The organism is Lentimicrobiaceae bacterium, assembly GCA_020636745.1.
GTDB lineage: Bacteria > Bacteroidota > Bacteroidia > Bacteroidales > Lentimicrobiaceae > Lentimicrobium.
On sequence record JACJXH010000002.1, the window covers coordinates 173,014 to 634,386 of the forward strand.

The 461,373-nt window shown below is 41.2% G+C and carries 312 protein-coding genes and 2 tRNA genes (2 of these 314 cut by a window edge); 163 read left to right on the forward strand and 151 right to left on the reverse strand.

What is annotated here, in order from left to right:
* The 11 genes from H6541_03645 to H6541_03695 form a co-directional block, all read left to right on the forward strand.
* Positions 1–899 carry the 3' portion of an L-erythro-3,5-diaminohexanoate dehydrogenase gene (locus H6541_03645; protein ID MCB9014864.1) on the forward strand. 142 nt of this gene lie to the left of the window's left edge, so only the last 899 of its 1,041 coding nucleotides appear in the window; its start codon lies off the left edge, out of view; the stop codon is at positions 897–899.
* 208 nt (positions 900–1,107) lie between these two features.
* Positions 1,108–2,379, forward strand: coding sequence for a lysine 2,3-aminomutase (gene ablA / locus H6541_03650; protein ID MCB9014865.1), 1,272 nt, complete (start codon positions 1,108–1,110; stop codon positions 2,377–2,379).
* Entirely contained in the window at positions 2,355–3,362 is a 1,008-nt protein-coding gene (locus H6541_03655) for a hypothetical protein (GenBank protein MCB9014866.1), read from the forward strand. Before ablA ends, H6541_03655 begins: the two co-directional genes overlap by 25 nt.
* A 3-nt stretch (positions 3,363–3,365) precedes the next feature.
* Positions 3,366–4,757, forward strand: coding sequence for a DNA mismatch repair protein MutS (locus tag H6541_03660; protein ID MCB9014867.1), 1,392 nt, complete (start codon positions 3,366–3,368; stop codon positions 4,755–4,757).
* 27 nt (positions 4,758–4,784) lie between these two features.
* Entirely contained in the window at positions 4,785–6,344 is a 1,560-nt protein-coding gene (locus tag H6541_03665) for a lysine 5,6-aminomutase subunit alpha (protein MCB9014868.1), read from the forward strand.
* Complete coding sequence (locus tag H6541_03670) at positions 6,344–7,132, forward strand: cobalamin B12-binding domain-containing protein (GenBank protein MCB9014869.1); 789 nt, start codon at positions 6,344–6,346, stop codon at positions 7,130–7,132. Before H6541_03665 ends, H6541_03670 begins: the two co-directional genes overlap by 1 nt.
* A gap of 14 nt (positions 7,133–7,146) precedes the next feature.
* Positions 7,147–7,818 carry a CoA transferase subunit B gene (locus H6541_03675; GenBank protein MCB9014870.1) on the forward strand — a complete coding sequence of 224 codons (672 nt, stop codon included), beginning with the start codon at positions 7,147–7,149 and terminating at the stop codon, positions 7,816–7,818.
* Between the two features lie 37 nt (positions 7,819–7,855).
* Positions 7,856–9,061 (forward strand): acetyl-CoA C-acetyltransferase, encoded by a 1,206-nt coding sequence (locus tag H6541_03680; GenBank protein MCB9014871.1) that lies wholly within the window; start codon positions 7,856–7,858, stop codon positions 9,059–9,061.
* Positions 9,062–9,442: 381 nt separating this feature from the next.
* On the forward strand, positions 9,443–10,582 hold the full coding sequence (locus H6541_03685) for an acyl-CoA dehydrogenase (GenBank protein ID MCB9014872.1): 1,140 nt from the start codon (positions 9,443–9,445) through the stop codon (positions 10,580–10,582).
* 110 nt (positions 10,583–10,692) lie between these two features.
* Positions 10,693–11,475: an electron transfer flavoprotein subunit beta/FixA family protein gene (locus tag H6541_03690; protein MCB9014873.1), complete on the forward strand. Its 783-nt coding sequence runs from the start codon at positions 10,693–10,695 to the stop codon at positions 11,473–11,475.
* 35 nt (positions 11,476–11,510) lie between these two features.
* On the forward strand, positions 11,511–12,518 hold the full coding sequence (locus H6541_03695; GenBank protein ID MCB9014874.1) for an electron transfer flavoprotein subunit alpha/FixB family protein: 1,008 nt from the start codon (positions 11,511–11,513) through the stop codon (positions 12,516–12,518).
* 200 nt (positions 12,519–12,718) lie between these two features.
* On the opposite strand, the gene H6541_03700 is transcribed toward H6541_03695, so the two are convergent.
* Positions 12,719–13,684 carry a T9SS type A sorting domain-containing protein gene (locus tag H6541_03700; protein ID MCB9014875.1) on the reverse strand — a complete coding sequence of 322 codons (966 nt, stop codon included), beginning with the start codon at positions 13,682–13,684 and terminating at the stop codon, positions 12,719–12,721.
* A gap of 141 nt (positions 13,685–13,825) precedes the next feature.
* Between H6541_03700 and H6541_03705 the strand changes: the two genes are divergently transcribed.
* Complete coding sequence (locus tag H6541_03705; GenBank protein MCB9014876.1) at positions 13,826–17,179, forward strand: glycosyl hydrolase; 3,354 nt, start codon at positions 13,826–13,828, stop codon at positions 17,177–17,179.
* 247 nt (positions 17,180–17,426) lie between these two features.
* The gene (locus H6541_03710; protein MCB9014877.1) at positions 17,427–18,596 is read left to right on the forward strand and encodes an adenylate kinase; all 1,170 of its coding nucleotides are present in this window, start codon (positions 17,427–17,429) and stop codon (positions 18,594–18,596) included.
* A 77-nt stretch (positions 18,597–18,673) separates the two neighbouring features.
* On the opposite strand, the gene H6541_03715 is transcribed toward H6541_03710, so the two are convergent.
* A tRNA-Arg gene (locus H6541_03715) sits at positions 18,674–18,745 on the reverse strand.
* Between the two features lie 70 nt (positions 18,746–18,815).
* Positions 18,816–19,874, reverse strand: a complete 1,059-nt coding sequence (locus tag H6541_03720; protein ID MCB9014878.1) for an acyltransferase — start codon at positions 19,872–19,874, stop codon at positions 18,816–18,818.
* Positions 19,875–20,101: 227 nt separating this feature from the next.
* Here H6541_03720 and H6541_03725 point away from each other — a divergent pair, with 227 nt between their 5' ends.
* The 3 genes from H6541_03725 to H6541_03735 are packed head-to-tail and all read left to right on the forward strand — an operon-like array spanning position 20,102 to position 22,743.
* Positions 20,102–21,370, forward strand: a complete 1,269-nt coding sequence (locus H6541_03725; protein MCB9014879.1) for a peptidase M64 — start codon at positions 20,102–20,104, stop codon at positions 21,368–21,370.
* A gap of 33 nt (positions 21,371–21,403) precedes the next feature.
* Entirely contained in the window at positions 21,404–22,126 is a 723-nt protein-coding gene (gene lipB / locus H6541_03730) for a lipoyl(octanoyl) transferase LipB (GenBank protein ID MCB9014880.1), read from the forward strand.
* Positions 22,123–22,743, forward strand: coding sequence for a TIGR00730 family Rossman fold protein (locus tag H6541_03735; GenBank protein ID MCB9014881.1), 621 nt, complete (start codon positions 22,123–22,125; stop codon positions 22,741–22,743). Before lipB ends, H6541_03735 begins: the two co-directional genes overlap by 4 nt.
* 95 nt (positions 22,744–22,838) lie before the next feature.
* On the opposite strand, the gene H6541_03740 is transcribed toward H6541_03735, so the two are convergent.
* On the reverse strand, positions 22,839–24,269 hold the full coding sequence (locus H6541_03740; protein MCB9014882.1) for an SDR family oxidoreductase: 1,431 nt from the start codon (positions 24,267–24,269) through the stop codon (positions 22,839–22,841).
* A gap of 178 nt (positions 24,270–24,447) precedes the next feature.
* On the opposite strand from H6541_03740, the gene H6541_03745 reads away from it, so the two are divergent.
* Positions 24,448–25,362 (forward strand): nitroreductase family protein, encoded by a 915-nt coding sequence (locus H6541_03745; protein ID MCB9014883.1) that lies wholly within the window; start codon positions 24,448–24,450, stop codon positions 25,360–25,362.
* A 301-nt stretch (positions 25,363–25,663) separates the two neighbouring features.
* Here the strand turns inward: H6541_03745 and H6541_03750 are convergent, their stop codons facing one another.
* From H6541_03750 to H6541_03805, 12 genes are all read right to left on the reverse strand, one after another.
* The gene (locus tag H6541_03750; protein ID MCB9014884.1) at positions 25,664–26,341 is read right to left on the reverse strand and encodes an epimerase; all 678 of its coding nucleotides are present in this window, start codon (positions 26,339–26,341) and stop codon (positions 25,664–25,666) included.
* Between the two features lie 31 nt (positions 26,342–26,372).
* Positions 26,373–27,158 carry an SDR family oxidoreductase gene (locus H6541_03755; protein ID MCB9014885.1) on the reverse strand — a complete coding sequence of 262 codons (786 nt, stop codon included), beginning with the start codon at positions 27,156–27,158 and terminating at the stop codon, positions 26,373–26,375.
* Between the two features lie 51 nt (positions 27,159–27,209).
* Positions 27,210–27,737, reverse strand: coding sequence for a helix-turn-helix transcriptional regulator (locus H6541_03760; protein ID MCB9014886.1), 528 nt, complete (start codon positions 27,735–27,737; stop codon positions 27,210–27,212).
* 239 nt (positions 27,738–27,976) lie between these two features.
* Complete coding sequence (locus H6541_03765) at positions 27,977–29,131, reverse strand: T9SS type A sorting domain-containing protein (GenBank protein ID MCB9014887.1); 1,155 nt, start codon at positions 29,129–29,131, stop codon at positions 27,977–27,979.
* A gap of 17 nt (positions 29,132–29,148) precedes the next feature.
* Positions 29,149–30,606, reverse strand: a complete 1,458-nt coding sequence (locus tag H6541_03770; GenBank protein MCB9014888.1) for a hypothetical protein — start codon at positions 30,604–30,606, stop codon at positions 29,149–29,151.
* A gap of 149 nt (positions 30,607–30,755) precedes the next feature.
* Positions 30,756–32,381: a DASS family sodium-coupled anion symporter gene (locus tag H6541_03775; protein ID MCB9014889.1), complete on the reverse strand. Its 1,626-nt coding sequence runs from the start codon at positions 32,379–32,381 to the stop codon at positions 30,756–30,758.
* A gap of 105 nt (positions 32,382–32,486) precedes the next feature.
* On the reverse strand, positions 32,487–32,954 hold the full coding sequence (locus H6541_03780) for a CYTH domain-containing protein (protein ID MCB9014890.1): 468 nt from the start codon (positions 32,952–32,954) through the stop codon (positions 32,487–32,489).
* Positions 32,955–32,965: 11 nt separating this feature from the next.
* Positions 32,966–33,607, reverse strand: a complete 642-nt coding sequence (locus tag H6541_03785; protein MCB9014891.1) for a hypothetical protein — start codon at positions 33,605–33,607, stop codon at positions 32,966–32,968.
* 97 nt (positions 33,608–33,704) lie between these two features.
* Positions 33,705–35,774, reverse strand: a complete 2,070-nt coding sequence (locus tag H6541_03790; GenBank protein MCB9014892.1) for a lamin tail domain-containing protein — start codon at positions 35,772–35,774, stop codon at positions 33,705–33,707.
* Positions 35,775–35,802: 28 nt separating this feature from the next.
* Complete coding sequence (locus tag H6541_03795) at positions 35,803–37,182, reverse strand: porin (protein ID MCB9014893.1); 1,380 nt, start codon at positions 37,180–37,182, stop codon at positions 35,803–35,805.
* A gap of 12 nt (positions 37,183–37,194) precedes the next feature.
* Positions 37,195–38,943 (reverse strand): inorganic phosphate transporter, encoded by a 1,749-nt coding sequence (locus H6541_03800; protein ID MCB9014894.1) that lies wholly within the window; start codon positions 38,941–38,943, stop codon positions 37,195–37,197.
* A gap of 11 nt (positions 38,944–38,954) precedes the next feature.
* Entirely contained in the window at positions 38,955–39,602 is a 648-nt protein-coding gene (locus H6541_03805) for a DUF47 family protein (GenBank protein MCB9014895.1), read from the reverse strand.
* Between the two features lie 601 nt (positions 39,603–40,203).
* Between H6541_03805 and H6541_03810 the strand changes: the two genes are divergently transcribed.
* The 3 genes from H6541_03810 to H6541_03820 all read left to right on the forward strand — a co-directional run bounded on the left by H6541_03810 (position 40,204) and on the right by H6541_03820 (position 50,499).
* Positions 40,204–42,822 carry a T9SS type A sorting domain-containing protein gene (locus tag H6541_03810; protein ID MCB9014896.1) on the forward strand — a complete coding sequence of 873 codons (2,619 nt, stop codon included), beginning with the start codon at positions 40,204–40,206 and terminating at the stop codon, positions 42,820–42,822.
* Between the two features lie 150 nt (positions 42,823–42,972).
* Entirely contained in the window at positions 42,973–50,217 is a 7,245-nt protein-coding gene (locus H6541_03815; protein ID MCB9014897.1) for a choice-of-anchor J domain-containing protein, read from the forward strand.
* Positions 50,218–50,340: 123 nt separating this feature from the next.
* Positions 50,341–50,499 carry a hypothetical protein gene (locus H6541_03820; GenBank protein MCB9014898.1) on the forward strand — a complete coding sequence of 53 codons (159 nt, stop codon included), beginning with the start codon at positions 50,341–50,343 and terminating at the stop codon, positions 50,497–50,499.
* A 107-nt stretch (positions 50,500–50,606) separates the two neighbouring features.
* On the opposite strand, the gene H6541_03825 is transcribed toward H6541_03820, so the two are convergent.
* The 7 genes from H6541_03825 to H6541_03855 all read right to left on the reverse strand — a co-directional run bounded on the left by H6541_03825 (position 50,607) and on the right by H6541_03855 (position 67,586).
* A complete protein-coding gene (locus tag H6541_03825; protein MCB9014899.1) occupies positions 50,607–55,052 on the reverse strand; it encodes a PAS domain S-box protein in 4,446 nt (1,481 codons plus the stop codon).
* Positions 55,053–55,085: 33 nt separating this feature from the next.
* Complete coding sequence (locus H6541_03830; GenBank protein MCB9014900.1) at positions 55,086–61,442, reverse strand: PAS domain S-box protein; 6,357 nt, start codon at positions 61,440–61,442, stop codon at positions 55,086–55,088.
* Between the two features lie 258 nt (positions 61,443–61,700).
* Positions 61,701–62,981: an ABC transporter permease gene (locus tag H6541_03835; protein ID MCB9014901.1), complete on the reverse strand. Its 1,281-nt coding sequence runs from the start codon at positions 62,979–62,981 to the stop codon at positions 61,701–61,703.
* Between the two features lie 72 nt (positions 62,982–63,053).
* Positions 63,054–64,241, reverse strand: coding sequence for an ABC transporter permease (locus H6541_03840; protein ID MCB9014902.1), 1,188 nt, complete (start codon positions 64,239–64,241; stop codon positions 63,054–63,056).
* Between the two features lie 87 nt (positions 64,242–64,328).
* On the reverse strand, positions 64,329–65,333 hold the full coding sequence (locus H6541_03845; GenBank protein MCB9014903.1) for an HlyD family secretion protein: 1,005 nt from the start codon (positions 65,331–65,333) through the stop codon (positions 64,329–64,331).
* A gap of 56 nt (positions 65,334–65,389) precedes the next feature.
* Positions 65,390–66,892: a TolC family protein gene (locus tag H6541_03850; protein MCB9014904.1), complete on the reverse strand. Its 1,503-nt coding sequence runs from the start codon at positions 66,890–66,892 to the stop codon at positions 65,390–65,392.
* 112 nt (positions 66,893–67,004) lie between these two features.
* Positions 67,005–67,586, reverse strand: coding sequence for a TetR/AcrR family transcriptional regulator (locus H6541_03855; protein MCB9014905.1), 582 nt, complete (start codon positions 67,584–67,586; stop codon positions 67,005–67,007).
* 552 nt (positions 67,587–68,138) lie between these two features.
* On the opposite strand from H6541_03855, the gene H6541_03860 reads away from it, so the two are divergent.
* From H6541_03860 to H6541_03875, 4 genes are all read left to right on the forward strand, one after another.
* The gene (locus H6541_03860) at positions 68,139–69,896 is read left to right on the forward strand and encodes a PKD domain-containing protein (GenBank protein MCB9014906.1); all 1,758 of its coding nucleotides are present in this window, start codon (positions 68,139–68,141) and stop codon (positions 69,894–69,896) included.
* A gap of 154 nt (positions 69,897–70,050) precedes the next feature.
* A complete protein-coding gene (locus tag H6541_03865; protein MCB9014907.1) occupies positions 70,051–72,984 on the forward strand; it encodes a TonB-dependent receptor in 2,934 nt (977 codons plus the stop codon).
* A 12-nt stretch (positions 72,985–72,996) separates the two neighbouring features.
* Positions 72,997–74,457 carry a RagB/SusD family nutrient uptake outer membrane protein gene (locus H6541_03870; protein ID MCB9014908.1) on the forward strand — a complete coding sequence of 487 codons (1,461 nt, stop codon included), beginning with the start codon at positions 72,997–72,999 and terminating at the stop codon, positions 74,455–74,457.
* A gap of 79 nt (positions 74,458–74,536) precedes the next feature.
* Positions 74,537–76,021, forward strand: a complete 1,485-nt coding sequence (locus H6541_03875) for a glucan endo-1,6-beta-glucosidase (GenBank protein ID MCB9014909.1) — start codon at positions 74,537–74,539, stop codon at positions 76,019–76,021.
* Between the two features lie 77 nt (positions 76,022–76,098).
* On the opposite strand, the gene lipA is transcribed toward H6541_03875, so the two are convergent.
* Entirely contained in the window at positions 76,099–76,959 is an 861-nt protein-coding gene (lipA, locus tag H6541_03880) for a lipoyl synthase (GenBank protein MCB9014910.1), read from the reverse strand.
* 175 nt (positions 76,960–77,134) lie between these two features.
* On the opposite strand from lipA, the gene H6541_03885 reads away from it, so the two are divergent.
* The 4 genes from H6541_03885 to H6541_03900 all read left to right on the forward strand — a co-directional run bounded on the left by H6541_03885 (position 77,135) and on the right by H6541_03900 (position 81,410).
* Positions 77,135–78,127, forward strand: a complete 993-nt coding sequence (locus H6541_03885) for a class I mannose-6-phosphate isomerase (protein ID MCB9014911.1) — start codon at positions 77,135–77,137, stop codon at positions 78,125–78,127.
* A 48-nt stretch (positions 78,128–78,175) separates the two neighbouring features.
* On the forward strand, positions 78,176–78,703 hold the full coding sequence (locus H6541_03890; GenBank protein ID MCB9014912.1) for a TlpA family protein disulfide reductase: 528 nt from the start codon (positions 78,176–78,178) through the stop codon (positions 78,701–78,703).
* A gap of 136 nt (positions 78,704–78,839) precedes the next feature.
* On the forward strand, positions 78,840–80,516 hold the full coding sequence (locus tag H6541_03895) for a hypothetical protein (protein ID MCB9014913.1): 1,677 nt from the start codon (positions 78,840–78,842) through the stop codon (positions 80,514–80,516).
* Between the two features lie 27 nt (positions 80,517–80,543).
* Complete coding sequence (locus H6541_03900) at positions 80,544–81,410, forward strand: Omp28 family outer membrane lipoprotein (GenBank protein ID MCB9014914.1); 867 nt, start codon at positions 80,544–80,546, stop codon at positions 81,408–81,410.
* Positions 81,411–81,463: 53 nt separating this feature from the next.
* Here the strand turns inward: H6541_03900 and H6541_03905 are convergent, their stop codons facing one another.
* On the reverse strand, positions 81,464–82,099 hold the full coding sequence (locus H6541_03905) for a DUF3267 domain-containing protein (protein ID MCB9014915.1): 636 nt from the start codon (positions 82,097–82,099) through the stop codon (positions 81,464–81,466).
* Between the two features lie 280 nt (positions 82,100–82,379).
* Here H6541_03905 and H6541_03910 point away from each other — a divergent pair, with 280 nt between their 5' ends.
* On the forward strand, positions 82,380–84,110 hold the full coding sequence (locus tag H6541_03910) for a carboxylase (protein MCB9014916.1): 1,731 nt from the start codon (positions 82,380–82,382) through the stop codon (positions 84,108–84,110).
* A 110-nt stretch (positions 84,111–84,220) separates the two neighbouring features.
* Here the strand turns inward: H6541_03910 and H6541_03915 are convergent, their stop codons facing one another.
* Genes H6541_03915 through H6541_03925 form a run of 3 tightly spaced genes read right to left on the reverse strand, consistent with a single transcriptional unit; the run spans position 84,221 to position 86,698 of the window.
* Complete coding sequence (locus tag H6541_03915; GenBank protein ID MCB9014917.1) at positions 84,221–84,670, reverse strand: hypothetical protein; 450 nt, start codon at positions 84,668–84,670, stop codon at positions 84,221–84,223.
* The gene (locus H6541_03920) at positions 84,648–86,321 is read right to left on the reverse strand and encodes a M56 family metallopeptidase (GenBank protein ID MCB9014918.1); all 1,674 of its coding nucleotides are present in this window, start codon (positions 86,319–86,321) and stop codon (positions 84,648–84,650) included. Before H6541_03920 ends, H6541_03915 begins: the two co-directional genes overlap by 23 nt.
* Complete coding sequence (locus H6541_03925) at positions 86,318–86,698, reverse strand: BlaI/MecI/CopY family transcriptional regulator (GenBank protein ID MCB9014919.1); 381 nt, start codon at positions 86,696–86,698, stop codon at positions 86,318–86,320. Before H6541_03925 ends, H6541_03920 begins: the two co-directional genes overlap by 4 nt.
* A gap of 310 nt (positions 86,699–87,008) precedes the next feature.
* Between H6541_03925 and H6541_03930 the strand changes: the two genes are divergently transcribed.
* The 3 genes from H6541_03930 (at position 87,009) to H6541_03940 (ending at position 90,636) form a co-directional block, all read left to right on the forward strand.
* The gene (locus H6541_03930; protein ID MCB9014920.1) at positions 87,009–87,500 is read left to right on the forward strand and encodes a cytidine/deoxycytidylate deaminase family protein; all 492 of its coding nucleotides are present in this window, start codon (positions 87,009–87,011) and stop codon (positions 87,498–87,500) included.
* Positions 87,501–87,820: 320 nt separating this feature from the next.
* Positions 87,821–88,450 carry a peroxiredoxin gene (locus tag H6541_03935; protein MCB9014921.1) on the forward strand — a complete coding sequence of 210 codons (630 nt, stop codon included), beginning with the start codon at positions 87,821–87,823 and terminating at the stop codon, positions 88,448–88,450.
* 311 nt (positions 88,451–88,761) lie between these two features.
* A complete protein-coding gene (locus H6541_03940) occupies positions 88,762–90,636 on the forward strand; it encodes a T9SS type A sorting domain-containing protein (GenBank protein MCB9014922.1) in 1,875 nt (624 codons plus the stop codon).
* Between the two features lie 412 nt (positions 90,637–91,048).
* Here the strand turns inward: H6541_03940 and H6541_03945 are convergent, their stop codons facing one another.
* The 3 genes from H6541_03945 to H6541_03955 are packed head-to-tail and all read right to left on the reverse strand — an operon-like array spanning position 91,049 to position 93,087.
* Positions 91,049–91,585, reverse strand: a complete 537-nt coding sequence (locus H6541_03945) for a CvpA family protein (protein MCB9014923.1) — start codon at positions 91,583–91,585, stop codon at positions 91,049–91,051.
* Positions 91,586–91,600: 15 nt separating this feature from the next.
* Positions 91,601–92,347, reverse strand: a complete 747-nt coding sequence (locus tag H6541_03950; protein ID MCB9014924.1) for an ATP-binding cassette domain-containing protein — start codon at positions 92,345–92,347, stop codon at positions 91,601–91,603.
* Positions 92,344–93,087, reverse strand: a complete 744-nt coding sequence (locus tag H6541_03955) for an ABC transporter permease (GenBank protein ID MCB9014925.1) — start codon at positions 93,085–93,087, stop codon at positions 92,344–92,346. The genes H6541_03950 and H6541_03955 overlap by 4 nt, the downstream gene beginning before the upstream one ends.
* Positions 93,088–93,459: 372 nt before the next feature.
* On the opposite strand from H6541_03955, the gene H6541_03960 reads away from it, so the two are divergent.
* From H6541_03960 to H6541_03980, 5 genes are all read left to right on the forward strand, one after another.
* The gene (locus tag H6541_03960; GenBank protein MCB9014926.1) at positions 93,460–94,095 is read left to right on the forward strand and encodes a SprT-like domain-containing protein; all 636 of its coding nucleotides are present in this window, start codon (positions 93,460–93,462) and stop codon (positions 94,093–94,095) included.
* Positions 94,096–94,159: 64 nt separating this feature from the next.
* Complete coding sequence (locus tag H6541_03965; protein MCB9014927.1) at positions 94,160–95,251, forward strand: mannose-1-phosphate guanylyltransferase; 1,092 nt, start codon at positions 94,160–94,162, stop codon at positions 95,249–95,251.
* A 21-nt stretch (positions 95,252–95,272) separates the two neighbouring features.
* On the forward strand, positions 95,273–97,483 hold the full coding sequence (locus H6541_03970; GenBank protein ID MCB9014928.1) for a S46 family peptidase: 2,211 nt from the start codon (positions 95,273–95,275) through the stop codon (positions 97,481–97,483).
* Between the two features lie 156 nt (positions 97,484–97,639).
* Positions 97,640–98,110: a CYTH domain-containing protein gene (locus H6541_03975; protein ID MCB9014929.1), complete on the forward strand. Its 471-nt coding sequence runs from the start codon at positions 97,640–97,642 to the stop codon at positions 98,108–98,110.
* A complete protein-coding gene (locus H6541_03980) occupies positions 98,107–99,903 on the forward strand; it encodes a hypothetical protein (GenBank protein MCB9014930.1) in 1,797 nt (598 codons plus the stop codon). The genes H6541_03975 and H6541_03980 overlap by 4 nt, the downstream gene beginning before the upstream one ends.
* 45 nt (positions 99,904–99,948) lie before the next feature.
* Here the strand turns inward: H6541_03980 and H6541_03985 are convergent, their stop codons facing one another.
* From H6541_03985 to H6541_04070, 18 genes are all read right to left on the reverse strand, one after another.
* The gene (locus H6541_03985; protein MCB9014931.1) at positions 99,949–100,830 is read right to left on the reverse strand and encodes a glycoside hydrolase family 16 protein; all 882 of its coding nucleotides are present in this window, start codon (positions 100,828–100,830) and stop codon (positions 99,949–99,951) included.
* A gap of 112 nt (positions 100,831–100,942) precedes the next feature.
* Positions 100,943–101,698 (reverse strand): hypothetical protein, encoded by a 756-nt coding sequence (locus tag H6541_03990; GenBank protein MCB9014932.1) that lies wholly within the window; start codon positions 101,696–101,698, stop codon positions 100,943–100,945.
* Between the two features lie 181 nt (positions 101,699–101,879).
* Complete coding sequence (locus tag H6541_03995) at positions 101,880–102,158, reverse strand: helix-turn-helix transcriptional regulator (protein MCB9014933.1); 279 nt, start codon at positions 102,156–102,158, stop codon at positions 101,880–101,882.
* 78 nt (positions 102,159–102,236) lie between these two features.
* Complete coding sequence (locus tag H6541_04000; GenBank protein ID MCB9014934.1) at positions 102,237–102,902, reverse strand: response regulator transcription factor; 666 nt, start codon at positions 102,900–102,902, stop codon at positions 102,237–102,239.
* On the reverse strand, positions 102,899–104,860 hold the full coding sequence (locus tag H6541_04005) for a tetratricopeptide repeat protein (protein MCB9014935.1): 1,962 nt from the start codon (positions 104,858–104,860) through the stop codon (positions 102,899–102,901). Before H6541_04005 ends, H6541_04000 begins: the two co-directional genes overlap by 4 nt.
* Positions 104,861–105,057: 197 nt before the next feature.
* A complete protein-coding gene (locus H6541_04010) occupies positions 105,058–107,235 on the reverse strand; it encodes a S46 family peptidase (GenBank protein ID MCB9014936.1) in 2,178 nt (725 codons plus the stop codon).
* A gap of 207 nt (positions 107,236–107,442) precedes the next feature.
* Entirely contained in the window at positions 107,443–109,101 is a 1,659-nt protein-coding gene (locus tag H6541_04015; protein ID MCB9014937.1) for a Zn-dependent hydrolase, read from the reverse strand.
* A gap of 155 nt (positions 109,102–109,256) precedes the next feature.
* Positions 109,257–110,033 carry a HAMP domain-containing histidine kinase gene (locus H6541_04020; protein ID MCB9014938.1) on the reverse strand — a complete coding sequence of 259 codons (777 nt, stop codon included), beginning with the start codon at positions 110,031–110,033 and terminating at the stop codon, positions 109,257–109,259.
* A gap of 488 nt (positions 110,034–110,521) precedes the next feature.
* On the reverse strand, positions 110,522–111,208 hold the full coding sequence (locus H6541_04025) for a hypothetical protein (protein ID MCB9014939.1): 687 nt from the start codon (positions 111,206–111,208) through the stop codon (positions 110,522–110,524).
* A 22-nt stretch (positions 111,209–111,230) separates the two neighbouring features.
* A complete protein-coding gene (locus H6541_04030) occupies positions 111,231–112,331 on the reverse strand; it encodes a hypothetical protein (GenBank protein MCB9014940.1) in 1,101 nt (366 codons plus the stop codon).
* Between the two features lie 5 nt (positions 112,332–112,336).
* Positions 112,337–113,659, reverse strand: a complete 1,323-nt coding sequence (locus tag H6541_04035; protein MCB9014941.1) for an OmpA family protein — start codon at positions 113,657–113,659, stop codon at positions 112,337–112,339.
* A 70-nt stretch (positions 113,660–113,729) separates the two neighbouring features.
* A complete protein-coding gene (locus H6541_04040) occupies positions 113,730–114,383 on the reverse strand; it encodes a hypothetical protein (protein MCB9014942.1) in 654 nt (217 codons plus the stop codon).
* Positions 114,384–114,574: 191 nt separating this feature from the next.
* Positions 114,575–116,704 (reverse strand): T9SS type A sorting domain-containing protein, encoded by a 2,130-nt coding sequence (locus H6541_04045; protein MCB9014943.1) that lies wholly within the window; start codon positions 116,702–116,704, stop codon positions 114,575–114,577.
* A gap of 11 nt (positions 116,705–116,715) precedes the next feature.
* Positions 116,716–118,287 (reverse strand): T9SS type A sorting domain-containing protein, encoded by a 1,572-nt coding sequence (locus H6541_04050; protein ID MCB9014944.1) that lies wholly within the window; start codon positions 118,285–118,287, stop codon positions 116,716–116,718.
* Between the two features lie 133 nt (positions 118,288–118,420).
* Positions 118,421–122,281: a S8 family serine peptidase gene (locus H6541_04055; protein MCB9014945.1), complete on the reverse strand. Its 3,861-nt coding sequence runs from the start codon at positions 122,279–122,281 to the stop codon at positions 118,421–118,423.
* A 681-nt stretch (positions 122,282–122,962) separates the two neighbouring features.
* Positions 122,963–124,750: a tetratricopeptide repeat protein gene (locus tag H6541_04060; protein ID MCB9014946.1), complete on the reverse strand. Its 1,788-nt coding sequence runs from the start codon at positions 124,748–124,750 to the stop codon at positions 122,963–122,965.
* Positions 124,751–125,013: 263 nt separating this feature from the next.
* A complete protein-coding gene (locus H6541_04065) occupies positions 125,014–125,553 on the reverse strand; it encodes a DUF1003 domain-containing protein (protein MCB9014947.1) in 540 nt (179 codons plus the stop codon).
* An 11-nt stretch (positions 125,554–125,564) separates the two neighbouring features.
* Entirely contained in the window at positions 125,565–125,864 is a 300-nt protein-coding gene (locus H6541_04070) for a hypothetical protein (protein ID MCB9014948.1), read from the reverse strand.
* A gap of 135 nt (positions 125,865–125,999) precedes the next feature.
* Between H6541_04070 and H6541_04075 the strand changes: the two genes are divergently transcribed.
* A complete protein-coding gene (locus tag H6541_04075) occupies positions 126,000–128,666 on the forward strand; it encodes a transglutaminase domain-containing protein (protein MCB9014949.1) in 2,667 nt (888 codons plus the stop codon).
* Positions 128,667–128,683: 17 nt separating this feature from the next.
* Here the strand turns inward: H6541_04075 and nhaA are convergent, their stop codons facing one another.
* From nhaA to H6541_04105, 6 genes are all read right to left on the reverse strand, one after another.
* The gene (gene nhaA / locus H6541_04080; protein ID MCB9014950.1) at positions 128,684–129,961 is read right to left on the reverse strand and encodes a Na+/H+ antiporter NhaA; all 1,278 of its coding nucleotides are present in this window, start codon (positions 129,959–129,961) and stop codon (positions 128,684–128,686) included.
* A 312-nt stretch (positions 129,962–130,273) separates the two neighbouring features.
* Positions 130,274–131,383, reverse strand: a complete 1,110-nt coding sequence (locus tag H6541_04085; GenBank protein ID MCB9014951.1) for an efflux RND transporter periplasmic adaptor subunit — start codon at positions 131,381–131,383, stop codon at positions 130,274–130,276.
* A 33-nt stretch (positions 131,384–131,416) separates the two neighbouring features.
* Positions 131,417–132,682 carry an ABC transporter permease gene (locus tag H6541_04090; GenBank protein MCB9014952.1) on the reverse strand — a complete coding sequence of 422 codons (1,266 nt, stop codon included), beginning with the start codon at positions 132,680–132,682 and terminating at the stop codon, positions 131,417–131,419.
* A 93-nt stretch (positions 132,683–132,775) separates the two neighbouring features.
* Positions 132,776–134,011, reverse strand: coding sequence for an ABC transporter permease (locus tag H6541_04095; GenBank protein MCB9014953.1), 1,236 nt, complete (start codon positions 134,009–134,011; stop codon positions 132,776–132,778).
* A gap of 57 nt (positions 134,012–134,068) precedes the next feature.
* Positions 134,069–134,764, reverse strand: coding sequence for an ABC transporter ATP-binding protein (locus tag H6541_04100; GenBank protein MCB9014954.1), 696 nt, complete (start codon positions 134,762–134,764; stop codon positions 134,069–134,071).
* 433 nt (positions 134,765–135,197) lie between these two features.
* Complete coding sequence (locus tag H6541_04105; protein ID MCB9014955.1) at positions 135,198–136,622, reverse strand: peptidase M64; 1,425 nt, start codon at positions 136,620–136,622, stop codon at positions 135,198–135,200.
* A 265-nt stretch (positions 136,623–136,887) separates the two neighbouring features.
* Between H6541_04105 and H6541_04110 the strand changes: the two genes are divergently transcribed.
* The gene (locus tag H6541_04110; GenBank protein ID MCB9014956.1) at positions 136,888–138,600 is read left to right on the forward strand and encodes an amino acid permease; all 1,713 of its coding nucleotides are present in this window, start codon (positions 136,888–136,890) and stop codon (positions 138,598–138,600) included.
* A gap of 1 nt (position 138,601) precedes the next feature.
* Here the strand turns inward: H6541_04110 and H6541_04115 are convergent, their stop codons facing one another.
* Positions 138,602–139,531: a nucleoside recognition protein gene (locus H6541_04115; GenBank protein MCB9014957.1), complete on the reverse strand. Its 930-nt coding sequence runs from the start codon at positions 139,529–139,531 to the stop codon at positions 138,602–138,604.
* 296 nt (positions 139,532–139,827) lie between these two features.
* Between H6541_04115 and H6541_04120 the strand changes: the two genes are divergently transcribed.
* A complete protein-coding gene (locus tag H6541_04120; GenBank protein ID MCB9014958.1) occupies positions 139,828–140,601 on the forward strand; it encodes a sulfite exporter TauE/SafE family protein in 774 nt (257 codons plus the stop codon).
* A gap of 113 nt (positions 140,602–140,714) precedes the next feature.
* Positions 140,715–141,689 carry an isoaspartyl peptidase/L-asparaginase gene (locus H6541_04125; GenBank protein MCB9014959.1) on the forward strand — a complete coding sequence of 325 codons (975 nt, stop codon included), beginning with the start codon at positions 140,715–140,717 and terminating at the stop codon, positions 141,687–141,689.
* A 124-nt stretch (positions 141,690–141,813) separates the two neighbouring features.
* On the opposite strand, the gene ppk2 is transcribed toward H6541_04125, so the two are convergent.
* From ppk2 to H6541_04150, 5 genes are all read right to left on the reverse strand, one after another.
* Positions 141,814–142,572 carry a polyphosphate kinase 2 gene (ppk2, locus tag H6541_04130; GenBank protein ID MCB9014960.1) on the reverse strand — a complete coding sequence of 253 codons (759 nt, stop codon included), beginning with the start codon at positions 142,570–142,572 and terminating at the stop codon, positions 141,814–141,816.
* Positions 142,573–142,642: 70 nt separating this feature from the next.
* Positions 142,643–143,119 (reverse strand): PepSY-like domain-containing protein, encoded by a 477-nt coding sequence (locus H6541_04135; GenBank protein MCB9014961.1) that lies wholly within the window; start codon positions 143,117–143,119, stop codon positions 142,643–142,645.
* Between the two features lie 336 nt (positions 143,120–143,455).
* Positions 143,456–145,267, reverse strand: coding sequence for an excinuclease ABC subunit UvrC (uvrC, locus tag H6541_04140; protein MCB9014962.1), 1,812 nt, complete (start codon positions 145,265–145,267; stop codon positions 143,456–143,458).
* A gap of 107 nt (positions 145,268–145,374) precedes the next feature.
* Entirely contained in the window at positions 145,375–146,421 is a 1,047-nt protein-coding gene (gene thiL / locus H6541_04145) for a thiamine-phosphate kinase (GenBank protein ID MCB9014963.1), read from the reverse strand.
* A gap of 211 nt (positions 146,422–146,632) precedes the next feature.
* Complete coding sequence (locus tag H6541_04150; protein ID MCB9014964.1) at positions 146,633–147,241, reverse strand: hypothetical protein; 609 nt, start codon at positions 147,239–147,241, stop codon at positions 146,633–146,635.
* Between the two features lie 665 nt (positions 147,242–147,906).
* Between H6541_04150 and sufB the strand changes: the two genes are divergently transcribed.
* From sufB to H6541_04220, 14 genes are all read left to right on the forward strand, one after another.
* Complete coding sequence (sufB, locus tag H6541_04155; GenBank protein ID MCB9014965.1) at positions 147,907–149,355, forward strand: Fe-S cluster assembly protein SufB; 1,449 nt, start codon at positions 147,907–147,909, stop codon at positions 149,353–149,355.
* Between the two features lie 120 nt (positions 149,356–149,475).
* Positions 149,476–150,225, forward strand: coding sequence for a Fe-S cluster assembly ATPase SufC (gene sufC, locus H6541_04160; GenBank protein ID MCB9014966.1), 750 nt, complete (start codon positions 149,476–149,478; stop codon positions 150,223–150,225).
* A 24-nt stretch (positions 150,226–150,249) separates the two neighbouring features.
* Positions 150,250–151,665, forward strand: a complete 1,416-nt coding sequence (sufD, locus tag H6541_04165) for a Fe-S cluster assembly protein SufD (protein ID MCB9014967.1) — start codon at positions 150,250–150,252, stop codon at positions 151,663–151,665.
* A gap of 85 nt (positions 151,666–151,750) precedes the next feature.
* Positions 151,751–152,998 (forward strand): cysteine desulfurase, encoded by a 1,248-nt coding sequence (locus H6541_04170; GenBank protein MCB9014968.1) that lies wholly within the window; start codon positions 151,751–151,753, stop codon positions 152,996–152,998.
* Positions 152,999–153,024: 26 nt separating this feature from the next.
* Positions 153,025–153,453 carry a SufE family protein gene (locus tag H6541_04175; GenBank protein ID MCB9014969.1) on the forward strand — a complete coding sequence of 143 codons (429 nt, stop codon included), beginning with the start codon at positions 153,025–153,027 and terminating at the stop codon, positions 153,451–153,453.
* Positions 153,454–153,558: 105 nt separating this feature from the next.
* Complete coding sequence (locus H6541_04180; GenBank protein MCB9014970.1) at positions 153,559–153,879, forward strand: SUF system Fe-S cluster assembly protein; 321 nt, start codon at positions 153,559–153,561, stop codon at positions 153,877–153,879.
* 390 nt (positions 153,880–154,269) lie between these two features.
* Complete coding sequence (locus tag H6541_04185) at positions 154,270–154,836, forward strand: RNA polymerase sigma-70 factor (protein MCB9014971.1); 567 nt, start codon at positions 154,270–154,272, stop codon at positions 154,834–154,836.
* A 62-nt stretch (positions 154,837–154,898) separates the two neighbouring features.
* Complete coding sequence (locus H6541_04190; protein ID MCB9014972.1) at positions 154,899–156,002, forward strand: FecR family protein; 1,104 nt, start codon at positions 154,899–154,901, stop codon at positions 156,000–156,002.
* A gap of 193 nt (positions 156,003–156,195) precedes the next feature.
* On the forward strand, positions 156,196–159,504 hold the full coding sequence (locus tag H6541_04195) for a TonB-dependent receptor (protein MCB9014973.1): 3,309 nt from the start codon (positions 156,196–156,198) through the stop codon (positions 159,502–159,504).
* Between the two features lie 20 nt (positions 159,505–159,524).
* Positions 159,525–161,000, forward strand: coding sequence for a RagB/SusD family nutrient uptake outer membrane protein (locus H6541_04200; GenBank protein MCB9014974.1), 1,476 nt, complete (start codon positions 159,525–159,527; stop codon positions 160,998–161,000).
* 33 nt (positions 161,001–161,033) lie between these two features.
* The gene (locus H6541_04205; protein MCB9014975.1) at positions 161,034–162,497 is read left to right on the forward strand and encodes a SusF/SusE family outer membrane protein; all 1,464 of its coding nucleotides are present in this window, start codon (positions 161,034–161,036) and stop codon (positions 162,495–162,497) included.
* 91 nt (positions 162,498–162,588) lie between these two features.
* Positions 162,589–164,349 (forward strand): glycoside hydrolase family 66 protein, encoded by a 1,761-nt coding sequence (locus H6541_04210; protein MCB9014976.1) that lies wholly within the window; start codon positions 162,589–162,591, stop codon positions 164,347–164,349.
* A gap of 105 nt (positions 164,350–164,454) precedes the next feature.
* Positions 164,455–166,929, forward strand: coding sequence for a DUF4968 domain-containing protein (locus H6541_04215; GenBank protein ID MCB9014977.1), 2,475 nt, complete (start codon positions 164,455–164,457; stop codon positions 166,927–166,929).
* Position 166,930: 1 nt separating this feature from the next.
* Positions 166,931–169,600 (forward strand): glycogen debranching protein, encoded by a 2,670-nt coding sequence (locus H6541_04220; GenBank protein MCB9014978.1) that lies wholly within the window; start codon positions 166,931–166,933, stop codon positions 169,598–169,600.
* 202 nt (positions 169,601–169,802) lie between these two features.
* Here the strand turns inward: H6541_04220 and H6541_04225 are convergent, their stop codons facing one another.
* The 3 genes from H6541_04225 to H6541_04235 all read right to left on the reverse strand — a co-directional run bounded on the left by H6541_04225 (position 169,803) and on the right by H6541_04235 (position 176,382).
* The gene (locus H6541_04225; GenBank protein MCB9014979.1) at positions 169,803–170,471 is read right to left on the reverse strand and encodes a hypothetical protein; all 669 of its coding nucleotides are present in this window, start codon (positions 170,469–170,471) and stop codon (positions 169,803–169,805) included.
* Positions 170,472–170,483: 12 nt separating this feature from the next.
* Positions 170,484–174,536, reverse strand: a complete 4,053-nt coding sequence (locus tag H6541_04230) for a tetratricopeptide repeat protein (protein MCB9014980.1) — start codon at positions 174,534–174,536, stop codon at positions 170,484–170,486.
* Positions 174,537–174,696: 160 nt separating this feature from the next.
* Complete coding sequence (locus H6541_04235; protein MCB9014981.1) at positions 174,697–176,382, reverse strand: hypothetical protein; 1,686 nt, start codon at positions 176,380–176,382, stop codon at positions 174,697–174,699.
* A gap of 1,118 nt (positions 176,383–177,500) precedes the next feature.
* Between H6541_04235 and H6541_04240 the strand changes: the two genes are divergently transcribed.
* A complete protein-coding gene (locus H6541_04240) occupies positions 177,501–187,583 on the forward strand; it encodes a choice-of-anchor J domain-containing protein (protein MCB9014982.1) in 10,083 nt (3,360 codons plus the stop codon).
* 178 nt (positions 187,584–187,761) lie between these two features.
* Entirely contained in the window at positions 187,762–189,717 is a 1,956-nt protein-coding gene (locus tag H6541_04245; protein ID MCB9014983.1) for an ABC-F family ATP-binding cassette domain-containing protein, read from the forward strand.
* Between the two features lie 6 nt (positions 189,718–189,723).
* Here the strand turns inward: H6541_04245 and H6541_04250 are convergent, their stop codons facing one another.
* From H6541_04250 to H6541_04260, 3 genes are all read right to left on the reverse strand, one after another.
* Positions 189,724–190,698 carry a polyprenyl synthetase family protein gene (locus H6541_04250; protein MCB9014984.1) on the reverse strand — a complete coding sequence of 325 codons (975 nt, stop codon included), beginning with the start codon at positions 190,696–190,698 and terminating at the stop codon, positions 189,724–189,726.
* A 27-nt stretch (positions 190,699–190,725) separates the two neighbouring features.
* Positions 190,726–191,589, reverse strand: coding sequence for a glucose-1-phosphate thymidylyltransferase RfbA (rfbA, locus tag H6541_04255; protein MCB9014985.1), 864 nt, complete (start codon positions 191,587–191,589; stop codon positions 190,726–190,728).
* A gap of 87 nt (positions 191,590–191,676) precedes the next feature.
* The gene (locus H6541_04260; protein MCB9014986.1) at positions 191,677–194,058 is read right to left on the reverse strand and encodes an MMPL family transporter; all 2,382 of its coding nucleotides are present in this window, start codon (positions 194,056–194,058) and stop codon (positions 191,677–191,679) included.
* A 408-nt stretch (positions 194,059–194,466) separates the two neighbouring features.
* Here H6541_04260 and H6541_04265 point away from each other — a divergent pair, with 408 nt between their 5' ends.
* Positions 194,467–195,411, forward strand: coding sequence for a hypothetical protein (locus tag H6541_04265; GenBank protein ID MCB9014987.1), 945 nt, complete (start codon positions 194,467–194,469; stop codon positions 195,409–195,411).
* Between the two features lie 97 nt (positions 195,412–195,508).
* Here H6541_04265 and H6541_04270 read toward each other — a convergent pair whose 3' ends face one another.
* The 3 genes from H6541_04270 to H6541_04280 form a co-directional block, all read right to left on the reverse strand.
* A complete protein-coding gene (locus H6541_04270) occupies positions 195,509–196,726 on the reverse strand; it encodes a 6-phosphofructokinase (GenBank protein MCB9014988.1) in 1,218 nt (405 codons plus the stop codon).
* A gap of 548 nt (positions 196,727–197,274) precedes the next feature.
* Positions 197,275–198,570: an MFS transporter gene (locus tag H6541_04275; GenBank protein ID MCB9014989.1), complete on the reverse strand. Its 1,296-nt coding sequence runs from the start codon at positions 198,568–198,570 to the stop codon at positions 197,275–197,277.
* Positions 198,571–198,756: 186 nt separating this feature from the next.
* Positions 198,757–200,022 carry an aspartate kinase gene (locus H6541_04280; protein ID MCB9014990.1) on the reverse strand — a complete coding sequence of 422 codons (1,266 nt, stop codon included), beginning with the start codon at positions 200,020–200,022 and terminating at the stop codon, positions 198,757–198,759.
* A 180-nt stretch (positions 200,023–200,202) separates the two neighbouring features.
* Between H6541_04280 and fbp the strand changes: the two genes are divergently transcribed.
* A complete protein-coding gene (gene fbp, locus H6541_04285; GenBank protein ID MCB9014991.1) occupies positions 200,203–201,204 on the forward strand; it encodes a class 1 fructose-bisphosphatase in 1,002 nt (333 codons plus the stop codon).
* A 120-nt stretch (positions 201,205–201,324) separates the two neighbouring features.
* The gene (gene mfd, locus H6541_04290) at positions 201,325–204,711 is read left to right on the forward strand and encodes a transcription-repair coupling factor (protein ID MCB9014992.1); all 3,387 of its coding nucleotides are present in this window, start codon (positions 201,325–201,327) and stop codon (positions 204,709–204,711) included.
* Between the two features lie 102 nt (positions 204,712–204,813).
* Here the strand turns inward: mfd and H6541_04295 are convergent, their stop codons facing one another.
* From H6541_04295 to H6541_04330, 8 genes are all read right to left on the reverse strand, one after another.
* Positions 204,814–207,105, reverse strand: a complete 2,292-nt coding sequence (locus H6541_04295; GenBank protein ID MCB9014993.1) for a glycoside hydrolase family 92 protein — start codon at positions 207,103–207,105, stop codon at positions 204,814–204,816.
* A gap of 104 nt (positions 207,106–207,209) precedes the next feature.
* The gene (locus tag H6541_04300) at positions 207,210–209,417 is read right to left on the reverse strand and encodes a glycoside hydrolase family 92 protein (GenBank protein ID MCB9014994.1); all 2,208 of its coding nucleotides are present in this window, start codon (positions 209,415–209,417) and stop codon (positions 207,210–207,212) included.
* Positions 209,418–209,773: 356 nt separating this feature from the next.
* Entirely contained in the window at positions 209,774–212,101 is a 2,328-nt protein-coding gene (locus H6541_04305) for a glucosamine-6-phosphate isomerase (protein ID MCB9014995.1), read from the reverse strand.
* Between the two features lie 137 nt (positions 212,102–212,238).
* Positions 212,239–213,366 (reverse strand): family 10 glycosylhydrolase, encoded by a 1,128-nt coding sequence (locus H6541_04310; GenBank protein ID MCB9014996.1) that lies wholly within the window; start codon positions 213,364–213,366, stop codon positions 212,239–212,241.
* Positions 213,367–213,467: 101 nt separating this feature from the next.
* Positions 213,468–214,556: a carbohydrate-binding family 9-like protein gene (locus H6541_04315; GenBank protein MCB9014997.1), complete on the reverse strand. Its 1,089-nt coding sequence runs from the start codon at positions 214,554–214,556 to the stop codon at positions 213,468–213,470.
* A gap of 246 nt (positions 214,557–214,802) precedes the next feature.
* Complete coding sequence (locus tag H6541_04320; protein MCB9014998.1) at positions 214,803–217,337, reverse strand: T9SS type A sorting domain-containing protein; 2,535 nt, start codon at positions 217,335–217,337, stop codon at positions 214,803–214,805.
* A 53-nt stretch (positions 217,338–217,390) separates the two neighbouring features.
* Positions 217,391–220,180, reverse strand: coding sequence for a carboxypeptidase-like regulatory domain-containing protein (locus H6541_04325; GenBank protein ID MCB9014999.1), 2,790 nt, complete (start codon positions 220,178–220,180; stop codon positions 217,391–217,393).
* A gap of 96 nt (positions 220,181–220,276) precedes the next feature.
* Entirely contained in the window at positions 220,277–221,353 is a 1,077-nt protein-coding gene (locus H6541_04330; protein ID MCB9015000.1) for a lamin tail domain-containing protein, read from the reverse strand.
* Between the two features lie 288 nt (positions 221,354–221,641).
* Here H6541_04330 and H6541_04335 point away from each other — a divergent pair, with 288 nt between their 5' ends.
* From H6541_04335 to H6541_04355, 5 genes are all read left to right on the forward strand, one after another.
* Complete coding sequence (locus H6541_04335) at positions 221,642–222,685, forward strand: endonuclease/exonuclease/phosphatase family protein (GenBank protein ID MCB9015001.1); 1,044 nt, start codon at positions 221,642–221,644, stop codon at positions 222,683–222,685.
* Positions 222,686–222,778: 93 nt separating this feature from the next.
* A complete protein-coding gene (locus H6541_04340) occupies positions 222,779–223,510 on the forward strand; it encodes a polyprenol monophosphomannose synthase (protein ID MCB9015002.1) in 732 nt (243 codons plus the stop codon).
* Between the two features lie 73 nt (positions 223,511–223,583).
* Positions 223,584–224,930, forward strand: coding sequence for a dihydroorotase (locus tag H6541_04345; protein ID MCB9015003.1), 1,347 nt, complete (start codon positions 223,584–223,586; stop codon positions 224,928–224,930).
* A gap of 21 nt (positions 224,931–224,951) precedes the next feature.
* Entirely contained in the window at positions 224,952–225,389 is a 438-nt protein-coding gene (locus tag H6541_04350) for a hypothetical protein (protein MCB9015004.1), read from the forward strand.
* 223 nt (positions 225,390–225,612) lie between these two features.
* The gene (locus H6541_04355; protein MCB9015005.1) at positions 225,613–226,089 is read left to right on the forward strand and encodes a flavodoxin domain-containing protein; all 477 of its coding nucleotides are present in this window, start codon (positions 225,613–225,615) and stop codon (positions 226,087–226,089) included.
* Positions 226,090–226,260: 171 nt separating this feature from the next.
* Here the strand turns inward: H6541_04355 and H6541_04360 are convergent, their stop codons facing one another.
* From H6541_04360 to H6541_04370, 3 genes are all read right to left on the reverse strand, one after another.
* Positions 226,261–227,118 carry a hypothetical protein gene (locus H6541_04360; GenBank protein MCB9015006.1) on the reverse strand — a complete coding sequence of 286 codons (858 nt, stop codon included), beginning with the start codon at positions 227,116–227,118 and terminating at the stop codon, positions 226,261–226,263.
* Between the two features lie 100 nt (positions 227,119–227,218).
* Positions 227,219–229,639: a DUF4968 domain-containing protein gene (locus H6541_04365; GenBank protein MCB9015007.1), complete on the reverse strand. Its 2,421-nt coding sequence runs from the start codon at positions 229,637–229,639 to the stop codon at positions 227,219–227,221.
* Between the two features lie 103 nt (positions 229,640–229,742).
* Entirely contained in the window at positions 229,743–230,636 is an 894-nt protein-coding gene (locus H6541_04370) for a carbohydrate kinase family protein (protein MCB9015008.1), read from the reverse strand.
* Between the two features lie 148 nt (positions 230,637–230,784).
* Here H6541_04370 and H6541_04375 point away from each other — a divergent pair, with 148 nt between their 5' ends.
* The gene (locus H6541_04375) at positions 230,785–231,972 is read left to right on the forward strand and encodes a class I SAM-dependent rRNA methyltransferase (protein MCB9015009.1); all 1,188 of its coding nucleotides are present in this window, start codon (positions 230,785–230,787) and stop codon (positions 231,970–231,972) included.
* Between the two features lie 245 nt (positions 231,973–232,217).
* A complete protein-coding gene (locus H6541_04380; GenBank protein ID MCB9015010.1) occupies positions 232,218–234,842 on the forward strand; it encodes a carbohydrate binding family 9 domain-containing protein in 2,625 nt (874 codons plus the stop codon).
* 115 nt (positions 234,843–234,957) lie between these two features.
* Here H6541_04380 and H6541_04385 read toward each other — a convergent pair whose 3' ends face one another.
* From H6541_04385 to H6541_04395, 3 genes are all read right to left on the reverse strand, one after another.
* The gene (locus H6541_04385) at positions 234,958–235,347 is read right to left on the reverse strand and encodes an RNA-binding S4 domain-containing protein (GenBank protein MCB9015011.1); all 390 of its coding nucleotides are present in this window, start codon (positions 235,345–235,347) and stop codon (positions 234,958–234,960) included.
* A 6-nt stretch (positions 235,348–235,353) separates the two neighbouring features.
* Positions 235,354–236,658, reverse strand: a complete 1,305-nt coding sequence (der, locus tag H6541_04390; protein MCB9015012.1) for a ribosome biogenesis GTPase Der — start codon at positions 236,656–236,658, stop codon at positions 235,354–235,356.
* Between the two features lie 126 nt (positions 236,659–236,784).
* Positions 236,785–236,859, reverse strand: a tRNA-Met gene (locus tag H6541_04395).
* Between the two features lie 86 nt (positions 236,860–236,945).
* On the opposite strand from H6541_04395, the gene era reads away from it, so the two are divergent.
* Positions 236,946–237,839 (forward strand): GTPase Era, encoded by an 894-nt coding sequence (gene era / locus H6541_04400; GenBank protein ID MCB9015013.1) that lies wholly within the window; start codon positions 236,946–236,948, stop codon positions 237,837–237,839.
* Between the two features lie 95 nt (positions 237,840–237,934).
* Here era and H6541_04405 read toward each other — a convergent pair whose 3' ends face one another.
* Positions 237,935–239,044 carry a PorP/SprF family type IX secretion system membrane protein gene (locus H6541_04405; GenBank protein ID MCB9015014.1) on the reverse strand — a complete coding sequence of 370 codons (1,110 nt, stop codon included), beginning with the start codon at positions 239,042–239,044 and terminating at the stop codon, positions 237,935–237,937.
* Between the two features lie 39 nt (positions 239,045–239,083).
* A complete protein-coding gene (locus H6541_04410; protein ID MCB9015015.1) occupies positions 239,084–264,610 on the reverse strand; it encodes a PKD domain-containing protein in 25,527 nt (8,508 codons plus the stop codon).
* 688 nt (positions 264,611–265,298) lie between these two features.
* Between H6541_04410 and H6541_04415 the strand changes: the two genes are divergently transcribed.
* The 4 genes from H6541_04415 (at position 265,299) to H6541_04430 (ending at position 268,844) form a co-directional block, all read left to right on the forward strand.
* A complete protein-coding gene (locus H6541_04415) occupies positions 265,299–266,135 on the forward strand; it encodes an aldo/keto reductase (protein ID MCB9015016.1) in 837 nt (278 codons plus the stop codon).
* Between the two features lie 123 nt (positions 266,136–266,258).
* On the forward strand, positions 266,259–267,098 hold the full coding sequence (gene deoC / locus H6541_04420) for a deoxyribose-phosphate aldolase (GenBank protein ID MCB9015017.1): 840 nt from the start codon (positions 266,259–266,261) through the stop codon (positions 267,096–267,098).
* 249 nt (positions 267,099–267,347) lie between these two features.
* A complete protein-coding gene (locus H6541_04425; protein ID MCB9015018.1) occupies positions 267,348–268,130 on the forward strand; it encodes a TlpA family protein disulfide reductase in 783 nt (260 codons plus the stop codon).
* Between the two features lie 288 nt (positions 268,131–268,418).
* Complete coding sequence (locus H6541_04430; GenBank protein ID MCB9015019.1) at positions 268,419–268,844, forward strand: hypothetical protein; 426 nt, start codon at positions 268,419–268,421, stop codon at positions 268,842–268,844.
* Between the two features lie 58 nt (positions 268,845–268,902).
* Here H6541_04430 and H6541_04435 read toward each other — a convergent pair whose 3' ends face one another.
* From H6541_04435 to recQ, 3 genes are all read right to left on the reverse strand, one after another.
* Positions 268,903–269,364 carry a DUF4296 domain-containing protein gene (locus tag H6541_04435; protein MCB9015020.1) on the reverse strand — a complete coding sequence of 154 codons (462 nt, stop codon included), beginning with the start codon at positions 269,362–269,364 and terminating at the stop codon, positions 268,903–268,905.
* A 2-nt stretch (positions 269,365–269,366) separates the two neighbouring features.
* Complete coding sequence (locus H6541_04440) at positions 269,367–270,062, reverse strand: OmpH family outer membrane protein (GenBank protein ID MCB9015021.1); 696 nt, start codon at positions 270,060–270,062, stop codon at positions 269,367–269,369.
* A gap of 255 nt (positions 270,063–270,317) precedes the next feature.
* The gene (gene recQ / locus H6541_04445; GenBank protein MCB9015022.1) at positions 270,318–272,513 is read right to left on the reverse strand and encodes a DNA helicase RecQ; all 2,196 of its coding nucleotides are present in this window, start codon (positions 272,511–272,513) and stop codon (positions 270,318–270,320) included.
* A 669-nt stretch (positions 272,514–273,182) separates the two neighbouring features.
* Between recQ and H6541_04450 the strand changes: the two genes are divergently transcribed.
* From H6541_04450 to lptB, 4 genes are read left to right on the forward strand one after another with little or no spacing between them, the layout of a single operon-like run.
* A complete protein-coding gene (locus tag H6541_04450) occupies positions 273,183–274,148 on the forward strand; it encodes a KpsF/GutQ family sugar-phosphate isomerase (protein MCB9015023.1) in 966 nt (321 codons plus the stop codon).
* A 25-nt stretch (positions 274,149–274,173) separates the two neighbouring features.
* Positions 274,174–274,518, forward strand: a complete 345-nt coding sequence (locus H6541_04455) for a carboxymuconolactone decarboxylase family protein (protein ID MCB9015024.1) — start codon at positions 274,174–274,176, stop codon at positions 274,516–274,518.
* 60 nt (positions 274,519–274,578) lie between these two features.
* On the forward strand, positions 274,579–277,068 hold the full coding sequence (locus H6541_04460) for a carboxypeptidase-like regulatory domain-containing protein (protein ID MCB9015025.1): 2,490 nt from the start codon (positions 274,579–274,581) through the stop codon (positions 277,066–277,068).
* A gap of 37 nt (positions 277,069–277,105) precedes the next feature.
* The gene (gene lptB, locus H6541_04465) at positions 277,106–277,831 is read left to right on the forward strand and encodes an LPS export ABC transporter ATP-binding protein (protein ID MCB9015026.1); all 726 of its coding nucleotides are present in this window, start codon (positions 277,106–277,108) and stop codon (positions 277,829–277,831) included.
* 50 nt (positions 277,832–277,881) lie between these two features.
* On the opposite strand, the gene H6541_04470 is transcribed toward lptB, so the two are convergent.
* Together H6541_04470 and pssA are read right to left on the reverse strand one after the other, a co-directional pair.
* The gene (locus H6541_04470) at positions 277,882–279,252 is read right to left on the reverse strand and encodes a beta-lactamase family protein (protein MCB9015027.1); all 1,371 of its coding nucleotides are present in this window, start codon (positions 279,250–279,252) and stop codon (positions 277,882–277,884) included.
* Positions 279,253–279,337: 85 nt separating this feature from the next.
* Entirely contained in the window at positions 279,338–280,060 is a 723-nt protein-coding gene (pssA, locus tag H6541_04475) for a CDP-diacylglycerol--serine O-phosphatidyltransferase (GenBank protein MCB9015028.1), read from the reverse strand.
* A 322-nt stretch (positions 280,061–280,382) separates the two neighbouring features.
* On the opposite strand from pssA, the gene H6541_04480 reads away from it, so the two are divergent.
* From H6541_04480 to H6541_04530, 11 genes are all read left to right on the forward strand, one after another.
* Positions 280,383–281,111: a hypothetical protein gene (locus H6541_04480; GenBank protein ID MCB9015029.1), complete on the forward strand. Its 729-nt coding sequence runs from the start codon at positions 280,383–280,385 to the stop codon at positions 281,109–281,111.
* An 11-nt stretch (positions 281,112–281,122) separates the two neighbouring features.
* On the forward strand, positions 281,123–281,374 hold the full coding sequence (locus tag H6541_04485; protein ID MCB9015030.1) for a hypothetical protein: 252 nt from the start codon (positions 281,123–281,125) through the stop codon (positions 281,372–281,374).
* Positions 281,375–281,554: 180 nt separating this feature from the next.
* Positions 281,555–281,920, forward strand: a complete 366-nt coding sequence (locus H6541_04490) for a PadR family transcriptional regulator (GenBank protein MCB9015031.1) — start codon at positions 281,555–281,557, stop codon at positions 281,918–281,920.
* Positions 281,917–283,470: a PspC domain-containing protein gene (locus tag H6541_04495; protein MCB9015032.1), complete on the forward strand. Its 1,554-nt coding sequence runs from the start codon at positions 281,917–281,919 to the stop codon at positions 283,468–283,470. Before H6541_04490 ends, H6541_04495 begins: the two co-directional genes overlap by 4 nt.
* A gap of 244 nt (positions 283,471–283,714) precedes the next feature.
* Positions 283,715–284,917, forward strand: coding sequence for an S-adenosylmethionine:tRNA ribosyltransferase-isomerase (locus H6541_04500; GenBank protein ID MCB9015033.1), 1,203 nt, complete (start codon positions 283,715–283,717; stop codon positions 284,915–284,917).
* A 132-nt stretch (positions 284,918–285,049) separates the two neighbouring features.
* Entirely contained in the window at positions 285,050–285,589 is a 540-nt protein-coding gene (locus H6541_04505) for a hypothetical protein (GenBank protein MCB9015034.1), read from the forward strand.
* Positions 285,579–286,184 carry a molybdenum cofactor guanylyltransferase gene (locus H6541_04510; protein ID MCB9015035.1) on the forward strand — a complete coding sequence of 202 codons (606 nt, stop codon included), beginning with the start codon at positions 285,579–285,581 and terminating at the stop codon, positions 286,182–286,184. The genes H6541_04505 and H6541_04510 overlap by 11 nt, the downstream gene beginning before the upstream one ends.
* A 64-nt stretch (positions 286,185–286,248) precedes the next feature.
* On the forward strand, positions 286,249–287,463 hold the full coding sequence (locus tag H6541_04515; GenBank protein ID MCB9015036.1) for a hypothetical protein: 1,215 nt from the start codon (positions 286,249–286,251) through the stop codon (positions 287,461–287,463).
* An 82-nt stretch (positions 287,464–287,545) separates the two neighbouring features.
* Positions 287,546–288,391 carry a twin-arginine translocase subunit TatC gene (gene tatC, locus H6541_04520; protein MCB9015037.1) on the forward strand — a complete coding sequence of 282 codons (846 nt, stop codon included), beginning with the start codon at positions 287,546–287,548 and terminating at the stop codon, positions 288,389–288,391.
* 68 nt (positions 288,392–288,459) lie between these two features.
* Positions 288,460–289,002: a PspC domain-containing protein gene (locus tag H6541_04525; GenBank protein ID MCB9015038.1), complete on the forward strand. Its 543-nt coding sequence runs from the start codon at positions 288,460–288,462 to the stop codon at positions 289,000–289,002.
* A 17-nt stretch (positions 289,003–289,019) separates the two neighbouring features.
* Complete coding sequence (locus H6541_04530; protein ID MCB9015039.1) at positions 289,020–289,955, forward strand: hypothetical protein; 936 nt, start codon at positions 289,020–289,022, stop codon at positions 289,953–289,955.
* 50 nt (positions 289,956–290,005) lie between these two features.
* Here the strand turns inward: H6541_04530 and H6541_04535 are convergent, their stop codons facing one another.
* Together H6541_04535 and H6541_04540 are read right to left on the reverse strand one after the other, a co-directional pair.
* Positions 290,006–290,809 (reverse strand): alpha/beta fold hydrolase, encoded by an 804-nt coding sequence (locus tag H6541_04535; protein ID MCB9015040.1) that lies wholly within the window; start codon positions 290,807–290,809, stop codon positions 290,006–290,008.
* A gap of 113 nt (positions 290,810–290,922) precedes the next feature.
* Complete coding sequence (locus H6541_04540) at positions 290,923–291,651, reverse strand: pyridoxine 5'-phosphate synthase (protein MCB9015041.1); 729 nt, start codon at positions 291,649–291,651, stop codon at positions 290,923–290,925.
* 91 nt (positions 291,652–291,742) lie between these two features.
* Between H6541_04540 and H6541_04545 the strand changes: the two genes are divergently transcribed.
* The 14 genes from H6541_04545 (at position 291,743) to H6541_04610 (ending at position 309,323) form a co-directional block, all read left to right on the forward strand.
* Positions 291,743–292,183 carry a hypothetical protein gene (locus H6541_04545; protein ID MCB9015042.1) on the forward strand — a complete coding sequence of 147 codons (441 nt, stop codon included), beginning with the start codon at positions 291,743–291,745 and terminating at the stop codon, positions 292,181–292,183.
* An 89-nt stretch (positions 292,184–292,272) separates the two neighbouring features.
* The gene (locus H6541_04550; GenBank protein MCB9015043.1) at positions 292,273–292,935 is read left to right on the forward strand and encodes a CBS domain-containing protein; all 663 of its coding nucleotides are present in this window, start codon (positions 292,273–292,275) and stop codon (positions 292,933–292,935) included.
* Between the two features lie 45 nt (positions 292,936–292,980).
* A complete protein-coding gene (locus tag H6541_04555; GenBank protein MCB9015044.1) occupies positions 292,981–294,345 on the forward strand; it encodes a BamA/TamA family outer membrane protein in 1,365 nt (454 codons plus the stop codon).
* 72 nt (positions 294,346–294,417) lie between these two features.
* Positions 294,418–295,296 carry an NAD kinase gene (locus H6541_04560; GenBank protein MCB9015045.1) on the forward strand — a complete coding sequence of 293 codons (879 nt, stop codon included), beginning with the start codon at positions 294,418–294,420 and terminating at the stop codon, positions 295,294–295,296.
* A gap of 153 nt (positions 295,297–295,449) precedes the next feature.
* Positions 295,450–296,262, forward strand: coding sequence for an outer membrane beta-barrel protein (locus tag H6541_04565; GenBank protein MCB9015046.1), 813 nt, complete (start codon positions 295,450–295,452; stop codon positions 296,260–296,262).
* A 77-nt stretch (positions 296,263–296,339) separates the two neighbouring features.
* Positions 296,340–297,080 carry an isoprenyl transferase gene (locus tag H6541_04570; protein ID MCB9015047.1) on the forward strand — a complete coding sequence of 247 codons (741 nt, stop codon included), beginning with the start codon at positions 296,340–296,342 and terminating at the stop codon, positions 297,078–297,080.
* Positions 297,081–297,091: 11 nt separating this feature from the next.
* The gene (locus tag H6541_04575) at positions 297,092–299,719 is read left to right on the forward strand and encodes a BamA/TamA family outer membrane protein (GenBank protein ID MCB9015048.1); all 2,628 of its coding nucleotides are present in this window, start codon (positions 297,092–297,094) and stop codon (positions 299,717–299,719) included.
* 134 nt (positions 299,720–299,853) lie between these two features.
* Positions 299,854–300,381: an OmpH family outer membrane protein gene (locus tag H6541_04580; protein MCB9015049.1), complete on the forward strand. Its 528-nt coding sequence runs from the start codon at positions 299,854–299,856 to the stop codon at positions 300,379–300,381.
* A gap of 204 nt (positions 300,382–300,585) precedes the next feature.
* Entirely contained in the window at positions 300,586–301,101 is a 516-nt protein-coding gene (locus H6541_04585) for an OmpH family outer membrane protein (protein ID MCB9015050.1), read from the forward strand.
* A 198-nt stretch (positions 301,102–301,299) separates the two neighbouring features.
* Positions 301,300–303,015: a T9SS type A sorting domain-containing protein gene (locus tag H6541_04590; protein ID MCB9015051.1), complete on the forward strand. Its 1,716-nt coding sequence runs from the start codon at positions 301,300–301,302 to the stop codon at positions 303,013–303,015.
* A gap of 267 nt (positions 303,016–303,282) precedes the next feature.
* Positions 303,283–303,738: a MarR family transcriptional regulator gene (locus H6541_04595; protein ID MCB9015052.1), complete on the forward strand. Its 456-nt coding sequence runs from the start codon at positions 303,283–303,285 to the stop codon at positions 303,736–303,738.
* Positions 303,735–304,787, forward strand: coding sequence for an efflux RND transporter periplasmic adaptor subunit (locus H6541_04600; GenBank protein ID MCB9015053.1), 1,053 nt, complete (start codon positions 303,735–303,737; stop codon positions 304,785–304,787). Before H6541_04595 ends, H6541_04600 begins: the two co-directional genes overlap by 4 nt.
* A gap of 69 nt (positions 304,788–304,856) precedes the next feature.
* On the forward strand, positions 304,857–307,934 hold the full coding sequence (locus H6541_04605) for an efflux RND transporter permease subunit (protein ID MCB9015054.1): 3,078 nt from the start codon (positions 304,857–304,859) through the stop codon (positions 307,932–307,934).
* Between the two features lie 84 nt (positions 307,935–308,018).
* The gene (locus H6541_04610; protein ID MCB9015055.1) at positions 308,019–309,323 is read left to right on the forward strand and encodes a TolC family protein; all 1,305 of its coding nucleotides are present in this window, start codon (positions 308,019–308,021) and stop codon (positions 309,321–309,323) included.
* A 75-nt stretch (positions 309,324–309,398) separates the two neighbouring features.
* Here H6541_04610 and H6541_04615 read toward each other — a convergent pair whose 3' ends face one another.
* Complete coding sequence (locus H6541_04615; GenBank protein ID MCB9015056.1) at positions 309,399–309,590, reverse strand: cold shock domain-containing protein; 192 nt, start codon at positions 309,588–309,590, stop codon at positions 309,399–309,401.
* Between the two features lie 218 nt (positions 309,591–309,808).
* Here H6541_04615 and H6541_04620 point away from each other — a divergent pair, with 218 nt between their 5' ends.
* The 5 genes from H6541_04620 to H6541_04640 all read left to right on the forward strand — a co-directional run bounded on the left by H6541_04620 (position 309,809) and on the right by H6541_04640 (position 313,213).
* Positions 309,809–310,306 carry a hypothetical protein gene (locus H6541_04620; protein MCB9015057.1) on the forward strand — a complete coding sequence of 166 codons (498 nt, stop codon included), beginning with the start codon at positions 309,809–309,811 and terminating at the stop codon, positions 310,304–310,306.
* Positions 310,307–310,497: 191 nt separating this feature from the next.
* Positions 310,498–311,103, forward strand: a complete 606-nt coding sequence (locus tag H6541_04625; GenBank protein MCB9015058.1) for an HAD family phosphatase — start codon at positions 310,498–310,500, stop codon at positions 311,101–311,103.
* A gap of 96 nt (positions 311,104–311,199) precedes the next feature.
* The gene (locus H6541_04630) at positions 311,200–312,060 is read left to right on the forward strand and encodes a UbiA family prenyltransferase (GenBank protein ID MCB9015059.1); all 861 of its coding nucleotides are present in this window, start codon (positions 311,200–311,202) and stop codon (positions 312,058–312,060) included.
* Positions 312,061–312,089: 29 nt separating this feature from the next.
* The gene (locus H6541_04635; GenBank protein ID MCB9015060.1) at positions 312,090–312,623 is read left to right on the forward strand and encodes a DUF1697 domain-containing protein; all 534 of its coding nucleotides are present in this window, start codon (positions 312,090–312,092) and stop codon (positions 312,621–312,623) included.
* Positions 312,624–312,670: 47 nt separating this feature from the next.
* The gene (locus H6541_04640; protein ID MCB9015061.1) at positions 312,671–313,213 is read left to right on the forward strand and encodes a GNAT family N-acetyltransferase; all 543 of its coding nucleotides are present in this window, start codon (positions 312,671–312,673) and stop codon (positions 313,211–313,213) included.
* Positions 313,214–313,275: 62 nt separating this feature from the next.
* Here the strand turns inward: H6541_04640 and H6541_04645 are convergent, their stop codons facing one another.
* From H6541_04645 to nadB, 4 genes are all read right to left on the reverse strand, one after another.
* Positions 313,276–314,199 carry a TerC family protein gene (locus H6541_04645; protein ID MCB9015062.1) on the reverse strand — a complete coding sequence of 308 codons (924 nt, stop codon included), beginning with the start codon at positions 314,197–314,199 and terminating at the stop codon, positions 313,276–313,278.
* Between the two features lie 221 nt (positions 314,200–314,420).
* A complete protein-coding gene (locus tag H6541_04650) occupies positions 314,421–315,098 on the reverse strand; it encodes a zinc metallopeptidase (protein MCB9015063.1) in 678 nt (225 codons plus the stop codon).
* A 241-nt stretch (positions 315,099–315,339) separates the two neighbouring features.
* The gene (locus H6541_04655) at positions 315,340–315,885 is read right to left on the reverse strand and encodes a gamma carbonic anhydrase family protein (GenBank protein ID MCB9015064.1); all 546 of its coding nucleotides are present in this window, start codon (positions 315,883–315,885) and stop codon (positions 315,340–315,342) included.
* A gap of 134 nt (positions 315,886–316,019) precedes the next feature.
* Complete coding sequence (gene nadB, locus H6541_04660) at positions 316,020–317,591, reverse strand: L-aspartate oxidase (protein ID MCB9015065.1); 1,572 nt, start codon at positions 317,589–317,591, stop codon at positions 316,020–316,022.
* A gap of 265 nt (positions 317,592–317,856) precedes the next feature.
* Here nadB and H6541_04665 point away from each other — a divergent pair, with 265 nt between their 5' ends.
* From H6541_04665 to H6541_04690, 6 genes are all read left to right on the forward strand, one after another.
* Positions 317,857–319,380, forward strand: a complete 1,524-nt coding sequence (locus tag H6541_04665) for a GNAT family N-acetyltransferase (GenBank protein ID MCB9015066.1) — start codon at positions 317,857–317,859, stop codon at positions 319,378–319,380.
* Between the two features lie 395 nt (positions 319,381–319,775).
* Positions 319,776–320,765: an ABC transporter substrate-binding protein gene (locus H6541_04670; protein MCB9015067.1), complete on the forward strand. Its 990-nt coding sequence runs from the start codon at positions 319,776–319,778 to the stop codon at positions 320,763–320,765.
* Between the two features lie 68 nt (positions 320,766–320,833).
* Positions 320,834–322,768, forward strand: a complete 1,935-nt coding sequence (locus H6541_04675) for a SpoIIE family protein phosphatase (GenBank protein ID MCB9015068.1) — start codon at positions 320,834–320,836, stop codon at positions 322,766–322,768.
* The gene (locus H6541_04680; protein MCB9015069.1) at positions 322,746–323,180 is read left to right on the forward strand and encodes an ATP-binding protein; all 435 of its coding nucleotides are present in this window, start codon (positions 322,746–322,748) and stop codon (positions 323,178–323,180) included. Before H6541_04675 ends, H6541_04680 begins: the two co-directional genes overlap by 23 nt.
* A gap of 124 nt (positions 323,181–323,304) precedes the next feature.
* Positions 323,305–324,549: a divalent metal cation transporter gene (locus tag H6541_04685; GenBank protein MCB9015070.1), complete on the forward strand. Its 1,245-nt coding sequence runs from the start codon at positions 323,305–323,307 to the stop codon at positions 324,547–324,549.
* 110 nt (positions 324,550–324,659) lie between these two features.
* Complete coding sequence (locus H6541_04690; protein ID MCB9015071.1) at positions 324,660–325,967, forward strand: hypothetical protein; 1,308 nt, start codon at positions 324,660–324,662, stop codon at positions 325,965–325,967.
* A 114-nt stretch (positions 325,968–326,081) separates the two neighbouring features.
* Here H6541_04690 and odhB read toward each other — a convergent pair whose 3' ends face one another.
* The 3 genes from odhB to H6541_04705 all read right to left on the reverse strand — a co-directional run bounded on the left by odhB (position 326,082) and on the right by H6541_04705 (position 330,512).
* On the reverse strand, positions 326,082–327,362 hold the full coding sequence (gene odhB / locus H6541_04695) for a 2-oxoglutarate dehydrogenase complex dihydrolipoyllysine-residue succinyltransferase (GenBank protein ID MCB9015072.1): 1,281 nt from the start codon (positions 327,360–327,362) through the stop codon (positions 326,082–326,084).
* A 10-nt stretch (positions 327,363–327,372) separates the two neighbouring features.
* Positions 327,373–330,177: a 2-oxoglutarate dehydrogenase E1 component gene (locus tag H6541_04700; protein MCB9015073.1), complete on the reverse strand. Its 2,805-nt coding sequence runs from the start codon at positions 330,175–330,177 to the stop codon at positions 327,373–327,375.
* A 167-nt stretch (positions 330,178–330,344) separates the two neighbouring features.
* Complete coding sequence (locus tag H6541_04705; GenBank protein MCB9015074.1) at positions 330,345–330,512, reverse strand: 4Fe-4S binding protein; 168 nt, start codon at positions 330,510–330,512, stop codon at positions 330,345–330,347.
* A 278-nt stretch (positions 330,513–330,790) separates the two neighbouring features.
* On the opposite strand from H6541_04705, the gene H6541_04710 reads away from it, so the two are divergent.
* From H6541_04710 to H6541_04760, 11 genes are all read left to right on the forward strand, one after another.
* Positions 330,791–332,641 (forward strand): 2-oxoacid:acceptor oxidoreductase subunit alpha, encoded by a 1,851-nt coding sequence (locus H6541_04710; GenBank protein MCB9015075.1) that lies wholly within the window; start codon positions 330,791–330,793, stop codon positions 332,639–332,641.
* Positions 332,642–332,661: 20 nt separating this feature from the next.
* Positions 332,662–333,687 carry a 2-oxoacid:ferredoxin oxidoreductase subunit beta gene (locus H6541_04715; GenBank protein MCB9015076.1) on the forward strand — a complete coding sequence of 342 codons (1,026 nt, stop codon included), beginning with the start codon at positions 332,662–332,664 and terminating at the stop codon, positions 333,685–333,687.
* Between the two features lie 308 nt (positions 333,688–333,995).
* Positions 333,996–334,952, forward strand: a complete 957-nt coding sequence (locus tag H6541_04720) for an ABC transporter substrate-binding protein (GenBank protein ID MCB9015077.1) — start codon at positions 333,996–333,998, stop codon at positions 334,950–334,952.
* A gap of 262 nt (positions 334,953–335,214) precedes the next feature.
* Positions 335,215–337,155: an ABC transporter substrate-binding protein gene (locus tag H6541_04725; GenBank protein MCB9015078.1), complete on the forward strand. Its 1,941-nt coding sequence runs from the start codon at positions 335,215–335,217 to the stop codon at positions 337,153–337,155.
* A gap of 19 nt (positions 337,156–337,174) precedes the next feature.
* Positions 337,175–338,395, forward strand: a complete 1,221-nt coding sequence (locus H6541_04730) for an STAS domain-containing protein (protein MCB9015079.1) — start codon at positions 337,175–337,177, stop codon at positions 338,393–338,395.
* Between the two features lie 20 nt (positions 338,396–338,415).
* Entirely contained in the window at positions 338,416–339,345 is a 930-nt protein-coding gene (locus tag H6541_04735) for an ABC transporter permease (protein MCB9015080.1), read from the forward strand.
* A gap of 5 nt (positions 339,346–339,350) precedes the next feature.
* Entirely contained in the window at positions 339,351–340,163 is an 813-nt protein-coding gene (locus H6541_04740; GenBank protein MCB9015081.1) for an ATP-binding cassette domain-containing protein, read from the forward strand.
* Between the two features lie 10 nt (positions 340,164–340,173).
* Positions 340,174–341,196 carry an ABC transporter substrate-binding protein gene (locus H6541_04745; GenBank protein MCB9015082.1) on the forward strand — a complete coding sequence of 341 codons (1,023 nt, stop codon included), beginning with the start codon at positions 340,174–340,176 and terminating at the stop codon, positions 341,194–341,196.
* 177 nt (positions 341,197–341,373) lie between these two features.
* A complete protein-coding gene (locus H6541_04750) occupies positions 341,374–341,802 on the forward strand; it encodes an ATP-binding protein (protein MCB9015083.1) in 429 nt (142 codons plus the stop codon).
* Complete coding sequence (locus H6541_04755; GenBank protein ID MCB9015084.1) at positions 341,799–342,131, forward strand: STAS domain-containing protein; 333 nt, start codon at positions 341,799–341,801, stop codon at positions 342,129–342,131. The genes H6541_04750 and H6541_04755 overlap by 4 nt, the downstream gene beginning before the upstream one ends.
* Before the next feature lie 131 nt (positions 342,132–342,262).
* Positions 342,263–342,910: a hypothetical protein gene (locus tag H6541_04760; protein MCB9015085.1), complete on the forward strand. Its 648-nt coding sequence runs from the start codon at positions 342,263–342,265 to the stop codon at positions 342,908–342,910.
* 408 nt (positions 342,911–343,318) lie between these two features.
* Here H6541_04760 and H6541_04765 read toward each other — a convergent pair whose 3' ends face one another.
* The 6 genes from H6541_04765 to H6541_04790 form a co-directional block, all read right to left on the reverse strand.
* Complete coding sequence (locus H6541_04765) at positions 343,319–343,807, reverse strand: DUF4199 domain-containing protein (protein ID MCB9015086.1); 489 nt, start codon at positions 343,805–343,807, stop codon at positions 343,319–343,321.
* 19 nt (positions 343,808–343,826) lie between these two features.
* Positions 343,827–344,381 carry a DUF4287 domain-containing protein gene (locus tag H6541_04770; GenBank protein ID MCB9015087.1) on the reverse strand — a complete coding sequence of 185 codons (555 nt, stop codon included), beginning with the start codon at positions 344,379–344,381 and terminating at the stop codon, positions 343,827–343,829.
* 133 nt (positions 344,382–344,514) lie between these two features.
* Positions 344,515–344,817 carry a hypothetical protein gene (locus H6541_04775; protein ID MCB9015088.1) on the reverse strand — a complete coding sequence of 101 codons (303 nt, stop codon included), beginning with the start codon at positions 344,815–344,817 and terminating at the stop codon, positions 344,515–344,517.
* Positions 344,818–345,399: 582 nt separating this feature from the next.
* Positions 345,400–350,676: a T9SS type A sorting domain-containing protein gene (locus H6541_04780; protein MCB9015089.1), complete on the reverse strand. Its 5,277-nt coding sequence runs from the start codon at positions 350,674–350,676 to the stop codon at positions 345,400–345,402.
* Positions 350,677–351,073: 397 nt separating this feature from the next.
* Complete coding sequence (locus H6541_04785) at positions 351,074–351,502, reverse strand: (4Fe-4S)-binding protein (GenBank protein ID MCB9015090.1); 429 nt, start codon at positions 351,500–351,502, stop codon at positions 351,074–351,076.
* A 34-nt stretch (positions 351,503–351,536) separates the two neighbouring features.
* Positions 351,537–351,821, reverse strand: a complete 285-nt coding sequence (locus H6541_04790; protein MCB9015091.1) for an N-acetyltransferase — start codon at positions 351,819–351,821, stop codon at positions 351,537–351,539.
* Between the two features lie 346 nt (positions 351,822–352,167).
* On the opposite strand from H6541_04790, the gene H6541_04795 reads away from it, so the two are divergent.
* The 9 genes from H6541_04795 (at position 352,168) to H6541_04835 (ending at position 364,356) form a co-directional block, all read left to right on the forward strand.
* Positions 352,168–352,770 carry a T9SS type A sorting domain-containing protein gene (locus H6541_04795; GenBank protein ID MCB9015092.1) on the forward strand — a complete coding sequence of 201 codons (603 nt, stop codon included), beginning with the start codon at positions 352,168–352,170 and terminating at the stop codon, positions 352,768–352,770.
* A 544-nt stretch (positions 352,771–353,314) separates the two neighbouring features.
* Positions 353,315–354,004 carry a glycoside hydrolase family 19 protein gene (locus H6541_04800; protein ID MCB9015093.1) on the forward strand — a complete coding sequence of 230 codons (690 nt, stop codon included), beginning with the start codon at positions 353,315–353,317 and terminating at the stop codon, positions 354,002–354,004.
* Between the two features lie 29 nt (positions 354,005–354,033).
* Positions 354,034–354,879, forward strand: coding sequence for a hypothetical protein (locus H6541_04805; GenBank protein ID MCB9015094.1), 846 nt, complete (start codon positions 354,034–354,036; stop codon positions 354,877–354,879).
* 21 nt (positions 354,880–354,900) lie between these two features.
* A complete protein-coding gene (locus H6541_04810) occupies positions 354,901–356,337 on the forward strand; it encodes a trypsin-like peptidase domain-containing protein (GenBank protein MCB9015095.1) in 1,437 nt (478 codons plus the stop codon).
* 2 nt (positions 356,338–356,339) lie between these two features.
* Entirely contained in the window at positions 356,340–356,861 is a 522-nt protein-coding gene (locus H6541_04815; protein MCB9015096.1) for a hypothetical protein, read from the forward strand.
* 59 nt (positions 356,862–356,920) lie between these two features.
* A complete protein-coding gene (locus H6541_04820) occupies positions 356,921–358,828 on the forward strand; it encodes an AMP-binding protein (protein ID MCB9015097.1) in 1,908 nt (635 codons plus the stop codon).
* A gap of 204 nt (positions 358,829–359,032) precedes the next feature.
* Entirely contained in the window at positions 359,033–360,367 is a 1,335-nt protein-coding gene (tilS, locus tag H6541_04825; protein ID MCB9015098.1) for a tRNA lysidine(34) synthetase TilS, read from the forward strand.
* A 53-nt stretch (positions 360,368–360,420) separates the two neighbouring features.
* Positions 360,421–362,505 carry a thioredoxin family protein gene (locus H6541_04830; protein MCB9015099.1) on the forward strand — a complete coding sequence of 695 codons (2,085 nt, stop codon included), beginning with the start codon at positions 360,421–360,423 and terminating at the stop codon, positions 362,503–362,505.
* Between the two features lie 126 nt (positions 362,506–362,631).
* Positions 362,632–364,356, forward strand: a complete 1,725-nt coding sequence (locus H6541_04835; GenBank protein MCB9015100.1) for a T9SS type A sorting domain-containing protein — start codon at positions 362,632–362,634, stop codon at positions 364,354–364,356.
* 144 nt (positions 364,357–364,500) lie between these two features.
* Here the strand turns inward: H6541_04835 and H6541_04840 are convergent, their stop codons facing one another.
* Positions 364,501–365,862: a dipeptidase gene (locus H6541_04840; protein ID MCB9015101.1), complete on the reverse strand. Its 1,362-nt coding sequence runs from the start codon at positions 365,860–365,862 to the stop codon at positions 364,501–364,503.
* A 189-nt stretch (positions 365,863–366,051) separates the two neighbouring features.
* On the opposite strand from H6541_04840, the gene gap reads away from it, so the two are divergent.
* Positions 366,052–367,062 (forward strand): type I glyceraldehyde-3-phosphate dehydrogenase, encoded by a 1,011-nt coding sequence (gene gap, locus H6541_04845; GenBank protein ID MCB9015102.1) that lies wholly within the window; start codon positions 366,052–366,054, stop codon positions 367,060–367,062.
* Between the two features lie 46 nt (positions 367,063–367,108).
* Here gap and ppk1 read toward each other — a convergent pair whose 3' ends face one another.
* A complete protein-coding gene (gene ppk1 / locus H6541_04850) occupies positions 367,109–369,160 on the reverse strand; it encodes a polyphosphate kinase 1 (protein ID MCB9015103.1) in 2,052 nt (683 codons plus the stop codon).
* An 82-nt stretch (positions 369,161–369,242) separates the two neighbouring features.
* The gene (locus H6541_04855) at positions 369,243–369,737 is read right to left on the reverse strand and encodes a histidine phosphatase family protein (GenBank protein MCB9015104.1); all 495 of its coding nucleotides are present in this window, start codon (positions 369,735–369,737) and stop codon (positions 369,243–369,245) included.
* Between the two features lie 284 nt (positions 369,738–370,021).
* On the opposite strand from H6541_04855, the gene xseA reads away from it, so the two are divergent.
* The 3 genes from xseA (at position 370,022) to H6541_04870 (ending at position 374,120) form a co-directional block, all read left to right on the forward strand.
* Positions 370,022–371,458 carry an exodeoxyribonuclease VII large subunit gene (gene xseA / locus H6541_04860; GenBank protein MCB9015105.1) on the forward strand — a complete coding sequence of 479 codons (1,437 nt, stop codon included), beginning with the start codon at positions 370,022–370,024 and terminating at the stop codon, positions 371,456–371,458.
* Between the two features lie 217 nt (positions 371,459–371,675).
* A complete protein-coding gene (gene xseB, locus H6541_04865; protein ID MCB9015106.1) occupies positions 371,676–371,891 on the forward strand; it encodes an exodeoxyribonuclease VII small subunit in 216 nt (71 codons plus the stop codon).
* 75 nt (positions 371,892–371,966) lie between these two features.
* Complete coding sequence (locus tag H6541_04870) at positions 371,967–374,120, forward strand: cation:proton antiporter (protein MCB9015107.1); 2,154 nt, start codon at positions 371,967–371,969, stop codon at positions 374,118–374,120.
* A gap of 5 nt (positions 374,121–374,125) precedes the next feature.
* On the opposite strand, the gene H6541_04875 is transcribed toward H6541_04870, so the two are convergent.
* Both H6541_04875 and H6541_04880 read right to left on the reverse strand, forming a co-directional pair.
* Positions 374,126–375,049 (reverse strand): pseudouridine-5'-phosphate glycosidase, encoded by a 924-nt coding sequence (locus H6541_04875; protein ID MCB9015108.1) that lies wholly within the window; start codon positions 375,047–375,049, stop codon positions 374,126–374,128.
* A gap of 5 nt (positions 375,050–375,054) precedes the next feature.
* Positions 375,055–375,987 carry a carbohydrate kinase family protein gene (locus H6541_04880; GenBank protein ID MCB9015109.1) on the reverse strand — a complete coding sequence of 311 codons (933 nt, stop codon included), beginning with the start codon at positions 375,985–375,987 and terminating at the stop codon, positions 375,055–375,057.
* Between the two features lie 294 nt (positions 375,988–376,281).
* On the opposite strand from H6541_04880, the gene H6541_04885 reads away from it, so the two are divergent.
* A complete protein-coding gene (locus H6541_04885) occupies positions 376,282–377,319 on the forward strand; it encodes a T9SS type A sorting domain-containing protein (GenBank protein MCB9015110.1) in 1,038 nt (345 codons plus the stop codon).
* A gap of 114 nt (positions 377,320–377,433) precedes the next feature.
* Here the strand turns inward: H6541_04885 and H6541_04890 are convergent, their stop codons facing one another.
* Positions 377,434–378,714 carry a serine hydroxymethyltransferase gene (locus tag H6541_04890; protein MCB9015111.1) on the reverse strand — a complete coding sequence of 427 codons (1,281 nt, stop codon included), beginning with the start codon at positions 378,712–378,714 and terminating at the stop codon, positions 377,434–377,436.
* 263 nt (positions 378,715–378,977) lie between these two features.
* On the reverse strand, positions 378,978–382,820 hold the full coding sequence (locus H6541_04895; GenBank protein ID MCB9015112.1) for a PKD domain-containing protein: 3,843 nt from the start codon (positions 382,818–382,820) through the stop codon (positions 378,978–378,980).
* A gap of 343 nt (positions 382,821–383,163) precedes the next feature.
* Here H6541_04895 and H6541_04900 point away from each other — a divergent pair, with 343 nt between their 5' ends.
* A complete protein-coding gene (locus H6541_04900; protein ID MCB9015113.1) occupies positions 383,164–385,251 on the forward strand; it encodes a gliding motility-associated C-terminal domain-containing protein in 2,088 nt (695 codons plus the stop codon).
* A gap of 7 nt (positions 385,252–385,258) precedes the next feature.
* On the opposite strand, the gene H6541_04905 is transcribed toward H6541_04900, so the two are convergent.
* Positions 385,259–387,670, reverse strand: coding sequence for a prolyl oligopeptidase family serine peptidase (locus H6541_04905; protein MCB9015114.1), 2,412 nt, complete (start codon positions 387,668–387,670; stop codon positions 385,259–385,261).
* Positions 387,671–387,779: 109 nt separating this feature from the next.
* The gene (locus tag H6541_04910; GenBank protein MCB9015115.1) at positions 387,780–389,852 is read right to left on the reverse strand and encodes a CotH kinase family protein; all 2,073 of its coding nucleotides are present in this window, start codon (positions 389,850–389,852) and stop codon (positions 387,780–387,782) included.
* Between the two features lie 433 nt (positions 389,853–390,285).
* Between H6541_04910 and H6541_04915 the strand changes: the two genes are divergently transcribed.
* The 6 genes from H6541_04915 to H6541_04940 all read left to right on the forward strand — a co-directional run bounded on the left by H6541_04915 (position 390,286) and on the right by H6541_04940 (position 397,777).
* A complete protein-coding gene (locus H6541_04915; GenBank protein ID MCB9015116.1) occupies positions 390,286–390,603 on the forward strand; it encodes a hypothetical protein in 318 nt (105 codons plus the stop codon).
* A gap of 50 nt (positions 390,604–390,653) precedes the next feature.
* On the forward strand, positions 390,654–392,642 hold the full coding sequence (locus H6541_04920; protein ID MCB9015117.1) for a peptidylprolyl isomerase: 1,989 nt from the start codon (positions 390,654–390,656) through the stop codon (positions 392,640–392,642).
* A gap of 1 nt (position 392,643) precedes the next feature.
* Entirely contained in the window at positions 392,644–393,507 is an 864-nt protein-coding gene (locus tag H6541_04925; protein MCB9015118.1) for a hypothetical protein, read from the forward strand.
* 34 nt (positions 393,508–393,541) lie between these two features.
* Positions 393,542–394,888, forward strand: coding sequence for a peptidylprolyl isomerase (locus H6541_04930; GenBank protein MCB9015119.1), 1,347 nt, complete (start codon positions 393,542–393,544; stop codon positions 394,886–394,888).
* Between the two features lie 23 nt (positions 394,889–394,911).
* The gene (locus H6541_04935) at positions 394,912–395,883 is read left to right on the forward strand and encodes a MoxR family ATPase (GenBank protein ID MCB9015120.1); all 972 of its coding nucleotides are present in this window, start codon (positions 394,912–394,914) and stop codon (positions 395,881–395,883) included.
* Between the two features lie 454 nt (positions 395,884–396,337).
* Positions 396,338–397,777 carry a transporter substrate-binding domain-containing protein gene (locus H6541_04940; GenBank protein ID MCB9015121.1) on the forward strand — a complete coding sequence of 480 codons (1,440 nt, stop codon included), beginning with the start codon at positions 396,338–396,340 and terminating at the stop codon, positions 397,775–397,777.
* A gap of 49 nt (positions 397,778–397,826) precedes the next feature.
* On the opposite strand, the gene H6541_04945 is transcribed toward H6541_04940, so the two are convergent.
* On the reverse strand, positions 397,827–398,780 hold the full coding sequence (locus tag H6541_04945) for a hypothetical protein (GenBank protein ID MCB9015122.1): 954 nt from the start codon (positions 398,778–398,780) through the stop codon (positions 397,827–397,829).
* 527 nt (positions 398,781–399,307) lie between these two features.
* Between H6541_04945 and H6541_04950 the strand changes: the two genes are divergently transcribed.
* The 5 genes from H6541_04950 (at position 399,308) to H6541_04970 (ending at position 405,020) form a co-directional block, all read left to right on the forward strand.
* Positions 399,308–400,558 carry an efflux RND transporter periplasmic adaptor subunit gene (locus H6541_04950; protein ID MCB9015123.1) on the forward strand — a complete coding sequence of 417 codons (1,251 nt, stop codon included), beginning with the start codon at positions 399,308–399,310 and terminating at the stop codon, positions 400,556–400,558.
* Positions 400,559–400,634: 76 nt separating this feature from the next.
* Positions 400,635–401,930, forward strand: a complete 1,296-nt coding sequence (locus H6541_04955; GenBank protein MCB9015124.1) for an ABC transporter permease — start codon at positions 400,635–400,637, stop codon at positions 401,928–401,930.
* 25 nt (positions 401,931–401,955) lie between these two features.
* Positions 401,956–403,446, forward strand: a complete 1,491-nt coding sequence (locus tag H6541_04960; GenBank protein ID MCB9015125.1) for a TolC family protein — start codon at positions 401,956–401,958, stop codon at positions 403,444–403,446.
* Positions 403,447–403,662: 216 nt separating this feature from the next.
* Entirely contained in the window at positions 403,663–404,250 is a 588-nt protein-coding gene (locus H6541_04965) for an alpha-ketoglutarate-dependent dioxygenase AlkB (GenBank protein ID MCB9015126.1), read from the forward strand.
* Positions 404,251–404,384: 134 nt separating this feature from the next.
* Complete coding sequence (locus H6541_04970) at positions 404,385–405,020, forward strand: peroxiredoxin (GenBank protein MCB9015127.1); 636 nt, start codon at positions 404,385–404,387, stop codon at positions 405,018–405,020.
* A 110-nt stretch (positions 405,021–405,130) separates the two neighbouring features.
* Here the strand turns inward: H6541_04970 and mazG are convergent, their stop codons facing one another.
* A complete protein-coding gene (mazG, locus tag H6541_04975; GenBank protein MCB9015128.1) occupies positions 405,131–405,919 on the reverse strand; it encodes a nucleoside triphosphate pyrophosphohydrolase in 789 nt (262 codons plus the stop codon).
* Positions 405,920–406,166: 247 nt separating this feature from the next.
* On the opposite strand from mazG, the gene H6541_04980 reads away from it, so the two are divergent.
* Entirely contained in the window at positions 406,167–407,336 is a 1,170-nt protein-coding gene (locus H6541_04980; GenBank protein MCB9015129.1) for an acyloxyacyl hydrolase, read from the forward strand.
* A gap of 7 nt (positions 407,337–407,343) precedes the next feature.
* Here the strand turns inward: H6541_04980 and H6541_04985 are convergent, their stop codons facing one another.
* The 7 genes from H6541_04985 to H6541_05015 form a co-directional block, all read right to left on the reverse strand.
* The gene (locus tag H6541_04985; protein MCB9015130.1) at positions 407,344–407,904 is read right to left on the reverse strand and encodes an HDIG domain-containing protein; all 561 of its coding nucleotides are present in this window, start codon (positions 407,902–407,904) and stop codon (positions 407,344–407,346) included.
* A gap of 204 nt (positions 407,905–408,108) precedes the next feature.
* Complete coding sequence (locus H6541_04990; protein ID MCB9015131.1) at positions 408,109–409,515, reverse strand: serine hydrolase; 1,407 nt, start codon at positions 409,513–409,515, stop codon at positions 408,109–408,111.
* A 397-nt stretch (positions 409,516–409,912) separates the two neighbouring features.
* Positions 409,913–410,836, reverse strand: coding sequence for an MOSC domain-containing protein (locus tag H6541_04995; protein ID MCB9015132.1), 924 nt, complete (start codon positions 410,834–410,836; stop codon positions 409,913–409,915).
* A gap of 26 nt (positions 410,837–410,862) precedes the next feature.
* Positions 410,863–411,339, reverse strand: a complete 477-nt coding sequence (locus H6541_05000; GenBank protein ID MCB9015133.1) for a hypothetical protein — start codon at positions 411,337–411,339, stop codon at positions 410,863–410,865.
* A gap of 5 nt (positions 411,340–411,344) precedes the next feature.
* On the reverse strand, positions 411,345–411,809 hold the full coding sequence (moaC, locus tag H6541_05005; protein ID MCB9015134.1) for a cyclic pyranopterin monophosphate synthase MoaC: 465 nt from the start codon (positions 411,807–411,809) through the stop codon (positions 411,345–411,347).
* 138 nt (positions 411,810–411,947) lie between these two features.
* On the reverse strand, positions 411,948–412,748 hold the full coding sequence (locus tag H6541_05010; protein ID MCB9015135.1) for a GTP 3',8-cyclase MoaA: 801 nt from the start codon (positions 412,746–412,748) through the stop codon (positions 411,948–411,950).
* Positions 412,732–413,907, reverse strand: coding sequence for a molybdopterin molybdotransferase MoeA (locus H6541_05015; GenBank protein ID MCB9015136.1), 1,176 nt, complete (start codon positions 413,905–413,907; stop codon positions 412,732–412,734). Before H6541_05015 ends, H6541_05010 begins: the two co-directional genes overlap by 17 nt.
* A gap of 253 nt (positions 413,908–414,160) precedes the next feature.
* On the opposite strand from H6541_05015, the gene H6541_05020 reads away from it, so the two are divergent.
* On the forward strand, positions 414,161–414,652 hold the full coding sequence (locus H6541_05020; GenBank protein ID MCB9015137.1) for a hypothetical protein: 492 nt from the start codon (positions 414,161–414,163) through the stop codon (positions 414,650–414,652).
* Between the two features lie 326 nt (positions 414,653–414,978).
* Complete coding sequence (locus H6541_05025; GenBank protein MCB9015138.1) at positions 414,979–417,525, forward strand: phosphoenolpyruvate carboxylase; 2,547 nt, start codon at positions 414,979–414,981, stop codon at positions 417,523–417,525.
* A 43-nt stretch (positions 417,526–417,568) separates the two neighbouring features.
* Here the strand turns inward: H6541_05025 and H6541_05030 are convergent, their stop codons facing one another.
* The 5 genes from H6541_05030 to lpxK all read right to left on the reverse strand — a co-directional run bounded on the left by H6541_05030 (position 417,569) and on the right by lpxK (position 422,466).
* On the reverse strand, positions 417,569–418,459 hold the full coding sequence (locus tag H6541_05030) for an exopolyphosphatase (protein ID MCB9015139.1): 891 nt from the start codon (positions 418,457–418,459) through the stop codon (positions 417,569–417,571).
* A 58-nt stretch (positions 418,460–418,517) separates the two neighbouring features.
* On the reverse strand, positions 418,518–419,315 hold the full coding sequence (locus H6541_05035) for a UDP-2,3-diacylglucosamine diphosphatase (protein MCB9015140.1): 798 nt from the start codon (positions 419,313–419,315) through the stop codon (positions 418,518–418,520).
* 64 nt (positions 419,316–419,379) lie between these two features.
* Entirely contained in the window at positions 419,380–420,549 is a 1,170-nt protein-coding gene (locus H6541_05040; protein MCB9015141.1) for an AhpC/TSA family protein, read from the reverse strand.
* Positions 420,550–420,608: 59 nt separating this feature from the next.
* Positions 420,609–421,427 carry a purine-nucleoside phosphorylase gene (locus H6541_05045; GenBank protein MCB9015142.1) on the reverse strand — a complete coding sequence of 273 codons (819 nt, stop codon included), beginning with the start codon at positions 421,425–421,427 and terminating at the stop codon, positions 420,609–420,611.
* Positions 421,411–422,466, reverse strand: a complete 1,056-nt coding sequence (lpxK, locus tag H6541_05050; GenBank protein MCB9015143.1) for a tetraacyldisaccharide 4'-kinase — start codon at positions 422,464–422,466, stop codon at positions 421,411–421,413. The genes H6541_05045 and lpxK overlap by 17 nt, the downstream gene beginning before the upstream one ends.
* A 271-nt stretch (positions 422,467–422,737) precedes the next feature.
* Here lpxK and H6541_05055 point away from each other — a divergent pair, with 271 nt between their 5' ends.
* From H6541_05055 to H6541_05065, 3 genes are all read left to right on the forward strand, one after another.
* Positions 422,738–423,832: a Nif3-like dinuclear metal center hexameric protein gene (locus H6541_05055; protein MCB9015144.1), complete on the forward strand. Its 1,095-nt coding sequence runs from the start codon at positions 422,738–422,740 to the stop codon at positions 423,830–423,832.
* 25 nt (positions 423,833–423,857) lie between these two features.
* A complete protein-coding gene (locus H6541_05060; GenBank protein MCB9015145.1) occupies positions 423,858–424,721 on the forward strand; it encodes a hypothetical protein in 864 nt (287 codons plus the stop codon).
* A 69-nt stretch (positions 424,722–424,790) separates the two neighbouring features.
* Positions 424,791–426,287, forward strand: coding sequence for a tetratricopeptide repeat protein (locus tag H6541_05065; GenBank protein MCB9015146.1), 1,497 nt, complete (start codon positions 424,791–424,793; stop codon positions 426,285–426,287).
* A gap of 79 nt (positions 426,288–426,366) precedes the next feature.
* Here H6541_05065 and H6541_05070 read toward each other — a convergent pair whose 3' ends face one another.
* Both H6541_05070 and H6541_05075 read right to left on the reverse strand, forming a co-directional pair.
* A complete protein-coding gene (locus H6541_05070; protein MCB9015147.1) occupies positions 426,367–427,821 on the reverse strand; it encodes a hypothetical protein in 1,455 nt (484 codons plus the stop codon).
* A 45-nt stretch (positions 427,822–427,866) separates the two neighbouring features.
* Positions 427,867–429,648, reverse strand: a complete 1,782-nt coding sequence (locus tag H6541_05075) for a hypothetical protein (protein MCB9015148.1) — start codon at positions 429,646–429,648, stop codon at positions 427,867–427,869.
* A 148-nt stretch (positions 429,649–429,796) separates the two neighbouring features.
* On the opposite strand from H6541_05075, the gene H6541_05080 reads away from it, so the two are divergent.
* The gene (locus tag H6541_05080) at positions 429,797–431,272 is read left to right on the forward strand and encodes a proline--tRNA ligase (protein ID MCB9015149.1); all 1,476 of its coding nucleotides are present in this window, start codon (positions 429,797–429,799) and stop codon (positions 431,270–431,272) included.
* A gap of 144 nt (positions 431,273–431,416) precedes the next feature.
* On the opposite strand, the gene H6541_05085 is transcribed toward H6541_05080, so the two are convergent.
* Entirely contained in the window at positions 431,417–432,223 is an 807-nt protein-coding gene (locus H6541_05085) for a DUF2807 domain-containing protein (GenBank protein MCB9015150.1), read from the reverse strand.
* A 316-nt stretch (positions 432,224–432,539) separates the two neighbouring features.
* Between H6541_05085 and H6541_05090 the strand changes: the two genes are divergently transcribed.
* Positions 432,540–432,839: a septum formation initiator family protein gene (locus H6541_05090; GenBank protein MCB9015151.1), complete on the forward strand. Its 300-nt coding sequence runs from the start codon at positions 432,540–432,542 to the stop codon at positions 432,837–432,839.
* Between the two features lie 10 nt (positions 432,840–432,849).
* Here the strand turns inward: H6541_05090 and priA are convergent, their stop codons facing one another.
* The 6 genes from priA to H6541_05120 form a co-directional block, all read right to left on the reverse strand.
* Positions 432,850–435,351 (reverse strand): primosomal protein N', encoded by a 2,502-nt coding sequence (priA, locus tag H6541_05095; protein MCB9015152.1) that lies wholly within the window; start codon positions 435,349–435,351, stop codon positions 432,850–432,852.
* A gap of 45 nt (positions 435,352–435,396) precedes the next feature.
* On the reverse strand, positions 435,397–436,386 hold the full coding sequence (locus H6541_05100; GenBank protein MCB9015153.1) for a chorismate synthase: 990 nt from the start codon (positions 436,384–436,386) through the stop codon (positions 435,397–435,399).
* Positions 436,387–436,472: 86 nt separating this feature from the next.
* Positions 436,473–437,723 carry a 3-phosphoshikimate 1-carboxyvinyltransferase gene (aroA, locus tag H6541_05105; protein ID MCB9015154.1) on the reverse strand — a complete coding sequence of 417 codons (1,251 nt, stop codon included), beginning with the start codon at positions 437,721–437,723 and terminating at the stop codon, positions 436,473–436,475.
* Between the two features lie 414 nt (positions 437,724–438,137).
* The gene (locus H6541_05110; protein MCB9015155.1) at positions 438,138–439,319 is read right to left on the reverse strand and encodes a class I SAM-dependent RNA methyltransferase; all 1,182 of its coding nucleotides are present in this window, start codon (positions 439,317–439,319) and stop codon (positions 438,138–438,140) included.
* 179 nt (positions 439,320–439,498) lie between these two features.
* On the reverse strand, positions 439,499–439,891 hold the full coding sequence (locus H6541_05115) for a thioesterase family protein (GenBank protein ID MCB9015156.1): 393 nt from the start codon (positions 439,889–439,891) through the stop codon (positions 439,499–439,501).
* Positions 439,892–439,984: 93 nt separating this feature from the next.
* Entirely contained in the window at positions 439,985–440,392 is a 408-nt protein-coding gene (locus tag H6541_05120) for an OsmC family protein (GenBank protein MCB9015157.1), read from the reverse strand.
* Between the two features lie 187 nt (positions 440,393–440,579).
* Here H6541_05120 and H6541_05125 point away from each other — a divergent pair, with 187 nt between their 5' ends.
* The 3 genes from H6541_05125 to H6541_05135 are packed head-to-tail and all read left to right on the forward strand — an operon-like array spanning position 440,580 to position 442,915.
* Complete coding sequence (locus tag H6541_05125; protein ID MCB9015158.1) at positions 440,580–441,908, forward strand: HAMP domain-containing histidine kinase; 1,329 nt, start codon at positions 440,580–440,582, stop codon at positions 441,906–441,908.
* Positions 441,877–442,569, forward strand: a complete 693-nt coding sequence (locus tag H6541_05130; protein ID MCB9015159.1) for a response regulator transcription factor — start codon at positions 441,877–441,879, stop codon at positions 442,567–442,569. The genes H6541_05125 and H6541_05130 overlap by 32 nt, the downstream gene beginning before the upstream one ends.
* A gap of 19 nt (positions 442,570–442,588) precedes the next feature.
* A complete protein-coding gene (locus H6541_05135) occupies positions 442,589–442,915 on the forward strand; it encodes a nucleotide pyrophosphohydrolase (protein MCB9015160.1) in 327 nt (108 codons plus the stop codon).
* Positions 442,916–442,945: 30 nt separating this feature from the next.
* On the opposite strand, the gene H6541_05140 is transcribed toward H6541_05135, so the two are convergent.
* The gene (locus tag H6541_05140; protein ID MCB9015161.1) at positions 442,946–443,773 is read right to left on the reverse strand and encodes a CHAD domain-containing protein; all 828 of its coding nucleotides are present in this window, start codon (positions 443,771–443,773) and stop codon (positions 442,946–442,948) included.
* Positions 443,774–444,050: 277 nt separating this feature from the next.
* Between H6541_05140 and H6541_05145 the strand changes: the two genes are divergently transcribed.
* Positions 444,051–446,492 carry a carboxypeptidase-like regulatory domain-containing protein gene (locus H6541_05145; GenBank protein ID MCB9015162.1) on the forward strand — a complete coding sequence of 814 codons (2,442 nt, stop codon included), beginning with the start codon at positions 444,051–444,053 and terminating at the stop codon, positions 446,490–446,492.
* 172 nt (positions 446,493–446,664) lie between these two features.
* Positions 446,665–447,759, forward strand: a complete 1,095-nt coding sequence (locus H6541_05150) for an AI-2E family transporter (GenBank protein ID MCB9015163.1) — start codon at positions 446,665–446,667, stop codon at positions 447,757–447,759.
* Positions 447,760–447,898: 139 nt separating this feature from the next.
* Here H6541_05150 and frr read toward each other — a convergent pair whose 3' ends face one another.
* The 9 genes from frr to H6541_05195 form a co-directional block, all read right to left on the reverse strand.
* Positions 447,899–448,462, reverse strand: coding sequence for a ribosome recycling factor (gene frr / locus H6541_05155; protein MCB9015164.1), 564 nt, complete (start codon positions 448,460–448,462; stop codon positions 447,899–447,901).
* A gap of 118 nt (positions 448,463–448,580) precedes the next feature.
* Positions 448,581–449,288, reverse strand: a complete 708-nt coding sequence (locus tag H6541_05160) for a UMP kinase (GenBank protein ID MCB9015165.1) — start codon at positions 449,286–449,288, stop codon at positions 448,581–448,583.
* A 14-nt stretch (positions 449,289–449,302) separates the two neighbouring features.
* On the reverse strand, positions 449,303–451,297 hold the full coding sequence (locus H6541_05165) for a M20/M25/M40 family metallo-hydrolase (GenBank protein MCB9015166.1): 1,995 nt from the start codon (positions 451,295–451,297) through the stop codon (positions 449,303–449,305).
* Between the two features lie 58 nt (positions 451,298–451,355).
* Complete coding sequence (secA, locus tag H6541_05170) at positions 451,356–454,646, reverse strand: preprotein translocase subunit SecA (GenBank protein ID MCB9015167.1); 3,291 nt, start codon at positions 454,644–454,646, stop codon at positions 451,356–451,358.
* A 237-nt stretch (positions 454,647–454,883) separates the two neighbouring features.
* The gene (locus tag H6541_05175) at positions 454,884–455,105 is read right to left on the reverse strand and encodes a DUF2795 domain-containing protein (GenBank protein ID MCB9015168.1); all 222 of its coding nucleotides are present in this window, start codon (positions 455,103–455,105) and stop codon (positions 454,884–454,886) included.
* 112 nt (positions 455,106–455,217) lie between these two features.
* Entirely contained in the window at positions 455,218–455,787 is a 570-nt protein-coding gene (locus H6541_05180) for a cob(I)yrinic acid a,c-diamide adenosyltransferase (protein ID MCB9015169.1), read from the reverse strand.
* Between the two features lie 64 nt (positions 455,788–455,851).
* Positions 455,852–456,574 carry an ABC transporter ATP-binding protein gene (locus H6541_05185; GenBank protein MCB9015170.1) on the reverse strand — a complete coding sequence of 241 codons (723 nt, stop codon included), beginning with the start codon at positions 456,572–456,574 and terminating at the stop codon, positions 455,852–455,854.
* Positions 456,575–456,614: 40 nt separating this feature from the next.
* Positions 456,615–457,418, reverse strand: a complete 804-nt coding sequence (locus H6541_05190; GenBank protein ID MCB9015171.1) for a class I SAM-dependent methyltransferase — start codon at positions 457,416–457,418, stop codon at positions 456,615–456,617.
* Between the two features lie 15 nt (positions 457,419–457,433).
* Positions 457,434–458,972: a YifB family Mg chelatase-like AAA ATPase gene (locus H6541_05195; protein MCB9015172.1), complete on the reverse strand. Its 1,539-nt coding sequence runs from the start codon at positions 458,970–458,972 to the stop codon at positions 457,434–457,436.
* 451 nt (positions 458,973–459,423) lie between these two features.
* On the opposite strand from H6541_05195, the gene H6541_05200 reads away from it, so the two are divergent.
* Positions 459,424–459,621 (forward strand): DUF1289 domain-containing protein, encoded by a 198-nt coding sequence (locus H6541_05200; GenBank protein ID MCB9015173.1) that lies wholly within the window; start codon positions 459,424–459,426, stop codon positions 459,619–459,621.
* On the opposite strand, the gene H6541_05205 is transcribed toward H6541_05200, so the two are convergent.
* Positions 459,622–460,629, reverse strand: coding sequence for a hypothetical protein (locus H6541_05205; GenBank protein ID MCB9015174.1), 1,008 nt, complete (start codon positions 460,627–460,629; stop codon positions 459,622–459,624).
* 195 nt (positions 460,630–460,824) lie between these two features.
* Positions 460,825–461,373: the 3' portion of a PorT family protein gene (locus H6541_05210; protein ID MCB9015175.1), read on the reverse strand. The gene runs 45 nt beyond the window's last position; 549 of the gene's 594 nt are visible here — the last part of the coding sequence; its start codon lies beyond the right edge, outside the window — the gene reads right to left on this strand; its stop codon occupies positions 460,825–460,827.

Here is a 461,373-nt window from a genome sequence, read left to right on the forward strand (position 1 = left end):
ATTCTGCCAGTTTTACCCAAATTGAAGAACAAGCAGGTGGCGATGAGAAAAAAATTGCCGAAATTATGTTCGATATCGTTGCCAAACAAGGCAAACATCGCAATCCGGTTACCGGATCAGGTGGTATGCTTTTAGGTATTGTTGAAAAAATAGGCTCTGCACTTGAAGGTAAAATTGATTTGAAAGTGGGCGATAAAATTGCCACACTGGTGTCATTGTCACTTACTCCGCTGCGTATCGATAAAATCAAAGAAATCCGTAAAGATGTTGACCAGGTTGACATTGAAGGGAAGGCAATCCTTTTCGAAAGCGGCATTTATGCAAAAATACCTGCCGATATGCCTGAGAAATTAGCCCTCTCAGCGCTGGATGTAGCTGGTGCTCCTGCTCAAACTGCCCGTTTGGTAAAACCAGGTGATACTGTACTGATTATTGGAGCAGGCGGAAAATCAGGAATGCTTTGCTGCTATGAAGCAAGAAAACGCGCCGGAGTTACCGGTAAAGTGATCGGACTCTGCCACGGCGAAAAAAGTGCCCAGCGCTTGCGCGATCTCGGCTTTTGCGACGAAGTGTTTACTGCTGATGCCACTATTCCTGTTCCGGTTCTTGAAAAAATTGAAGAACTTACCAATGGACAGCTTTGCGACGTTACCATTAACAACGTAAACATTCCTGATACTGAAATGACCAGCATCCTGTGTACCAAAGATACCGGAGTTGTTTATTTCTTCTCAATGGCTACCAGCTTTACAAAAGCCGCTTTGGGTGCCGAAGGTATTGGCAGTGATGTTACCATGATAGTTGGCAATGGATATACCAAAGGACACGCCGAAATTACCCTGCAGTTGCTTCGCGAATGCGACGAACTCAGAAAGGTTTTTACTGAACTTTACGCTTAACTGACTCAATCTGAAAACATGGTCAACCATCAGTACTGACTGTGTTCAAATCTTTCAATCAGATAATTACTGACATATCACATTCTTCCAACCAACCCATTCTTTCGCGGATTGGGAGGTTGGAAGAATCAAATGATTATAAATGAATAGTTTATAACAAACGCCTGAAGGCAATTAACAGCACTTCAGCAGAACTAAAAAATCTAGTATGTCTATTAACAGAAGAAAAGAATTTTTTCCTGAGGCTACCGACGAACAATGGAACGATTGGAAGTGGCAGGTTAAAAACAGAATTGAGACATTTGATCAACTCAAAAAATATATCAGTCTCACGCCTTCTGAAGAAGAAGGTGTAAAAAAATCGCTCGAGACACTGCGTATGGCTATAACGCCGTATTATCTATCTCTGATTGACACCGATAACCCAAATTGCCCTATCCGCAAACAGGCTGTGCCATCAGGTGCTGAACTGCATCGCTCAGTGGCCGATTTACTTGACCCTTTGCACGAAGATGGTGATTCACCGGTACCGGGGCTTACACACCGGTATCCCGACAGGGTTTTGTTCCTGATTACTGATATGTGCTCAATGTATTGCCGCCACTGCACCCGCAGGAGATTTGCCGGACAGAACGACCGCGAAACCCCTTCTGACAGAATACAGCAAGCTATTGATTACATTGCCCGTACACCTCAGGTAAGAGATGTATTACTTTCGGGTGGCGATGCCCTTATGGTAAGCGACCGGATGCTTGAATCAATCATTCAGCGTTTGCGCGAAATTCCTCATGTTGAAATCATCAGGATTGGTACCCGTGTGCCGGTAGTATGCCCACAGCGCATTACCGATGATTTGGTGAATATGCTTAAAAAATATCATCCTATCTGGGTTAACACACATTTTAACCACCCGAATGAAATTACTCCTGAATCTGCTGAAGCATGCAACAAGCTGGCCAATGTTGGTATTCCTTTGGGAAATCAATCGGTGCTGCTCAGAGGTGTGAACGATTGTGTGAACATCATGAAAAATCTTGTGCATGGATTGGTTAAAATCAGGGTTCGGCCATACTATATCTATCAATGCGATCTTTCCATGGGTCTTGAGCATTTCAGAACACCTGTTTCAAAAGGTATTGAAATCATCGAAAACCTTCGCGGACATACATCAGGCTATGCAGTGCCAACATTTGTTGTAGATGCTCCTGGTGGTGGCGGTAAAATTCCGGTAATGCCTACTTACCTGATTTCTCAGGCTCCCGGCAAGGTTGTATTGCGCAATTTCGAAGGGGTGATTACGACCTATTCTGAACCGCAGGACTACAAAAGTGAATGCCATTGCCCCGATTGTGAAAAGGCTAAATACACTGAAGGTGTAGCTTCTCTGCTGATGGGCGATCAGTTGTCGCTTGAGCCGGAAGGCCTATCTCGTAAAATCAGAAACCTATCCGATCAATGCCTTTCACAGGTGACATTCTAAAATATAATAGTTTATCAATTGTCGGGCTTGAAAAGAATACTGGTAAGACCGAATGCCTGAACTATGTGCTGAAACGACTTCAACACTCAGGTAAACAGCTGGCGCTTACTTCTATTGGAATTGACGGAGAAAGTATTGATCAGGTTACGTTTACACATAAACCTGAAATCGAACTTTTTGAAAACCTTATATTTGTTACCTCAGAGAAACACTTCAGAGAAAAACTGATTGATGCTGAGATTCTTCATTTGAGTGACAGGCGTACCGCTTTGGGCAGATTGGTTACTGCACGGGCTAAAGGAAATGGGAAAGTTATTTTTTCAGGCCCTTCGGATAGTTTTTGGTTGCGCGAAACGATTGATGACCTCAAAACTTATGGTGTTGATACCACCATTGTGGATGGGGCGCTGTCAAGACTCAGCCTGGGCTCGCCGGCAGTTTCCGAAAGCATTATTCTTGCCACCGGTGCGGCCGTTTCAGCCAATATCAACTCTTTGGTACGCAAAACCAGGTTTGTATATACACTTATTCAAATTGAAGCATTTCAATCACCGGTGAATGATCGGCTTCAATGTCTCGAAAATGGCATTTATGCAATTGATGACCAGTGGAATATCGTTGACCTCGGTATTCCATCGGTCTTTATGCTTGAAAAATTCCGCGATAAACTCCTTGGCAAAGGCAATACCTTGTTTGTTACAGGTGCTGTTAGCGATAGTTTACTCAATTTTTTGCGTGTGCAGAAAAACATAGAAGAAATTGTGCTGGTGGTGCGGGACTTCACCCGGATTTTTGTCAGTTCTGAGGCATATGCTGCCTTCATCCGCAAAGGTGGCCGTATCAGGGTGCTGATGCGTACCAGGTTAATTGCAGTTTGTGTGAATCCTGTTTCACCCGAAGGTTATGTACTCGACTCACACAAGTTGTGTGAGCAAATGTCGGAATCACTTGGAATTCCGGTTTATGATGTCAGAAAGATTTAAAAAATGGCAAATCTGCGAAATATTATCAGTCAGAATAATGGCTTGAGATTTATGGTCGAAGAACTCACTGTTTGTTCTTCTGCCGGAAGACGTATGCTTCTTTCGCAGGAAATGATGACCAACGCCCGCAAAATTGAAGAAGAGTTTAACAAACTTGAAGTTGTTGTTGAAATCGTAAGCAATGAATCCAGTGCCATACATATTGAGAAACTGAGGCACACCTTGTCACAGCTTCGCGATATTCATGGTACACTGTCTAATCTTGCCAATGAATCAGTACTCGACGATATCGGGCTCTTCGAAATAAAGCATTTCAGTTTGCTGAATGAAACCGCCAGGCAATGCTTGTCTGAAGTTAGCTGCACTGTAATTGATTTGCCAGATTTGCAGCATGTTTTCGACATGCTTGATCCTGAAAAACAGGGGATTGCCCATTTTTATATTTACCCGGCTTATAGTAGTGAATTAGCCGGATTGCGTAAGCGGCAGCAAATATTATTACAAACTGATCCTGAACAGGCTGAAGTTTTACGTTATCGTTGCATGCTTATAGAAGACAGTATAAGGCAGCATTTGTCAACCCGCTTGTTGGCCGAAAAAGCTCATCTGCTTAATGCTCTTGAGCAACTTGCTATGGCTGATATTTTGTTTGCCAAAGCCATTCAGGCTGTTAATTATCATTGTTGCAAGCCTCAAACAGCAAATAAAACTACCGAATATCAGGGCCTTTTCAATCCATTCATCGGAGAAGCTTTGCAACTTCAGCAAAAGGTTTTCCAACCTGTTGATATCAGGCTGGACAACTCACCCTGTGTAATTACCGGTGCAAATATGGCCGGTAAAACAGTCTTACTTAAAACAGTAGCTTTATCGCAATACCTGTTTCAGTTTGGATTTTACATTCCTGCAGCCAGTGCCCTAGTGGTGCCGGTTGATGATATATTGCACAGCATGGGCGATGAACAATCAGAACTCAGCGGCCTCTCTTCTTTTGCTTCTGAAATGCTCAAAATCAACCATATAGTTGCTCAGGCGCGTGCAGGTCAAAAACTTCTTGCCCTGATTGATGAGCCTGCGCGGACGACCAATCCAGAGGAAGGAAGAGCCATTGTAAATGCCTTAACTTTTGTGCTTTCAAAACTGGAGGTTCGAAGCCTCATTACAACCCATTACAGCAACATCACCACTGTCTGCCGGAAATTAAGGGTAAAAGGTCTGGTGTTGGATCAATTAAAAGACAGGATAACGGTTGCCAATATTAACAACTATATGGATTATACCCTGCTTGAGCATGAAGCTGACGATGTACCGCTTGAAGCTTTGCGCATTGCTTCCATTCTGGGCGTTGATGATGAGCTGGTTGAACAGGCGGGCCGTTATCTTACACAAAACTGAAAATAATCATTTAAATAATTGAATACTATGCAAACAAGTAAGCTTGGACTTGATTTTGAAAAGGTGAAGAAAGCCCGCCAATGTGCCAGTGGAATAGCCGCTGATGTGCAGAATTTTGTGGGCAAATACAGCACGGTGGCCGTTGAACGAACACTTTGCCGGCTTTTGGGAATCGATGGAGTAGATGCAAATGATGTTCCTTTACCCAATGTTGTGGTTGACGATTTAAAAACCAGAGGATTACTAGGTGAAGGGGTCATGTTTTATATAGGTAATGCCATGGTTGAAACCGGGCTGACTCCTCAACAGATAGCTGAACAAATTTCTGAAGCTGGTATGGATATCACAAAAATGAGTATCCATACACCGGAAAAAATCAACCAGGCTTTACAGCCTTATATTGAAGCAAGCATTCAACGTATAAAATCAAACCGCGCTCGCCGCGAAAACTTTTTAAACACAATAGGAGAGGGATCAAAGCCTTACATCTATGTAATTGTGGCAACTGGTAATATTTATGAAGATGTGGTTCAGGCGCAGGCAGCAGCCCGCCAGGGCGCAGATATCATTGCTGTAATTCGCACTACAGGCCAAAGTTTGCTCGATTACGTGCCTTTTGGCGCAACTACCGAAGGATTCGGAGGTACTTATGCCACGCAGGAGAACTTCCGTATTATGCGCTCAGCTCTCGATGAAGTGGGTGTTGAAGTAAACCGGTATATCAGGTTATGTAACTATTGCTCAGGTTTATGCATGCCTGAAATTGCGGTAATGGGAGCTCTTGAAGGTTTGGATGTGATGTTGAACGATGCCCTTTATGGTATCCTTTTCCGCGACATCAACATGCAAAGGACCATGGTTGACCAGTATTTTTCAAGGGTAATCAATGGTTTTGCAGGCGTTATTATCAATACTGGCGAAGATAACTATCTTACAACTGCTGATGCATACGAAGAAGCCCGCACTGTGCTGGCTTCTGATCTCATCAATGAACAACTGGCCTTGCTGGCTGGTATTCCTGAAGAACAAATGGGCTTAGGTCATGCCTTTGAAATGCAGCCCGAAATGGAAAATGGATTTTTATATGAGTTGGCCCAGGCTCAAATGACCCGTGAAATATTTCCCAAAGCACCTCTGAAATATATGCCTCCCACAAAGTTTATGACTGGCAACATCTTCAGAGGACAAATTCAAAATGCCCTGTTTAATCAAATTTCAATCTGGACCGGCCAGGGTATTCAATTGCTTGGTATGATTACTGAAGCAATTCATACTCCGTTTATGTCAGACCGTTATCTTGCCATTGAAAATGCACGGTACATTTTCAATAATATGAAAGATATAGGGAATGACATTGAATTTAAACAGGATGGCATTGTATGTAAGCGTGCCAGACAGGTGTTGGACGAAGCCCTTGAAATCCTTCAGAAAATTGAAAAGGAAGGACTTTTCTCATCACTTGAAAAAGGAATGTTTGGCGATGTTAAACGGCCACGTACCGGAGGCAAGGGACTCGCCGGTGTAGTTGAAAAGGGAAAGAATTATCAGAACCCGTTTATAGCATTAATGAAAGGAGAAAAAGCATAATGAGTGGCGGATTATATTCAATGGAGCGTAATGACTTTGATCAGACGCTAGACCTGACAAAAGTAAAACCTTACGGTGATACTATGAACGATGGTAAAAGCCAGGTGAGTTTTACACTTCCGGTTCCGTGTAATGATGAGGCAATTGAAGCAGCCAAAATACTGATGAAAAAGATGGGTTTCGAAAACCCTCAGGTGGTTTTTTACAAAGAACTAACACCTGGCTTTACGTTTTTCAACTGCTATGGCAGCAGCATTCACACTGTAGATTATACAACTATTCATGTACCAAAAGTTGAGTCAACCGTTTGGGATATGGAGGAAACGGATACTTTTATCAGGGAGCATATTGGCCGTAAAATAGTAGTGGTTGGTGCCAGTACGGGCACCGATGCGCATACCGTAGGGATTGATGCCATCATGAATATGAAGGGCTATGCAGGACACTACGGGATTGAACGCTATGAAATGTTTGAAGCCCTCAATATGGGCAGTCAGGTTCCGAATGAGGAATTTATAGCCAAAGCTATTGAAATGAAAGCAGATGCTCTGCTGGTTTCACAAACAGTAACGCAAAAAGATGTTCATATTCAGAATCTGACCGAGCTGGTTGAAATGCTTGAAGCCGAAGGCTTGCGAAGCAAAGTGATTCTTATTTGCGGAGGGCCGCGTATTTCGCACGAGCTTGCTAAAGAGCTTGGCTATGACGCCGGATTTACAATGAATTCGTACGCAAATGATGTAGCTTCTTACATTGCTCAGGAACTTAATAAAAGAATTAACGGTTAAAAATGCTTTCAATTATGGATAAAAACGAAATCAGAGAAGTCATTGCACGGCGCGTTGCGCTTGAATTGCACGATGGCGATGTGGTTAATCTGGGAATAGGATTACCAACACTTGTACCTAATTTCCTTGCACAGGATATCAAAGTTACATTACAGTCAGAGAACGGTTTGCTTGGTATGGGCCCCAGTCCTGAACCAGGTAAGGAAGATAAAAGCCTGTTGAATGCCGGCGGTGGTTTTATTACTGCCTTGCCAGGTGCCTCAAGCTTCGACAGTGCTACTTCGTTTGCTGTTATCCGTGGCGGGCATGTAGATGTAACCGTGTTGGGCGCTTTACAGGTTGATGAAAAAGGAAACCTGGCCAACTGGATGATTCCCGGCAAAAAAACACCTGGAATGGGAGGTGCTATGGATTTACTGGTGGGCTCCCGCAAGGTTATCATTGCCATGGAACATACAGCCAATGGAGCAAAAAAAATCCTGAAATCCTGCAATTTGCCTTTAACTGCTGCAGGACAGGTAAATATGATTATTACCGAAATGGGCGTGATGGAAGTTACACCACAAGGGATTGTTCTTACTGAAATCAACCCTTTGTTTACAATTGATGAAGTGCAGGCACAAACTGAAGCTCAGTTAATTGTGTCGGAAAACCTCAAAGAAATGAAACAAGTAGTAATGGCCTGATTCAAAAAATTTACTAATTCACCCAAAAATATAAATGATGAGCAAAGTATTTATAGTTGCAGCTAAAAGAACACCTGTAGGAAAATTTGGCGGATCACTTGCCGGAATTCCCGCAGCTGAGCTTGGTTCAATGGTTATAAAGGACATAATTGCACAAACCGGCATTAACCCTGCTGATCTTGATGAAGTTGTGGTCGGAAATATTCTTTCTGCAGGGCAGGGGCAAGGAGTGGCCCGTCAGGCTGCTATAAAGGCAGGAGTTCCGCAGGAAGTTCCCGCTTACGGAATTAATATGATCTGCGGAAGCGGAATGAAGGCTATTTTAAATGCCTATGTAAATATTAAAGCTGGTGAGGCCAACCTGATTCTGGCCGGTGGTACCGAAAATATGTCGGCTTCATGCTATATTCTGCCAGGCAATGTTCGTAATGGAATCAAAATGGGCGATTTTAAAGCTGTTGACCATATGGTGCTTGATGGACTGACCGATGCTTTTTCAAATGTACATATGGGTATTACTGCTGAAAACATTGCGGCTAAATACAACATCAGCCGTGAACAGCAGGATGCTTTCTCATTTGGTTCGCAACAAAAAGCATCAGCAGCAATTGATGCCGGGCGATTCAAAGATGAAATTGTGCCTGTTGAAATTGTAACCAGAAAAGAAACCATTCGCTTTGATACCGATGAATATGTAAACAGAACCACTACCCCTGAAAAGCTGGCATCGTTGCGCCCGGCTTTTAAAAAGGATGGCTCAGTTACAGCTGGAAATGCTTCCGGAATTAATGATGGTGCTTCATTCGTGCTGGTTGCATCTGAGGAAGCAGTCAAGACGCATAAATTAACTCCGCTTGTTGAAATTGTGGCTGTAGGTCAGGGCGGCGTCGATCCTTCAATTATGGGAATGGGCCCTGTGCCTGCTATTTCCAATGCACTGAAAAAGGCAAATATGAAACTCAGCGAAATGGATGTTATTGAGCTGAATGAAGCTTTTGCTGCCCAATCATTGGGTGTAATTGCTCAGTTGTGTATGGATCATGACGTTAATCCCGAGTGGTTTGATTCTCATTGCAATCTTAATGGTGGTGCTATAGCTTTGGGTCATCCAATTGGGGCTTCGGGCAACCGGATTACTGTTAGCCTTATTCATGAGATGAAACGCAGCAACAAACAATATGGGCTGGCTTCGCTCTGCATTGGTGGCGGCATGGGAACAGCTGTTATACTTAAAAACATATAGCAGGCAATAGATCTGCCAATTTTTTAGCACCTTCCCGTATGATTATCGGGAGGGTGCTTTTATTTTATTTATAGTGATTTTTTTCTCCTTCCACAAGTGCTTACCGCACCCAATAATTTATTATAAGATATAATTTCTCATCTGCTTCAGTCAGCCCATAAACATATGTAGAAACCTTCATAAGTGTCAAATAATGAATAATTTAATTTCTCTTTTGTTTATTGATTAACAATAGAAATTGTAATTTTGCAGTCTGTAACCCCGCTGTCAGAAACAGGATGCTTTATCAATATTTCATTTGTAAAGCTGAAGTTTAATCATGTTTTGTCGCAGTACTTTTTAAAGGTTATAAACTACCAATAGCTAATCAATACTATAAAAATGGATTTCAATCAAACCCCAACCGAAACCCTCTTTTTGCAGATGATCCGCCGGTTCGCTGAAAAAGAGGTAAAGCCATTGGCGGCTGAAGTGGACGAGCTGGAACGTTTTCCGCTCGAAACTGTTGAAAAAATGGGAAAACTTGGTCTTATGGGTATTCCTGTTCCCACCAAATACGGAGGAGCCGGTGGTACAAATCAACTCTATAGCATGGCCGTTGAAGAGCTTTCGCGCGTTTGTGCGACAACAGGCGTTATTTTGTCGGCTCATACTTCTTTATGTGCAGCCCCGATTCTTGAGATGGGCACCGAAGAGCAAAAACAAAAGTATCTTCCCAGGCTGGCTTCCGGCGAATGGATTGGCGCTTTTGGTTTGACTGAGCCAAATGCAGGTACCGATGCCTCGGCACAACAAACAGTAGCCATCGCTGATGGTGATAGCTGGGTGCTGAATGGAACCAAAATTTTTATCACCAATGCTGTTTATGCTTCCGTATACATCATCATAGCCATGACTGATAAATCACAGGGCACCCGTGGTATCTCCGCTTTTATTGTCGAAAAGGGTACTCCGGGTTTTTCTGTGGGTAAAAAAGAAAAAAAACTTGGCATCCGTGGCTCGGCAACCTGCGAGCTGATTATGGACAACTGCCGCATTCCTAAAGAAAATCTTTTAGGAAAAATTGGCGGAGGTTTTGGCATTGCCATGAAAACACTTGACGGTGGTCGCATTGGTATTGCATCTCAGGCTTTAGGAATTGCTCAGGGCGCTATGGACGAAACAATTAAATACACCAAAGAGCGTAAACAATTCGGCAAAGCCATTAGCAATTTTCAGAACACACAATTTCAGATGGCCGATCTTGAAACAAAAGTTCAGGCTGCCCGCTTGTTGGTAAGAAGTGCTGCATTTAAAAAGGATAAAGGGATCCCTTATTCAGCCGATGCTGCCATGGCAAAGCTTTACGCCTCTGAAACGGCAATGGAAGTAACATCTAAAGCTATTCAGTTTCATGGTGGCTACGGCTATACACGTGATTATCCGGTAGAGCGTATGATGCGCGATGCCAAGATAACCGAAATTTACGAAGGGACTTCTGAAGTGCAGCGCATGGTTATTGCAGCAGGTCTTTTCAGATAATCAACCATTTATTTTAACGCATTCATATACCGGTTTATGTATGACCAGGTATATGGTTTCACCTCTATTGATTGTTTCTCAGGTGAATGGTTATCAAAAAAATAACATCTATGAAAATTATTGTTTGTGCAAAACAAGTTCCTGATACTACGGAAATTAAAATAAATCCGCAAACCGGAACACTCATCCGTGAGGGCGTTCCAAGCATTATGAACCCTGATGATAAGGGAGGATTGCAACTGGCGTTGCAGTTAAAAGAAGCTTACCATGCTCATGTTACCATTATTACAATGGGGCCTCCCCAGGCTGATGCCATTTTAAGAGAAGCGCTTGCATTGGGAGTAGACCGCGCAATTTTGCTGACCGATCGTAAGTTTGCCGGTGCTGATACCCTGGCCACATCCAATGCGTTGGCTGGCGCACTGCGCAATCTTGATTTCGACCTGATTATTGCAGGACGTCAGGCAATCGATGGCGATACAGCTCAGGTTGGTCCGCAAATTGCCGAACTTCTTGACCTGCCTCAGGTAACTTATCTCGAGGACTTGAAATATGATGGTGATAAAACTTTTACCATTCGCCGGCAAACGGAAGAAGGATACCAAGTGCTTGAAACTGAAATGCCCTGTTTGGTTACCGTATTGGCATCAGCATACACTCCTGATTATATGCCTGTAAAAGGAATTGTGGAGGCTTATAACCGCGAAGTTGAAATCTGGGGTTTCGAAAATATCACCGTTGATGAAGCAAATCTTGGGCTTAAGGGCTCACCCACAAGAGTGCACAAGGCATTTACTAAAGGCGTAAAAGCCGCCGGTGAGCAGTTTGAGGCAGATGCTGAAGAGGCTGTGGGTATTATTATTAGCAGACTAAAAGAGAAGTTTCTGATTTAGCCGGCTGTAAGACTCAACTTTAAATCATAAAAAAAATGGACAAATCAGAATACAAAGATATTTATGTTTTCGCCGAGCAGCGCAACGGTTTAATTCAGAGTATTGCTCTTGAATTGTTAGGTAAAGCGCGCGATTTGGCTAAAGCAGCAAACCATAATGTGGTTGCTGTGCTTGCCGGACATCAGATTGCTGATAAAGCCGCTGAATTGATTTCGTGGGGGGCTGATAAAGTTATTGTAATTGACAATGCTGCTCTCGCAGATTACCTGACAGAACCCTATACCCAGGCCGTTGCCAGTGTGATAAACAATTATAAACCTGCAATATTCCTTATCGGAGCTACAACCATCGGACGTGACCTTGGCCCCAGATTATCTGCAAGAGTTTCAACCGGGCTTACGGCCGATTGTACCCGCCTTGAAATAGGTGACGAAGGAGAGCTGCTGATGACTCGCCCGGCCTTTGGTGGAAATCTTATGGCTACCATTGTTTGCAAGGAGCATCGCCCACAAATGTCAACCGTCAGGCCTGGTGTGATGCAAAAAGCTGACAAGGATATTCACCGGCAAGGCGTAGTGGAAATGTTTCATGTTGATTTTGATGCTTCAAAGTTTAAAGTCAGGCTTGTTGGCAATGTGAAAGAAAATAAGGGACTTAAGGATATTACAGAAGCCAGAATCCTTGTTTCAGGCGGGCGCGGTGTTAACTGTGCTGAAAATTTTGAAAAACTGAAACAACTTGCTGATGTGCTGGGGGCTGAAGTGTCAGCTTCAAGAGCCATGGTGGATGCAGGTGTAATTTCACATGACAGACAGGTTGGACAAACCGGTAAAACTGTTAGACCTGACCTTTATATTGCCTGTGGTATTTCTGGTGCTATACAGCACCTTGCCGGTATGGAAGAAAGTGGATACATTATTGCCATTAATAAAGACAAGTTTGCGCCCATTTTCCAGGTGGCCGACCTAGGTATTGTTGGTGACGGGAATAAAATTATTCCATTGCTTACCGAAAGACTCAGCAAAGAGATGAACAATAAATAAGAGCCATCATTATTGCTTATATCAGAACTAAAAGCATCGGGTAAAAGAAATTCACGAAGTAAGCATTCTTTGTCTGTTTTTACTGGCTGGCTTTTACTTATTCTGTTGATGCAAATGAAGCTAAAAAAAGCCAGTCGCCCGGGCTCCGGACGATTGGCTTTTTTTATGATATTGGATTAAAAAATGCCTGATACAGATAATTATTCCAGAATTAACTTCTGGCTCTTCTGTTGCTGACCATCATTCAGCTTTAAAATATAAATGCCCTTGGGTAAAGTGCTTAAATCAATGTTAAAATTAGCTATGCTTCCCGGAAAGGATTTAGAATACACTGTTTTTCCGGTGAGTGAGTAAACATCAATCATGTGTTTTCCGCTGGTTTTCCAAGCATTGATATTCACAATTCCGGTTGCCGGAACAGGTGTGGCAAATGTCATGTTAGCCTGCAAGTCATCCATTCCCAGGGGTTGGCATACAATGGGGAAAATGGTCATAGTAGTTTGCATATTATCGCCCCATGAATCAGGGTGATTAAAAGGATACCAGGCATTGTTGTCCCATTGTTCCCAGGCTGTTCCATTGTAGCCAGCCACATGTTTCCTGCACCATAATGCAAGGGTGTCGCCAGGCCCGGTTGGTAGAATTATACCGGCATAGAACGGGCCGGTTACTGTAAACGGCTGGTCAAAGGTTACAGAAGTAGCTTGCTCATTGTTGACATCGCCCACAATTGAATTTAATGATTTGGTTGCCGTGGCTACTATTGTTCCGGGTTTTCCGTCAGTTGCACTGCTGTTCCAGATGGCAAAGGTTATCTGGGGGTTTGAAGCACTTTTGGCTACTACAAAGTCAGCAATCATTCCGTTAATGGTTGTCCCGATTTCGAAACTGTTAAAAAATTCGGCTTTTGCTTTGTCCTTGTAACTGTTGTTCCCTGTAATATAGCCTATTCCAGGAGGGAGCATATAGTAGTATATAATCTCTCCGGTCAAAGGATAACGCAGGGTATCGCAATCGGTCGTTCTGCTTCCAATCTCATGGCCAGTTGCGGAGTAGTTAAGGTTTTGCAAATCAGAAGCTTTAAAATCGCTTTTGCCTGAATGCTGTGCATTGGCAATCATAGCTGTGAAAACACATAGAACTATGATTATTGTAATTTTCTTCATGCTGTATATTATTGGGTGTAAAGGTACTTTTAAAATGCAATTCAATAATGAGAACTGTTGATTCAGTTTTTATACTATTTTTGACAATGAGCAACAAAGGGATTTATTCATAACAAACTAATCCCAAAACCTGATTAAAGTATGAACCATTCCGGATTAAACCCTGAAAAAAGGGGAAAGAAAGCCATGCTATCAGCATGCAAAACTAATGCAATAATTATGCCTTTGCACCAGCTTTTGGCAATATTTATTTTAAGTATTGCTGTTTTGATTCCAGGGCATATGTATGCACAGAAAAAACAACATACTTCTGTTAAAGATACCCTTAAACCGGGTGACTTCAGTGGGCTGAAATTTCGTTCAATCGGGCCTGCTTTTTGTTCCGGCCGTATTGCTGATTTTGCAGTGAATCCAAAAAATACTGCGGAGTATTATGTAGCAGTTGCTTCTGGTCATATATGGAAAACCATCAATTCCGGCACCACCTGGGAACCGGTTTTTGACCATTACGGGTCTTATTCCATCGGATGTTTGGCGATGGACCCTGAAAATTCAAATGTTATCTGGGCGGGTACCGGTGAAAATAATCACCAGCGGGCTTTAGGTTATGGTGATGGCATTTATAAGTCAATCGATGGCGGAAAAAGCTGGAAAAACATGGGATTGAAAAACTCACGCCAGATTGGAATGATTGCTATAAATCCCCAGAATACCGATATCGTTTATGTAGCTGCTGAAGGCTCCGTTTGGGGGCCTGGTGAAGAAAGGGGATTGTATAAAACGACTGATGGCGGAAAAACATGGAATAAAGTTTTAAATATAAGTGAAAACACGGGAATCAATAATGTGATAATGGATCCCCGCAATCCTGATGTTCTTTATGCCACCTCTGAACAGCGTCGAAGACATGATTTTACTAAAATTGGCGGAGGCCCTGAATCAGGTATCTGGAAATCTACCGATGCTGGTGCAAACTGGATTAAATTGACTTCGGGATTGCCTTCAGCCGAAATGGGAGGCATTGGTATTGCCATTTCTCCCGTTAATCCCGATGTTGTTTATGCAATTATTGAAGCCGCAGGTGATGCCGGAGGATTTTACCGGACCAATAACCGTGGTGCTTCATGGGAAAGAATGAGCGGACACACAGCTCAGGGACAATATTATAATGAGATCTACTGCGATCCCAGGGATGTTGACAAGGTTTACTCTGTTGAAACATTTTCTCAATATACCGAAGATGGCGGTAAAACCTGGAAAAACGTCAGTACCAAAAACCGCCACGTTGATGATCATGCACTCTGGATTGATCCTTCCAATACCCGCCATTTTCTTATTGGTGGAGATGGCGGCATTTATGAAACCTGGGATGGTGGACAGGATTTTCAGTTTAAGAACAACCTGCCGGTTACCCAGTTTTACCGTGTCAATGTTGACAATAGCGAGCCATTTTACTACGTTTACGGAGGAACACAGGATAACAACAGTATGGGCGGGCCTTCGCGCAATACAAGCAGCCTTGGAGTGGTAAATGATGAATGGTTTGTTACCAATGGCGGTGATGGTTTCTGGACAGCAGTGGATCCTCAGGATCCCAACATCGTTTATGCTGAAGCGCAGTACGGTAATATGGTTCGCTACGACCGCAAAAGCGGTGAAGCGATTGATATCAGACCCGAGCCACGCAAAGGAGAAGATACCTATAAATGGTATTGGGATACCCCGTTAATCATCAGCAAGCATGCTCACACCAGATTGTATACAGCGGCTAATAAAGTATTTCGCAGCGATGACAGAGGAAATACCTGGCAGGTTATTTCTGACGATTTGACTACCGGTACCGATCGCAACAGCTGGCCTGTGATGGGAAAATACTGGAGCATCGATGCCGTTGCCAAGGATGTTTCAACTTCACTCTGGGGGCTTATTGTTTCTCTTGACGAATCGCCGGTAAAGGAAAATCTGATTTATGCAGGAACCGATGATGGATTGATTCAGGTTACCGAAGATGCTAAAACATGGCGCCGTGCAGGCAGCTTTCCGGGCGTTCCTGAGTTTACTTTTGTGGCTGATGTTTTGCCATCGCAGTTTGACGAAAATGTGGTGTTTGCTGCATTTGACAATACCAAACGCGACGATTTCAAACCATATCTGCTGAAAAGTTCCGATAAAGGTAAAACCTGGGTCTCTATTGCTTCCAACCTTCCGGAGAATGGAAGTGTGCACACTATCGCCCAGGATTTTATTAACCCCGATCTGCTGTTTGTGGGTACTGAGTTTGGTTTGTTCTTCAGCATTGATGGCGGTGCGCAGTGGACACCACTAAAAAATGGTTTGCCTGTTATTTCAGTCAGAGACATTGCTATTCAAAAACGCGAAAACGATTTGGTACTTGCTACTTTCGGCCGTGGTTTTTATATCCTGGAGGATTATTCACCACTACGTGTTGTTAACAAAGCTGTTATGGATAGTCAGGCATATATGTTTGATGTGAAAGACGCGCTGATGTTTGTAGAAACCGGTGGAAAATACGGACAAGGTTCTTCCTATTACGCAGCGAAAAACCCTGAATTAGGCGCAACATTTACCTGGTGGTTGAAAGATGTGCCCCAGACGCTGCTTGAAAAAAGACAGGAAAAAGAAAAAGAACTGTTTAAAAAAGGCGAAAAAATACCTCAACCTACTGAAGGCGAGCTACGGGCAGAGCAAAATGAAATAGCTCCCTATCTGGTATTTACCATTACTGACGAATCAGGAAATATCGTTCGCAAGCTTTATCAAAAACCTTCAAAGGGAATGAACCGCACCCTTTGGGATTTGCGCTATGCATCAACCAATCCTGTGCGTAATCGTGATGGTAAGTTTGATCCGTTTAAAGATGGCAATTCAGGACTGTTTGCCATGCCAGGAAAGTATTTTGTAGCCATGGATTTGGTAGCTGGCGGCGAAGTAAAAAATCTGACCGGCCCCAAACCATTTCAAGCCGTTGTGCTAAATAACACCACACTGCCAGCCGAAAACCGCGCTGAACTGGTTGCTTTCCAGCAAAAGGTTGCTGAGTTGATTCGCATTGTGCAGGGAACTGATAATTTTACCGAAGAATTATCGGAAAAAATTGCCACCATGATGCAGGCTGTTCACCAAACTCCCGGAGCTTCTGCTACACTCGAAACTAAATTGCTGGCACTTTCCCTAAAGGTTGACGACATTTTGTTTGCTTTTAACGGAAAAGAGCCTAAAGCCAGCCGCGAAGAAAATCCTCCGGCACCGGTTTCTATCAATGAAAGGCTCGGCAACATTATTTATGCTTTTTACGGAAACAGTTCGGCTCCAACCAGCACACATCTGCGCAGCTACGACATAATCCGCGATGAATTTCCAGCGCTTTATAACCAGGTAAAACAAATAAGCGAAGTTGAACTTCCTGCAATTGAAGCTGAAATGGAAAAGGCAGGTGTCCCCTATACTCCAGGCAGGTTGCCTGAGTGGAAGTAAGTGATAAGCTTTTGGTCAAGTGTTTATTTTCACTGATCAAACATTTTATTTGGATTTATAATACCAGAAACCGCCTCAATTCTAAGGGCGGTTTCCTGTTTTAAATTATTTCTGTACGGTCTAAGAAATTTGAATTCATCATATTTGGCGCACAATTCGAAGTTATTTGTACCTTTGAGTTTCATGTTTACCAGTAATAATAGCAGTTTCACAAATTGCAATTGGTTTGACGTTTCAAATCTGTTTTATGTTAAATATAGCTTTGTTTGGCCCTCCGGGTGCGGGAAAAGGAACCCAGTCTGAATTCCTGATTAAAAAGTTCAACCTGTTTTACATTTCCACGGGCGATTTGTTAAGGAAAGAAATTGCGGAAAAAACCAAATTAGGAATTGAGGCACAGAGTATTATTGCGCAGGGTGGCTTGGTTTCAGATGAAATTATTGTTCAGATTATTGAAAAAACAATTACTGATAATCCTGATTCCAATGGGTTCCTTTTCGATGGATTTCCCCGTACATATATTCAGGCTTACATTCTCGAAGGACTAATGCTGAAGTTGAATACTTCACTTAACTGTCTGATAAGTATGGTTGTGCCTGAGCAAGAGTCTGTTGAGAGGTTGCTAAACAGAGGGAAAACATCAGGCAGGAGCGATGATAATGAGGAGGTTATCCGCAACAGACTAAGGGAATACAATGACAAAACACTGCCAGTTCTTCAGTTTTATCGCGATAAGGGTATATATGAAGAAGTAAACGGTTTAGCGTCTATTGATGAAGTGAACCAGGCCATTACAAAAATTATCAATCATGAACTGAGTAAGAGCTTGTCAAACATTGTACTTTTTGGTTATCCGGGTTCAGGTCGTGGTTCGCAGGGAAAGGCTTTGGCTGAAAAATTCGGGCTTGAGTACGTGGCTACAGGCGAAATGCTTGAACAGGAAATTGCCAGCGGTTCTGAAACAGGCGAAAAAATTACTGCAATGTATGAAAACGGCCAATTGGTGCCCGATGAAATAGTGGTTCAGCTGATTGAAAAGAAACTGGCCGGCTCGAAAGAAGTTAAGGGTTATATCTTTAAGGGATTTCCCAGAACCCTTGTCCAGTCATATATTCTTGATGGCTTGTTGAAGAAATACGGCTCCTCTATTTCAAAAATTATTGAAATAGAAGTGCCCACGCTTGAACTGATTAGCAGGTTGGATGCCAGAAGTAAGACTTCTGCCTGTATGCCTTATGACAGTTCAACAGCCAAAATTGTGAAACGCCTTCAGGAGCATGAGACCAAAACCGTTCCTGTTATTGAAAAATACAATCAGTTGCACGGTGTAATTAAAATTGATGGCAGAGGCGCATTTGATGAAGTATTTAACCGTATCTCAGCAGCCATAGAGAATGGAATCAAAAATTTGCGTTAGAATCAGACGTGACAAATAAAGCTTATGTCAGGCTAAAATAAAAAGGGCCTTGAAGTGAATGCTTCAAGGCCCTTTTGTAGCCCCGATAGGAATCGAACCTATATTTAAAGTTTAGGAAACTTCCGTTCTATCCATTGAACTACGGAGCCTTAACTAGCAGGTGCAAAATTAGGCAATTCCTTCATATTGTGCAAATCGGATTTTGGATGTTAAAAAGCTTTATTTCTGTAAGCGCATGGCATAGGACTGTTTTTGTTTCCAGTGGTCAATCAATCGCTGTCCCAGCCGGATAAACGGTTTTTCATAAAAATGATAAACCAGTATGCTGAGGAGCAGGGTAATGGCAAAACCAGTATAAATCAGCGTTTTATGATTGCTGAAGCCGGCATATTTTTTTAGCATTAAAAATACAAGCGGATGAAGCAGATATACCGAATAGGATGCTTCGCCCAAAGTTGAAAGCACATAGCCGGCAATTTTGCCTGTTTTAAAGTCAATCATCAGAAATGAAGCGGTTATGCCCAGCGAAAGCAATACAAATATTATCCGGTTGTTACCGGCAATCAGCGCACTTAAATCGCCTTTTACAGGATAGAAAACAAAAAGCAACAATGCAGAAGCCAGCAAAAGCAGTGCATAGGGCAGGGGTACTTTTTTGCCGGCAAGCAACTGGCCGCATAGCAAGCCTCCGCTAAACAATACCAGTTGATTCAGGGGGTTAAGGTAATGGCTCCACTGCATCTTCAGGGTGAGGTTTGTTGCCAAAACTGAGTAAGCAAAAAAAAGTGCAAGCCCCGCAGCCAGTGCAAAAAATAGCACCGGTGCGAACTGGGTTTTTCTTCCGGAAAATATAACCAGCGGGAAAATGGTGTAAAAAACCAGCTCATTACCAATAGACCACGAGGCCACAGCAATGTAATGATCGGGCGCAAAAAAACCGAAAAGGCCGGTGAGGTTAAGAAGAAGATCAGAGAGGTTGGTTTTAAAGTTTAACAGAACAACCGACACAAAAATGCTGAGCCAGAGCAGCGGAAAGATGCGGAATATACGTTTAACAAAGTAATGGCCTGTATTTTGGGGGCTTAGCGAGTTGTTGTAAACAATAAAAAGGGTAAGTCCGCTGAGCACATAAAAAACAGATACTCCATAAATGCCAGTTCGTCCCGCAAAGGTATCAGCCCCCAGTTTGTATGACGACCAGGTGAAATAGTGGTAGACCATAATGCTGAATGCAGCCAGTCCTCTCAAATAATCCAACGACTGAACCCTGTTCTTCACCTGTTGTTTTGAAATTTAAATGTAAGTAACAGATATTAACCTGTTTGGTATTGATTTTGTAAACAAAGCTCCCCAAAAGTGTGCAAAGATAGTGTTAATAATATGTTGTAGTAGCTATAGCATTCAATAAGCCTGTCGGGTTAGATGTCTTGCTTCATTTTTTAGCAAGAGCCGCCGGACGGAGTATTGAAATATTTACATTTGCGTGATAGATTAAATCAAAAAGGATGAGAAAATTATTGATTGCCATTTTAGTAACGCTTGGTTTTAGTTCGAGCGCCCAGTTTAGTAAATATTTTTACAACAAAACCCTGCGCATTGATTATGTGCATACAGGTAATGCTACAAGCGATGCTTACGCAATTGACGAACTTATTGAAGAGCCATTTTGGGGGGGCTCAAAAGTTAACCTTGTAAACGCAATGGATTACGGAAACTATAAAGTAACTGTGCAGGATATTGAGTCTGGTACTGTTATTTACAAGCACAATTATTCCAGTTTGTTTTCTGAATGGCAAACAACCGGTGAAGCAAAAGAAACTTTCAGAGCTTATCCTGAAAATGTAGTTATTCCTTCTCCCCGGAAACCGGTAATGGTTGATTTTTATAACCGTACCAGAAATAATGAATGGATACTGAAATTTAGTTATAAGCTGGATCCTTCAAGTTATTTTATTAAAAAGGAACGGCGTCACGAGTACCCGTCTTTTGTTATAAATCAGGCCGGAGACCCTTCGGTATGTCTTGATATTGTTTTTATTCCTGAAGGATACACTGCCGATGAAATGGAGAAATTTAAGGCTGACTGTAACCGGCTGTCTGATTTTTTACTCAAGTGTAATCCATTTGACGAGTACAAAAACAAAATAAACATAGTTGGAGTGCTGGCTCCGTCCATAGAATCAGGTGCTGATATCCCGGGCAAGGGTGTTTGGAAGAAAACCATTCTCAACAGCTCCTTTTATACTTTTGATATTGATCGTTACCTCACCACTTACGATATGAAAAGTGTGCGCGATGTGGCAGCCAATGTTCCGTATGATCAAATATGCATCGTGGCCAACTCTCAGGTTTATGGTGGAGGTGGCATATACAACCATTATGCATTGTTTACCAGCGATAACCCTTATGCCAATTATGTATTTGTACATGAATTCGGCCACAGCTTTGCGGGTTTGGGCGACGAGTATTACAATTCGGAAGTAGCGTATGAAGATTTTTACAACTTAAAGGTTGAACCATGGGAGCCAAATCTTACCACACTGGTCGATTTTGATGCTAAATGGAAAAGTATGGTCACCCCTGGAGCTCCAATTCCAACACCCGCATCTGAGAAAGATAAATATGCCGTCGGTGCATACGAAGGAGGAGGCTATATGACCAAAGGCGTTTACAGACCGGCTCATGATTGCACGATGAAATCACTGTCGTACAACAATTTTTGTCCTGTCTGTAAAAAAGCTATTCGCGATATGCTGGAAACATATACCCATTAATTTGATAATGAGTTTTTTACTTAATCTGAAGTTTTGGTAGTAAACACCCGTTTTTCTGACCTTGGCCTTATTGAATATGGGGCAGCCTGGGCTCTGCAGGAGCGTTTGTTCAATTATATTATTGAGCAGAAAAAGGCAGGCCTGGCTGAAACTGAGAACTTTCTGCTGTTTTGCGAGCATCCGCATGTTTATACTTTAGGTAAAAGTGGTTCTGACTCAAATCTGCTGATTGATGCCATTCAGTTAAAGGCAAAAGAAGCATCCTTTTTCAGAACAAACCGCGGAGGCGATATTACTTATCATGGCCCCGGCCAGCTTGTCGGTTATCCAATCTTCAATCTTGAACCATTGGTCAGCGGGGCAAGAGAATATATAGAAAAACTTGAGGAAGCCATCATTTTAACCCTTCAGCCTTATGGTGTTTACGGTGAACGAATGAAAGGGGCAACCGGTGTTTGGCTCGATATTGATCAACCCGGAAAAACCAGGAAGATTTGTGCCATTGGTGTGCGTACCAGCCATTGGGTTAGTATGCATGGGTTTGCCTTAAATATCAATACCAACCTGCAATATTTTAATTTTATTCATCCATGTGGTTTCACTGATAAATCTGTGACTTCACTTGCTGCTGAACTTGGGCAGGAGGTGGACATTCATGAAGTGAAAACAACATTATTATCGAAACTGGCGTTTGTGTTTAATCTTAAACCTGACGTGGTTTCTATTGCTGAACTTAATCAGAAAATTAATAAATGAGAAAAATAGAATCGATTTGTGTATTTTGTGGTTCTTCGCCCGGAGCTGATGTGGCTTTTACTGAAGCTGCCCGCGAGCTTGGCCGGCTATTGGGTCAGAAGAAAATTACATTGGTTTACGGGGGAAGCAATATTGGGCTGATGCGGGCTATTGCCGACGCTTGTCTGGCTGAAGGCGGACATGTAATTGGTGTGATGCCTCAAGGACTGATTGACCGTGAAGTAGCCTATACCAATCTGAAAGAGTTTCATGTGGTTGAATCAATGAGTATACGCAAAGAAAAAATGGCGGAACTCTCAGATGCTTTTATCGCTATGCCGGGCGGCATTGGCACACTCGACGAAATATTTGAGGTTATGTCATGGAATCAACTGGAGATCATGGACAAACCTGTGGCATTGCTTAATACCAAAGGCTTTTATAACGATTTGGTAAAATTCCTGGATTACACGGTTGAACAGCGATTTGTAAGAAGTGAACACCGCCAGAATCTTTTGGTGGATGAAGGCCCGGAACAATTGTTGCTGGCTATTGAAAATTATGAATCTGTGAAAGTTGACAGCAAGTGGATTGATGACATCAAAGCGCAGACTGAAAGCCGTTTGAATGGTAAGTAAACCTGGTTGGCACTCAAAGGGCTTCGGCTTTTTGAATGTACTTTGATGAATGCATGAGGAGCCTGTAATTAAATTAATTGGCAGGAATTTAATATTTAGCTATGTGCCATTCTGCGGTTCATTCCTTTGAAAATAAACTGATGGAAAGGCCATACTGCAAACCAGTACAACCGACCTGTCAGTCCTTTGGGCCTGAAAGTAGCGGTTTGTCTGAGAAATAACGCCCCGCTTTTATGAATTATCGTGAACTCAAGCCAGGCTTCGCCCGGGAGTTTCATTTCTGCATAAAGCAGCAGGCGTCCGCTATCACGGTCTGCAAGTAAAACCCTCCAGAAGTCAAGTGCATCTCCTGCATTGATTTCTTCATGATTGGTCCGGCCGCGCCTCAGGCCAATTCCTCCTGACATTTTATCGACAAAACCTCTTATTTTCCATAAAAAGTTGGCATAATACCAGCCTTTTTCGCCACCTACGCTCCATACATTAGCAATCACTTTGTCGCGATCTGATTTAATTTTTGTTTCCCTGATGTCACTGTAACAGCCATGTTCAGGTACTGAAATATATTCGTTCAGGTTTGGCAGGTTACTGCTGCTTACCAGTGCATCTTTCCAGCTTGAAACAACATGATGCTGAGCTATTCGTTCAAAGGCAAGTTCAATCGCTTCTTTGTATGAAAGGGGGGCTTTTCCGGTAAGCTGGCTGAACATATTTTGGTTGCATATTACTTCAACTTTCATGCTGTTTACCAGATTTACGGCCAATTTGTATGAAGTGCTGGTAATAAAGTATAACCAGTACGATGAGAGACGGGGAGTCATCAGAGGCAATACAAGAATATATCTTTTTAACCTTCTTACAGCAGCATATTGCAGCAGCATTTGCTTGTAAGTGAGAACATCAGGCCCTCCGATATCCAGTATCTTGTGAAGCGCATCAGGATTTAGCATGGCCGCCTTCAAACTACTGATAACATCTCTGACTGCGATTGGCTGGCAGCGTGTATTCAGCCACCGGGGTGTAACCATCACCGGTAGCTTCTCTGATAAGTCGCGGATAATTTCAAATGAAGCACTTCCTGACCCTACAATTATACCAGCTCTTAAAGTGGTACATGGTATGCCGCAATTCATCAGTAATTCTTCAACCCTGAGTCTTGACCGAAGGTGAGGAGAGGCTGCTTCAGGGTTCTGTAACCCGCTTAGATAAATAATTTGTTTAACCTTGCATGTTTTTACAATCTGAATAAAGTTTTTGGCCGAGCGGAGTTCCATCTCTTCAAACTTATCAATAGCCGAACCCATTGAATGGATAAGGTAAAAGGCTACATCTATATCAGTTAGGGTGTCCGCAAATGTTTTATTGTTCAGTAAATCGGCTTCAATAATGTGAAGCTGAGGGCCGGGTTCATGCTGAAACCTTTGTTTGTCGCGAACAATGCACATGACTTCATGCCCTTCGGCCAAAAGCACAGGAAGCAATCGCTTGCCAATATATCCGGTTGCACCGGTGAGGATTACCTTCATGCTGTTTAGTTAATGAATGCTTAACAAGCTATTTGCCTATATGTTTTGTGAATGATTGGAACTTTTTGTCTTTCAATGTTTAAATTGATTAATTTAACTCCAGTTTTCTGCCTTTCGTCTGTAATTTGTTGTTGTCGGCAACAACTGTTTATAGTTTTGATGTTTAAAACAAGCCATCATGTCAGTAGCCACCAGCCGTACGGGTACAGAAAATGCCCGAATTACCATCGATTATCAGAAATGTACAGCTTGCGGGCTGTGTGTGAAAGTTTGCAAGGATTTTTCCTTGATAATGGATGACCAAAAACTTACCATTAATCCAAAACCGTTATTTGGTTGTATGGCTTGTGGCCATTGTGTTGCAGTTTGTCCACACGATGCCATTTCTGTTGAAGGACGAACAGTCGCAAAAGAAGATTTTAGTGCATTGAAACAAGGGGAACCATCTGTCAATTTCCCTCAACTATACTCTTTTTTGTTGAATCGACGCAGTATCCGCGATTTTAAGAACAAGCCTGTTGAACATGAGATAATCGAAAAAATTCTTTCCCTTTCATCTACTGCTCCCATGGGTTTACCTCCATCCGATGTGGGTGTCATGGTTTTAAACAGTCGTGAAAAAGTGAGGCAGTTTTCTTTTGATTTTGTGGATTTGCTGAGCCGGATGAAGTGGATGGTATCTCCGGCGGTTATGCGATTGATGCGCCCGTTTATGGGCAAAGATGATTATCTGGCTTTTAAATCCTTTGTAATGCCTTTGGTAGAATTTTTCTGCAAATCAAAACAGCGACAGGAAAATTATGTGCTTTATGATGCGCCATTGGCTATCATGTTTTATGGAAATATGTCGGACCCGGCTGATCCATACATTACTGCAACTTATGCTACCCTGGCTGCTGAATCGCTGGGGTTAGGAGCTTGTATGATTGGGAGTGTGGGGCCGTTTTTGAAGCACACCGGAAAAGATTTTAAAAGAAAATACGGATTGCCTTCAAAAATGCGCGATTCAATCATCGTTGTTTTTGGATATCCGCAGTTTAAATTCAATAAAACCATCAAAAGGAGTTTTGCTAAAGTTGATTATTATGTATAGTCAGCATAACAATTCTCCTTTTGATATTGGTTTACGCGCAAACATAGCTTTATTTGCATTCAGGAGTGGCTGCTGAATTTTTCGCCTTATTCAAAAAAAAACATCATGGTAATAAAGTTTGTTTGGTTTCCAAAGTGACACCGAATATTGTGTTTTTAAGGCTGGCAAATTATTTAACATCTCAGCTTTTTAAATGAGCGTGATGTTGAACTTCTTTTCTGATACTTCTGCCAGCAATATGTTTTACTGGTAGCCCTTTTTCCTTTTGGAATCACCCATCTTTATGTGGATTTTTTTCAGTTTACTGCGATTTTGAAGCAAGAGCAAGAATGTCTCTGGGTTTCAAAATCTGCTTTTCATAATCCTGCAAAACTGTATTAATCATGGCTTGCCCAATTTGTGTGGTTGTTACAACAGAGTCAGGCGATATAAGCCTGATGAGTTTTACAAGCCACATAAAATGGTCGTAGATGAACTGATAACTTTTTGTACGCGATTTTATACCCCTTAAGGGAATGATGGCTCCGGGTCTGAACATGTATGCACGTCTGAAACCCAGTTGTATAAGGTCGTTTTCAGTTTTGCCTTTGACTCTTGCCCACATCATTCTTCCTTTTTCTGTTGTATCAGTACCCTGCCCCGAAACATAGTTAAAAATCATAGCCGGGTTCATACGGTGCAGGACTTTGGCCAGCGAAAGCGTATATGCGTAGGTAATTTGTTTGTATTGGTCTTCATTCAAACCTGCGGCGCTAACGCCCATGCAAAAAAAGCAGGCATCATAGCCTTTTAAATCAATGCTTGCGGTATTGAAATCGTTGAAATCACTATGAATTAACTCCTTAAGCTTGGGGTGTTTCAGGGAGACAGGGTTTCTTCCGATAACAAGTACTTCACCAATTGCGCGATGGTCTAAACACTCCAGCAGAACCCCTTTTCCAACCATTCCGGTTGCACCTGTTAAAATTACTTTTTTCATTGTTTTATTTCAAGTGGTGAAACGTAGTTTGTTAACTGACTTCCTGCATGAGGCGAATTTGTCGCAACATTATTTTTTTGGGTGTGATTGGCAGAAATAACATCATTACCTTTTGTGCAAAGGTCAGTCCTGAAATAACTTCCAGCCGGCCGGCGAGCATTCCTTTATAACCATCAAGGGCAACAGTCCGGGCATTGGCTGTGTGCTGAAACATGGTCGTTTTGTCCATTCCGGAAATCCGGCCGAATTCAGTTTCTGTGGCTCCCGGCAGCAGCGCTGTTACTGTTACGTTGGTATCAAGCAATTCTCCGGCAATGGCCTGGCTGAATGATGTGACATAAGCCTTGGTTGCAAAATAAACGGCCTGAAGTGGTCCGGGCATGAGGCTTGCAGTTGAGGATACATTTAAAATTCTACCGCTGTTTCTTTCCACAAAATCTGGCAGGAATAGCCTGGTAAGAGCTGTTAATGCAACAACATTCAGGTTAATCATGGCAAGATCCTGTGTCCATTCCCGCTCGTGAAACTTGCCAATTCCGCCAAATCCAGCATTATTAACCAGGTAATCAATCTGAATGCCCGCTTTTTTTACTTCCTCATAAATTTCTTTTGGCGCTTCAGGTAAATTAAGGTCTTTGACAATGACTTTTACCTGAACCGCATGTTTTTGTTCCAGTTCAGTTTTGAGCTTCTCCAGTTTGTCACCGCTTCTGGCGATAATGACCAAATTTCCGCCATTTTCTGCGTGGATGCTGGCTATTTCTTTTCCTATGCCCGATGAGGCTCCTGTTATTAATAGGGTTTTTGTTGTTTTCATTTGAATTGGTTTTAAATGTAAGTACTTACTTGCTTTGATGGATAAAAAAAATCAGAGATTATACTTGGTTTTCAAAAAAGCCACCATGTTGTCGAGGTTATAATGCTTTTGAAGGAAGTATTTTGTAGCAAGCCCATCAATTGTTAATAATACTATCTGGGCTTCCTGTTCAGGAGATTCATAGCCAAGTTTTCCGAATGCACTCGTTAAAGCCATTTCCAGTGGTATCATTTTTTGCTCGCCATATTGTTCTGTTTCCCATTTAACTTTATACTGCAGTTTCCAGAACTCCATTTCTTCATTGACTGATTTGATATTCAGTAATGTATCAAATGTTTTTCTGATTACAGCTTTCGGATCTGTTTCAAATATAATATCTGCAAACAATATTTTTACCCTTTCTTCTCCTTCCTGAATGATGGCCTCCAGAAGACCTTCCTTATTTTTAAAATGCCTGAAAATAAGACCTTCTGAAACACCTGCATGAGCCGCAACTTTACTTGTTGAAGTACTTTTGAATCCGTCACGGGCAAATAACTCAAGTGCGGCACGTAAAATCTTTTCCTGTTTTTCTGTCATGGTAAGAAGTGAGTAATCACTTGCAAAGATACGATTATTTTTTTGATGGGCAATTTATTTTCAATATTACTTAATAAAAATTATTAAATCTGTTTGAAAAAGTGAGGGCAAAACCAACTGTAAGACAAGTAAAATCCCGCCTTCATGATATATTGGGACATAAAATCAGGAGGCCTGATACAGCAGTCTGCTCAGGCTTTATTTAGAAACGGGAAAAGAGAACAGTATACTTTTTTCAATCAGAGTTTGAGTATTTTTTTTGAAACCTGCGTTGTTTCGTTCATCACCGAAACAAAATAGACGCCGGCCTTCAGCTGGCTGATATCAAGTGTAAGTTCTCCTGAGAATAGTTGCTGTTTTAATATCATTCCGCCTAAATCTTTTATCTGAACAAAAGCTGAATGGTTTAATAAGCTTACAATTTTTATCTGGTTCGTTGCAGGGTTAGGATACAGGGAAAGTAATTTTTCTTTATTTTGCAGATTTCCAATGGCTTGAGGCACAGGCAAGTTCAGCTCATAAAGATATCCTTCCGTGCTGCCTGTTCCTTCTTCTGTCATGTAAAGTTTGGTGGTGCTAACAAATCCAATGGATTCATTTTGGCCCGGCATGCTTGTAAAATTGTATCTGACCATTTCACCATCAAAAAACCGGTTACCCGGATAATTGGTAAAAGAAAGAAGTCCGGTTTTAGTAAGCAGAATCAATTCTCCTGTGTGATGATTGATATCTGCCGAAGTTATTCGGCCGGTTTCTTCGGTGTTGCCTGCATGATAGGTATCGGCAAGTCTGGCTGTATATGTTCCCGGCGTATCGGGGAGAACATACATTTTAGTGATTCCTGTAAAAGGTGTGCTTCGGTCTTTTGTAAAAAGGAACAAAGAGTCATTATGCCATACAATTGCTTCAATATCAAAGTTGCGGTTGGAAGCAGGTGGTGGAAAAGATGTTTGATCTTCGAATGTAAATGAGATAATCTGAGCGTTAACACTGTTCCCGCTAATGGTTTCAGGTGAAGGAATCTTGTAGATGGCCAGATTTTGGCGGTCGTTGTTGTTATTGCCAGCGTCGTTGAGGTACCAGGTTTCTTCATTATCAACGGCCATATCTTCCCAGTCGATATTATGAACGTTGGAAATGGTAAGGGTGCGAAGAAGTGTTCCTGTGGTATCAAAACAGTATATTTCATTCGAATTGCCTGAATCTTCGTGAGACCATATACGGTTGGTGCCTTCAATAGCAATGCCGGAGCTTTCGGTAAGAACCGAAGGCAACCTGCAGATATGCCTCAGACTGACTGACCGTTCATCTGTTTGCTGAGACTGACACTGAGCGGTGAGTATAGTCAGTAAAAGAAAGGGAATGAATAGATTCCTGTAATTTAAATGTTTCATTTCAAAGATGTTAAATGTCAGAATGATTCAATTTCCTTGATGCCTTTTCGGTTCATTACAATGCGATACCTTTTGTATTCTGATTGTTCTTCATTTTTAAACTGAATGACCAGATTGATGTAATACATTTTCTCGCCTTTTACGATGCCGATGCTTCCATTTTCACCAGGTATAAACAGGGGAACAATCGGATTATCCATTTTTTGGACAAAATTGGAAACATTGAACCGGATAATATCATTCATACCACTGGTTGGATATTGGCTGCATTCGTTCAGGCTTTTTCGGTTGAGTCTGACTAACCTTCGATAAAGGATAATTTTTTCGCGGTTATTGCGGTTATCAGCTTCAAGAATGGCCGAACGGTTGCGTGTTTTCAATACTTCGGCCGGAACTTTGCTTTCAGAAATAAAGTCCATGCTCTCTTTGCTCCAGCCTATATTGTGATTGCTCAGGCTAACATCGGTGCGGTGGTCAAAAAATCTGCGGCCGAGTTTATGCGCAAAATAATAACGCGAAAGTTCTTTTATCCGGTCTTTGAGCATATAACTAACCACCAGTGCCACAAAGAAGGGCATGGTAAAATTGCCGAATTTTTGCTGAAATGAAAATGCCATGGCTGTGGCAAAAACCATTGAAATACCTGCCGCAATGCTCATGTAAACCTGCTCAATCAGCACACCGTCGCGGCGTTTATTGGTAGTAAGGAACAATTCATTTTCAGCGTATTTTTTCAACAGACTTAATCTGAAAACTAAATCGCGATTTCTGTCAGGACTTTCTTTTTCAACAACCGGATAGCCTTTTGCTTGTTTATAGGCTACTTCATCGGTAATCAGTTTCATTAATTTTATACTGATATCAGGGGAAAGATCCGGACTTTTTCTCAATCCGCTCATCAGTTTAAAGGAATGCTGTTCCAGCAGATTACTTAAAAATTCATCACCAAAAAGGTAATAATTCATCAACTCCTTATTGATGGTTGAAACGTTGATAATTCGTCTTAATTGCCGGTAGTTTTCAGCAATGGTTTTTACACTTTCAATGTATGAATCAACAAGATAACCAAGGTCTTCATCAGAGCCATTCTCTGAAATATGGTTGATTTCTTCACGAAGGGCGCTTTTTACAATGGATACAAACATCCTGATGTGATATTCGTATTCGGCAATTCGCGCACGTGAAGGTTGAGAGGCCAGCTCCTGAAAAGCTTTTTCCATTAATAAAAATGGTTCGTTTTCCCTTACAGCAATGTTGCGCAGTAAATAAACAGGAGTAATTAATCTGATATTGGATTTGAGATCGCGGTAGAAGTCAGATTTCTGGTAAGTAAATCGGTTAATATCAAGACTGTTGGGAATAAACAGCCAGGTGTTCACTGCAAAGTCGCTAATTTCCTGCTTCTTTCGTGCAATGAATCCCAGTTTTATTTCAACAGAGAATTTATCGTGTATTTTAACTAAGTCTTCAATCATGGATTAAAATTAAACATATTTTGATTGAAATATGTGATTAGGAGCAAACTGCAAGACTGAATGGATAGATAATTCCATATTAATTTTCAGGATGCCAAGCCTGTCAGCGATGCAGTAATGTTCCGGAGATTGTTGGTCGAAATGGTAAATCAGAAAATTCCAAAAACTCCGTTGGGGGTTATCCCCAATAGTCTGAACCAGGTTTCACCTGCAATAATATTCAGCACCCAGGCAATGACCATAATGGTAAATCCAAATCTGAAGGTGTCAGTCAGGCTGTATTGGTCGGTTTCATAAAGCAGGGCAGCCGGTTTGCTGTTGAACGGCAAAACATAAACATGCTCAATCATAAAAGCAACAGGCAATGCCAGGCTAATAACGCTGAACCCAAATCTGTTGGCTACGCCAATAGCTATGGGAATAAAAATCATGGCCCTCATTGTTTTGGATTGAAATAAAAGAGCGCTAAAAATCATTACTCCTGTTAGCATTAGGTATAATGTCCAGAAGGGAGTATGATTGCTGATACCAAGATGGTCGAAAAATGCATTGACGCTGATGGAAGGGAGATCTGTGGCTGAGAAGCCTGACCCCAGCGTATATGCCCCGGCCGAAAAAAGCATCAGGTGCCAGGGAATGTCTACCTCATTCCATTTAACAATTCCATAGCGGGGCATTAAAGCGATAATCGCACCAACGAAGGCTACAGCAGTAGGACTGATTCCGTGTAACCTGTCGGTTGACCAGAAAGCGAGAATCAATAGAAAAATGATGATTGATTTTACTTCAAGCCGGGTGATTTTTCCCAGTTTTTCATATTCCTGTTTCAGGCGGGCCATTCCTCCTTCTATCTGGGGTATGCGCTCGTCAGGCGAAAGTGGAAAAAAGACTTTCATGGCCAGAATATAACCTATCAGCATCAGACCAATCATTACCGGAAACATGGCCATCAGCCAATCGGTAAAAAATATATTGGTTCCAATGGCCCCAGTGATTAAGGCTGCTGCCAGCAGATTGGCGCCTGAGCCGGTTAAAAAACCGCTGGCTCCGATATTGATATAGAACAAATTCTGTAAAACTATACTGCGGCCGAAGTTATTGCGGTTATTACCTCCACGAGCACCGTAAATAGCAGCTATAACCATAAAAATGGGAAGAAGAATGGCAGCCTTCGCTGTGGTAGCTGAAATAAATGCAGATAAAACAATATTGATAACAATAAAGCTAATAAATATTGTTCCGGCATTTTTTCCGAATTTCAAGATAAACCATAACGCAAAACGTTTGGCTACACCGGTAGTTACCAGCATACTGGCAAGCACAAAAGACATGATATTCAGCCACATAACCGGATGTCCAAGCTGGGCATAAGCTTCTTTTTCTGACAACACTCCGGTAAGAACCAGTCCCACAATGATCATGAGGGATGTAAGGTAGTTGGGAATGGCCTCGGTAATCCATAAAATAATGCCTGCAATAAAAACAGCCAGCATCATTTCGTTGGTTCTGACAAATGCCAGAGCCCCTAACTTTTCGTATGCTTTTTTTGCTTCTGCAGATACAAGTTTTGACGGGTCAATTTCCTGTAAAAACGGAAGTTTAATCACAAAGGCAAACAGGATAAATGACAAAATAGCCAAAACAGGTCCAATGATGGAAAGCCAGCGCTCAAATCCACTCTTTTCACGTTTGGGCAGCTTTTCAATACGATAGTTATGCATATCCAGCGGATCGAAAGCTAAGTCTTTCTGTATGTCATTCGGTTGTATTGCCATGTTCAAGTAATATCAGAATTGTCTTAAATGAGAATATTCCAGCACAAATTTTGTATTTGAAGTAAGAGGGCAGCGAGTTTGAAAACCCGCTGCTCCCTTTTTATTTTACCATTTGGTATATGGATTTTTCATCAACATTGAGTTGTAATATTTTACATCTCCTGTAACTTCGGCACCAAGCCAGACGGGTTTTTCAAAAGTTTCATTTTCAGAAGAAAGCTCAACCTCAGCCACAATAAGTCCCTGGTTTTCACCATAAAACTCGTCTACTTCGTATGTGTGAGGGCCTGCTTTTACCTGATATCTGGTTTTGTCAATTACGCCCGGTTCACATATTTTTAATAGCTCGCGTACTTCTTCTGCTGGTATTTCTTTTTCCCATTCATAACGGCTGGCTCCTGAAGCGTTTCCAATGCCTTTGATGGTAATGAAGCCTTTGTCACCTTTTGTTCTGACTCTTACAGTCCGTTCCGGAACGGATGATAAATACCCCTGTGTAATGCGGGTTTCTTTATGAGCCATGCTCTTAAAGTCTCCGGTAACTAAAAATTTACGTTCAATTTCCTGTGCCATTTTCTTTGTTTTTAGTTTGCCAAAGGCTTGTTAATCATTCCGATAACTCTTTTAATTGCCTGAAGGTAGTTGATGTTTTCAACTCCATCGAGACCAACATCTTTTATTGTTTTTTTGATGTCTTCAACTTCCGTTGATTCTGAATTTATGGTTACCACTTTTGCACCATTAATCAGTACTTCACCATATTCGCAAATGGTGTCGTTTACCATATATCCCAATCGCTGTTTATGAACTCTTACAGCCTGAAGGTCAGGGTGTTTTTGAATCATATCCATAAATTCGTCGTAGGTATACACGTCCTTATCCAAAGCTGGCATTTCTACCTGAAAAGCTGGAAAAACCTCTTCTTTTAATACAGAGGCCTGAATAGGAAATTCGCCTTTCATCAGCGGATTCCATTGTTCAAGTCCGTCAACAGTCTGGACGTAGGTTTTAATATCCATTTTGCCATCGCGGATTTTAGTATTGTTAATATCATTGGTTCGCGAGAGGATGTATATTTCATCAGAATGACGTTCCCAGACTTTTTCAGGAACAGGCACTGAAAAACGGGCCATGCGTTTGTGTGCATTTGCAAAATCTTGTCCGAATGAACGGAACTCGAAGCGGGGTTTGGAAATCTCCCCAATTCCAATTTTTTCTTTTGACATTGTTTTTTATTTAAAGAGTAACCTTACAGGCCGATACGGCCTGTAAGGATTTTATTGATTATGATAAACAGTTTTGCTTAGCAGGGGATGCTTTCGTTTACTTTCTTCTTTTAGGAAGAGTTGTGGCATTATTATTTGAGGCGCCCCGGGTTATTTCTGTAAAAATGAAAAGATTTGAGGAGCCGTCTGGCTTTCTGCCATAGGATTGGCCATCTGTCATAGCCGGGAAAGTAATATCATCAATTACGGTTCCTTCAGCATTTTCAAGCCATACTTCTTCGCCGCCGCTCGAAAGGCCAAAACCGCTGGCATCGGCATCATCTACCACAATTACATAAAAACCGCCAGCAGGTACAATCGTTCCGGCCGGAAATTCTTTTTTGGGTTTGGTTCCGGCCTGTCCGCCACTGTCATAAATTTTATAACCACTCAGGTCAACTGCAATTGTTGAACCATTATAAATCTCAATCCAATCGAAGTCAGGATCAACACCTTTTGAGAAGATCTCGTTCATGAGAATTACGACGGCAGGAGGGGGAACTGAGTTGTTATTGGCTGCGCCTTTGGTTACAATGCTGAGAACCTGCAGGTTATTGGTTCCATCAGGATAGCGGCCATATGACTCTGTTTCGGCCAGAGCGGGAAAAGTGATGTCGTCAATTACAGTACCTGCTGCATTTTCGAGCCATACCTGTTCGCCACCGCTTGAGAGGCCAAAACCGCTGGCATCGGCATCATCCACCACAATTACAAAAAATTCACCAGGCAAAAGAACTGTTCCGGCCGGGAACTCCTTTTTAGGTTTGGTTCCGGCCTGTCCGCCGCTATCGTAAATTTTATAACCGCTTAAATCTGCTGAAACATCTGATGCATTATAAATTTCAATCCAATCGGGGTCTTCTGTTGTTCCTCTGGAGAATATCTCATTCATAAGGATAACAGCAGCTGACGGGGCTGAATTGTCGTTGGCGGTTCCACGTGTAACAACATTTAACACCTGCCAGTTGGCGTTTCCATCAGGATAACGGCCGAAAGACTGACTGGCTTCGAGTGCCGGGAAGCTTATGTCATCAATTACAGTTCCTGCTGTATTTTCGAGCCATACCTGTTCGCCGTTGCTTGACAGGCCAAAACCACTGGCATCGGCATCATCAGTTACAATAACATAGAATCCACCAGCAGCAATGGTTGTTCCGGCAGGAATCTCTTTTTTTACCTTGGTGCCACTTTGTCCACCTGAGTCGTAAATTTTATAACCACTAATGTCTACTGCGGTAGCAGAGCCGTTATAAATTTCAATCCAATCGGGGTTTTCGGCAGTTCCCTGTGAATAAATCTCATTCATCAGGATGACAGGAAGTGCCGGAGAATTATCATTGGCGGTTCCTTGTGTAATAGTATTGAGAACCTGCCATGTGCCACTTCCGTCAGGAACACGGCCATATGACTGACTGGGCTCAAAAGCCGGGAAAATGACATCATCAATTAAATTGCCTGAAGCATTTTCAAACCATACCTCTTCACCGGCACTTGACATTCCAAAACCGGTTTCAGTGCCATCATCCACCACAATTACATAGAAACCTTTGCCAGGAATAATTGTTCCGGCGGGAATTTCTTTTTTGGGTTTTGCTCCTGATTGTCCGCCTGCATCATAAATTTTGTAACCGCTGATATCGGCAGGAGAATCTGAATTATTGTAGAGTTCGACCCAGTCAGGTGCATCAACAGTTCCACGGCTGTAAATTTCATTCATTACAATACTGGGAGCGCCAACTGTGTAAGCAGCTGTGGCTTCAGGGGCCCCAGCGGGATTGTAAGACTTTTGTCCTGAAAGGTTTTCAGCTTCTATATAATAGGAAACTGTTTTGCCTGATTCCTGAGCAGGAATTTGTGCAGAATAAACATTGGCTGCTCCGCCTAAAACAACCATACTTGAGCTGGTAAAGTCGCTCTGTTCCACTTTATAGTAAAGCGTTACGGCTTTAACACCTTCCATATCAGTTGCTTTAATGCTAACTGTTACAATGTCGTTGTCACCGGGAGCTTGCGGGTTGATGGTCAGGTCGCTGAGTACAGGCGGGCCTTTGAATAATTCGTCCTTTACACAGGAATTGAACGTAACTCCCATGAGAATCAGTATAAAAAACAGGATTCTTGTTTTCATGATTTTATTTTTTTATGTATTTTATTTTTTAGAAATCCACCTCAAATCTGATATTGATCATGCTGAAATCTTCACCGGCTTTGCCATCTGCAGCCACAACTTTTTTCGGGTCTTTGGTGAGTTCTCCGTTTTCGTCGTAACCAATAAAGAGCTTGCCTTTACCGTTGGCATATCTGTCGTGATTCAAATATGCGTAATTGAGCATAATCTTCACATTGTTGTTCACGTGGTAGTTAATTCCAAATGTATAGCCTTCGCCGGCTCCACCCATAATAATACCGTCATTGCGGCTGTTTAGGTTGAGGTAGTCATAACGGAAAGCAAGTTCAATATCTCCCCATGATTTGCCGCGTGTAGGCTGTGTAAATTCAGCTTCGCTGAAATTGTAGTTATATTTTCCGCCAAAAAGAAGTACACTTCCAAAGGCATACCAACCATCAAATTGTTCGGTAGGAAGGTCGTTCTTTTTGTAAACATTACTGAGCATATATTCAGCCTGGAACTTGAAATTTTTATGATAGCCGGCTAGTTCGAAACCTCCGAGTGCGATATGATCAACATCCGGAATAAGGTCGGTATCCATATATTTTTTGCGGTTTATAGAGGTGAGAGAGCGTGAACTGTAACGTTCTGTTCCACGGATTTCGGCATCTGATTTTGGAGTTCTGTATGAACCTGCAATACCTATATGTAAGCCATTGTTCATGTCTTTATAAAACGGCATAGCAACCAGTTTACCTGTGAAAGAAACGCCTTCATCAAAACCGTAATCTTTGTTGTTATCTTCCGAGAAGGTGCGTTCTTCAAGCCCTCCAATGTCTTGAAAATGAATGCCACCCATTCCAAAAAGCCAATTTTTGCTATAAGTAGCAGCAATTCCAATATGGCGTGACGGGGCAAATGTTGAAACAACATTAGCACGTTCAATAAATGTGAGATAACGCGAAGTAGTAGTCGATTCAACCGAAAAACCTTCTTTGAAATTTCCTGCCTTAATACCCAGATTTTCATTTGGTGAAAATTCAAGATAAGCATCTTTCAGTTCAAGTTCAGAGTTGGAAATATCCATATCAAACTCACCATACCATTTTTCGGCAAAAGCACTCTTCACAGCAAACCTGGCCCGGCGAATAGAAGTTCCGTTTCCGATAGGGTTGTAAGTATCACCCATAAACATTGCTCCGTCAACCTGAACGCGGGCGTCATACCAGAGTTTATACTTCTGGTCTTTGCTTTCAAGGATAAGCATACCGTTGCGTTCTTCAGCCTGAAGAGCTCTGCGGTTAACTTTAACCCCATATTGGTTGTAACGGGCTGAAGTGTCTGCTTCCTGCGAAAAAGCGTGACCGCCTGTAAACACCAGCGCTGATAGCGCTAATGCAAGATTTAAAAGTCTCAATTTTCTCATATTTGATTGGGTTTAGAGATTTTGTAAATATTCTGTGAGGCTTACGCCCTGTTGAAGATTCAATTTTTTTCGCAACCGGTATCTGGCTATTTCTACACTTTTGGGCGATATGCTCAGGAGTGTGGAAATTTCTTTGGATGACAGGTTTAACCGCAGGAGGGTAGAGAGCCTTTTTTCCTGCTCGGTCAAGCCCGGGAAGGAAGCGATGAGCTTTTGCCTGAAATCTTTATGTATGAGCTCTATTTGCGCATAAAACTCTTCCATTTCAGAGCTGAAACTCATTTTTTGCTTCACTTTCGAAACAATGGCTTTTAACTGGAGATTTTTTTCGTCCGCGTTTTGATTATTTCTGATTTGCTCCAATTCTTCAGCTATGGTTTGAAGAAATTCGCGTTGAGCTGATATATTAAGGGCTATATTGATGTATTCTTTTCGTTTTGTTTCAAGTTTTTGCCCCAGGAAATTGTTTTCAAGCTGTATGGCTGAAACCTCCAGGCCGCTTAGTCTTTCTTGTGTCTGATAATATTGATTTTGTTGCTGAAGCAGTTCATTTTCAGCTTTTAATCTTAATTTCTGTTGCCTGAAGAAGAGGTAAATCAAAACAATGATTACCAACAGGGCTATGGCCAGAATTCCGGGAAGGATAAGATTAACTTTTACAGCCTGCTGGGTCAAATCATATGGTGGTTGAATATTATAGCTTGTCGAATTGCTGTTACCGGAACCTACCTGCAGTTTGAACACATTTTGCACGAAGAACAGAGCGAAATAGGTAAGTATGCCTGCGGCTACAGGCGTTGTAATCCATCCAAGTGCTATTTCGCCTAAAGCCCTGAATTTGATTTCTCTTGCTCCTTTTATCATGCCAATGCCTATGACAGAACCAACCACTACTTGTGTGCTTGAAACCGGCACCAGCGGAATGGCTGGCAGTCCGATGCTTACAAACTGATTGGAAAGCCAGGAAGATGAAAAAACAAAAAGGACCAAGGCCTGGGATAATACAACCACTATGGCAGCTTCAGGAGTGAGTGACAGAATGCCGTTTCCTACAGTATGCATCACTTTTTCACTGTAAGTGAAAATACCAACGGCAATGGCCAATCCTCCAATCAGAAATAATAATTGAACTCCGTTAATTGAAAATAATCCGAAGTTCAGCAATAAATCAGGAGCCGATCCTACAAAAACCCCCATCACATTGGCAATATTATTGGCACCAAGGCTGTAAGCGCCGAATGCACCTGCTATGATCAAGGCATAGCGGATGTATGAGTCAAGTTTGATGACATGAATTCTCGTCCTGCGCAGTGTCCAGCGAAGAAGTAAAAACAGAAGGGCTGAAAACAACATTCCCAAAAGTGGTCCAAAAAACCATGTACTCACAATTTTTGTAAGTACATTAAAATCAGTATGGTAATTTGTAAAAGCACTCCAGCCTATAATTGCCCCGACTACAGCCTGACTGGTAGATACAGGCAGTGCATATTTAGTCATAAATAGAACGGTAATAGCGGCGCAAAGAGAAATTGTAAATGCACCGGCTAAGGTGTTAACAGCACCAAGACTTACCAGTGTATCGGAAGTGCCTTCTCCTTGAAAAACTGCGCCCAGCACAACAAAAACACTGGCAATGAACGCTGCTTTTTTGAAATTTAGCATTTTAGAGCCTACCGCCGAACCAAAAACATTGGCAGCATCATTGGCCCCTAGCGACCAGCCAAGAAAAAGTCCACTGGAAAGAAAAAGCAGGAAGAGCATCTTTTCAGGGCTTAAATGGTTCTTTTTATTGCCATAATTGAAAGTACATCAGCAGCTTTCTCCGCAGCATCCGATAAAATTTCAATGTGCAGGGTAAAGTATCTGAGATGGAATTTTTCACTCAGTTTTATGTCAGGCATTTCATGGAAAACTTTCCTTTTGATGGCATCAGCCAGTTTATCCGCTTCTTTTTCGTACAAATAAACCCGGTGAAGTTTTTCTTTTACCGATTCAGGATCTCTGAAATATGCCCTTGCAGCGGGAATAACGGAGTCAATGGCCGCTCCTGAAAGCTCTGTTAATTTTATAAAATCCTGGTTAAGAGAGGCTGGGATAAAAGGTATTTCAACATCGAACTGAAACAGGTTCGTTTTTGCTAAATCAATAATATTATCTAATTCCTCAAGCAGTTTTAAAATATCTCCCCGAAGTTGAGGCATCAGCGACTGCGTATACAGGATGTTTTCAATTTTTCGCTTAATAATATCAGCTTCAGTTTCAAGTCCTGATAAGGTCTGAAGATTGCTGACAAAATTCTCCCGATTTCCATAAAGGTAATTCTTAACACCTTCTTTGAAAATGATGACGCCCTGATCTATAAGGTCAAGAAAGTTATCTATCAGTTCAATCGATTTATTCGCTTGTTTGAACAGTTGCATACCCTTCAATTATTGATTTGTCAAAACTAATAAAATTCAATCAGGAAATATAGTGATGGTTTTTGATTGATGTTTTATGATAAAGTATAATGTAGAGTTAGAGAAAATAATAAAAAATTATAAATCAAATAAATAAAAAGTGCAAGTAGAGTAATTAAATTTAAAAAATTCGGCAAATGACCCCAAATGTATAGGTGATGTAATGGTTCTGTTTGGTATTTTTATGGCTTTTACATCCCGCAAAAAGCTACAAAAATCAATTCTTTTATGAATCTTGCCGGAATTTTAATCATGAGGAGTTAAAGATTTTATACAGAAATGAGGTGAACAGATGCATTAAAACTAAATATAATTTGGGTGTTTCGTGAACCTGATCCGTATGCTGGTTTTTATTTTTTAATTCATTTGCTATCAGGTTTAACGATAGCTTAACGTATTTTTAATAAAAAAAAGGTTTCTTTGCCATGTGTTTGAAAAAACTGTGTAATTTTATAGGTTCAATCGGATATTAAAAATCTAAACTTAGTCTTTAAAAGGGTTTAATTTTTACCCCCGGAAAATCTAATTCACGCTTATCAATAAATACTTAAATCTTTTTCAAATGAAAGAAAAATTTACTCAAATTCGAATCAGAGACTTTGCAGGTCTAATGCTTGTTGTTTTCCTGTTAATGTCCGGAATCAGAGTGTTTGCCCAACCGTTAATGGTTGATAATTTTGAATACACAATTGGGACCAACCTTACTGCCAATGGTTGGATAGCCCATAGTGGAGAAGGAACCGAACCCCAGACTGTTACTGATGGATTGTCATTTGATGGATATTCAGGAACAGGTGTTGGTGGCGCTGCTTTGTTAGATAATAACGGAGAAGATGTTCACCGCAGTTTTGAAGGACCTACTTCCGGTGCGGTTTACGCCTCTTTTATGGTGAATCCTACTGGTAATGGAATGGCCGGTTATTTTATCCACTTTGCTCCCAATCCATTTAGCACTACTTACTACACAAGGGTGTGGATTAATGCTACTGGTGATGGATTAGGTTTGGGTACTGCTCCTGAAACTTTTGTTCCTATTACTGCCGGTCAGACAACGCTGGTTGTGATGAAATATGATTTCAATACGACTACATCAAGTCTTTATGTTTTTAATAGTTTCCCTTCTGCAGAACCTGCTACAGCCGATGCTCAGTTTGTTGAAACCGCTTCTATCAGCAATGTTGGAAGTATCGGTCTTCGCCAGTTTAATGCGGCTGAACATTTGGTAGTTGATGGAATCAGAGTGGCTACCACCTGGGCAGATGCCGTTGCTGCTGCCGGTGGTAATCCGATAGTTGCTTCACCTACATTCAATCCTCCTGCTGGTAACTACCTGAACCCGATAAATGTAGCCATCACTTCGTCAACAGCTGATGCTACTGTATATTACAGTACTTCTTCAGCTACAGGTCCATGGACAGTTTATTCTGCTCCTGTGAACGTGAGCGCTGCTACTACAATCTGGGCTTATGGCGAAAAAGCAGGTTATGATAACAGCCCTGTTGCCAGTGCTTCATATACATTTAATCAGGCCACACAGGTTGCCACTATTGCTGAACTTCGCCAGGGTGCTACCGACGGTACCGTTTACCAACTCACTGGTGAAGCTTTTTTGACTTTTAAAGCAACTACCCGCAATCAAAAATATATTCAGGATGCAACTGCTGCTGTTTTAATTGACGATCCTTCAGGAAAAATTACAACAGCCTATAACCTGTATGACGGTATTACCGGAATCACAGGAACTCTTACCCTTTACAACAATATGCTGGAATTTGTTCCAACAATGGATCCGGGTGCTGCAACAAGCACCAATAACACGGTAACTCCGGTTGCAGTAACCCTGAGCAATTTAAATGACAGCTATCAGGCTAAACTTGTAAAAGTATCAATGGTTGATTTTGTTGCTGAAGGTACTTTTGCCGCCAGCACCAATTATGATATTACCGATGCCGGTGGAACCGGAGTTTTCCGCACACAATATGGCGACCTGGATTATATCGGAACAGCCATTCCAACAGAAGCTCTTGATGTTACCGGAGTTATTCTCCAGTATCAAACAACGATGCAACTGGTAGCCAGAAGTCTTGCTGATTTTGGAGGCCAGCCTGTTACTGATCCTACAATTTCATCTATTATTCTGCCTCAGTTTATTGAAGGTGCCGTGCCAAATAATAACAGGGTACCATTTGCATACCACGCCTCTTTGTCAAATCTGACCCCGTCAGCTACTTATCGTTATTACAATAAAATTGTTGTTGGAACCGATTCACCTACTTCCAATGGAGCCGGTAACTGCATTTTTGTTAATCCGGCTACAGGTACTTTTACCCGCACAAGCAGCCCATCTCTTGCTACTGCCGGTCAGTACGGAGAATTTACAACTGATGCATCAGGTAATTTCAGCGGATGGTTTATTACTGAGCCAACCGGAAATGCTTCAAGATTCAAACCCGGAACAGACATTTTCGTACGCATTATGTTGAATGATGGTGCTAATGGAACTGTTGAAGCTACTCGTCTGACTTCTACCGAAAGTATTAAAGTTTTAGGTTTTTATGCAGCTTCAGCTGATTCAACCGGTACTGCCATCCGTGGTATCAGTGAATACAATGCCAAGAATTTTGTTTTCCTATATGACAATACAGCCGGAACCGGTCGCCCGCTTTATGGTACACAGGTTGAGACTTCAGAAGTTGATTTTCTTGCAGTAGGTTCTTACGCTGCTTTCTATACTTCTGATGTTGCCAACGTTGATGGTGCCTGGGGTGGTATTATCCCAAATGTGAATGCTGCAGGTGTTAAGCGCATTGAAGAGCGCAGCCTGACAACCGGTGCTATTGTAAGCAACAATACTTCTGACAATGGTGTTTGGGGCACAACTGATACAAAAAATCCTTCAGGTGGACTCGACAATGTTCTGGTAATCAATACTACACTGGGAGTTGATAGTCCTGCAGTTGAAATTGGTAAAATATTTGCCAATGGTAAAACCCTCAAAATCGAACTCAGCAGTTCAATCAATGGCCAGGTTCAGCTTATCAACCTTTATGGCCAGCAGGTTGCTGGTTTCAGCATCAACGGCAACAGCGCTTCTTACTCAGTAAATGCGCCTGCCGGTATTTACATCGTTCGTATTTTGAATGACAATGCTTCATATAGCAGCAAAGTAATGCTGAAATAGTCGGTTTGTTGTTCACCTAAATTACAGCCATCCGCATCTCAGTTATTTGATATAAATGAGATGCGGATTTTTCAACAACATGGTTGAGCTGAGTTTTACCAAAGTATAATAATGGCCTGTTAAAATAAATTAGAAACAAATAAATTTTGAATGATGAAACAAAAATTAATTAATGCAGGACTCTTGTTTCTGTTGTTGATTGTTTCCTCTCATAGTTGGGGGCAAATAATCAGTCAATATGTTGAAACAAACTCCGGAACTGTACCTAAGGGTATTGAAATCTGGAATAACACTGCTTCAACTCTGGACTTTAGCACCAATAATTTAATTATTCAGCAAGGTTCTAATGGCGGTGCTTTAGCAGATATAAGTGCGACAGCAATAAGCAGTGGAACATTAGCTCCTGGTGCAGTACTTGTTATTGGTACACCTGAGATGGGAACATATCTTACTAGTCAGGGATTACCTTCAGTTACATTTCTTAGTTACAGTTTTACCTTTAACGGTGACGATGCTTTGGCTGTAAAGTATGGAGGTAGTATTACTGATATATTCGGAAATCCAAATAATGATCCTGGTACTGCATGGACTGGTAATGGTGTAAGTACAGCAAATCAAAATATTGCTCTTCTCAGTGGCATTAATTCTGGGGCTAGTGCCTGGACTGATCCCAGCTTGAGATTTGAGACGATTTCAACCGCTCCGGCAACTTTACCTGCTGGTCTTGCTGGATTTGGTATTGCACCAGCATCAGCTTCCACCCCTTCAATTGCAGCCACCCCTTCATCTCTCTCAGGTTTTACCTATGTGGTGGATAACGGGCCTTCTGTTTCACAGAGCTATAGCCTTTCGGCTACTAATCTGACTCCTGCCAGCGGCAATATTACCGTAACGCCCCCGGCAAACTATGAAATTTCACTTAACAATACCACTTTTACGCAAGCGGCTACCCCTATTGCTTACACAGCTGGAGCTCTTGATGCAACAACCATTTATGTAAGACTGAAAGCCGGACTGGCAGGCGGTGCTTATAACGGTGAGCTTATTGTTAACTCAGGCGGTGGCGCAACGGATGTAAATGTTTCCTGTAGTGGAAATGTTGAAGCTCCAGCCACAACAGCCCTTCCTTATACTGAAGATTTTGAAACTGGACTTGGCCTGTGCTATACTTTTAGTGTTTCCGGTCCTTCTAAATACTGGCAGCACAGTTCCTCAGGGAAATATGCATACATGAATGGATATAATACCGGAGTTCTTGAAGAAGACTGGCTCGTTTTACCTGCCATTGATCTGAACACAAACACCAATGCCAAAATGACTTTTGACAGCTGGTACAACTTTGGCACTGATGATGCAGATAATTATCTGAAACTGATGTACTCTTCAGATTATGCAGGAATTGGAGATCCAACTTCTGCTACCTGGACTGAACTTCCGTTTACAATGCCATCAGCCTCAAGTACCTGGACTGCTTCAGGATTGGTTGATTTGGCAGGAATTTCGGGTGATAATGTTTACATTGCATTCAAATATCATTACAACAGCGGTTCTTATCGTTCATGGCAGGTTGATAATTTTTCAATTGTTGAGATTCTGGAACCTGTTTTAAGTCTTTCACCAGATGCTCTTTCAGGTTTTACGTATGTGGTAGGCGAAGGCCCATCAACACCTAAAACATATGCTGTAAGTGCTGCCAACCTGGTGGGCACCGGTAATATTGTGATCACAGCTCCTGAAAACTATGAAATTTCAAGATATGGAACTTCATTCCTTTTGCCTTCTATTAATCTTGCTTATGCTGATGGCGTTATTACTGGCCAGCCAGTAACGATATATGTCAGGTTAAAAGCAGGTTTAGCCGGAGGCACTTATGAAACGAATATTCCGCACACCGATGTTAATATAGGTGAAGTTTTATTGCCTGTTAGTGGCGAGGTTACCACCATCAATCAGGTGGCCAATATTGCTGAGCTTCGCAATGGTGCGACTGACGGAACTTTATATACGCTCACAGGAGAGGCGCTACTGAGTTTCCAGACAACAACACGTCATCAGAAATTTATTCAGGATGCCACCGGAGCAATTCTGATTGACGATGCAGCAGGAATTATCACCACTACCTATAATATAGGTGACGGTATTACCGGTTTGACCGGCAGATTAACTGTTTACAACAATATGCTGGAGTTTATTCCAACAGAAGATCCGGGCCCGGCAAGCAGTACAGGCCATACGATTGTTCCTGAGGAAGTTACACTCAGCAATCTGAATACCTCCTATCAGGCAAAACTGGTAAAAGTGAATATGGCTGAATTTGGTGTTACAGGCAATTTTACCAGCAGCACCAATTACACCATTACCGATCCAACTGGTACTGGTGTTTTCAGAACACAATACAGTACACTGGATTATATTGGAACTCCGATTCCAACTGCCATTCAGAACATTACCGGTGTAGTGATGCAATACAACACCACATCGCAGTTAATTGCCCGTAGTCTTACTGATTTTGAAGAAGCTACCATTGTTGATCCGCTTATTTCTGTCAGTCCTTCTACATTGAATGGACTCAATTATTCTGACGGAAACGGACCTTCGGCTGAGCAGTCTTTTGTTATTGACGGGCAGAATCTGACTGGCGATCTCAGTATTGCAGCTCCGGCAGATTATGAAATTTCACTTGTTAGCGGAGCTGGATTTGTAGCAACCAATCCGGTTGTACTGACTCCGGCCAGCGGTATAGTTGCCGAAACCACTATTTATGTGAGACTAAAAGCTGGTTTGGCTGTTGGAACTTATAATAACGAAGAGGTTGTTGCCAGTTCAGCCGGCGCAACGGATGCAACAGTTACTTTGAGTGGTACTGTTTTTGATCCGGCAGCAGGCGGTGGAATGGAAACATTTGCCAATCTTGATTTAACGGGTTCATCTTATGTTGATGGTACTTTCCTTGGTCAGGATGGTTCAACCTGGACATATTTTCAGGCTCGCGGCGATGTTGAAATTACAGGGAAAGCCCTGATGATTGGACGCAACAGAACCCCTCAGTCAAATGTATATTCAGGCATCATCAATGGTGGTGTTGGTACCATCAGTTTCGACTATATGCAGGCGTTTAGCACAAACGTAAACCTGAACGTACTTGTCAATGATGTTGTTGTTGGAAATGTAACAACCAATGGCGAAGCAAATGTGATCAAGAACTCTGGTGATATTACAGTTGATATTTCAGGCCCGGTTACTATTAAGTTTATTAGTGCCAATAACTCTGATGGTCAGGTTGTGATAGATAATATTACCTGGACTGGTTCGGCTGGTGGAGCCACAGCAGTGGTAGCACCTACCTTTAACCCACCTGCAGGTAATTACCTCAATCCTGTAAATGTCACTATCAGCACAACAACCGAAGGTGCTACACTGTATTACAGCATGGTTTCTGCAACAGGACCCTGGACTGCTTATACAACTCCGGTAAATATTGCGACAGAAACAACACTTTGGGCTTATGGTACAAAAGATGGATTGACCGATAGTCCTGTATCAAGTGCTGTTTATACTTTCAGCACTGCAGTACCTGTTGCCAATATTGCTGCTTTAAGGCAGGGAGCTACTGATGGTACAGTTTATCAGCTTACTGGTGAGGCTATTCTTACTTTCCAGTCAAGCACCCGTCATCAGAAATTTATTCAGGATGCATCTGCAGCTATTATGATAGATGATCCTACCGGAAAAATTACAACCACCTACAATTTATATGATGGAATTACCGGTATAACCGGAACCTTAACGTTATATAATGGCTTGCTTGAATTTATTCCGACTGCGAATCCGGGTGCACCAACAAGCACAGGAAATACTGTTACTCCGGTGGCTGTTACCCTCAGTAACCTGGATGCCTCATATCAGGCTAAGCTTGTTGTAGTGAATATGGCTGATTTTGCAGTTACAGGTAATTTTGCAGCCAGTACAAATTACAACATCACCGATCCCAGCGGAGCAGGTGTTTTCCGTACGCAATATGCTGATGTTAACTATATTGGAACGCCAATTCCACAGGAAACGCAGAATATTACAGGTGTGGTAACTCAGTACAATACTACCATGCAACTGGTGGCCAGAAGTTTGAGTGATTTTGAGAGTGCTTCAACCACTGATCCTTCTATAACACTTACACCTGCTGTTCTTAACGGATTTACTTACGAAGTTGGAAATGGCCCTTCAGCTGAGCAATCATTCAGCGTTAGTGGTCAGAACCTTACAGCAGGAATCTCTATTGCTGCAAGTGCCAACTATGAAATTTCAACTGGTACAGGTGGCAGTTTTGTTGCAACCAACCCTGTTGTATTGGCCCAAACCGGTGGAAATGTTGCTGCAACTACCATCTATGTACGTTTGAAAGCAGGTCTTGCTGCCGGAAGTTATAACGGTGAACAACTTGTAGCAACCTCAACAGGAGCTGCCAATAAAGTAGTGACACTTAATGGTTCAGTTACTACCCCTGGTAGTGGTGGTTTACTTTTGGTTGATAACTTTGAGTATGCTATCGGTTCTAACCTGGTTGACAATGGCTGGGTTGCCCATAGTGGTGCGGGAAATGAATCTCCAACAGTAACTGATGGTTTAACTTTCAATGGTTATGCCGGCACAGATATTGGCGGAGCAGCATTGCTCGACAATACCGGCGAAGATGTTCACCGTACCTTTGGTGAGCAAACATCAGGAACTGTGTATGCTGCGTTTATAGTAAACCCAACTGGCAACGGAGCTGCCGGATACTTTATTCATTTTGGTCAGAGTACAATCGGAACTACTTATTTCACCCGAATCTGGACGAATGCAACTGCTGACGGACTTGGTATTGGTCAATCAGAACCAACTACTTATGTTCCCATCACTGCCGGACAACCAACACTTGGTGTCATGAAATTTGATTTTGCAACCATGACCTCCAGCTTGTTTGTTTTCAATAGTTTCCCTGCTGCAGAGCCAGCAACGGCCGATGCAGTGTTTACTGAAACCGCTTCATTTGCAAATATTGGAAGTATCGCACTTCGTCAGTTTAATGCTTCACAAAACATCATTGTTGACGGTATCCGTGTGGCAACAACATGGGAAGATGCTGTTGCAGCTTCAGGTGGTGCACCAGTTGTGGCTTCTCCTACCTTTAACCCTCCTGCAGGCAATTATCTGAACCCAATAAATGTTACTATTAGTTCTTCAACTGCCGGAGCTACGCTTTATTACAGTGAAACTTCTGCAACAGGACCGTGGACCGTTTATACTACCCCGGTAAATGTGGCAGCAGCAACAACAATATGGGCATATGGTGAAAAAGACGGATTTGACAACAGCCCCGTTACCAGTGCCAGCTATACTTTCAACCAGGCAACTCCTGTAGCTACCATTGCAGAACTTCGCCAGGGTTCAACTGATGGTACAGTTTATCAGCTTACGGGTGAAGCTATTCTTACATTCCAGTCAGCTACCCGTCATCAGAAATACATTCAGGATGCTACAGCAGCAGTTTTGATTGATGATCCTTCTGGAATTATTACAACTACCTATAATTTGTATGATGGAATTACCGGCATTACCGGTACCTTGACATTGTATAATAATATGCTGGAATTTGTTCCTACAGTGAATCCCGGAGCAGCTACCAGTACAGGTAATACACTGGATCCTGTTGAAGTAACACTTAACAACCTTGACGATAGTTATCAGGCAAAGCTTGTTAAAATATTACTTGTTGATTTTGTGAACGATGGCACTTTTGCAGTAAGCACAAATTACAATATTACCGATCCGGATGGTACTGGCGTTTTCCGCACACAGTATGCCGATCTGGATTATATCGGAACAGCAATTCCTACTGAATTACAGGATATTACAGGTGTGATACTTCAGTATCAGTCAACCATGCAGTTGGTTGCCAGGGGGCTGTCTGACTTCAGCAACTCTGCTACAACCGACCCCGTTATTAATACCAATCCGGCCTCTTTAAGTGGATTTACTTATGTTGAAGGTAACGGCCCGTCAGCTTCTCAAAGCTATGCATTATCTGCTGCAAATCTTGTAGGTACAGGTAATATCAGCGTAACTGCTCCTGAGAATTTTGAAATTTCAACCGATGACAGCAGCTTTGGAACAACACTTAGTTTTGCATTTGCTGATGGTGTAATTACAGGACAACCGGTTACTGTTTATGTACGTCTGAAAGCTGGTCTTGCTATCGGAATGTATGAAGGCGAAACCATTACGCACAGCGGTGGCGGAGCTCCTGATAAGCTTGTTACACTGAATGGTCAGGTAACTGGTGAACTGGTACCTGCAATTACAGCTGAAATCGTTCCTCAGTTTATTGAAGGTATCAACGGTACCAACTCAAACAGGGTACCTTTTGCTTACAGAGCTACTATTTCCAATATTCAGCCTAATACCACCTATCGTTATATCAACCAGATAGTTGTAGGAACAGATGATCCAACAACAAATGGCGCAGGTAACGTTATTTTTGTAAATCAGGATGGTAATTTCTATCGTACTTCAAGTCCTAATCTTGGCACTGATGGAGGATACGGTACTTTTACAACCGATGAAAACGGAAGTTATAGTGGATGGTTCTGCAATGAGCCTACCGGAAATGCCCGCTTTACTCCCGGTAACCAGGTGTTTATGCGTATTCGTTTGAATGATGGTATGGATGGAACAACTGCCGCGTTGTGGTTAACAACTGCTACATCTGCAACCGTTTTACAATTTGGCACCGAAGCTGACCCAACCATGGGGACTGCTATTCGCGGAATCAGCAATGATACGCCAAAGGATTTCGTATTCCTGTATGACAATGTTGCCGGCACCGGCAGACCTTTGTGTGCTACACACATTGAAACCTGCGGTGTTGATTTTATTGAGCCGGGTTCTTATGCCGCATTCTATTCAGGAATTGTTGCAGAAGTTGATGGTTCATGGGGCGGTATTGTGCCTAATGTGAATGCCAATGGTGTACAGCGTATTGAAACCCGCGATTTGAATGATGGTAGTCTCACTGGCAACTATGACATGGCTTCAGGCATATGGATGACTACTGACACCCGCAACCCCAATGGTGGTATTGACAATGTACTGGTTATTGATTTAACATCTATTGGTATTGATGAGCCGGAAACTGCAACACTCAGCATTTACAGTGCTGGTCAGCAAATTCGTGTTATTACATCTGATGCTTCAACCCAGACATTTGTTCTTTACAATCTGCAGGGACAGGCAATTTATAACAGGCAACTCAGTGGCAGCAACAGCTACTCACTGAACCTGAATGTTCCTGTTGGTATTTATGTTGCCAGAGTTTCTGGTGCATCTGCAAGTACCTCGCAGAAACTGATTATCAGGTAACCTGAATTTTTAACTTTTAAAACCGCAGCTTCCGAAAGGAGGCTGCGGTTTTTGTTTTTGACAGATAGCTTATTTCTGTCGTAATATTAAGCACATCATGAATATGATTGATTTGAAAGAAAGATGCTTGTAAGATTACATAAAGATTCTGAGTTTGTGGGTACCGGTGTGGGACTAAGTACAGTAAAACGGATTATTGAGCGACATAATGGCGAAATATGGGCTGAATCAAAGCTTAATGAAGGCTCGACATTTTATTTTACACTTGGATTATCGTCTTAAATTTAATGTATTTCTGATTAAAGGGCAGGTCAAATACATCTGTTCATTACAACGCCCCTGGCTATATCTAATAGTCAAGGGCGTGGTTTATCAAGAATCCGGGTTTACTATGCTTTTATCAGATATTTATCCAAAACAGCAGATATCTTTTCAGAAGATATTGGTTTGGAAAGATATTCATTTCCTCCAGCGGCAAATGCGGCTTCCATATCTTCATTAAAAGCAAAAGCTGTTTGAATAATTACAGGTATTTCAGGTTTTAATGTTTTGATGATACGGGTTGCTTCCAGCCCGTCCATTTCAGGCATTTTTACATCCATAAATATAAGTTTAATCCGATGATTGTCTTTAATTAACTTTACAGCTTCATTTCCGGTTTCTGCTCGTGCTACGTTAATACCTCTGCGCTTCAGAACGGTCTGAAGCAACAGATAACTGGTCTCATCATCGTCGGCAATGAGGATGATATCAGAAGAGTCAGAAGTTTCTTTTTGAGAGGGATTTAATTCCCGGGTTTGATGAGTAACAGGTATGGAAAAATAAAAAGTTGTGCCTTTGCCTGGCTCGGATTCAAACCAAATTTTACCACCCATGGCCATTACGAGGCCATGACTGATTGATAGGCCAAGTCCTGCGCCTTCGTAATTTCTTGCACTTGAATTTTCTGCCTGATAAAATCTTGTAAAAATTCTGCCAAAATGTGACTTATCAATACCAATGCCTGTATCACTGACTTCAAATATCAGCTCTTCTCCCACGCACTTATATCCAAAACTGACCTCACCGGTTTTGGTATACTTAAAGGCATTGTTCAATAAGTTTGTGAGTACCTGATGAATTCTGCCCTGATCAGCACAAATGGTAAAATCATCATCCTTACAATGTTTGGGAGGGGCAAATGCAATGCTCTTATTTTGGAACTGAAGCTTGTAGAAATTGTACAAGTCCATTAAGGCAGAGTTTAGTTTAAAATGAGTGGGCGATAAAATAATCTGGCCTGTTTCAATAATGGAAATGTCGAGCACATTATTTACAATTTCAATCAGCCTCTTCCCGCTAAGTTGAATGGATTCATTAAAGTCAATGCGTTCTTCAGGGGTTGTCCAATCCTGTATCAGCAATTCAGAAAATCCGAGGATGCCGTTTAATGGTGTGCGTATTTCATGAGAAATATTCTGAAGGAAGGCTGTTTTGAGCCTGTCGCTTTCTTCTGCTCTTTCTTTGGCTATTTCAAGTTCCTTGATGATTTTCTTCTTTTCAGTAATATCCTCTTTCACCGCTACATAGTGGGTAATAACGCCTTGTTCATCAATAATAGGTGAAATAATGGCATTTTCCCAATAGTAGGATCCATCTTTCTTTTTGTTTTTTATTTCACCCTGCCAGTTGTTTCCCGAGGTGATGGTATTCCATAAATTTTCATAGAAACTGTTGTCATGAATGCCCGATTTTAGGATGCTTGGCCTCATGCCAATTGCTTCTTGTAGTGAATATCCGGTAACTTCTGTAAATTTAGGATTTACGTAGTCAATGATGCCATCTCTGTCGGTGATTACAATACTTACCGGGTTTTGCTCAATGGCTTTTGATAGTTTTAGCGCATTTTGTTCCGCTTCTTTTCGCCCTATGTAGCTGCTGAGCTCATGTGCTGCAAGCTCAATAACATATTTAGAATCTTCATTATATGCTTCAGGGTTTGTATAGCTTTGTACTACCATCGCCCCAATAACAGTTTTGCCATTGTAGATTGGTGTTCCAAGCCAGATTTCAGATCGGTGACCTATAAGATTAATTTTTCCTTTTTCAGCTAACTCAGAAATCTCTTTTTTTCTTAAAAGAACAGTTTTTTGTTGCTTTACCACATATCCTGTAAGAGATTTTTCAGCAGGCCATTCTTTTATGACTTCTTTTTCTTCCTTTTCAAAAGGAGCATACATCATTTTGCTTTCCTGGTTGTAGAATGCAACGAAGAAATTTGTAGTATCAAGTATTTCGGAGAGTTCAGTGCGAACTGCTTCATACAAATCATAAAGAGAATTAGCAGTAATCACAGCATTGGCAATATTATACTGCATTTGCCGCAGGTTATCTCTGAATTTTCTTTCAGAAATATCCCTGGTGATATTGAGGATGGCTGGCGTGCCATCGAAGTTTACAAATGAAGCACTGATTTCAACTGGAATTGTTTTGCCTGACTTGTGAATAAGCCGGGTTTCAAAGGTGTAACTACCATCGCTGATGAGCCTGTTTCGCCTTTCATTCATAGTTTGCCCATCAATTTCAACTTCAAGATTTTCCGGTGGAATGTTAATCATATGCTCGCGCGATAATCCTAACATTGTGGCGGCCTTTTCGTTGACAACCAAAAATTTGGAAGCTTTATCTTCAGGGCTGATAAGGATGACAGAAATACCGTCTTTATTGGCGTCAAACAGATCGTGATATCTTTTTTCGCTCCGTATAATGGTAGCTTCAGCTTTTTTTCGTTCGGTTATGTCGCGGATAGCTCCTACCGAGAACCATGAATCATCAATATTTATAGCAGACAGCGCCAACTCAATGGGGAATTCAGTCCCATCTCTTTTCAGACCTTCAAGTTCAATCAGTTTTCCAATGGCATTTCCCTGCCCGGTTAATATATATTTTTGAAAAGCTTCCTGGTGTGTTTGAAGGTAGCGATCAGGCGAAATAAGCTGATGGAGGTTACGCCCCAGCACTTCTTCTGCTTTGTAGCCAAACATTTTTTCAGCAGCATAATTCCACAAGTAGATAAAGCCTTTTGCATCCATGATGATCATGGCATCCTGCGACGAATCTACAATTTTGCGAAGGCGCTCTTCTCTTTCTTTCAGTTCTTCTTCTGCTTTTTTTCTGCGCAGGGTTAGCGATGAGAGGTAAGCAAAAGAGCGCAGCATCTCGGGGTCTGGCTCAGGTTTATCTTTATTCAACCCAATCACAACGGTACCATACAACTCATCAGCAATAAATAGTGAAAGCCCGGCAAAATGATTGATACCGGTAAGTAACTTAAATTTCTTGTCGGTTTCCTCGGGAATCTGACCAAAAGTTAATTCTGTTAAAGTGTTATAATGAGCAAATGTTTCACTCAATAATAAGTTATGTATATCATTGTTTAAGGGTGTTTTAAAGTTATTTATACTTCCGCCCAGACTCTCTTCAATTATTTTGATGATTTCCGGGTCTGCAACAAAATTGCTTGCATATAAAGCATTTTCATTTTTATCATATTTCGAGATAATAGCCACATCCGCTTCTGTAAGGATCTTCAATTCGTTCATAATTACCGTGGTAATATCTGCATTACCAGGCAAGTCGGTTAATTTCAATGCATAGTCGGAGAGAAACTGTAAATCCCTGTTCCTTTGTTTCAGGTTTTCTTCAATTGATTTCCTGTCAGATATGTCAAACATGGACCCAATGAGTCCGCTGGTTTGCCCGTTGGCACCAACATAGGTGGCTTTACTGAAAATGATGTCATGTTTTATTCCGTTGGCATCAATAGCGAAATATTCGTAGTTTTGCTTGCCTCCCTGTTTTAAAAGTAAATTATCGGTTTGAAAATAAGCTTCAGCTATTTGAGCCGGATATACATCAAATACAGTTTTTCCTTTCAGATCATCTTTTTTTATACCCATAAATGTTTCGAAAGCATTGTTACAGCCCTGGTAAACACCTGAAACATCTTTGTAAAAAACAGGAATGGGAATGGCATCCATTAAGCGTTGTTGAAAGTCAGCTTGCTGTCTTAATGCTTCTTCGGCGGTTTTACGTTCAGTGATATCGTTGGCTATGCTCATGATTCCCATTGAGCCGTCTGAAAGTTCAATAGCTGATTCAGTAAGTTCAATATAGATGGCAGTTCCGTCACTGCACAGATTTCTGACTTCATGCCTGAGCGTTTCACCGGAGAGAATGCGGGCTGTGTTATTTTCAATATTGTTCAGCTCGTCGTTCGACAGGGCAAGGTTGCTAACTTTACGTCCGATAAGTTGGTCTTTATTATAGCCTGAGATATTGCAATAGGCTTCATTTACGTTGATAATTACATTGTCGGCATTTTGAACAACGATACCTACAGGCGAAATTTCAAACAACGATCTGTAACGTTTTTCGCTTACCAGCAGTGCGTTCTGCGCTTTGATGTGTTCAATTTTTCGTTCGCGCTCTTCCAGTGCATGTAATATTGCGGTTCCCAGCCTTTTTATACTTTGTTTTATAACATAGTTTACAGCTCCGGCTTTCATACATTCAACAGCGGTATCTTCATTTACCGAGCCAGTGACCATAATAACGGGTGTATCAGGGGCATGTTTAAGAGTAAGTGCGAGGGCTGTAAGTCCATCAAAAGCGGGCATGCTGTAGTCTGAAAGTACAAGATGCGGTTGCCATTCAATCAAGGCATCCAAAAATGCTTCTTCGGTTTCAACCAGTTTGAAACTGCATTTTTTCAATACCTTATTGGCTTCGCGTTTATTCAGCTCGGCATCAGCATGATTGTCTTCAACTAAAAGTATGCGTGTATCTGATTCCATATCAGGTAAATAGTGCTAAGTTAGTTATAAAATTCAGTCAGGCATTTCAGGAAGTGAAAAGAAAAAGTCAGCGCCCTTTCCTTGTTCAGCACGTGCCCAAACTTTCCCTTTATGTCTCACAACAATTCTTTGCACAATGGCCAGTCCGGCTCCGGTGCCTTCATATTCACCGGCACTGTGCAGGCGCTGGAAAACTCCAAATAATTTCCCCACATATTTCATATTAAATCCAACTCCATTATCAGAAATTTTGAAAGTAACATACCCGGCTTCTTTTTGAGCAGAGATGATAATCTCAGGTTCCTTAACTTTTGACGAGAATTTTACAGCATTTGATAAGAGGTTAAGCCAAACCTGCTTTAGAAGAGAATTGTCGCCCATTATTTCAGGTAAATCATGTGCAATAAATTTGATTTGCTCTTTTAGTTCAGGGGTGGTAATTTCATGATAAGCTTGTTTTACCAGCTGATTCATATCAACTTTGCAGAAGTTCATTTCAGCCCGGCCAAGTCTTGAAAAAGCAAGTAAGTCATCAATTAAAACACCCATGCGCGATGTGTTTTCAGTGATGATATTTATCAGTTTATGTCCATCTGCATCAAACAAAGTCTCATAATCTTCTTTTAGAATATTTGTAAAGCCATTTATAGCTCTTAAGGGAGCTCTTAAATCATGCGATACTGTGTAAGCAAATGCTTCAAGTTCGTGATTGGCAATTTGTAGTTCGTGTGTGCGTTCTTCAACTCTTTTCTCAAGGCTTTCGTTTAATCTTTGTATTTCCTTTTCTGTTCGTTTTTGTTCGGTAATGTCCTGAATGAGGCCAATCATGCGTATCGGATTTCCGTTTTCATCACGCTCAATATCAGCGCGGGAATGGATGTCTCTGATTGAATTGTCCTTTTTTCTGATTCTGTAAACAAGTTCGTAATTGCACAATCCTTTTATTGCATCGTTGAAAATTTGCTTTGTTCTTGAATAGTCTTCGGGCAAAATGAGGTCGGGTAAAATATTCTGGATTACGTTATTGAGCTCTGTTGTGTGCTCCACATCAAAAATGCGATACATGTTTTCTGACCATATGGATGTATTCTTTCTGAAATCAAATTCAAAGTTTCCGATATGCGCCATTTGCTGTGCTTGTCTGAGTATTTTTTCGCGGTACATCAGGGCGTTTTCGGCCAGTTTTCTATCGGTAATATCAATGGTAAATCCGGCAAGCAGCGGAGGAGCGTTGTCACGATAAATCGGAAATTTTATAGTCGTATAATAGCGTCCGTTCAGTTCTTCATCAATAGTAACCAGCTCTCCGTTTTCAAAAATAAGTTTATCTTCCTCAATCATGCTTAAAGCCATATTTGAAGGGAAAAGCTCATTCATTGTCCTGCCAATCAGTTCTTCCAATGGTTTTGCAAGCAACTGTTCAAAATTTTTGCTGAGAAAAACTGACTTGAGATGATGATCTTTAAAGAAAATATAGATGGGGCTTTTTTCCATCAGCGACTGAAAAATTAAATCTTTTTCGCGCATGGCAGCCTGTATTTTCTTTTGTGCCGTAATATCGCTCCAGATAGCTGAGATGTATTCTTTACCTTTAATGGTAATTACTTTGGCTCTGCTTCTGATGTCAAGTATTGTGCCTGATTTGTGCTTGTGTTGCGACTCAAAGGTAATTCCACCGCTATCCCGAATGACAGAGAAGTGTTTGATTATTTCATCAGGGTTTTGTGAGGCTTCAATGTCTTTTATACCCATTTGGCTGAATTCATCGGCTGAATAGCCCAGGTTGAGGTGTGCTGCGGGATTAAATTCGATAAAACGTGAAGTTTCAAAATCGATAAGTGCGATTGAATCGCTGGCCTGGTTTACAATTGAAGAATATATCTCCTCTCTGTTTCTTAAAGCTTCCTGAGCCTGATATATGGCAGTTACATTTCTTGAAATTCCCAATACCCCGATGATTGTTCCATTAGAGTCAAATACCCTGGTTTTAATGGTTTCCAATAGTTCTTGCTGGCCACTGTTTATGTTGGTAACCGTTTCAAGGTTGGTGAGTGGTTTTTCTGAGTTTAAAGCTTGCAGGTCGTGGTATCTGAAGGCGTCAGCAACTTCATGCGGAAAAACATCATGATCGGTTTTTCCTGCCATCATTTTGGCTGATAAACCTGTAAGTTTTTCAAACATATTGTTGCAGGTAATGTATTTGCCTTGTGGATCTTTCAGGAAAAAAAGATCGGGTATAGTTTCCACAAGGGTGCGCAGCATTTTCCGTTCATTATCAATGGCTAGCTGGTTTTTTTTGTTTTCGGTTATGTCAATATTAAACCCAACTATTCCATCTATACCTGTGCTTGTAATAATGGGTGCTATTATTTGCTGGTAGGTCCGGTTAATGCCTTTAACGGTGTATTGGCATTCTTCGTTCAGTATTTCGCCCTGAAGAACTTTTTTGTTATTTGATTTCCACAAAGCGGCTTCTTCAGGAGGGATCTCTTCATAGTCAGGCGTCCGGCCAAGTATGCTAACGCCAAAATGTTCAAAAGTAAATTTATTTTCGAGTATTCCTATTCCCTGGGTATTTCGGGCCCATATTTCAAAAGGGGCGTTGTCAATGATAGCCCTGAGCAAAGCTTCGCTTTCTTCAGCTTTTTCTTTGGCTTCAATCAATTTGTTTTCAGAATTTCTCAATTCTGTTTCATCTTCAAAAGCAACACCAAGCTTATTGTCAGGTATTTTAAACGCTGAAATTCTGAAAGCGCCCCGGAGATTGTCGTCAGCATAAAAGATATTATTGCTTAAATAGGGCTCAGAGGTGCGCATAACCTCAAGATACCTGGCTGTTAAACCAATTTTTTCAGCTTCAGGCCAAATTTGATTAAACTCTAAACCCAGAATTGATTCTTTTTTTAGTCCTGTAATCTTGAGGGCTGCCGGATTGGCTTCAATCAGAAATAGTTTATCAGGCGCTTCAAAACGATAGATAAAGAGTCCGGAAGGAATAGATTTGGTTACTTCGGCTGAGGCCTGAAGAGCCTCCTGTGCCCGCTTGTTTTCCTCAAGGGTTTGTGCCAGCCTGACATTACTATAACTCAGACTGGAAATCATATTTGCCAGCTGAATATAAAAATCCATGGCAGCTTCAACAGTTTTTTTATTCCAACGGGGAACCTGTTTGAGCGCTTCCAGATACTTCTCTTCGTCAAAACCAAATTGCCGGGCCTGTTTCTTGAAAGTTGACAGATCGGGTTCTTCATCGTCAAAAAGAAATTGTCCAAGAAAAAGATTGCCCAAATGCTTGCCAGCAATATAAATGGGGGTCGCTATATCCCACATATTATTCCGGCATTTGTAAAGTTTAAATTCCCCGGGTTCTATTCCCCTTGTAATTTCAGTGTCACTTTCAAAACAATATTGACAACTTAATTCATTTTTGCGATGAAAGGCGACACAAATGTTTTGCCATCCTGTGCCAACAAGTACTTTGCCTTTTAAATCAATAATTCCTACGCCGATTTGAGTAAGTTGGTAAAAATTATTCATCAAGGATTGCACAGACTCAATGTCCATAACATCTGGTAATTCCAGATTCCCGATATCATGGTCAGGTGTTAGAATAGATTCAAGTTTTCTGCGGACCTGGTCTTCGGTAATTTTAAGCTTATCCTGTGTCTTTTTTAAGGCAGTGATGTCGGAAAAAGTCACCACGGCGGCTGTAGGCAGACCGGATTTGTCAGTAAAAATTGGCTCGGTATTTACTTTTATCCAGTAATCCTGGCTGTCGGGTCTGACAACCCTCATCAGGATATCTTTTTGCGGTGTTCCTGTTTTTAAAGTAATCATGGAGGGGTGATCTTCTCCTTTGATTTCATCGCCTTGTTCATTGTACAAATAGTAGGGCCGGCTGGTGGAGGTTTCTCCTAATGCGTCGGCTTCTTTGATGCCAAAAATTCTCTCGGCGGCTTTGTTCCATGTCAGAATTCTGCCATCATTACGTTGCAGAATTATGCCTTCGGTTGAGGCAGAGATAATGGTCCGGTTGCGCTCTTCACTTTCAAACAGGGCTTGTGCACTAATTTTTTGAGCTGTAATGTCATAATTTACGCCCAGCATGCGCACCGCAACACCCTGCTCATCTCTAAAAACATTACCTAAAGCTTTAATATAGCGAATACTTCCATCGGGTAACAATACCCTGAAATCAGACTCATAGGCGTTAAGTGATTTCTGTGCATTTTCAGAGGTTCGGTTTACTTGAACTACATCATCGGGATGAACGCATTTTAACCATGCTTCATAGGCATTTGGAAAATCATTCTCATTGATGCCGTAAAGCATATACATCTGTTCATCCCATTGAAGAGAATTGTTGGTGATATCCCAATCCCAGATACCAAGGCCTGCACTTTTTGTGGCCAGGTCGATACGCTCCAATAAAGATTTTATCTGTCCCTGCGCTTTTTTTCTTTCTGTAATGTCACGTGTAACTGCCAGCAAATGTGGGGTTCCATTGATTTCAATTAATGATGCTGACATTAACCCTTCAATCAGAGTTCCGTTTTTTGACCTGAATGTAGCATCAAGGCTCCATACATGTCCATGTTCTTTAAGTGAATCTGTGAGTTTTTGCCTGTCTTCAGGATTTGCCCATATACCAAGGTTAAGGGCACTTTTACCTATCACTTCGCTGGGCAAATAATTCAGCGTTTTACAAAAAGCTTCATTGGCATCTACATATAAACCATCAGACAGTCGGGTAATGGTAATTATTTCGGGACTCAGGTAAAATGCCATTTTAAATTTTTCTTCGCTATGTCGCAGTGCTTCCTGAGCCAGTTTGCTTTCCGAAATATCTGTTATATAACCTTCAAGGGCAATCAACTTACCATTTTCATAGATGCCGCACCCGTTTTCCCCAACCCATTTCGTAGTTCCATCTTTGTGTATAATACGGTATTCAAGCTGGAAATGGTGTTTTTGTTCAAGAGCAGGTTTGATAATGTCCCTCACATAATTGCGGTCATCGGGGTGAATAAGCGAATTGTATGATAGTTTTTTGTTCCCGATTATCTCATCAGGCATATAACCTGCCAACTGATAGATGCTATTGCTCAATAACTCCATGGTCCAGTGCCTGTCGTTACGGCATCTGTATACCAACCCTTTCAGGTTATTAATGAGGGTTGATAATTTCCGGTTACTTTCCTTCAGGGCATCCTCTGCTTTTTTTCTCTCAGAAATATCGCGGCTGGTGCCAATAATTTCAATTTTTTGCGTTTCCGGATTCTTCCTGAAATAAGTAATGGCCTCTGTTCTGATGGTTGTTCCATTTTTACATGGTTGTTCCAGTTCGTCGTAATAAACTTCAGCAAGGCCGGTTTTAAGAAAGTTAGATAATCTCTCAGGAATAATGCCGTTGTAATATGCCAGAGATGCTGGTGAAAGTACTTCGCTGGCAAGTTGTGTTAGCACTTCCTCTGAAGTGTAACCTCTTAACTTTTCAACAGATTGACTGACGAATGTGAATCTTTTGGTTTCCAGATCTAACACCCATATAACATCCATGATATTCTCTGTAAGAAAACGATACTTTTCTTCGCTTTCCTTCAGTTTTATTTCCTTCGCACGACTTTCTGAGATGTCTGTAAAGATAGCATGAGCCTGAAAAGGCTTGCTGCTGCCTTCTTTAAAATCAGGAATGGCATCTACTTTTATCCAGTGGGTTTCCTCTGTTTTTGGGTTAAATACCCCCATAGTATACCCAAGTACAGATGTTCCTGATTTTAGAGCTATTGAAATGGGATGGTTTTCGCCCTTAAGGTCATGGCCATTTTCATCTATTGCTTTCCATTTGGGGTCTCTTGAGGTACGTCCATATAGCTGGTCGGTGGTAAGTCCCAGAATTTTTTCAGCTGCTGAATTGGCATAGTTGATTATCCCATTATTATCCTGAAATATGACACCCTGTTCCATTGTTTCAAAAAGGAGAGAATATCTCTCCTGGTTGTCAGGAAGAGTTGCTTTGGGATAGGATGTCTCTGATAACGGAATGAAAAGGGTAACACAATAACCTGGTTCTGGTATATGAAACTGAATTTTATATAATTGGCTGGTTGAAGTGTGCTTAAATGTAATTTCCCCGGTTTCGGGGGAGGATATTGTACCAGCCATTAATTCGGGCCAGTTCTGATAAGCATTTTTAAGTTCAGGAAGTAAGTCTGTTAATCGTTTATTGATGAAAGCTGATATTTCACTATTGCATAAAGATGCAAAACTGTTGTTGGCTTCTTCTATGAATGCATCAATTGCCAGGCCTTTGTTGTTATATGAAATTTTATGGCATGCATAAGCCAATGGTGCATTGAAAATAATATCTCTGTAGAATTGATTTTCCATAGAGCCCCCCCAGTTTTTTATAAGAAATGTGATGAAAAGCAATTATTCTGCTATTCCCGGCCTGTTTTACAGCTATAAAGATACTTAATTAATGATATTTCAAATAGATTGTAACCTGAATATGTAAAAGAATTCATTTAGATGAAACGCGTGGACAAAAAGGAGATTATTTCGATACATAAACCTGCATAAAATTCAAAAGCAGGGATTAAATCTGCTCCCTGCTTTTGAATGAAATAGAATAAGATACTTTTGAATTTACTCTCCGGCCAGCCGTTTAGCAATCCTTTCCCTGATTTCTCTGTAACTATGTGATGCCAGTTCAGCACGAACATGCATTGAATGGTTAACCTGAAATCCATATACCAGGCAGGCTGTCAGAAAATACACACCGGTTTGAATCCACAACGACAGAATTTCTTTACCAGTTTCGGCGATGGTGGCGCCCATTGAGTTCATTTTGATAAATCCAAACATGGCATTGGAAGAAGGGAATATTTCGCGAACAATGAGCCATATTGTATCAAAATTAGATAATGGCCAGATAATGCCGGATAAAAAGAGCAATGGAATAGAAGTGAATAAATAGAGTAACATTGCACTTTCTCTGTTTCTGAAGATTACCGATAATGTTAATCCCATGAAAATACTTGATAAAATAAACGGAGTGATTAAAGCCATGAGCTCTGTTAAATTGGCTGATTGTCCATAGCCAAACCAGTGGGGTATCATGCCCAGCATATAAATGCAGAGAAGGGCATAAATGGTAAAGTAGGCTGCACTTTTACCCATAACAAGCCTCAATGTGCCTAGCCGTTTGCGATCCAGCGGCACCAGGGTGCCAAAAAGATGGCGTTCGCGGGCAGTACCAGCCAGGATGCCAATTGCAAGGACAAGGGTTTGCTGTATTATGAGAATAAGTGAAGCCGGAATGCCATAGCTGGCAAATCCTCCTGAACGGTTGGCAATGGGGTTGCCATCTATACGGACAGGCTCAGCAGTAACTTCAGCTTGCCTTTGTGTTAAACCTTCATTCATCAGGTTGCGAACCTGTATTTGTCTGCCAGCTTCAAGAGTCATTAAACTTGAGCCGGTGGCTAATGCTTTATAATACAGGAACAGCTCCATATCAGCATAGGCCGAAACTGTAACCTGACGGTTCAGTGCAATATTGGTACTGAATTCTTCGGGTATTTGTATAATACCACGGATTTCACGCTTTTTAAAAAGCAGTATGGCCTCCTCCATTGAAATGCATCTGGCTTTCACACTTAGTTCAGGAGTAGCATCCATATTTCTGATAAATTGCCTGCTATCTGTTGAGTTTGACATATCTACCACCGCAATGGGTAAATCGATGACAACCTCAGGATAGTATATAATTGAATAAAGCAAAGGGTAAAACAGAGGCACTGCAAATATGATAACCATTACCCCAACGTCAGAGAATATTATTTGAAATTCACGCATCCAGACCCTGAGCATATTCACAAATCCATCCTTCATCTGGAAAATTATACTTGATTTTTTGTTTTTCATCTCATCAACTTTTTGTGGCAGTTTCAGCTGCTTTGTTATTGAAAATTTAACAATCAGTTACTTAAGAGTCTTTTAGTTCAGATTTACATTTTCAATAAAATTCTGATAAATCAGCGCCGATTTTAAGCGGTTGATAATAGTAAGCGGAAGTAATAAAAACAGCAGTAAGCTGAGATATGATAAAACCGAATACTTTAACTCAAATCCGGTAAGTATTTGATTTTGAAATATGTGCATAAAATGCCTTACCGGGAATGCAATAGTCCAGTATTGTACAACAGGAGGCATTGACTCTACCGGGAATGAAAACCCGCAAAGTGACAATGCAAGAATGCCATAAAAACTGGCCATATTTAGTGCATGGCGCATCATGGGTAATAAGCCTATGCAGAAAACGCCAATGGCCTGATACGACATGACAAACATCAGCGAACTAAGCATTAGCCAGCCAATACTGGTTTGCATCGGAATTTGCATTACTTTGTACATCAAGAAGTTCTGAAACATCATCAGAATAAAAAACACAAAGGTATAAGGCAGGAGTTTTCCGGTTAATGCAACAAAAATTGATTTTCCTGATGTGTGTAGCCAATCGCGGGAAGTTCTTTCCCTGATTTCAATTCCGATGCTATAAACAGTTATCAGAAGAATAAAAAGTTGAAGCATTATAGGAATAACAATAGTGGAAAGATAAGTTGAATAGTTGGTTACAGGATTGAATAGCTGGTGCGTACTTACCTGAATTGGCTGAATTTGAGACATGATGTAATCTTTGGGTTGCCCCATTGCCTCGCGTTTTTGCACGTTTATTCCTGCCGACAGGGTTTGCAGAATATAGGTAAGGTCCTTTTGCATGAGCCCTCCGGCCATCAGAAAACTATTGTGGTAATAGTAACTGATGACAGGTTGTTTTGATGTCAGAATATCAGCCTGCAACCCTTTGGGCAGCACAACAAAACCGTAAATGCTGCCTGAACGCAATGCAGACATAGCCTCTGTTTCTGATTGAGGGTATTGGATGACTGACGTGAGAGAAGTAACATCAATATTCCTGCAAAACTTGCGCGAAACGGATGTTTGATCCAAATCTACTATAGCAATGGGCATTTTTTGAGGTAAGCCTTCCCTGAACAAGGATATGAAAAACAGGATAGAGAGTACCGGAAAAATTAACACTACCAGCAGGTATAGACTGCGCGAGGTCATGCGATCTACTTCACGCTTTAATACTTCCCAGACATTTTTTAAAATTGAGTTCATTGGTTTTTATTTCAAAACGGATGTGCCATGGCACAAAGATGTTATGGATTGGATACAGTTCATCTGCAGGTACATGGGCCAATGGCCTTATTTTATGCTCTCATAATCAACCATCAGACTCATACCGGGACGGAGACCTTCTACTTTTGATGCAGGTTTGGCCCTTACCTCGAAAGTTTTTACATCAAACCCGCCATTGGTTTTTGTTGCTTTAAAAGTGGCATAGCTTGCCATAGCTTTGATATAGTATACTTTTAGTTTAACCAGTTGGTTGCCCAAAGCCGGAACACTTGCCTCTATTTCAGTGTCCATTTTAATTTTGGGTAATTGGTCTTCACGAATATTGAAAACTACCCACATATCGTTCAGATCCACAATATTCATAATCGGAGCTCCTGAGCCAACCAACTCGCCCTGTTTGGGGAATACATCCGATACTTCACCATCAATAGGAGATATAAGCGTGGTTTCTGACAGGTAGGATTCTACTTCTGAAACAGCTCCCTTTGCTCTGTTAACCAGTGCATTGGCTGCCATTTTATCTTCTTTTTCAGCCCCGTTTACAGCCATATCGTATTGTGATTTGGCGGCTTTTGAGGTTGCTTTTGCTGCCTGCAAATTAGCTTCAGCTTCATCTCTTTTCTGAGCCGGTACAACGCCATCGTTAAACATGTTTTGTACCCTGTTGTAAGTTTTTTCAGCAAGTTTTACACCTACCTCTGCTTTTTGCCACATTTCGTAAGCACCGGCAATTTGTTCGGCGCGTGCCCCTTTGATGGCTTTCTGGTTTTGGGCATTGGCAGCATCTTCTGCTGAATTGGCCTGCATCAGTTTGGCATCCAGCTCCGGACTGCTGATATAAACAAGGGTGTCTCCTTTCGCAACCTTCATTCCTTCAGTAGCCAGAAATTTCTCAATTCTTCCGGGAACTTTTCCGGAAACTCTTACTTCAGTTGCCTCAGCCTGTCCCTGAAGCATTAAGGGTGCTGGTTTTATAACTATCCATCCAACAATACTTACAACGGCAATTACCATAAGCAGAGTTATAAAGGGGATAAGCAGGCCAGAGTGTCTTTTATTTATTGTTTTCATTGTTTGAAGATGATTAATTGGTTGTTGTTTTTGTTTTTAAACTCAGAACGTTTCTTTTAACGAATGTTTGACAATACGAGGTCGCCGGTGGCTTTATAGCATTCTATGGCTGATTGGCGCTGTGCAAAAATGGCCTGCAAATATTCAAGCTCAGCATTCTGCACATCTGTTTCTGCTGCCAGCCGTTCCGTAATGTTGATCATTCCTTCGTTGTAAGATTTTTGTGCAAGGTCGAGTGCCATGCGGGCAGCTTGCATTTGTTTGCTTTTATATGCTACCTGCGATACAGCCGCCTGATAGCTGGATGTAACTTTTGTTTGATTGAGCTCCAGTAATTCACGGGCTTCTTCTCTTGCATTTTCAGCTTTCTTTACTTCCAAACGGGTCTGTTTTACTTTTGGCGTACCTCCTGAGAAATTTACAAGTTCCCATTTAAAGCCAACACCCACAATAAAGGTTGGCCCCATGTTTAAGTTGTCAATTTTCATTCCCATCGGATACGGAGCATCAAAATCGGTATTGGCTTTGAAAATATTGTCGTAGCGGGCAGATGCCACAGCCTGCACTTTTGGCAAGTAATGTGATTTCTCTGATTTTAACATATATTTCTGGGCTTCAACTCCTGCCGAAAGGGCGCGAAGTTCAGGTCTTTTACTAATATCGGAGCTTGCCTGAGCCAGAGCTATTACTTGCAAGTCGGGGTTTAAGGATTCAAATGCGATGGCCGGCTTGCCTGTAAGTTGTGCAAGCTTTTGATTCAACAAAATTTTCTTACTGTCATATTCAGCAACTTTCGATTGCAGGTAGGCTTCGGCTACTGCTATTTTTAAAGTATCAAAAGATGTTGCAAACCCGTTCTCCAGAGCCGACATCGCGTACCTCTTTTCAGCAGCGAGTCTTATTGCCGATTCGTCAAGCACCTTTTTCGACTGAATGAGCAGTGCAAGCTGGTCATAATATGTAATGACCTCGCTTATAACATCTGTAGTGCATTTGTCAGTCATGGCTTCCTGTGCGGCAATTTTCTGCGAAAGTGCTCTTGATAAGTTGGGCACCTGGCCTCCGCTATAAAGCAGCATTTTTGCACTGGCATCAATGCCCCAGTAATTGCCGCTGAGGTTTCCTTCTAAATCTTTTGAGATGGAAGGCAAAAGCATTCCCTGCGAAGCCAATAGTTGCTGAAGCTGAACAATTTCGCTGCTTAATCCGGCCAGTGTTGGAAACATTACTGGAAATGCCGGGTTAGCCATAAATTCCTGCAAGCTGGCAATGCCTTCAAATCCTGTGATATCTCCAATTTTCGAATCAAATGAAGAAGATGCATAAAGGTATTTGCCGCCCAGCTCAAGTTTGGGAAGGTAAGCCGAACGAACAGCCTTCTGCTGAACTTCTGAAATTTGTTTTTCAATATCCTTGTCTGCTATTTTATAATCTTTCTTTACGGAAAGATCAATAAGCTCTTTGAGCTCAGGTGAAACCTGGAGCGATTGTGCGTTGGCTTCACCGAGAGCGGCAAAAAATGCCAGGCTTAAAATCAATAATTGAATTTTTGTTTTCATTGTACTGTTGTAGTTTTAACTATTCAATTAGGTTATTCAAGTGTTGTCTGATTTTTATTGTTAGCATTGTCGACCAATAGAGTTGAATGGTCGAAAAATGGTTAAAAAAAAGTTACCGTTTTAGCACGCCATTGAACAGAATGTGTATTAAATGGTCAAGCCTTCGTTCAATATCTTTTTCTTCCATGCCCCAAAAAAGAGGAATCTCAATTCCTTTTAATGCTGTTACAATCGCAATGGCAGCAAGGGATGTGTCATCAATTTCAAAAATATCGTTCTGCACCCCTTCCTTTAAAATATTCTCCATCATTTGAATTTCTTCCTGGTCATATTTCTTTATGATTTGGTCAATAAAGTCAAGATGACTCAGATATTCGTCTTTAATGGCACTATAAAAATTTGCCAGCTTTTCCATGCTGCGCATTCTGATAAGTACGTGAGCTTTCAGTTTTTGTGCCGGGCTGTCGGCATCTTTAAGGGCATTAATCAACTCCTGACGTAAGATAAGCGCTTCCTTTTCAACCACAGCCTGGAAGATTTCTTCCTTACTCGCAAAGTAATAATATATAGAGCTTTTGCCTTTACGGCTAGCGACAGCAATCTCATCCATCGTGGTTTTTTTAAACCCGAATTTCGAGAAAATGTGCCTTGCTACATTAACAATCGTTTCTTTAACTTCGTCCTTATCAAGCATGATTCAAACATTTTGATGATTTATCCCCTTGTTTGAGGCGGCAAAATTAATACGGCTTTTTTCAGAAAGCAAATTTATTTCGACTAAAATCGTCGAATAGTCGAAAAAATAATATAAATAACAGAAATACAATAAGATAGAATGGGTGTAAAAGTGATATTGGAATTTGTCATCCAGTGTAGTCTAAAATAATCCAGTGTATGTTTATAGTTTTTATACAGTGTTTGGTGAGTATTTTACAATTTGTCTTCTGAAAAAGGATGTTTTAAATCATGTATATACATGCGTATATTGGTGTTTAGCAGGTTTTGGTGAAGAAAAAACCGGATTGATAAAAAATATCTTGAAAAAAGATAAAAAATTAAAAATCCTTGTTTAACTTTGTGTCCAAAGTACACTTACCGCTAATGGAAAATTGCATTAGTTTTTGGGGTACTAAAAGTTTAAGAGCCGTCATGGCATATGGGGAAGAATAGTTATAACAATAGTTTTCGTTAAACCAGGAATAAACAACCAACCCAATAAATTTTTAACACCAAAACCAATCAAATCATGAAACAAACTTTGTCATTAAGCAGACTTCTTCTGCTATTTTTAGTGGCTGTTCAGCTTACTTCCTGCAAGAAGGATGAAAAAGAGCCTGATGTGCTTGCCAGTTTTACTTATACGATAGATGCAAGCGATTTTAAGAAAGTGTCGTTTACCAGTACTTCGCAGAATTATGCTTCCATCTCGTGGAATTTTGGCGATAATTCAGCGCTTTCATCTGAGACCGCCCCTGTTCATATTTACGCTGCAGTAGGTCAATACACCGTTAATCTTACTGCAACCTCTCCCGGAGGCGTTACGGATGTTTATACTGCTGTTATTAATATCTCAGATCCCAATGCTGAATTAACAAAATTGGTAGGCGAAGATTCAAAAACCTGGAAATTACTGCGTGATGTAAGCACCGGCCGTTATCCTCTTGAAGTAGGACCTGCTGCTCACAATACTATTTGGTGGGCCATGGGGAAAGATAACGACGAACTGGCCAATCGGCCATGTGTGCTGAATGACGAATGGACATTCTCGCGCGATGGTAAAATGGTTTACGACGCCAAAGGCGATTACTGGGCCGAGGGCGGTGTATTTAATCCTTCCAATGTTTGTGCTTCTACTGATAATATGACCGGTCTTTTGGGTCAGGATTTAACAGCATGGGGCAATGGAACACATAGTTTTGAACTTACTTCAGGTGCAGAACCAACGCTTAAAGTTATTGGTCTGGGTGCTTTTATCGGACTTTGCAAAGCAGCAACTGGTGCCGAAGTTACAGAACCTCAGGAATCAGTAACCTATCATTTAATTAAACTCACCGATGGTGATGTGGATACACTTATTGTTCAAACAGATTATATGACTGGTGGCTCAGCTCCACAGCCTGCTTACTGGCGTTTTGTGCTGGTTCATTACGATAACCCGGCTGACGAACCTCCTATTCCAGGTCCGGCACCTTCCTTGGGTTTTTCAATTGAGTTAAATGGTTTAACTCTTACCTGTACCAATACAACTACCGATGCTACTTCTTATCTGTGGGATTTCGGCGATGGCCAAACATCTACAGAAATGGCTCCTGTTCATACTTATGCGCACGGCGGAGCTTTTAATGTAAAATTAACTGCCTCTAATGCAAATGGTCAGGCTGTAGGAACCAAACTTGCCTTTGTTGCAACTTCAGCTGTAACTGATGCTATCTTGCGTGGAAATGCATGGAAAGTGCGGGTTGATGATTATTCTATTTTTGTTGGTCCGGGAATGGGCAGTACCGAATGGTGGAGTGTTCCTAAAAACTTCCTCGATGGTTCATCTACCGGTGTTGACGATTGGTCTTGTATTACCGACGACGAATTTACATTCAGCGCAGGAGGAGTTTATACATATAATACCAATGGAAGTGCCCGCAATGATGGATATTTCGGCTCTCCGAACGGGTGTATTTCAGATGCTGAAATTGCTGCCAGTGGCAATGGTGCTGCTTTTGGTTCAGGAACTCACTCATATGTGTTTTCTCCGGCTAAACGTGACCAACGAGCCCTTATAACGCTTACCAACGGTGCAACCGGTGCTGCTTTTATAGGATTTTACAAAGGTTACTATGGCGGCGAAAATACTGATGGAGCTGTTGCACCAAACGGTGGTAATTTGACCAACACCTACGAAGTAATGGGTTATGCCAATTCAGGTACAAAAGAGTATTTGTTCCTTTCGGTGGATTACTCTGCAACACATGATGGTTCTCAGGGATGGTCTGTAATTCTGGAGCGTTAGTCCCGAATTTCAAACAATAATAAATCAGGAGAGAATAGGATACTATTTCTCTCTTGGTTTATTGTACGCTTGTTTCCATCAAATTCCTTGAATCTTAGTTACAGGTAATCAGTTTTTTATCACAATATTTGGTTTTCACCTAAAAAACAAACTCATGAATAAGTTATTCACCCTTTTGTTCTTTTTCCTGATGGCATATGGAGCTTCTGCACAGGAGCGGCTTATTTCAGGCAAAGTTACCGATCCGTCCGGTGCGGGATTGCCGGGTGTTACCATCCAGCTAAAAGGAACTACTTCAGGTACCGTTTCTGATTTAGATGGTAAATATAAATTGAATGTTTCCGGAGGTACACTGGTATTTAGTTATATCGGTTTTGTAAGTCAGGAAATTGAAATTTCCAACCAGTCGGTAATTGATGTGCTTTTACTGGAAGATACCAGACTGCTTAACGAAGTAGTTGTTATAGGTTATGGTGCACAGAAAAAGAAAGATCTTTCAACAGCAGTGGTAGTTGTTGGAGAGAAAGACATTAAAGACAGGCCTATTGTTTCAGCTGCACAGGCATTGCAGGGTAAAGCTGCCGGAGTTCAGGTAACTCAGCCTTCTGGTAAACCGGGAGGCGGGCTGGCAGTTCGCGTGCGCGGGGCAACTTCAGTTATCGCCAGCAATGAACCATTATATGTTGTTGATGGCGTCCCAACAACTGACATTTCTGGTCTTAGTCCGCTGGACATTGCATCCATGACAGTGCTGAAAGATGCTTCATCATCGGCTATTTACGGCGCAAGAGCCGCAAATGGCGTTGTTTTGATTTCAACCAAACGCGGTAAAGATGATTCTCCTGTTATAAGTTTCAATACCTACTATGGAACGACGAGCCTTCGCAAATCAATAGATGTGCTGAATACAAAGCAGTACCGCGATTTGATGGAAGAAATTGGTGTTCCCCTGGATCCTTCATGGACCAAATTTAACGATTGGCAGGATTTGACCTTTGGCACCGGGCATCAGCAATCGTATCAATTGTCGGTTTCGGGAGGCAACGACAAGAATAAATATTTTGTTTCAGGAGGCTATTTAAGTGAGGAAGGAATGGTAGCTCCGGCGCATTTCGACCGCTATTCAGTCAGAGTAAATCTTGATAATCAGGTCAGGCCCTGGTTGAAAATCGGAACCAGCGTTAGTGTATTGACCATTAACACGCAGGATACACCTGACAATGCAAGCTCAGGCAGGGGAGGGGTTATTATGAGTGCTTTAAACACACCTCCTTTTCTCAGCATCTATAAAAATGACGGAAGCGGATGGTTTGACCCCAACCCATTTCAGCCTTCCTGGGAAAACCCGATAGCTTATATGGATGGCCCTGACCAGAAATCGCGCGACAGTAAATTATTCGGGAATGTTTATGCCGACATTAAACTAATGGAAGGTTTGAATTTCAAATCAAGGGCTGGTATCGACAACACTACCCATCAGTATGATTATTATCTGGATCCTTTCCGCACTGTTTATGGACGAAACAATCATGGAATTGGACGATCCGATAAGTCTAATACCAGTATCTGGCTATTGGAAAATACCCTTGATTATGCTGCCAGATTTGGCAACCATAATATTACCGCACTTGCCGGATCCAGTATTCAGAAATATGATGGAAACGGTACTTATATTGAAGGAACTGATTTTCCGGATGATGTAACCATAAAAACTATTTGGGCTGCCAACCAGCTGGTTACCGGTGGCACCTGGCAGAGCGAATGGGCATTGGCTTCATTTTTCGGACGCGCCACTTATGATTACAACAATAAGTACTATCTCACAACTTCTATTCGTCGCGATGGCTCATCAAAACTGTATAATCACTGGGGAACAATGCCCTCATTTTCTGCAGGATGGCGTATTTCATCCGAAAAGTTTATGCAGGGAATCAAATTTATTGATGACCTGAAGTTAAGAGGAGGCTGGGGCCAGAATGGTAACCAGGAAGGTATTGCTGATTATGCAAGTTATGCACTTACATCATACTATCGCCGCGAACCTACCGACCCGCTCTCAGGACCGGGTTCTTATCAGTCATCACTCGGAAATCCCGATCTTCGTTGGGAAACCACCCAGCAAAGCAACATTGGCTTCGACCTCTCTATGTTCAACGCCCGTTTGATCTTTACGTTTGATGCTTATTATAAGAAAACATCTGATGTGTTGCTCAATGTTCAGTTAACCAGTTCATTGCCTGTAAATACTATTCAAACAAATGCCGGTGAAATTGTAAATAAAGGGATTGAGTTTAGTTTAAGCACTGTTAATTTCGACACAAAAAAGTTCAAATGGTCGTCTGATTTTAATATGTCGTTTAACAGAAATGAAGTAACAAAACTGGAATACACGCCCGTTTATTATTTCGGACGGATATACAGCAATAATCAGGATGCGAATATTTTAAGAGTTGGTTTGCCATTAGGGGCTTTCTATGGCTATGTTTCCGAAGGTGTTGATCCTGAAACCGGTGATATTAAATACAAGGATGAAAATAAGAATGGTATTTTTGACCCGGGAGATCGAAAAGTAATAGGTTATGGTATGCCTGATTTTACTTTTGGTTTTACCAACAATTTCTCTTACGGGCGGTTTAATCTTAATCTTTTCTTCCAGGGAAGTTATGGTAATGACATTTTTAATGCCACCCGCATTGATCTGGAAGGAATGTTCGATAGCAAGAACCAGTCGGTAGATGTACTTGACCGCTGGCAGAATCCAGGAGATATTACTGATATTCCCAGGGCTGTCGGAGGAGGAAATGTTGATAATGTGCGCAACTCTACCCGTTTTATTGAAGATGGTTCATACATCAGGTTAAAATCAGCCACACTTTCTTATATGGTGCTGAATGACAATCCGAAGTTTAAAGCTATCAGACGTTTGTCTGTGTATGTTACCGGTCAGAATTTGATTACACTGACCAAATATAGCGGTTTTGACCCCGAAGTGAATGCTTTTGGCTCAAGTGCTGTGAGTATGGGTATTGATTATGGAACCTATCCGCAATCACGCTCGGTTGTATTTGGTTTAAATGTTGAATTTTAAAAAGTAATGACCATGAAAAATATATTTAAGTTTCTTTTTGCCTTTCTTTTGGCCTTGCCTTTTTATTCCTGTGAAAAATTTTTAGAGCGGGAACCACTTGGCAACAGTATTTATATTCAGGGGCCTTCCGATACCGTTTATAAAACAGCCAATGATGTTGAGGCAGCTCTGGCAGGTGTATACAGTGACTTTAAAAATGAATACTGGGAGCTCGATTATTTTGTCAACGGCGATGCCCAGTCTGATGATGCTTACGCCGGAGCAGATAACCCTGCCAATTTTCAAATTGACGATTACAGGATTGATGCCACTAACAGTAATGTAAGCCGCGATTGGGCCTATTTGTATGGAACTATTGGCAAAGCCAATGTTGTTATCAACAATGTGGAGGCTGTTGCCGATCCCGTTCTTACCGATCAGCGTAAGCGCGAAATCAAAGGAGAAGCATCGTTTATCAGAGCCATGATGTACTTTCAGGCTGTTCAGCTTTGGGGTGATGTTCCTTTGCAACTTATAGAAGTTACCACTGTCAGCGCTGAATTACTGCCCGAAATTTATCCTCAGCTTTTCCCTGCCAAAGAGTCTAAAGAAAAGGTATATGAGCAGATAATTGCCGATCTTGAATATGCTGCTGCTAATGTTGGTGCAACCGCTTTAAACAAGGGCTTTGCAACAAAGGGAGCTGCTAATGCACTGCTGGCAAAAGTTTATGCTACGCGTGAACCTCACGATTGGAATAAAGTTTCGGACTATTGCGATGCTGTAATCAACGGTGGATATTCACTGCTTCCTGAATATGATATGCTGTGGAACAATGAGCATGAAAACTCTTCTGAAGCCATCTTTGAAATCAATTATGAGGGAAATAATACTGATGCAAACTGGGGCGCAAGTATGTTTAACGGAATGGATTGGAAAAAATTCAATATCCCTTCCAATGATCTCGTTAAAGCGTTTGATGATGAGAACGATATGATCAGAAAAAATGCTTCCATCATTTTTTTGGATGTAACAGGGAAATGGTCTGACAATAACTGGCCACAAACCCATTATCCGTTTTTAAATAAGTACAGGATATATACATCTCCAAGCCCTCAGAATTATATCATTATCCGTTTGGCTGACATTTTGCTTCTGAAGGCAGAGGCTTTAAATGAACTCGGTGATGTTGGAGGAGCTGCTGCATTGGTTAACCAGATTCGTTCACGCGTTAATCTTGGCAATACGCCGGCTTCCACTCAGGAAACCATGCGCCTGGCTATTGAAAAGGAACGTAGACTGGAACTGGCATTTGAAGGCCATCGTTGGTTTGATCTTAAACGGACAGGCAGGGCCATTCAGGTTATTAACAATGCTATAGGAGCTGATGGTAATGCTTATGGATACCAACTTACCGAAAATGGGCTGATTTGGCCTGTTCCACAATCTGAACTTGATAAAAACGAAAGATTAACACAGAATCCGGGTTACTAAACATCATGAAACAAATAAACACAGAGAGGCCATTATGCCTCTCTGTGTTTATTTCAAACTAATGCTTAACACAAATTTGATGAAATATTACCGATTTAATTACCATGTAAAGCTTTTTCCTTTCAGGCTTTTGCTTACAGCCGGAATGGTCATTGCATTGCTGAATTGTACGGGTAAAGACAATCCTGACCCTCAGGATCCTCCGCCAACTGTGGTAACTTCAAAAGCCAAGGTTTTTCTTACCTCTGGAGATAAAAGTAAACTATTCAGCAAAGAAGGGGTGTTAACAATTAAACCAACGACTTCGACTGATTTTCCTGTAATTGCTGTCGACACCTCGGCGCGGTTTCAGGAGATAGATGGTTATGGTGCCGGTTTTACAGGCTCTTCAGCATACCTGCTGAATAAAAAGCTGAGCCCCGGAGCGCGTCAGACGGCCTTAAGAGATCTGTTTGACCCGACTGTTGGTATAGGAATCTCATATTTAAGACTCACAATGGGTGCTTCCGATTTCTCATTGTCTGATTTTACCTACAATGATATTCCTGCCAATCAAACTGACTTCAACCTGGAGCAGTTTTCACTGAGTCAGGATTTGGATGATGTAGTTCCTGTAATGAAGGAAATTCTGGAAATTTCGCCAGACATTAAATTGATGGGAACGCCATGGAGTCCGCCGGCATGGATGAAATCTAACGGTAATCTGAAAGGTGGAAAACTGAAAACAGCCTGTTATGATGTTTATGCCGATTATTTTGTGAAATATATTCAGGAAATGAAAAGCCAGGGTATAGTAATTGATGCTGTTACACCTCAGAATGAACCGCTTTATTTTACAGCCAATTATCCGTGCATGGAAATGCAGGCCGGTGAACAACTAAATTTTATTAAAAATTCTTTAGGCCCTAAATTTGAGGAAGCAGGGCTGCAAACAAAGATCATATTGTATGATCACAACTGGGACAATCCCCAGTATCCGATATCAATACTTAACGATCCTGAGGTCAAAAAGTATATTGCTGGTTCCGCATTTCATGCTTATGCCGGCGATGTTAGTGCTATGTCAACCGTGCATAATGCACATCCTGACAAGGATCTCTACTTTACTGAAATTTCAGGGGGTGCATGGGCTTCTGATTTTTCTGACAACCTGATGTGGAACATGCGCAATATCTTTATTGGTACAGCCCGCAACTGGTCAAAAAATGCACTGCTTTGGAATCTGGCTCTCGATCAAAATTACGGGCCTCAGAATAATGGATGTAATAACTGCCGGGGAGTTATTACGATCAGTTCTACCAGTGGTCAGATAACAAAAAATGAGGAGTATTATTCCATTGCTCATTTCTCAAAATTTGTGAGACCGGGAGCTGTCCGAATTGCAACCACATTGCCCCAATCGCTTTCTGATGTTGGAGTGGTTGGCTTTCAGAATTCAGATGGAAGCAAGGTGCTGGTTGTGTGTAACTACAGCAGCTCAACTCATTCTTTTTCTGTTAGTCAGGGTAAAAATAATTTCAGTTATGCTGTACCTCAAAAATCGGTGGCAACTCTTGTCTGGTGATTTTTCGGAGGATTTAAAAAAAAGAGAGATTGCAAGTTCCTGCATCTCTCTTTTTTTTTGAAGCTTACCCCAAAAAATTATTTGATGTGTTTTTCGGCATGGTACGATGATCTTACCAATGGCCTGCTTTCAATATGAAGGAATCCTTTTTCAATCCCCCATAGTCTGTATTTTTCAAATAAATCAGGAGAAATGTAAGCTTCAACCGGTAAATGTTCAAGAGTTGGGCGCAGATATTGGCCAATGGTCATAATCCTGACTCCTGCCGTTAGCAGGTTATCCATTGTTTCAAGAACCTCGTTTTCGGTTTCGCCAAGGCCTGCCATAATGCCTGATTTGGTTCTTATGCCTGAAGCAGCAAGGTATTGAAGCACTTCGAGGCTGCGGTTGTATTGTGCTGCACTGCGCACCTGGGGAGTTAATCTTTTAACAGTTTCCAGATTATGAGAGATTACATCAGGTTTTTCATTAATAATCATTGCAAGGCAGGATTTATCACCCTTGAAATCTGGGATCAGAACCTCAATGGTTATCCGGGGGTTCGTTTTTTTGATTTCTCTGATGGTCTTTGCCCAATGCGCAGCACCTCCATCTGGTAAATCATCGCGGTCAACAGAAGTAATGACACAGTGTGTGAGTTTCATCATTTGAATGGAACGGGCAAGCCTTTCAGGCTCATCCTGGTCAACAGGTAAAGGTTTGCCTGTTTTTGTGGCACAAAACCGGCATGAACGGGTACATATATCGCCCAGTATCATAAAAGTTGCGGTTCCGGCATTCCAGCATTCGGCCATATTGGGGCAATTTCCACTGCTACAAATGGTGTGTAGCTTGTTGCTTTCCACAATTTCTTTGACTGAAGCAAATTTTTTCCCTCCGGGTAATTTTATTTTTAACCAGTCGGGCTTTTTAAGATGTTTTTTTCTCTCTTCTGACATATACTGGTAATCAGGTAAAACAGACTATTACAGCTTTTTAAAAATTTCATAAAAGTATCAAGCCGCTTCTGTTTGCAAAGTTACCAATATCTATCTGCCTATTTGAATGATTAAATTTAATTGTATTTTTACCTCGTTTTCAAACGCTTTTATCGCAATTACGACAGAGAAAGAGATGGAAAATCAACTTTACCCGTTAAAATTTAAACCTGTATTAAAAGATAAAATATGGGGAGGCAGTAAGATTAAATCAGTTCTTGGAATTGATTTTGAACCCTTGCCAAACTGTGGCGAGGCCTGGGTTATGTCTGGTGTTGATGAAAACCAGACTGGTATTGTCAATGGTTTTTTAGCCGGAAACGAGTTGAATGAGCTTGTTGAAGTGTATATGGGCGATTTGGTTGGCGATGCTGTTTATGACAGATTCGGCAATGAATTCCCGATTCTTGTTAAATTTATCGATGCGGCCGATTACCTTTCCATTCAGGTGCATCCTGATGATGCGCTTGCTGCAAAACGAAATATCGGCTATGGTAAATCTGAAATGTGGTATGTGATTGATGCCGACCCCAATGCTGAGCTCATCAGCGGGTTTAGCCGTAAGGTTGACCAGGCCACCTACTTAAAGCATCTTGAACAAAAAAGTCTTCGTGAGATTCTGAATTTTGAAAAGGTTGAAAAAGGCGATGTATTTTACATGCCAGCCGGGCGTGTTCACGCATTGGGACCGGGCATTTTTTTAGCTGAAATCCAACAAACATCAGATACAACTTATCGCATTTACGATTGGGACAGAGTAGATAGCGAAGGAAAATCACGTGAACTGCACATTGAAGAAGCACTGGATGCCATTGACTTTAATGTGTATGACGATTACAAAACGGAGTATGAAGAAAAAAAGAATGGTTCTGCCAATCTGGTAACCAGTCCTTACTTTACTACCAATGTTATTCAGCTCAATCAGGCACTGGCTAAAGATTACAGTGAGCTTGATTCTTTTGTCATTTATGTTTGCGTTGAAGGCCGCATTACGCTGGTGCATAGTGGAAGCGAACAACCTGAAGTAACCTTATCTCAGGGCGAAGCACTGCTTATTCCAGCTGCAATTGATCGTGTTGACCTGATACCTTCAGTCGTATCAAAAGTTTTAGAAGTATATATTGCCTGATTCAGGCACCATTTTTGAATACTAACCGGGAACTAAAACAAAAAACAAATGAAAAGAATTATTGCATTGCTTTCACTGGCTATCCTATGTTCAGTTGCTTTTGCCCAGGAAACAGAGAATACAGGCAACAAATTGCCTTCGGTAAATGTGAAAAACCTCGAAGGTCAGATTGTGAATACTGCTGAGCTCTCAAATGATGGGAAACCAATGATTGTAAGCTTTTGGGCTTTATGGTGCAAACCATGTATCAACGAGTTGACAACTATTTCTGATGTTTACGAAGACTGGGTGACCGAAACCGGTGTAAAACTGGTTGCGGTTTCTATTGATGATGCCCGCTCTTCTTCAAAAGTTGGCCCCACTGTAAATGGTAAGGGCTGGGAATATGAGGTGCTGCTTGATGTGAATGGTGATTTTAAACGTGCCATGAATGTAAACATGATTCCGCACACCTTTCTTATCAATGGCAAGGGTGAAATTGTCTGGCAGCATACTTCATTCAGCGAAGGAAGTGAATTACAGCTGATTGATATGGTACGCAAACTCAATGCCGGCGAAGCCATCGAATCGCATTAGGCTTTCTGTTTTCATAAACCAAATCACTTTTCAGGTTGTGCTTTGCCTTCCAATTATTGGCAATGTAATCCTGAATAATGAATTTGGAATTCACATGATTTCTTCTGACTGTTTAATAACTTAAAATCCGACAAAATTGAAATTAAGATTATTGTTTCCGGTTTTTGTAACGATATTGTTACTTACCGGTATTCCGGCAAAAGCCCAGAGCCTGCTGGAAGGTGGAAAAGTTACGGGTAATTTTCAGCTCGATGCACAGGTTTACCAGGCTGATTCAGCTATCGGAGCCTATGAAGTTGAAGAAAAGATGCGCATGAATGCATTTGCGAACATTTTATATTCCAATGGAAACTTTAATGCCGGTATGCGTTTTGAAACCTACCTGAATCCGATTCTGGGTTATGATCCCCGTTATAAAGGAAGTGGTGTTCCTTATTGGTTCGGTTCATGGAAAAACGAACAGTTTGAAATTACCGTCGGTAATTTTTATGAACAGTTTGGGAGCGGTATGGTTCTGCGTAGCTATGAAGAACGGAACTTGGGGTACGACAATGCTTTCAAGGGTGCCAGGGTTAAGTTTAATCCATATCGTGGTGTAACCTTAAAAGGGCTGATTGGAACTCAGAGGTTTTTCTGGGAGCAGGGTCCCGGTATTGTTCGCGGCCTTGATGGCGAATTTGCCTTAAATGATATGTTTGACCCGGAAGGCAAATGCAAAACGCGCCTGACGCTGGGTGGAAGTTTTGTAAGTAAATTTCAAAAAGTTGAAGAGATTACTGCTGGTCCCGGCGAGCTGCTTAATCTTCCGGCAAATGTAGGTGCCTGGGCTGCCCGTTTTAACATTAACAGTGGCCGGTTTAATTTTGATGGTGAATATGCCAACAAAATGAATGATCCTACCGAGGTTAATAATTACATTTATAAAAATGGAGAATCCTTGTTGTTTCAGGCTTCTTATTCCCAAAAAGGTCTTGGCGTTATTATGTCGGCCAAAAGAACCGACAACATGGGCTATAAATCTAAGCGGACAGAAACCAGCAATTCGCTGGATATCAACTATCTGCCTGCATTAACCAGGCAGCATACCTACAGCTTGTCTGCTATGTATCCTTATGCTACCCAGCCCAATGGCGAAATGGCTCTTCAGGGGCAGATAAACTATAAGATAAAAAAAGGCTCAAAAATTGGCGGTAAATACGGAACAGATATTGCTGTGAATTTTTCAAGAATAACCTCAATTAAACGCGAACTCGCTGGCAACGATACGTTACTTTCTCAAAAAGGAACAAAAGGTTATACATCATCTTTCTTTGCCTTTGGGGATGAATTGTATTTTCAGGATCTGAATATTGAAATTCAGCGCAAATTTAACAGCAAGTTTAAAGTATTGCTTTCATATGTGAACCTGAATTATAATATCGATGTGATCGAAGGTCATCCGGGAGAGCCGACTGTAAAGGCCCATGTGATCATTGCTGATATGACCTATAAGTTTAATCAGTCAAATGCCATTAAAGTTGAGTTGCAACACCTGGCAACCAAACAGGATGATGGAGATTGGATGCAGTTTATGGCTGAATACACCATCGCGCCAAAATGGTTCTTTACCTTTGCCGATATGTATAACTATGGTAATGATGACAAGGACAGGCAGTTTCATTATCCGACATTAGCAATGGGATATACTCAGGGCTCAAACCGTTTGTCTTTAACCTACGGAAAGCAGCGCGAAGGAATTGTTTGTGTGGGTGGTGTTTGCCGCACTGTTCCGGCTTCCAACGGATTAACACTTACTCTTACCAGTGCATTTTAGGCGTAAATCATTAAAGAAAGCTTGAAAATGAAAAATATAAAAACCTTTATTTCAAAACCATTAGTAGCAATCGCTTTTGGATTTTTCCTGCTGAATGGATGTGATAAAATTGACGAACCTTACACCAAAAAAATTGACATTGGCGACACTTCTTCGGTTGCTGTGAAACGTGTTTTGCTCGAAGATTATACAGGTCACACCTGCGTAAATTGTCCGAAAGCTGCAAAAATAGCCCATGATTTAAAAGAAACATACGGCGACAGGTTGGTTGTAATTGCGGTACATGCCGGAGGATTTGCCAATCCTACAGCAGGCGGTGATTTTACCTACGACTTCAGAACTACTGCCGGTACTGACTGGGATAGTTTTTTTGGAATTAGTAATGTAGGTAATCCCAATGGAATGGTCAACAGGAAGGGTTTCCCAGGTAATCATATTTTGTCTCCGTCAGCCTGGGCCGGGGCTATTGGTTCAGCCCTGCAGGAAACTCCTGTTATTGATATAACCATTGAAAACTCCTATACTGAAGCAACAAGAAATTTGTCGGCTAAGGTTACGACTACTTTCCTTTCTGCGGTGGATAGAAATTTGAAAATTGCAGTTGTTCTGACCGAAAGTGGCATTGTTAAACCTCAGCGGAATAACGATAACACCATTGGACCAGTGCCTGTTATCAGCGATTATGAACATTCACATGTGTTACGCGGTGCAATCAGCACTACCTGGGGCAGTGTAATTGAAAACAGTAGCTCAACTTTTCCTTCTTCTGTTGACAATACTTTTACTAAAAGTCTCAATGCTGAATATGTTCCGGAAAATTGCGCTGTAGTGGCCTTTGTATATGATGATGATACAAAAGAAGTGTTACAGGTTGCTGAAGCTGAAGTCATTTAGCAGGCACATAATCAATCCTAAAAAAAGCTGCAACCAATCTGTTGCAGCTTTTTTTATAAGCTTCCCTTGCTCTTACCGTAAAAATAAGACACTTTATTTACTTTATCATCCCAGGTTACAACTGTTTTATCCTTATGAGAATACGAATAGCTGAGCATGGCAAAATCGCCTCCGCAGAAAGCGGTATGTGTTAATAATAAGCCCAGTGCCGCATATATCTGATATCCTGATGTAAATGGAATGAATAGTAATATGGCCATACTTATGAACGAAATGGGAGCAAGGGCAATAAATATCAGCTCTCTGCTACTCGTTACAAACCGATGGGCCATGGCCATAAAAACCATTTTTTTAAAATCCGCATCAAAAGTGACTTCCTTTGCGCCACATATACGGTAAGCAACAGCATGTATGTATTCGTGCAGCGGAATAAGCAGAAATGCAAATGCAAATCCAAGCCCCGTATAGCCAAGAGCCTTGCTGGTTTCCATTTGCTGGCTTGCAATACTTTTACCAATCAAACCTCCCATTAAAGCCAGCAGAATGATGTTTATCGCAAAGTAGATGATGGGCCATAAGCTATATTGGTACAAGTACTTCCTGACAAAAGGCAACAAATCCTTGTGTTCAAGCTTATCGAGCAATAAATAGCCTTCGCTTTCGAGGTTTTCAGGTGTGAGTTTCAACATGGATACATTGTAATTCGTTGGTTACTAAAATATTGAAAAGATAATTTTAACAGATGGGGCTTACTGATGTAACTCATGCTTTAAAATGTCAAAATTAATGATGAAACAACTAAAATACCATGACTGCTGACCGGAAAACATGTGAACGCTTAAAATATTTTTATCTCGTATGATATTGAATACTAAACTCTCTACCTTTGCATTGTTATTTTTATAACAACCGAAATTGTCAGAAAAATACGAACACAAACTACATCAATCAACATATACTAATTTTAATATGGGTAAGAGGTTATTAATCAGGGATTTGACGCTTAGAGACGGGCAGCAGTCGTTATTTGCAACACGCATGTCACAAAAGCAGGTTGAGCGTGTATTGCCATTGTATCGCGAAGCCAACTTCTATGCAATGGAAGTATGGGGAGGGGCCGTTCCTGATTCTATCATGCGGTATCTTAATGAAAATCCCTGGCACCGGTTGGAAACAATCAAAGAGCAGATTGGCGATATTTCAAAACTTACGGCTTTATCCCGCGGGCGTAATCTTTTTGGTTATAATCCCTATCCTGATGATGTTATTGATGGCTTTAACCGCAATGCCATCAGGTCAGGCATCGGCATTATGCGTATTTTCGATGCATTAAATGATACCGATAATATTGGGTCCACCATTAAATCGGTGAAAGAAAATGGCGGTCTGGCCGATTGCGCTGTGTGCTATACTGTTGATCCTTATTTTTCACGATTCGAGAAATTTAAGGCATTACTGCATGCCAAGCCGATTAATACAAGAATTTTTACCGATGAGTATTACCTGAATCTTGCGTTGAAATTTCAGGAAATGGGTGCTGATATGGTCTCGATTAAAGATATGGCTGGTTTAATTCCTCCGGTCAGAGCAGGCAGACTAGTCAGACTTTTCAAGAAAAACCTCTCAGTGCCGGTTGATTTTCATACACACTGTACACCCGGATACGGCCTTGCTTCAACGCTGATGGCTATTGTGAACGGAGTTGACGTTGTTGATACCAATATTATGACTTTTGCAGGTGGCCCGGCTGCTACTTCCTATGAAATTATCCAGATTTTCTGTGATAAAATGGGAATTGAAACAGGGGTCAACAGGCATGCTGTTGTGCAGATTGATACAATTTTAAGAGAAATCCGGCTTGAGCTGGCCGAATTCGATTCTTATAAGCAATTCCCCCGCGAATTTGATATTTCGAAAGATAAACTTCCGCGTGATATTGATGAATTGTTTGAGCTGGCCATCGCTTATGCCAAATCTGATAAAGAGGAAGACTTACTGAATAGTTGTTCTGCAATTGAACGTTACTTTAATTTTCCGGAACCCGATGAGAAGGTTAAGGAAGCTGAGGTGCCGGGTGGTATGTATACCAATATGCTGGCGCAACTAAAGCAGTTGAAACTTGAAAAACTATTGCCCCGTACGCTCGAACTTATCCCGTCTGTAAGGATGGATGCGGGCTGTCCGCCATTGGTTACACCAACCAGTCAGATTGTGGGTGCACAGGCTGTGAATTGTGCCATTGATGAATCAAAGGGTTTGCCATTGTATACATCAAAATCAATTCAATTTGTAAATCTTGTAAAAGGGGTTTATGGAAAAACTCCTATGGCTGTTGACCCTGAGTTCAGATTTAAAATTGCTGGAGTGAAGGAAGAAACACCTTACGATACCAGATTTTATAAGCGACAGGAAAATACCGTGTTTCATGAGTATGGCGGTGTGAAACTTGCTGCTGACGAAAAAGAAGAATTATTGCTTGAACTTTTTCCGGCAGTTGCAACCGAGTTTCTAAAACGTCGTGTTGAGCAGACCTATCTTGATGAAATTCACAAGGTTGAGGAAGAAAAGCGCCGTAAGTTTGAAGCTGAAAAAAAGGCATATGATGATTTAACTCCTGAACAAAAACGTGAAAGACTGTTGGACGGATTATATCATTACAACTGGACTTCAGACGATGGGACAGCTTTAGGACATTCCTGAAAAAGCGGGCTCTTCTTGCCGGCAAAAAAGTTCAATATTCTGAACAGATGATAATAAAAGTGCCTGCATTTGATTCATCATGCAGGCACTTTCAATATCTATTATTTCATTCAGGGAATCTCTTCTCCCATATAATATTCAGTTTTTCTTATTAGCTGCCGGTTTTCGTAAAATTTCCAAATACCATTCCAGCTATACCTGATTTCCTGTGGATTATAAATCATTACGGCCGGGCCTTTCTTTTCAAGCAGGCCTGTTTCGGTGTAGTATTTTACCTTCATGTGCCCGTTCTTGAACGCCTTAAACTGAAGCCGTTTGGTTCCATCCATGTAATAGTATCTGCAGTAGCCATTTTCACGACCGTTTTTGTAATTTTCAATGTTCATGGGAATTTTTTTCGCCTCATCCCAATAACTTATCCATTTTCCCTGTCGGCGGCCCTGACTGTCGTACTGATTGATTCGGTGGTGAAATGTCCCCGGATTACAGCTAGTCAAGGCCATTATTATTCCCAGCAAAGGGCCTGTGATTGGTACATTATTTTTCAGTTTTCTTTTCACCAAGGCTAAATTTAATAGGCAGGTTGAAACTTACCCTAACAGGTTCTCCTCTTTGTGACCCCGGTGTCCATCGTGGCATGTTATTAATTACCCTCAGCGCTTCATTGTCGAGTAATGGCGAAACTCCTCTCAAAACTTTGGCGTGACTTACACTTCCATCTGTTTCAATAATAAAATTGACATAAACTGTACCTTGAATTCCTTTTGCCTTGGCATCAGCAGGATAAGCAATATTTTGAATAAAGTAGGCTTGTTGTGCTTCAGCGCCGCCCGGAAACAGAGGTGCCACTTCCACCACTACAAAAACATCGTCTTTTGTATCAGCAGGTTTTAATGGTGGTTTATCTGAAACTTCATTCACTTTTTTGTCTTCGCTCAGTTTGAAACTAACCGGCATGTTAAATTGAACGCGTACTGCTTTTCCACGCTGTGTCCCAGGTTTCCAGGCCGGCATGTGCTGAATGGCTGAAAGGGCTGTTTCATCGCAGCCTCCGCCAATGCCGCGTAAAATGTGTGCATTGCTTATGGTTCCATCAGTTTCAACAATAAATGAAACGTAAACCGTGCCTTCTATTTTATCTTTTCTGGCTTTTTCAGGATAAGTAATGGCTTTTTGCATGTAAGCCATGCGGGCTTCTTCGCCTCCCGGGTATTGAGGGGCGTTTTCAACTACGGTAAATACCTGTTCAGATCCAGCAACTTTTTGGGGAATGATATTCTCTTTTTTCGAAGTGTCATCCAGCGGGATTTGACCCGTTGTTTTTTCAATTTGATTGGAATTTCCCGCGTCTGGCGATACCATTGCCAATAAAAAAGTGACTGCCCCAATAGCTATAAACCCTGTTGCAATCCTGATAAAGCTGAGTTTGCCTGGTTTGAGATTGTTCATCATCATCATTCGTTTTTTAAGGTGTGCACTAAATGGATTGATCATTTCATTCGGTTCGGCAGAACCGGCAAAAGAAACAAGCAGGTTACTGTATGCTGTCTTATTCTCTGCCAATTCAAAGGCGTCTGCATCAGCCTGATATTCGTGAACTTCGGCCAGCAGTTTGTGGTTGAAATGTGCAAATGGACTGAACCAGAAAATAGCCCGGAATATGGCTGACAGCAGCCTGTCAAAACTGTGACCATGTTTCACATGACTGAACTCATGCCGGAGCAGCCAATGTGCTGCAGGATGGCCCAGGTTTTCTTCAGAAAAAAATACCCACCTGAAAAATGAATATGGACTTTTAGAGGTATTATCAATAAGCACTTTTCCATAGGGAGTTGATTTTTCACAGGCCAGCCTGTATTTTTTTATAACCGACAGGATGGAGATTAAAGTTCCTGAAAGGAGAAAAACAACAAAAGCAATGTATATGGTATTTTGAATAAAGGGAAGCAGCTGGTTGTTTTGTTCAGGTGTAATAACGACCTCATTTGAAACTGCGGGCAGTGTAAAAACATATACCGGCAATGTGGAGCTTTCGCTGTAGAGCATAGTTTTTGGTAACACCGGCAGCAAAACTGGCAGTATAATGGATAATATGAGCACCATGCGCATGAGCTTTAAATTTTGACCCTGACGAATGGCAAAATGATAGAAGCCAAGCATAAGCGCGTTGATAAACGCTGCTTTGAGGAGAAAAAGGAACAGTGCGTTCATGGTTTCTTAATTTTTTCGCTGATCTGCTGATCAAGCAATTGTTTGATTTCTTCCATCTCATTCACCGAAAGGTCATTCTCATGAGCAAAAAACGAAACCATCTGTTTGTATGAATTGCTGAAATAACCTTTCACCATCTGGCGCAGGGAGTGCCGGGTGTAATCCTGTTTGGTTATAAGCGGAAAATACCTGTATGACTTCCCGATAGCTTCGTGCCCAACTACTTCCTTCTTTTCAAGTATTCTTATAATTGTTGATACAGTGTTATAGGCAGGTTTGGGTTCTGGAAAATACGTAAGCAAATCATTTACATGACCTTTACCAATTCGCCAGAGAATCTGCATTACTTGTTCTTCTGCCCTTGTTAATTCTTTCATTGCGTTGCGTTTACAGTTATAACTAAAAAATTAGTTGAATAGTGTGTCAAAGTTACAACTAAAAACTTAGTTAGTCAAGTATTTGAAATTATTTTTTTTTAAAATCATTGATTGTCCGGAATAAGTTGGCGCAAGGTGTTATCTTTGTTGATGTTCATAATGCGCTGAATTTGTGCGCAAAAAAACAAAAAACTACCTTCTGTAAGCTTTTAACAAGCTGAAAAATAGTTTTGTATGATTTTGCCCATCATCTATGTGATAGCTTGCAATGCGGGTATTTTTACAATATACAATGCTTAAAAATTAAAAAATGGAAGAAGCCAAATACGTGCGACCCACCTGGGATGAATACTTTATGGAAGTAGCCAATACCATAGCCAAGCGTGCCACCTGCGATCGGGGCCGCAGTGGTTGTGTTATAGCCCGTAACAAACAAATACTGGTTACCGGATATGTAGGTTCGCCCATTGGCCTGCCTCATTGCGATGATGTTGGCCATCTTTTTAAGCAACTTACCCATGAAGATGGCAAAGTAACCAACCATTGTGTAAGAACTGTGCATGCTGAACAAAATGCCATTTGCCAGGCTGCCAGGCTCGGTATCGCTCTCGAAGGTGCAACGCTCTATTGCCGTATGACTCCCTGCCGTACCTGCGCCATGCTCATTATCAACTGTGGAATCGTGCGCGTGGTGTGTGAAAAGAAGTACCATGCCGGTACAGAGTCTGAAGAAATGTTTCAACAGGCTGGTATTCAGCTTGATTATGTGAGTGAGGAGGTTATGAAATATGAAAAACAATAAGCTGAAATCAGAAGGCTGTTAAATAATATGTATTAATTATGGCAGCCCGGTGCGCAACATTGCCCTTTGAGAAATTTGGCTGCTTATGACACAAATTATATGAATAATAACTGTTGTGCATTGGATATACTCGGTTATTTAATTATTACTTAGAATATTTTAAATAAAGGACAGGCTTTTCTATTCAATTTATTTTTACTGACCTTTTAGCGGAATATAAAAACAGCGGATACATCAAACATAGCAGGGCAAACCTTGTTTATAGGACATAAATTCAAAGTTTGAATAGTTTAATCAGTCACATAATAATTCTTTAAAACATGTCATTAGTTGGAAGAAAGGCGCCTTTGTTTAAGGCCAATGCCGTTATAAAAGGCGGTCAGATAGTTGAAGATTTTTCATTGGAACAATTTCTGGGAAAGAAACATGTTATATTTTTCTTTTACCCAAAGGATTTTACATTTGTATGCCCTACTGAATTACATGCATTTCAAGCGAAACTTGAGGAGTTTGAAAAGCGTAATTGTGCTGTAGTTGCCTGCTCAACCGATACTGAAGAGTCTCACTGGGGATGGTTACAGATGGCAAAAAACCAGGGTGGTATCCATGGTGTTACTTATCCGGTTGTAGCCGATACAACTAAAACCATCAGCAGCAATTTTGGCGTACTTGCCGGAGATTATGACTGGAATGAAAAAGGTGAGATGATCTCATCAGGACCTATGATTGCATACAGGGGCTTGTTCCTTATTGATAAAGAAGGTATTGTACAGCATGAAACTGTAAATAATTTCCCCTTGGGCCGTAATGTTGATGAAGCGCTGCGAATGCTGGATGCACTGCAGTTTTTTGAAGAAAACGGAGAAGTGTGCCCGGCTAATTGGGCGCCTGGCAAAGAAGGTATGAAAGACACGCACGATGGTGTCGCAGATTACCTGGCAAAAAATTAATTTTCCGGTAAAATTACTCTATCATCAGTATGTAATGGCATAATATCCTAACACAGGGTATTGTGCCTTTTTTTTGGGGAAGAGAACGGGGAGAAAGTGAAATATAGTTTGGTGATTTAGTCCTGTTTTGATGTCATTCCTCCCATTTCTTTAAAAAAAATTGTTCAACGATGTTTGTGTCCTTCGTGATAAGTGTTTTAAAATCATAAAAACATTTTTAAAATTGTAAAGAAGATAAAAATAAGTTTTAATTTTACTTCGTCTGAACAGGGCATAAACACTTTGTAAAACCAATTTCAAAAGCACACAACATGAAAAAGATTTACATTACTTTAATGGCTTTTCTTTTTACCAGTCTGTTATACAGTCAGGTATACCTTTATGAAGACTTTAGTGCGGGTACCATGCCTCCTGCAGGGTGGAGCATTGAAGGGTTACCGGGTCAATGGTCAAATAGTGCCAGCAACAAAGCCGGAGGTGCAGCACCTGAAGCCAAATTCACTTATGTTAACCAGAACACCACGTCGAGATTCATTTCACCAGTGGTGGATTTAACAGGGGTTAATGGTGTAAGTCTTTCATTTAAATATTTTTATGACTGGTATGCCAATGGACCGGTAATTGGAGTGGCAACCCGTTTTGGAACAGGCGAATGGACTGTAGCATGGCAGGTGTCTCCTACAGGAAACCAGGGACCTAAAACCCAGATTGTCCCTTTAAACAATGTAAGTCAAAGTGATTTTCAATTTTGCATATTTATTACAGGTAACCTGTATAACATGGACTATTGGTTCCTGGATGATATCAAACTTTTCACCCCGTTAGCGCTTGATGCCAGTCTTGATGCGGTGAATATCCCAAAATATGTTCAAGCAGGAGATCAATTCCAACTTAAAGGTACTGTATCGAATGAAGGTTCAACAACCATCAACTCGTTTAATGTGAGTTATACTGTGAATGGCAGTGCACCTCAGGTTTATCCGGTTGTTGGGTTGAATCTTGCCTTAGGAAATTCATATAACTTTACCCACAATTTACCCATTACCCTTCCTGAAGTTGGCAGCTATGAAGTGATAACCACCATCGAAAATGTGAATGGGGGAACTGATTTGAATCCTGCCAACAATACGATTACTAAAAATGTTGGAGCTGTTTCATTTGTTCCATCCAAGAAAGTGCTTGCCGAAGAGGCCACTGGAACCTGGTGCGGATGGTGTATCAGGGGAATTTGCTTTATGGATTATATGGCAGAAACTTATCCCGAAACTTGGATTGGAGTGGCGGTTCATAATAATGACCCAATGAAAAATGCAGCATATGATGCAGCTATGCCTTCTATTATTCCTGGTTTTGCTGGTTATCCCAGTGTAACGACCGATCGTACTGAGGGCGATTCTGACCCTTCAGACCTTGAGGCAGGATATCAGCGCAGACTTGCTGCTATCAGCCCTGCAACACTTGATATTGTTAATTATTTGTGGAATCCTGAAACCCGTGTTGTTGAGTTTGATTTACAGTCTGAATTTGTTGTTGATATTAACACTGAACTAAGGTTTGGAGCTATCATCGTTGAAGATAGTTTGTACGGCACAACCAATCAGTGGAATCAGGCTAATTATTATGCCAACAATGCGCAGGGGCCGATGTGTGGCTATGAAAGCAAACCCAATCCTGTTCCAGCCGCTCAGATGCATTATGATCATGTTGCCCGCGTTGCACTTGATTCTCCTTTTGGCACTGAAGGCAGCTTGCCGCTCAATATTTTATCAGGTTCTGTTGTAACTTATCACTACACTTATACGCTTCCTGAAACATGGAATTATGACAAAATTCACTTTGTAGGATTCCTGCTTGATATCGAAACCGGTGAGATTTTAAACGCCAATAACGTAATCAGTACTTATGTTGGAGTAAATAGTCCTGAATTTGAGAAGGGCGTGGCTGTTTATCCTAATCCGATGGGTGAATATACCAATATTAACTTTAACCTGGATCAATCATGCAAAGTTGGTGTTGAGGTTTATGATATGTTTGGCAAAAAAGTATATTCAGTCAGAGAACGGGAATATGCCAGCGGTCAGAATATGATTCGTGTAAACAGTAATGAACTTGCCAATGGAATGTATCTGCTCAGACTCGCTGTTGGTAATCAGGTTGTTACCCGTAAGATTTCAGTAATCAAATAATATTTTAAGCTACTTGACAAAAGCCGGTTTTCCTTCTGGATGACCGGCTTTTTTTGTTAGCCCTGTAAATCTGAACAGGTTTAATCTTGTTCGTGGAATTCCTTTTTAGAATGTTCTATTTAATTTCAGGTTAAACAGGAGTTGGTTTAATAATAAATCAACCGAAAAACTAAAGGGCATATATTAGGCTCAATCTAAGGCTTAATCATTCAATTCTTCATTTTTTAGAATCAGCAGGATAATTATTTTGAGAAATGAATCCTTTTTCTTTCGTGAGTGAGAATGCTTTTATAGTTAGTGAACAAATTTACAGGCCAATAGTGTTCAAAGATTCTTTATGTGAGGAAACTTTAAATAAAAAGAAATGTTTGAGTGATTTACTCAAGAGTTGTCATAAAACCGGGGTTATAAATCAGGCTGGTGTTGTTTTTTCAGTTGAATCAGATTCATCATTCTTCAGCTGTTCGAATTTTGTTTTTAAAAATGGCAGCACGGCTGGCAGGAATCCTTCAAGAGGCTTGTAGAACATTGATTTTTCCTGCTGTTCGCGCGAGATGAGCCGGTTTTCAACATTGAACAAAACAATGAAATATATAATTGCCGATAAAACAAATGCTGATTTTAATATTCCGAAAGCGGCGCCTGCAAAGCGGTTTAAAAAGCCAAGTGCCGCTATTTCAACAATCTTTTCAATTGATTTTGCAATGGCATGCACCACAATGACCACCAGTGCAAAACAGCATAAAAAGGCCAGGAAATACATCCATGATGATTGGCTGGAGAACAAATCTTTCAGAATCAGTTCCACATAACCTGCAAATTTTAAGGATAAAATTACACCAAGTACCATTCCGGCCAGCGATGCGACTTCAATGACCAAACCTTTTGAAAAACCTTTTACAGCGGCAATGGCCAGAATGGCAAGAATAAAAATATCTATATAGTTCATAGCAGGATGTTTTGTTTATTTCTGAAGCTTGCGGGTTAGTTCAGTAGCAAAAACAAATTCATTCAGCTCTTTATTATCTGTATTCAGAATCGTATCTTTATTTCCTTCCCACCAGAGCTTCCCTTTGTAAATATAAGAGATTTTGTCGCCGATTTCAATCACGGAATTCATGTCGTGGGTGTTAATTACTGTAGTCATGTTATACTCACGGGTTAATTCCATAATCAGGTTGTCAATTACATTGGCTGTAAGAGGATCGAGACCAGAGTTAGGTTCGTCACAAAACAGGTATTTAGGATTCATGGCAATAGCGCGGGCAATAGCTACGCGTTTTTTCATACCACCGCTGAGTTCTGAAGGATAAAGTTTGTTCACATTTTCCAGATTTACCCTTGAAAGGCAAACATTGGCCCTGTCGCGTTTTTCAGACGGAGACTGCTCTGTAAACATGGAAAGGGGGAAGATAATGTTTTCTTCAACCGTCATGGAATCAAACAACGCTCCACCCTGAAAAAGCATGCCAATTTCCTGCCTGATTACTTTCATTTCATCGAATGACATGCGTGAAAAAACACGGTCGCCATACATAACCTGTCCTTTATCAATTTCAAACAGGCCAACCAGGCACTTCATCAAAACTGTTTTCCCTGAGCCACTCTGACCTATAATAAGGTTACATTTACCCGTTTCAAAAATTACTGAAACATTGTCGAGTACTTTATGATCGCCGAAAGATTTGGTTACATTTTTTGCTTCAATCATGCCAGTAAAAGTTTGGTCAGAATCAGGTTGAAAACAATAATAGCCATACTGCTGTGCACTACACCTTTTGTACTGGCGGCGCCTACTTCAAGTGCACCTCCTTTGGTGTAAAAGCCATGATATCCTGAAATGGAAACAATAAGATATGCAAAAACCACGGCTTTTATAAGGGCATATAAAATATCATATGCTTCAAAAAATGCTTTTACTCCGTAAATATATTCGCTTGAAGGCACCAGTCCTGTGAGCGAGCCAGCCATCCAGCCGCCAAAGACTGCCAGTATCATGCTAAGCATAATAAGGATGGGGTTAATAAAAACACTGGCAACGATTTTCGGGAAAATCAGGTAAGTTGCCGGATTTATACCGATAATTTCGAGCGCATCAATTTGTTCGGTTACCCTCATGGTGCCAATTTCTGATGAAATACGCGAACCAACCTTGCCTGCCAGAATCAGGCTGATAATAGTTGGTGAAAACTCAAGAACTACCGATTGTCGTGTAGCAAAACCAATAGTGTAGAGCGGAACAAGAGGTGTGTCAACATTAAAAGCCATCTGAATGCACAAAACAGCTCCCATGAATACCGAAATAAAAGCGACAATCCCAAGTGAATCAAGCCCGAGATTTTCAATCTCTATCATGATTTGCCTGAAGTAAATAGATTGTTTTTCAGGCTTTTTGAATACCTGCCTGATTAAAAGCATGTATCGGCCAATATGTATCAGAAAGTTTTTCATTGAAGGTTTAACGTTTGTGCTAAATTAACTATATTTTTAAAATACAGGCATCTTGCCACCAACTCTGCAATATTTTGCATACCTCAACTGTTTATATTACCTGGCTTAAAGTGTGGTCTTCGGATAGAATTTATTCTGCCCGGAGGTGTCATTTTTATTATTTTTGAAGTTTCTAACTGTTGTAAACCCATTCGTTTCAAATGAAGATAAGTATGAAGAGTAAGCTTGCAGCTGCGGTTGTATTATCAGGTATTCTTTTATGTTCCTGTTCAGCTCCGGCCTATAAGCAGAATAAATATAAATCGGCCCGACGATATCGCGATTGTGGATGTCAGATGTTGCCAAAGCATGATAAATCAATGCTAAGCCTGAATGATAGGTAAAAAGAGTTTGCGTGAAACTTTGCGCGATTATCTTCCTGAAGGTAGTGCAGAGCCTGTTGCCGATTGGTTTGACAGTCATCCTGTAAAACTGCGCATCAGTGCTTCGCGCCGTTCAAAACTAGGCGATTTCAGAAGTGGAACACCAGCATCGCCACCCGTCATTTCCATCAATCATAATCTGAATCCTTATAGCTTTCTGATTACGCTGTTACACGAAATGGCTCATGCCGAGGTATATTCGGATAATAAGCGCAGAGTTAAACCGCATGGCAATCAATGGAAGCAGGCTTATCAAAGATTGGCATTCCCTTTTATTCAATCAGGCATTTTTCCTGATGATGTAAGATCTGCTTTTCATCATTATCTTCAAAATCCTATGGCAAGCAGTACAGCCAGCATTCCTTTGGCAGAAGCCCTCAGGGCGTTTGACCCGCACAAAGATGTTATTCTGGTGTCGCAATTACCGCCTGATGCTCTTTTTGCACTCAACGATGGCAGGGTATTCAAGCGTGGAGATAAACTAAGGAAACGCTACCGCTGTTTATGTCTCAATAATAAGCGTTTGTATCTTTTTAGTCCATTGGCTGAAATTATCCCGATAATGGATGCAAAACTCCCGGCTTAAATTATCTTTGTGCTTATATTTAACTAAATTATCGAAAAACAATAGTCACCAACAATCTACCCAAATGAATAATAACAACTATTGCATTATAATGGCCGGTGGCATTGGCGCCAGATTTTGGCCCATGAGCCGCCAAAACCATCCGAAGCAGTTTATTGACATCCTCGGCACTGGTGAAACCCTGATTCAATCTACTTTTAACCGTTTCAGAAAGGTATGTCCTGCCGAGAATATTTATATCGTTACAAACGAAATTTATAAAAAGCAGGTTCTTGAGCAGCTTCCCGCGATTGGCGAAGAGCAGGTGCTTTGCGAGCCATCGCGCCGCAATACTGCGCCATGTATTGCTTATGCCAATTATCGCATTCTCCAGAAAAACCCCGAAGCGAATGTTGTTGTAGCACCTTCTGATCATATTATTCTGAAAGAAGAGGCATTTACCGAAGTTATTACCGCTGCCCTCGATGCTACAGAAAAAAACAACTGGTTGCTCACACTGGGTATTCAGCCCAGCCGCCCTGATACCGGTTATGGTTATATTCAGTTCGATGAAACCATCGGATGTGAAACAGATAACCGTATAAAGAAAGTAAAAACCTTCACTGAAAAACCTCAGCTGGAAATGGCCAAACAGTTTCTGGCAAGTGGCGATTTTTTATGGAACTCTGGGATTTTTATCTGGAAGTTAAAGACCATTATGGCCGCTTTTGAGAAATACCTTCCCGATGTAGATCAATTATTCAGGGCTGGCATAGGAAAGTATGCCACTCCGGCCGAAACAGATTTTATTCATCAAACCTATGCTGTTTGTAAAAGTATTTCCATTGATTACGGCGTAATGGAAAAAGCCAACAATGTGTATGTTTTGTCATCTGACTTTGGCTGGAGTGACCTTGGAACATGGGGTTCACTTTACGAAACACGTAAAAAAGATAAGAATGAAAATGCCATTGTCGGGAACAATGTGTTAATGTATGAAAGCAAGAACTGCATTGTAAACATGCCAAAAGAAAAACTGGTAGTTTTACAGGGCCTTGATGATTATATTGTGGTTGAAGACGAAGGCACTTTGCTTATCTGCCGTAAAAGCGATGAACAGCAAATACGCCAGTTTGTGAACGATGTAATGATTGAAAAAGGCGAAAAATATGTTTAGCAAACCAACAAAACACACAATATGAAAAGAGGATTATTTTTATTTTTTATGCTGATTGCAGGCATTACACGTGCTGATGAGGGCATGTGGCTACCCATGTTCATCGAAAGGTTGAACTATGTAGATATGCAAAAAGAAGGTCTGAAGCTTACAGCGGAAGAAATCTACAGTATTAACCATTCTAGTTTGAAAGATGCCATTATTCAGTTTGGGAATGGTTGTACTGGTGAACTTATCAGCAGTCAGGGGCTGGTATTAACTAACCATCACTGTGGTTATGGTTCTATACAATCACACAGTACCATTGATCACGATTATCTGGCCGATGGCTTTTGGGCAATGAGTCAGAAAGAAGAATTGCCCAACGAGGGTTTGACCGCCCGATTTTTGGTTCGCATTGAGGATGTAACCAAAACAATTTTAGATCAGCTTAACAACCAGATGAGCGAAACCGAGCGTAATGCAAAAATTTCAGAACTGGCAAAATCAATTGAGGCTGATGCTGAAAAGGGAAATGATTATGATGCCAGAGTTGCCAGCTTTTTCAACGGAAACGAGTTTTACCTTTTTGTTTACGAGTTATACCGCGATGTTCGCCTGGTAGGTGCACCTCCTTCATCAATCGGCAAGTTTGGCGCTGATACCGATAACTGGATGTGGCCTCGCCATACCGGCGATTTTTCGATGTTCAGAATTTATGCTGATGCACAAGGCAAGCCAGCTGATTACTCAAAAAACAATGTTCCCCTTAAGCCAAAACATCATCTTCCTGTTTCACTCAATGGATATGACAAAGGCGATTTTGCCATGATTATGGGATATCCGGGAAGCACCGACCGTTACCTGACCTCATGGGGTGTTGAATTGGCCATTGAAACCAGTAACCCGACCATCGTTAAAATTCGTGAAAAAAAACTGGCTATTATGCGCAAGGATATGGATGCCAACCGTGAAGTGGGTATCAAGTATGCCTCAAAATATGCGCAGACTTCTAACTACTGGAAATATTATATCGGCCAAACCAGGGGCCTGAAACGCTTAAAAGTACTTGAAGATAAGCAGGCAATTGAAGCAGAATTTGCAAACTGGGTAAATGCAAATGCAGCGGCTAAAGCAACCTATGGTGAAGCACTCAGCGATATTGAAACTGCTTACAAAACAATTGGTGCATATACACTACAGCGCTATTACTTTGGTGAAGGGATTATGCGGGGTGCCGAAATTCTTGGTCTGGCTCAATCGTTTTCAGGATTGGCCGCTGAACTTAAATCTGAAAATCCTTCAGCTGAAAAACTGGCTAAAATTCAGGAAAATCTGCACAAAAGCGTTGAAAAGTATTTTAAAAATTACAATTTGGCGACCGATAGAAAATTATTGGAAGCCATGCTTCAGATGTATGCTGAAAACGTACCTGCCGAACAACAGCCCGCCGGATTTAGTCAAATGGTTGCGAAAAGTAAAGGTGATTTTGCAAGAATTGCCGATTTTGTTTTTGGCAAATCGGTGTTTACTGACGAGCAAATAGTAAATGCATTTATCGACAAACCTTCACTCAAAACACTCGAAAAAGATCCTGCTTACCATCTTGTTAAAATCATGATTGAGAAGTATCGCGAAAACCAAAAGATGGTGGAAGATGCCTATCAGATGCTTGACAGAGGTAACAGGTTGTTTGTAGCAGGTTTACGTGAAATGCAGCCTGAACGCAAGTTCTACCCCAATGCCAATTCAACCATGCGTTTAACATATGGTAAAATTCTGGATTATTACCCTGCTGATGCTGTTCATTATAATTATTACACCACAATGAAGGGTATTATGGAGAAGGAAGACCCTTCAAACTGGGAATTTGTGGTTCCTGCCAAATTAAAGGAATTATACGAGAAAAAGGATTTCGGTCCTTATGCTATGGCTAATGGCGAAATGCCTGTTGCCTTCCTTTCAACCACCGATATTACAGGGGGAAATTCGGGGAGTCCCGTACTGAACGGAAACGGTGAACTTATCGGATTGGCATTTGACGGCAACTGGGAAGCCATGAGCGGTGATATTGCCTTTGAGCCTGAATTACAGCGCACCATCAGTGTGGATATCAGATATGTAATGTTTATTGTTGATAAATATGCCGGTGCCCGTAACATTATCAATGAATTAACCCTGGCACCCAAAGCAAGAGTTAAATCAGCCGTTGAAGAAGTTAGTGCTCCGGTTGAAGCAGATGTTGTAAACTAAATCCCTTTTTAAACAGAGCCTGATGGATGTCAGGCTCTGTTTTTTTTATGACTCTCTGATTATTGAAACAGCCATTTTCTTCCCTTTTTAATCCTGGTTGTGCAGGTGTTCAGATTTTTATCTGATTTTTATTCATCCGGGTTTTTATTTTTATCTATGGCACTTGAAATTGAACATAAGTTTCTGGTAAATTCTTCGGCTTATCGTAGTTTGGCTAAGCCAGTTTTATACCGGCAGGGTTATTTGGCCGTATTATCTGACAAAATAGTAAGGGTGAGAACCGCCGGAACTAAAGCCTATATAACCATAAAGGCAAAGGTTTCGGTACTTACACGAAAGGAATACGAATATGAAATTCCATTGGCCGATGCTGAAACAATGCTGAATGAGATGTGTATGGGCCCTTTGATTGAGAAGTATAGGTATAAAATATTCTATGAGGGTTTTGTTTGGGAGGTTGATGAATTTTTGGGAGATAACAACGGCCTTGTTGTGGCGGAAATTGAAGTAAAATCAGAAAACCAGGATTTCCCAATTCCTTTATGGGTTGATACAGAGGTTACCGGTGACCCCCGATACCTTAACTCAAATTTATCGAAAAAGCCTTTCAACACCTGGAATAAATGAGCACAGAAAATCCTGAACAAATCTTTCGGGAAATGTTTGAAAGCCGCATGGTTATCCAAAAGAGGCTGCAATCCCGTGCCCGGTATTTTTCTATTGGCAGATTTATTACTTTTTTGGCTGCCATTACTGCTGTTGTCGCAGCTTTCATGTTGAACAGTTTTTGGTGGGGTTTTGCCATCATACTAACAGCAGGCTTTGTTGTTTTAGTTGTCTTTAATGAATTCTTAACCGGGAAGCAGAAATTTAATGATGCATGCCTTCTTGCTGTTGAGCAAGAATTACAAGCATTAGATGGAAAGTTTTCGTTGTTTGAAACCGGTGAAGAATTTATTGATCCGGCGCATATTTACACTACCGATTTGGATATTTTTGGGAATAACTCACTTTATCAAACCATCAACCGTGCTACTACTCTTGCCGGAAAATTAAAACTGGCGGGTTGGCTTTGTAATCCTTTACTTACAGCATCCGCAATTTATGCACGCCAGGATGCGATTAGGGAGTTGGGTGCCATGCCCGGGTGGCGTATAAAATTAAGAGCCTATGGTATGGTTGCCGGTGAGGAAAAAAAAGACCTTGATTCACTTTTCGAATGGCTTGCTGGACAACCTTTGTTTCATTCAGCATTTTTCAGGTATAGCATTGTGCTGGTTCCCATTGCCTCTTTTTTAATGACGGCCTTGCTGATTGCTGGTGTAGTTACAATTAAGTTGTTTTTGCTTTACCTGATTTTGCCCATTTCCATTACGGGTTTTCACACAAAATCGATTAACAAGAGGCATGCAATGCTTTCGAAAAAGGTACAGCTTCTGAAGAAATATGCTTTTCGATTTGGAATGATTGAGCAGGAGAAATTTTCTTCGGCATATCTGGCGGGACTTCAACTTCAATTGAAGCCGGAAGGGCAAACCGCCAGTATTCACATCAGGAAACTTAGCAAAATTACAGCCTCGCTCGATACAAGATTGAATTTGCTGGCTGGTTTTCTGCTTAATATTTTTATGCTTTGGGATATCAGACAAATGCGACGACTTGAAAATTGGCAGTTATTGCATAAAGAACACCTGTTTCAGTGGTTCGATGCTTTGGCAGAAACCGAAGCTGTTGCTTCTTTTGGCGCATTTGCTTTTCATCATCCTGCTTATATTTATCCTGCGATTACCGCTGATTCATATTCAATTAAAGCAGTTGATGCCGGGCATCCGCTAATCCCGGCTTCTGTCAGTGTGAGTAACCATATTCATATTACCCATAAGGGACACTTTAATATCGTTACAGGCGCCAATATGGCCGGCAAAAGCACATATCTACGCACAGTAGGGGTGAACATGGTGCTGGCTCTGGCTGGATCACCGGTATGCGCTAAGAAATTCACCTGTTATCCGGCTCCTGTTTTTACCAGCCTCCGCACGACAGATTCATTAAGTACCAATCAATCTTATTTTTATGCCGAATTACTGCGGTTGAAAGAGATGATTGACAGGCTAAGCAAGGGAGAAGAATTGTTTATTCTGCTTGATGAGATTCTGAAAGGAACCAACTCAGTTGATAAACAGGCAGGTTCAAAAGCATTGCTGACACAGCTTATAGGTCTTGGAGCTGCTGGCTTTATTGCAACACACGATTTGGAGCTGGGAAACCTTGCGCAAGTATTTCCACTCGATGTTACCAATTTTCATTTTGAAGCCGAAATAATAGAAGAGGAACTTCATTTTGATTATAAACTGAAACCAGGCATAGCCCGGAATATGAATGCAACTTTCCTGATGAAAAAAATGGGGATTACCATTTAACCTTTATTAAAATCTTATTTTCATCATTATCAGCTGCTTTTCAATTTACTTCCTTTTGTAGATTTTTATCCAGTCCACTTCCATTTGATTAGGTAAAATGGTATTCTTATCCGGCGATTTTGTAAAAGCGGTGGTTGCATTGCCAATACAAAGATTAATAATTAATTGAACTTTTTCGTCTTCAGGAGGGAAAACAGGCTCAAGCCGGTACATGCCCGGCTCAACAGGACAAGTTTGGTGACGTCGCCCATTTTTATTCAAAAACCGGCTTACTTGCCACATGATCTTATCATCTATCTGAAAACGAATAAAATTGGTATCCCATTCCATGGTATAGATATGAAACCCTTCGGCAAGATTAACGGCGAGCTTGTGCCTGCGGTGAAGCATTCTTTTCAGGTGCCGGTTGTGGATGCTTGTATGATACCGTTTTGGATTTTGCATACCAGCTTCAAGAATATCAAGTTCTGAAGTTGTATTTCCATATAACCAGATGGCTGGCCAAAACCCCATGCCAGAAGGTAACTGGCATCTGATTTCAAATTTTCCCATACCAAAGGATTTTCTGGAATGTATCATTCCTGAAGTGTATTCCCGCTCTACACCAAACCAGGTGTTTACTTCGGGCCTGGCTATCAGTTTGAGCGTTCCATTGTTTACCATAACATTAGAGTCCCGGTAAATCTGGCCCCCATTGGCATGTGTCCGGCAAAAACTGCACTGGTCACTTCCGTCTTCGGTATACGGGAACCAGGTTACCCATTGGTTTGTGTTTAATTCATGGCCATCAAAATCTTCCGAAAACACCAGAATCCAGTCATCAGGCGAACACTGAACAGTATTGACTAAAATGGTGTCAGACTGAGCATAAACCCCGAATGATAAATGCAGGAGGAGCCAGATAAGCCCCAGTCTTCTGTATTTCATATTTTCAACAGATTTAACATGCCAAATTTAAGCATTCTGTGCCTGTAAAACTTAAAAAGCACCCTCCGGGGAAAGGGTGCTTTAGGTTAATTCTAAATATAAACACACACTGCTATTCGGTTATGCTTACCATCATTTTAAGGTAGCTTGATTCATTTACGAAATAGTATTTTCTGTTGTTGATGGTTTCAGCTGTTATATTATACGGACTGATAGATATGGAACCTGTGGTGCTGTTTGAAAGCGCAGAAAGCTCAGCTGATGAAAAACTGACGCTGGATGCATTGCCGGCCACCGATTTAATTACTACGTTATCATTAGAGCTGGTAAGCAACACAATGACTGAATCGGCCTGATAAAGTGCTGAACCAAGTGAAATGCTGAGACCGGCGGCTTTACTTATGCTGGAAGGCAAACTGCTGTGTCCGCTGAATGTTGGAACAGGTCGGGTTATGGTTTTGCTGAAAGATTGAATGTTGCCATTTCCACTCACATTCCAGGTGAGTGATGATAATGTTAACGGGCTCAGATAATTGTCGTACACGTACGAGTTATTCTGGTATTTTGTCAAACTTTTTCCTTCAATTGTAACAGTTCCTGCATCTGCAAATGTGGTTGCACCTGCATCAGTTGGGAAAAATGCTGAAGCTGAGTTGACCTCAACTGGTACCTCATAGCCTGCAACTGAGGTATATGAAACGGATTTTACTGCAACCAGCACTCCAAATGCATCAGGATAAGAAAAGGAACTGGTGTTATTTGAGTTGTTATTGTTGTCATCTGCAGGGGAATCATCCTTATTGCAAGCGGTTAATAAAAATGAAAAAAGTGATACAAAAAAAAGCAGGGATGTCATTTTTGATTTCATGGCTGTAAGTTTTGTTGGTTTAATTTATCTCTTGTAATGTGTTGTTGCAAAGTTAGTTTTGCTTTAATGTTGATACAATGCCGAGTATTCGGTAAATGCAGTAAGTATTATTAGGTATAAATCTATATGTGTGCATGTGAATATAAAGGATTTTCCATCCTGCTGCAGATGAATTTTGTTGTCAGTGATTGTGTATGTCTGATTTCCGGTTTTTTTTTCCGGCAGGGCCCGGGTTGTATATAAACTCTTCGACAAGGCCAAGTTTAATGGCATGCTTGGTAAGACCTACAAGCGATTTAGAGTTTATCTTTCTGAGAATATTTTTCCGGTGTGTTTCTACTGTTCTGACACTTATTCTGAGAATATCAGATATTTCAACTGTACTGTATTCGCGTACAACCAGTTTTAATATTTCACGTTCGCGTGATGTTATAGGACTTGTATTAACAATATGCTCCATGGTTGTTTGTTTTTACAAAACTACCATCTGACATAGTGTATAGATATACAGAGGTTTAGGTATTTAAACTAAGTAATACTACTGATGAAAATCAACAAGGTTGTTTTCAAGGGCAAATTTGAGCAGCCCTACGAGTGTTTTGGTATTTGTTTTTTGGATAATGTTTTTGCGGTGCGTATCAACGGTGCGTTTACTGATAAAAAGTTTATCAGCAATTTCTTCGCTTGAAAACTCCTGCATGATAAGTTTTACTATTTCAATTTCGCGCGGAGTCAGCAGGGCTGTATTTTTTTCGATAACTTTTTGTTTTTTCATGCGGGTCATCATAATGTTGAGCACCTCATTGCTATAATAAGTACTGTTGCCTGCTATGCGCTGAATGGCATTGATTAGTTCCTGTCTGCCCGTATTTTTGAGAATATACCCTTCGGCTTCTGACATAAGGATTTCGCCAACAATTTCGCGGTCGTTATACATGGATAAAACAAGTACCCTTACTTCTGGGTAATGTTGTTTTACCAGTTTGGTAAGCTCAACACCAGACATGCCCGGCATGCTGATATCGGTTATCAGTATATCGGGCTGTTGTTTTTTGATAAAATCAAGAGCATCGGCCCCATTGCTTACCTCAGCAACGATATGTATGTTTTTTTCGCGTTTAAGGAGTGCTTTAAGACCATCAATAAACATCTGGTGGTCATCGGCAATCAGTATTCTTATAGGTCCGTTTTCTTCGTCGATCATATACTTAATTTACTGAAATTGATATTGATACGTGTTCCAATGCCAGGGTCTGAATAAAGTTTCATATTACCATTAAACAGCGATACCCGGCTTCTGATATCTTCCCAGCCAATTCCTTTGCTGTTTTTCTCTGCATTCTCCGGCATCCCTTTGCCGTTATCAGATATTTCAAGTTTCAGGATGTCATCTTCTTTAGCCAGATTTACTTGAATCACAGTTGCCCCGGCATGTTTCAGAATATTGTTTACAGCTTCCTGAACAACCCTGTATAAAGCAATTTCAAAAGATTCGGGCAGGCGCTGGCTGATTCCTTCAGCGCTCACCATCATATTTATTTGTTTGCTTGAGTTAATTTTGGCAGCCATATCGTTTAGCGCCGGTATCAGTCCTAATCTGATAAGTGCAGAAGGCATCAGATTATGCGATATATTGCGAAGGTCGGTAATGGCCTGGTCAATTAATAATTCAGCATTTTCAACAACTTGCTTGTCGTCTTCATTGGCCACATCTTCAAGAACCGAAACATTTAGCCGGGCTGCCGAAAGCAGTTGCCCGAGTCCGTCGTGCAGCTCCATGGCAATGCGCTTGCGCTCAACTTCTTCAGCATTAACAACTGCAGTGTAAGCCTCTTTTTGAATCAGTCTTTTTTCCTGTTCGCCTTTTACCTTTAACCGGTATTTTGTTCGGATATACCAGAGAGCAATGCCTGAAATGGAGAGCAATAATAGTATTACAGCAGCCAGCAGCTGATTTCTGTTCCTGATTTTTTGCTGCGAAATTTCAAGATTTTTAATCTCATTTTCTTTTTGAAGCAGTAATATTTTTCCCTCTTTTTTATCTGTTTCATATAATTCGCGCATTTCTGCAGCATTTCTGCTCATGTTTTCCGAATAGATGGAATCTTTCAGTGAGTCAAGCACTTTGTATGCCGTATATCCCCTGTAGTAGTTTCCTGATTTTCCGAATAGAAAAGCATAGGCTTCATAAACCTTGGCAAGCCTTGATCTTGATTTTACGTCAATGGCCAATTGCCTGGCCGAATCAATGATTGTTTCGGCGTGTTTATAATCTTTGATCCGGATATATACAACGCTGATGTTGATAAGAGAAAAAATCAATCCATTGTTATCATTGATTTCAAGATGATATTTTGCCGATTTACGATACATCTCAAGCGCTTTTGCATATTCTTTTTTATCCATATAGGTGAGCGCAAGGTTATTTAGTAAAATTCCGAGCCCGTATTTATCGTCAAGCTCTTCTTTAATTTTAAGTGATTTCAGATAATAATCAAGCGCCTTTTCATCATCGCCCATGTCTGAATATATGAGGCCTATGTTGGTAAGAGAAGCTCCAATTCCGTAATTGTCCTTTATCTTTTGCCTTATTTTAAGCGCTTTTTGCTGGAAAAGCAGGGCTTGTTCATTTTGTTTAAGATTTGAATATACCAGGCCCAGATTATTATATGTGCTGCCAATTCCTTTTTCATCGTTAAGTTTCTCGAATATTCTCAGGGCATCGAGGTAAGCCTTAATGGATTCGCTGTAATTACCACGATTTTGGTGAACCATACCAATATTGTTGTAGGCACTGGCCAATATGACCAGATAATTGGTCTCTTTGCTGATAATGACAGATTGCTGATAATAGTAAAGGGCGCTGTCAAATTCTGATTTAATATCGAAAACCACGCCCATCAGGTTGTTTGAAACGGCCAGCCCCCGTTTGAATTTTCTTCTTTTGGCTTCATTCAGGGCTTCCCGGGTATAATTGTATGCTTTATCAATATCGTTATACCAATAATTTATTGAAAGACGATTCAAGGCATTTACCAGATTGGTATCTTTTGCAACTCCTGTTCTGATGGCCCTTTCCAGACTATCGGCAACCGGGTTTTGCCCATTTGTAATATTGATAAGTAAGAATGAAATCAGCAGGGCATACAGGTGTATTTTCATAAAGGTAGAATGAATCCTGTTATTCAGTAATGGCAATAGCTACATAACATTCAAGGCCCTGCTTTGTTCGCCAAATTGGTTACGTATTGACAGGTATTTGTTTGTTTACCCAAAGGTATAATAAGGAACGGAGATAAAAAAATCCCGGTGTAAATTGCTCTGCACCGGGATTTTATAAGTTTATTGAGTTCGAATCTTTATTTGTTTTTCACAAATTTAAGCTCATCAATCAGATTTTGTGCATTGGCAAATTTGTCGATAATAAACATTACATAGCGGATATCAACATTGATGGTGCGCTGTAATTCAGGCTCAAAGGCAATATCACCGCTCATGGCTTCCCAGTTGCCGTCAAAAGCCAGACCAATCAGGTCGCCATTACCATTCAGAATCGGGCTGCCCGAATTTCCGCCGGTAATATCGTTATTGCTCAGGAAACATACCACCATGCGGCCATCTTTGTCGGCCCATCTGCCATAGTCTTTTTTCTCATAAAGCTCTTTAAGCTTAGCAGGAACGATAAACTCATCATTGGTAGGATCTTCTTTTTCAATGATACCTTCCATATATGTGTGAAGGTCATAATGTACGGCATCGGCCGGATAATAATCAAGTACCTGACCATAAGTAACACGCATGGTTGAATTGGCATCAGGATAATACACTTTATCGGGATTTGATTTCCGCAGTGCGTCAACAAACAGTCGCTGGGCTTTTTTCAGTTTCTGTTGTTGTGGAGCAGCATTCATATTTTGCGTCATAAAAGAATTGTAGAACGAATTGGTGGTTTTATACGCCAAATCGTTTTCAAAAACCTTCAGAGATGGTTTAGCAAGGAATGCTTTGTATTTTTCAGGAGTAGCAAGTACTGATGTTTCAAACATTTTTTTGGCAAACAGCTTCACGTCTCCTTTGTATTTCTTATCAATCAGGTTGAAGATGTCGGGCAATGCATCAGCAGGTAAATCCTGGCGATACATTTCCAGAATAGCGGCCACAATTTTTTCTTCTGTAGCTGCATTGTAGTCTTTAAACTGTTCTTCGCCCATTTCGTAAAACGGAGCCAGTGATGACTGCAGTTCTTCCCCTTTTTGTCCGCTTTTGAGGATATTTATCATTCCCTGTGTTTTCATAGGGAAACCCATAGCCTGTGATCCAAAGAATGAAATGGACAGATACCAGAGATTGGTGTTGAATTTGGTTTCAGCCTGCTCATTATAAACATCAGTTAAATCCTGAAGTACAGTTCCGTAAATTTCTTTACGGCTTTCGTCAGCATTTATCCAGGCCGATAAAGCATTTTCGATTTCTTTTTTCTTGTCATAAACGTCAAGGCGTTTAAGTCCGCGGCTTTCGCCGATTTTATTCTTCCAGAAATTGGCGAGGCCTGCGTAGTTAGAAGCGTACTGAATGCGTACTTCGTCACTTTTATCCATGTCGGATTTCATGATCTCAAGGATTTTGCCTCCCACTTTGATAATGGCAGGGTTTATTTCGTTGAGCGTAGCCTGAATGCCGTGTGAAGTGCGGTAGCGGTCAGTACTTCCCGGATAACCCCAAATCATAGCATAGTCGCCACGTTCGGTGCCATCAAGAGAAATTTTTAAAGAGTGTTTGGGTTTTAGAGGAATGTTTTCTTTTGAATAAGTAGCCGGTTTCCCGTCGGGGGCTGTATATACCCTGAAAATACTAAAGTCACCTGTATGACGTGGCCACATCCAGTTATCTGTATCACCTCCAAATTTTCCAATAGCTGAAGGAGGGGCTCCTACCAGGCGAACATCGCTATAAACTTCATAAACAAAGCGATAGTACTCGTTGCCATTGTAAAAACTTTTAATCGAAACATCATATTTTCCATCAGCTGATTCTTCTTTCTTCAGTGCTTCAACAGCCTTACCTATGGCAGCTGAACGCTCGCTTTCGCTCATTTCTGAAGTAACATCACTTAAAACGCGTGAGGTTACGTCATCCATTTTTACAAGAAAAGATACAGTAAGTCCTTCATTTGGTAGCTCTTCCTGAAGGCTGCGTGCCCAAAAACCATCTGTCAGATAATCATGTTCTATTGAACTGTGGGTTTGAATTGCGTCATAACCACAATGATGATTGGTAAATAAAAGTCCTTTGTCAGATACTACTTCGGCAGTACAAAAGTTACCCAGGTTTACAATGGCATCTTTCAGGCTGGAGTGGTTGATGTCATAAATTTCCTGAGGCGTGAGCTTCAGCCCCATTTTCTGCATGTCAACATAGTTGAGCCTTTCGACAAACATAGGCAGCCACATACCTTCGTCGGGTGGGTTACCAGCTCTCAGGCCGGCGCTCAAGCCAGCCAGAATCATCAGCGTAAAGAGAATTTTCTTCATTTGCATTTGAATGTTAAATTTGTTTATAGTTGTTTCTTCCTGATTCAATAAAAATTGCCCGGCTGCCCGGGCTATAATGCCAGTGCAGGTCTAAAACCATGCCAATATTGTAAATGCCACAAAACCAAATACATGCCTGAAAGAGCTGGTGAAAGCTATTTCAGGCATGTCCGTTTTTGCAACAAGACTGTTCGGTATTGTACAGGCCTGTGATTAAAGGCCTAGCTGACTTTTACCTTGTTCAAACACAATGTCAACAGGAATGCTGGCTTCTTTCAGCTTGTCAAGATCGGCCTGTAACTGTGTTGGAATAGTCGATTTGGTTTTGATAAGCTCTTTCACCTGGTTATAATCTCCATCGCCCTGCAGCGAAAGAATCATTCCTCCTAAACTTTCAACGGCGAGTTTCATGTTATCAAAGTTTACAAGATAAGTGCCGTTTGCCTGATAGGTAAATGCATTGTTTTCGGCAAAGTGAGCGAAAGTAAGCATGTTGGCTTTTCCATGGGCGCTTGCGGCACCAAACCTGACCGAACGGAAGATACCGGCCATAAAGGTTACGTAGTTGTCCATTACTTCACCTTCTTTCAGTTCGCCCATTTCATAAAGTTTGGTAACCAGATAAAGTCCGAGGATATCAGCTTTGGCTTCTTCAATAGCAGAATATTGCTCTTTGAGGGCTTCACGCACAGTACCTTTGCCGTTGAGGGTGTTTTTGATGCCAAGTCCATGGGCTACTTCGTGGAACATGGTATTGCCAAAGAAGGCGTCAAACTTGATGTATTGGCGCTGCGACGGGTCGATGAGCATATTGGAAATCGGCACCAGAATTTTGTCGAATTTGGCTTTCATGGCATTTTTCAACTGAAGTTTGCGCGAGCCTTTTTTTAGCTGAACCTGTTCGTCGTTTGGCAGGTTGATGGCAATGGTTTTGCTGCCGGCATTGCAATCGCCCCTGTAATAAACAACATCGTATGCGTTTAAATCGGCATCAGATCCCGGAACTTCATTTTTGTATTTTTGGTCAACCGGTAATCCTTTTTGCAATTCAGGCAACAAGGCTGCAAAATGTGCCAAACGCTGGCTCCATTCCACATCTTTAATCAGGATAAAGGATTCCTGCGCGGCTTTTTTGCCAAAAAGGGCATCTTCATAATTCTCAATCGGTCCAACTACAAAATCTATATTTGAAGTTTTCATATCCATCCATGCAAAGTCGCTTTCCTGGTATTTATCGGTCAGCAGGGCTTCGGCGCGAAGTTCAAGATATTTCTTCAGCCCGGCATCTTCGGCAAGGACTGCGGCTTGCTTTATCAGTTCGGCTGCTTTCGTAATTTTGAATGCATATGCATCATGATACCAAACTACGCGCAATGAGCTGTCTCCATTGCGGCGAATAAGCGTGTAAAGGCTCGACTTATCAGGGTTTTGAAGCGCATCAAATTCTTCTTTGGTCATATCTACCGGATAAAAATTGGCTCCCAGTGGCTTTTCGCCGATGCCATTGATAAACGATTTGTTCCCATTGAGCCTGTCCCATGGGCCATAGTTGATTTCGGCAAATTTACGGGTGGCTTCGTCGCTGATACGTGAAAGAAAAGCCTCTTTATTTCCTATGGTTTGCTGCCAGTAAATATCATCCATCAGCTGCGCAGCTTCGAAAAGCAGCGGAAGCATTTGTTTTTCTTTATCTGAAAGGTGACTGATGTCGGCAGTAAGCTGAACACTGGCATAGGAGGCAAGTCTTTGTTCTACATTGGCTGCCGGGTCGGCTGTAAGAGCTTCGCCTGGTGCAATTATGCCCTGATAATTATCTTCCATTTCCTGTTCGGTTTTAATGCTTTTTCCGCAGCCGGCAACCATGGCCAGCATACTTACAACCGCAACAACGGTTATGACTTTGCGCAACATAATGGTTTTGAATTTGGTGGGTTAATGTTTTTAACGGGGCTAAAATACAGATTTTAAGGCAAAAAATACGGAATACCCTGAGAAAGCTATTGGATAAGCCGGATAATACACAATGATTATTCAGCCGGGCTGATTGGCAAACTTATACTAAAGGTGCTTCCTTTTCCGACTTCACTTGTGGCCGCAATGGTTCCGCCATTCTTTTCCATAAATTCGCGGCAAAGGATAAGGCCGAGGCCTGTGCCTTTTTCGTTGGCTGTGCCTTTGGTCGTTGGAAGATTCTCATTTAATTTAAAAAGACTTTGCCTTACGTCTTCTGTCATTCCGGTTCCAAAATCGGCAACAGATATGGTTAACATATTGTTTTCTGTTTCAGCATTCAATTTAATTTCGCTGCCAGGATATGAAAATTTAATGGCATTTGACAATAAATTGCGCAATACAGTGCGCATCATGTTTAAATCAGCTGTAAGGCTGATGTTTTCTGTATAGGAAGTAGAGATAGTTATTTGCTTGATTTTTGCCTGAGATATGGTCTGTTTTACTGATTCAAGTATGAGACTGTTGAGGGTAAAGGTCTCAGGGTTAAAAATGGTTTTGCCGAGCTGGCTTTTGGTCCATGCCAGCAAGTTGTCGAGCAGCTGGTAGGTCGATTCGGTTGAATCAAGTATCTGGCCAATCATCATCTTGCGCTCATCGTCAGAAAAATCGTCGTACTCATCCTGAAGCAACCGGGCAAACCCAAGAATGCTGGTGAAAGGGCTGCGCAAATCATGTGCAATGATTGAAAAAAATTTGTTTTTAGTCAGATTGATTTCCTTGAGCTGCTCTTCTGCCAATAGTTGTTCAGATTGTTTACAATCCTTTTTTGTGTCGGATAATTCTTGTTCCATTTTGTTATGGCGGAATAAAAGGTATTGATGAATAAATTTACATTCGAATGTTCAACAAACTGGCAAAATCAGGGTCTATTCAATCGCTTCCAGTTATTGAAGCTTTATAGTTTAATAACGCCAATTACGGTCTTATATTACCCGGTGAATCCGAGCTTAAGCATTAAGTAAAGGTGGTAATGAAAAAATAATTTCAACCTCTTTTCCTTTGTGCCATATATAGTCATTCGCACCGTAACAATTGTTATTGAATTAGTTATTTCGGTTACAGGAAGATAAAGGTAACACAATTATTACAACCTGATTCAATTTGATAATTATTTATAACAAATACGAGGTCTCATTTTTTACACATAAATGTGGACGAATGAGTAAATGGGTAGTGCTTATTTATGCTCGAGTGTTAAAACCGGCAAAAACAAGATGGTTCAGGTTTTTGCCGGTTTATAGCTATGTAGTTGCTGTTAAAAAATGCTCAGGTCTGCTTATTAAGGGATTTGAGGCATTTCACTGATGGTAATTCCGGCGGGCACTTCAAATTTATTGTCCGGAATGCTGATATTTTCTTCAAATTTTGTGGCTTCCATGGTGTAAACCTCATTGACCATTTTTAGCGGAATTCCTTTGTAATACCACATTTTGGTTTTCAGCATCTGGTCTTCGTCTCCCTGTTCGTTTATCTCTACCACAATGCAATCCTTGCCAAGAAATGTTTCGTTGCTGAGAATTTTTCCGCCTTCTTTCTCAATCATCTGACGAAAAGTCACATCATTGTCTGATTTTATCATATCAGTCGGGTCTTCACCCATTTCACCATCCTTACTTTTAAATCCTGTTTTATTGGTCAGGTTGATGATGTAACTCCAGCCATCTTTCATAATCATCATTGATTTGTCCATGTTTTTCATTCCCATCATTTCGCTCTGCGTTTCAGTGTAGACTGCCTGACGGTCATGCTCATTGTCAATCCACTGTGTCATGGTAGAAGTACTTTTCATATCCTGCGCATTTACCGTGGTTTTATACTCAATGAAAAAGGTTTTGATTCCGGCCATTTCTTTGGCTACATCTTCTATTTTTGAGTCGGCATTGGTTTTGGTGCCGCCACCACAGGATGACAATACAGCGAATGAAAAGCCAAAAGTTGCAATGGCAATGGTTTTGAGTACGTTCATTTTGAAAAATTTAAGGTTTATTTCAGAGTTGAATTTGTTTAATAATCTGTTCAAGTTTCTGTTGCGACATTGGAATGCCTGTAATGATATACAGAACACTTTGATACTCAGGCATGTGATAAAGCAAGGCTCTGGAATTCACCGGCGTACCGTCATCTTCATTGGTAATACGAAGATAAACGGCATCATGACCGTTGAATGAATAGGTGTTTTCAACCACCATTCCTTCACCACCTTCGGCCATTTCGTAGAAACGAGGTTCGTTTTCCATCATGATGACTACCTGGTCGGTTTCGCTTTTTACATAAGTAGTGAGGTAAATATTATCCGAGTTATCTGTAAGAAATAATTGATAACCAGGAATGTTAAGATTTGAGGTGGCTGTTTTGAATTTTTCGTAGTTCAGTCCCGGTGGTGGGCCAATCGCTGGATCATCCCCGGGTTCCATTTCACCGAAGAGGCTTCCTAATCCTCCCATAGCTTGTTGTTCGGTAATGGTTATGCCCGACGGTACTTCAAATGCATTTTCCGGAATGCTTACGTTTTCCTGCACAGTTAGTGCTGTTTCGGTAATATCCATTCCCCAGGCTGTACTTTCGCTTTTTAAAATTACGCCTTTGTACATCCACATTTTTACGCCCATCATGTCAAAAACCCAGCAGTTTTTGTTCAGGAAGCTTTCATTGCCATGCCAGGTGCCTCCGTTTTCTTCCACAAAGCGTTTCATGCCTTCCTGGCCACGGTATTTTTCAAGGTCGCCAGCCATTGCCATCCCGGCTGGTTGAAAAGCCCTGGCTATTTCGGCGACATTCATTTTCGTTCCTTCGTGTGTCAACAGGTTGATGGAGTATCCAAAATCACCATTGAGCAGGTCAAGGGTATGTTTGTCTTCGGTGGTTGTGTTCCCCATGGCGGTCATGGTGAAAGTTGAAATCTCTTCTTTAGCTTCTTTGGCGCCGAAATCGTCAATTTTTAGGGTTTTGGTTCCTGTTGTTCTGGAGCCCATTCCTGACGATTCAAAAGCATAGGTAATGATGATGGATTTGAATTCGTACCGTTTTACCGGCTGAGCCTGCAGCACAATGGCTGCCATCAGCAACAGGCTTGTATATAGCGTCTTCATATAGTTTAGAATTTTACAAATTCAACCCTGCGATTCTGTGCCTTACCTTCCGGCGTGTCGTTGCCTGTCATGGGTTTGCTTTCGCCCCAGCCTTTTGAAGTCAATCGGTTGGCAGCAATTCCCATTTCAACCATTTTTTCCATAACAGCTTTTGAACGGGCTTCTGAAAGTTTCTGATTTGATGCATCGTCGCCATCGCTGTCGGTATGGCCTTCAACCGAGAAATTAAGCTCAGCATGATCCTGCATCATTTTAACTACGTAATTGATGGTGCCCATTGATTCAGGCTTGATGGTTGATTTGTTGACATCAAATTTAATACCGGTGGTTATAAACTTACCGTCGGTAAGAAATTTGTCGTACAAAGGCACTGCCCCTTTACCAATGCGGATGTTTTTGATGAAGTAGTATCCTGTTTTCTGGCTGGTTGTTCCAATGGTTAACCCTGTCGGATTTTCTTCAATATTAGGAATATTGAGCAGGCGTGCATCATCCATATAAACTTTTAAAGCTCTTTTATTGAATGAAATAGCTATATGACGCCAACGGGCATTTTTATCAATATTTGAACGGTTGGCACCTGGATAAATGCCCTGAATGTCGGTAGTACCATATTGAGCTTCATTTGTTGATAAAACAAGTCTTTTTAAAACTGGTTTTTGCTTTTTTGCAGCATAAAAGCTCACATAGTAACGTTGGTTGTAAACTTCTTTCTCGAAATAACAATCAAACTCTATAGTAAACTCATCGGGCAGGTAATCACTTTTACTGTCCTTAAGCAAAGGGGTAATGCCGCCAGTATTCCCAATCTCCCTGAAATAAATTACGTTTGAGTTGTCGAAAGAGGCGTTTTCAATCACACCTCCTGCCAAGTCCCATTTTGAAGGAAACTCACCGTTTTGTTCCCCATCCTGATTATCTTCGAAAATAATTTCTGTGCCCGGAACAAAGTCATATTTGGCCCATGACAATACCGGAGATGGTTTTTCGGGTTCCTGAGGGGTTGGCTGTGATTCCTGATTTTGTTTTTCCTGTGTGTTTTCCGCTTTATTGTTATCAGTTTTATTGTCTGATTTATTGTTTTTCTTGTTGTCGTCTTTTTTGCTGTCTTTACCATCGCCCTTAACCGAGTTGTCAATGCCATCTTCAACGGCATCCAGCGATTTGTCAACACCTCTGTCAATGCGGCGTCCAACCCGGTTTTCAACATTGCGTTCTGCTTTTTTAACGCTCCGATCAACAACTTTGTTCAGGTTTATCTGAGCCTTAACATTCATGGTAGCGATAATGAGCACCAGCATCATCATCATTTTAGTAGTCATTTTCATGGATAGAGTTTTGTTTGGTATGGATGATAAGTTGCTTAATTTGGTTTTTTTTGAAACTTGTTTCTGTTGACTATTCGCGATAAGGGGCAATTCTTCGGTAGCCTGAAGGCCGGATAAATAAACTATCCTGAACAATCGTATCGGTGACGAATATAGTGACAATTTCGTTATGAAGAAATCCGTTATTATTCGTTTCAATAGCCATTGGCTGTTGTTCGTAATTCCATAATACTCCTCCTTTTATACAGGTTTTTTTGCACTTATAACCTGCAATAAACTTTAAATCAGCGGAGTCGGGCTCCGATTTAACTTCCGGTGAAATGAGCAGCCACCAGGCAGTATAAGGAAATGCTTCAAAATTCTGAGGACTGATGTCTTTGGCTGCCAGAACCATGCAGGAACTGTCGGCTGTATCGTAAATATACAGCGAATCGCCATCAAAATAATCGCGGATGTATCTTACTGATAATGATGGATGGCCGGAAAGCGTATTTTTTGTCTCAATTTTCGATATTACAGCCATTTCTCTTTGGGCTCTTGTTGCCAGATAGCGCTCAATCCTTATTTGCTGTTCGCCATCACTCAATTGACCCTTTAATTGGGCAAATATATTTAAAGGAAAATTTAATCCGGTTCTATACTGATGCCAGTTTTTGCATCCCGCCAGCAAAAACAGGATACTCAGAAAAACGGGAAAGCGGATGATTTTCCTTAATGATTGCACTGTGTTATTTTTCGGCAAAATTCCGGGAAGTGCTGCAAAAGACAAAATTCCGGACTATGACAATGCTATGACAATGTAAGAAAAACGCCAGATTCAGGTTATAAACAGAAAAAACAGGGGGCTGGCTATTGTTGTTTCAGAAAATTACCATCCGGGTTATTCTGCTTTTTGGTAAGCCTTGATTCGGGTTATTACTGTTTTTGAATTACCAATTTCCCCTGTAATGTGCGCTTGCCTGTTTCAATCCTTGTCAGATAAATTCCTTTGTTTAACTGGCTTACATTTAAAGGGATGCATTGTGTGCCGGGTTTTATTCCCTGAAAGCTTTCGCTTAAGATAATTCTGCCGCTTATATCCAGAATCTGTATCAGTAAATTTTCAGCCTCCGGTTGGTTAAACTCAACAAAACAATGCTCATTGGCCGGATTTGGAAAAAGATGCAACACAGATTTATCCGGAACAGCAAAAGCATTGGGTATCCCGACGGGCATTTCAGTTTCACTGGAAAGCAGTGTGCCATTTTCGCCGCCAATTAATCCAAAATTCTGGTAAAAGTGTACTTTGTGTAAATCATTCAGGGTGTTGCTTTGAACACTTGTCCACACCGTACCGTTAAAGTGGAGTAAAGTCCCGTTTTTGCCTGCTGCCCAGCCATTATTGTCTTCATTCATATAAACTGAAAGCAGATCATCACTGGTAACAGCTGCAAATTCAGACCATTGCTGGCCATCAAAATGGGCTATCAGGCCATTATCTCCCACTGCATAAATGTTCATATAATCTGCTACACATAAGTCGTTGAAGGCTCCGGTAGCGGTTTCGTATGCTGTGCTCCAGTTATCCTGTAAGAAATCGTTATAATAAATGATGCCTTTGACGTCACCTGCCAGCCGTTTGGTTGACATCCATGCTGCGTGGGTTTGATATGCGGGAGTATGCATGGCTACCGGAACATCCTGCATGAATTTGAAAGCCGTGATACTGTCACCAGTCTGCAAATTAAACGTGTTCCAGTTGTTTTCAATCTTTGTGTAAAGCATGTTATACGATGCAATTCCAATATCGTAAGATGTAATATCCATACCCGAAACCGGCATGTAAATGCCATCCTCACCCGGAATGGTTACCTCTGACCATACACCATTATAGCATGAAAAGAGTTTTGAATCAAAGTTATATGGTGGTGGCAGTTCATGTTTTTTAAAGGCAGAAGCCCATCCTGACAGCTCATCTGTAAATACAACCTTGTTAAATCTGTAACCTTCCACTCTCAGTTCATTGGTCCAGCTGCCGGCCTGATAATGCCAGATGCCATCGGAGCCACAGGCAAAATAGCCATTGTTGGCCCGGGTAAAGTCAATATCGAGGATGCTGTCGGTGGTAAAGCCGTTTGAAACACTCCAGTTACCATCAAGTCCGTGGTAAATAAATCCTGAGGTGTCGCAGATATATGCTTCATTTTCACTGATGGTTTCAACCGAAGTTAATTCTCTGCCGAAATTAGCTGTAAATTCTTTGTTCCAGTTGCTATCCGAATATTTGTACACTGAGGGATAAGTATCCGAGATAGGGGCTTTCTGGTTTTGAATGCCAAAGCCTTTCTGATTTCCGGCAAATGAAATTCCTGAATTAACTCCGCCTGCATTCTGCACTTGCCAGCCTTTTCCGGCGTTCAGGTATAACAGCCCGTTACCTTCAATATCGTACCCGTTTAGCCATGTGGTTGAAGGACCTGTCATTTCAAGTGTATTGAAAAACAGGGTATTGCCATTCTTGAACGTCAGATCTTCTGTCCATTCTCCATTGATAAAATGGTAAAGGCTGCTTGAAGAGCTTCCGGCCCAACCTTCCTCTGGCGTATAAAAACTTATAGTTTTCAGACCGCTGATATTTTCCTGCATCTGCCAGGAGTTGCCGTCGTAAAAAAGAATAGCTTCGCCAACTGCCCATCCGTGTGTTTCGTCCACAAAGCAAACATCAGTAATTGTGTGAGAGGTCGGACTTTCCTGCTGAACCCAGTCATTCCCGTTGAATTTAAGTATAGCGCCGTTGTCGCCAACAGCCCAGGCAAGGGCAGGGGAGAGGTTTTCAACAGCATTCAGGTTAACAGAAACAGGACTCTCTGCCTGTGTCCAGATGCCGTTGTTCAGATGCAGAATAATACCGTTATCGGCTACGGCTATGCCCCTGTCGGGTGCTGAAAAACTGATGTCGTTTAAGTGGTGGTGCCCGTTTGATGGATTGATCCAATGCCATGACTGTGCTAAAAGAGAACTTTGAAGGAGGTAGCAAAGGATGATAAAAAAATAGTATTTCTTCATGATAAAATGGTTTAAAAAGAACGCATGATTAAAAGTTTGTTGCTGCCGATAATGCTGTTGCGATCAATAAGCTGAACGAAATATATACCGGGTGAAAGGTTATGTGTATGACATCTGTAAGAATTCTCTTCATATTGAGGAATTGATTCCTGCACAAGTTTTCCATTTAAGTCGTAAAACCTTACTCTGGGAGTTGTGAAATTGCCTGATTTGTACTCTTCCGGTATTGTAATTCCAACAAATTCGTTGGCCGGGTTAGGGTATAATCGTATACGTCCTTCTTTCATAATTACAGGTTTTTTAACCCCTACAAAAGGATTGCATTCCGGTGTGTCGCAACCCAGGCTGTCTAATCGCATGATCCACATAGATTGTTCTGCTGTTGGACTTAAAAGGTTTTGGCTACAACCTATCAACAATAGGCTATTCTCAGATCCTGTATTTGCATGGCTGAAATAGTTTAATTGTGTACCGTATTCGTCTTCATATATGTAATGCCTCATCCAAAGGCTATCACCGTTTTCATTTAATTTAAGCAAAAAAGCTCTCGTATATCCCCAGCCATATGTACTAGTATCAGTGATCCAGGCGTCACCCCCTATCAAATAAGTGTTATCAGGTAAATGAGTGATAGACAACACCTGATTTCCCATATATGATCCTCCGTAATCCCTGGTCCATAATTCATTTCCATTGTTATCCATCTTTACCACCCTGATTTGTGTGAGGGATGATGGAACAGGATAAGGAGGTGCCTGATAAGTAGCATGGCCATATCCTACCAGGATATTACCATCATTGGAAACAGATGTGATTGCCTGTAGATCGTCATAAACCGAACCGTTTTGCCAAATCCACTCCTGATTGCCCTGACTATCGGTTTTTATGACCAATGGGTCGCTGGAATAATTGGTTTTTGAATTGGTAGAGCCGCCAATTACATATCCATTGTCAGTTGTTTGTGCAACGGTAAAGCACAGATTGTTCACATCAAGTTTATATATTTTATACCACTGCAAGTTAAAAAGTGAATCTGTTTTATACAAAAATATCCCATCACTTTCGCCCTGCAATGGGTTGATATAATGGAAAATTTCACCACAAAGTATATATTCACTATTCGGTAAAATATCAATTGACCTTAATATGGTTTGAAATGTATCAACCATAAAGAACTTTGTAAATATCGTATCAAAATTCTGATCTAATATAAATATGAAACCTTCATCATTTGATTTTTCTTTTGTTCCAATAACAATATATGAGCTATCCCCTATCGGATGAAATCCACCACGACATGGGTAGTATTTTGTAAAAGGTTCTTTGTATGTGTTTTGATAATTGATTAATCCATCACTATTAAGACATCCAATAAGCATTGCTTTATCATTAGTAAAATAATTATCACCACCACCGATTGCTGTAAGGTGTATAGCGCCATCTTTACTGAAAACAGCCGTTCCAGCTGACCAGATATTTAACGGATTTAGAAGAAAATTTGAATAGACCGGTTGAGCTTGAATACAGGGATTGTTGACAATTAATAACATCAGGTAAATGAAATAATATTTTATTGTTTTCATTGAGGTCGTTAGTTAGTTCCTTAAGAAGTGGACTTAGCCTTTAAAAAAACACCCAACCTGCCTTATATAGCAGGCAGGGTGTTTAAAAGTAATCAGATAGAAATTAATACATAATCAGAATAAAACACTCTGATTACTGTACAGTTAATTTCTTGCTTGTAAGGATGCGATTTTGAGTTATTAAATTACAAATATAAATCCCTTTCTGCAATGAAGTAAGATCAACTATTACACTGTTCTTGTTTCCATGAAGTTCCATTGTTTTAACGATTCTTCCGGTTGCATCAATAATTTCAAAAACAGCAAGAGTATTTTCGATAGCTTGTAAATTATATTCAACTGTTATCCATTGTGATGAAGGGTTTGGATAAATAATTAGTTGACTGCTATTTACACCATTATTATTGCGAAAAATTCTTGTTGATTTATACATTTCATCTGGTAGTATGATAGGCTCTTTATATTGCATCGATCCATTTGAAATCAGAATACTTCTTGAACAGGATGCCACAAGATCATCGCCTTCAGCAAGAACTTCAAGTTCAGCTATTTCTGAAGTGCTAAGTTCAAATATAGTTCGTCCTTCATTAATCAAAACATTATAGAATTGAAGATAATCAAGCATTTTATTCCTTAACTCTAATTCTGTAATGCCGAGATCGGATGAGTTTATTGAATTTATTGTATTCAAAGCATCTGATATCTCGTTTGTTTTCAGGTATTCAAAGGCCAGTTGAATAAAGGCACCAGGTCTGTTTCTGCTACTTAAGAAAAGCAATAAACTATCATTTGATGCAGTTGTGTCAGTTCTGTACTGGTATATCAGTTCTTTTTCTGCTAATGATGCTTCCAGGCGAAACAATGAAATCTGAAGTTCCAACGACTCCTTAGCAGATAGTATATTAAATCCTTCCTCGATTTGAGCCATCATAAATTCGGGTAACTGATTTTCCCTGTTTCCGACAAGATCCATAAGCTCCGGACTTTTTGCAGCATGTGGATTAGATACCATCACATCTCTGATCATTGCTTCATTCAGAACATCTTCCTTATCAATGGCAGCAGACAGGACATCATTAGAAACAAAAGAACCGGTTTGCATAAGTTCCTGATAAACAGAATATGCTTCATCAGGTGTACTGGAGAAAACAATGTTTTCTAATAAATCTGTATTTCCCTGATCAATGGTTTCGGTCAGTATCTCATTCAATGCTTCAGCAGAAGCTTCTTTCTCCTCAACAAAAGATTTAAGTTCCTCCTTCTCGGTGGGAATAACTAAAGAACAAGATGTGCCTGGTTGATAGCCCCATTGAGCATCAGACAGTGAGATAGTTGAATTAGTATAATACCATGGAATCAATTCAGGAAAATCCTGAGATGGTGAGTGATGAACATAGATAATGTTCTGTAATTCATTGTGATAGTCACTGGTTGTCCCTGGAAAAGCATGGCCAAACAAATTACCGGCAGGAGACATAGTATTTTGATTGGTCCCCTGGTAATACCCTATACCATATCCGGCTGAGTTTTGAGTTCCGGTTACTGCAACATCACTTTTATTATGAGTGAAAACATTGCACTTAATGACTAACCCGGTTTCGGGAGTCAAGCTTCCTCTATTCTGATTTTGTGCTAGTATTCCAACTTTTAAATTGCTGAATGAGTTGTCATTAATAAGATTATAGGCTGAACCGGAGTTATTAACAATAATTCCGGTAATCTTTCTAATCTGATTTGAATTTTGAAAGTTACGGAAAATATTATTTTCAATTTTGTAGCCAGAACACCCGTTCATATACAATCCATAAGAGATTGGATAATTTGCAGGAACATCCGGGTAATTTAACAGCTCAAAAGTATTGTTCAGAATTCTTAGGTTGTTTGAACCATTCGCGTAAATACCATTAAAAACTTTATTAAAATAAGCGTTCTCAACTTTGAAAGTTTGAACTGGATTTGAAGCTTCAGATTTAATCCCGTAGTACAAATTGTAAAAGTAGGAGTCATATACTGAACCAGATACATTCAGGCTTTTTACGGTAAAATTTGAAAAGTTGCTAAGTATTCCTATTCCATTGTTTTCACTAATAATTTCATTATTTCCAGTGTTGTTACTGAAGCGATTGCCGGAGATATCGCCTAAACTTACATTGTTTAATGTAATAAAAACCAAGCTTGTGATATTTGCCTTGTCCCAAATGAAATTGCAATTCCTTATGAAACTCTTATTTGGCAATTCAAAAGGTGAACTAATTCTTCTATAAGAAGAAAATATCACACCCTTTTTGTTATTAATTAGCGTGGAATTTTCAAGTTCAATTATTCCACCGCCATAAGTAGACAATAATATATCACCAGTTCCTTTTCCAACTTTAATGGCGCGATTAGAATTCGCTATTGTTGTATTATTAGATATTTTGAGAAACCCTTGATTCGAACTTGGCTGTTGATCTAATGCAGAATTTCCCCAAACTTCAATTCCTTCCCAATTCTGTGTGCTATGGCTGGTAATATATGCTCCATCTATGTATAATTTCGCCCCTCTTTCAACTGTAATAACTGCATCATTCTTCAGGTAAATATCCCCTTTTATTGTTAAAGTTCCACCAGGATATATATGAATATAGCTATTCACTACTTTAATATCATTTTCGCCCCAAAGTAAGTTTTGACCATTATAAACATTGAAGTTATTTCCTGGGTCATTGGTAATCTCCTGTGCCTTCAAAACAGCAGCTTCTGCATCTATAAGTCCGGTGCCGATCAACCCAACAAATTGTGGATTTTGAGCATCTATATTCTGTGTAGTTGATTTGATTATATGATAAACCTGTTCAGCAGTGAAATCTGGATTTATCGAGTAAATTAAGCCTGCCAGTCCTGAAACATATGGTGCTGCAAATGAAGTTCCGGAAGATTTGAAACAAGCAAAATTTCCATTATCGTCCCTTCCAATTGAGATTACAGAGTAACCTGCAGCGCAGACATCTACTTTATCGTTGTAAGTGTGAACTGCCCCATCACTATTAATATGGGAAAGATTAGACCCTACACTTGTAACAGACAGAACGCGGTCGAAAGATGCTGGATATAGATAACCATTGCAATTAGGTTGGCATCCTCCTGAATTACAGCTCCCATCTGGGTTGCTTCCATTTCCAGCTCCACAGATTATGAGAGTGCCATTGTCGAAAGCAAGATTTACGGCATCTTCTTGAGCTCTGCTATAGGTACAGCTTCCCCAACTGGCATTTACAACCCTAATTCCTTGTAGTGAAAAATTCAGAATTGCATTATACCCTTCTGACCCCCACCTGCCATCCAGCGCAAGGTGGCAATTATAACCTATGCTGCTCATACCAAGATTATTATTGGTATTTGCTGCCGCAATTCCTGCAACAAATGTCCCATGAATATTGGTATTGTTATTTATACAAAAATCAATTTTACCTGTTAACTCTGGGTTTGTTACATCAAATCCATTGTCTGTTATTCCGATAACTGAGGTGGAATTTCCAGTAGTATTGTCCCAGGCATTCTTGGCATTAATAATATTTAGCGCATAATTTGGGCCAAGTGTACTATCTAATAAATGATAATCATTAGGTGTGTTGGTTAGATAGTATTGTGGAACCAATTCGGTATAGTCGTATGAGTCAAGGAAGTCATTATTTAATGACTGCATGAGAGATTCTTCATCTCCATTGCACTTTAATAGATAAACTCTTTCAAGATCATATTTTTCAGTTTGTGGGAAATTGTCAACAATGGGGAATGCTCTTTCAAATGAGTAAACTTCATACTCTGCCATCAGAGTTTGAATTGTCTGATTACCACATTTAACAATTATTTTTCCCCCTTCCTGTTCAAAAACTGGGATCGAATTTGGGTTAAGGACATAAACGTATAGTTGTCCGTTTTCATTGCCTTGCGCAAATGACTGGGACAAGGAAATTAGTATTAGCAATACTATTAAAGGCAAATATTTTTTCATTGTTTTATAATTTTGTTCAGAAAAATAAGTTTGTATAATTTGTGAAACTTCTTTTATCCATTACGGTGGCACATCTTTATCCGACTGTATAAAAAGGTATTTGCATTTAACAAACCGGATAAGATGTGCGGGCGGATTAAAAGTATAAAGGGAATAAAACTCCTGGGTTATGAATGAATTGCGCAGAATAATCCTCTCTCTCTCTCTCTCTCTACGGCCATTGATAACAGGGATATCTTACGCAAATTCAATATGTAATATAGCGAAAAGTAATTTAGTATTATCATTAATAGATATTTATATAGAAAATGCTAAGTTAAAATATTTTTAAAATAGTCTGGAAATTATTTTCAGTTTAATTATGAATGGGATATAATCAGGTGCGTCCTTCATATCACAGCTAAAAATTCATGAGTAAATGGCTACAATTATTTTTTGTCTGAATTGTCGGGATTTATAGCATTTACATGAGATACAGAGCTTTCATATTTTAAATAGTTGGCTGGATGCCAGGTGGTTGTCTGTTTTTATAAAGAAGCAGATTGAGTGAAACCAATCTGCGATAGCTTGTTTTCTGACAGGGATGCTGATGGAGTCTGGCAATAAACAAGCAGGATAATACCAGTTTCTGAGCAATTCTATACGATGTAAAACGAATTGGTGATATAAAACAAATTAGGACTAAATGATTGAAAGAAAATCATTCAGGTTTGTGTCAGGAGTAATACCGAGCTTTTTTCTCAGGCGGTTTCTGCTTTTGTCTACTGCGGCGGTGGTTACATTCAGCATCTGCGAAATTTCCTTGGTGTTAAGATTGATGGCCAGATAGGCGCAGAGGCGTTCTTCGTTAGGTGTAAGCGAGGGGAACTTTTCTTTCAGTTTCCTGAAAAAGCCGGGATGAACTTCTTCGAAATGGCGGCTGAAGTCCTGCCAGTCGTTGTCAAGGTTAATGTTTTGGTCAATCTGCCTGATTACTTGTTTGAGTTCAGGTGGGCTGGCTTCGGAAGCTTCAAGTTTACTTTTGAGTTCATTGAGTACCTCATTTTTATTGATAAGGTGCAGCGTAGCAGTCGATAATTCCCTTGTTTTGTAAGCCAAATCCATGGTAAGGCGTTCGTGTTCAAGCTGATGAATTTCTTGCTCTTTTATTCGTAAAGCTGTAGTTTGCCTGATAGTGTGGTTGCGAAGTCTTATAATCACTATTAGTAAAAGAAGAACAGTACCTGAAACAATCAGGAGGCCAATCAGCAAACGGCTGCGTTTTTCATGCGCCAGGTTCTTTTCATTCAGCCGGTCAATCAGTTGTTGTTTTTTTTCAGTTTCAAAGCGGGTTTGCAGATTGTTCAGCGCATTTTGTACTTCAACACCTCCGATTGAATCTTTGAGTGAAACATAACGTTCGTGCGACAACAGGGCTTCCTGCCAGCGGCCTGAAGCACGGTATGCTTCGGAGAGATATTTGTGGCCATCCTGTTCTTCGGCAATTAACCCAGCCATATGGGCACGTTTTATTGCCATTTTCAGTAATTCAATCGCCCGTCCGTGTTGTTCAAGTTTAATTAAAATGCGGGCAATAAGAGTTGCTTCGTACACAATTTTATACTCATCGTCTCTTTCAAGCACAATGCCATAGGCACTCTCAGCCATAGGCAAGGCTTCAGCGTAACGGCCCTGTTCATAAAGCATCAAAGCCCTTTCTGAAGTTGCAGTGGCAATTCCTTTGGGATAATCTGCTTCTGCAGAAATCTGATACATGGTGTCATAGTAGGCTGTTGCTTTCTCATAATCACCTTTGATGCGCCAGATGGCCCCCAGGTCGTTATAAATGGCAATGGTTGCCCTCAAGGTCGTATATTCTTCTGTTCGCGATAATGCCAGGGCCTTCATTGCATATTCCTCCCACCGGGCATTATCGCGGCTAATAAACAGTTCACCCAGTTTTTGATAATAAAATGCCAGTTTTCTGTAATCATTGGCTGCTTCTTTCAGCCTGATGGCTTGTAATTCTGTTTCGGCTGCCAGTTCGATGCGTCCGGTTTTTGCGTATTCATCGCCAAGATTTATCAGTATAACTGCCATCGCGTTGGTATCGTGCAATGCTTCGTATAGTTGATATGCTTCTCTGTAAGCAGCTTCTGCCTTGGGCGAACGACCGGTCATACTGTAACATTCTGCCAGATTATTCGAGAGTTTTCCCATCAACCGTTTCTCGTCCAGTTGCTTTGCAATTTTAAAAGCCTGTATGAATAAGACTTCAGCTTTTCGATAACCCATTTTATCGAGCAATGAATCTCCCTTTTGTTGAAGGGCAATGGCCTCTTTTAGATGGTCGTTCCCGTTATTGGTTTTTGTTAAAGTGTTACCAGCCTGACATTTAAAAAAGAAAATGAAGGTGAAAGAAACAAGGATGAATGCTGATTGAATGAAGGTTTTAAAAACTGCGGCTGAACCCGTAATGGAATTGAGCATAGAATTCAATTGAGTGATGTGGTAGATACAACCCGTATTTAAAGCGCAGGTAAAACCCAGATAAACACGTGAATAAACTATTGTTGTGAATACTGTTGGCTCTTTGTTGCTCCGGGTTTTTGCAGCAAAAAGCAAACCCCCGAAACCCAGAACCTCTAAGTTAACTGACCTCCCTGTATTTCATAACAATGATAGCAAATTTCCATCGCTTTTTTTGAATTTCCAAATGCAAAAGTAATACAGAACAAGGGCACTAAAATGGGTTAAGATTTTTTGAGTTCCTTTTCTATATTTTTCAATAACTCTAATTGTCTGGCATGACTATCAAATAAGGTTTTAATCTGATCTTCAAGAAGAAGATCTATTTTTTGATGAAGGCTTCTGATTTCTAATTCCGCTTTCATATTTATCATAAAATCGTTTTCACTTCTTTTACGATCTTTTTCTTCCTGCCTGTTTTGACTCATCATAATTATAGGAGCCTGCAATGCAGCAATACAAGATAAAACCAGATTCATCAGAATAAACGGATAGGGGTCAAACTTATCTCTTAAAGGGGTGAGTGTATTGAAAAGAATCCAGAAAAAAAGAATGATTGAAAAAATGATAATAAACTTCCAGCTGCCTCCAAAACTGGCAACTTTATCTGAAATACTTTGCCCTTTGGTGAGAACTTCTTTGGGCTCATGGAGGAGATTGTCAACCATAAGCTTTTCTTCCTGAATGGTTTGCTCAACTATCTCCTTCATTAGAGTTAAGCTGTGCCTTTTTGATTTTGTCAGATTGTTTGTGATTGTGCTCATATTATTTGGGGTTATTTTATAAAATGGAGTGTGATAAAAAGAATGATAATCAGGATGCCCAGCAGGGAGACAAGAAAAATATATTCGGCAACTGATTCATAAAGTTTTCCTCTCTTCGTTTCTGTTGTTCGTATGGATACAAAGGAGAAAAAACACGAAAGTGTAAGTAACACGGCTATGATGGATGTAAGTTCATCCATCAGATGTGTTTCGGTCAGATTGGCTACATGTAATGAAGTTATGACAAACAAACAAAAGCCGAGAAGGTTGGCTGATGTGTTGAGAATGTGTTGTGAAGTTTTATTGGCCATGAGAGTTTTTTGATTAAATGCGCCTGAGAAAAGGCTTTATTAGGCTAAATAAATATGTTTCTTTGAGGTTTTTTGATTTAAAGCTGATACGAAGCTAAATCTTTTTTAATTTCGGAGTTATTAAAAAATCTTAAAATGAAGTATCAAATTACTGTTATACTATTGGCGTTATCTCTCTTATCGGGGTGTAAAATGGCCGGAAAAGGGCATTTGATTGCAGACAGCAACTATCGCAAACTGGTACACGAGCAGTTTTTAACCCAAAAGAAGCTGGCTAATGGCCGCGATTCGGTATTGTTTGGTGTTTTCAATCAGATTTCTAACCAGGCTGAAACAGAAGGTCTGGAATTTTTGTATGCTTTTATGCCTTTGAGCGATTTGGCCATGAATGATGGTCATTATTATTTGCGGCAAGTGCAAACTGCTCTTGAATCAAGAAGTTATTTTAGCTGGGGCAATGAGATTCCTGAAGATATTTTTCTGCATTTTGTTTTGCCATACCGGGTTAACAATGAATATACCGATACGGCCAGACAAGTGTTTTATGCTGAGTTAAAAGATCGCATTAAAAATATGGAGATGGCTCAAGCAGCCCTTGAGGTGAATCACTGGTGCCACGAAAAAGTAATTTATAAATCAACCGATGAGCGAACCTCTGGCCCGCTTACAACGGTAAGAACAGCTTTTGGCCGTTGTGGTGAGGAGTCTACTTTTACAGTGGCAGCTCTCAGGTCGGTGTGCATTCCGGCCAGACAGGTGTATACCCCTCGATGGGCGCACACCGATGATAACCATGCATGGGTTGAAGTTTGGATTAACGGGAAATGGCATTTTCTGGGTGCTTGCGAGCCTGAACCTGAGCTTGATATGGCCTGGTTTGCCGAGCCGGTAAAAAGGGCCATGATGACGCATACTTTTGTTTTCGGTCAATATCATGGTGATGAAGAAGTTCTTGAAAACAACCAGCAGTTTGCCCGTTTGAACCTGCTGAAGAATTACACAAAAACCAAAACGCTGCCTGTAAAAGTCTTGCAAGCCGATGGAACTCCGGTGTCAGGTGCAAGGGTTGAATATTCACTTTATAACTACGCTGAATTTTATCCGATTGCCACGCTCTATTCTGATTCAAATGGAATTTGTTCGGCCACTACCGGCTACGGAGATCTTATAATGTGGGCATCAAAGGATGGTTTATTTGATTACAGGCTGGCCCATGGAAAATCATCAGATACAGTTGTGCTGACCCTGAGGGCAAACAACTATGCGCTGCAGCCTCAAATTCTTGAATTAACACCTCCCTCAAAACAACCCGTTACACCCGTAAGTCAATCGAAAGCTGCCGAAAATAACCAGCGCCTTCAGCACGAAGATTCCATTCGCAATGTTTACATTCAAACCTTTATCGATTCGGTTGCTTCATCAAAACTTGCCATGGAAAAGGGACTGGATGCGCAGCAAGTGTGGAACTTTCTGATGTTGAGCAGGGGAAACTGGAGCGAAATTTATAATTTTTTAAAAGGATTGTCTGCTGATAATGCAGCCACTGGCATGGCATTACTTCATGAATTGTCTGAAAAGGATTTGCATGACATTCAGGCTTCAACGCTTCAGGATCATTTGCTTGCTTATACTGCTTTTGCAAAAAAAACTGCTAATAATCATCCTGATATTGAAAGTAATAATGTGCTTTCTCCCAGAATCGGACGCGAATTTGTAACTAACTGGCGCAGTTATATGCAACAATATTTTTCATCAGAACAGATTGAATTATTTAGAAAAAATCCTGCTGAAATAGCCATCTGGATTACAAATCAGATTAAAATAGATACAGTAGGCAATTATTATAATGTGCCTTTGATTCCACAAGGGGTTCTTGAATTAAAAATTGCCGACAAATATTCGCGTAATCTTTTATTTGTTGCTATTTGCCGCAGTTTTGGCATTCCTTCGCGTCTTGAACCTGCGACTTATGTTCCTCAGTTTTTCGCTGAAAATTTGTGGCACGATGTATTTGCAGGCGGCATGATGGCTGTTTCAGCAACCAGAGGCACAGTTGTGATACAAAATGCATCTGAGGATGCATCATTTGTTCCGCAGTACTATGCGCATTTTACCATTTCACGCTTCGACAAAGGCAGATTTATAACCCTTGATTACGAAAATGATGCTTCGCTTCAATCATTCCCCTGCAAGTTGAGTCTTGATACGGGGTATTATCGTTTGGTTACCGGAAACAGGCTGGATAACGGTTCTGTTATCTGTAATATCAGTTATTTCAATGTAACCCGCGACAAGCAAACCAATATCGCCATCAACCTTGTATCTGATGCCATGCAGTCGGAAGTGTTGGGAAAGGCTGATTTGCAGGCTGCATTTGCCAATCTGACGCAAGGTGGCACAAACAGTCTGTCGCATTTAATGCATCATAAAGGAATGGTGGTGGCTTTAATAGATCCATCAAAAGAGCCAACCAGGCATCTGATGGAAGACATTAAAATGGTAAAATCAGGTGTTGATGATTGGGGAGGCAAGGTCATTTTTATAGTAGCCAAAGACAAGAAACCAGCTGATTTCAACCCGGCAGTTTATAAAAGTATTCCTGAGAATGCCGAGTTTGGCTACGATCGCCTGGGTGAAGTGGCATCGTCGGTAAGCACAGTTTGCAGCATCAATGCAAGCCCTCAGCTTCCGGTGGTGGCATTGTTAAACTCAAAAGGGGAAATAGTATGGCATTCCGAAGGATATAGCATTGGACTGGGCGATCAGTTGCTGAAGCAGATAAAGTTTAGCCAGCAACAATAAATCTCAAGTTACGGGGCTTATTTGGGTTTTTTGGCAGTTTTAATGATAAAATATCCTAAAAGCCCGGAGGCGACGGAAGCCAGAAGAATTCCCATTTTGGCTTCTTCAATAAATATCTTGTGCTCAAAAGCCAATTCTGAAATAAACAATGACATTGTAAAACCGATTCCGGCTAAAAAGCCTGCACCTATCAAAATACGGTTGGTAAATTCGCCCGGTAGTGTTGCCCATTTTAAATATGTAAAAAGCTTGACAAATCCGACAACGCCAATCATTTTGCCAATCAGCAAGCCCAAAAAAACGCCGATGGTTATTTTACTGGTTAATTGATTCATACTTTCTCCCGAAAGGGTTATTCCGGCATTTGCCAGGGCAAACAAAGGCATTATTATAAAAGCCACCAATGGGTGCATAGAATGTTCCAGGCGTTGCAGAGGTGTGAGTGCATTTTTTGATATATACCTGATTTTTTCCAAAATGTGGAGTTGTTCTGTAGTCACCGTGGGTGAATTATTGGGTTTTGCTTTGCGAAACTGATCCAAAAGATTGCTTAGTTTACGGTCATAAGTAGATTCTGAGTATTTAACTCTGGCCGGAATGGCAAAAGCGGCCAATACCGCTGCAATAGTAGCATGAACGCCCGACATCAGAAAGGCAAGCCAAAGTCCTCCGATGCCAACCAGCCCGTAGAAAAGTGTGTTTCTGACCCCAATTTTGTTGGCTGCAAAAAGCACAAAAAGAAAACCTGCACCAGTAAGTAGACTTACCAGATTGATGTCGGAGGTGTAGAAAAATGCAATTACGAGCACAGCTCCCAGATCATCAGCAATAGCCAGTGCTGTTAAAAAAATTTTGAGTGAAACCGGTACACGGTCGCCAAGCAAATAGAGAATGCCGAGTGCAAAAGCTATGTCGGTGGCCATGGGTATTCCCCATCCGCCGGCAGATTCTCCCGAAGGGTTGACTATCAGATAGATAATGGCCGGAACAATCATGCCTCCAACTGCAGCAACAATTGGCAGGATGGCTTTTCGCGGATTGCTAAGCTCGCCGCTGATGATTTCACGCTTTAGTTCAAGGCCCACAACAAAAAAGAAGACCGCCATCAGTCCATCGTTTATCCAGTGATGCAAACTTTTAGATAATTGCCAGTCGCTGAATCCAATGGAAAAATTAATTTCCCACAAATGATGAAACTCTTCAGACCATGGTGAATTGGAAAGCACTATAGCCAAAAGCGCGGCTGAAAATAAAACAATGCCACTCATGGTGCTGTTGTTTAAGAAGCGTTTCATCGGGTCGATGATCCATTTGTCAACGGGTTCTTTTTTTAGTTGTGTATTCACCAATATTATAGGTTAGTTCGTATTTTGTTTATGAAGGTCTGCTATTTAAACAGATTTTAGGCAATAGTGTTGAAAATATTCATCCATAAGTAATGTAATGAAAAGAGCTTGGGATGAAATTTTGTATTAAATAATCAAAAATAGTAAATCTGTCTTTAAAAAAGCCTGAATCAATTTGTTAAGTACAAAATTGACCAAACAGCAAACCCGGGCTTTGGGGGCTCCGGGTGCTGCATTTATGCTGGATTTGGGGAATTTCTGCTACTTTTTTTCTTCGGTACCCGAAGCGGGTGCATTTTGAATCTTAATTTTATCTTTTTTGGTAATACCTGAAAGAACTTCAACATTTACTCCATCGCTAAGGCCTGTTTTGATTGTTCTTTTTTCAAATACCTGTGGTGATGTTTCTACTTCAACCCAGGCTGAATCAGCCTCATATTTTACAAGGCTTTCCTGAACCGAAAGTACGCTGTCGCGATGTTCAAGTACGATATCGGCATTGGCACTATATCCGGCTCTGATAAACAAATTGTCTTTTAATTCAACGGCAGCGCGTATTTCAAACTGAATGGCGCCGTTTTCTTCCACACCTTTCGGTGAAATATGCTCAAGATCTGCTTTGAATTTTTCAGTATCAATGGCTCCTACGGTCATAATCAGCTCCATACCTTCGTGCAGTTTACCTACTTCCGACTCATCAACCTTGCCTTTGAAAATCATTTCACCCATGTCGGCCACTGTAGCAATGGTTGTTCCGTCGTTAAAAGTATTGCTTTCAATAACGGAGTTTCCTACTTCAACCGGAACAGTAAGAACCATGCCTTCTATTGTAGATCTGATGATGGTGTTGCTTGCTGCGCCTGAAGTTTTAGTAATTCCTTCGCGAATGAGCTGAAGGTTGTTTTCTGCTGCATCCAAATCTTCACGCGAAGTTTTCAGTGCAACTTCATAAGTCTGCAGTTCGGCAATGGCGATCACCCGGCTTTCGTACAGGGTTTTTTGGCGATCGTAGTTTTGGCGGGCATTGTCAAGGTTGATTTTAGCACGGTTTACCCTCGATTCAGCCTCATTCAGGTTGATCATATTCGGAATTATCCGCACTTTGGCAATCATGTCGCCTTTTTTAACTTTTTGACCAGGTTCAACAAACAGTTCCGAAATAATGCCCGAAACCTGAGGCTTTATTTCAATTTCTTTACGGGGAACAACCTTTCCAGTGGCGACCGTTTTTTTCACAATGTTCGTAATCTGGGCTGTGGTTGTATCGTATACTACAGGTTTGGCCTGTGATTTTTGATACAGGTAAACAATAGTTCCGACAAAAATTACCAGAATAATGATGCCAAGTAAAATTTTAAAAGCCTTTTTCATTGTATGCGTTTCTTTATAGTGAACGAAATTGATTTATTCATATCTGAGCGCATCAATTGGTTTGATGCTGACCGCCTTGCGGGCTGGAATAAGACCGGCAACTGCCCCCGATATCACCAGAATAATGAGTGCAGTGATGGCCATATTAAAATCGATGTTCGGATTTTTAAACATATTGGAATCGCCTCCGCTTGATGAAAGTGCATAATTTACGCCTTCGAGGATGGCTACACCAATTACCAGGCCTACATAACCGGCAAATGTGGTGAGGAAAACCGATTCGGTTATAATTTGTGAAATAATGTTCCATGGTTTTGCGCCAATGGCTCGCTGAATACCTATCTCTTTGGTGCGTTCTTTTACAATCACCAGCATAATATTACTGATGCCGATTACTCCTGCCAGTAATGTGCCGATGCCCACAATCCAAATCAGGCCGTTGATTCCTGCAAAAAGCCCGGTCATCTGATTGTATTGTTTTTCCATATTGAATGAACCAATGGCCTGAGGGTCGTCAGGTGAAACCGAGTGGCGCCGTTTGAGCAATGCTGCTGCTTTTTGTTCTACTTCTGATGCAGGAATCCCTTTTTTGGAAGTAAAGGCGAACCAACCGATAACATCACCCCAATTGTACACCCGCTGGAAAGTAGTTAGCGGAATAAAAACACTCTGTTCTTTGTCACCACCAAAATTTACGCCTGAATTTTTAGGCTTGAAAACGCCAACAACCTGAAAATAGATGCCTTGTATCTGAATATACTGGCCGATTGCATTTTCACCGGGGGCAAATAACACGTCATACACTTTATTGCCAATCACGGCAACTTTCCTTTTTTCCTTCAGGTCAGCGTGATTCAGAAATCTGCCGTTGTCTATCACTACCGGATCAATCAGATTCCATTCTGGATAATCGCCCATGACCGAAAAAGCTCCCGATTTTGTACCCCTTATAACGTTATTTCCACCTCTGAAACCACCTCCCTGAGTGCGTGGTGCCAGGTATTCAATTTCAGGAATTTCACGTTTAAGGGCATCAATGTCGTCGTTCTTAAAATTGTACTGTCGGGCACGGGGAAGCCCTTTATATGGGATGGTGGTAGGGCGGGTCCACATAAACACGCTATTGGTGGCAAAATCGCCAAAATCGCTGGTAACACCATTGCGCAGACCATTTCCTGAACCAAGCATAATCACCAGCATAAATACTCCCCAGAATACACCAAACGCAGTGAAGAAGGTGCGAAGCTTGTTCTTCTTCAGTGCGCTCATTATTTCTTGCCAACGGTCCAGATCAAACATAAGTAATGTAAAATATTAAAGGATGTGGTTTAACTTTTTCGTTTTTGAGTTCATGGGTTCAGGCAGTCAATGTTCATTATAAATGACTCGTTCTTATTCATCTCTCAGCGCTTCAATGGGTTTTATGGCTGCAGCTTTGCGTGCAGGAATGAATCCGGCCAGTGCACCGCTGAATACCAGTAAAAGCAAAGCATACAGTGCAATGCTCAGATCAACTGAAGGTTTTGAGAAGAAGGGGGATTCAATTTTGCTGCCAATGGTTTCAAGAACTACAACGCCCAAAACCAACCCGAAATATCCGGCAAAGGAAGTAATCAGCACTGCTTCCTGAAGTATCAGACTTACAATGCTCCAGGGGGTGGCACCCATCGCTTTCCGGATACCTATTTCCTTTGTACGGTCTTTTACGACAATCATCATAATGTTGCTTACGCCTACAATACCGGCAATGATGGTTCCAAAACCTATAATCCAGATAAACAGACGGATACTGGCGAACAGTCTCATAAACTTCTGAAACTCCTCCAGGCTGTTCCAGGTAAAAATCGCTCTTGGGTCGGTAGGATCAAATTTATGCAGAGTGGCCAGTTTTGAACGAACTTCCTGCTCAATTTGCTTGCTCTCTTCAACGGAAGCATCGCCTACTGTAATGGCAATGGTATTAATCCGGTTGTCGCCCGAAAATACGCGCTGTGCAGTGCTGATGGGCAAATATATCAGCCGCATGTTATCATCCCCGTTGTTGTCGTCGTCAGTAAAAACGCCAACTACTTTAAACGGTACCCCATTCACATTAATGTATTTACCCATTGGATCTTCACCTTTAAAAAGAGCTTCTTCCACCTGTGAACTAATGGTTGTTACTTTGCGAAATTGCTCGATATCAGGCTCATTAATGTAGCGCCCCTTGATTATTTTCAGCTTTTCGATTTCGGCATAATCGGGATATACATTTCTTACATTGAAACTGCCAAACTGTTTTTTATAGGATAAGGTGTTGGTTCCCCATATGTTGTAACGCGATGAACTTTTATCGATACCTTTTACCGACGACTTTACTGCATCATAATCTTCGTTGACAAGCTGAATGTTTCTGCCTGGCTTCATGCCTTTGTAAGGCAAACTGGTTTGTCCGCTCCATACCCAAATGGTGTTGGTAGCAGAGGATTCAAACTCCTTCTGAACGCCATTCTGAAGCCCATTGCCCGAACCCAGCAGGATCATCAGCATAAAAATTCCCCATGCCACACTAAAGCCCGTCAGGAAGGTCCTGAGCTTGTTCTTTTTAATGGTACTGAAAATTTCCTGCCACTTATCTGTGTCAAACATCTTTTTTATGTAAAAGGTTAGTTTTTGTTCATTCTGACAATGCTTTCTGGCGCATGTTTACGATAAAACAGTATTTTTCCCGTTAAGCACTTCACTTTCAATCAAACCGTCTTTTAATCTGATAATGCGGTTTGTCATGTGTGCAATGTCGTTTTCGTGGGTAACAAGAATAATGGTGATTCCCTGTTGATTGATTTCCTTGAGTATTTGCATCACTTCGTATGAAGTGGCTGTATCAAGTGCTCCGGTTGGTTCATCGGCCAGAATAACCTTAGGGTTAGAGATAAGTGCACGGGCAATGGCAATACGCTGTTTTTGTCCGCCTGAAAGCTCATTGGGCATATGCTCTGCCCATTCAGCTAATCCCATTCTTTCAAGATATTCCATTGCGATGCGGTTGCGTTTTTTCCGACTCACATCCTGATAATAGAGTGGTAATGCAACATTTTCCATGGCATTCTTAAATGAAATCAGGTTGAATGATTGAAAAACAAAGCCGATGTATTGGTTTCTCAATCCCGCTGCTTTTGTTTCGCTTTGGTTTCGAATCAGCGTATTATCGAGGTAGTAATCCCCGGTGTCGTATTCATCAAGAATCCCCAGGATGTTAAGTAAAGTCGATTTTCCTGAGCCCGACGAGCCCATGATTGAAACAAATTCCCCTGCGCCAATGGTAAGGTCAATGCCTTTAAGCACATGTAATTTATTGCTACCGGTAACGTATGTTTTGTTAATTCCGTTCAGACGGATCATGCTCTTTGGGGGTTTTATTGTTACGAAAGCAGAAGTTTGATACTGCTATCAACGTTTATTTCTTTCACTACTACTGGCCCTTATCCATTAATTGTGCCAAAATTGCAAATGCTTAATTAACAAAATTATACAACTTTTTAACGTAAAAGATGATTTAATTAGTGTGCAGTTTTGCAAAGGAAGTGTGCATATTCGATCAGACGATTGAAATCTGATGGAGTTACAAAAATGAATGATAATTGACTCAAATAAAAGTTAAAAAGTGTGAAGATGCAGAATTTAGCGATGAGTGACCATAATACAGTGATGAATGGCAATGGTTTCTCAAAAAGTGCAGAATAGAACATAAAGCCAGCTATAACGAACCTGACCGAAAATAAAAACAGGAAGCAGTAATTGCCTTTACTTTTGCAATCAGGACAATGGGTCCGGCTTATTTAGTATACAATTCTATCACTTCGGAAATTGCCTGTCTGCATGCCGGGCAAAATGCCTGCTTGTTTCGGGTAAACATGATACAATCAAGGGCTGAGCGATAAATGCCAAACTGCATGTAATTGCCCCCTTCAAAAGCACCGGTTGTATCTTTATATTTGTTCTTATCGAACATTTCCTGAGAGGTTTGTTTTTCCCGTTCAAACAGTTTTTCCATTTCAGTTTCAGGAACATTGGCTGCTCTTAAGGCGCGTCTTTCTTTTTGAATATTGTAACTGAAGTTATCAAATTCAGTTTTGTCCCATGGCGTGGGAATGGGGGTTTCTTCCTTTACCAGATTCTTCCATTTGAGGTTTTCCGGGTCAAGCAAAGCGGTAACATTGGGTTCCCAGGGTTCGATGGTGATTTCCTGAGGCTGATATGAAACATCTGATGTATAATATTCGTCGGCTAATGCAGCAAAAGAATGCCCGAATTCATGCACAAAAATGTATCGGCTGAATTTATTATCAGCTGCAACAGTTGAATAAAGGTTAAAGATTCCGCCTCCTCCATAAGTGCGTTCGTTAATAAGAATGAACATATAATCGTATGGAACGCTGGCTGCAACATCGCGAATGGTTCGGTTGTCATAGGTGAGGGCATATCTTTCAGAATCAAAGGCACCATAGGAAACAGAAAGTGGTGTGCGGTTAAAAATGCCCGGATGTGGTTTATTGACCCCGCTGGTGGCCGAAGGCGTTTCTACGGCCCTCACATTAAAATCTGATTTTCTTGATTTAAATGGCTCAACATTGAACAGTTCGTCGGTAAGGGTTGCCACATCCTTATGAAATTTATCCATTTCTTCTCCGCTATAACCATCTCCCATGATTACTATATCCACATGATTTTGAGCCGGGCCGTTTTCGAAGTAAGTAAATGATTGGTATGGGCTTTTTAATACCGAAGGATTTACTATTCTTGATTTGGGGTCGATAATATAACTCCAGAGTGGAACAAAGTTGTTTTTTGCATCCCGTTTTTCAATGATTAACTTAACGGGTATTTTGGGCCACGGAAATCTGATGGATTCGTGAAATGTACCCCAGTTTTCAGAGGCTTCCGGTATGGTTTGCCATTCGCCAAAAACACTTGCAAAACCGCGGCTGTAAAGCAATATATTGCCAGTAGTATCGGTAATCTTAAAAAAATACAGTCCCCTGTTTAATTCGTCTAATAGCATGCTTCGGCTACCGGCCCATGCGCCGTCGTTCAATATATGGTCAACGGAAAAGTGCTCTTCGGTGGCAGTGCCAGTGTGGAAATAATCTACCCGCATGGTTTCACCAGTGAAATACTGATCATAGATTACACTTGAATTGCTCAGGGCAATGGATACCATTCCAAAGCCAAGCATAATAAACACAATGAGACGTTTCATAGGACAATAATTTTGAAAGAAGTAAAATTATCAAATATTTATGATGAACCTGTCAGAAATCCAGATAATATGTCAATGGATTCACTGATCAGTTTTTTGAGCCCGGTAATGCTTTTAAAAATAATCCTGTCGGTTTATTTTTAAAGATGCAACAAATTCAGAATGGGAAGCAAGGCTGACATGAATTGAAAAGCCCTATATTTGGTTCTGAAAAACACTACTGCCTGTGCAATTTAAACAATTATTTCGCCGCAAGTCAATTGAAATGATCCTTGCTCACTCTCTCAGAGAGCAGGAAACCGGACAGTCAATGCGCAAAGATCTGAGTGTGCGTGACCTTACTTCATTTGGGATAGCAGCCATTATTGGAGCCGGAATTTTCAGCACAATTGGCAACGCAGCTGCTGCCGGTGGACCCGCAGTTTCACTGTTATTTGTCTTTTCTGCTATTGCCTGTGGCTTTTCGGCGCTCTGTTATGCTCAGTTTGCTTCGTCCATTCCGTTGAGTGGCAGTGCTTATACTTATGCATATGCCAGTTTTGGTGAATTGATTGCCTGGATTATAGGGTGGGATTTGATTATGGAATATGCAGTGGGCAACATTGCGGTGGCTATTTCATGGTCGGGTTACTTTTGTGGCTTACTTCAAGGGTTTGGCATTCATATACCTGATTTTTTGGCTATTGACTATCTGAGCGCTGCGCGGGGTTTTAAAGAAGCAACTACACTTTTGGCCGGGGGTATGCCACTGGCAGAGCTCCCCGGTGAAATGGCTGAAGCTTATCGTGCCTGGTCGACGGCGCCAAGCATTGGAGGGATGAAATTGATTGCCGATATTCCTGCATTTGCCATTGTTGTTTTTATTACATGGCTGGTATACAAGGGTATACGTGAATCGAAAAGGGCCGGAAATGTTATGGTGTTGCTCAAAGTTGCCATATTGCTTATGGTGATAGCTGTCGGCGCTTTTTATGTGAATCCTGCCAACTGGAGCCCGTTTGCGCCTAACGGAATAGGAGGGGTGTTAAAAGGCGTTTCGGGCGTTTTCTTTGCCTATATTGGCTTTGATGCTATTTCAACAACTGCTGAAGAATGTAAAAACCCTCAGCGCGACCTGCCCCGCTCCATGATTTATGCTCTCATTATCACAACGGTGCTTTATGTTGCTATCAGCCTTGTATTAACAGGTATGGTAAGTTATCATTTTTTAGGGGTTAGCGATCCTCTTGCTTTTGTTTTTAATAAGTTAAATCTTACCAGATTATCAGGCATTATTGCTTTGAGCGCAGTTATTGCTATGGCCAGTGTATTGCTTGTTTTTCAGATTGGGCAACCCCGCATCTGGATGAGCATGAGCAGGGACGGCCTGCTCCCTCCTGTATTTTCTAAACTTCACCCTAAATATCACACTCCCGGGTTTTCAACTATTGTAACAGGTGTACTCGTTGCTGTTCCTACCTTGTTTCTAAATCTGACCGAAGTAACTGATTTGACCAGTATTGGTACCTTATTTGCATTTGTGCTTGTTTCAGGAGGAATTCTTATCCTCGACGGAAAGAAAACTCCGGTTGGCAATTTGGGCATGAAAGGAACAGGAAAGTTCAGGGTGCCTTTTGTAAACAGCCGTTACTGGTTACCTGTAATCTGGGTTGGGGTGTTTTTTCTGATGAGAAACCTTGATCCTCAAGATTTGCTCTCTTTGATCGATTTTAACCGTGTGCCCGGAGAGTCCTTCTGGAGCATATTTCAGCATAAAATTCCTCATTATTCATTTTTAATCGTAGCAATTGTAGTTACCTTTCTGGCTATAAAACAGGAGCTTTCCCTTATTCCAGTTCTCGGACTGATTACAAACTTTTATCTGATGTCACAATTGGGGATAACAAACTGGCTGAGGTTTCTTATTTGGCTCATAATTGGACTGGCACTGTATTTCGTTTATGGCAGCAGAAACAGCCGTTTAAATCATCCGCAATAGTTTATCCCGGAAGCACTTTTCTGTTGTTTTTTAATTTTAGTCCGGCTTTTCTCAGCCAGACAGCAGCTATTGCGACTAAAACTCTGGGCCAGATAAGCCAGTGTAAGGTATAGCCCAACGTCAGGAAAAGCAACGGGTCTTCAAGTTGAGAGTGCGACACTGAAACATGGTGGTTGAGCAAATCTGCATCTTCACGACTCATTTTGCCTTTCTCTGTCTGGTCAATCATGATTGCAGAGCCGTATGCCAACCCGATCAGGTTAGCCACTACCCATGAAAGAGTGGCACTTTGGGGTAGTCCAAAAATTTTCATTAATGGCGATAATGGCTTGTCAATGAGTCCAATCCATCCAAACTCTTCCATAATCTGCTGAAAAATGAGTAAAACATTAACAAGTATCAGGATTTTGATTACAGTTGATGAAATGGAATAAAACCAATGTAAAAATGCAGCTGAAAAGGATTCCAAATGTGCCGGAACCAGAAACTCATGATTTGAAATATGACCGGGCATTGCCATATTCAGCATCCATGCTACCGCAAAACTGCCGGCAATGCGTAAAAGCAACATTCTGACCGGAGATGAGCCTGTTCGCTTCATTACGGCTGTTTCAATCAAAAAGCCATGCGAAACCAAACACATGGTTGCAAGGATAATACCTTCACGCACAGGCAGATTGAGCATGGCAAGGATAGCCACTACTGAATAAATGTTGGTAAATATACTCGTAATCAGAACAATGGCCGATACGCCCGGAAGTCCAAGCAGTTTAAAAAATGGGCCGGTATGTTGAGCAATCAGATTGAGTATGCCAAAATAATCAAGCAGCATAACGCCAAACGAAACGGGCACGGTTATTTTAATCAGCCACCATGCTGTTTTCAAGCCTTTGGGTAAAGCCGTGCGCACACATCGATTCAGTCGCGAAATGGTAGTTTCTGTGTTCAAAAAAAATAGTGGTATGATAAGGTGCAAAGATAGAAATAGCATTTAAAAATTTGAGTTTTCTCATCCTGTAATAAGTTGATTAAGCCACATCAGATAAGTTTGATTTATTGAAGACGATTTTGTGGATGTGTTTAATCTAACGAAATGATTATAAGGTTGATTAGGGCTGGGTGCTGATGGATTGATACAGACAATTTTATTTCTTTATCATGAGAAAAGTAATGTAGCTTCCTTTTTTTTCATTCCCCTTTGCTACCTTTGTTGACTAATTCTGAGTCATGTCAAGCCTTGAAGTTATTGCCCTGATTGTTTCCGGTGTTTTTGTGGGATTTATCAATACGCTTGCCGGAGGCGGCACCATTATTTCGCTTTCTATTTTTATGTTTATGGGGCTGCCTGCTGATGTTGCCAACGGAACAAACCGGATTGCTGTTATTTTGCAAAATATGACTTCGGTTACCAGTTTCAGACAGCAGAAACTACTCGACACCCGCAAAGCTCTTTGGCTTTCGGTTCCTACAGTCATTGGTTCAATTCTTGGGGCGCAGTTGTCAGTTCAGATTGACGAAGCGACTTTTCGTAAAGCCATTGCGGTAGTAATGCTGATGATGGTATTTTTTATACTCACCAAACCCAATAAGTGGCTCAAAGGCCAGGAAGATCTCCAAAAGCAAAAAGTTAGTCCCTTACAGATGTTTATTTTTTTTGCGATAGGGGTTTACGGAGGGTTTGTTCAGGTGGGTGTTGGTTATTTTCTGCTTGCAGGCATTGTACTCGGTGCCGGCTACGATCTGGTTAAAGCCAATGCCATCAAGGTTTTTATTGTTCTTCTCTACACCTTATTCGCTCTTGCAGTATTTATTTACCACGACAAGGTAAATTGGCAGTTTGGTCTGATTCATGCCATAGGAAATATTATTGGAGCCTTTGTAGCTTCCCGTTATGCTGTGGCATGGGGCGCTAATTTTATCCGTTGGTTTATCATCGCCATCATTGTTATCTCAGCGGTAGATTTACTGGGAATCATTGATATTAAAGCCTTGTTCTCGTAATCGCCTGATATTCAGCTTTTGCATTGCCCGGCAGTACACCGGTTTCATGGATTTGTGAATAGAATCTTTATAATTGCAGCCTTTTTCTGATGCTCATCATTAAATTTCCATTTATGAAAAAACATCTGATATTGATTTCATGGGCGTTTATTTTATACACCTGTCATGCTTTTAGTCAGCAAACTGACTATGTGCTGGTGATTCACGGAGGTGCAGGTAATATTACTTCCGAAAGATTTAACCACGAAAAGCAGGCATTATACAACCAAAAACTAACCGAAGCACTTACTGTGGGCGATAGTATTCTGGCTGGAAACGGGACAGCACTTGATGCAGTAGTTGCTGCAATTCAGGTTATGGAAGATTGTCCGCTGTTTAATTCAGGGAAAGGGGCCGTGTTTAATGCTGATGGCAAAAATGAACTGGATGCATCCATCATGGATGGCAAAACCCTCAAAGCGGGTGCAGTTGCAGGAGTAATGATCATAAAAAGTCCGGTTGCTGCGGCCCGGCGGGTTATGGATTCATCATCTCATGTGATGCTTGCAGGGCGGGGTGCCGAAGAATTTGCCCGGCTTCAGGGGCTTGAAATTGTTGACCCCGGCTACTTTTATACTGACGAAAGCTGGCAGGAGTATCTGAATGTGAAGGCAAAAATTGAAAAAAATGGACGTAAAGGAACGGTGGGTGCTGTTGCCCTTGACAAAAACGGCAATTTGGCAGCGGCAACATCTACCGGAGGTATGGTCTATAAAAAGTACGGGCGCATTGGCGATTCGCCCGTGATAGGTGCAGGTACTTATGCCAGCAACGAAAGCTGTGCTGTTTCCTGCACCGGGCATGGCGAATTTTTTATACGTAACGCTGTGGCTTTTGATGTTTCAGCCCGTATGTTGTATCTTGGAGAATCTGTGGAAAAGGCTGCTGGTTATATCATCAATGAAAAACTAAAGAATCAGGGAGCATCCGGTGGGTTAATCGCACTTGATAAGGATGGAAATTTTTGTATGCCATTCAATACACCTGGCATGTTCAGAGGCTATATAAGGCAGGGTGGCCATGCTGAAGTTTTTATGTTCAATCAGTAAAATTGCACTCGTTACCCTGCTGAATGAGAGGTTTTGCCTGGTTGCATTGTTGTTAATGGCTTTGCCCCTGCTGTTTTGTCGTTATATAATAAGACTTTTAACACAAAGCAGGGCCTCATCTTACTCAAATAGTGGAGCTGTCAAAAACACTGATTATTTCAGGATTTACCTCAAAAGACACTTTGGCTTCTGACTTTTCGGGATAATCCATGCGCGCAAGTACATAACGCATCGCTTCAATTCTGGCTACCGGCTTATCGTTCCCTTTAACAATCACCCAGGGATTATCCTCCCGGTGTGTGTGCAAAAACATTTCATTCTTATAGCTTGTGAACTCGTCCCACATCTGCTGGGCCTTGAGGTCAACGGTGCTTAGTTTCCACATTTTTAACGGATTGCTTATACGGTCTTCAATTCTGACTTTCTGCTCAATAATATTGATAGAAAACCAGAATTTTATCAGAATAATGCCATCTTCATGCAGCATCTGTTCAAAAACAGGAGCCTGTTTCAGAAACAATTCGTATTGTTCCCGGCTGCAAAATCCCATAACAGGCTCGACTACTGCACGGTTATACCAACTACGGTCGAAAAACACAATTTCACCCGGATTGGGAAGCTCCTTAATATACCGTTGAAAATACCATTGCCCCTTTTCAACTTCTGTAGGTTTGGGTAAGGCTACCACCCGCATGGCCCGCGGATTCAGATAGCGTGTAAATCGGTAGATAGCGCCTCCTTTGCCGGCGGTATCGCGTCCTTCAAAAATAATAGCCAGGCGCAGTTGCTGATCCTGAATATACTTTTGCAATTTTATCAGTTCAATCTGCAATTCCCTCATTTCCGCTTTGTAGCGGTTGCCGGGCCTTATCATCTCTTTCATGTTTCCGATATTAGAGAGATTTTTGAAGAGAGGCGTAATGCCTGATTCTGTTGTTGCGACGCCCCGGTGCTTATTGTAACAGCCGTTTTCCGGTTTTATCGAAAATCAACTCCATTTCGTTCCAGTCTTTGCTGTAAACGAATATTTTATAATTGATAATAGAGCCAGGCAAATCAACCTGATATGCACTTCCTTTTTCCCATGTTCCGAACTCGCCTGCTTTTAAACTATCCTGCATGGTTTTGGGAAGCTGGTTAAAAAGAACAGCCTTTTCAGTTTTTACCCATTTGGCTTGTGCATCATAAAATGCATCTAAATAATCGGACTCAGCTTTAAATGAAATAACATATAAACCGTCGGAAAGTAACCAGTTAATTTCGCTGGCTGTAGCGTATTTTTTGGTGAAAGCTGTTTTTATCCCTTCAGGTATCTTCTCAAGACCAGTGTGCGGAATTTGTCCGGATACTGTCAGGCCTGAAGCCATTATTATAAGCAATACCAAAGCTGTTGATGCTTTCTGAAATAATGGTATAATTTGCTTTTTCATACGGTGTTCATTAGTGATTGAATTGTGCGGTAATCTTGTCGAAAAATTGAAATTGATAATGAATATAGGAATGCCGGTTTGAAGTTGAAATTAGGAGCGAAAGTAACTTATTTTCAGTAAGCTGCTAAAAGGTTAATAGAAAAATTATTAACAACCTGTGGCTTTATAACTATTTGCAAATCAGGCAATAATAAGATAGTAACATTTCTCTTTTTCTTGCAAATGATTACTTTGTTGTATCACAACAGGGAGCCAGCCTTCTTCCAGCTTATTATTTTCTGATTTTATGCGGCGACAGGGTTTATGGTATTCGAAACAGGGGCAGGAGTCCGGGAGCTATTCAGCGTTTTTATCCGGATGAAAATGTTTGAATACAAGATTGGCTTTAGCTTTTCCGACTGCTGCTTCAAGCTCATGCAGGGGTGTTAATTTTATGTTTTTAACTGATTTAAATTTTCTTAACAATGCCTGAGCTGTAGCAGGGCCAATTCCTTCAATTTCACTCAGACTGGTTTTAATCGTGCCTTTCTCGCGGAGTTTACGATGATGCGTGATGCCAAACCGGTGTGCCTCGTCGCGCATTTGTTGTATAACTTTCAGCGTTTCAGATTTTTTATCCAGATGAAGGGGTGTAGGATCGCCCGGAAAGTATAATTCTTCCAGTCGTTTAGCGATGCCAATCAATTGAATTTTGTCCTGAAGTTTAAGTTTTTCTATGCTGGTCATGGCAGAGCTTAGCTGGCCTCTACCTCCGTCAACAATAACAAGTTGAGGTAAAGACTGCCCTTCAGCCAGCATTCTGCTGTAACGGCGGTATACAACCTCTTCCATGGAGGCAAAATCGTTGGGGCCTTCTACCGTTTTGATGTTAAAATGGCGATAGTCCTTTTTTTCAGGTTTGGCATGGCGAAACACTACCAGCGCTGCCACAGGAAAAGTGCCCTGGGTGTTTGAGTTGTCAAAGCACTCCATGTGCAAGGGCAATTGGCTCAGGTTTAAATCTTTGCGGATTGTTTCCAGTAGCCGGTTCGTACGTCTTTCCGGATCTACAAGTTCTTTTTGTTTTTGCTTATCAAGCTGATAGTATTTTGCATTGCGCTCCGATAATTCAAGCAATTGTTTCTTATCACCGATTTTCGGAACAGTATAATTTATATCCGGTAACCGGAAATCAGGCATCAGGGGCAATATAATCTCTTTGGCTCCGCTGCTGAAGCGGGGATGTAAATCTGAAATTGCAGCAGTTAGCAGTTCTTCAGTGGTTTCATCAAGTTTCTTTTTTATCTCCACCGTATGAGATTGAATAATAGCTCCGGAAGCTACTTTAACAAAATTTACATAGGCCGAATGCTCGTCTTCAATGATGGAGAAAACATCTACATTGTTGATGGAAGGATTAACAACCAGTGATTTGCTTTGATAACGATCCAGCAGTTCAATTTTTTCTTTGAGAATATGTGCTTTTTCAAAGGCAAATTCTTCGGCATACTGCTTCATTAATGCAACAAGCTGATTTTTTACCATACCGATATTGCCCTTGATGATGCTTCTGATTCCCTGAATTGTTTGCAGATAATCTTCCTCAGACTGATAGCCTTCACATGGGCCCAGACAGTTGCCAATATGATATTCAAGGCATACTTTAAACTTGCCTGATTGGATGTTTGGCTGTGACAGATTTAAATTGCAGTTGCGCAGCGGGTATAGTTGCCTGATAAGGTCAAGCAATGTATGCATCATTTTTACCGATGCATACGGGCCAAAATATTCACTCCCGTCTTTAATCAGATTACGAGTTGGGAAAACACGTGGAAATGGCTCCTTCTTTATGCAAATCCAGGGATAGGTCTTATCATCCTTTAGCATGATATTGTAGCGAGGCTGATATTCCTTAATCAGATTGTTTTCAAGCAGCAGTGCGTCAGATTCACTGTCAACCACTATCCATCTGATATCCGCAATTTTAGATACCAGCAGCCGGACTTTTCCGGTAAGTGAGGTGTCTTTATTAAAGTAGGAGTGAACCCTTTTCTTCAGATTCTTGGCTTTCCCTATATAAATGATGGTACCGTCTTTATCATAATATTGATACACTCCCGGATTATTTGGAAGTGTTTTGAGGATAGATGACAGGTTTGAATCCATCATTTTATGTTAAGGGAACAATGGCTGAAGTTTAACATTTATTACTCAGTGTCCGGCATATTTGTACTCGGTTTAACTGTTTTTCAGGACTTTTGTAACCAATAGAAATCCTAATCTCTCAAATGGTTAAAGCCTTGCGCATCAATAGGATACAAGCTGCCACCATTGCTAATCAGATATTCGCCCTCAGCTTTTTCGGTCATATGACCAATGATATGTATGCCCTTGATGTCTTTTACTTTCTCAAAGTCGTTTACATTTATGGTGAAAAGCAATTCATAGTCCTCACCACCGTTCATGGCAGCAGTTGTAGGATCGAGGGTGAATTCCTGAGCTACTTCAGCTGTAATTACATCAATCGGTATTTTGTTTTCATAAATCCGGCAACCCAGGCCAGAGTCATGGGCGATATGAAGAATCTCGCTTGCCAGACCATCAGAGATATCAATCATGGCAGTAGGTTTAACACCTGCCTCTTTTAGCTTGATTAGAATGTCGGTTCTGGGTTCTGGTTTTAACTGACGTTCAAGCACATAGTCGTTCCCGTCAAGGTCGGGTTGCATCGATGGGTCTGCCTTAAAAACTTCTTTTTCGCGCTCAAGCAGCAGCAGACCCATATAAGCACCGCCAAGGTCGCCACTTACACAAATAAGGTCGGTGTCGTGGGCAGTACTGCGATAAACTACTTCATCCTTTTTGGCCTGACCCAGCACCGTTACTGATATGAATAGACCTGAAACCGATGAGGTTGTATCGCCTCCTACAAGGTCAACTTTATAGCGGTTGCAAGCCATTTTGATACCTGCATACAATTCATCAAGGGCTTCAACTGAAAAACGGTTTGATACCGAAATACCTACGAGCATTTGAGTGGCCGTTCCGTTCATGGCTACAATGTCTGAAATATTGACTGCCGCTGCTTTGTATCCCAAATGCTTTAAAGGCATATAAGTAAGGTCAAAGTGTACGCCTTCAATGAGCAAATCCTTCGAAACAAGAGTTACATTCTCACCGTTGTCAATAACGGCTGCATCGTCGCCAACCCCTTTCAGGGTGCTGCTGTTAAAAGGTTTGATTCCGGCTGTTAAGTGATCAATAAGCCCGAATTCACCAAGGGCTGAAAGTTCGGTTCGGTTAGGTATGTTATGCTCAGTCATTATAATTTTTTTTGCAAAGGTAAGCAATCTGCACTGTAAGTAATTGAATGCAATTGAACTGGCAGGTGGTTAAATTCTGCATCGCAAAAATAAGCTGGTTAAAATGATTGAAGATTCATGTTCAATGAGTAAACAGGTAAAAGATTAAATCTCATCTTCTGAGATTTTACCTTCAGAAAATGAGATTCCTATGCATGATTTAAACTCCTGATTAAAACCGATAGCCAAGTGTAAGCTGAGCTGCAGAGCTGGAAAGCCCAAAATTGAAACTGCTTAAATCGTTCTTTGATTCACCTGTGACTCCGGGCTCGCTTACGACTTCCTCAGCGATTGAATAGTTGAGCCCAGGTTTAACCTCTACTCCTACAAGGAGTTTATTGCTGATGTTATAATTTATACCAGCCACTGCATTAATTCCGGGTGAATAACGGGTGGTTTTTATTGTTCTTTGATTGTTGAAGGAGTTTTGGGTAAATTCTTTTTTAGTGTAGTTGAAACTGAAGTTGACATCAGCTCCAAATCTTGCTTCAAGTTTTGTATCAATAGTTTTTCTGCACTCCCGTCCAATAGCAGTCCCAAAGCCGAACCCGGTACTGTTTTTTTCGCTGTAATAATCAGGGTTACTTGAATTTGATTTAGCTGCATTCACGTTAAGGTAATTAAACCTCCACAAAGCTTTTTCATTTCCGGTTTTATAGCTGAGCCCGAAATTGTCGAAGTTTTGAAATGTGAGGCCGATTTCTCTTGTTTTTTTCGGTTGTTGCGCCATCAAGCCAAAAGATAGCAGGGCCATAACCAAAATTAAAGATGTCTTTTTCATAGAGCTGGTGTTTGGTTAAATTGGGGAAACGGATTTTATCATTGGATTACAAAAAAAATAAATAGCAATAAAATGTATTATGTTTTTGCAAAACGGCCACTTTTAAATTCTATTATTCAGCTGGTTAATTAATTCAGCAGTTTTATGCTTTTTTAACACAAATGCGAAACATTATCGCACGCGGGGGGCAAAAGTTGAATTTTATTCGTTGGTGAATGTCTGATGTCTGAGTAACATAAGGGGCCAGAATCAGGTTCTCGTTTCAGGAGTATTAACAGCAATTTGATTTGAAATTTTATGAACTTTTATCCGAGGGAATGTGTACATGAATTTTTGGAATTATTGAAAATAATTTCAAAGTGATAAGCCGGGGTAAATATAACTTTTTATATGATCATGATAAACAAAACAACAGGCCGGGGGAATCTTAAACCTGTATGATGGCATTGTTGCAACCAGTTTTAAAGGTGAAACTCAAATCAGTGCAACATATCATCTATCCATTTGTTAATTGAATGTGAAGAAAATCAGGTTGACAACGAACTTATAAGGAGTAAAATCTGATTTTTAATCGTGCTTTTGGCATTCTTATAAGCATGAAAATTTGTATATTTGCCGACTATCTTAATTTAATCTAATTAAGTACTTAAATAAGTCTAAGGGAAATGGAAAAAGACCCTAATCATATACTTGACGAGGTTACACAGGGGGAGTATAAATACGGTTTTTACACTGATATTGAGATGGAAACAGCCCAAATGGGCTTGACCGAAGATACAGTGCGTTTTATCTCAGCCAAAAAAAATGAACCTGACTGGCTGTTGCAATTCAGGCTGGAAGCTTACCACAAATGGTTAGGCATGACAGAGCCCACATGGGCACATCTTCATCATCCGCCTATCAATTACCAGGATATTATTTATTATGCAGCACCTAAAAGGAAAAAGGAGCTGGCAAGTCTTGACGAGGTGGATCCTGAATTGATTGATACATTCAACAAGCTTGGTATTTCACTCGAAGAGCAAAAAAGGCTGAGTGGAGTGGCTGTTGATGCGGTTATTGACTCTGTTTCAGTCAAAACAACATTTTCGGAAACGCTTGAAAAACAAGGAATTATATTTTGTTCTTTCAGTGAGGCTGTGCAAAAAGTCCCTGAGCTGGTAAAACAATATCTGGGCACGGTGGTACCTTCCAGTGATAACTATTTTGCTGCATTGAATTCAGCTGTATTCAGCGATGGTTCTTTTTGTTACATACCCAAAGGAGTGCGCTGCCCGATTGAATTGTCAACTTATTTTCGCATCAATGCCGCCAACACCGGTCAGTTTGAGCGTACGCTCATTATTGGCGATGAGAACAGTTATGTAAGTTACATGGAAGGTTGTACTGCTCCCATGCGCGATGAAAACCAATTACATGCTGCTATCGTTGAGATTATAGCATTAAAGGATGCTGAAGTCAAATACTCTACTGTACAAAATTGGTATCCGGGCAATAAAAAGGGTGAGGGCGGAATTTACAACTTTGTGACCAAGCGAGGCATTTGTAAAGGAAATAATTCAAAAATTTCGTGGACTCAGGTTGAAACCGGTTCTGCCATTACATGGAAATACCCAAGTGTGGTATTGATGGGCGACCATTCAGTTGGTGAGTTTTACTCTGTGGCGGTTACCAATAACTATCAACAGGCTGATACCGGGAGCAAAATGATACATTTGGGAAAGAACACCAAAAGTACCATTATCTCCAAAGGAATTTCGGCAGGTTACAGCAGTAACAGTTACCGAGGATTGGTAAAAATGACCAAAAAGGCAGAGAATTCGCGTAACTTTTCGCAGTGCGATTCCCTTCTGCTGGGCGACAAATGCGGAGCACACACTTTCCCTTATATTAAAACTGAAAATCGTTCATCCATTGTTGAGCACGAAGCCACTACTTCTAAGATATCTGATGATCAGCTATTTTACTGTAATCAAAGAGGCATCAGTACTGAAAGCGCCATTGGACTGATTGTGAACGGATATGCAAGGGAAGTTTTAAAACAATTGCCTATGGAATTTGCTGTTGAAGCACAGAAGTTGCTGTCAATCAGTCTTGAAGGCAGTGTTGGATAATCTATCTGTGAAGATAATAAAGTCAGGAAAATGGGCTGTAATCTAATGACAATTGTTAAATAGTGCAATTTCTCAGGATGATTCCGGTTTCTTACAAAACTCAAATAACAACACAACATTATGCTTAGCATCAAAAACTTACGGGTTTCAATCAATAACAAGGAAATTCTGAAAGGGGTTAATCTGGACGTTCACCCTGGTGAAGTTCATGCTATTATGGGCCCAAACGGTACTGGAAAGAGTACCCTGGCCTCGGTAATAGCCGGACGCGATATTTTTGAAGTTACAGATGGGGAAATAAATTTCAAAGGAAAGAATTTACTTGGCATGCCTGTTGAAGACAGGGCTAGTGAAGGTATTTTCCTTGGATTTCAGTATCCGGTTGAAATACCGGGTGTTAGTATTACCAATTTTATGCGCACAGCGGTAAACGAACAACGCAAATACCGTGGCCTTGATCCAATCCCGGCGAATGAGTTTCTGGCCAAGATGGAAGAGAAAAAGCGCATGCTTGAAATTCAGGCTAAACTGGCCAACCGATCAGTTAACGAAGGATTTTCAGGTGGTGAAAAAAAGAAGAACGAAATATTTCAGATGGCGATGCTGGAACCCACACTTGCTATTCTGGATGAAACAGATTCCGGCCTTGACATTGATGCCTTGAAAATTGTAGCCAACGGAGTGAATAAATTACGACGCCCCGACAACGCTTTCCTGGTGATAACGCACTATCAGCGATTACTTGATTACATCGTTCCTGACATCGTTCATGTGCTGTTTGACGGGCGAATTGTACGTTCAGGAGGAAAAGAACTTGCGCTTGAACTTGAAGAAAAAGGTTACGAATGGATTAAGGCAGAGTTGGCTTAAGTCTTGCCTAACACATTGTTTATTATGGATGGAGCAACAACAATAAATTATAATACCAGAGATGCCCTGATTAAGCTTTTTAATGAGCAAATCGGTCATATCGGCATGAACGATAGCGAACGAATTGCCGCTTTGCGAAAAGAGGCGATGGCTGTTTTCACTCAGCAGGGTTTTCCGCATACCAAACTGGAAAAATGGCGCAATACTGACCTCAGTAAAATGCTAAATCATCAATATAATTTCCCGTTGGAACCCTCGCATGATCATGTTGATTTTAACGAGGTGTTTAAGTGCGATGTGCCTGGTTTTGACACTTTTATGGTTGCCTTGTTTAACGGTTGGTTTATCGACCGTGGAAGTATTCTTCCGCAATCAGACAAGGGTGTGATTGTTTGTGGTCTTGCCGAGGCGTTTAAGAAATATCCCGAACTGATTGAAAAGCATTACGGTAAATATGGCCTTGTTGCTGAGAACAGTCTTACGGCATTGAACACTGCTTTGACCATGGATGGCGTTTTTATTTATGTGCCGGATAATGTGGAAGTTGACAAAACAATTCAGATTGTTGACCTGATAAGCGCTACCGATGGTGTTTTTGTTCAGGCCCGTAATCTGGTGGTTCTTGGGCGAAACAGCAGCCTGAGGCTTGTTCAGTGCGACGATTCTATTGACAATCACATTGGTTTTATTAATTCGGTCACCGAAGTGCTTGTTGGTTCTGGAGCTTCACTTGATCATTATAAACTGCAGAATAAGAATGACCACTCTGCAATGGTCAATAATATCTATTTCCAGCTTGAAGCTGATGCAAAGCTCTCTACCAATGCGATAAGTCTGAATGGAGGACTTATCCGCAATGAGGCCAATGTAAAACTCAACGGAAGCGGCAGTCGTGCTGATGTTTTGGGCGTTTACCTGATGGATCGTGAACAACATATAGATAATCAGGTATTTATTGATCATGCTCAGCCCGATTGTTCCAGCAATGAAATGTTTAAAGGCATTTTAGACGACCATGCAAGTGGCGTTTTCAATGGTCATATTCTTGTTCGGCAGGATGCACAACGAACCAATGCTTACCAGAACAATAAAAATATCCTGATTTCCGATAAAGCGGTGATTGATACCAAGCCCTTTCTTGAAATTTATGCCGATGATGTAAAATGCAGCCATGGAGCAACAGTAGGTCAGCTTGACAGTGAAGCCATGTTTTATTTGCGATCAAGAGGCATTGGTATGGAAAATGCACGCATGCTGCTGATGTATGCATTTGCTGCTGAAATTGTCAACAAAATCAGTATTCCTGAGCTCAGGTTGAGAATTGATGATCTTGTGAAAAAAAGGCTCAGAGGCGAACTTTCAAGTTGCGACCAGTGTGTGCTCCACTGCAACTCTAAAGAACAAAAAGTGGCATTTGAAATTGATATGAGCAAGATTTGATTTCTGACTTTTAACCCAGAAATAAGCTGATAAATTATCTAATAAAACCGTTGCAAATTCACGCTTTCTGTTACCAAACTGCCCGATGAATAAAAATTCAGACATTAGGAATTTAGCTTCAGATATTGAAAAAATAAGAGCCGACTTCCCTATTTTAAAGCGTCAGGTTCACCAAAAACCATTGGTTTATTTTGATAATGCCGCGACAACCCAAAAACCGCAGGTGGTTATTGATGCTTTGGTTGATTATTATACTCATCTGAATTCGAATGTGCACAGGGGTGTGCATTTTTTGAGCCAGCAGGCCACAATTGCATTTGAAGATGTAAGGGTGAAAATTCAAAAATACCTGAATGCAAGGTTTTCTCATGAAATAATTTACACACGTGGCTGTACCGAAGCTGTGAATCTGGTTGCGGCAACCTGGGGCCGGCAGAACATATTGCCGGGCGATGAAATATTGATTTCTGCGATGGAACATCATTCCAACATTGTTCCCTGGCAGATGCTTTGTGAAGAAAAAGGGGCACTTTTAAAAGTGATTCCACTGCTCGAAAACGGAGCGCTTGATATGAATGCTTTCGAAGTCCTGTTAACTGACAAAACTAAGCTTCTGGCTATTACTCATATTTCCAACACAATGGGAACAGTTAACCCTGTGAAAGAGATAAGCAGACTGGCGCATGAAAAAGGTGTAACGGTTTTGGTTGATGGCGCTCAGGCGCTTTCGCATCTTAAAATTGATGTACAGGATATAGATTGTGATTTTTACACTTTTTCAGCTCATAAAGTTTATGGGCCTATGGGTATTGGTGGCTTATATGGTCGTCAGGAACTGCTCAATACCATGCCTCCTTACCAGGGTGGTGGAGAAATGATTCGCAATGTTACGTTTGAAAAGACTACATATAATGATTTGCCTTTCAAGTTTGAGGCTGGTACTCCTAATGTAGGTGATGTGCTGGGGTTTGGCGCAGCATTGGATTATGTCAACAGCATTGGCATTGAGTCTATTGCAGCTTACGAAAACCTGCTGTTGCAATACGCTACCGAAAGGTTCAACAGCGACCCGCTTATCAGGATTATTGGTACAGCACCCGGGAAAGCCAGTCTTATTTCATTCCTTATTGATAAGATTCACCCTTATGATGCTGGGACCATCATTGACCATTTTGGCATTGCCGTCAGAACCGGTACACATTGCACGCAACCACTGATGGATAGTCTTGGAATACCAGGAACCATCAGAGCATCGTTTGCGTTTTACAATACCTTCGACGAAATTGATAAACTTGTGGAGGCTATTAAAAAAGTGGAAGAACTTTTTCTTTAATTTCGTAAATATTAAAAGACTGATTGATGAAAATTGAGGAAACAACAGGCGCAATAATCAATGAATTTGACATTTTTGACGACTGGATGGACAAATACAATTATCTGATTGAACTTGGCAAATCATTGCCAATGATTGATGAGCGTTATAAAATAGAGAGTAATCTGATTCAGGGATGTCAGTCACGCGTTTGGTTACACGCTGAATTTGACGGGAAACTGGTACATTTTACAGCCGACAGTGATGCGGTTATTACCAAAGGAATTGCCAATCTGCTTATCAGGGTTTTTTCTGACCATTCACCACAGGAAATCCTTGATTCATCTACCGATTTTATCAATGAAATCGGATTGACCGAGCACTTGTCTCCAACACGCTCAAATGGGTTGCTTTCGATGATTAAACAAATTAAAATGTATGCGCTGGCATTTAAAACCAAACAGGCAATGGACTAAATGCGAATACTGCAAAAGCATAGCCCTGGCTTTGAACTTATAGTCTCAAGGCTCTTTTGTTTCCGGATTATTACTTTACATAAATACTAAATTAATTCTGCCATGATGGATCATGAAAAAACCCTGGCACTGGGAGATCAGATAATTGAAAGACTAAAAAGGGTATTTGACCCTGAAATTCCGGTCAATATTTATGATCTCGGGCTTATTTATAATATAAGTATTGATAAAGATTCTGTAGCTCACATTACCATGACCCTTACCGCTCCCAACTGCCCAGTGGCAGAGTCATTGCCGGTTGAAGTCAGGGATTCTGTAAACCAAATACAAGGAATTAGCGATTGTGTTGTTGAAATTACTTTTGACCCTCCCTGGACTAAGGATATGATGTCGGAAGAAGCCATGCTTGACCTTGGGTTCTTATAAAAAGTAACGCAGATTCCGGCAATAATGGGCCGAATGTTCTTGCGTTTTCGTTTGTGGTTTTTTTTTGAGACTATATCTTTTCAGCGGATGAGCCCGGCTGCTTTATCCAATGTGTCAACTCTCAACCATCACTCCTGGCCATTTTATATTTGTATTATCTTTCCGGTGATTGCAGGGCTTCAGCAGATTCCTGTCAGTTTAACAATTACTTTAATTGCAATACGTATCTGCGTTTTGCAGCTTCTTGTTTTTTTTTCGGAAGGCAACAATATTTCAGGTTGACTTAACCCGGTACAAATGTATGCGGGTAAATAAACCTTTTGTTTTATAATTGCATAAAAAGTTCAATATATTTGCCCTTCGCCATTAACCATCCAGAGAAGTAAAATTATGCTGACCAGTGAAGATCTGTTTCTTTTACAAAAGTTGAAGGAAGGAGATATTCATGCACTTGAAGTGATATTTAACAAGCATTACAATAACCTCAGCAAATATCTTCAAATCTTATTTAAGAATGAATTACTGGTAGAGCACATAGCACAGGATATTTTTATTTATCTGTGGGAAAACCGCGAGCAACTTCAAATCAGGGATTCCCTGGAGTCATATATTTATACAGCGGGACGTTACAGAGCTCTTAACCAGCTTCGAAATGCCAAACTTCAGGAAGCTGTTCGTGAAAAACTATCCGTTTCTGCAGGTGATGATTTGTATCATGTTGATGCTGAACTCGAAAAGCAGGAATTAAAGCAATTAATTGATGAAGCTGTTTCAATGCTTCCGCCAAGATGCCAGCAAATTTTCAGATTAAGCAGAGAAGAGGAAATGTCGTACAGGGAAATTGCAGAATATCTTCATATCTCCTGCAATACGGTGGAAGGGCAGATGGCTATTGCCCTCAAAAAGTTGAGATCTGTTTTAAAGCCGTTTTATTTCAGGCTTTTTGTTTTAACCTGATTTTTTTTCCATTGTTCTTGGTGGTAATCTTCTTTTCAGGTGTCATTACCTGAAACAAGCAGATGATGGCACCTTATATCCCCTGGGATTTATTTACAAAAAAACTCCGGAACGGAATATCGGAAACGGAAGAGCTGGAGCTGAACTTCTGGCGGAGCAAGTCAGAATTCAATGATTTGCTTTACGAAGAGATAATGAATGATGCCAGATTTAAAGCTTTGATTATCAATGGCAAATGGGAAAACAGCAACAGGCAATGGCAATATATTTTAAGTAAAATTGAAAAACCGGTAAATCGCTCCTATACCATAAGCAAGAGTAAAATCCGGTATTTATCTGCAGCAGCAGCGGCTGTAATCATCCTGTTGTCCGTTGCACTCACCTATTTTTATTCAGGGTTTAATAAATTTAAGAACGAACAGCTTTCGGTGGGCTATACTTCGGTGTATTCCCCACGCGGGCAACGTACCAGTGTGATTTTACCCGACAGTACAAAGGTGTGGCTGAATTCTGAGTCGTCGCTCAGATACCCCACTGATTATAACAGACAGAAAAGAGAGGTGATAACCGAGGGTGAGGCTTTTTTTGAAGTAACAAAAAATCCCGACAAGCCTTTCTATGTTCTGGCTAATGAGATAAAAATAAAGGTATACGGAACGTCATTTAACGTAAAAGCTTTTCCGGAAGAGAAGACAATTGAAACTACTCTGATTGAAGGAAAACTAAGCATAACACCGGTAAAATCAAATAATGGCAAAGGGGAGGAGATATTTTTAAAACCTAACGAGAAATGCATCTTTGTCAGAGAATCAGGAAAAATAAATCGGGCGTCAGGAAAAGAGCTTTCGCAGGAGGCCGTTTCGAAAAACACCTCTTCACTGCCTGAAGTAACGATTAAAAAGAACATTAATACAGAAGAGGAGTCGCGCTGGAAAGATGGTAAATTACTGTTTGAAGATGAAACATTTGGCGAGCTGGCCATCAGACTTGAGCGCTGGTATGATGTAAAGGTTCATTTTGTTGACGAAAAAATCCGAAACTACAAATTTACCGGCTCATTTGATAAAGAAACCATTAATCAGGCAATGGAAGCTTTGAAATTATCATCTCAGAAATCGTATGAATATGAGATAGTATTCAGAGATATCTATCTGAAAACAAAATAACACACACTAACCATCAAACCCCAAAAACATATGCCTTCCGGATAAAAAAAACCAAAGACCGGACGAAACGCCCGGTCTTCAGAAGTTCTGGGGAAATAACATGCTTACTGCGAATAAGCATCATCCTCCGGACTTGCCTTGCTCGTAACAAGACAAATCGAACCTATTGTTTAATAGTAAACAAAGCAAATTTATGAAAATTAAGTTACATAAATGCTTCGCCTGGTTGCATATTGTCGGGCGTTCAAAAACACTGAGAATCATGAAAATAATACTTCTGTTGGTAATATTGGGAGTCTCTAATATTTATGCATCTGTATTCTCGCAATCCATTGATATCAATCTGACGCTAAAAAGTGTTCCTTTAAAGGAGGCTTTTACGCAAATTGAAAGCAAAACCGATTACAAGTTCCTTTACAGGTCAGATTTAATCGATATTGATAAACTGACCAATCTTGAGGTTAAAGGTAAAAGTACACTCGACAATTTGCTGGCGCTGTTATTGCGCAACACGGAAATTAGTTACAATGTGTTGAACGATAACCTGATTGTACTGGCACCTAAACAACAGCACATCGTTAGTGGGATAATTTCTGATGCAAAAACAGGATTAACCATTCCTGGTGTGAATGTTTTGATTGAGGGAACAAGTCAGGGCACTGTTTCGGACTTATCGGGGAAGTACTCTATTGAAGTTCCTGATGTAAACGCAACACTTGTTTTTTCATTTATTGGCTACGAAAGTCAGAAAGTTGCTTTGGCCGGACGTACATCAGTGAATGTTAAAATGGTTTCTTCGGTTGGAAATCTGAGTGAGGTTGTAGTTATCGGATATGGAACGCAACGTAAAAAGGATCTTACTGGTTCGGTTTCTGTAGTGGCAACCAAGGAGATTGGATCCTTACCTGTGCCCAGCATTAGTGATGCTTTACAGGGAAGAGCTGCTGGCGTTCAGGTAATTTCATCCGGTGCTCCCGGCAGTGATGCAACTTTTCGTATTCGCGGGGTAGGCACAATTAACAACAATGATCCTTTACTGGTTATTGATGGGGTTCCGGTTTCAAGCGGCCTCAATCAATTGAATATGAATGATATTGAATCTATTCAGGTGCTGAAAGATGCCTCTGCAACAGCAATTTATGGCTCAAGGGGTGCCAATGGGGTATTGATTGTAACTACAAAACGCGGTAAAGGAGATAAATCGCATCTTGACTTTAATTACTTTATGGGTCTTCAGCGGGCTGCCAATGTGGTTGATATGCTTAATGCCGAACAATTTGCCACGTTGCACAACGAAATTATGTCGAATGCCGGACTTCCTCAAAATCCTGCGTTTGCCAGTCCGGCTTCTTTAGGAAGCGGAACCGATTGGTTAGGCGAGCTGTTTGATGTTGCTCCTATCAGTAATTATTCTCTTTCTTATTCGGGAAACAGCGAGAAAACAAACTATTATGTTTCAGGCAATATTCTTGATCAGGATGGTATCGTGCTCAATACCGGCTACAAGAGGTATACAGTGCAGTTTAATGCCGATACCAAAGTCTTCGACAAACTAAAATTCGGGAACAGCCTGACCTTAAATCATGATGTAAAAACCAGCGGCGATTACAATATCCGTAATACCATGCTTGCTTTGCCAACACAAAGTATTTTTCAGGAAAATGGCATGTATTCAGGACCTGTAGCTCAGCCTATGTGGGACGGCGATTTGGTGAACCCGATCGGCCTTGCAAAAACAGTCGACAATTCAATCAAAGGATATAATCTCCTGGGCTCTGTGTATGGTGAGTATTCTGTTCTCGAAAATCTGAAGTTTAAATCATCACTTGGACTACAGGCCAATTTTTGGAACGCACGAACATGGGCTCCCAATTACAAATGGAACTCAAGTTCAAAAGACAACTCCTATTTATTCGAACAATATAATAAAAGCCTTACCTGGGTGTGGGACAATACGCTAACTTATGAGAAATCATACGGAAAACATAGTTTTCTGGTAATGGGTGGTACAAGTGCTCAGGAAAATAATTTTAATTTTCTCAATGGTTCAATTCAGGCTTTTGCCAGCAACCTTACCCAACAGATTAACAATGGAACACAGCAGCCAACAGTAGGAGGCAACACCAGCTCATGGTCATTGTTTTCCTATATGGGAAGAGCAAACTATACGTACAACAATAAATATTTGTTCACTGCAACTCTGCGTCGTGACGGATCGTCACGCTTTGGTGAAGGAAACAAATGGGGAACTTTTCCTTCAGGAAGTGTGGCATGGCGCATTTCGGAAGAGCCCTTTATGCAGTCGTTCAGTTTTATTGATGATATGAAACTGCGCGCAGGTTACGGAATTACCGGTAACCAGGAAATTGGTAACTATACTTTTGCTTCGGCGCTGCAAACCATCATGTACAACTTCGATAACAGTATCGTTACTGCAGTTGTTCCCAATATGATGCCCAACCCTTACGTTCAGTGGGAAGAGCAAAAACAGTCAAATATTGGTCTCGATGCCTCTATGTTTAATTACCGTATTGAAGTAGCCCTTGATGGTTATATTAAAAACACAGAACAAATGCTGGTACCTATGTCTGTTCCGGTTTCAACCGGTTATTCTGATGTGTTTGTTCCTTACATCAATGCCGGAAAAATGGAAAATAAAGGGGTGGAAATCAGTATCAATTCCAGAAATCTGACTGGAGAATTTACATGGAACAGTTCATTTAACTTCTCCTATAACTACAATCGGGTTGTTAGTTTGAATGATACAGTTCCGATGACCAGCGGAAGTATCGGATTAAATTATAACCTGGCGCTGATTCAGGCCGGCCATCCAATCAATGCTTTTTACGGGTTTGAAACTGATGGTATATTCCAGACTCCCGAGGATGTAGAAAACCATGCTGTGCAGGTCAGTGGCAACGACCCTTATAACCGCACTTCAGCCGGAGATATCCGTTTTAAAGACCTCAATAATGATGGAATCATTAACGACAAAGACAGGACATTTCTGGGTAATCCCAATCCATCTTTCATTTTTGCCCTCAACAATTCATTTGCATGGAAAGGATTTGACCTGAGCATTTTCCTTCAGGGCGTTTCGGGCAACAAAATCCTGAATGCAAACCGTATCTGGAGTGAGGCTATGTCAATTGCACAGAATCAAACAACTGAGACCTTAGGACGCTGGACAGGCGAAGGAACAAGCAATGAAATGCCCCGCGCCGTATTCAACGACCCTAACAAGAACAACCGCCCGAGCGACCGGTATATTGAGGATGGTTCGTACCTGAGAATTAAAAATATAACCCTGGGTTATACTTTACCAAAGGCGTTGATTAACAAAGCACACCTCGAATCGGTGCGGGTATATGCTACTGCTTTAAACCTTCTCACAATCACAAAGTACACCGGATTTGATCCCGAAGTTGGAACCAGCGGAATAGACAATAACGTTTATCCGGTTACAGCTACTTACAGTTTTGGTGTTAACATTGGTTTCTAACCTTTTAATTGACAAATAGTATGAAAATCAAAATATATTTTTCAGTCTTACTCCTGAGTACACTTTTATCAGGATGTGGAAAGGATTTTCTCGAAAAATCTCCTGAGGATTCTATCAATACGGCCAATTTCTTCCAAACCGAGAGCGATGCGATAGCTGCCATCAATGGCGCTTATCAACCTCTTCAGTGGCCCAAACTCTACAATATGCGTATGTGGACTTCCGATATTATGGCTGGTAACAGCATAGTTGGCGCTGGTGGAGGCTCTGACGGGCAGGAAACACAGGATATGGCCAACTTTGTAACAGCAACCGATAATCAGGGAGTTTTGGATTTGTGGCGGGGACCCTGGCCAGGAATATTGCGTTGCAATATCATTTTCGATAAAGTGCCCGGTATGAATATCAGCGAGTCTGTTAAAAACAGAGTACTTGGTGAGGCTTATTTTCTGCGCGCACATTATTATTTTATTCTGGTACGATACTTTGGAGACGTACCGCTTGTTCTCAAACCTGTTGAACCTGGTGATGACCTGAGGCCTGTGCGCACATCTAAGGAAACTGTTTATAATCAAATTATCAGCGACCTGGAAAAAGCCATTGAACTGCTTCCTGCCCGTGAAGCCTACTCAGGATCCGATAAGGGCCGAGCTTCAAAGGGTGCTGCTACAGGCTTGCTGGCCAAAGTTTATCTTACTTTGGGTGACTGGCAAAAAACAGTTGACCTGTGCAATGGGGTAAAGGAGTTAGGCTACGCACTGAATGCAAATTATGCCGATAATTTTAACCCTTCCAATAAGAATACCGTTGAATCGTTGTTCGAAATCCAGTTTACCGGTAATGCAGGCTTCAATTTTTGGTCAAACGAAAATCAGGCTTCATGGCTCAGCACATTTACCGGCCCGCGTGGTTCTGATATGGTTGCTGGTGGATGGGGCTGGAATCAGCCTACCCAGGAATTTATGGATGCCTATGAACAGGGCGATTTGCGCAAAGACGTTACCGTTCTTTACGAGGGTTGTCCTCAGTTTGAAGGGCAGGATTATTCACAATCCTATTCTGTAACAGGTTATAATCTCCGAAAATTTCTGGTGCCAAAATCAGTTTCTGACTCTTATGATAACAGCCCTATGAACTTTCCGGTACTCAGGTACGCTGATGTTTTGCTCATGAAGGCTGAAGCCCTGAATGAACTTGGCAGAACTTCAGAGGCCGAAGTGCCGTTGAATGAAGTGCGCAACAGAGCCGGTTTAGACAATGTTACAGGCTTGTCAAAAGAACTTTTCCGTGAAAAGGTGCTTCACGAACGTCGGATGGAACTTGCTTTTGAAGGCCAGCGCTGGTTTGACCTTGTTCGGGTAAACAATGGCCAATATGGTATTTATTTTCTGCAGAGTATTGGAAAGTCTAACATGAGCTCCAAGTTTCTGTTGTTCCCGATTCCACAAAAGGAAAGGGATGCCAATCCCAATTTGTCTCAAAATGCAGGGTACTGATAGTTTTAAGTTTAACACGATAAAAATACCAAGATGAAAAAACAATATAAAAACGGCGTTGTCAGTGGACCGCAGGTCCTTCGGCATAAAGCTGTCCGTCTGATGTGGCTTTTTATGGCAATTGTTTCATTATTTGCAATCTCTTCCTGCCAGAAGGAAGAAGATGATGGCATTACTCTTGCCGGAGATTTAAAGCTTTCGGCTTCTGCCTCCTCAATATCACTTGATCAAAGAAACGATGCTAAAACAGCTTTAACTCTTAGCTGGACTACCGGAACCAATAACGGGACCGGTGCATCCATCTCCTACGTTTTGCAAATTGCAAAGCAAGGCAGCGCATTTGCTGAGCCTCTTTCAATAGATATGGGAAAGGCTGTTTATGAGAAATCATTTTCAGTTGCTGAATTCAATGCACTGTTACTTGGCCACTTTGGCTTGGAAGCCGGAGCTGAAACCGCTTTCGAGTCAAGGGTTGTGGCTACTGTTTATGACTCGCCCGTCAAAACAGCCACTTCTCCTGTTGTTGCCTTTAATGCAACTGCATATGAGCCGGTAAGCAGCACACTTTATCTTCTCGGAAGTGCTTCTTCGGCCGGATGGAATGCCGCAAATGCTATTGAACTTACACCTGACGAGGACAATCCAACTATTTTCTCGTTCAGAGGTGCATTAGGAACCGGTGAATTCAAATTTATTACAACATTGGGCAATTTATTACCTGCTTATGTGCGTGGTGCTGATGATAATCATATCGTTTACCGGACTACCGAAAGCCAGTCAGATGATAAATTTACTATCAGTGAGCCTGCTATTTATAAAATTGAAGTTAGTTTGCTCGACCTGACAATTAGTACATCCAAACTTGAGTTGCCAGCATATGAAAATATATACATGGTGGGCAGTGCAGCACCCAACGGTTGGGATATAACCAATGCAACCGAGCTTGTACAGGATGCTGATAACCCATTCATTTTTTCATACACAGGAGTGATGAACCCCGGTGAATTTAAGTTTCCGGTGAACCGAAACGGCGATTGGGGACAGGATATGTATATGATGCTTTCCGATTCAACAATGTACCTGCATCATGGAGGTGATCCTGACGATAGCAAATGGTCCATCGAAAAGAAAGGGCATTACATCATTACACTTAATCTGTCTGACAATACCATTTCCATAAAACGGACTAAGCTTTTCATGGTTGGAAGCGCCACTCCGATAGGATGGAATATTGGCGAAGCCATTGAACTGTCAGAAGATGATACTGATGGATGTGTCTTCACCTATAACGGACCGATGGTTGCAGGTGAGTTTAAATTCCCTGTAAACCGAAACAGCGACTGGGGGCAGGATATGTATATGCGCATCAGCGATACTGAAATGTACCTGCATCATGGTGGTGATCCGGACGATAATAAATGGAATATTACTGCGGATGGGAATTATGTGATTACTGCCAATGTGGAAACATTGTCAATTAGCATTCAAAAGCAGTAGTTGGTGGTTGGTTGGTGTGTGATAAGGGTTGCCTTCATTGGCAACCCTTTAACTTCTGATATATTGAAAATCAATGATATAACGTCATTTTATGAACAAACCTATTCTTCTTTCCTGTGTGTTTTTTCTGGTTTTTGCTTTCTTTTCGTGCAAAAAAGAGGAAAATAAGCCAGATTCACCGGTAAGCCCGTCATTTACAAGTGTTTCTATTTCTACCGATAAGGCCTGCTATCATCCGGGCGAAGAGGTGATTTTTGAAACAGACAAGGAGTTGTCATCTTCGGTCAGAATACGCTACAGACACCTCAACACTTTGATTGAGGAGACTGATTATACCGGGAAAATATGGAAATGGACACCTCCTTCATCGGATTATACGGGTTACATGGTTGATGTTTATGAAAGCAGTGATGGAGTGGAAAAAATTCTTGGGAGCATAGCGGTTGATGTTTCATCTGACTGGTGTCGCTTCCCCAGGTACGGGTTTTTGTCTGAATATCAGCAAATGAGTTCTTCTGCAATCGACTTTGTGGTAAAAGGTTTGTCACGTTATCATATCAATGGCTTGCAGTTTTACGACTGGCATTATGACCATCACAGGCCGCTTGCAGGTACCGTAAGCAACCCTGCTGCCGTTTGGAAGGATATTGCCAACCGTGACAATTATTTGAATACAGTAAAAGGATACATTGACGCTGCCCATCATTATAATATGAAAGCCATGTTCTATAACCTGGCGTATGGTGCTCTTAACAATGCTGCCGCTGATGGAGTGATGGACCAATGGTATTTGTACACCGATGCAGCTCATGTCAATAAGGACTATCACGCTTTGCCTTCGCCCATGTTTAAAAGCGATATTTTTCTGACAGACCCTTCAAACCCGCAGTGGCAGCAATATCTGGCTCAACGCAACACTGATGTTTATGAGGTTTTTGATTTCGATGGATTTCATATTGACCAATTGGGTAATCGTAACCGGACACTTTATAACTATAGCGGTACTCCTGTTGATTTGCCCTCGGCTTTTCATAGTTTTATTCAGGAAATGAAATCTGATACGCCTGATAAGTATTTGGTGATGAATGCAGTAAATCAATACGGGCAAGCAGAAATTGCTTCAGCTCCGGTTGACTTTCTTTATTCTGAAGTCTGGAGTCCGAATGACGAATTTGATGACCTTGGTCGTATCATTTCTGAAAATAATGCTTCCTGCAATCCGCGGAAAAATACTGTTCTGGCGGCCTATATGAATTATGACCTAGCCGGTAATGCTGGTTATTTTAATACACCCGGTGTATTACTTGCAAATGCTGTTATTTTTGCTTTGGGGGGTGCGCATCTCGAATTAGGTGAACATATGCTCGCCAGAGAGTATTTCCCAAACAATAACCTCCAGATTTCAGGCCAGTTGCGCGATGCTTTGATTTGTTACTATGATTTTCTGGTTGCATATCAGAATTTATTGCGGGATGGTGCTGTTTTGAATAAACCGGAAGTAAGCAGTTACAACAGTCAGCCTGAAATGGGCTCATGGCCCCCCGAAACCGGGAAAGTTGCAATTACAGGCAGTTTGTCTGACAACCGGCAGGTGTTGAATTTTATCAATTTTACCAGTGCCACGCATTTGCAATGGCGTGATTCAAATGGCACACAACCAGAGCCGGTTACTTTGAAGAATTTAAGCATTTCATTCAAGGCCGGCAGGCCTGTAAGGCAAATCTGGATGGCCTCGCCCGACAAAAATTACGGTGTGCCGGAGAATATTGATTTTGCTGTTAATGCTGAGGTTGTGGAGTTTACATTGCCTGAGCTCAAATACTGGGATATGCTCGTTGTAGAGTATGAATAGCGATTGCCTGACATTTCAGGGTGACGATGTGTGCCGTATGATTAATTCCTCAAACGAAACTTAAAAATGAGACGTTTTATAAACTTACTGCTTTTGCAGTTATATATGGTTGCCGGAATTATGGCGCAATCACATGTCAATGACATTGATACCCCCGGAAATTGCCTGAAATACAGTGTTCATGGTAATCAGGTCGAATTTCACTGTGAGAACGATATTCTTGTCAGTTTGAAAATTTGCAATCAGTCTGTTATCAGGCTTTGGTATGATAAAGGGACTTTCTCAAGAAATAATCAGTCTTTTGCAGTTGAAACTGACGACCTGACTGATGTTGATACAGTGGTGGTTTCGGAGCTGCCGCAGAGCTATGAAATTTTTACCAGTGATTTGATCATCAGAGTTAATAAAAACCCTTTCCGTATCAGGTTTTACGATAAGTATCAGAAGCTGCTGTTAGATGATTTCAGCGACAGGGGATATGTAAAGGATTCAACAGGTCAGTGGGCCTTTAAAACCTTGCGAAACGATGAGCATTTCTTTGGCTTAGGCGAAAAATCAGGTAGTCTTGACCGAAGAGGAAAAGTTTTCCGCATGTGGAACAGCGACAAGCCTTGCTATGGCGTGAATGAAGACCCTTTGTATAAGAGCATTCCTTTTTTTATGAGTAATTATGGCTATGGAGTTTTCTTCGATAATACCTGCAAGTCGGAGTTCGATTTTGGAGCTCAATCCGATAAATATTTCTCATTTGGATCACCCGGTGGTGAAATGATATGGTACTTTATTTTTGGGCCGACCTATAAACAAATAATCAAGCAATATACCATGTTGACTGGAAAACCGATTTTGCCACCTGAATGGGCTCTGGGTTTTTCACAGTGCAGAGGATTGCTGACCAACGAAGAGTTAACACGCGATATTGCTGTTGGATTTCGCGAACGTCAGATTCCCTGCGATATCATCTATCAGGATATCGGATGGACTCAGCATCTGCAGGATTTTAACTGGCGAAAGGAGAATTATAAAGATCCCCAAAAAATGCTGAACGATTTGAGCGAACAAGGCTTTAAAGTCATCGTATCGCAGGATCCGGTGATTTCGCAAAATAACCTTCGCCAATGGAGTGAAGCTGATTCGCTTGGATTCTTCACAAAGGATATCCGTACAGGTAAATCATACGATATGCCCTGGCCCTGGGGCGGAAACTGCGGTGTGGTAGATTTTACAAATCCTGATGTAGCAAATTGGTGGGGTAGTTACCAACAAAGGGCTATTGATGATGGCGTGCGGGGTTTCTGGACAGACATGGGTGAACCTGCCTGGAGTAACGAAGAAAGTTCCGACCGCCTTTTTATGAAACATCATCTGGGAATGCATGCTGAAATTCATAATGTTTTTGGTCTAACCTGGGATAAGGTAGTCACAGAGCAGTTTGAGCAGCACAATCCCAATAAGCGGGTTTTTCAGATGACTCGTGCTGCTTTTGCAGGCATGCAACGCTATACGTTTGGCTGGTCGGGCGATTCGGGCGATGGAAATGATGTTCTCAACGGATGGGAAAAACTGGCCGGTCAGATTCCACTGGCGCTTTCAGCCGGTATGGGTCTTATTCCATTCTGGACAACTGATATTTCGGGTTATTGCGGTGACATAAAAGACCACGAAGCAATGGCTGAATTGTATATCCGCTGGATGCAGTTTGGTGTTTTTAACCCCCTGAGCAGGGCGCATCATGAAGGTAATAATGCTGCTGAGCCCTGGGTTTTTGGTCCGGATGCCGAACGAATATGCAGAGATGCCATAAATCTGAAATACAGGCTGCACCCTTACATTTATACCTATGCCAGAAATGCCTGGGATACCGGGTTGCCGCTGATGCGGGCTCTTTTACTTGAATATCCTGCTGATGCTGAAGTGCTTAAAGCCGATGGCGAGTTTCTTTTCGGAAAAGAGCTGCTGGTTGCACCGGTAGTGGAAAAAGAATCTTCGAGTAAACAAATTTATCTTCCACAAGGGGAGTGGATTGACTACAATAATGGAAAAACGGTTTATCAGGGCCGGCAATGGATTGCCTATGATACCCCGCTGAATGTAATACCGATTTTTGTACGAAAAGGTTCTGTTTTGCCTACCATGCCTTTGATGCAATATATTGGTGAAAAGAAAAATTACCCTGTGATTTTTGATGTTTTTCCCGCGTCCGCAGGACGTTCTGCTACGTTTGAACTTTATGAAGATGACGGTGAATCAAATGATTACAAGAGAGATATTTGCAGAATAACCAATGTCAAATGTGCTTCAGGCACTCTGTTATTTAACATAAGCATTGAACATGTTGACCAAAATGGGTTTAATCAGATTCAGGTCAGAAATAACGGCCTCAGGGTTCATCTTGAGGTTTGTCCGGCATCTGTCATGCTGAATGGTGAAAAAATAAAAAAAATAAATCCCCGGCAAGTGGAAGAAAATTGGTTTGAAATTTCATCCAAAGCCTGTTGGTATTGGGATGAATTAAACGGGACATGTGTTGTAAAATTTACTGAAAACAAGCTGAAAGATGAAATTACAATCAATAAGTAATATGATAAAGAAGGGTTTATTCGTTTTATGCTGCCTTTTGTCAATTAACGTATTTGCACAAAAACCTGAAATATACCAGGCACCCGGCTTTGCAATTTTTAACAACAGGGTTGAACAAGCCTCTTTCAAGGCCGTGGCATTGTCAGATACTTTTATGGTTTCAGATTATATAAGTCCGGCAAACAGAGGGTATAGTGCTGATGTTCAATTTAAGTTCAGTCTCAATAGCCGCGATAACGAGATGATTTCCGGCTCAGACCACCTGGTAACACTCCAGCCGGTTGATGGTTGCTGCACTACCGGGCCTCTGGTATTTGGTCAAAGGTTTGTTGATACTATTTATCCATCCGTTTCATTGCCTGAGAATACAAAATGGACCATAAAACTGGACATGCGGCGGGTGTTGGGGGACTTCGAAAAAGAGGGCTTTTATACTCTGTTCAACGGTCAGCGGTTTTATAAGGATGATTTTAAAGGGGTTTACATTGCGGGAGGTTCGGCTCCGCTTTCGTGGGATTTTGAAAATCTTTACACTGTTCCGGCTTACGAACTCAAAGACCCCGACGGAGATGGAATATTTGAAACTACCCTGCTTTTAAATCCTCACCTTGACGAAGCTGAGCTGAAAGAATGGAGACTAACTTCTGATGTCAGTGAGTTCCCTCGGTATAAATCAACCCAGGTGCTGGCAGATGCTTTGTATAATCTGTCACTTGAAGAGATGTTGAAGGATATTCGTACCGATGGTGCATTTATGGCCGGCAAAGAGTGGGACGGGGTGTGGACCCGCGATATTAGTTATTCAATACAACTGTCACTGGCCTTGCTTAAACCCGAAACAGCAAGGATAAGCCTGATGCGCAAAGTGAAAAATAAGCGCATTATTCAGGATACCGGATCAGGTGGCTCGTGGCCGGTTTCAACTGACCGTATGGTTTGGGCTGTGGCTGCCTGGGAAATATATAAGGTTACCGGCGACAGAAACTGGCTTGAAGAGAGTTTTGAAATCATTCAAAATTCATGGGAGGACGATCGGATAACTGCTTTTGATAAGGCGTCTGGTCTTTATTTTGGCGAGTCATCTTTTCTCGACTGGCGAGAGCAAACCTATCCTAAATGGATGGAACCTGTTCATATTTTTCAATCATTTAACCTCGGTACCAATGTCATTCATTATCAAACATGCTCAATTCTGGCTGAAATGGCCGATATTCTGGGAAAACCGGATTTGAAATATAAAGAAGCTGCCATTCAATTATCTGAAGCGATAAATAAAAATCTGTGGATGGCTGATAAAGGATATTATGCCCAATACATTTACGGAGGATTTTATAAAATGCAATCTCCCCGGAGCGAATCGCTTGGTGAGGCTCTTTGCATTTTATCCGGTATTGCCGAACCTGACAAAGCAATAGCAATGACTTCATCTGTACCTGTTACAAATTTTGGCATTCCATGTATTTATCCTCAAATTCCAATGATTAAGCCTTATCATAACGATGCAGTCTGGCCCTTTGTACAGGCATACTGGGCGCTTGCTTCAGCCAAAGCCGGAAACGAAGAGTCGTTGCTCCATAGTATTGCTGCAATTTATCGTCAGGCAGGTTTGTTTCTTACCAACAAAGAGAACTTTGTAGCAACCAATGGCGATTATAAGGGTACAGCCATCAATTCCGATCGCCAGTTATGGAGCGTAGCTGCCAATCTGGCTCTGGTTTATAAAGTATATTTTGGCATGGATTTTCAGCCGGATGGTCTTTATTTCAACCCGTTTATCCCCGAAAATCTGGCAGGTAAAAAAGAACTTAGCGGATTTTGCTATCGCAATGCTGTTCTGGATATTGTGATATCCGGCCACGGCCGTAAGGTTAAATCCTTTTGTCTGGATGGGGTGAAATCAGACAAGGCTTTTGTTCGTGCATCATTGTCAGGAAAACATATGATAGAAATTGTGCTCGGGCAAGCCGAAGTAATTACTCATCAGGTGAATCAGCTGGCTGTGAATTATTCATTGCCAGCTCCGGTATTCAAAGTGGAGGGAGATACCCTCGAAATTGAAGCTGTTGAAGGTGCCCAAAGCTATATTGTTTACAGAAATGGTAACACCTGGCTAAAAAATGCTGAAAAAAGGGTGATTCTTCCCCCAGGCGATTTTTACACTGAATACACTGTGGCTTGTATGGATTCAATCGGCAATTTATCCTTCGCTGCTAAACCGGTTTCAAGGGTTGCGGGCAGTCGTAAAATTTTAATTGAAGCTGAAAACTTTGCGATGTCATCTGAACTTCCGTACAAGGGCTTTTCGGGCAATGGATTTGTTGAACTTTCAAATCGCATCAATCAATTGTTTGACTTTGATGCTGAAATACCTGAGGCTGGCGAATATCTTATTTATTGCAGGTATTCAAATGGTTCAGGCCCGGTTAACACTGATAATAAATGTGCCATACGGACTTTGGCCATTGATGGTGAAAATGCCGGAACATTAGTTATGCCTCAGCGGGGCAAGGATGAATGGTCAAACTGGGGAGATAGCAATTTTATCAAACTTCAACTGTCAGGTGGTAAACACCGGTTTTCAATAGAACTTCTGATGCCCCAAAACCAGAATATGAATGGTGAAATAAATACGGCCATGTTGGATGCTGTTTCAATAATTCGGGTAAAATAGCCGTGGCTGACCGTTTCAGGATGAAATATGAGTTATGTTGTCAGGTTTCGCATAAAAAAATGCCGGTCGCTTTGAGTAAGCGACCGGCATTTTTTCTGATTTAATAAAATTAAAACAGTTTGAACAGGTGTACTTCAAAAAATCAAGTCAGGACAGTATGTGAAAATCCTCTGCCGTTGTTTTTAAAAGATTTGCGCTTTGTTTATTTGATCAATTTGAAACCTTCGGGGGCTTTGTCAGATTTTTTGCCATGATAAGCATAGATATATAAGGTTGCAATATGATCGCTTTCTGAGTTAAAAATATGGTACATGTCAACAGGATGCGGCAGATTAGGCGCAATAACAGAGCCTTTTCTGCTGTAACTGATTAATTCGCCGGTTATCAGGCGAAGTTTACTAAAATAATCATCTATCATATCAATACCATTAACCGGAATTGGGTTGGTTTCGGTAAAGCCAAACTTCCCTTCGGGATTTTCAACTTCATCATCAGCTGAAGCATTTTGGCCCATACCCATGCTGGCCTGAATCTGCTTTGCCAGAAAATCAGTTTCTTCTGAAACTTCTTCGAGATTAAACAGAATAATATTCAGAATCCGGGAGGCTTCATCTGATGTAACCTGTCCGTTAAAATGGATTCCGATTCTCGATTCGAGCATTTCGCGGTTGCGGTTGGGGAGAATTTTATATTCAGCGTGGATGATGTTGTACACTTTTCGGCAATAATCAACGTTAAACCTATCCTTCACCATCTGGCAGATTTTTTCAACCTTTTCCTTGTCTGCCTGAGTAACCTGAGGCATCAGTTTTTCAAGGTTGGAGAAAGTATGTTCAAGTAGTGTAAAATCGTTGTCGTTTATGTTTTCCATGACTGTTTCTGTTTAATTTTGACTAATCATTTCATTTCTCATGTTCACCAGCCATTCAGTCATCTGGTGGTTGGTTCCGTTAAGTTTTTCAGAAAGAGGGATGCTTTCCACAATTAATTGCAGGGCATCTTCAAACTGCTCGGTATCCAGAAACCAGGCTATTACCGCAGTGTTTAGATCCAGTGTATTTGAATTGGGGAAATCTTCATCCCTTTGGTTGACTTTTTTTGCCATTCTCAGGTAGTCAAATGCTTTCTTATGATCTTTCAGGTTCATCAGAATTTCTCCTCCGCTTTTGTAAAAGAAGAATGTGCGGGGGTCAAGTTCGCTGTTCCACATGGTCAGGTGAGATAGTCCGTCGTGCACCGTTTTCAGCGCATTTTCATAGTCTTCGGTTTGTTCCAGAATGGTGGCTTTGTAGTTGAATGCTCTTGTAAAAGGCTCTGCATAGTCGGCGTTCATCCTGTTTGACAACATTATAGCTTTATCCAAAAGGCTCAGGGCTGCGGTGTAGTTTTCCTGTTTATAGTACGCTACAGCTTCCTCTATCAGCTTGTTGGTTTCACCATGCAATTCTATAAACTTTTGTTCTTCTGCATTGTATTTGTCAATCCGTTCTCTTAATGCATTGAAGTAGCCAAGCATTTCGCGATACATTTTGGTAATGTATTCTTTGGGAAAATTCATTAGTTTTTCATGAAAATCGGCCATTTCAGCTAGTATTCCGAAGGATTCTGACCGCATTCCATATTTGTAGAGGTTAAAAGCTTCAAGAATTTTAAACTCTAAAATGGCAGGATGACTGGCATCGTTAAGGGTTGTTGCAATTCCTGAAAGTTCACGGCAGTAAAAGGCTGCTTTTTCAAATTCCATCAAGCGGTGATAAATTCCGGCCAGGTTATCCAAAACTTCAAATATTGCCGGATGATTTCCATCCAGATGTTTATGAATGAGCTGATAGACTTCCAGGTAGTTTTCTTCGGCAGCGTCGGTATCGTTTTTTTCTTTGCTGTTTGCAGCAAGATTCATCTTCCAGTCAATCAGGGTGTATATGTCCTCTTTGTCAAATTTGTTGGCTTCCATTCTGAGTGAAGCCAGTTTAAAGGCGCTGTATCTGACCCATGGATGTCCATTTCCGTAAAATGATTGCTGGATACGGTTCAGGAATTCATACATCTCAATGGCTTCAGCAGTTTTTCCTTCACTGGCAAGCAATCCGGCCAATCCGGCTGCACTGTTGATTGTTTGCTCATGCACCTCTCCGTACTGGTTAATGTTGCGTTGCAGCACTTCGCGGTAAAGTCGTTCAGCTTCTTCTGCTTCGCCACCTTTCTGATAAATATCTGCAATATTTGAGAGGGTTATCAGGGTGTCGTTGTGCGATTCACCTAACAGCTGTTTTTGTCCTTCAAATGTTAGGCTCAATACTTCAAGTGCATCGTTCAGCCGGCCCATAAGTGAGAGGCACACGCCTTTGCTGTTCATTGTTTTTAAGGTAAGCCGGTGCATATCTCCATATAGCCTATGCCTGATTTTTAAAACAGATTCAAAAACTTCAAGGGCTTCATCCAACCGTTGATGATTCATCAGTAAAATACCTGTGTTGGAGCGTATTTGCTGATAAAGTGAATGTTCAGGGCCTAAAAGTTCATTGATGATTTCTCCGGCAATCGTATAGTTTTGCTCTGCAAGTTCAACTTGCTTGCCAATGTCATAAAGCCGTCCGAGATTATTGTACTGAATGGCTACCCGCAGACTTTTATGTCCAAACCTGTCGGTCAGAAATTCAATGGTATCTTTCAGCAGGATTTCAGCTATCTGATGATTACCGCTGTGCCTGTACTGTTGCGAAAGCAAGTCAAGAATATCTGCGATATTTTCATCGTACTGGTAGGGGAGGAGGTGTTCCAAGATATATGCTGATGCTTCAAAACTGCCCAACTGACTGTAGATGATGGCCAATTCCTTGAGGGCTTCAAACAAATAAGCACTTTTAATGCGCGTTTCGTTAAAAAGTTCAAGTACACGTTGAAGCAGCGGTATCGCTTCTGAGGGTGTGTCATGTGCCGCAATCAGGTGTCCGGCAATGAAACAGGCCTCTGTTTTTTGCTCAGCCGATGCCGGGCTGTTGATGTATGCTTCAACTGATTCGTTGAAAATTTCAGATAATTTATAATGAGGTTTTAGTATGCTCAGATATCCGGGCAATTCTTCATTTTGTTTCCTGAAAAGCTCAAGCAGTGAGGGCAAGTGGCCAATAACTTTTCTTAACATGGCTGTATCACCCGATTTAACTGCCAGTGCGGGCAACTCTTCCATGATTCGCGGTAGTTCTTCGTCATTGTTACTGACGGTGAGCCGGTTAAATTTGTCGAAAAAATAAGAGACTACCGGTTGCAAATAAAAGTTAAGCTCAGTTTTGCCGGGAAAGTAGCGGGATTCAATGGCTTCTTTCAGTTGAGGATTGACAAAACTCAATTTGCCGTTTTTATTAATCAGATGAAAATCAAGCACGTTGTAAATTTGCGACCATCTGAGTTTTGAAATTCTTAATATGGAAATAAGTTCTGATTCAGTTAATCCATTTTTGGCCAAAGCGATGGATGTGAGTATGTGTTTCAGTTTATATTCCTCTGAATGGTAATCATTTTCAAGCCTCTGCAGATAAGTGGAAAAGAAATCGCTCGTGGTTTCATTGCTGATATATGTTGAAATATGAGCTTCCAACTCTTCGTGAATGCCGAAAATGCGGAGTTCATGCAATAAGGTGAATAAAATCAGTGGTTTGCCTGCTAAAGCGAAGCCGGTGATTTTTTGAAGCAGCTTTTCGGGAAGTTGTTTTGAATAATGGCTCAGATAGTTGATGACCATGGTTCGGATGGCTTGCGATGAAGCTGGCTTCAACATAACTATCGGATAGCCTTTTCTGGTCAGTATCTCTCTGTGTGATTCAGATGAAGTTGTAATCATAAGCCTGACATTTGACGGAATGCTGTCAGGTATCCATTGTAAACGTTGGTTGTTGTTATCAGAAATGAGCTGGTCAACCCCGTCAATGGCAATAAGAACCGTTTTTTCTTTGGGTACAGCATTGAAAAAAGCACTGATTAAATCGCGCGGGCTTTCAACCTTTGCCGGAATCTGATACGGAATTTCAAACCGGCTTTTTAATTCCTGAGCTATAAACGCAGCCATTTTTTCAGGATTTGTGCTTGGTATGCTTACCCCGCAGGCATAAAAAACAGTATCAGTATTATCTATTGATCCGGCTGCAAAATTTGACAGCAACGCCGATTTACCTAAGCCTTTGGCCGCAAATATGGCAACACCGGTTTTTTCAGAAAGCAGTGTTTGTAATTCCTCAATTTTATGGTCGTAGTCTACAAAAAAACCGGTATGACTCGCCATAAATCCAAGATGATTCAGTTTTTCCCTTTCGTGCTCATCAGGGATTTCTTCTTCCGGAAAATCGATGGAAATCTGATGCCATAAATCCTCAAGAATATAATTTCCAAGAGTTTCAATGTCAGCATAGTTTCTGAACGGATATGTTCCGTCCTGTTTTATTTTTTCTTTCAGTGCGCTGAGCTTTCTTGCAGAAGTTTCATCCTGTTGAATGTCATCAGCCCCTTCTTTGAAATAAAAGAATGCATTCCCATCCATATGGCGGTTGCGTAAAACACCATACTGTATCTCCATTTCGGTAATGCTAAGTCCCTGTTCTATGTCTTCTTTGGCCCATGGGTATTGCTCCAGAACCAGCTTTTGTTTTTGATATTCTTCCACAGAAGGGACCCAACCATATCGGTTCCCCAAAATCCCGATAAAATAAGGACGGCTTTTGTCAATTTCATTCAGGCAGATTTCAATGACGCGCCCTTCTTTCGACACCTCTTCGGGAATTCCCCACCTTAAATCTACTTCCGTAAGTTCAACAAACCTGGCTTTGCATCTGCGCCTGAGCTCCGGAAAAATAATTTTCATCAAATGCTCCCTTTCATCCATCATATCGCTGAATGTGGATGAAATGAAAATGCGGACATTGCGTTGCTTGTAATTCGTCATGGCTGATTAATATGTTTAATTCCTGTGTTTTGTTGTTGAAAAGAAATGTCAGAACGAAGTGTTCAAAAATTCTGATGTTGACCTTGCAGGGTGTGTTTATTCCGTTTATTTAACACACCTGGTTCAAGCATCAGTAGTTACAAACCGACGGAGCCAACTATTATGGAGTAGTCTTTTTAACAATTTTATATCCTGTCTGATGTAACAGGTGCGGCATGTTGAGGATGGCATTCCTGTCATACTGTTTTATAGGTTCTGATAAGTCTTCGTAAGGAACCAGATCGGTGTGTATTTTATGTGCATCGTCGCGTTTTTCACCCAATTTCCAACCGTTACAGTATAAATAAGCACACCATCTGTTATGTTCGGCTTTGCTTAATGCTTCGAGCCTTTCATCATGTTGAAGTTCATATGCATTTCCGGCATTATCAAGAGGCACAGCAATACATCCCAGCGAACGTAGCTTAATCCACATATGGTCGGCTTGCTGCCGGTTACGGTTGCGTATTTCATCCGGTAAAATATCCCACGGACGGTGCGTGGGAATATCGGGGTTGATTTGTTGCAAATTCAGCAGATAGTCTCCATGAATGGTTTGTGCAAGTTTATCAATCGATTCATCTATCAGATTTGAGAAAACGCTTGCCTCGTCAGCAAGATTGATAAAACATGTGTTTTCATCCCTTATAAGAGAAGCTGCTGTTTGGTCGGTATCTGAAATGAATATCCTGGGAATTTTCTGAATTGCACGGTTTCTGCGTAATACTGAAAAAGCAAATAAAATCTTGCTGTCTTTTTCTTCTGTAATGTAAACGGCCGCAGCATTTCCTGAAAACTCATTTATTTCGTTTGCTTTCAGTGTATCAATATCAAGCGTGAATGTAAGTTGGTATTTTACTGCAAAATCATCAAACCCGTCCTGATTATCAGCAAACAGATATACTTTCAGTTTTTGGTGATTGATGTAATGGCTGTTCAGTGCCAGATTCATCAATAGCCTTTCGGTTATTTTATTATAGCCAATGATACAAATGCTTTTTTGGGCTTCTGCCACAGATATAACCGGGCTGTAAATATCCGGCGCATGTAAATGCATAATTCTGCGGATGGCAGTGTCCTTGTAATTTAAATAGCGGAATTTTAAGTATTTGTGATTTGATAATTCACTTTTAACCTGTTCGGTAATGCCAAGTTCGTAGCCATATTCGGCCCATTCCGGATTGTTAAAAACCAGAATGACGTCAATGGGTTTTACCAGTTCTTCTGCTTCAATGTTAAGGGCCAGTTCGCGGGCAACCATAAGAGACCGGGTATCACTTTCACATGAAACAATAAAGTAACGTGAAGCATAAAACCCTATTTTTTTCAATGCCTGACGATTCAGCTGCTCTACATTCATATGGAGCATTCTGTATGAATCATCATCATCTTCATTTTCATCAGATAATCCGGCATTAACCAGTACATACCTTTTAGCGGAAACCTGAGGGTCTTTGGCCAATCTCAGGTTGTTGACCGAATCACCATATATTATAATGTGTTCTTTATAGGATTTTATTCGGTTTAATCTGATTTTATCGGAAAAAAGGTTCAGCATTCCCTGAATCACGGCTGTAGCCAGCGAAGCCGGAGCCAAAAACCGGGCAATGTTAAGCGGAAGATTGATAGGCTTAAAATCAAGGTTCGATTCCAGCAAAAAAAGCTGAATAACAGCATATGCCAAATCGGAAAAGTCAAAGGCAATTCCATTGATGGTATAATACAACACATAACCAGTGGTAGCCAGTATGGCTGATATGGCCATCAGATACCATGAAATGTGTTTTCTGAAATGAGAAAAAGTCATAAAGGGGAATTTTGATTATTTAAAGACTGTAATGCATACAACCAATGGAATATAAAATTCAGCCATAACGTTAAAATGGTTGCATAATGTGTATATTATTTGTTGATGGTCATTCTATCATTATAAATGATATACAGGCATATAACCTGTACATGAATGACAATGAAACAGGGCTGTTTATGCATTTCATTATTAAGCAAGGCTTATTTTGATGGCAGTAATGATACATCAGTTTCAAGTTTACCAAATTTATAAGAATATTTTTAAAGATGATTCAAAATTATATTTTTATTTACACAAAATCTGGTATGTGATTCAGGCGGTTCATTAAATGCCTTTAAATCAGTTGAATCTAATCATTTTAATTGACTTCTGAGTAACTGTATTGATTATGTACATCCCTTAATTAAAATTATTGGCATTGAATTAAGTTTATCACGAATAATTAAATGTTGCTATGAAGTAATCCAACAGCGTTTGTTTCAGGTCATTAAAATAATTACCTCGCTTAAATAAGCTACACATGTATTGTTTTGCCTAAATTTGTTGAATGAATGATATTATTTTGTACTTTCGCCTGTCAGTTGTGTTAAAAAGTTTTTTTAACACTTTTTTACTGTAATTTATAATACCACTCTTGTTCTGAAAGAAATAAAATCTGAAAGTTAAATTTGAGATTTGATCAATTCAGAATAGGGGTAATGGCTTGTATGATTGTCTTTAGAGTATGTTTTTGAATTTTTTTACTATTAAAAAACACTTTTATGACGGCACTCCTTCCTTCAAAAACATTGTTAAATAGCGGCGACAAGGCCATTATTAAAACGTTGATGTTTATCCGAACGTTTATTTTATAAAAAAATAACCATTATTTCAGTTTCTACTGTTCCCTGTTTATTACTTACTACTCCCTACTACAGTTCCTCTTCCGATTGAGATTGATGCTCCCGAACAGCTAAAATACTATTTTTTAACTGTCTAAAGAAAAGAAAGGAGGTCATTGGCAAACCACGAAAGCACAGTTTAGTACTGCTTTAGCAGTGTGATGTTCCGTTTAGTAAATGAAAATTTTCTTTACAAGCGGACTAGTCCCTTAATACAAACTAAATCAATTAATTATGTTTAAGAAACCTACTTATTTACGATGGCTTGCCAGCTTATTGTTGGTAGCTCTTTGGGGTTCTGGTTATACTCAAGCACAGGAACCGGGCAGAAACCCAAATGACAAAGCTGCGTTAACCCAAGAAATGAACGCTGTTGTTTTTGATAGCGATAGATTTTCTCAGGATAATCCTTCGCGGGAGGCAACAGCAACCTGTCCGACTACTCTTGCCGAAGGATTTGAAAGTACCACTTTCCCTCCTGCTGGTTGGAAAATCATCAATGGTGGTGGCGCAGGCACATGGGTTAGAAGTACTGCAAGTCCCAAAAGCGGACTTGCTTCGGCCTATATTTTGTTTAATTCAACAGCTCATAACGACTGGTTGATAACTCCAGCCCTTAAACCTGTAGCTGGTAATACAACCTTCTCTTTTTGGTCTAAAAATGGATCTTCTTCATATACTGAAAGGTTCAATGTAAAATTGTCGACTACAGGAAACAATGAAGCGAATTTCACTGTTACTTTAGCTTCTAATGTTGGACCTGGTACAACCTATACACAGTATTCTTACGATTTATCTGCATATGTAGGACAAACTGTTTATGTTGCTGTTCAGGCAATTTCAACTAATCAATTGTCTCTTTATTTAGACGATTTTATTGGTCCAAATCTTTATTCTTTCTATAATGGAGCTACTGCTCTCAGCTTTGGTCCAACATATGATCTGGGCACTTATACGAAGAATTATGAAATTACCAACTGTGGCACATCAACCTTGAATGTTTCTCAGGGAAGCATTTCACCTGAGTTATCAATTGCGGGGTTGCCGCTAAGTCTTGCTGCTGGCGCATCTGCAAATATTCAGGTAACTTTTAACCCTGCCATTGCTGGTGCATATGCCGGTTCATTTGTATTAAATACAAACGATCCTATGAATTCATCTGTTACGGTGAATGTTTCATCTGTCGTTACAGCGGCGGTTGTGACTGAATCCTTTTTCCAGGATTTCAATGCGGTAGCGGATTTTTCATTACCAACTAACTGGTTAGGGAATTTTAGTGTTAGAGGTACTGGTGGATTAGTCAATTCAAAGCGACTGTCAAGAAACCTCTATGGAACTACAACTTCCAAGACTGGCCAATTTTCAACTCCTTTTGTGAACCTAACATTAAACTCAAAATTGAGTTTCAACTACAGAGCAGTTGAATTTTCTTCCTACCCTTCTACTGCAACTCCTGCTAATGAGATAGGCTTTACAGTATACATGAGTCTGGATTATGGAACTACATTTATCCCGATATATGTATTTGACCCGCTAACCCACATAGAATCACTTCAATATGTTTTAAAAGAAGTTGATCTAAGTGCATATGCAGGCGAAACAGCAATGTTTTTATTCAGTGCTGAGGTCTTTCTTGGTGGAGATTTCTATCTAGATTTTGATGATATCAGCATGATCTCTGCCGTACCTGGTCTTGAGTTCCTTACACCAAATCTTTCCATGGGCTATCGCCCGATTGGAGCCTGGATGGAACCTGCCAGATATGAACTGATAAACAATCCCGGTGAAGGCGATTTAAGTATCGTTGCTGCCGATATTGACAACAGTTACAATGGCTTTGTTGATGTTGTTGCTCCTGCACTTCCTTATACCATTGCTTCAGGCGCAACCACCACAGCCTTTGGTTTAACAGCCTCAGAAGCTGCAGTTGCTCCCGGTGCATTTAATGGCACTTTTGCTGTTATTTATGGCGGTAACCGTGCAGCTTTAACAGCTACCTATGATGGAACAGCTTATGATCCTCCTATGGCTGATGTTGTAGAAACTGCTATTGATTTCGGCACTGTAGCTGCAACACCTGCTCCTGTTGAAGTACTTCAGGATGTAGATCATTCTCGTGAATTATTTGGTCATTATAAAAATTACATTCTCCCGAATGATGTAGGTAATGGTCCACTCGAAAATGACTATGTCTATAAAATTACATTTGCAACAGATCAACTTTTTTCAATTACAACTCCTGTTGCTTCTCCAAACATTGCCATTTATAATGAAGACTTTGATGGAGAACCTGGCCCAATGGCTCATAATGCCATATTCCAACACTATGGTAGTTTTGTTGATTTCCCAATCTTTGCTGGTACATATTACTTTGTAGTTAGTGATGTAGTTGATTGGGTTAATTTTAATTATAGTGTTGCTGATATGCCGGTTCCGGATGCTGTTACTTATGTTTCACCCGCCGATGGCGCTGTGAACATTAATAACAACATGACGTTGAACTGGATATTTGGTGATTATACTGATCAATATGAGTTGGTATTGGGTACTACCTATCCTCCATCAACCATTGTGGTTCCGTTTACATCTGACCTCGCTACTTCATATGTGCTGACAGGTTTACAGCCCAATATGCAGTATTTCTGGCAGGTAAATGTGAAAAATACCCAGGGTACTACCTATGGTGATATCTGGGGTTTCACCACTACCATTGATGTACCAACCGGATTGACTGTTACCGTTGTAGATCCTGCTCCTACTGTTCCAACATTAAGTGCAGTCATCAACTGGACAGGTCCTTCTGACCGTGCATTTATTGGTTATAATGTTTACCGTAACGGAGTTAAATTAAATGCTACTCCGCTTACCGAGTCAACTTATACCGATGTTAACCTGGCCAGAAATACAACCTATTCCTACCAGGTAAGCAATGTGTTTGATGAAGGCGAATCAGCTAAAACAGCTGCCGTTTCCGTTACAACCAAAGGTGTAGGAACATTCAATGGCTTTGTTTACGATTTTCTCACCAATGACCCGATTGAAGGGGCAAGAGTAGATATTTCAGGGCCAGAAGGAAACTATAGTGTTTTAACTGCTGCCAATGGTGCATACAGTACTCAAGCCTATAGAGGTACCTATAGTATCACTGCAAGTGCTACCGACTACACCCCACAATCCCTTCCAGGTGTACTTTTAGCCCATGGTGCTACTGTTTCCAACGATTTTTATCTGATGGAAGTACCTTATCCACTGGGTGAAGTTGTAGCCTTTGAATTGAACGACAATTCAGTTCAGGTAAGCTGGTCAGGTGTTACTCCGCTCGACCTGGTTATGATTACCCAAAATCCGGGCGCACCTGTTAACGGTTACTTCCAGTCTTTTGGTAATGGCTATGGCGTTGTTTATGATCTTTCAGATTATCCCGATGCCACCATTAACAGCATGAATTTCCATCATGCCTCCTGGGGTTTAACAGGTACATGGGCATATAAAATCCATGTTTATAACTGGGATACCAAAACACTTATCGGAACTTACGGTCCTTATAATACCACGGTTAACGATAACTGGGAATCAGGTGTAAATCTTGGAAATATATCTGCTGGTGGTGCTGAAATGGTTGCCATTATTATGGAGCCACTCGGAAATGATCCTTTGGATGCATATCCTGATTTATCATCGGATGATGCCATCAACCCACAAGGTTCAATATATGGTGCTTTGAGTAATCCGGCCGGTATGATTCCATCTGGTATTGGAAACTTCCTGATGGAACTCTACATCTACACTGCACAAGGCACAGTTGCATCTGCTCCACGTGTTGTTGATTTTGGAGAAGCTGTGAACGCTCCTAATCGCATGAATACCACCAATGAGGTTTCAAAGTCGGTGATTGAGCAAAGTGCACTTTCCGTCACAAAAGGTGAAGCATCACTTACCCACCGTACTGTTGCCGGCCCATCATTTGCTGAAGGAACTCGCGGCATCTTAAGCTATGATGTATGGCGCGAAAAAGTTTACCAGCCAGGTACACTTGAGTTAATTGGAAACACTGTTCAGCAGGACTTTGTTGATTTTGACTGGGGTATCCAGGATTGGGGCGTTTATCGCTGGGCTGTTACTGTAAACTATGATTTAGGTCAGGTTTCAGCTCCCACTTTCTCCAATACACTTGACAAGGATATGTACACCACGGTTGATGTAGCTGTTACATTAAACTCAGGTGACAGTCCTGCAGGTACACAGGTAACCTTTACCAATACATCCGAGCCTGCTCTTGAACTCGTTTATGATGAAACCCTTGGCGGTTCAGGTCAGTTTACCTGGGATATGTTCCGCAGAGGTGTTTATGATATCGAAGTATTCAAAGCCGGTTACACTTCAGTAAGCCTTTCTGGTGTTGAAATCTTTGACGAAGCCAGCTTTGAATGGCTGCTCGATGAAATTTTGGCTCCACCAACAGGTCTTTATGTAACTCCAACAGGTCTTGCCAGGTGGATGGGTGGCTCTTCACTGCCATTTACTCCATTTATGGAAACTTTTGATGCAGGCGAAATCCCTGCAGGTTGGGTAGTTGAAACCGGTGAAGGTGCTAATGCAAGTGGTGCAAATTGGGCCATTGCCCAGCCAACTACTGCACGGCCTTTCACCAACACACCATATATGAAGGTTGATTCAGATGCCGGACCAAGTACAGGCCTGACACATTCATTGCTGTATACACCAGTTATTGATGCCAGCAATGCTGCAACTCTCTATCTTGAATTTGACCAATACTATAACTATTTTTCCAATGAATATGCTGACGTTGAGGTATATGACGGAACTGACTGGGTGGTAGTATTGCATCAGGTTGCAGATATCGGATCATGGACTGTTCCGAATCATCAGGTCATTGATGTTTCAGCATATGCCAACGCTGCTTTCCAGGTTCGTTTTAATTATTACGCACCAGGGTGGAAATGGTACTGGTCAATTGACAATGTTGCACTCAATGAAGTGGTAACACGAGGCGCAGATCGCTCATTTGTGAACTACAAAGTATTCCACGATGGCGTTTTGGTTGCTGAAGTTGAAGATTCACAATATCAATATGGAACCAATGGCGAAGCCCTTGTGGATGGCGAAACTTACCTTGCTGAAGTAGCTACTGTTTACAGTACTGGTCAGAGCGCAAGAGCTGCTTACACATGGACTTATATTGCCTGTGATAATTATGCTGTTCCTGGTAGCTTCACCGCTGCTCAGGTTGAAGGAACCCTTGATGTAGCTATCAACTGGACTATTCCAACAATCCCTGTTGGAGAAGACCAGATTGACTTTGCCCGCATTACCCGCGATGGTGAGGTTATTGCTGAAGTTGCTACTGCAGGTTATCTTGATGAAGATCTTGCATTGGGTACTTATGAATATTGCATCACCTTCGTTTATGAAAGTGGCGCTGAAACATGTCCTGCTACACTGTGTGAAACTGTTGATGTTACAGGTGGTGCATTCGTTAACGGTAACGTTAAAGAAGCTGCATATCTTGGCGGAAACAACATCGCCGGCGCTTCAGTTGTACTTACCAATGATGATGACAATAGCATTGTTTTCAGTTTCGTAACTGACGCATCAGGTAACTATTCAGGTGAAGTACTTGCAGGTACCTATAACTATGAAGTAACAGCTGAAGGTTACATTACCGCTACCCTTGAGGGTGTTAGTGTACCAACCACTGCTACTGTAACCCGTAATTTCGAACTGATGGAATTCCCGGCACCGGTTGAACTGGTTGTTGCCACCGAATTAAGCGATGCCGCTGTTCAGGTAACCTGGAGAACCCCCGGAACCATTCTGTTTGAACCTACTACTGAAAACTTCAATAATGGTATGCCAGCTGACTGGACAATCGTTAGCGGAGGAACTACAGCCGACACTTGGGAACTCGTAACAAGTTATGGTGGAAGCACCCTTGATGGTACTCCATTTATGATTGTTGATTCTGATGGTGCCGGTATTGGTTCAATCCTCGACGAAATGCTCTACTCACCGGTAATTAATACCTTGGGTGCAGAAGAACTGTATCTTGAATTTGATCAGTATTATCGTCACCTTGGAACTGGCTCATACGGAAATGTTGATGTATTCGACGGAACCGACTGGGTTAATGTTCTTAGCCAGACAGCTACTGCCGGCGCCTGGTCAGCACCAAATATGCAGTCAATTGATGTTACAGCTTATGCCAATCCTCAATTCCAGGTTCGTTTCCATTATTTTGACAATGGAGCATGGGCATGGTACTGGGCACTTGACAATGTAACTCTTACCGATCAGACTTCAACAAGAGCTCTTGCACTTGCACCACAATCAACACTTGCCGGTTATAACGTTTACCGTACAACCTGTGCAGAAGGTGGTGATTTGCAATTCCTTGGATACACACTTGATACTACCTTCAACGACAATACATGGGTTAGCGCCGAAGCCGGTGTTTACAGATGGGCTGTTGAAGCTGTATACGCTCAGAATGAATCAGAATTGCGCTTCTCTAACTGTCTTGATAAAGACATGATTACTCAGGTAAGCGTTGCTGTTTCTACCAATAGTCTTGATAGTCCTGAAGGAACTGACGTAATGTTTACCAATACATCAGAACCTGATTTGGCACTGGTTTACAGTACTGAACTCGACGCATCAGGCGTATATACATGGGAAGAATTCCGCAAAGGAACCTATGACATTTATGTTGAGAAAAACGGATTTGCTCCGATTTCAATCACTGGTTATGTAATTGATGGTCCTGAAGCATTTGTATGGGTTCTTGAAGAACTTCTGCTGCCTGTTTCTGATCTGCACGTTTCACCAACTGGTTTTGCAACATGGCGTCCGGGTGGAGTTATTCCATTTGAACCTTATGCATTCGATTTCGAAGCTGATGCTCAGGGATGGGATATCCAGGGTAATGTAAACGGCTGGCAGTGGGGTAATAACACCTCCTTGTCATCAAGTTTCATGAACTTCAATGGTAATGATACACACTTCCTTGCAGTAAATGCTGACGCTGCCGGTTCAGGTGGTGCTTCTATCGTTGCAATGGCTACTTCTCCTGTAATGAATCTTGAAAATGCTGATGAGGTATTTGTAAGTTTCGACTACAAACTGCGTTCAGATGCATTAAGCGTTCATTATAGCATTGATGGTGGTGCTCCTGTATTGTTGGAAGACCTTGCTGAATATTATTCAGCCGGATGGACCAACCATGTAATTGCACTTCCTGAAGAAGCTCTTGTTAACAATGTACAACTGATATTCTTATATGAAGAATCAGGAACATGGAGTTATGGTGGTGCTTTCGACAACGTTTCTGTTAGCGACGTTGCTCCTGAAAACGCTCGTAGTCTCGTAAATTACAAAGTATGGCTTGATGGTGTATTCGCAACAGATACAGAAAACACCTACTGGCAGTACGATCCTGCAAATCTTGTTCCTGGTCAGGAATACTTCTCAGAAGTTGCTGCGGTTTATACCAATGGCATCTCTGCTAAGATGAACTACACCTGGACATACTTCCCATGCGATAGCTTCCCCGGACCTGCAGATGTAACAGCCGAGGTTGAAAACGTAAATGATGTAGTTATCAGCTGGGGTGGCAACACTCCTCCTCCTCCGGGTGGTGAATTCTTCGAAGATTTCGAAGCTGGCACACTCCCAACAGGTTGGGTTGTTTATGATGTTGATGGCGACGGATTTAAATGGGATAATTCAGCTCTTGAATTTGATGTATTTGACGCACACTCAGGCGCATATTGCATGACAAGTGCAAGTTACCGCAATGATGTTGGTGCTCTTACACCAAATAACTGGCTTGTAACTCCTGCTATTGCTGTAACTGCTGGTTCACAGCTAAGCTTCTGGGTTGATGCTCAGGATCCTGCATGGTCAGCTGAACAGTATTATGTAAAAGTTTCAACAACTGGTAATGCCGTTGCTGACTTTACTACTACTTTACATTCAGCAGTTTCTCCGGCCGACTGGGCTGAGGTTGTACTTGATCTTTCAGCTTATGCTGGCGAGACCGTATACATCGCATTCCAGCACGCTAATGTAACTGACCAGTTCTTCATTAAGATTGATGATGTAAAAGTAACCAACACTGCAAGCAGGGCTGCTCATACAAGTCCGCTGGCAGCAGGATTAAGCCGCGCAATTCCATTCAAAACTCAGGGTCTGAGCCAGAGTGAAATTGACGCCAGAATTAATCATACTGGTGCTTATGCTATCGTTAATGTTTCTGAAAACACTTTTGTTGCCAACAACGTAGTAAACGTTGCCGGCGATAGCAAACCGCTTTCTTCAAACCGTGCACTGCTTTATGACAATGGACCACTGGTTAACAGCCCTGGTACCGGTGTTGGTGGAGCAGATGAAAGCATCCTGCAGAACGTTACTTTGGGTATGACAACCCTTGGTGCTGGTATTCAGTTTGCTTCCGGAAACCATATGGCTGATGACTTTGTTGTTGATGCCAACTGGACTATTGATCAATTTACATTCTACGGTTATCAGACCGGTTCCACAACTACAAGCACCATGACTGGTGGTTACCTGCAGATTTACAATGGTAATCCTTCAACTGGTGGTACTGTAGTTTGGGGCGATATGACAACCAACAGAATGAGCTCAACTACATTCTCCAATATCTATCGTTTATCAGAAGGTACTCCGGGCACAAACCGTCCAATTATGGAAATCGTTTGTGAAACTCCTGGTCTTACACTTACACCTGGTACTTATTGGGTAGAATACACGCTGGATGGTTCATTAACTTCAGGTCCATGGGCTCCTCCTATCACAATTACAGGAGAAACCACAACCGGTAATGCACTCCAGTACTTACCGGCTAGTGGATGGCAGCCATTCCAGGATGGTGGTACACTTACTCCTCAGGGACTTCCATTCCTGATTGCAGGTACTGCTAATAATGGTGGTGGCGGAAGCACAACTTTCGATCCGGGAGAATATCTTGGCGCAAATGTTTACCGTGACGGTGTTCTGATTGCTGAAATGGTACAGGGTGAAACCTATACTGACGAGGCTGTTGATCCTGGTTACTATGACTATTGCGTTACCTTCGTTTATACTGATGGCGCTGAATCATGTCTCTCCAGCTGCGTTCTTGACGTACTGGTTACCGAAGACTGCGAAGCTCCACAGAACCTTACCGCTACATTGGTTGAGGAAAACAACGAAGTAACTCTTGTATGGAACGAAAATATCGCTCAGGAATTCAGGTATGATGATGGTGTTGCAACCGGTCAGCTTGGATTTACTGGTGGTACTACCAGCAGTGTATTAGGCGCTAAACACAATACCAGTGCCGAAATTACCGAAGTGAGCTGGTATCTGACAAGTGAAGGTGGTCCTCACAGTACTGTTCAGATTTACATCTTTGGACTTGATGGTTCAGGTTTACCAAATGGTAGCAATGTACTCTATACTGCTTCTGTTTCTAATACCGATGATACATGGAATACTTACACTTTACCTGCTCCGGTAGCAGCTACAGGTGGTTTCTTCCTTGGCGTTGGTTATAACGGCTTTGCCGCTCTGGGAACTGATGATGGTGCTGGTGCTCCATGGGTATTCCAGAATAACACTCACTACTTTGTATCTGATTACAGTGCAGGTGGATGGGCTACATGGGAGTCTGTAGGATTTGCTGTTAACGGTATGATCAGAGCTATCGGTGTTGCCGGTGCAACTGCATCCTATGCTGTTAATAACGAAGCTCCGGTTGTTGTCAATGACAAGAGCCAGATGTCAATGGTATATACCAGACTTGCTCAACCTGCTACAACCGGTGAACCTCAGTGGACACAGGATGCACGCAGTGCCGACAGAGCTTTCATGGGATATAACATCTACAAAGACGGTCAGCTTCTTGAAGCTCTATGGCCAGAAACTACCTATGTTTATCTTGAGCCAAATGCTGGCAACACTTGCTACACAGTAACTGCAGAGTATGAATTCTGTGGCGAAACCGAGCCTTCAAACGAAGCATGTGTTGATATCATTACTGATGTAGAAAATACCGATCTGTCGAAGATTAGTATGTATCCTAACCCATCTAATAGTGTAGTTAACATCGAACTCACCAATGACGTTAGCCAGGTAGTTGTTTACAACTATGTTGGTCAGGTTGTTTATGAGCTGAATGTTGTCAAAACTAAGAGGATAGAATTGAATGTACGCAACTACGAAAGTGGCGCTTACCTGGTTAAATTTGTAACCAACGCAGGCGATAGTTTCACTAAGAAAATGGTTGTTACCAAATAATCGTTAAATCGATGTAATTGAAAAGGGCCTCTATGCAGAGGCCCTTTTTTTGTTACTTCAGAATGAGATTTCTCAGAGAAATTTATCGGCGACTGTTGCAGCCCGTGAAATCAGCATGGAATTCTTTGTCAGAAAAATGATAACTTTGCAGCAATTAATTATTACTCAGACAATCCATATGCTTTCGGTTAATAATCTCTCAGTCTTTTTTACTGGTAAATACCTTTTTGATGATGTTACATTTCTGATAACGGAAAGGGATAGGGTAGGACTGGTTGGTAAAAACGGGGCGGGCAAAACTACGCTGCTCCGGATTATTACAGGAGAACAGCAACCTGAAACAGGAAGTATTTCCAAGCCTTCTGATCTTTTAATCGGATATTTACCTCAGGAGATGGTTACAACCGGCAAGGGAACAGTGTTTGAAGAAACACTGAAAGCTTTTGATCGTGCACTGCAACTGAAGGCCGAAAGTGAACGAATCAGCATTGCCCTTACAGAACGCGATGATTTTCATTCGCCTGAATACATGAAGCTGATTGAGAAGCTGAACGATTGCAATGAGCAGTTTGAAATGCTTGGTGGAAACGAAATGGAGGGTGAGGCTGAAAAAGTACTGACAGGCCTTGGCTTTTTGTCTTCAGACTTTAACCGAAAGATTGCAGAATTCAGCGGTGGCTGGCGTATGCGTGTTGAACTGGCTAAATTGTTGCTCAGAAAGCCTGGTTTGCTGCTTCTCGACGAACCTACCAACCATCTGGATATTGAGTCTATACAATGGCTTGAAGAATATTTGCAGTCATTCAGAGGTGCTGTTGTGCTCGTTTCGCACGACAGGGCTTTTCTTGACAATGTGACTAAAAGAACCATTGAAATCTCACTGGGTAAGATTTTTGATTTCAAAACATCGTATTCAGGATATGTTGAACAGCGCAGTGAATTGCGCGAACAGCAAATGGCAGCTTTCAATAATCAGCAAAAGCAACTGGCAGATATTGAGCGTTTTATTGAGCGTTTCAGATATAAATCAACCAAGTCGCGGCAAGTTCAGTCAAAGGTAAAATTGCTCGAAAAAATTGACAGGGTTGAGGTGGAGGATATTGATAAGTCATCCATTCATTTTAAATTTCCACCGGCTCCTCCTTCAGGAAAAATTGTGCTTGAAGCTAATAATCTGGCCAAATATTACGGCAGCCATAAGGTTTTCAGTGATGTTGATTTTGCCATTGAACGAAATGATTTTGTGGCTTTTGTTGGTAAAAATGGTGAAGGTAAGACCACACTGGCTAAAATTATAGTAGAAAATCTGGAGCATACCGGAGAATGTAAAATTGGTTATAATGTAAAGCTGGGCTATTATGCGCAAAATCAAGCCGATATGCTGGATCCGGAACGAACGGTTTTTCAGACAATCGACGATGTAGCGGTGGGCGATATTCGGCCTAAGGTCAGAGGGATTTTGGGTAGTTTTTTATTTGCAGGTGAGGATATTGAAAAAAAGGTGAAAGTGCTTTCAGGTGGGGAAAAATCAAGATTGGCCCTTGCCAAACTCTTGCTTTCGCCAGTCAATTTACTTGTGCTGGATGAGCCCACCAATCATTTGGATATGACTTCAAAAGATATCCTGAAAAATGCCCTGCTGATGTTTGATGGTACACTTGTAGTGGTATCGCACGACAGGGATTTTTTGCAGGGTTTAACCAATAAAGTGTTTGAATTCCGCGATGGAAAAGTAAAACAACACATCGGCGATATTTATGAATTTCTTGAGAAAAGGCGTATTTCGCATCTGGATGATCTCAGCCTCAGGAGAGCTGAAAGTGCAATGGCTGATAACAGCGGAGCGGTTTCACAAAACAAGTTGAATTATGAGAAGCGCAAGCTTGTTGAAAAGGAGATACGACGGGTTGCCAGTAAAATTGAAAAATCAGAGGATGAAATCAACCGCATAGAATCTGAAATTGCCGGTATTGATGCCATGCTTGCAAATCCTGAAGCGCATGCCACCCGCATTGCTGATGGCTCAATTTACAATCTTTACGAGCAACTAAAACAGCAGTTGCAGCAGGAAATGGATGCATGGGAACTTTTGCATCTGGAAATGGAAGAAATTAAAGAGCAGGCCAATAACTAACAGGCTTTAAAACTTACGTTTCAGTATATCGTTTGTCAGCTTTAAGAGCGGCTGTTTTGCTGTTTCGTCAAGTTTAATCCTTGTAAGACAGTCCATTGCACTTTTATAATATCGGGCGATAACCTGTTCGGTGTGTTTTTGTACATCTGCCTTTGCAAAAAGTTCAAGAACCTGTTTAATTTTTAGTTCATCATTTTCGTTGCGTTGGCAATAAAGTGCTTTAAGTTTCTCTGCTTCAATGGTTGATGAAGTTTCAAGGGCTTTCAGATAGAGGAATGTTTTTTTATTGGCTACAATGTCGCCACCGGTTTTCTTGCCAAAAATCGCTTCATCACCAAAGGCGTCAAGCAAATCATCCTGGAGCTGAAAAGCGATACCCAGGTTTTCACCAAACTTGTAAATATTTTCGGCATCTGTATCGTCGGCGCCGGCTACCATCGCACCTATTTTAAGACTGGCAGCAAGCAAAACTGCGGTTTTTAGCCTGATCATATTGATGTAACCATCAATATTTACATTGTCAGCTTCTTCAAAATCTATATCATATTGCTGACCTTCACAAACTTCGATGGCGGTTTTCGTAAAAACTTTCATCAGGTTTGAAAGCAGGGCAGCATCAGTAGTCGCCAGTTGTCCGTAAGCAATTGCAAACATGGTGTCGCCCGAAAGGATGGCGGTATTGGTGTTCCACTTTTTGTAAACAGTGTCGCGTCCGCGGCGCAAAGGAGCCTGATCAATGATGTCGTCATGAAGCAGGGTAAAGTTGTGAAAAATTTCTATTGCCGATGCCGCAGGAACTGCTTTATCGGGATCGCCGCCAAACATTTGAGTTGAAATAAGCGTGAGCAGAGGACGCAAACGTTTACCACCCTGACTCAGGGTGTAGCTAATGGGTTGATACAAGCCATCAGGTTCACTATAAATGGGCAATTTTTCAAGTGCCCGGGCTATTTTTTGTTGCAGTTGTTCAATTGAAAGCATCTTAACCGTAAAAATTCCTGAATAAATTTAGTGTTCGGCAATACGCATCAGGTAGTCGCCATAACCGCTTTTGAGCAGGGGTTGAGCCAATGCCTGAAGTTGTGTTTTGTCAATGAATCCCATTCTGTAAGCAACTTCTTCGATACATCCAATCTTAAGGCCCTGGCGTGTTTCAATTACTTCAACAAATTGCGAAGCCTGTGTAAGCGATGAAAAAGTACCGGTGTCAAGCCAGGCTGTACCGCGGCTCATCACCTTTACTTTAAGAAGTCCTTTCTCCAGATAGTAACGATTGACATCGGTAATTTCGTATTCACCTCTGGCACTGGGTTTTATGTTTCTGGCAACTTCTACTACCGAATTGTCATAATAATACAAACCCGGAACTGCGTAATTTGATTTGGGCTTCAGGGGTTTTTCTTCAATAGATATGGCTGTGCCTTTATTATCAAATTCAACCACGCCATAACGTTCAGGATCTGAAACATGATAGGCAAAAACAATTCCGCCTTCAGGTTCATGACATTCCGTTAACAGGTTTTGCAAGCCTGAGCTATAAAAAATATTATCGCCCAGTATCAATGCTGCATCATCGTCGCCAATAAAAGGAGCGCCTATTACAAATGCCTGAGCCAGCCCGTTGGGGACATGCTGCACAGCATAACTGAATTTACAGCCCAGCGATTGGCCATCGCCAAGTAATTTCTCAAAATGGGGCAGATCATGAGGTGTTGAAATAATCAGTATTTCATGTATGCCCGACATCATTAGCACTGACAGCGGATAATAAATCATCGGTTTATCGTAAACCGGCATCAGTTGTTTGCTCACTGCAAGCGTAAGCGGATGTAAGCGTGTACCTGAACCTCCGGCAAGAATGATTCCTTTCATAGTGCTTCTGTTTTAAGAATTAATTTAAAACTCTGTTTTCAGTTGATTTTACTGATTTAATGAAAGAATAACTGAATTGTAACCTGATTAAATCTCATTATCACCATTATTTATCTCAGCATCCTCACCGTCATAAATTTCAATAATAGGCTCAGAAGCAAATGCTTTGGTTACCACGTATTTGTCGAGTACCAGCAATAGTGAAGGCAATACCATAATGTTGAAAAAGATGGCAATAAGCAATGTGCTGGAAACCAGCATCCCCAGAGCTTGTGTGCCTCCGAATCCGGAAACCATAAATACACTGAATCCAAGTATGAGCACAATAGACGTATAAATCATGCTGAAACCGGCTTCGCGTAAGGCATTGATGGTTGATTGCTTGATGTCGTTGCCGGTCATTTTGAGCTCGTGCCGATACCGCGAGAGGTACTGAATGGCATTATCAACCGAGATACCCAGCGCAATGCTGAACACAATAATGGTTGAAGGTTTTACGGGAACTCCGGTAAATCCCATAATGGCAGCGGTTACAATCAAAGGTACAATATTGGGCAGCATCGAAACCACAATCATTCTAGCACTTGAAAACATGAGCGCCATAAGCAGGGAAATAAAACCAATGGCAATCAACACACTTTCAAACAGGTGTTTAATCAGAAATTCAGTACCGCGGGTGTACACTACACTGTTTCCGGTTATGTTTACATCGTAGGCATCGGCAGGAAAGATCTCGGCCACTTTGGGTCTGATACTGTCGAGCAGATGATTCATTTGTTTGGTGCCGATGTCAGCCATTTGAAAACTAACTCTGGTAAACTGCTGGGTACTGTCGATAAATGAATTTAACACCCCCTTTTGACCCGGTGTTGTGCGGGGGAAATAGGAGAATACAAAATTCTTCTCCTGCGAGTTGGGAAGTTCATACATTTCAGGATTGCCGTTAAAATAGGCCTGTTTGGCAAACTTGGCCAGTTCAGCCACCGACAATGGTTTCGAAAATTCCTTATATCTCAATACTTCGGTCTGCAGCTCGTCTATTTTTTCAATGGTGCTCAGGCGCATCACCCCTTTTTTCTTTTTGGTGTCGATAGATATCTCAAAAGGCATTACACCGCCGAACTGCTTTTCAAAAAATTTAAGATCCTTGTAAATGATATTGTTTTTGCTCACATCGTCAACTACCTTACCTGAAGTTTGCATCATCATCATTCCAATAACCCCGACTACAAGTGATGCCCCGGCAATGGTGAAAACTGTTTTGCGGCGGTATTGAATGAAAAAGATAATTTTATCGAGCACTTTACTGAATATTCTATTTTCGAGATGGCGAAGCTGTTTTTCAGTAGGTGGCTTCATATAGCTGAAGAATATCGGAAGCAACAGAATGCACAACACATATTCAAGCATGATACTGATGGAAGCTATGATGCCAAATTCGCGCAATAACTGGTTGGAAACCAGTATAAAAGCCGCAAAACCTGCTGCAGTTGCAGTATTTACCATCAGTGATGCAAATCCAATGCGCTGAACTACCCGCGATAAAGCTTTTATTTTATTTCCGTGTAAACGGTATTCCCAATGGTATTTGTTCAGAATATATATGCAGTTTTCGATGGCTATAATGACTATCAGCGAAGGGATTACACCGGTTAGGATGGTAATTTTAAACCCGAAAATTCCAATAAGACCCAGGGTGAAAATGATGCTTATAGCCACAACTACCAGCGAACTGATTACGACTTTGTATGAGCGGAAAAATAAAAATAAAATGAGGGCTGCTATGCAGATGGAAAGAAAGACGAATAAAAAAAGCTCGCTTTTAATTTTACGGGTCATAACCGAACGGATAAACGGCAGCCCTGAATAGTGCAACTCATGACCTGTTTGTGCTGTATAAGCTTCGGCACGTTTTACAATATTGTCAGTAACTTCAAGGCGGCTTTTGTCGTTAAGTTTATCTTTGTTTAAAGTAACGGCCAGCAAATAAGCGTTGGTTTTAGAGTTGTAAAGCAATCCTTCATAAAAACGCAGGCTATGAATTTGCGCTTTCATCGAATCGGCCTGTGCCTGGGTGGTTAACCGCTCAGACATAACCGGCAAAAATTCAAATTTTCTTAGGCTGTCATTCTTCACAATATTGGCAGCCCTGGCAATTGACATTACACCGGCAACGCCCTCAATCTGCGACATGTCAGTAGTCAGGTCGTACCAGGCATTGAGTTCGTCCAGTTTAAACATGTCAGGGTTTTCAATCCCAATGACCAATACACTTCCATCTTCGCCAAAACGATGTCTGAAATCCTCATAATCCAACACAGCTGTGTCGTTGGCGGGCAGCATTCTCATATTGTCATAGGAGAGTTTTACATCTAACCCCTGCCATGCCATAAAAATGGTGATTAGTCCGATGACAACTAAAATACCAGGCCTGTTTCGGAGAATAAGCCTGACCAGTAAATTCCACATAATTAAGCTGATGTTAATCCATTAATTGATCCGGCGAAGGTACGATATTTAGCTCGCAAACAGATGATCAAGTCTAATAAATGTTATCATAACCCGTCAAAATCAGCGTAATATTTACCGGAAAACTCGCATTTGATAGAAATTTGAAAGAGAGAGGGAAACGAAGGCAGATTTACTTAATTTGATTTTGTTATGGCAACTGTTTGGCAACAAATTTTGCTGTGCCTGAATGATTTATGCCATTTTTTTTGGGATAGATCGGCAAGGCCTGTTTATAACCCGGGAAGGATATTGAAATTAACCGGATTGGATTTCTGAACGGCAATTCTGTAAAAAGCGATGTTTGGCTAATGGTCTGAAAGGAAAGTAAAAAATGAACCTTACCTTTGTGCCGGTAAAATGATTGATATGAAATTTAAAGTACTTTTTATAGATACGGCACATCCTTTTCTGGAAGAAGAACTTACCCGATTAGGTTTCGACTGCACTGGTTTTGCAGGTAACGATCGCAACGAAATCCTGGCTCAGTTGCATCTATATGATGGCATCGTTATACGAAGTAAAATTAAGCTCGATCAATCAGCTCTTGAAAAGGCCGTACGTCTGAAATTTATTGCGCGAGTAGGAGCCGGAATGGAGAATATTGACCAGGCTTATGCTGAATCAAAAGGCATAGCTTGCCTCAATGCGCCGGAGGGCAACCGCGATGCCGTGGGTGAACATGCTACAGGCATGTTGCTGGCCATGCTCAACCATTTATGCAGGGTAAATATCGAAGTGCGCAAAGGAATATGGATACGTGAAGGTAACCGCGGCACTGAGATTCACGGCAAAACAGTGGCTATTATCGGATATGGTCATATGGGCAGCGCATTTGCACAAAGACTAACTGGCTTCGGGGCAAAGGTTATAGCTTACGATAAGTATAAGTCAGGGTTCAGCAGCCCGTTGGTAAAGGAAGTTCAGATGGAAGAAGTTTTTGCTGAAGCCGATATCATAAGCCTGCATGTGCCGCTTACTTCAGAAACCCGTTTGATGATTAATCAGGATTATTTGAACAGGTTTATTAAGCCAATTTATTTGATCAATACGGCTCGTGGCCAATGTGTTGATACAGCTGCACTGATGGATGCAATTGAAACAGGCAGAGTAAAGGGTGCGGCACTGGATGTGCTTGAATTTGAAAAACTGTCATTTGAAAATCTTGATGCAGCATCGCTCCCCGAAGCATTCAGAAGGTTAATTGAATCGGAAAAAGTACTTCTTTCGCCGCACATTGCAGGTTGGACTCACGAATCAAATTACAAACTGGCCAGTGTGCTGGTACAGAAAATTGCTGAAATCATGCTTTAGGCATGCACCAACAGCGATATTTTGATAAAAAAGGCCGCTGATTACACGTATCAGATGTAAGCAGCGGGCCGTTTTTTACGATGCGAAAAAGTATCCCTTACCAGTTTAAGATCTTTCTGAAATCATAATTTTCAGGATCGGCAATGTACTTGCGGGCTTCTTCATAGTCGGCAGGTTCAATATATTGCAGACTATCATTAAATACCATTTTCGACTTCTGTCCTTCCATATTTACCAGGCGAGGTTTTACCTTGCCATTTTCATCTTCTACATCTTTCAGGTAAAGCGGGCTGATATCGCCGTTGGGACCACTCACCACCATGCAGCTGGTAAGGCCCTGATCGAACAAAACTTTTACTCCAATACCCATCAATGAGCAATAGAGCATATCAAAAGCAATAGGTTGCACACAGCGAAGTTCATATCCCAGTTCAACCGGGCGGCTTTTTATGTTCAGTTTCAGCTCTTTCAGCTTTTGCTGGAGCAGCAGGTTGAAAATATGAGCTTTACTCACATTGCCCAGCTCCGGATGTCCATGATCGTCGTATGTAAAGGTTATTTTGGTTGATTTTATCTCTTCATCGGTCATGAAATGGAAAACGCCTTCACTGATAATGGCTACGCCATAGCCGATGCCCAGAACTTTCCGTTTTATCATGGATGAGATAATGAGCCTTAAAATACGGTCAAAAGTAATTTCCACTTTATTAAACATCTCAGGGATGATAATCATTGGATAATGACATGATGCGCCTATGCCAAATGCAAGGTGGCCTGCCTCACGTCCCATGGCTGAAACCACAAACCAGTTACCACTGGTGCGGGCGTCTTCATAAACCGTGGTGGCCAGTCTTACCCCTTCCTGTTTGGCACTTTGGTACCCAAAAGTAGGAATCCCATCGGGCAATGGCAGGTCATTGTCTATAGTTTTGGGAACGTGAATGTTCTGAATTTTAATATTGTTGTTTTCCAGAAATTTTGAAATGCGGTTGGCTGTTGAGGCAGTATCGTCACCACCTATCGTTACCAGTAATTTTACATCATTCTTGACAAAGAAATCTGTATTAAAGTCCTGGTCTTTAGGTTTATGACGACTCATGATGAGGGCAGAGCCTCCCAGATTATGGATATGGTCGGCCAAAGCAAAGTCAATTTCTATCATTCTCGGCTTATCTGAAAAAAGAGTTTTATAACCTTCGTGCAGACCGATGATTTTGTATCCATCTTTAATAAAGACTTTGGCAACAGAGGAGATTACTGAGTTAATGCCGGGAGCGGGACCGCCGCCTGCAAGAATCGCAATTGAACCTTTCATAATATTGTTCTTTGGTGTGTTGTTTCAGGTTTTCAGCCTGAGTTTCAGGTGAAGCGCAAATGTAAAAAGTTTTGTTTAAAGATGGAATGGAAGTGCCCGGTACTTTCATCATTTGCTGAGTTTGCCACAGTAAACCATCGGATTTATCGTGCACATTTGCGATAGGTCATGATCTCGTTCTCAGCTAACAGGCATTAGGATTATTCCTGCTACCCCTGCGCTGTGTCATTCATTAATCATGGAAATGTAGTTTTGCTTGCAGGCATATATTTCATCCTGACTTAAAAATATTTCATGAGTTGCACTTTTTTGGCAGTTGGTTTTTGGCCAGGCATGATGATTTAAAGGATTATTGTACAGGTTAGCTGACTGATATTGTTTCGGTCAGCAGACTGAGCGGCTTTTTCATTCACTAAAAATCAAACTGCTGTTTTAATGCTACATCATATAGGAGCATTCATGATGGAATGAATCTTCCCGATTGCACAGAGAAAAGGCTGCCTGGCGTCTTATTTGCGCTTAACAGGTTTGGTCAGAAAGATAAAGGATTAAGAAGTTTTAGGTTTTAAAAAACGGTTAAAAAGCAACAAACCAATAATGGTTGCAACGCCTATCATGCTGAAAATGAACCATAACAATCCGGGTTTGTGCATATTGTCAACAAAGTGTACATACATGGTGGCTCCCAGGATACCTCCAACACCGCTGCCTATCACCCCGTAAAGGAAAGAGTAACCCAAATACAGGGCTTTTTTATCGGGAGGGGCAATCAGTCCGATGTAAGAAATAAATTTGGGATGAGCGGTCATTTCACCGATGGAGAAAACGATGAGCCCACCTATAAATACCCAGGCATAAGTGGAAATGGCAAGAATTCCCATGCCCAGTGTACCCATGGCTATACCCACAATCATTGTGGGCAGGGCAGGTGTTTTCTTTACAACAGAAGAAACGATCAGTTGCAGGGCGATAATGGCGCCGGCATTGATAACGGTAACATGTTCTGCATCAAATTCCCATGAAGGGTTTTCTGTAAACAAGGCAAGAAAGCGATTAACGAAATTGTTAACGGGTGTCATATCCATATACTCTTTCAGATACCAGAGCACAGTGTCAAACATCTGAAAATACAAAATCCAGAAACCGCTGTAAATCACAATCATCAGCACAAAGCGATAATCTTTAAGTACCAGTAGAATGCCTTTTAAAACCTCCGAAAGCGGCTTGGTGCTTGCCGGGCGGGGCGGTTCTTTATAAACAAAAAGATTAAGTAATAACATTGAGCCGGTTCCAACAGCCGCCATGATAAAAATGTAATTCCAGCCAATTCCTTTTAAATAAGGGACCAGAATGAGTGGAAAAATAAAAGCTCCCAAATTGATGGCCCAGTAAAAAATGCCAAACCCCAGTGTTGAGTTGCTTTCATCAGTGACGCGGGCAATGGTCCCTGAAATGACAGGTTTAAAAAAACCGGCGCCAACGGCCATCAAAATAAGACTTAAGAAAATAAGACTATAGGATGAAGATAAACTGGTGAGAAAATAACCGGTACTCATGACTGTAAAAGCCATCATGAGCGTGCGGCGATAACCAAAGCGGTCGGCCAGTGCTCCTGAGAGAATAGGCAGCAGATATAAAAGTGGTGTAATTGTACTTTTGATAATACCAACGCCCTCTTTTGAAAAACCGAGCCCGCCTTCATTGGTTGACAGTACCAGATAGATAGAAAGTACTGACATGACACCGTAGTAAGAGCCGCGTTCAAAAAATTCCATCACAATTACGGTCCAGAAATTGCGTGGGAATGACTTGTAACCTGTTTTAGCCGAAGCGGTTTTGCTCATAGTTTTTAAGTAATGGGAAAGGCAAAAATATAAAATTAGAAGGATTTGCGATCTTTTTATCTTATCCCGTTATACTTTTGATGAAAATGTCCTGTGTTATTACAGTCCGGTTGTTTTATCTAAAATGAGGATTCTTGCCACAGGTTAATGAAGCAATGCATTTTAGGATTGATTAACCGGTATCGTTTATTTAGCTGATTCAACCACCATTTGAATGGTAAGCCGGCTTCTTTGCTCAAGCAGTATTTTACGTTTGTTTACTACTTTATCAATGGTTTTCTTGTTGTAGTATCTGATGGTAATCAGTTCGAGGTTTTGGTTGTATTTAACCCGGAACTCGCCTCCCAGTGCTGTAAACAGCCTTTTAAGCTTGGTAGGATGATCGTCAATACACATTGAGAAACTGATGGCGGAATTTTGCATTAAATTTATACGGATACCCATATGTGCCATTAATCCAAAAATGGTGTGCAGGCTTTCTTCGGCAATAAATGAGAAATCGTTGGGCGAAATGGAAACAAGCACCTGATTGGGCTTTACAATAAAGGAAGGAACAGGGGTGATTGCTTCTGAAAAGTTATGAATGAGTGTGCCAGGCTCTTCGGGTTGATTAAACGATTTTACATACAGTGGAATTGACTTATTTTGTAATGGTTGTATGGTTTTGGGATGAATAACCGAAGCCCCGAAATAAGCAAGCTCAATTGCATCCCGGTAAGAAATCTGATCGAGTTTTACAGTGTCGGTAAAAAAGCGGGGATCGGCATTTAACACGCCGGGCACGTCTTTCCAGATAATCATTTCATTGGCGTCGAGTGCATAAGCGAAAATGGCCGCACTAAAATCGGAGCCTTCGCGGCCCAGCGTTACCGGATGACTTCCCAGACTGCTTCCGATAAACCCCTGCGTAATAGTAATATGCCCGGGATATTTCATGTCATCAAGGGCAAAAGCGTTAAGAATTCTACGTTTTGTTTCGTCCCAGTTAACTCGTCCGTTGCGATAGGATTCGTCGGTAATCACCAGTTCCCTTGCATCGAGTAAACGGTTGGTGAGGCCTTCCTGGTTTAGATAAGCACTAATAATGGCTGTAGATAAACATTCGCCCCACGGAACCATAAGGTCATAGGCGGCATCGTATAACTCAGGCGGCGCCGCTTGTAATTGCCGGCGAATTTCTTTGAATTTGTCACCTATCAAACGGGCTCCATTACTGATTAGTGCTCCGGCAATCTCTGCATGATACGATTCTATCTGGGCCAACAGTTCCAAAACACGTATGTCCTGGTGATACCACGCATCTGTCACTTTTTCAAACGCATTGGTGGTTTTACCCATTGCTGAAATTACCACGCACAAAGATTCGTTATTGTATCGCTTTAATATCTCCTTTACATTCCTGACAGCTTCAGCGTCTTTTACGGAAGCCCCGCCAAATTTGAAAATTTTCATGGTAAAACTGTTTGGTAGTACAAAATTAATACATTTGTTACAGTTTCAAGGTTATAAAGTTGCAAGGTTTATAAGTTGTTGTGCTATTGAATTAAAGCAATATGTTTGGTATAGAAAAAGCCTGTGCGGGCTTGTTTTTACCCATTATGTTACTTGATTAACTGAATAAATATTTAACAGATGAAAACTTTAGTTGAATTTATCAGCGAAAAGCAGGCTGATTTCACATATGCTACCGGCGAATTTACCCGTTTGCTCAATGATATTGGTATTGCAGCAAAGATTGTAAACCGCGAAATTAATAAAGCCGGGCTGGCCGATATCAATGGCTACTTCGGCAAGCAGAATGTGCAGGGTGAAGATCAAAAAAAACTGGACGTGTTTGCCAACAATCATTTTATTGAAGCAATGAGGCATGGAGGTATGGTTTGTGCCATTGCATCAGAGGAAAATGAAGGATTGTTTGTTTATGAAAATGCATTTTCGCAAAAAGGCAAATATGTAGTAGCCATGGATCCGCTTGATGGTTCTTCCAATATAGAAGTGAATGTGCCTATCGGGACCATTTTTTCTATTTACAGGCGTTTAAGCCCAACTGGCCCGGGCACCATTGCCGATCTGTTGCAGCCCGGAAACAAGCAGATTGCTGCCGGATACATTATTTACGGCTCATCAACCATGTTGGTATATACTACCGGGCATGGTGTAAATGGGTTTACCCTTGATCCTTCAGTAGGGCTGTTTTTTCTCTCGCATCCCGAAATGAAAATTCCTGAAGACGGTGCAATTTACTCCATCAATGAAGCCAATTATTTGCATTTTCATGAAGGTGTTAAAAAGTACATCAAATATTGCCAGGAAGATGATCCATCTACCAACCGACCATACTCAACCAGATATATAGGTTCGTTAGTGGCTGATTTTCATCGAAATATGATAAGAGGTGGCATTTATATCTACCCCGGAACATTGAAAAATCCTTACGGAAAGCTCAGACTGCTGTATGAATGCAATCCCATTGCATTTTTAGCTGAACAGGCTGGTGGTATAGCTTCCGATGGATTTAACCGAATACTTGATATCCAGCCCAAGGAACTGCACGAAAGGGTACCCTTTTTCGTAGGCTCAAAAAATATGGTGGCCAAAGCCGAGGAGCTGATGCGTCTTTATTCAAAAAAGTAAAGTTAATAACTAAGTATTTTCAACAGAGGCCGCGTCATATCGTGGCCTTTCTGTTTCTATATTGCCATAAAGATTAACTTTGCACCAAATTCTAAACAGCAGGCAGTGAAAGCTTCGCAAATGATTGATTATTACCGCAACGGTGAGGCTGTTGCGGGTATTGGTGCTTTGTGCAATTCAAAAGAAAAGTTCAGGCTAAGGCTTAAAGGTATGGCCGGCTCTGCTACTGCTGTGCTTGCAGCAGCGGTTTTTGAGCCTTCAGGGCCTTTACACCTGATCGTGCTTCCCGAGAAGGAAGAGGCTGCTTACCTGTTCAACGACCTCGAAAATTTACTTGGCGAGCAGGAAACCCCGTTTCACAAAAAGCGGGTTTTGTTTTTTCCTACTACCTATCGCCGCCCATACGAAATTGAAAAAACCGACAATACCAATGTTCTTTCGCGCACTGAAGTGATGAAAAGACTGGGTACCCGCGACGGGGGAACCATTGTGGTTACTTATCCCGAGGCGCTTGCCGAGAAGGTTGTCAGCAAAGCTTTTCTTAAAAAAAATACGCTGCATCTGGGCCTTGGTGAAAGCCTTTCAATCGACTTTGTGATTGATTTGCTGATGGAATACAATTTTGAGCGGGTTGACTTTGTTATCGAGCCCGGTCAGTTTTCTATCCGCGGTGGAATTGTTGATGTGTTTTCATTCACCAACGACCGGCCTTACAGAATAGAATTTTTTGGCGATGATGTAGAATCCATCCGTACTTTCGATCCTTCGAACCAGCTTTCAATTGATAAGCTTGACCACATTACCATTACCCCGAATGTGCAGGACCGGGCTCTGTATGAAAAACGCGACTCTTTTCTGACCTATATCAGCCGGAATGCAGTTGTTTGGATACGCGATTTTGCTTTGGCAATTGATAAAATTGCTAAGGAATTCGAAAAAGCCGAAAAAGCATTTTCTGAACTTTCGGCTGATGTCAAACATTTGGAGCCCAATGCTTTGTTTAGTACTGCCGATGGCTTTAAGTCTGACATTCTGGCTCATAGTCTCATTGAGTTTGGTTCACATTTTTTGATAAAAGACGGGCAAACGCTTGAGTTTAATATGCAGCCTCAGCCCTCGTTCAATAAAAATTTTGATTTGTTGTTGCAAAATCTTGACGACAACACAAAATCTGGAATCACCAATTTTATCCTCTCCGATAATCCGAAACAAACTGAGCGTATTCAAACCATCTTCAGCGATTTAAAAGCCAACAGGGGGCTCACCGAAAAAGATTTGAACTTCGATTTGATCAGCTTGTCGTTACACGAAGGGTTTGTTGATAAAGAGCATAAACTGGCCTGCTATACCGATCATCAGATATTTGAACGATATCATAAATACCGTATCCGCGATGGCTTTGCAGGCAAAGAAGCCATTACACTCAAGGAGATTTATGACCTTCAGCCCGGCGATTATGTGACCCATATTGACCATGGAATCGGCCGTTTTGACGGGCTTGAAAAAATTGAAAACAATGGCCGGCAGCAAGAAGCCATTCGCCTGATATATCAGAATAATGATATTCTTTACCTCAGCATCCACTCTTTGCACCGTATTTCAAAATATGTTGGTAAGGACGGAACTGCTCCGGGTTTAAACAAACTGGGCTCAAACGCATGGAATAAGCTTAAAACCAAGACCAAACAAAGGGTTAAAGATATTGCCAAGGATTTAATTAAGCTTTATGCTGAACGTAAAGCTGCCGAAGGCTTTGCGTTTAATCCTGATACCTATTTGCAGCATGAACTGGAGGCTTCTTTCATTTATGAAGACACCCCCGATCAGGTAAAATCAACGGCGGATGTTAAGCGTGATCTCGAAAAATCTTACCCGATGGATAGGCTGGTGTGTGGTGATGTGGGCTTTGGTAAGACCGAAATCGCTGTTCGTGCAGCATTTAAGGCTGTGGCCGACAGCAAACAGGTGGCTGTACTTGTGCCAACCACTATTCTGGCTTTGCAACATTATAAGACTTTCTCGGAAAGGCTTAAAGAATTTCCCTGCACAGTAGATTATATCAACCGGTTTAAAAGTGCGAAGGAGCAAACCCGCACGCTTAAGGATTTGGCCGATGGTAAAATCGATATTCTGATTGGCACACACCGGATTGTGAGCAAAGATGTTCAGTTTAAAGACCTTGGGCTCATGATTATTGACGAAGAGCAGAAGTTTGGGGTGGCAACCAAAGAAAAGCTGAAAAAGCTCAAGGTAAATGTGGATACGCTTACGCTTACAGCCACGCCTATTCCGCGTACACTGCAGTTTTCATTGATGGGAGCCCGCGATTTAAGTGTTATCAACACGCCTCCACCCAATCGCTACCCGGTACAAACTGAATTGCATGTTTTCAGCGAGGAGATTATCCGTGATGCCATTCATTTTGAGTTGTCGCGCGGTGGCCAGGTATTTTTGGTTCATAACCGGGTGAACAACATCTTAGAAGTGGCCGGAATTATTCAGCGACTTGTGCCTGATTGTCGTGTGGCCATTGGGCATGGTCAGATGGATGGTTCTAAACTTGAAAAAGTAATGCTTGACTTTGTGGAAGGTTTATATGATGTGCTTGTGGCCACTACAATTATTGAATCAGGACTGGACATCCCGAATGTGAATACCATTATTATCAATGAAGCCCAAAACTACGGACTCAGCGATTTGCACCAGTTGCGCGGCAGGGTGGGACGTACCAATAAAAAAGCCTTTTGTTATTTGCTGGCTCCGCCTTTGTCGGTGCTTACCGATGAAGCCCGCAAAAGACTCAAAGCTATTGAAGAGTTTTCGGAATTAGGAAGTGGTTTTAATATTGCCATGCGCGATTTGGATATCCGCGGAGCCGGTAATATACTTGGTGCTGAGCAAAGTGGTTTTATTTCGGAAATTGGATTCGAAATGTATCAGCGCATTCTTGACGAGGCCGTGATGGAACTCAAGGAGTCAGAATTTAAGGGGCTTTACGAAGAGGTTACGCCTGTTGAAAAAGAGTATGTGAAAGAATGCCTGATTGAAACCGATTTGGAAGTAATGATGCCCGATCATTATGTTACCAACATTACCGAAAGGTTGAGCTTATATAAGGAGCTCGACAATATCAACAGCGAGGAAGAGTTGTTGAGTTTTCAGAACAAACTGATCGATCGCTTTGGTCCGGTGCCGCAGCAAACGCAGGATTTAATCAACACCATTCGTCTGCGGAGACTTGCCAGGAGACTTGGATTTGAAAAGATAAGTTTGCGCAATGGATTGATGACAGCTACCTTTATCACCAACAGGGATTCGGCTTACTACCAGAGTCATATTTTTTCGGCAGTGCTGCAGTTTATTCAGATTTACCACAAAAATTGCCGGATGAAAGAAGTAAATGATAAGCTCAGTCTGACTTTTCGGGATATTGATTCCGTTTCTAAAGCCAATCAGGCCCTGGTGCCACTTGAAGAACTGGTTGATGCCGGCAGGCAGGAATCCTGATCTATACTGTAGTTTCAAGAAAAAGAAATGTTATCTGATGTCAGATAATTATAAAGTATTGAACAGGAAACTGAATTGTGCCAGTTGTCTTTTCCAGGCCATTTATCGGTTATTCAATATTTCATTGGTCATGGAATAGGGAAAATCTGTTTGAAGTATTCCTTTTTGTTTGTTGGGCGTCTGCCCCATTTGCAGTTCAAGGTTTCCTCCATTGATGATATCTGAGTGGTTCAGATAGTTTTTGGTATACGCTTTATTGTTCAGTTTTGCATCTATCACATAAAGGTTAAGATTGCTGTTGTTTGGAGCCGAAATAACAAAAGTCTTGTCTTTCCCGGTTTGAAGTGTAATTTTTTTAAACAAGGGCGAACCCAGTACATATTGATTGGTCCCTGGTGCTACAGGATACATGCCCATGGCTGAAAAAACATACCATGCTGAGGTCTGGCCATTGTCCTCGTCGCCACATAGTCCATCAGGCAAGGGAGTGTAGAGCTTGTTCATGATATTTCTGACATGAAACTGTGTTTTCCATGGCTCACCTGCATAATTGTATAAATAGGGCATGTGCTGTATGGGTTGGTTGCCATGAGCATATTGTCCCATATTCATGATAAGCATTTCAGTAATTTCGTGTATCTGAAACCCATAATATGAATAATCAAAAGTTGGCGGAGCAATAAAGACAGAATCCAGTTTATTGATAAAGGACTGTGGGCCCCCCATGAGATCGATTAATCCCTGAATATCGTGGAAAACGCACCAGGTCCAGTGCCATGAGCACCCTTCGGTAAACGCATCTCCCCATTTATCGGGCCTGAAAGGCGACTGAAAGCTGCCATCAGCATTACGGCCCCGCACAAAATTTACCGATTTATCAAAAACATTCTTGTAATTCATGGCTCGTTTTGCAAATAAATCAATTTCAGCCTGCGGTTTTTTCAGCGCTTTTGCCAGTTTCCAGATGTTATAGTCAGCAAAGGCGTATTCAAGTGTGCGGGCTGTGTTTTCATTGATACCCACATCGTAAGGGATGTATCCCAGTGTGTTATAATAATCAACGCCATATCTCCCAACTGATGATAATGGTCCTGCATTGTTGCTGTTTTTAAGAATGGCTTCGTAAAGTATGTTTATATCTTTATTCTGAATACCCTTTAGATATGAATCTGCAATATTAACAGCTGAATTGGAGCCAATCATGCAATCGCGGTGACCGGGGCTGGCCCATTCGGGCAGCCATCCGCTTTCGCGGTAGGTATTTGCTAGTCCTTCCATTATCTGGCTGTTGAGCTCAGGATACATCAGTGTAAAGAAAGGGAAAACAGCCCTGAAAGTATCCCAGAAGCCATTGTCGGTAAACATGTACCCTTTTTCTACCTTCCCATTATAAGGGCTGTAATGCACCACCTCACCATTTTTATTGTATTCGTAAAACTTTCTGGGAAAAAGCAATGTTCGGTACAGGGCAGTGTAAAAGGTTGAAAACTGTGCATCGCTACCTCCTTCAACAGTAATTTTACATAGTTGCTGGTTCCATTCCGATTTGGCTTTTTCGCATGCCTGATCGAAAGTCAGATGGCCGGTTTCGCGCTGAAGATTAAGCTCGGCCTGTTCTAAACTGATAAATGAAGAGGCTATTTTCAGATGGATTTGTTCATTGGCTTGTGTTGTAAATCGAATAACGGCGCCTGAATGTTGGCTTAAGGCTTCCGCAGAATCGGCCAGCATCAGGCTGTCTTTTACCGAGAAAATCTGTTCAAAATCCTTATCAACATATATCACAAAGTAGTTTTTGAAATTATCAGGTACGCCTCCTGAGTTATTGCAGGCATAGCCAGTTATTTTTCGTTCTTTGGGGTGGATTTTTATGTATGAATTTTTGAAGAACCCGTCAACAATCAGATTTGCCTGGTTTGTTTGGGGGTAAGTTATTCTAAAAATGGCCGCCCTTTCGGTTGGGGTTATTTCAACGGTCGTATTGTAATCGGCCAGATAGACCCGGTAATAATAAGGCTTAGCTATTTCTGCTTTGTGCGAAAACCACGATTCACGTTTGTTTTCATCAAAAACCGGCTTTCCGGTTGTGGCAAAAATTGAAAATGCGCCATAGTCATTTATCCAGGGTGAAGGTTGATGGGTTTGTTTAAATCCTCTTATTTTGGAGGAAGCGTATTGGTAGCACCAACCATCACCCATGCGGTTGGTCTGAGGGGTCCAGAAGTTCATACCCCAGGGCAAAGCTATAGCAGGATAAGTATTGCCGTTTGACAGCTCGTAGCGCGAATCAGTGCCAACCAGTGGATTCACATATTGAGCAAAGTCCTGAACCGTTTGACTACTCAGCATCAAACAGTTTAAGGATAATAACAGTACAGAAATGATATTTTTCATTTGATTTACGGTAATTTGTTCTTAATAAACAGGCTGATAGATTTGAATTTTTGCTGTTATCGGGTCAAGTCAGGTGAATGACAAAAATGGGTTAAGTGTCAAAATCAATCATTGATAATCTCAAGTATGCCGCCGTTTACGATGGCCTGATGTTGAATAAAAAATGAATGGAGTGCCTTCCCGTTAAAAATTACTTTTTTTATTGGTTTATGACTTCCTTCAGATTGTTTTAAACGGATTTCAAATGATTTTCCCCGATAGTATTTTTCGTCAGGATGAATTGTAATTTTATTGAATACCGGTTTGACAATGGCAAAGTTCATATCGCCCGGGCATACCGGATAAAGTCCCATCATACTGAAAGCCAGCCATGTGCTCATGGTTCCGCAGTCATCGTTACCAGGTAATCCATCGGGACTGTTTTTAAACCAGGTTGTTATCAAATGACTTACTTCACGCTGCGCTTTCCATTCTTCACCTTTAATATAGTTGAAAAGGTAAGGATAATGTATGTCTGGCTCGTTGGTCATGTCAAACAAGCTATCGGTAAAAACGGTTTGCAAGGTTTTGGAGAACTTCTGATTTCCACCCATTAGCCTGATAAGGCCTTGAATATCATGCTGTACGCAGAAGGCGTAATTCCAGGCAGTCCCTTCATGAAAGCCGGGCACTGGTTCGAAGTTTTTTCCTTGTAAAGGGTTAAAAGGCTCGAGGAATGAGCCATCTGCCAGCTTTGGCCGGATCATTTTGTATTGTTTATGGTCAAAATAATTTACATATTGTCGCGATTGGGTGTTGAAACGCCGGTAATCATCTGTTTTGCCCAACGCTTTTGCCAATTGAGCTAGATTCCAGTCAGCCATATAATATTCAAGGGCCACAGATACTGAATTGTCAAATTGCTCAAGCAGAGGCACATACCCGTGGTTGAGGTAAAAATCGTTTGAATTTCTGATCTTGTTATCTTTTTCAGGCGTAGTAGCTGATTTAATCATGGCATTATAAGCTTCGTCAACATCAAAATCAGTTAGCCCACGTAAATAGGTGTCGGCAATCACCGGAAATGCGGGGTCGCCGTTCATGGTAAATGTTTCCCGGCTGTTTAGCTCCCATTTGGGTAACCAGCCACTTTCCCGGTACATGCTAACCATTGAATTTACCAGGTCTGTTTGTATTTCGGGGTAAACCAGGCTCATAAAAGGATGATAATTCCGATACGTATCCCAAAGTGAAAATACTGTGTAGCGGTTTCCTTTACGAATGGTGCCAATGCCGGAAGATTCCATTAAGGGATATTCACCATTAACATCATTCAAAATGTTTGGATGCAAATTCATGTGGTAGAGTGCCGTATAAAAGAGTGTTTTTTCGTCCCGGGTTCCTCCTTCCACTGTAATTTTTGAGAGTGTATTTTCCCATGCAATTTCAGCGTTATTTCTAACTTTATTGAAGTCAAAATCAGGTTGTTCGGTGTTCAGGTTCAGGCGTGCATTTTCAATGCTTACATAAGAAATCCCTATCTGTATCAAAATGGCTTCATCATTTTTTACTTCAAATGAGAACCATGCGCCTATACTGTCACCGGCCATTGGTTCAGTATAGTTTTTGTAGTATTTAAAGCTGTTGTTGTATGCCGACCAGTCTTTTTCAGCTTTCAAGTCCGGCATTTTTTTCCATACGCCCGATTCAATGGCAGGTTTGTTCACTCTTGCAACAAAAAATACAGGACGTTCAGAATTTCCCTGATAGCAAAAGTTTCCGGTCATTCGCCATCCTTCAACTTCGTGGTTATTCAGGACTCTTATATATGCGCCTGATTCATTGGTGAGGCCATTGCCCAGGTCAATCAGGATGTTTGCTTTACCTGCAGGGTAAGTAAAACGGCTGATAGCTGAACGTTTTGTAGCTGAAACTTCAGTCAGAATATTGTATTTATTGAGAACGCAACTGTAGTAACCGGGAGAGGCTTTCTGTTGGCTCATTTCCGAACCGTATTCTTTTATGTTAGCCTTTATGTTGCCTGTAGTGGGCATTAACAGAATAACACCGAGGTCAGGGCATCCGACACCGCTCAGGTTTACGTGGCTGTATCCTGTAAAAAAGTTGTTTTCGTATGTATAAGGGGTTGACCACCATCTGGCGTCCTTGTCGAAAGTGTTGTTTTCAGAACCGGTAACATTAAAAGGTGATACAGATACCATTCCCTGAGGAACCACAGCTCCGGGATGAGTAGCTCCAAAATTGGATGTGCCGATAAATGGATTAACAAAACCGGTAAGTTGCTGGGCTTGTACATTTGCTGAAAACAGCATGGAGAAACACAAACCAATCCATGTGCAGTATAATTTTGGGTGAAAATATCTATTCATCGTCGTGCCTTATTAAAGCATTTGTAATCCAATCTGGCAACCGTTAAAACCGTAAAATAGTGTTAACAAAAGAGGTAAAAGAAAAGCTGGATTGAAACGATCTTTCCCATCAATCTCTAATTAATTGTTCTATGTTTTTTTAGTTGTCCGGTAAAAAAAAGAGTTAGTCAGTTTAAGAATCACAATCCAACTCATTTATTTTAACGTTGCCATAACATAAGACTACCGGTAAATTGAACAATAAAGCAAATCAAAGGAGTCTCGCTGGTGTGGGTTAATCATTGTGCAGGGCTGTATCCTTAAACAGTGGCTCCTTCTGATAATTTTTTAAGGTCTTCAGCTATTTGCATAAATTCATTTACATCCATCTCCTTTATAAAGAGAAGTCCATGTGTTGCCCTTAACAACGCTTTTTCGTTTTCATAAAAGAAGTTTTTTCCAAGTAGTAATTGGATTGTCTTAAGTTGTTTAACCCATGTTTTTCTGGTTAGATCACTAAAAGGGCCGTCGTATTCAAAGCTTGGAAATGAGGCATTTACCTGGCTTAAATAGCTTTCAGAAAAAGATTTATCAAGCACAGCCATCGCATTAAGTGACACAGGAACAATGATATCAGCCTCGGCCGGATGGAATTTGTACCAAACATTCCGGTACCCAAGAATGCGCAATTGGCTCAGATCTGTTTCGCGGCTCCATTCATTCACGGCTCCGGCTATAGCCTGAAGTACTTTGTAATGTGTATCGGGTCCACTTCCTTCCGGATCAAGTGCCAGACTAATGATGTGAGGTTTAATTTGCCTGAGCTGCTCAAGAATCGGGATCATATCCCTGTTCTTTTCAGGGTTTTCAGTAAAAATTTCGCCCTTGTAAAAGCCCAGCCTGAGGTGATGAACATTTCTAACCTGAACACCATAGTATGCCCACACAAGCTCTTCTTCAAATTCGCGCAGCATCCCTTTCAGCTTCTGTATTTCGGGTGAGTTAACGCTGCCATCATAACTGCTGTTCAGATTTTTAATTACATCTCTTAATACCTTCTTTAACTCAAAACGATCAGCTGACCTCCAGATGACAACAGCGGCCCTGACTAAACGGTGACACAAGCCTCTGCGTTTTTCATATGCATTGTCCTGTGCAACATTGTCAAGAAAATGGTAGACATCTTTATCCCATTTAAAAGAATACCCTTTTCTGAAAAAATCGGAATAATACAACATTTGAATTTCTTCTTTTTCGATTAATTCGAGGGTGTCTTCAACAGCTTTAATTAAAAATTGATTGGTAACAGCCGTAAAACCCGATGTCATGATTGAGAAGTGAATAGAGTTTGAAGCGTTACGTAGTTGACGGTTTGTATATGGCATAATACCCAGCATGATATCATCATGATGGGGGCCTGTATGATAAATCACCTGATTTTCATCTTTTTGCATCCCTCTGTCAATTTTGGCCTTTATTGATTCAATGACCGAATGCACCGTTTGTTCGTTCAAATCGGGGATGAGCGAGCACCAGGGGTCGTCCTGTAAATCCTGCAATGTAAGATGGTGCCCGTATTTGTTCAGTTTCTGACAAAGGTCAATAACTGCTCTTTCAGTTTTAATATGTGTCCAGGTGCCGTTGGTATAATAATTTTGGATAGAATCATTCAGCCTGCTGGCTGCACCGTTGGTTAAATAGAATCGGGCATGGTCAAGCTTTTGCAATACAGTCGCCGGATATACAGCGTTTATTTCATTTTCAAGAGAAGCTTTAACAATATCAGCCTTTGCCTCGCCGGCAGCAAAAATAATAGCAACAGCATCAGGATTATAGGTAATTGTGCCAAGCCCTATGGTGATTACGAGTCTGTTGCGCGATATTTCAATCCCACCTAAATCGCCTGCTGCAACAGCCTGAGTTTCAAAATTTGTTTGGGTTAAACGAGTAGTAGAAAAAATATCGGAGCCACGGGTATTGAATGCTATATGACCATCAGGGCCAATGCCACCGAGAAAGAAACCAATTCCGCCTTTTGATCTTATCTTTTGTTCATATTCCGAGCACCAGTTATCTATACAAAATATGGATGATTTTATGATTTCCTCTTCTGGCGTTTTGGCTTCACGATACCTCAATGAAAGATCTATCTGGTAGTTTGGAAAAACCTCAGTAAAATGCTTGCCCTGCCATAATTCAATTTCTTCTGAATTGATCAATAAGGCTCTGTTGGGGTCTAATCCAAAGCCTTTGATGTAATAATTCATTACATAATGGTAGAATGAATTATGTTGTTTGGGAGATATAGGGTAAAATTCATCAATCTGAACGAACTGCAGGCCATTGAGTGCGGGCTTACGCAAACCGGCCAGGCCATATCTTTCGAGCAAATGAATTGTATCTGGTTGATGCCAGTTTTCAAGTAAATAATGGGTGTATTTGATAAAATACTCCGGTGTTTTTCCTGTAGGCAGGCTTATCACACCTTCTGGATTTTGCGAAACCCATTCAAGAAATCGCATAGAGGTAAGCAAACCCAGCTTCGGAAAGTTGTCGGTTATCAGGTATGGTAATTTTGTTGAATAAAAACGGTTTCCATGCTCGTTCTGAAATGCATGCTCCACATTTGAAGCTTCAAAAATATTCATTTGAAAATTCTGTTGTAATAAAACATCTGGTTTATTATTGTACGCCATGCTGAATGATACATATTTGAAACAGGGCCGAGCAATTTGGTTTTAAAGTTTGATGATGCTTGATAATACCGGGCCCAAGTCTCAGATTTTTAGTCTGACTTTTTCCCAATTTTCTCCCAGTAAGCAGTTGTAATATCATTGTATGAAAACAGTGAATATCCTGAGGCTCCTGATTTGCGGGCAATTTCAATAGCATTGGACATTTGCTCGGGAGTTAATCCGGGTAAGTATAATCCGGCATACAAAGGAATATGTTTATTCATAGCATCTATCTCTTTTGTAATCTGAGCCCCAATCCATTGAATATCCATGTTGTAAAAATTTTGATAAAGCATAGGAAAGAATGCATCAAGATTCCAGCGGCTCCATTGTTGTCTTACACTCTCCCAGTTGGGAAATACGGCTGCAGAGGCTATTTTTCCTCCGTTCTTAATTTCAGGAACAAGCAGCTCATTCACCAGTTCTGTGATAGAATCATATCTGAATTGGCGCCATTGCTTGTCTGATGTCGGATCTGCCATATCTTTCAGTGGGTCAATACCGGTTTTTTCACTGAATTTCTTACGACAGGTTTCGCAATAACAATAGTCGTATTGTGGATATTCTTTATCCTGAACAATGTTATATTTTGGCTGCAGGCCTTCTGCAAGAATTACATCCGGAAACCTGATGTAATCCAGATGTATCCCGTCAAGGCCTTCTATTGCACTGAGTTCCCTGACGTTTTGTGTTAAAAAATCCCTAACTCCTTGCTGATTGGGGCACATAAAACGATAATAATCAACATATGCCGGATGACTGAAAGAGGGTTGCCCTAATCTGTTAACGGCAAACCATTCAGGATGCTTCTCTCTGGTTTCTTCATGATTGTTGGGCATTGTCCACATCCAGGCATGTACTTCTATCCCTGTTTCTTTTCCAGCCTGGATCAGTGTTTTTAAAACATCGGCCTTAACAGGTAAGTTGTTTGATGCATACATGGTTGAATGACTGCTGTAGACCTGGGCCATTATACCATGCACTCCATAGGATTTCATCATTTCAAACCTTTGCCTCCAGGTGTCAAGCGGTGTATTGGTTTCAGGGACGAGCCAAATCCATTTTTTGTATTCCGAAGCGATGGTGTTTGCTGCAGATAAAGGAAAACCCATGAATTGGGCCGCTGCTATTCCCAAACCAATTTTGCCAAGTGTGGATACAAATGTCCTTCTTTCCATATGCAAAGTATTTTTTGTCAGTTATTTTTAATTCTCAGAACCAAATCCGGTTGTTAAACATTCCATTGGATGCAAAGAGCGTATGGTTCCTTTAGCGCCGGTTACTTGTCTTCGCACCATATCCTGCTGTCCTCAGTTATACTCCACCAGTGTTGGGCATTTGCTTCCTTTGCTGAAATCTTAAATCTGTTGTTGATAGCTTCTGTTTTTATATCAAATCCATGAATCAGCCCGAGATTAACTTCAAGGTTTTCAATGGAGTTACTATAACTTTTATTTTTTTTAAAAAATTGTTGCTGAGCATTAAAAAGTTCACGAAGAATTACCTGTGTTTTGAAATCATTATCAGGAACAAACTGCTCAACCCCTTTACCGGCTTCAATTTCAGAAAACTGAAGGTAGCCCCAGTATTCCGGTTTATGCATATTGATTGCCCATTGTGGCGACCAAACCCAGTTATGTTCAGGATAAGGTTTATCATTTGCCGGGTCGTTTGCTTTTTTATATTTCCCGTCTGCCTTATCAAGCTTCCACTGAACTCTTGAAAAATTAATTCTCCATTTGTCTTGTGGCCCGGGTTTGCTTTTGCTTTGGTTGCATTCGCGCAAAACTTCCCATGGAATTGCCATTTCCAGTGTCCAGCAGGTATCAGTATCGGCCGGATTGTTGATTGTTCCATTCAGGTGAATTCCGCTTTTTAAACCTGCAATGTCCCATGAATTGATGGGAACACCCATTACAGAATAAGGTTTTGTAAGCATCAGATCCCAAACAGTTCCGAAGGCATTCATCTCAAGTTCATAGTAATTGTGGGTGTCTCCGTCAGGATCGATGAACACTTCAAAATCATTGTCATAGTAAATGACCGACTCGCGTTCAGTTAAAGTAGCCCATATGTTGGGCTCTTCCAGGCGGGCACCTATGTATAAATAATGCTGATCCCAAACCATTTTTACATTCGTTTGATAGTAGGGCAGGGGCTTTTCATCACCTTCAATATCCACAAAAGGAGCTGACCATGGAACATTTTCCCACGATTTTTCATCTAATAAGCCATCGGTAACGATTGATTCTGTTGTGTAGTAGCAGATATAATGTTGAGGTGGATGGCTGAGCAGTATTTCCTGGCTTTGGCTTTTAAACACTGACAGAGCAAAAAGTAAAAGAAAGACTAAGGATGGATGTCTCACAGATAGAGCGTATTGTAGAATAATTATTCGAGAATTTCAGACTTATTTTCGCCGGAAATAATTATCACAAAAATAATAAAAATTCTAATGTTTATTAAACATAAAAAAAAATATTAATAAGGAGCATGAGATGACAGCCTGAATTATTTTGGCGTTTTACTGCAGGTTTCCGGTTTGAGCTCAAAACAGAAAAGCTGCTCTTGCAGGCAGCTTTTCTGTTTAATGAGGTAAAGAAATTAAACAGGCTTATTCGAACAATACTTTCTGTGACCAGATAGCATTGGCAGTTTTTAGTCTTAAGAAATAAACGCCTTTATATGTTTTGGCGAAATTGTAATTCATTACATTTTCACCATTCACAAGACTTACTTCCTGCGACGAAATCAGTTTGCCTGTAATATCAAGTAGCTGCATGGTTCCTTGTTCAGGAACAGTAGTGAAACATGATACATTTACATTTCCGTTTTGTACAGGGTTTGGATATACATAAAGCCTGCGGTTAGCTGTATTTTCAAAAATACCATCGCTGCTTTTTACAGTTATGTAAATTTTAGCAATTGAATATAATTCAGGTGAAGCCTGATAAGCAATTTTGTAAGTAATGGAATCAATTCCAGTAAAGCCGGTATTAGGCAGATAATTGATAACATTCGGGTTGCTGAAAGGAATATAAGCATTTCCCTGGGTTGCCTGTGTTTCAATGCTTACAGTAACTGGTGCTTCATAAATATCATTTGAACGAACATCAACTGATACGTCTACATCAGCATTTGTGACCGCTGAATCGTTTACAGCTGTAGGAGGTCCTGACAGTTCAAAAAGCACACCGTTATTTTCAACAAAACGATGGACAAAATTCTGATAATACAGGTTGGCGATGGTTGCATCGTGCACAATCAGTGTGTTTTCATCATTGTCATTGTCGGCAGCGGCGCTCCAGTTGTGTGAACCGGTAAATACAAACGGGTCAGAATTCGGAGCATCCTGATCTACAATCATATATTTGTGATGCATGATGCCGTTTGATACATCATCAAAAGTATAATGAGTACCAAGCGCCTCAGAAAGAATTGTATTTACGGTTGCACCGTTGTTACCTTCAGAATTGGTAAGCACATTAACTGCCGACCCGGCTGATTTTCTTTCAGCAATGGCATTGGCCATTTCATTGCGGGTAATCAGCATGGTGGCAATACTCAGGTCATGATCAGACGTATTGATTTTTTCAACAATTTTGGCATTCACGCCGTCGGTTGGGCTGAAATAACACTCAACCCTTTTGCCATTGATGACAAATTCATGAGGTGTATTGTTCTTTTTGGTGAATCCAAAACGTGCATTTTCCATATTTGGGGTGCTGCTGTTAGAGCCCCACATTTCTTCAAATTCAATTTTATAAGCACGTGCAAGACTCTGATCCTGAATGATAATAACATTATTGGCGTCCAGATTTATCTGGCCATCTGTTAAGTTAGTTGAGCCTGTCCATACAAGTGGTTCATTCGGATCGGCTGATTCGGTATCAAAAAGGATAAATTTGTTATGCATGATACCGGTTCTTTCTGAGCTTGAAGGGCCAACGAGCACATGAACATTGGAGCCTGCGAGTTCGTCGATACCCAGGTTGGCTGTTGTTCCACAACCGATTACACGCACCGTTAAACCTCTGTTGGCTGCAGCTTTCAGCGCATTGCTTACGTTGCTGATGCCCTGGTTGTTGAAGTTATACATGGTAAGGTCAATGGAGTACTTGGCCCGGTTAATATAACTGATGAGTGTATCGTCAATGGCAGAAGGAAGTGTAATAGCATCAATGCCATGTGAATAGGCGTAATCGTTGGGCGTGTTGAAATAAACTTTCATATCACCTGTTGAGCTGGAAATGGTAGCAAATGGCGTAACGCCTGAGAAGGCTGTATCATTTCCGCTAACTGAAAAAGCCTGTACCCATATAACCTGACCAGGCAAAACTCCGGTCACAGACAATTCATGATCAGTTGATCCACCTGCACCGGTTACCATATTTGTAGTAACTGTTTCGGCTGAAAGGCCATAATACATTTCAGTACTTCCGGCAATATTGGTTGTCCAGCTGAAATCAAGCTGTGTTTGTGTAAAATTTGTGTTTTCAAGAACGCTTGTCAGAAAAATAGAACTGCTTACCTGAATATCATCAATGGTACGTGGAAGCAACTGATAACCTTCAGTAGGACTGTTATAGTCAAACTGCGAACATTCAGCAACAAGGTTTACTGACCCGCTTGGGATTGGCTGGCCAACAATGTCAGTTTGGCTGGTTTTTACATAAATGTAACCAGTTTCGCCATTGGCAGTGAATTCATATTTTTTGTTGCCGGTAAATAATCCGCCGCCATCAGAGAAAATGATACCATTTACGCCAACCAGCATTCCTTCATATGTTTCGCCTATTTGGCCTGGAGTCAGGATGATAGGTGCTGGTAATGGATTGCCGGTTGAACGCACCGTTACATTAGTTACCGGGTCAAGCTCGAGTAATTGGTTGTAATTTTTAAGTGTACCGGTAATGGTAACAGAATCTCCTCTGTTGGCAACGCTTACTGCTGAGCCGTAAGCTGCAATGCCGGCAGTGTTGTCCTGAAAATACCTGATAACGCCCAGTTCAGCTCCATTGGTAACAATTCCTTTCACTGTAACAACAGTTCCTACGGCCATTCCTCTGGCTTCCAGAATTGTGTTTTGCGCGCGGGTGAGGGATGATATTCCCAGAAAAGCGAGCGCAAGAATAAGACTTTTTTTCATGAATAATTGATTTGAGTAATTTCTATTAATGGTTTGATTCTTCAATGCGATGCTTAATTAAACGTAATTTTTAATGAAGCAGTCAGCTGGCGGCCAGCTCCCATAAATACAGAGGCTGAGCGGGCATCAAATGAGCTGAAAGGATTCTGAATGTATGTGTCATTATTTTTGGCATCAGAAATATACATAGTATCCAGAGCATTCAGCATATTAAGCCTGATTGTAAAATTAAGTTTCTGCAAAGGTTGTATTTTAAAACGATAACCAGCATGAAAATCAATCAGTCCGTATGATGGCATTCTCCATGATTCAATCGGATTTCCTGATTCATCAGTACATTCTTCCGGGTTGAAATCAGCATAATACCTGTCGAAGAAGGTTGCACCTCCTTCAAAATACAAACCTTTAACCGGTTCGTATCTTAAGCTGGCACCGTATTGGGTTTGGGCAGCATCTCCAACATGAATGCCGGTTGCATCAAAACTGAAGCTATTGGCAGGCTGGTTATTATCGGAAAAGAACATCTGAAGATTGTCAATTTTTTTGTTCCAGATCCAGTCGCCGATAGAAATAAGACCCTGGAAATCGATTTTCTCTGTGATTTTGTAAATAAAATCCAGTTCTACACCAATATGACGGGCATCCATTCCGGGGATATCGCCATAGGTATAACCTTCATTTCCCGTAACAGGATCGGTATATTTACCTCTGACCTGATTGGTGGGCTTATTTTCCCATACCGTCAGGTAGGTATTCAGATTGGCAGTAAATTGTTTGCTGGTATAGCTATAGCCTAATTCAACAGCTTTAACTTTTTCATTTTTTGAAATTGAGTCGGGCAGGAAATTAGCGGTAAATCCGTAGAAGTAATACTTATAATCTTTCGTTTTTGAAAGGTAACCCATATTAACAAAAACATTGCTGTGTTTATTAATATTATAATTGGCTCCCGTCTTGAAAGTAAAGCCTGGCTTATATTTCCAGTCTGATTCTTTATTGCCGAAGTAGTCAATCTTTTTGTAGCCGCTTACCGATGTTGTAAGGTTTACAAATGAACTTATTTTGCCAACTTTATATTCCAAGAGTCCGAATGCACCACCCCAGTTTACAAGGCCATCGTAATAGTAGTTCACTTTATCGCCCACATGTTTCATGGCTGAAGAGCTGTTCGCATCATAGTCAATTCTTTTGTCGCCTTTGTCAATGGCATAATCGCCACCCAGCAAGTCGGTAATTTCACTGTAGTGTTCAGCTGTGTATGACCGAAGGTCAACGCCTCCTGATAAATTAAACTGGTTGTTCAGCTTGTAGGAAAATGTCGACAATAAGCCGTACCAAACATGGTTGTTGTTGTTTTGAACCAGGTAATTGTTTGAATAATAGAGCTTGTCGCTATAAAGTGTATTGATTGGGTAAACCAGACCAAATCCTGAATTAGTAGGTTTGGTATTCTGATTATAGATACTTTGCCAGTTAATTTGTCCGATTTCATCTTCGCTGTATACTCCCGGATTATTGATATAATCGGATTGAGTAATCAGATTGGTATTTTTAAGACTGCTGCGTGGTTGCACACCTCCGCCGGTTCCAAGCGAAAGGTAGGCAATGTTGGTAATACTAAGCCGGTCATTTACAGTCCATAAATCACGAAGGCTGAATTGAGGTTTAAAATAAGTATTAACCATTTCATTCAGAACCTCTTTTTTGGCATTGGGATTTATTTCGCGGGCAGAAAAGTCGCTGTTCCATTGTTCGGCATCGCGTTTTATATAACCCCAATGTGCATTGTAACTAATGCCCTGATTATTGATGACAGGAATGTCTTCTGAATTTACACCGTGCTCTTTGGCATAGGCTGTGTCATAATCAGCAATGGCGCGTTTGTAATTACGTTGTTTGTGGGTTTGGGGGGCACCAAATGCGGTAAGACTGGTAAGGTGATTGCCCCACATTTTATCAATTTTAGCATAAAAAAACCAGGCATTTACGCTGGTTTGATCAACCCAGCCATTTCCGTTTTTGTAAGCTCCTGCAAGCGTGATTCCCCAGCCATTTTTTAGTCTGCCTGTTGTTAGCCCCAAATTGGTAGTGAGTTTGCCTTCAGCATCAACTCCTTGTTCAATGCTATACTGACGTTTGTTATCAATCCCTTTGGTAATTATATTCATAGTTCCACCAACTGAAGGGAGGGCAAGTTTGGATGCGCCCAAACCTCTTTGAACCTGAATGCTGCGTGTTACGGCATCTAATCCAAACCAGTTTGACCAGTATACCCAACCATTTTCCATATCATTTACAGGGATTCCGTCGAGCATAACAGCTACATTTCGCTGGCTGAAACCCCGGATGGTGATACGGGCATCGCCATCGCCGCCGCCCTGTTGTGTGGCATAAACACCAGGCGTTTTGTTCAGCAGCATAGGAATATCCTGTCCTGCAAGTCTTTCTTCAATTTTGGCAGGAAGCAAAGTAGTAAAAGCAACCGGGGTTTCGCGCACCTTGGCATAATCAGCCGTTACTTCAATGCCATCAAGAGATACTGTAGCCCGAAGTAAAAATGAAAGTTTTAATGGACTTCCTGAAACAGAAATCTCTCTGGTAATCATATTGTAACCAACAAAAGAAACCTGCAGTACATGTTTTCCTTTGTTCAGTTCCAGCTTAAAGTTGCCATCGATATCACTCACCGTTCCGGTAGTGGTTCCTTTGATGATAATATTGGCGCCAACAATGGTTTCGCCTGTAATGGAGTCTTTTATAACTCCGGTAACCTGTTGTTTTTGTGCAAATGCTGAGAGTGCAGCAATGATCAAAAATGAGAATAGTAGTAGTTTACGTGTCATTGGAAGGCTTATTTATATATTTAAAACAGGTATCTGAAGTGATGCAATGCTCCTTTTCAGATACCTGTTAATCAATTTGATCAGGAAAATTTAAGGCTAGTTAGCCAGAATTTTTTTGACACTTGTAACGCCATCATTAGAGGTTACACGTACCATGTACATTCCTTTTTCTAAAGAAAGAGGGCCTACTTCCAACTGCTTTTGTCCTTTTTTATAGGTGTGAGCATAAACCCGCTGGCCAATAACTGAGAAAATCTCAACTTCTTTAACCGGTAAAGACGAATTAATAGTAAAACGGTCGGTAATTACAGGATTGGGGTAAATATTCAGATTCAATTCTGATGGGTTATCATTTACACCTGCTGTAGCTGCTACGCAAACATGTGAACCCAAATTTGTCCAAATATCTTTGTAAACAAAGTGTCCGGCTGTATCAACAACTGCAGGAACTGTATCCCATTCCATATTTACAATGAAAGGGTTTGGATTTGTAACAACACCTTTTACAACAGAAGCTTTACGGATTAGAGAGTGATCAGATGTCCATGACATCCAGAAAGGACCAAAAGAAGTGCCATTGGTGGCGTTTTTCTGAACGATGTAATTAACAACTTTACCAGTAACTTCTACGCCATTGGCGGTATAGGTAAGCGTTGAATCTTTCACATATGACCATCCGGTTTCAGCTGAAATTGTTGCGCCAAGCCCGATTTGTCCGAACAAGTCAACTGAAGTAACATTCGACATATCTGCGTTGGGTGCTTCGCCATTTGGTGTTTTAACCAATGCCATCGCATCATTCCCATTCATATAAGTTGGTGCCGGATAAGCGCCATCGAGCTGATCGGCCAATGCCTGTAATACAGGGCTGCATGCGGGCGATGAGGAGGTTGATGAAGTTTGACCGTTTACCAATACAAAAGTCTGATAAGGAGCCAGTGTGCCGCTGAGCCTGGTAGCACCACCTTCGGCAAATGTTGAACTTCCATTGCTGAAGCGCAATACATAATATACACTCAGGTCAATGGTCTGATTGGTTGGATTGTAAATCTCAAGTGCCTTATTATTGCCGCTTCCCTCAACATATTCTGAGAAAAACAAGTCTGTTGGAGTTTGTGCTGTTGCAAAAATGGCTGTAAAAAACACAACCACAAGGGGTAAAAAAGCTTTCATAAGCGATTGATTTTAAATTATTTTAACAAATTTCTTGTGTCTGAAGTACAATCATTCAGTCTACAAAAGTACAAGTATTTTTTTAAGGAATCTGTTTAATAGGCAATTAATATTTATGAAACTCAGCTATTTGTTCAATGTATGCAAAAAAAAGTCAGAAATGTACTTCGCAACTGAACATTACGTTATTGAATCGTGCAATCAACTTGAGTATAATATCAATACCTTTGCGCACGCATTTTAGATTATCGTTTTGTAAACCGAATAGACTGCATTTAATCTGGTAAAATGAAAAAATTGAACTGTTTGAGGTTGTGTAAAAAATTACTTCTTGTTTTTTTGGTTGTGATATCGATGCAATCCTGTGCTCAGGGTCAGAAGTTAAATACGACATGTATTGCTTTCTATAACCTTGAGAATATGTATGATACTATAGATGATCCCCGGATTGATGATGCTGATTTTCTTCCTTCAGGAAATTATAATTGGACTGAAGCACGTTATCAGGCAAAACTTTCAAATATGGCTAAGGTGATTTCAGGTCTGGGGGCTGAATTCGTTGCCGGAGGCCCTTCTGTTATAGGATTGGCAGAGGTGGAGAACCGCGGTGTGTTGGAAGATTTAATAAACACTCCCATGCTTCGGGATAAAGGTTACCGGATTATTCATTATAACTCGCCGGATGAACGAGGAATAGATGTGGCTTTACTTTATAAATCAAATGATTTTAAAGTTTCAAATACTACATCCAACCGTTTGGTAATTCCTGAACAAAAAGATTTTCATACCCGCGATCAGTTGGTTGTAACCGGTGAGCTGGATGGTGAGAAAATTAGTGTAATTGTTAATCACTGGCCTTCGCGCCGCAGTGGACCGGAATACCGTAAGGAAGCAGCCAGGCTGTGCCGCCATTTAAGCGATTCGCTGATGCGAGAGGATAAAAATGCCAGAATCCTCATTATGGGAGATATGAATGATGATCCTGCCGATAGCAGTGTTTTTGATGTATTGGGAGCTAAAGGGCTCAGGGAAAACCTCCGGAAAGGAGAGTTGTTTAATCCTATGTGGATGATACACCACAATGGACGCGGAACATTAACATACCGCGACAACTGGAATCTTTTTGATCAAATAATTGTGTCTCAAGCCTTGCTATCTAAAAAAGCGAAGGGGTGGAAGCTAGATCATGCTGATATTTGTAATGAGAAATTCCTGTTTGAACAGGAAGGTAAATATGCCGGAAATCCGTTCAGAACTTATGCAGGACGTAAGTATCTGGGTGGATATAGTGATCATCTGCCTGTTTTCCTGATTCTGAATAAACAGAATTAGTGCCGAATTCGTTGTTTTTTTTATGAATTTAGCATCGTTAAAATTTTTCAAACGCAGTTTTTTAGTTTAATTTCGCTGATTAAAATTTATAGTGTGAAAGATAGTCTGGTCGTTATCCCAACATTCAACGAAAAGGAAAATATTGAACGTATTATCCGTAAGGTTTTTTCGTTGAGCAAAGAGTTTGATATCCTAATTGTGGAAGACAATTCACCTGATGGCACTGCAGCCATTGTGCGAAGGCTGATGCAGGAATTTCCAAACCGTTTGTTTATGGAAGAGCGCAAAGGCAAGCTGGGATTAGGTACAGCCTACATTCATGGCTTTAAATGGGCTCTTGGCCGTAGCTATAGTTTTGTTTTTGAGATGGATGCCGATTTTTCGCACAATCCCGACGATTTGCTGAAACTTTATGATGCCTGTGCCAATCAGGGCGCCGATGTTGCCATAGGATCCAGGTATATAAAAGGAGTGAATGTTGTTAACTGGCCTATGGGCAGGGTGTTGATGTCGTATTTTGCTTCCTACTATGTGCGTATTGTTACCGGTATGAAAATTATGGATACAACTGCCGGTTTTAAATGTTACCGGCGCGGGTTGCTTGAAACAATTGATTTCGATTGTATCAAATTTACCGGTTATGCCTTTCAGATAGAAATGAAGTATACAGCCTGGAAGCTTGGATTCAAAATCATTGAAGTACCCATCATTTTTACCGATCGTACTGAAGGAGAATCCAAGATGAGCAGGGGTATTTTCAGGGAAGCCATCCTTGGGGTTATACAGCTCCGATTTAAACGTATCAGACCCAGAAAGGCTGCCTGAAATCTGATTCTCATCTGTTTATTTTGTATCTTTACCGGAGTACTTTAGTTGAACCGGAAATTTTCCTTTTGTCATGAAAAAGAAATATCTGATTTTAGGCGCAACCATCATTAATGAAGGGCATGCTTTTAAAGGCAGTGTTTTAATCAACAATGGCCTTATCAGCATGATTATGCCCGGCGAATTTTCGGGTATGGATGGTGTAGAGATTATTGATGGGGAAGGGAAATGGCTGTTGCCTGGAGTGATTGATGATCAGGTGCATTTCCGTGATCCGGGGCTTACCCACAAGGGCGATATTTATACCGAAAGCCGCGCCGCTGTAGCAGGTGGAGTTACCTCTTATATGGAAATGCCCAACACTGTCCCCAATACCCTCACCCAGCTGCTACTCGAAGAGAAATATCGCATGGCTTCAGAAAAGTCACTTGCCAATTTCTCATTTTATATGGGTGCTTCGAATGACAACCTGAGTGAAATTTTAAATACAGACCCTCTGACTGTATGCGGCATAAAAGTTTTTATGGGTGCCTCTACGGGAAATATGCTGGTTGATAACCCCGAAACCCTTGAAAATATTTTCAAATTTGCGCCTACTCTTGTAGCTGTGCATTGTGAGGATGAAGAAACCATCAGAACTAATACTAAAGCCGCTATCAACAAATACGGGGAAACTATCCCTTTTTCGGCCCACCCCGAAATTAGAAGCAGTGAAGCTTGCTACAAATCAAGCTCGCTTGCTGTAAAACTGGCGAAGAAATACAATACCCGCCTGCATATCCTGCATCTTTCAACCGCATCTGAACTTGATTTGTTGTCTCGCAGCCAGGCTAATGCTGATAAAAGAATTACAGCCGAGGTTTGCGTACATCATTTGTGGTTTTCGGATAATGATTACGATAAACTTGGCCCTAAAATTAAATGGAATCCTTCAATAAAGGCTGTTTCAGACAGGGAAGCACTTCGCAATGCTTTGCTTGATGGTCGCCTGGATGTGGTAGCAACTGACCATGCCCCGCATACTGGCGAAGAAAAATCCAGGCCTTATTCCTCATGTCCGTCAGGCGGGCCGCTTGTGCAGCATTCTCTGGCAGCCATGCTCGAATTATGTCACAGCAATCAGCTTTCGCCTGCTATGGTGGTTGAAAAAATGTGTCATGCGCCGGCCCGTATTTTCAGCATCGATCGCCGGGGCTTTATCAGACAAGGGTATCATGCCGATCTCGTATTGGTTGACCCGAATGCTCCCTGGACTGTTAGACCTGAGAATATTCTCTATAAATGTGGCTGGTCTCCTTTTGAAGGACAGACTTTTCATTCAAAAATTACACATACCTTTGTGGGCGGTCACCTGGCCTGGCACAACGGTGTTTTTGATGAAAGTGAAACAGGTTGCAGGTTGCTATTTAACAGACAATAAATCAAAAACTTGCAAAAAACTATGCGCCGTTTGCTGATGATTGCACTCAGTATTACTATGTTTACTGCCTGCCAACGTACCCATGTAAAAAAGGAACTTTATGAGGATGGAACCCTTAAATCGGAGAAAACCTATGAAAAGGTTAACGGTAAAGAGGTTCTGGTAAAGGAAGTGGATTATCACCTCAATGGTCAGAAATATATGGAAGGGGGGTATGTAAATGAACTGCGTGAAGGATACTGGGCTTCCTGGTATAAAAGTGGGTCGCTCTGGAGTGAAGGCGAATTTAAAGCCGGTGAAAGCAACGGTAAACGCACTGTTTATTTCGAAAATGGGAAAATCTATTATACCGGTTATTTTAATATGGGTAAACGATCAGGCACCTGGACATTTTTTGATGAGGATGGGGAAAAGATAAACGAGATTGTTTATGACAGTATTCCCCAGGTCAAAAAATAGCTTACTTTTTGATGGTTTTCTGAAATTAACCTCATTTTGACCATTCTTTACGTATTGCTGAAAACTGTTCTCCTGTAGATTTCAAATGTAGCAGGTGGGGTGTTTACGTGGTGTCTTGTCAAAAGAGATTTCATGACCGAAATGAAATTCTAAGTGGGTTTACAAATGAGTTCTTCAGTTTTTTTTCGATTAAGAGAATTTTAAAACAGAAAATACAGTTTGTATGAAAACGGCAATTATTTATCGCTCACATCACGGAACAACTGAAAAAGTGGCCTATATGCTAAGTGAAGCATTAGGGAAGGACAGCACTGATTTGTTCAATCTTAAGTTAAACGAAAAGGCAGATTTGAATAAGTATGATCAGATAATAATCGGGGGTTCTATTCATGCCGGCAATATTCAAAAACGTGTAAAGGAATTTTGCAACAGCAACCTGGATGTGCTTTTAAAAAAGCCGTTAGGCCTTTTCCTAAGTTGTATGGAAGAAGAGAAAGCCCGTGAGCAGTTTGACCTTGCCTTTCCTGAAGTGCTGCGAAATCATGCCAAAAGTTGCAAACTTACTGGCGGAGAGTTTAATTTTGAGCGAATGAATTTCATTGAAAAACTATTGGTGAAAAAAATTGCAGGAGTAACGGATTCTGTTTCAAAAATTGATGAATCCAAAGTGTTTGAGATGGTTGAGGAGATGTCTGCCTGAAACAGGAATCTGATGTTTACAATTCATGGGTTTGATTCTTCACTTCCTGTAGCTAAATAAGTGAGGTTTGAAGTTTTTTTTGAAACCAGAGATAAAAAAGAGGCGCTGATTACTAACAATCAGCGCCTCTTTTTTGAATATAAATGATGTTTTAACCCATTGAAATTCAAATTAATCAACAATAATTACCAGATATTTTGATGCAGACCAGAATTCTTTGGGATTCACGATTACAATGCTATCCACCGCTTTCTCGCCGTAAATTTTATAGGATTGAGAAGGATGTGTGGTGATTATTTGTGCTTTTTTCTTTAGCACCGGAATTGATTTAAGTCTGGTGATGTCAACTCTGGTAAAGTAGTCGCGATTGAAGTCTTCTTTCAGTTTTTTGTTGCGTCCTATTCCCGCAAAACCACCTTCCACGGTAATGATTTTTTGTTCAACCAGCTCTTTTTTATTGCCAATAACAAAATAAGCAGTGTTTAAAGCATCTGTTTGTTCATTAATGGTTTGTGATTTCGACTGGCTTTCAGCAGCCAGATTTTCAACATTTGAGGTCAGAATTTCAATCTGAATGTTCATTTTCTCCAATTGTTCGCGAAGCTGTGCAATCTGCCCATCCTTTTCTTCAATCTGGCGTGACATGCGTTCAATCATTTGTTCCAGTGCTGTTACTTTGGCATTTGATTTACGCAATTTGGATTTCAGTTCAGCAATAGTTTGTTTGTTCTTTTGCAACATTTCATAAATCAGATTGATGTCGCGGTTTATTTGCTCTTTCTGATCAGGCTCTAGTTCTCCGTCAGTTGCTGTACTTTTGGTAATCAGCATTTCAGCCTGCTTTATGGAGTCGAGGTTTGCCTGAATGGAATTAAACGACTCCAGATAATCCAGAATTGTGGTATCTTTTGTAAAACCCAGTGTCAGCAGGCTGTCATAGCGGGCCTGCAGTGATTCAAATTCCTTTTTTTTACCGTTGCAGGCAAACAGGAATGGCATTATTAAAGCAATGAAAATCAGTTTTTTCATATTGCGCGTTTTTTTGTTTTTTGGATGTGCAAAGTTACAACAAAAACATGCTTTGTAATCTCAATGGCAGCACATTTACGCATTTAATATTTGAGCTTTATTAATAGAGATTTTTTACAATTTCGATGCTCTCTCCTTTCATCGGGCATGTGACTTTTATCTCAAGTAACTTATTGTTTTCGTCCCATTTCCAGGACTTGGGACTGGTGTATGAGTTGTTTATTTTTACACCTGCTGGCTTACCAGCCAGATTGTGCACCAAAAGCGTAATTTCGTTGTCAGATTGGTTTAATTGTTTGCTCATTCTGTTTTTTTGAATCAGAAACCTGAGCGTGTTGCCGGTTGATGTTGCAGTAAAATTCATCATCTCATAATTACCCTTTTCAAAGGCTTGGGGAGTTTCTCCATTGTCATTATATAATTTGTATCTGCTTTCGGCAACTAAACTGTCGGCATAATAATGCAAATCAAAGGTTTTGAGCGAATAATTTTTAGTGTTTTCTGCTTTTTGTAACATTGGAATAAACGACCCGCCCTTTACAAACACAGGAATATTGTCAATGGTTAATGGAAAGGTAATTTCTTGTCCGCCCGGGTATATATTTCCTGTATAGAAATCGGTCCATGATGTTCCTTCCGGCAAGTAAATATTTTGTGTTTTTACGCCGGGTTCTTTTACTGGTGACACAAGGAATGCATCGCCCCACATATAGGCTTTGTCGTATGTCAGCAACTTCTGGTTTTGGGTTTCATTAAAGAAAAGCGGAATCATCAATGGTTTTCCGGTACGGCTGTTTTCAAAAGCCATATTATAAATGTAAGGTATCAGTTTATACCTGAGTTCAATTGATTTTTTAACGAGGTTTTTAGTGATTTCATTTTGGAAAACGGGCTCAGCGGGGATATGTTCCTGTGCATGAGGACGATATATGGGTTGAAATACTCCATATTGAAGCCATCGGGTATAAAGTTCGTTGTTCATGGTGTCGCCTCCGGCAAAACCTCCGAGGTCTGAATGCATATAGGCAAGCCCCTGCATTCCCATTTGCAGTGATATTTCAGGTTGAGGAACAAGTCCTCCCCAGCTACGGCTAACATCTCCGGTCCATGGTATCATTCCATACCTTTGTGAACCAGCATAACCAGCACGCATCAGAATAAAGGGCCTTTGCTGGGGGAAATCCTTTTGATATCCTTCGTAAATCAGTCTGGCCCATTCGTGTCCGTATGAGTTATGCAATTCGTCAGCAGAGCCTGCAATGTGTTGTAATGCTGATGGATGTACTTCCGGTTCACCTAAATCGCCCCACCATCCGCCAATACCCTGGCTGGTAAACTTTTTATAAATATCCCAAAACCATGTTCTGGCTTTAGGATCGTAAATGTCGATAAGTCCGGTATTGCCAAAGTAGAAGTCATAAGTGTAAGGGTTGCCTTTTCCGTCGGTGGCCAGTACTTTGTTGTCAACAGCCTCCTGCCAGCGGTTGGATGTTGTGAGAATAAAAGGCTCTGTAACCAGTATTGTTTTCACACCCTTCTTTTTGAATCGCTCTATCATTTTTTCAGGCCTTGGGAAACTATCTCTATACCAGTCAAGATTACCCATGGTGCCCTTAATTTCTTTGCCAAACCAATAAATATCTATTATTACAGCATCAAGTGGAATTCCATCTTTAAAGAATTTTTTAACTGTTGATTCAGTTTCAGCCTGCGAATGATATCCAAATCGACTGCTGAAATTGCCGAACGCCCAACGGGGAGGCAATGGCTGTCTGCCTGTCAGACCAGTATATTGGTCAACCAGGTCATACCAGTTGTCGGCTGCAATCACATAGTAGTTTGGCGTACCACCAACTGTTTCATAAGTAATTTCGTTTTTGCTTTTGCTGTCTAAATCAAGGTATCCGGCGCTGGCATTGTCGAATAGTACTGCATATTGTTTTGACGACAAGAATAGTGGCAATGTGTAGTTCATTAAAGGTGAATGTGTTTCATATCCGTAATGAGCGCGGTTGTATAACTGTAGCCGGTTTCCGCGACGATTCATTCCAAGTACTCTGGCTCCTCCGCCGTAAAGAATCTCATCTTTGTCAATCGAAAAATTAATCAACTGCAAAGTGTCTGTTGGTATAAAGCCTTGATTTTCGGAAATTAACAACCTTTCTTTAAAGTAATAAGCGATTTTAAAGGGTGATTTGGTGATTTTAATCGTGAGTCCTTTTGAGCCTATATCAATAAGATTACCTTCTTCAATAAATGTGAAATCAACTTTGTTAATTTTCTCTTCAACAGCAAAAGAAAAATTATGTGTTGCCTGTCCTGCCGGATAAAAAGTAACATGAACAATCTTGTCACTTTGCGGTGCAATAAAATATTTGCCATCGCTTACTTCAAGTTCAAGCTTATCGCCCAGCACTTTAATGCTCTTAAACTGTCGGTCAGTTTGTTGCGCATGCGCAGCTAACGACAGGAATAACAGTGTTAGCAGTGCTAAAAAATGGCTGTAGAGTTTCGATTTCATGTTGATCATCCGGTTAATGATTGAAGTTATAAAATTAGTGATTTCTGCTGAGTCTTTTTTTTGCCAGATATATTGAGTCAGTGGTTTGAAAATGAGGCGTCTACTATTTTGAGAAATGCTTGTTGAACAAATTTTCAAGCAGTGATGTGCTAAGTTCCGGATGAAAAAGCTGATCGGAATTCACGCAAAGAGCTCCGGCAATACTTCCCATCTGCATGCATTTGTGCATGGAATATCCATTAGAAAATCCGTATAAAAAACCGCTGAAATAGGCATCGCCGGCCCCGTTACTGTCAATGAGATTAAAATCTGTGAGTGCTTCTGCTTCATACCAATGTCCGTCTTTGGTCAAACCGGTTGAACCTTTTTTCCCATGTGTTACTACAACCAGCTCCTTTCCTTCATCAATCATTTTTTGCATGAAAGGCCGGTAATCCGGAAGGTTGTCAGAGCTCATCAGAACATAATCACTGTATTTGACAAAGTCTTTATGCCATGGATTTTTACCGTCGTAGTCATGCAGGTCTGTCCACACGGGTTTGCCGGAAGCTTTAACCATTGGCAGAATTTTTTTTGTATATCCACTCAGGTTGATGACAATAAAATCAGCCGCATTTATAAAGGGATGAAACTGCTGATAGCTTAAAGGAGGTTCTTCTGCAATATTATTTGTAAATATTGAGATTCTTTCTCCGGCAGCATTCATCAAATTAGTATGGCGCTCAGTGCCACCCCGGAAATTGTCAAATTGAAAATGCAGATTCGGTTTGTTCAATGATTCAATTGCTTTTTTCCCAAAACTGTCATCCCCAATTAAAGCATGCAAATAAACGTCAAATCCCAGCCGGCTTAGGTTTAGTGCTTTTCCGCTTCCGGTCGATCCAATGGTTTCATTAAACCGGCACTCATGTATGGTCTGGGGAACAGGAGCGGGAAATTCAGGAAGATAAATAATGCTGTCAATAGATACGCCTCCAGCAACAAATACATTTTTCATAGGGGTTAATTGGTTAATATTTCCGGACAAAGGTTGTCAATGCAAATTTAAGTGAATTACCTCATTTTTATAAATGCTTGTTTTTGCGCATGAAGTTCTGAGCATTCATTTATCCGATTAAGCTTACATTTGCTGAAAATTTAAGTTTATGCAGATTTCGGGTAAGATCATTCTCAGCAAGGGCCGTGATGAGGCTGTCAAACGTTTTCATCCCTGGGTTTTTTCAGGGGCTATACATCATGTTGATGGTACGCCTGAAGATGGTGATATTGTTGAAGTTTATGATATTGCAGGAAATTATCTGGCAACTGGTCATGCTTGCACCGGTTCTATTGCTGTGAAAGTTTTTCACTTTGGGCCTCATAAACCTGATGGTAATTTTTTAAAGAACAAATTGTTGCAATGCCTTCAGCTACGGCGCGATATTGGTTTTACCAACAATGCCCAAAGTAATGCTTACCGGCTGGTGTTTAGCGAAGGTGATGGATTGCCTGGTCTGATAATTGATTTTTATAATGGAGTTGCGGTCATTCAGGCACATAGTACGGGAATGTATTTAATGCGCAATGCATTATCGGATGCACTCAAAGAGATTTATGGACCGGAGTTAAAAGCAGTTTATGATAAAAGTGCTGAAGCATTGGGTAAATCAGGCGGTTTGTCACAGGGTGATGGTTTTTTATTCAAAAGCTCAGAATCTGTGGAAATCCTTGAAAATGGTCATAAGTTTCTGATTGATTTTGTACAAGGTCAGAAAACAGGCTATTTTCTCGACCAAAGAGATAATCGCGCTTTGTTAGGCTCTTATGCAAAAGGTAAAAAAGTCCTGAATGCATTCTGTTATACAGGAGGTTTCTCGGTTTATGCTTTGGCTGCCGGTGCAAAAATGGTTGTTTCGCTTGATAGTTCCCGCAAGGCAATGGATACGCTGGAAGAAAACCTGCGCATGAATGGATTTGATAAATCCCGGCATGAGAGTGTTGTTGCGGATGCCAAAGTGTATTTAAGTACTATGCCTGATGATTTTGACCTGATTGTGCTCGATCCACCTGCGTTTGCTAAACGGCATGCCGACCGGCATAAGGCCCTGCAGGGATATCGATATATCAATGCCGCTGCTTTAAGTAAAATTAAAGCCGGAGGACTTCTTTTTACTTTTTCATGCTCACAGGCAATGGATCGTGAAATGTTTGTTTCAATGGTTATGTCGGCTGCGCTTGAAGCCAAACGGAATGTACGCATTCTTCATCATATGGGACATTCAGCTGACCATCCGGTAAGTGTGTTTCATCCCGAAGGCGAATACTTGAAAGGCTTGGTGTTGAGTATTGGCTAGCATTGATTTTAATAGGATCATTTTACTGATTTCATTATTTGTAAGCTAATAGTGATAGCAACATTACTATGCCAGGCCATTTTCCATTTATTGTCCGATGGCGCACACTTCGTTTTCAAATCCGGTCAGCTTTATTCACTTCGTTAAGTTTAATTAGCACAAAATCAGGCTTATGCAATTTGGCATAGTTTTGTGTAACAAACGGTTAAATATCCTGTCTTAAAGAGGTATTAAACTTTTTGCCGATGCGACAATTCATTATCATAGGGCTCACCATACTGTTATGCCATCTCCAGGCTATAGCAATGAATGATAGCCTGAAATCATATATACCATCCCGAATATCAGGTGCGCCGCCGGTTACCGACGGTTTTATAGATAAAAGTGAATGGCCTGAGCAAGGCTGGGAAACAGGATTTGTGCAGCACAGACCTCTGGAAGCACAGCCTCCTACGCAGCCAACAAGCTTTAATATTTTGTACGATAATGACCATATTTATGTGGCTTTCAGAATATCTGAACCCGATCCGAAAAAAATAAGCAGGCGTTTGTCGCGCCGCGATGAAATGGAAGGAGACATGGTGGGTATTCAAATAGACAGCTATTTTGATAAAACTACAGCATTTTTCTTTTGGGTTACCGCTGCCGGCGTTAAAATTGATGGAGTAACCGTAGATGGAACCGGAGAGGATATGTCATGGGATGCCTTGTGGACAGGCAAGGCAGCCTTTGACAGCCTCGGATGGACTGTTGAAATGCGCATACCGCTGACCCAACTCAGATTTGCGCGTGCTGAAACGCATACATGGGGTTTGCAGGTATTGCGCTATACACAACGGTTTGATGAGGTTGACATATGGCAGCCTATACCCCGCGATGCTTCAACATGGGTAAGCCGTTTTGGTACTTTGGAAGGTTTAAAGGGTATTGAACCCAAACGACAGATTGAGCTGATGCCTTACATGGTAGCTTCTACCGAAAGATATCAAGCAGAAGAAGGAAATCCATTCCGAACCGGGAAATCATCCAGTTTATCGGCCGGTTTTGATGGAAAAATAGGAATAACCAATAATATGATTCTTGACTTTACCATTAATCCTGACTTTGGTCAGGTTGAAGCAGACCCTTCCGAGGTTAATCTTACTGCTTATGAATCGTATTTTGAGGAAAAACGTCCTTTTTTTGTTGAGGGACGCAACATATTGAGTTTCGGGGTGTCGCCGGGTGAAAATGAATCTTCAAGTGATAATCTTTTTTATACCCGTCGTATCGGCCGATCGCCTCATCGCGATATTTCTGATTATGATTATACTGATACGCCGTCCAATACAACTATTCTGGGGGCTTTTAAACTTACCGGAAAAACCAGCAACGGGTGGTCGGTTGGGGCACTTGAATCCGTTACTTCCAGAGAACGGGCTGATGTCATTCTGGCTGAGAAAACGGATAATGTTGAGGTTGAACCGCTGACAAACTATTTTGTTGGACGTTTGCAAAAGGATATTGATAAAGGAACCACTAAATTGGGAGGTATTTTTACGGCTGTAAACCGCAATATTGAAGATGCTGCAATGAATAATCTGCACAAAGCAGCCTATTCGGGAGGTGTTGATTTTAATCATACCTGGAAAGACCGGACTTATTATCTTAATATTAAAGGCATGTTTAGCCATGTATTGGGTGATTCTACTGCCATTAAAGAAACACAGGAATCATCAGCCAGATATTTTCAGCGACCTGATAATGATTATGTGAAATATGATCCTTCACGCACATCGCTTTCAGGACATGCAGGTGTGGTTGAGTTTGGAAAGGCCGGAAGTGGAAACTGGCGTTATGTTACATGGATAAATTGGCGTTCACCGGGTTTCGAACTGAATGATGCGGGTTTTCAACGCCGCTCCGACGATATTTTTCAGGTTATCTGGGTAGGATACAGGTATTATAAGCCCTTGGGTATTTTTAAGCAAATCAGCCTTAATTTTAATCAGTGGAGCGGTTGGGATTTTGGCTTAAATAACCGTTATTCAGGCGTTAATGTGAACGCCAATACACAGTTTAAAAATTTGTGGAATTTTGGAATCGGGGTTAACAGAGATTTTGCCCAGCGGGCTAATTATATGCTCAGAGGTGGCCCGGCTATGCTTTTACCGGGTGGCACAAGTTTTTGGACTTCGCTATCAACTGACAATTCAAAGAAAATTAACGGAGGTGCCAGTTTCCAAATGTTTCGTGGTGATGAGAGTGTAAATGAATCCTATTCAGCCAGCCTGCGCCTTACCTGGGCGCCTGTAAATGCCTTGAATATTTCACTTACTCCGTTTTATAGCGCGGATAAAACTATGCTTCAGTATATCGAAACAGCTGATTTTAATCAGAATCCAAGGTATATTTTCGGGTTTCTCTCCCAAAAAACAATTGGTTTGCCAATTCGGATTAATTTTGGGATTACTCCGGATCTTACCATTCAATATTATGGCCAGCCCTTTATCTCGGCAGGGAAATATTCAGCATACAAGAGGATTACCGACCCCAAAGCAGATGCATTTAACGACAGATTTTTGTATTATCAGGATGCTCAGTTGATGTATAATGCTGAGGACGAGGTTTACAATGTTGATGAAGACCTGAATGGAACCCCTGATTATACTTTTGACAAGCCGGATTTTAATGCATTCTATTTTATTTCCAATCTGGTTGTCCGTTGGGAATATTTGCCAGGCTCTTCAGTCTATCTTGTTTGGTCACAAAACCGTTCTGATAACACGTCAACAGGTGAGTTCAGGCCTGCTCCCGATATGGAGCATTTGTCTTTCATTTATCCCCACAATGTTTTTCTGATAAAGGTTTCATACCGACTGGGTTTATAGCAACCTGTGAAAGGTAAAGCTGAAAAATATGGGGGGCTCCAGTACAAAGATTTTGTTAGTGGCAGCATATGAAATGATTAAAAGTAATGCAATAATAATCAATGCAGGGGAGGGCTTATTCCTCTTCGGCCGGGCCTTTTAATCGATCAATAATGCGTCTGTCTTTTTTAGTAGGCCGGCCAGTGCCACGGTCGCGGTGCTCAGCATTTAATTCATGCATAAATTTTATGCGTTCATACTCCTCTAAAGGGGTAAGATCTTCAAGAGAATCGGGGACCAATTTTGCCGAAACACGGTTGTGAATTAAAGCTTTTACGCGCAAAGTGCGGGTAAGAGGGCCCTGACTTACTGTTAAAATATCGCCGGTTTTCAATACTCTTGAGGGTTTTACAACAGCTCCGTCAATTTTAACTTTTCCGGCCCTGCAGGCATCGCCGGCCATCGTGCGTGTTTTGTAGATTCGCACTGCCCAAAGCCATTTATCAATGCGCAGCTCTTCAGCCATACTCATTTATTTTTGCCGATAAAAGATTTCAATCGGAACGCCGTTAAAGTTGAAGTTTTCACGCATTCTGTTTTCAACAAAGCGTTTATAGGGGTCAGCAACATATTGAGGCATGTTACAGAAAAAGACAAATGCAGGGTAGGCAAGCTTTAATTGGGTGATATATTTAACTTTTACAAATTTACCTTTTACCGCCGGAGGAGGCGTTTCTGTTACAATGGGCAGAATGACATCCATGAGTTTGCGGGTAGAAATAGACTGTGTGCGCGACTCATAAACATTTTTAGCTGTTTCAAGGGTTTTGTGTATGCGCTGTTTGTTGATTACAGAAGTAAAAATAATGGGTACATCTGTAAATGGGGCAATACGGCTGCGGATATGTTCTTCAAATTCTTTGTGCGTGTTGGTTTCTTTTTCAACCAAATCCCATTTGTTAACAACAATTACAATGCCCTTATGATTTTTCTGAGCCAGTCCGAATATGTTCAGATCCTGGCTCTCAATGCCTTGGGTGGCATCAAGCATAAGCACACAAACATCGCAGCTTTCAATGGCACGCACAGCACGCATTACTGAGTAAAACTCGATGTTGTCGGTTACTTTTCCTTTTTTACGAAGCCCGGCGGTATCAACAAGTAAAAAGTCAAATCCAAAGCTGTTATAACGTGTGAAGATGGAATCACGGGTAGTTCCGGCAATAGGAGTAACAATATTGCGTTCATCGCCTAACAGGGCGTTAATCATGGATGATTTACCAACGTTGGGTCGGCCAACAAAGGCAATTTTAGGAAGATCCGGAAAATTATCAATCGTATCTGATGAAAACTCTTTTACAACATCATCGAGCAAATCACCGGTTCCACTGCCATTGATAGCTGAAATTTCGTAGATTTTTTCAAATCCAAGCGCATAAAATTCAACGGCATCAGCTGAACGATAGGCATTGTCAACTTTATTGGCAACCAGAAATACTTTTTTAGGTGAGCGCCTGATGAGGTCAGCAACATCTTCATCGAGCGTGGAAAGGCCTTCTTTTACATCAACCATAAAAATAATGACATCAGCCTCTTCCATAGCCAGTTCAACCTGTTTACGGATAGCATCTTCAAAAATGTCATCACTGCCTATTACAACACCTCCGGTATCAATAATTGAAAATTCGATACCATTCCAATCCGATTTTCCGTAATGTCTGTCGCGTGTAACACCACTTGTTGGGTCAACAATTGCTGATCTTTCGCCGGTAAGGCGGTTAAACAGCGTCGATTTTCCTACGTTGGGCCTACCAACAATTGCAATAATGTTTGACATAAATTCTGGTTTATTAGCAATTATGAATCAAAAGATTCGGGAAATCAAAGGATTTCCGGCAAAAGTATAAGATGCCTAAAAACAGTAAAAGCCTTGATTACAAGGCCTTTACTGTTTCATAATTGTTGGTAGCGGGGGCAGGATTCGAACCTACGACCTTTGGGTTATGAGCCCAACGAGCTACCTCTGCTCCACCCCGCACTATGAGTTGTTCAATTCTTTAATCGGGCTGCAAAGATATATTTTGTTTCTTTGCTGTGCAAATTAATTATTAATATTTTTTCAAGATGGAGCATAAGTCGGGCTTTGTAAATATCATTGGACATCCCAATGTTGGTAAATCTACTTTAATGAATGCCCTGGTTGGCGAAAAACTTTCAATTATTACTTCGAAAGCGCAGACAACACGGCATCGTATTATGGGAATCGTAAATGGCGACGATTTTCAGATTGTTTATTCTGATACGCCGGGGATTGTTAAACCACATTATAAGCTTCATGAGTCTATGATGAAGTTTGTGGATTCGGCTATGGAAGATGCAGATGTTTTTTTACTGGTAACTGAAAAGGCAGATGAGCCATTGTCAGATGATTTGATAAGTAAGCTGAATACCTTGTCAAAACCGGTAATTCTTGTTTTTAACAAAATGGACTTGTGTACACAGGAAGAAGCACTGCTGCTAATAAAGGAATGGGAGCAACGTTTGCCACTGGCAAAGGTAATTCCGGTTTCAGCCTTACATCATTTCAACCTTGAAACAGTTTTTGATACACTGATTGAAATGTTGCCTGCGTCTCCGCCTTATTATCCTAAAGATGAGCTTACTGATCGCTCTATGCGTTTCTTCGTTTCTGAGATTATCAGAGAAAAGATATTGCTCTATTTTAAACAGGAAATTCCTTATTCTGTTGAAATAGTGGTGGAGGAATATAAAGAAAAAGAGAGTAAGGATAAGGAAAGTATCACGCACATTTCATCTACTATTTATGTGGCCAGAGAATCTCAGAAGGCTATTATTATTGGTCATCAGGGCAAATCAATCAAAGGTCTTGGAATGGCAGCCCGAAAAGATATTGAGGAATTTATTGATGGACGCGTATTCCTCGATTTAAGGGTAAAGGTTAGCAAAGACTGGCGCGATGACCCGCAGCAGCTGCGCAGATTTGGGTATGAAATTTAATAATTTGTTTTATAAAAAAGTGAAAAGCCCCGGTAAAGGGGCTTTTCTGCGAAAACCAGAACAGAATTCATGGTCGGGGGGATCGCTTATCTTTATCAGAACGGACAGCATTGCAACTCTTCCATAGACCTTCGGTTGCGGGTTGAAAAACCAAAGCCGCCGCCCCTGTTCCCGCGATTGAAGATATTAAAGTCGTCGAGTTCAAGTACTATGGAGATTTCATGCGAACAACCTGCTGCCGTTCTCACTTCTGTTAAAATAAAATCGTATGAATAATTGATTTTCATGCGGGTTTGTCCGTTAAAAGGAGCATTTAATCCCAACATAAATATCAGGTCGTTTGATTTTGCCAGTTCTGAGGTGCGGTTACGAAACCAAACACCGGTATAAATGGAAGATTTAAGAATATTCAAACCTACTGAATAGGTGCGGAAATCAGCCTGAGATTCGTAAATAAAGCCCGGGTTAAATTTGAATGTATTCTTTTTACTTCCACGCTGAAAGTAAGGGCCGTCAGAGTCGCCATCAATTTCAAAAACCAAATCTCCGGTAATTACAAGTTTACGGGGTAATGGTGAAGTAAGACCGAGAAATGATTCGTTTGGACGGAAAAGGTGGTGAACGGCCAGGCCGAATGTTCCCTGAATGGCACTAAAGGTGTTGCTGCTTTCGGTAAATCTGAAAATACCTCCGACTGCAAAATCAGGATAGACTACATTGCCTGTTGAAGGTTGCTGAAAGCTGGATTCATAAATATTTCCATACACAGGATTCAGCTGATCTGTAAAAACCAGATTGTCCCAATTCAGACGTTTTTGAACAAATGATGTGGTAATTCCAACCTGTGAAATCATATTGTCCTGCAGCGGAACCCTGACTGATGTTGACAATCCTACGGTTGATGTTTTCAGATAACCGGTGCCGGCATTGTCTGACATAACAATCAGTCCTAAACCGCCGGAGCCCGGAATATTGCGCTCAGCCATATCCATACTGAATGTATAGTTGCGCAGGTCAGCCGGTAAGTTTGGCCATTGGTCGCGAACACTAAACCGGGCTCTGATGCCGGGTGTAAGACCAACCGCTGCCGGATTGTAATAGATAGGATTGTTGTAGAATTGTGAAAATAATGGATCCTGTGCCTTCACAAAGGTTGAAGCGAGTGCTACAAAAATAGTCAGCAGATATATCCTGGTTGTTTTCATGACGTTGATTTTTTCTTTGTTACTTTTCAAGTTAGCAGCTTACCTGATGAGGGTTACAGTACCATATGGTTTTTGGTAGAGGTTGGTGTTATTTCCAACATCTCTTCCCTGCCAGATAGTTCCGTCTTTAAATACACCTGTAGCTTTCCACATATATGTATCCTGTGGCAGCAGATTGCCATTGAAAACACCGTTCCAACCTTCAGCAGGAGATCCGTTTTCGTCAAGTTCGCTTGATGTCCACAGTTGGTTGCCCCAGGTGTCGAATACTTCAATTTTGTACGATTCCAGGTTTATTCCCACTGGTTTGAATAAGCGAACTTCTGCATTTGGATTGTTTGGTGAGAATGCATTAGGAATCCATAAGCCTTTAAACATAAGGTTATAATCCATCCTGAGAGTGTCAGGGCATCCATATTCATTCATGGTTACCAGGGTGATTTCATACGTTCCATCGGCAGTGAAGTCAACTACAGGATCTACTTCATAAGATTCAATTCCTGTGCTGAAATCCCATTCGTAGGCATTTGCACCTATAGAACCATTGGTAAAGAGAACCCTGCCCTGAGTGTTTTCATAATCCTCAGTCATGGAGAATGCACTGATTGGTTTCGGGTTTACTTCAAGTTGCTGGCTAATAGTGTCAGAGCAGCCATTTGCGTTAACCACAATCAGTTCAACTTCATAAGTGCTTACATTTTCAAAAATGAAGTCCGGATGCTGAACACCTGCCATTCCCAGCATATTGAGAGAATCTCTGAATTTCCACCACCATTGATCGATGGCTGCATCAGCGCTATCGCTCAGGTCGGTAAAATAGGTGTGGTTGTTCTGGCAGGCCAGTGTGTAGCTAAAATCGGCAACCGGCAGGTAATGAACCCTGACCAGGTGACTTATTGTGTCGGTACAGCCAAACTCATTGGTTACAGTCAGCATGGGGAAGTACTCACCTGCATGGTCGTAGAGATATACCGGGTTATGAACCGAGGTGGTATCTTCAACCGAAAGTGGATTGCCAAAATCCCAGTTCCATTTGTTGATTCTGGATTCTGTCCATGTTGATTTGTCTGTAAATTCAGTGGCCACATTTAAACAAACGTCAGGTGCTACAAAACCAGCCACAGGTGAAATCAGCACTTTTACCGTTTGCGATACTGTGTCGCTTACTGTTTTGCCTTCAAGCGTAGTTGAAACAATCAACTGTACATTGTAGGTGCCACTTTGCTGATAGATGTGTGATACTGAAGTTGTAAACGTATGATAAACAAGACTGTCACCATCTCCAAAGTACCATTTCCAGCTATCTATCGGATTTCCGCAAACTGATTGGTCTTCGAAAGTGAGAGAATGACGTTCACAAATCAGGGTGTCAATTTGCTCAAAAGCTGCAGTTATACATGGCATCCGGTCAACACTCAGGCTGTAAGATGCTTCGCAGCCATCAACTGTTACCGTTGTAAGGCTAACGTTGAATATTCCGGAAGTGTTGTAGAAGTGACTTGTATCTGCAGGTCCGGCAAGCAATGTGTCGATATTTCCATCGCCGTAATTCCAAATCCATTGAGCAATATTTGCACCATTTCCGTTTGAATGGTCTGTAAAGAAGATTGTGCTGTCACATAAACCGGCCACATAACTGAACGAAGGTGTTGGCAGAGGTTTCACTTCAACACTCTGGTAAATAGTGGTAGTGCAGTTGTTGATATCAATGGCAGTGAGTGATACCAGATATGAACCCGGTGTCTGGAAATAATGAACCGGATTTCTGTCATCAGAAGTGTTGTAAATGCCTGATGCCAAATCGTCAAAATTCCAGTCGAACAACACTAGAGAGTCTCCGGCAGGTGCAACAACCACCGGACTGAACCATGTGCTGTCGCCATGACAAGTTGTGGTATAATCAATTGCCACTTCAAGTCCGGCGGGTATACAAACTTCCTGGATAAGTGTATCAGAGCATCCACGCATATCGGTTACAATCAGACGAACGTTGTAACAGCTATCGGTATGGAAGAAGGTATGATATGGATTTTGCAGTGTTGAAGTGTAGCCGGGTGCAAATTCCCATTCCCATGATGTAATGGCTCCCATATAGCTGGATGATGCATCCTGGAAGGATACAGCCCCATTGGCACAGGCATTGGTAATATAGCTGAATGCTGCTGTTGGAGCCGGAAATACCTGAACAGGAATAACAATGCTGCTTTCACACCCATTTTCGGTTGTCACTGTCAGATTAACATTGTATAAACCCTGGCTTGAGTAGCGATAAACCGGATTCTGCAGGCTTGAAGTGTCAGAGCCAGGAACCGCATTCGGATCACCAAATGTCCACGACCAGCCAACAATGGCTTCACCTGTATTTGTATATGACATATCGGTAAAGGTTGTAGCATTGTCGGAACAAGCACTGGCAAATGTAAATGCTGCCACTGGCAGAGCTCCTATGCTTACCTGCTGGCTAATGCTGTTGGTACATCCTGTTAAATCAACAATGGTTAAAGTAACATTGAATGAACTGGCAACATTATAGGTATGTGTCGGGTTTTGTGAGGTTGAGTTTGCACTGCCGTCTCCAAAATTCCATTCATAAGAAGCGATTGTGGATAAATCCATGATTGAAGCATCAGGTTCAAAAGATACTGGTGCTCCTACACAGGTACCCGAAGTAATCAGGAATGCAACTGCAGGAGGAGGACTAACATTTACCTGGTGCGAAATTGTATCCTGGCATCCGCTGGCGCTGGTGATGGTTAGCAACACATTATAAGAACCTGCAACATTATAAATGTGAACGGGGTTTTGCAGATTTGAAGTGTTTGAAACACCTGAAGCGGGGTCGCCGAAATTCCACAACCACTGCACAATTGCCGGGCCTCCATTGGTTGAAGTTTGATCGGTAAATGATACTGGAGTACCCAAACAGCCTTGTTCAAAGGTAAATTCAGCCGACGGGCCAACAGTAATGATTACATTCATGCTGGTTGATGCGTCGCAACCTTCGAGGTTGGTTACAGTAAGGCTAACATTGTATACACCTGCGCTGGCATATACATGCGATACATCCGGATTACCGGGAGCTGTAACTGTAGTTGTGTTACCATCGCCAAAATCCCAGAACCATGAGGTAATTACGCTGCCCTGCGCCATTGACATGTCGTTGAAATCAACTTCTGAACCTGAGCATGCAGGTGCTGTGAAATTAAACAGCGCAACCGGGCCCGGAATAACATTTACTGGATGGGAAACATATGCGGTACAGCCTGCTGTATCGGTTATAGTGAGTCCAACAAAATAGATGCCCTGGCTTGAATAAATGTGCATTGGGTCTGGTTCTGTTGAAGTTGTGCCATCACCAAACTCCCATAGCCATGTAATAGTTGAGAGGGGATCAACAAATGTTGAACTGGTAAACTGTACGGAATCATTAGAGCAGCCACTGGTTGAACTGAAATCAACAATTGGTGCGGGTGCAATAACGATGAGCTTGCTCAAAGTGTCGGAGCAGGTATTGGATGTAGTAACAATCAGACTTACAGTGTATGAGCCTGGCTGAGCATAGATGTGAGAAGGATTTTGTAATCCTGAGATGTTATTGATACCTGAAGTCGGGTCGCCAAAATTCCATGCCCAGTTAACAATCTGGCCTCCGCCATTGGCTTGCGAAAGGTCTGTAAAGTTTACTGGACCTCCAAGGCAGGACGTTGAATTGATAAAATTAGCCACCGGATTTGGAATTACCTGAACCTGCAATGTAACAGAGTTGGTACATCCTTCTGAGGTTGTAATATTAAGTGTAACATTGTAGAACCCTGCGTTTGCATATTGATGGCTTACGTTGGGGTTGGCAGGGAAATTAACCGTTGTTGAGTTCCCGTCACCAAATATCCATTCCCAGGTGGTTATATAACCTGATTCGGTGTACGACAAGTCGTTAAATGAGGTTGCCGTCTGGAAACAAGTAGGTTCTGTATAGCTGAAATAGGCTACCGGAAGCTGGCTGACAACAATCTGATGGGTTACTGATGATGAACAGCCGGCAGTATCGGTCACAGTCAGGGTCACATTGTAATTACCACCTGCAGCATACAAGTGCTGAGGATCCTGAATGTTTGACTGACCTCCATCACCAAATTGCCACAAATAAGTTGCTATGGCATTGATATCAACAACGGTAGCATCCGTAAAGAAACTGGTGAGTGCTTCGCTGCATGATGATTGCCATGTAAATTCAACAGCAGGTGCTGCTGATACACTTACTTGTTTGATGATGGTGTCAGAACATCCGTCAATGTTGGTGATAATCAGTGTAACATCATAAGTTGAGGCCAGAGAATAGATATGCTGCGGATTCTGGAGGTTTGACACATTTGATACTCCTGAAGCAGGGTCGCCAAAATTCCATGCCCAGCTTACAATCTGACCACCGCCATTAGATTGTGATAAGTCATTAAACTGAACTGGTTGGTCAAGGCAACTGGTTTCAAAACTGAAATTGGCTGCCGGACCGGACTCAATGCTGATTGTTTGAGTTGAAGTGGCTTCGCAACCAGCTAAGCTGGTAACAGTAAGCGAAACAACATAAATGCCTGCATTCGCATATGTGTGGGCCACATCAGGATTTGCCGGTGCTGTCACGATAGTGTCAGTACCATCGCCAAAATTCCAGTACCAGGTGCTGATTACGCTGCCAGCTGCAGTTGACATATCGTTAAACTGCACCTGATTACCTGAGCAGGTTTGTGTTTCATAGTTAAATATGGAAACAGGCCCAGGAACAACGTTTACAGGATGTGAAACAGAGGCCGAACAACCTGCGGTGTCAGTTACCGTCAGATTTACCCAGTAAATACCCTGCGCAGCATAGATGTGAATTGGATCGGTGTCGGTTGAAGTTGTGCCATCACCAAAATCCCATGCCCATTGCTGTATGGCGCCCATATCAACAAAGGTTGAACTTATAAACACTGTAGAGTCGTTAGCACAGCCGTTGGTTGATGAAAAGTCGGCAATCGGAGCCGGGGCAATTACAATGACCTTACTCATCGTGTCTGAACATGAGTTTGATGTAGTTACAATCAAACTTACAGTGTAAGTACCATCAGCACTAAAAATGTGAGTAGGATTTTGCTGGGTAGAGGTGTTTGCTGTACCTGAGCCCGGGTCGCCAAAGTTCCATGACCAGCCAATAATCTGGCCACCTCCATTTGCCTGTGAAAGGTCAGTAAAGTTCACCGGTTCACCCAAACAGGAAGAAGTGTTGATAAAGTTGGCAACCGGATTGGGAACAACCTCTACTATAAGCGTCACCGTATTTTCACAGCCGCCAGAAGTGGTAATGTTAAGGGTAACATTATAGAAACCAGCATTGGAATATTCATGGGTTACATTCGGATTATTCGGGAAAGTAACTGTTGTTGAAGTGCCATCTCCGAAAATCCATTCCCATTCAGTAATATAGCCTGCTTCAGTATAGGAATGATCGTTGAATGAAGTTTCAGTTCCAAGGCATGTAGGCGAGCTGTAGCTGAAGAAAGCAACAGGCTCGTCACCTATATGTACCAGATGACTGACTGAGTTCTCGCATCCGGTAGTGTCAGTTATGGTAAGTGTTACATTATAATCACCACCTGTAACATACATATGACCCGGATCCTGCTGATTAGATACACCTCCGTCTCCAAATTCCCAGGCATAGGTTGCGATGGCATTGATGTTAACAACAGAAGCATCTGTAAAGAAACTTGTAACAGTTCCTGCACAGGCAGCCTGCCAGCTAAATTCAACTGCCGGAGCTCCGCCTACTTCAAGCTGTTTGGTAATGGTGTCACTGCATCCATTGAAGTTGGTTACGGTTAAGGTAACAGTATATGTACCTTCATTCGAAAACAAATGCTGAGGATCTTCAATGTTTGAAAGGTTGAAAATACCGGAAGCGGGGTCGCCGAAATCCCATGCCCAGCTAACAATGTTGCCGGCTCCATTCGGGAAAGAAGCATCCTGGAAGTTAACCAGAAGATCTTTACACAGTGTGGTGTAATAGAAATTGGCTACCGGAGCAGGTGTAACAGATACATTGGTTGAATAAGTGTTTTCGCAGCCAAATGAACTTAAAACGTTGAGAGTGGCTTCAAAAATGCCCTGATTTGCATAAGTATGGGCAATATTCGGATTATTTGGGAAATAAATGGTGTCAGCAGGTGAGCCATCGCCATAAGTCCAAATCCATCGGGTAATATAGCCATTCTCTGTTGATGATAGATTGATAAACTGAGTGGGATTTCCCAGGCAGTTTGGTGTTTCAATACTGAAGAAAGCAATAGGAGTACTCATAATTTCCACGGTATGAACAACCTGGGTGGTGTATCCATTTGTGTCTGTGGCTGTGAGTGTTACCTGGTAATTGCCAACTGCGGCATATGTATGGGATGGATTCATAATATTGGCATAGAAACCATCACCAAAATTCCAGTGCCATACTGCGATGGCATTTACATCCGACATGGTTGTGTCAACGGTAAAATTAGTTGGCTGTCCATCGCAAACCGGAGCCCAGGTAAAATCAAGGTCAGGATTCTGATTGATGAAAATAACCATTTCGTCGCTGAAATCACCGCAGCCTGAGGCGCTTTCTGCTGTTAGAATCAGAGTGGCAGAACCATTGGCTATATCAGCTGCGCTCGGTGCATAAGTGGGGTTAAGTGTAGTTTCATTGGTAAGTGTGCCAGTGCCGGTGGTTGACCATATAAAGTTGATGGCATTGTTTACTGATGCACCTGATACCGTGTGAGTGCATGAGTGACAAATGGTTACGTCAGGCCCTGCATCGACTAACGGATTTTGAATGATAGTCAGTGATTGGGTGTCTGTATGGTCAATACAAGGAGGATTTGAAGCTACCAGTGTAAGTGTGACACTTCCGGCTGTAATATCAGCAGGGCTAGGAATGTAAGTTGCATTCAAAGTCGACCCGTTGATAAAAGTACCGGTTCCTGAGCTGGCCCATATGACTGAAGCATAATCATAAGCCATGGCATCAGTAATAATGTATTGTTCTCCCTGGCAAATTAGCCCGTCGCTACCGGCTTCAGCCATAGGACTGTACCTGATGAACAGGTTCATGTTGTCAGTAAAACTACCTGAACATGGTGAAGATGAAGTTCCGGTAAGAGTCAGAATTACACTTCCGGCTGCAATATCAGCAGGGCTTGGGATATAATCAGGATTCAGGGCAGTTATATCGCTAAATGAGCCCGAGCCTGAAGTTGTCCAGAAAAGGTTGCTGTAACCACTGGCAGTAGCACCGCTTAAAGTAGCATTGCTGCCTTCGCAAATAGATTCATCAGCACCTGCATTTACAATTACTTCATGCTGAATGTTTAGTTGCTTGTAATTGCTTACAACAGGACAGTTGCCATTGGTTGCAGTTAATGTTAGTATAACCGAACCCGCTGCTATGTCAGCTGCACTTGGTGTGTAAGTTGGGTTTAAGGTATTGATGTTTACCCAGGTTCCTGTACCTGATGAGCTCCAGAGCAATAAAGCATAGTTGGAGGCGGTTGCATCTGAAACAGTATAGGTTGATCCTTCACAAATTGTAGCATCCAGCCCTGCATCAACTATTGGTGTCTCACTAATAGTAAGTGTTTTATTGTCGGCTATCGGATCGGTGCATGGAGCCAATGGATTTACAGTTAATGTAAGAATGGCGTACCCGTTGGCCAGGTCGGCAGCACTTGGTAAATAAGTAGGCATAATGTTACCAGCATTGATGATAACACCACTTCCAAAGGAAACAGTCCATTGCAGACTGGCGTAATTGGTTGCGGTAGCACCAGTAACAGGCGCAGGTCCGAAACAGATGTTCAAATCACCACCTGCATCAACTGTTGCTCCGGGAGTAATGCTTAGTACCATAAAGTCAGAGGCATCATCACAAGGGGCATTACCAAAGGCGGTAATAGTAAGGGTTACATTTCCGGCAACAAGATCAGCAGGTGAAGGAGTGTAAGTTGCATTTATCTCGGTTGGATTTGAGAAAGTTCCTGTTCCAGAGGTTGTCCAGAGTATGTCAGCGTAATTGGCAGCAGTTGCACCAGCCAGATTAAAGGCATCACCAAAACAGGTAGATGCATTAGGTCCGGCATTTGCCTGAGCAGTTTTACCAATGTTCAGAATAAATGCATCAGAGGCCGAAACGCCGCATGGAGCAATCGGATTTGCTGTGAGCGTAATAATTACCGAGCCTAAAGCAATATCTCCAGCACTTGGAATGTAAGTGGGCGTAAGTGTTCCGTTGTTAATGAAGTTTCCGGTTCCGCTTGTTGTCCAGTTGAGTGATGAATAGTTGGTGGCAGATGCCCCGCTTACCATAAACAGTTCGCCTTCACATATATAAGCATCGTTGCCTACTGAAGCTGTTGCTTCTGGTACATAATAAAGCACAACATCATCGCTTACATTACTGCAAGGGCTGCTTGCATAACCTGTAAGTGTGAGTGTAACTGTTCCGCCTGCTATGTCTGAGGCAGAAGGATTGTAAATGGCAGCCAGAGTTGTGATATTGGAGAATGTTCCGGTACCACTGGTTGACCAAACAATTGCAGTTGTATTTGCAGCTGTTGCATCATTGATAGTATATGGACCCGGAGGGCAGATTGCGGCATCGTTGCCGGCAAAAACAACCGGTGTGCGGGTAATTGTCAACTGCATAGCATCTGATACACTGGTGCTGCATGGAGCTATTGGGGTTGCAATTAAGCTTAGTACAACTCCTCCATTAGTGATATCGGCCATACTTGGAATATAAGTAGGCGACAGGGTGTTGCCATTCATGAAAGTACCTGTTCCGGTGCTGGCCCAGCTAATTGACTGATAGTGGTCGGCCGATGCACCTGAAATTGTATACTGCATGCCCTCACAGATAGATGCATCAGGGCCGGCATTTACATTGGCTTCTTCTGTTAGTGTGATTACGATGTCATCACTCACATTGCTACATGGTGAAGCAGCGAATCCGGTAAGCGTTAGCGTAACATTTCCATTGGCAATATCAGTTGCTGATGGGCTGTATGTTGTAACTAAGGCTGTGGTTGATGAAAAGGTTCCAGTGCCATTGCTGGTCCACAATAATGTAGTTGCGTATAAGGCTGTGGCATTTATTGTTGTGTAAGGCGCAGCAGGGCATAGGGTGATATTGTTTCCGGCAAAAATCTGAGGCGTACGGCTGATTGTAACCAGCAGTGCGTCAGTTGCAGGATTTGCACAAGGAGCAACAGGTGTTGCCGTAATGCTTAATACAACACTGCCGTTGTTGATATCGGCCATGCTGGGAACGTACGTTGCATTCGGAGAGTTTCCGTTTACAAATGTTCCACTTCCGGTTGTTGCCCAGTTGATAGATTGGTAGTTTGAAGCACTGGCTCCGGTTATGTTTACATTGCTGCCTTCGCAGATATTGATATCCGGACCGGCATTTGCAACCGGCTCGTTTGAAAGCAAAAGTACAATGTTGTCGCTAACGTTTCCACATGGGCTGTTCGCATATCCTGTAAGAGTGAGTGTAACAGTACCATTGGCAATATCAACAGCAGAAGGTGTATAAACAGTTACCACTGATGTAGGATTCGAAAACCCTCCGGTGCCATTTGTTGACCAAAGCACACTGTTACTGAAACTTGCACTTGCAGTATTCGTAGTGTATGGGTCGGCAGGGCAAAGGCTTACATCATTACCTGCAAAAATCTGAGGCCTGCGGGTTATGATCAGTTGCATGGCATCAATGGCTGGTAATGCACATGGTGCCATAGGATTTGCTGTGAGTGTAAGTGTAACTGAACCATTGACGATATCTGCGGCACTTGGATTGTAAGTTGGATTCAAACTGTTTCCATTTACAATTGTACCTGTTCCGGAAGTGCTCCAGAAAATGGATTGATAATTAGATGCAGTTCCGTTCAGAATTACATTGTTCCCTTCGCAAATGGTTTGATCCGGACCAGCTGATGCTGTTGGCTCCTGCGAAAGCAGAATAACTATGTCATCACTTACATCTGAGCAAGGGCTGTTGGCATAAGCAGTAAGGCTTAAGGTTACAGAGCCGTTTGTTATATCTGCCGTAGATGGATTGTATATGGTTACAAGGGCTGTTGGGTCGGTAAACGTACCTGTGCCATTGGTTGACCATAATAAATGTGTGTAATTGCTTGCAGTGGCAGTAATGGTGGTGTATTGATCAGGAGGACAAATGCTGGTATTTGCGCCGGCAAATGCCTGAGGAGCCTGATGAATGGTTACCAATAATGCGTCTGATGCCGGAAGCGCACAAGGTGAATTTGGCGAAGCCGTTAAAGTGAGAGATACCAAACCACTGGTTATATCCGATACACTTGGAATATAGGTTGGTGTCAGTGTATTTCCATTCAGGAATGTACCTGTTCCAGATGTTGACCAGGAAATGAGCTGGTAATTGCTGGCTGTAGCTGAAGTAATGTTGATGTTGCTGCCTCCGCAGATTTCAAAATCAACCCCTGCATCTGCTGTAGGAGCATCTGTAAAGGTTAGCAGCATTGAACTTTCTGCATCCATTGTACATGGTCCTGCTCCTGTGGCTGATAAGGTAAGAATCACACTTCCCATCGAAATATCGCCTGTTGAAGGAACATAGGTTGGGCTCAGGTTTCCGTTATTTACAAAATAGCCAGAACCCGAGCTGGTCCATGTCAGAATGGAGTAGGAACTTGCTGAAGCGCCGTTCACTGTATAATTGTCGCCACTGCATATGGAAGCATTTGCTCCTGCATCAGCAGTTGGTAATGGAATAACATTTACTGCAATAACGTTTGATGCAGCCGAAGAGCAACCGTTTGCATCTGTAACAACTACCGAGTAGTTGCCAGCTGTGCTTACAATGATTTCACGTGTTGATTGGCCATTTGACCATGCATATGAAGCATAACCAACAGGAGCTGAAAGCGTAACTGTTTCTCCGTCGCAAAGTGTGGTAGGCCCTAAGGCTACAATAACCGGAGGTACAGCAGGTGAGTAAACCGTAACTACAATGGTATTTGAAGGATCGCTAATACAACCCATGGCATCGGTGACCTGAACAAAATAGCCGCCCGAAGTTGTAACTGAAATGGTTGGAGTAACCTCGCCATTTGACCACAAATATGATGCATAGCCTGCAGGGGCAATCAGAGTAACACTTCCACCGCTACAAAACATGGTGGCTCCGTTGGCAACAATTGTTGGAGTAGGCGGCTGCAGTACAGTTATACTTACCGGTGCCGAAGGTTGACTTGAACAACCAATTGCATCAGTAACTGTTACTGTGTAGGTTCCTGAAGTTGTAACACTTATACTTTGAGTAGTTGCACCATTTGACCATAAATATGAAGCAAAACCTGCTGTTGCTGTTAGGAGTACCTGATCTCCATTACAGAAGGTGGTTGGTCCGTTGGCTGTAATAACAGGAGTTGCCGGATAAGGATTAACAGTTACGGTCACCGCATTTGATGGCATACTTGTACAACCATAAAGGTCGCTTACTGTAACGGAGAATACTCCTGAACTAGAAACCAGAATACTTTGTGTTGTTTCGCCGTTTGACCAGAGGTATGAGGCAAAACCAGCCGGTGCTGTTAAAGTAACACTGCCACCTGCACAGAAATTAACCGGACCATTGGCTACAATTACCGGAGTTGCTGGCATTGGATGAACAGTTACCGAAACATTGGCAGATGGAAGGCTTGTACAACCGAAAGCATCGGTAACAGTAACATTAAATGTTCCGTTGGTTGTTACCAGAATGCTTTGGGTAGTGGCGCCGTTGCTCCACAAATAAGACACGTAACCGGCAGGTGCACTTAATGTTACGCTCCCTCCCTGGCAAAGTTCTGTTGGTCCGCTGGCTGTAATTACCGGCGCAAACTCCATATGAACATTTACAGTTATCTGATTTGATGCCAGACTTGCACAACCGCCTGCATCACTCGCCACAACTGAATATGTGCCAGACGCTGTTACAGTTATATTTTGTGTAGTCATGCCATTCGACCATAAATATGAGGCATAACCTGGTGTTGCAGATAGAATAACACTTCCTCCTTCACAAAATTCAACCGGGCCATTGGCAGTAATCACTGGTGCTGAAGGCATTGCATTCACGGTTACTGCAAGTGTTGAAGTATTTGAATTTCCGCAGGAATTTTGAGGAGTAACTGTAATATCACCTGAAATAGCTGTGACGGAATAGTCAACAGTTATACTGTTGGTTCCCATTCCTGAAACTATGGAAGAGCCGGAGGGAACAGTCCACATGTAGGTAGTTGCAGCGGTTACAGGATTTATTGTATAAACCATGCTGTTTGTGTTCTGGCAAACATTTGCCGGACCCATTATCATGCCCGGGTTACCAGGTAATGGGCTAACAGTTACCGGATAAGCAACCGAAACAGGTCCGCTTCCACAGGCACTGGTGGCATTTACATAGAAGCTTCCGGAAACGGCTGACATAGAAAAGTCAACAGTGATATTTGGCGTATTTGCTCCTGAAACAATGGTTGCTCCCGAAGGTAGAATCCAGTTATATCCGGTTGCGTATTGAATAGGTGTAACAGAATAACTTACTCCTGTTTGGCCTGCACAAATATTCTGTGGCCCGCTGATGGTGCCACTGGCAACAGGTAATGAACTGATAGAAAGTTTCATCACATCAGTGGCCGTGCCAAAACAAGGAGCGGCTCCCTGAACAGTCATTATCAGATTTACAAAACCGGCTGCGCGGTCGGCATTGCTGGGCAGGTAGGTAGGCGTCAGAGAATTAGCATTTACCAGGCTGCCTGTGCCTGTTGAGGTCCAGTTAACTGTTAAGTATCCTGAAGCTGAAGCTCCGGTAACGGTATAATTTAAACCAAAGCAAACATCAGCATCAGGGCCGGCATTTGCAACAGGTCCATCGGAGAAGCTTAGTCTCATCTCATCTGAAACATTGCCTGAGCATGGTGCTGAAGACATTGCAGATAATGTGAGAATGACAAAACCATTGGTATAATCCTGAGCACTGGGGATGTAAGTGGGGGTAAGTGAATTTCCACCTGAGAAAGTTCCGCTTCCGGTTGATGACCATGTTAGTGCTGCATAGTTGGTTGCTGTGGCTCCCGAAATGGTGTAATTACTTCCGTCACATACATTGGCATCAGGGCCTGCATTGGCTGTAGCACCTGCATTTATGGTAAGCAGCATATCGTCCTGAACATTGTTGAAGCAGGGCGCATTTCCCTGAGCATGCAGGGTTAAGGTAACTGAACCAATGGAAAGATCTCCTGCGCTTGGCGTATATGTTGGATTAAGCGTATTCTGATTTGCAAACGTTCCACTTCCTGAAGAGGTCCAGTTAAAGGTATTGGCGTTGGTAGCTGATGATGTTGTAACAGTAAAAGGATTTAATCCGCAGGTGCTACCATTTATACCAGCATTGGCAGTTACTGAAGCCCCGATAGTCAGGATCATCTGGTCAGAAGTTTGATTATTGCAGGGATTTTGGCCGGTTACAGTCATTGTTAAAATGACAGAACCTGCACTGATGTCAGCTGCACCCGGCGTGTATACAGGGTTTGTTGTAGTGTTATCGGAGAATAGTCCGGTGCCGCTGCTTGTCCACGAAATTGTTGAGAAGTTGGAAGCTGTTGCGTTTATCAGCTGGTACGAACTTGAACAGCAGGCTGCATCTGGGCCGGCATTGGCCGCAGGTAAACCCTGAATTGTCAGTACCATGAAATCGGTTGCTATGGTATTGCATGGAGGTGCTCCCTGAAGGGTCAGTGTTAGTGTAACTGTTCCTGCAGAAATATCGCCTGCTCCGGGGTAATAAACAGGATTTACAGCAGTACTATTGCTGAAAGTTCCTGAGCCGCTGGTTGCCCAGCTAAGAGTTGCATATCCGCTAGCTGAAGCACTGGAAAGGCTCAGGCTCTGGCCCTCGCAAATACTTATGTCTGCACCTGCATTTGCAACCGGAGCTGACTGGAGGTGAAGAATCATGATGTCTGTTGCTTCTCCTGTACATGGAGCGAGCGCAGTTGCATGTAAAGTGAGACTAACCTGTCCATTAAGAACGTCTCCCTGTGATGGGGTGTAAACCGGATTTAAACCGTTGGCACCTGTAATGGTCCCGGTTCCATTGTGTGTCCAGTTTATGGTATTGTAATTTGTTGCGGTTGCTCCCGTAATCTGGAAAGCAACAGTGCCGCAACTGCTGCCATCAGGGCCTGCATTAGCAGTTGGTTGTGTATTAAAGGTAAGTGTCATTTGGTCGCTGGCTGTTGTTGTACAAGGAGCCAGACTGGTTGCTGTCAGCGTAAGGATTACCGAACCTGAAGCAATATCAGATGCACTTGGGTTGTATACCGGATTTAACATCATTGTATTGCTGAATGTTCCGGTTCCTGAGGTACTCCAGGTAATACTTGAATAATTGGATGCAGTAGCTCCTGTTACAGTATAACTATTGTTCCCGCACACTGCTGCATCAGAACCTGCATTTACTGCAGGCAAAGGTGCAAATGAAAGAACCAGTTGATCCGAAACACTTGACATACATGGGCTGTTGCCGTTTGCTGTAAGTGTAAGCGTTACATTACCGGCTGAAATATCTGCAATACTGGCCACATAAGTTGGGTTGATTGAAGAGGGATTGATAAATGTGCCGGTTCCTGATGTGCTCCATAGCAAAGTGCTATATAAAGACGCAATGGCAGTTGTTATTTGGTAATTGGTACCACAGCTTGTTGCGTCGGGGCCAGCATTTACAAGAGGCAGGCGTGTAATAGCCAGTATCATTTGGTCAGTGGCAGAAACACTACAAGGTGAATTTGCTATAGCGGTAAGGGTAATGGTTACTCCACCGGAAGTTATGTCGGCTGCACTTGGATGGTATGTCGGGCTTAATGTCGAACCATTGGTAAATGAGCCTGTTCCGTTGCTGCTCCATGAATACAATGAACTGTTGGTTACTGAACCTGAAAGAGTATAATTGCTGCCTTCGCAAATAGATGCATCATTACCGGCATTGGCAGTGGCACTTTTTACAATTACAAGTGTCATCTGGTCTGTTGCTGTGTTGTTGCATGGTGCTGAAGCAGTGGCTGTTAGTGTTAAAATAACAGAGCCGTTGGCTATGTCAGTTAAACTTGGCGTATATACCGGATTCAAAGTGTTCTGACTTGAAAAACTACCGGAACCTGATGATGTCCAATTTAATGAATTGTAATTTGAAGCCGAAGCTGTTGTAACAGTAAATGATGAACCCTGACAAACAGTTCCATCCATTCCGGCATCAGCCAGTGGCTCATTCATTAAAGTCAGAGTCATGGCATCTGTAACCAATGCTGTACATGGCGATTGACTATATACCTCAAGGGTAATGATAACAGATCCAATTGCAAAATCAGCTGAACTTGGCTGATAAGTGGGGGTGAGTGTTGTTTGATTGATAAAAGTGCCGGTACCAGTGCTTGTCCAGTTAAATGAACTGAAATTAGAAGCTGATGCGCCGGTAATCAGATAGGATGGACTGCAGCATATTCCGTCAATTCCTGCATTTGCTGTTGCCTCCGGACTGATTGTTAAAATCAGATTATCGCTTACTGATGAAGTACAAGGTGCTACAGGGCTGGCAGTTAATGTTAAAATGACACTGCCATTAGATATGTCTGATGATCCGGGAGTATAAACCGGATTGAGAATGTGTTCGTTGCTGAAAGTACCACTACCTGAAGTTGTCCAGGTAATCAGTGATGCATTGGATGCATTGGCTCCATTAATGGCAAATGTTGAAGAAGCGCAAATTGTGCCATTATTACCTGCATTTACTGTAGGTCCCTGATTAAAGAAAACCCGCATAACATCTGAAACGCTTCCTGAACATGGAGCTATAGCCTGAGCAGTAAGTGTGAGGTCAGCATATCCGTTGGAAAGATCGATTGCACTTGGAGTATAAGTTGGATTGAGGCTTGTTGCGTTTGATAAAATGCCTGTACCGGATGATGTCCATAATAAAGTGCTGTAGTTTGAAGCTGATGCACCATTAATTGTAACAGAGGCATCACAGGTGTTGATATCATTGCCTGCAGAAACCAATGGCATATGATTGAATGTAAGAACCATTGCATCTGTAACAGTGCCAGCGCAACTTCCGCCATTTAAGGCGATGATGGTGAGCAGCACTGAACCATTAGTGATATCAGTTACACTTGGATTGTATGTTGCATTTATGGTTGCAGGGTTGGTAAATGTACCACTACCTGAAGTCGACCAGGAAATAGATGCATAGTCAGAGGCCGAAGCACCTGCAATTGAATAACTCATTCCTTCACATACTGCATCATCAGGACCTGCATTAACCTGAGCCATAGGATCAATGGTAAGCTCCATGTTATCGGTTGCTAAACCATTGCAAGCGCCCGTTCCCTGAACTGAAAGGGTAATAGTAACTAATCCAGCTGCAATATCTGCAGGACTTGGGTTGTAGGTTGGAGTTAAGGTGTTGCCATTGATAAAGCTTCCGCTTCCGTTTGATGACCAGTTAAATACCAGCCCCGTAGTTGCTGAAGCCCCGGAGATTGTATAACTCATACCTTCACAAATGGTGGCATCGCTGCCAGCGTCGGCCAAAGGTAATGGGTTGATACTGAGAATCATGTAATCGCTTACAGGATTGCTGCAAGGTGCTGCAGACAGTGCGTGCAAGGTCAGGGTAACCGTTCCTGCAATTATATCAGCCTGACTTGGGGTGTAAGTAGGAGTGAGGCTTGTTGAATTAAGCAGCGTTCCGGTTCCGTTTGATGTCCAAACCAGACTGCTGTAATAACCTGCTGAGGCATTGTTAACAGTATAACTGTCTGTTTCACAAATGCTGGCATCTGTACCAGCGTTTACTGTCGCAGAGGGGATGAGTGTTAGTATCATTGCATCGGAGGCTGAAGCTGAGCATGGCAATACAGCATTTCCGGTTATTGTTAAAGTTACCGAGCCACTTATAAAATCAGAGGGGCTTGGTGTGTATGTGGGCGAAAGCGTGCCGTTTCCAGAGAAGCTTCCCGAGCCGGATGTCGTCCAGAAAACAGAAGATGTTCCCGATGCTGTTGCTCCGGATACAGTAAAGGTATTTCCCTGGCAAAGCGATGCATCTGACCCTGCAGATACCGTCGGAGTTGGCGTAATATTTACAACCTTCATTGAGACAGCCTGGCCATTGCAAGGAGCTGAACCTGTGGCTGTAAGTGTTAAATTTACTGAACCCGCAATAACATCAGCAGCACTTGGCAGGTAAGTTGGCATAAGTGATGTGGCGTTTGATAAGGTACCCGTTCCACTTGATGTCCAGTTGATTGATGAATAATGCTGTGCCGAGGCATCTGCAACAACAACCAATGTTCCTTCACATACTGTCATGTCTGCTCCAGCATCAGCTGAAACAGGTTCTGTAAAGGTCAGTATCATGTCATTTGTATTTTCAGCACATGGCGGATTGCCATAAGCATGTAGTGTTAAAGTAACAAACCCGGTAAGCAGATCGGCTGCACTTGGTGTGTAGGTTGGTGTAAGCGTATTGCCAAATGTAAATGTTCCTGTTCCTGAAGTTGTCCAGTTTAACGAAAGATAGTCTGATGCGCTTGCTGTAGTGACAGTAAACACAGAACCTATACATATTGATGCATCTGTTCCTGCGTTGGCAACTGGGCCTTCATTGAACTGAAGAATCATAAAATCATTGACACTTCCGTTACATGGTGCAATTGCATTGGCTGTAAGGGTAAGAATAACTTGTCCGTTAAGCAGATCGGCTGCACTGGGAGTGTAAACAGGGGTTAAAACTGTTGGATTTGAAAAACTACCACTGCCATTTGTGCTCCATAATAAAGTTGTGTAATTCTGAGCAGTAGCATTGATTAGTTGATAGTTGCTTCCATAACAGATAGTGGCATCAGCCCCAGCATTGGCAACCGGCAGTTTACTTATTGTCAAAATCTTAATATCAGTAACATTTCCGCAAGGGCTATATCCATTGCTGGTAAGTCTCATGGTAACTGTTCCTGCTAAAGCATCGGCTGCAGATGGAACATAAGTAGGCGAAAGTGTGTTTGCATTCGAAAGCACTCCGGTTCCATCAGTCATCCAGTTTACTGAAATATAATTGGTTGCAGTTGCATCAAATACTGTGAACGAACTTCCTTCGCATACAGTGGCATCAGCCCCTGCATCAGCAGTGGCCTGCGGTTGAAGATTTAGAATAAAGAAGTCAGAAGGATTTGAAACGCATGGAGCAGCGCTGTTTGCCGTAAGGGTAAGCGTAACACTTCCTGATAACAAATCTGCAGCACTTGGAGTGTAAGATGGATTTAACAGTGAAGCATTTGAGAATATTCCGCTTCCTGAAGTTGACCATAAAAGGCTTGTATAATCCGAAGCTGAAGCACCAGTTATGCTGAATGCAGTTGTGCCGCAACTAATAACATCCGGGCCGGCATCAACAGTCGGCAATGGTGTAACATTCACCAGCTTTTGGTCTGTTACGACTGCAGTACATGGGGTGTTGCTCGATGCTGTAAGGGTAAGTATTACCATTCCATTGTTAACATCTTCAACACTGGGGAAGTAAGTTGGGCTAATTGAATTACCATTGTTGAATGTTCCGGTGCCTGATGTGGTCCAATTGAGGGCATTGTACCCGGTTGCGCTGGCGTCAAGTATCATTAAACCGGTTCCTTCGCAGGCTGAAGCATCAGCTCCGGCATCTACCTGGGCAATTTGATTGATTGTAAGGATGAACGAATCGCTGCTTGAACCTGAACAAGGTGCATTTGCTTGTGCTGTAAGCGTGAGTGTAACCGTTCCTGAAGCAATATCAGCGGAGCCGGGAGTATAAGTCGGATGCAGCGTAGTTGCATCTACAAAAGTGCCGTTTCCTGAACTGGTCCAAAGTAGTGATAAGTAATTGGCAGCTGTAGCGTTGGTTACAACATAAATATCATTTTCACATATGGCGGCATCTGGTCCGGCGTTGGTTACCGGAGCCTTCTGGATACGCAGTAAAAGATTGTCACTTACCGGAGTATTGCATGGAGCCTGACTTCCGGCTGTTAAAGTAAGTATTACTGTTCCATTGGCAATGTCAGCAGCACTTGGATTATAAACAGTAACCAAAAGGTTGGGGTTTGTAAATGTGCCTGTTCCGTTTGAAGTCCACTGCAGTGATGTGCTGTTGGTGGCTGAGGCTCCGGCTGTGGTATAGCTTGATGTTTCGCAAATTGTACTGTTGGGACCTGCATCAACTACAGCCTTGCGGGTAATTGTCAGGATCATGTTATCGCTCACATTTTGAGTACACGGAGCTATACTTGTGGCATTCAGGGTTAAAGTAACCCATCCCAAAGCAATATCTGCAGGACTTGGAGTGTAAGTCGGGGTAAGGGTATTGGCATTAATAAATGAACCGCTTCCTGATGTCGACCAGGAAATGGTGTTGTAATTGCTGGCTGTGGCTGAATTTGGAGTAAAGACTGAGCCCTGGCAAATGGTTTCATTTGAACCTGCATCCACTGTAGTGAAAGGCCTGATGGTGATAATCATCTGGTCAACAGCATTTACAGCACAAGGTGTATTGGCTGTTGCGGTTAAGGTGAGTACCACTGAGCCTGCTGCGATATCGGCAGCACTGGGGTTATACGTTGGTGTAATGGTATTGGCGTTCAGCAATGTGCCTGAACTGCCGCTTGATACCCATTGAAGCGTGTTATAGTCAGAAGCTGAAGCTGTGGTAATGGTAAATGAACCCTGACAAATTGTTTCATCGTTACCGGCATTTGCAGTGGGCTGGGGTGTGATGGTAAGAACCATCATATCGCTTACCTGTCCTGTACATGGCAAAAGACCTACAGCATTAAGTGTTAGTGTGACCTGGCCCATAATGATGTCAGCCGGGCTTGGAGTATATATAGGATTGAGTGCTGATCCATTTGAAAACCAGCCAGAACCATCTGATGTCCATTGTAAGGAACTGTAATCAAGTGCAGTTGCCCCGGAGAGGAGGTAAGTGTTACCTTCGCAAGTGGCAGCATCAGGACCAGCGCTGATTTGCGGCATTGGGTGAATGGTAAGCAACATGGCATCGCTAACCGAGCCACTGCAGGGAAGTAAACTGGTTGCATTCAGGTATAGCAGAACTGAGCCGGCAGCAATGTCAGCAGGCCCTGGTGTGTATGTCGGGTTAATTGAATTGTGATTTGAAAAGCTGCCATCTCCCATTGTAGTCCAGGTAATGGCTGAGTAATTGGTAGCTGAAGCATCAGAAATATAATATTGGTCAGTTTCGCAGATATCACCATCAGAACCAGCATCTACAACTGGTGGCTGGCTTATTTGCAGCGTCATAATGTCTATGGAAGTTGAATTGCACGGACTGATGCCTTGACCGGTAATGGTCAGAATGATATTACCATTGGAGATATCCTGAGCGCTTGGGGTATAAACAGGATTGACCAAAGTTGGATCGGAGAATGATCCGCTTCCTGATGTTGTCCAGTAAACAGACGATACAGATTGTGCTGTTGCACTGGTTAAGGGTACATTCGAGCCAACGCATATCTGAATATCGGCACCTGCATTTACTACTGGCTCTTCAACGATTGTTAAAAGCATCTGATCCGTTGCATTTGTTGTGCATGGATTATTGCTGTAAGCCGTTAGCGTTAAAATAGCAAATCCCAGAGATGCATCAACTGTACCTGGCATGTAGGTTGGGTATAATGTATTTCCGGCAAGTATCGTTCCGTCACCTGAGGTTGACCATGCAAGTGAAGAATAGTTACTGGCATTTGAGCCACTGATAGTGTGAGTTTGACTGGCGCAAACAATATCATCAGAACCGGCATAGGCTGTAGGCATATGCGTAATGGTTATTTCCATAACATCGCTGCTTGTAGCAAGACAAGGAGCTGTTGCCTGAACAACCATTGTTAACTGAACTACTCCCATCATCACATCTGCTGCAGAAGGAATATAGGTTGGTGTAAGCGTGGTAGGATTCTGCAGTGTTCCGCTTCCTGAACTGCTCCAAAGTACACTACTTCCGTTTTGTGCAGAAGCATTATTTATTGTGTAACTTGCATTTTCACAAATACTTGCGTCAGAACCTGCATTGGCAATTGGATTTTGCCTGATGGTCAGTGTCATGCTACTGGTTTCGGGCTGGCAAGGTGCATTATTCGCCGTTAAGGTTAAAATAACTGCTCCATTTGCAATATCAGCAAGGCTGGGTGTGTAAACAGGGTTTACAGTGTTCATATTGCTGAAATTTCCCGAACCACTTGTGCTCCAGGTTACACTGGTAAAATTGGCTGCGGTTGCATTTATAAGGTCAAAATTGCTTCCTTCACAAACGGTCGAATTAGGCCCTGCATATGCTTGAGGCTCAGGTCTTATCGTATATATTACATTGTCTGTAACAACATCGGTACATGGAGGCAGGGCATTGGCTGTAAGTGTTAAAGTTACCATTCCATTGATAAGGTCTCCGGGCCCTGGTGTGAATATTGCATTCAATGAATTTCCATTGATAAAAGTTCCGTCACCATTCGACGACCAGGTTAAAGTGCTGTAATTTGAAGCTGTAGCGCCTGTAATATTGTGAGGCCCTTCACAGATTGTTATGTCGTTTCCGGCATTTACTGATGGTATTTGATTTATGGTAACCAAAACAGCATCACTCACCGGGTCAATGCAAGGAGAGTTCCCATTGGCAGTGAGGGTAAAAATAACTGAGCCATTCGAAATGTCGGCTGCACTCGGTGTATAGGTAGGATCAAGATTGGTGGCGTTTACCAGCGAGCCTGTTCCTGAAGACGTCCAAAGTAAGCTGGAATAAAATTGTGCACTTGCAATGGGAATGGTAAAGGATGCACCTCCGCATACCGAAAAATTGGCACCTGCGTTTACTATAGGCGCCGGGGTTACAACAATCTGCATTATATCAACAGCACTGGTTGTACATGGGGAAATACCATCAACACTCATGGTGAGTGTTACAATACCGTTAAGGGCATCAGCATGCGAAGGGGTGTATGTTGGGTTCAGTGCTCCTGCATTGGTGAGCGTTCCTGTTCCGCTTGATGTCCAGGTTATCGATGAATAGTTGGTTGCTGTTGCTGTGCTTACAGTGTATGAGCTTGTTTCGCAGGTTGCACCGTCAATACCGGCTTCTGCTGTCGGTGTATCGTTGATGGTTAAAACCATGTCATCACTTTCTGTAATGCTGCATGGTGAATTTCCGATCAAGTTAAGGGTTAGGGTTACAGTTCCACTTGTAATGTCTGCATTACTTGGAATGTATGTTGCGTTAAGTGCTGATGGGTTTGCGAATGAACCTGTTCCACTTGTTGACCAATGCAAAGATGAATAATTTGCAGCAGAAGCGCCAGCAATGGTATAAGGGTTGGTACCACAGGTACTACCGTTGGCTCCGGCATTGGCTAAAGGGCTGCGGGTAATGGATATTGCTTTGACTGAAGTTACACTCGTTGCGCAGGGTGCCATCGGATTAACCGTAAGCGTAAGGTTAACTGAACCGGCGATTGCATCCGTAAGACTTGGTGTATAGGTTGGGTTTAAAGTCCCGTTTCCGGTGAAGGTTCCTGTACCGCTGGTTGTCCAGGTTACAGTTGTATAATTGGTTGCAGTGGCATCACTAATTGTATAGGCCGAACCTTCGCAAACACTGGCAGGAGCTCCTGCATTGGCAGTGGGTGTAGGATTAATAAACAAAGTCATAAAATCATTAACACTGGCTGATGAACATGAACCGCTTCCATAAACAGTCAGAGTAAGTGTAACAGAGCCATTAAGAATATCTGCTGCATCAGGGAAGTAAACCGGGTGAAGACTTGCCGGATTGGAAAATGTTCCGTTACCTGATGATGTCCATAATAGATTTCCACTTCCGGTAACCTGACTCCCGCTGAGTGTGTATCCTGCTGAAGCACAACTGGCTGCATCAGGGCCGGCATCAACCGTTGGCAGTGCTACGAGGGTTAATAACATGTTGTCTGAAACGCTTCCTGCACAAGGCGCATTTGAAAATGCAGTTAAGGTAAGTGTTACAGAGCCGTTGGCTACATCAGCCGGGGAAGGAATGTAAATGGCTGAAGGAGAATTGGCATTAACAAAGCTTCCTGTTCCATTGCCAGACCATAAAACAGAGGTTGAATTGGTGGTTGAACCATTCAGGTTGTATGAATTGGTGCCGCATGATGTTGCGTCAATACCTGCATTTGCTGTTGCTGCAGAAACTATGGTCAGTTTCATAACATCAGTTGCTGCTACGGTACATGGGGCAATGGCATAAGCTGTTAATTGTATCGTCACATATCCCTGAGCTGCATCGGCAGCAGTGGGTAAATATGTTGTTGATAGATTTGCAGTATTACCAAAGCTTCCAGTTCCATCTAAAACCTGCCACTGAGTTGAGCTGTAATTGCTTGCTGTTCCATTCAGAAGATAACTTCCTGTTAAATAACAGATGGAGCCATCTGAACCGGCGTTCACTGATGGCTGAGCTGAAATGGTAAGTGTTGTTGAACTGCTAGCCGGGCTGCACGATCCATTGCCGTTGGCAGTGAGGGTGAGTACAACACTTCCTGATGAAATGTCGCTGGGGCCTGGAGTGTAAATCGGGTTTAATGCCGAAGGATTGTTAAACACTCCGTCGCCATTGCTTCCCCAGGATATTGAACTCGCGTTTGTGGCAGTGGCTCCGGTTATTTGGAAATTACTGCCCGGACAAACTGTTCCATTGGCACCGGCAAAGGCTGCAGGTCCGTTTTCTACCGAAATACTGAAATCGGGAGAAAACGCTCCGTTTCCGCATGAATTAACGCCCCGCACTCTCAGGTTTCCTGCTGAAGCTGTTGAAGTGGAGGTTAAATTAATGCTGGTGCTGTTTGATGCACCATTAACTGTGAATCCGGCAGGGAGAACCCATTCATATGATGTTGCATAAGCTACCGGAGCAACTGTAAAAACAAGGTTGGTTTGGTTTTGGCAAACGCTGGCGGGTCCGCTGATGCTGGAAGCAGCTATCGGAAGGTTATTCATACTAACTGCAAAAGGAGCAGACCACTGGCCTGATCCGCAACTGTTGGTTCCCCTGACAAGAATATTCCCAGAAGAAGCAGTGGCAGAATAGTTAACTGTAATCTGATTTGTATTGAATCCATTGCTGATACTTGCCCCGGTGGGTAATTGCCATTCATATCCGGTTGCATTATTTATGGCAGGCACACTGTAGGTTACTCCGTTTTCGCCCTGGCAAACACTTGACTTTCCGCTGATAGTTCCTGCATTTGACGGCAGATTGTCAACATTCACAAAATGATTGGGCGACCATGATCCTGTGCCGCAGCTGTTGCTTCCGCGAACATAAAAATCTCCTGATGTTGCAGATGAGCTGAAGTCAACGGTTATTGATCTTGTGTTGGCTCCGGCAGTAATTGAAGCACCAACAGGCATTGTCCAGATATAATCAGTTGCATTGGCAATGGGGTTTACAGTAAAAACGACTCCTGTTTGCCCCTGACAGGCTGAAGCAGGCCCAGAAATGGCACTTGCAGTAGCAGGCAATGATGATACAATAACAGGAAGTACAGATGGAGAGCCATTTCCACAGCCATTAGTTCCGTAAACAGAAATATCACCTGATACGGCTGAGCTGCTGAAGTTTACAGTAATAGAATTTGAATTGGCTCCCGTTGCAATACTGGCTCCGGCAGGAACTGTCCATACATAACCGGTTGCATTAGCAATGGGTGATATCGAATAACTTACCGAGTTGGTTGATTGGCATACATTGTTGGTGCCTGAAATCAGACCTGCTGCAGCAGGCATTGGGTTTGCTGTTACAGAAATCTGAGATGAATTTCCATCGCCACATGTGTTTTGGCCGTACACAATGATATCACCAGAAACTGCCGATGAACTGAAATTAACTGTAATGTTGTTGGTGTTTGAACCTGAGGCGATAGTTGCCCCTGCCGGCAACGACCAAACATATGAAGTAGCATTGTTAATTTGAGGCACTGAATAGCTATAGCCATTGCTACCCTGGCAAACTGAACTGCTGCCGGTTATGCTGCCTGCATCTGACGGTAGTGGAAGACCTGTAATATTAACCGGACTCCCGGTAGTAGTACCGGGGGTGCCATCAAAATCATAAACATGCTCCAGCGCATAAGTGCCCGGAGTGGATGTTGTTATCACGTAGGGGTTTACATATATGTCCTTGATGGTAACTAAGGTTGTCCCATCAATGCTGTAAACGATAATGAACGGCGGTGTACCCAGATTAAAATTAACCTGTATCGACGTATTATTGCCCGGACATATTGATGCATTGCCTGCGAGTGTAAGCCACGCTTCAGGCTGTGCAGCCACTTGTAAGGTAGAAATAAGCGCAAATAGCATTAGCGCCCTTTTCCTGTTTTTCCCCCCGAAAATTCTGTAAAAGGTCTTCATATTATTTGATATTTTAATTTCGGCTGTAAAGAACTCTTCATCTGACCAGAGGTTATTCTTCTCTGCCCTGAATCAATTGTTTATCATTTTTTATTCAAATAGTAATATGTTTGAAAGCGAAAAAACGGTTCTTTTGCCAAATTATATAATCATTTAGTTTGTAAAACACAGAAAAACAGCATGTTAAAGGTTTTTCAATGGGGCTTTCTGCAATTTTTAATGATATTTGCTGCAAAAAGCATTAACTCTTTATTTTACGGGCTTTTTTGAATTTTATCATTTTTTTAACCGTTGTCTAAGTGTTAATAATTATACATTATAAGTAAAATAAATTTACACTCTGGCTGGCCATGGTTCAGGGTTTAACCGGGCGACAACTGTTTTTTATTTTAAAATCAAATTTATGAATGCCATTGGACTGCATTTCCAGTGAATTGAAATTTGGATAATTGTAAAAAATCTTTACAAGTTTATGGTTCGTGTTATATGTGGTTGTATATCAGCATACTGTTAGATTTGTTCTGGATTGTCTTTCATAATAGTCTTTGTCAAAACCACTTTTTGAAAATGAGGAGGGGGCCGATTTGCCTGATATTGTTTTTTAAGCAATTTTGAATGTAACTTTGTTATTGCTTTATTTTAATCATTCGAAACCCGAATGAAGACTTTTTGATTAAATCTGTTAATAATGAAGTTTCCTTCAACAATTCATGCTTTTACCCTTAATAATGGAAATATTATTCCTGCTATAGGCCTTGGAGTGTACCAGATGCCCAATGGTGTTCTCACCCAGCGAGCTGTTGATTATGCTTTAAGAGTTGGTTACAGGCATATTGATACCGCTATGATTTATCGGAATGAAGAATCGGTAGGAAAGGCCATTGCTACGGGTTTTGTTCCCAGGGAGCAGATTTTTGTAACCACAAAGCTTTGGAATTCCGAACAAGGATATGATCAGGCCATTCGCGCGTGCAATGCAAGTTTAACCAGGCTTGGTTTGAAATATGTTGATTTGTTTCTAATACACTGGCCTGTTCATGGAAAAAGGAAAAACTCATGGCGTGCCCTTGAAACTCTCATGGGCGAAGGTAAATGCAGGTCAATCGGAGTGAGCAATTATATGGTTGGTCATTTACTTGAATTGCTTGATTTCTGCAAAATAGTTCCCGCTGTGAACCAAATTGAACTGCATCCATTTATCTATAATTCACGTATCCAAACCGTAGATCTTTGCAGACAGGCCGGGATTATTCCGGTTGCCTACAGCCCGCTTACCAAAGGAATAAAACTGCGCGATCCTTTATTATTGCGCATGGCAACTTCCTATGGAAAAACTGCAGCACAATTGTTATTGCGTTGGGCATTGCAACAGGGATTTGCTGTAATTCCCAAATCAGCTGTGACGTCGCGAATTGCTGATAATTTCAAAATATTTGATTTTGAGATTAGCAATAATGATATGGAATTACTCAATAGTCTTGATGAGAATCTGACAACAGGCTGGGATCCTTCGGAGGTGCTTTAAAAATCAGCGGTTGACTGCCTGGTGCTCTATGGGCCGGTTTTCTGATTCTTGTTATTTGGTTTTACATTTTCGCAATTTCACATATTGCTGATTATACTAACTTTGTCACAAATTTATATTGCCATGTCAAAATCCAGAACATTTTACCCTGCTCAGGTTTCCAAAGATATTGAAGCCATTTTAAACCAACCTTTTACTTCTTTTTCATCTGAAAAGGAAGCCATGCGTTTTGCGCTTGGAATACTTGATCTTACAACTCTTGAAGGTGCTGATAACATTGCAAAAGTAGATGCATTGTGTAAGAAAGCCCTGAGTTTTCAGGAGCTTGGTTTGTCAAATGTGGCTGCAATTTGTGTTTATCCGGTATTTGCACGCCAGGTTAAAGGTCTGCTTCATGGCTCAGGACTAAACACTGCTTGTGTGGCTGGCGCTTTTCCAGCCGGACAGTCTCCTCTTCATATTAAACTTGCCGAAATCAAATATGCTATTGATGAAGGTGCCGATGAAATTGACATGGTCATTTCAAGAGGAAAATTCCTGCAGGGCGATTATATTGAAGTTTTTGAAGAAGTACATGCCATTAAGGAGTTGTGCGGTCAGGTACATTTAAAAGTGATACTTGAAACCGGTGAGATTAACGATTTAAATAGAATATATGACGCATCAGTACTTGCAATGAAGGCAGGCGGGGATTTCATCAAAACATCAACAGGTAAGGTGAGCCCTGCTGCAACTCCTGAGGCTGCTTATATTATGCTTCAGGCCATAAAGGATTTTCACGAATCAACTGGTAAGTATGTCGGATTCAAGCCTGCCGGCGGCGTTTCTACTCCTGATCAGGCATTGGTTTATATTAAACTGGTCGAAAAAATCCTGGGTGCTGAATGGCTAAATAGTCATCTTTTCAGAATTGGAGCCAGCCGGCTTGCCGATAACCTGGTAAATGCTATTTTAAATGAGTAGCAGGCGATTTCAATTTTTACCTTTTTAATGAATGAATTAACCCGCGTAATGGCTTACCGGCAATGCATTTGTGATGGAAGTCCTTTTGTAAACAAGTGTTTTGTGAAGTAATGGTAATGTGCTCAGGCCTGACAGAAAATTACTCAGGCCTGCTTCATACCTATTTTATATCTAAATACTTGCATAAGTCGTCCGGCGGCAGTACTTTTACGGTTTCGATTGTTCTTTTGTTTTATCAAATCCGGAATTATGCGTTTCAATATTTTACTCTCTTTCTTATTACTTGCAGGCTTGGCCAACGCTCAGGTTGGTGTAGAAACTGCTCCCGATTTTACCGCCAAGGATATTGCCGGTAAACAGCACCATCTCTATGAATATCTGGATGCAGGAAGTTTTGTTGTCATTGATTTTTTTACAACGAATTGTGGACCTTGTCAAACCTATGCTTCACATGTAAGTGCATCTTATGAGTATTTTGGCTGTAATTCTGGTAATGTTGTTTTTTTGGGAATTAACTGGGGAAGCGATAATGAAGCGGTTGAAGCTTTTGATTTGTTGTGGGGCGCCTCTTACCCTTCCATCAGTGGGTTACAGGGCGGCGGAAATGCAGTCGTTGACTTGTTTCAGGTTCTTTCTTATCCCAGTGTTATTTTGATAGCTCCTGATCGTTCAATTTTAAACAATCACATATGGCCTCCTGAAACGGACTCTATAAATACACTGGTATTGAATGCCGGCGGCTTGCCCAATCCCTGTACAGTTGATGTCGAAAATCATATTTTACCATCCTCTGCAAACCTTCGTATTTTACAGTCGGGCTATGGAAATGTTCAGCTTGAAGTTAGTCAACTGTCAGGCCCTGGCGGTTTACTGCAGGTTTTTGGTTCCGATGGCCGCCTGGTGGCATCGTGGAATCTGAGCGGCAACGAACATAGCTTTCATCTTCCGGCGCTTAAACAGGGAATCTATTTTGCCAGGCTGACATACAAAGGGATAGTTGATGAAAGCTTAAAATTCCCGATAAGCTTCTGATTTCAATCCTTTTTGGTGCTTTGCTCAGGAATCCGGTCTTTCTGTTGTCCTTTTTTGCAGCCCGTTTCCTTTTTAATATGCTTTAATTACATACAGCAATTCTGTGTTATAGCGGGTTGTTTACGCGCAACTGTGTCGTTTTCAGTGTCCTTTTTGATGAACAATAATTTCAGGTAATTTCTTTTTTTTAGTGTAAAAAATTAAAAACCTGAAATGTTTCTACGGCATATAATTTGGTATACTTTTGTATAAGTTTTGTGCAATATCAATCAAGCGATAAAAGGTATTATGAAACGTTGGTCAATCAAACTCCCTCTTTTACTTATTTTTATTCTAACGGCTTTTGTGTCCTGTACAATTGATGATCCGGCTGAGCCTGATACGGGCGATATCCGCGATAAATTTTTGGGTACATGGCGGTTTAATGAAACACCGGCTGCCAGAAATGTTGACGCCAGCTATACGGTAACCATTTCTTATGATGAGAGTAACTCATCGCAGGTTATTCTGCGAAATTTTGCAAATGCTGGTGGAAATTTCAGTGCTTATGGAATTGTTACTTCAAGTAGAATTACCATTCCGGCTCAGGAAATGGCCCCTGGGTTTGAAGTTGAAGGCAGTGGTTTAATGACCAGTTCTACATCTATGAATTGGGAATATACTATAACTGCCGGAGGCGATGAGGAAAGTTTTACAGCACTTGCCACTAAGTAAATATTATTTACCATGATAAAATCAAAAGCCCTGCAATCGCGATTGCAGGGCTTTTGATTTATTTTTTCTTTATAACTGGCTTGGGCTGATTCGCTTTTACAACCGGCTCTTTTTTTGGCTGTAGCGTGTCAGGAGGTGCATCCTTCGGAAGATTGGCGATACTGTCTTTTCGCTGAGTCAGCAGAATTATAACTTCATCAACCATGGCTTCGTAATCCTCCAGGTCTTGTTGGTAAAGTTTAAGGTTCTCTTTAAATTGCTCAGGAGTAATCCGGTAGGATATATAAAGCGAGTCATAACTGATGGTCGCAATCTTCTTGATACTGTCACGGGAATTTCTGACCTGCTTCATTTTTAATGCAGCCTCAGTTATTTCCATATCGGCCATCAGACGAATCATTTGCTCTCTAGGAATAACTTCTGATTCCATAGTACTCCCTTTCTTTCCTGAGTTACATCCCTGAGAAAGAAAGATAAAGAAAGCAAGCAGCAATGATGAAAACTTTAAAATTCTTTTCACGGTTATTTTTTGGCAGCTGAATATTCATCATTTAAAAGCCGGAGCACATCGTTGGTAATGTCCAGTGAATCATTGGCTGTAAGAATGCTACCACCTTTGTTATATGAAAGAATGTAATCAAAATTCATTCTCTTGTTATATCTTTCCAAAAAATTGTTCAGACTATCAAGCAGCAACAGGTTTAAGTCATATTCCTGTTTTGACAGCTCGGCTGAATATTGTTCGCGCAAATCATATAACTTCTGCTGTTCAGCCATAAGCTGTCCGTATATTTCCTGAGCCGAAGCCTCTGATATTGCTTTTTTGTTTACCTGCTCCTGAAAATAAGCGGCATCTTTTTCAAATGCAGCCTGTTTTTTCTTTAATTCTGTTTCTAACCTGGTCGTTTTGGATTCCAGTTCACTTCTCATTGACTTCACAAGTTCATAGTGAGTAAGAATACTGTCGCTGTTAACATAAGCTACTGTAACCGAACCGCCTGAAGCCATTTTCTGCATTACGGCGTAATTTGGGGTATTGTTTTTTTCAGGGCTCAACACCAGAAAATAGAGGATTACCAGCCCAATAAACAGAACTGCATTTGCAATTGTGAGTATGGTATTGGTGTTTGATTTCTTGGGTACATCCATTACTGCGGGAGTTTGGTTTTCAATATTTTCTGCTGATTCCTGAATGGTGTTTGAGTTTTCTTCCTGCATAATACAAAGTATTTGATTTTGATTTTTGGCAAATTTAAGTGAAAAACCGATGATAGCCTAAAAAATGCTCAGCGTCAGGTAAAACACCAGGTGAAATGATTGTTTTGATGATCTGAAAACAGGGAGGAGCTTAAAAAAAAATCCGGCAAGATATTACCGGATTTAAAATTTTAGTTTTTCAAGGCTATGATATGCAAAAAACAAGAACACATCATAAAAAGTCATTCATTGTTTAATGCTTTGATATTCAATGGTCTAATTTCCAATATCAGACATGAATTTAATTCGCATCAGCCTTATTTCCTCTTCTGTAAATTCATCTTCGCCCAATTCCTCCAGCGCTTTCATGATTGAGTCGCTTTCAGCTTCACGGAAGTAATCGTAAATTTCTTCCTGATGATAAGGGTCAACATATTCATTTACATAATAGTTCAAATCGAGTTTGGTTCCTGCAGAAACAATTCGTTCCACTTCGGTAAGCAATTCGCTTATGGTCATGTTTTTAGCATGAGCCAAATCTTCAAGTGAAATTTTCCGATCGATATTCTGAATAATATAAACTTTAAGCCCCGATTTGTTGACAACTGATTTAACAACCATATCCATTGGTCGCATAATTTCGTTGTCTTCAACATAGGTTTTTATGAGTTCGATAAATGGCTTGCCATATTTCTGGGCTTTACCGGCTCCAACGCCGGTTATTTGCTTCATTTCATCAAGGGTTATGGGATATTGAATCGCCATATCTTCGAGTGAAGGGTCCTGAAAGATGACAAAAGGAGGGAGGTTTTCTTTGCGTGAAATTTCTTTGCGCAAATCTTTTAGCATTGTAAACAGCACTTTGTCGGCAGTACTTGTTTTTGCGCCTCCGGCAAAGAAATCTTCTTCTTCTGCATTTTCGTAATCATGATCGCGCGTCAGAAGTATCGAATAGGGTTTTTTAAGGAATTTGATTCCTTCGGGGGTTACTTTGAGAAGGCCGTAATTTTCGATATCTTTAACCAAAAGCCGCTCAATAAGCATTTGCCTGATAACCGCATTCCAGTATTTTTCATCGTGTTCAACGCCTTTGCCAAATACCTCGAGCTGGTTATGCTTGAACGATTTGTTGTTGGCCGAAACTTTTCCGGTGATAACACTGATGATATGTTTGGCTTTGAACAACTGTTTAACAGCCAGCACAGTTTCCAGCACAAGTTCAACGGCATCCTTCCCTTCAAATTTGGTTTTCGGGTGCAGGCAGTTGTCACAACTGCCACAGTTGTCTTCTTTATAAACTTCTCCGAAATAGTGAAGCAGTTGTTTGCGACGACAAACAGATGATTCAGCATAAGCTACGGTTTCGAGCAGCAACTGGCTGGCAATTTCCTGTTCGGCTACTGATTTATTTTTGTTAAATTTCTCGAGCTTCTGAATGTCATCATAGCTATAAAATGCAATGCAATTACCTTCTCCGTCGTCACGACCTGATCGTCCTGTTTCCTGATAATATCCTTCAAGGCTTTTGGGAATATCATGGTGTATGACATAACGAACATCGGGTTTATCGATTCCCATACCAAAGGCAATGGTTGCTACAATCACATCAATTTCTTCCATCAGGAATTTATCCTGATTCATTACACGGGTTGCTGAATCAAGTCCTGCATGATAGGGCAGGGCTTTAATGCCATTTACCTGAAGTGTTTCGGCGAGTTCTTCCACTTTTTTGCGGCTCAGACAGTAAACAATTCCAGATTTTCCGGGCTGTGATTTGATGTATTTGATGATGTCTTTGATGACTTCTTCGCCTTTGGGCCTTACTTCGTAATACAGATTTGACCTGTTAAACGAAGAAATGAATAAAGTGGCATCAAGCATATTCAGGTTTTTTTGAATATCCTGTTGCACTTTAGGGGTGGCGGTGGCTGTTAAGGCAATAATGGGAACACGCTTGCCAATTGACTCAATTATCGGGCGAAGCCGACGGTATTCAGGCCGGAAATCGTGGCCCCATTCTGATATACAATGGGCTTCGTCAATGGCAAAAAAGGAAATATTGATATCTTTCAGAAATTGTATGTTTTCATCCTTTGTCAAAGATTCAGGAGCAACATAAAGCAGTTTGGTTTTACCACTCAGCAAATCTTTTCTTACCTCAGTGATTTCAGCTTTTGAGAGCGAAGAATTCATGAAATGGGCAATGCCTTCATCAGCTCCAAAGTTTCTGATGGCATCAACCTGGTTTTTCATCAGGGCAATCAGGGGTGAAATAATAATGGCTGTACCAGGGCTGATGATGGCTGGCAGTTGATAACACATAGACTTGCCGCCACCTGTGGGCATAATTACAAATGTATCTTTCCCATCAAGCAAGTTTCGTATAATAGCTTCCTGGTTCCCTTTAAAGGAATCAAAACCAAATATTTTTTTGAGCAGTTCGTTTAGCGAGTAGTTTTCCACTTTCTTCATGTTAGTTTCATTTTATACTTGTTCGGTTCGGTGGGAAAAAACCATTCCGAATGATCCCTGAATATTTATTGTCGTTTACACAAATTTAATCAATTCAACTGAAAGTTTCATAAAAAATCAAAAAGCAAGAAAAAAAATCACTTTTGCTCCCCTTTTTTTTAACCAACCTGAATTGAAAATATCCGGGAATTTATTTTCAATTTTTCAAAAAGTCATTCGCCTTCGGCGGTTTTGCCTTAGGTCGCCACTTTTGATTTAAAAATCGTGAGTGATAGTGGCAGTGCCTTCCAATAGATAAAAAATGTACCTATTGCCCTTTGCAGAAACAATCAGGTGTTGAAATATTTTTGTTGCGATATCCCGGATCAAACATCAAAATTTCAACCTCTTTGCAAAAGGAGTGCAAATTTCTAAAAAAAAAGGATAAATACGCAACTTTCTTAAAATCTGTTTTTTTAGTAATTTTTTTTATGATTTTTTGGCTTCTACTACTGGTTTTTCCCTTGCCAATATTGATCAGGCAGCAGTTTTAATGTTGTATCTTTGCACGCCTGAACCAGATTTATTCTGTCAATATCAGGTGCTGAAAAGCACTGTATAAGAGTTGATAACAGTTAAGTTAAGGCCAATAATTCAGAAAACCGGGGTAATAATTTCAAAATCTCCTATATGAAAACAGCAGAAGACATTTATCAGATTGCAGTTAGAACTATTAGCGAGGAAGCATCGGCCATCGGGAATCTGAGCCATTATCTTACCGATGATTTTGTGGCATGTACTGAATTGATCCTGCATTCCAAAGGCAGGGTGATTGTAACCGGGATTGGCAAAAGCGCCAATATAGCAGCCAAAATTGTGAGTACCTTGAACAGTACTGGAACGCCATCCATATTTATGCATGCTGCAGATGCCATTCATGGCGACCTTGGTATGATAAGATCTGAAGATGTAATTATTTGTCTTTCGAAAAGTGGTGATACCCCCGAAATAAAAGTGTTGGTGCCTTTACTGAAGCTAATGGGCAATAAGTTGATTGGTTTGGTTGGAAACACCAACTCATATCTGGCACACAATGCCGACTATGTCATCAACTCCACAGTTGAAAGAGAGGCCTGCCCCAATAATCTTGCTCCAACCGCCAGCACTACTGCCCAGTTGGTGATGGGCGATGCCTTGGCTGTAGCTTTGCTTGAATGCAGGGGATTTACCCGCGAAGATTTTGCCCGGTATCATCCCGGTGGTGCTTTAGGTAAGAGACTTTACCTGCGCGTTTCAGATTTGTTTACAAATAATGAAAAGCCGGAAGTTCAGCTGAATGATGATATGAAATCCGTGATTCTTGAAATTTCGTCAAAAAGACTCGGTGCAACAGCAGTACTTGATGGTTCCCGATTAAAAGGTATTATTACCGATGGTGATATAAGACGGATGTTGCATCGCGAAAGCCCTGTGCATCAGCTCAAAGCAGCTGATATCATGACAAAGGACCCGTTAACCATTCAATCTGATATTTTGGTTGCCGACGCGCTGGATGTAATGAGAAAAAACAATATTACGCAAATACTTGTTCTTGATGGTGAGGAATATGTGGGGGTTATTCACCTGCACGATATACTCAAAGAAGGAATTATTTAGCCATTTTTCGAAAAATTAAGTTACTATGGGTGCAAAAGCTGATGAATTTAATGCTTACAGGGAAAAGATGAACGAGCGCCTGCTATCAGCAGAAAACAATAAAGTGCTTAAACGCATTTTTAATGTTGATACCAATGCTTATCTGGAAGGAGAAATGCCTGTTAAAACAAAAGAAATGCTGGGGCTGGTTGCCTCACTGGTTCTTCGCTGTGATGATTGTATTAAATATCACCTGATAAAATGTTATGAGAATAGCATGTCAGATGCCGAATTGTTTGAAGTACTTGGTATTGCCAATCTTGTCGGGGGAACGATTGTAATTCCACATACCCGCAGAGCTGTTGAATTCTGGGACGATCTGAAATCGTAAGAATCTTGTTCTGTCTAATTATTTTATTTTCAGGGTTTCAGACCCGAAAAAGTGCTGATGATGCATAGGGTTAAAATTCAGTCAATTTGTTTTTTATTTATTTTGTTTTCTCTTCTTGCTGGTTCTTCGGCATGGGGGCAAATTACAAAAGTTCGTGGAAAAGTTTCCGATGCTAAAACCGGCGAACCACTCCCATTTGTGAATGTTTTTTTTAAAGGAACTACCATAGGTACAACCACCGATTTGGAAGGCTTTTTTTCATTGGAAACAAGGGGTGCTACCGATACTTTGGTGTCTTCATCCATGGGGTATTTCCCTTTGAAAATGGCGATTATACGCAACAGGTACCAGGAAGTGAATTTTATGCTTGAGCCCGACCTGATCAGCCTGTCGGAAGTCGTTATTGTAGCCGGCGAAAATCCGGCAGAAATCCTGCTAAAAAAAGTAATCAAAAATAAGCCCGATAATAATCGGCAAAAGCTTGATTATTATCAATTTGAAGCGTATAACAAAATACAGTTTGATGCCAATAATCTTTCTGAAAAGTTTATGAACAGAAAGATTTTGAAGCCTTTCAAATTCATATTCGATTATGTTGATACTTCTTCTGTCAACGGCAAAGCTTACCTTCCTGTATTTCTGTCTGAATCACTTTCAGATATTTATTATCGTAAGAATCCAACCTCAACACGTGAAGTAATCAAAGCAACACGGGTATCAGGAATTCGCGACGAAAGTATTTCGAAACTACTAGGAGATATGGTTCAGCAGGTAAATATTTATGATAATTATATCACCCTGTTTCAAAAGAATTTTGTGAGCCCTATTTCCAGTCTGGGCCTGCTTTCATACAAGTATTATTTGGTCGACAGTACAAATATTGACGGCCATTGGTGTTATAAACTGGCTTTCAAACCCCGCAGAAAGCAGGAATACACTTTCGTTGGAAATATGTGGATTCACGATACCACCTTTGCTGTGCAGCAATTTGATATGCAAATAGTGGATGATGCAAATGTAAATTTTATCAATGCTTTGGTTTTGCAGCAACAATTTACACTGGTTGATCAAAAGTATTGGATGCTTTCAAAAGATAAATTGATAGTCGATTTTAATATTACCGAAAGAGATTCAACAAATAATCTCGGATTTTATGGTACCAAAACAACTACATATCGCGATTTTGTCATTAACCAGCCCAAAGACGATGCTGTATATAACACTCCGGTTACAGTAATGGTTGATGATGGCGCTATTGAACGATCTGATGACTTTTGGCAACATGCCCGCCACGAGCAGCTGTCAAAGCGTGAGAACATGGTTTATCAAATGGTGGATACCCTGAAAACATTGCCAATTTTTAATACATGGGTTGATATTATTCAAATGGTGGTCTCAGGCTATTATGTGAAAGGAAAGATGGAGTGGGGCCCTTATATGTCAACTTATAGTTATAATGCTCTTGAAGGACACCGCATAAGATTAAGTGGCAGAACCAGCAACGATTTTAGTACAAGGCTAATGCTCGATGGATACACAGCCTATGGGTTTAACGACCAGCAAATGAAGTATGGGGCGGGCTTCATGTATATGATTGACAAAAATCCGCGGCGGGTTTTAGGCGGATCATTGAAGTATGACGTTGAGCAACTTGGACAAAGTCAGAATGCATTTCGTGAAGATTATTTACTGGCAGCTCTGTTTCGAAGAAACCCGGCTGATAAACTCTCAATGGTGCATCAATACAATGGTTATTATGAGCATGAATGGTTTAACGGTCTGTCAAATACTTTATCGTTAACACAGCGCAGTATATGGAGCAATGGGAGAGTCCCATTTTCTTGGGGGTGTAATGAAGGCGACTGCCTGACACTGAGTGATGTTATTCGAACTACAGAGATCAACCTGAAAACCCGTTTTGCCTTTCATGAAAAATATATATCCGGTGAATTTGAGCGCGTAAGCCTGGGCGCACAATACCCCATTCTGGAATTGAGCTATACTTATGGATTCCCTGATTTGTTTGCCAGCGATTTTGAATTCCACCGACTCCAGTTTTCGATAAAGCACTGGTTTAATGTCATGACCTGGGGCTGGTCTAAATATTCCATTGAAGCCGGAAAAATATGGGGTAAATTACCTTATTCTCTGCTCAAAATTCACCCGGGAAATGAAACATACTGGTATGATGAATCTGCTTTTAATCTGATGAACTATTACGAGTTTGTGAGCGATCAGTATGTAAGCTTTTATTATACACACCATTTTGTCGGGTTCTTTTTCAACAAGGTGCCGCTATTGCGCAAGCTAAAATGGAGGGAAGTTGCACAGCTAAAGGGCGTTATAGGTAATGTATCTAAAGAAAACCTGAACTACTCAGCTTTGCCTGAAGGTACTTATACTACCGGAAAACCTTACTTTGAGGCCGGTTTGGGAGTCGAAAATATTTTCCGCATCATGCGGGTGGACGCCATCTGGAGACTTGGATATTATGACCATGCAAATATTTCAAAATTTGGTGTTATGGTATCCATGCAGTTTGATTTCTGAAAATTGACTAATTTTGACCCCTCCAAGCTAAAGACCAATGATCCTCAGAACTGAAAATCTTGTTAAAAAATATCATCAGCGAACGGTTGTTAATAATGTCAGCGTTCAGGTTGAACAAGGAGAGATTGTTGGTTTGCTGGGCCCTAATGGCGCGGGAAAAACCACCTCGTTTTATATGATAGTGGGCCTTATCAAACCTCTTACAGGAAATGTTTTTCTTGAAGACATTAATATAACTGAAATGCCTATGTATCGCAGAGCGCAACTGGGCATTGGTTATCTGGCGCAGGAAGCTTCAGTTTTCAGGCAGCTGAGTGTTGAGGATAATATTAAGGCTGTGCTTGAATTTACCAAATTAAGCAAAGCTGATCAACGCGACAGGCTTGAATCGCTGATAGCTGAATTTGGCCTTGGACATGTGCGCAAAAGCCGGGGAATACAACTTTCAGGAGGCGAACGCAGGCGGACTGAAATTGCCCGTGCATTAGCGGTTGATCCTAAATTTATTCTTCTTGATGAACCCTTTGCCGGGGTCGATCCAATTGCCGTTGAAGATATTCAGTCTATTGTTTTTAAGCTAAAAGAGAAGAATATCGGAATTCTGATTACCGATCATAATGTTCACGAAACGCTCAATATTACCGATCGTGCGTATCTCTTGTTTGAAGGTTCTGTCCTGAAATCGGGCTCGGCCGAAGAACTGGCCAATGATGAGCAGGTGAGAAATGTTTATCTGGGTAAAAACTTCGAACTCAGACGTTAACCTCTTCTTTTACAGGTAGCTTATCCTGTCGCATTTGATGAATGCAGAAATCAGGCTTCTTTTTTCAATGCTTCAGTACAGAATTCTTCCAGTTGTGAAGCTTTGTTTGTTTTACCAACTTTATGCAGGTATGCCGCTACTTCCATAATGGATCTGAAATTTACCCTGAGTTCAGGGTGTTCCTGCTGAAGCTCATCATAAAATTCATGTGCCGAAACAGCGCCTTCTTCCATTGCAAGCCGGGCTATTGTTTCTGTCGGATTATTATCTACAGACGGGCCTATAGTAGCCTCAATCAATCTTACCAGTTCGTGGTTGGTACGTATGCTGGTATTGTTCAATACTATTATGGTATTCTGTTGTTGAATATACCGGTGAAAGTTTGTTCTGGCTCCTTCCCATAATCCATTGTGATATATAACCTTACCTTCATTCAGCTCTCTGATTCTAAACCCAAATCCGTATGGAACAATTTTTCCTGAATTTGTTTCAGATTCACTAAATGCTTCTTCAAGAATTTCATGCTTGATGGGGAAATCGGTATAAAGAGCCCTGTCCCATTTAAACATATCGCCGGTAGTTGAACAAACACCTTTGTCGCCAACCGGCCCGTTGTTTCTGGTGTCAGCAATTCTAGCATAGCCGGAGCGTAATGCTCTGAACCCATCAATATGACGCTTTTGCATACTTGAATCTGCAGTGCTGAAAACATAAGTTGAACGCATGCCCAACGGACTGAATATTCTGCGTTGCAGGAATTCATTTAAACTTAAACCGGTTATGCGCTGCACAATGGTGGCCAGCATTACATATCCGGTGTTGGAATAATCATATCTGGAACCAGGTTTAAAAAAGACCGGAAGATTGTGGCTTGCCATAAGTTCTACCACGTCTTCGTTGTCGGGTGGCGTCTCCTTTTTCCAATAATTGTCTGTCAGGTACATATAATTGGGAAGACCTCCCATATGATGAAGCAAATGTTTGATCGTAATGTCTTTATATGGCAATTCAGGCAGGTATTTGGTAATCAAATCATCAAAACTGAGCCTGCCGTCTGATTTAAGCAGCATGATAGCTGCTGCCGTAAATTGTTTGCTTACCGACGCCAGCTGATAGATAGTTTCTGGTTTAGAAAAACTTTTTGTTATCGGATCTGCATATCCAACTGAACGTTCAAATATATTATGCCCATTCAGCGCAACAAGAATATTACCATTGAATCGGGTTCGGATTGAAAAATCGTTGATAAGCGAATCCAGACGAAAAATCTTATCAGCCGAAAGGATTTTGAAAATATCAAGAGACTCATTTTCAGTCAGAATCTCATTTTCATTGAAATTTGCACTGGATATGCGGCTGTCGTAGGCAGAAAAACCGGCAACAAAAAACAGGATAAATACGGCTCTAAGCAGAATTTTCATTAAAAAGTGTTCGTTTTGTCGTTGTAGAGTCAGTAGGCTCACAAAAGTATAATTATTTTATTACAGAGGTAAAATTCTTTAAATTTTATTTTCTGAATATGAGAGAAAGTAAAATGTAAAGTAGAATAATTGCAGGAATACCTGCCCATTGAAGTGTTAACAAACAGGCGACTGACAGAAGCAAAAAAACGTATCTGAGTTTGTTTTGAGCAAAGGAAAAACCATTGCTGAATTTCATGGCAAATAAGGGGATTTCCGAAACCAGTAAAAGGCATGATATAGGAATCAGCACAAGTTGAATCCATAAATTTCCTGCAATGACAGAGATTATACCGGCATCCTGCAAAGCATATTTTCCTGAAATAAGTGAGAGCGATATTATGAAAATAGCATTTGCTGGTGTGGGTAAGCCTAAAAATGAATCAGTTTGCCGGGTGTCAAGATTAAATTTGGCAAGTCGCAATGCTGAAAAAGCTGACACAAGAAAAGCCAGATATGGAATGATGGTATTTACCTGAGGTGAAATTGCTGACAGGGCTGCATTGTTTTTGAGCAAAATGTAAAGGAACACACCGGGTGCAAGTCCAAATGAAATCACATCGGCCAATGAGTCCAGTTCTTTCCCAATTTCGGATTTAACATGTAGAAGACGGGCTGCAAAACCATCAAAAAAATCAAATACAGCTGCCAGCCCAACCAATATGGCTGCTAAATGCAGGTTGCCATCAAGCGCCTGAACGATAGCAATTGAGCCCGAAATGAGATTGAATAATGTGATGGTATTGGGGATGTGCTGCCGTATTTTCATATAACTTTTATTCTTTCTGAACGTCACAATCAAAATTAGCAAATTTGCGGTGGTTGTTTTTAGTGCAATTGGTTTTCTTTTCAACTATACAATGTTAACAAGCCCTATAAGCTCAGAACCCAACAGTTTAGACGCACTCATAAACTTACACCTGCCAAAGAGGTAATTTTTACCGGAATTCAGTTTGAAAGCACAGCCCGCACCCGATTCCTTATTAATTCGCTTCTGTTTTAACAATTTACAGCTTTCGTTGTTATTGTTTTGTTTAAGTTGCTTGAAAACAGAACAGCCATTGTGTCATACTTTAAACACTTTCATTATTATGGAACATAAAGATTACATCGAGTCTCTGGGCTTTGTATTAAAAAAAGAGAAACTGACCAATCTGGCGTCAGATTATAAATTCAATGAACTGATACTTGAAGATCTTGACCCGTTCCCGGGCTTTTACGATCACTTTCATATCCCGATGAGTGAAACTGAGCAAAAACCACGTTCCATTTTTGCCATATTAAAAACCATGTCGCTCGATAATATGGATGACTTTATCAGGAAAACCATGAAAATTAAAATGGAAATCCCTGTTAAATTTGATGCGGTTATCGGACAGCTTGAGCTGCAAAATACGCAGGTGCCCTGTATCAGGATTTATATGGATGATTATGCAGCTTTGCCCGATTTGATTCAACTTTATAGCGCTCATGGAGTTGCATTTCTCCCATACAAAACCGTAAAACCATACAGTAGTCTGATTAATGTGAGGAAATACTTTTCAATTCAAGCAATTGCTCCTTTTATTTATAAGGATGTTGATATGGCTGATACTTATTATTTCCCGGTTGACAAATTTATGGATTGGTCAAAATTTGAAGCGCTGTCCATTGCAATTCGCAATAACTGGGAACACAAAGTATATGACGCCGCACAGGCCGGGATTTACTGCAAGTCAGGAGTGATTGAGCTCGTCCGTATCTACGACCGACAGGCAACTGTTGAACACCTGACTTATCTGAGAGAGCGTTATAACATTGAAATTGCCCGTTTGCGATAATTCTGCAAAAAATGATAACTGTTGAAGAATTTAACCTGATGTCGGTGCATGAACGCGTAACCAATGTTCTGGCACATGGTACCGAATTGCTTGAGCGTATTTATGTCTTTTATGTTGTTAAACTCTATGCGCTTGGAAACTTCTATGTTGAAATCTGGTATCATCAAACAACCAATAGAATTGACAGGGTGAATAGTGTGAAGCTTGACGATGTGCTGCACCTTTATGAAAGCCAGATAAATATTTCCGATTTATTTAGCTAACTTTATTTTTTACATACTGACAATACCCGGCAAGCCTTTTTTGCCGGGTATTTTTGTTTGGAACCTGCCCGAATTGAGGTATGGCAGCTTTTTTTTATGTGTTTCATGCATTATTTAGTACTAAGTATTGCATAGTACTGTTTATTGTATTACATTTGTCGCGTTGTTAAAAATCTGAAAATGGATAAAGCAGAATCAACCATAGCACAAATGCGTAAAGGAGTGCTCGAAATGTGTGTTCTTGCAGCAATCAGCAGTCGTGAAGCATATGCTTCGGATATTCTTGTAAGACTCAAGGATTCACATTTAATTGTAGTAGAGGGCACGCTTTACCCCATTCTTACACGGCTTAAGAATGATGGGTTTTTAAGTTACAGGTGGGAAGAATCTACATCAGGCCCTCCACGAAAGTATTACACCATTACGCCAGCCGGCTCTGATTTTCTTGTGGAATTGCGCTCAGGGTGGGAAGAGCTTAATACAGCAGTTACTCGCTTGTTTTCTAAAGATATTAATCAGGAATCTTCAAATACCGATACAAAATGAAAAAGAATTTCTCAGTGAACATAGGAAAAAGGCTTTTCAACATTGACGAGGATGCATATGAAAGTCTGAACAGCTATCTGGGTCGATTACGCAGTTATTTTTTGGCCGACGAAAGCCATGAGGAGATTCTGGCTGATATTGAAATGCGGATTGCCGAATTGCTAGAGCAAAAAGTGACTCAGCGTGGGCAGGGAATAGTAGTGTATGAGTTTGTGCAGGAAGTCATCAATGAAATGGGGGAACCTGGGCAGTTATCAGGTAATGGTGAGGAGCCTGTCCAATCATCTGCAGCAAAACCAACCGGAAAATTGTTCCGCGATCCGGTGAATCATAAAGTTGGTGGCGTAGCTTCCGGAATATCGGCGTTTTTTGGAATCAATCCTCTGTGGATTCGTTTGGGTTTTGTCCTTTCTACCTTATTATACGGAAGTGGCCCTGTGATTTATCTGATTTTATGGATAATACTGCCTGAGGCGCAAACAACTTCTGAGAAACTTGAGATGCAGCGTCAGATAATCAATGTTGGTACGCTGCGCCAGGAACTTGCCTCGGCAGGAGATGGAATAAAGAAAGGCAGCAGTTCAGTATTGGGCTTAATTGGTGAGTTTCTGCGCAATGCCTTTGAAATTGCTGCCAGATTAATTGGCTGGTTTTTTCAGCTATTCGGAAGGTTAGCCGGATTGCTCCTGCTGTTTTTTGTACTGATAGCTTTTATTGCACTTATCCCTGCATTTCTGGTGAGAGAGGATATGGAATTCGGTTCTTATAATTTCGATTCGGTTACGATGTATCAGGTTTTTCAGTGGGCGGTTCCTGCCACTTCTGACCAATGGCTTTTTTACCTTGCTTTTGTGCTGATAGTGGTTTCATTATCCGGGTTGCTCATTTACAGTGGGTTGCGCCTTTTGCTGAAATGGCCGCCATTGCGCTGGCAGGTTGTCATTGCTTTTGTTGTTATACTTTTTGCCGGAATCTTTACTTCAGGCGCTGCAATTTTCAGATACTCACGTTCAACGGATTACGCAGCTTCACAACGTGAAAATAGTCACTTTCCTATTAAAGGAAATTCGTTTCATATTCTTTCGGGCATGTGGGATGTGCAAAAGTTTAAAAATCCATTGAATGAAATTGACCAAAGCAAATTTGAATCAGGAGTGCTTGGAGAAATAAATCTTAGTTTCAGGCCTGCTCCGGGCGATAGCCTGGTGGTTTCTCTTATCAGAGACGCTTCATCAATGAACAAATCCAGGGCTGATGATTTTGCCTCCGCCATTGATTATAGTTTTCATGTAAACGATACTTCACTTCTTATCAATCCATACTTTGTTGTGCCCTTTAAGGATGGGATGCAATATCAGGAGCTAAGCATTATTGTGGGTATTCCGGTAAATAAGGAGGTGTTTATCGATAAGGAAATATGCTGGAAAGCAAGGTATAGCGATTTTTATAATTGTGATAATGACGGTGGAGTGTATCTGATGTCTTCTTATGGACTGATCAAAAAAACAATAGGTGAATCAGCGGCAGATACAACTGCTTATGCAAATTGATTACCGTTGCCTTTACCCTGAACGCACGTATGAAAATGTTTCATACGTGTTTTTTATAAATGTATGTTACAGAAAGTTCAGTTTTTCGGTGCAGCCCGATTTTATATTAATTTCGCAGCAGGTTTTCGAGTCTTCAGCAATATAGACTGTATGTTGCTGTTAACGTGTGATTTTGCGCATAATCTGGCTGAATCTGTAACAAAACCTCTTCATTAATCCTTTTTACTGCACCGCAATATTTTATATGAACATTCCTGCCATTGATATTTCAGATTACAATTATACGTTGCCGGATGAGTACATTGCCCGTTTCCCATTAGAAAAACGGGATCAGTCCAGGCTGCTTATTTCAGAGAACGATAAGCTTACAAGTGGAAATTTTAATCAATTGGCTGATTATATTCCGCAGGGAAGTTTATTTGTATTCAATAATACCAGAGTTATTAAAGCCCGTTTGGTTTTTTTTAAATCGGGAGGGGCACGTATTGAGGTTTTTTGTCTTCAACCCGAAGGGGCATATGGTCAAACAGGTCAGGCAACCTGGAAATGCTTTATTGGTAATGCCAAGCGCTGGAAATCAGGAGAGCTTTGCATGGAGATTGAAACCCCGGGTGGTCAAATTCAGTTAAAGGCCTTAAGAGGTGAAACTGCTGGTGATGCTCACCTGGTGCATTTTTCCTGGGATGATACAAGTTTGCCTTTTGAGCAAGTGCTCGAATTTGCCGGAAAGGTTCCACTGCCTCCCTATTTGAACCGTGAACCGGTTGAATCAGATGCTGAACGTTACCAAACCATTTTTGCTCAGTATAATGGTTCAGTTGCAGCGCCTACTGCCGGACTGCATTTTACGCCAGAGGTGCTCAAGAGTCTGGAGCAGAAAGCCTGTAGTTTCGATTATCTGACATTGCATGTTGGTGCCGGTACTTTCAAGCCGGTTTCTGCTGGCGATGCCCGCGAACATCAGATGCATGAAGAGGAAATCATTGTCGAAAAATCATTTTTACTCAGATTGCTGCAAAATCTCCAGGGTAATATAATTCCAGTGGGCACTACTTCAATGCGCTCACTCGAAAGTCTTTATTGGTTTGGTATTCAGTTGATAAACGGTGAGCAACCCGATGATAAGTTTTTTATCCGTCAATGGGAGCCTTATGAAACTGAGGTAATCACTCCTGCTTCAGAAGCTTTGCAAGCTATTATTGATTTTATGAACCTTCATAATTTTTCCACAATTAGTGGTTTCACAGGTATTATGATTGTTCCGGGTTATCAGTTCAGGATTTGCAACCTGCTTGTGACCAATTTCCATCAGCCACAAAGTACTTTGCTATTATTGGTAGCTGCTTTCGCAGGAGATAGCTGGAAAAAGACCTATGCTTATGCGCTGGAGCATCATTTCAGGTTCTTGAGCTATGGCGACAGTTGCTTGTTTTTCAGAAAAAATTAACAACCCGCTTCTATAAGCACGAGCTAAATGATCAATAAGGCAGTTCAGGTAATGTGAGCCGTTCAGCCTTTTGTTATATGTAATCAGTAGTACTTTGTTTTTCGATTGGTCAACATTGATTACTTTCGCTGTATGATTTTCTTTCTGACAGGACATAGTGGTTCAGGCAAAACTACACTCTTAACAGGATTGGCTGGTATTTTTGCTGAAAACGGAGTTTCAGCCGGTGGGTTTATTGCTCCCGGCACATGGCACAATGGAAAGAGATCGGGCTTTATTATTCATGATTTACGGGCAAACCAGAAATATTTGCTTGCCGAAACCAATGTAGATGGCCCTCTTGCTTTTGGCCGGTTTGTTTTCAAACCCGAAACGATTGACCGGGGGAATCAAATACTTATCTCTCAACTATCTGACTCTGCCATAGAGTTTATTTTTGTTGATGAGGTTGGCCCTTTTGAGCTGGCCGGGAATGGGTGGGCTCCGGCACTCAATCAGTTGGCTGAAGTTGAGGTTCATCAGCTTTGGGTGGTCAGGAGCGAACTTGTTGAAGCTGTTGCCAATCATTGGAAAATAATCCCTGCAGAGGTGTTTTTGGCTGATAAGGAATCTCCTGACAGTTTGTATTCTTCAATTAAACCAAGGTGTTTATTCCAGAAAAATGATAAATAAAAGTCAGATTACGGGCATTGTTTTGGCGGGAGGTAAAAGTACCCGCATGGGCACAGACAAGGGTCTGATGATTTTTCAGGGCAAACCACTGGTCATGTATTCTATTGATTTACTCAGCATGTTTTGTGGCAGAATTCTGATAAGCAGCAATAATCCTGAATATGCAAAATTCGGGTATGAAATTATTGCTGATGAATTGCCTGGTGCAGGTCCGATGGCGGGTATTGCTGCTTGTTTGTCAATAAGCTCAACTGAACTCAATCTGGTACTTTCCTGCGATATGCCCTTCTTAAACAGGGCTGTTATTGATAAAGTATTGACCTACTGCAATGAATTTTCTTTTGTTGTTCCGCTTGATAGCAATGAGCGGCCTGAGCCGCTTTGTGCTCTTTACAAAAAGAGCAGCTTTCCGGTTTTTAATCGTTTGCTTCAGCAAAAGTCTTTTCGTATGACCGGCCTTTTTCAATACGCTCCTGTTAAATTCATCCATCCAGAGGAGTATACTGTTCAATATAAGGAGGGGTGGTTTTCAAATTTTAATACAAAAGATGATTTGAAATTGCTATCAGAGGATGATATTGACCATAACAGATAACCCCAGCAGGGTTTTAAGTGCTTTGTTTGTTATATTTGCTTTTTAGTCTGGCTCAATTATTTAAATGAGATACGCATTACAAAACAATATTGATTCTGGCATTCTTACTGATAAACTTTGGATGAAAGCTGCCGTTGCCGGAGGCTTATGGGCTGCTTTCGAAATTATTATTGGCAGTTTCCTTCATAATTTACGCATCCCATTTGCCGGCAGTATTTTATCGGCTTTTGCTGTCATGCTGATGATAGCTTTCCATAGAATGTGGCCTGAAAAGGGCCTTATCTGGCGTGCAGGTCTTATTTGTGCCCTCATGAAATCCATTTCACCAAGTGCCCTCATCTTAGGGCCCATGATTGGCATTATGACAGAGGCCTTATTAATTGAGCTGGCAATCAGGACATTGGGAGGTAACAGGGTTGGCTATATTGTAGGTGGTGTAATGGGAGTCAGCAGCGCCCTTATCCATAAAGTGGTGAGTATTCTTATTCTTTATGGATCTGATATTGTAGAAGTTTACTTGAATATATATCGTTTTGCGGCCAAGCAGACAGGAATACCTGATGCCAATCCATGGATTTTAGTGATTATACTTGTGGTTACATATATTGCTGGTGGGGTGGCGGCGGCTATAACGGCCCTTATTATTCCGATCGGGAATGAAATGCCGCAGTTAGATATGCCTCAGGGAGATATGTCCCCGGGAAATACTCCTTTTACCTTATCTGCAAACCGTTACTCATTTCCCCTTTTATTGATTCATCTGGTATCCATTCCGGTATTAATTCTGGTGATTGTTAACACAACGCTTTTAACCGGAGTTTTATTGGTATCTGTTTGGGCTGTTTTGCTTTACCTGAAATATCCAGGTGCATACCGTCGTTTTCGCAAGCCCGTTTTATGGGCACAATTCCTGATTATTATTGTGATATCTGCTTTTTTTTGGGAGAAGAATTGTCAATATTTCATCTGTTTCAGTATTGAGGGTTTAGAAGCCGGGATTGCCATGACACTTAGAGCGGTTGTGGTCATTATGGCGTTTTCAGCATTCAGTATTGAGTTGCGAAACCCGGTTGTAAGGAGCTTTCTTGAGAATAAAGGCATGAGGAATCTCTATCTGGCCATGTCGGTTGCTTTTTCTGCGCTGCCTTTTATGGTGGCCCGTATTCCCGACGCGCGAAAGCTTATCAGACATCCGGCAGAGGCTATTGCCATGACCTTGAATAGTGCCAGATATTGGCTTCGACATGTTGATTCCTCAGAGGACAACCCACAATTGTAAAACTAAATCGAAAACTATTGCAGCCTGATCATCTGCACTTCGTTCAGATTAACTATTTTTGACCTGTTAATTGCAACCGTATATGCCCGAGGTGGTCACAAATAAAAAGAAAAACATTGCTCCTGAGCCTGAAGTCGAAATGTCATTTTGGGATCATCTTGATGCGCTCAGAGGGCACCTTTTCCGATCGGCTCTTGCCATAGTTATTATGGCCATCATTGCATTTTTAAACCGGGAATTTATTTTTGACAAGCTGATTCTTTCTCCTAAAGAACCTGAATTTATTACCAACCAGTTGCTTTGCCGTTTGGGGGCATGGGCTGGTATACCGTCACTTTGCCTGGGAAATCTTGATTTGAAAATTATCAACATCAATCTTTCGGGGCAATTTACAACTCATATGTATATCAGTATGTTTGCGGGGCTTATTGCTTCTGCACCTTATGTAATATGGGAAATATGGCGGTTTATAAAACCCGCACTTTATGAAAAGGAACGTCGTTATTCACACGGAGCAGTGTTGAGTATGTCGGTATTATTTATGATTGGCGTGCTTTTCAGTTACTTTCTTATAGTGCCGCTCACTTTAAGCTTTTTTGGCTCTTATCAGGTGAGCGAATCGGTGAGCAACCAGATTTCACTTGCCTCTTATATCAGTACAGTTGTTTCTGTTACATTTTCGATGGGTGTAGTGTTTGAGCTGCCTGTTTTTGTTTATTTTCTGACCAAAGTTGGGATTATTACTCCTGAATTTCTGAAGCGTAACCGTAAATATACACTGGTTATTTTGCTTACCATTGCTGCAATTATTACTCCTCCTGATATCATCAGCCAGATATTGGTTACGATTCCGCTTTATGGATTGTACGAATTGAGTATCCTGGTTTCGCAGCGCATTGCCCGAAGGGCTAAGATAGCTGCTGAATAAAATAATCTTTTTGTAACCTTTCATCGGGGAGTGCGTCAAACTTTCCGAACAATAACACTAAAATTATTATGGCTGATAACAGACTGTACCGCTCCGTTCACGGAAGGGTCATAGGTGGGGTGGCTGGCGGACTTGCCGATTTCTTCGGAATGGATCCCACGATTGTAAGACTTATATTTGTATTGCTTGCCGTATTTGGCGGTGGCGGAGTTTTACTTTATATCATTTTGTGGGTTGTAATTCCCGAAAAAAGCCTGGGAAGTCCTTACAGTAATTTTACTGCGCAACCAAATACTCCCCCGGCTTCAAATGCTGGTGTTGATACTGGCGTTGGCGAAACCTACGAAGGTTTTGATAAAGGAAGACCGGTTTATGCCAGTCAACAGGATTATGCGCCGAAACGGAAATTTGAAGGAAGTTTGATTGGAGGGCTTGTCCTGATTTTGATTGGCTCGTTCTTTCTTTTCGAAAGGTTTATCCCTAACATCAATTTTGGCGACTTCTGGCCTTTATTACTCGTTGTAGTTGGGGTGGTGCTCATCATCAATAATTTTCCCCGCAAGGAAAGCGGATTGAATGATGAAAATACTGAAGGTAATGGTAATGTTTAACATAAATCTTAGAAATCATGAGCTATCGTAAAATATTCTGGGGAGTCGTCCTGGTCATCATCGGAATCCTTTTTATTCTGAAAAATGTAGGACTTATCTTCTTCGATTGGGTCACCATATGGAGGCTCTGGCCTTTAATTCTAATACTTTGGGGTATCTCACTTATACCTGTTAAGGATTATTTGAAACTGATTTTTTCAGTTGTTTTTATCGGGCTGGCTGTACTTTTAGTTAGTCAGTATGATAAATCAGGTTATTATAGTTTCGGATGGGACAAAGAAAGGCATGGCCGCATGGATGACTATGATGATAAGTGGAGCGACAACTCAGCTGAACAGGATTTGTTTCAAACTTATGATTCAACTATTCAAAGGGTTGAGCTAAGCCTTGATGCGGCTGCCGGCGATTTTCGGTTGAATGAAACTGCCCCGGCTGACAAATTGCTCACTTTTACCAAAAAAGGAAACATTGGAAATTACAGCATGACATCTGATGATGATAGTACTTATAGAAAAATCAACCTGACTATCAATGATTCCCATGTGCGGTTTAAAAACAATGGCAACAGGGTGAAACTTAGCTTAAATACGAAACCAATATGGGATTTTGACTTTAGTATAGGTGCTGCCAGTATCAAATTCGACCTTTCTGATTATAAAGTTGGTAAAATGAATATTGATGGAGGAGCTTCTTCAATTGATATTAAGCTTGGCGACTTAAGCGAAAAAACCAATGTGGATATTTCTGCTGGGGCTTCTTCTATTAATTTGAATATTCCTGAGGGATCGGGCGCCGAACTCCGCACTGAAACTGTGCTCTCGAGCAGGAATTTTGAAGGATTTAAAAAAGTGGGCTCCGGACTCTTCAGAACTGACAATTTCGACACTGCCAGTAATAAGATATTTATTTCAATTGATGCCGGAGTATCAAGCCTAAGCATCAGAAGGTATTAATCTTCTCATCACAGGAATGGAAACCAGCCTATATTGTCAGGCTGGTTTTTTTATGCCGGTAATCCCGGTTCCGCCAGGTTGCATTCTTTTCCAAGAAACATACTGAAGAGCCGGCAAAGCTCGGCTGGGGCGTCGGCGTGCACCCAGTGAGAGGCTCCGGCAATGGTTTGAACAGATGCTTCTGGAAAGTTTTTGTGAATCAAAGCGGTATCCTCGTCTTTGATATAATCAGAGTTGCCGCCTTTAATAAACAAGGTGGGACCGGTATACTTTGCCGAACTCTCAATGCCATCAAAAACATAGTCCATGTTTGCACTTATCGATGGCAGGTTCAGCCTCCAATCGAGTGAATGGCGGGTTTTTCTGTAAAGATTTTTCATCACAAAAAGCCTGATGCGCTTGTCGGGAATGGATTGTAAAAGCAATTGCTCAACTTCCTCTCTGGTACTTACGGCTTCGAAGTTTACAGACATCATGGCGCTTATCATGTCGAAGTGTACATTCCTGCCGGGGTATTTTCTGGGGCTGATGTCAACCACAACGAGCTTGTTTACCATTTCGGGGTGCTCAAGCGTAAAAGTCATGGCCACTTTTCCTCCCATGGAGTGGCCTATTATCATGGGATTGGTGAGGTTATGGTCTTCAATGAACTCAAGCAGATCATCTGCCATAGCCATGTAATTAAAAGTAGGGCTGTGCGGCGATTGACCATGATTTCGTAAATCAGGAATATATACCGAAAATTTCTCAGCCAAGCGTTTCCCAAGTGTTACCCAGTTGTCGGAAATGCCAAATACTCCATGCAGAATAATTAGTGGCTGCCCCTGCCCAAAGTGACGATGAAAAAGTTTCATTTTTCAGACTCGTTTTATTATCCTATTGTTATCAGGAAGCTCTCCAATGGTTCCTTGTTTCATTTGTGATCTGGTAAATTCAACCCTCATTAAAAAAGCCTGACAACTTTTGATTATAGCGGAAGCCAGGGTTTCAGTTCCCGTAAATATAACTGTATTGTTGTTTCCAATCCGAAATAAAGTGCATCGGCAATTAAAGCATGCCCAATTGAGACTTCAAGTAACCCCGGAATATTTTGAGCGAAATATCTTAGATTATCAAGGTTAAGATCATGGCCTGCATTCAGTCCGAGCCCTGATTTAGTTGCGGCTTCGGCGGCTGTAATAAAAGGTGCTATGGCTTTTTCGCGCCCTGAGTGATATTCGCTGGCATAAGCTTCGGTATATAGTTCAATGCGGTTAGTGCCGGTAGCTGCTGCCGCTTCAGCCATTTTGGGGTTGGGATCAACAAATATAGAAGTTCTGATGCCTTCCTTTTGAAAAGTACTTACAATGTCAGTAAGGTGATTACGGTATGTAATAGTATCCCAGCCATGATTGGAGGTAATTGCATCAACGGCATCGGGCACCAGGGTGACCTGTGCTGGCTTGATTCTCAGCACTAGATCAATAAACGCTTTTTCTGGATTTCCTTCAATATTAAACTCTGTTGAAAGTATAGGTTTTAGATCGATGGCATCTTTATATCTGATATGTCTTTCGTCAGGCCGTGGATGTACGGTTATTCCCTGAGCTCCAAACCGTTCGCAATCTAACGCAGCCTTCAATACATCAGGCAGATTGCCTCCCCTGGCATTTCGCAGAGTTGCAATTTTGTTTATATTTACGCTTAATTTTGTCATTGGATTAGATTTTTATCCTGCAAAGGTATTAATTAACCTGCTTGGCCATTGCACAATCCTCCTTCGTTTTCATGCTGCATTAAATGACCTTATGAAAAAAATACAGATTATCATCTCTGGTTTATTGTTCTTTTCCTGCACAAGCCGGTTTCCGGGGCCTGATGAGGCCGATGTCAAGCAGCAGATTGTTGAAGTTGAGCACAATTTTGCAAAAATGGCTGCTGATAGTGGTATTGATAAAGCTTTTATTTTTTACGCTGCTCCCGATGCTGTACTGAAAAGAGGAAATTTGCTTATTAAAGGGCGTGACTCTATTGCGGTTTATTTAGAAGCTGCAAATATGGCGAATGACAAACTTTTATGGGAGCCTGATTATGTGGATGTTGCATCGTCAGGCGATTTGGCATACACCTATGGCCGTTTTGTTTATTTTTCGCCCGATTCAACCGGCAATCTGATAGAACAACATGGCTTTTTTCATACTGTTTGGAAGCGCATGCCTGACGGGAACTGGAAATTTGTTTGGGATTAGTTTGATTATTCGGGTTGCACTTCCAGTTATCTGATATGCCTGAAGATTTTAATTAACTTTGTATGTTTATTTACCTTAACCCTTAAATTATGTTGGCAAAAGAACTCATCAGTGATGCCATTATGCCTCTGAAGACTTCTGACAGTGGGCTGATAGCGCTTAACTGGATGGAGGAGTTCAGAGTGTCGCATCTCCCGATTGTGAATGATAACGATTTTCTTGGTCTGGTTTCTGAATCAGATATTTACGAGATGAATAGTTATGAAGAGCCTTTGGGTAATCATGTGCTTTCACTACAGAAACCATATGTGTATGATTATCAACATGTGTATGATGTTATCCATCAGGTTTTTGAACAAAAGCTTACGCTTATCCCTGTAATTGATGAAAAACAGAAATATCTGGGGTCTATTACTCTTCAGTGTTTGGTTAAGTATTTTGCCAGATTGGCAGCCGTAGATAATCCCGGTGGCATTATTGTTCTTGAAATGGGAATCAGGGATTATTCGCTGAGCGAAATTGCACGTATTGTTGAGTCAAACGATTCAAGTATTCTCAGCTTATATATTATGACCTTGCCTGATTCTACCAGAATGGAAGTGACGATTAAAATAAACAGGATGGATATCGGACCTGTTATACAAACCTTTAACCGTTATAATTACAATATCAAGGCTTCATTTTATGAAAATGAACTGAATGAATCGTTGAAAGACCGATATGATTCCCTGATGAAATTTCTTGATATCTGATATTCCTGAATGAGGTTTTTTCGCAATGTTTTGTTAACTGGTATTGTGTCATTACTCACACTGATTGCGTGTGCTGCGAATGATTCTACCCAGGTTTATGTAATTCAGGATATCGCGGTAAGCGGAAATGCCAGAACCCGCGCCTATATTATTCTAAGAGAACTGACATTTAAAACAGGTGATACAATTGTTGACTATAACCTGAACAGAGCAATCGAGCAGTCCAAAACAAATTTGTTAAATCAGCCTCTGTTTCATTTCGTGCATTTTGAAATTACTGATGGAGCTGAGCCTGGAAAAATCATGGTACACATTGATGTTACCGAAAGATGGTACACCTGGCTTTGGCCTGTTTTTGAAATTTCGGACCGAAATTTTAATGCATGGCTTGAAAATGGCGATTTGAGCCGTTTATCATACGGTCTTTTTTTTCAGCAGGAAAATTTCAGAGGCCGGCTCGAAAAACTTCATGTACGCATGAAGCTGGGATACCAGCAGCAGGTTTCGTTGTTGTATGATGTTCCTTATATCAATCATAATAAAACCATCGGAGCCGGATTTTCATTTTCAGCCGGAAGACAGCGGGAAGTAGCCTATGACACAGAAGATAACAAGCTTTTGTATTACAGGGGCCATCAATTTATGTTAAAGGAGATTGATGTCGCACTGTTGGGGCATTACAGGCCTGATATCCATTATGCCCATACACTGAAGCTACGTTATAACCAACTTACCATAAATGATTTATTGCTGTTTCTTAATCCTGAATTTAATTTAACTACGGGCAGTAAAGCCGCATATACCGCATTAAGCTATTATTTAAAAATAGATTTTCGTGATCAGCGCGCCTATCCGCTTAAAGGTTGGTATGCCGATGCTGAATTATCCCGATTTGGATTATTGCCTGGCGATAATGCCGATTTTATTACCATAAGGCCAACTTTGCGGTTTCATTTTTCAATTGCACCTCGCTGGTATATTGCGTTAGGCGCTGCTGCGAAAATGACAACTGGCGGAGAGGTTCCATGGTATCTCAACCGTGCATTTGGTTACCGGCGCGACTATGTGCGCGGATATGAGTATTATGTAACCGAAGGGCGGCATTTTTGGCTGCTGAAATCAAATATTAAGTTCGCTTTGCTGAAACCTTCTGTAAAAACTATAAGCTGGATAAAGTCCGATAAATTTAATACAATTCCCTATTCTCTTTATCTTAGCGCATTTACTGATCTGGGGCAAGCCTGGCCTGAAACCGACAAGGAAAAAAATAATCTCCAGGGTGTATTACAATCGGGTACAGGTGTAGGATTGGATTTTATAACATATTATGATAAGGTGTTCAGGATGGAAGTTTCGTTTAATGCAAAAGGAGAAGCCGGTCTTTTCGTGCATTTTATGGCAGCCATCTGACCTAAAACCGGCCCTGTGTTGTACATTTGCATCAGGAAGGCCGGTAAAGTTTCTCCGGATAAAACTAAGCCTATGAAAATTGCACTTTTCGGAAAAAATTTTGCCGATAACCGGTTCTTTTATTTTCAACAATTGATAGAAAAACTGGAATCAAGCAGTATTGAGTTGATGATTTATGAATCTTTTTACAATTTTGTAAAAGAGAGATGTATCTTCTCAAAACCTCCCCGGTTGTTTACAAGCTATCATCAACTGCCGGGGCAGGCCGATTTCATGTTCTCCATTGGTGGTGACGGAACATTACTTGATGCCATTACGCTCATCAGAGACTCTGGCATCCCTGTCATGGGGATTAATCTTGGCCGGATGGGATTTCTTTCAAGTATTTCAAAAGATGAAATTAACCAGGCGGTTGATGCCATTATTAATGGCGAATATATTCTTGACAAAAGATCGCTCATTCATGTTGAAACCCCTCAGCATATTTTTGGCGAAATCAATTATGCTTTGAATGAGCTTACCATTAATAAAAAGGAAACAGGAGCCATGATTCTGGTTCATGTTTTTATCAATGATGTATTGCTTAATTCCTATTGGGCAGATGGTTTAATAATTGCAACGCCCACTGGCTCTACAGCCTATTCGCTCAGTTGTAACGGGCCTATTATTACACCTGACTCTGAAAATTTTGTGATAACGCCCATTGCTACACACAATTTAACTGTAAGACCTGTCGTTATTCCTGACAAAAGTGTGATAAAAATCAGAGTGGAGGGTCGTGTATCTCAATATATGGTTGGGCTTGATTCAAGAATGTCAACCATTGATTCAAATACTGAAATGCTGGTTCGTAAAGAAAAATTCAGCGTAAATCTGGTGCAGCGCAGGAATGATAATTTCTTTACAACCATCAGGCAAAAACTCCTTTGGGGGCAAGATATCCGCAACTGATCAACAACATCATCTTATCATTACTTTCCGGCTCAATTTTTTTTATACTTTTGCATGCCAAATCAGGTGCTTAAGGGCCGGTAATTGTCTGATTAATAATTTTCCGGTAAACCAATGAGGGATACCGGCGTTTAGCCGAGAGCCAACTGAAGTATGAAGAAATTAAGTGTATTGTTTTTAATATTGATAACCCTCACTGCCAGCGCCCAGCGTTATGGCGAAGTAGGTATTACTGGCGGTGGAATGTATTATCTGGGCGATCTTAACCCGGGCAAGCAGTTTTTATTAACTCAGCCTGCTTTTGGTGGTTTTCTGCGCCACAATTTTAATGAAAGATTAGCCATTAAAACCGCCTTTACATTTGGAATGGTCAAAGGCGATGATGCCATTTCTGACGTTCATCCTGACAGAAATCTGAACTTCCAGAGCAGTATCACCGACTTTTCAGCAACTTTCGAATTTAACTTTCTGGAATATTTCATTGGAAGTATGAATCACAGTTTCACTCCGTATATGTTTGCCGGAGTGTCAGGTTTTCTTTACAACCCCAAGGCCGACCTTAACGGATCGCTCATTGAATTGCGCACCGCTGGCACCGAAGGGCAGGGCACTGCTTTGTATCCCGACCGGAAACAATACAGCAAACTCGGGTTTTCGATACCTTTTGGTATTGGGTTTAAATACAGTCTCAATAGTTTTATGGGGCTTTCGCTCAGTTGGACGATGCATAGAACCTATACCGATTACCTTGATGACGTTAGTACAACCTATTATATAGATGCAACCGGAATCACTCCCAATGTAGCTCCTGAAGAGGTGTTGCTGTCTGACCCTACATTAAGCCATAAAGCAGGCATGCAACGAGGCGATTCCCAATACAATGACTGGTTTTCGGTAGCAGCAGTAAGTGTTTCGTTCAGAATTAATTATCTGGACAAGCAGCGTTGTCTTAACATTTTTTATTAAACTGATTAACAATTATTAACAAGCACTAATGCAGCGGTATAGAAATACAGCCTAATTTAGTTTTGTGATTCTGACAAATGGATCTTAAGGAAAAAATAGACCTGGCAAATTTACCCCAACACATTGCTATCATTATGGATGGGAATGGCCGGTGGGCGAAAAACAGAGGGGAAATGAGGGTCTTTGGCCACCAGAACGGTGTTGAATCGGTAAGGCAAACCTCTACTGCTGCAGCAGAGTTGGGCGTTAAATACCTGACGATGTACGCCTTCTCAACCGAAAACTGGAAAAGGCCCAAATGTGAAGTAGATGCGCTTATGAATCTGCTTGTGCAAACACTGAATGCCGAATTAGGAACGCTTATGGAGAATAATATCAGACTCAGGGCCATTGGTGATTTAAGTCATCTGCAGGATAGTTGCTATGCTCAGCTTAAAGAAACCATGGAACTTACCCGTAACAATACGCGTATGGACCTGATTCTGGCTCTTAATTACAGCGGAAGATGGGAAATTGCCGAAGCTGCCCGAAAAATTGCCCTTGATGTTGAAAATGGCCATTTAATTTCATCGGCTGTTACCCCCGATTTATTTACCAGCTACCTTGAAACAAAAGATATTCCAGACCCCGAATTACTTATCAGAACCAGTGGAGAAAACCGTATCAGCAATTTTTTGCTTTGGCAAATCGCCTATGCTGAACTCTATTTCTCTCCTAAACTATGGCCCGATTACAGGAAAGACGATCTGTATGAAGCTATTATTGATTACCAGAACCGCGAACGCCGTTTCGGAATGATTAGTGAACAAATAAAATAAGAATCCAATAAATGAGACTCAGCCAACGCGTAATTGCTTTATTTCTGCTCTTTTTCTCTGTTACGGTGCAAGCCCAAATCCGACTCGGTGATGATTTGAGTGAAATTGACTATTCAAGCCCTAAAGAATATATCATTGGAGGTGTGACTGTGAGTGGTGTGCAGTATCTCGACCACAATGTGCTGATTATGCTATCAGGCTTGCAAGTGGCCGATAGAATTGAAGTCCCTGGCGACAAAATTAGAAAAGCAATTGAAAAGCTCTGGTCGCAAGGCCTTTTTGAAGATGTACGCATCTCAGCAACCAGCATAAAAGATGACCTGATATTTCTTGATATTCACCTTGAAGAACGGCCCCGGTTGTCTAAATTCTCTTTTAAAGGCGTTCGCAAATCTGAAGCTGACGATTTGCGCGAGAAGATTAAATTGGTAAAGGGAGATGTGGTTACTGATAATGTTATAATACGTACTACTAATATTATTAAAAAACACTTTAACGGTAAGGGCTTTTTAAGTGCTGATGTAAATATTGAACAATCTCGTGATTCTGCTAAATCTAATGAGGTTACCCTTCAGATTTTGGTTGACAAAGGCTCAAAAGTGAGGATTGACCAAATCAATTTTATCGGAAATCATAACCTGTCCGACGCTTCTTTGAAGCGTTCGATGAAAAAAACCAAGGATAAAGCAGTTTTCAAACCATTTAATGCACTTGATCAACTTGTTTTGAAATCACCACGGGCTTTTTCAACTTTAAACCTTGATACCATTTCTGGTTTTGCAACTTCTGTTGTTCAGGACAATTTTAAATTCAGAATTTTCAAAACTTCTAAATTTATTCAGGAGGATTTTAAGGAAGATAAAGCATCCATTATTGCCAAATATAATGAACAAGGCTATAGAGATGCAATCATTGTACAGGACACTGTGTATAAAGTTGATGCAAAAACCATCAATATTGATATTAAAGTAGACGAAGGTCCCAGGTACTATTTTGGTAATATCAAGTGGGTTGGAAATACAAAATATTCTGCTGCTCAGTTGAATGAAGTACTAAAAATCCAAAAAGGAGATGTTTATAACCAGAGCGAACTCGACGCAAACCTTAATTATAACCCTAATGAAATAGATATCAGTACACTTTATCTTGATGATGGTTATCTGTTTTTTCAGGTAGTACCGGTTGAAGTGAGGGTGGAGAATGATACTATTGACCTCGAAATGCGCATCCGCGAAGGGAAACAGGCCACCATTAACAAGGTAATTGTGAAAGGAAACTCCCGTACTAACGACCATGTGGTTATGCGTGAGTTGCGTACACGACCCGGTCAGCTCTTCAGCCGCTCTGATATTATTCGTACCACCCGTGAGTTAGCTCAATTAAGATATTTCGACCCCGAAAAAATCGTTCCCAACCCTATTCCTAACCCTGCTGCAGGAACTGTTGATATTGAATACAATGTTGAAGAAACATCCAGTGATCAGATTGAACTTTCAGGAGGATGGGGCTACGGAAGAGTAGTAGGAACGCTTGGGTTATCATTTAATAATTTTTCAGCCCGCAAACTTTTTCAGGGTAGTGCCTGGCGTCCAATTCCATCCGGCGATGGACAAAAGTTAAGCCTTCGAATGCAATCTTACGGCAAAGGATATATCAGTTATAGTGCTTCTTTTACCGAACCATGGCTTGGAGGCAAAAAGCCCAACTCATTCAGCGTGAGTTATTACCACTCTTTGTACTCAAATGGAGTCTCCAAATCAAATGAAAGCTATCAGGCCTTTAAAATTGACGGGCTTTCATTTATGCTTGGCAAACGTTTACAATGGCCCGATGACTTCTTTACCCTTATGCAAAGGGTTAGTCTGCAAACGTATAATCTGAGCAATTACGGCAACATCTTTGCTTTTGGTAATGGGAATGGCGTTTATCGTAATTACAGTTACGGTATCACCCTGGCCCGTAATTCTATTGACAGCCCTATCTTCCAGCGCTCCGGTTCTGAAGTGTCACTTAGTCTTGACGTTACTCCTCCTTATTCTTTATTTAGCAATAAAGACTATAAAACACTTGAAGATCAGGAAAAATACAAATGGATTGAGTACCACAAATGGAAGTTCAGCGCCTCGCTTTACAGGCAGATTATTGGCAACCTGGTGCTAAGTGCCCGTGTAAAATATGGCTTTCTGGGTCAATACAACAACGATATCGGTATTACTCCTTTCGACAGGTATTACCTAGGAGGTGACGGCTTGTCCGGTGCCAATAATCTTGATGGCCGCGAAATCATTGGCATGAGAGGCTATGCCAATGAAAGCCTGACACCTGATTACTATAAAAATAAAAATGTAGGTGCTACTATCTACAACAAAAGTACGCTGGAGCTAAGGTATCCTTTGTCGCTCAATCCTAGTGCAACTATTTATGTCATGGGCTTTCTTGAAGCTGGTAATGCCTGGAAGGAGTTTAAATACTTTAACCCATTCTCTCTAAAACGTTCTGCCGGTGTGGGAGTAAGGGTGTTTCTTCCTATGTTTGGCTTGCTTGGACTTGACTGGGGTTATGGCTTTGATGATGTGCCCGGGATACCCACTGCGAATAAGGGACAATTCCATTTCTCAATTAACCAAAGTATAGATTAAGCCTTTGTTCCTGCAAAACCTAAAGAAGGAAACAGGTTTTTATGTATCAAATATTTGTGGCAGGTTTTTTGTTAATTAATCGACGAACTATCACATAAATCAATAACCTCAACCAAAATCAGGGAGGACATACCATGAAGAAAACTTTAATGATTGCCGCCATTTTATTTGCAACAGCTGCTTCGTCATTTGCGCAGAAATTTGCTTACGTTGACAGTGAGTTTATTCTCGAAAACATTCCGGAATACGCTGATGCTAAAACTGAAGTAGATGAATTGTCTATTCAATGGCAAAGTGAAATAGAGGCTAAATTCAACGAAATAGACCAACTTTACAAAAGCTTTAAAGCTGAAGCTGTGCTGCTTCCCGATGATATTAAAAGCAAACGTGAAGACGAAATCATTGCAAAGGAAAAGGCTGCAAAAGACTTACAGAAACAAAGGTTTGGCAAAGAAGGCGATTTGTTCAAACGTCGTCAGGAGTTAATTAAACCCATTCAGGAAAAGATTTACAATGCCATTGAATCTATTGCTACAACTGACAATTATGCTGTTATTTTCGACAAAGCAGGCAGTGTTTCAATGATGTACTCTAATCCAAGGTATGATATCAGCGAAGAAGTGCTGGATAAACTCGGGTATTCTTATAAAACCAGAAAGTAACCTCACTTTGCTGATAATTAGTTTCAGGATTTGACCCGATTTTTACTTCTTTTTCAATTTCTTGATATAGAAGTAAAAAGTAATTCTGACCTAAGCATAAGCTTTGGATAGAGAACGCTTATACATTTGATTTCAAACATTTGCAGATAAAGTTTTTTTACTAAATTTGCGCGGCAAATAAACCTAAACCCTTAACCGAATACAATGAAAAACATTTTGAAATTCTTCCTTATCCTGGCGATTGCAGTTTCTGCTATGCAGGTAAGTGCCCAGAAAACCCAGAAATTAGGCCATATCAATTTTGCTCAGCTTTATGAAATGATGCCTGGTCAGGATTCTATTAAAACAGCTTTTAACGCTTATCAGGAACAACTTCAAAGTCAGTTTCAGGCTATGCAGGCTGAATATGAAACAAAGCTGAATGATTATCAGAGCAATCAGGCTACCATGTCAAATATAATTAAGCAAACCAAAGAGAAAGAAATTCTTGATTTGCAGCGCCGTATTCAGGATTTCCAGCAAACTGCTCAGGAAGACCTGCAGGCAAAAGAAGCTGAACTTACAGCGCCTATTATTGACAAAGCCCGCACTGCTGTGAAGGATGTGGCTAAAGAAAATGGTTATAACTTTATCTTCAATTCAACTGAAGGCCTCCTGCTTTATACTGAATCTGCTGATGATATTATGCCATTGGTAAAGAAAAAATTAGGCCTGAAGTAATCAGAAATGATATTCCTACAAAAAGCTGCATTATCTGCAGCTTTTTTTTTGCCTTGAAGTATTTGGACTCCAACTTTTAATAAATAAAAACTTAATTGCCGGATTGTTATTTCATTAATTTTGAAATCGATTTATAAAAGTACTTTCTTTGTAAAACGAGTTAATTATTTGATTCAAGCTTTCAAATCATCCACGGCTATGAAAAAATCCCTTGCATTGTTTAGCGCATTTATTGTTCTTTTATCGGCCTCTCCTTTGGTCATAAATGCTCAAAGTGAAATAAATAGCAAAAGCCAGAGAATGACTTTGCACAACGAAGTTCAGGACGATGCCTATGTTGCTATGCCTTCTTCCTTGAAAAAAACATCTCCTGCATATAAAAGCCGGAGTTCGGTTTTTTTTACAATTCAGGCCAATGTTGATGAAAATGGGAATAATATTTTAAATGATGCGGCAAATGAACCGTCTATTGCGGTTGATCCCTTAAATCCTGACAGGATGGCTATAGGATGGCGGCAGTTTGATAATGTCGGGAATAATTTCAGGCAGGCCGGTGTGGCTTTTACAACTGACGGTGGTGAATCCTGGACTTTCCCCGGTGTCATTGATCAGGGCGTGTTTCGTTCAGACCCTGTGTTAGATGCTGATAATCAGGGTAATTTTTATTATAATAGTCTTACATCAAGTAATGGAGAGTATTTTTGCAGGGTATTCAGAAGCGATGATGGCGGAAATTCATGGGATGGTGGTGTGCCTGCTCAGGGCGGTGATAAACAGTGGATGGAAATAGACAAAACCGGTGGACCCGGCGAAGGAAATATTTATTCTTTCTGGACATCTTACTACAGTTATTGTTACCCGGGAAATTTTACCCGCTCTACCGATGGAGGTGATTATTATGAAGATTGCGTTAGTGTTGATGGAAATCCTTACTGGGGTACCCTGGCCATTGGTCCTGAAAGTGAGCTGTATATTGTCGGCACTGGTTATAATGATGGACTGGTGGTTGTAAAAAGTATGAACGCTCATGACCCCGATGCTTTTGTGGCCTGGGATTATTATACCTATGTTGATATGGATGGCCAAATGGCTTCAGGACCTGATGTGAACCCCGGTGGATTGCTCGGGCAGGCTTCTATTGCTGTAAACCCGGCAGATGGACCCGGAAAGGGAGATGTTTATGTTCTTGTTTCAGTTGAACGACTAACTAATAACGATCCTGGTGATGTTATGTTTGCCAAAAGCATTGATGGAGGACTTACTTTTTCTGACCCTGTAAGAATTAATGATGACCTGTCTGCCAGCAATACTCAATGGTTTGGTACAATGTCAGTCGCTCCCAATGGCAGAATTGATGTAGTTTGGCTCGATACCCGTGATGCTCCTGCCTTTTCTCCCTTATTATCATCACTTTATTATTCCTTTTCACTCGACGGAGGCGAAACATGGTCAGAAAATGAGCGGCTCTCAGATTCATTCGATCCTCATTTGGGATGGCCTAACCAGCAAAAAATGGGAGATTACTTCGATATGTATTCTGATAACTCCAGTGCTCACCTGGCATGGGCCAATACTTTAAATAGTGAACAGGATGTTTATTACGGCCGTATTACTCCTGTTATAACTGGTGTTTCTGATAATACCGATAATGACCTTTTACTGAATCTTAGTGCTTATCCCAATCCTTTCAGCCTTAATTCACGCATTGTGTATAAGTTACAAAAAGCTTCTCAGGTGAATATTGAACTGTATGATATGGTGGGTAAAAGATTGGCACTGCTTCAAAATGGATTTCAGACTGCAGGTAGTTATTCAGTATCTGTTGATGCCGGATTGCTTGCAAAAGGGGTCTATTTTTGCAAGGTTAAAGCTGGTAATGAAACCCATACCATCAGACTTATTAAAGTGGATTAGCGTTTGAACATCGGGCAATTGCTCATTTTCTTTTTCTGTATCTTTTCTCTTTTTTTCACCTGAAGGCATATGCGGGGGAAAGGTTTTTACTGTTGCGGTGTCAGATGTTAATCTGCTCGATTTTTGAGACATTGCTGCAAAGCCGTTTCTATCATTTTACCAGATGAATTTTTAAAATCCATAGGAGATTTCTTGAAATAGAATTGTGAATGAATAGTTAACATTGTTAACCATTGTTATAAAAAACTATTTTTGCAAAAAAAACAAATGAGTGATGAAAGGCAGGCTACTGCAGAGCAACCATGGGGCAGGGTGTTTTCCATGCTTGGCAAAGGTTATCTGCGGTTATTAAGAACTAAACTGGCTCATCTTGATATTGACCGCCATTACTATGCTTTGGTTTTAATTGAAAGTTTTAATAACAGGATTTCACAACAGGAACTATCCTTACTGCTTGGTATGGATAAGGTTAGTGTTGTAAGGGTTGTTCATTATCTTTCCGAAAAGGGCTATATAGTCAGAAAAAAGAGTGAAGAAGATAAGCGTAAATTCAATCTTTGTCTTACCCGGAAGGCCATTTCGGCATTACCTGAAATAAAGCAGGCAATCAAAGAGCTTAATGAATTAAGTATAAATGGATTAAACAACTCTCAAAAAACAGGGTTAATTGAAACTGTTGCAAAGCTCAGAAGCAATTTAAACGATAATTTAACAAATATATGAAATTCAACTTGTTAACCGTATTTGCCTTTATTTTGATAGCAGTAACTTCTTGTACAACTAAGGGAGGCGATACTACTGAAAAAAAACAGAAGCCGCCTGTAGCCGTTGATGTTTTAATTGCTGAAGAAGGTGAATTTGATAGTGATATTGAGGTAAACGGAACTGTCCTTTCAGAAGAAATGGTTGAGCTTCATCCCGAAGTTAGCGGCCGGCTTACGTTTCTCAATATTCCTGATGGCGTTTTTGTTAAGGAGGGGACTGTTCTTGCTAAAATTAACGATGCTGACCTTCAGGCGCAACTTCAACAGCAAAAAGTTCAGCTTCAGCTGGCTGAGAAGACCGAGGAACGGCTCAGGCAATTACTTTCTGCCAAAGGAGTAGATCAGGCAACGTATGATGCAGCTCTTTCGCAGGTAAATCTGATTAACGCCAATATTAACGTTTTAAGGGCTCAAATTGACAAAACAGTTATCAAAGCTCCTTTCAGTGGAAGGCTGGGCCTTCGTTTAGTAAGCGAGGGTGCTTATATTTCACCTTCAGTGGCCATAGGGACTTTACAACAAACCGATAAAGTCAAAATAGACTTTGCTGTTCCTGAAGCTTACGCTGATTTGTTAAAAACAGGCAGAACTGTTGGTGTCAGAGCCAATGGGGGTGCAGCCAATCTGAAAGCTACTATCAGTGCCATTGAACCTCAAATCAATACCGCTACCCGCAATATCAAAGTCAGAGCCAGGCTCGAAACAGGAACCTTAAATGCAGGTGCATTTGTAAAAGTGTTGTTAAACGATAGAAAATCAGGTATTGTTGTTCCTTCCAATGCTGTTATTCCTGATGCATTGTCAAATCAGGTTGTTATAGTTAAAGGTGGGAAAGCCGTTTTTCAAAATGTAGAGATTGGAATCAGAAACAGTGATGTGGTTGAAATTGTAAACGGGCTTCAGGTAAACGATACTGTAATAGTTAGCGGAGTTTTGTATGTTAGACCAAATTCGGTGGTTCAGATTAAGAAAGTCATACCCGGTTTGGCATCCAGGGTGATGGAATAATGCTGAAGGCCCTGATTGGCCTGGTAAAATAGCCTGTTTTATTTGTTTTAAAACGTTGAAAGTATCCTGATGAATATTTCCGAATTATCAATAAAAAGACCGATTCTGGCTACAGTGATGAACCTCTTTCTCATCCTGTTCGGGGTTATCGGCTATACCTTTTTGGGTGTAAGAGAATATCCAGCCATTGATCCGCCAATGATAACGGTAAGTACTTCATATGCTGGCTCAAATGCTGATATTGTTGAGAGTCAAATAACAGAACCTCTTGAAAAATCAATCAATGGAATACCCGGTATTCGTACCATTTCTTCTACCAGTTCGGTTGGCAGCAGCCGGATAAATGTTGAATTTAACATTGATGCTGATTTGGAAGCTGCAGCAAATGACGTTCGTGACAAAGTTAGTCAGGCGGTTCGTAATCTTCCTCAGGATATTGATGCACCCCCGGTAGTATCAAAAGCTGATGCAAATAGTGATTTTATAATTTTACTGGCGGTACAGAGTCCTACAAAAGGTCTTCTTGAATTGAGCGATTACGCTGAAAATGTATTGCAGAACAAGTTTCAGACCATCCCGGAAGTAAGCGCAGTAACTGTTGTTGGGCAAAAACGCCCTGCCATGCGCATCTGGATTGATCCCGATAAGCTGAATGCCTATAATCTGGCGTTTAATGATGTGACAGATGTTCTGAACAAAGAGAATGTTGAAATCCCATCTGGCAAAATCTATGGCAATAAAACTGAGCTGACCATCAGGGCAATGGGGAATTTGACGACGGAAAAGGAGTTTAGAGATTTGATTGTAAGGGCTAATGATGATGGCATCATCAGGCTTGGTGATGTAGCTGTAGTGGAGTTGGGCCCTGAGCGGTATGAGCAAAGCTGGAAACTCAACGGAGTGAGTTCGGTGGGTATTGCCATTTCTCCTCAACCCGGTGCAAACTATATTGAAATTTCCGATGAATTCAATAAACGGCTTGATGAGATTGTAAGATCGCAAAAGGGCGATATCTCGTTCCAGACTCTCATTGATACTACCCGGAATGTGCGCAAATCACTGAATGAAGTTGCTGAAACGCTGCTCATTGCTATTCTTCTGGTGATTATGGTGATTTTTTTCTTTTTCAGAAACTGGCTTATTGCTTTGCGCCCGCTGATTGATATCCCTATTTCATTGATCTTTACGTTCTTTATCATGTATGTGCTGGGGTATTCAGTCAACATACTTACTTTATTGGCCATAATTCTGGCAACCGGCCTTGTAGTTGATGACGGGATTGTTGTGACCGAAAATATATTCCGAAAAATTGAAAAGGGGATGCCAGTAAGAAAGGCTGCTATTGACGGGAGTAAGGAGATATTTTTTGTTGTCATTGCAACCTCTATTACTTTGGCCATTGTTTTTCTTCCTGTGTTATTCCTGCAGGGTTTTGTAGGTAGTTTGTTTCGCGAATTTGGCGTGGTGCTGGCAGTAGCTGTGCTGGTTTCTTCATTTGTTTCACTCACCATCACACCTGTTCTCAACGTTTTTTTAAATCAAAAAGGTGCGCAGCACGGCAGGTTTTACAATGCAACAGAGCCTTTCTTTTCGGGAATGGAGCAAGGATACCGGAAACTGATTACCCGTTTTATAAAATACAGATGGATGGCCTGGGCTATTGTTTTGGCCTGTCTTGCCTTGATTTATTTTGTTGGCACCAATTTACAACGCGAAATTGCTCCGATTGAAGATAAAGGTAATGTTCGTTTGCAAATTATTGGCCCTGAAGGGGCAAGTTATCCATACATGATTGAAACGGCTAACCGTATTGCCGATTACATGATGGATTCTGTGCCGGAGCAGGATTTTTCTTTTGTTGCTGTACCCGGATTTGGCAGCTCAGGTGTCAATAGCGGTTTTGGAAGAATAGGTTTTGTACCTGCCGATGAACGGGAACGAACACAAAGTGAAATAGCCAGAGACCTGGGGCGCAAATTCGCCAGGTTTAACAACGTGAGGGTTTTTCCTGTTGAAGAACAGACTATATCTGTTGGTCTGGGTTCCAGAGGCTCTTTACCGGTTCAGTTTGTAATTCAAAACCTTGATTTTAATAAACTCAAGGAAGTTATTCCAAAATTCCTGGAAGAAGCCAGAAATGATACTACTTTTCAAAACGTGGATGTGAATCTCAAATTCAATAAACCCGAACTCGATATTACCATTGACAGAATAAAAGCCCGCGAATTCGGGCTGACGGTGACTGATATTGCAGGCGTGCTGCAAAGCGCTTTTAGCGGTCGCCGACTGGCTTATTTTATTATGAATGGGAAGCAATATCAGGTAATCAGTCAGGTTGGGCTCGGCAACAGGCAGGCACCGGCCGATATTTCAAACCTTTATGTGAGGAATAACAAGGGCGAAAATATTTCATTAGCTTCAGTTGTTAAAATTGAACCCAATGCAAATCCTCCTTCACTTTATCATTATAACCGATATAAAGCTGCGACAATTTCAGCCTCACTGGCCGAAGGAAAAACAGTGGGTGACGGTGTTGCTGTTATGCAGGCTATTGCTGATAAAATGCTTGATGAGAGCTTTCAGACTTCATTAAGTGGACCATCTCGTGATTACGCTGAGAGTTCATCCAATATAGTATTTGCATTTTTGTTGGCTTTGGTTCTTATCTTTTTGGTGCTGGCTGCACAGTTTGAAAGTTTCAGAGACCCGCTTACCATTATGATTACAGTGCCTTTGGCTATTGCAGGAGCTATGCTGAGCCTTTGGGTTTTCAAACAAACACTGAATATTTTTTCTGAAATTGGAATGATTATGCTTATTGGGCTGGTGACCAAAAATGGAATTCTAATTGTTGAGTTTGCCAACAAAAAGAGGGAGTCGGGATTGGCAAAACGGCAAGCTGTAATTGATGCTGCCACATTGCGCCTTCGCCCTATTTTAATGACCAGTCTGGCTACTTCGTTAGGTGCATTGCCTATTGCATTAAGCCTGGGTTCTGCTGCCACAAGCCGTATTCCCCTGGGCATTGTGGTTGTAGGGGGTATCATGTTTTCACTGATATTGACCTTGTTCGTTATCCCGGCTGTTTATACCTATATTTCAGGAAAGAGAGATGTTGAAAGTGTTGATATTGAAGATATTAATTAATTCCTGCAAAAGGTAATCCGTTCCTTCATGAGGTGATGAATGATGTCAATAAAAATCCGGAATAATTCCGAAAAAATACATAAAATGAGTGCATTCAGAATAATAAGTTTTCTGTTGTTGGTCTTGGTAATGCCTCTTGCCGGGGCGGGTCAGCCTTTGAGTTTGAGAAATGCCATTGATTCGGCTCTGCTAAATAACTATGACATTAGAATAGCTAAAAACGAGGCTGAAATATCGAGAATAAATAATCGCTTCGGGGTTGCGGGCGGGATGCCTGTGGTGTCAGTTGGCGCTGGTGATAATTATTCCAGCACATTTAAATTTCAAAAATTCAATGATGAAACTGAAAACAGTCAGTCGGGTGTTGGCGAAAACTCCCTGAATGCGGGTATTTCTGCAGGAGTGCTTCTCTTTAACGGTTTCAGGGTGATTGCTGCTAAAGAAAGATTGAATCTTCTTGAAAATCAAAGTCAAATGGATTTTAATCTTCAGGTGCAGAATACTATTGCCGATGTAATGATGGCCTATTTTGACATCTTCAGGCAGGAAAGCTATTTGAAAATTATGCAGCATTCACTTAACGTTTCAAAGCAAAAATTTGAAATTGTGAGTTTGAAAAATAGTGTGGGAATGGCCGATGGTGCTGAGATGCTTCAGGCGCAAACAGATGTAATATCTGCCGAACAGCAGCTGGCTCTTCAGCAAATGGGAATCGCCCAGATAAAGACAGATTTGCTCCAGAAAATGAGCGCCAAAAATCACTTTCCTTTCGAAATTTCCGACAGTATTATTGTAGATGGGAATATTGTTGTTGATTCAGTTTTAAACTTGCTGAATAATAATCCTCAGTATTTGAGTGCTTTGCAACAAGTGCAAATCAATGAGCAATTAGTCAGAGAGGTGTCGGCTCAGCGCTACCCTTCTCTGAGACTAAATGGCGCTTTCGATTATTTTCAAACGGATATAAGTAAAGGTAATGTGCTGTTAAACAGAAATTATGGTCCTTCTGCAGGTGTTTCATTGCAAATTCCGGTTTTCAACGGGGGTATTTACAAAACTCAAAGAAAAATTGCCAGGATTCGTGTTGAAACAGCCAATCTGGAATCACAAAAACTAAAAAGCGCTCTTCAGGCACAGGCAATCAGATTGTATGCCTCATATGCTACGGCATTGGAGCAGATTGAGCTGCAAAATCAAAATTTTGCTTTAACCCGCCAACTTGTTGATGTGGTTTTAAATAAGTTTAACCTGAATCAGGCAACAATCCTGGATGTAAAAGCTGCACAGTCAAGTTTTGAAAATGCGGCCTATTTATTGGTAAATCTTCAATTTTCGGCAAAAGTTGCTGAAATAGAGTTGAAAAGGTTAATGTTCAGACTTGACTTTTAACTTTTCGGGCAACTGACTAAAATAAAAAACCCCGCTTTGGCGGGGTTTTTTAAAGAATTATGTCCTGTATATATATTAAATCACTTTAACATTTACTGCGTTTAATCCTTTACGACCTTCCTGAAGATCAAATGAAACCTGGTCATTTTCCCTGATTTCGTCGATTAATCCGGAAACATGAACAAAATATTCTTTGTCCGATGCGTCATCTTTAATAAATCCAAATCCTTTCAAATCATTGAAGAATTTTACTGTTCCTTTACTCATGTTGTGTTTGTTTAATATTAATTGTGCGCAAAGATACATCTTTTATTCATTACATTTATTTTTATTTTATATAAGATTAAATTTTGCCTGAAATTCCTCTGTAAATCATGTAAATTTCAGCATATGTGTCTTTAAATGCCGGTATTCAAGCCTAAAATTTCTTATTTTTAGGTTGTTATGCTGACGATGAATTTTGCCTCACTTTACAAATTGTAGTTATGAAAACTAAAAATCTGGATTCATTGAAGCCTGAACCGGAATGTTGTCCCGAATTCAATCCGGTGCCGTGGAGTAATCAGGAGTTTGAATGGGAAAGTAAAAGTTTTATCAGGGATAAAGTGCTTACTTTTTACTACATGCCTTTGAATTTTGGCGCTGTGATGCGAAGGATGAACGCCAAAGTAGCTGCAGCACAGGCCGAAGTGCCCGATTGGCTCTGCTTGTCAGAGCATTCATCAAAATGGAAAATGAATGTTCTTTTGGCTGTAAATAAGGAGATTCCTGATGCCAGTAATGTTAAGCTGAGTGGGAAATTTTTCAGTAAAGTATATGAAGGGCCGTATAGTGATACCGGGAAATGGACTGATGATTTTAAAAATGCAGTGCATGAAAAAGGTTTGAAAGTGGATAAATGGTATATGTGGTATACCACCTGCCCTAAATGTGCTAAAAAATATGGCAAAAACTATGTCGTAATAATGGGCAGGCTCTCATGATTTATGTTAAATTACCATGACCCAACGCCTGAGAATAGAGGATTTTGCTACCTTTGACAGAAGCAATTTGTCTATTATCATGGGTTTTGTGATGATATGATAAGACACAGGCTAATATGTCATGTTTCTTGCATTCTTTTATCCAAATAGTGCTATGCTGGCTAACTTTGCCGTCAGATTAATTCATTCATATGGCTGAAAAAACTATAGTTTTTGATTTTGGGGGTGTTCTTATTGACTGGAATCCTCGTTATTTATACCGGAGTGTTTTTGAAAAGGAGGCAGAAATGGAATGGTTTCTGGATCATATTTGCACTTCAGAATGGAATCTTAAGATTGATGCAGGTAAACCGTTTGCTGATTCGGTCAGGGAACTTTCAGGCATTTTTCCTGAGTGGGCGCATGAAATTGAAGCTTTTCATTCGGGCTGGGAAAAAATGCTGGGTGGCGAAATCATGGAATCTGTCCGGATATTGAAGGAGATACAAAGTCGCCAGTATAAAGTTTACGGGCTTACCAACTGGTCAGCCGAAACATTCCCTGTTGCACTCAACCAGTTTGATTTTTTACAGTCATTAGATGGTATTGTGGTTTCCGGTGCTGAAAAATTGGTAAAACCTGATCCTGCTATCTTTCATTTACTACTTGGCCGTTACAAACTAAAAGCGAAGGATTGTGTTTTTATTGATGACAATATCAATAATGTGAATGTTGCCAGCTCGTTGGGGTTTGATGCGATTCATTTTATTGGAGCATCGCAGTTAAGAAAAGCCTTAGCTGACAGAGGAATTATCTGATTTCCTGTTTTAGCGGTTTTTTGTTTTGAGTTTCACAGCAGAAATCTGGCTTACCAGATATTTGCCAAACGGAATCGCTATATAAGTGCATCATGGATGTTTAAAGTAAAGAGAACGATTTCAATCCTTTTATCGCAAATTTTTCTTGGCGGATTTGTGCTCATATCTCTTGCAGCAGTGGCATTGGGCATCGTTACTCAGATTCTGCTGGGTAATTGGCATGGTTTACAACCGGTTCATTTGCTTCTGTTTGCCGGAACTATGGTAGCTTACAACTGGCACAGACTGATGAAGATGTGGTTTGAAAATTCATTGCCTGCCATAAAAAACTATAGCATTTCACTCGTCATGTTGCTGCTGTTTTTGCCGGTTCTGATTTGTGCGCTTATTTCTATCAATAAAACTACGCTGTTCATACTTATTCCTCTAACCATCGTGACTTTGCTTTATTCATTGCCAACCCGACTTAAATTATGGTTTTTCCCGGTCAGAAAGATTCCTTATATAAAAGTGTTTATGGTAGCTGCAGCCTGGTCATTTGTTACCGTTTTGCTTCCTGTGGCAGATAGCCCTACAACAGTGGATACTGGAATAACTTTTATCATTTTTGCCGGACGTTTTTTTCTGCTTCTTGCCGTTACTATTCCTTTTGATATGAGAGATGTGCAAAGCGACAGTAGATTAGGGATATTGACATTGCCGGTTGTTTTCGGAAGAGAAAAGGCTCGCATAACGGCAATTTGTTGTGGTTTGCTCTTCCCGTTATCCGGTATTGCCTTAGGATTATATAGCGGCAATTATTTTATTGTCATTCCCGAAGTGCTGACATCAATGTTGATACTGAAATTATTAATGTGCAGCAAATGTTATGAAAATCCTTTGTTCTATACACTCTATCTTGATGGTTCCCTGTTAATTTATGGATTGATTGCGATGGCAGGATGGTATTTTTTTTAAATTGAAATACATTTTAGTACAAATTAACCATGATGAGAACTTACGTGGCACTTTTGCGCGGAATCAATGTAAGCGGTAGAAATGTGATTAAAATGCACAATCTATGCGATGCTTTGCAAGGGGCCGGGTTGGAAAATATCCGTTCATATATTCAAAGTGGAAACCTGGTGTTCGGTTCTCAGATAAATGATACGATGGATTTGGCATCCATAATTTCCGAAAGAATTAAGCAACAATTTAACATGGAAATTCCGGTTATGGTGTTGTTGCAGGATGAGTTGTTTTCTGTTAAAAATGAAAATCCGTTTATTCTTCTTCAGATACCTTCACACCAGTTGTATGTTTCATTTCTTGAGGCTTCTCCTGAGCCGGACATGCTGGCATTGTTAATGAAAACTGATTTTAATCCTGATGAATTGATTGTTTCCGGAAAGGTTATTTACCTATGGTGTAAATCAGGTTATGGTAAAACCAGGCTTACCAATGATTTCTTTGAGAATAAATTAAAAATGAGGGTCACTACACGTAACTGGAATACAATCAATAAATTATGCTCGATGTAAGCTGGTGCTGAATGACATGAATACATACTTTAAAGCAGAAGATAGTTATGTTCGTTCTGACAAAAAATCAAAAGCAGGTTCAACTGGTGAAATACAAACCTGTTTATGCCGGCTTGCTTCTTCAATATTTGAATGGCCTGAGTTTGGAATCAAAAGCACGGTTCGGCCCTCACCCGTTTACGGCAAAGGGGATTGAAGCCATCTTTAACAGTAGCAACGCGGTGTATGCTTTTTTGGGTTTAGATTTACAAACAGGTGAAATTATAGCCTATTCTCTTATAATGGAAGAGTGCACCCACGAGGATTTGCAAAGGTATAATGCCTATGGCATTTGTTTAAAAAGTCAAAAAATATGCTCCTATGCACCTTCGGTAGCTGATAAATGGCAAGGCTCCGGGTTAGGAAGCACTATGTTTGATTTTATCAAAGAAGAAATTAACCTGCAGCGTTACAACTTGATGATATTATGGGGTGGCGTTCAATCTTCAAACGCCAGAGCATTAAATTATTACAAAAAACATGGTTTTGTAGAAGCAGGTAGTTTTGAACATAATGGGTTCAACTTTGATATGGTGCTTAAAATCAGGTAAATAATACTTTGTAAGGTTATGGCGATAATTAATCTGCAGCTTCAAGGGCAGAACAGGGGCGATTAGCTTTTTCCTTCATCCTTTTGCGGAAACATCACCGAAGCCATGATCGAAATCAAAAGAATGCCAAAAATGATCATGAGCGACCAAGTGATAGGGAATTTATAGGCAACGCTAAGAATCATTTTCGTTCCAACGAAAGCCAGAATAGCAGCCAGGCCGTACTTCAGATAATGGAAGTATCGGGTTATTCCAGCCAGTGCAAAATATAAAGCCCTTAACCCTAAAATAGCAAAAACGTTGGAAGTGAAGATGATAAAAGTATCTTTTGAAATGGCCAGAATAGCTGGGATTGAGTCAACTGCAAAAATCAAATCCGTAAACTCAACTACAATTAATACAATAAAAAGGGGGGTGGCAAAATACCGGTAATTTTCTTTTACAAAAAATTTGCCTCCGTGCATTTGGGTCGTAACCGGAAAGAATTTCTTAAAAACTCTTACCATCGGGTTTTTATTCGGGTCAACCTGGGTATTATCAGGGAATAGCATTTTTATGCCCGTAAAAACAAGGAATGCCCCAAAAACATAAATAAGCCAATGAAAACTATTAAGTAGTGCTACTCCTGCAAAAATAAAGATGGCGCGCATAATAAGTGCACCCAAAATGCCCCAGAAGAGGACTTTATGCTGGTATTTGGGCTCAACTTTAAAATATCCGAAAAGCATAATAAACACAAACAGATTGTCAACGCTCAGCGATTTTTCTATTAAATAGCCTGCCAGAAATTCCAGTGCTTTTTCTTTGCCCATTAAGAAGTAAATCAGCACATTAAAAGCGAGCGCCAAACCAATCCACACTGCACTCCAGGCCAGTGCTTCTTTGATTTTAACCTCGTGTGATTTCCGGTGGAATACACCTAAATCAAGAGCCAGCATTAGAAAAACAAACGCCAGAAACAATATCCAGTGAATAGGGTGAATGATCATATACTGTGTTGATTATTAATGGAAATGCGGGATTTTATTCCCGCTCATTTTTTAAAAAAAAGTAAAGCAAAGTTGCAACATTTACTCTTATCTTAATCTGTTGTGGTTTAATAAAATAATCGCCGAAGTAAGTTACAGTCGGCGATTATTTTCTGTTTATCATCAACACTTTGTTTCAAGTCGTTTCACGATGATATTGGTTAGAATAGTTTTAACCATCAATCTCTTCTTCCCATGTAAATCATAATGTAATAAAGCAGGGTGGCCAAAGATGCCAAAGCTGCTACTACATAAGTATAAGCTGCCCAGCGCAAAGCCTCTTTGGCTTTTGGCAGACTGGCTGTAGAAGTAATTCCGCTACCGTCTAACCAGGCAACAGCCCTGCGGCTGGCATCAATTTCAACAGGGAGCGTAATGAAACTGAACAAGGTTGTCATGGCAAAAAGCACTATGCCGGCCAATAACAAACCCGGAAATGTGTTTACCAGTAAGATGCCAGCTAATAATACCCACTGTACCCAATTAGAGGCAAAACTTACCACAGGTACCAGCGCTGAACGCATTTGCAGCCATGAATATGCATGAGCATGCTGTACAGCGTGGCCGCACTCATGAGCAGCAACAGCTGCAGCCGATATATTACGGCCATGATACACGTCAGGACTGAGATTTACAGTCTTATTCTGAGGATTGTAATGGTCTGTCAACTCTCCCTGAACTGATTTAACCTGAACGTCAAAAATGCCATTGTCGCGGAGCATCTTTTCGGCAATATCTGCACCGCTATATCCATTGTTTACCGGAATTTGACTGAATTGCCTGAACTTTGACTTAAGGCGTGCACCAACCAGCCAGCTCAGCAACATGAAAACTCCGAAAATAACCAAATATCCCATTTTATTATAGTTTTTAAGTTTGTAATCAATTATCAAAAAGTTTGCCACAAAACCCGCTTGACAGATTGGCAGTAATAGAAATTTGACCCAAAGAATCTATATCTGAAAAATGTATCGGAGATATAAATATTGCCTGATTAACAGGCATTTATTTATTTTTCCATGACTGCTTCAGTTTTCCTGAAAAAGGAATAATGAAACGGATGGTCAGGCTAATTTTCACTTTTTTGATATCGAAGTTTTACTTTGAAGATTCTTCAATGGGTTTGACTGAAGGATCGTGCCAACTGGCGTACATGGTGTAGCTTTTTGATATACGGTTGACCTGCCCTTCCAGTAATTTGGTATCGATAGATTTTATTTTTTTTGCCGGAACTCCTGCGTAAACACTGCCCGATTCAACCAATGTGCCTTGTGATACCACAGCCCCGGCTGCAATAATTGAATTGCTTTCAACTACTACATCATCCATAACGATGGCACCCATACCAATGAGTACATTGTCGTGAATGGTAGCCCCGTGAACGATTGCATTGTGCGCAATTGAAACATTGTTGCCAATATTTACCGGTGATTTCTGGTAAGTACAATGGATAACCGCCCCATCCTGGATATTTACATTGTTGCCAATTTTAATATAATGTACATCGCCACGCACCACCGCATTAAACCACACGCTGCAGTTGTCTCCCATTTCTACTTCGCCCACAACGGTGGCATTTTCGGCGAAGAAACAATTTTTACCAATAATTGGTTCTATTCCTTTTACTCCTCTTATAAGTGCCATTCCTCATTCTCCTTTCTGAAATTATGGTTTGTCAAAAAAATCAACAGTGAACAAACGAACGATTTTCAAAAGTTGTTCTCATTCATCAATTTGTTTTTCTGCTGTCCCTTAAACTGATTTTACGGTTTCAATGTTCACTCCGTTTTGTATTGTTTCGGATAATCAATACTATGGTGAAGGCCCCGGCTTTCTTTTCGTTCCATTGCCATTTGAATAATCAGTCCGGCTACTGTAATCATATTGCGTAGTTCACATATTTTCTCAGTCAGAACTGATTTTTCATAAAGGTCTTCTGTTTCTTCCTGTAATATTTGCAGGCGGTCATAGGCTCTTTTTAACCGCAAATTAGATCTGACAATTCCTACGTAGTTGGTCATGATTCCCTGAAGTTCCTTTAATGATTGAGTGATAAGAATCATTTCTTCATTAAATACAGTACCTGAAGCATTCCAGTCGGGAATTTCATTCATCAGCCTGATGTTTTTTATTTTCTCAATGGCATCAAGGCTGGCGCGGTGTGAGAAAACAAGTGATTCCAGCAATGAGTTGGATGCTAATCTGTTAGCTCCGTGAAGACCGGTCGAAGCGCATTCGCCTGACGCATAAAGATGATGAATAGTGCTTCTTGCAAAAGCATCAACTTTAATGCCTCCGCATGTGTAATGTGCTGCCGGAACCACTGGAATCATCTCTTTGGTCATATCAATGCCAATGCTTAAACATTTGGCATAGATGGCCGGAAAATGATTAAGAATGACGTGCATATCGAGGTGTCTGGCGTCCAGGCAAACATAATCGTCGCCACTAATCTTTAATTCATTGTCAATGGCTCTGGCAACAATATCGCGGGGAGCAAGCGAAAGCCTGGCATCATATTTTTGCATAAACTCTTTCCCTGTCCTGGTTTTCAGAATAGCTCCTGAGCCTCTCAAAGCTTCAGTGATTAAAAATGAAGGTTTTTCGGCAGGGTTATAAAGTGAAGTCGGGTGAAACTGAATAAATTCCATTTTTTCATTTTCGCCTTGCGCTCTGCTCACCATTGCTATTCCGTCGCCGGTTGCCACAGGTGGATTTGTAGTTGTAGCATAAACATTGCCAGCTCCGCCGGTAGCCAGCATCGTTGTTTTGGCAAGAATGGTAATAATCTGGTGGTTCAATTTATTGAGTACATAGGCGCCATAACAGGTTATATCACTTTGTAAATCAGCTTCTTTGTCGAGATGATGTTCAGTAATAATATCAACGGCAAAGTGATTTTCAAGAATTTCAATATTCTTATTTTCCTTCACCCGTTGAAGCAGAATGCTCTCAATTTCAGCGCCAGTCTGGTCTTTGTGATGGAGTACTCTGAATTCGGAATGGCCGCCTTCCTTTGCCAGATCGTACATGCCAGTTGGGTTTTTGTCAAATGCCACTCCCCAGTCAATGAGTTCTTTTACTCTGTCTGTTGACTCAGTAATGGTTATCCGGACAATTTCAGGATCACTCAAATCATCCCCGGCAATCATGGTGTCCTTAATGTGTTTTTCGTATGTATCAGGTGTGTACATAACCGCTGCAATACCTCCCTGGGCATATCGGGTAGCACTTTCTTCAGCTTCACTTTTGGTTACGATAATTACCTTGCCAAAAGCTGAAACTTTTAGCGCGTAACTCAAACCTGCTATTCCGGTGCCAATTACCAGAAAATCTACTTTCTTTCGCATAGGATGCGTTGTTTTAAGACGGCAAAATTAGTATTAATTGATATGTTATAGCCTGTTTTTCGGATTAACTTTATAAGTTTCACGTATGGTGGTTAATCAGTTATTTAGTTGTTAATCGGAAGTTGTCTGGTGCACATTCAAACCTGAAGTGCATGATTTTTATTATATTTGCAGTAAGTTTGGTGTTTAACGGATACTGATTTTTGATTTATCGTATTTATCGCATCATCGAAACAATTCAATGAATGAAGTAAAAGTTTTTAATATGAAGAATGAAATTGAGAATATTGAGCTAACTTATCTGACGCTGAACGACTATGAGGAATTTAAAGAAGCTATGATTGAATCTTATTCCAATATGCCTAATTCCTACTGGAAAGAGCATCATCTGGAATCATTGATTAAAAAATTTCCGGAAGGACAGGTAGCCATAAAAATTAATCATCAGATTGCAGGTTGTGCTTTGTCTATTGTTGTTGATTACTCCAAGTTTGATATCCGCCACACTTACCGTGAAATTACAGGAAATTACACCTTTAATACGCATACACCTGATGGCGATGTGTTGTATGGGATTGATGTTTTTATCAGGCCTAAATTCAGGGGGTTGCGATTGGGCAGGCGGTTATACGATTACCGGAAAGAATTGTGTGAACGGCTGAATCTTAAGAGTGTGGTTTTTGGGGGCCGTATTCCGAATTATTATAAATTTTCAGGCGAAATGACGCCCAAAGAGTATATTGAAAAAGTAAGAAGGAAGGAAATTCACGATCCGGTGCTGGACTTTCAAATGTCAAATGATTTTCATCCTTCGCGAATTTTGAAAGGCTATCTTGAAGGAGATAAAGAGTCAAATGAATTTGCTGTATTGCTCAAATGGGAAAATATTTATTATGAAAAACCCGGCACCAAAGCTGCCATCATCAAAAAGGTAGTCAGGCTGGGTCTTATTCAGTGGCAAATGCGTCCTTATAAGCATTTAGACGAATTGATGCAACAGGCTGAATATTTTATTGATGCTGTATCAGGTTACCGGGCTGATTTCGCTTTATTCCCTGAGTTTTTTAATGCTCCATTAATGGCAGAAAATAATCATTTGTCAGAACCCGAGGCGATTAGAGAGCTGGCTGGGCATACTTCGGAATTGGTTCAAAGGTTTTCTTCACTTGCCATTTCTTATAATATTAATATCATTACAGGCAGTATGCCTGAACTTCGTGAAAATCAATTGTATAATGTTGGGTATTTGTGCAAAAGAGATGGTTCTGTAGAGAGTTTTGAAAAACTTCATATTACGCCCGATGAGTCTAAAGTTTGGGGTTTGCAGGGCGGTAATCAGTTAAAGGCTTTTAATACAGATTGTGGTAAAATTGGTGTGTTGATATGCTATGATATTGAATTTCCGGAACTTAGCAGGCTGCTTGCCGATGAAGGAATGGATATTTTGTTTGTTCCTTTTCTTACCGATACCCAGAATGGATATTCCAGAGTCAGGCATTGTGCCCAGTCAAGAGCAATTGAAAATGAATGTTATGTGGCCATTGCCGGAAGTGTTGGTAATTTGCCTAAAGTGCATAATATGGATATTCAGTATGCCCAATCAATGGTATTTACACCTTGTGATTTTGCCTTCCCGGCAACAGGAATTAAAGCTGAAGCGACACCAAATACCGAAATGATTCTGATTGCTGATGTTGATATTGATATGTTAAGAGAACTGAATCAATTTGGAAGTGTGAGAAACTTAAAGGACAGACGGACAGATATTTATACATTAAAGAAGAATTAACCAGAGAGTAACATATGGTTTCTTGCTGGTTAGTATTTATTGGTTTCACTGGTGCAAAGCCTTGCATAGATTCATAGTAATGAGTTAACGTCCAGTGAGTTTGTTGCTATGTATTTTTGAGCCACAAAGGTTTACTTTGTGGCTCCTGTGTTTATATAATTTGCGTTTTTATTAAACATATAATATAGCCTTACCGGCTAATGTAATGTGTAACCTCTGCCATTTATAACCTGTAAATTGTTTCCCCGTTTGCAAATAGCCCGTTTTTTATATTATAACTTTTAAAATTCCAAATAGAATTTATTGTCCCGCTTAATGATGTTTTGTTTAAGAAATTTTCATTTTTATCCAGTTACATTAACTCATTAATTGAATAAAGTATAAACGTTTTTGTGATGAAGTACTTTCAACATCAGTCAGTGAGGCTCTCTTGCTTGTTTTTTTTATTGTTCATTGCGAAGTTCTCTGATGGTCAAACAGAAAAACTGACTTTTTCGCCACAATGGCTTCCTCAGGCTCAATTTGCAGGTTACTATGTTGCTCTCAATCAGGGTTTCTATAAAGATGAGGGCTTGGATGTACAGATTATTCATCCATCTGCCAGCATTTCGGCTTTTGATTATCTGAAAGATGGCAGAGCGGATGTGATTTCGACATTTTTAATGGATGGTATCAGAAGCAGGGCAAACGGCACACCAATTATAAACTTTGCTCAGCTCTCGCAACATTCATCTTTGATGATGGTATCGAAAAAAGGGAGTGGAATCAGCAAGTTAAGTGACTTTAATCATAAAAGACTTGGCATATGGAGTGCGGGTTTTGATGAAATACCTATAGCCTTTATGCGGGAAAATAATTATGATATTGAGTTGGTCAGAATACTCAATACCATCAACCTGTTTTTGATGGATGGTGTTGATGCTCTTACAGTTATGTATTATAATGAATACGATCAGATTATCAATAGTGGAATCAATGAAGATGAGCTTAACACATTTTTTTTCTCGCAATATGGTTTTGATATTCCGGAAGATGGCCTCTATTGTCTTGAGAATACTATGGCAACCCGGAAAGAATCACTCCGTAAGTTTGTAAAAGCAACCTTACGGGGCTGGGATTATGCTGCAAAAAATAAAGATTACACAATTGACCTGGTTGTCATGGAAATGAACAAGGCGCATATACCTAATAATAAGGCACATCAAAGATGGATGCTGGAAAAAGTGCTTGATATGATTTCTCCGGGTAACAAAAATGTTACAAGAGGACATCTGCTTGAGCAGGACTTTTACAGAGCTAATGAAATATTTAAGTCAGGAGTAAGCCCAAAAACTTCGGCTGCTGCCGTTAAGTTAAATGAGTTTTACAAACCTTTGGTTGACTAAGTGCTTCATTTGCATTTTTTTATCATCAGTTTATTCTTCAGTCGGGTTTCATTATTGAAAAGTCAGGAATGAAAAAAAACAGTCTCTCTTTTAAGATCATATCACGAATTTTGCTCTTTTGCATTGCGCTGGGCTTGGTGATTTTTACCATTTACTATTATTTCACCAGAGAAACCATTGAACGATCAGCAAAACAGAATGCTATCTCATTGGCCAATAATACAATAAATAAAATTGAAGATTATATAAAACCGGCCGAAACAATTCCTGAAAATCTGGCCTGGATTATTGAAACAGGCGCAATTTCAAAGGATTCCATCTCTTCATTTCTGACAAAACTGGTAAAAAATAATCCGGCTATTTTTGCCAGTGCCATTGCTTTTGAGCCGTATTTTTTTTCTAATGATCTGAAGTATTTTTCGCCATATGCCTACCGCAAAGACAGCTCGATTGTATCGGCCATGTTAGGTTCGCCTGAGTACAACTATTTTATCATGGATTGGTATCAGATACCTGCAGTGCTTAAGCAGGCGTATTGGTCAGAACCTTATTTTGATGAAGGTGGCGGAGGCATTCTTTTGTCGACCTATTCGGTGCCATTTTATATGAAGCGAAACGGACAACGTGTTTTCGGAGGAGTTATTACCATTGATATTTCGCTCGACTGGCTTACCGAAATTGTTAATTCAGTGAAAATTTTCGAATCTGGTTATGCTTTTCTTATTTCAAGAAACGGGGTATTTGTGACTCATCCCGACCGTTCGTTCATCATGAATGAGTCCATTTTTACTTTGGCAAAAGAACTTGAGGTTCCTCAATTGCGCGAAATCGGCCGCAGTATGATAAAAGGCGAGAGTAATCTGAAATCCATCACCTATAAAGACAAAGGGAAAGTCTGGATATACCATACACAATTGCCATCAACCAAATGGGCTTTGGGTGTTGTATATCCTCATAAGGAAATGTATGCCGAACTGCACAAGCTTAATTTGATTATTATTCTGCTTTCAGCATTTGGATTGGGTTTACTGCTTTTCTTTACGGTTAAAATTATCAATAAGCAGGTGGGGCCGCTTACAAAATTTTCTAAATCGGCAAGGTTGATTGCCGAAGGCAATTTTAATACTGAACTTCCTGCTATTGTATCAAATGATGAAATGAAAGAGCTCTATGAATCATTTGATTTTATGCAAAAGGAACTGTCTGACTATATCATTAATCTACAGGATACCACTTCGGCAAAGGAAAAGATTGAAAGTGAACTGAGAATTGCCAAGGAAATTCAAATGGGAATGATTCCGCATATTTTTCCGCCATTTCCTAATTTACCTGAAATTGACCTTTTTGCTTCTTTGGTTTCGGCTAAAGAAGTTGGGGGCGATTTGTATGACTTCTTTTTAATTGATGAACACAGGCTTTGTTTTGCCATTGGCGACGTTTCAGGCAAAGGCATTCCGGCCTCTCTGTTTATGGCTGTTACGCGTACTCTTTTACGGTCAGTTGCCGATAAAGAAAGAAGTGCTTCTCAGATTGTAAGTTTAATTAATAAAACACTTTCGCTCAATAACGAGTCAAATATGTTTGTGACATTCTTTTTGGGAATACTGGATGTAAACAGTGGCGAACTTAAATATTGTAATGCCGGTCACAATCCGCCCGTTATTTTGAAAAATAAACAACATGCCAGTTATTTTAACATCACCAAAGCTATTCCGGTCGGACTCTTTGAAGATTTTGAATACACTGAGGAAAGTATGCATATTGATGCCGGTGACCAGATATTTTTATATACCGATGGATTAACTGAAGCAGAAGATGCGAATAACCAACTTTTTGGAGACTCGAGCTTGTTGAATCTGCTACAGAAAAATGTGGCTCTTTCGCCCCGAAATCTTATTGAAAAAGCAACTGATGGGGTTTCTGCTCACGTAAACGGGCATATTCAATCTGACGATCTAACCATGATGAGTATCATTTATAATGGGAAACTCCAAAAAGAATAAACAATTCATTATTCGCAATGATATCAATGAGCTTAAACATCTGGCAAATTTTTTGGAAAACATGGGAGTGGAGTGGGAGTTGCCTGGCAGTTTGATCATGTCGGTTAACCTGGCATTGGAAGAAGCCGTATCAAACGTAATATTATATGCATTTAAAAGCGGTGCCAGGGATGAGCAAATCAGTCCGGATTTCTCACTTGAAAAAAAACAGTTTGCCATTGGCTTAACCGACAGTGGCAGAGCATATAATCCATTGCAAAAAATCAATCCAGATATTACTTTGCCAGCAGATATCAGGCCTGCAGGCGGCTTGGGAATTTTTCTTATCAGGCAGCTCATGAATGATGTAAAATATAGCCGCAATGCAAATAAAAACATACTTTTAATGGTTAGAAAGCGGGGGAGTAGCTGACCCTAAATGCCAACATTTTATCCTGGTTTTATTAAATTGTTGCCTGACAAAAGATGTACAATTTTGCAGGTTTCTTCGGAATCTTAATGAGTTTGCAAATTGACAGAATTATAATAAATAGACGATGAAGACGAATTTTTGGAAAGTTTTGGGCCCTGGTATTATCTGGGCAGGGGCCGCAGTCGGGGTATCTCACCTTGTACAGTCTACCCGTGCAGGAGCCAGCTTTGGATTTGAACTGGTTTCACTGGTTTTAATAGTTAATTTACTGAAATATCCCTTTTTTGAATTTGGCCCCCGCTATGCCATTGCTTCAGGCGAAAGTCTGATACATGGCTATATGCGCATGGGTAAATGGGCCGTTTATCTGTTTTTTGCATTAACATTAGGTACGATGTTTACCATTCAGGCAGCTGTTTCGTCTGTAACGGTTGGTATTTTGATGTCAATCTTTCAGGATTTACTGAGTTTTCAGGGATGGGTACTTTTATTGTTCTTCTTATGTCTTTTAATCGTTGTTGTCGGAAAGTATAAGGCATTGGACAGAATTATGAAGCTTATTATTCTGGTGCTTTCGCTTTCAACAATTGTTGCTGTAATTGCTGCATCTGTCAAAGGGTTTCATCCGAATCCGGAGTTTGCTTCATCTTTCACATGGTCAGCGGGTGATATTGCTTTTATGATTGCCATTGCAGGATGGATGCCCAGTGCAATTGATATTTCTGTATGGCACTCAATGTGGACACTGGCTAAAATCAAGCAAACAGGATACCGGCCAAGCTTAAAGGAGGCTTTGCTCGATTTTAATATTGGCTATGCAGGCACTACCATTTTAGCGTTATGTTTCCTTGCTTTAGGGGCTTTATGTATGTATGGTTCAGGTGTTACATTTTCGGAGAATGGAGCTGCTTTTGCAACCCAGTTTTTTAGTCTTTATACTTCAACCATTGGCTCCTGGGCCTATGTAATTATTGCCATAGCAGCTACAGCTACTATGTTTAGTACTACTTTAACCGTAATTGATGCTTATCCGCGCGTGTTAAAGCCGGTTTCACAGATTCTGATTCCAAAATTCAATAACGAAAGAGCTGATAAATTTCTTGATTATTTCTGGGTGGCTCTTTTGCTTATTGTTGCATTTTTGATAATGACTTCATTCTCAACACAGATGAAGCTACTGGTTGACATTGCCACTTCATTGTCTTTTGTAACAGCGCCGGTTTTAGGTTATATGAACTACAAAGCGGTTACCGGAAGCAATATTGCACCTGAATTTCAGCCAGGCATAAAAATGAAGGTATTAAGCTGGATTGGTCTGATTGTCCTTTCTGCATTTGCCATCTATTTTATTGGTGTAAGATTTTTGTAAACAGCTGAAATCTTCCTGTAAATCAGTTTGTCAGATTCTGAATATTGTTTAGCTACCTTAAAAAAAAGGGTATAAATTTGTGCCTGTTAGTTTTTTTCAAGCAGAACTTTATGAGGATTAAAACAGGTGCTTCAGAAATATCCATCATTCTTATCATCATTGTAATGACTATTATTTCCTCAAATATTAACTGGGGGAAAGAAAGGTGGCGCGGAATACTTGAAGCAGATGCAAAAGGTTATTATGCTTATTTGCCAGCTGTTTTTATTTATAATGATTTGAATTTTCGTTTTTTTGATACAATTGAAAAGGGGAAATATTACGATTCCAACCTTTATTATGACTATCGGGCTTATGCAAATGGTAAAGCAATTGACAAGTATTATGCCGGAACGGCAGTGGCGCAGATGCCTTTTTTTCTGATGGCTCATGCATTGAGTATGGTGTCAGATAATGAAGCTGACGGGTATTCAGCATATTATCCGGTTTTTGTTAATATAGCTGCCATTTTTTACCTTTTTGTGGGTCTGGTGTTTATTAACCGTAGCCTTAAATTATTTTTTATCCGTGATAAAATCAGAGCTTTAGTGCTTTTTGCAGCTGTTTTTGGCACTAATCTGTTTTATTATACCATAGGTGAACCAGGAATGTCTCATGTTTTTTCATTTGCTTTTATTTCAGCTTTCTTTTACTATTCGAAACTTTACTTTGTTTCTTTTGAAATAAAGTATGTGCCTTTAATGGCTTTTTTACTTGGAATGATTGTTCTGATAAGACCGGTGAATGGTTTGATTGTTTTTATTATTCCCTTTGTTGCTGGTGATTTTTTTTCACTCAGGAAGGGGTTTCATGATTTCACCCGTAAACCGGGATTTTTATCGGGTAGTTTGATAATCTTTTTAGGGCTGATTTCCATTCAACTGATAATTTACAGAATTTCTACAGGTAGTTTTGTGGTTTATTCATACACAGGTGAGGGGTTTAACTTTCTGAAACCACATTTCTTTGAGATACTCTTGAGTTTCAAGAAAGGTTTATTTATTTATACGCCCATATATCTGCTATCATTCACAGGGTGTTTGTTTCTTTGGAAATCTTCCAGGTTTCAGTTTTATGCATGGTTGCTCTTTTTTATACTTATCACTTTTATTTTCTCATCATGGAGCAATTGGTATTACGGTGGTAGCTTCTCCTCAAGGGTTTATGTTGAATATATTCCGGTTTTTATGGCTTTGTTGGCAATGGCGCTGCAAAATTTCTCAAAGAAAGCGCCCAAAGCAATTCTTACAGGGGCTGTCTTCTTTTTCATTGTGCTTTGTCAGATTCAGACATATCAATACAGGTATTATCAGATTCATTGGTCTGACATGAACCGGCAGAAATATCTGGAAGTGTTTATGAGATTGGACAAACTATAAAGCAAAAGAGTTATAAGATGACTCTTACAACTCTTTTGTAGATTTGATGCGTATTATTTAATTCAACAGCAATCCGACAGTCATTTGCTCCAACAAACTTTATTTGCAGAAAGGTTATACATTGAGCAAGGCCTGTATGGGATCAACGCCGTCAAACAGCATTTTTTCCGGACTTTCAAGCAACTCTTTCACTTTTACCAGAAAGCTTACTGATTCACGTCCGTCAATTACCCGGTGGTCGTATGATAAGGCAACATACATCATTGGTGCTATTACAACCTGTCCGTCAACAGCAATTGGCCTTTCAATAATGTTGTGCATGCCCAGAATTGCACTTTGCGGCGGATTAAGTATAGGTGTTGACATCATTGACCCAAATACTCCGCCATTCGTTATGGTAAAAGTGCCTCCGGCCATATCATCAAGCGTGATTTTGTTTTCGCGGGCCTTGATGGCAAGTTCTTTAATTCTGATTTCAATTTCAGCCAGACTGAGACTTTCGGCATTTCTGACTACGGGCACTACTAAGCCTTTGGGTGCACTGACAGCAATTCCGATATCGGCATAATCGTGAAAAACCAAATCATCCCCGTCGATCATTGAATTTACCTGAGGATAGTGTTTTAATGCAATGGTGACGGCTTTGGTAAAGAATGACATAAAGCCTACAGATATGCCGTGTTTTTCTTTAAACTTGTCATTGTATTTTTTTCGTACTTCCATGATACGGCTCATATTTACCTCGTTAAACGTAGTGAGCATGGCAGTATCATTTTTAACAGAAACCAGTCGCTGGGCAAGTTTGAGGCGGAGAGTCGACATTTTTTTATGTTCTGTCAGCCTGGAACCACCCCAGGAAGAGCTGTGACTTGGAGTCGTTTCGCCTCCGGGCTTTTTGTGCGCTGCAACCTCCTCAACATCAGCGCGACTGATGCGCAGATTTGAAAAATATGTCAGAATATCACTTCCGGTGATGTTTTTTTCCTCCATAAGCTTTCGGGCCAATGGTGAAATGTGCATGTTTTCGGGTTCTTCTGCAGGTTTTTGAGAAATCGGTGCTTCTTTGGCCGGTTCTGCTTGTTTTGCCGGAGATGCAGCAGGTGTTTCAACAACCTGAGCGGCAGCTTTTTCAGGTTTTTCATTTTTGGCAGGCCGGGCCGCTGAAGTATCAATGTGGGCAACTACGGATCCGACTTTTATGGTTTCACCTGCTTCTGCCATTATTTTTATAATTCCTTCTTCCGATGCACTGATTGTCAGTGTGGCTTTGTCAGAATCAATTTCAGCAATTTCGGCATCTTTTTCTACAAAATCACCGTTTTCTACCAGCCAGCTGGCTAGTTGTACTTCGGTAATTGATTCGCCCGGGCTGGGTACTTTTACTTCAATAATCATCGCAGAATAGTTATAATTCGTTTTTTTCTGTTTCAGGAATGTACACCCATTCATGAGGTGCACATATCATTTTACATATTTCATTTGCCCTTTCGCAGGTGCATTCGCCAAAAGCCTTTTCAACAATTTTCCGTTGTCTGATGGTATGCAATTTACTGGAGCCGGAGGCCGGGCTTCCGCTTTCAGGCCTGGCAACCATAAGTAAGTCTGTTTCTTTAAAATTTCTCAATATGTAAGACCATGCGCCCATATTGGCAGGTTCTTCCTGAACCCAAACGTGTCTTTTAGCGTTAGGGTATCTGTCAAGTACAGCTCTTACCTGATTTCTTGGGAACGGATAAAGCTGTTCCAGTCTGATAATGGCCACCTCGTCTCCATCTTTACGTTTGTTTTTTTCTTCAAGCAAGTCGTAATATACTTTTCCGCTTGTAAAGATAACCCGCTTAATTTTTTCTGGTGAAGTCGTGTCATCATCAATCAGTTCACGAAATCCTCCATTGCTCAGTTCTTCAAGAGATGAAGCGCAGGCAGGGTGTCGCAAAAGACTTTTAGGTGTGAAAATTACCAGTGGCTTGCGGAATGGGCGGTGCAACTGGCGGCGCAACAGGTGAAAGAAATTGGCCGGAGTGGTGCAGTTGGCAATCTGCATGTTATTCTCGGCACAAAGTGTCAGAAACCTTTCAATACGGGCACTGGAGTGTTCAGGGCCCTGACCTTCATAGCCATGAGGAAGGAACAGTACAAGATCGCTCATGACTCGCCATTTGTCTTCAGCGCTGCTCAGGTATTGATCCATGATAATTTGTGCACCATTAAAGAAATCGCCGAATTGTGCTTCCCAAATGGTAAGACTATAGGGCGATGACATCGAATAGCCATATTCAAACCCAAGTACACCGTACTCCGACAAAGGGGAATTGTATACTTCAAAAGGGGCTTGTTTCGGACTTATGTTTTTTAATGGAGTGTATTTTTCTTCTGAATCTTCAATGGTGAGTACTGCATGACGGTGAGAAAATGTACCACGTTCAGAATCCTGACCGCTAAGCCTGACCGGGAACCCTTCACTAACCAATGTGCCGTATGCCAGCAGTTCGCCCATTGCCCAATCGAGTTTATTGCCCGGTTCAAGCATGGCTTTTCTGTCTTGCATCAATTTAACGAGTTTGCGGTTAAATGATTTTTCAGCTGGCAGGCTCGTAATTTTATTTCCGATAGATTTCAGCGTTTCTAAATCCACGCCGGTGTTGGGTGAATGGTCAAAGTCTTTGGGTACAGCCAGCCTGATTTTGCTCCATGTAGGGCCAAGAAACGGGATTACCCTGGATTTTTCAGACTCTTTTGAAACAGAGAGGTTATCTTCAAGCACCTGATTGATTTCATCTTCGATAGCTGCAGCTTCTTCCTGCGTGATAAGTTGTTCACTTAGAAGTTTATTTACATATATCTGTCTGGGATCAGGGTGTTTTTCAATTATCTTGTAAAGAACAGGTTGAGTAAAGCGGGGTTCGTCGCCCTCGTTATGGCCATATTTGCGATAGCACAGCAGGTCAATAAACACATCTTTGTCAAATTTTTCACGAAACTCCATTGCCAATTCAATGGCATGAACCACTGCTTCCACATCATCGCCATTAACATGGAAGATAGGTGACTGCACAACTTTTGCCACATCGGTACAATAGGTGCTGCTTCTTGCTTCCAGGTAATTGGTGGTAAATCCAATCTGATTATTGACCACCAGATGTATTGTGCCTCCGGTTTTGTACCCGGGAAGTTCCGACATCTGAACTACTTCGTAAACAACTCCCTGGCCGGCAATAGATGCATCGCCATGTATTACAATTGGTACAATTTTATCGGAATCGCCTTTGAAATGCTGGTCTATTCTGGCTCTGGCAATGCCCTGCACTATTGGTCCAACTGTTTCAAGATGTGAAGGGTTAGGCGCCAGTGACAAGTGAACTTTTTTTCCACTGCGTGTGATGCGTTCGGTGGTATACCCCAAATGATATTTTACGTCGCCCAATACAGTTTCATCCTCAAACTCCTTGTTCAGAAACTCGTTGAAAATGTCCTTATAAGGCTTATTCATAATATTTGACAATACATTAAGTCTTCCCCGGTGGGGCATGCCAATAAGGAATTCTTCGGCGCCAAGCTTTGCGCCTTTTTCAATTACAGCATCCAGTGCCGGAATCAGCGCTTCTGCCCCCTCGAGCGAAAAACGTTTCTGGCCTGTAAATCTTTTATGCAGGAATTTCTCAAAAAAAACGGCCTCGCTTAATTTTTTAAGAATATGTTTTTTAGAGTCAACATTGAAAGCAGGCTTGTTTTTATCCGATTCCATGCGCGATTGCAGCCAGTTTTCTATGGATTGATTCCGAATATAAACATACTCTGCACCAATAGACTCGCAATAAGTTTGGTCTAAATGGGAAATTATTTGTTGAAGGGAAGCTGGACCAATGCCGATTTCTTTGCCTGCGTGAAAAACTTTGCCCAAATCGTCTTTATTCAGGCCGTAATTTTCGATATCAAGGGTTGGCGTGTATTTTCGTCGTGTACGTACAGGATTGGTACGTGTAAAAAGGTGGCCTCGTTTGCGGTAAGCATTAATAAGGTTGATAACCTTAAATTCGCCCGGAACAGAAGGAGAGTCCTCTTGTTCCGAATAATTTTTTCTGGCGAACTCAAATCCTTCAAAAAACCTTCTCCACGATTCATCTACCGATTGATTATCGGCAAGGTATTGTGAGTAAAGTTGATTAATGTATTCACTATCAGCATTTGACAGGTAAGAGAACTTGTCCATAATTTAATAAGATTAAAAGCGCACAGTACAAATATAGGCTAAAATAGGTCTAAAAAGCCCGTCATATCAAACAAACAAGGATTGATAATGTTTCCTTGAATCAGGCTATAAAAAAAAGCGCCTGCCTTTTAAAGGCAGGCGCTTTTTAACAAAGCAGTTTGAGCTGCTTATGCAGGATGAATTGCTTCTACTGGGCAAACATCGGCGCAGGATCCACAATCGGTGCAGATATCAGCATCAATTTTATAGATGTCACCTTCCGAAATAGCGTCAACAGGACATTCATCAATGCAGGTGCCGCAAGCAGTGCAGTCATCTGAAATTACGTAAGCCATGGCTAATTTATTTAGTTAATGATTGGTAATAATCTTCTCGCTGCAAATATAGGCCTAAATCAATGAAAAAAGAGGCCAATGAACTATTTTTAAGGCTTCTAAATAATTTTTCTTGAAATTACATTTCGAATGGATTGGTAAGTAGTTGATTATCAAATACAAACACTTAAATCTATGTACATGTTTTCGAAGTGTGAAATTTTATCGGATGGCTTGCTTTTGGTAGTGATTAAAAAATATAACTTTGCCGCCTGAAGCAAATCAACCTCCTAATAATCATGGTAAAAACAAAAAGTAATGTCATCCAGAGGGAAGCGGTTGTCGTAAAGTTTGTTGGCGACTCCGGAGATGGAATGCAGCTTACCGGAACTTTGTTCTCCGATACGGCCGCTTTGGCGGGTCTTGACCTTGCCACTTTCCCCGATTACCCTGCTGAAATCAGGGCTCCCCATAATACTGTTGCGGGTGTTTCCGGCTTTCAGGTTCATGTCGGAGCAAAAAAAATAGAAACTACCGGAGATCAATGCGATGTGCTGGTTGCAATGAATCCTGCATCACTCAAAGCGAATTTGAAATGGGCATCACCCGGCGCCACCATTATTGTGGATATGGACGCTTTCGAAGAAATTGCCATCAAAAAAGCAGGCTATAGTGTAAATCCGCTGGAAGATGGAAGTCTGGCCAATTATAATCTTGTTAAAGCTCCCATTACCACGCTTACCAGAGCAAGCCTTAAACCACTCGGACTTGATGCCAAAAGTGTTGACAAGAGCAAAAACATGTTTGCACTTGGTATCATGTATCATTTGTTCAGCTGGAATTTTGATGCAACCTATGCTTTTTTCGATAAGAAATTTAAAAGCAAACCTCAGGTCATTCAAGCGAATAAAATTGTACTTGAAGCTGGTTATAGCTTTGCCGACACAGTTGAAGCGCTGCAATCTGTTTATCAGGTTAGCAAGGCCGCTATTAAACCGGGCCGCTACAGAAATATTACCGGAAATGTTGCTACAGCCTGGGGATTCTTGGCTGCAGCAGAACGCTCAGGTCGCCCGTTGTTTTTAGGTTCGTACCCTATTACTCCTGCTACTGAAATTTTAATTGAGCTTGCCAAACACAAGTCACTTGGAGCCAAAGTGTTTCAGGCAGAAGACGAAATTGCCGGAATTTGTTCTGCCATCGGAGCAAGCTATACCGGGTCACTGGCTCTTACCACTACTTCAGGTCCTGGTTTGTCACTCAAGAGTGAAGCCATCGGATTGGCTGTTATGACAGAGCTTCCGCTCGTTATTGTTAATGTGCAGCGCGGTGGGCCAAGTACAGGTTTACCAACTAAAACAGAGCAAAGTGATTTGTATCAGGCTCTTTTTGGCAGAAATGGTGAGTGCCCGGCTGTAGTTATTGCAGCATCCTCTTCGGCTAACTGTTTCTATTATGCCTATATGGCCTCCAAAATTGCCATGGAGCATATGACTCCGGTTATTTTACTTACCGATGGCTATCTTGGAAATGGTTCTCAGCTATTCCAAATTCCAAAAGTTGCAGAATTGCCTGATATTAAACCTCCTATTGCCGAGCCTAACGATCCTGATTACAAACCATACAAACGTAATCCCGAAACTCTGGCCCGCAAGTGGGCATTGCCTGGAACTGAAGGTTTACGTCATCGTATTGGTGGTCTTGAAAAGGAAGATGTTTATGGTAATGTGTCAACAGACCCGATTAACCATCAGAAAATGACTGAATTGCGCAACGAAAAAGTCATGCGTATTGCTAATTATATTCCTGATCAGGAAGTAATTGGTGATAAAGAAGGCGATTTGCTTGTGGTGAGCTGGGGTGGTACCTTGGGTGCTGTTCAGGAAGCTGTTGAAGAGGTTCAGAAAGAAGGAAAGAAAGTTAGCTTTGCTCACTTTAATTATATTATGCCTCTTCCTAAAAATACATCTGATGTATTAAAAGGATTTAAAAAAATACTGGTTTGTGAGCTAAATAGTGGTCAGTTTGTGAATTACCTCAAGATGACTCAATATGGTCATGTTTACAGGCAATATAATAAAGTTCAGGGCCTACCGTTTACTGTTTCTGAACTTACCGGAGCTATTAACAAAACGTTGGAGGAGAAATAATTATGAGCACTCAACCTAATATGACAATAGAGCGTTCTTCGGTAGAACTCAACAAAGAAGATTTTGTTAGCGACCAGATGGTAAAGTGGTGCCCCGGTTGTGGTGCCCATGCTATTCTCTCTTCAGTGGCTAATGTTTTTCCAAAGTTGGGATACCGCAAGGAAAATATCATGATGGTTTCGGGAATCGGTTGTTCATCGCGCTTTCCCTATTATGTGAATACTTATGGCATTCATGGTATTCACGGACGCGCTGCAGCTATCTCTTCAGGAGTAAAAATTGCCAACCCGCACTTAAGTGTTTGGATGGCTACAGGTGACGGAGACTCAATGGCTATTGGTGGTAATCACTTTATCCATATTATTCGCCGCAATATCGATATTAATATCCTGTTGTTTAACAATCAGATTTATGGCCTTACCAAAGGACAGTATTCTCCTACTACTCCTATGGGCAGTGTGACCAAAACATCACCCCAGGGAACAATCGAACATCCGTTTAACCCTGGAGAACTGGTGCTTGGTGCTCAGGGAACTTTTTTTGCCCGCGTGGTGGATACAAATCCTCGCTTGATGACTGAAGTTATGTTTGAAGCCGCCAAACATGATGGCACTTCTATTATTGAAATTCTTCAGAACTGCGTCATTTTTGCTGACAAAACCCATGACGCTGTTACCAATAAAGAGGTACGCGATGATCGCCAGATCGTTTTGAGAAATGGTCATCCTATGGTTTTTGGTAAAAACAGGGATAAAGGTATCCGTTTGAAGGGTACCCGACTTGAAGTTGTTACTATTGGCGAAAACGGAATTACAGAAGATGATCTCCTGGTTCATGACGTTTATCAGCAGGATCCGGGTATACATCTGATGCTGGCAAAAATGGCTTATCCCCATTTTCCTATAGCTCTGGGTGTAATTCGTTCAGCTAATTACCCAACTTATGACGATTTGGTAGAAGAACAAATTTCTTATGCTAAAGAGAATGGTAAAATAAAGAATGTGGATGACCTGCTTAACAGTGGCGAAACCTGGGAAATCAAATAAAAATTCCTGTTCTTCATTTTAATAGCAAACCGGCCTGCCCCCAATAACGGGAGCAGGCCGGTTTACTTTATGAAATCATTGCCAGCTGTTGGTGCTTTTTTCAATGATGTCGTTGGTAAATTGAAAGTTTTCTTACTTTAGTTGATTCAACCATATTATATCAGTGTTATTATTTTCTGTTTAAATTCGTGTTCGGTTGAAATAGACCAACAATAACCTCCTGATGCGCGATAACGATGTTGTAATAGTTCAAAAATTAGCTTTGCGAATCAGGGATTTTATTAAAAAAGTCCCAAAATATTAGTTTTATGAGATTTTTCTGTTTTCTGTCAGCCTTTTTCTTTTTGTTACTCCAGAACAGTTGTGCACCTGGTGAGAAAAAAGTCACCATAGGTTATGTGCAAATTAGTGAAGATCCGGTGCTTGATGAAGCTAAAGCCGGCGTTTTTCGAGCTCTGGCCGATTCAGGCTATGTTATTGACGACAACATTAAAGTAATAGAAAACAATGCCCAGGGGGATCTTTCCATGATCAATACAATTCTGCAGTCATTCCAATCGCAGAATGTTGATTTGATTATTACAAACAGCACACCTTGTATGGCTGCTGCAGCTCAGGTTATCCGTTCCATTCCTGTAGTTTTTACAGTCTCATTCGGGCCTGAGCAAATTGGTATGAAATCGACTCCGGAGAATCTTTATGGGGTTTTCGATCCTCTTAAAGCGCCAGAATACGTTGATCTGATGATGGCATGTATGCCCCGTCTTTCGAGGGTTGGAATTCCATACAACAATGCCGAACCTAATGCTGAATATTCGTTTAATATTTTCAAAAGTGAATTTTTAAAAAGAGGGATTGCTGTTGTGGCGGCACCCATTACCGGCTCAAATGAGATTTTGCAGGCCGGGCAATACCTGGTCGATCAAAATATTGATATGATGCTTGTTGCTGCAGATAATACCGTTTATCTTGGATTGCCTGTGCTGGCAAAATTAGCTTCTGAGAAGCAAATACCGCTTTTTGCTTCCGATCCCCGTCAGGTGGAAAAGGGTGCAGCAGTTGGTTTTGGCGTTAATTATGACCAATGGGGCTATCAATCCGGAATCAAGGCTGTTGAACTGTTAAATCAGCATTCATATTCAATAGAACAAATCACACCGATTGTAAATTATGAGTTGGTTATTAATCAGTTAGCTAGTTCTAAGCAAGGTTTGGCAATTCCTGATGAAATAAAAGAAAGAGCCCATCTTATTATCAATGAGTAATGGCTGAACAGGTGATATAGGGAAAATGTAATATTAAAGAATTATCATTCGTATTTTGTCTTTATGTATAAACCAGTCTTTTTGTAGAATGGAGATACTTATATGTCAATATTTACAAATGTTTGCCGCTGTACTGAATAATTTCCGGAATATTTGAAAAATATTAATTTCTTAGGTTACAAAATCAACCTTTTGTAAATAATACCTTATTAAGGGAGTACCCTGGATGATATTTTGTTTAAATACCTAACCTTTTTCAGCCATGAAATCTGTTTCCCGTGGAATAATTGCATTATTGATTGTTTCGGTAATTCTGCTTCTTTCTGATCTTCAAAACCGAAATGCTGTCAAGCACAATTTCCGCCATCCGAATCAGGCTAAATCAGAGGCCATAGAAGGGAAAAATTACACACTTGGACTTTGCTATTTTGCCCCTGAAGCCTCGCATGATGAGCTGCTGTCAGGTCTTTGGCTGCGCTTAGGAGAATTGGGATTTGTACGCGATAGTAATTTGATAGTGAAAGAGTCGCATTCCAACGGGGAAATTGGCAATATAGCACCAATCTTGCTTAATATGGATTATCAGCCCATGGATTTAGTGCTGGTGACTTCAACACCCTGTGTTACTGCAGCGGTGGCTACTATAAAAAAACATCCGGTTGCTTTTACTTATTGTTATGATCCGATTGCAGCGGGAGCAGGGAAAAGCCCTGAAGACCATGCCCCGGGAATTACAGGAATTGGTTCTTTCCCACCTGTGGAGAAAACAATTCAGTTTATTATGGAAACCATTCCGGGAACCAAAAAAATCGGAACCATTTACAACTCGTCGGAAGCCAATTCACGAAAAGTTGTTAGTGTAATGCGTGAAATGGCTGGTAAATCAGGGTTTACACTGATTGAGATGCCTGTGGTTAACTCTTCAGAAGTGTTTCAGGCAGCTCAGGTTATTGCTGGCAAGGGCATTGATGCCCTTTATATTTCGGGAGACAATACAGCCTTACAGGCTTTTGATGCCATTGCCGGAGTTTGCAATAGCAATGCTATTCCATTGGTAGTAAACGATTTACCTTTTGTTGGGAAAGGTGCTTTTGCTGCGATTGGAATCGGATGGCAACAAGTTGGTTACCATTCGGGCGATCTTATCGGGAAATTGCTTAATGGAGTTTCTCCGGCCAATATTCCTATCGAAAACTATGTTGATGAGCAGGTATCGGTTGACGAGCAAAAAGCTAAAAGCCTTGGTTTGACTGTCCCTCAAAAATATCTGACCCAAACAAATGTAAATTCCAAAGGCAAAAAACTGAAACTTGCATTGGTACATTATGTCGACAGTCATAATTCAGAAGATTGCGAAAAAGGTATTCGCAAGTCACTTCGTGATAACAAAATGATTGAGAATGTAGATTTTTCGATGAAGGTTTTTAATGCTCAGGGCGATATTTCAACCCTTAACAGCATTGCAGGCTCTATTGGCAATGAATCATGGGATTTGGTTTTTGCTACCTCAACGCCTACTATCCAACTTTTAGCCAAAAAGCTAAATAACACCCGAATTGTCTTCACCAATGTTGGTGACCCGATAGTTGCCGGGCTTGGTGATTCATTTGAAAATCATCTGCCTGATATTTGTGGTATTTCCACAATGAGCGATTTTGAGGGCCTTATCAGGATGGTAAAAATATTACACCCTGATGTTAAACGCGTGGGAACTGTTTTTACACCAGCAGAAATTAATTCGGTTTCGTATAAGGATCATCTGGCTGAGGCTGCCCAAAAATACGGGATCAAGCTGGTGGCGGTTCCGGCAAATTCAGCTACCGATGTTATTGATGCCGCTAACTCACTTGTCTCTCAGCGAATTGATGTGTTTTGCCAGATTTCTGATAATCTGACCGGAAGCTGTAGTGCTGCCATTTTAAAGGTGTCGAAGGATAGTAAAATACCATATTACGGGTTTGTTTCTCAGCAACTTAAACAAGGAGCTGTAGCTGTTTGTGCCCGTGATTATTTTCAGGCAGGCTATGAGGCCGGAGAAATGGGATGCCAGGTCTTAAATGGTAAGCTTCCGCAGGATATTCCATACAGGTTTGTAAAGAAAACCGATTTTATATTGAATAGTGAAACTGCCCGTTTATTGAATATTCGCATACCTCAGCAGCTTCGCACCACTTTTCCCCAACTTAAAGTAACTGAACAGTAAAACTTAATAAAGTTATATAATGGATAATAAATTGAATATTAGGAAGGATTCTCCGGGCATGGAACAACGGATTTTTCTTGAAGGAAGACTTGATGCCAACTGGGCCGGGCATCTTGATGACTACCTGAACAACCTGGTTCGGGATGGTTCTTACCGTATTATTCTTAATATGTCAGGCATTCAATATCTTAGTTCAGCTGGCATCAGGGTTTTGGTCATCCAGTATAAAAATATTAAAAGAATTGGCGGAGTTTTCCAACTGGAAGCTTTGTCAGATGCCGTGGCCGAGGTATTAGAAATGGTAGGTTTATTATCTATGCTTACCGAAAAAACAGCCGAAGCCCCAACTGTGTCCATTCTTGAAGATCAAAGTCAGGAAGTGGATGGTTACAGGTTTGATCATGAAATGATTTCAGAAAAAGAGATGGAGGTTGGTTTTAGAGGAAATCCTGACTTGATTTTGTCCTCGGGTTATACAGCTGATGAAAATAGCAGAATTAAGTTTAAATCTGATGAGTTTGGGTTAGGAATAGGAGCAATTGGGGATGGATTCGAAGATTGTAAAAGCAGGTATGGGGAGTTTCTGGCCGTAGGGGATGCCCTGGCTTATAAGCCGTCGGATGGTTCACGTATTCCTGATTATTCGATTAAAACCGGCAGACTTGAGCCCGAGATTGATACTTTATATGCATTGCTTGCCAAAGGTACTTTTTCCAGCAGAATCTCATTTGAGCCGCTTGAAAAAAACCGGAATATCTCATTAGAAGCTTTGATTTCAGGATTTGCAAAAGTGTCAGAACACAATCAGTTTGTTTTTCTGATGGTTGCCGAAAATACCGGATTGGTGGGTGTAAGCCTGAATGCTCCGCCGGTGGGCGGGAAACAGTTGTTTCAGTTTCCTGACATTCGTGAGTATGTTAACTTTACTACCGAACCGGCCTACCCCAGAATGCTTACGATAACGCTTGGGTTTTATTCAAAAGAGCCGGGCGAAATGCTCAAAACCTTTCTCAGGCCAGTTAACCATAAAGCCTCGGGTTATTTGCACGCTCATTCAGCTGTTTTTCCATACCAGGCTTTACCTAAGCAAATAACGGAACATGAGAAACTGGTTGTGCAATTATTTGAAACCAGTATTGTACAGGATGTATTGCATCTGATCAATGATTCACGCGAGATTGTGGGTTTAGGTGACAGTACTTTTAAACAGGGAGTTGCCTGGATAGGAAAATTCAGTTAATCAATAAATACCAAAGTTCAATGACACTATTAATCGGATCAATTACCATCGGACTCGTCCTTGCACTGCTGGCTGTCGGAATATTTATCAGCTTCCGGATTTTTGATTTCCCGGATATTACGGCCGAGGGTTCGTTTACTTTCGGAGCGGCCATCTCATCATCTTTAATCGTGGCAGGCTATAATCCTGTTCTGGCCACAATTCTTGCTTTTGCCGGAGGCATGCTGGCAGGTTCGGCTACAGGTCTTATTCATACACGTTTCAATATCAACCCACTTCTTGCTGGTATTCTGGTTATGACAGCACTTTATTCAGTTAATCTGCATGTGATGGGGAAAAGTAATATTCCGCTTTTGTCACAAAACACCTTATTTACCTGGTTTGGTCATTTCTCTGATACAATTTCAGGGGAAAATGCCATGATAAATCTACTTGGCTGGAGTGTACCGGCCAGAGATTTATGGACCATGTTTTTCTGTTTGCTGATAATAGTAACATTTAGTTTACTGTTGCTGTGGTTTTTCAGAACAAATCTGGGAACAGCCATGCGGGCTACCGGCGATAATGCACAAATGATTAGAGCATTGGGTGTAAATACTAAAGCCATGATCATTTTTGGTGTTGCGCTTTCTAATGGCTTTATAGCTCTGGCAGGGGCATTGCTGGCGCAATTTCAGGGGTTTGCTGATGTGCAGATGGGAATTGGAATGATGGTTTGGGGCCTTGCCAGTGTTATTATTGGCGAAGCTTTAATAAGCGACCACAGCCTTGGTTTGGTTATTGCCGGGGCGGTTATTGGTGCAGTTTTATTCAGGTTGTTGGTGGCTATAGCCCTTCGCTGGGGAATGAATCCCAATGATTTGAAATTGATAACCGCCGCATTTGTATTTCTTGCGTTGGTACTGCCTGGCTTTATGAAACAAACAAAGAAGATTAAATTAATCAGATAAACAGCATGTTAGAACTTTCAAACCTCTATAAAACCTTTAATGCAGGAACAATTAACGAAGTTAATGCCTTGCAGGATGTTAGCCTGTCTATTGAGGAAGGCAGTTTTGTTTGTGTGCTGGGTACCAATGGCTCGGGTAAATCTACTTTGCTCAATGCTGTGGCAGGTACATTTATTACCGATTCAGGCAAAATTTTGTTAAAAGGTTCTGACATTACGAAATGGCCCGAGCACAAAAGAGCCCGCCTGATTGGCCGCGTGTTTCAAAACCCATTCAGCGGAACGGCGCCGGGCATGTCTATTGCTGAAAATCTGGCACTTGCAGCTAAAAGAGGCAAAAAGCGGGGAATTGGCTGGGGATTGCCTTCTGCGGTGGTTGCAGAGTTAAAGCACCGGGTTAAAGATTTGAATATGGGCCTGGAGGAACGGCTTGATTCTCCTATCGGAAAACTTTCGGGCGGTCAGCGCCAGGCATTAACGCTTTTAATGGCCAGTTGGCTGAAACCCGATTTGCTGTTGCTTGATGAGCATACAGCTGCTCTTGACCCTAAAACAGCCAGTAAGGTAATTGAGCTTACCGAACGCATCGTTTCTGAAGGAAACCTGACTACAATGATGGTCACACATTCAATGCAGCAGGCTGTGAATCTGGGCGACAGAATTATTATGATGCACCACGGGAAAATCAGGTATGACTTCAGGGGAGAAGAGAAAAAAAGACTTAAAGTTCAGGATTTACTTGCCCTCTTTGATGAAATTCGCCGCAAGGAGTTGATAGATAGTAGTGTGACAGAGTTATTGCTGGCCAAATATATCTAATCGTATTTCAATGCATGTCCGTAAATTGCTGAGGCCTTTTTTGTTTCTTGTTGCAGCAAGTGCTATTTTGCTTATTTCCGATTGGCAAAACAGAAAGGATTCTAAAAATCGTGCACAAAAGGTCAGAATCGCTTTGTTTCGCTTCAACGCCAACCCTGTTCAGGAAGAAACCGAAAAGGGCGTGCTTAAAGTTTTGGAAGGTTTAAGAGCATTTAGGGATGGCAAAATTGAAATCAGGAGATTTTCAGCAGAAGGCGATATGCCTACTGCCAATATGATTGCCAGCAATATTGTGAGTGAAAAATTTGATTACGTTGTCTCCATTAGTACTCCCGGGCTTCAGGTGATGGCGAATGCCAATCAAGAAGGTCGGGTGAAACATATTTTTTGTGCTGTTACTGACCCGGTGGCTTCCGGTGTTGGTATAACTGGCTCTGCAGCTGATCAGCATCCGCCCTTTCTGGCTGGAATTGGCACTTTTCAGCCTGTTGAAAGTGTATTCAGGATGGCCAGACAAATGAATCCTCAGCTCAAAAAAGTTGGTGTGGTATGGTGCACCAGTGAAACCTGTTCCGAGGCATGTGTGAAAAAAGCCAGAGCGATTTGCGATGAACTGCATATTGAACTGATGGAAATGAGTGTTGAAACCGTTTCACAGGTTTACGAAGCAGCTCTTGCCGTTTCACTCAAAGGTGTTGAAGCTCTTTGGATTGGTGGTGACAATGTGGTAGAATCAGCCATTGAAATGTATATTGGTGCAGCAAGTAAAAACCATATTCCGGTTTTTACTAATAATCCTAATCATACTTTTAGCGGGGCGATGTTGAGCCTGGGTGCAAATTATTACGAGGTGGGGCTAACGGCCGGTATGATGCTTGACTCTGTTTTGAAAGGATTTCCGATGAGTCATATCGAAATTAATAATGTTGTGCCGGAAAAGTTATTTCTCAATGATTCGGTTAGAAAACTGATGAATAAAAACTGGCTATTGCCAAATGAACTTAAAGTCAGAGCTGATTCCATTATTGAATAGCCGGCATTGCTGAAACAAACGTGTGAATTAACATCACCCGCTTATAATTACATTGAATGGAGATATTAGCCTTTATGCATAATTACCCATGTAATTCAAGTGACTTTTATCATATTAGCTGATTAAACTTTTGAGCCGGATTATCAGCTATATTTGTTGATCATATCGCCTACTTCAATGAAAGAAACACCAGACAAAAAAGTTTTACAGGTTATTAATCAAATTCATGAGTTAGCCCGTGTTGAAGGATTTCTGGAAACATTGTCTGAACAATGGGGGTTCTCGGCCCGCATATCCATGATTCTGAATCTTGTTTTGGAAGAAGCATTGACAAATACCATCCTTTACGGGTATGATGATAGCCTGGAGCACACAATTACATTAAATTTTGAGCTGGAGGGTGATATTTTGTCCATTTCTATTTTTGATGATGGGCATGAATATGATCCAACTCAAAAGGAAGACCCCGATATTACACTGGCTGCTGAAGACCGGCAAATTGGCGGATTAGGTATTTTTTTGATTAAAAAAAATATGGATTCTGTTGAATACCTGCGAATTGAAAACAAAAACTGTTTAATTCTTAAAAAAAATATAAAATCATGAACGTAAAGGTTGAGGCTTCAAAAGAGTATACACTTGTGAGCGTTGAAGGACGCATTGATACAACCAATGCCAACGAATTTGAAAAATCAGTGATGGAGGTTATTGAAAGCGGTTGTAGAAAACTGATTCTTGATTGCAGCGGGTTAAACTATATCAGCAGCTCTGGATTGAGGGTTTTTCTTATTGTTCAGAAAAAAATGATGGCTATCAAAGGTCATTTTTTGCTTACAAACCTTCAGCCCGGAATTAAAGAAATTTTTGATATTTCCGGATTCTCTTCCATTTTTGCAATTTTCCCTGATCAGCAATCTGCTCTGGCAAATCATTAAGCGGTGAGTCATTTTGCTGAAAAGTGACTAAACCCTTCGCTGTTGATGCAATGGTGATTTGACGTAATTCGTTGATAACCATACCCGGAATTCGCGTATTATTTTTGAAATATAAATTTCAACTATTTAGTATGGCAACTTACATTCATTTTCTTGATCCTCATTCAAAAGATATTGAAGAAGTCATTAACAATCTTGAACCCACCCCCGGTACTTGTATATTTATCGATATGATAAACTCAACCGGTGATAAAATTCTGAATCCTGATAAATCATGGATTAGAAAAGCCAACAATACCTTTAACTTTATTTCAGTCATCAATCAATTTCCCAATTATGTAGTTAAGGGGATTGGTGATGAAATGATGCTCTTTTTGCCTGATGTTGAACTTGAGAAAAGTGAAACTTTCAGAGACTATCTTTCACTGCTGGGTGAAATTCATGCTACAATTGATACTCTTATCAATCACCCGCTTAAGAATTTGTTTTATGAATGTAAAGTAGGTATCCATTATTGCACCGATGTTTATAATATTACTTTCTTTGAAGGTGTAAACGATTATTACGGAACAGATATTGATGCTTCGGCCCGGCTGATGCAAAAATCAAAAGGAAACCGTATCGTAATTAGTGAGCAGTTTTACAATAAAGTGCTCGACAACATTCAAACCCATGGTTTAGATAAAAACCAAACGGTAGTAAGCAATATATCCGATATTTATATTGAAGACTTTAAAGGTATACCCACACCCTTTAAATACAGAATGATTCATCTGTAATCAAACGCTTTTCCATACTTGTTCCTCCATATAAAATGCAGAAACCACATGACTGTATCCGACATTCATAAAGTCTTCAGTTTTTGGTACTCATTTGCTGGTTGATGCTGGCTATATTCAAACCCGGCGAAATGTTTTTAATGCAGGAGCTCAGATTGACCTTGAACTGGTTTTGTTTTCATATCTGAAAACAACCTGTTCTGCAGGCTACGCCAGAACTTTTGAAGCAGGCCGCAGACCTCAGGAACAATGGATGTTTTCATTAAAATTGCTAGGGAACTAATATGTGATGAATGGATTGCAGGCTAATCCGGGAGTCTGGGTGTAGGACTAATCATGCCGTTTCTGTTTGATACCTGCTCTGAAAGTGCTATTTCCCCATAAAATTATTGTATGTCTATTGAATACTTATGTGCTTTTAACTTTGTTTCTGATGAAAAAAGCTGCAACCACGGAGGTAACCAACCCGCCGAATGGGATTCCCAACAAGCCCTGAATAATATAACTGTCAAGTGAATAAAAGTTTTCAGCCTGTGGTTGTGTCAATAATCCATGAGACATTTGATATGCTATCATGTTATGAAAAAAATCAGGACTGATGTAATTGCTGGCAATTAATTGTGCTAAAGGACTTATAAGCGTGATGAATGCAGTTATTATTAATCCGCTGACAACAGCCTGTAAATAGGATATTTTACCGCAATAATCCCTGTTTTTTTTATCCAGCAATGCAAAAATATAAATGGCAACTGCTAAAATGGTAATAATTTTAGTGTAAAATGCATGTTTGTCAATGTGGTTGCCATGTAAACCCGAGACTCTTTCAAGAAAAATCCATGCAAGGCCAGCTCCTGTTAAAATAAGGGCCCATTTTATTTCTGTGCCAATTTTTTTCATAGTATTGAGATGCTGTTGCTTAGCCGGCTAATTCGTAGGCTTTTTTTATCCATTCAAGTACTTCTTCTGTTATGTCAGCTTCACTGCTGATATTTATCTTATGAGAACACATTGCATTGGCAGTGTTGATTGCTTTAAGTTCTCCCGTTGTTTCCTGTCCTTTCAGATTAAGTCCTATTTCAAATCTGGTTTTTGTAGCAGGCTGAAGAATCGCAAATTGTTTTTTTCGCCTGAGACTGACGTAGGCGTTTTTAGGCGCAATTTCCACATCATTCCCAAAGCCTTTGATGTGATTTATAAGCAGATCGAAAACAGTCTTATAATGTTCTTTGCCTTTGTATTGGTTTTCAAGCAGCAGACTTTTGTCTGATACCGAACCCGCATCTGACTGTCTGGCTTTGTGCGCAACCATATTGGCAAAACCATGAGTAAATCCATATTCTTCTTTCAAAAAACGGATTATGTCACCATGTTTGGAGAAATTTTGCAATAACACGATTTCAATCCACTGTTCAAGGTTTTTACCTGTATTCCTGAACAAGTTTTCCAGCATTGTTTTTTCGGCCTGATCCATAACAATAGGAATTAACTTTTGAAACCTGAATAGGTTCTGATGACTTAACCTTTGCCGGAATAAAATGTTCAAAGGCTGCTCAAAAACCCGGTTTGTAAGTCATTGAGCCCTGTTTTCATATGTTTATGTTAAATTACTGATTCAATAAGGAAATTGAAATCATGATAATAAACAGGATTATCAAAAAGATGAGTATTCTTTTTCTTCTGTTTGCCCTGTAATTGATGAAGTTGGCCTGATTCAGGAAATACCGGTTTTGCGAAACACCAATCAAAACATGCTGACTTACCAGACGCTGAAAAAGAAAACCCTTTCTGATGTTAAGTTCTTCAGCAGTTTTGGCGTTTTTTGCTGAAGTCGCTCCTGCAAGTTCAAATTGCCTTATGATCCTGTTTATTTTGCCTGAAATAATTGCTCCTGCAGGTACAGCTGTCATTTTCAGTATGGATTAAAATTGATAATAAATGTGAAGGTAATTAAGCAACTAAGCTGTTTGTGATCATAAAAATAAATATTTTCCGGCGATTTCAATTCCGGAAGATTCTCTGGCGTTCAAAATCAACAGGGGCATATTTTGTAGTACATCTTACTAACCCCTGTTTTCATGTAGTGCTTTTGTCCTGCAATTAAATATACAGGATCGATTAACTACAGTTTCATTGTTGCTAAAGGTTCTCTTTCAAGTGAATATCAAACAGCCTTGTTGTGTACAATCATGCATGATGGCTTACACCTTCACATCCAAATAAATATACATACACCTTTTGAACCAATTGTCGCAAGGCCGGAAAAGGAATTGTAAAACCTTTCGCTTAACTATGCGATCAGTCATACTTAATGGAATTTCGCATAAAATGTGATAAGGTTGATCGTGTTGTTTGACAAAAAAATTAGGTGTTGCTTTAAAGCATTACTTACAATCAATACAACAAACCTTTGAACCATCACACGAATACGATGGTAACATGAGTAAAAACGCACAGTACTTTAAACAAATTCAGTTTCCTTTGTTTTTGTGTTATTTGATAATGACCAGTTTTCTGATCAGGATTTCTTTCGGCGTTTTTATTTTTACAAAATAGCAACCTTGTGGAGCTGTACTCATGTCAAACTTATAAATGTTATCGCCCTGGCAGACTCTATTTTGTAATGTTGCTCCGGCAAGAGTAACAATGCTCACTTCCAATCTTGAAAATGATGACTGGTCAGCATATATGGAAAATAAACCACGTGCCGGATTTGGAATCAGCCGGATTTCATTCTTTTCAACCTCCTGAACTGAAACAGTTGTCTGAGCCTGAGTTAAGGTCACACGCTGTACAGGTAAACCTGATGTCGTAACCGAGATTGTTGCTACCCGTGAATCATAATATGGATTTGCTGAATAATTTGCAACGATGGTTCCATTGCCAATTCCACCAGCTGTTACAAGGCACCAGGCTGAGTCGCTTGATGCTGTCCATGATGAATTTGATGTGACTATGTATTCTACAGCACCTGCAAATTCATTTACATTCTGATTGGCAGGAGTAACTAACAGGGTTGGCGAGGTGCCGGCCTGCGTTACTGTAACAACTACGGGGGTTAAACCGGCTGCTGTTACTGTAATGCTGGCCACTCTTTGCGTAAGCAGCGGGTTGGCTGTAAATGTGGCCGTTAAGGTACCGTTTCCGTTTCCTGAAGAGGTAACTGTGCACCAGGTTTGGTCGCTGGCTGCAGACCATGCAGTGTTTGAAGTCACCGCAAAGGATGTGTTACCGGCAATGGCCGCAACATTCTGATTGGCAGGAGTAACCAACAGGGTTGGCGAGGTTCCGGCCTGTGTTACAGTAACAACTACGGGGGTTAAACCGGCTACTGTTACTGTAATGCTGGCCACTCTTTGCGTAAGCAGTGGGTTGGCTGTAAATGTGGCCGTAATGGTACCGTTTCCGTTTCCTGAAGAGGTAACTGTGCACCAGGTTTGGTCGCTGGCTGCAGTCCATGCAGTGTTTGAAGTCACCGCAAAGGATGTGTTACCGGCAGTGGCCGCAACATTCTGATTGGCAGGAGTAACCAACAGGGTTGGCGAGGTTCCGGCCTGTGTTACTGTAACAACTACGGGGGTTAAACCGGCTACTGTTACTGTTATGCTGGCCATTCTTTGCGTAAGCAGCGGGTTGGCTGTAAATGTGGCCGTTAAGGTACCGTTTCCGTTTCCTGAAGAGGTAACTGTGCACCAGGTTTGGTCGCTGGCTGCAGTCCATGCAGTGTTTGAAGTCACTGCAAAGGATGTGTTACCGGCAGTGGCCGCAACATTCTGATTGGCAGGAGTAACCAACAGGGTTGGCGAGGTACCGGCCTGCGTTACTGTAACAACTACGGGGGTTAAACCGGCTACCGTTACTGTAATGCTGGCCACTCTTTGCGTAAGCAGCGGGTTGGCTGTAAATGTGGCCGTAATGGTACCGTTTCCGTTTCCTGAAGAGGTAACTGTGCACCAGGTTTGGTCGCTGGCTGCAGTCCATGCAGTGTTTGAAGTCACCGCAAAGGATGTGTTACCGGCAATGGCCGCAACATTCTGATTGGCAGGAGTAACCAACAGGGTTGGCGAGGTTTCGGCCTGCGTTACTGTAACAACTACGGGGGTTAAACCGGCTACCGTTACTGTAATGCTGGCCACTCTTTGCGTAAGCAGCGGGTTGGCTGTAAATGTGGCCGTAATGGTACCGTTTCCGTTTCCTGAAGAGGTAACTGTGCACCAGGTTTGGTCGCTGGCTGCAGTCCATGCAGTGTTTGAAGTCACCGCAAAGGATGTGTTACCGGCAATGGCCGCAACATTCTGATTGGCAGGAGTAACCAACAGGTTTGGCGAGGTTCCGGCCTGCGTTACTGTAACAACTACGGGGGTTAAACCGGCTACCGTTACTGTAATGCTGGCCATTCTTTGCGTAAGCAGCGGGTTGGCTGTAAATGTGGCCGTAATGGTACCGTTTCCGTTTCCTGAAGAGGTAACTGTGCACCAGGTTTGGTCGCTGGCTGCAGTCCATGCAGTGTTTGAAGTCACTGCAAAGGATGTGTTACCGGCAGTGGCCGCAACATTCTGATTGGCAGGAGTAACCAACAGGTTTGGCGAGGTTCCGGCCTGCGTTACTGTAACAACTACGGGGGTTAAACCGGCTACCGTTACTGTAATGCTGGCCACTCTTTGCGTAAGCAGTGGGTTGGCTGTAAATGTGGCCGTAATGGTACCGTTTCCGTTTCCTGAAGAGGTAACTGTGCACCAGGTTTGGTCGCTGGCTGCAGTCCATGCAGTGTTTGAAGTCACTGCAAAGGATGTGTTACCGGCAGTGGCCGCAACATTCTGATTGGCAGGAGTAACCAACAGGTTTGGCGAGGTTCCGGCCTGCGTTACTGTAACAACTACGGGGGTTAAACCGGCTACCGTTACTGTAATGCTGGCCACTCTTTGCGTAAGCAGCGGGTTGGCTGTAAATGTGGCCGTAATGGTACTGTTTCCGTTTCCTGAAGAGGTAACTGTGCACCAGGTTTGGTCGCTGGCTGCAGTCCATGCAGTGTTTGAAGTCACCGCAAAGGATGTGTTACCGGCAGTGGCCGCAACATTCTGATTGGCAGGAGTAACGGAAAGGGTCGGGCCTGTTGCAGAGCCGGTGATGGATACATCGTCAACACAAACGCCGCGTCCGTATTTGGCATTGCCTTCAAAGGCAATATAATACTCGCTTCCGGGATTAGGAAGGTTAATCGTCTCTTCGGTCCAGGAGGTGATGGACGTTGTATATGATGCGAGTTGAGTCCAGCTTCCATTGGCTGATGTTTTATAAAAAACAGTCAACTGGTCCTGATCAGGACTCCATAATTGCTGGGTATGCCAGAATTTCAATACAGGGCTTGAAATTGAGTTTAAATTTAAAGTTGGAGTAATGAGCTTTGTTTTGTTGTCGCTGGCTGTGGCATCTTTAAGACAGGCATTAAAAGTGCCACTATGGGCAGAAGCTGGATTGGATCCTCCGTTTCCGGTAATAAATGTCCAATATATCCCTGAATTGTTTACCTGCTCCTGAGTCCAGCACCCGGGTATTGTGCCTCCGTTCTCGAATCCTTCATTCCATGGAAAAGTTGAGATAATGCCGCAAGCAGTCGTAAAAGTCAGGTCTTCACCATAATAAGTTCCGCTTGAGTTGGTTGCATAGGCCCTGTAATGATAGGGAGTATTGGAATTTAGTCCTGTTATACTGCTTGTAAATTCGCCAAGTCCTGAACCATCAGTTGTATGGTTGTCAGTGATTTCAGGATTGGCAGATGTTGCCCAGCAAACGCCTCTGGCTGTAACCGGTGTTCCTCCATCTGTTATAACATTTCCGCCAGCCGTTGCGGTTGTTGTGCCAACTTGAGAAGCTGTAGTTGTAGTAACTGAGGCTGCTCCCGGGGTAAAGGTCAGATCTGAACCGTAAGCAGTACCATCACTGTTGGTAGCCGCAAGCCTGAAGTGATAGGTTGTGCCTGCATTTAAACTGCTGAGGCTTGCATTTACTGCAACTGCAGCAGTACCGCTTCCGGCAGAATTGACAGGGGTGCTGTTCCCGTAAGAGCTAGTTGTACCCCATTGAAAATAATAGGTTGTTGCCAGCCCGTTGGGGTTAACCGTACCATTGATTGTTGCACTGTTTCCTGTAATAGCTGTTGCAGGAAGTGTAACAACAGCCGGGTCATTTCCAAATTTAAATGAGGCGATTCTTGTTCCTTTTGAAGTTCCTCCTGTTTTAACATATTCTGTAGAGAACCAGAAAGTCTGGTCATCAGTTGGGTCAACAGACATTAGTGCATAATCTCCCCAGCGGTTATATGAAATCTGTGCTACAGTTCCATTGTAAATACTTTCTTCTGCAATGTCAAGCAATCCTGAAGCAGCAGCATAAGCGCTTGCTGATTGTCCGCAATATCTTATTCCGGGATAGATAGTAGAGCTCGAGATGGAATATCCAAGCGCAATTTTACCACTGCCATTTAACATAATGCTACCCATCCAACGTGAATGAGCGTCAGGGGCAAAGGTGCCTTGCTGGCGAATGGTCCAGGTGGTGGAAGGTGATGTTTTACGTAGCTCATACCAACGGATACCTGCGTGATTGGTTGCATCAACATCCACGGTATGACAACATACAATGGTTTGATATGTGCCGAAATTGCGGTACTGAGGCGCGTTCATTATTACCTGGGGTACACCATCAAGCTTTTGGGAGTTGGGTTGTGTGATATCATTCCAGGAAGCATTAAACTGACTGTCGAAAGGAGTAACAGCCAGCTGCTGAACACGATTAAAGGTGGAAGACGAAGGAGTTGTCCAGTTAACAGCTAATTCATATAACCAGAGTTGGTCAGAACCACCTGCTACTGCATCATCGTTGAAGGCAATAAACATACCTGGTGAACCGGATGGAGCTGCAACGCCGTCATTGTCAAGTGGCGGTACACACAAAAATCCTGAACCGGGACGCCATGGATTGTCAAAGGCAACCATTTGAGCAGGCTGGCCAAGTAACATCTTTGAACGTTCAAATACATAAATATCATTTCCTGAACTGGTATTGGTTCCCATGTAATAGCCATCCTGCCATACACCGATTTTTTCATAATCGGGGGTATCAGTAACATCAAAAGAATATTGAAACCAGGTGCCTGTGGGATCATTGGTTGACGAAACTGCCACAAGCATTAAATCATTGGAGCCGCAAAGCGAAAATTCAACTGCAATCCAACGGTCAGCTTGTTCATCGTATTGAATTAATGGATCTCCATCGTTGCAGTTAGCTCCTGCTACAGACCCGAAAAGCAGATTCATGTTAGTGGGGCCTGCAAGCAATGTGCCTGTTTTGCTGTAAATTGCGTAGGTGGAATTAACTGTTTGCATATAATGATTGGGCCCTGCTGTTCCGTTGCAATCAGGAGGAAAGGCAGAAGTGGATTGCCCTTCAAAATTTACAATAGGTGCTTTTGAGCCAGTTTTTTCACCCATTTTCTTCTGCCAGGCCGCATCAGGGCCTTTTGGTAAAGCTGTTTCTGCGTAAGGATAAAGCCGTGGTTCTATTTTTTTATTGGCCGCTTTTCGCAATGCTTTTTCTTTCATCACTTCCAATTCTTCCTGTGTTGCAGGAGGAATATCTCTCAAGGGAAGTGTTTCGCCCATGAAAACTCCATTACCGATGAGCGTAGGATGAATAGCCTTGTCCTGCGCTTTTGTTGAAAAAACTGCCAAAATAAAGGCTGCTGTAAATAGTAAAAAACGAATTTTCATTTCTTCTCTTTGTGGGTTATACTTAAGGTGAGCACTGCTGTTTTATTGCGAATAAGAGATGTAAAAATATTGATTGATTCCTATAAAACCTAATTTTTCTTTGGGCCTCATTCTATTTCATGATGTGTATAAATGAGTCGGACAAATGCATGTTATTTTTTCAAGGAAAGGATGACTCTTTATTACTTTCAGTATTTGACAAATGAAATAACATCGCCAATTCAGTTAAAGAATTGGCGATGTTATCTGATTTTTGATACTTTTCAGTGATTGTTCTGAAAAGTTAAATAATATCACTCATTTTTTATCGGGGGAAACCTGTTGCTATAGCTTTATCCTCGGAAAGCCTGATTATAACCTTCCGCTGTATGCTGAACATTGATAATTTTCTGATGCTTTAGCCTTTAAATTTATGCTCATAATGGCTGCCATCACAAAATGGCTTATTGGTAGAATGACCGCAACGGCAAAAGGAGCTGACATTGTTGATGATGCCTTCGGTTCCATCAGCATATCGGATAGTACAATTGCCCCTGAGAATGATGGGGCCATCCGGCAGAATATCAAGATGGACTTTTTGAACTGTTGCGGGCCTTTCTTCTTCACTTTTATTCATAAAATAACTGAGAGCACCTGAAGGGCACGCACTTACCTGTGCTATAATTTCTTTTGTGGAGGCTCCTTCCGGAGTTATCCAGGGCCTTTTTGAGGGATCAAAAACCTGTGGTAAGCCTTTGAAGCATTTGGTGGAATGAATGCATTTGTGAGGTTCCCATTTTATAGTCACTTCACCATTAGAATAGTGCTTTATGATTTTATTGTCCATATTTTCGCAATGTTAAAGGTTGTTTTTCAAAAGGTTACTTATAATACAAATCAGCGTATTCTGAAGTTTTATCAAAAACACTTTTAACAAACGGGCAAAGCGGCATGATTTTAATGTTACGTCTTCTGGCTAACTCAACCATCTTTTCAAGAAGCATCTTGCCTATACCTTGCCCTTTAAGGGCATCACTTACCATCGTGTGATCAACAATAATATATGAGTCACTCCCTTTTACCCACGACATTTCTGCCAGGGTTTTGCCTTTATCACTCATGTAAAATCTGCCATTGGAGTCTGATTCAGAAAGCTTTATTTCCATGTTTGATCATTTAAATTCAGTTAATTAAACAGTTGAAATCTTTCTTTTGTTGCTGGTACGATTATCAGAGTGTAATTTCTTTATTCAGCTTGGGCCTGTTGCCCAATTTGGATAAGGCTCAGAACTCATAAATCATTCTTTTTCAGCGCAGCCACTGAACCTGTTAAACAACTATGATGATAACTTGTTTAGTTTTTAAGAATTTGCACACCAGAGTTGTTTTCAATTCATTCTTTTGTGCAAACGCTGAGTTTATTTTGATCAAAACAAAACTGACCCGCTCAGTATCTAAGCGGGGGCTAATCCGAAAAGCCAAAAAAAGTAGGTAAAACTTAAATTGAATCAAATGAAAACAAAAATTTTACTGTTTATTTCCTTTCTTTTATTGAGCAATCTTATTTCAGCTAAAACCTGGGTGATTGCCAATGCCGGTTTTACATTTTCGCCGGTTACGCTTACAATTAATCTGGGCGACAGCGTGATGTTTGATCTCTCCAGTTCGCATGATGCCCTGGAGGTGAGTGAGGCTACCTGGCTTGCCAATGGAAACACCGCTCTAGCAGGCGGATTTAGTACACCTTTTGGCGGAGGACTCGTTTTACCTGAAAGTCTGACAGAGGGTACGCATTTTTATGTGTGTGTGCCTCATGCCGCAGGTGGAATGAAAGGGAAAATAATTGTTCAGAATACAACAGGTGTTATTGTTAACTTGCTAAATAGTAATGTTACCATCTTTCCTAATCCATCTCGTGATGTGATAAATGTTAAAGTAAACAACACATTTGCCGGCTCAGTTTACAGTTTAACCGACCAAACAGGCCGGGTGATACTGGAAGGACGCCTTGAGAATGAAACAAACCTGGTTAATTTGACCGATGTGACCTCTGGTATATATCATTTTCAATTATCGGGTATTAAAGGCCAATCGATTACTGTAGTCAAATATTAATTAATTTTTCTGTGCTCAGGCTTTGATTTCGGCATCCTTTGCTGATTCAAAGCCTGTTTTTTTTTGTGACAGTTATTTTTTATTTCAAATTTTTATCCTGCTGTAATTATTAAAAATATAGTAATGGACTAATATACAATAATTTAAGGTGCTATTCGGGCATTAGATGACCATAGGAATCTTTGGGTAAAATCAAAAAACGACAACATTATTTATAATAATTCTAAATTAGCTAAAAAAGTATGTATATTTGTGTATATGATTTTGCCTTAAATCATATTACTCTCTCATCCAACAACCCTGACAAGTTATCATAAGGCGATTTGTAAATTCCGGCTGGCTGATTCAATTCTTGCTTTTGATGAAACTAAAACTGTTTCATTGTTATTCGTCCAATTATTTATAAATACATGTTCCTATGTTACTTAAAGTCGGATCAAAAGGAATAGAAGTCAAACAAATCCAGCAAATTTTGGGACTGGAAGATGATGGCTCATTTGGGACAATAACTGAAGCCAGGGTGAAGGAATGGCAAACTTTGCATATGCTTCCGGCAGATGGTATAGTTGATGATGAAATATGGAATAAACTGCTGGCCGAGAGGCTTTTAAATAATGGGAATGACGTAAATATTGATTTTGAGCCCCACAGACTGAAAGGCTATATACCCGATTCTGTGTTGGAGCAGATTCCGGCGGTAGCGGAAATGTTCAGTATAAACAGTATTCTCAGACTTGCTCACTTCTTGTCGCAATGTGGTCACGAAAGTGGTAATTTCAAAGCTGTTTACGAAAATTTAAACTATTCTTCCGACAGATTAAAAGTGATTTTTTCAAAATATTTCCCGGGCGATTTAAGTGAAATTTATGCGCGAAATCCGGTTAAGATTGCTTCAAGAGTATACGCCAACCGCATGGGTAACGGCGATGAAGCAAGTCAGGAAGGATATAAATACCGGGGACGAGGATATATTCAGTTAACCGGGCGAAATAATTATGCTGCTTTCGCCGGATTTATAGGAGAGGACACGCTCAGCAATCCTGATTTGGTTGCTACCAAATATCCACTTGCATCAGCGGCTTTTTATTTCAATTCAAATAAACTTTGGCGTATTTGTGATGGAGGTGCCACCGATGAGGTTGTAAAGGCGCTGACTTTGCGCATTAATGCAGGGCTTAATGGATTGTCAGACAGGCTGAATCATTTTAATGAGTACTACCATCTTTTAAAGTAATTAATCCATCAGCTTTAAACTTCCCCATTATGGATAATGAAGAAAAAAAACTGTTCAACAGCATGAAAAGGGCTACAATTCTTTCGGGCATTGGCATGGGCCTGTTGCTTGGAATTATTATGGGTTTGTCGGTTTCAGAGGTTGTTAAAGTAATATTTGGTGTGCTAACGGCTCTCTTAGGGGCATTTCTGGGGTTCGACAGGCGGAGTTTTGCGGGCATGGAAGCTGAAGAGTATGAGAAGGAAAAACACAACACACTTTTTACTTCACTTCGTGCCGGCTGGTTTGGTCTTGCCGTGGTGGCCGGGATTCTTTCAGGCATGTGGATCAGAACCCATGAAATTTTTACCATCTCGGTAAAAGACAGCGTAAAACAATACACCGATGCAGGATTTGAACCTGAATATGCACGGAAACTCGTTACCTACAAGCGATTTGCCATTAATCCGGGCACCGGTGAGCTTGGCGAAATAACAGAAGTGCAAAGAGCTGGTCAGGCGGCACTTTTCAGCGCAGGGGACAAGGCAACACTTTGTGGTAAAATTGATCCCGATTTATGGAATGATGACTGGCAAATGGCAAAAAATGCAATGCTCGAAATTGACAAAAAATCACTGACAAAATTGGTTCAGGCAATTGAACTGAATGTGCCCGGAGATCGGCGCTTTGAATTTTTGAGAGGTTTGCGTGTGATGGTGTGTGAGATGAACAGTAAACCTACTGCTTTTTGCAAAATGGGAACAGATCTTGAAAAGTGGCAGAACAATGAAGATACTTCAGCTATAGCCACTGTGGTTGCAAGTCTTCAGCCTGAAAATCAATTGCTAATGATGAAAGCCCTTTCAGCAATGGTTTGTCAGCTTGAAGTGGATTAATTCATTTAAAAACTTGTAAATATGAAAACAAGATGGATAGTGGTTTTACCAATATTGGTGTTTCTTTTGCCCTCAGGCGGTCTTTTTGCGCAAAGCGATGTGGAAAGTGCAAAAACATCTGTTGTTAAAATAGAAACGAAGTATTCTGTAAAAAATAAGAACGGACAGTTAGAAAAGAAGGCAGGGACTGCAACAGGATTTTGCTGGCAGAATGCCATGTACGTTGTAACCGCACTACATGCAGTTGCAGGGGTTGATGAAATCAAAGTGATTAAAAATGACGGCAAATATACGACGGCAAAAGTTGTAAGGGTTCTGCTGGAAGCTGATCTTGCTTTGTTGCAACTTACTGCTACACTGGGATTAAAACCTTTGGCGTTGGCCGATGTTAACCCCAATGCTGGCAAAAGTTATACCATATGGGGGTTTCCGCATGCAGTGTACAAGATACAGGACAACGAAGTCAGGCTTTCGCGCAGTTTGGAATCTACGCCCATCCTCAATGACATCATTCATGGTGATGACCTGAAGTATCAGCTCGAAAAGCAAAAATATCCCTCCACGAAAGCTAAAATTCTGAAGATTGGGTCTACAATCCAGCCCGGGCAATCGGGAGCCCCGCTTTTTACAAGCGATGGGAGAGTGGTTGGAATTGCAGATGGTGGGTTGAGGGGTGGTACTGCACTTTTAAACTGGGGCATGCCAGCTGCATTTTATTTACCAGCGCTGCCTAATTCAGGAGATATGATTCCGCAAACCGTATCATTACAATCCAATCTGTACAGCATTCATACAACCATTCCTGAGAATGCAACCTCTGATGAAGTTGCTGTTATTATTGAACAGGAGGCGGCCGAAAATACCATTTCTATCGGCGACCAGTCAATTACCAAAACATGGACTGCTGAATTTGCTGATATTATCAGCACTATGTCGGATGAAGAGAAAGCCGAAATTATGGCAATAGTAAATGGGTTTGGAGTGGATATGTTTGATACACAATATGATATTTATGAAGATTTTGAAACCGGTGCAACAGTCTCGATTCCTGCTGGCGAAAATTTTGAAGTAAGTGACGGTTGGTATTCCACCTGTAATTCAGAGGGTACATTGTGTTATTCAATTCTTCCTTATTTTTCAGGTACTTACCCTGATGCTAAAACCCACGCCATGGACCTGTTTATCCAAAGTTTCCCTGAAACTGCATGGGTTTACAATGAATCTACGCCTGACCAAATGGCTGAGATTGACGAATCTGAAATGGCCGGCTTTACTTTTACCCGATATTCTACAACTGTTGAGGGCTTAGTACTGGAGTTTACAGCTGAGATTTCAGGTCCTGATTTGTTAATTGCTTATTTAATTTATGATGTCAATCAGATAGAACGTCAGGATTACAGAAAACAATACCTGCACTTTTCGTTGGCAATGGCACTTAGAGATTTTGCAAGTTATTAAATATGAGTGCACTGAATTTTCATAAGCTGGAGGGGATAGGTTTAGGCCTGTTGGTTGGCCTTGTAATTGGCCTGAGCGATGCTGATTGGATACGCTTATTGCTGGTAATTGTATTGATTGCTTTTACCGGAAAGTCAATGAAAATTGCATTGCTGAATTCCGAAACAGACCAACGATTTTCTTTTACCGGTATTTCAGCATTTTTTGCTGTAGTATTGGGTTTGTTTATCAGTGGTCAGCAATATTTCAGGCAATCACCTTCAGAAATAATAACTACACTTGTTGAGGCAGGGTATAGCCCATCTCAGGCCCGCGACATTTATGTAAAGCGGCTTGATAAAGAACTAAAAGAAGAAGCAGCACCGGCAATAAACCTGCAGGGGATAATTCAATCGGTTTTAAATCAGAGTGATACTGATACATTGAATGCTGGTAAAAAAAATGATGCAACTGAAGATGAGTTTCAGATGGAATCAAATCAAATGGATGAAGATGAAGAGGCTGTACCTGTATCTGGTAATTAATTGGGCATTGTTTCATCTGCGATCTGTTTTCTTTTTATCTTGCAGCCTCATCCTGAAGCATGAAAACTATTATAGATTTATTTGAGGAAAGCGTGTCGCAGTTTGGCGACAACTTTTATTTGTATGAGGATTCCGGCAATGGTTATCAAGGATTTACATATAAAGAAGTTAAAGAAACTGTATACAAAACTGCAGCCGGACTAATTTCGCTTGGTATAAACCCGGGAGATAGGGTAGCGATTCTCTCTGAAGGAAGAAATGCCTGGATTATAAGTGAGCTGGCTGTTTTATATGCCGGAGCCTGTTGCGTGCCACTTTCGGTTAAACTTGATGCAGCCACGGATTTAAAATTCCGCTTGCTGCATTCGGGCTGCCGTATGGTTGTTGTTTCGGCTCAACAGGCAGCCAAAATTGAAGAAATAAGACAGCAACTGCCCGAACTGGAAACTGTAATATATCTTGATAAAAAGCCGGAAAATCAGCAAAATGATTACACTTACAGTGAACTGACTGAGTTGGGTGATACATTCCTTTTAACCCAAAAGGATGCTTTGGTACAGCGCTTTACTGCTGTCAGGCCTGACGATTTGGCCAATATTTCATACACTTCTGGTACAACTGCCGACCCCAAAGGAATTATGCTTACACATTTGAACTATACCGGCAATGTAAAACAGGCGTTAACCTTAATGGAAATCCCTTCTACACACCGCACACTGGCTATTTTACCATGGGATCATTCATTTGCCCATACAGCCTGTTTGTATTGCTTTATGGCCAAAGGTGCCGGGGTGGGTTCGGTAAAGGCTGGTAAAACAGTGCTGGAAACACTAAAAAATGTGCCCCAAAGTATTCAGGAATTAAAGCCGAACCTGATGATGAGTGTGCCGGCTCTCTCGCGTAATTTCAGAAAGAACATAGAAACAGGAATTGAAAAGAAAGGGCGGTTGTTAAAAGCTGTTTTCGATCATGCCATTGCTGTTTCTTATCTGTATAACGGATTAGGATTTAACCGTGGAAAAGGATTTCGCTTTTTGCTTCAACCATTGGTTAAGTTATATGATCAGGTGTTTTTTAAAAAAATCAGACAGGCCTTCGGTGGCAAAATGGAGTTTTTCATTGGTGGCGGGGCCTTACTCGACATCGAACTTCAGCGATTTTTTCTCGCAATCGGCATTCCTGTATTTCAGGGATATGGCCTTTCTGAAGCATCACCTGTTATTTCTTCCAACTCGGCCAAATATTTAAAATTGGGCACTTCCGGTAAACTTGTTGGTTTTCTTGAATTAAAAATACTGGATGGTGATGGTAGGGAGTTGCCACAGGGAGAAACCGGTGAAATCGTTATCAAAGGTGATAATGTAATGAAGGGCTACTGGAAAAACCCGAAAGCGACTGATGAAGTGCTCAGGGATGGTTGGTTATTTACCGGAGATCTTGGCTATATGGATGAGGATGGATACCTTGTGGTGCTGGGTAGATTTAAAAGTCTGCTTATTGCCAATGACGGTGAGAAATATAGCCCTGAAGGGATCGAAGAAGCTATTATGGATCAATCTCCTTTTATTAGTCAGTGCATGCTTTATAACAATCAGCATTCATACACGGTAGGGTTAATTGTGCCTGATATTGCTTCGGTCAACCGTGAGTTGCTTCACAAGGGAATAGAGCCCGGCAGTGACGAAGGAATTGAAGCCGCTTTAAAGTTGATTGATCATGAAGTTGATGCGTATTTTAAAGGCGGCAGGCATGCAGGGCAGTTTCCTGAACGTTGGTTGCCCAGTGCTATTTGCATCCTTCCGGAAGGCTTTACTGAGCACAATCACTTTATGAACTCTACTTTAAAAATTGTCAGAGCAAAAATAACAGATCATTATGCTTCCGAGCTTGATTTTCTTTACACACCTCAGGCAAAAAATACTTCAAACGATCTGAACAGAAAGAATTTAGCCCGGTGGTACGCTTAAGGCATCTGCGGCAATCCTTTTTGAAACCAATCTAAAAGGTTGAATCCTGTATCATCTTTTTCTTCTCAGAAAAGGAGAATTATACCATGTGCAGGCTTGTGTTTTTAGGCATAAGTCGGGTTTTACTTATTAAAATATTTTATTTTCTGTGAACAGAACTGCAATACCTCACCAAACTATTCCAATCTTTTATAACTTTGCCCCATGCTCGAGCAGTTTACACAATATATATCAGGCTTTAGCCTTTTCAGGGCTGATGAGCCCATACTTCTGGCAATAAGCGGAGGAGTTGATTCAATGGTAATGGCTGATCTGTTTCACAGGGCCGGCTATAAGTTTGCATTTGCTCATTGTAATTTTGGGTTGCGGGGTGCCGAATCCAATCAGGACGAGAGTTTTGTTGCATCTATTGCTGAGGCTTATGGAGTCAGGCTTTTTGTTAAACATTTTAAAACCCGCGAGTATGCCGGGTTCAATAAAGTATCAGTTCAGATGGCTGCCCGAACGTTACGTTACGAGTGGTTTGATGAATTGATGCAGGCTGAAGGCTTTAAAGCCATTGCAACAGCACATCACCTCGATGATCAGATAGAAACCTTCTTTATTAATGTATTGCGCGGAACCGGCATAAGCGGATTGCACGGCATTTTACCTAACCGGTCGCGCATTGTTCATCCAATGATGTTTGCTTTTCGCCGGCAAATTGAAGAGTTTGCCAGTGACGAAGCCATTGCTTACCGCGAAGACAGCTCCAACCGCTCATCAAAGTATGTCAGAAATAAAATCAGGCACGATCTTATCCCTTTATTGGGCGAAATTAATCCGGAGTTTAGAAAAACCATTACAGCCACCATTGATCGGATGCGTGAGACTGAAATGTTGCTGAGCAATCATATAGAAATAGTGAGAGAACAGGCCGAAGTTCTGAACGACGGACTTGTGTCTTTCAAAATACCGGAATTGTTAAAACTTAACCCCATTCAGGTTTATTTATATGAATTGCTGCAACCTTATAACTTTAACCGCACTGTTACTGACGAAATTGCGCTGGCGCTCCATGAAATTTCGGGCAAGCAGTTCTTTTCATCATCACATCGCGCAGTAAAGGACCGCGATTTGCTCATTATTAAAGAATTAAGCCCTTCCGGCGATTCACCTACCGGAGAAATATTGATTGAGGAAAGTAATCCTGATATCAGAAAACCAATCCAACTTCGCTTTAGTATTCACGAAAACAATGAGTCGCTTTTCATCAGCAAAAACGGCAATATTGCGATGCTGGATGCAGCAAAACTTGTTTGGCCGCTCAGGCTCAGAAAATGGAAAGAGGGTGATTCATTTGTTCCTTACGGGATGAATAACAATAAAAAACTGAGCGATTTCTTTATTGATAATAAATTCTCGATCATCGAAAAGGAAAATGCATGGTTACTGATCTCTGGCAATGATATTGTTTGGTTGGTAGGGCATCGCATTGGCAATTTCTATAAAGTTACAAGTGACACAAAATCAGTCATAAAAATTGAACTGGTTGATTAGCTTTCATCTTTAATCACTACGCTGAAAAATAAGTACTTATGACAAAACCAGCCATGAAATCCATTCTGCTGTTTGTAGCGATGGTAATTCTGTTCTCTGTTACTTCTGTTGCCCAGGTTATACAACCTGTTAAATGGAGTTTCAAAACCAAGCAGATCTCTGCCGATGAAGTTCAATTAATCTTTTCTGCTACCATTGACAGGCCATGGCATTTGTATTCGCAGGATGTACCTCCTCCACCTGATGGACCGGTGCCGACTTCTTTTAATTTTGAAAAAAGCAATAACTTTAAAACCATTGGCAAGGTTAAAGAGCCCAAAGCCATTGAAGAGTACGATAATCAGTTTCAGGCAACACTTAAGTATTTTACTGACAAAGCGGTTTTTACACAAAACATAAAAGTTCTTACAGCCAAAGATTTTAAAGTAACCGGCTATCTGGAATTTATGTGTTGTGACGATAAGCAATGCCTGGCACCTGAATCAATTGATTTTGAGTTTAATGTTAAGGGAAACGCTGAACTGACTGCAGCTCCTGTTGCTCAGGTGGCTGAAAAAGATACATCTGCCGAAGTGGTAGCTATGGAATCAACGCCGGTAGTTGATTCTGCAAAAGCCATAGATTCAACAGCCAAGGGAGAAATAAATCCTGCTGCCGATGACAAGACTGGGGAAGAATCTTCATTGTGGACAATGTTCTTCTTTTCTTTCCTGGCCGGATTGGCTGCCATTCTTACACCCTGTGTATTCCCCATGATTCCGATGACCGTAACATTCTTCCTGAAAGAAAAGGACAAGGTAAAGGCGAAAGCACAAGCTTTGATTTATGGTGTTTCTATTGTACTTATTTATACAATTATCGGTACGCTGGTGGCGGTTACACTGGGAGCTAATTTTGCCAATTTCCTGAGTACACACTGGATTCCTAATGTGCTTTTCTTTCTGATTTTTATGTTTTTTGCTGCATCATTTCTGGGTATGTTTGAAATTACGCTTCCCAGCTGGATGATCAACAAATCAGATGCTCAGGCCGACAGAGGCGGTATTATTGGTTCATTCTTTATGGCATTCACATTGGTACTGGTTTCATTTTCATGCACCGGACCAATTGTAGGGGCTATTCTTGTGGCTTCAGCCGGTGGACAGGTGCTTGAGCCAATCATTGGAATGCTTGGATTCTCTCTTGCTTTTGCGTTGCCGTTTACCCTTTTTGCATTCTTCCCGCGCTGGCTAAATAATATGCCTAAATCCGGTGGATGGCTCAATTCAGTAAAGGTCGTTCTTGGCTTTATTGAACTGGCTTTAGGATTGAAATTTTTGAGTATTGCCGATCAGACTTACCATTGGGGAATTCTGGATCGTGAAATTTATCTGGGTTTCTGGATTGTTATTTTTACCATGTTGGGTTTCTATCTGTTGGGAAAAATGAAATTTTCACATGATAGTGATCTGAAATTCATAAGTGTTCCCCGGCTTACAATGGCCATTATCACTTTTACCTTTGTTGTTTATATGATTCCGGGCATGTTTGGTGCTCCGCTTCAGGCGCTTTCGGGGTATTTGCCTCCACAAGCTACCCATGATTTTGATTTAAATAAAATAGTACGCGATAACGTTCAGGTGTTTGGCACCGGTGGCGGTAATGCAGAACACACAACTACCCTTTGTGACAAACCAAAGCATGGCGATATTCTTCATCTGCCCCATGGTCTTGAAGGATATTTCGATTATGAACAGGCACTGCTTTGCGCTGCTGAACAAAACAAGCCTATTTTTATCGATTTCACCGGTCATGGTTGTGTCAATTGCCGTGAAATGGAAGCTCGTGTTTGGTCTGACCCACGTGTTTTGAAAAAACTTCGCGAAGAGTTTATTCTGGTAGCCCTTTATGTTGATGATAAAACTGAGCTCCCTGAAAGTGAATGGATTACATCAACCTACGATGGTAAGGTGAAAAAAACTATTGGAAAAAAATATGCTGATTTTCAAATCAGCCGGTTTAACATTAATGCACAGCCATACTATGTATTGCTTGATGCCAAAGGTGAACTGCTTGTAACTCCCAAAGCCTATGATTTAGATGTCGATAAATTTATCGAATTTCTTGATAACGGGCTTGCAGAGTTTAAGAAGCGTTAATTAAAATTTGAATAATTTAAAATCGTCAGACAGGGCGCGGCCCTTGTCTGACGATTTTTTATATGCGTTTATGTGCATGTGAACGATTGTTTGTTGTATTTTCACAGCTTAAAAACCCTTTCCAGCATGAAATCTTATTCTTTCTTATTTATTTTGCTATTTACTGCAGCCTCTCTTATGGCTCAGCCTTTTGTTGAAATTCAGTCAGGCTTGCCGGCAATTGGCCGCAGTGCTGTTGCATTTGCCGATTTTGACACCGACGGAGATTTAGATCTTGTTATGCTCGGACTGGATAATGCGTCCAATACAATTGGCAAAGTTTTCCTGAACCAACAGGGCAATTTTGTTGAAATTGTTTCGGGAATTGAAGGTTTATACAACAGTGCCATTGCAGTAGCCGATTATGATCAGGATGGTTGGATGGATGTTGTAATGACCGGACAGGATGAGACCGGTAATGCAACTCGTTTATACAAAAACACTGGGAACGGTATTTTTACGCTGATAGACGCCGGCTTTTATCCGGCGGGTGCTGATGGCGATTTAGCCTGGGGTGATTATAACAATGATGGTTTTCCGGATCTTATCGTTTCAGGTGGCTGGGATACCAGACTTTACCGGAATAACGGCAATGGAACGTTTGAAGAAGTTAATGCCGGTCTCGCTTTAATGAACTCTCCTTCGGTTGATTGGGGCGATTGTGATAATGATGGCGACCTGGATTTGCTCATGGTAGGTGATGCAGGTTCGGTTGGCGAAACATTTGTTTATATAAATGAAAATGGCACCTTTTCGCGTCTTGATGTTATGATTGAGGGTGCTGTCGGAGGAATGGCCAGTTGGGGCGATTATGATAACGATGGTAACCTGGATATTCTGATTACCGGAAAAGATGCTACTCTCTCACCGGTGTCATTCGTCTACTGGAATAATGGCAGCAATTCATTCCGCTTTTCCGATGCCGGATTGGTTGGAACGGCTTTGGGGCCTGCCAACTGGATTGATTATGATAATGATGGTGATCTTGATATTATGCTTGCCGGCCAGAATGCCGGATGTGGTAATGCTTCTACGCGCCTATATACCAACAGCGGGGTGGGAAGTTTTGATGAATTCGGCGCCGGATTTCCTTTCGTAGAGCGTGCATCTTCTGCCTGGGGCGACTTTGATAATGATGGTGATTACGATTTATTGCTTTCGGGAATTTCCAACGGAGCTGTTACCAAACTTTTTCGCAACGATATATTGACTGGAACATTTCAACAGAATACGCCTCCGCAAACACCCTCTGATCCTGATACTTATGTTTCAGGAGAATATGCTGTTCTTAGCTGGAGCAGATCCACTGATTTGCAATCACCGCAAATGGCCATTAGCTACAATGTAATGTTAGGGACTCAACCGGGTGCTATAGATATTGTAAGCCCAATGGCTAATATGATGTCAGGTGAGCGTTTTGAGGCGGCTATCGGAAATGCAGGAAACAATGACTTCATGATATTCAGGTCACTGAGCCCGGGAAATTACTATTTCCGCGTTCAGGCCATCGATCAGGCTTTTACAGGTTCTGGTTTCTCGGAAGAAAGATCTTTTACTATTGTTAATACTAAGGCTGAAAATGAACCTATGCCTGCAGTAAAAGCCTATATAACTGATAACCGGCTTGTTGTAGAAAGAGCTTCATCTTCTGATGCAGAAGTATCTGTTTTCAATGTTTCAGGGATGCTTTTATTTAAGTTCAGGATAAACAGTCAGTTTTCGAGCCTGCCTTTTGCAACATATCAGTCAGGTATCTATTTGGTTTGTATCACTGAAAATGGATTTATAACGCGTACGAAGCTAATAAAGTAAACTGCTTTTTAACATTGCTCTCTTCTTTTGCCTTTCAATGAATGAATAGTTTTTGTCAGGCTGTGAACTGTTGAAATTCCGGCAGAACAAGCTCAAAAAAAAAGCCGTGATCTGAGTCACGGCTTTTTTTAGCTATTCTCGAAACTATTCACAATAGAATTTATAGAAATAAGGGATAGTTTCAATTCCTTTAAAGAAATTAAACAAAGGGAAGTTTTCGTTGGGAGAATGAATGGCATCTGATTCAAGTCCGAATCCCATCAGGATTGACTTGATGCCTAATACCTGTTCGAATGTAGAAATGATTGGAATACTGCCGCCACTGCGAACCGGCACAGGCTTTTTGCCAAAGGTGGTTTCATAAGCCTTGCTGGCGGCCTGATATGCTTTGGTATCGGTAGGTGATACATAGCCCTGACCGCCATGAAGGTTAGTAACTTTTACTTTAACCCAGGGCGGCGCAATCTTCATAAAATGGTCTTCAAAAAGTTTTGAAATTTCCAGGTGATCCTGATGAGGCACCAAACGCATCGAGATTTTAGCGTAAGCTTTCGAAGGAAGTACTGTTTTTGCTCCTTCGCCGGTATAGCCGCCCCAAATTCCGCAAACATCCAGTGTTGGTCGTATACCAGTGCGCTCAAGGGTTGTATATCCGGTTTCACCGCAAACTTCTTCAATATCAATGGCTTTTTTATACTCTTCAAGGTTAAAAGGAGCCTTGGCCATTTCGGCGCGCTCTTCAGCGGTTAACTCAAGCACTTTGTCATAAAATCCTTCAACGGTAATATGATTGTTTTCGTCAGTGAGTGAAGCAATCATTTTGGAAAGAACATTAATTGGATTGGCTACAGCTCCTCCAAACAATCCGGAGTGAAGGTCGCGGTTGGGGCCGGTAACTTCTACCTCAAGATAAGCCAGGCCGCGCAAACCCACAGTAATGGATGGAATGTCAGGGGCAATCATTCCTGTGTCAGAAACCAGGATAATATCAGCCTTTAGCATTTCCTTATGATCTTTGCAAAACTGTTCAAGGTTGGGCGATCCGATTTCTTCTTCGCCTTCGATCATAAATTTTACATTACAGGGCAGGCTGCCGGTTTGTACCATGGATTCAAACGCTTTGGCATGCATAAATGCCTGACCTTTGTCATCATCAGCCCCGCGGGCGAAAATTTTACCATCGCGGATTTCCGGCTCAAATGGAGGTGATGTCCATAAGTTGAGTGGATCTACAGGCATAACATCATAATGACCATAAACCAATACGGTAGGTTTGGATGGGTCAATTATTTTTTCGCCATAAACTACCGGATTTCCGGCTGTTGCTATTATTTCGGCTTTGTCAGCTCCGGCATTGAGTATGGTTTTTTTCCAGTATTCTGCTGCACGCAGCATATCGGGCTTGTGTTCTGAAATTGAACTTATAGACGGAATACGGATCAATCCGAATAATTCGTCCAGAAAGCGTTGTTTATTTGCTTCTGTGTACTTCGCTAAATTTTCCATAATGTATTTGAGTTTCATTAATCTGGCTTCAAACCTACATGATTTTATGGTAATTCACAAGCTGTCTGTTGAATTAATATGCCGATTTTCATCAAGAAAGGAGGCAATGGCCCGGATGAATATCAGAGGCTTGTTTTTGGAGGAGTCATTCTGTTTTTCCTACCTTTGACCAGTTTAAAAAACACAATTATGACCAGAATTAAAGTTGCCATCAATGGATTTGGCCGCATCGGACGCATCACTTTCAGGGCTTTACTGAAGAAAAAAAATATTTCGGTAGTTGCCATTAACGATCTTACTGACCCTTTTACCCTGGCGCATTTGCTTAAATACGACTCGGTTCATGGTAATTTTCCCGGCGAGGTCTTGGCCGGAAATGATTTCTTGATGGTGAACAAAAAAAAGATAAAAGTATTTTCAGCTGCCGAGCCCGGAAGCATTAATTGGGGTAAACTGGGTATCGATGTTGTTATTGAATCAACAGGCAAGTTTACTGACAGGGATTCGGCCATGCGGCATGTAGAAGCCGGGGCGCGCAAAGTAATTATTTCGGCGCCAGCCAAAACCGATCACGAGGATGTAAAGTATGTAGTTCTTGGGATAAATGATTACATAATTGAAAAAGAAGATGTTATAATTTCCAACTCATCCTGTACAACCAATTGCGTGGCGCCTATGATTAAGGTGCTTGACGATAAATGGGGCGTGGAAAAGGGATTTATCACTACTGTTCATTCCTATACCCGCGATCAGAATTTGATTGATGCTCCGCATAGCGATTTGCGTCGGAGCCGCGCTGCAGCTTACAGCATTATTCCTACTACAACAGGTGCAGCCAAAGCTGCTACCAAAATATTTCCGCATTTGAAAAACAACCTTGGAGGGGCCGGAATCAGGGTGCCAGTTCCGGATGGTTCTCTCACCGATTTAACTTGTACCCTGAAGTATTCGACCAGCATAGAAGAAATCAATGCAGCTTTTCGTGAGGCATCCAATGGATATCTTAAAGGAATTATGCAATATACCGAGGACCCGATTGTTTCCATCGATATCATCGGCAATCCGCATTCTGCTATATTTGATGCTGGTTTAACAGCTGTGTTGGGCGACAAAAATAAACTTGTAAAAATTGTTGCCTGGTACGATAATGAAAGCGGATATGCTCACCGTTTGGCTGATTTGGTTGAAAAATTTGCCTGAAATTATTTTGATGGTGCTTCAGCGTTTTGACTGCTGCATCCTGTGTTTATAATTCTTTCAGGTATTTATATATTTCAATCTGCGATCTGAAACGGGGCAGTTTGTCCTGATCTTTGTAAAAGTTAGGCTCCTGATGGTTAACTATGCGTGCCTTGGTATTGTCTTTAAGTTGTATGCGTAACATTGTTTTTAGTTCCTGTTGCAAACTGCGGTCATAAACCGGGCATGCTACCTCAATTCGGTTGTCAAGGTTGCGAACCATCCAGTCGGCACTGGAGATGTAATATTTTTCATCGCCTCCGTTACAGAATACGAAAACACGCGAATGCTCCAGAAATTTATCGACAATACTGATAACTTCAATATTGTCGCTTAGTCCCGTAACGCCCGGTACAACTGTACAGGTGCCACGGCATATGATCTGAACTTTTACTCCGGCCATTCCAGCCTGATATATTTTGCGAATGATTTTATCATCCACCAGGTTGTTCAGTTTGATAATACACCAGGCTTCTTTGCCTGATTTGGCATTTTTTATTTCAGTGTTCAACATCCTGAGGTAGAAGTTTCGCATATGAAATGGGGCAACTATCAGGCTATTAAACCTGGGGGGATTATACTTGCTTTCGAAAAGCTGAAATACACTGTTGACGTCAGCAGTAATTGATGGATTAGAGGTTAGCAGGCTGTCATCAGCATATACTCTGGCTGTTTGTTCATTAAAATTCCCAGTCCCGATATTGGCGTAATATGTATTTTTATCACCTTCGCGGCGGCGTATAAGAAGCAGTTTGGAGTGCACTTTAAATCCCGGAATTCCCTGAATTAATTTAACTCCTTCTTCCTGCATTTTTTCGGCCCAGTAAATATTGGCTTCTTCGTCAAATCGTGCCTGAAGTTCCATAAATACAGTTACGGATTTGCCGTTTCGGGCAGCATTTATCAAAGCATTAATTACATTGGAATCGCGTGCTACGCGATAAAGAGTCATTTTTATTGATTTTACCTGAGGGTCAATTGAGGCTTCGCGCAATAAATCAATGATGTACCCAAAAGACTGGTACGGAAAATGCAGAAAAATATCTCTTTCGCGCATAACCCTCAGAATACTCTCGTTTTTGGGTAGTTTTCGGTGTTCCAAAGGCTTGGTTGGCGCGTATAACAAGTCATAACGACCAATATTGGGAAACGACATAAAGTCCTTGAAGTTATGATAACGGCCGCTTTTAGATAATGTATCTGTTTCGTTGATGTCAAGCTTTTGTTTGAGTGTTGCCAGTAGTTTTGCCGGCATATTTTTATCGTAAATAAACCTTACAGGTGCTCCCAGCTTGCGTTGTTTCAGACTTTCGGTCATTATTTCAAGAAAACTCTTCGAAACATCATTGTCGATGTCGAGTTCTGCGTCGCGCGTAAATTTAAAAGTATAGGCATCAAAAGTATCATAGCCGAATATCGAAAATATTTCGCCAAAGCAATATCTTATCACATCGTCAAGAAGAATAATGTATTGGTCTTTTCCTTCGGAAGGGAGTATGACAAAACGCGACAATGGCCCTGCGGGAACCCTGATGACTGCAAATTGCTCATTACCGGGTTCATTCGACCGGGCAAGACGGATGGCCAGATAAATGGATTTATCGATGAGCGATGAGGATTTCAGATTGCTTAGCATGATGGGGAAAAGTTGCGATCTGACGTGGTCGTTAAAATATCGCCTGATATAACTGCCGTGCTCTTCTGAAAGTCCTCTCTCATTTATGATATGAATGCCTTCATGGGCAAGTTCTCTTACCAATTTTCTGAAAATACGGGCAAATTCTTTTTGTTGCTGGGCATCTATTTTGTTTATTTCTTTGAGGGTACGGCGCGGGTTTGCCATCAGCGAATCATTATTCCGCTTATTGTAGTCAACCAAGCGGTTTAAGGTGGCTACCCGCACTCTGAAAAATTCATCGAGATTATTTGAGAATATTCCCAAAAATTTCACGCGCTCAATAAGTGGCGTGGTTTCATCTGCGGCTTCCTGAAGCACACGGCCGTTAAATTCTAACCAACTTAGTTCTCTGTTTACAAATTTTTTTACCGCTTTATTCATAGTCGTTTTCTTTCAGTCATTTCTGCATCCGAAACAGAGCAGGCAAGTAAATGTGATTCAGTTGTTTACTTGTAATAAAAGCTTATTGAAACATTTTTGGGAAAATGATATATTCTACTTTATAGGAAGCTTCAGGCAGATTTTCCCATTGATCAGTATCAAAAGTTATGGCCACAACTCCTGATGTAGGCAGGTAATCTATCTTATTTTCCAGGTAGTTATTCGCAAAGTTAGTAATTGCGGGATTATGGCCTACCATCATTACATGAGAAACCTTTACGGGCAAGTCGAAGAAAATATCCAGAAAATTGTCAGAATCGGACGAATAAATTTTCTTCTCTGTTCTGATGTTGTTTTCATCAACATGAAAAGCGTGGGCAATAATTGCCGCAGTTTCTGCAGCTCTTACGGCGTGACTGCTGATAATGAAGTCGATAATGGCTTTTCTTTCCTGAAGCTGTGTAATAATAATCCGGGTCCGTTTCAGCCCTTTTTCAAGCAGCGGCCGGTCAAGATCATTTAACTCAAGTTGCTTCCAAGACGACTTTGCATGACGCATTAGATATAATGTTTTCATATTTAATGGTTTGGTTCCGGTAAATAATGTGAAACATTCAAAATTAGGGCAATAACTGATTGTTTGGCCATGCCTGATTATAATTAACAATTAAATAATATAAATGGCAGTTAATATCAGAGATTGTTCAGAAAGGGAGAGGGTGTAGTGATTTGATTTATGTAATACTTCGCGGGGTTTCCTTTCAAAATTAAAGTTTGCGTTCTGATGCCGGATACCGTGCCCGATTGTTTTATTCTGTAAATTTGAACTTATTTCTGACCCGATTCCTCAATACATTTCAGATGCAGATGCCCCAAGATGACACAAACTTCCATGAACGACAGGTTTATACCCTGTCAGATATTACAGGAAGTATTGCGCGCATGTTCAGCAAATACTATGCTTCGCCATATTGGATAAGGGCAGAAATCTCAAAGTTGAACTTTTATCCTGCATCTGGCCATTGTTTTCCTGATTTGGTTGAGAAGTATGAGGGGAAGGTAAAATCGCAGATGCGCAGTATTATCTGGCGAGACGATCTGTTCAGGATTTCACAAAAGTTTGAAAGTGTGACGCGAGAGCCTTTGCGTGAAGGAATTGCCATCATGTTTCAGGCTTACGTGAAATTTACTTCTGAACACGGCCTTTCGCTCAATATTATTGATATTGAGCCCCTTTATACTTTGGGTGAGATGGCCAGGGAGAAAATGGCTTCCATTGAGCGGATGAAAAGAGAAGGCATTTTTCAGCTTAATAAGCTGATTCCGCTGCCATTGTTGCTCAAAAATGTGGCTGTCATCTCTGCCGAAACAAGCAAAGGATATAATGATTTGATGGTTACCCTGAACAATAATCAGTCAGGTTATCAGTTTATTACAGATTTGTTCCCTGCTTTTCTTCAAGGTGATGGAGCCGTTGAATCTATCAGAAAACAATTAAAGAGAATAAAATCTGTCAGCAGTCAGTATGATGCTGTATTAATTATCAGGGGCGGAGGCGACGAAGTTGGGATGGCCTGTTATGATCATTATGATTTGGCGCGTGACGTGGCATTGTTTCCTTTGCCGGTAATCACAGGCATCGGGCATTCAACCAATGAAACTGTGGTAGAAATGGTGGCTTGTGTGAATAAAATAACCCCAACTGACGTAGCACATTTTCTTATTGAGAGCTTTCGCAACTTTGACGAGAGAATTCAAACGGCTGCATCTGCATTAAGCCAAAGTGCAAGGTTGATGCTTGCAAATGAGTATCTGCAGTTTGAAAAATCAACCGGTGCCTTCTTTCAGGCCGGACAAGCATTTTTAGAACATGAGCGGGAAACGCTCGGTCAAATGGCGCTTGATATCAGGGAGTCGGTAAATGTGGCGGTCTTTAATCATCGCATAGCACTCAGCCGTTACGAATCGTCACTTGTCATGCAACCGGTTCAGCTGTTGCTCAAAAATAGGGTAAAACTGAAAGAACATCAGAAAATACTGGGCATTTATCATCGGCACTTACTCGTAAATCAATCGCAAAATCTTGATAGCCTGGAGCAACGGGTACGATTGCTCGATCCGGTTAATGTGCTTAAACGTGGTTTTACTATCACCCGCTTCAAGGGAAAGGCCATCGGAGCTGATAATCCGGTTGAAGCAGGTGCCAGCCTGGTGACTGAAACTATGCATGAAATGATTGAAAGTACTGTTACCGGTATTAAAACTGTTGAACAGGGTCAGGTCTTTCCGGCTGATTAACAGGCTGCTCATTCTGATACAAAGGAAGTTTATGTGGGTGATAAGCAATGGGCTGTTTTCGTTTTTTCTTTGCTGTTTTTTTCGATTACAAAGCTGAATTTTTAATGCCTGAATGCAGAGTTGCGACTTTGTTAGTATTTAATTCATTATTGAGAGTGTTTATTCAAACACAGCAAATCTTGCTTACTTTTGTACTGTACTAAGAATTGAATTAAACATGAGCCCAGCTATTACTTATACCGAAGCAATTCTTGAACTTGAAACCATAGTTTCTGACATTGAAAATGCCTCTATCGGGGTGGATGAGTTATCGGAAAAAGTTAAACGTGCAGCTGAGTTAATCAAAATCTGCCGCAATAAACTTACTTCCACCGATAAGGAAGTTAATTCGATACTTAAAAGCCTGGGGGCTGATGATGCCATAGTTGAATAGCATTTCCTTGTTTTTCCTTACAATCTTCTATTATCAGTTCACAATTTTGTTTTACTGCTTAACACCCAAACACAAGTGAAGGCTTTCAGGGAAAGGCGAAAACTCAGCAGTTCATGGTTGAACATTGCGATTATCGCAGTTGTGGCTGTGCTTTTGTGGCTGATTTTACAGGCCGGAAAAACTTTTGAACACAATAAAGGGCTGGCATCACTGGTCAGCAAAACTTCCTCCGGTTCTTCCGGTATTTTTAATTTTCATGAGGTGATTAATTTGCATCACCCGCTTTCGGTATTAATTCTTCAGATTCTGATTATTATATTGGTATCCAGGGTGCTGGGGTGGGTGCTTTCGCTCATCAACCAACCTACTGTTATTGGCGAAATCCTGGCCGGTATTTTGTTAGGCCCATCCTTATTAGGTCTTTATTTTCCTGAAGCAACCGTTTTTCTTTTTCCTGTTGAGTCTCTCGGAAACCTTCAAATACTCAGCCAGATAGGACTTATTCTTTTTATGTTTATAATTGGAATGGAGCTCGATATCGGACTTTTGCGACAGAAAGCAAAGGCTGCTGTTTTTATCAGCAACACGAGTATTGTAGTACCATTTGTGATGGGGGCCGGATTGGCTTATTTCCTTTTCGAATCATTCGCTCCGGCAGGCTCCCGTTTTATTTCTTTCGCTTTGTTTATGGGCATTGCAATGAGTATAACTGCTTTCCCCGTACTTGCGCGCATTGTGCAGGAGAGAGGCATGACCCGCACACCCCTGGGCATGACAGCTATTACCTGCGCAGCCGTTAATGATATTACTGCCTGGGGAATTTTGGCCCTGGTAGTGGCTATTGCCAATGCTTCAGCCGTGAGTGGTGCCTTGTTTACCATATTTTTATCGCTGCTTTATATTGTTTTAATGTTGTTCTTTATCAGGCCATTCCTGAATAAGGTCGCGCTTAAATATACTGTCAGAGAGACTGTTAGTAAAATGATTGTAGCAGTTGTCCTCAGCACCATGCTTTTGTCGGCCTACATTACAGAAGTAATTGGCATTCATGCACTTTTTGGAGCTTTTATGGCAGGCGTTATCATTCCCGATAATGTGAGGTTTAAGCAAATTATAGCCGAAAAGATTGAGGATGTAAGTCTGGTTTTATTGCTTCCTTTATTTTTTGTTTATACCGGACTACGAACCCAGATTGGTTTATTGAACGACGCTTCACTTTGGCTCACCGGTCTGTTGGTGGTTGCTGTTGCTGTTACAGGAAAATTCGCAGGTAGTGCATTGGCCGCCAGATATACCGGCCAGGCTTGGAAGGATAGTCTTCTCATTGGTGCACTTATGAATACCCGTGGTTTAATTGAACTTGTTGCTTTAAATATTGGCTATGATATTGGCGTACTTTCTCCCGAAATATTTACCATTTTAGTACTTATGGCGCTGATTACCACTTTTATGACCGGTCCGGCCATTGCGTTTATCAACTTTCTGTTTAAAAGGCCAGAGGATGAAAGTGCTGCATTGTCTACAATCAGGGTGCTCATTGCTTTTGGCCCTTCAGAAGCTGGAGGTAAATTGACCATGATGGTGAATGCTTTGTTTGGAAACAGAAAAAAAAGGTTAAAACTATCAGCCCTGCACCTGACACCCAATACTGAAATTTCTATTAAAAATGCCCGATTGTTTGAAGAAGAAGCATTTCGCCATGTAAAAAAGGTGGCTGCTCATGCAGGAATTGAAGTCAAAACAATTTATCGCACAGCAGAGAATGTAACACAGGAAATCTCAAAAACTGCCAACCGGGGCAAATTTGATTTATTAGTAGTTGGCAGTTCCAGACCTTTGCTTAGCCAGGATGAAACTGGGGGGAAAGCCCGGTATTTCTTTGATAAAGTGAAATGCAATGTGGGATTGCTTATCGACAAGGGGTTTGAAGAAATCAGGTCTGTATTGATTATTATGGAATCTGAAGATGATAATTTTATGCAGATGCTTGCCCGCGGATTTAATCCGCAGTGTCATGTTGATTATACCTGTTTGTTATCAAATAATTCATCAGATAAATCAGCTGTAAATACAGAAATTCGTCATATCCGCTTCCCTGAAACGGATGACAACCTCAGGAACTACGATCTGATTATTGCAACCATTGATTGTTATAGAAATCAACGAGAGGTTAACGCGTCATGGGTGGATGGCAACGCTTCTCTTTTGCTCATCAGTCGGAGTCAATAGTATCATCAGGCGAAGGGCTTTTCATAACTGCATGCAATTTTTGCACCCAGGGCTGCATTGCTTTTAACAAGCGCAATATTGGCAGCAAGACTCTCGCCTCCTGTTTGCTCAGCAATTGTTTTAAGCAGGAAAGGCGTAATTTTTTTACCTGTAATATTTTGTTTATTTGCCTCCTCAAGGGCAGTTTTGATGTAAGTTTCCATTGTTGAAAAGGGGACTTCCATTGACTTTGGAATCGGGTTGGCAATTAATACCGAACCATTCAGATTGAGTTCCCATTTAGCGCGGAGCATATCAGCAATGGCGGAGGGAGAATCAAGACGAAGAGGGGAAATATATCCGCTGTTTTGTGAATAGAAAGCCGGAAAATTGTCCTGACCATAAGTAACCACAGGAACGCCTGCTGTTTCGAGGTATTCAAGGGTAAGACCGATATCAAGAATTGATTTTACCCCTGCCGATATCACTGCAACATTTGTTTGCGCCATTTCGAACAGGTCGGCAGATATGTCCATACTGGTTTCAGCACCCCGGTGAACACCTCCTATGCCTCCGGTCACAAAAATCCTGATACCGGCCATAGATGCAATACGCATGGTAGAGGCTACTGTGGTTGCTCCCTGAATCTTTTGACTGATAACGTAGGGCATATCCCGGAGGCTTACTTTCCATACATTTTCTGCATTGCCCAGCATTTCCAGCTGAGATGGGTTTAACCCAATGCATAGTTTGCCTTCAAGGATGGCAATTGTGGCAGGAATAGCACCATTTTCTCTTACAATAGCTTCAACTTCCAAGGCCGTTTCAATATTCTGGGGGTAAGGCATGCCATGGGCAATGATTGTTGATTCTAACGCAACCACGGGTTTTCCATCGGAGATGGCTGCTTTAACTTCAGGGTGTATGTTGAGGTAATCTGCTGATTTCATGTGAATTATTTGTAATTAAGATAAGTTTCCTCCAGTAAATCAAAATTAAGATCGGCACGCATCGCACCTTTAACTTCAAGAACAAGGGCTGACATGGCATGTCCGTAGCGCACACATTCCTCTATGCTACGGTTCATTAGCCAGGCATGTATCCATCCCGCCAATCCTGCATCTCCTGCACCTGTTGTATCTGTAACATTTACCACAGGAGCGTCCAGTTTGTAGCTGTAATTTTTTGCAAAGATACCTGAACCATGCTTACCGTTTCGTATCCAAATAAACTTTACACCTTTTTCAAGAACTCCGCTGATGAGTGCATTTGTATTTGTTTCAGCATGGTTTCCCGAAATGGCAAGCATTTCATCACGGTTTGGTGTGATGAGTAACACATCCTGAAGGTCGGCTTGTAAAAGCCGGGCTGCTTTGGGCACTGATACCGGTTCAATAATGCATGGTATTTGCTCGCTTCGGCTAAAGTTTAGCAGCCATTTTAAAGTATATGCATTCAGATTGGTGTCAATCAGAAGAAGAGAAGCTGTTTTGAGAAGATCTGTCTTTTGCCGGAGAAAGTCAGGATTGATCTGTTCCTCAAAATGAGTGGATACGGCTCCTGCAAACAAATCGCCATCAGGCGAAAGAACAGCTGCAAACCGCCCTGTTTCAAAATCGTTGATGATAGCGTGTGTAATTCCAATGCCACATGACTGGCATTCATTCATGAGCCATTTGCCTCCCGGATCAGAGCCAAAATGAGTGATAAGTTCAACCTGATGGCCAAGCAATGACAAATGGCTGGCAATATTGCGGGCTACTCCGCCAGCCGAACGGTAATAAGCAGCCGGATTCGAAGTTCCTCTTACAGGTTGCGCATGACAAATGTAACTTTCGTCAATCAAGGCTGCACCAATGCAGATAATAGGATTTTTTCTCACAGCCATAAAAGTAATTATTTTCAGGATGATTTAGTATTGCCAGGCCGAAGTCCATTTGTTTTTTTAAATCGTTGACTTATGATGTTTTATACCTGCAAAGTAAGCTCCGGTTGTCTGACAGGCTTTTTCAGGCTCATTTATTTTGATTAGTTTTCTGATGATTGAATTACTTTTGAGGGATTTATGCGATCTATAACCAAAGCAATCAATTCGTTTAACCAAGAGTTCGGGATTAAAAAATCTGAACATGGAAAGAGTTGCTTTAAATCATTAATTTTATCTCGAAAAAAACATCCAATTATGATAAGAAGAGCACTTTTTACACTTTTGGCTTTTTATTTTGTGGCTGGTGCAATTGGTCAGACTGTTCTGAAATATGAAACACATGCAATTGAAGCTGATTCAAAGAATGCGATGAAACTTACTGATTATATGGAGGCTGGATCTTCCGGCAGAAATGTAATCTGGGATTTTACTGCATTGCAACTTAAGAGCGATTTTGAAGGCAGTGCTGAACAAGCCGGATATTCTGACTACGCTTCTTATTTTCAGCAAGCTAATGTAGTTGTTCAGGAGTTCGGAAATTATTTTTTCTTTCAGGTTTCTAAGCAGGGAATTGAGCAGTATGGATTTTTATCGGCCGATAAAAAGACCCTTATCGTATATGATGTGCCCTTTGTAAAAATGAAATTTCCATTTTCATATGGGAATTCTTTTCAGGGTGATTACCATGGGACTCTTACCAACGAATGCAACAGCGGGATAATATCGGGCAATTACAAAATTGAAGCTGATGGGCTGGGCTCGCTGCTTCTGCCCGGTGATGTTTCGTATGACAATGTGTTGAGGGTAAAAGAAACCAAAATATTCACCGAAACAGTGAATAACAAATCCACAGATGTTGAAATGCTTACTTATCGCTGGTATATAAATGAGAATCCATATCCTATAATGGCGCTCATCAGCAAGACATTTCACATGCCCGATGGAAATATGACAGTTTCTAATCAGGCTGCCTACAATGATATTATGATTAGCCAGCCTGGTTCTGTACTTGCACTTAACAGCCTGGCAGGTGAAAACAATTTTAATGCATTCCCTAATCCGTTCAGCGACAGAATTGCCATTGAGTTTGAGCTTGGGAAAGAATCAGGTGTAAGCTTGTCATTATTTAACATGAACGGACAATTGATAAAGGAATTGGCTGGCGGTAAATTGTCGCAAGGGAAACATTCTGTCAGTATTTCAGGCAAAGAGCTGAATCTGGCCAAGGGTACTTATTTGTTGAAACTCATTGCTGACGGAGTTGAAACATCATTGAAGATTGTTAAGCAATAGTATTAATGCAATTATGTTTGCCTGATTAAGGCTTAGTTGCAGACCTGATTCAATTAATTATAAAACAGAAAAGCCATCCGTTGTGGATGGCTTTTCTGCTGCTAAAAAATTAAATTACCAGGCGAACAAGGGAAATTCGCCCATCATTTCATTGACTTTATCGCGTACATTTTCAATCACCGATTCATTGTCAATATTGCTCAATACCTCATCAATGAGGTCAACAATTACTGGCATATGTTCTTCTTTCAGGCCACGGGTTGTAACAGCCGGAGTTCCAACACGGATTCCTGAAGTGGTGAATGGAGAGCGGCTATCGAAAGGTACCATGTTTTTGTTGATGGTAATATCAGCCTTTACCAGGGTATTTTCAGCTACTTTGCCTGTAAGTTCAGGAAATTTTGAGCGCAGGTCGATCAACATCAGGTGATTATCGGTGCCACCTGAAATAACATGATAACCTTTGTCAACAAAAGCTTTGGACATTACCAGTGCGTTTTTCTTTACCTGAATAATGTATTCCATAAATTCGTCGGAAAGTGCCTCTCCGAAAGCGACAGCTTTTGCAGCAATTACATGTTCCAGCGGTCCGCCCTGAATGCCGGGGAAAACAGCAGAATCGAGCAGTGCTGACATCATCTTCACTTCACCCTTAGGAGTTTTAAGTCCCCATGGGTTCTCAAAATCTTTTCCCATCAGAATGAGCCCGCCGCGTGGTCCCCTGAGGGTTTTGTGTGTAGTTGTGGTTACAAAATGGCAATAAGGAATCGGGTCGTTCAACAGGCCGCGGGCAATGAGTCCGGCAGGATGAGCGATATCAGCAAGCAGTAATGCTCCGATTTTGTCAGCAATCTCGCGCATACGTTTAAAATCCCAGTCGCGTGAATAGGCTGAAGCACCGGCTATCATGAGTTTTGGTTTTGTTTCCAGTGCAACAGCTTCCATCTTGTCATAATCAATCATCCCGGTTTCTTCTTCAACGCCGTAAGCTACGGGGTTGTAAAGAATACCTGATGAATTTACCGGAGAGCCATGAGAAAGATGCCCGCCATGTGCCAGGTTCAATCCCATAAAGGTGTCGCCTGGTTTCAGTACAGTCATTAAAACAGCCATATTGGCCTGTGCTCCGGAATGTGGCTGAACATTGGCCCATTCGGCTCCAAAAAGAGCTTTGGCGCGGTCAATGGCTAACTGTTCGGTTTGGTCAACAATCTGACATCCACCGTAATACCTTTTTCCGGGATATCCTTCAGCATATTTATTGGTCAATACTGAACCCATTGCATCAAGCACCTGCTGACTTACAAAATTCTCAGAAGCAATAAGCTCAATGCCATGCATCTGGCGTTCTTTTTCCTCTTTAATCAGGTCAAAAACCTGTTTATCCTTTTTCATGGTAGCAATATGTTTATTATTTATTGTTGTGATGTTGCAATTAACTACTCAGTTTTTATGTTTTTTCATGCCGGAAATGTTATCCGGAAGTGGTGCAAAGGTATAAAAAGAATATTACGGCATCGATGGCATAATAAAAATCATTTTCATGTTTGACGCTTATTTAATGTCAAGATTATCAGATTGTAAAGCACGATAATGTTTTAAATTGAAAAGGGGGATGGTTTAAATGCCATCCCCCTTTTGCTCCAAGTCAATGCTTCTTATTTTATAACAACTACTTTTCTGGTTATCAGACTGGTTTCAGTTTTTATACGGAAACTGTAAGTGCCTTCTGTGTAGTCTGAAAGATCAAAGCTGTATCGGTTTTCACCAGAACATGATTTTCTGAAAATTGTATGCCCGGTTAGGTCAATCAGCTGAACTTCCATTGCTGGAAAACGTTTGGGGTCAACTTCAAGTACGAAAACTCCTTTGGTAGGATTCGGATAGATGCGAAATCCCTTGTCAGCATACTCATCTGTTGACAGAGTAGAGCTCGCCTGAGTTACTGTAACCAACTGTGGCCCTCTGCCTTCAATAACAACCGAAATGGTTGATTTGCGTTCGGCATAGTAAGGATTTTGGAGATAAGTGGCAACCAGCGTTCCATCCCCGGCTCCCGATGGAGTTACAGTAAGCCATGCTGAATCTGCTGTTGCAGTCCAGTTTGTATTTGATGCAATGTCAAAGTTAACGCTTCCGGCAAAATCATCAACATTGATATTTTCAGGAGTTACCGTTATCACAGGCATTGCAGCATCCTGGGTTATTGTAACTGTAACAGGCTCTAATCCTTCAACATTAATGATGATGGATGCAATACGTGATGCAGCCCAGGTGTTTTGCTGGTAGTCAACAGAAATACTTCCGTTGCCATTGCCTGATGCGGATAAAGTGCACCAGCCTGATTCAGTTGAAGCAGTCCAGGCAGCATTGGAGGTTACATTAAATGTTACATTTCCGGCAAGTGTGTCCACGTCAAAATTTCCCGGTTCTACATTCAGTACAGGTAATGCACCGGCCTGAACAACAGTAACAACCACCGGTTCAAGTCCTTCAACCGCAACTGCTAAATAAGCGGTTCGTTCGGATGCTATTAAATTCTGAGTATAACTGGCTGTTAAAATTCCGTTTCCAAGACCACCTGAGGTTACATTACACCATTCAGCATCGCTCTGCGTTGTCCAGCCTGCATTGCTTGATATTTCAAACCCGGTAGAGCCTGCAACATCAGACACCTGCTGACTTAAAGGATTCACCGAAAGGGCAGGAGGTGCTGAAGCTGTAGTGGCATCGTCTGTTATTCCTCCTGAATAGTTAAGGTCGTTGTCGATGGAATATGCTTTGTAATAATAAGTTGTTCCGGAAGCCAATCCGTTGTGATTAAATGATGTGGCATCTCCTGTATACAAAACGGTTCCTCCGTCAGTAAAAACATCACCAGCAGCGTACGTAGTGCCGGCTGTAGGCGATCCAAATACACCATCGGTTGACCAGACAACCAGTACATTGTTGCTGGCTGCATTTTTTGTCCAGCTCAGGTCTATTTGTGTTTCGCCGGCAACTGTAGCATCAAAAGCGACTGGGTTTTCAACAAGGCTTACACAACTCACACTGGCCACCCAGCCGGTTGAGTTAAAACTTTGATTTGAATGAAATACAACTGTAAGAGAGCCTGTTTCATTGTCGGATGTAATAATGCCCGGAGAATCGGTGCCACACCAGGTTCCGATTTTGGCCGACAAAATATTATTGCCATTATAAATGGTAAGGTAATCACTTGCACAATTGGTGCTCGATTGTAAGCTGAATTCGCTGAAATTCAAACTTATCTGATGATTAGGTACCGAAGCGTTTAATATCATGGTATAATCAAGATTATTGCCATAATTTCCGTTTGGTCCTCCCGGATCAGAAAATGTTCCGTTACAGGTAGTAAGGCTTGTATTGCTGATCACAAATGCATCGCCAACAATATTAATATAATCGGTTTTGGTGTTGGTATTGTTGCCGTTTACTGTTAATGAAATGGTTTTTGGCCCTGCACTTGAGTAGGTTACCATGTGGGGTCCTTGTGTGGTGGCTGTTTGAGGTGATGCATCAGCTCCGAAATCCCACAACCAGGAGGTTGCGTTACAGGTTGATTCATCGCTAAAACTAACAGCGTTGTCAATAACAACAGTTAATGAACTGGCACTAAACTCCGCATTTGCCTCATTCACTGAAATATACGCGGTTTTGGTTTCAGTATCAGAACCTACGCCGTTAGTGGCTGTCAGACTTACATCATAATTACCAAAGGCAGTGAACTGAACTTTTGGATTTTGTGATGTTGAGCTTGTTCCTTCAACGTAAATGAAAGTACCCGGGGTGATTGTCCATTCCCATGTTGCCGGGGCAGCTGTGGTGAGGTCGGTAAAAGCAACCGTTGAGTTGAGGCATGGAAGTGTATTGTCGGCAATAAAGTTCGTATTTGGGCCCAAAGGGCCGATATTGAATGCTGCTATTCTGGTTTTTCTGCCGCTGTTGTTATATTGATTGGTGTACCAGAATGTTTCATCATCGGCAGGGTCGACACAAAGCAGTGAATAATCGCCCCATCTTTCAGCGCCAGTTTGCGAAGATGTTCCTTCCCAAATTAAGCCCTCCGGAACATCCATTATTCCTGTTGCATTGGCATATGCTTCGGCAGTTTGTCCAGTAAAACGAATGCCCGGGAAGACGCTGCTGCTTGAAATTGAATATCCAAGGCCGAGTTCACCGCTTCCGTTCATCATGATACTTCCCATCCAGCGCGAGTGTTCATCAGGGGCATACGTGCCCTGCTGCCTGACTGACCAGTCTCCCGTTGTCTTACGCAGTTCATACCAACGAACCCCTGCATGGTCGGTTGCATCCACATCAACTGTATGACAACATACGATTGTTTGGTAAGTACCAAAATTGCGATACTGAGGAACATTCATGATAACCTGGGGAATAGCATCAAGCTCTTGACTTGTGTTAGGCTGTTTAATGTTGGTCCAGTTATTGCCAAAATTACTGTCAAATGGAGCAACGTCTATTTGCTGAACGCGGTTAAATGTTGAGTTTGATGTTGTTGTCCAGTCAACATCAAGTTCGTATAGCCATAATTGGTCGCTTCCTCCACCAATGGCATCATCGTTAAATGCAATAAAGAGTCCGGGTTCACCTTCTGGTGCAGCGGGACCATCATTATCTAAAGGTGGAACCATCATAAAACCATCAATGGACGAAGGCCTCCATGGGTTGTTAAAAGCTACCATTTTGGGGCTGGTTCCTCCTGAAAGCATGACCTCACGTTCAAATACATAAATGTCGTTCCCATTTCCGGTATTGGTTCCCATATAATAGCCATCGCGCCAGATTCCGAACTTTTCATAATCAGGCATTCCGGTCATGTTAAATGAATACTGATACCAGGCGCCTGTTGGGTCATTGGTTACTGAAACAGCAACCAACATTCTGTCAGGCGAGCCACATAACGAGAACTCTGCAGCCATCCATCGGTCAGCCATTTCATCGTAAAGAATGATAGGGTCGCCATCATTGCAATTTGCACCTGGTACGCTTCCAAAAAGCAAATTCATGTTGGTTGGCCCAGCCAGTTTGGTGCCTGTTTTCGTATAAATAGCGTAAGTAGAGTTTACGGTCTGCATATAGTGGTCAGGGCCGGCAGTACCATTATCGTCAGGCGGAAAATAAGGAGATGTCTGACCATTAAAACTTACAACAGGCTCAGAAGCAACACCGCCACTTTTGCCCATTTTTTTTTGCCAAACGGCATCTGGCCCTTTAGGCAGTGCTGTTTCGGCATAGGGGAAGGTGCGGTTTCTGAGTTTTGGGTTCAGAAGTTTTTCGCTGGCTTTGGCTACCATTTCGTCAAACTCTTGCTGTGTCAGTGCTGGCAACTCTTTCAGAGGCTTACTTATTCCGATAAGCGTGCCTTCTCCTACAGTGGCAGGACTCTGTGCTCCTTGCTGAGCCTGACCGGTAAAATAAAACAGGCTTACCATAAATATGGTAATGAAAAAAGATCTCATTTGCTTGATATTTGGTTCGTTTTTGGTGAGTTCTTCCGATTAGAATCCCTATCGTCCATCGGAAATTGTGTCAAAGATATATTTTATTTAAACAGGGTCTGATGAAGCATTTTTTTAAACCCTGATTTATCGGCAAGGCTTTTAGACAGATAATGTCATAATATATATTATGATATTGACATACAGGTATATGTGAGCATAGCCGGCCTTTACAGGTATTTAAAGTTTTCCGCATCATTTTATTTATGCTGTGTTGTCTTTTCTAAAAAACAGAATGGCATAATAATTAATTGCGAAACGAGTTTATTTAATCGGGCATGTTTGATTTTTATAACTTTGCAGCATGAAAAAAGTAATTTTAAATATAGCTTCTTTCCTTCTGTTTATAGGCTTTACATTGCTTTTATTGATTTCCGGTCAGGCGAAAGCAGCACTGCCGGTACCGGTAGTAAAATGTATTTCCGTTGTGAATAATGGTTCTATAAGTGTATCGTGGACTGTTGAACCCGGCAGTTTTGATGGAATCAGGATTTATTATAAAAATCTTGTTGATTTATCAGGAGGTACATTTGATATAGGCTCTTCAATCATAAGTACCCAGGTGCCGGTTACCAATGCCCTTTCTGATGGCTACGAAGTTTATTTGAAAACTTTTAAAAGTAACAGCCCCCCGATACCGGAAGAGCTCTCTGACGAATCTCTCCATGCATTCAGCATTAAGCTTGATGTTTCGAATGTGAGTGACCAGAAAGGCATTGCCAGGCTTTCATGGAACAGGATCAATGCGGCTTTTAACGGTAACTATACAATTTGGCGCTCATTAGATGGTGTAATTTTCAATGATGTTGGCACCACAACAGACCTTAATTACGATGATATTCTGAATGGTTCTCAGTTTTGCATGGACGATACACAGGTGTATTATAAAATTGAATACAATGATGCTGCTGTCGGGTCTAGCAACTGTAATTCATTTTCTACCATTGCCAGTGGGTTGTTTAAAGATGATAACCCACCCGAGGATCCTGTTTTATCATATGTAACGATGAATAACGGTTTGGCCGAAATTCGCTGGGCTGCAAGTACTTCGCCTGATGTTGCTTCTTATATTGTTGAACTAAAGGACGCAAGTGGCCCATGGAACATCATAGGGAACCTTCCTGTAACCAATGGTAATAAATTTATACACAATCCTTCGTCAACGCTTATTGATCCTTGTAACACCATTCTTACTTATGCAGTAAGAGCCGTAGACATTTGTGGTAATGAAAGCGACGGGGATATAAATTACCTCAAGCCTCATAACAATATCGTTTTATCAGGCGAAACAGAATCAACCTGTGGCAGAAGTGCTGTGCTTACCTGGAATGCTTATCAGAATATGGATCCGCCTGTTTCAAAATACATTATTTATCGTAGAGAAGCGGGTGCCCCTATGCAATTGATTGATACAGTGTCAGCTGATGAACTGACTTATACTGACAATTCGATATATCCCAATGTGGCTTACTTTTATAAAGTAACAGCTGAAAACGGGATTGACAGAAAGATATCATCCAGTTGCGAATTGGAGATAACAGCTACTCCAGTATCTCTTGACAACTTTGATATGAATTATATTACAGTTGCCAATAACGATCACATTGAGCTTTTTGCCAATGCCAACCCGGCTGATGTAATTCAATCACTTGCTATCGGACGTTCTTCAACCGATGGCGGTTCACTCTCAAATGTTGATATTATTCCCTGGGGTGGTACCAATCCGGTAGAGGTAGCTGACTTTTTGGCTGAGGTTAACAGCACCAGTTATTATTATACGATTACAGCATATGATTCATGCAATTTCCCGTTGGCGACAACAACTGTTTTCAGAAGTATATTTCTTCAGATTGCTCCGGTAGGAAATGACAGATACAGATTGAGCTGGAATGCCTTTGAAGGCTGGGATGATACATATGAATACCAGGTATTCAGGGTTGTTGATGGGGTGGTAGATGCTGCTTTTCCTGAATTGCTTTCGTCCAGTCAGCTGGTTTTTGTCGATAATATTTCAGGCGTTTTGGCGAGCAGTATTTCATACTATGTTGAAGCTGTCAGAATTGATGATGGAGTCAGAAGCCGTTCAAATGAGGTGCAGATTGCTGCTGATACACAGGTAAAATTACCAACAGCTTTTAAGCCCGGTTCAGATAACTCAATAACCAATACATTCAAACCACTGCTCCGGTTTTTTGATGCTGGATCATACTCCCTCATGATTTATAATCGCTGGGGGCAGCAGGTATTTTCAACCAACGACCCGACCAAAGGCTGGGATGGCCTGGTGAATGGCAATGAAGCATCTGCAGGACTTTATGCCTGGGTGCTTACTTTTAATGATCTCAACGGGAACAAAACAACCGAAAAAGGGGCTGTTATGCTCTTAAGGTAACTCAGCGCTATTCTTCAACGCGGTTTTTTACGTATTTTTCGAGCCACTGATCGGTTTCCCAAAGCATATGCATGATGTTTTCCCGGGCGTTATATCCATGACTTTCATATGGCAGTAACACCAATCTGGCTGTGCCTCCCAACCCTTTAATGGCGCCAAAAAGGCGTTCGCTTTGCAGGGTAAAAGTTCCCGGATTGTTATCAGCATCACCATGTATAAGCAGGAGGGGTTCATTAATTTTATCGGCATGCACAAAAGGCGACATGGTCAGATACACTTCAGGTGCCTCCCAGAATGTGCGTTCTTCAGATTGAAACCCAAAAGGTGTCAGACTCCGGTTGTAAGCTCCGCTTCGGGCAATTCCAGCAGCAAAAAGGTCGCAATGTGCCATCAGATTGGCTGTCATAAATGCACCATATGAGTGCCCTCCAATCGCAATTCTTCTGCGGTCGGCAACACCTCTGGCAACGGCATAGTCAATAGCAGCAGCTGCATTTGAAACAAGCTGTTCAACAAATGAATCGTTGGGCTCACTATTTCCTTCGCCGATAATGGGGAAGTCAGCATCATCAAGTATTGCATAGCCTCTGGCTGCCCAATATACAGGTGATCCGTAGTATAACTGAACAAAAGTATGGGGCGATTCCTTAATCTGACCAGCTTGCTGAGCATCCTTGTATTCAACCGGGTATGCCCACATCAACATTGGCAGCCGGCCATCTCGCAATGAGTCGTAACCCGAGGGCAGGTAAAGTGTAGCTGATAAGTCTACCCCATCAGCTCTTTTATACCTTACCCTTTCTTTGCTAACCCCCATAAACGATGCATAAGGATTGGGAAAAGATGTCAGTGGTTTTAATTTTTGATTTGTTCGCAGGAAAAAGTTCGGGTTTTGCTCCTTGCTTTCAACTGACGTAATCATCTTTTTAGCTGTTGGATCAACCACCCTTACAATTGATTCATAGGTAGAAATTCCGTCAGCTTGCCATAGACGGTGGCTTTTTAGCTGTTTGATGTCAAACTCATCCACAAATGGTTTGTTCCCTTCAGGAGAATAACCTTCGCCTTGTAAATAAAGCTTTTTCCCGTCTGAAGAGAACCATAATGTTCTTTCGTTATATTGATTCCGTTTAGTAAGAAAATCACCCGGGTCGCCATAGTAATCTTCAGTTGAGCGATTAAATATAATTTTGGGGTCGGCATTTTCTTTTGATGGATCAATAAAGTAAGTAATGGTGTTTCTGTTTTTCCACCAGTAATCATAAATTACAGCCATTTTCTGGTTGCCCCAGGTTGCTCCGTAATATCTGTTTCTGGTGGCGGCTAAAAAGCGCGCATTTCCTGAAAAAGGGGCATCGGACTGATAAACTTTATCGCGGAAAGCAACCTCAACGGACGGGTCTCCACCATCCTGAGCTTCAGCCCAAACCAAACTTGCAGGCATATCTGACCGCCAGCTGATTGAACGTTTTCCTGTTTCTGTGGCATCAAAACCGTTGGGAAGCTCTTCTACAAGCTGACGGTTGTAAAAGTTCAGAAGAAAACTGCCATCCGGCTTGTAGATATCATACGAAACCGGAAATCTGTATTGCGGTACAATATATGAATACGGCCTTTTGATGGTTTGAACGAGTATATAATTGCCATCGGGCGAAAATGAAACCGATCGGTAAATGGCTTTTGGTAAGAAGTCTGTTATTTTGCCATTCATCTCAATGCGTTTGAGTTCAGCCTGAGTGTAATATTCATATTTTTTCTCATCGGCAGGATTGCGCAGCAGATCCTGAAAGGTTCTTGCAGGTGCTTTTCGTCCGGTGGTTTCCTGAACAGCAGGCCCTTCGGGTAATTGCAGCTCACTGGTAAGTTGTTCTCTGTTTTCGGGAACCATCAAGGCAAATACAGCGTCAGATTTTGGCGACCAAACATAAGCTGAGCCCATTGAGCCATTGAGCCTTGGCGGAGAAATACAGCTGGCGTTGCCGCTGTTTAAATCAATTACCCATAATTCAATGCCATTTGAAAGCGTGTTGGTAAAGGCGATTTTGGTTTCGTCGGGCGAGAAGCTTAAATCAGAAATCTTCAGCTTGCCGGGGAGCCCGTTGATAGTCAGGTATTGGCCTGACTCAATGTTCATGACTTTGATATCGTAATTGTATGAAGCTCTTGATTGCCCGTTTGTTTGCGGATTGATGCGGATACCTGCCAGTTTTACTTCAACTTCGGCCAAATCTTCAAGGGTTTTAAAAGCCAATCTGTCAAGCATTACCATTGTTTGATTGCGCGAATCAATCCTGATGGCAGGTCTGGGTTTAATATCAACCAATTCAAGAATTTCCTGAGGCGGTAGTTGATAAGTCTGATTGGTTTGGGCATTGGCAAAAGAAGTAATCGTCATTAGCAGTAGGATTAATCGTTTCATGAACTTGTGTTTTATGATTCATAATGCCATACTTAAAAACGAGTTATGGCATTGGTATGAATCAGAATGAAAACTAATACGCTGTAAATATAATGTACTTGCAGTTCTCTTATTGCTTAATAAATCGTGCCGAATGCACTTTAAGTCCATTATTTATGGTAATCAACCAGATGCCAGGACTGAGTTTTGAAATGTCGGCATGCCATTCGATGAATCCGTTGGCAGGATTTTGGTAAATATCGCTGATGATTATCCTGCCAGTTGGGTCGGAAATGGTGAACGAAATTTCTTTCATATTGTTGGATTCAGTTTTTACATACAAAATATTTGACGCCGGGTTCGGGAAAATGCTGAATGCTGCCTGATGATTATCTGCAAAATCTGTTGCGGTGCTGTTGCAGGTACCAGGCAGGTTCTGATCAATCCATGCAAGACGCTGGTGAATCCAGTTTTTCAAGGAACTGATTTCTTCAGCATAGGTTGGCGGGTAAGGCCAGGGGTTGGGCCAAACATACACGCCTAAGATTGGCCATACAGTAAAATTTCGTTCCTGCGATTCGTTTAGCAACAGGGCAACACTGTCAATATATTGGTCAAACCAATTGTCACTGAGCAGATTGTCGCGCAGCATGGTCCATCGGCACTTCAGATTATTGGCAAAAGCGGTGTCTTCAAGCAAGCGTTCCCACCAAAATGGAACCTGCCAGTAATCATCGGTGCAAGGAAACTGGTAGGCCCATCCTTCAACTTCAGTACCGCCGCAATAATCTGCATTGTGCCAGGCAATGTCATAATCCCATACAGGTCCAATTCTGAGCTTTCCGCCTAAACTTTCGCGCTCTTTATGAAGGAATGTACTGAGGCGATAGCCGTCAACATTTTTACTGATTTCATTCACCAAAAAATAATCAATAAAGGAGAGCTCATCAACAAATTGCCTGAACCCGGTTTCTGGATTGGCAAAATCAGGCCCGGCAAGTGTGCTTTCAAATGAGTTTACATAATTGCTGATATAGGCTTTTTGCGGATCTGTAATATCTTCGGCCTTGGGAAATTCGTATTGAAAGAAGATAGTTTGCCCGTTGTTATGGTTCTCAGGCGGAAAATTTGAAATCCAGCCATCGCCACCGCTACCTGTAGTTTTGTCAATTTTAAATATATACCCGCCAGTCAGTTGATCGCCTGAATTTTGATCGGGTTTGAGTTTGGCAATATTTACCCTGTTTGCGTCGCGCTTGATTCTTTCAGAGAAAACATAAATTCCTTTATAAATCCCATTGATGACTACTTCAACATACTTGTAACGTGTGGCATAATGGCCAAGATTACGCGATACCTGATATGCCAATGCATTGCGACACAATGTTTTATCGGTATAATTAGCGTTCAGGATCCAATCGCTTTCCTCAGGCATGCCCAGCATTGAAATGTCAACTTCTTCACCCTGTGCGTCCCATGTTTCAAAACCATAGCTTTTTTTGGGAAACATCTGAGAACTGGATCCTCTGATTTCTATTCCGGCATAAGCATCATAAACCGGATTGTCGCTGACATAATTACGTTGTCCCTGACCATTGTCAATTACTTTCATGCCCACCTGAATTTTGGGATCATCAGGTATTTCCTGCCCATATGTGTCGATAAGAATGATGGGCAGGTTTGACGAAGTGAAGGCAAACGGCGCTGTGGGATGATCGCTGAATGTAATTTCCCAATCGAGTAAATTTCCCTGGTCGGAATTGAATTTGTCGAGGATGTATAAATACCAGATGCCATTACCTTCGCGTCCGTTGTTTAATGATCCCATTTGCTCCTGTGGTTTGTAATAACCTGTAAACGGGGCACTACCCTGGTTGATGACTCTGAAAGCTGTATCGGTAAAAATGGTGTTGGTGTAATTGTCTCCATCTCCGCCATTGCCATCACTCAGGACAATTGATGTGCCATCAGGGGCAATTAATGCAATCAGCAAATCTGCATCATATGTATGAGTCAGGTTTATACGTATTGATGATAATCCGTGTATACTGTCAATGCTTGCAGGATTTAAGTCACTTACCGTTATTGGATATATTGCCGGAGTGCCATCATCTGGAATTATTCCTCCTGTTCCTTGCCAGGTTTGTGCAAAAATGTTGCATGCCAGACATGTTGCCGTCAAGAATGTGAGTAGTTTTTTCATTTTTGTGAAGTTAGTGTAGCTTTATTACCCAGACCAGATATTGATGAAGGCTTATAAGCCCGAATTTTTAAGTTTTTTTCTGTTCTGAACAGTAAGCTGGTGCGACATTTGTTTTCAGGCCATTAATTTAGGAATTTTTAACAGATCTGTAACAGCCGGGTAAAACATGCGTTCAGGTATAAGTTTAATTTTATGGTTGGCTTTTCTGAACAGCAAACCGGTTTGGAAGTTATGTGTAAAATATTGATAAATAGGTGTGTAACACAGGCTCTGAATTTTTTACTTCGGAATTCATAACACAATGAGGAATGTAGAAATTGCCCCTGATGCCATTTGAAAGCCCGAAAAGTAACTATTGGCTGCATTGAGCACTATGCAATCAGAAGTTTAGAATCTATTTTTCATAACTTTGCACATTCTAAAAAGCAGAAACATGTTGGCTTTTAATGATAAAATGGCTGGAACCTATACTACTCCCGATGATGTGCTTTTAAGGTCTGCACATGCGGCAGCACTGCCATTTGGCCAAGGTGTAACATCCGGATTTTTACATTATACCAGCATTCGTATACCGGTTGTTTCTGTCGGGGTTGATATGATTACTGATGCGTTAATGGGCCAAAATCCGGCTCGAAACTGGGGTAAGGGCTTCCTCATATCCAACATGTTCGGTAATAATAAAAAGAACCCCAAAAATGCTTCGGGAAGTCTTGTGTCTGATGCTGGTATTGCCGTTAAGCCTGTAATTTAACTTGTTAAAAAATAAACAAATACATAATTCAATTAACCACTTCAATCGTTATGAAAAACCTGCTTGTTAAGTTTCTGTTTACCATCATTTTTTTAACAGGAATATCATGTGCCTTTGCTCAGGATACAGATCCTGTGATACTGAAAGTGGCTGGTGAAAACATCACCAAAACGGAGTTTTTAAATGTTTATCAGAAAAACAATGTTAATGGTGAAGTTCTCGATCGCAAATCACTTGAAGAATACATGGAATTGTATATCAATTTCAGGTTGAAGGTTAAGGAAGCTGAAGAGCTCGGGCTTGATACGATGCGCTCTTTTATTGATGAACTGGCCGGCTATCGCAAACAGCTTGCACAACCTTATCTGATTGATGAGGATATGAATAAAGCGCTGCTTGAAGAGGCATATAGCCGCAAGACTGAAGATATAAGGGCCAGTCACCTGTTGGTAAAAGTGGATAAAAATGCTTCGCCAGCCGATACACTTATAGCTTATAAAAAAGTGATGGCCTTGCGCAAAAAAATTCTGAAAGGCGCTGATTTTGGTCAGGTTGCAATGGAAAGCTCCGATGACTTGTCGGCTCGTGACCGGACTGTTGAAAACCGGCAGGTAAAAGGTAATAAAGGTGATTTGGGATACTTTACTGTTTTTGATATGGTTTATCCTTTTGAAACCGGTGCATATAAATTAAAAGTAGGCGAGGTTTCAATGCCGGTTCGTAGCGATTTTGGCTATCATCTGATTAAAGTAACTGACCGTAAACCGGCTATGGGCCGCGTTCAGGTTGCTCATATTCTTCTGCGTATACCTGCCAACGCTTCTGCCGAAGACAGTACCGCTGTTGCAAAAAAAGCACAGGAAATATACAGCCGTTTGATGAATGGTGAAGATTTCAGTAAACTCACCGCCGAATTTTCTGAAGATAAATCAACATCACCTAAAGGAGGCGTTTTGCCCTGGTTTGGCGCCAATAAGATGATTCCTGAATTTATCAAAGAGATTTCTGCCCTCAAAGATATCAATGATATTACCAAACCTTTTTCTTCTTCCTTTGGATGGCACATAGTTAAGCTTATTGATCGCAAACCTGTAGGAAGTTATGAAGATAACCTCGCTGATTTAAAACAAAGCCTCACCCGGAATGACAGAGCTAAAAAGAGTGAAGAGGCCTTGCTGAACAGAATTAAACGGGAATATAAATATTCTGACAATCTGAAAGCCAGGGATGAATTCAATAAGGTGGTTACCGACACTATTTTTGCTGGCGGATGGGATGCTAAACAAGCTGAAAACCTCAATAAAACGATTTTTACCATCGGACGTCGCAGCTACTCACAACAGGATTTTGCATCTTATCTTGCTAAAAATCAGCGCAAAAGAAACAAAGAGGAGATTCCTGTTTATATAAATACTATGTTCAATGCTTTTGTTGCAGAAAAATGCCTGGAATATGAAGATAGTCAGCTTGAATCCAAATATCCTGAATTCAGAATGCTGGTAAAAGAGTATCGTGATGGAATCTTACTGTTCGAACTTACTGATCAGAAAATCTGGTCAAAAGCCGTTAAAGATACTTTAGGCCTTGAGCAGTTTTATAAGGCAAATGCCACAAACTACATGTGGGATCAACGTCTTGATGCAACCATTTATACTTTTACAACTAAAGACGAAAAGCTGCTGGCAACTGCCCGGAAGGCTATAAAAAAAGGCATTACCGATAACGAGTTGCTTGAAATGGTGAATACTGACAGTACATCGGTTTTAACCATCGACAGGAGGAAATATTCAAAGGGCGACAATGCCATGATTGACGAAATTGACTGGACTCCGGGTATGGCAACCGAAACAGCTACCGCTGACAAAGTAACCATGATTATGGTCAATCAGGTGGTTAAACCTGAGCCAAAATTGCTGAACGAAGCGCGGGGTCTTATCACAGCTGATTATCAAAATTATCTTGAACAGGCATGGATCAAACAGTTAAGGGCAAAATACCCTTATGAAGTTAATCAGGCTGTTCTTTCTTCAATAAACTAAAGTGATCAAAGATTTAAAGATATGGATGCTGCTGCTGCCGGTAAGTTTACTGGCAGCATGTAGTTTTTTTAAAAAAGACAACAGTGATGTGGCGGTGGCTGTCGCCTATGATAAAACACTTTATCGTAGCGAGTTGAATGGGATTGTGCCGTCAGGCTCATCTGCCAATGACAGCATTGAAATTACCCGGCAATATATTGATAATTGGGTGCGTAACCAGGTGAAACTGCATCAGGCTGAGAAAAATCTGAGCGATGAACAGATGGATTTTGATAAGCAGCTGGAGTTGTACAGAAATTCACTCATTATTTATGAATATGAAAGTGAACTGATAAAACAAAAACTTGACACTGTCGTTAATGAACAGGAGATTCAGCAGTTTTACGATGCCAATCCTGCAAATTTTCAGCTTCGCGAGAACATTGTGAAAGTGAGTTATATTAAAGTTCCGTTGGCTTCAGTTGGAGCGCCTGCTGTTAAAAAAGCCAGACAATTGTTGGGGGCAGAACGCATTGCAGACCCTGAAAAGCTCGACGAAATTTGTCAGTCATCTATGCTCTCGTGTAGAATAGATGATGATAATTGGTTGACATTTAACGACTTGATTCGAGAGCTGCCGTTGGATGTTTTTGATCAGGAAAACTTTTTGAAAAGCAAGAAGTTTTTTGAAACCAGTGACTCTCTCTATCTTTATATGGTGAGGTTTAATGATTACAAAATAAAAGAAAGCCTTTCGCCTATCAGTTTTGAAACTGAAAAAATCAGGAGCATCATTCTTAACCAGCGAAAGCATGAGCTGATAAACCGGATGCATCAGGAAGTTTTTCAGAAAGCACTTGAAAATAAGGAGTTTGAAATCTTCTGATTCCATACTTTACATCTATAACGAATTTGAAAAAATGAAAAAAACAATTGCATTATTACCGCTTGTTGTGCTCAGTTTCCTGTCATTGAATACACATGCTCAAGAACAGGTTATTGATGAAGTAGTCGCTGTAGTCGGTGCCAATTATATTCTTCAGTCTGATATTGAAGCACAGTATATCCAGTTCAGGATGCAGGGTGGAATCAGCGACGCCCGGGCTACCCGTTGTCAGATTCTGGAAGATTTGCTTTTTCAGAAACTGATGCTTAATCAGGCTGAGCTTGACAGTGTGGAAGTTACTGACGACCAGATTGAGCAGACCATGGATGCCAGATTCAGATATTATATACAACAATTTGGCTCTCAGGAAAAACTTGAACAGTTTTATAAAAAACCACTGATTCAAATCAGGGAAGAATTTCGCAGCCTGGTGAAGGAACAGTTAATGGTTGACGAAGCTCAACAATCTGTAGTCAAAGATTTGAAAGTGACACCTTCTGAAGTTAGAGCGTTCTTTAACAGCATGCCCAAAGATAGTATTCCAATGATAGATACCGAATACGAAATTGCACAAATTGTGAAGGAGCCGGCTATTAGTAAGGAAGAACTTGATGCTACCCGTGAACGCATTAAAACACTACGCGACCGTATCTTAAAAGGCGAAAATTTTGGAGCTCTGGCGGTGCTTTATTCTGAAGACCCGGGATCAGCCAAGAAAAGGGGAGAAGTTGGGTTTGTTGGCCGCGGTCAATTATATCCCGAATACGAAGCAGCAGCTTTTGGATTGAAAAAAGACGAGGTTTCAGATATAATCAAATCCAAAGCCGGTTATCATATCATTCAATTGATTGAGCGCCGCGGCGACCAGATTAACACCCGTCACATTTTACTGATGCCCAAAATATCAGATGTTGATATCGCTAAGGCATCCCGCCTGCTCGACAGTGTGGCCGGGCTTATCAACGACAAAAAGATGACTTTTGAAGATGCTGCAACAAAATTTTCTGACGACCCTGGCAAAATCAATGGTGCCATGATGGTGAACCAAAATACAGGAAACACGCGGTTTCTGGCCAATCAGCTTGACCCAAAGGTGTTTTTTGCCATTGACAAAATGAAAGTAGGTGATGTTTCTCGTCCAATACCAATGGTGAATGATGAAGGGAAACAGTCTCTGAATATTTTCACCCTTATTTCTAGAACGCAGCCTCACCGTGCTAACCTGAAGGATGATTACAGTACTATCCAGGAATGGGCCCTTAATAAAAAACGCGCCGATACAATCAATAAATGGATTGCTGACAAAATTTCAAAAACCTATTTCAGGATCAATGAAAATTATCAGGATTGCAATTTTCAGCATTCATGGGAGGTGCGGTAATTTTTAATTTTTAGCATAAAATTATGATACAATATAAGTCTGATGTTGAAGCAATTGACGCTTTTGTCCAGAAATACAAAGTGTTGACACACGAAATAGGTAAAGTTATTGTTGGGCAGGATGATGTCATCAAAGGTGTGCTTATATGCATTTTTAGCAAAGGCCATGCTTTGCTGGTTGGTGTACCGGGTCTGGCCAAAACCCTGCTGGTAAATACCATTGCCCGTTCTCTCGGATTATCGTACAGCCGCATTCAGTTTACGCCTGATCTTATGCCTACTGATATTCTGGGTACTGAAATTCTGGATGAGAACAGACGCTTCAGATTTCTGAAAGGCCCTGTTTTTGCCAACATTATTTTGGCCGACGAAATTAACCGTACGCCACCCAAAACCCAATCAGCGCTGCTTGAAGCTATGCAGGAAAAGGCTGTTACGGTTGCCGGTGAATCGCATAAACTAACGGAGCCATTTTTTGTTTTGGCCACCCAGAATCCGATTGAGCAGGAAGGGACTTATCCTTTACCTGAAGCGCAGCTTGACAGGTTTATGTTTAACATCTGGCTTGATTATCCCTCGTTTGAGCAGGAAATTGATGTGGTTAAAAATACAACTACCGAAAAATCAGCAGAGCCTCAGGTTGTTATTTCAGGTGAAGAAATTATCTATTTCCAAAACCTCATCCGGCGTATTCCTGTTCCTGATAACGTTTATAATTATGCGGTTCAGGTTGCATCCCGCACGCGTCCGGGTACAAAGTCTGCCCATCCATGGGCCAATCAATACCTTACCTGGGGTGCCGGCCCCCGCGCTTCGCAGTATCTCATTATCGGGGCGAAATGTCATGCAGCTATCAATGGTAAGTATTCTCCCGATATGGAGGATGTTCAGGCAGTGGCAACCAGTATTTTACGCCACCGGATTGTTAGAAATTATAAGGCTGAAGCTGAAGGAATTAGCGTGAAAATGATTGTAGACGAAATGCTGAAACAATAAATGCTGATTTCAATAAAAGATTAAAAGGCAGTCAGGATTTCTGATTGCCTTTTTTTATTTTATTTCTGAGTGTGATGCACTTTGTCTCAAATTTTTTGCTGTCTTCACATGTTGTATTATTCATATATGAGTTTCGGTAAAATATTTTACATTGGCGATCAAAGACTAGTTTGTGAATTAAATATCATCGCTGTTTTTTTCTTATTTGTTTTTTGAAGCAAGGGATTTTTCATGTCTGGCTCAGAGCTTCTATATGTGATTGTGTTGAATATATTAAACGTGCTTGTTCATATAAAGACAATGTAAAATCTGTTATTCATGCCATGTTCAAAACAGGAGATTTATTAATATTATAGAAGAGGATTGTCGTTTTTTCTTAACAGAATTAGGATTCTTGGTATTATTCCCTATTTTTGCGTGTATAGAAAATTTATTTACAATTATATCTTAAATAATGAAAAAAACTACCTTGCGTCTGCTGTGCACATTAACTTTATTACTGCTCTTTCTTACTCAATGCAGCGAAAAAACCGACAATAGCTACCGATTCCGATTCAAGTTTATTTCTGAGAATTATAAACCCCTTAATTTTATTGAGAATGCTCAGCCAGCCGGATTGGCTCCTGAACTGCTAAAGCAGATTTGCGGAAACCTTGATATACCGTTTGAAGTTACTTTTCTCGACTGGGAACAAGCTTACAATCAGGCACAAACGACAGATAATGCCGTGTTGTTTACCACTATTCTGAATGCTGATCGACAAGATCTTTTTAAATGGGCAGGGCCTTTTGCTTCTCTCGACTGGATGTTTTATTCTTCATCGTCAAATTATATAACTGTTAATACGATGGATGATGCCCGCAGTGTTGCAGCAATTGGGGTAATCAGGGATTATTCAATAGAACAGTTTTTGATTTCTGAAGGCTTTACCAACCTGGTTTATTGTGACAACAATATTGATGCCTTTGATAAGTTGCTCAAAGGGGAAATAGATCTTTTCCCTTCCGATAAAATTACTGCCGAAGCTGCTCTTGAATCACTGGGACAATCAATTTACAAGGTTACAGGTCAATTGACCATAAGAACAGACTTATTGTATTTTGCATTCAACAAAAGCATTCCGGATGATGTTGTGGCTGATTTTCAAAGAGAAATCAATTTATTGAAAGAGAATGGCAGTCTGAGGACGCTATATCGTAAGTACATGCAGTCATCAGATGTGCCCGGTACTCTTCAGATTTATACTGAGCAATATCCTCCACTCACTTTTAGGAATAACCAGGGTGATTTAACAGGATTTGGTGTTGATGTAGCTTCCGAAATTATGAAGCGCAACCAGATTTTTGCTGATATCAGGCTTACTTTATGGAGCAATGCCTATGAACTGGCTCTGCATAATCCTGATTTTTGTCTTTTTACGATGGATCGGACACCAGCCCGCGATACCCTCTTTCAGTGGGTAGGACCCATTGGAACCAATACAACCTTTTTTTATGTAAAGAATGGCTCAGGCATTACTATTTCTTCTATTGATGATGCCCGCAATTTAGCTTCAGTAGGAACAGTAAGCTTTTGGTTTTCTGATCAGTATCTTCGCGAGCAGGGGTTTACCAACCTTGTTTCTGACAGCGATCCAAAAATTATGACTGAAAAGTTGATGCTGGGTGAAATTGATGCTTTTGTTTGCACAAGCGTTACTTTTCCTGATATCCTGAAAGATCTTGGTTATGAGTACGCGCAGGTACAGCCCGCTTTCTCGCTTTTGTCGTCTGATTATTATATTGCTTTTTCAAAAAATACACCTGTTTCTATGGTGAACCTGTGGCAATCTACATTTGAATCGTTGAAACAGGATGGCACATATCAGGCTATCCAACACAAATGGTTCCCTTAATCAATCGGTTAAATATCAGCCTGATTGAGTTAAGTTTTAAAGGAGTGTTTTATGAATTTTCCTCTTTTTTCTTGAAGTTTATCAGGCTGTCTTTGCTTGCATTCAGGCCAAATTCGAGAATTTTTTCAACAATCAGCATTCTTGCTTTATCGGCATCTTTCATAGATCCTGAAATTTTGTAAGCCAGCAGTGTGTTATGAATAAAAACCTGCCTGTTATAAAAATATGTGAGCCGATTGATTGAGCTTTTGTATATCCAGAGGAATAATGCAGAGACCAACTCGGTGATGATACCACTCCCTATGGTCAGAATCTGAAGATTTCCTGAAACAAAGTCTTTGTTTATAAACGTGGCAGGTACAATATATGACAATATGCCGAAGGCAATGATAAAGAATCCGAACCACATTGCCAGAATACTGTACTGATAACTTCGCTGGGTTTGGGTTAACCCGATTTTATAATATTGCTCGAGTTCTATCCTGCTAAAAGTTACCAGTGGTATCAGGCCTTCTGTATCTGTTTCACCTAAAATGCTTTCATAGTTCGATTGTTTTTCGTTGATTTCATTTATTCTTGAACTAAACTCTTTTTCGGCATCAGTAGCATACAATTTGAAAATGCCCGAAATAATATCCCCGATTAAAAAAAACGGGATAAATGGCCCGATAAACAAGTAAATAGCCCCCAGTACCGAAAATATTCCCCTCCATGTTGGCGGGTCAAATCCCCAATTCCATAACATCGGAAGCCATATGAATATGCAATAATAAACAGCAACTGCAGTGGTTATAATCAGAAGAAGAATCAGACTGATTATAACAGTCATTCTTACTTTGCTATTTTGGAATTTGACCCATTCCAGCAGCCATTCTTTAGCCTCCTTTTTCTTCTCTTCCTTCGGCTCAGCATTTTTTGATTCATGCTGTAAGCTTTCACTTTTATCTGTTTTGTCAAGTTCGACGGCTGGGTTGGGTGTTGCCGTATTTTCTGTCTTTCCCATTGCGGTTTGATTTTTAAATGGGTTCAATATTCTTTGAATGTAAATCTGTGCTGCCTGGCTATGGTTGTATGCTTAGTGATGGTTCAAAATGTTAGCAATATGGCAGCACTTACTCAATTGTAATAGTCAAAAAATCAGAGATAGCGTTAAGCAATGCCCTCTGATTGCATCTGCGAACCTATTGAATTACATTGAATTGGAAAGCTATAATGGATAATAAACACGCATGGGCGTTTTTTTGTTTTTCTGTTTCGGCTTATGATTTGTATTTTTTAAGATAACTCATGCTGATCATCCGGCAGGCATGCTTCTTGAAATTGGTATTGCCATAATTTTAAAATACTGAATGAAGAGGTGCTTTTACAAAATTGTATAATGAGGCTGTTTTGAGAATTAATAACTAAAGTGTTTTTTATGACAGGTTCTTTGGTACTAAAGCATTGCTATTGCCAATAAAACTATAAATTTGGCGTTACAATTATCTGATTATCGACTTATCGTTATTCTTTTTTCGAAAATATTGGTTTATGAAGGCTTTTTCTACGCAGAACAAGAAATTATGGTTTTTACTACCGGCAATCGTCATTGCGTTAGCGGCAAGCTGGTATTATTTTGCCGGCAGAAGTAAGAGCGGCCCCGGCCTTACAACCAAAGTGGAATATGGTGATTTTAACATCAACGTAACGACCACCGGAGAGCTTGAAGCGTTGAGTTCAGAGAATATTCTGGGGCCTACCGGTTTGCGGGAGGTTAGAATCTGGCAGGTGCAAATCAGCGATATTATTGCCGAAGGAACATTGGTAGATTCGGGCCAGTATGTAGCTACACTTGACAGGACTGAAATTACCAACCGCATGAAGGATCTTGAAAGTGAGGTGGAAAAGCTTGAATCACAGTTTATTAAAACTAAACTTGATACCTCAATGGATCTCAGGGCTGCCCGTGAAGAGCTCGTGAATATGAATTATGCTTTGGAAGAAAAGCAAATTACGGTGGAACAATCTATTTATGAACCTCCTGCAACCCAGCGTCAGGCCAAACTCGATTTGGAAAAAGCACAGCGTGCTTTTCAACAGGCTCAAAAAAATTATAAACTGAAACTCGAAAAAGCCCGCGCCAACATGCAGGAAGTTTCAGCTTCTTTTAGTCAGGAGCAACGCCGACTTGAACAGATACGTGAAGTGCTCAAAGGATTTACCATTACTGCTCCCAAGGCTGGCATGCTTATATACAAACGCAACTGGGATGGAACAAAAATGGGTATTGGTGCCACCATGAGTTCATGGGATAATATTGTGGCTACCCTTCCCAATCTCAAAGAGATGATTTCAAAAACCTATGTAAATGAAATAGATATCAGTAAATTAAAAACCGGGCAGAAGGCAGAAATTAGTGTAGATGCCTTCCCTGAAAGAAAATATACCGGAATTGTTACCGAAGTTGCCAATATTGGTGAGCAAATGCGCAATTCAAATGCCAAAGTTTTTGAAGTAAAAATCAGGGTTCATGAATTTGACTCCATTCTTCGCCCGGCTATGACAACCAAAAATATCATCAGCACATCCATAATTCCGCGTTCACTTTATTTGCCTATTGAGTGCATTCATACTACTGACAGCATTACGTTTGTTTACCTTCCGGGCTCTACGCGTCAACAAATAAAAACAGGCCTGACCAATGAAAATCAGATTATTGTTACTGAAGGTTTGAAACAGGGAGATGAAGTTTATTTGTCGCCACCTGAAAACTCTTCTGAATGGCGTTTAAAGAAACTTTAATCAGATTACTGTGGAAAGGAAACTTTATATACTGGCTATTGCCCTGGAAGCTGTTTTTGCAAACAAATTCAGATCAATGCTCACTGCGCTGGGCATCATCTTCGGAGTTGCGGCAGTTATTGCTATGTTAGCAATTGGCAATGGCGCACAAAAGGAAATTCTTGACCAGATGAAGCTGGTGGGTGTAAATAATATTATAATTATGCCCAAATCGCAGTCGAAAATGGAAGAAGCTGCCAAAGATGATGAAAAAGGGAAACAAGCGGCAGATAAATTTTCTCCAGGATTATCGCTGATGGATGCACGCAGCATTCAGGAAGTTATTCCATCGGTGGCCAAAGTTAGTCCTGAAGTGGTTTACGAGTCTCCTCTTATTTCCGAAGGCGTTAGTACATATGGAAAAGTAAGTGGAGTAACTCCTGATTTTTTTGATGTGTTTAACCTGTCACTTGAAACCGGCGATATGTTTAACGAAGAGCAGCTGCGATTTGGTAAGGCTGTTTGTATTGTTGGTGCCGGGCTAAAGGCTAAACTTTTTCCACAAACCAGCCCTATTGGCAAATTTGTAAAATGCGGAAATGTATGGCTGCAGGTTATTGGCGTTCTTGAAAACAGGGCCGTTTCAGCTTCGCTTTCCGAAAATATGGGTATTAGTGATTATAACAACCAGATTTATGCCCCTATTCAAACAATCCTCTTACGCTATCGCGACCGTTCGGTTGTAACCACTGCTATGATAAGGGGCGGCAGCACCAGTACCGTTAGTTTTGGCGGAGGAATGATGTCGTTCAGCTCTTCATCTGAAAGTGATGAAGATGCTTCAAATCAGATAGATAAAATTGTGGTACAGGTGAAGGAAACGTCACTCATTAACCAGACTTCAGAAGTAATTCAGCGTATGCTCACCCGAAGACACGCTGGTGTTGAAGATTTTGAAATCAAAGTTCCCGAGCTTCTGTTGAAACAAGAACAGAGAACCAAGGATATTTTCAATATCGTGTTGGGTGCCATCGCTTCCATTTCACTTATTGTTGGAGGAATCGGTATCATGAATATTATGCTGGCTTCTGTGATGGAACGTACCAAAGAAATTGGTATTCGCATGGCTACTGGTGCTACGCGCAAAGATGTGATTTTTCAGTTTTTAAGTGAAGCGACCATGATTAGTATCTCAGGCGGGATAATAGGTATTTTTCTCGGGCTTGCCCTTGCCCGAATTATTACTGAGTTAACAGGAATTCTTACCATAGTTTCTATCGCATCTATTGTTATTTCTTTTGGCGTATCGGCTACTGTGGGTATTATTTTCGGATATATGCCCGCCAAAAAGGCAGCCATGCAGGATCCTGTGGCTTCGTTGAGATATGAATAATTCATTTAGTTATAAAGTTGTGTTAATGAGAAAGATATTTGCAATTATTTTAATGATGTCAGTAAGTCTGTGTTTTCAGCTGACGGTTTACGGGCAGTCAAAAACCAGACAATTGAGTTTGCAGGATGTTATCTCCATTGCTCAAAAGCAATCGCCTGACGCGTTAACAACGACCCATCGTTTCCGTAGCAGTTACTGGCAATTCCGCAACTACAAGGCAGGATTAATGCCCTCGCTTACATTTGATGCTACCTTGCCCAGCCTTAGCCGTAGCATTGAGAAAATTACCACGCCCGATGGTGATGCATTTTATGAACGTAATCAGGCAAGTTACTCTGCCGGCCTCTCGCTTACCAAAAATATCGGTCTTACCGGAGGGCAAATCTTTTTAAATTCTGATTTACAGCGAATAGACCTTTTTAGTGACAGCACCAGAACTTCTTATTTGTCATCTCCCCTGAATATAGGGTTACGGCAGCCCATTTTTAATTATAATCCTTATAAATGGCTGAAGAAGACTGAACCCATGCGCTATAGTGAAGCCGAAAAAAAATACCTGGAAGATATTGAGCAGGTTTCTATTACAGCTTCTAACCTTTTCTTCAGCCTGCTTGATGCCCAGATACGCTTAAAAATTCAGCAGACCAATATGGCAAATAACGACACCTTGTATCAAATTGCCCGCGGTCGTTTTAATATTGGAACTATTGCTGAAAATGAACTGTTGCAAATTGAGCTAAGTTTGCTCAATGCCCGGTCGTCGGTTGAGAGTGCCAATCTGGACGTCGAAATGAAAATGTTTAACCTTCGATCATATTTGCGGATTCCTGAGGGCGAGGCTATTGAGCTGATTGCGCCCGGAGCCCCGGCAGCCACTACTGTTGATGCCCAGTTGGCTATCGCTGAAGCCCGTGAAAACCGTGCTTCAATGGTTGCTTTTGAAAGACGGTTGATTGAAGCTGAAAGTCAGGTTAATAAAGCCAGAACCGAAAACCGCTTCAATGCAAATTTGTTTGCAATTTATGGCCTCACACAAAGTACTGCTGATTTTAAGGAGGTTTACCGGAATCCTCAGGAGCAACAGCGCCTCGAAGTTGGTATTCAGGTCCCGATTTTGGACTGGGGGCTCACGCGAGGCAAAATTAAACTTGCCGAATCAGATCGTGAATTGGTGCGGACTGCCGTTCAGCAGGAGCAGATTGACTTCGAACAGGAGATTTTTTTGAAAGTGATGCAGTTTAATATGCAGCGAAATCAGTTGGCTATTGCTGCTAAAAGTGATACTGTTGCCCTTAAACGCTATGAAGTTACCAAGCAGCGGTATCTCATTGGCAAAATCGGAATTATAGATTTAAATATTGCCCAAACCGAAAAAGACAATGCCCGGCAAGGGTATATAGCTTCTTTGGCTGAATACTGGAGAAGTTATTACGAGTTGCGCAAACTTACCCTCTATGATTTCCCGGCTAAACGCAGAATTACTTTTAGTTTTGATGAAATTCCCGACATACAGTAACTAATCTTTGATTGAACAAGTCTCTGATTAAACTCTCCCCGGCTAAGTATTTTGTCCCTTTTTTTTTGACTGACCGGTATAGTTCTTGACAAGTCAAATATTTTCGTGCGCGGCAGTTGTGAATAATTTCGATAAATGATTGAACTGAGGCAACCAAATTTATTATCTTTCGAAACCATTTGAATCCCGGTTATATTGATACAGTTTTTAAAAGATATGAGTTTTGAACAGATTCCTTTAAAACAGGGCTTGATGTATCATATCCCTGATTTTATAGGTAAATCAGCTTCGTTTGACTTTATTCAACAACTGAAACAGGAGATCAAATGGAAGCAGGAGACATTAAGATTTTTTGGTAAATCATTGCTTACACCCCGCCTCACTGCCTGGTATGGCGACGAGGGAATGAGCTATAGCTATTCAGGACTAAAACTGAGTCCCAATATATGGACACCGGCTTTGCTTGAAATTAAAAACATGACGGAATTTGCCACAAATTGCCGGTTTAATTCAGTGTTGCTCAATTGGTATCGCAACGGAAACGACAGCATGGGGTGGCATTCCGACGATGAAAAGGAATTAGGCCTGAATCCTGTAATTGCAAGTGTTAGCCTGGGGGCCGAAAGAATATTCAGGGTTCGCGAAAAGTTGAATCATAAAAACAGTTTTGGTATTAAGCTCAATAACGGAAGTTTATTGCTGATGGCAGGAGAATTGCAGCACCACTGGCAGCATTGCCTGCCCCGTTCGGCCAAAAGTCAGGGCGACAGGATTAATTTAACTTTCAGAATGATTGTTGCTTAGAACTGTTTCCTCTTATTTAAACAGTTATACAGTGAATATTACTATTCATTGAAAAGTATGATTTGCATGCACATCAAGGCATGTTTTTTTATATATATTTGTAGTATAAAATTTAAACATTTAAAAACACAGCTATGTCAGTTTTAGTAGGCAAAAAAGCCCCTCATTTTGAAGCAGATGCAGTTATAAACGGTGGTGAGATTGTTGAAAAATACTCTCTTAGCCAATTTATTGGGAAAAAGCATGTTGTATTTTTCTTCTATCCGCTGGACTTTACATTTGTTTGTCCTACTGAAATTCTTGCATTTCAGCACAAGCTCGATGAGTTTCACAAAAGGAATGTTGCAGTTGTGGGCTGCTCGGTAGATTCAGTGCATTCACACTGGGCATGGCTGAATACCGAACTCAATAAAGGTGGAATCAAAGGTGTTACTTTTCCGCTGGTTTCAGATTTATCAAAAACAATTTCTGAAAATTACGAGGTGCTTGCTGGCTCTTATGAATATGATGAAGAGGACAATAAACTCGAATTTGATGGTGAAGCTGTTGCATACCGTGGTTTATTTTTGATTGATAAACAAGGTATTGTTCGTCATCAGGTTGTCAATGATTTGCCTTTGGGGCGCAGTGTTGACGAGGCTTTACGCATGGTGGATGCGCTGCAGTTTTTTGAAGAAAACGGGGAAGTGTGCCCGGCCGACTGGCACAAAGGCGATAAAGCCATCAAAGCAACACCTGAAGGAATTGCTGATTACCTCTCTTCGAAATAGATGATTTATTTCATTGAATAAGCTCTTTATAAAAATCGCCGGTTCATTTCTGATGAGTGAACCGGCGATTATATTTAAAGTAAAGACTTCCTCCCCAAAAAAAATCTGATTTATTTTTCTTTGGCTTTGGCTTCGTTCCAGTATACGTCCAGCTCCTCCAGAGTCATATCATGCATTGATTTGCCTATCAGATTTACACTTTCTTCTATGTGATTAAAGCGACGGATAAATTTCTTATTGGTACGTTCCAGAGCATCTTCCGGATTTACATTGATAAACCGGGCGTAATTAATCAGTGCAAATAGCAGGTCGCCAAATTCATCTTCAATCTTTTCAGGTGTTCCGTTTATCTTCTCATACTGTAGTTCGCCTAATTCTTCCTGAACTTTATCCCAAACCTGTCCTACATAATCCCAGTCGAACCCGACACCGCGTGCTTTTTCCTGAATGCGATAAGCTTTTACCATTGCGGGCAACGAGCCGGGGACTCCTGAAAGCACCGTTTTGCGATTTTTACCATCACTGCTTTTCTCGGTTAATTTAATTTTTTCCCAGTTGTTTTTTACAGCTTCTGCATCGTTGGCTGTTACATCGCCGTAAATATGAGGGTGACGTCTTACCAGCTTATCACATATGCCGTTTAATACATCTGTAATATCAAAAGCGTTTTGTTCTGAAGCTATTTTTGAATAAAAAACAAGATGTAACATTAAATCGCCAAGTTCTCCTTTGATATCAGCCATGTTTTTTTCAAGAATGGCATCGCTTAATTCATAGGTTTCTTCTATGGTTAAATAGCGAAGACTCTCGAGGGTTTGCTTTTTATCCCAGGGGCAACCGGCTCTTAATTCGTCCATGATAGTAAGCAAACGTTCAAATGCGGCTAGTCTCGAATCCATGATAATTATTTAAGAGTTCTGATTTTGTTGTGATTTTCATTGTTTTCAACCATTGAAGAAAACATTCCGTTTGATTTTACCTTTTGCTTTCTCCTGCTTTTATATTGATATTCAAAAAATTAGCTGAGGAGAGCTTTTGAATTTGCTTCGAGGTTGTTTCAATCTTCCAGATTTTGCAAAGTTACACATTTTAGCGGGGCTGGATTTCGTATTTTTGTTGTCAATTGTTTATTTCGGCAATTATCCGGTGAAAAAAAAATCTGCTTTTTATTCAGTATTGCTCAGGCTTTTCAGGTATTTAACTGTAATCTCTTTGTTATTGGTTACAGTTGAAAAATCTGAGGCGCAAAAGCAGCGGTTTCAGGCGGCTAATTTGCTATACGAATCCAGGGTTAATTATGGTTTCCTGATTGCTCATCATGTTGAGATGGAAATTTACAATAGCCATTTTCCGTCGTTTGAATTTACAATTGCGCAAGCTGCTTATGGCAAACAGCAATGGGAAGCATTTTATAATTATCCGGTTACCGGTGTAACTTACTGGAATGCCTGGCTTGGAAATTCGCGTGATTTAGGACAGGCTCATGCCGTTTTTCCATATATCAGTTTCCCCTGGATCAAAAACAACCGGAATGAACTTAATTTTAGGTTAGGAGCCGGAATGGCCTATCTGACCAAAAAATTTGATCGCCTGGATAATTATAAGTTTACGGCCATCGGTTCGCATCTGAATGCTGCCATTAATCTGATGATTGAGTATAGATGGAAACCTCTGCATCAGCTTCAGTTGTCAGCTGGTTTGCAATTGATGCACTTTTCAAATGGCTCAACTAAAACGCCTAATTACGGGCTGAATATTCCGGCATTAAGTGCCGGTGCCGCATTCAGGCTTAATAAGGAAAACAATTATATAAGGCGTCGCATCCGGCCCGATCTTACCATGTTTGAATTTGATGGCAGGAAATTTCTGGAAATTAAAGCCGGAACCACTTTTGCCGTCAAGGAAACAGGCGACACTGATGGTAAAAGATATAATATCTATGCGGGTTTTATTAGTGCAACAAGAAGCCTGGATTATAAAAATAAACTGGGTCTTTGTTTCGACCTTTCATGGGACGGCTCAGATGCGCTGCTGGTTGCCCGAAGCAATACTGAGCCTTATAACAAAGCTGAGCTTACAAAACCCGGCATCAGTGCTGCTTACGAACTGGTGCTTTCACGTATGTCGTTTGCCTTTAACCTTGGCTTTTATATTGGAGGAAAAGATAAAAGTGAAGGATTATCGTATTACAAGGCCGGTATCCATTACCTTATTACCAAAGATATTTTTACCAATCTAACCCTGAAAACTCATTTTGCACGGGCTGATTTTGTTGGGATTGGGATTGGATACAGGTTCAAAGCGTTATATTATTAGCAAATTTTTATAGTCCGATATCACTTGCAATGCTTGTCATGGCAGCTATAGCCAGCGCTGCAAATTCATCTAACGGAATTCCCGTTTTTTCACATTCCATAATATTTTCGCGCTTTACTGATGCTGCAAATGCTTTTTCCTTCATGCGCTTAACAACAGATTTGGGTTTAACTGATGCTACTTTTTTGTCGGGATAAACCATTGCGGTGGCTGTAATAAGCCCGGTTATGGTTTCTCCAGCTGCAAGTGCATGTTCAAATTCAGTGCTCCTGTCTTTGCCGGTAGCCATTTCGTTGTGCATTTTAATGGCTTCAACAACATCTGTGTCAATACCCATTTCAGTTAAAATGCGGGCAGTTTCAAGCGCATGAAGTGTAGGTGAAGCGTTGGTAACTTCCACATCCAAATCGTGCAGTAGTCCTGCTAGCCCCCATTTTTCAACATCGCGCCCCAGCCTCTGTGCCAGTGCCCGCATTACAGCTTCTGAGGCAAGTGAATGAGCAATCATCCGTTCGTTTTTTATATATTGATGAAGCAGTAACAGGGCTTCTTCTCTTGGTAAAAGCATATGTTCAATAATTGATTTACGATAATTTTTATTCCCGGCTGAGCCAATGACTCATCATCATCTCAGGGAATGGATTCTGAAAGCTAAATTATAAAAGAAAAATGAACAGTAAGGGCGTGCCTTCTTCAAATGAAGTAAAATATTGATGAGATCTTGCGTCCCAATATCTGCAGTGAAACTTTCTACGGGTAAATAAGCTGTAAGTCAGTTGTCTAGTAGATACAAATATTTAGCGATGCCGCTTGTTATTGCCCAGGAGTCATTTTCATAATTATGCCCTGTGGTTACTATAACAACGTTTAATGCCGGGAAAATGTAAATAAATTGACTCCCCAACCCATTAGCCCATATCGTGTTATAGCCTTTTTGTTGTGATTTTATTGTAATATTCCACCAGTGATATGCATATTTATCGTCCTCAATTTGTGTTGCTATTTTGGCACTTGTTGATTCCTCAATCCAGTGCTTTGAAATAACCTGTTTGTGTTGATATGTTCCGTGGTTCAAGACCAGTAATCCAATTTTTAACAGGTCGCGTGGTAGCATTCTTAAGGTTCCACTCATACACGGAAACCCCTGTTGGTTTTGAAGAGCCCAATCATATTGATGGATACCTAAAGGTTTGAATAGGTTTTCCATCGCGAAGGCATCGGCAAATGATCCTGTTTTTTTCTTTAAGATGGCACCCAGAATTTCGGTGTTTCCTCCATCATAAGCAAACACACGACCTGCCTCATTGGTCAATTTTCGTTTTAAAGCATAGTCAATCCGGTTGGCGCTTTGAAAAAGTTGGTGATCATCAACCGCAAACCCTGAAGTCATGGTAAGCAGATTAGATATTGTAATTTGTCTGTATTTAATCGTTCTCAGATGTGGATATTCAGGAAATAGCGTATACAACGGTTCATTTATATTTGCTATGAGCCCTTTGTCAAATGCTATTCCGGTTAGCAAAGAAGTTATACTTTTTGTTGATGACTCTATCTGATGGAGATCATTTCGTGTATATCCGTAAAAGTATTCTTCGCAGACCAGTTTGTTGTTTTTTAACATTAAAAAGGAGTTGATGCGGCCATATTCTCCCTTCATGATTTCAGCAATTATTTTATTTATAAATGCTGAGTCATTTTTTGACTTTAAAAATGAAGACTGAATTCCATCATTTAGCATTGGCGGAGCAAAGTATTTGTATTTATACCCGGCAGAACTGCATCCATATTTAGCTTCAACAAGGCGTGTTCCAATCACGTCATTTTTTTTCAGGACAACCGTGTCAAATGGTTCTCCATCGCAATTAAAGCCTCCTCTTATCTGATTTTCAGAAATCCGGCCAGTATATAAGCAATTCCATGCCGGAACATAAAAGCGGATGCTGTCATTACTGACAGTTACACTCTTTACTTCAAATTCAGAACTGTAAAATCTATGAAGTGTCCAGTAACCTTTTGCCTGAATAGAATCATTTTGTAAAAATAACCGGATGTAGAATTTTTTATCCTTGTTTTCGGGGTGCGGACCTTCCCAGAAGCCAGTAAAATCAGTAGCGGATTCTTGAAAGTTGCAACCGGCAAGCAAATAAATGAGCATTATAAAAAATCTGTAACGTTTCATAACACGACTACTTATGATGTTTGCATTTTAACTTGACTGATGTTCAGCGCAACGATACAGTTCGGCTATTATTTCTGAAATTGGAGATTCTGACCTGATTGCAGTTTTTACTTACGTATTAAAGGTGTCGGACTGTTAATTCATATGATATCAGGTTGGCACAGCAATAAAATTACAATTATTTTTATTGAAAGAAAAGTGTTTTTCGATAAATGTGTTGATGATGTTATTGTTAATGAATGGTTTACATGTGCTGGCAATTAAAGGAAGATAGAAGGCTAAACGAGATGTCAGTTACAGAATGGGAGGGAGAGGTTGTTTATTATTTTCAACAAAAATAAAAAAAGCAGGATTTTTTTTGAAAATCCTGCTTTTTTTGAATGGCAATTTTCGAAAATTAATGCACATCCAGTCCGTGCAACATAAAAATACTATGTCTGATGGTTTTCGTAATTTCGGTCATGTATTCTTCCACAGCCTTTACGCTTCCCGGAAGTGTGTAAATTAATGTATTGCCTATTACACCGGCCACACCGCGACTGATTAATGCATTGGGCTTTTCTGCTCCGTATTTCATACGAATAAGTTCCATGATGCCAGGAATTTCTTTCTGAAGCATAGGTTTTATCACATCCACGGTAATGTCGCGGGGGCCAATTCCAGTACCGCCTGTGGTGATAATAATATCAGCTGTTTCCGATTTATTAACTTCTGCCTGAAGTTGAGCCGCATCATCTGCTATCACAAGCCTTTCAATCTGAACCTTCCATTTATTTTCAGCGAAAAAGGCTTCAGTCAGCTGCATAATTTTAGGCCCACTGCGATCTTCATATTCCCCTGTTGATGCCCGATCGCTCAGGGTAATTATTTTTACCTTGAAAATCTTGGGCTGGTATTCGATTGTATCGTCCGATTGAATAATGCCAGGTTTCAATACCCTGCAAAAAATCCCCTCTTTTGGCATAACACAATTGCCAACTTCCCTGTAAATGGCACAACCATCGCCATGGCATTTTTTGCCAATCTGGGTTACTTCTAGCAAGGCTTCGCCAATTATGAACCTGTCGAGTGGATGAGTTTCGTAAAGGATGATTCCTTCAGTAGTAATGTTTTCAGCAAATTCGCCGTAGTTAAGCTGACGGTTGGCTTGCTTCTGAAATTTGTGAAAGCTTTCGGTTCCCAATAAGCTAACCTGTCGGTGCCATTTGCCCGAGTGAGCATCGCCCAAAACCCCTGTATCATTGAGCTCTATTTGTGCAACAGGGTGCTTTACTGTTCCTTTTTTTTCTGAAATATTTACAGAAACTACTTTAATATCCATATGCGTTAAAATTTCAAGTAAGTGAATTAACTGGCCGGAGGAAAGTTATCTTCAGGTTGGGGCTTTTTGTATAAAATGCCTGCATTGATAAACATCAATGCTGACATCAGCAATGAACCACTCAGAGCTATATAAAAAATCCCCTGCAAAAATTCAGGCATTACATGAAACCGGGCAATCAGGATTCCCATGGATGACATAATAGCAATGAGTAAATAACTTTTCCAGCCAAAAAAGGCAAAAATACAAGGGTTTTCTTGTTTTAAACAGGCAATACGGCTGATGTATTTGCGGCTAACTTTGAGAAAAACGAAATTAAAAAAAACTGCAAATCCGGCAAGTCCGAGTATAAGTACTTCCCATAACGGGAATGGGGATTGAGGCGCAAATTTCAAAGCAAGCAATAATACCCTGTAAGCAGCAAATCCCCATACTGCTGCTGCAATAAAAAACAACCAGCGCCGTGGAACTGCAGGTTTTAATTTTAAAATGATTCTGGCCATTGAATCTAACTTTGAATATCAGTTTTCTTTTTTTCAATAAGACGGATGTTTTCCATAACCATCTTTTTGTCAACTGCTTTGCACATATCGTACACAGTTAATAGTGATATACTTACAGCTGTAAGTGCTTCCATTTCAACGCCGGTTTGTCCGAGGCATCTGGCCATGGCTGTAACATATACGCCGGTGTCAGTCAGTAATGTTTTGACTTCAACTTTGGTAAGTTGCAATGGATGGCACAAGGGAATAAGCCGGCTGGTTTCTTTGGCTGCCTGTATGCCGGCAATTTCAGCTATGGTAAGCACATCTCCTTTTTGCATTTGATTTTCGCGAATAAGCTTCACTGTCACGGGTGAAAGCAGTATGTTGCCTTCGGCCACAGCTGTGCGGTGTTGAACAGGTTTATCTCCAACATCAACCATATTGGCTTTGCCTTGTTCGTCGGTATGCGAAAATTTTTTTGTGCTCATATGTATTGGCTGTGTTTGGTTAAAAAGTATGTTTTTGATTGGTGATACAAGAACCTGCCCGGGTTTGGTTTTGCGCTGTAATGGATGAGAAAAGAATCACCTTCTTTTATGCAAACCAACTTTGGATTTGGGTTGTTTCTATCCGCCAATATTATAAAATTCGCCACTCAGATTCATGCTTCCACAGGCTGGTTTGTTATCAAGTGCGGCTTGAATGGCACGCTGAATGCCCATTTCTCTGACATCAAATTCCAGGTCGCTAAAAAGGCAAGGCATTAGTTTTCCGTTGGCTGTAAGCCTTAAACGGCTGCATGTACTGCAATCTCCCCCGGAGCCCCCTTCTACAACAGAAAAATGTCCTTCTGTCAGGCTCATCTGGTGAATAAAGCGAACCTGTAGCCCATTTCTGTGGCAATAGTCCGCCACTCTTACAGCATCAGGTTCTTCAGATGATTTTTGAACAACGCAATTGATTTTGATGGGGGTTAGTCCCGCTTTTTTTGCAGCTTCAATCCCTGAAAGCACATGGCTGAGGTCGCCCCCCCGGGTAAGTTTCCTGAATTTTTCCGGATTTAAGCTGTCGAGACTCACATTTATACGGTGAAGTCCTGCTTTTTTCAGCAATGCAGCATATTTGTCCAGCAGTATGCCATTGGTGGTCATTGAAAGGTCAGTGATTCCTTCAATTTTGCCCAGCATTTCAATCAGACTGACAATTCCTTTTCTCACAAGAGGCTCTCCCCCTGTAATGCGAACCTTATTTACGCCCATTGAAACTGCAATACGGGTAATTTCATCGATTTCTTCAAATGAAAGTACCTCGTTGTGTTGTAGCATTTTAATACCCTCTTCGGGCATGCAATAAATGCAACGTAAATTACACCGGTCGGTAACCGATATGCGCAGGTAATTTATTTTTCTGTCAAAACTGTCGTACATCTCGTAATGTTTCGGCTTCGATATGCATTTCGCCAATTTCTACCGACATTATTCCATCTGCACCTTCATAAGCATGTATATGAGCAGAGCCGTGATATTCAAGCGGTTCTATTTTCCCATTAGCGTTTATGCACACAGGTATAAAGGATTTTCGTTCGGCTTTTTTGCGGTTGTAATCAGCAGCCATGGGTAATTTGACTGTCCTGGGCTCCAATTGGTGCCCCATGAACCGATAGGCTAACTGTTTGACCAGTAGTTCAAACTGTACAAATGATGATACAGGATTTCCGGGAAGTCCAAACAGAAATTTATTTTCTTTTATTCCCAAAACAGTTGGTCGTCCTGGTTGTACGGCAATGCTTTTAAAAAGAATGTTTACCCCGAGTTCATGCATAACGGCCGGCACAAAGTCAAAGTCGCCCATCGATACGCCGCCTGTAAGTAAAAGAATATCGCTCTTTTCAAAGCCTTTAATCATCATTTGCCGTGTATCTTCGGGTGTGTCTGAGGCTATACCAATATATTCATACGGGAACCCGGAAGCACTCGCCTGAGCCATAAGCTGATGAGCATTGCTGTTTCGGATTTGTCCTCCTTCGGGCTTTTGCCAGGGTTCAACCAACTCGTTACCGGTTGAAATAATCCCTATAACAGGGCGACCATAAACGAAAGGATGACTGCATCCGACAGCAGCCAATACAGCTACATGATGTGGTTTTAGCAAAGTTCCTTTTTGTAATACTAGTTGTCCTTCTTTTACATCTTCAGCTTTCCACGCAATGTTTGAAGATGTTTTTTCTTTCAGAAAAAGAATTCTGCCATCAGTCAGAGTTTCTGTGTGTTCAACCATTATTACAGTATCTGCCCCTTCAGGAACCATTGCACCTGTCATGATTTTTGAACACTGACCAGGTCCAACCGGCAGTGCAGGTAATACACCGGCAGGCACAATTTCCAATACTTCAAAGGGCCCCGGAAGTTCGGCCCTGCGACAAGCATAGCCGTCAACAGCAGATTTGTTAAATGGCGGCATCTCAACATCGGAACATATATCTTCAGCCAGCACTCGCCCGGCAGCTTCAGAAAGTATCACTTTTTCAGCATGAGGCCTTACCGGAATGTTGTTGATTATTGCAAGCGCTTCTTCAAATGTTATCATATTTTATTCATCAAATGCAAGGCAAAGATAATCAACACGGACGATATGAAAGGGGAATCCAAAGGCTTTCTTTTTCAAACAGGGCGTGTTAGCCTTTCTCACTTAGTTCATTGGAGCAGCAATTTCAGTTTTTTTTGTTGAAAAGCTTAAAAAGTAAAAACATAATGATGAAGGTGGAGTTTATATGTTGATGTCTGTATATAAATTTTTCAGTAATTTGTAGTCAGCGTTATCTTTCACTAAAACTATGAAAATGAAAACTTTGGTCTTTAGCATAAGCCTGCTGTTCATAAGTGCTTTTTATGTAAATGCTCAGACCGGCGCTGGTTTGCAGTTTATGAATTACAAAAACGGTAAAACTGTTTTTATAAAGGAGGGTGCCAGGCTGATGATTAAAAAGGAGGGGAAAAAATTCAAAGGAAATTTCAAGGTCATATCAGACCAGCAAATTTTATTGAATACCGATACTTTGTCATTATTACAAATTCAGGAAATATTTACCAGAACAGGCTCCAGTCAGATAAGCGGCGCAGGTATGCTTTTGCCTGGCGCTTTTATGGGTGCTATGGGTATTTCCGGTCTTATAACTATGCTGGCCGAAGCGGGGGGGTACGCAATTATTGGGGTTGTTTTATTAAGTCCTGTGATTGCAGCAGGAATACTCATGTCGGTTAAGGGTGCTCAACTATGGCACAGGGGTAAAAGGTTTGGCTCTTATAAATGGGCATATGTTTTGAAAAATTAAGAAATGCATAGCTGGTTATTGGGCTTATGAATCTAAAGGTGCAATATAAATTTGCTGTTTTTTTTCGGTAAAAACACATTCATATCTCTTTTAAGCTTCCCGGAGAAATCCTGTAAAATAAACTTGAGAAGCTGGAAGGATAAGTCCTTCTTACATCCTCATTAGAGTATGCTGTGCGAAAACTGGCAACTTGAACTGAAGCTCAATTTCTGTTAACTTTGTATGTGAAGGACAGATTAAATTAAATCCGTCTTGACGCAGGCTGAAAAACTGAAGTCTGTTCAACTGAAATGATTTGCATTTTAATGGACAAAAAAAATATTAATATGGGAAAGCCGGCCGGGTTGCATGAGTTTGAAAAGTTGGTTATCAACAAGTTTAATGTATACAACAGCCTGTTTCTTAATCTCCCTTTCAAACAGGTAAACAATACAGGTGTACTTATACCTCTTATGCATCAGTTGTTTAAAAACGGATTGGATGCGGGACACGACCCCTTGGAAATACTGGAGTCTTTTTTTAGTAAACATGCAAACATCGGGTCTGAAGAGCAAAAGATTGCTTATATGTTCAGGGTAATTCAATATGTTGAAAGGCAGATAGTATTGTATGATAGCGTGGAGGATGCAGCATTTGACAAAATGCAGGAAATAGACAGCAGTTTGTCAATAAAGGATTTTATTCATCTGGCAAACAGTACGAAAAATAAGAATGAAATAGCAGAGAAGCTTTCTTCATTTAGTGCCCGTATTGTTTTTACAGCGCATCCAACCCAGTTTTATCCACCTTCGGTGTTAGATATTATCGATAAGCTGAGGTTGCTGATTTTGAAGAATGACATTGATGGCATTGACCTTGTTTTACAACAACTTGGGTTAACATCATTGGTGAACTCTCAGAAACCAACGCCTTTTGATGAGGCTAAAAATATTATCTATTTTTTAAGAAATGTTTATTATCAGGCAGTTGGCGAGCTTTATTCACACATTAAAAAACAATTGAAGGAATATGCTTTTGATAATCATGATATCATAAAACTGGGTTTTTGGCCGGGAGGCGACAGAGATGGCAATCCCTTTGTTACGTCAGAAACTACAATGCAGGTGGCCGATGAACTTCGGATGACACTTATGAAATGTTATTATCAGGATGTAAAAAAGCTTTCGCACAAGCTTACTTTCAGAGAAGTGGAAGATGTGATGAAAAACCTCAGAGATCACATTTATAATGCCATTTTTAATGCTGAAGCCAGCATTCGTTATGAAGAAATTCTGATTCCTCTCCATATGGTGAGAGAGTTGCTGATTGTGAAGTATAATAGTCTTTATCTGGATGAGCTTGAAAGCCTTATTGACAAAGTTACCATATTCAAAACACATTTTGCAGCTCTTGATATAAGGCAGAATCACAGCGTTCACGAACAAACTGTTACTGAAATTTTAAAAAGGGAAAAACTCATCCAAAATAGCCTGGCTGATATTGATGAAAGTGTTTTGATTGATATTCTTTTACACCAGAATATTGAAATAAATGAAAATAACTTTGAGGAGGCAATCATTAAAGATACTATCAGAACATTCAGGATTCTTCAGCTGGTTCAACAAAAAAACGGTGCAGAAGGCTGCAACAGATATATCATCAGCAATTCAGAGGATATTTTCTCAGTGTTATTTGTTTACGCTCTTTTTAGATGGTGTGGCTGGCAAAACCGCGAAATAACTTTTGACATTGTTCCTCTTTTTGAGTCTATGGAAGGAATGAAGAACTCGGGAGGCATAATGCAGAAACTTTTTGATATACAGGAATACAAGAGGCATGTTTGTAACCGCCAGAATAAGCAAACAATCATGCTGGGTTTTTCTGATGGAACAAAGGATGGAGGTTATCTGAAAGCGAACTGGTCTATTTTTCAAACAAAGGAAATCTTAAGTGAAGTATGCCAGGCAAATGACATCAAGGCTATTTTCTTTGATGGCAGAGGCGGACCTCCGGCACGCGGAGGGGGCAAAACCCATCGTTTTTATGCTGCTCATGGAAAAAAAATTGCCAATCACGAAATCCAGCTGACCATTCAGGGGCAAACAATTACCAGTACCTATGGGACAAAAGAGCACTTTATGTTTAATTGTGAGCAGTTGCTTACAGCCGGTTTGTCCAATCATATTTTTAAAGAAGAAAATGCCATATCTAATGCGAATAACCAACTCATAAGTCAACTTGCCCAAATCAGTTTCGCGAAGTACACTTCCTTGAAAAATCATCCCAAATTTGTGCCGTATCTCGAAAACAAGAGTACACTTCGTTATTATGGGCAGGCTAATATTGGCAGCCGGCCTGTTAAAAGAGGGCATGAGAAAAAGCTTGAGTTTAAAGATTTGCGTGCCATTTCCTTTGTAGGCTCATGGAGTCAGTTAAAGCAGAACGTTCCTGGCTTTTTTGGCATCGGCACAGCCATCCAAGTGTTAATTAATGAAGGGAAACTCGATAATTTGAAGCAACTATTTATTGAGGTGCCTTTTTTCAAGGCATTGATACTTAACAGTATGATGTCACTCTCGAAAAGTTATTTTGAGCTAACAGGTTATATTGCCAAAGATGAGGAATACAGAGAGTTTTGGAATATTCTGCATGACGAATTTAATTTATCCATAAAAATGGTTTTGCTTATTTCCGGTTATTCTCAATTAATGGAAGAAGAGCCTGTTACCAGAAGTTCGATTGAAATCAGAGAACAAATTGTTTTGCCATTATTGATAATTCAACAATATGCATTGCAAAAACTGGAAGAGGATTCGCCCTATAAAACCATTTATGAAAAAATAGTCAGGCGATCGTTGTATGGCAACATCAATGCCAGCCGGAATTCAGCCTGAACAAATAAACATTTAGGTAGGCACATAACTGCAGAAAATGGACTTAAATTAAACCATTCTCTTTCATCTCTTTGTATTGTAAAAGAACCAGCCCGTCAGCCAGTCCAATTTTGGGTGCTATAATAATGTTGATGCCAGTCCATTTCAGGATGCGGATAAAAATACGGGCTGCCGGAACAATTACATCGGCGCGATCGGGGCGCAATCCCATTCGTTCAATACGCACATCCAGTGGCATACTGTTCAATTGCTTATATGCATATTGCAACTGATCAAAGTTGATCATGTTATTGATGGGATATCCGTATAATTTGGTTATTTTATTGATATTCCCGCCGGAGCCAATGCAGTTCATCCGTCCAAAATCAGCCTTAAACTGGTTGAGCCATTTTCGCATAGCTTCCCATTCAGCATCTTCAACTTTGTCGGCAAGCAAACGTATAGTGCCTATCTTAAATGAGTTGGAGGTAATAAATTTTTCGCCATCCAACACTGAAATCTCGGTGGATCCGCCGCCGACATCAATGTAAATGGTTTTACTAAAGTTTTTATTTACAAAAACGTTACTGAGAGAGCTAATGATATTGGCTTCCTGAATACCATCAATCATTGAAAGCTTCAGACCAGTTTCATTTTTAACCCGTTCCAACACTTCCTTGTTGTTTTCGGCTTCCCGCATTGCTGAAGTTGCAGCGGCCAGATAGCTGATGGGTTTATACACATCAATCAGCAACCTGAACGCCTGCATTGTTTTTACTAAATCATCTGCTTTGGGGTCTGAAATCCGGCCAATGTTAAATACATCCATTCCTAATCGGATAGGAATACGGATAAGTGATGCTTTTTCGGTTACCGGGCCGCCTTTGCTGTCGTAAACATTTGCAAAAAGAAGTCTTACGGCATTTGAGCCTATATCTATACTGGAAAATAACATAACTCTCAGATTAAGAATAAGATGAACAATTAATCAATTAGAAACAGTACTAGCCTGATTACACTTGTTTTAAAAGCTCCGGGTTTCCTGAACTGTATGTCATCAGGTTAAGTTCATTTCCGTCAAATACTGCATAGCTGAAATTGCTAATCCAGTCGCCAAGGTTAATAAATCTGCTTTTTTCATTTAACGGCAGATTTGCAGGCACATGTCGGTGTCCGAATATAAAATAGTCAATGGAGGGGTCGGTTTTCAAATATTCGCTGGCAAAGATATACAGGCGTTCTTTGCCAAGGTTGATTCCGCCTTCCTCAGTTATTTGTTTTTCGTCTCTGATTTCATTGGCATAACGGCTTTTTCTGGAAAAATACAGCGCGAGTCGTGTTCCGATATCAGGGTGTATCCACCTGAATAACCATTGATTGGGTTTAAATTCAAAAACCTTTTTCAGAAATTTATAACCGTTGTCGCCAGGCCCAAGTCCATCGCCATGTGAAAGAAAGAAGCGCTTGCCGTTCCATTCTTTAATTAATGCTTCACGTTTAAGCTGAATTCCGATTTCCTGCTCAAAATAATTGAATGCCCAGATGTCATGATTCCCTCTGAATAAGTATACGGGAGTTCCACTATCAACGATTTCGGCCAGTTTGCCAAACAGACGGGTGAATCCGCGGGGAACAACTGTTTTATATTCAAACCAGAAGTCAAATATATCTCCCATGAGGTATATTTCGGTGGCATCGGCACACACATTATTGAGCCATTGAACCAGTAATTTCTCACGTTGCAGGCTTGATGCATGGTCGGGTATACCCAAATGAAAATCCGAAGCAAAGTATATTCTCAAAACCGTAATTTTTTCTTTTTCAAACCTACTTAAAAAAATGATATTATTTGAACAACTTAAAGTTGATGCCAGTTTATGGCAATTTCTTTTCTTCCAGCCATTGCCTCAAAGTTTTGGTGTTTGTAAAACGTTCAAGTATCCTTCCTTGTTTATCTAATAGAACAAAAAGAGGTAACTTTTGAATATTCCATGCTTGAGCAACAGGTGAGTTCAGCATCAAAGTGTCATTAACATTTGTCCACCATAGCTTGTCCAGATTAATGGCCGCTTTCCATCGCTCGGCATATTGGTCAAATGAAACGGCATAAACCTCAACATCATGATTTTTATACTGCTCATAAATATTTTTGAGTTCAAGATTGGCTTTTCGGCTTGGTGCATCTATGGGCGACCAGAAATAAACCAGGGTATATTTATGCTTTAGAGAGCGAAGCGATACAGGTTTACCATGAAGGCCCGGTAGGTTTAATTCAGGCGATATCTGGCCAATCTGCATGCTTTTTCTGGCGTCTCTTTCTGTTTTCAGGCTTATTCTGAGGCTTTTGATTCTGCGATGATTGGCTATAACATGAGGGTTGTCGGCAAAATGGCTCATCAGGGCTGAATCAGTATAAAAAAACCAACTGGAGTCAATGGTTTCGTCAAAAAGATATACCTGCTGAATTTTGCTATTCATTACCAGTAGCTGCGACAGTGCTGAAGGGTGTTTTACGACAAAGTCAACGGCTTCTTGTTTGGCCATTTGCATCATTTTTGCATATGCGGCATCTGTTTCTGCTTTAATTTCAGTATAGTTATCCATGTCGCGGGCAAGAATCAATTCAGTGCCCAGTGAATCGGCATATGCTTCGCAATTCGTTATCATTTGCCTGAACGTGAAAAATAACCCGGCTTCTTTCCCGCCGGTTACCCAAACAGAGTCCTGACGGATGCTGATATTGATATTGTCGCCCGGGAAAATAACAAGTGGTGCAACAAGTCTGGTTTTTTTCGAAAGGTGGAATATGCCGGGGTGTTCGGGCTTAAACCTGAAGGTGAACTTCCCTTTGTTATCCGGTACGACTGAATCTATTTTATTAAAAGCAGAAGTGTCGACGCTAATAAGAAAAAATGGTTCACTGCCTGATGGTGACAGAGAACCATTGATTGTTGAAAATGCAGCATGATTTCGGTCTCCGCATTCTGAAAAAAACAGAAGGGAGAGTATAACGCTAAAGCAAAAGTAAAATCTGAAACGCTTCATAGTTTTTATGAACGTTTTATTAACCAAAAGATTTTAATCTTAAAGTTGCTAAAGCGATTTTACAGGGAAACCTCCCGAAGTAGTTCGCTTATAATACGGGTCATTAAAGGTTCGGCTTTGCTGGCGGCATCAATTACAATTTTATGCGACACTTCTACTATTTTACCCGGAACCCCTAAGTCAGAAATTACAGAAACAGCAAAAACAGGAATGTTCATGTGTCGGGCCGCAATAACTTCAGGCACGGTTGACATACCAACTGCATCTGCACCTATCACATGAATGTAGCGGTATTCGGCCGGAGTTTCAAATGTAGGTCCCGTAACAGCAGCATACACACCAGTGCGGAAGGGAATCTGATTCCGGCTGGCAATGTCAGATGCTTTATCCAGAATAGTGCGATCATAGGCTTCACTCATATCAGGGAAACGGGGGCCCAGTTCATCATAATTCTTACCAATGAGTGGGTTTGTCCCCATCAGGTTGATGTGATCTGTAATGAACATGATATCACCTACTTCAAAGCCGGGGTTGAGTCCGCCACTGGCATTTGAAACGAATAGAATTTTTATACCCAAAGCTTTCATTACTCTAATTGGGAAAACAATTTCCTGCATTGTCCAGCCTTCATAAAAATGAAAACGTCCCTGCATGGCAACAATTCTTTTCCCGCCAAGGGTTCCAAAAATTAATTGGCCTTTATGTCCTTCAACTGTTGATACCGGGAAATTGGGGATTTCACTGTAGGGAATTTCCTTTTCAGTAATGATTTCACGGGTAAGTCCTCCTAATCCGGTTCCTAAAATAATACCCGCTTCGGGGGCTTCTTTTACAAATTGGTTGATATAATCAACGCTTTCTTTAATTTTTGTTAACATAAGTTCTTATTTGTTCGTCAAATTGGCTTTTATCACCTCCATGAAAATCAACCTCTATCGGAAGATAATGGACTGGCATTTGAATTGCTTTTTCCATTAATTCATCTGTAATCAACCTCATAGCATCTTTTTCAGTGGTAATTAAGAGCTTATTCCGGCTGTAAAGATCGTCAAAATTTCTTTTGATTACCTCCAGATCTGACAATGTGTATTGATGATGATCAGGAAACAGCATGGTGGTTAGCTCATTACAGTGCTTTCTGAGCTGATCCTGAAGTGGATACGGATTAGCAATGCCGGCAAATAAAAGTATGTGACTGTATTTTTTTTCAGGCAAGAATTTGAAATCAGCTTTCCACAGAGCATGTATCTGTCCGTATTTTATATATGAAAAGTAAACTTTCTGATGCGGTTTAAGTTTCAGGTCGTTCACAATTTTACGTCTTACAAATGGTGATAATACTTTAGGGGTTTTTGTAATAATCACAATGTCAGCTCTTGCAGCACCGCGGATAGGCTCGCGCAAGGTGCCCGAGGGTATCAGATAATCATTGTAATAAAGTTTATGGTAGTCAGTGAGTAGTATGGAAAGCCCTGGTTTTACATAGCGATGCTGAAATGCATCATCAAGTAAAAGAGCACGGATAGAAGGATTATTTGAAAGAATATTTTTTATTCCCCGCCGCCGGTTCTCGTCAACAAAAACGCTAATGTTGCTGAATTTCTTATAATATTGCATTGGTTCATCGCCAATGCTCAATGCGTCGTCTTTTTCACTGGCTGCTATAAACCCTTTGGTTTTTCTCCCATATCCCCGGCTAAGGGTGCAAAGTGTTGTTTCAGGCGAAAGCAACCGGATGAGGTACTCAACGTGTGGCGTTTTTCCTGTTCCGCCTGCTGAAAGGTTGCCAACTGAAATTATTTTTAATGGAAATTGCTCTGAAGGTAAAATTTTCAGTTCAAACAACAGGTTTCGTATGCTTATGACAAGGCCATACAGCAATGAAAAGGGGAGTACCAAAAGTCTGAGAAATTCCACGGTTTAAAAGTATTAAACTTATAAGAGTCTGCAAATAGTTTTACATATTATTTATGTTAAATATTTTATCGCAAAACCAGCAATTATATTATCCCATCTGCTGTTTTATTGATCTCTTTTGCCAATGAAATCGAAGAATCGGGAGAATAATTTACTGTCATGAAATTGTGTCATGTTGTGTTTTTTTGACTGGTAATGGCATTTTTTTTACTTGAAGTGTTTTTTTTTAATTAATTTGAATTAGTTTTACACATGTGTTGTAATTCAGGCTATGCTGATAAAAGATATTATTAAAGTTATTGAATTTACTGCCCCACTGCAGTTACAGGAATCTTATGATAATTCAGGGTTATTAACTGGTCATCCTTTGAATGAGGCTAATGGGGCGTTGATAACACTTGATGTGACGGAAGCCGTCATTGACGAAGCAATCGGCAAAGGCCTGAATTTGATCATCGCACATCATCCCGTTATATTTAAGGCACTCAAAAGAATTAACGGAAACAATGAGGTGGAAAGGTGTGTGATAAAGGCAATCCGTCATGATATTGCTCTTTATGCAGCTCATACAAATCTTGACAATGTGTCTCAGGGCGTAAATGCCATGCTCTGCAGTAAGCTTGGAATTGGCAAAACTAAAATATTAAGTCCTGTTCAGGGTGTTCTCAGGAAACTTGTTGTTTTTGTACCTGAAAACTATGCTAACCAGGTTAGGCAGGCAATGTTTGATGCAGGGGCAGGGCAAATTGGGAATTATGATTCATGCAGCTTTAACCTTTCAGGTGATGGCACATTCAGGGCGGGTGAGGGCACTTTGCCTTTTGTGGGTGAAAAGGGGGTGCTGCATACTGAAAAAGAAACCAGAATTGAAACCATAATTCCATCCTATCTTGAATCAAAGGTTATGAACGCTGTTTTTTCAGCTCATCCATATGAAGAGGTGGCATGGGATTCTTATGCTTTGACAAATCAGGCGCCGGTTTTTGGAGCCGGAATGATTGGTTTGCTCGAAAAGGAAATGCATGAAACCGAATTTCTTAATAAGGTAAAGGATATTTTAGGTTCAGCTTGTATTAAATATTCACCATTGACCGGTAAAAAAGTGCGCAAGATCGCGGTTTGTGGAGGCTCGGGCAACTTTTTAATTGCCGATGCCATGCGCACTGGAGCTGATGTATTTCTTACCGGAGAGCTCAAATATCATGATTATTTTCTGGCTGAAGGAAAAATTTTACTGGTAGAGGCAGGTCATTTTGAAACAGAACAATTTACGAAAGAATTATTATATCAGGTTGTTAAAGAAAAATTTCCTACCTTTGCACTCCAAATTTCAAGCATCAATACCAATCCGGTTAACTGTCTGTAAATTAACTACATAAATCAGAATCAATATGGCAAAAACACCATCGAAAGCAAAAGCTGCCCCTGTCGAGGAAGGAACTCAGGTGCAGGATTCAGAAGTAAAAAGTGTTATTTCTGCGCATGTTTCGCTCGCTCACTCTGATGGTGATGAAACAGAAATTTCAATTGAAAAGAAGTTGATTGCATTGTACAGCCTGCAACAAATTGACAGGCAAATCGATAAAATCAGGATTATCAGAGGCGAGCTTCCTCTTGAAGTTGAGGATCTTGAAGATGATATTGCTGGTTTGGAAACCCGCATTGACAACTACATTCTTGAAATTGAAAATCTGAAAGATCAGGTAAAGGAAAAGGAACTTCAAATCAAGGACAGCCTTAGCCAAATTAAGCGTTATGAGGAGCAGCAGATGAATGTTCGCAATAACCGCGAATATGATTCACTTTCAAAAGAAATTGAATTTCAAAATCTGGAAATTGCTCTTGCCGAAAAGCGTATCAAAGAATTTTCTCACAATCTGAATCTGAAAAACGAGGAGATTAGCGCAGCTCAAAAAGCTTTGGATGAGCGCAAAAATGACCTGGAAATTAAAAGAAGTGAGCTTTCCGATATCGTTAGTGAGACTGAAAAGGAAGAAGAAGCCCTGCTGAAAAAGTCTGAAGAGTTCCAGCGTTATATTGAAGAAAGATTGCTTTCTGCCTATAAACGTATTCGTACCAATGCACGCAATGGTCTTGCTGTTGTGAGCGTTGAACGTGATGCCTGCGGAGGTTGCTTTAGCGCTATTCCGCCACAGCGTCAACTTGATATCAGAATTCACCGTAAAATTATTGTTTGTGAATATTGTGGACGAATTCTGGTTGACCATGGCCTAGCTGCCAGCATCAATCAATAATATTGTGATGAATACAATCATGTGAAGGGGGGAAGTGAAAGCTTTCCCCCTTTTTTAGAACTTAATTTTATGAAGAAATTTTTCGTTTTCATCGTCTTTTTGGGACTCCCGTTTTTGAGCCGGGCTAACGTTTATCAGATGAACGAAAATTGCCTTCAGGCTTACAGGCTTATTTTATCCCTTAGGTTCCAGGAAGCTGAAACCTTTTTGAAGGCCGAAAAAATGGCTCATCCTGAGAACAATATCGTTGATTATCTCGAAAACTATCAATGGTTTCTGAAGGTGATTATTTCTGAGGATGAGAATGTGTTTAAAAGCGAGGCAAACGCTAGACAACATAGACTGGACCGTTTTGAAATGGGGAATCCTGATTCTCCCTGGCACCTTTATTGCCAGGCCCAGTTGAATATGCAGTGGGCTTTTGCCAGGCTCAAGTTTGGTCAGTTTGCAACGGCTGCTTTGGAATTTAACAGAGCTTACCGCCAGTTGTTGAAGAATCAAAAGCTATTCCCTTCTTTTTTACCAAACAAGACTGCTTTAGGCTTGATGCATGTGCTAATTGGTTCCATTCCTGATGGGTATAAGTGGATTGCAAAAGCCGTTTCTGTTGATGGAACTGTAAATGAGGGGGTTGCTGAACTCCGGCAGGTGATGCGTCTATCAGAAGAGAAAACGCTTTTCCCGTTTTTGCAAACTGAAACGCTTTTTATGTATACTTTCATTACTTTCAACATGGCTTCTTCTACTGAAAATATGGCCGTGCTTGAAGGTTATCTGTCAAAAACAGAAATGAAAGCCCAAATTCAATCCAATCCTTTATTAACGTATGCGGCCTCATCTTACTTTCTACATACTGGTAAGAATGCACATGCGCTTGAAATATTGATGAATCGTCAGAAAAGTAATCTTTATTATCCGTTCTATTATCTTGATTATCTGACAGGGGTTGCCATGTTAAACAAACTTGATTTTGGTGCGCGTTTATATTTCTTAAGATATATCTATCACTTTAAAGGTGCTAGTTTTATTAAGTCAGCCTGTCAGCGTATAGCCTGGATTGGTTTGCTGAATAACGATGTAAAAGAATATCAGGCCTATATGGAAAGGGTTAAATTGCTGGGAAGAAAAGAGATTGATGGAGATAAGCAGGCTATGTTTGAAGCTAATCAAAAAGCGCCACCTGATGTCAATTTACTTAAAGCCCGCCTGTTGTTTGATGGAGGATATTATCAGCGCGCTGCTTCATTGCTGGAGGCAATCTCGAAAAATGACTTTATTGCGGCAAGGGAAAAGCTTGAATATACTTATCGCCTTGGCCGGATTTATGATGCCTGGGGAATCCCTGAAAAGGCTATTCCCTATTATAAACTTACAATCGCCGATGGAGCAGATAAGTCATGGTATTTTGCCGCTAACTCTGCGCTTCACCTTGGAATGATTTATGAAGCAGCAGGTAACCTTAAAGATGCCATAAATTGCTATGAGCGATGTCTTTCAATGGATTTTAAGGAATATAATTTCAGTATTACGCAAAAGGCCAGGGCTGGGCTCAATAGATTAAAGTAGAACACTTATAAAGAAATAGCAGCTTTTTCAAGCTGCTATTTCTTTATTATTTAATGAAGACTGGTTTTGTTATGGATGCTTAGTATTTTACACCTATTGTCATCAGAAACATATTATTATCCAGTTTAGTCATGGCCGGATTTACGTAATCTGAAGAGTATAGGTAGTACTCATCATCCTGTTGAGAATATACCCATGCCATATCTATAAAGAAATTTTTATCGCGGATGCCCAGCCCAAGCGAATAGCTCGAATTGGCCGAATTGGTTCCATTCTTATATGGATTGGCAGATAAAGAATATCCACCTCTGAAGTTAAGTGCTCCGTAACGCCATTCTGTTCCAAGACGCAGGTTTCCGGCTGTCAGATAGGCATTTCTGATGGTTTCATTCTCATTGTTAAAATCATAGTCAGGCGCTCTTAACCTGGCTGTTCCATAGTCTACATATTCATAATCGGCACTGATAACACCCGATTTGCCCACAATAATTCCAATACTGCCAATGGCGCGCATGGGTGTGGTTAATTCATATTCATAGAATCCCTCGGGTGAACGGGCTGTGAGCGTACGGCCATTATCAAAGTTAGATTTAATAGTCGCTTCCCAGTTGTCAGTCATCCCCGTATAAAATGTAGGTGTATGTATGGCTCCGCCAAGTCTTAACCAATCGGTTGCTCTGTAAATAAGGCCAAATTTGAAGTTAATACCGGTACCGGAGGTTTCCAGATTGTCGGTTCTGGTAAAGGAGTTCAAATAGTCACTATTCCCTTCAGTGTCCGTTTCGGTATAAGTAGATGTTTCTGTAAAGCGGATATATGGCACTCCAATGGTTGCACCCAAATACAGTTTGTCGCCATAATTGGCGCCTAATGTAAATACCATTTCGTTGAGGGAACCTTTTGTTTCAATACTTTTTCGTTGGTTTACACCTCCATTGGGCAAATCTGACTGATAGTTCCATGAGGCGGAATCGATGTTATCTCTCAAAAATAAAAGATCGGCATCATAGGCAAGTTTGGTGTTGTATTGGCCTAAATCACGCGGGTCAACGCCATAGGCATTGTCGAGATAGGGAGTAAGAAATGAACTGGAATTATTGAAACCTTCAATCATCATGCGGTTGTTGAAGTTGGCCAACCGGTTGATGCCGAAACCAAATTGTACATTTTTCCACAAAGATTGATTGCCTCGTGTAACGGGCGAGGTTGTCATAACAATACCTACACTTCCCAGGTTAAAATTATATCTGGAGTCATCACGGAACCGGCCGTTATAGGTTGCTTCAGTTTTACCGATGTAAAAAGAAGGAGAGATGCTGATTTCAGAGCTTTTGTAAAGCCCGATTCCTGCAGGGTTAAAACTGAGAGAGGTAAAATCAGCGCCCAGTGCACCAAAGGCGCCTCCCATTGCAGTAAAACGTGCTGTTCCTGAGGGGCTGAGTCTGGAGTAACGCAGTGCGTCAACTTCGCTTTGAGCCATTGCGCCAGTGCTGAAAGCGGTTATGAGTAGTAGGGCAACACTTAGCTTTTTCATAGTTATTAATGTTTAGTCAATTTATAATCTTTTCAGCTTAACCGTTTATCTGCGCCCACTGCCCGATGATGATCTTCCGCTGCCCGATGATGAGCTGCTGCTCGAAGAAGAGGAACGAGAGGGAGCAGAATAACTGCTGCCCGACGATGAAGAGGAGCGTGAAGGAGCTGAATAGCTGCTACCTGAAGATGACGAACGCGATGGTGCGCTGTAAGAGCTTCTTCCTTCCGAACGTGAAGGAGTTGACGGTGCAGAATATCTTTGTGGTTGTGATTGCTGTGGAGCTGCTTGTTGGCGGGGACGTTCTGAATTGTAATTGTATTGTCTTTGTGGCTCGCGCTGAACCGGAGCAACTTCACGCTGACGAGTTTGTTCTTGCTGCTGCCTTTGGGGGTTTACACCGCTTTCACGAATATTGCGATATTTTGGGCTGCTGTATTCGTTACTTGATTTAGGCTTTGCATAATTCGGAGCACTATATGATTGCGGGGTACGTGTATTAGACGGACTCATTTGCTGACGTTGGGGCTGTTGTCCCTGTGGACGGGTATATTCCTGACGTTGTGGTGCAGAGTACCTTTCGGCAGGTCTGCTTTGAATTTCACGCCCAGGATTGGTTGTTCCGGGTTGAGAAGTGCGACCGGGAGCCGGGCTTACCGAATTGTTGTCTACCGGTCTGACTTCACGGCCGGGAGCCGGGCTTACCGAATTGTTGTCAACTGGTCTGGTTTCACGGCCTTGAGCAGGCAATGCCCTTGCATTTTCTGCAGGTTGAGTCTGGCGGCCTGGCGCTGGTATGGCTTTGGTATTTTCAGCAGGTTGTGCCGAGCGACCAGGGGCAGGTAAAGCTCTGTTGTTATCAGCTGGCTTTGCTTCGCCTGCAGATACATTATTAACTCTCCCGCTTTCTGTTGTTTTAACCTGGCGAGGATTAATTCCTCTGCCTTCAGTGCCTACACCAATGGCTGATGAGCGATGTCCTTCAATTCGTCCGCTGTTGACGGCCTGTTCGTAACGTTCGCCAAAAGTACTGTTTCTACCGCTACTGGTTCTGTTGTTACCTGAGCTGCCTCCGAGCCCCGAGTCGCGATGTCCGTAATAGTAAGAGTTATTGTCATAGCTATTGTAATAGTTGTTTGAACCGTCATAATAGCCATTCCAGTAGCCATTCCAATATCCGTGGCGGTAACCACTCCAATAATTATAGCCTGAACCCCATCCATAACTATAGTAAGGATAATAATCCCAGGCTGAATAGCCCCAGCCATAAGAGGGGTAGCCCCATCCGAAATACATACTTGAATAGCTCGGATACCACCAGTTATATCCTAAATAGATGCTTGTTCCCCAGCTCCATGGATTGTAATCATACCAGTAAAGGTTGGTATAATATGGGGCATAGTAACTATCATAGTACACATTTGAGTGGAAACGGCGCAATCTGGCAGCATAGGCATAGTCATAATAATCATCTTCATTGTAATAATTATTGGTAACATAAGTGTTGCCGGTTCCGGGGTCGGTATATTGCTCGCTGGTTGCGTAATTGTAATCATCAGTATAATAGGTAGTATCAGGCGCGTTGTAGCTGTCATCAGTATATGTTTCCTGCTGATAACTTTTTTCAGCCCGAGTATAATTGTCGGGGTTTGCTGAAGTCTGATTGGAATTTGGGGCCTGACTGGTATTTACCTGAGGAGCCGGTGCTGCTACTGCATCTTTAGGTGAATAGTAAAGGTCGTCATAAGTAGCACGGGCCTGATACTGTGTGGTGCAGGATGTCAGAAGCAGGGCTGTTGCAGCAACAAATGCGAGTAAGGTTTTCATTTTTATTCCTCCCTTTGGTTTGCAGTGATTGTTGGTCTGGTGTTTGTCAGATGTTTTAACTGCGTTAAATTTATTAATTTTGTGCCGCTTTCGCGGATGATATATTTCACACCCGAAAAATAACAAATACTATACCACAAATAAAGAAATGGCTAAAGATTTTCCTACAAGGGCTGAAAATTATGCTCAATGGTACAACGACCTGGTTATCAAGGCTGATATGGCCGAAAATTCGGCTGTAAGAGGCTGTATGGTAATTAAACCTTACGGATATGCAATCTGGGAGAAGATGCAGGCAGCACTTGACAAGATGTTTAAAGACACAGGTCATGAAAATGCTTACTTCCCGATTTTTATCCCCAAATCATTTTTCAGCAAAGAGGCCAGTCATGTGGAAGGCTTTGCCAAAGAATGTGCAGTAGTAACACATTACCGTTTGAAGAATGATCCCAATGGAAAGGGCGTAGTGGTTGATGAAAATGCAAAACTGGATGAGGAGCTTATTGTTCGGCCTACTTCAGAAACCATTATTTGGGATACCTATCGCAACTGGATTCAGTCATACCGCGATCTGCCCCTCTTGATAAACCAATGGGCCAACGTTGTACGCTGGGAAATGCGTACCCGGCTTTTCTTGCGCACAGCTGAATTTCTCTGGCAGGAGGGTCATACAGCTCATGCTACCTCTGATGAAGCTATTGCTGAAACTGAACAAATGCTGAATGTTTATGCTGACTTCGTTGAGAACTTTATGGCAGTACCTGTTTTGAAGGGTGTAAAATCGCCCAACGAACGCTTTGCCGGAGCTGTTGAAACCTATTGTATTGAAGCTTTAATGCAGGATGGTAAAGCTTTACAGGCCGGTACTTCTCATTTTCTAGGTCAGAATTTTGCCAAAGCTTTTGATGTAAAGTTCCTGAGTAAAGAAAATAAACTTGAACACGTGTGGGCAACTTCATGGGGCGTTTCAACCAGGCTCATTGGTGCGCTCATTATGGCTCATTCTGATGATAACGGATTGGTTTTACCGCCAAAACTTGCGCCTACACAGGTTGTTATCATCCCTATTTCCAAAAACGAAGAGCAACTTGCAGCAATTTCTGCAAAAGTAAATGAAATTAAAAAAAATCTGCAGGCCAAAGGTATCTCTGTTAAGTATGACGACCGCGATACTTACAAGCCGGGGTGGAAATTTAATGAATATGAATTCAAAGGTGTTCCTGTCAGACTTGTGATAGGCCCCCGCGATTTGGAAAATGGTACCGTTGAGGTTTCGCGGCGCGATACTCTTGAGAAAGCAACATACCAGTTACAGGATATCGAAACCAAGATTGAACACCTGCTTCAGAGCATTCAGGATAATCTTTTCCAGAAAGCCCTTGATTTTCGTGATAGTATGACTGCCAAGGCTGATACCTGGGAAGAATTTATTGATTTGCTCGATAATAAGGGAGGCTTTATTCTGGCTCATTGGGATGGAACTCCTGAAACAGAGCAGGAGATTAAAGAAAAAACCAAAGCAACTATCCGTTGTATTCTTCTTGATTCAGTTGAGGAGGAAGGTAAATGTATTCTTACCGGAAAACCATCGGCAAAACGCGTTGTATTTGCAAGATCGTATTAATTTTAACAATACGGCCGGCGCTGTTGTAGTGCAGGCCTGCAATTTATCTGTCAAAAAAAGGGGTCTTCCAGGATTCCTTTTTTTTTTGTGAAGTTTACAAATTGAATACGTTTGAATGAAGTAATCATAAAAGCCAATGGCAAATTAATCAGCTTTTATGAGCTTTCCGCTGCCTGTGATGTCGGCAGATATCTGGTAAGGATTTCCGGAATAATAAATATCGCCTACTGAGGTTATGGTGACTTCAAGTATGTGACGCGCATGCACATAGCAGTTGTTGCTGCCATTATTGCGAATGTACACTATGTTCGATATGAGATTACTGCACAAGAACGGACCATAGCTGTTTGCGTAAATAGATGTAATTAGTGCCATGCCTTTGACCTGAAAATCAACCGTTCCATAATGCATGGCCAGGTTGAGTTTATTAATGTTTACATCAAAGTTAAATGAGCCTGAACCACCCCAGATATTAACTTTAAGAGAATCAAGTGTAAGCTGGCCCTGTGTGTTGATGTCGCCAGAGCCTTCATATCTGATTTCTTCAAGCCGCGGTATAGTGGCATAAACGGTTAGTTCTTTCTCATAGTTGCGTACCCAGTTACATTTCAATGTGTTTTTTATAGTTAATGTACTGTCTTTTATTTCTGTTTTAATGGCATCAATAATATGTTTGCCCGCCTCAACCCTAATCTGATACTCGTTGCCCGGGATTAATATCAGGTTAACATTGTTATAAAGTTCTATTTTTTTAAAAGCCTCACACGGGCGTTCTTCTGTAATTTGAGGCCCTGTGCTGGTATAGCAGTCATCTAGTGATTCTCCCGTACAGGATGTAAAGTTAAAAGTGATGAAAGTAAGAGAGATAATAAAAATCAGTAATTTGAAAATAGCCTGATGCCTGAAAAGAAACTGATTTTTATATGCCCTGATGAAAAGATATGAATTCATTGAAAAGATTGTTTTTTTCAGCATCAGAATTAATCAGAAAATTGCGATAGAAACTAAACTTACTATGTCTGAGTTCTGTGATGTGCAAAATTAGAATTTATTCAGCAGAAATGTTTATTCGCAAAATTTTGGCCTTGTAAGTTTCAAATTTATAAATTCCAACGCATAAATGTGTTTCAATGTGCGGGTAGTTAATAGCGTTTAGCGAATTAGAAGCATTGAGCAGCATGATGGAGAAAATGATTTTGCATTAATTTTTGAAAAGAACTTTTGCATCCGATTTTCTGCCTATTTTTGTATAGGAACATTAATGACTATGTGGCAACGAATACCTCCGATTTTACGCAATAAATACGTTTTAGCCGGGTTGGCTTTTTTGGTTTGGCTCACGTTTTTCGACCGCAATAATTTTATTGCTCAGGTCAGGCTTGGGCGTACACTGAATGAACAGCGTAATCAGAAGGAGTTTTATCAGAATGAGATTACAAAGGATAGTACTGCAATCAAGCTAATTATGTCTGATTCAGTTTCTCTCGAAAAATTTGCAAGAGAGAAGTATTTGATGAAAAAGGACAATGAAGATATTTTTCTGATAGTTGAAGAAAAGGAAGAATAGCAGATTATTCTCAGATAGGGTCGACATCAATTTGTATTTTAATGCTCTTATAGTCGGGCATTGTCAGAAATTTTTCAATCTGACGTGCAGTTTCAAATTTAAGTTGTGCACCCTGTTTCCCTTTACCGATTTTTAAAATCAAATTTTTGATATACAGATTTCTCACCCTTGAAACCATTGGATATTCGGGGCCTAACATCAGTTTTCCGAAGTATGGTTTAAGCATTCCTGCTAATGTGCTTGCAGCCTGATTCAGTATTTCATATTCCTTATGCTTTAAGGAAATTTGCAGTAATCTGTAATATGGGGGGTATTTATATGTAAAACGGTCGCCTAGCTGCTGGTTGTACATGGCTTCAAAATTATTATCAACCACCCACTGTAATATCGGGTGTTTTGGATTGTTGGTTTGAATAAGTACCAACCCTCTTTTGCTTTTTCGCCCGGCTCGGCCACTTACCTGAGCTAGTAATTGGTAACTTCGTTCAAATGCCCTGAAATCAGGATAACTGAGCATGCCATCAGCATTAAGAACACCCACCAGACTAACATTGTTAAAATCAAGTCCTTTGGTAACCATTTGTGTTCCAACAAGGATATCTATTTTTCGTGCTTCAAAATCACCAATAATTTTTTGATAAGCAAACTTTGAACGGGTGGTATCAAGGTCCATCCGACTGATAACAGCTTCCGGAAAAAGGATAGATAAATCTTCTTCAACTTTCTCAGTTCCAAAGCCTTTCATTTTAAGGGCAGGGCTTCCGCAATCAGGGCATTTGGCCGGCACCTGAACGGAGTACCCACAATAATGGCATTTTAGAAGGTTTATCTGTTTATGATAAATAAGTGTAACATCACAGTTGACACATTCAGGTGTATAGTTGCAGGTATCGCACTCAAGTCTTAAAGAAAAACCGCGTCTGTTTTGGAAGAGGATAACCTGTTCTCCAATACTCAGGGCATTGCTGATGGCAGCATGCAGTTGAGGGGAGAAATGCGATTTCATTTGTTTGTGTTTTGTGGCTTCCCTGATGTCAACAATATGAATGTCAGGCATCTGAACGCCTCCGTACCTTTCGTTTAGCTCCAAATATTTATACTTACCCTGGCGTGTATTAAAATAGCTTTCCAATGAAGGAGTGGCTGAGCCAAGTAAAACCGTGGCTTTATGAATTTGGCCAAGAATAGCAGCAGCATCGCGGGCATTGTAACGCGGAGCCGGGTCGTTCTGTTTATATGATGAATCATGCTCTTCATCAACAATGATTAAACCAAGGTCAGTAAAAGGGAGAAAGAGAGCTGACCGTGCGCCAAGCAATATTTTATATGGTTGCTGTTCGGTGTTGCCGGCTAAGGGTTGGTTGGCTTTATTCCATATTTCAACCCGTTCAAATTCATTATAGCGAGAATGATAAACCCCGACCTGATTGCCAAAATACTTTTGCAGGCGCTGAATGATTTGTGTGGTGAGTGCAATTTCAGGAAGGAGATACAAAACCTGTTTCCCCTTTGCAATAACTTCGTTCATTAAGCGGATGTAAACTTCGGTTTTTCCACTTGAAGTCACACCTTTAAGTAAAATTATCTGATTTTCAGGTAATAACTTATTTATTTCATCATAAACAGTTTGTTGTGCAATGGTAAGTTGTACTTCGTCAGGCGACAAACTGGCATCCTGATGTAGTAATCTGCTTACGTTACGGGGATATAGCTCAAGGATGCCTTTTTTAACCAGTGCATCAAGTTGTGATGCAGTAGCACCAGGTGTCTTAAGCAAATCCGGACGTGTAACCTCAATTTCTTGTCCAGAAAAACAGCGCGAGAGGCTGATGAAAGCCATTAATACCTGTAATTGCTTAAAAGCTCTCTTGTTCAATTTATTCATTTCGGCATTCATCACCGACTCATCACGGTAAGCATCCGCAAGCCTGACACACATTTCTGTTTTGGGTTTGTAACGCTCGGTTATTTCTTCTTCAACCCTGATAATCCCTTTTTCAATCATCGTTTTCACCAGAGGAATAACCTTGGCAATGCCTACAATCCGGCTGATATCTGTTAACGACAGTATTTGTTGGATGTCAAGTGCTTCAACAATTTGAAATTCGCGGTCGTTAAGTAGTTCTGTGTCTTTTATATACTCGGGATCAATGATAACACGGCTTTCGCTGGCCAGTTTATAAGCTGAAGGAAGAGCTGCATTCATTACTTCTCCGACAGTGCACATGTAATAGGAGGCCATCCACTCCCATAGCTCAAACTGTTTTTCGTTTACCACCGGTGTTGGGTCAATAACCGAAAGAACATATTTGATTGACATAACCAGCGGCGCTTTATCGTGAATGCGCCTGACCAGCCCGGTATAAAATTTCTTTTTCCCGAATTGAACCACAACACGCATTCCTGCCAACATCTGGTTGTTTAACTCCTGCGGGATGCGGTAAGTAAAATATCCTTTTACAGGGATAGGGAGCAAAACTTCAGCAAACAGGGTGATATATTCTTCTTGCATCAGGTGGGTTGGCCAATAGGATTAAAAACCAAAATTACGGAATTATCAAAGGCTGATTTCAGGTTTTTGGTTTAATAACCATAAATCGGCCAATCCGATAGCCGTTGCAGCCTCTACAATTACAGGCATGCGCAAGGCAATGCAGGTGTCATGCCGTCCTTCTATTTGAAGAGTTTCTATTTGCCCTGTTTTAAGATTGATGGTTTGCTGAGGCAGCGATATGCTGGATGTGGGCTTAACAGCAACCCTGAAAATAAGGCTGTTGCCATTGGTAATTCCCCCGTTTATTCCTCCGGAATGGTTACTTTGTGTTTTTCCCCGGGTTGAGATGATGGGGTCGTTATGTTCACTACCGCGCATACGGGCAGCTTCAAAACCGGCTCCGAACTCAATGCCTTTGATGGCTGGTATTGAAAAGACAAGTTGACTTATTGTGGCTTCAACACCGCCAAAAAATGGTTCGCCTAACCCGGCGGGCACATGCATGGCAGTGCATTGTATTACGCCTCCGATAGAATCGCCAGAGCCCAAAATATTTTCAAGTGCCATGTTCAAATCAGGATTGCCACCTATTTCAAGAATTTGTGAGCTGATAATCGTTGGCTGAATTATTTTCTTAGCCACAACACCGGCTGCAACTAATCCCAGTGTAATTCGGCCGGAAAAATGGCCGCCGCCCCGGGGATCGGCGAATCCTTTGTATTTTATTTTTGAGGTAAAGTCGGCATGCCCCGGCCTGGGAATATCAATAAGTTTGTCGTAATCGGATGATTTGATGTTGGTATTTTCGAAAAACACGGTCAATGGAGCGCCGGTGGTAAAACCATTGTATGTGCCGCTCATAAGTGATGGAAGATCAGGTTCGGTGCGCGTTGTTGTGCCGGGAGCGCCACTGCGCCTGCGCGAAAGATCGGCTGTAAATTCATTCTCGGTAAGTTTAATACCAGGAGGCACACCATCTATAATAACACCAATGCCTTTGCCATGTGATTCTCCAAAAATGCTGATTCGAAAAATACGTCCAAATGTGTTCATATGCAGTATTCTGTGGTGTTAATAATGAGGTTGTTTGCTTTATTAATTTGCTGTCATATTCAGAAAATTGCGGGATTTCTGATGTTTTATTCTGTCATGCGTACTCCCAACCGGGCCAAATCGGTAAAAAAGCCAGGATAGGACTTTGCAATGCATTCCGGGTTTTCAATGCTCACCGGGCCTTCGGCGCTAACGGCTGCAGCTGCTGCCATCATGGCTATGCGATGGTCGTTGTGCGAATTTACAATACCTGCGCATACTTTACCTCCTTCAATGTGCATTTCGTTGTCATAAATAGTGATTTTTATTCCAAGTTTCTGCATTTCATCCCTGATTGCTTCAGCCCGGTTACTTTCTTTAAAAAGGAGCCTGTTCACGCCTGTTATTGTTGATGTCCCTTTACAGCAGGCCGCCAGCGCAGCCAAAGGAGGAAACAGATCAGGACATTCTGTGGCATCAAATGAAAATGCGTTGAGCTCTGATTTTAAAATGACTATCTCATCCTCATGATATCTGCATATAGCACCTGACTGCTGCAACACGTCAAGAACAGCTCTGTCAGGTTGTTTACTGTCAGTTCTGAGGCCTTTTATTTTAACGTTCCCGGCAATTGCTGCAGCAACCAACAAAAAGGCTGAACCACTCCAATCTCCTTCAATTGTGTATTCTGAGGCGAGGTATTGCTGAAGTCCTTTAATTCCGAAAGATTTATACTCATTGTTTTCGATATTTATACCAAAATCGGATAGCAGACCAATAGTCATGTCAATATATGGCTTGCTTTTCAGATTTGTCACCCTGATTTCAGAGTCTTCCCGGGCAAGGGGGAGTGCCATTAAAAGACCTGTGAGCAACTGAGAACTAACGGAGCCATCGATAATGGCTTTTCCACCTTTTACAGGCCCTTGTACGTTAAAAGGCAGGAAGCCATTATTTGACTGAAATTTGGCACCCAGCTGTGTCAATGCTTCTCCTATCATTTGTACAGGCCTGTTAAGCAAAGTGCCCTCTCCTGAAAAAGTAAGTGATTTATAATGTAAGGCGGCAATAGGAGCGAACATACGCATGGCCAGCCCTGATTCACCACAATTGAGGTGTTGGCTTCTTATCAAAAATCCTCCTGACAAGGTTATTTCATTATTTCCCTTTAAGATTTCTGCACCAAGTTTTTCTGCTATTTGAAGGGCAGCCAGTGAATCGTTGCAAAATGAGGGGTTGAGAAGTGTTGTGGTCCCTTGTGACAACAGAGCTGCTGCAATAGCCCTTTGAGTCATACTTTTGCTTGGAGGGGCTGTGATAATTCCGGTAATTTCAGATGGGTATAGCGTTTTATGCATGATTATCAAGCTTTTAAAAACTTGTCATTTGTTCTGTAAATTACGTCATTTGTGTGGTATTAACGAATCCGGATTATGATTAAATCAGATTTTTTTAGGAGAATTTCATGATTCAATCCGCCTTTGGTCGTATCAACAACTGCGATGATTTGCTGATATTGTTAGTTTTGAGGTGTTTATCTGTACAGAAAGGATATGGATCTGTTCTTTCATGCAGAAAAAACATTTTCATGGCATGTGTTCAGATCATTAAGCACACCGTTAAAGTTGGCATGCAATACGTTCTTTGCTATAAATCAGGGAAAGAATGCACTGTCTTCTTAAAAGTTTAAAAACAAAACAGGGACAGGTAACTTTGTGTAATGATATATGATTACTCGTAAAGGAGGTTATAAATGCATGAATTATAGTACATTATTCTGTCGTTTCACCGGTATCGTTGCCGGAGGATGTGGAATCAGTGCGATATCTGGCTCTTTTGCTCCCTTCGTATAGGTCGAAACCGGCATAACGGCACTCAAGTTGCCCATTGAAAAGAATGTATTTTTTCATGGGTTTTAGTCCTATCATTTTAAGTGCTCTTAAGTCGGAACTGATAACCCATGCTTTATAGCCTTTGTAATTTTGTTTAAGTGTGTTTCCCAATTCCTGATAGAGTTCAACAATGTCCTCGACCTTAATGCGTTCGCCATACGGTGGATTACAAATCATGATTCCGCCGCCGGCTGGTGGTGTCATTCGCTGAAAAGGAGATACTTTCAACTCAATATCCTTGTGTAGTCTTGCTTCTTTAAGGTTAGCTGCAGCTGATCGCAAGTTGTATTCAGAAATGTCGGAACCAATAATTCTGAAATTAAAATCCCTCTCATCCTCAAGTGCTTCATTTTTAACATCTTCCCAAAGGTCTTTGTCAAAATCTTTCCATCTCATAAAGCCATAATCATTCCGGTACTGACCGGCAGGCAGGTTCATGGCAATCATAGCAGCTTCAATCAGTAAGGTTCCTGAACCGCACATGGGGTCAATAAAGTTTGACTGGCCGTCCCAGCCCGAGAGCAGAATCATGCCCGCAGCCAGAACTTCATTTAACGGAGCCTCGGCATTCGAAACATGATATCCGCGTTTGTGCAGCGAGGCGCCTGAACTGTCAAAAGATACATCAACTTCGTCTTTGTATATGTGCAGATTAATCCTGAAATCCGGATTGTCAATATCTACCGAGGGCCTCTCGCCTGTTTTTTCCCTGAAACGGTCAACAATGGCGTCTTTAGCTCTGAGAGAAACAAAATGAGAATGGGTAAAAATGGAAGTAGTTACAGTGGAATTGATGGCAATGGTATTTTGAGTTCCGAGATAGTCTTCCCACCGGATAGCCTTGATGGAAGTGTACAAATCCTGTTCAGTTTCAATTTTAAACCGGGTTACGGGTACCAGGATTCTCAAGGCTGTTCTGCAGCGGTAATTGGCTGCATATAAGAGCCTTTTGTCGCCTTCAAAAGAGACAGCTCTGTTTAGAAGTTCTATTTGTTCAGCTCCAAGATCTTCAAGTTCTTTTGCCAGGATTTCTTCAAGACCGGCGGGTGATTTTGCCAGCATTTTTAGTTTCGGAGCGGAATATACGTAAGCCATAAAAAAATTTAAGTTGGAGTAACGGGCTGCAAAAGTAACAAATTATTCAGGGTCAAAGAGTTTAATCTTTCAGGCGTTACTCTTTAACCAGAATAAGTGGTTCTTACTGACTTAAATACATGAATTTTAGGAAAAGCACTGAACGATCAGGTGTTTTCCATAAGTTTTTGCATAAACCTCCCGGCTTCAACGATGTACCTTTGGTGGGTGCCCCGGCCAATAAGTCCTTTTTCGTCGCGGGCAGTTACGCTGAATAGCAATCGTTTTCCCTCAACTTTCTCAAGAACAGATTCACAAACAACCTTCATCCCAACAGGTGTGGCTTTTTGATGGGTAACATTTATTTCGGTGCCCAGGCTTATAAATCCTTCAGGTAATAAATCCTGAATGCTGAGCTGGGCTGTTTTTTCCATCAGGGCCACCATTGCCGGAGTGGCAAATACTTCAATCAGGCCTGAACCATATTTTGAAGCTGTATCCTGTGAACTTACTGTTATTTCCTGTTGGCCTGATATACCCGGGTTGAGTAGGAATTCCATAGCTGTTGAGTATAATTTAAATTAGTAAATAAGCTTAATTTCAAATACTTGGGACTGAGTGGTAATTGCGGCCAAAGGCTTAACAATGCATGTTCAGAAATTAAAGATAACTGTTTGTTTTAAATCAGGATGCAGGCTTTGCGATACCGGGCATATTTTAGCGCATTGTTTGATGATTTGCTTTTCCCTTTCGGAATAATCATTTTTCGGGAAATCAAGCTCAATCATAACTTCGCCAACTCTTCTGGGATCAGATGCCATTATTTTGGTTACACGGGCTTTAGTTCCGTCAATGCTGAACCCTGAGTTCTGAGCTGCAATTCCCATAATGGTAATCATGCATAATCCCAGTGAAGAGGCCAGTAAATCAGTTGGTGAGAAAGCTGAGCCTTTTCCGTTGTTATCTACCGGAGCATCAGTGACAATGGTTTGACCAGATTTCAGGTGAGTTGCTCGCAATTGGAGATTGCCAGTGTATTCAAGTTCGGAAGTGAAAGCCATCGCTGTTTTTTTTGGTGCAAAGATAACATCAAAAGCCTGTTGCTGAAAAAGCGCTGCGTTTTTGTTCATGAAAGATATTTGCGGGGTTTTATCTTTACCAATATGGGCGGCAAGTGTTAAACATATGTTAAATATCTGAAATGATGGTTGATGAATCCATTACCTTTGCAGAATTAATTGCTACCTGATGAAAAAACAAACCATTGCTTTTCTCATTCTCCTTACCTCTGTTTCATTAATAGGCATAATCCTCATTCAGCTTTACTGGGTTCGCAATGCAATGGAGTTGCAGGAAGAGCAGTTTAATAATAAAGTGCAGGTGACGCTTAAGAGTGTGGTTAACCGGATGTTTGAAGAAAAGGGAAATCTGCCGCCTGACCCGGAGATTTGCGGTGAACATTGTGACAGAAGGACGTTTCAGGTTCTGTCAGCCATAAATCCGGTTCGATTGGATTCGTTGATGCAGGAAGAATTTGGTGGAATGGAGATTACCCGCAAATATGTATGGGCAATTTTTAACCCTGGCTGCGGCACTGTTTTTGCCGGTGATGCCGGTGATTTCAAACAACAACTGATGGTTACCAGGCATGTTGTTTCGCTCTCGTGCCTTTATCGTTCAGAGCAGCTGATGCTAGGGGTTTATTTCCCCGGTGAAAAAGGGGTGCTTGCCCGCAGAATTTTACCCTGGCTTATTTTGTCATTTTTTCTCCTGGCAGTTATGATCTCTGCTTTTTCTTACATGATCTTTTCCTTTTTGAAGCAAAAAAAACTATCAGAAATGAAAACCGATTTTGTAAACAATATGACGCACGAGTTTAAAACACCCATTTCTACAATTTCTCTGGCAAGCGAAATGTTGTTAAATCCTAAAGTAAATGAGTCGGTTGAACGAACCCAGCGTTACGCCGGGATTATTTTTGATGAGAATCTGCGTCTAAAACATCAGGTTGAGCAAGTGCTTCAGATTGCTGTTCTTGACAAAGGCAGTTTCAGGCTGAAAAAGAAGTATTTCGATGCCCACGAGGCCATACTCAATTGTTTGAAGAGCTTTGAACTTACTGTTCGCGACAAAGGCGGTTTCCTCAGTTTTAAGCCTGAAGCTTCTGAAAGTCGCATTTTTGCTGATGAAAATCATTTTATCAATATAGTCAACAACCTGTTGGATAACGCGGCCAAATATTCGCGGTCATATCCTGAAATATTGGTGGTTACGCGGAATGATAACGGAATGTTTGTGCTCGAAGTGCATGATAAGGGAATTGGCATAAGCGCCGAAAATCTGAAGCACATTTTTAAGAAATTATACAGGGTGCCAACCGGTAATGTGCATGATGTAAAAGGATTTGGATTAGGACTTTACTATGTAAAGACGATGACTGAAGCGCACAATGGCTTTGTAAAAGTAAGAAGTGAGTTGAAAAAAGGAAGTATCTTTGATATTCATTTACCAATGGAGAATACAACTGAACTAACAACCGAATACCATGACACAGAAAGCCAAGATATTGCTGGTTGAAGACGATCCCAATCTGAGTGCCGTATTGAGTGATTATCTTGAATTGCTTGATTATAGCACTGTTGTGGCTGGCGATGGTGAAGAAGGGTTGCTTAAATTTTCGAAGGGCAGCTTTGATCTGTGTATTCTTGATGTTATGCTCCCAAAGAAGGATGGATTTATGCTGGCCACAGAAATTCGCAGAATGAATGAGGTGATTCCTGTTGTTTTTCTGACGGCGCGTGGTCAGAACGATGACCGCATTGCTGGTTTTAAAGCGGGATGTGACGATTATATTACCAAACCTTTTAGCAGCGAAGAACTTGCCCTGCGCATTGAAGCTATTCTAAAGCGATGTCAGCAACGTGATTTCCGGCCTCTGAACGGTTTCATTGAACTTGGATTGTACCGGTTCGACCCGGCTAATCTCTTGCTGTTGTTTAACGATGAAAAACAAAAGCTCACACCCAAAGAAGCGGCTTTACTAGGGCTGTTGTGCAGGTATAAAAACAATCTGCTCCCCCGCGACATTGCTTTGAAAGAAATTTGGGGCGATACTGATTATTTTATCGGCCGGAGCATGGATGTATTTATTGCCCGCCTCAGAAAGTACCTGAAGAATGACCCTGCCGTTAATATTCAGAATGTACATGGTTCAGGATTTATGCTGGAAGTCAAGTAGTTAATCAAATTATCATTTTATGACAATTCAGGAAGCACAGAAAATTGTTGATGAGTGGATAAAGCAAAATGGAGTACGCTATTTTAACGAATTGACCAATACGGCCGTTTTAATGGAGGAAGTGGGAGAAGTTGCCCGGATTATGGCTCGCAGGTATGGCGAACAGTCAGAAAAAGAGTCAGATAAAAATGCCGATTTAGGCGACGAAATGGCTGATGTTTTATTTGTGCTCATCTGTTTGGCCAATCAAACAGGAGTTGACCTGACCAATGCTCTTGTAAAAAATCTTGAAAAAAAAACCAGAAGAGATATTAAAAGACACTGGGATAATCCCAAGCTTAAATAGTTAATGTGTTGTTAATCTGATTACTCATATTTAAATCTTAAGTTCCTGTTCAATCAAACGCATAATATCCGAATGCAGATGAAGCCGGTCTTGAGCCAGATGTTCACCAAGCAGATGGTAGCGGTTGATCCCTATAACCATTTCTATCTGTTTTTTTTGCATGAATTTCCCGAGCGTATCCATGCCAACTATCCGGTCGTGCCATTCGCCCAGTAAATTATTGGTTGTATCAAGCGTTTTCAGGGTTTTTTCCAGCGTTGGCAATGCCGGATCGTTTTTTTTAAGTACCGCCAGTAAATAATGACATTCTTTAAGCTTTCGCCTGATTTCGTGCAGATTCTCATCCTTATCCTGGTTGTCAATCATGCTTTTTGTAATATGCATGAGCTCGTCCACGTGGTTGATAATGTTGAGGCGAATAGTCTCATCATCAGTAAGACCCATCAGTGTTTTAAACGCTTCCATTTTTAATGCCATATCCGTTTCAGCTTCATAGCCTTCAAGATATTTTAAAAATTTTCTGATGGCTTTTCTTTCCTGTATTTTAAGGTAATGCTGATATTCAGTAAAGCTGCAATTCAGCTTTTGCTCATAGGTGGCAGTTAATTTCTGCTGAACCTGTGCATCGCGCATCCGACCTGACAATCTGAATAATTCATGAAGTGCACCTTCTGCTTCTTTTGCTGCAAACTTTTCAGGAAAAATCTTTTCTAGTAATACATACACCGCACGCATCCTTTTGATGGCTACTCTTAAGTCATGAATGGCATCCGAATCAAAGCTATTTATAGTTAATGCGTAATTGGAAATAAATGCCTGATGATGTTTTAAAAAATATGTTTCTAAACGTTTAAGCATAAAGGTTGAAAATTAAACTCTAAATAAACCATGCCGGAGGATTCAGCTATTGAAACCAACACAAATATCGGTTAAAGTTGTATGGAATCCAAGTGCATGCATTTTGCAGTCTTTTTTGTAATTTAGGGGTGCATTCTAAATATTTCATCACCTTTGCATCAACGATCATTACCTTGGTTGTTTTCAACTTTACCAACAGGCCCGGCCAACCGGCAGTTTTATCTGCAATATCCCGTGTGTCAGGCTTGCGGCATTCAAATAATTAGATTTTATATCAATGATTCAGAAATTCATGGGTAATAAGCTCTTCCTGCTCATCTTGTTTATTCATAGCACATTCAGGTTATTTTCTCAGGATTATGTGGTTTCAGGGAGAGTGAGTGATTCAGCTACAAATGAATCGCTGGCTTTTGTGAATATTGTGATGAACGACGGGCATTTCGGTGGCGTTACGGATATTGATGGCCGCTTTGTTTTAACATCTGATTTGCCTGTAAAATCATTGACCATTAGTTATGTAGGATATAAGCCACGAAGAGTAATGCTGACTGGTGAAGGTAAAGAGCTTCGGATTCGTTTGCAAAGGGTTGAATTGGAACTTTCAGAGGTGTTGATTATGGCAGGGGAAAATCCGGCTCACCGTATTATCAGGAATGCTATAAAAATGAAAAAAGTAAATAATCCGGCCAATATTCAATCTTTTACTTATACTTCCTATGATAAAATGATTTTTACGGTAAATGCTGATTCATTGCTTGCAAGCGAAGGTATGCCGCTTGATTCAAATGATTTGCGTTTGCTTCAGGTGCTTGAAAGGCAGCATTTGTTTATGATGGAGTCGGTGGCTGAGCATAAATATCTTCATCCTGACAAAAGCTACGATAAAATTATAGCAACCCGTATATCCGGATTAAAAGATCCTCTTTTTGTGTTCTTGATTTCACAGATGCAATCAGCTTCGTTTTACGATGATCTGATAACCATTGCCGGTGTAAATTATATTAATCCAATTAGCGCTGGTGCTGACAACCACTATTATTTTGCGCTGAAAGACACCATTTATGGCAGCAGCCTGGGCGATACTACTTTTGTAATTAGTTTCAAGCCCCAGTCTGGTCGCAATTTTGATGGAATGAAAGGTCTGCTTTATATCAATAATTATTTATGGGCCATACAGAATGTTATTGCTGAACCTGCAAGGCCCAATGAAGCTTTTGAGATGAAAATTCAGCAGATGTATAAATTAATTGATGGTAAGCAGTGGTTTCCTGTACAATTGAATACTGATATTACTTTTAATCGTATCAATATGAACAAAGTGAAACCAATGGGAATTGGTAAAAGCTACCGACGCGATATAAGGCTTGACTCAAGTGTGGTGAAACGCGATATGACCAATATTGCTCTTGAGGTTGTTCCGCAAGCGTCTCATCAGGATGAATTATTCTGGCAACGCTACAGGGTAGATTCACTCACCCTTAGGGAAATCAATACATACAAAGTCATAGACAGTTTGGGAAGAGTAAATAATTTTGATGCCAAAGTGAAGGGACTTACTTCTCTTATGTCAGGAAAAATACCTTTGGGCTATCTGGAGATGGATTTAAACCGATTGTTCAGATATAGTCATTATGAAGGATTTTATGCAGGGCTTGGATTGCACACCAGCGATAAAGTTTCACGTTTTATTAAAGCTGGCGGTTTTTGGGGATATGGGTTTAAGGATAAAGAGACCAAGTACGGAGCAGATATCCTGTTACGCTTGCACCGTTTTGATCATCTCACTCTTGGATTTAAGTATGCGAATGATCTTGAAGAGTCGGCAGGTGTGCACTTCTTTGATGACAATTTATCAGCATTTAATCCTCAGAACTTTCGTAACGTATTTATTAACAGGATGGATAAGGTGGAAACACGGGAAATTTTACTCAGATTCAGAATGCTACGTTACGTTCAGGCAGGATTGGGCATAGATCAATCATATAAAACTCCGGCTTTCAACTATTTATTTGTGCAGTATCCTGAGGAGCCCATCGTTCTTACTTCATCACACACATTCGGCAAAATTAAAGCGGGCTTCAAGTTTGCATATGGCGAGAAATTTATTCAAACGGCTGAAAATCAAGCTTCATTAGGAACAAAATTTCCTGTATTCTGGGCTCAGTTTACAGCCAGTCGCAATGGGTTTTTAAATGGAGGATTCGATTATAACCGCATTGATTTCAAGTTGTTATATTCGGTTTATACCCGTTTTATGGGGAATACCAACTTTATGCTTATCGGAGGTGCAATTGACCAACCGGCACCTTATTCAGAAATGATAAATGGAATGGGCAGTTCTAATAATACCTTTACCATTTATGCTTCGCCCGGTTTTACAACTATGCAGGCTGATGAGTTTATCAACGATCATTTCGCAGCCCTTTTTATCACCCACAACTTTGGAAAGTTATTGTTTCGTTCGCCATATTTTGAACCTGAATTGGCCATTGCTTTCAATGCAGGAGCCGGAAGCCTCAAAGAAACATGGCATCACCGGTATGCTGATTTTAAAACAATGGAGCGTGGTTATTTTGAAGGTGGATTGCTGGTTAACAATCTTATAAAATCCTCCTTCTCAGGGCTTGGATTGGCTGTTTTCTCAAGAGCCGGCGCTTACAGTTATCCCAAATTTGCAAAAAACCTGGTAATACGATTAACCATGAATTATACTTTCTGAAACATTGATTTATCATCGCAGGTTTCTGGTTGTTTCTTTGTCAAAATAAGTGATTGCAAATCAGAAATATGGCTATAAATTTGAAAATCGGGGGTTCAACAGCTAAAACTATAAAATCTGTATTTCCGGAACTTAAAAATGATTTGTACATTCGCTTAAAAAAACCGAGAATATGAACCGTACAGCAAGAATTATTTTCAGTATTGTGATGACTGTAGCTGGATTACTTTTTGTCTGGTATTTTTCCAATATCGTTTTTTATATCCTTGCTGCAGCAGTCATTTCAGTCATTGGCAGGCCATTGGTTGAATTTTTGAACGATTTGAAGGTCGGTCGGTTTCATTTGCCTCATTTTGTCAGCACCTTGCTTACACTTTTGGTTATACTTTTTGTCTTTGTGGCTTTCTTCAGTTTGTTTGTTCCCCTGGTAGCACAGCAGGCAAGGTTGTTTTCAAATATTGACACACAATCGTTAGCCAAAGTATTTGCTGAACCACTGGCTTCGCTCGATTATATGATTCATCAGCTTTCGATACTGGAACAGGGGCAGAGTGTGCGTGACGCCATGTTGATTTGGCTTAAATCAATTGTGGATGTCGCCACTTTTTCTAATGCTTTCAATTATTTTATTTCATTCACGGGCTCATTTCTCATGGCGGTTTTCTCCATTTTGTTTATGAGTTTCTTTTTTATCAAAGACGAAAAACTTTTGTATAATTCATTCCTGTTGTTGGTTCCCGAAAAACATAATGATGCTGCTGTGAGAATTCTGGCAGAGTGTAAACGGTTGCTTACCCGCTATTTTCTGGGACTGTGTATGGAACTTGCATCCATGGTAACATTGATTACGTTGGGTCTGACTATTTTTGGTGTACAGAATGCTTTACTCATTGGTTTTATAGGCGGATTGATGAATATTATCCCTTACCTGGGGCCTTTAATTGGCGGCGTTATTGGCATTGTAATCGGAATATTGGGCAGTCTGTCAATGGGGGCTTATACTTCAATTTTACCTCTTAGCCTTACCATTGCGGGTGTATTTGCCGGGGCAAACCTTATCGATAATATAATTCTTCAACCTGTTATATATTCAAATAGTGTAAAAGCACACCCGATTGAAATTTTTCTGGTAATCATTATTGCCGGCAGCCTTTTTGGAATCACCGGAATGATTCTTGCCGTGCCTGTTTATACTGTACTCCGAATAGTTTTACGCGAGTTTTTTAGTGAAATGAGGTTGGTTAGAAAGTTAACCGAAAATATGTAGAAGAGCAGGGTGTGCAATTTCAATCAAAGGTGGTTGCATGTGTATATTTAGCAAATGCCAGCAGATTTGCATTCCCAAAAAAAGAGCCGAAACACGAATGCTCCGGCCCGATATTCAATATGGCTATTGAAAATTCTTCTTACACGGTCATGATGTCCTTTTCTTTGTGTTCGAAAAGTTTGTCAACTTTATCAGAGAATTTGTCAGTGAGATTCTGAATTTCTTTCTCTAATTGTTTGATTTCATCTTCCGGAACGCCTTCTTTCTCGAGTTTTTTCCCTGCATCAATAGCTGAGCGTCTGATGTTTCGGATAGTAACTTTAGCTCCTTCAACTTCGGCTTTGGCTTTTTTAACCAGGTCTTTGCGGCGCTCTTCTGTCAATGGCGGCACAGCTATGCGCAGGATTTCACCATTGTTCTGAGGATTAAAACCAAGGTTGGCTGCAAGAATAGCTTTCTCAATAGGAGCAAGCATGTTTTTTTCCCAGGGTTGCACAATTATCTGGCGGGGATCGGGAGTATTTATATTTGACACCTGGTCAATGGCTGTAAGGGTTCCATAATAGTCAACCCGCACACCCTCGAGCATTGCAGGGCTGGCTTTGCCTGCACGGATTTTCTGAAACTCTTTGTCAAGGTGAACAAGCGCGCTGTTCATTCCTTCTTCGGCCTCATCAATTACAAATCTGACTTCTTCGTTCATTTTTCTGGGATTAATTATTCCTGATTATAGCACTCGCAGTGGTCTGGCTATAATTTTGCAAATATACAAAAGCGTTGGCCTAATTTCAAATGCTGAAATCAGGAGCGGGTTGCATTTTTTAGTTACTGACAACAGTTCCGATATTCTCCCCGTTGATTACCTTTAAAAGGTTTCCTGGTGTATTCATGTTGAATACCAGGATAGGAAGCTGGTTTTCCATACACAGGGTAAAAGCAGTAAGGTCCATAATATTTAAACCTTTTTCGTAAACATCAGTATATGAAATGGTTTCGTATTTAACGGCGTCCTTTACCTTTTCGGGGTCAGCAGTGTAAATGCCGTCAACACGTGTTCCTTTCATAATCACATCAGCCTGAATTTCAATGGCACGCAATGCCGAAGCTGTGTCGGTTGTAAAAAAGGGATTACCGGTTCCGGCAGCAATGATAACAACTTTGCCTTCTTTGAGATAATCGATTGCCTTCCGGCGGCTCATCGATTCAGCTATAGGATCAATCGCGATACCAGACAGTAGTTTTGTGGCAATTTCTTGCTTCTCAATTTCAGCCTGAAGAGCCATGCTGTTGATAACGGTTGCCAGCATGCCCATATAATCACCCTGTACCCGGTCCATTCCTTTGGCTGCTCCTTGCATTCCCCTGAAAATATTTCCGCCACCAATTACAATGGCAACTTCAACCCCTTTATCAACTACAGATTTTATTTCTGCAGCATACATAGCCAGACGTTCGGGATCAATGCCATATTGTTGTTTGCCCATAAGGGCTTCGCCACTTAGCTTTAAAAGAATTCTTTTGTACTTCATTTGAATATGATTATTTATCGGATAATGACCATGGTTTTGGTTTCTGTTGCATGGTCTGTTTCAAGACGGTAGAAGTAATTTCCCGGAGCCAGATGGCTCAATCCGGTAACCAGTAAATGTTTGCCAGCTTCAAACCGGCCATTTGCCACTTCGGAAACCGTTTGTCCAAACATATTAACGATGGTTAATTTTACCAATGATGCCTGGGCTAATGTGAACGAAATACTGGTTTGATTCCCGGCCGGGTTAGGATAATTTTGTGCAAGTGAAGTGCTGAAAGGCAAATCATGATCATGAATACCCACGCCTGGATCGCTCAGCAGAAACTGAACACACCAGTTGTTGAGTGTACCGGTATTGCCTGAGCCACTGTCGTTGACCCGCAGTTGCCACACACCAGTAATGGGCTTGCCGTTGAATGCTTCTAAGGCCATTTGAGGTCTGAAATGACCGGTATAAGGTGGGGTTCCTTCTGTGATGGGAACAAAGGCCTGATCGTCAAAAACTGTATTGGTATAATTATCGCCGCTGCCACCGTTTCTGTCGCTCAGCATAATGGTGGTTTCGTCAGGCCCCTTAAGCATGATGCGGAGCTCGCCGGTGCGGGGGTGTGTAATGTCGATGAGAACGTTCACATCCATGATTTCGCCGGAGGCAACGGCATTTATTTCGTTATAGGTGTTCTGGAAATCAGGAATTGCCACGGGGGTAGTGACCGAGCATTCATCAAGTGAAAGAATATTGCCCACCATATAAGTGAAAAAAGTGTCAGGCGCCTGTGTGCCGGCCGGGCTGATGCCTTTACCACCTGCCGGCAATGTTGCCATCATCCGGGAAAGAGAATCTTGTAGCGCAAAATAGTAACTCACATCAGTTCCAAGTTCAAAGCCTGGAATTAAGAAAGTGAATGAATTGCCTGAAGTTTCGGCAGGAAGCACAAAATCAAAATTTGTTCCGTCAGTTGAATAATAGAGCCTGGGTGCAAATTCTCCCTGAGCAATCGGATGCGAACTGTTAACAGTTAACAGGGCTTCGCGTGCTTCGGTTGAATTACCGGATACAACAGGGTTGTGGAGCATAGAAATGCGTTGATCCCAGGCCTGGGCAGCCAGATTGGCGATGGCAGCTCTGACAAAGGCAACATAATATTCCATGTTCAGAATATTGATATCATCCTGAGGTGTATGGTAATAATCATTAAAGTCATACCAATCCTCAATGGCAAGCATAGCCGGATAACCAAAAGTCCAGAAAGAAGCATGGTCACTGGCGGTTGTGTAATAGTAATTGTGAGAAAACTGAGGTTGATATAATAAATTGGTTGTGATAAAATCGTTGGTGAATGCCTGTGAATAATCATTGGTGGCAATGGTATACACAAAGTCATTGTCAGAGTCCCAGGCAATCATATCGAGATTTAATACACCCAATATTTGATGGCCTTGATTATAAGCTTCCTGTGCGTAGGCATAGCTGCCAACAAGTCCGATTTCTTCTTCATCCCAGGCCGCAAAGCGAATGGTGTAGTCAAAATCAAAACTACTCAGGATTCGGGCGGCTTCAAGCACAGCAACGGTACCCGAAGCATTATCATCGGCTCCGGGAGCAGTAGAGCCTGATGGCATATTGTCATAATGCCCGCAGATAATAAACTCCTTTTCGGGGAATTTGATTCCGGTTTTTGTTGCAATTACATTTTCTCCCCGTGAACCACTAAAGGTTTGAATGGCAGGCGAATATCCGTATTCAGTGAATTTCTGAAAAATAAAATCAGCCGCTTTTTCATTGGAGGCATTCAGATAGTGTCTTGATTGTATGGTTGTAATTTGCCCATTTATCGTTACAGTAGTATCTCCAGCTAATTGCCTGGTGAGCAGTAATACTGAACTATCAGTTGCCAGTTGTGACAAGGAGTCAACAAACGGGCTGTAAGCAATTTGTGCTGAAACGCCGAACCCTGTAAATAAACAGGATAATGACAGGAAAAGCAAACGATAAATTTGTTTCATCAATATTGGGTTTTAGAAGTAAGGTTAGAGAGGCCATGAAAATACAAAAACCTTTATTTTATTCTCCCTGTCCGTGACAATTCTTGTATTTTTTTCCACTACCACAAGGGCATGGATCATTACGGCCAACTTTTTTCTCAACTCTCACAGGTGAAGTTACCTGAGGTTCTGAAGTCCGGCTGGCTTGTGAAAGCATATCTGTCCGCTCTTCTTTCAGTTTACTCATGTCTGTACGTCTGGGAGTTTGAGCTTCTTTTACCTGCGATGGTTCCTGAACAGGCAGATTGGCTTTGACGATAAATGAAGTAATGTCGCGATTTACTTTCTGAATCAGGTTTTTGAAAAGTTCAAATGATTCGAATTTGTAAATGAGTAATGGATCTTTTTGCTCATAGGTTGCATTTTGCACCGAGTTGCGCAGCTCGTCCATTTCGCGCAAATGTTCTTTCCAGGCATCGTCGATAACGCCAAGTGTAACACCTTTTTCAATGGCCAGTGTGATTTCGCGGCCTTTGTCGTTATAGGCTCTTTTAAGATTGGCAACTACCTGCATCGATCGGATACCATCGGTAATGGGGATGGCGATGTTTTCGAATTTCGATTCATTTTCAAAAACATCTTTAATTACCGGATACGCTCTGGCTGCCAGGTTTTCACATTTCTGACGATAATTTTTCGATACTTTTTCGAATAGATTGTCAATAATAACCTGCTTGTTGGTGCTTAAGAATTCGTGGTCATTGATATCGGGTTCGGTTGCCAGTGTTTTTAACAGCGACATTTTATATCCTTCAAAGTCGCGGTCGTCCTGATGGCTCGAAACAATGCTTTCGCACACATCATAAAGCATATTGGAGATGTCAACAGCAAGTCTTTCACCATACAAGGCATGACGGCGTTTGCGGTAAATAACTTCGCGCTGTGAATTCATTACGTCGTCATATTCAAGCAGTCTTTTACGGATTCCAAAGTTGTTTTCTTCAACTTTTCGCTGAGCACGCTCAATGGATTTTGTAATCATGGAGTGCTGAATCACTTCGCCTTCTTTTAATCCCAGCCTGTCCATAATTCCGGCTATCCTTTCAGAGCCAAACATACGCATCAGGTCATCTTCAAGCGCAACGAAGAACTGTGAGCTTCCGGGGTCTCCCTGACGTCCTGAACGACCGCGTAGCTGACGGTCAACACGGCGGGATTCATGTCTTTCGGTACCAATAATGGCCAATCCGCCGGCTTCTTTCACACCGGGGCCCAGTTTGATGTCTGTTCCACGACCGGCCATATTGGTGGCAATTGTTACAGTGCCGCTTTGTCCAGCCTCCTGTACAATGTCAGCTTCACGCTGGTGCAATTTTGCGTTGAGTACATTGTGTTTAATGTTGCGCAACTTCAGCATTCGGCTAAGCAGTTCTGATGTTTCAACAGAGGTAGTACCCACCAAAACCGGACGGCCTTTGTTAATCAGGTCAACGATTTCATCGGCTACGGCATTAAATTTTTCACGTTTGGTTTTATATACCAAATCTTCACGGTCTTGCCTGATGATAGGCCGGTTGGTAGGAATTACTACAACATCCAGTTTGTAGATGTCCCATAATTCACCGGCTTCTGTTTCGGCAGTACCAGTCATACCGGCAAGTTTCCGGTACATTCTGAAGTAATTCTGAAGAGTTACTGTTGCATAGGTTTGAGTCGCAGCTTCAATTTTGACATTCTCTTTGGCTTCAATGGCCTGGTGTAAGCCATCGCTGTAGCGACGTCCTTCGAGAATACGACCTGTTTGTTCGTCAACAATTTTAATTTTATTATCCATTACCACGTATTCGACATCAATTTCGAACAGGGTATATGCTTTAAGCAGCTGATTTACGGTGTGAACGCGTTCTGATTTGACGGAGTAATCGCGCATGAGCTCATTCTTCTTTTCAAGTTTTTGAGCTTCAGGCAGTCCTGATTTTTCCAATTCGGCAATTTCGGCACCAATATCGGGAAGCAGGTAGAATTTCGGATCATCATAGGATGCGGTGATGAGGTCAATTCCCTTTTCGGTCAGTTCTACGGTATTATTTTTTTCGTCAATCACAAAGTACAGCTCATCGTCAATAATGTGCATGTTCTTTTGCTGTTCGGCAATATAGAAGTTCTCCGTTTTCTGCATCAGCGCTCTTATGCCGGGTTCGCTCAGGAACTTGATAAGTGCTTTATTTTTAGGTAATCCTCTGAAAGCTCTGTACAACTGTTCACCTCCTTTTTTCTCATTTTCGGGAGATGCTCCTTCAACTAACAGACTTTTGGCTTCAGCCAATAATTTGGTAACCAGTGTCCGCTGAACTTCATACAATTTTTTGATTTCAGGTTTCAGTTGTTCAAACTCCTGATTGTCGCCGCGTGGGGTAGGGCCTGAAATAATAAGCGGGGTTCTGGCATCATCAATCAAAACAGAGTCAACCTCATCCACAATGGCATAATTATGCGGGCGCTGTACCAGCTCTTCAGGGTTACGTGTCATGTTGTCACGTAAATAATCGAAACCAAATTCATTGTTGGTTCCAAAAGTAATATCGGCAAGGTATGCCCGGCGTCTTGATTCAGAGTTGGGCTCATGCTTGTCAATAGTATCAACCTTCAGGCCGTGAAATTCATACAGAACGCCCATCCATTCCGAGTCACGTTTAGCAAGATAGTCGTTAACTGTAACAATATGAACACCTTTGCCCGGGAGGGCATTCAGGTACACAGGAAGGGTTGCCACTAATGTTTTTCCTTCACCGGTTGCCATTTCCGATATTTTTCCCTGATGAAGCACAATTCCTCCAATCAACTGCACATCGTAATGAACCATATCCCATGTAATGAGATTCCCTCCGGCTGTCCATTGATTCTGATAATATGCCTTGTCACCAACAATAGTGATATGTGCCTTTATGGCAGCCATATCCCTGTCCATTTGAGTGGCTGTAACCTCAATGGTTGAGCTTTCTGCAAACCTTCTGGCGGTTTCTTTAACAACGGCAAAGGCTTCAGGAAGCAGTTCGTTTAAAACATCCTGAGTAATCTGGTAGTTCTCATTTTCAAGACTGTCAATACGGAGATAGATTTTTTCTTTTTCATCCATATCCATTTCAATATCAGCCTCAATCTGCTCTTTAAGTTGAGCAATGGTGTTTTCTTTTTCTTGTGTGGCAGCAGCTATTTTTGCTTTAAACTCAATTGTTTTGGCCCTGAGTTCATCGTTGCTGAGCTTTTCAATAGAGGGGTAAACTTCTTTAATCTTATTCAGAATAGGCGTAATTTCCCGAATGTCTTTGTCGGATTTTGTTCCGAGCATTTTTTTGAAAATTGAGAGCATATTGATTGTTTTAAGGAAGGCCTGGTATTTAGCCGGGCTTCTTGTAAAAGAGAACCTTGTTTTCTGATGTTTAAACAGAGATTATGCCGCTTTCGGCAAAACCATGCAAAGTTAATTTAATTTGGGGAAATACCCACGCAGAAAGATGAGCTAATCAATGCGGGCGGGCTGAAAGGGCGCTGGAAGAAAAAAGTGACAGATAAAAAAAAGCCGCGACAATTTGTCACGGCCAGGTTGTTAATACTCGTCTTCGTGGAAGAAAAAATCTTCTTTTGATGGGTAATCGGGCCAAAGGTCTTCGATGCTTTCGTAAACCTCTCCTTCATCTTCTATTTCCTGAAGGTTTTCAATAACTTCCATCGGCGCACCTGACCTGATGCTGAAGTCAATTAATTCTTCTTTTGTCGCGGGCCACGGCGCATCTTCAAGTTTTGAAGCTAATTCTAAAGTCCAGTACATGATTCAGAAGATTTATCAGTTTAATTTTTTTGCAAAAGTAATTTAATTTTGTATAAAGTCAAGTCAAATTTCATGCCTAAATATAAGCGGCAATTTTGATTTCGAAAAATTTTTAAACTCTTGGAATCCAGGCTGTTTCAGTTCCATTGTTATGGTAAGTTAATTTCCTGGCCAACACAAAGAGGTAGTCTGAAAGCCTGTTGAGGTACTTTATAACCAGTTCTCCCTGTAAAGTTTCGGGGTTGTTTTCAACAAGTTTAATGGTAAGCCTCTCAGCCCGGCGGCAAATGCACCTGCTTATATGACAGAGTGAGGCTGCTTGCTGCCCGCCCGGCAAAATAAATGTCGTTAACGGGGGCAATTGCTGGTTCATCATGTCAATTTCTTCCTCCAGCAATTTAATGTCATCTTCATCCAATGCAGGAAGCGATTTTATTTCTTTTGCCGGATCGGCAGCCAGTAATGATTCGGCTGTAAAAATACGATCCTGTATTTCGAGCAGCACTTGTCGGCTATTTAAATCTATAGGATGATCGCGTAAAAACCCAAGGTATGAATTAAGTTCATCCAGGGTTCCGTAAGCTTCAATTCTTTCATGATATTTGGGTACACGGGTTCCGCCAATTAATGAGGTTTCTCCTTTATCTCCGGTTTTTGTATATATTTTCCATTCGGCACTCATGCTGGCGTCTTTTTTATTTTTGTTTCTCAAACAAGCAAATTCAACAGATTGTTCAGTAGTTTTTTTATGATTTAAGGTAATATTGCATGGTACGAATATCGGTGTTTACTTCGTCGCTTGCTATCAGTCCATCAGATAATCTGACTATGCGATGGGCGTGTCTGGCAATATCTTCTTCGTGGGTTACCAAAATTATGGTGTTGCCCGCTTTATGAATTTCTTCAATAAGACCCATAATTTCGATTGAAGTTACAGAATCGAGATTTCCGGTGGGCTCATCAGCCAGAATGATGGATGGTTTATTAACCAGTGCCCTGGCTATGGCCACACGTTGTCTTTGCCCTCCTGATAGTTCATTGGGTTTATGTTTTATCCTGTCGGTGAGCTTAACATCTTCAAGTACTTCCATTGCCCGTTCAAGCCGTTGGGGTTTGGCGTGCCCGGCATAAATCATAGGCAATGCCACATTTTCAAGGGCTGTAAGCCTGGGTAAAAGGTTAAATGTTTGAAACACAAATCCAATTTCCTTATTTCTGATTTCGGCAAGTTCATCATCAACCAGTTTACTCACATCACTGCCGTTGAGCCAGTAGCTTCCTCCTGTGGGCGTATCAAGGCATCCCAGCAAATTCATCAGGGTTGATTTGCCTGAGCCTGAGGGTCCCATCAGTGCCACGTATTCATTCTTTTTGATACTTAGTGTGACACCCCTTAAAGCGCGCACAATTTCTGTCCCTACTTTAAAAAAGCGGGTTATTTCTTCAAGGTGGATGACTTCGTTATTCATACCAGTTTTTTTTCTGAACGAACAAATTTAAAAATAATTGTCAGAACCGCAGGATAAAATGCTGGCGGCTTAATTCCTTTCTGAAAAAGACAAGCCCCATAAAAAACAGGTCAATGGTGACAACTACTTTTTCGTGGTTTTTGATTTCATTCCAGGCCTGTTCCATTTCTGACGACCAGTGGATGTCGTGAAAAATATAAACAGAATGATTACCTGCATGTTGCAATAATTGACTGAAATAATTTAAAGTTGCTTCTCTGGTATGATTCCCGTCAATAAAAGCATAGTCAATAGTGCTTGTTTGTGATAAAAGGCCCGGCAATACATTATCGAAATTACCAATAGTAAACCGGCTGTTGTTTATTCCAATATGGTTGAGATTATTTATGGCAAATTCGGCAGTGGAGGCACATCCCTCCATCACCAAAAACAGGCTGTCGGGAGCTGCACTGGCTTGATACATTGTGCTGATACCAAGTGATGAGCCCATTTCAAGCATCACCGATGGTTTGTAATATTGTACTATGCGGTGAAGCAGGCGTCCGTACTTGACTGGAATTCCAGCACGTTTGGCTATATTTTTAACTGTTTTAAGGTGTGTCGAATAGCCCGATTTATTCTTACCCGCACCAAAGTCAATGGTTTCGATCAGATTGGGGTTTCTGAGAAGAAGATCGCGCTGTTTTTCAATATTCTTGTATTCAGGATAATAGGTTCTATCATTCAATACATTACAATTGAAATCATAAACAAAGGGAGAGTGTATGCCATGCCTGTTTTTGGCATGAATGAGATACACCAGGTATTTAAAGACAATGCGGAGGCTTTTGGAAATTGTTTTCACAGTATTTGAATAAGGTTATCCACCCCAGGTTTCGCGGTCGAGGCTGCGATAATGGATGGCTTCAGCCAGATGGTCCGGTCTGATTTCTTGACTTGAATCGAGATCAGCAATGGTTCTTGCCACTTTTAGAATGCGGTCGTAGGCCCGTGCTGAAAGATTGAGCTTTTCCATTGCATTTTTCAGCAGTGTGTGTCCTGCTTCATCTATTTTGCAGATGGATTGAAGCATTTTGCTGGTAATCTGGGCATTGGAATGTATGCCTTTATTGTTTTTATAACGTTCTTCCTGAATAAGTCGGGCTTTTACAACCCGTTCCCTGATGGGAGCGCTTTTTTCCGAAATTCTAACATCGGCAAGTTCGCGAAAGGGTACAGGTACTACTTCAACATGAATATCAATACGATCGAGCAGTGGACCTGATATTTTGTTGAGGTATTTTTGAACTACCCCCGGAGCACAAACACATTGTTTGTCGGGATGATTGTAGAACCCGCAGGGACATGGGTTCATGGCTGCCACCAGCATAAAACTGGCCGGGTACTCAACTGTTAATCTGGCACGCGAAACTGTAATCAGGCGATCTTCAAGTGGTTGGCGCAACACTTCCAGCACGGTGCGTTTAAATTCGGGTAACTCGTCGAGGAACAAAACGCCATTGTGTGCAAGCGAGATTTCGCCCGGCTGAGGGTTTGAGCCTCCTCCTACCAATGCGACATCGGAAATGGTATGGTGGGGACTTCTGAAGGGCCTGACTGAAATTAGCGAGGTGTGGCGATTCATTTTACCGGCTACCGAGTGAATTTTGGTGGTTTCAAGGGCTTCGTGAAGGTTAAGTGGCGGTAAAATAGATGGCAATCGCTTGGCGAGCATAGTTTTTCCAGAACCCGGAGGGCCAATCAGAATGGCATTATGTCCGCCGGCTGCTGCAATTTCAAGGGCGCGCTTGATATTTTCCTGGCCTTTCACATCTGAAAAATCAAACTCATATTCATTCAGCTGTGCATAAAACTCTTCGCGCGTATTTACAATCTCCCTGTCCAGCTCTGATTCGCCTTTGAAAAAGTGAATAACATCAATGATGTTTTCAACGCCATAAACTTCAAGATCGTTAACTATGGCTGCCTCGCGGGCGTTTTGTTTGGGCAAAATAAACCCCTTGAACCCCTGTTTGCGTGCTTCAATGGCAATGGGTAATGCCCCTTTAATAGGTTGCAATCCGCCATCAAGCGAAAGCTCACCCATAATGATGTAATCGCCTATGCAATCAGCAGGAATTTGCTCTGAAGCAGCAAGAATGCCCAGGGCGATTGTAAGATCATAGGATGATCCTTCTTTGCGGATATCAGCGGGAGCCATATTGATGACAATTTTTTTTCCGGGAATCCGGTATCCGATATTTCTTAGCGCAGCTTCTATCCGCTGATGACTTTCTTTAACGGCACTGTCGGGCAATCCAACCATAAAAAATTGAATGCCATTTTCCATATTTACTTCTACAGTTATCGTTATAGCATTAATGCCCATGATGGCGCTACCGTATGTCTTTACTAGCATAGTGTGATATATATGCAGCTAATTTACTCTATTTTCTTTTTAATCGGGCAAACTAACCGGCCTGTTTTACCGGTTTTTTTTGATATGCATTTATGTGAATTTCTGTTTGATGTTGTATTGGCTGGTCATTTGCCGGGTCCGATCATAGTGTTTTATTAGGTGTTTTTTGTCTGATTTTAATGGATTTTCCTGGAAGGCCATATTTATAAAGGATTTTAAACGTTGGCAGAACAAACGGGATGCAAGGACTTAATGACTTTGTTTTTTAACATCTGTGCATTCATATTCAATAACCGGCTGCGAAAGTTATAAACAGAGGGTAAGTAACGGCTTGTTTTATTCTATTATTCTCTGCAAAGTAAATACTTTTGGTGCCTGAACACAGAATAAGCAAATTGTGTTGAACATTTTCATCTGCTACAGGTTTTTACTGAAACTAACGAAGATAATTGTGGAGAACGATAAACCCAACCCCGAAGACAAATCACCCTGTAAAAAAGTATGCCGCCTTGATGAAGATGGCATGTGTGTTGGCTGTTACCGAATGTTGGACGAAATTGCCAACTGGTCAATCATGTCAAGTCAGGAACGCATGGATGTGATACGTAAATCGCACCTGAGAATGCAACTCAGAGGCATGAAACTCTGATTATTTTCTGCGTGGTTTATATCCCGATTTGGCTAATATTTCCTGTGAATTTGTGTTTTTTAGCAAAGTGGTAAGCGAGGTGCCGGTTTTATCGGCATACCGGCTTACTATCTGCCAGCCCAGCCATGTTCCTGTGCGAGCCGGCGATTCTTGAGAGAAAGCTGAGGTAAATGGCCCGTCGGTCATAAACATACTCATTGATTCCGCATTGGTTGAGTAAAGCAACTCATTTTCAATTAAAAAGCTCCATAAGTTACTTTCGTTTTCTTCGCACCATTTTAACTGAGCGGGTGTAAATCCGATTTTAAATTCTTTGGCCTCTTCGGGCAAAAGTACATCACAGAAATACAGTATTTTGCCTTCTTCAATCATCGCGTCGAGCAATGTCTGGCTTTTTGATTTCTCCATTAATGGATAACAAAGCTCTTTTACGCAATCGGGTAAAATGTGATCGCGGGTCAGTCGTTGCGAAACATACACAGGAATGCCCATCGTTTGGTAATCTTTATAGCCACTGCCCAGGTAAATATCCAAAGATATTATCATTGCTGAGTCGGCATATTTGATTGGATATTGAAAGTCGAACCCACTCACGTATGTATAAACTTTTGGTATAACTGCATTGGGAATTTCCTTGCTGTAAATTTTAAAAGCTTTGGATAATCCTTCACTCAGCCAGTCCAGGTCAGGGTATTGTTTCATGCAATCCTGATAGGTACGGCTGTTTTGCGGATCGTTTACAAAAGCCCTCAACTGCTCAATGGCTTCAGGCGATTGGTAATTATTGCCAAGGAAGACCCGAAATTCAGGAGCTATTTTATTCAGATCTGCTGCAAAGTTTTTTTGATCTAACGAAAATAAAGCAACTTCATAACGATGAATAGATGGCGCCGTAAGCTCTGATGGTGAAGCTGTATCAATTGAACTGCCGGGCTTTTTATTCCCTGTTTGCCGGCAAGAGGCCAATATTAGAAGAGAAAATACAAACAGCAGACGGAGTTTTTGCATAGTGGTAAAAGGCTTGGTTTTTATTTTAATCAGATAGTTGGTTGTTTAAGGTGACCTGATGTTACAGCGTAATTATCCGGCAATGTTTTGAAGTTTATTGACATGGGAGTTTGGAATATTCCTCCAAATCTTTTGCAAAAAAACAAAAAACCCCCGACAATTACTGGCCAGGGGTGAATAACGTAAAATGGCAGTCTAAAGTATTTTCCAGCCCAGACTAACTGTAAACATATTGTTTTTCAGGTCGAATCCGTCAAGTTTTGAGAAATCATTCAGCCCTATTTCATACCTTACATCAAGCGTGAGAAAGAGCAAATCTGCACCTGCGCCAAACTGAAGTCCGAAATTGGCATTTCGGATATCATCGCTGGTAAGCGTATTTTCCCAGTTATTGGCAGTAATGGTTTTATTGATTACCATAGATGCAACAGGCCCGGCCATCACCCTTACATTGGCTGCTTTCAGGTCAATAACCTTAGCTCCCAGCAACAGAGGGATATCAATGGTGTTAATTTTAATGGAATTTGTACTTGCCGAATTTTCATCATAAGTCAGCATCCCTTTTCTGCTCATAATGTTTAATTCAGGCTGCAGGTATACTTTTTTACCAAGTCGGGCAAATACACCAAAATGAAAAGTGCTTTTCATTTCTTCATTTATCTGCTCTTTATCTGTTGTGAATTTCGAAAAAGAAGCGCCGATTTTAGGACCTACTGAGAATCCGGGGATTTGTGAAAAAGCTAC

Bases quoted from the DNA above. Each gene is read 5' to 3' on its own strand.
- ablA (MCB9014865.1), top strand. From the start codon at position 1,108: ATGTCTATTAACAGAAGAAAAGAATTTTTTCCTGAGGCTACCGACGAA.
- H6541_03655 (MCB9014866.1), top strand. From the start codon at position 2,355: ATGCCTTTCACAGGTGACATTCTAAAATATAATAGTTTATCAATTGTC.
- H6541_03660 (MCB9014867.1), top strand. From the start codon at position 3,366: ATGGCAAATCTGCGAAATATTATCAGTCAGAATAATGGCTTGAGATTT.
- H6541_03665 (MCB9014868.1), top strand. From the start codon at position 4,785: ATGCAAACAAGTAAGCTTGGACTTGATTTTGAAAAGGTGAAGAAAGCC.
- H6541_03670 (MCB9014869.1), top strand. From the start codon at position 6,344: ATGAGTGGCGGATTATATTCAATGGAGCGTAATGACTTTGATCAGACG.
- H6541_03675 (MCB9014870.1), top strand. From the start codon at position 7,147: ATGGATAAAAACGAAATCAGAGAAGTCATTGCACGGCGCGTTGCGCTT.
- H6541_03680 (MCB9014871.1), top strand. From the start codon at position 7,856: ATGAGCAAAGTATTTATAGTTGCAGCTAAAAGAACACCTGTAGGAAAA.
- H6541_03685 (MCB9014872.1), top strand. From the start codon at position 9,443: ATGGATTTCAATCAAACCCCAACCGAAACCCTCTTTTTGCAGATGATC.
- H6541_03690 (MCB9014873.1), top strand. From the start codon at position 10,693: ATGAAAATTATTGTTTGTGCAAAACAAGTTCCTGATACTACGGAAATT.
- H6541_03695 (MCB9014874.1), top strand. From the start codon at position 11,511: ATGGACAAATCAGAATACAAAGATATTTATGTTTTCGCCGAGCAGCGC.
- H6541_03700 (MCB9014875.1), bottom strand. From the start codon at position 13,684: ATGAAGAAAATTACAATAATCATAGTTCTATGTGTTTTCACAGCTATG.
- H6541_03705 (MCB9014876.1), top strand. From the start codon at position 13,826: ATGAACCATTCCGGATTAAACCCTGAAAAAAGGGGAAAGAAAGCCATG.
- H6541_03710 (MCB9014877.1), top strand. From the start codon at position 17,427: ATGTTAAATATAGCTTTGTTTGGCCCTCCGGGTGCGGGAAAAGGAACC.
- H6541_03725 (MCB9014879.1), top strand. From the start codon at position 20,102: ATGAGAAAATTATTGATTGCCATTTTAGTAACGCTTGGTTTTAGTTCG.
- H6541_03735 (MCB9014881.1), top strand. From the start codon at position 22,123: ATGAGAAAAATAGAATCGATTTGTGTATTTTGTGGTTCTTCGCCCGGA.
- H6541_03740 (MCB9014882.1), bottom strand. From the start codon at position 24,269: ATGAAGGTAATCCTCACCGGTGCAACCGGATATATTGGCAAGCGATTG.
- H6541_03745 (MCB9014883.1), top strand. From the start codon at position 24,448: ATGTCAGTAGCCACCAGCCGTACGGGTACAGAAAATGCCCGAATTACC.
- H6541_03750 (MCB9014884.1), bottom strand. From the start codon at position 26,341: ATGAAAAAAGTAATTTTAACAGGTGCAACCGGAATGGTTGGAAAAGGG.
- H6541_03755 (MCB9014885.1), bottom strand. From the start codon at position 27,158: ATGAAAACAACAAAAACCCTATTAATAACAGGAGCCTCATCGGGCATA.
- H6541_03760 (MCB9014886.1), bottom strand. From the start codon at position 27,737: ATGACAGAAAAACAGGAAAAGATTTTACGTGCCGCACTTGAGTTATTT.
- H6541_03765 (MCB9014887.1), bottom strand. From the start codon at position 29,131: ATGAAACATTTAAATTACAGGAATCTATTCATTCCCTTTCTTTTACTG.
- H6541_03770 (MCB9014888.1), bottom strand. From the start codon at position 30,606: ATGATTGAAGACTTAGTTAAAATACACGATAAATTCTCTGTTGAAATA.
- H6541_03775 (MCB9014889.1), bottom strand. From the start codon at position 32,381: ATGGCAATACAACCGAATGACATACAGAAAGACTTAGCTTTCGATCCG.
- H6541_03780 (MCB9014890.1), bottom strand. From the start codon at position 32,954: ATGGCACAGGAAATTGAACGTAAATTTTTAGTTACCGGAGACTTTAAG.
- H6541_03785 (MCB9014891.1), bottom strand. From the start codon at position 33,607: ATGTCAAAAGAAAAAATTGGAATTGGGGAGATTTCCAAACCCCGCTTC.
- H6541_03790 (MCB9014892.1), bottom strand. From the start codon at position 35,774: ATGAAAACAAGAATCCTGTTTTTTATACTGATTCTCATGGGAGTTACG.
- H6541_03795 (MCB9014893.1), bottom strand. From the start codon at position 37,182: ATGAGAAAATTGAGACTTTTAAATCTTGCATTAGCGCTATCAGCGCTG.
- H6541_03800 (MCB9014894.1), bottom strand. From the start codon at position 38,943: ATGCTCTTCCTGCTTTTTCTTTCCAGTGGACTTTTTCTTGGCTGGTCG.
- H6541_03805 (MCB9014895.1), bottom strand. From the start codon at position 39,602: ATGCAACTGTTCAAACAAGCGAATAAATCGATTGAACTGATAGATAAC.
- H6541_03810 (MCB9014896.1), top strand. From the start codon at position 40,204: ATGAAAGAAAAATTTACTCAAATTCGAATCAGAGACTTTGCAGGTCTA.
- H6541_03815 (MCB9014897.1), top strand. From the start codon at position 42,973: ATGATGAAACAAAAATTAATTAATGCAGGACTCTTGTTTCTGTTGTTG.
- H6541_03820 (MCB9014898.1), top strand. From the start codon at position 50,341: ATGCTTGTAAGATTACATAAAGATTCTGAGTTTGTGGGTACCGGTGTG.
- H6541_03825 (MCB9014899.1), bottom strand. From the start codon at position 55,052: ATGGAATCAGATACACGCATACTTTTAGTTGAAGACAATCATGCTGAT.
- H6541_03830 (MCB9014900.1), bottom strand. From the start codon at position 61,442: ATGGAAAATCAATTCTACAGAGATATTATTTTCAATGCACCATTGGCT.
- H6541_03835 (MCB9014901.1), bottom strand. From the start codon at position 62,981: ATGAAAAACAAAAAATCAAGTATAATTTTCCAGATGAAGGATGGATTT.
- H6541_03840 (MCB9014902.1), bottom strand. From the start codon at position 64,241: ATGAACTCAATTTTAAAAAATGTCTGGGAAGTATTAAAGCGTGAAGTA.
- H6541_03845 (MCB9014903.1), bottom strand. From the start codon at position 65,333: ATGAAAACAATAAATAAAAGACACTCTGGCCTGCTTATCCCCTTTATA.
- H6541_03850 (MCB9014904.1), bottom strand. From the start codon at position 66,892: ATGAAAACAAAAATTCAATTATTGATTTTAAGCCTGGCATTTTTTGCC.
- H6541_03855 (MCB9014905.1), bottom strand. From the start codon at position 67,586: ATGCTTGATAAGGACGAAGTTAAAGAAACGATTGTTAATGTAGCAAGG.
- H6541_03860 (MCB9014906.1), top strand. From the start codon at position 68,139: ATGAAACAAACTTTGTCATTAAGCAGACTTCTTCTGCTATTTTTAGTG.
- H6541_03865 (MCB9014907.1), top strand. From the start codon at position 70,051: ATGAATAAGTTATTCACCCTTTTGTTCTTTTTCCTGATGGCATATGGA.
- H6541_03870 (MCB9014908.1), top strand. From the start codon at position 72,997: ATGAAAAATATATTTAAGTTTCTTTTTGCCTTTCTTTTGGCCTTGCCT.
- H6541_03875 (MCB9014909.1), top strand. From the start codon at position 74,537: ATGAAATATTACCGATTTAATTACCATGTAAAGCTTTTTCCTTTCAGG.
- lipA (MCB9014910.1), bottom strand. From the start codon at position 76,959: ATGTCAGAAGAGAGAAAAAAACATCTTAAAAAGCCCGACTGGTTAAAA.
- H6541_03885 (MCB9014911.1), top strand. From the start codon at position 77,135: ATGGAAAATCAACTTTACCCGTTAAAATTTAAACCTGTATTAAAAGAT.
- H6541_03890 (MCB9014912.1), top strand. From the start codon at position 78,176: ATGAAAAGAATTATTGCATTGCTTTCACTGGCTATCCTATGTTCAGTT.
- H6541_03900 (MCB9014914.1), top strand. From the start codon at position 80,544: ATGAAAAATATAAAAACCTTTATTTCAAAACCATTAGTAGCAATCGCT.
- H6541_03905 (MCB9014915.1), bottom strand. From the start codon at position 82,099: ATGTTGAAACTCACACCTGAAAACCTCGAAAGCGAAGGCTATTTATTG.
- H6541_03910 (MCB9014916.1), top strand. From the start codon at position 82,380: ATGGGTAAGAGGTTATTAATCAGGGATTTGACGCTTAGAGACGGGCAG.
- H6541_03920 (MCB9014918.1), bottom strand. From the start codon at position 86,321: ATGAACGCACTGTTCCTTTTTCTCCTCAAAGCAGCGTTTATCAACGCG.
- H6541_03925 (MCB9014919.1), bottom strand. From the start codon at position 86,698: ATGAAAGAATTAACAAGGGCAGAAGAACAAGTAATGCAGATTCTCTGG.
- H6541_03930 (MCB9014920.1), top strand. From the start codon at position 87,009: ATGGAAGAAGCCAAATACGTGCGACCCACCTGGGATGAATACTTTATG.
- H6541_03935 (MCB9014921.1), top strand. From the start codon at position 87,821: ATGTCATTAGTTGGAAGAAAGGCGCCTTTGTTTAAGGCCAATGCCGTT.
- H6541_03940 (MCB9014922.1), top strand. From the start codon at position 88,762: ATGAAAAAGATTTACATTACTTTAATGGCTTTTCTTTTTACCAGTCTG.
- H6541_03945 (MCB9014923.1), bottom strand. From the start codon at position 91,585: ATGAACTATATAGATATTTTTATTCTTGCCATTCTGGCCATTGCCGCT.
- H6541_03950 (MCB9014924.1), bottom strand. From the start codon at position 92,347: ATGATTGAAGCAAAAAATGTAACCAAATCTTTCGGCGATCATAAAGTA.
- H6541_03955 (MCB9014925.1), bottom strand. From the start codon at position 93,087: ATGAAAAACTTTCTGATACATATTGGCCGATACATGCTTTTAATCAGG.
- H6541_03960 (MCB9014926.1), top strand. From the start codon at position 93,460: ATGATAGGTAAAAAGAGTTTGCGTGAAACTTTGCGCGATTATCTTCCT.
- H6541_03965 (MCB9014927.1), top strand. From the start codon at position 94,160: ATGAATAATAACAACTATTGCATTATAATGGCCGGTGGCATTGGCGCC.
- H6541_03970 (MCB9014928.1), top strand. From the start codon at position 95,273: ATGAAAAGAGGATTATTTTTATTTTTTATGCTGATTGCAGGCATTACA.
- H6541_03975 (MCB9014929.1), top strand. From the start codon at position 97,640: ATGGCACTTGAAATTGAACATAAGTTTCTGGTAAATTCTTCGGCTTAT.
- H6541_03980 (MCB9014930.1), top strand. From the start codon at position 98,107: ATGAGCACAGAAAATCCTGAACAAATCTTTCGGGAAATGTTTGAAAGC.
- H6541_03985 (MCB9014931.1), bottom strand. From the start codon at position 100,830: ATGAAATACAGAAGACTGGGGCTTATCTGGCTCCTCCTGCATTTATCA.
- H6541_03990 (MCB9014932.1), bottom strand. From the start codon at position 101,698: ATGAAATCAAAAATGACATCCCTGCTTTTTTTTGTATCACTTTTTTCA.
- H6541_03995 (MCB9014933.1), bottom strand. From the start codon at position 102,158: ATGGAGCATATTGTTAATACAAGTCCTATAACATCACGCGAACGTGAA.
- H6541_04000 (MCB9014934.1), bottom strand. From the start codon at position 102,902: ATGATCGACGAAGAAAACGGACCTATAAGAATACTGATTGCCGATGAC.
- H6541_04005 (MCB9014935.1), bottom strand. From the start codon at position 104,860: ATGAAAATACACCTGTATGCCCTGCTGATTTCATTCTTACTTATCAAT.
- H6541_04010 (MCB9014936.1), bottom strand. From the start codon at position 107,235: ATGCAAATGAAGAAAATTCTCTTTACGCTGATGATTCTGGCTGGCTTG.
- H6541_04015 (MCB9014937.1), bottom strand. From the start codon at position 109,101: ATGCTGGCCATGGTTGCCGGCTGCGGAAAAAGCATTAAAACCGAACAG.
- H6541_04020 (MCB9014938.1), bottom strand. From the start codon at position 110,033: ATGGAACAAGAATTATCCGACACAAAAAAGGATTGTAAACAATCTGAA.
- H6541_04025 (MCB9014939.1), bottom strand. From the start codon at position 111,208: ATGAACGTACTCAAAACCATTGCCATTGCAACTTTTGGCTTTTCATTC.
- H6541_04030 (MCB9014940.1), bottom strand. From the start codon at position 112,331: ATGAAGACGCTATATACAAGCCTGTTGCTGATGGCAGCCATTGTGCTG.
- H6541_04035 (MCB9014941.1), bottom strand. From the start codon at position 113,659: ATGAAAATGACTACTAAAATGATGATGATGCTGGTGCTCATTATCGCT.
- H6541_04045 (MCB9014943.1), bottom strand. From the start codon at position 116,704: ATGAAGAAATACTATTTTTTTATCATCCTTTGCTACCTCCTTCAAAGT.
- H6541_04050 (MCB9014944.1), bottom strand. From the start codon at position 118,287: ATGAAAACAATAAAATATTATTTCATTTACCTGATGTTATTAATTGTC.
- H6541_04055 (MCB9014945.1), bottom strand. From the start codon at position 122,281: ATGAAAAAATATTTGCCTTTAATAGTATTGCTAATACTAATTTCCTTG.
- H6541_04060 (MCB9014946.1), bottom strand. From the start codon at position 124,750: ATGCTCAATTCCATTACGGGTTCAGCCGCAGTTTTTAAAACCTTCATT.
- H6541_04065 (MCB9014947.1), bottom strand. From the start codon at position 125,553: ATGAGCACAATCACAAACAATCTGACAAAATCAAAAAGGCACAGCTTA.
- H6541_04070 (MCB9014948.1), bottom strand. From the start codon at position 125,864: ATGGCCAATAAAACTTCACAACACATTCTCAACACATCAGCCAACCTT.
- H6541_04075 (MCB9014949.1), top strand. From the start codon at position 126,000: ATGAAGTATCAAATTACTGTTATACTATTGGCGTTATCTCTCTTATCG.
- nhaA (MCB9014950.1), bottom strand. From the start codon at position 129,961: ATGAAACGCTTCTTAAACAACAGCACCATGAGTGGCATTGTTTTATTT.
- H6541_04085 (MCB9014951.1), bottom strand. From the start codon at position 131,383: ATGAAAAAGGCTTTTAAAATTTTACTTGGCATCATTATTCTGGTAATT.
- H6541_04090 (MCB9014952.1), bottom strand. From the start codon at position 132,682: ATGTTTGATCTGGACCGTTGGCAAGAAATAATGAGCGCACTGAAGAAG.
- H6541_04095 (MCB9014953.1), bottom strand. From the start codon at position 134,011: ATGTTTGACACAGATAAGTGGCAGGAAATTTTCAGTACCATTAAAAAG.
- H6541_04100 (MCB9014954.1), bottom strand. From the start codon at position 134,764: ATGATCCGTCTGAACGGAATTAACAAAACATACGTTACCGGTAGCAAT.
- H6541_04105 (MCB9014955.1), bottom strand. From the start codon at position 136,622: ATGAAACGTCTCATTGTGTTTATTATGCTTGGCTTTGGAATGGTATCC.
- H6541_04110 (MCB9014956.1), top strand. From the start codon at position 136,888: ATGATCCTTGCTCACTCTCTCAGAGAGCAGGAAACCGGACAGTCAATG.
- H6541_04120 (MCB9014958.1), top strand. From the start codon at position 139,828: ATGTCAAGCCTTGAAGTTATTGCCCTGATTGTTTCCGGTGTTTTTGTG.
- H6541_04125 (MCB9014959.1), top strand. From the start codon at position 140,715: ATGAAAAAACATCTGATATTGATTTCATGGGCGTTTATTTTATACACC.
- ppk2 (MCB9014960.1), bottom strand. From the start codon at position 142,572: ATGAAAGAGATGATAAGGCCCGGCAACCGCTACAAAGCGGAAATGAGG.
- H6541_04135 (MCB9014961.1), bottom strand. From the start codon at position 143,119: ATGAAAAAGCAAATTATACCATTATTTCAGAAAGCATCAACAGCTTTG.
- uvrC (MCB9014962.1), bottom strand. From the start codon at position 145,267: ATGATGGATTCAAACCTGTCATCTATCCTCAAAACACTTCCAAATAAT.
- thiL (MCB9014963.1), bottom strand. From the start codon at position 146,421: ATGACTGAGCATAACATACCTAACCGAACCGAACTTTCAGCCCTTGGT.
- H6541_04150 (MCB9014964.1), bottom strand. From the start codon at position 147,241: ATGAAAAAGACATCTTTAATTTTGGTTATGGCCCTGCTATCTTTTGGC.
- sufB (MCB9014965.1), top strand. From the start codon at position 147,907: ATGGAAAAAGACCCTAATCATATACTTGACGAGGTTACACAGGGGGAG.
- sufC (MCB9014966.1), top strand. From the start codon at position 149,476: ATGCTTAGCATCAAAAACTTACGGGTTTCAATCAATAACAAGGAAATT.
- sufD (MCB9014967.1), top strand. From the start codon at position 150,250: ATGGATGGAGCAACAACAATAAATTATAATACCAGAGATGCCCTGATT.
- H6541_04170 (MCB9014968.1), top strand. From the start codon at position 151,751: ATGAATAAAAATTCAGACATTAGGAATTTAGCTTCAGATATTGAAAAA.
- H6541_04175 (MCB9014969.1), top strand. From the start codon at position 153,025: ATGAAAATTGAGGAAACAACAGGCGCAATAATCAATGAATTTGACATT.
- H6541_04180 (MCB9014970.1), top strand. From the start codon at position 153,559: ATGGATCATGAAAAAACCCTGGCACTGGGAGATCAGATAATTGAAAGA.
- H6541_04185 (MCB9014971.1), top strand. From the start codon at position 154,270: ATGCTGACCAGTGAAGATCTGTTTCTTTTACAAAAGTTGAAGGAAGGA.
- H6541_04190 (MCB9014972.1), top strand. From the start codon at position 154,899: ATGATGGCACCTTATATCCCCTGGGATTTATTTACAAAAAAACTCCGG.
- H6541_04195 (MCB9014973.1), top strand. From the start codon at position 156,196: ATGAAAATTAAGTTACATAAATGCTTCGCCTGGTTGCATATTGTCGGG.
- H6541_04200 (MCB9014974.1), top strand. From the start codon at position 159,525: ATGAAAATCAAAATATATTTTTCAGTCTTACTCCTGAGTACACTTTTA.
- H6541_04205 (MCB9014975.1), top strand. From the start codon at position 161,034: ATGAAAAAACAATATAAAAACGGCGTTGTCAGTGGACCGCAGGTCCTT.
- H6541_04210 (MCB9014976.1), top strand. From the start codon at position 162,589: ATGAACAAACCTATTCTTCTTTCCTGTGTGTTTTTTCTGGTTTTTGCT.
- H6541_04215 (MCB9014977.1), top strand. From the start codon at position 164,455: ATGGTTGCCGGAATTATGGCGCAATCACATGTCAATGACATTGATACC.
- H6541_04220 (MCB9014978.1), top strand. From the start codon at position 166,931: ATGATAAAGAAGGGTTTATTCGTTTTATGCTGCCTTTTGTCAATTAAC.
- H6541_04225 (MCB9014979.1), bottom strand. From the start codon at position 170,471: ATGGAAAACATAAACGACAACGATTTTACACTACTTGAACATACTTTC.
- H6541_04230 (MCB9014980.1), bottom strand. From the start codon at position 174,536: ATGACGAATTACAAGCAACGCAATGTCCGCATTTTCATTTCATCCACA.
- H6541_04235 (MCB9014981.1), bottom strand. From the start codon at position 176,382: ATGACTTTTTCTCATTTCAGAAAACACATTTCATGGTATCTGATGGCC.
- H6541_04240 (MCB9014982.1), top strand. From the start codon at position 177,501: ATGTTTAAGAAACCTACTTATTTACGATGGCTTGCCAGCTTATTGTTG.
- H6541_04245 (MCB9014983.1), top strand. From the start codon at position 187,762: ATGCTTTCGGTTAATAATCTCTCAGTCTTTTTTACTGGTAAATACCTT.
- H6541_04250 (MCB9014984.1), bottom strand. From the start codon at position 190,698: ATGCTTTCAATTGAACAACTGCAACAAAAAATAGCCCGGGCACTTGAA.
- rfbA (MCB9014985.1), bottom strand. From the start codon at position 191,589: ATGAAAGGAATCATTCTTGCCGGAGGTTCAGGTACACGCTTACATCCG.
- H6541_04260 (MCB9014986.1), bottom strand. From the start codon at position 194,058: ATGTGGAATTTACTGGTCAGGCTTATTCTCCGAAACAGGCCTGGTATT.
- H6541_04265 (MCB9014987.1), top strand. From the start codon at position 194,467: ATGAAATTTAAAGTACTTTTTATAGATACGGCACATCCTTTTCTGGAA.
- H6541_04270 (MCB9014988.1), bottom strand. From the start codon at position 196,726: ATGAAAGGTTCAATTGCGATTCTTGCAGGCGGCGGTCCCGCTCCCGGC.
- H6541_04275 (MCB9014989.1), bottom strand. From the start codon at position 198,570: ATGAGCAAAACCGCTTCGGCTAAAACAGGTTACAAGTCATTCCCACGC.
- H6541_04280 (MCB9014990.1), bottom strand. From the start codon at position 200,022: ATGAAAATTTTCAAATTTGGCGGGGCTTCCGTAAAAGACGCTGAAGCT.
- fbp (MCB9014991.1), top strand. From the start codon at position 200,203: ATGAAAACTTTAGTTGAATTTATCAGCGAAAAGCAGGCTGATTTCACA.
- mfd (MCB9014992.1), top strand. From the start codon at position 201,325: ATGATTGATTATTACCGCAACGGTGAGGCTGTTGCGGGTATTGGTGCT.
- H6541_04295 (MCB9014993.1), bottom strand. From the start codon at position 207,105: ATGAAAAATATCATTTCTGTACTGTTATTATCCTTAAACTGTTTGATG.
- H6541_04300 (MCB9014994.1), bottom strand. From the start codon at position 209,417: ATGCTGTTTTCAGCAAATGTACAAGCCCAGCAACTTACCGGTTTTGTT.
- H6541_04305 (MCB9014995.1), bottom strand. From the start codon at position 212,101: ATGAATATTTTTGAAGCTTCAAATGTGGAGCATGCATTTCAGAACGAG.
- H6541_04310 (MCB9014996.1), bottom strand. From the start codon at position 213,366: ATGGAAAGAAGGACATTTGTATCCACACTTGGCAAAATTGGTTTGGGA.
- H6541_04320 (MCB9014998.1), bottom strand. From the start codon at position 217,337: ATGAAAAAAAGTCTTATTCTTGCGCTCGCTTTTCTGGGAATATCATCC.
- H6541_04325 (MCB9014999.1), bottom strand. From the start codon at position 220,180: ATGACACGTAAACTACTACTATTCTCATTTTTGATCATTGCTGCACTC.
- H6541_04330 (MCB9015000.1), bottom strand. From the start codon at position 221,353: ATGAAAGCTTTTTTACCCCTTGTGGTTGTGTTTTTTACAGCCATTTTT.
- H6541_04335 (MCB9015001.1), top strand. From the start codon at position 221,642: ATGAAAAAATTGAACTGTTTGAGGTTGTGTAAAAAATTACTTCTTGTT.
- H6541_04345 (MCB9015003.1), top strand. From the start codon at position 223,584: ATGAAAAAGAAATATCTGATTTTAGGCGCAACCATCATTAATGAAGGG.
- H6541_04350 (MCB9015004.1), top strand. From the start codon at position 224,952: ATGCGCCGTTTGCTGATGATTGCACTCAGTATTACTATGTTTACTGCC.
- H6541_04355 (MCB9015005.1), top strand. From the start codon at position 225,613: ATGAAAACGGCAATTATTTATCGCTCACATCACGGAACAACTGAAAAA.
- H6541_04360 (MCB9015006.1), bottom strand. From the start codon at position 227,118: ATGAAAAAACTGATTTTCATTGCTTTAATAATGCCATTCCTGTTTGCC.
- H6541_04365 (MCB9015007.1), bottom strand. From the start codon at position 229,639: ATGAAATCGAAACTCTACAGCCATTTTTTAGCACTGCTAACACTGTTA.
- H6541_04370 (MCB9015008.1), bottom strand. From the start codon at position 230,636: ATGAAAAATGTATTTGTTGCTGGAGGCGTATCTATTGACAGCATTATT.
- H6541_04375 (MCB9015009.1), top strand. From the start codon at position 230,785: ATGCAGATTTCGGGTAAGATCATTCTCAGCAAGGGCCGTGATGAGGCT.
- H6541_04380 (MCB9015010.1), top strand. From the start codon at position 232,218: ATGCGACAATTCATTATCATAGGGCTCACCATACTGTTATGCCATCTC.
- H6541_04385 (MCB9015011.1), bottom strand. From the start codon at position 235,347: ATGGCTGAAGAGCTGCGCATTGATAAATGGCTTTGGGCAGTGCGAATC.
- der (MCB9015012.1), bottom strand. From the start codon at position 236,658: ATGTCAAACATTATTGCAATTGTTGGTAGGCCCAACGTAGGAAAATCG.
- era (MCB9015013.1), top strand. From the start codon at position 236,946: ATGGAGCATAAGTCGGGCTTTGTAAATATCATTGGACATCCCAATGTT.
- H6541_04405 (MCB9015014.1), bottom strand. From the start codon at position 239,044: ATGAAAACAACCAGGATATATCTGCTGACTATTTTTGTAGCACTCGCT.
- H6541_04410 (MCB9015015.1), bottom strand. From the start codon at position 264,610: ATGAAGACCTTTTACAGAATTTTCGGGGGGAAAAACAGGAAAAGGGCG.
- H6541_04415 (MCB9015016.1), top strand. From the start codon at position 265,299: ATGAAGTTTCCTTCAACAATTCATGCTTTTACCCTTAATAATGGAAAT.
- deoC (MCB9015017.1), top strand. From the start codon at position 266,259: ATGTCAAAATCCAGAACATTTTACCCTGCTCAGGTTTCCAAAGATATT.
- H6541_04425 (MCB9015018.1), top strand. From the start codon at position 267,348: ATGCGTTTCAATATTTTACTCTCTTTCTTATTACTTGCAGGCTTGGCC.
- H6541_04430 (MCB9015019.1), top strand. From the start codon at position 268,419: ATGAAACGTTGGTCAATCAAACTCCCTCTTTTACTTATTTTTATTCTA.
- H6541_04440 (MCB9015021.1), bottom strand. From the start codon at position 270,062: ATGCAGGAAGAAAACTCAAACACCATTCAGGAATCAGCAGAAAATATT.
- recQ (MCB9015022.1), bottom strand. From the start codon at position 272,513: ATGAAGAAAGTGGAAAACTACTCGCTAAACGAACTGCTCAAAAAAATA.
- H6541_04450 (MCB9015023.1), top strand. From the start codon at position 273,183: ATGAAAACAGCAGAAGACATTTATCAGATTGCAGTTAGAACTATTAGC.
- H6541_04455 (MCB9015024.1), top strand. From the start codon at position 274,174: ATGGGTGCAAAAGCTGATGAATTTAATGCTTACAGGGAAAAGATGAAC.
- H6541_04460 (MCB9015025.1), top strand. From the start codon at position 274,579: ATGCATAGGGTTAAAATTCAGTCAATTTGTTTTTTATTTATTTTGTTT.
- lptB (MCB9015026.1), top strand. From the start codon at position 277,106: ATGATCCTCAGAACTGAAAATCTTGTTAAAAAATATCATCAGCGAACG.
- H6541_04470 (MCB9015027.1), bottom strand. From the start codon at position 279,252: ATGAAAATTCTGCTTAGAGCCGTATTTATCCTGTTTTTTGTTGCCGGT.
- pssA (MCB9015028.1), bottom strand. From the start codon at position 280,060: ATGAAAATACGGCAGCACATCCCCAATACCATCACATTATTCAATCTC.
- H6541_04480 (MCB9015029.1), top strand. From the start codon at position 280,383: ATGGAACATAAAGATTACATCGAGTCTCTGGGCTTTGTATTAAAAAAA.
- H6541_04485 (MCB9015030.1), top strand. From the start codon at position 281,123: ATGATAACTGTTGAAGAATTTAACCTGATGTCGGTGCATGAACGCGTA.
- H6541_04490 (MCB9015031.1), top strand. From the start codon at position 281,555: ATGGATAAAGCAGAATCAACCATAGCACAAATGCGTAAAGGAGTGCTC.
- H6541_04495 (MCB9015032.1), top strand. From the start codon at position 281,917: ATGAAAAAGAATTTCTCAGTGAACATAGGAAAAAGGCTTTTCAACATT.
- H6541_04500 (MCB9015033.1), top strand. From the start codon at position 283,715: ATGAACATTCCTGCCATTGATATTTCAGATTACAATTATACGTTGCCG.
- H6541_04505 (MCB9015034.1), top strand. From the start codon at position 285,050: ATGATTTTCTTTCTGACAGGACATAGTGGTTCAGGCAAAACTACACTC.
- H6541_04510 (MCB9015035.1), top strand. From the start codon at position 285,579: ATGATAAATAAAAGTCAGATTACGGGCATTGTTTTGGCGGGAGGTAAA.
- H6541_04515 (MCB9015036.1), top strand. From the start codon at position 286,249: ATGAGATACGCATTACAAAACAATATTGATTCTGGCATTCTTACTGAT.
- tatC (MCB9015037.1), top strand. From the start codon at position 287,546: ATGCCCGAGGTGGTCACAAATAAAAAGAAAAACATTGCTCCTGAGCCT.
- H6541_04525 (MCB9015038.1), top strand. From the start codon at position 288,460: ATGGCTGATAACAGACTGTACCGCTCCGTTCACGGAAGGGTCATAGGT.
- H6541_04530 (MCB9015039.1), top strand. From the start codon at position 289,020: ATGAGCTATCGTAAAATATTCTGGGGAGTCGTCCTGGTCATCATCGGA.
- H6541_04535 (MCB9015040.1), bottom strand. From the start codon at position 290,809: ATGAAACTTTTTCATCGTCACTTTGGGCAGGGGCAGCCACTAATTATT.
- H6541_04540 (MCB9015041.1), bottom strand. From the start codon at position 291,651: ATGACAAAATTAAGCGTAAATATAAACAAAATTGCAACTCTGCGAAAT.
- H6541_04545 (MCB9015042.1), top strand. From the start codon at position 291,743: ATGAAAAAAATACAGATTATCATCTCTGGTTTATTGTTCTTTTCCTGC.
- H6541_04550 (MCB9015043.1), top strand. From the start codon at position 292,273: ATGTTGGCAAAAGAACTCATCAGTGATGCCATTATGCCTCTGAAGACT.
- H6541_04560 (MCB9015045.1), top strand. From the start codon at position 294,418: ATGAAAATTGCACTTTTCGGAAAAAATTTTGCCGATAACCGGTTCTTT.
- H6541_04565 (MCB9015046.1), top strand. From the start codon at position 295,450: ATGAAGAAATTAAGTGTATTGTTTTTAATATTGATAACCCTCACTGCC.
- H6541_04570 (MCB9015047.1), top strand. From the start codon at position 296,340: ATGGATCTTAAGGAAAAAATAGACCTGGCAAATTTACCCCAACACATT.
- H6541_04575 (MCB9015048.1), top strand. From the start codon at position 297,092: ATGAGACTCAGCCAACGCGTAATTGCTTTATTTCTGCTCTTTTTCTCT.
- H6541_04580 (MCB9015049.1), top strand. From the start codon at position 299,854: ATGAAGAAAACTTTAATGATTGCCGCCATTTTATTTGCAACAGCTGCT.
- H6541_04585 (MCB9015050.1), top strand. From the start codon at position 300,586: ATGAAAAACATTTTGAAATTCTTCCTTATCCTGGCGATTGCAGTTTCT.
- H6541_04590 (MCB9015051.1), top strand. From the start codon at position 301,300: ATGAAAAAATCCCTTGCATTGTTTAGCGCATTTATTGTTCTTTTATCG.
- H6541_04595 (MCB9015052.1), top strand. From the start codon at position 303,283: ATGAGTGATGAAAGGCAGGCTACTGCAGAGCAACCATGGGGCAGGGTG.
- H6541_04600 (MCB9015053.1), top strand. From the start codon at position 303,735: ATGAAATTCAACTTGTTAACCGTATTTGCCTTTATTTTGATAGCAGTA.
- H6541_04605 (MCB9015054.1), top strand. From the start codon at position 304,857: ATGAATATTTCCGAATTATCAATAAAAAGACCGATTCTGGCTACAGTG.
- H6541_04610 (MCB9015055.1), top strand. From the start codon at position 308,019: ATGAGTGCATTCAGAATAATAAGTTTTCTGTTGTTGGTCTTGGTAATG.
- H6541_04615 (MCB9015056.1), bottom strand. From the start codon at position 309,590: ATGAGTAAAGGAACAGTAAAATTCTTCAATGATTTGAAAGGATTTGGA.
- H6541_04620 (MCB9015057.1), top strand. From the start codon at position 309,809: ATGAAAACTAAAAATCTGGATTCATTGAAGCCTGAACCGGAATGTTGT.
- H6541_04625 (MCB9015058.1), top strand. From the start codon at position 310,498: ATGGCTGAAAAAACTATAGTTTTTGATTTTGGGGGTGTTCTTATTGAC.
- H6541_04630 (MCB9015059.1), top strand. From the start codon at position 311,200: ATGTTTAAAGTAAAGAGAACGATTTCAATCCTTTTATCGCAAATTTTT.
- H6541_04635 (MCB9015060.1), top strand. From the start codon at position 312,090: ATGATGAGAACTTACGTGGCACTTTTGCGCGGAATCAATGTAAGCGGT.
- H6541_04640 (MCB9015061.1), top strand. From the start codon at position 312,671: ATGTTCGTTCTGACAAAAAATCAAAAGCAGGTTCAACTGGTGAAATAC.
- H6541_04650 (MCB9015063.1), bottom strand. From the start codon at position 315,098: ATGGGATATTTGGTTATTTTCGGAGTTTTCATGTTGCTGAGCTGGCTG.
- H6541_04655 (MCB9015064.1), bottom strand. From the start codon at position 315,885: ATGGCACTTATAAGAGGAGTAAAAGGAATAGAACCAATTATTGGTAAA.
- nadB (MCB9015065.1), bottom strand. From the start codon at position 317,591: ATGCGAAAGAAAGTAGATTTTCTGGTAATTGGCACCGGAATAGCAGGT.
- H6541_04665 (MCB9015066.1), top strand. From the start codon at position 317,857: ATGAAGAATGAAATTGAGAATATTGAGCTAACTTATCTGACGCTGAAC.
- H6541_04670 (MCB9015067.1), top strand. From the start codon at position 319,776: ATGAAGTACTTTCAACATCAGTCAGTGAGGCTCTCTTGCTTGTTTTTT.
- H6541_04675 (MCB9015068.1), top strand. From the start codon at position 320,834: ATGAAAAAAAACAGTCTCTCTTTTAAGATCATATCACGAATTTTGCTC.
- H6541_04680 (MCB9015069.1), top strand. From the start codon at position 322,746: ATGGGAAACTCCAAAAAGAATAAACAATTCATTATTCGCAATGATATC.
- H6541_04685 (MCB9015070.1), top strand. From the start codon at position 323,305: ATGAAGACGAATTTTTGGAAAGTTTTGGGCCCTGGTATTATCTGGGCA.
- H6541_04690 (MCB9015071.1), top strand. From the start codon at position 324,660: ATGAGGATTAAAACAGGTGCTTCAGAAATATCCATCATTCTTATCATC.
- odhB (MCB9015072.1), bottom strand. From the start codon at position 327,362: ATGATTATTGAAGTAAAAGTACCCAGCCCGGGCGAATCAATTACCGAA.
- H6541_04700 (MCB9015073.1), bottom strand. From the start codon at position 330,177: ATGGACAAGTTCTCTTACCTGTCAAATGCTGATAGTGAATACATTAAT.
- H6541_04705 (MCB9015074.1), bottom strand. From the start codon at position 330,512: ATGGCTTACGTAATTTCAGATGACTGCACTGCTTGCGGCACCTGCATT.
- H6541_04710 (MCB9015075.1), top strand. From the start codon at position 330,791: ATGGTAAAAACAAAAAGTAATGTCATCCAGAGGGAAGCGGTTGTCGTA.
- H6541_04715 (MCB9015076.1), top strand. From the start codon at position 332,662: ATGACAATAGAGCGTTCTTCGGTAGAACTCAACAAAGAAGATTTTGTT.
- H6541_04720 (MCB9015077.1), top strand. From the start codon at position 333,996: ATGAGATTTTTCTGTTTTCTGTCAGCCTTTTTCTTTTTGTTACTCCAG.
- H6541_04725 (MCB9015078.1), top strand. From the start codon at position 335,215: ATGAAATCTGTTTCCCGTGGAATAATTGCATTATTGATTGTTTCGGTA.
- H6541_04730 (MCB9015079.1), top strand. From the start codon at position 337,175: ATGGATAATAAATTGAATATTAGGAAGGATTCTCCGGGCATGGAACAA.
- H6541_04735 (MCB9015080.1), top strand. From the start codon at position 338,416: ATGACACTATTAATCGGATCAATTACCATCGGACTCGTCCTTGCACTG.
- H6541_04740 (MCB9015081.1), top strand. From the start codon at position 339,351: ATGTTAGAACTTTCAAACCTCTATAAAACCTTTAATGCAGGAACAATT.
- H6541_04745 (MCB9015082.1), top strand. From the start codon at position 340,174: ATGCATGTCCGTAAATTGCTGAGGCCTTTTTTGTTTCTTGTTGCAGCA.
- H6541_04750 (MCB9015083.1), top strand. From the start codon at position 341,374: ATGAAAGAAACACCAGACAAAAAAGTTTTACAGGTTATTAATCAAATT.
- H6541_04755 (MCB9015084.1), top strand. From the start codon at position 341,799: ATGAACGTAAAGGTTGAGGCTTCAAAAGAGTATACACTTGTGAGCGTT.
- H6541_04760 (MCB9015085.1), top strand. From the start codon at position 342,263: ATGGCAACTTACATTCATTTTCTTGATCCTCATTCAAAAGATATTGAA.
- H6541_04765 (MCB9015086.1), bottom strand. From the start codon at position 343,807: ATGAAAAAAATTGGCACAGAAATAAAATGGGCCCTTATTTTAACAGGA.
- H6541_04770 (MCB9015087.1), bottom strand. From the start codon at position 344,381: ATGGATCAGGCCGAAAAAACAATGCTGGAAAACTTGTTCAGGAATACA.
- H6541_04775 (MCB9015088.1), bottom strand. From the start codon at position 344,817: ATGACAGCTGTACCTGCAGGAGCAATTATTTCAGGCAAAATAAACAGG.
- H6541_04780 (MCB9015089.1), bottom strand. From the start codon at position 350,676: ATGAAAATTCGTTTTTTACTATTTACAGCAGCCTTTATTTTGGCAGTT.
- H6541_04785 (MCB9015090.1), bottom strand. From the start codon at position 351,502: ATGGACAATAAAATCATAAAGCACTATTCTAATGGTGAAGTGACTATA.
- H6541_04790 (MCB9015091.1), bottom strand. From the start codon at position 351,821: ATGGAAATAAAGCTTTCTGAATCAGACTCCAATGGCAGATTTTACATG.
- H6541_04795 (MCB9015092.1), top strand. From the start codon at position 352,168: ATGAAAACAAAAATTTTACTGTTTATTTCCTTTCTTTTATTGAGCAAT.
- H6541_04800 (MCB9015093.1), top strand. From the start codon at position 353,315: ATGCTTCCGGCAGATGGTATAGTTGATGATGAAATATGGAATAAACTG.
- H6541_04805 (MCB9015094.1), top strand. From the start codon at position 354,034: ATGGATAATGAAGAAAAAAAACTGTTCAACAGCATGAAAAGGGCTACA.
- H6541_04810 (MCB9015095.1), top strand. From the start codon at position 354,901: ATGAAAACAAGATGGATAGTGGTTTTACCAATATTGGTGTTTCTTTTG.
- H6541_04815 (MCB9015096.1), top strand. From the start codon at position 356,340: ATGAGTGCACTGAATTTTCATAAGCTGGAGGGGATAGGTTTAGGCCTG.
- H6541_04820 (MCB9015097.1), top strand. From the start codon at position 356,921: ATGAAAACTATTATAGATTTATTTGAGGAAAGCGTGTCGCAGTTTGGC.
- tilS (MCB9015098.1), top strand. From the start codon at position 359,033: ATGCTCGAGCAGTTTACACAATATATATCAGGCTTTAGCCTTTTCAGG.
- H6541_04830 (MCB9015099.1), top strand. From the start codon at position 360,421: ATGAAATCCATTCTGCTGTTTGTAGCGATGGTAATTCTGTTCTCTGTT.
- H6541_04835 (MCB9015100.1), top strand. From the start codon at position 362,632: ATGAAATCTTATTCTTTCTTATTTATTTTGCTATTTACTGCAGCCTCT.
- H6541_04840 (MCB9015101.1), bottom strand. From the start codon at position 365,862: ATGGAAAATTTAGCGAAGTACACAGAAGCAAATAAACAACGCTTTCTG.
- gap (MCB9015102.1), top strand. From the start codon at position 366,052: ATGACCAGAATTAAAGTTGCCATCAATGGATTTGGCCGCATCGGACGC.
- ppk1 (MCB9015103.1), bottom strand. From the start codon at position 369,160: ATGAATAAAGCGGTAAAAAAATTTGTAAACAGAGAACTAAGTTGGTTA.
- H6541_04855 (MCB9015104.1), bottom strand. From the start codon at position 369,737: ATGAAAACATTATATCTAATGCGTCATGCAAAGTCGTCTTGGAAGCAA.
- xseA (MCB9015105.1), top strand. From the start codon at position 370,022: ATGCAGATGCCCCAAGATGACACAAACTTCCATGAACGACAGGTTTAT.
- xseB (MCB9015106.1), top strand. From the start codon at position 371,676: ATGAGCCCAGCTATTACTTATACCGAAGCAATTCTTGAACTTGAAACC.
- H6541_04875 (MCB9015108.1), bottom strand. From the start codon at position 375,049: ATGAAATCAGCAGATTACCTCAACATACACCCTGAAGTTAAAGCAGCC.
- H6541_04880 (MCB9015109.1), bottom strand. From the start codon at position 375,987: ATGGCTGTGAGAAAAAATCCTATTATCTGCATTGGTGCAGCCTTGATT.
- H6541_04885 (MCB9015110.1), top strand. From the start codon at position 376,282: ATGATAAGAAGAGCACTTTTTACACTTTTGGCTTTTTATTTTGTGGCT.
- H6541_04890 (MCB9015111.1), bottom strand. From the start codon at position 378,714: ATGAAAAAGGATAAACAGGTTTTTGACCTGATTAAAGAGGAAAAAGAA.
- H6541_04895 (MCB9015112.1), bottom strand. From the start codon at position 382,820: ATGAGATCTTTTTTCATTACCATATTTATGGTAAGCCTGTTTTATTTT.
- H6541_04900 (MCB9015113.1), top strand. From the start codon at position 383,164: ATGAAAAAAGTAATTTTAAATATAGCTTCTTTCCTTCTGTTTATAGGC.
- H6541_04905 (MCB9015114.1), bottom strand. From the start codon at position 387,670: ATGAAACGATTAATCCTACTGCTAATGACGATTACTTCTTTTGCCAAT.
- H6541_04910 (MCB9015115.1), bottom strand. From the start codon at position 389,852: ATGAAAAAACTACTCACATTCTTGACGGCAACATGTCTGGCATGCAAC.
- H6541_04915 (MCB9015116.1), top strand. From the start codon at position 390,286: ATGTTGGCTTTTAATGATAAAATGGCTGGAACCTATACTACTCCCGAT.
- H6541_04920 (MCB9015117.1), top strand. From the start codon at position 390,654: ATGAAAAACCTGCTTGTTAAGTTTCTGTTTACCATCATTTTTTTAACA.
- H6541_04930 (MCB9015119.1), top strand. From the start codon at position 393,542: ATGAAAAAAACAATTGCATTATTACCGCTTGTTGTGCTCAGTTTCCTG.
- H6541_04935 (MCB9015120.1), top strand. From the start codon at position 394,912: ATGATACAATATAAGTCTGATGTTGAAGCAATTGACGCTTTTGTCCAG.
- H6541_04940 (MCB9015121.1), top strand. From the start codon at position 396,338: ATGAAAAAAACTACCTTGCGTCTGCTGTGCACATTAACTTTATTACTG.
- H6541_04945 (MCB9015122.1), bottom strand. From the start codon at position 398,780: ATGGGAAAGACAGAAAATACGGCAACACCCAACCCAGCCGTCGAACTT.
- H6541_04950 (MCB9015123.1), top strand. From the start codon at position 399,308: ATGAAGGCTTTTTCTACGCAGAACAAGAAATTATGGTTTTTACTACCG.
- H6541_04955 (MCB9015124.1), top strand. From the start codon at position 400,635: ATGCTCACTGCGCTGGGCATCATCTTCGGAGTTGCGGCAGTTATTGCT.
- H6541_04960 (MCB9015125.1), top strand. From the start codon at position 401,956: ATGAGAAAGATATTTGCAATTATTTTAATGATGTCAGTAAGTCTGTGT.
- H6541_04965 (MCB9015126.1), top strand. From the start codon at position 403,663: ATGAGTTTTGAACAGATTCCTTTAAAACAGGGCTTGATGTATCATATC.
- H6541_04970 (MCB9015127.1), top strand. From the start codon at position 404,385: ATGTCAGTTTTAGTAGGCAAAAAAGCCCCTCATTTTGAAGCAGATGCA.
- mazG (MCB9015128.1), bottom strand. From the start codon at position 405,919: ATGGATTCGAGACTAGCCGCATTTGAACGTTTGCTTACTATCATGGAC.
- H6541_04985 (MCB9015130.1), bottom strand. From the start codon at position 407,904: ATGCTTTTACCAAGAGAAGAAGCCCTGTTACTGCTTCATCAATATATA.
- H6541_04990 (MCB9015131.1), bottom strand. From the start codon at position 409,515: ATGAAACGTTACAGATTTTTTATAATGCTCATTTATTTGCTTGCCGGT.
- H6541_04995 (MCB9015132.1), bottom strand. From the start codon at position 410,836: ATGGATATTAAAGTAGTTTCTGTAAATATTTCAGAAAAAAAAGGAACA.
- H6541_05000 (MCB9015133.1), bottom strand. From the start codon at position 411,339: ATGGCCAGAATCATTTTAAAATTAAAACCTGCAGTTCCACGGCGCTGG.
- moaC (MCB9015134.1), bottom strand. From the start codon at position 411,809: ATGAGCACAAAAAAATTTTCGCATACCGACGAACAAGGCAAAGCCAAT.
- H6541_05010 (MCB9015135.1), bottom strand. From the start codon at position 412,748: ATGTACGACAGTTTTGACAGAAAAATAAATTACCTGCGCATATCGGTT.
- H6541_05015 (MCB9015136.1), bottom strand. From the start codon at position 413,907: ATGATAACATTTGAAGAAGCGCTTGCAATAATCAACAACATTCCGGTA.
- H6541_05020 (MCB9015137.1), top strand. From the start codon at position 414,161: ATGAAAACTTTGGTCTTTAGCATAAGCCTGCTGTTCATAAGTGCTTTT.
- H6541_05025 (MCB9015138.1), top strand. From the start codon at position 414,979: ATGGGAAAGCCGGCCGGGTTGCATGAGTTTGAAAAGTTGGTTATCAAC.
- H6541_05030 (MCB9015139.1), bottom strand. From the start codon at position 418,459: ATGTTATTTTCCAGTATAGATATAGGCTCAAATGCCGTAAGACTTCTT.
- H6541_05040 (MCB9015141.1), bottom strand. From the start codon at position 420,549: ATGAAGCGTTTCAGATTTTACTTTTGCTTTAGCGTTATACTCTCCCTT.
- H6541_05045 (MCB9015142.1), bottom strand. From the start codon at position 421,427: ATGTTAACAAAAATTAAAGAAAGCGTTGATTATATCAACCAATTTGTA.
- H6541_05055 (MCB9015144.1), top strand. From the start codon at position 422,738: ATGCTGATAAAAGATATTATTAAAGTTATTGAATTTACTGCCCCACTG.
- H6541_05060 (MCB9015145.1), top strand. From the start codon at position 423,858: ATGGCAAAAACACCATCGAAAGCAAAAGCTGCCCCTGTCGAGGAAGGA.
- H6541_05065 (MCB9015146.1), top strand. From the start codon at position 424,791: ATGAAGAAATTTTTCGTTTTCATCGTCTTTTTGGGACTCCCGTTTTTG.
- H6541_05070 (MCB9015147.1), bottom strand. From the start codon at position 427,821: ATGAAAAAGCTAAGTGTTGCCCTACTACTCATAACCGCTTTCAGCACT.
- H6541_05075 (MCB9015148.1), bottom strand. From the start codon at position 429,648: ATGAAAACCTTACTCGCATTTGTTGCTGCAACAGCCCTGCTTCTGACA.
- H6541_05080 (MCB9015149.1), top strand. From the start codon at position 429,797: ATGGCTAAAGATTTTCCTACAAGGGCTGAAAATTATGCTCAATGGTAC.
- H6541_05085 (MCB9015150.1), bottom strand. From the start codon at position 432,223: ATGAATTCATATCTTTTCATCAGGGCATATAAAAATCAGTTTCTTTTC.
- H6541_05090 (MCB9015151.1), top strand. From the start codon at position 432,540: ATGTGGCAACGAATACCTCCGATTTTACGCAATAAATACGTTTTAGCC.
- priA (MCB9015152.1), bottom strand. From the start codon at position 435,351: ATGCAAGAAGAATATATCACCCTGTTTGCTGAAGTTTTGCTCCCTATC.
- H6541_05100 (MCB9015153.1), bottom strand. From the start codon at position 436,386: ATGAACACATTTGGACGTATTTTTCGAATCAGCATTTTTGGAGAATCA.
- aroA (MCB9015154.1), bottom strand. From the start codon at position 437,723: ATGCATAAAACGCTATACCCATCTGAAATTACCGGAATTATCACAGCC.
- H6541_05110 (MCB9015155.1), bottom strand. From the start codon at position 439,319: ATGCTGGCAAAATCACCCGCCGGTCTTGAAGAAATCCTGGCAAAAGAA.
- H6541_05115 (MCB9015156.1), bottom strand. From the start codon at position 439,891: ATGGAATTCCTACTCAACCCGGGTATATCAGGCCAACAGGAAATAACA.
- H6541_05120 (MCB9015157.1), bottom strand. From the start codon at position 440,392: ATGGCTTTCACTTCCGAACTTGAATACACTGGCAATCTCCAATTGCGA.
- H6541_05125 (MCB9015158.1), top strand. From the start codon at position 440,580: ATGAAAAAACAAACCATTGCTTTTCTCATTCTCCTTACCTCTGTTTCA.
- H6541_05130 (MCB9015159.1), top strand. From the start codon at position 441,877: ATGACACAGAAAGCCAAGATATTGCTGGTTGAAGACGATCCCAATCTG.
- H6541_05135 (MCB9015160.1), top strand. From the start codon at position 442,589: ATGACAATTCAGGAAGCACAGAAAATTGTTGATGAGTGGATAAAGCAA.
- H6541_05140 (MCB9015161.1), bottom strand. From the start codon at position 443,773: ATGCTTAAACGTTTAGAAACATATTTTTTAAAACATCATCAGGCATTT.
- H6541_05145 (MCB9015162.1), top strand. From the start codon at position 444,051: ATGATTCAGAAATTCATGGGTAATAAGCTCTTCCTGCTCATCTTGTTT.
- H6541_05150 (MCB9015163.1), top strand. From the start codon at position 446,665: ATGAACCGTACAGCAAGAATTATTTTCAGTATTGTGATGACTGTAGCT.
- frr (MCB9015164.1), bottom strand. From the start codon at position 448,462: ATGAACGAAGAAGTCAGATTTGTAATTGATGAGGCCGAAGAAGGAATG.
- H6541_05160 (MCB9015165.1), bottom strand. From the start codon at position 449,288: ATGAAGTACAAAAGAATTCTTTTAAAGCTAAGTGGCGAAGCCCTTATG.
- H6541_05165 (MCB9015166.1), bottom strand. From the start codon at position 451,297: ATGAAACAAATTTATCGTTTGCTTTTCCTGTCATTATCCTGTTTATTT.
- secA (MCB9015167.1), bottom strand. From the start codon at position 454,646: ATGCTCTCAATTTTCAAAAAAATGCTCGGAACAAAATCCGACAAAGAC.
- H6541_05175 (MCB9015168.1), bottom strand. From the start codon at position 455,105: ATGTACTGGACTTTAGAATTAGCTTCAAAACTTGAAGATGCGCCGTGG.
- H6541_05180 (MCB9015169.1), bottom strand. From the start codon at position 455,787: ATGAGTGCCGAATGGAAAATATATACAAAAACCGGAGATAAAGGAGAA.
- H6541_05185 (MCB9015170.1), bottom strand. From the start codon at position 456,574: ATGAATAACGAAGTCATCCACCTTGAAGAAATAACCCGCTTTTTTAAA.
- H6541_05195 (MCB9015172.1), bottom strand. From the start codon at position 458,972: ATGCTAGTAAAGACATACGGTAGCGCCATCATGGGCATTAATGCTATA.
- H6541_05205 (MCB9015174.1), bottom strand. From the start codon at position 460,629: ATGCAAAAACTCCGTCTGCTGTTTGTATTTTCTCTTCTAATATTGGCC.